This window comes from Lysobacter sp. K5869, assembly GCF_018847975.1.
Taxonomy (GTDB): domain Bacteria; phylum Pseudomonadota; class Gammaproteobacteria; order Xanthomonadales; family Xanthomonadaceae; genus Lysobacter.
In genome coordinates, this window is the sequence record NZ_CP072597.1 from 5169118 (window position 1) to 5627388 (window position 458271).

At 69.2% G+C, this 458271-nt stretch carries 396 protein-coding genes, 4 pseudogenes and 3 riboswitches (2 of these 403 cut by a window edge); of the genes and pseudogenes, 208 read left to right on the plus strand and 192 right to left on the minus strand.

Annotated elements, in window-relative coordinates:
* The 3 genes in view from J5226_RS21905 to J5226_RS21915 are tightly spaced (at most 11 nt apart) and all read right to left on the minus strand, a layout consistent with a single transcriptional unit that may run on beyond the window.
* Positions 1–797, minus strand: partial view of a hypothetical protein gene (locus J5226_RS21905; protein WP_215836989.1) — the 5' portion only. Its footprint begins 706 nt before the window's first position; 797 of the gene's 1503 nt are visible here — the first part of the coding sequence; its start codon is at positions 795–797; its stop codon lies off the left edge, out of view.
* Between the two features lie 11 nt (positions 798–808).
* Positions 809–1567 (minus strand): PP2C family serine/threonine-protein phosphatase, encoded by a 759-nt coding sequence (locus J5226_RS21910; RefSeq protein ID WP_215836990.1) that lies wholly within the window; start codon positions 1565–1567, stop codon positions 809–811.
* An 11-nt stretch (positions 1568–1578) separates the two neighbouring features.
* Complete coding sequence (locus J5226_RS21915) at positions 1579–2259, minus strand: VWA domain-containing protein (RefSeq protein ID WP_215836991.1); 681 nt, start codon at positions 2257–2259, stop codon at positions 1579–1581.
* Between the two features lie 195 nt (positions 2260–2454).
* Here J5226_RS21915 and J5226_RS21920 point away from each other — a divergent pair, with 195 nt between their 5' ends.
* The gene (locus tag J5226_RS21920) at positions 2455–4542 is read left to right on the plus strand and encodes a phospholipase C, phosphocholine-specific (RefSeq protein WP_215836992.1); all 2088 of its coding nucleotides are present in this window, start codon (positions 2455–2457) and stop codon (positions 4540–4542) included.
* A gap of 67 nt (positions 4543–4609) precedes the next feature.
* On the opposite strand, the gene J5226_RS21925 is transcribed toward J5226_RS21920, so the two are convergent.
* Positions 4610–5083, minus strand: coding sequence for a methylglyoxal synthase (locus J5226_RS21925; RefSeq protein ID WP_215836993.1), 474 nt, complete (start codon positions 5081–5083; stop codon positions 4610–4612).
* Here J5226_RS21925 and J5226_RS21930 point away from each other — a divergent pair.
* Positions 5063–7225, plus strand: a complete 2163-nt coding sequence (locus J5226_RS21930) for a thiamine pyrophosphate-dependent enzyme (protein ID WP_215836994.1) — start codon at positions 5063–5065, stop codon at positions 7223–7225. The genes J5226_RS21925 and J5226_RS21930 overlap by 21 nt on opposite strands.
* A gap of 12 nt (positions 7226–7237) precedes the next feature.
* A complete protein-coding gene (locus J5226_RS21935; protein ID WP_215836995.1) occupies positions 7238–7684 on the plus strand; it encodes an MEKHLA domain-containing protein in 447 nt (148 codons plus the stop codon).
* Positions 7685–7919: 235 nt separating this feature from the next.
* Here J5226_RS21935 and J5226_RS21940 read toward each other — a convergent pair whose 3' ends face one another.
* Both J5226_RS21940 and J5226_RS21945 read right to left on the minus strand, forming a co-directional pair.
* Complete coding sequence (locus J5226_RS21940; protein ID WP_215836996.1) at positions 7920–9188, minus strand: multidrug effflux MFS transporter; 1269 nt, start codon at positions 9186–9188, stop codon at positions 7920–7922.
* A 16-nt stretch (positions 9189–9204) separates the two neighbouring features.
* Positions 9205–9648: a VOC family protein gene (locus J5226_RS21945; protein ID WP_215836997.1), complete on the minus strand. Its 444-nt coding sequence runs from the start codon at positions 9646–9648 to the stop codon at positions 9205–9207.
* A gap of 335 nt (positions 9649–9983) precedes the next feature.
* Positions 9984–10082: riboswitch (glycine riboswitch) on the plus strand.
* 209 nt (positions 10083–10291) lie between these two features.
* Between J5226_RS21945 and gcvP the strand changes: the two genes are divergently transcribed.
* Entirely contained in the window at positions 10292–13150 is a 2859-nt protein-coding gene (gene gcvP, locus J5226_RS21950; protein ID WP_215836998.1) for an aminomethyl-transferring glycine dehydrogenase, read from the plus strand.
* Positions 13151–13247: 97 nt separating this feature from the next.
* On the opposite strand, the gene J5226_RS21955 is transcribed toward gcvP, so the two are convergent.
* Positions 13248–13595: a hypothetical protein gene (locus tag J5226_RS21955; RefSeq protein WP_215836999.1), complete on the minus strand. Its 348-nt coding sequence runs from the start codon at positions 13593–13595 to the stop codon at positions 13248–13250.
* A 160-nt stretch (positions 13596–13755) separates the two neighbouring features.
* Positions 13756–14229, minus strand: coding sequence for a hypothetical protein (locus J5226_RS21960; protein WP_215837000.1), 474 nt, complete (start codon positions 14227–14229; stop codon positions 13756–13758).
* A 248-nt stretch (positions 14230–14477) separates the two neighbouring features.
* On the opposite strand from J5226_RS21960, the gene J5226_RS21965 reads away from it, so the two are divergent.
* The 3 genes from J5226_RS21965 to J5226_RS21975 all read left to right on the plus strand — a co-directional run bounded on the left by J5226_RS21965 (position 14478) and on the right by J5226_RS21975 (position 18209).
* Positions 14478–15494, plus strand: a complete 1017-nt coding sequence (locus J5226_RS21965; protein ID WP_215837001.1) for a sensor domain-containing diguanylate cyclase — start codon at positions 14478–14480, stop codon at positions 15492–15494.
* A gap of 613 nt (positions 15495–16107) precedes the next feature.
* Positions 16108–16893, plus strand: a complete 786-nt coding sequence (locus J5226_RS21970; protein WP_215837002.1) for a hypothetical protein — start codon at positions 16108–16110, stop codon at positions 16891–16893.
* An 11-nt stretch (positions 16894–16904) separates the two neighbouring features.
* Entirely contained in the window at positions 16905–18209 is a 1305-nt protein-coding gene (locus J5226_RS21975) for a type IV secretion system protein (RefSeq protein ID WP_215837003.1), read from the plus strand.
* A 352-nt stretch (positions 18210–18561) separates the two neighbouring features.
* Here J5226_RS21975 and J5226_RS25515 read toward each other — a convergent pair whose 3' ends face one another.
* Positions 18562–18777 (minus strand): hypothetical protein, encoded by a 216-nt coding sequence (locus J5226_RS25515; protein WP_255322887.1) that lies wholly within the window; start codon positions 18775–18777, stop codon positions 18562–18564.
* A gap of 121 nt (positions 18778–18898) precedes the next feature.
* On the opposite strand from J5226_RS25515, the gene J5226_RS21985 reads away from it, so the two are divergent.
* The 5 genes from J5226_RS21985 to J5226_RS22005 all read left to right on the plus strand — a co-directional run bounded on the left by J5226_RS21985 (position 18899) and on the right by J5226_RS22005 (position 22887).
* A complete protein-coding gene (locus tag J5226_RS21985) occupies positions 18899–19210 on the plus strand; it encodes a hypothetical protein (RefSeq protein ID WP_215837005.1) in 312 nt (103 codons plus the stop codon).
* On the plus strand, positions 19207–19758 hold the full coding sequence (locus J5226_RS21990; RefSeq protein ID WP_215837006.1) for a hypothetical protein: 552 nt from the start codon (positions 19207–19209) through the stop codon (positions 19756–19758). Before J5226_RS21985 ends, J5226_RS21990 begins: the two co-directional genes overlap by 4 nt.
* Before the next feature lie 519 nt (positions 19759–20277).
* Positions 20278–21537, plus strand: a complete 1260-nt coding sequence (locus tag J5226_RS21995; RefSeq protein WP_255322888.1) for a histidine kinase — start codon at positions 20278–20280, stop codon at positions 21535–21537.
* Entirely contained in the window at positions 21530–22330 is an 801-nt protein-coding gene (locus tag J5226_RS22000; RefSeq protein WP_215837007.1) for a LytTR family DNA-binding domain-containing protein, read from the plus strand. Before J5226_RS21995 ends, J5226_RS22000 begins: the two co-directional genes overlap by 8 nt.
* Before the next feature lie 170 nt (positions 22331–22500).
* Positions 22501–22887, plus strand: coding sequence for a hypothetical protein (locus tag J5226_RS22005; protein ID WP_215837008.1), 387 nt, complete (start codon positions 22501–22503; stop codon positions 22885–22887).
* A 6-nt stretch (positions 22888–22893) separates the two neighbouring features.
* On the opposite strand, the gene J5226_RS22010 is transcribed toward J5226_RS22005, so the two are convergent.
* From J5226_RS22010 to J5226_RS22030, 5 genes are all read right to left on the minus strand, one after another.
* Positions 22894–23358, minus strand: a complete 465-nt coding sequence (locus tag J5226_RS22010; RefSeq protein ID WP_215837009.1) for a hypothetical protein — start codon at positions 23356–23358, stop codon at positions 22894–22896.
* Between the two features lie 25 nt (positions 23359–23383).
* Entirely contained in the window at positions 23384–23821 is a 438-nt protein-coding gene (locus tag J5226_RS22015; protein ID WP_215837010.1) for a hypothetical protein, read from the minus strand.
* Positions 23822–23872: 51 nt separating this feature from the next.
* Entirely contained in the window at positions 23873–24232 is a 360-nt protein-coding gene (locus J5226_RS22020; protein WP_215837011.1) for a hypothetical protein, read from the minus strand.
* 259 nt (positions 24233–24491) lie between these two features.
* Positions 24492–25034 (minus strand): hypothetical protein, encoded by a 543-nt coding sequence (locus J5226_RS22025; protein WP_215837012.1) that lies wholly within the window; start codon positions 25032–25034, stop codon positions 24492–24494.
* 35 nt (positions 25035–25069) lie between these two features.
* Entirely contained in the window at positions 25070–25498 is a 429-nt protein-coding gene (locus J5226_RS22030; RefSeq protein ID WP_215837013.1) for a hypothetical protein, read from the minus strand.
* 192 nt (positions 25499–25690) lie between these two features.
* On the opposite strand from J5226_RS22030, the gene J5226_RS22035 reads away from it, so the two are divergent.
* Entirely contained in the window at positions 25691–26014 is a 324-nt protein-coding gene (locus tag J5226_RS22035) for a hypothetical protein (RefSeq protein WP_215837014.1), read from the plus strand.
* A 9-nt stretch (positions 26015–26023) separates the two neighbouring features.
* On the opposite strand, the gene J5226_RS22040 is transcribed toward J5226_RS22035, so the two are convergent.
* Complete coding sequence (locus J5226_RS22040) at positions 26024–26872, minus strand: class I SAM-dependent methyltransferase (RefSeq protein ID WP_215837015.1); 849 nt, start codon at positions 26870–26872, stop codon at positions 26024–26026.
* Between the two features lie 281 nt (positions 26873–27153).
* On the opposite strand from J5226_RS22040, the gene J5226_RS22045 reads away from it, so the two are divergent.
* The 6 genes from J5226_RS22045 (at position 27154) to J5226_RS22070 (ending at position 36046) form a co-directional block, all read left to right on the plus strand.
* Positions 27154–28227 (plus strand): dipeptide epimerase, encoded by a 1074-nt coding sequence (locus J5226_RS22045; protein ID WP_215837017.1) that lies wholly within the window; start codon positions 27154–27156, stop codon positions 28225–28227.
* A complete protein-coding gene (locus J5226_RS22050; RefSeq protein WP_255322889.1) occupies positions 28224–29378 on the plus strand; it encodes a membrane dipeptidase in 1155 nt (384 codons plus the stop codon). Before J5226_RS22045 ends, J5226_RS22050 begins: the two co-directional genes overlap by 4 nt.
* Positions 29379–29470: 92 nt before the next feature.
* On the plus strand, positions 29471–31720 hold the full coding sequence (locus tag J5226_RS22055) for a TonB-dependent receptor (protein ID WP_215837019.1): 2250 nt from the start codon (positions 29471–29473) through the stop codon (positions 31718–31720).
* Between the two features lie 152 nt (positions 31721–31872).
* Complete coding sequence (locus tag J5226_RS22060) at positions 31873–32931, plus strand: DUF1611 domain-containing protein (protein ID WP_215837020.1); 1059 nt, start codon at positions 31873–31875, stop codon at positions 32929–32931.
* Positions 32928–34088, plus strand: a complete 1161-nt coding sequence (locus J5226_RS22065) for a hypothetical protein (protein WP_215837022.1) — start codon at positions 32928–32930, stop codon at positions 34086–34088. The genes J5226_RS22060 and J5226_RS22065 overlap by 4 nt, the downstream gene beginning before the upstream one ends.
* Before the next feature lie 2 nt (positions 34089–34090).
* Complete coding sequence (locus J5226_RS22070; protein WP_215837024.1) at positions 34091–36046, plus strand: serine hydrolase domain-containing protein; 1956 nt, start codon at positions 34091–34093, stop codon at positions 36044–36046.
* Positions 36047–36154: 108 nt separating this feature from the next.
* On the opposite strand, the gene J5226_RS22075 is transcribed toward J5226_RS22070, so the two are convergent.
* Positions 36155–36439 (minus strand): hypothetical protein, encoded by a 285-nt coding sequence (locus J5226_RS22075; RefSeq protein WP_215837026.1) that lies wholly within the window; start codon positions 36437–36439, stop codon positions 36155–36157.
* 397 nt (positions 36440–36836) lie between these two features.
* Between J5226_RS22075 and J5226_RS22080 the strand changes: the two genes are divergently transcribed.
* On the plus strand, positions 36837–37361 hold the full coding sequence (locus J5226_RS22080) for a hypothetical protein (protein ID WP_215837028.1): 525 nt from the start codon (positions 36837–36839) through the stop codon (positions 37359–37361).
* 18 nt (positions 37362–37379) lie between these two features.
* Here the strand turns inward: J5226_RS22080 and J5226_RS22085 are convergent, their stop codons facing one another.
* Positions 37380–38396: a M20/M25/M40 family metallo-hydrolase gene (locus tag J5226_RS22085; RefSeq protein ID WP_215837030.1), complete on the minus strand. Its 1017-nt coding sequence runs from the start codon at positions 38394–38396 to the stop codon at positions 37380–37382.
* Between the two features lie 159 nt (positions 38397–38555).
* Here J5226_RS22085 and J5226_RS22090 point away from each other — a divergent pair, with 159 nt between their 5' ends.
* Positions 38556–39926 (plus strand): DUF2252 family protein, encoded by a 1371-nt coding sequence (locus J5226_RS22090; RefSeq protein ID WP_215837032.1) that lies wholly within the window; start codon positions 38556–38558, stop codon positions 39924–39926.
* A 130-nt stretch (positions 39927–40056) separates the two neighbouring features.
* Here J5226_RS22090 and J5226_RS22095 read toward each other — a convergent pair whose 3' ends face one another.
* Together J5226_RS22095 and J5226_RS22100 are read right to left on the minus strand one after the other, a co-directional pair.
* Positions 40057–40860, minus strand: a complete 804-nt coding sequence (locus J5226_RS22095) for a MipA/OmpV family protein (RefSeq protein WP_215837034.1) — start codon at positions 40858–40860, stop codon at positions 40057–40059.
* A 358-nt stretch (positions 40861–41218) separates the two neighbouring features.
* Complete coding sequence (locus J5226_RS22100; RefSeq protein ID WP_215837036.1) at positions 41219–42118, minus strand: LysR family transcriptional regulator; 900 nt, start codon at positions 42116–42118, stop codon at positions 41219–41221.
* Between the two features lie 98 nt (positions 42119–42216).
* Here J5226_RS22100 and J5226_RS22105 point away from each other — a divergent pair, with 98 nt between their 5' ends.
* Positions 42217–43059, plus strand: a complete 843-nt coding sequence (locus J5226_RS22105) for a type 1 glutamine amidotransferase domain-containing protein (RefSeq protein ID WP_215837038.1) — start codon at positions 42217–42219, stop codon at positions 43057–43059.
* Positions 43060–43203: 144 nt separating this feature from the next.
* Here the strand turns inward: J5226_RS22105 and J5226_RS22110 are convergent, their stop codons facing one another.
* A complete protein-coding gene (locus J5226_RS22110; RefSeq protein WP_215837040.1) occupies positions 43204–44124 on the minus strand; it encodes a sigma-70 family RNA polymerase sigma factor in 921 nt (306 codons plus the stop codon).
* A gap of 187 nt (positions 44125–44311) precedes the next feature.
* Between J5226_RS22110 and J5226_RS22115 the strand changes: the two genes are divergently transcribed.
* Positions 44312–44776 (plus strand): carboxymuconolactone decarboxylase family protein, encoded by a 465-nt coding sequence (locus J5226_RS22115; RefSeq protein ID WP_215837042.1) that lies wholly within the window; start codon positions 44312–44314, stop codon positions 44774–44776.
* A 126-nt stretch (positions 44777–44902) separates the two neighbouring features.
* Here J5226_RS22115 and J5226_RS22120 read toward each other — a convergent pair whose 3' ends face one another.
* The 15 genes from J5226_RS22120 to rlmE all read right to left on the minus strand — a co-directional run bounded on the left by J5226_RS22120 (position 44903) and on the right by rlmE (position 63963).
* On the minus strand, positions 44903–46078 hold the full coding sequence (locus tag J5226_RS22120; RefSeq protein ID WP_215837044.1) for an XVIPCD domain-containing protein: 1176 nt from the start codon (positions 46076–46078) through the stop codon (positions 44903–44905).
* Between the two features lie 88 nt (positions 46079–46166).
* A complete protein-coding gene (locus J5226_RS22125; protein WP_215837045.1) occupies positions 46167–46844 on the minus strand; it encodes an ankyrin repeat domain-containing protein in 678 nt (225 codons plus the stop codon).
* 495 nt (positions 46845–47339) lie between these two features.
* Entirely contained in the window at positions 47340–49244 is a 1905-nt protein-coding gene (locus tag J5226_RS22130) for a DUF11 domain-containing protein (RefSeq protein WP_215837047.1), read from the minus strand.
* A 234-nt stretch (positions 49245–49478) separates the two neighbouring features.
* Positions 49479–50282: an NAD(P)H-dependent oxidoreductase gene (locus tag J5226_RS22135; RefSeq protein ID WP_215837049.1), complete on the minus strand. Its 804-nt coding sequence runs from the start codon at positions 50280–50282 to the stop codon at positions 49479–49481.
* A gap of 654 nt (positions 50283–50936) precedes the next feature.
* Positions 50937–52229 carry an adenylosuccinate synthase gene (locus J5226_RS22140; RefSeq protein WP_215837051.1) on the minus strand — a complete coding sequence of 431 codons (1293 nt, stop codon included), beginning with the start codon at positions 52227–52229 and terminating at the stop codon, positions 50937–50939.
* Positions 52230–53175: 946 nt separating this feature from the next.
* A complete protein-coding gene (locus J5226_RS22145; RefSeq protein ID WP_215837053.1) occupies positions 53176–53367 on the minus strand; it encodes a DUF2065 family protein in 192 nt (63 codons plus the stop codon).
* A 9-nt stretch (positions 53368–53376) separates the two neighbouring features.
* The gene (locus tag J5226_RS22150; RefSeq protein WP_215837055.1) at positions 53377–54240 is read right to left on the minus strand and encodes a protease modulator HflC; all 864 of its coding nucleotides are present in this window, start codon (positions 54238–54240) and stop codon (positions 53377–53379) included.
* A complete protein-coding gene (hflK, locus tag J5226_RS22155; RefSeq protein WP_215837062.1) occupies positions 54237–55346 on the minus strand; it encodes an FtsH protease activity modulator HflK in 1110 nt (369 codons plus the stop codon). The genes J5226_RS22150 and hflK overlap by 4 nt, the downstream gene beginning before the upstream one ends.
* A gap of 157 nt (positions 55347–55503) precedes the next feature.
* Positions 55504–56802: a ribosome rescue GTPase HflX gene (gene hflX, locus J5226_RS22160; RefSeq protein WP_215837064.1), complete on the minus strand. Its 1299-nt coding sequence runs from the start codon at positions 56800–56802 to the stop codon at positions 55504–55506.
* 97 nt (positions 56803–56899) lie between these two features.
* Entirely contained in the window at positions 56900–57172 is a 273-nt protein-coding gene (gene hfq / locus J5226_RS22165; protein ID WP_096379284.1) for an RNA chaperone Hfq, read from the minus strand.
* A 203-nt stretch (positions 57173–57375) separates the two neighbouring features.
* Positions 57376–58365: a tRNA (adenosine(37)-N6)-dimethylallyltransferase MiaA gene (gene miaA / locus J5226_RS22170; protein ID WP_215837074.1), complete on the minus strand. Its 990-nt coding sequence runs from the start codon at positions 58363–58365 to the stop codon at positions 57376–57378.
* A 1398-nt stretch (positions 58366–59763) separates the two neighbouring features.
* Positions 59764–60663, minus strand: a complete 900-nt coding sequence (gene folP, locus J5226_RS22175; protein ID WP_215837076.1) for a dihydropteroate synthase — start codon at positions 60661–60663, stop codon at positions 59764–59766.
* 58 nt (positions 60664–60721) lie between these two features.
* Entirely contained in the window at positions 60722–61153 is a 432-nt protein-coding gene (locus J5226_RS22180) for a hypothetical protein (protein WP_215837078.1), read from the minus strand.
* Positions 61154–61246: 93 nt separating this feature from the next.
* The gene (ftsH, locus tag J5226_RS22185; RefSeq protein ID WP_215837081.1) at positions 61247–63142 is read right to left on the minus strand and encodes an ATP-dependent zinc metalloprotease FtsH; all 1896 of its coding nucleotides are present in this window, start codon (positions 63140–63142) and stop codon (positions 61247–61249) included.
* A 173-nt stretch (positions 63143–63315) separates the two neighbouring features.
* Positions 63316–63963, minus strand: a complete 648-nt coding sequence (gene rlmE, locus J5226_RS22190) for a 23S rRNA (uridine(2552)-2'-O)-methyltransferase RlmE (RefSeq protein ID WP_215837083.1) — start codon at positions 63961–63963, stop codon at positions 63316–63318.
* Between the two features lie 81 nt (positions 63964–64044).
* On the opposite strand from rlmE, the gene yhbY reads away from it, so the two are divergent.
* The 4 genes from yhbY (at position 64045) to J5226_RS22210 (ending at position 66160) form a co-directional block, all read left to right on the plus strand.
* On the plus strand, positions 64045–64350 hold the full coding sequence (gene yhbY, locus J5226_RS22195) for a ribosome assembly RNA-binding protein YhbY (RefSeq protein ID WP_215837085.1): 306 nt from the start codon (positions 64045–64047) through the stop codon (positions 64348–64350).
* Between the two features lie 94 nt (positions 64351–64444).
* A complete protein-coding gene (locus J5226_RS22200) occupies positions 64445–64819 on the plus strand; it encodes an Mth938-like domain-containing protein (RefSeq protein ID WP_215837087.1) in 375 nt (124 codons plus the stop codon).
* Between the two features lie 199 nt (positions 64820–65018).
* Positions 65019–65600 (plus strand): hypothetical protein, encoded by a 582-nt coding sequence (locus J5226_RS22205; RefSeq protein WP_215837089.1) that lies wholly within the window; start codon positions 65019–65021, stop codon positions 65598–65600.
* Positions 65597–66160, plus strand: coding sequence for a hypothetical protein (locus J5226_RS22210; protein WP_215837090.1), 564 nt, complete (start codon positions 65597–65599; stop codon positions 66158–66160). Before J5226_RS22205 ends, J5226_RS22210 begins: the two co-directional genes overlap by 4 nt.
* 53 nt (positions 66161–66213) lie before the next feature.
* Here J5226_RS22210 and J5226_RS22215 read toward each other — a convergent pair whose 3' ends face one another.
* From J5226_RS22215 to surE, 5 genes are all read right to left on the minus strand, one after another.
* Entirely contained in the window at positions 66214–66819 is a 606-nt protein-coding gene (locus J5226_RS22215; RefSeq protein ID WP_215837092.1) for a hypothetical protein, read from the minus strand.
* A 29-nt stretch (positions 66820–66848) separates the two neighbouring features.
* Positions 66849–67610, minus strand: a complete 762-nt coding sequence (locus J5226_RS22220) for a peptidoglycan DD-metalloendopeptidase family protein (protein WP_255323133.1) — start codon at positions 67608–67610, stop codon at positions 66849–66851.
* A 118-nt stretch (positions 67611–67728) separates the two neighbouring features.
* Positions 67729–68340, minus strand: a complete 612-nt coding sequence (locus J5226_RS22225) for a YqaA family protein (protein WP_215840534.1) — start codon at positions 68338–68340, stop codon at positions 67729–67731.
* Positions 68341–68404: 64 nt separating this feature from the next.
* Complete coding sequence (locus tag J5226_RS22230; RefSeq protein ID WP_215837097.1) at positions 68405–69085, minus strand: protein-L-isoaspartate(D-aspartate) O-methyltransferase; 681 nt, start codon at positions 69083–69085, stop codon at positions 68405–68407.
* Positions 69082–69876, minus strand: coding sequence for a 5'/3'-nucleotidase SurE (surE, locus tag J5226_RS22235; RefSeq protein ID WP_215837099.1), 795 nt, complete (start codon positions 69874–69876; stop codon positions 69082–69084). Before surE ends, J5226_RS22230 begins: the two co-directional genes overlap by 4 nt.
* 136 nt (positions 69877–70012) lie before the next feature.
* On the opposite strand from surE, the gene J5226_RS25575 reads away from it, so the two are divergent.
* A complete protein-coding gene (locus J5226_RS25575; protein ID WP_304414067.1) occupies positions 70013–70768 on the plus strand; it encodes a LuxR C-terminal-related transcriptional regulator in 756 nt (251 codons plus the stop codon).
* A gap of 627 nt (positions 70769–71395) precedes the next feature.
* The gene (locus J5226_RS22245) at positions 71396–71977 is read left to right on the plus strand and encodes a Smr/MutS family protein (RefSeq protein WP_215837101.1); all 582 of its coding nucleotides are present in this window, start codon (positions 71396–71398) and stop codon (positions 71975–71977) included.
* Positions 71978–72011: 34 nt separating this feature from the next.
* Here J5226_RS22245 and J5226_RS22250 read toward each other — a convergent pair whose 3' ends face one another.
* From J5226_RS22250 to J5226_RS22315, 14 genes and pseudogenes are all read right to left on the minus strand, one after another.
* The gene (locus tag J5226_RS22250; RefSeq protein ID WP_215837103.1) at positions 72012–72272 is read right to left on the minus strand and encodes a hypothetical protein; all 261 of its coding nucleotides are present in this window, start codon (positions 72270–72272) and stop codon (positions 72012–72014) included.
* A 329-nt stretch (positions 72273–72601) separates the two neighbouring features.
* Positions 72602–73663 (minus strand): tRNA pseudouridine(13) synthase TruD, encoded by a 1062-nt coding sequence (gene truD, locus J5226_RS22255; protein ID WP_215837105.1) that lies wholly within the window; start codon positions 73661–73663, stop codon positions 72602–72604.
* Entirely contained in the window at positions 73660–74139 is a 480-nt protein-coding gene (gene ispF, locus J5226_RS22260; protein WP_215837107.1) for a 2-C-methyl-D-erythritol 2,4-cyclodiphosphate synthase, read from the minus strand. The genes truD and ispF overlap by 4 nt, the downstream gene beginning before the upstream one ends.
* Before the next feature lie 99 nt (positions 74140–74238).
* A complete protein-coding gene (gene ispD, locus J5226_RS22265; protein WP_215837109.1) occupies positions 74239–74919 on the minus strand; it encodes a 2-C-methyl-D-erythritol 4-phosphate cytidylyltransferase in 681 nt (226 codons plus the stop codon).
* A gap of 346 nt (positions 74920–75265) precedes the next feature.
* Positions 75266–75592, minus strand: a pseudogene (gene ftsB / locus J5226_RS22270) (cell division protein FtsB); the annotation flags it as partial.
* A gap of 21 nt (positions 75593–75613) precedes the next feature.
* Positions 75614–76900: a phosphopyruvate hydratase gene (gene eno / locus J5226_RS22275; RefSeq protein ID WP_215837114.1), complete on the minus strand. Its 1287-nt coding sequence runs from the start codon at positions 76898–76900 to the stop codon at positions 75614–75616.
* An 11-nt stretch (positions 76901–76911) separates the two neighbouring features.
* Positions 76912–77169, minus strand: a complete 258-nt coding sequence (locus J5226_RS22280; RefSeq protein WP_215837116.1) for a helix-hairpin-helix domain-containing protein — start codon at positions 77167–77169, stop codon at positions 76912–76914.
* 111 nt (positions 77170–77280) lie between these two features.
* Positions 77281–78114, minus strand: coding sequence for a 3-deoxy-8-phosphooctulonate synthase (gene kdsA / locus J5226_RS22285; protein WP_215837119.1), 834 nt, complete (start codon positions 78112–78114; stop codon positions 77281–77283).
* Between the two features lie 105 nt (positions 78115–78219).
* Positions 78220–78528, minus strand: coding sequence for a hypothetical protein (locus J5226_RS22290; protein WP_215837121.1), 309 nt, complete (start codon positions 78526–78528; stop codon positions 78220–78222).
* Positions 78525–80183 carry a CTP synthase gene (locus J5226_RS22295; protein WP_215837123.1) on the minus strand — a complete coding sequence of 553 codons (1659 nt, stop codon included), beginning with the start codon at positions 80181–80183 and terminating at the stop codon, positions 78525–78527. Before J5226_RS22295 ends, J5226_RS22290 begins: the two co-directional genes overlap by 4 nt.
* 379 nt (positions 80184–80562) lie before the next feature.
* Positions 80563–80949, minus strand: a complete 387-nt coding sequence (locus J5226_RS22300) for a DUF488 family protein (protein WP_215837126.1) — start codon at positions 80947–80949, stop codon at positions 80563–80565.
* 43 nt (positions 80950–80992) lie between these two features.
* Positions 80993–81712 (minus strand): phosphodiester glycosidase family protein, encoded by a 720-nt coding sequence (locus tag J5226_RS22305; RefSeq protein WP_215837127.1) that lies wholly within the window; start codon positions 81710–81712, stop codon positions 80993–80995.
* Between the two features lie 120 nt (positions 81713–81832).
* Complete coding sequence (locus J5226_RS22310) at positions 81833–82060, minus strand: hypothetical protein (RefSeq protein ID WP_215837128.1); 228 nt, start codon at positions 82058–82060, stop codon at positions 81833–81835.
* A 217-nt stretch (positions 82061–82277) separates the two neighbouring features.
* Complete coding sequence (locus tag J5226_RS22315; RefSeq protein ID WP_215837129.1) at positions 82278–82688, minus strand: globin; 411 nt, start codon at positions 82686–82688, stop codon at positions 82278–82280.
* Positions 82689–83109: 421 nt separating this feature from the next.
* Between J5226_RS22315 and parE the strand changes: the two genes are divergently transcribed.
* From parE to J5226_RS22340, 5 genes are all read left to right on the plus strand, one after another.
* On the plus strand, positions 83110–85029 hold the full coding sequence (gene parE / locus J5226_RS22320) for a DNA topoisomerase IV subunit B (protein WP_215837130.1): 1920 nt from the start codon (positions 83110–83112) through the stop codon (positions 85027–85029).
* Positions 85030–85395: 366 nt separating this feature from the next.
* Positions 85396–85761: a hypothetical protein gene (locus J5226_RS22325; protein WP_215837131.1), complete on the plus strand. Its 366-nt coding sequence runs from the start codon at positions 85396–85398 to the stop codon at positions 85759–85761.
* 94 nt (positions 85762–85855) lie between these two features.
* On the plus strand, positions 85856–86434 hold the full coding sequence (locus tag J5226_RS22330; RefSeq protein ID WP_215837132.1) for a hypothetical protein: 579 nt from the start codon (positions 85856–85858) through the stop codon (positions 86432–86434).
* Positions 86435–86877: 443 nt separating this feature from the next.
* Positions 86878–87186 (plus strand): hypothetical protein, encoded by a 309-nt coding sequence (locus J5226_RS22335; RefSeq protein ID WP_215837133.1) that lies wholly within the window; start codon positions 86878–86880, stop codon positions 87184–87186.
* Between the two features lie 11 nt (positions 87187–87197).
* Positions 87198–88037, plus strand: a complete 840-nt coding sequence (locus J5226_RS22340; protein WP_215837134.1) for a hypothetical protein — start codon at positions 87198–87200, stop codon at positions 88035–88037.
* Positions 88038–88046: 9 nt separating this feature from the next.
* Here the strand turns inward: J5226_RS22340 and J5226_RS22345 are convergent, their stop codons facing one another.
* The 5 genes from J5226_RS22345 to J5226_RS22365 all read right to left on the minus strand — a co-directional run bounded on the left by J5226_RS22345 (position 88047) and on the right by J5226_RS22365 (position 95098).
* Positions 88047–89324 (minus strand): crosslink repair DNA glycosylase YcaQ family protein, encoded by a 1278-nt coding sequence (locus J5226_RS22345; RefSeq protein ID WP_215837135.1) that lies wholly within the window; start codon positions 89322–89324, stop codon positions 88047–88049.
* Complete coding sequence (gene hutG / locus J5226_RS22350; protein WP_215837136.1) at positions 89321–90130, minus strand: N-formylglutamate deformylase; 810 nt, start codon at positions 90128–90130, stop codon at positions 89321–89323. Before hutG ends, J5226_RS22345 begins: the two co-directional genes overlap by 4 nt.
* Positions 90131–90239: 109 nt before the next feature.
* Positions 90240–92330: a prolyl oligopeptidase family serine peptidase gene (locus J5226_RS22355; protein ID WP_215837137.1), complete on the minus strand. Its 2091-nt coding sequence runs from the start codon at positions 92328–92330 to the stop codon at positions 90240–90242.
* Positions 92331–92426: 96 nt separating this feature from the next.
* Positions 92427–93803 carry a glutathione-disulfide reductase gene (gorA, locus tag J5226_RS22360; protein ID WP_215837138.1) on the minus strand — a complete coding sequence of 459 codons (1377 nt, stop codon included), beginning with the start codon at positions 93801–93803 and terminating at the stop codon, positions 92427–92429.
* Positions 93800–95098 (minus strand): FAD-dependent oxidoreductase, encoded by a 1299-nt coding sequence (locus J5226_RS22365; protein ID WP_215837139.1) that lies wholly within the window; start codon positions 95096–95098, stop codon positions 93800–93802. Before J5226_RS22365 ends, gorA begins: the two co-directional genes overlap by 4 nt.
* Positions 95099–95662: 564 nt before the next feature.
* Between J5226_RS22365 and J5226_RS22370 the strand changes: the two genes are divergently transcribed.
* From J5226_RS22370 to J5226_RS22390, 5 genes are all read left to right on the plus strand, one after another.
* Positions 95663–97558 (plus strand): M4 family metallopeptidase, encoded by a 1896-nt coding sequence (locus J5226_RS22370; RefSeq protein WP_215837140.1) that lies wholly within the window; start codon positions 95663–95665, stop codon positions 97556–97558.
* A gap of 452 nt (positions 97559–98010) precedes the next feature.
* A complete protein-coding gene (locus J5226_RS22375; protein ID WP_255322892.1) occupies positions 98011–99870 on the plus strand; it encodes a M4 family metallopeptidase in 1860 nt (619 codons plus the stop codon).
* A gap of 443 nt (positions 99871–100313) precedes the next feature.
* A complete protein-coding gene (locus J5226_RS22380; protein ID WP_255322893.1) occupies positions 100314–102230 on the plus strand; it encodes a M4 family metallopeptidase in 1917 nt (638 codons plus the stop codon).
* A 445-nt stretch (positions 102231–102675) separates the two neighbouring features.
* Positions 102676–104529 carry a M4 family metallopeptidase gene (locus J5226_RS22385; RefSeq protein WP_215837141.1) on the plus strand — a complete coding sequence of 618 codons (1854 nt, stop codon included), beginning with the start codon at positions 102676–102678 and terminating at the stop codon, positions 104527–104529.
* A gap of 384 nt (positions 104530–104913) precedes the next feature.
* A complete protein-coding gene (locus J5226_RS22390) occupies positions 104914–106719 on the plus strand; it encodes a M4 family metallopeptidase (protein WP_215837142.1) in 1806 nt (601 codons plus the stop codon).
* On the opposite strand, the gene J5226_RS22395 is transcribed toward J5226_RS22390, so the two are convergent.
* The 4 genes from J5226_RS22395 to J5226_RS22410 all read right to left on the minus strand — a co-directional run bounded on the left by J5226_RS22395 (position 106712) and on the right by J5226_RS22410 (position 109329).
* A complete protein-coding gene (locus J5226_RS22395) occupies positions 106712–106858 on the minus strand; it encodes a hypothetical protein (RefSeq protein ID WP_215837143.1) in 147 nt (48 codons plus the stop codon). The two genes, J5226_RS22390 and J5226_RS22395, sit on opposite strands and share 8 nt — an antisense overlap.
* Positions 106859–106972: 114 nt before the next feature.
* Entirely contained in the window at positions 106973–108214 is a 1242-nt protein-coding gene (locus J5226_RS22400; protein ID WP_215837144.1) for a DUF418 domain-containing protein, read from the minus strand.
* Positions 108215–108286: 72 nt separating this feature from the next.
* A complete protein-coding gene (locus tag J5226_RS22405; protein WP_215837145.1) occupies positions 108287–108694 on the minus strand; it encodes a hypothetical protein in 408 nt (135 codons plus the stop codon).
* 155 nt (positions 108695–108849) lie between these two features.
* The gene (locus tag J5226_RS22410) at positions 108850–109329 is read right to left on the minus strand and encodes a peptidylprolyl isomerase (protein WP_215837146.1); all 480 of its coding nucleotides are present in this window, start codon (positions 109327–109329) and stop codon (positions 108850–108852) included.
* Positions 109330–109532: 203 nt separating this feature from the next.
* On the opposite strand from J5226_RS22410, the gene J5226_RS22415 reads away from it, so the two are divergent.
* Together J5226_RS22415 and J5226_RS22420 are read left to right on the plus strand one after the other, a co-directional pair.
* Positions 109533–110048 carry a C40 family peptidase gene (locus tag J5226_RS22415; protein WP_255322894.1) on the plus strand — a complete coding sequence of 172 codons (516 nt, stop codon included), beginning with the start codon at positions 109533–109535 and terminating at the stop codon, positions 110046–110048.
* 256 nt (positions 110049–110304) lie between these two features.
* A complete protein-coding gene (locus J5226_RS22420) occupies positions 110305–110949 on the plus strand; it encodes a C40 family peptidase (protein WP_255323134.1) in 645 nt (214 codons plus the stop codon).
* 415 nt (positions 110950–111364) lie between these two features.
* Here the strand turns inward: J5226_RS22420 and J5226_RS22425 are convergent, their stop codons facing one another.
* From J5226_RS22425 to J5226_RS22455, 7 genes are all read right to left on the minus strand, one after another.
* Positions 111365–111661, minus strand: coding sequence for a DUF2149 domain-containing protein (locus J5226_RS22425; RefSeq protein WP_215837149.1), 297 nt, complete (start codon positions 111659–111661; stop codon positions 111365–111367).
* Positions 111658–112101, minus strand: a complete 444-nt coding sequence (locus J5226_RS22430) for a MotA/TolQ/ExbB proton channel family protein (RefSeq protein WP_215837150.1) — start codon at positions 112099–112101, stop codon at positions 111658–111660. The genes J5226_RS22425 and J5226_RS22430 overlap by 4 nt, the downstream gene beginning before the upstream one ends.
* Positions 112102–112183: 82 nt before the next feature.
* Positions 112184–116524, minus strand: coding sequence for a cobaltochelatase subunit CobN (locus J5226_RS22435; protein WP_215837151.1), 4341 nt, complete (start codon positions 116522–116524; stop codon positions 112184–112186).
* A 190-nt stretch (positions 116525–116714) separates the two neighbouring features.
* Positions 116715–116952, minus strand: a riboswitch (cobalamin riboswitch).
* Between the two features lie 272 nt (positions 116953–117224).
* Positions 117225–117722: a hotdog domain-containing protein gene (locus J5226_RS22440; protein WP_215837152.1), complete on the minus strand. Its 498-nt coding sequence runs from the start codon at positions 117720–117722 to the stop codon at positions 117225–117227.
* Complete coding sequence (locus tag J5226_RS22445) at positions 117719–118321, minus strand: NAD(P)H-dependent oxidoreductase (protein ID WP_215837153.1); 603 nt, start codon at positions 118319–118321, stop codon at positions 117719–117721. Before J5226_RS22445 ends, J5226_RS22440 begins: the two co-directional genes overlap by 4 nt.
* 143 nt (positions 118322–118464) lie before the next feature.
* Positions 118465–119886, minus strand: coding sequence for a pitrilysin family protein (locus tag J5226_RS22450; RefSeq protein ID WP_215837154.1), 1422 nt, complete (start codon positions 119884–119886; stop codon positions 118465–118467).
* Between the two features lie 13 nt (positions 119887–119899).
* Entirely contained in the window at positions 119900–121315 is a 1416-nt protein-coding gene (locus J5226_RS22455) for a pitrilysin family protein (protein WP_215837155.1), read from the minus strand.
* A 184-nt stretch (positions 121316–121499) separates the two neighbouring features.
* Between J5226_RS22455 and J5226_RS22460 the strand changes: the two genes are divergently transcribed.
* On the plus strand, positions 121500–121988 hold the full coding sequence (locus J5226_RS22460; RefSeq protein ID WP_215837156.1) for an 8-oxo-dGTP diphosphatase: 489 nt from the start codon (positions 121500–121502) through the stop codon (positions 121986–121988).
* A 99-nt stretch (positions 121989–122087) separates the two neighbouring features.
* Here J5226_RS22460 and J5226_RS22465 read toward each other — a convergent pair whose 3' ends face one another.
* Together J5226_RS22465 and J5226_RS22470 are read right to left on the minus strand one after the other, a co-directional pair.
* The gene (locus J5226_RS22465; RefSeq protein ID WP_215837157.1) at positions 122088–123410 is read right to left on the minus strand and encodes a dicarboxylate/amino acid:cation symporter; all 1323 of its coding nucleotides are present in this window, start codon (positions 123408–123410) and stop codon (positions 122088–122090) included.
* 178 nt (positions 123411–123588) lie between these two features.
* Positions 123589–124017, minus strand: coding sequence for a helix-turn-helix domain-containing protein (locus J5226_RS22470; RefSeq protein ID WP_215837158.1), 429 nt, complete (start codon positions 124015–124017; stop codon positions 123589–123591).
* A gap of 177 nt (positions 124018–124194) precedes the next feature.
* On the opposite strand from J5226_RS22470, the gene J5226_RS22475 reads away from it, so the two are divergent.
* Together J5226_RS22475 and J5226_RS22480 are read left to right on the plus strand one after the other, a co-directional pair.
* Positions 124195–125367: an MFS transporter gene (locus J5226_RS22475; RefSeq protein WP_215837159.1), complete on the plus strand. Its 1173-nt coding sequence runs from the start codon at positions 124195–124197 to the stop codon at positions 125365–125367.
* A gap of 266 nt (positions 125368–125633) precedes the next feature.
* Positions 125634–127340, plus strand: coding sequence for an alkaline phosphatase (locus J5226_RS22480; RefSeq protein WP_215837160.1), 1707 nt, complete (start codon positions 125634–125636; stop codon positions 127338–127340).
* Positions 127341–129017: 1677 nt separating this feature from the next.
* Here J5226_RS22480 and J5226_RS22485 read toward each other — a convergent pair.
* Positions 129018–129470 (minus strand): CopD family protein, encoded by a 453-nt coding sequence (locus tag J5226_RS22485; RefSeq protein WP_215837161.1) that lies wholly within the window; start codon positions 129468–129470, stop codon positions 129018–129020.
* A gap of 190 nt (positions 129471–129660) precedes the next feature.
* Between J5226_RS22485 and J5226_RS22490 the strand changes: the two genes are divergently transcribed.
* Both J5226_RS22490 and phaZ read left to right on the plus strand, forming a co-directional pair.
* Entirely contained in the window at positions 129661–130269 is a 609-nt protein-coding gene (locus J5226_RS22490; protein WP_215837162.1) for a class I SAM-dependent methyltransferase, read from the plus strand.
* Positions 130270–130706: 437 nt separating this feature from the next.
* The gene (gene phaZ / locus J5226_RS22495) at positions 130707–131954 is read left to right on the plus strand and encodes a polyhydroxyalkanoate depolymerase (RefSeq protein ID WP_215837163.1); all 1248 of its coding nucleotides are present in this window, start codon (positions 130707–130709) and stop codon (positions 131952–131954) included.
* A 235-nt stretch (positions 131955–132189) separates the two neighbouring features.
* On the opposite strand, the gene J5226_RS22500 is transcribed toward phaZ, so the two are convergent.
* Both J5226_RS22500 and J5226_RS22505 read right to left on the minus strand, forming a co-directional pair.
* Positions 132190–133203 (minus strand): sensor domain-containing protein, encoded by a 1014-nt coding sequence (locus J5226_RS22500; protein ID WP_255322895.1) that lies wholly within the window; start codon positions 133201–133203, stop codon positions 132190–132192.
* Positions 133200–133565: a PadR family transcriptional regulator gene (locus tag J5226_RS22505; protein ID WP_215837165.1), complete on the minus strand. Its 366-nt coding sequence runs from the start codon at positions 133563–133565 to the stop codon at positions 133200–133202. The genes J5226_RS22500 and J5226_RS22505 overlap by 4 nt, the downstream gene beginning before the upstream one ends.
* A 185-nt stretch (positions 133566–133750) precedes the next feature.
* Here J5226_RS22505 and J5226_RS22510 point away from each other — a divergent pair, with 185 nt between their 5' ends.
* Both J5226_RS22510 and J5226_RS22515 read left to right on the plus strand, forming a co-directional pair.
* Positions 133751–134215, plus strand: coding sequence for a DUF1579 family protein (locus J5226_RS22510; protein WP_215837166.1), 465 nt, complete (start codon positions 133751–133753; stop codon positions 134213–134215).
* Positions 134216–134243: 28 nt separating this feature from the next.
* On the plus strand, positions 134244–135161 hold the full coding sequence (locus tag J5226_RS22515; protein ID WP_215837167.1) for a peptidylprolyl isomerase: 918 nt from the start codon (positions 134244–134246) through the stop codon (positions 135159–135161).
* A 155-nt stretch (positions 135162–135316) separates the two neighbouring features.
* Here the strand turns inward: J5226_RS22515 and speG are convergent, their stop codons facing one another.
* A complete protein-coding gene (gene speG / locus J5226_RS22520) occupies positions 135317–135883 on the minus strand; it encodes a spermidine N1-acetyltransferase (RefSeq protein WP_215837168.1) in 567 nt (188 codons plus the stop codon).
* A 161-nt stretch (positions 135884–136044) separates the two neighbouring features.
* Here speG and J5226_RS22525 point away from each other — a divergent pair, with 161 nt between their 5' ends.
* Positions 136045–136341: a hypothetical protein gene (locus tag J5226_RS22525; RefSeq protein WP_215837169.1), complete on the plus strand. Its 297-nt coding sequence runs from the start codon at positions 136045–136047 to the stop codon at positions 136339–136341.
* Positions 136342–136417: 76 nt separating this feature from the next.
* Here the strand turns inward: J5226_RS22525 and J5226_RS22530 are convergent, their stop codons facing one another.
* Together J5226_RS22530 and J5226_RS22535 are read right to left on the minus strand one after the other, a co-directional pair.
* On the minus strand, positions 136418–137308 hold the full coding sequence (locus J5226_RS22530; RefSeq protein WP_215837170.1) for a DUF4349 domain-containing protein: 891 nt from the start codon (positions 137306–137308) through the stop codon (positions 136418–136420).
* Between the two features lie 235 nt (positions 137309–137543).
* Positions 137544–140183 (minus strand): TonB-dependent receptor, encoded by a 2640-nt coding sequence (locus tag J5226_RS22535; RefSeq protein ID WP_215837171.1) that lies wholly within the window; start codon positions 140181–140183, stop codon positions 137544–137546.
* 1395 nt (positions 140184–141578) lie between these two features.
* Between J5226_RS22535 and J5226_RS22540 the strand changes: the two genes are divergently transcribed.
* Positions 141579–143420: a DUF885 domain-containing protein gene (locus tag J5226_RS22540; protein ID WP_215837172.1), complete on the plus strand. Its 1842-nt coding sequence runs from the start codon at positions 141579–141581 to the stop codon at positions 143418–143420.
* Positions 143421–144026: 606 nt separating this feature from the next.
* Here J5226_RS22540 and J5226_RS22545 read toward each other — a convergent pair.
* A complete protein-coding gene (locus J5226_RS22545) occupies positions 144027–145112 on the minus strand; it encodes a substrate-binding domain-containing protein (RefSeq protein ID WP_215837173.1) in 1086 nt (361 codons plus the stop codon).
* 227 nt (positions 145113–145339) lie between these two features.
* On the opposite strand from J5226_RS22545, the gene J5226_RS22550 reads away from it, so the two are divergent.
* The 4 genes from J5226_RS22550 (at position 145340) to J5226_RS22565 (ending at position 150496) form a co-directional block, all read left to right on the plus strand.
* Positions 145340–147025 carry an OFA family MFS transporter gene (locus tag J5226_RS22550; protein ID WP_215837174.1) on the plus strand — a complete coding sequence of 562 codons (1686 nt, stop codon included), beginning with the start codon at positions 145340–145342 and terminating at the stop codon, positions 147023–147025.
* Positions 147026–147134: 109 nt separating this feature from the next.
* Positions 147135–147917: a formate dehydrogenase accessory sulfurtransferase FdhD gene (gene fdhD / locus J5226_RS22555; RefSeq protein ID WP_255323135.1), complete on the plus strand. Its 783-nt coding sequence runs from the start codon at positions 147135–147137 to the stop codon at positions 147915–147917.
* Positions 147907–150258 (plus strand): FdhF/YdeP family oxidoreductase, encoded by a 2352-nt coding sequence (locus tag J5226_RS22560; protein WP_215837176.1) that lies wholly within the window; start codon positions 147907–147909, stop codon positions 150256–150258. Before fdhD ends, J5226_RS22560 begins: the two co-directional genes overlap by 11 nt.
* Positions 150242–150496: a hypothetical protein gene (locus J5226_RS22565; protein WP_255322896.1), complete on the plus strand. Its 255-nt coding sequence runs from the start codon at positions 150242–150244 to the stop codon at positions 150494–150496. The genes J5226_RS22560 and J5226_RS22565 overlap by 17 nt, the downstream gene beginning before the upstream one ends.
* Positions 150497–150571: 75 nt before the next feature.
* Here J5226_RS22565 and J5226_RS22570 read toward each other — a convergent pair whose 3' ends face one another.
* Positions 150572–150922, minus strand: a complete 351-nt coding sequence (locus J5226_RS22570) for a GFA family protein (RefSeq protein WP_215837177.1) — start codon at positions 150920–150922, stop codon at positions 150572–150574.
* A 125-nt stretch (positions 150923–151047) separates the two neighbouring features.
* Here J5226_RS22570 and J5226_RS22575 point away from each other — a divergent pair, with 125 nt between their 5' ends.
* Together J5226_RS22575 and J5226_RS22580 are read left to right on the plus strand one after the other, a co-directional pair.
* Complete coding sequence (locus J5226_RS22575) at positions 151048–151473, plus strand: VOC family protein (RefSeq protein ID WP_215837178.1); 426 nt, start codon at positions 151048–151050, stop codon at positions 151471–151473.
* Positions 151470–152405, plus strand: a complete 936-nt coding sequence (locus J5226_RS22580) for a DUF72 domain-containing protein (protein ID WP_215837179.1) — start codon at positions 151470–151472, stop codon at positions 152403–152405. The genes J5226_RS22575 and J5226_RS22580 overlap by 4 nt, the downstream gene beginning before the upstream one ends.
* A 266-nt stretch (positions 152406–152671) precedes the next feature.
* Here the strand turns inward: J5226_RS22580 and J5226_RS22585 are convergent, their stop codons facing one another.
* Positions 152672–153322 carry an NAD(P)-dependent oxidoreductase gene (locus J5226_RS22585; RefSeq protein ID WP_215837180.1) on the minus strand — a complete coding sequence of 217 codons (651 nt, stop codon included), beginning with the start codon at positions 153320–153322 and terminating at the stop codon, positions 152672–152674.
* An 83-nt stretch (positions 153323–153405) separates the two neighbouring features.
* Between J5226_RS22585 and J5226_RS22590 the strand changes: the two genes are divergently transcribed.
* Positions 153406–154326: a LysR family transcriptional regulator gene (locus tag J5226_RS22590; RefSeq protein ID WP_215837181.1), complete on the plus strand. Its 921-nt coding sequence runs from the start codon at positions 153406–153408 to the stop codon at positions 154324–154326.
* Positions 154327–154540: 214 nt separating this feature from the next.
* On the opposite strand, the gene J5226_RS22595 is transcribed toward J5226_RS22590, so the two are convergent.
* The 3 genes from J5226_RS22595 to J5226_RS22605 all read right to left on the minus strand — a co-directional run bounded on the left by J5226_RS22595 (position 154541) and on the right by J5226_RS22605 (position 157498).
* Complete coding sequence (locus J5226_RS22595) at positions 154541–155437, minus strand: cyclase family protein (protein WP_255322897.1); 897 nt, start codon at positions 155435–155437, stop codon at positions 154541–154543.
* Between the two features lie 329 nt (positions 155438–155766).
* Positions 155767–156705 carry a DMT family transporter gene (locus J5226_RS22600; RefSeq protein WP_215837182.1) on the minus strand — a complete coding sequence of 313 codons (939 nt, stop codon included), beginning with the start codon at positions 156703–156705 and terminating at the stop codon, positions 155767–155769.
* 496 nt (positions 156706–157201) lie between these two features.
* Positions 157202–157498: a cupin domain-containing protein gene (locus J5226_RS22605; protein ID WP_215837183.1), complete on the minus strand. Its 297-nt coding sequence runs from the start codon at positions 157496–157498 to the stop codon at positions 157202–157204.
* Between the two features lie 136 nt (positions 157499–157634).
* Here J5226_RS22605 and J5226_RS22610 point away from each other — a divergent pair, with 136 nt between their 5' ends.
* A complete protein-coding gene (locus J5226_RS22610) occupies positions 157635–158519 on the plus strand; it encodes a LysR substrate-binding domain-containing protein (protein WP_215837184.1) in 885 nt (294 codons plus the stop codon).
* A 498-nt stretch (positions 158520–159017) separates the two neighbouring features.
* On the opposite strand, the gene J5226_RS22615 is transcribed toward J5226_RS22610, so the two are convergent.
* The 3 genes from J5226_RS22615 to J5226_RS22625 form a co-directional block, all read right to left on the minus strand.
* Positions 159018–159422 carry a TfoX/Sxy family protein gene (locus J5226_RS22615; protein WP_215837185.1) on the minus strand — a complete coding sequence of 135 codons (405 nt, stop codon included), beginning with the start codon at positions 159420–159422 and terminating at the stop codon, positions 159018–159020.
* Between the two features lie 29 nt (positions 159423–159451).
* Positions 159452–161911: a TonB-dependent receptor gene (locus tag J5226_RS22620; RefSeq protein WP_215837186.1), complete on the minus strand. Its 2460-nt coding sequence runs from the start codon at positions 161909–161911 to the stop codon at positions 159452–159454.
* A 239-nt stretch (positions 161912–162150) separates the two neighbouring features.
* Positions 162151–163569 (minus strand): M1 family metallopeptidase, encoded by a 1419-nt coding sequence (locus tag J5226_RS22625; protein ID WP_255322898.1) that lies wholly within the window; start codon positions 163567–163569, stop codon positions 162151–162153.
* Positions 163570–163996: 427 nt separating this feature from the next.
* Between J5226_RS22625 and J5226_RS22630 the strand changes: the two genes are divergently transcribed.
* Complete coding sequence (locus J5226_RS22630) at positions 163997–165184, plus strand: glycoside hydrolase family 64 protein (protein WP_215837187.1); 1188 nt, start codon at positions 163997–163999, stop codon at positions 165182–165184.
* Between the two features lie 224 nt (positions 165185–165408).
* A complete protein-coding gene (locus tag J5226_RS22635) occupies positions 165409–165804 on the plus strand; it encodes a DoxX family protein (RefSeq protein WP_215837188.1) in 396 nt (131 codons plus the stop codon).
* A gap of 453 nt (positions 165805–166257) precedes the next feature.
* Here J5226_RS22635 and dbpA read toward each other — a convergent pair whose 3' ends face one another.
* The gene (gene dbpA, locus J5226_RS22640) at positions 166258–167673 is read right to left on the minus strand and encodes an ATP-dependent RNA helicase DbpA (RefSeq protein ID WP_215837189.1); all 1416 of its coding nucleotides are present in this window, start codon (positions 167671–167673) and stop codon (positions 166258–166260) included.
* Between the two features lie 228 nt (positions 167674–167901).
* On the opposite strand from dbpA, the gene J5226_RS22645 reads away from it, so the two are divergent.
* The 4 genes from J5226_RS22645 (at position 167902) to J5226_RS22660 (ending at position 171401) form a co-directional block, all read left to right on the plus strand.
* The gene (locus J5226_RS22645) at positions 167902–168471 is read left to right on the plus strand and encodes a hypothetical protein (protein WP_215837190.1); all 570 of its coding nucleotides are present in this window, start codon (positions 167902–167904) and stop codon (positions 168469–168471) included.
* Positions 168472–168576: 105 nt separating this feature from the next.
* Positions 168577–169083 carry a GreA/GreB family elongation factor gene (locus J5226_RS22650; RefSeq protein WP_255322899.1) on the plus strand — a complete coding sequence of 169 codons (507 nt, stop codon included), beginning with the start codon at positions 168577–168579 and terminating at the stop codon, positions 169081–169083.
* Between the two features lie 243 nt (positions 169084–169326).
* Positions 169327–170328, plus strand: a complete 1002-nt coding sequence (locus tag J5226_RS22655) for an acyl-CoA desaturase (RefSeq protein ID WP_215837191.1) — start codon at positions 169327–169329, stop codon at positions 170326–170328.
* Positions 170325–171401 carry a hypothetical protein gene (locus J5226_RS22660; RefSeq protein ID WP_215837192.1) on the plus strand — a complete coding sequence of 359 codons (1077 nt, stop codon included), beginning with the start codon at positions 170325–170327 and terminating at the stop codon, positions 171399–171401. The genes J5226_RS22655 and J5226_RS22660 overlap by 4 nt, the downstream gene beginning before the upstream one ends.
* Positions 171402–171461: 60 nt before the next feature.
* Here the strand turns inward: J5226_RS22660 and J5226_RS22665 are convergent, their stop codons facing one another.
* Complete coding sequence (locus tag J5226_RS22665; protein WP_215837193.1) at positions 171462–171791, minus strand: metalloregulator ArsR/SmtB family transcription factor; 330 nt, start codon at positions 171789–171791, stop codon at positions 171462–171464.
* A 165-nt stretch (positions 171792–171956) separates the two neighbouring features.
* On the opposite strand from J5226_RS22665, the gene J5226_RS22670 reads away from it, so the two are divergent.
* Positions 171957–172214: a GIY-YIG nuclease family protein gene (locus J5226_RS22670; RefSeq protein WP_074863767.1), complete on the plus strand. Its 258-nt coding sequence runs from the start codon at positions 171957–171959 to the stop codon at positions 172212–172214.
* Between the two features lie 4 nt (positions 172215–172218).
* On the opposite strand, the gene J5226_RS22675 is transcribed toward J5226_RS22670, so the two are convergent.
* A complete protein-coding gene (locus tag J5226_RS22675) occupies positions 172219–172608 on the minus strand; it encodes an MAPEG family protein (protein ID WP_215837194.1) in 390 nt (129 codons plus the stop codon).
* Between the two features lie 168 nt (positions 172609–172776).
* Positions 172777–173763: a zinc-dependent alcohol dehydrogenase family protein gene (locus tag J5226_RS22680; protein ID WP_215837195.1), complete on the minus strand. Its 987-nt coding sequence runs from the start codon at positions 173761–173763 to the stop codon at positions 172777–172779.
* A 142-nt stretch (positions 173764–173905) separates the two neighbouring features.
* Between J5226_RS22680 and J5226_RS22685 the strand changes: the two genes are divergently transcribed.
* Complete coding sequence (locus J5226_RS22685; protein WP_215837196.1) at positions 173906–174130, plus strand: RNA-binding S4 domain-containing protein; 225 nt, start codon at positions 173906–173908, stop codon at positions 174128–174130.
* Between the two features lie 72 nt (positions 174131–174202).
* Here J5226_RS22685 and J5226_RS22690 read toward each other — a convergent pair whose 3' ends face one another.
* Positions 174203–175201, minus strand: coding sequence for a hypothetical protein (locus J5226_RS22690; protein WP_255322900.1), 999 nt, complete (start codon positions 175199–175201; stop codon positions 174203–174205).
* A 317-nt stretch (positions 175202–175518) separates the two neighbouring features.
* Here J5226_RS22690 and J5226_RS22695 point away from each other — a divergent pair, with 317 nt between their 5' ends.
* The 4 genes from J5226_RS22695 (at position 175519) to J5226_RS22710 (ending at position 180506) form a co-directional block, all read left to right on the plus strand.
* The gene (locus tag J5226_RS22695; RefSeq protein ID WP_215837197.1) at positions 175519–176577 is read left to right on the plus strand and encodes a bifunctional nicotinamide-nucleotide adenylyltransferase/Nudix hydroxylase; all 1059 of its coding nucleotides are present in this window, start codon (positions 175519–175521) and stop codon (positions 176575–176577) included.
* 76 nt (positions 176578–176653) lie between these two features.
* On the plus strand, positions 176654–178078 hold the full coding sequence (locus J5226_RS22700; protein ID WP_215837198.1) for a nicotinate phosphoribosyltransferase: 1425 nt from the start codon (positions 176654–176656) through the stop codon (positions 178076–178078).
* Between the two features lie 216 nt (positions 178079–178294).
* A complete protein-coding gene (locus tag J5226_RS22705) occupies positions 178295–179446 on the plus strand; it encodes a hypothetical protein (RefSeq protein ID WP_215837199.1) in 1152 nt (383 codons plus the stop codon).
* Positions 179439–180506, plus strand: coding sequence for a DNA methyltransferase (locus J5226_RS22710; RefSeq protein WP_215837200.1), 1068 nt, complete (start codon positions 179439–179441; stop codon positions 180504–180506). Before J5226_RS22705 ends, J5226_RS22710 begins: the two co-directional genes overlap by 8 nt.
* Positions 180507–180644: 138 nt before the next feature.
* Here the strand turns inward: J5226_RS22710 and J5226_RS22715 are convergent, their stop codons facing one another.
* The 4 genes from J5226_RS22715 to J5226_RS22730 form a co-directional block, all read right to left on the minus strand.
* Entirely contained in the window at positions 180645–181373 is a 729-nt protein-coding gene (locus J5226_RS22715; RefSeq protein ID WP_215837201.1) for a glycoside hydrolase family 75 protein, read from the minus strand.
* A 225-nt stretch (positions 181374–181598) separates the two neighbouring features.
* Positions 181599–182210, minus strand: a complete 612-nt coding sequence (locus tag J5226_RS22720; protein WP_215837202.1) for a GNAT family N-acetyltransferase — start codon at positions 182208–182210, stop codon at positions 181599–181601.
* A complete protein-coding gene (locus tag J5226_RS22725) occupies positions 182207–182749 on the minus strand; it encodes a GNAT family N-acetyltransferase (protein ID WP_215837203.1) in 543 nt (180 codons plus the stop codon). Before J5226_RS22725 ends, J5226_RS22720 begins: the two co-directional genes overlap by 4 nt.
* Before the next feature lie 351 nt (positions 182750–183100).
* Positions 183101–184117, minus strand: a complete 1017-nt coding sequence (locus J5226_RS22730) for an NAD(P)-dependent alcohol dehydrogenase (RefSeq protein ID WP_215837204.1) — start codon at positions 184115–184117, stop codon at positions 183101–183103.
* Between the two features lie 140 nt (positions 184118–184257).
* Between J5226_RS22730 and J5226_RS22735 the strand changes: the two genes are divergently transcribed.
* The gene (locus J5226_RS22735; protein ID WP_215837205.1) at positions 184258–185199 is read left to right on the plus strand and encodes a LysR family transcriptional regulator; all 942 of its coding nucleotides are present in this window, start codon (positions 184258–184260) and stop codon (positions 185197–185199) included.
* Between the two features lie 754 nt (positions 185200–185953).
* Here the strand turns inward: J5226_RS22735 and J5226_RS22740 are convergent.
* Positions 185954–187120 carry an AAA family ATPase gene (locus J5226_RS22740; protein WP_215837206.1) on the minus strand — a complete coding sequence of 389 codons (1167 nt, stop codon included), beginning with the start codon at positions 187118–187120 and terminating at the stop codon, positions 185954–185956.
* Between the two features lie 327 nt (positions 187121–187447).
* Here J5226_RS22740 and J5226_RS22745 point away from each other — a divergent pair, with 327 nt between their 5' ends.
* The 5 genes from J5226_RS22745 to J5226_RS22765 all read left to right on the plus strand — a co-directional run bounded on the left by J5226_RS22745 (position 187448) and on the right by J5226_RS22765 (position 190997).
* Positions 187448–188413: a CsgG/HfaB family protein gene (locus J5226_RS22745; RefSeq protein ID WP_215837207.1), complete on the plus strand. Its 966-nt coding sequence runs from the start codon at positions 187448–187450 to the stop codon at positions 188411–188413.
* Between the two features lie 488 nt (positions 188414–188901).
* Positions 188902–189738, plus strand: a complete 837-nt coding sequence (locus J5226_RS22750; RefSeq protein ID WP_215837208.1) for a helix-turn-helix domain-containing protein — start codon at positions 188902–188904, stop codon at positions 189736–189738.
* Positions 189739–189775: 37 nt separating this feature from the next.
* Positions 189776–190126 carry a VOC family protein gene (locus J5226_RS22755; protein WP_215837209.1) on the plus strand — a complete coding sequence of 117 codons (351 nt, stop codon included), beginning with the start codon at positions 189776–189778 and terminating at the stop codon, positions 190124–190126.
* 94 nt (positions 190127–190220) lie between these two features.
* Positions 190221–190460 carry a hypothetical protein gene (locus J5226_RS22760; protein ID WP_215837210.1) on the plus strand — a complete coding sequence of 80 codons (240 nt, stop codon included), beginning with the start codon at positions 190221–190223 and terminating at the stop codon, positions 190458–190460.
* Between the two features lie 93 nt (positions 190461–190553).
* Positions 190554–190997, plus strand: coding sequence for a hypothetical protein (locus J5226_RS22765; protein WP_215837211.1), 444 nt, complete (start codon positions 190554–190556; stop codon positions 190995–190997).
* A 108-nt stretch (positions 190998–191105) separates the two neighbouring features.
* On the opposite strand, the gene J5226_RS22770 is transcribed toward J5226_RS22765, so the two are convergent.
* Positions 191106–192557 (minus strand): MATE family efflux transporter, encoded by a 1452-nt coding sequence (locus J5226_RS22770; RefSeq protein ID WP_215837212.1) that lies wholly within the window; start codon positions 192555–192557, stop codon positions 191106–191108.
* A gap of 323 nt (positions 192558–192880) precedes the next feature.
* Between J5226_RS22770 and J5226_RS22775 the strand changes: the two genes are divergently transcribed.
* Positions 192881–193327 (plus strand): SRPBCC family protein, encoded by a 447-nt coding sequence (locus J5226_RS22775; protein WP_215837213.1) that lies wholly within the window; start codon positions 192881–192883, stop codon positions 193325–193327.
* Between the two features lie 309 nt (positions 193328–193636).
* Here the strand turns inward: J5226_RS22775 and hutU are convergent, their stop codons facing one another.
* Complete coding sequence (gene hutU / locus J5226_RS22780) at positions 193637–195310, minus strand: urocanate hydratase (RefSeq protein WP_215837214.1); 1674 nt, start codon at positions 195308–195310, stop codon at positions 193637–193639.
* 145 nt (positions 195311–195455) lie between these two features.
* Here hutU and J5226_RS22785 point away from each other — a divergent pair, with 145 nt between their 5' ends.
* Complete coding sequence (locus tag J5226_RS22785; protein WP_215837215.1) at positions 195456–196037, plus strand: TetR/AcrR family transcriptional regulator; 582 nt, start codon at positions 195456–195458, stop codon at positions 196035–196037.
* Between the two features lie 142 nt (positions 196038–196179).
* Here the strand turns inward: J5226_RS22785 and J5226_RS22790 are convergent, their stop codons facing one another.
* Entirely contained in the window at positions 196180–196497 is a 318-nt protein-coding gene (locus J5226_RS22790; protein WP_215837216.1) for a hypothetical protein, read from the minus strand.
* A gap of 104 nt (positions 196498–196601) precedes the next feature.
* Positions 196602–197060 (minus strand): DUF4440 domain-containing protein, encoded by a 459-nt coding sequence (locus J5226_RS22795; RefSeq protein WP_215837217.1) that lies wholly within the window; start codon positions 197058–197060, stop codon positions 196602–196604.
* A gap of 379 nt (positions 197061–197439) precedes the next feature.
* On the opposite strand from J5226_RS22795, the gene J5226_RS22800 reads away from it, so the two are divergent.
* The 3 genes from J5226_RS22800 (at position 197440) to J5226_RS22810 (ending at position 201541) form a co-directional block, all read left to right on the plus strand.
* Positions 197440–198720 carry an ectonucleotide pyrophosphatase/phosphodiesterase gene (locus J5226_RS22800; RefSeq protein ID WP_215837218.1) on the plus strand — a complete coding sequence of 427 codons (1281 nt, stop codon included), beginning with the start codon at positions 197440–197442 and terminating at the stop codon, positions 198718–198720.
* A 707-nt stretch (positions 198721–199427) separates the two neighbouring features.
* Complete coding sequence (locus J5226_RS22805) at positions 199428–201002, plus strand: DNA-3-methyladenine glycosylase 2 (protein WP_215837219.1); 1575 nt, start codon at positions 199428–199430, stop codon at positions 201000–201002.
* Positions 200999–201541 (plus strand): methylated-DNA--[protein]-cysteine S-methyltransferase, encoded by a 543-nt coding sequence (locus tag J5226_RS22810; RefSeq protein ID WP_215837220.1) that lies wholly within the window; start codon positions 200999–201001, stop codon positions 201539–201541. Before J5226_RS22805 ends, J5226_RS22810 begins: the two co-directional genes overlap by 4 nt.
* A 108-nt stretch (positions 201542–201649) precedes the next feature.
* Here the strand turns inward: J5226_RS22810 and J5226_RS22815 are convergent, their stop codons facing one another.
* Positions 201650–202936: a formimidoylglutamate deiminase gene (locus J5226_RS22815; protein WP_255322902.1), complete on the minus strand. Its 1287-nt coding sequence runs from the start codon at positions 202934–202936 to the stop codon at positions 201650–201652.
* A gap of 142 nt (positions 202937–203078) precedes the next feature.
* On the opposite strand from J5226_RS22815, the gene hutI reads away from it, so the two are divergent.
* The 3 genes from hutI to J5226_RS22830 all read left to right on the plus strand — a co-directional run bounded on the left by hutI (position 203079) and on the right by J5226_RS22830 (position 206813).
* Positions 203079–204320: an imidazolonepropionase gene (hutI, locus tag J5226_RS22820; protein ID WP_215837222.1), complete on the plus strand. Its 1242-nt coding sequence runs from the start codon at positions 203079–203081 to the stop codon at positions 204318–204320.
* Between the two features lie 397 nt (positions 204321–204717).
* Positions 204718–205941, plus strand: coding sequence for a dipeptidase (locus tag J5226_RS22825; protein WP_215837223.1), 1224 nt, complete (start codon positions 204718–204720; stop codon positions 205939–205941).
* Positions 205938–206813: a DUF6348 family protein gene (locus J5226_RS22830; RefSeq protein ID WP_215837224.1), complete on the plus strand. Its 876-nt coding sequence runs from the start codon at positions 205938–205940 to the stop codon at positions 206811–206813. The genes J5226_RS22825 and J5226_RS22830 overlap by 4 nt, the downstream gene beginning before the upstream one ends.
* A 112-nt stretch (positions 206814–206925) precedes the next feature.
* Here J5226_RS22830 and J5226_RS22835 read toward each other — a convergent pair whose 3' ends face one another.
* From J5226_RS22835 to J5226_RS22845, 3 genes are all read right to left on the minus strand, one after another.
* Complete coding sequence (locus J5226_RS22835; protein WP_215837225.1) at positions 206926–207579, minus strand: hypothetical protein; 654 nt, start codon at positions 207577–207579, stop codon at positions 206926–206928.
* Positions 207580–207833: 254 nt separating this feature from the next.
* On the minus strand, positions 207834–208019 hold the full coding sequence (locus tag J5226_RS22840) for a 30S ribosomal protein THX (protein WP_057946712.1): 186 nt from the start codon (positions 208017–208019) through the stop codon (positions 207834–207836).
* A gap of 204 nt (positions 208020–208223) precedes the next feature.
* The gene (locus J5226_RS22845) at positions 208224–208631 is read right to left on the minus strand and encodes a MerC domain-containing protein (protein ID WP_215837226.1); all 408 of its coding nucleotides are present in this window, start codon (positions 208629–208631) and stop codon (positions 208224–208226) included.
* A gap of 92 nt (positions 208632–208723) precedes the next feature.
* Between J5226_RS22845 and J5226_RS22850 the strand changes: the two genes are divergently transcribed.
* The 3 genes from J5226_RS22850 to J5226_RS22860 all read left to right on the plus strand — a co-directional run bounded on the left by J5226_RS22850 (position 208724) and on the right by J5226_RS22860 (position 212719).
* Complete coding sequence (locus J5226_RS22850; protein ID WP_215837227.1) at positions 208724–210742, plus strand: TonB-dependent receptor; 2019 nt, start codon at positions 208724–208726, stop codon at positions 210740–210742.
* Positions 210743–210974: 232 nt separating this feature from the next.
* The gene (locus J5226_RS22855) at positions 210975–211370 is read left to right on the plus strand and encodes a MarR family winged helix-turn-helix transcriptional regulator (protein ID WP_255322903.1); all 396 of its coding nucleotides are present in this window, start codon (positions 210975–210977) and stop codon (positions 211368–211370) included.
* A 95-nt stretch (positions 211371–211465) separates the two neighbouring features.
* Complete coding sequence (locus J5226_RS22860) at positions 211466–212719, plus strand: MFS transporter (protein ID WP_215837229.1); 1254 nt, start codon at positions 211466–211468, stop codon at positions 212717–212719.
* A 281-nt stretch (positions 212720–213000) separates the two neighbouring features.
* Here the strand turns inward: J5226_RS22860 and J5226_RS22865 are convergent, their stop codons facing one another.
* Together J5226_RS22865 and gltX are read right to left on the minus strand one after the other, a co-directional pair.
* A complete protein-coding gene (locus tag J5226_RS22865; RefSeq protein ID WP_215837230.1) occupies positions 213001–213498 on the minus strand; it encodes a transcriptional repressor in 498 nt (165 codons plus the stop codon).
* Positions 213499–213538: 40 nt separating this feature from the next.
* The gene (gene gltX, locus J5226_RS22870; protein WP_215837231.1) at positions 213539–214936 is read right to left on the minus strand and encodes a glutamate--tRNA ligase; all 1398 of its coding nucleotides are present in this window, start codon (positions 214934–214936) and stop codon (positions 213539–213541) included.
* A gap of 480 nt (positions 214937–215416) precedes the next feature.
* Here gltX and lpxH point away from each other — a divergent pair, with 480 nt between their 5' ends.
* A complete protein-coding gene (lpxH, locus tag J5226_RS22875; RefSeq protein ID WP_215837232.1) occupies positions 215417–216151 on the plus strand; it encodes a UDP-2,3-diacylglucosamine diphosphatase in 735 nt (244 codons plus the stop codon).
* A gap of 679 nt (positions 216152–216830) precedes the next feature.
* Here lpxH and J5226_RS22880 read toward each other — a convergent pair.
* From J5226_RS22880 to serA, 10 genes are all read right to left on the minus strand, one after another.
* Positions 216831–219089 (minus strand): TonB-dependent receptor, encoded by a 2259-nt coding sequence (locus J5226_RS22880; protein ID WP_215837233.1) that lies wholly within the window; start codon positions 219087–219089, stop codon positions 216831–216833.
* 299 nt (positions 219090–219388) lie between these two features.
* Positions 219389–220009 (minus strand): hypothetical protein, encoded by a 621-nt coding sequence (locus J5226_RS22885; protein ID WP_215837234.1) that lies wholly within the window; start codon positions 220007–220009, stop codon positions 219389–219391.
* 164 nt (positions 220010–220173) lie between these two features.
* Complete coding sequence (locus tag J5226_RS22890; RefSeq protein WP_215837235.1) at positions 220174–220998, minus strand: ferritin-like domain-containing protein; 825 nt, start codon at positions 220996–220998, stop codon at positions 220174–220176.
* Positions 220995–221318, minus strand: a complete 324-nt coding sequence (locus J5226_RS22895) for a hypothetical protein (protein WP_215837236.1) — start codon at positions 221316–221318, stop codon at positions 220995–220997. Before J5226_RS22895 ends, J5226_RS22890 begins: the two co-directional genes overlap by 4 nt.
* Positions 221315–222784: an amidophosphoribosyltransferase gene (gene purF / locus J5226_RS22900; RefSeq protein WP_215837237.1), complete on the minus strand. Its 1470-nt coding sequence runs from the start codon at positions 222782–222784 to the stop codon at positions 221315–221317. The genes J5226_RS22895 and purF overlap by 4 nt, the downstream gene beginning before the upstream one ends.
* Before the next feature lie 226 nt (positions 222785–223010).
* A complete protein-coding gene (locus tag J5226_RS22905) occupies positions 223011–223916 on the minus strand; it encodes a CvpA family protein (RefSeq protein ID WP_215837238.1) in 906 nt (301 codons plus the stop codon).
* 71 nt (positions 223917–223987) lie between these two features.
* Positions 223988–225121 (minus strand): SPOR domain-containing protein, encoded by a 1134-nt coding sequence (locus J5226_RS22910; protein WP_215837239.1) that lies wholly within the window; start codon positions 225119–225121, stop codon positions 223988–223990.
* Between the two features lie 229 nt (positions 225122–225350).
* Complete coding sequence (folC, locus tag J5226_RS22915; protein WP_215837240.1) at positions 225351–226616, minus strand: bifunctional tetrahydrofolate synthase/dihydrofolate synthase; 1266 nt, start codon at positions 226614–226616, stop codon at positions 225351–225353.
* A gap of 1082 nt (positions 226617–227698) precedes the next feature.
* The gene (locus tag J5226_RS22920; protein ID WP_215837241.1) at positions 227699–228343 is read right to left on the minus strand and encodes a histidine phosphatase family protein; all 645 of its coding nucleotides are present in this window, start codon (positions 228341–228343) and stop codon (positions 227699–227701) included.
* A 4-nt stretch (positions 228344–228347) separates the two neighbouring features.
* On the minus strand, positions 228348–229910 hold the full coding sequence (serA, locus tag J5226_RS22925) for a phosphoglycerate dehydrogenase (RefSeq protein WP_215837242.1): 1563 nt from the start codon (positions 229908–229910) through the stop codon (positions 228348–228350).
* A gap of 712 nt (positions 229911–230622) precedes the next feature.
* Here serA and J5226_RS22930 point away from each other — a divergent pair.
* The 3 genes from J5226_RS22930 to J5226_RS22940 all read left to right on the plus strand — a co-directional run bounded on the left by J5226_RS22930 (position 230623) and on the right by J5226_RS22940 (position 231872).
* The gene (locus tag J5226_RS22930) at positions 230623–230838 is read left to right on the plus strand and encodes a DUF6289 family protein (protein WP_215837243.1); all 216 of its coding nucleotides are present in this window, start codon (positions 230623–230625) and stop codon (positions 230836–230838) included.
* 344 nt (positions 230839–231182) lie between these two features.
* Entirely contained in the window at positions 231183–231410 is a 228-nt protein-coding gene (locus tag J5226_RS22935) for a DUF6289 family protein (protein ID WP_215837244.1), read from the plus strand.
* A 228-nt stretch (positions 231411–231638) separates the two neighbouring features.
* The gene (locus tag J5226_RS22940) at positions 231639–231872 is read left to right on the plus strand and encodes a DUF6289 family protein (protein WP_215837245.1); all 234 of its coding nucleotides are present in this window, start codon (positions 231639–231641) and stop codon (positions 231870–231872) included.
* A gap of 140 nt (positions 231873–232012) precedes the next feature.
* On the opposite strand, the gene J5226_RS22945 is transcribed toward J5226_RS22940, so the two are convergent.
* From J5226_RS22945 to J5226_RS22955, 3 genes are all read right to left on the minus strand, one after another.
* The gene (locus J5226_RS22945) at positions 232013–234124 is read right to left on the minus strand and encodes a S46 family peptidase (RefSeq protein WP_215840543.1); all 2112 of its coding nucleotides are present in this window, start codon (positions 234122–234124) and stop codon (positions 232013–232015) included.
* 385 nt (positions 234125–234509) lie between these two features.
* Complete coding sequence (locus J5226_RS22950) at positions 234510–236687, minus strand: S46 family peptidase (RefSeq protein WP_215837246.1); 2178 nt, start codon at positions 236685–236687, stop codon at positions 234510–234512.
* A 155-nt stretch (positions 236688–236842) separates the two neighbouring features.
* Complete coding sequence (locus J5226_RS22955; protein WP_215837247.1) at positions 236843–238996, minus strand: S46 family peptidase; 2154 nt, start codon at positions 238994–238996, stop codon at positions 236843–236845.
* A 149-nt stretch (positions 238997–239145) separates the two neighbouring features.
* Between J5226_RS22955 and tdh the strand changes: the two genes are divergently transcribed.
* The 3 genes from tdh to J5226_RS22970 all read left to right on the plus strand — a co-directional run bounded on the left by tdh (position 239146) and on the right by J5226_RS22970 (position 242035).
* On the plus strand, positions 239146–240180 hold the full coding sequence (tdh, locus tag J5226_RS22960) for an L-threonine 3-dehydrogenase (RefSeq protein ID WP_215837248.1): 1035 nt from the start codon (positions 239146–239148) through the stop codon (positions 240178–240180).
* A 154-nt stretch (positions 240181–240334) separates the two neighbouring features.
* Positions 240335–241555, plus strand: a complete 1221-nt coding sequence (gene kbl / locus J5226_RS22965) for a glycine C-acetyltransferase (RefSeq protein WP_215840544.1) — start codon at positions 240335–240337, stop codon at positions 241553–241555.
* A gap of 93 nt (positions 241556–241648) precedes the next feature.
* Positions 241649–242035 (plus strand): HNH endonuclease, encoded by a 387-nt coding sequence (locus J5226_RS22970; RefSeq protein WP_215837249.1) that lies wholly within the window; start codon positions 241649–241651, stop codon positions 242033–242035.
* A gap of 75 nt (positions 242036–242110) precedes the next feature.
* On the opposite strand, the gene J5226_RS22975 is transcribed toward J5226_RS22970, so the two are convergent.
* From J5226_RS22975 to J5226_RS23005, 7 genes and pseudogenes are all read right to left on the minus strand, one after another.
* Positions 242111–242740, minus strand: coding sequence for a hypothetical protein (locus tag J5226_RS22975; protein ID WP_215837250.1), 630 nt, complete (start codon positions 242738–242740; stop codon positions 242111–242113).
* Complete coding sequence (locus J5226_RS22980; protein WP_215837251.1) at positions 242737–243279, minus strand: hypothetical protein; 543 nt, start codon at positions 243277–243279, stop codon at positions 242737–242739. Before J5226_RS22980 ends, J5226_RS22975 begins: the two co-directional genes overlap by 4 nt.
* Positions 243280–243636: 357 nt before the next feature.
* On the minus strand, positions 243637–244377 hold the full coding sequence (locus J5226_RS22985) for a pseudouridine synthase (protein ID WP_255322904.1): 741 nt from the start codon (positions 244375–244377) through the stop codon (positions 243637–243639).
* 301 nt (positions 244378–244678) lie between these two features.
* Complete coding sequence (locus J5226_RS22990; protein ID WP_215837253.1) at positions 244679–245212, minus strand: hypothetical protein; 534 nt, start codon at positions 245210–245212, stop codon at positions 244679–244681.
* Between the two features lie 734 nt (positions 245213–245946).
* Positions 245947–247026: an OmpA family protein gene (locus tag J5226_RS22995; protein WP_215837254.1), complete on the minus strand. Its 1080-nt coding sequence runs from the start codon at positions 247024–247026 to the stop codon at positions 245947–245949.
* Positions 247027–247527: 501 nt separating this feature from the next.
* Positions 247528–248532, minus strand: a pseudogene (locus J5226_RS23000) (OmpA family protein); the annotation flags it as partial.
* A 265-nt stretch (positions 248533–248797) separates the two neighbouring features.
* The gene (locus tag J5226_RS23005; protein ID WP_215837256.1) at positions 248798–250246 is read right to left on the minus strand and encodes a bifunctional 2-methylcitrate dehydratase/aconitate hydratase; all 1449 of its coding nucleotides are present in this window, start codon (positions 250244–250246) and stop codon (positions 248798–248800) included.
* Positions 250247–250447: 201 nt separating this feature from the next.
* Between J5226_RS23005 and J5226_RS23010 the strand changes: the two genes are divergently transcribed.
* Complete coding sequence (locus tag J5226_RS23010) at positions 250448–251239, plus strand: class III extradiol ring-cleavage dioxygenase (RefSeq protein ID WP_215837257.1); 792 nt, start codon at positions 250448–250450, stop codon at positions 251237–251239.
* A gap of 1422 nt (positions 251240–252661) precedes the next feature.
* Here J5226_RS23010 and J5226_RS23015 read toward each other — a convergent pair.
* Complete coding sequence (locus tag J5226_RS23015) at positions 252662–253576, minus strand: LysR family transcriptional regulator (protein WP_215837258.1); 915 nt, start codon at positions 253574–253576, stop codon at positions 252662–252664.
* A 103-nt stretch (positions 253577–253679) separates the two neighbouring features.
* Between J5226_RS23015 and J5226_RS23020 the strand changes: the two genes are divergently transcribed.
* The gene (locus tag J5226_RS23020; RefSeq protein WP_215837259.1) at positions 253680–254957 is read left to right on the plus strand and encodes an MFS transporter; all 1278 of its coding nucleotides are present in this window, start codon (positions 253680–253682) and stop codon (positions 254955–254957) included.
* 259 nt (positions 254958–255216) lie between these two features.
* Here the strand turns inward: J5226_RS23020 and J5226_RS23025 are convergent, their stop codons facing one another.
* On the minus strand, positions 255217–256131 hold the full coding sequence (locus J5226_RS23025) for a LysR family transcriptional regulator (RefSeq protein ID WP_215837260.1): 915 nt from the start codon (positions 256129–256131) through the stop codon (positions 255217–255219).
* Between the two features lie 125 nt (positions 256132–256256).
* Here J5226_RS23025 and J5226_RS23030 point away from each other — a divergent pair, with 125 nt between their 5' ends.
* Both J5226_RS23030 and J5226_RS23035 read left to right on the plus strand, forming a co-directional pair.
* Positions 256257–257507, plus strand: a complete 1251-nt coding sequence (locus J5226_RS23030) for an SGNH/GDSL hydrolase family protein (RefSeq protein WP_215837261.1) — start codon at positions 256257–256259, stop codon at positions 257505–257507.
* Between the two features lie 165 nt (positions 257508–257672).
* Positions 257673–258689 (plus strand): zinc-binding alcohol dehydrogenase family protein, encoded by a 1017-nt coding sequence (locus tag J5226_RS23035; RefSeq protein WP_215837262.1) that lies wholly within the window; start codon positions 257673–257675, stop codon positions 258687–258689.
* A gap of 61 nt (positions 258690–258750) precedes the next feature.
* On the opposite strand, the gene fusA (J5226_RS23040) is transcribed toward J5226_RS23035, so the two are convergent.
* The 4 genes from fusA (J5226_RS23040) to J5226_RS23055 all read right to left on the minus strand — a co-directional run bounded on the left by fusA (J5226_RS23040) (position 258751) and on the right by J5226_RS23055 (position 266786).
* Positions 258751–260814: an elongation factor G gene (gene fusA / locus J5226_RS23040; protein WP_215837263.1), complete on the minus strand. Its 2064-nt coding sequence runs from the start codon at positions 260812–260814 to the stop codon at positions 258751–258753.
* 581 nt (positions 260815–261395) lie between these two features.
* The gene (locus J5226_RS23045) at positions 261396–264203 is read right to left on the minus strand and encodes an AAA family ATPase (protein WP_215837264.1); all 2808 of its coding nucleotides are present in this window, start codon (positions 264201–264203) and stop codon (positions 261396–261398) included.
* Positions 264196–265236 carry a hypothetical protein gene (locus tag J5226_RS23050; protein ID WP_215837265.1) on the minus strand — a complete coding sequence of 347 codons (1041 nt, stop codon included), beginning with the start codon at positions 265234–265236 and terminating at the stop codon, positions 264196–264198. The genes J5226_RS23045 and J5226_RS23050 overlap by 8 nt, the downstream gene beginning before the upstream one ends.
* Positions 265233–266786 carry a hypothetical protein gene (locus tag J5226_RS23055; protein WP_215837266.1) on the minus strand — a complete coding sequence of 518 codons (1554 nt, stop codon included), beginning with the start codon at positions 266784–266786 and terminating at the stop codon, positions 265233–265235. The genes J5226_RS23050 and J5226_RS23055 overlap by 4 nt, the downstream gene beginning before the upstream one ends.
* A gap of 238 nt (positions 266787–267024) precedes the next feature.
* Between J5226_RS23055 and J5226_RS23060 the strand changes: the two genes are divergently transcribed.
* The 3 genes from J5226_RS23060 (at position 267025) to J5226_RS23070 (ending at position 271081) form a co-directional block, all read left to right on the plus strand.
* Positions 267025–269118 carry an NADPH-dependent 2,4-dienoyl-CoA reductase gene (locus tag J5226_RS23060; protein WP_215837268.1) on the plus strand — a complete coding sequence of 698 codons (2094 nt, stop codon included), beginning with the start codon at positions 267025–267027 and terminating at the stop codon, positions 269116–269118.
* Positions 269119–269824: 706 nt separating this feature from the next.
* Positions 269825–270283 carry a cell wall hydrolase gene (locus J5226_RS23065; RefSeq protein ID WP_215837275.1) on the plus strand — a complete coding sequence of 153 codons (459 nt, stop codon included), beginning with the start codon at positions 269825–269827 and terminating at the stop codon, positions 270281–270283.
* Positions 270284–270469: 186 nt separating this feature from the next.
* Positions 270470–271081, plus strand: a complete 612-nt coding sequence (locus J5226_RS23070) for a glutathione S-transferase N-terminal domain-containing protein (protein ID WP_215837277.1) — start codon at positions 270470–270472, stop codon at positions 271079–271081.
* A 108-nt stretch (positions 271082–271189) separates the two neighbouring features.
* Here J5226_RS23070 and J5226_RS23075 read toward each other — a convergent pair whose 3' ends face one another.
* The 8 genes from J5226_RS23075 to J5226_RS23110 all read right to left on the minus strand — a co-directional run bounded on the left by J5226_RS23075 (position 271190) and on the right by J5226_RS23110 (position 279874).
* Positions 271190–271690 (minus strand): hypothetical protein, encoded by a 501-nt coding sequence (locus J5226_RS23075; protein WP_215837279.1) that lies wholly within the window; start codon positions 271688–271690, stop codon positions 271190–271192.
* Positions 271691–271954: 264 nt separating this feature from the next.
* Complete coding sequence (gene prpC, locus J5226_RS23080) at positions 271955–273106, minus strand: 2-methylcitrate synthase (RefSeq protein ID WP_215837281.1); 1152 nt, start codon at positions 273104–273106, stop codon at positions 271955–271957.
* Between the two features lie 189 nt (positions 273107–273295).
* On the minus strand, positions 273296–274183 hold the full coding sequence (prpB, locus tag J5226_RS23085; protein ID WP_215837287.1) for a methylisocitrate lyase: 888 nt from the start codon (positions 274181–274183) through the stop codon (positions 273296–273298).
* Between the two features lie 184 nt (positions 274184–274367).
* Complete coding sequence (locus tag J5226_RS23090) at positions 274368–275417, minus strand: suppressor of fused domain protein (RefSeq protein WP_215837289.1); 1050 nt, start codon at positions 275415–275417, stop codon at positions 274368–274370.
* Between the two features lie 139 nt (positions 275418–275556).
* Positions 275557–277452, minus strand: coding sequence for a propionate--CoA ligase (prpE, locus tag J5226_RS23095; protein WP_215837295.1), 1896 nt, complete (start codon positions 277450–277452; stop codon positions 275557–275559).
* Between the two features lie 288 nt (positions 277453–277740).
* Positions 277741–278412, minus strand: coding sequence for a hypothetical protein (locus tag J5226_RS23100; protein ID WP_215837298.1), 672 nt, complete (start codon positions 278410–278412; stop codon positions 277741–277743).
* Positions 278413–278516: 104 nt separating this feature from the next.
* Positions 278517–279206 carry an alpha/beta hydrolase gene (locus tag J5226_RS23105; protein WP_215837299.1) on the minus strand — a complete coding sequence of 230 codons (690 nt, stop codon included), beginning with the start codon at positions 279204–279206 and terminating at the stop codon, positions 278517–278519.
* A 236-nt stretch (positions 279207–279442) separates the two neighbouring features.
* A complete protein-coding gene (locus J5226_RS23110) occupies positions 279443–279874 on the minus strand; it encodes an OsmC family protein (protein WP_215837300.1) in 432 nt (143 codons plus the stop codon).
* A gap of 353 nt (positions 279875–280227) precedes the next feature.
* Here J5226_RS23110 and fusA (J5226_RS23115) point away from each other — a divergent pair, with 353 nt between their 5' ends.
* From fusA (J5226_RS23115) to J5226_RS23175, 13 genes are all read left to right on the plus strand, one after another.
* Positions 280228–282276 carry an elongation factor G gene (fusA, locus tag J5226_RS23115; protein WP_215837301.1) on the plus strand — a complete coding sequence of 683 codons (2049 nt, stop codon included), beginning with the start codon at positions 280228–280230 and terminating at the stop codon, positions 282274–282276.
* A 177-nt stretch (positions 282277–282453) separates the two neighbouring features.
* Positions 282454–282900, plus strand: a complete 447-nt coding sequence (locus tag J5226_RS23120) for a DUF4087 domain-containing protein (RefSeq protein WP_255322905.1) — start codon at positions 282454–282456, stop codon at positions 282898–282900.
* Positions 282901–282911: 11 nt separating this feature from the next.
* Complete coding sequence (locus J5226_RS23125) at positions 282912–284168, plus strand: mechanosensitive ion channel domain-containing protein (protein ID WP_215837302.1); 1257 nt, start codon at positions 282912–282914, stop codon at positions 284166–284168.
* 70 nt (positions 284169–284238) lie between these two features.
* On the plus strand, positions 284239–284631 hold the full coding sequence (locus tag J5226_RS23130) for a thioredoxin family protein (RefSeq protein ID WP_215837303.1): 393 nt from the start codon (positions 284239–284241) through the stop codon (positions 284629–284631).
* 224 nt (positions 284632–284855) lie between these two features.
* Entirely contained in the window at positions 284856–285491 is a 636-nt protein-coding gene (locus tag J5226_RS23135) for a LysE family translocator (protein ID WP_215837304.1), read from the plus strand.
* Positions 285492–285604: 113 nt separating this feature from the next.
* Positions 285605–286339 (plus strand): tellurite resistance TerB family protein, encoded by a 735-nt coding sequence (locus J5226_RS23140; RefSeq protein WP_215837305.1) that lies wholly within the window; start codon positions 285605–285607, stop codon positions 286337–286339.
* 194 nt (positions 286340–286533) lie between these two features.
* Positions 286534–287064 carry a hypothetical protein gene (locus tag J5226_RS23145; protein WP_215837306.1) on the plus strand — a complete coding sequence of 177 codons (531 nt, stop codon included), beginning with the start codon at positions 286534–286536 and terminating at the stop codon, positions 287062–287064.
* Positions 287065–287327: 263 nt separating this feature from the next.
* A complete protein-coding gene (locus J5226_RS23150) occupies positions 287328–288080 on the plus strand; it encodes a hypothetical protein (protein ID WP_215837307.1) in 753 nt (250 codons plus the stop codon).
* Complete coding sequence (locus J5226_RS23155) at positions 288077–288811, plus strand: hypothetical protein (protein WP_215837308.1); 735 nt, start codon at positions 288077–288079, stop codon at positions 288809–288811. Before J5226_RS23150 ends, J5226_RS23155 begins: the two co-directional genes overlap by 4 nt.
* Positions 288812–288827: 16 nt before the next feature.
* Positions 288828–289283: a PIN domain-containing protein gene (locus tag J5226_RS23160; protein ID WP_215837309.1), complete on the plus strand. Its 456-nt coding sequence runs from the start codon at positions 288828–288830 to the stop codon at positions 289281–289283.
* Between the two features lie 83 nt (positions 289284–289366).
* Entirely contained in the window at positions 289367–290191 is an 825-nt protein-coding gene (locus tag J5226_RS23165; RefSeq protein WP_215837310.1) for an AraC family transcriptional regulator, read from the plus strand.
* Positions 290192–290454: 263 nt separating this feature from the next.
* A complete protein-coding gene (locus J5226_RS23170; RefSeq protein WP_215837311.1) occupies positions 290455–291426 on the plus strand; it encodes a DMT family transporter in 972 nt (323 codons plus the stop codon).
* Between the two features lie 173 nt (positions 291427–291599).
* The gene (locus J5226_RS23175; RefSeq protein WP_215837312.1) at positions 291600–293648 is read left to right on the plus strand and encodes a TonB-dependent receptor; all 2049 of its coding nucleotides are present in this window, start codon (positions 291600–291602) and stop codon (positions 293646–293648) included.
* Between the two features lie 189 nt (positions 293649–293837).
* Here the strand turns inward: J5226_RS23175 and J5226_RS23180 are convergent, their stop codons facing one another.
* The 5 genes and pseudogenes from J5226_RS23180 to J5226_RS23200 all read right to left on the minus strand — a co-directional run.
* Positions 293838–294317, minus strand: coding sequence for a hypothetical protein (locus J5226_RS23180; protein WP_215837313.1), 480 nt, complete (start codon positions 294315–294317; stop codon positions 293838–293840).
* A gap of 254 nt (positions 294318–294571) precedes the next feature.
* Complete coding sequence (locus J5226_RS23185; RefSeq protein ID WP_255322906.1) at positions 294572–296845, minus strand: DUF5916 domain-containing protein; 2274 nt, start codon at positions 296843–296845, stop codon at positions 294572–294574.
* 448 nt (positions 296846–297293) lie between these two features.
* Complete coding sequence (locus J5226_RS23190) at positions 297294–298754, minus strand: patatin-like phospholipase family protein (RefSeq protein ID WP_215837314.1); 1461 nt, start codon at positions 298752–298754, stop codon at positions 297294–297296.
* A 105-nt stretch (positions 298755–298859) separates the two neighbouring features.
* Positions 298860–299645, minus strand: coding sequence for a 3-hydroxybutyrate dehydrogenase (locus tag J5226_RS23195; RefSeq protein WP_215837315.1), 786 nt, complete (start codon positions 299643–299645; stop codon positions 298860–298862).
* 499 nt (positions 299646–300144) lie between these two features.
* Positions 300145–300609, minus strand: a pseudogene (locus J5226_RS23200) (SET domain-containing protein-lysine N-methyltransferase); the annotation flags it as partial.
* A 241-nt stretch (positions 300610–300850) separates the two neighbouring features.
* Here J5226_RS23200 and J5226_RS23205 point away from each other — a divergent pair.
* The 9 genes from J5226_RS23205 to J5226_RS23245 all read left to right on the plus strand — a co-directional run bounded on the left by J5226_RS23205 (position 300851) and on the right by J5226_RS23245 (position 307883).
* Entirely contained in the window at positions 300851–301309 is a 459-nt protein-coding gene (locus tag J5226_RS23205; protein ID WP_215837317.1) for an SUF system Fe-S cluster assembly regulator, read from the plus strand.
* A 16-nt stretch (positions 301310–301325) separates the two neighbouring features.
* On the plus strand, positions 301326–302801 hold the full coding sequence (gene sufB / locus J5226_RS23210; protein ID WP_215837318.1) for a Fe-S cluster assembly protein SufB: 1476 nt from the start codon (positions 301326–301328) through the stop codon (positions 302799–302801).
* Positions 302798–303001 carry a hypothetical protein gene (locus J5226_RS23215; protein ID WP_215837319.1) on the plus strand — a complete coding sequence of 68 codons (204 nt, stop codon included), beginning with the start codon at positions 302798–302800 and terminating at the stop codon, positions 302999–303001. Before sufB ends, J5226_RS23215 begins: the two co-directional genes overlap by 4 nt.
* Positions 302985–303431 carry a hypothetical protein gene (locus J5226_RS23220; protein WP_215837320.1) on the plus strand — a complete coding sequence of 149 codons (447 nt, stop codon included), beginning with the start codon at positions 302985–302987 and terminating at the stop codon, positions 303429–303431. The genes J5226_RS23215 and J5226_RS23220 overlap by 17 nt, the downstream gene beginning before the upstream one ends.
* A 19-nt stretch (positions 303432–303450) precedes the next feature.
* A complete protein-coding gene (sufC, locus tag J5226_RS23225) occupies positions 303451–304215 on the plus strand; it encodes a Fe-S cluster assembly ATPase SufC (RefSeq protein WP_215837321.1) in 765 nt (254 codons plus the stop codon).
* A 28-nt stretch (positions 304216–304243) separates the two neighbouring features.
* On the plus strand, positions 304244–305539 hold the full coding sequence (gene sufD / locus J5226_RS23230) for a Fe-S cluster assembly protein SufD (protein WP_215837322.1): 1296 nt from the start codon (positions 304244–304246) through the stop codon (positions 305537–305539).
* Positions 305540–305648: 109 nt separating this feature from the next.
* Positions 305649–306890, plus strand: a complete 1242-nt coding sequence (locus J5226_RS23235; protein ID WP_215837323.1) for a cysteine desulfurase — start codon at positions 305649–305651, stop codon at positions 306888–306890.
* On the plus strand, positions 306887–307429 hold the full coding sequence (locus J5226_RS23240; RefSeq protein ID WP_215837324.1) for a GNAT family N-acetyltransferase: 543 nt from the start codon (positions 306887–306889) through the stop codon (positions 307427–307429). Before J5226_RS23235 ends, J5226_RS23240 begins: the two co-directional genes overlap by 4 nt.
* A gap of 130 nt (positions 307430–307559) precedes the next feature.
* A complete protein-coding gene (locus tag J5226_RS23245; RefSeq protein ID WP_123649254.1) occupies positions 307560–307883 on the plus strand; it encodes a non-heme iron oxygenase ferredoxin subunit in 324 nt (107 codons plus the stop codon).
* Between the two features lie 102 nt (positions 307884–307985).
* Here J5226_RS23245 and J5226_RS23250 read toward each other — a convergent pair whose 3' ends face one another.
* A complete protein-coding gene (locus J5226_RS23250) occupies positions 307986–309446 on the minus strand; it encodes an XVIPCD domain-containing protein (protein ID WP_215837325.1) in 1461 nt (486 codons plus the stop codon).
* Between the two features lie 24 nt (positions 309447–309470).
* Entirely contained in the window at positions 309471–309956 is a 486-nt protein-coding gene (locus J5226_RS23255) for a hypothetical protein (protein ID WP_215837326.1), read from the minus strand.
* Positions 309957–310356: 400 nt separating this feature from the next.
* On the opposite strand from J5226_RS23255, the gene J5226_RS23260 reads away from it, so the two are divergent.
* The 7 genes from J5226_RS23260 (at position 310357) to J5226_RS23290 (ending at position 318327) form a co-directional block, all read left to right on the plus strand.
* On the plus strand, positions 310357–312663 hold the full coding sequence (locus J5226_RS23260; protein ID WP_215837327.1) for a TonB-dependent siderophore receptor: 2307 nt from the start codon (positions 310357–310359) through the stop codon (positions 312661–312663).
* A gap of 101 nt (positions 312664–312764) precedes the next feature.
* A complete protein-coding gene (locus J5226_RS23265) occupies positions 312765–313451 on the plus strand; it encodes a Fe2+-dependent dioxygenase (protein ID WP_215837328.1) in 687 nt (228 codons plus the stop codon).
* Positions 313448–314083 carry a PepSY-associated TM helix domain-containing protein gene (locus tag J5226_RS23270; protein ID WP_215837329.1) on the plus strand — a complete coding sequence of 212 codons (636 nt, stop codon included), beginning with the start codon at positions 313448–313450 and terminating at the stop codon, positions 314081–314083. Before J5226_RS23265 ends, J5226_RS23270 begins: the two co-directional genes overlap by 4 nt.
* Positions 314084–314114: 31 nt before the next feature.
* Positions 314115–314630, plus strand: coding sequence for a DUF2271 domain-containing protein (locus J5226_RS23275; protein WP_215837330.1), 516 nt, complete (start codon positions 314115–314117; stop codon positions 314628–314630).
* Positions 314631–314796: 166 nt separating this feature from the next.
* Entirely contained in the window at positions 314797–315612 is an 816-nt protein-coding gene (locus J5226_RS23280) for a DUF4198 domain-containing protein (RefSeq protein ID WP_215837331.1), read from the plus strand.
* 4 nt (positions 315613–315616) lie between these two features.
* Positions 315617–316678 (plus strand): FAD:protein FMN transferase, encoded by a 1062-nt coding sequence (locus tag J5226_RS23285; protein WP_255322909.1) that lies wholly within the window; start codon positions 315617–315619, stop codon positions 316676–316678.
* Complete coding sequence (locus J5226_RS23290; RefSeq protein WP_215837332.1) at positions 316675–318327, plus strand: sulfite reductase flavoprotein subunit alpha; 1653 nt, start codon at positions 316675–316677, stop codon at positions 318325–318327. Before J5226_RS23285 ends, J5226_RS23290 begins: the two co-directional genes overlap by 4 nt.
* 671 nt (positions 318328–318998) lie before the next feature.
* Here the strand turns inward: J5226_RS23290 and J5226_RS23295 are convergent.
* Together J5226_RS23295 and J5226_RS23300 are read right to left on the minus strand one after the other, a co-directional pair.
* Positions 318999–319616, minus strand: coding sequence for a HutD family protein (locus tag J5226_RS23295; protein ID WP_215837333.1), 618 nt, complete (start codon positions 319614–319616; stop codon positions 318999–319001).
* A 434-nt stretch (positions 319617–320050) separates the two neighbouring features.
* Complete coding sequence (locus J5226_RS23300) at positions 320051–320392, minus strand: ComEA family DNA-binding protein (protein ID WP_215840548.1); 342 nt, start codon at positions 320390–320392, stop codon at positions 320051–320053.
* A 218-nt stretch (positions 320393–320610) separates the two neighbouring features.
* On the opposite strand from J5226_RS23300, the gene J5226_RS23305 reads away from it, so the two are divergent.
* The gene (locus J5226_RS23305; protein WP_215837334.1) at positions 320611–322104 is read left to right on the plus strand and encodes a M20 family metallopeptidase; all 1494 of its coding nucleotides are present in this window, start codon (positions 320611–320613) and stop codon (positions 322102–322104) included.
* Positions 322105–322372: 268 nt separating this feature from the next.
* Positions 322373–322618, plus strand: coding sequence for a GlsB/YeaQ/YmgE family stress response membrane protein (locus tag J5226_RS23310; protein WP_215837335.1), 246 nt, complete (start codon positions 322373–322375; stop codon positions 322616–322618).
* A gap of 220 nt (positions 322619–322838) precedes the next feature.
* Here the strand turns inward: J5226_RS23310 and cysN are convergent, their stop codons facing one another.
* Together cysN and cysD are read right to left on the minus strand one after the other, a co-directional pair.
* Entirely contained in the window at positions 322839–324827 is a 1989-nt protein-coding gene (gene cysN, locus J5226_RS23315) for a sulfate adenylyltransferase subunit CysN (protein ID WP_215837336.1), read from the minus strand.
* Positions 324827–325735, minus strand: a complete 909-nt coding sequence (gene cysD / locus J5226_RS23320) for a sulfate adenylyltransferase subunit CysD (RefSeq protein WP_255323136.1) — start codon at positions 325733–325735, stop codon at positions 324827–324829. The genes cysN and cysD overlap by 1 nt, the downstream gene beginning before the upstream one ends.
* Before the next feature lie 454 nt (positions 325736–326189).
* Between cysD and J5226_RS23325 the strand changes: the two genes are divergently transcribed.
* The 4 genes from J5226_RS23325 to J5226_RS23340 are packed head-to-tail and all read left to right on the plus strand — an operon-like array spanning position 326190 to position 330797.
* Entirely contained in the window at positions 326190–328052 is a 1863-nt protein-coding gene (locus tag J5226_RS23325) for an assimilatory sulfite reductase (NADPH) flavoprotein subunit (protein ID WP_255322910.1), read from the plus strand.
* Positions 328052–328312, plus strand: a complete 261-nt coding sequence (locus J5226_RS23330; protein ID WP_215837338.1) for a hypothetical protein — start codon at positions 328052–328054, stop codon at positions 328310–328312. The genes J5226_RS23325 and J5226_RS23330 overlap by 1 nt, the downstream gene beginning before the upstream one ends.
* Entirely contained in the window at positions 328309–330048 is a 1740-nt protein-coding gene (cysI, locus tag J5226_RS23335; RefSeq protein ID WP_215837339.1) for an assimilatory sulfite reductase (NADPH) hemoprotein subunit, read from the plus strand. The genes J5226_RS23330 and cysI overlap by 4 nt, the downstream gene beginning before the upstream one ends.
* Entirely contained in the window at positions 330045–330797 is a 753-nt protein-coding gene (locus J5226_RS23340; RefSeq protein WP_215837340.1) for a phosphoadenylyl-sulfate reductase, read from the plus strand. Before cysI ends, J5226_RS23340 begins: the two co-directional genes overlap by 4 nt.
* Positions 330798–331476: 679 nt before the next feature.
* Here the strand turns inward: J5226_RS23340 and J5226_RS23345 are convergent.
* A complete protein-coding gene (locus J5226_RS23345; protein ID WP_215837341.1) occupies positions 331477–332460 on the minus strand; it encodes a LysR family transcriptional regulator in 984 nt (327 codons plus the stop codon).
* Between the two features lie 318 nt (positions 332461–332778).
* Here J5226_RS23345 and cysG point away from each other — a divergent pair, with 318 nt between their 5' ends.
* The 7 genes from cysG to bluB all read left to right on the plus strand — a co-directional run bounded on the left by cysG (position 332779) and on the right by bluB (position 339461).
* Entirely contained in the window at positions 332779–334239 is a 1461-nt protein-coding gene (cysG, locus tag J5226_RS23350) for a siroheme synthase CysG (protein WP_255322911.1), read from the plus strand.
* A gap of 36 nt (positions 334240–334275) precedes the next feature.
* Positions 334276–335253, plus strand: a complete 978-nt coding sequence (gene cysK / locus J5226_RS23355) for a cysteine synthase A (RefSeq protein ID WP_215837342.1) — start codon at positions 334276–334278, stop codon at positions 335251–335253.
* Positions 335254–335863: 610 nt separating this feature from the next.
* Positions 335864–336901: a phosphotransferase gene (locus J5226_RS23360; RefSeq protein WP_215837343.1), complete on the plus strand. Its 1038-nt coding sequence runs from the start codon at positions 335864–335866 to the stop codon at positions 336899–336901.
* Positions 336898–337617 carry an N-acetylmuramate alpha-1-phosphate uridylyltransferase MurU gene (murU, locus tag J5226_RS23365; protein WP_215837344.1) on the plus strand — a complete coding sequence of 240 codons (720 nt, stop codon included), beginning with the start codon at positions 336898–336900 and terminating at the stop codon, positions 337615–337617. Before J5226_RS23360 ends, murU begins: the two co-directional genes overlap by 4 nt.
* Before the next feature lie 58 nt (positions 337618–337675).
* Entirely contained in the window at positions 337676–338227 is a 552-nt protein-coding gene (locus J5226_RS23370) for an RNA 2'-phosphotransferase (RefSeq protein WP_215837345.1), read from the plus strand.
* 4 nt (positions 338228–338231) lie between these two features.
* On the plus strand, positions 338232–338735 hold the full coding sequence (locus tag J5226_RS23375; protein WP_215837346.1) for an O-acetyl-ADP-ribose deacetylase: 504 nt from the start codon (positions 338232–338234) through the stop codon (positions 338733–338735).
* Between the two features lie 9 nt (positions 338736–338744).
* Positions 338745–339461, plus strand: coding sequence for a 5,6-dimethylbenzimidazole synthase (gene bluB / locus J5226_RS23380; RefSeq protein WP_215837347.1), 717 nt, complete (start codon positions 338745–338747; stop codon positions 339459–339461).
* A 305-nt stretch (positions 339462–339766) separates the two neighbouring features.
* Here bluB and hda read toward each other — a convergent pair whose 3' ends face one another.
* The 3 genes from hda to J5226_RS23395 are packed head-to-tail and all read right to left on the minus strand — an operon-like array spanning position 339767 to position 342741.
* On the minus strand, positions 339767–340495 hold the full coding sequence (gene hda, locus J5226_RS23385) for a DnaA regulatory inactivator Hda (RefSeq protein WP_215837348.1): 729 nt from the start codon (positions 340493–340495) through the stop codon (positions 339767–339769).
* A complete protein-coding gene (locus tag J5226_RS23390) occupies positions 340492–341640 on the minus strand; it encodes an AI-2E family transporter (protein ID WP_215837349.1) in 1149 nt (382 codons plus the stop codon). The genes hda and J5226_RS23390 overlap by 4 nt, the downstream gene beginning before the upstream one ends.
* A 12-nt stretch (positions 341641–341652) precedes the next feature.
* Entirely contained in the window at positions 341653–342741 is a 1089-nt protein-coding gene (locus tag J5226_RS23395; RefSeq protein ID WP_215837350.1) for a DUF2066 domain-containing protein, read from the minus strand.
* 324 nt (positions 342742–343065) lie between these two features.
* On the opposite strand from J5226_RS23395, the gene purM reads away from it, so the two are divergent.
* The 8 genes from purM (at position 343066) to J5226_RS23435 (ending at position 350523) form a co-directional block, all read left to right on the plus strand.
* Entirely contained in the window at positions 343066–344130 is a 1065-nt protein-coding gene (gene purM / locus J5226_RS23400; protein WP_255322912.1) for a phosphoribosylformylglycinamidine cyclo-ligase, read from the plus strand.
* 489 nt (positions 344131–344619) lie between these two features.
* A complete protein-coding gene (locus tag J5226_RS23405) occupies positions 344620–345228 on the plus strand; it encodes a DUF2238 domain-containing protein (protein ID WP_215837351.1) in 609 nt (202 codons plus the stop codon).
* Between the two features lie 48 nt (positions 345229–345276).
* Positions 345277–345714, plus strand: a complete 438-nt coding sequence (locus J5226_RS23410; RefSeq protein ID WP_215837352.1) for a hypothetical protein — start codon at positions 345277–345279, stop codon at positions 345712–345714.
* 21 nt (positions 345715–345735) lie between these two features.
* Positions 345736–346146, plus strand: a complete 411-nt coding sequence (locus J5226_RS23415; RefSeq protein ID WP_215837353.1) for a hypothetical protein — start codon at positions 345736–345738, stop codon at positions 346144–346146.
* 166 nt (positions 346147–346312) lie between these two features.
* On the plus strand, positions 346313–347002 hold the full coding sequence (locus tag J5226_RS23420; RefSeq protein WP_215837354.1) for an HAD family hydrolase: 690 nt from the start codon (positions 346313–346315) through the stop codon (positions 347000–347002).
* Complete coding sequence (locus tag J5226_RS23425) at positions 346999–348288, plus strand: DUF5690 family protein (RefSeq protein ID WP_215837355.1); 1290 nt, start codon at positions 346999–347001, stop codon at positions 348286–348288. The genes J5226_RS23420 and J5226_RS23425 overlap by 4 nt, the downstream gene beginning before the upstream one ends.
* A 24-nt stretch (positions 348289–348312) precedes the next feature.
* Entirely contained in the window at positions 348313–349467 is a 1155-nt protein-coding gene (locus J5226_RS23430) for a TIGR03364 family FAD-dependent oxidoreductase (protein ID WP_215837356.1), read from the plus strand.
* 522 nt (positions 349468–349989) lie between these two features.
* Positions 349990–350523, plus strand: coding sequence for a hypothetical protein (locus J5226_RS23435; RefSeq protein WP_215837357.1), 534 nt, complete (start codon positions 349990–349992; stop codon positions 350521–350523).
* Positions 350524–350548: 25 nt separating this feature from the next.
* Here the strand turns inward: J5226_RS23435 and J5226_RS23440 are convergent, their stop codons facing one another.
* From J5226_RS23440 to phnF, 3 genes are all read right to left on the minus strand, one after another.
* Positions 350549–352702, minus strand: coding sequence for a tetratricopeptide repeat protein (locus J5226_RS23440; protein ID WP_215837358.1), 2154 nt, complete (start codon positions 352700–352702; stop codon positions 350549–350551).
* A 219-nt stretch (positions 352703–352921) separates the two neighbouring features.
* The gene (locus tag J5226_RS23445) at positions 352922–354982 is read right to left on the minus strand and encodes a hemopexin repeat-containing protein (protein ID WP_215837359.1); all 2061 of its coding nucleotides are present in this window, start codon (positions 354980–354982) and stop codon (positions 352922–352924) included.
* Between the two features lie 213 nt (positions 354983–355195).
* On the minus strand, positions 355196–355957 hold the full coding sequence (gene phnF / locus J5226_RS23450; protein WP_215837360.1) for a phosphonate metabolism transcriptional regulator PhnF: 762 nt from the start codon (positions 355955–355957) through the stop codon (positions 355196–355198).
* A gap of 115 nt (positions 355958–356072) precedes the next feature.
* Here phnF and J5226_RS23455 point away from each other — a divergent pair, with 115 nt between their 5' ends.
* The 5 genes from J5226_RS23455 to J5226_RS23475 all read left to right on the plus strand — a co-directional run bounded on the left by J5226_RS23455 (position 356073) and on the right by J5226_RS23475 (position 362116).
* Positions 356073–357215 (plus strand): alpha-D-ribose 1-methylphosphonate 5-triphosphate diphosphatase, encoded by a 1143-nt coding sequence (locus J5226_RS23455; protein WP_215837361.1) that lies wholly within the window; start codon positions 356073–356075, stop codon positions 357213–357215.
* 176 nt (positions 357216–357391) lie between these two features.
* The gene (locus tag J5226_RS23460) at positions 357392–359641 is read left to right on the plus strand and encodes a TonB-dependent receptor (RefSeq protein WP_215837362.1); all 2250 of its coding nucleotides are present in this window, start codon (positions 357392–357394) and stop codon (positions 359639–359641) included.
* A gap of 287 nt (positions 359642–359928) precedes the next feature.
* Complete coding sequence (purN, locus tag J5226_RS23465) at positions 359929–360612, plus strand: phosphoribosylglycinamide formyltransferase (RefSeq protein WP_215837363.1); 684 nt, start codon at positions 359929–359931, stop codon at positions 360610–360612.
* 95 nt (positions 360613–360707) lie between these two features.
* A complete protein-coding gene (locus J5226_RS23470; RefSeq protein ID WP_215837364.1) occupies positions 360708–361427 on the plus strand; it encodes a DUF3108 domain-containing protein in 720 nt (239 codons plus the stop codon).
* Positions 361427–362116 carry a DUF3108 domain-containing protein gene (locus tag J5226_RS23475; protein ID WP_215837365.1) on the plus strand — a complete coding sequence of 230 codons (690 nt, stop codon included), beginning with the start codon at positions 361427–361429 and terminating at the stop codon, positions 362114–362116. The genes J5226_RS23470 and J5226_RS23475 overlap by 1 nt, the downstream gene beginning before the upstream one ends.
* Before the next feature lie 333 nt (positions 362117–362449).
* Here the strand turns inward: J5226_RS23475 and murA are convergent, their stop codons facing one another.
* Positions 362450–363706, minus strand: a complete 1257-nt coding sequence (murA, locus tag J5226_RS23480) for a UDP-N-acetylglucosamine 1-carboxyvinyltransferase (protein ID WP_215837366.1) — start codon at positions 363704–363706, stop codon at positions 362450–362452.
* Between the two features lie 195 nt (positions 363707–363901).
* The gene (locus J5226_RS23485) at positions 363902–364138 is read right to left on the minus strand and encodes a BolA/IbaG family iron-sulfur metabolism protein (RefSeq protein ID WP_215837367.1); all 237 of its coding nucleotides are present in this window, start codon (positions 364136–364138) and stop codon (positions 363902–363904) included.
* Positions 364139–364464: 326 nt separating this feature from the next.
* Between J5226_RS23485 and J5226_RS23490 the strand changes: the two genes are divergently transcribed.
* From J5226_RS23490 to J5226_RS23565, 16 genes are all read left to right on the plus strand, one after another.
* Entirely contained in the window at positions 364465–365487 is a 1023-nt protein-coding gene (locus J5226_RS23490) for a KpsF/GutQ family sugar-phosphate isomerase (protein WP_215837368.1), read from the plus strand.
* 165 nt (positions 365488–365652) lie between these two features.
* Complete coding sequence (locus tag J5226_RS23495; protein WP_215837369.1) at positions 365653–366201, plus strand: HAD hydrolase family protein; 549 nt, start codon at positions 365653–365655, stop codon at positions 366199–366201.
* Positions 366198–366764: an LPS export ABC transporter periplasmic protein LptC gene (gene lptC, locus J5226_RS23500; protein ID WP_215837370.1), complete on the plus strand. Its 567-nt coding sequence runs from the start codon at positions 366198–366200 to the stop codon at positions 366762–366764. Before J5226_RS23495 ends, lptC begins: the two co-directional genes overlap by 4 nt.
* On the plus strand, positions 366745–367323 hold the full coding sequence (lptA, locus tag J5226_RS23505; RefSeq protein WP_215837371.1) for a lipopolysaccharide transport periplasmic protein LptA: 579 nt from the start codon (positions 366745–366747) through the stop codon (positions 367321–367323). The genes lptC and lptA overlap by 20 nt, the downstream gene beginning before the upstream one ends.
* A complete protein-coding gene (gene lptB, locus J5226_RS23510; RefSeq protein WP_215837372.1) occupies positions 367323–368042 on the plus strand; it encodes an LPS export ABC transporter ATP-binding protein in 720 nt (239 codons plus the stop codon). Before lptA ends, lptB begins: the two co-directional genes overlap by 1 nt.
* A 119-nt stretch (positions 368043–368161) precedes the next feature.
* Complete coding sequence (locus tag J5226_RS23515) at positions 368162–369619, plus strand: RNA polymerase factor sigma-54 (protein WP_215837373.1); 1458 nt, start codon at positions 368162–368164, stop codon at positions 369617–369619.
* 328 nt (positions 369620–369947) lie between these two features.
* On the plus strand, positions 369948–370274 hold the full coding sequence (raiA, locus tag J5226_RS23520; RefSeq protein WP_215837374.1) for a ribosome-associated translation inhibitor RaiA: 327 nt from the start codon (positions 369948–369950) through the stop codon (positions 370272–370274).
* A gap of 55 nt (positions 370275–370329) precedes the next feature.
* Complete coding sequence (locus tag J5226_RS23525) at positions 370330–370794, plus strand: PTS sugar transporter subunit IIA (RefSeq protein WP_215837375.1); 465 nt, start codon at positions 370330–370332, stop codon at positions 370792–370794.
* A 248-nt stretch (positions 370795–371042) separates the two neighbouring features.
* Positions 371043–371993 (plus strand): HPr(Ser) kinase/phosphatase, encoded by a 951-nt coding sequence (gene hprK / locus J5226_RS23530; RefSeq protein ID WP_215837376.1) that lies wholly within the window; start codon positions 371043–371045, stop codon positions 371991–371993.
* Between the two features lie 68 nt (positions 371994–372061).
* A complete protein-coding gene (gene rapZ, locus J5226_RS23535) occupies positions 372062–372916 on the plus strand; it encodes an RNase adapter RapZ (RefSeq protein WP_123649324.1) in 855 nt (284 codons plus the stop codon).
* A gap of 341 nt (positions 372917–373257) precedes the next feature.
* Positions 373258–373626 (plus strand): hypothetical protein, encoded by a 369-nt coding sequence (locus J5226_RS23540; RefSeq protein ID WP_215837377.1) that lies wholly within the window; start codon positions 373258–373260, stop codon positions 373624–373626.
* Between the two features lie 58 nt (positions 373627–373684).
* The gene (locus J5226_RS23545; protein ID WP_215837378.1) at positions 373685–374014 is read left to right on the plus strand and encodes a hypothetical protein; all 330 of its coding nucleotides are present in this window, start codon (positions 373685–373687) and stop codon (positions 374012–374014) included.
* 489 nt (positions 374015–374503) lie between these two features.
* Positions 374504–374896 (plus strand): PTS sugar transporter subunit IIA, encoded by a 393-nt coding sequence (locus J5226_RS23550; protein WP_206412630.1) that lies wholly within the window; start codon positions 374504–374506, stop codon positions 374894–374896.
* A 130-nt stretch (positions 374897–375026) separates the two neighbouring features.
* A complete protein-coding gene (locus J5226_RS23555) occupies positions 375027–375296 on the plus strand; it encodes an HPr family phosphocarrier protein (protein ID WP_215837379.1) in 270 nt (89 codons plus the stop codon).
* A gap of 14 nt (positions 375297–375310) precedes the next feature.
* Positions 375311–377047 (plus strand): phosphoenolpyruvate--protein phosphotransferase, encoded by a 1737-nt coding sequence (ptsP, locus tag J5226_RS23560; protein WP_215837380.1) that lies wholly within the window; start codon positions 375311–375313, stop codon positions 377045–377047.
* Positions 377048–377288: 241 nt separating this feature from the next.
* Positions 377289–378116, plus strand: a complete 828-nt coding sequence (locus J5226_RS23565) for a papain-like cysteine protease family protein (protein WP_215837381.1) — start codon at positions 377289–377291, stop codon at positions 378114–378116.
* Between the two features lie 97 nt (positions 378117–378213).
* On the opposite strand, the gene J5226_RS23570 is transcribed toward J5226_RS23565, so the two are convergent.
* Positions 378214–379383, minus strand: coding sequence for a serine hydrolase domain-containing protein (locus J5226_RS23570; protein WP_215837382.1), 1170 nt, complete (start codon positions 379381–379383; stop codon positions 378214–378216).
* Positions 379384–379987: 604 nt separating this feature from the next.
* Between J5226_RS23570 and mgtE the strand changes: the two genes are divergently transcribed.
* The 3 genes from mgtE (at position 379988) to J5226_RS23585 (ending at position 383073) form a co-directional block, all read left to right on the plus strand.
* Positions 379988–381349, plus strand: coding sequence for a magnesium transporter (gene mgtE, locus J5226_RS23575; RefSeq protein WP_215837383.1), 1362 nt, complete (start codon positions 379988–379990; stop codon positions 381347–381349).
* Between the two features lie 64 nt (positions 381350–381413).
* Positions 381414–382115 carry a hypothetical protein gene (locus J5226_RS23580; RefSeq protein WP_215837384.1) on the plus strand — a complete coding sequence of 234 codons (702 nt, stop codon included), beginning with the start codon at positions 381414–381416 and terminating at the stop codon, positions 382113–382115.
* Positions 382116–382326: 211 nt separating this feature from the next.
* The gene (locus tag J5226_RS23585; RefSeq protein WP_255322914.1) at positions 382327–383073 is read left to right on the plus strand and encodes a prolyl oligopeptidase family serine peptidase; all 747 of its coding nucleotides are present in this window, start codon (positions 382327–382329) and stop codon (positions 383071–383073) included.
* A gap of 52 nt (positions 383074–383125) precedes the next feature.
* Here the strand turns inward: J5226_RS23585 and J5226_RS23590 are convergent, their stop codons facing one another.
* From J5226_RS23590 to J5226_RS23600, 3 genes are read right to left on the minus strand one after another with little or no spacing between them, the layout of a single operon-like run.
* Positions 383126–384061, minus strand: coding sequence for an aspartate carbamoyltransferase catalytic subunit (locus J5226_RS23590; protein ID WP_215837386.1), 936 nt, complete (start codon positions 384059–384061; stop codon positions 383126–383128).
* Between the two features lie 40 nt (positions 384062–384101).
* Complete coding sequence (gene ruvX / locus J5226_RS23595; RefSeq protein ID WP_215837390.1) at positions 384102–384590, minus strand: Holliday junction resolvase RuvX; 489 nt, start codon at positions 384588–384590, stop codon at positions 384102–384104.
* Positions 384587–385153, minus strand: coding sequence for a YqgE/AlgH family protein (locus J5226_RS23600; protein WP_215837392.1), 567 nt, complete (start codon positions 385151–385153; stop codon positions 384587–384589). Before J5226_RS23600 ends, ruvX begins: the two co-directional genes overlap by 4 nt.
* A gap of 282 nt (positions 385154–385435) precedes the next feature.
* Between J5226_RS23600 and J5226_RS23605 the strand changes: the two are divergent.
* A pseudogene (locus tag J5226_RS23605) lies at positions 385436–385975 on the plus strand (DNA-3-methyladenine glycosylase I); the annotation flags it as partial.
* Between the two features lie 575 nt (positions 385976–386550).
* Positions 386551–388389 carry a DUF4153 domain-containing protein gene (locus J5226_RS23610; RefSeq protein WP_215837394.1) on the plus strand — a complete coding sequence of 613 codons (1839 nt, stop codon included), beginning with the start codon at positions 386551–386553 and terminating at the stop codon, positions 388387–388389.
* 28 nt (positions 388390–388417) lie between these two features.
* Here J5226_RS23610 and J5226_RS23615 read toward each other — a convergent pair whose 3' ends face one another.
* The 3 genes from J5226_RS23615 to J5226_RS23625 are packed head-to-tail and all read right to left on the minus strand — an operon-like array spanning position 388418 to position 391739.
* Complete coding sequence (locus J5226_RS23615) at positions 388418–389431, minus strand: Rieske 2Fe-2S domain-containing protein (protein ID WP_215837397.1); 1014 nt, start codon at positions 389429–389431, stop codon at positions 388418–388420.
* A gap of 38 nt (positions 389432–389469) precedes the next feature.
* Positions 389470–390582 (minus strand): GNAT family N-acetyltransferase, encoded by a 1113-nt coding sequence (locus J5226_RS23620; protein WP_215837400.1) that lies wholly within the window; start codon positions 390580–390582, stop codon positions 389470–389472.
* Positions 390579–391739: an ATP-grasp domain-containing protein gene (locus J5226_RS23625; RefSeq protein ID WP_215837402.1), complete on the minus strand. Its 1161-nt coding sequence runs from the start codon at positions 391737–391739 to the stop codon at positions 390579–390581. The genes J5226_RS23620 and J5226_RS23625 overlap by 4 nt, the downstream gene beginning before the upstream one ends.
* A gap of 393 nt (positions 391740–392132) precedes the next feature.
* Here J5226_RS23625 and J5226_RS23630 point away from each other — a divergent pair, with 393 nt between their 5' ends.
* Positions 392133–393035, plus strand: a complete 903-nt coding sequence (locus J5226_RS23630) for a hypothetical protein (RefSeq protein WP_215837404.1) — start codon at positions 392133–392135, stop codon at positions 393033–393035.
* 263 nt (positions 393036–393298) lie between these two features.
* Here the strand turns inward: J5226_RS23630 and J5226_RS23635 are convergent, their stop codons facing one another.
* The 5 genes from J5226_RS23635 to J5226_RS23655 all read right to left on the minus strand — a co-directional run bounded on the left by J5226_RS23635 (position 393299) and on the right by J5226_RS23655 (position 401782).
* The gene (locus tag J5226_RS23635; protein WP_215837412.1) at positions 393299–393529 is read right to left on the minus strand and encodes a hypothetical protein; all 231 of its coding nucleotides are present in this window, start codon (positions 393527–393529) and stop codon (positions 393299–393301) included.
* Between the two features lie 242 nt (positions 393530–393771).
* Complete coding sequence (locus tag J5226_RS23640) at positions 393772–394140, minus strand: ankyrin repeat domain-containing protein (RefSeq protein WP_215837414.1); 369 nt, start codon at positions 394138–394140, stop codon at positions 393772–393774.
* A gap of 8 nt (positions 394141–394148) precedes the next feature.
* Entirely contained in the window at positions 394149–399038 is a 4890-nt protein-coding gene (locus J5226_RS23645; RefSeq protein WP_215837416.1) for an RHS repeat-associated core domain-containing protein, read from the minus strand.
* A 423-nt stretch (positions 399039–399461) separates the two neighbouring features.
* The gene (locus J5226_RS23650) at positions 399462–400628 is read right to left on the minus strand and encodes a PilT/PilU family type 4a pilus ATPase (protein ID WP_215837418.1); all 1167 of its coding nucleotides are present in this window, start codon (positions 400626–400628) and stop codon (positions 399462–399464) included.
* A 116-nt stretch (positions 400629–400744) separates the two neighbouring features.
* Entirely contained in the window at positions 400745–401782 is a 1038-nt protein-coding gene (locus J5226_RS23655) for a type IV pilus twitching motility protein PilT (protein WP_215837420.1), read from the minus strand.
* A 223-nt stretch (positions 401783–402005) separates the two neighbouring features.
* Here J5226_RS23655 and J5226_RS23660 point away from each other — a divergent pair, with 223 nt between their 5' ends.
* From J5226_RS23660 to J5226_RS23675, 4 genes are read left to right on the plus strand one after another with little or no spacing between them, the layout of a single operon-like run.
* Complete coding sequence (locus J5226_RS23660) at positions 402006–402668, plus strand: YggS family pyridoxal phosphate-dependent enzyme (RefSeq protein WP_255323137.1); 663 nt, start codon at positions 402006–402008, stop codon at positions 402666–402668.
* Entirely contained in the window at positions 402665–403222 is a 558-nt protein-coding gene (locus tag J5226_RS23665; RefSeq protein ID WP_215837422.1) for a hypothetical protein, read from the plus strand. The genes J5226_RS23660 and J5226_RS23665 overlap by 4 nt, the downstream gene beginning before the upstream one ends.
* Positions 403223–403245: 23 nt before the next feature.
* On the plus strand, positions 403246–404088 hold the full coding sequence (proC, locus tag J5226_RS23670; RefSeq protein ID WP_215837424.1) for a pyrroline-5-carboxylate reductase: 843 nt from the start codon (positions 403246–403248) through the stop codon (positions 404086–404088).
* Positions 404085–404546, plus strand: coding sequence for a DUF4426 domain-containing protein (locus J5226_RS23675; protein ID WP_215837426.1), 462 nt, complete (start codon positions 404085–404087; stop codon positions 404544–404546). Before proC ends, J5226_RS23675 begins: the two co-directional genes overlap by 4 nt.
* Positions 404547–404667: 121 nt before the next feature.
* On the opposite strand, the gene J5226_RS23680 is transcribed toward J5226_RS23675, so the two are convergent.
* Positions 404668–405672 (minus strand): lipase secretion chaperone, encoded by a 1005-nt coding sequence (locus J5226_RS23680; protein WP_215837428.1) that lies wholly within the window; start codon positions 405670–405672, stop codon positions 404668–404670.
* A gap of 2 nt (positions 405673–405674) precedes the next feature.
* Positions 405675–406619, minus strand: a complete 945-nt coding sequence (locus tag J5226_RS23685) for a triacylglycerol lipase (RefSeq protein ID WP_215837430.1) — start codon at positions 406617–406619, stop codon at positions 405675–405677.
* A gap of 337 nt (positions 406620–406956) precedes the next feature.
* On the opposite strand from J5226_RS23685, the gene J5226_RS23690 reads away from it, so the two are divergent.
* Complete coding sequence (locus tag J5226_RS23690) at positions 406957–407754, plus strand: ABC transporter substrate-binding protein (RefSeq protein ID WP_215837432.1); 798 nt, start codon at positions 406957–406959, stop codon at positions 407752–407754.
* A gap of 132 nt (positions 407755–407886) precedes the next feature.
* Here the strand turns inward: J5226_RS23690 and aac(6') are convergent, their stop codons facing one another.
* Together aac(6') and pdxH are read right to left on the minus strand one after the other, a co-directional pair.
* Positions 407887–408348 carry an aminoglycoside 6'-N-acetyltransferase gene (aac(6'), locus tag J5226_RS23695; RefSeq protein WP_215837441.1) on the minus strand — a complete coding sequence of 154 codons (462 nt, stop codon included), beginning with the start codon at positions 408346–408348 and terminating at the stop codon, positions 407887–407889.
* The gene (pdxH, locus tag J5226_RS23700; RefSeq protein ID WP_215837443.1) at positions 408345–408950 is read right to left on the minus strand and encodes a pyridoxamine 5'-phosphate oxidase; all 606 of its coding nucleotides are present in this window, start codon (positions 408948–408950) and stop codon (positions 408345–408347) included. Before pdxH ends, aac(6') begins: the two co-directional genes overlap by 4 nt.
* A 17-nt stretch (positions 408951–408967) precedes the next feature.
* Between pdxH and J5226_RS23705 the strand changes: the two genes are divergently transcribed.
* The gene (locus J5226_RS23705; protein WP_255322915.1) at positions 408968–409834 is read left to right on the plus strand and encodes a kinase; all 867 of its coding nucleotides are present in this window, start codon (positions 408968–408970) and stop codon (positions 409832–409834) included.
* Between the two features lie 137 nt (positions 409835–409971).
* Here the strand turns inward: J5226_RS23705 and J5226_RS23710 are convergent, their stop codons facing one another.
* The gene (locus J5226_RS23710) at positions 409972–410175 is read right to left on the minus strand and encodes a dodecin family protein (RefSeq protein WP_215837445.1); all 204 of its coding nucleotides are present in this window, start codon (positions 410173–410175) and stop codon (positions 409972–409974) included.
* Positions 410176–410313: 138 nt separating this feature from the next.
* Here J5226_RS23710 and J5226_RS23715 point away from each other — a divergent pair, with 138 nt between their 5' ends.
* The 3 genes from J5226_RS23715 to J5226_RS23725 all read left to right on the plus strand — a co-directional run bounded on the left by J5226_RS23715 (position 410314) and on the right by J5226_RS23725 (position 412675).
* Positions 410314–410880, plus strand: coding sequence for a shikimate kinase (locus J5226_RS23715; RefSeq protein ID WP_215837447.1), 567 nt, complete (start codon positions 410314–410316; stop codon positions 410878–410880).
* Positions 410877–411983, plus strand: a complete 1107-nt coding sequence (aroB, locus tag J5226_RS23720) for a 3-dehydroquinate synthase (protein WP_215837449.1) — start codon at positions 410877–410879, stop codon at positions 411981–411983. The genes J5226_RS23715 and aroB overlap by 4 nt, the downstream gene beginning before the upstream one ends.
* Positions 411984–412120: 137 nt before the next feature.
* Complete coding sequence (locus tag J5226_RS23725) at positions 412121–412675, plus strand: hypothetical protein (RefSeq protein WP_215837451.1); 555 nt, start codon at positions 412121–412123, stop codon at positions 412673–412675.
* Positions 412676–412687: 12 nt separating this feature from the next.
* Here J5226_RS23725 and J5226_RS23730 read toward each other — a convergent pair whose 3' ends face one another.
* Complete coding sequence (locus J5226_RS23730; protein WP_215837453.1) at positions 412688–413302, minus strand: MarR family transcriptional regulator; 615 nt, start codon at positions 413300–413302, stop codon at positions 412688–412690.
* 86 nt (positions 413303–413388) lie between these two features.
* On the opposite strand from J5226_RS23730, the gene J5226_RS23735 reads away from it, so the two are divergent.
* Positions 413389–414888, plus strand: coding sequence for an alpha/beta hydrolase (locus J5226_RS23735; protein ID WP_215837463.1), 1500 nt, complete (start codon positions 413389–413391; stop codon positions 414886–414888).
* Between the two features lie 4 nt (positions 414889–414892).
* Here J5226_RS23735 and J5226_RS23740 read toward each other — a convergent pair whose 3' ends face one another.
* On the minus strand, positions 414893–415531 hold the full coding sequence (locus J5226_RS23740) for a cysteine hydrolase family protein (RefSeq protein WP_215837465.1): 639 nt from the start codon (positions 415529–415531) through the stop codon (positions 414893–414895).
* Positions 415532–415641: 110 nt separating this feature from the next.
* On the opposite strand from J5226_RS23740, the gene J5226_RS23745 reads away from it, so the two are divergent.
* The 3 genes from J5226_RS23745 to hemE all read left to right on the plus strand — a co-directional run bounded on the left by J5226_RS23745 (position 415642) and on the right by hemE (position 418205).
* The gene (locus J5226_RS23745; protein WP_215837467.1) at positions 415642–416619 is read left to right on the plus strand and encodes a helix-turn-helix domain-containing protein; all 978 of its coding nucleotides are present in this window, start codon (positions 415642–415644) and stop codon (positions 416617–416619) included.
* An 84-nt stretch (positions 416620–416703) separates the two neighbouring features.
* The gene (locus J5226_RS23750; protein ID WP_215837469.1) at positions 416704–416958 is read left to right on the plus strand and encodes a WGR domain-containing protein; all 255 of its coding nucleotides are present in this window, start codon (positions 416704–416706) and stop codon (positions 416956–416958) included.
* 170 nt (positions 416959–417128) lie between these two features.
* Complete coding sequence (hemE, locus tag J5226_RS23755) at positions 417129–418205, plus strand: uroporphyrinogen decarboxylase (RefSeq protein ID WP_215837471.1); 1077 nt, start codon at positions 417129–417131, stop codon at positions 418203–418205.
* Positions 418206–418328: 123 nt separating this feature from the next.
* On the opposite strand, the gene J5226_RS23760 is transcribed toward hemE, so the two are convergent.
* From J5226_RS23760 to J5226_RS23775, 4 genes are all read right to left on the minus strand, one after another.
* Positions 418329–418634, minus strand: coding sequence for a cupin domain-containing protein (locus J5226_RS23760; RefSeq protein ID WP_215837473.1), 306 nt, complete (start codon positions 418632–418634; stop codon positions 418329–418331).
* A gap of 898 nt (positions 418635–419532) precedes the next feature.
* Positions 419533–423126: a two-component regulator propeller domain-containing protein gene (locus J5226_RS23765; RefSeq protein ID WP_255322916.1), complete on the minus strand. Its 3594-nt coding sequence runs from the start codon at positions 423124–423126 to the stop codon at positions 419533–419535.
* Entirely contained in the window at positions 423123–426686 is a 3564-nt protein-coding gene (locus tag J5226_RS23770; protein ID WP_215837483.1) for a hybrid sensor histidine kinase/response regulator, read from the minus strand. Before J5226_RS23770 ends, J5226_RS23765 begins: the two co-directional genes overlap by 4 nt.
* 230 nt (positions 426687–426916) lie before the next feature.
* Positions 426917–430549 (minus strand): ATP-binding protein, encoded by a 3633-nt coding sequence (locus J5226_RS23775; RefSeq protein ID WP_215837485.1) that lies wholly within the window; start codon positions 430547–430549, stop codon positions 426917–426919.
* A 320-nt stretch (positions 430550–430869) separates the two neighbouring features.
* On the opposite strand from J5226_RS23775, the gene J5226_RS23780 reads away from it, so the two are divergent.
* Genes J5226_RS23780 through J5226_RS23790 form a run of 3 tightly spaced genes read left to right on the plus strand, consistent with a single transcriptional unit; the run spans position 430870 to position 432801 of the window.
* Positions 430870–431640: a YceI family protein gene (locus tag J5226_RS23780; RefSeq protein WP_215837487.1), complete on the plus strand. Its 771-nt coding sequence runs from the start codon at positions 430870–430872 to the stop codon at positions 431638–431640.
* Positions 431637–432257 carry a cytochrome b gene (locus J5226_RS23785; RefSeq protein WP_215837489.1) on the plus strand — a complete coding sequence of 207 codons (621 nt, stop codon included), beginning with the start codon at positions 431637–431639 and terminating at the stop codon, positions 432255–432257. The genes J5226_RS23780 and J5226_RS23785 overlap by 4 nt, the downstream gene beginning before the upstream one ends.
* Positions 432247–432801 carry a YceI family protein gene (locus tag J5226_RS23790; RefSeq protein WP_215837491.1) on the plus strand — a complete coding sequence of 185 codons (555 nt, stop codon included), beginning with the start codon at positions 432247–432249 and terminating at the stop codon, positions 432799–432801. Before J5226_RS23785 ends, J5226_RS23790 begins: the two co-directional genes overlap by 11 nt.
* Before the next feature lie 172 nt (positions 432802–432973).
* On the opposite strand, the gene J5226_RS23795 is transcribed toward J5226_RS23790, so the two are convergent.
* Together J5226_RS23795 and J5226_RS23800 are read right to left on the minus strand one after the other, a co-directional pair.
* The gene (locus J5226_RS23795; RefSeq protein WP_215837493.1) at positions 432974–433369 is read right to left on the minus strand and encodes a hypothetical protein; all 396 of its coding nucleotides are present in this window, start codon (positions 433367–433369) and stop codon (positions 432974–432976) included.
* Between the two features lie 16 nt (positions 433370–433385).
* Complete coding sequence (locus J5226_RS23800) at positions 433386–433613, minus strand: glutaredoxin family protein (RefSeq protein ID WP_215837495.1); 228 nt, start codon at positions 433611–433613, stop codon at positions 433386–433388.
* A gap of 227 nt (positions 433614–433840) precedes the next feature.
* On the opposite strand from J5226_RS23800, the gene J5226_RS23805 reads away from it, so the two are divergent.
* The 5 genes from J5226_RS23805 (at position 433841) to J5226_RS23825 (ending at position 440930) form a co-directional block, all read left to right on the plus strand.
* On the plus strand, positions 433841–435244 hold the full coding sequence (locus tag J5226_RS23805) for an L-serine ammonia-lyase (RefSeq protein WP_215837506.1): 1404 nt from the start codon (positions 433841–433843) through the stop codon (positions 435242–435244).
* An 84-nt stretch (positions 435245–435328) separates the two neighbouring features.
* Complete coding sequence (locus tag J5226_RS23810) at positions 435329–436075, plus strand: alpha/beta fold hydrolase (RefSeq protein ID WP_215837508.1); 747 nt, start codon at positions 435329–435331, stop codon at positions 436073–436075.
* Between the two features lie 150 nt (positions 436076–436225).
* Complete coding sequence (locus J5226_RS23815; RefSeq protein WP_215837509.1) at positions 436226–439084, plus strand: molybdopterin cofactor-binding domain-containing protein; 2859 nt, start codon at positions 436226–436228, stop codon at positions 439082–439084.
* Positions 439081–439662 (plus strand): (2Fe-2S)-binding protein, encoded by a 582-nt coding sequence (locus J5226_RS23820; protein ID WP_215837510.1) that lies wholly within the window; start codon positions 439081–439083, stop codon positions 439660–439662. Before J5226_RS23815 ends, J5226_RS23820 begins: the two co-directional genes overlap by 4 nt.
* The gene (locus J5226_RS23825; RefSeq protein WP_215837511.1) at positions 439659–440930 is read left to right on the plus strand and encodes a c-type cytochrome; all 1272 of its coding nucleotides are present in this window, start codon (positions 439659–439661) and stop codon (positions 440928–440930) included. The genes J5226_RS23820 and J5226_RS23825 overlap by 4 nt, the downstream gene beginning before the upstream one ends.
* A gap of 37 nt (positions 440931–440967) precedes the next feature.
* Here J5226_RS23825 and J5226_RS23830 read toward each other — a convergent pair whose 3' ends face one another.
* The gene (locus J5226_RS23830; protein ID WP_215837512.1) at positions 440968–441420 is read right to left on the minus strand and encodes a hypothetical protein; all 453 of its coding nucleotides are present in this window, start codon (positions 441418–441420) and stop codon (positions 440968–440970) included.
* Positions 441421–441613: 193 nt separating this feature from the next.
* On the opposite strand from J5226_RS23830, the gene J5226_RS23835 reads away from it, so the two are divergent.
* Together J5226_RS23835 and J5226_RS25595 are read left to right on the plus strand one after the other, a co-directional pair.
* A complete protein-coding gene (locus J5226_RS23835) occupies positions 441614–442615 on the plus strand; it encodes an alpha/beta hydrolase (RefSeq protein WP_255323138.1) in 1002 nt (333 codons plus the stop codon).
* 702 nt (positions 442616–443317) lie between these two features.
* Positions 443318–445330, plus strand: coding sequence for a glycosyl hydrolase family 18 protein (locus J5226_RS25595; protein WP_345778208.1), 2013 nt, complete (start codon positions 443318–443320; stop codon positions 445328–445330).
* A 322-nt stretch (positions 445331–445652) separates the two neighbouring features.
* Here J5226_RS25595 and J5226_RS23845 read toward each other — a convergent pair whose 3' ends face one another.
* The 5 genes from J5226_RS23845 to J5226_RS23865 form a co-directional block, all read right to left on the minus strand.
* Positions 445653–446162: a hypothetical protein gene (locus J5226_RS23845; protein ID WP_215837514.1), complete on the minus strand. Its 510-nt coding sequence runs from the start codon at positions 446160–446162 to the stop codon at positions 445653–445655.
* Between the two features lie 29 nt (positions 446163–446191).
* The gene (locus J5226_RS23850) at positions 446192–447397 is read right to left on the minus strand and encodes a DUF3089 domain-containing protein (protein ID WP_215837515.1); all 1206 of its coding nucleotides are present in this window, start codon (positions 447395–447397) and stop codon (positions 446192–446194) included.
* A 217-nt stretch (positions 447398–447614) separates the two neighbouring features.
* Positions 447615–448754: a homoserine dehydrogenase gene (locus tag J5226_RS23855; protein WP_215837516.1), complete on the minus strand. Its 1140-nt coding sequence runs from the start codon at positions 448752–448754 to the stop codon at positions 447615–447617.
* Positions 448751–449962 carry an O-succinylhomoserine (thiol)-lyase gene (locus J5226_RS23860; RefSeq protein WP_215837517.1) on the minus strand — a complete coding sequence of 404 codons (1212 nt, stop codon included), beginning with the start codon at positions 449960–449962 and terminating at the stop codon, positions 448751–448753. Before J5226_RS23860 ends, J5226_RS23855 begins: the two co-directional genes overlap by 4 nt.
* Positions 449963–449988: 26 nt before the next feature.
* Positions 449989–451047 carry a homoserine O-succinyltransferase gene (locus J5226_RS23865; RefSeq protein WP_215837518.1) on the minus strand — a complete coding sequence of 353 codons (1059 nt, stop codon included), beginning with the start codon at positions 451045–451047 and terminating at the stop codon, positions 449989–449991.
* Between the two features lie 69 nt (positions 451048–451116).
* A riboswitch (SAM riboswitch) is annotated at positions 451117–451254 on the minus strand.
* Between the two features lie 138 nt (positions 451255–451392).
* On the opposite strand from J5226_RS23865, the gene J5226_RS23870 reads away from it, so the two are divergent.
* The 7 genes from J5226_RS23870 to J5226_RS23900 form a co-directional block, all read left to right on the plus strand.
* Entirely contained in the window at positions 451393–452493 is a 1101-nt protein-coding gene (locus J5226_RS23870; protein ID WP_215837520.1) for a phytase, read from the plus strand.
* Positions 452494–452558: 65 nt separating this feature from the next.
* The gene (locus tag J5226_RS23875) at positions 452559–453506 is read left to right on the plus strand and encodes a M23 family metallopeptidase (RefSeq protein ID WP_215837522.1); all 948 of its coding nucleotides are present in this window, start codon (positions 452559–452561) and stop codon (positions 453504–453506) included.
* A 186-nt stretch (positions 453507–453692) separates the two neighbouring features.
* Positions 453693–455297, plus strand: coding sequence for a peptide chain release factor 3 (locus J5226_RS23880; RefSeq protein ID WP_215837524.1), 1605 nt, complete (start codon positions 453693–453695; stop codon positions 455295–455297).
* A 3-nt stretch (positions 455298–455300) separates the two neighbouring features.
* A complete protein-coding gene (locus J5226_RS23885; RefSeq protein WP_215837526.1) occupies positions 455301–455789 on the plus strand; it encodes a hypothetical protein in 489 nt (162 codons plus the stop codon).
* A gap of 83 nt (positions 455790–455872) precedes the next feature.
* On the plus strand, positions 455873–456136 hold the full coding sequence (locus J5226_RS23890; protein WP_215837528.1) for a hypothetical protein: 264 nt from the start codon (positions 455873–455875) through the stop codon (positions 456134–456136).
* Between the two features lie 252 nt (positions 456137–456388).
* Positions 456389–457066 (plus strand): hemolysin III family protein, encoded by a 678-nt coding sequence (locus tag J5226_RS23895; protein ID WP_215837530.1) that lies wholly within the window; start codon positions 456389–456391, stop codon positions 457064–457066.
* Between the two features lie 125 nt (positions 457067–457191).
* A protein-coding gene (locus tag J5226_RS23900) for an AsmA family protein (RefSeq protein ID WP_215837532.1) crosses the window boundary here: on the plus strand, positions 457192–458271 show its 5' portion. It continues 882 nt past the right edge of the window; the window shows 1080 of its 1962 coding nt (coding positions 1–1080); it begins with the start codon at positions 457192–457194; its stop codon lies beyond the right edge, outside the window.

The following is a 458271-nucleotide window of genomic DNA, read 5'->3' on the forward strand; positions in this document are numbered from 1 at the left end:
ATCATCGGATTGCCGCGCTGCGAATACGCGTAGCAGCGTTCGCGGATGCGCCCCGGCACGTCGGTCGGCACCCGGTCGTAGGCGGGCCGGCCGCTGTAGGGATGGATACCGAAGTTGAGCAATTGGAAGATCACCACCGCCAAGGCGAAGCGGTCCTGGGTTTCCTCGCCGGCTTCGTCGAGCGCGCGGACCTGATACTCCGGCGCCAGATAGTCGGGGGTGAACTGCGGCGCGTGGAAACGCCGGCCGCGGCCCTGGATGCTGAAGCCGTCGCAGTCGAGCAGCGCGATGTACAGCGAGGCGCGGTAGAAACGCAGGTTCACCGGCTTGAGATCGACCACGTAATGGTGTTGCGCGTGCAGCGCCGCCAGCACCGAGGCCAGATTCGCCGCCAGCGTGACCTTGTGGCCGAGACCGACCGGCAGGCCCGCCGCGCGCGCTTGCCGCTCCTGCAGGATCTGCTCGACCTCGTTGGTGGACTGCACGTCCAGCGCCGGCATGGTGAAGCCGACGAAGCGGCCCTGCGCGTCGCGCACGGTCGCATCCGGCCAGGCGATCTGCACGTAGCGCTTGCCCGCCTCGTACTGGTCGGGCAGCTTCGGGCGCAGCTGCAGCATCGCCTCGATGCGGTCGGTGTAGCTCGGCGGATCGACCCGCGCGTGGTAGATCTTGGCCACGCTGTGCGGATCGTCGGCGAGCAGGTACACGCTGCCCGCGCCGCCGCTCTTGATCAGCGGACCCAGGCGCGAACGGCGCGAGCCGATCACGATGGCGCTGCCGGTGGTGAGGCTGCTCATCGCCGGCGTTCTCAGACCCGCAGCGCGATCAGCAAGGTCTTGTCGTCGGAGGTGATGCCGTGCGTGCGCGGATCGGCCAAGGTGCCGTGCAGCGCGCGGCTGCCCTCGGCCTCGTCCACCGACGCCAGATAGCGCGACACCGGATCGATGAACGGCGCGTACAACTCGGCGTTGCCGCGCGCCATCGCGAACGGCATCGCGCCGTCGGACATCAGCGCCAACCGCGCGGTCGGCGCCGGCACGGGCAGCACCCGCAACTGCTCGCGCCAGCTTTCGCCGGTGACGAAATAGGTTTCGTTGGCGTACTCGCCGTTGGCCGGCAGCGACACCACCGCGTCCTCGTCGTCGCTCGCGGCCTCGGCCACGCCGATGCCGTCGCCGATGTGCAGGAACCAGCCGCGCCGCGCGTCGCCGGCATAGCCGACCACGGTGGCGGCGTAGTCGCCCAGCGCGCGCCCGTCGGCCTGCGCGCGTTCGACCACGCCCTCGCGCGCCTGCGCCACCGCCTCGACGGCGGCCGCGAAGAAGGTCTCGCGCGGCGCGTCGAGCAATTCCGGTTCGCGCCCCAGGCGTTCGCCGAGCGCGCGCGCCAACGCATCGGCGATCAGCCGCGCGCCGATGTCGCTGTGCGCGGCCGAACCCGCGCCGTCGCAGACCACCGCGGCCAGGACATCGCCGCTGACATGGAACGCGCACGCGTCCTGACAGGGAATGCCTTTGTCCAGGTGCGAGCTGCCCACCGCCGAAGCGGCATAGATCCGCCAGCCCATGCGCGCCCCGCTCAGGTCGGAACCGAGGACCAGGTGTCGGTCGCCGGCAGCTGCGCCGCGCCGCCCGGACGCGACTGCGAGACCACCTGCATGCTCGCGCTGAGCCACAGGAACAGCTCGCGGAACTGCAGACCCTGCAGACGCTTGACCCCGCCGGGGCCCTTGCTGCTGAACTGGCTCATGATGCGTTCGTCGCCCTGCCCGACCGCGATCGGGAAGATCGCCACCTTGTTGGCGGTTTCCGCGTCGCGCGCGCGCTGCGCCGAGGCTTCCCAGGCGTCGGTCGGCGCGCCGTCGGACATCAGGAACAGCCACGGGCGGGTGTACGCCACGCCGGCGGCCTTGAAGCGCTGCTTCTCGTTTTCGATCTCGGCCAGGGCCAGATCGATCGCGCGGCCGGTCGGGGTGGTGCCCGCGGCTTCCAGCGCCGGCGCGTCGAAATCCATCGCGTCGCACCATTCGCCGGCGAGCTCGGCCTGATCGAAGCCGCCGTAGCGCACCACCAGCACGCGCACGCGCTTGGCCGCGATCACGTCGCTCTTGAGCTCTTCCTCCAGCAGCTTCAAACCCTGATTCAGCTGGTCCATCGGCGCGCCGGTCATGCTGCCGGAGCAGTCCAACACCAGCACCAGCGGGGTGCGCTGCTCGGTGTTGTCGACCAGGGCGACATCGGGGATGGCGGGTTGATTCATGACATTCCCTTGCGTTGACTGAACCGGGAGTATAGCCAGCGCGGGCCGGAGGGGGCCATCGCGCACGTTCGCGGCGCGAACGCCCGCACAGGTCGGCGGCGCGGTCCGCGAACCGTCACCGCACTGCCATACGCCCGCAGCAGGCTGCCGGAGCGGTTCTGCCACCGCATCCCCCAGCATCTCGCCCGGATCGCCATGACCGACCAACACGACACCTCGCGCCGCGGCTTCCTGCGCGGCGCCGCCGGCGCGACCGCCGCCGGCCTCGCCCTGAACCTGTTCCCGCCCTCGATCCAAAAAGCGCTGGCCATCCCCGCCGCGCGCGTCACCGGCACCCTGCACGACGTCCAGCACGTGGTGATCCTGATGCAGGAAAACCGCTCGTTCGACCATTACTTCGGCGCGATGCGCGGCGTGCGCGGCTTCGGCGACCGCTTCCCGGTACCGCTGCCCAGCGGCCACCCCGTGTGGCGCCAGACCGACGCCAAGGGCCGCGAAATCCAGCCCTGGCACATCGACACCCAGACCACCAGCGCGCAGCGCATCGGCGGCACCCCGCACACCTGGCCCGACGCGCAAGCGGCCTGGAACAACGGCAAGATGGACCAGTGGCTGCCGGCCAAGACCGAGCGCTCGATGGGCCATTACGTCGAAGCCGACATCCCGTTCCAGTACGCGCTCGCCAACGCGTTCACCCTGTGCGACGCCTACCACTGCTCGCAGCTCACCGGCACCAATCCCAATCGCCTGTTCCTGTGGACCGGCAGCAACAACCCCGCCGCCGACCGCGGCGGCCCGGCCATCGTCAACACCTTCGACGATTCCGGCCCGGCCGGCGAAGGCTATTTCTGGACCACCTACCCCGAGCGCCTGGAGCGCGCGGGCGTGAGCTGGAAGCTGTACCAGGACATGGACGACAACTTCTCCGACAACCCGCTGGAAGGCTTCCGCCAGTTCCGCGCGGCGACGCCGGGTTCGGCGTTGGCCGAGAAAGCGCTGAAAACCTGGACGCTGGAAGACCTCGCCAACGACGTGCGCAGCGGCAAGCTGCCGCAGGTGTCGTGGCTGGTCGCGCCGGCCAAATACTCCGAGCATCCCGGCCCGTCGGCGCCGATCTGGGGCGCGGACTACACCGCGCGCGTGCTCGACGCGCTCACCGCCGATCCCGAGGTTTGGGCGCGCACGGTGCTGATCGTCAATTTCGACGAGAACGACGGCTTCTTCGATCACGTGCCGCCGCCGGCGCCGCCGTCGCTGGACGCGCAGCGCAAGCAGATCGGCGGCTCCACGGTCGATCTGCGCGGCGAACACCACTTCGCCCGCACCGGCCCGTCGCACGGCACCTCCGCGGATCCGGCGATCTATTACGATCGGCCCTACGGCCTCGGCCCGCGCGTGCCGATGTACGTGATCTCGCCGTGGAGCCGCGGCGGCTGGATCGACTCGCAGGTGTTCGACCACACCTCGGTGATCCGCTTCCTGGAAAAGCGCTTCGGCGTGATCGAACCGAACATCAGCCCGTGGCGGCGCGCGGTGTGCGGCGACCTCACCAGCGCGTTCAATTTCGAGAACCCGAACCACGAGCCGATCCCGACCCTGCCCTACACCGGCGACGCCGACCGCATCGTCGCCGAGCAAAGCAAGCTGCCCGCGCCCAAGCCGCCGGCGCAGCCGAGCGCGGCGCGCCAGGAACGCGGCATCAAGCCCTCGCGCGCGCTGCCCTACGACCTGCACGTGGGCGAACGCTTCGACCGCGACGCGCGCTCGCTGCGGCTGAACTTCGGCAACAGCGGCCGCGCCGCGGCGGTGCTCCACGTCTACGACTTGCTCGACCCCGACGCGGTCCCGCGCCGCTACACGGTCGAAGCCGGCCGCTCGCTCAACGGCGACTGGGCCCTGCGCAGCGGCGCCCGCGCCTACGCGCTGCAAGTGTTCGGCCCGAACGGCTTCTTCCGCGAATTCCGCGGCTCGCCGCACGGCGCCAACCCCAGCGCGACCACGATCCCCGACCTGCGCGTGCGCCATCGCAAGCTCGTGCTCGCGCTGCGCAACCCCGGCCGCAAACCGCTGCGGCTGGAACTGACCGATCAGTACGGCTTGTACGAACCGCGCCTGGAGCGCCTGGGCGCAAGCTCGCTGCGCTACCGCCCGATCCGCCTGGACGAAAGCGGCCAGTGGTACGACTTCGTGCTGACCGACGCGAACGATCCGGAGTACTACCGCCGCATCGCGGGTCGCGTGGAGACCGGGGCGCATGGCATCACCGATCCGGGCTTGATCTGAGGCCATAGCGCGGTCGCGCACCGGGACGGCCGCTGCCTCCCGGAACGACCGCAATGCGGCGCCCGCTTCAGGCTTCGGCCTGGAGCGGCTGGCAGCAGGACGCGTCGAACCCCGCGGCGATGTCTGCGCACGCCGACGACGCGGTCCGGCACCCGAACAATTCCCGCGCGAGCAATCGCGCCGTGGCCAGATTGGTCGCATACGGGACCTCGCACACATCGCACAGGCGCAGCAACGCCAAGATGTCGGCTTCGTGCGGCTGCGCGGTCATCGCATCGCGCAGGAAGAACACCGCCGAGATTCCGCCGGCCACGATCCGAGCGCCGATCTGCACATCGCCGCCGGCCGGCCCCGCCTTCACCGCGACGGCCTCCAACCCCAGCCGCTGGCGCAACACCCGCGCCGTCGCCTCGGTCGCCACCACCTCGCACCCGGACAGATACTCCAGGTGGCAGCGGGCGAACTCGATCAAGTCGCCCTTCTTCGAGTCGTGCGCTATCAACGCCACGCACGCACGCGGATGCATCCGCTCTTCGCTCATAACTCCTCATCGGCTCGCATCGAGACAGCGACGGTGCAGGCGATTGTTCGCGGCGCGCGTCGCTTCGGGATGAAGATCGAATGCCGCACGACGCCGGTCGCCGAGCCCGATCCGCGCGCGGCGAGCGCGAATCTCACTCTCGCTCCCGAGGGCTTAACGCGCGCCTCTCAAAGCGGCGCCCTTTCCGACGATCCGGACGAAGAACGCACATCGCGGGCGATGCTTATTGTTTCTGCTCATAAGCAGCGATGTATGGCGACGGTCACCATCCTCAAAACCACGATCGATAAGTTCCTCGAAGCCGGGACGAGACGAAGCGCAACGCCCATCGCTGCGCGGCGACGCTCTTCGCCCCCGCACTATTCTCCCACCGGACGACACGCGGCCGCACCGATCGCGGCGACATCCCAACCGGAGCGCGCCATGAACGAAGCCCCATTCCGCAACGGTTATCACCGCCTCACCGAAGCGATGCACGAATGGGGCGTAAGCGTTTGCTTCGGCGTCAACGGCGGCGGCATCATCCACCTGCTCAAGCATTTCGCGCCCTATCGGCACCGCGAACGCGACGGCGATTCGATCGAATTCTTCAGCGTCAACGAATACGTCGCGGGCTTCATGCCGCTGGGCCACTACCTTTCCAGCGGCCGCATCGCCGCCGCGGCGGCCACCACGGGCGCGGCGACCAAGCTGCTGCTGTGCGGCCTGAGCGATGCCAAGCTGCATAATCTGCCCGCGCTGTATCTCGTCGCCGCCACGCCCGCCCGCCTGCGCGATCGGGCGCCGCTGCAAGACACCACCGAATCCGGCGCGAACATCGCCGCGCAAATCGCCGCCGAGTTGCCGCGCGGCACCTTCGTGATCGACGATTTGACCCGACTGGACGCGCAATTGGCCGCAGCCGCGGCCGAGTTGTCCCACAATGCGCCGGTCGCGCTGGTGCTGCCTTCCGATGTACTGGCCGCGCCGATGCCAGCACAAGTTCCCGCGACGCCGGCGGCCGTGCCCGCGTGTCCGCATTTGCCGGCGCGGACGGTGCTGGAGCGCTATTTGACGCCGCGCCCGCGCGGCCGAACGCTCGTCCTCGTCGGCGACGAAGCCCATGCCGTGCCCGACATCGCCGCGCTGACCACCCGGTTATGCGCGGCTCTGGACGCTCCAGCGGTATGGAGCATCAACGGCGCCAACGCGGTCGCGCACGACAATCCGCACGCCGTGGGCTATCTCGGTTTCGGCGGAAGCGCGGCGGCGGCTCGGCTGTGGCGGGACCTCGGCCCGGACGACACGCTGGTTTCGGTAGGCTATTGCGCGGACGAATACACCGTGAATTTCGCCGCCCCCGGTGCCGGCGTGGTCTGGAACCTCGCGGAACGCGTTCCCGGCTACGGCAGTCTCGACGGCGGCTTCGCCCATCTGGTCCCGGGCCGGTTCGTACAGACAGTGGCGCCGTTGCGGGAAACGGTAGCGACGATCGTCGATTGGAGCCCGTCGCGGCTTCATCGCGGTCCCGCGCCGCCGACGCACCGGATCGCACCGCCCAGGACACCGCGCGCCGACGCGCAGTGCGTGGACTTGATCGATTTTTATCGGCGCTTGGACACCCTTTGGCGCCCGGACAGCATCGGTTTCGACGATGTCTGCATGGCTTACAAGGACCGCCAGCACGTGCTCGGGCTGCCGCACCCGCACATACGGTTCTACTCGCTGTATCGCGGCTCGGCGATGGGCGGCGCGTACGGCGCCGCGCTCGGCGCCAAAGCCGCCGACCCGCGCCGCCACGTGTTCGCGTTCTCCGGCGACGGCTGTTTCCGCCTTTACGGCGGAGCGCTCACCGAAGCTCGCGATATGGGCATCGCTTTGTTCGTCCTGGACAACGGTTCCTACGGCCTGGTCGAACAAGTGCTGGAAGGCGTGTTGCCGAACACCCAGCGCGAGCGCTATCACGCGCGGCTTCCACGAGCGGACTACGCCGGCATCGCCGCCGCCTGCGGATGGAACGGCTATCGCTTGAATCCGGATCTGAGCAACCTCGAAGAACTGATGGAACGCGCCTACTTGCCCGGCCGGCGTTCCTTACTGATACAGGTCCCCGTCGATGCCGCTCAAGTGCTCGGCGACAATCCCCGCGCCGCCAACCTATAGCGAGCGAGCCGCATGCCCGACTCCATCGAAATCGCCGCCGCCCACGCGTTGATCGACAGCAGCTACCGCCATTGGTTCGGACGCTCGTTCGCTGGCGACGCCGACGCCAGCGATTGGCTGTATCGGGAAGCGCCTTTCGCGTTGCTCGCCCACGGGAATCAAGACGACCCCGAGTTCATCTACGCCAACGCCGCCGCGCAAAGGCTGTTCGAGTACACCTGGGACCAGATCGTCGGCCTGCCCTCGCGCTTATCCGCGCCAGCGGATCAGCGACCGGCGCGCGTCGCGTTGCTGCAGCGAGTCGAGCGCGACGGTTTTGCGCGCGACTATGAAGGCCTGCGCGTATCGCGCAGCGGCCGCCGGTTCTGGATCGAACGCGTCACCGTCTGGCAGTTGCGCGATGCCGCGGGGTGTCCGGCCGGCCTGGCCGCGTTGATTCCGTCGTGGCGCCCGGATTGAAACCGCGTCGCGAACGCCCGGGGAGGCGTCCGGTTGCTTCGTCGCAAGAGGCGGTCGCGCGAGGCCGAATCAGCGCGGTGTTTGAGCGCCGACGCCGATCCGCGGCGCCACGGCCGCCGCTTGCGCGACGACCGGAGAACGCCGCCCTTCGACGGCGAGGCGAAGGCAGGAACGCGGTTCACGTCCCGCCCATTGCAGACCCGACCGCATGCGCGAGCGCAAAACCGACAGCGGCTTACAACGCATCCTGCGGCTCGACCACCACCGCATCCTCCGGCGCGCGCGCCACGCCGCTGCGCGAGACCCGCGCTTCCCAGCGCCAGAACAGCCACGCCACCGCGGTCAGGCACGAGCCCGCGACCGCGAGGTGGATCGCCTTGTCGCTGAGCATCGGCGACACGATTCCGGCCAGGATCGCGTTCGTCACCAAGCTGGCGAAGGCCTGCAGCGACGAGGCCGAGCCGCGCTGGTGCGGGTACATGTCGAGGATCGTCAAGGTCACGATCGGGAACACCAGGGAGATGCCGAACGAGCCGATGCACATCGGAATCACCGCCCACGGCACCTGCGGCGCATCGGTCCACAGGTTGTAGCTGAGGTTGATGGCGATGGCCACGGCGCTGCAGGCGAAGCCGAAGTTGACCAGACGGTCGCCGCTGACCTTGCCGGCCGCGCGGCCGGAGACGAACGAGCCGGCGATCATGCCGCCGATGGTCGGCACGAAGAACCAGGCGAAATCGCGCTCGCCGAGCTTGAGCAGGTCGAGCACGAACGCCGGCGCCGAGGCGATGTAGAGGAACATCGCGCCGAAGTTGAACGCGCCGACCGCGCTCAGCCGCAAGAAGCGCGGGTTGAGGCAGATGGCCAAATAGTCGCGCAGCAAACGCTTGGGCTTGATCGGCAGCCGCGCCTGCGGCGGATGGGTTTCCGGCAACAGCAGCGCCACCGCGATCCACAGCGCCACCGAGAACGCGACCAGGAACCAGAAGATCGCCGGCCAATGCGACCAGCCCAGGATCCAGCCGCCGATCACCGGCGCGATCGCCGGGGCGATGCCGAAGATCATCATCACCTGACTCATCAAGCGCTGCGCGTCGTCGCCGTGCAGCACGTCGCGGATCACCGCGCGGCCGACGATCAATCCAACACCCGCCGACAAACCCTGGATCGCGCGAAAGCAAAGCAAAGTAGGCAGATCGGTGGCCAAAGCGCACGCCGCCGACGCCAGCGTGAACACCGCCAGCCCCGCCAGAATCACTTTGCGCCGCCCCACCGCGTCCGACACCGGCCCGTGCACGATGCTCATCAGCGCGTAAGCGATCAGATAGACGCTGATGGTCTGCTGCATCTGCAGCTTATCGGCGTGCAATTGCGCGCCCATCGCCGGGAACGCCGGGAAGATGGTGTCGATCGAGAACGGCCCGAACATCGCCAGCCCGCCCAGCAACAGGGCCAGACGGCGGATCGGGATCGGGGCTTTGACGGCAGCGGCGTCTTGGCTCATCGCGGGGTAGGCTCGATCAGGTGCGGCTTGAGGAATCCGACGGCGCGTCGGGCGGGCCCTTGAGCTCGACCATGTTGCCTTCCGGATCGAACAGATACTGCGAGGGACCTTCGCCTTCCGCGCCGTAACGCGAACCGAAGTCGCCGACGCGCGCGCCGTGGGCGTTGAGATGGGCGACGATCGCGTCGCGGTCGAACGGCTCGGCGCGCAGGCACAGGTGATCCAGGTTGCGGCCCTCCTCGCCCGGCGCGGCGCCGCCGTAGCGGCCGAGCTTGCCGGCGACATCGACCAGATCGATCAGCGACTCGCCGGCGCGCAGCTGGACCAGACCGATCTCGTCCTGGCGCCGCTCCACGCTGCAGCCGAGCACCTCGCAATAGAAGGCCACCATCGCCGCGGTGTCGCGCACGCGCAGCACCACGTGGTCGAGTTGCAGCAAGCGGAACGGGCGCGCGGCCATGGCCGGACCTCATCGCATGAACGGGGGGCGACAGCATACTCCCGCGCGGCGCGCCGAACGGGCGGCGGATTTGTTTCGATCTGTCGGCAGCCGCGCCGCGGCGATGGGCCCTTGCAGGAGCGGCGTGAGCCGCGACCCACCGCAGCGGCGTACGCGAGCGCTACTGCCCGAAACGGCCGGCAGTCGGTCGGTGGCCGGCGCGGGGCCGGGCTTCGGGAGAGGGCGCTTTCGTGCGCCGCTGCGGTGGGTCGCGGCTCACGCCGCTCCTACAGGGGCTCCGGCCCCTTCCGGGACCGCCCCCGCCCCGGCCCGCCAGCGGCTATAATCGCCGCTTCGACCACGCGGTGGGAGAAGCGTCCGCCCGGGCTCCCCGGCCGGCCGCTGCCGAAGGCGCAACGCCCGTAATCGCTCAGGCCCCAGACCGCCGCGTGTACAAAACTCTGGAGAGACCGCCCGGCCGCAGCGTCATCGCGGACGGAACCGGCGCCGAAGGGGCACGAAGCGAGCGCGGACAGGAGCGGCCCCAGCGGCCCACCCCTCCCCCAAGCGGCCTGAGCCGCAGCCGCTTCCAAACTCTCAGGCAAAAGGACAGAGGGGCGCCTCGCGTGCGGCACCGCACGTTCGCCTTAGGACGCCCCCTGCCATGACTCATCCTTCCCTGCGCGACCTCGAGCACCACGACGCCTTCATCGAGCGCCACATCGGCCCCAACGACGCCGAGATCGGCCACATGCTGGGCGAAGTCGGCTACGCCTCGCTCGAAGCGCTGACCGACGCCATCGTCCCGGCCTCGATCAAGTCTCCCCAGCCGCTGGCCCTGCCGCGCGCGATCAGCGAAGTGGAAGCGCTGGCCAAGATCCGCGCCATCGCCTCGAACAACCAGGTGTTCCGCAGCTTCATCGGCCGCGGCTACTACGGCACCCACACCCCGAACGTCATCCTGCGCAACATCCTGGAGAACCCGGCGTGGTACACGGCCTACACGCCGTACCAGGCGGAAATCTCGCAGGGCCGCATGGAAGCGCTGATCAACTTCCAGACCATGGTCGCCGACCTGACCGGGATGGAGATCGCCAACGCCTCGCTGCTCGACGAAGGCACCGCCGCCGCCGAAGCGATGACCCTGGCGAAGCGTTCGGCCAAGTCCAAGTCGAACGTCTTCTTCGTTTCCAAGAACGTGCACCCGCAGACGCTGGAAGTGCTGCGCACCCGCGCCGAGCCGCTGGACATCGAGCTGCTGATCGGCGACGACGCGCAAGCCGCGAGCGCCGACGTGTTCGGCGCGCTGCTGCAATACCCCGACACCTTCGGCGGCCTCGGCGATTACCAAGCCGTGGCCGACGCGCTGCACGCGCGCGGCGCGATCCTGGCCGTCGCCAGCGACCTGCTCGCCCTGGTGCTGCTGAAGTCGCCGGGCGAATTCGGCGCCGACATCGTGGTCGGCAACACCCAGCGCTTCGGCGTGCCGTTCGGCTTCGGCGGCCCGCACGCCGGCTTCATGGCCTGCCGCGACGCCTATAAGCGCTCGATGCCGGGCCGCCTGATCGGCGTGTCGGTCGACAGCGACGGCAAGCCGGCCTACCGCCTGACCCTGCAGACCCGCGAACAGCACATCCGCCGCGAGAAGGCCACCAGCAACATCTGCACCGCGCAGGTACTGCTGGCGGTGATGGCGAGCATGTACGCGGTCTACCACGGCCCCGACGGCCTGACCCGCATCGCCCGCCGCGTCCACCGCCAGGCCGCGATCCTCGCCGCCGCGCTGCGTCAAGCCGGGCTCAAGGTCGCCGACGGCTTCTTCGATACCCTGCGCATCGACGGCGTCGACGCCGCCGCGATCCACGCCCGCGCCCGCGCCGCGCGCATCAACCTGCGCGAGATCGACGCCAACAGCGTCGGCGTGAGCCTGGACGAAACCGTCAACCGCGACGACCTGACCGCGCTGGCCGGCCTGTTCGGCGCCGCGCTTGACGTCGACGCGCTCGACGCCGCCACCGCCGACGCGATCCCGGCCGCGCTGCAGCGCAACTCCGCGTTCCTGCAGCACCCGGTGTTCAACACCCACCACAGCGAACACGAGCTGCTGCGCTACATGCGCTCGCTGGCCGACAAGGATCTGGCGATGGATCGCACCATGATCCCGCTGGGCTCGTGCACGATGAAGCTCAACGCCACCGCCGAGATGATCCCGGTGACCTGGCCGGAGTTCGGCAACATCCATCCGCTGGTGCCGGCCGATCAGGCCGTCGGCTACAAGCAGCTGATCGACGAACTCGAAGCGATGCTGGTGGAATGCACCGGCTACGACGCGGTCAGCCTGCAGCCCAACTCCGGCGCGCAGGGCGAATACGCCGGCCTGCTGGCGATCCGCGCCTACCACCGCTCGCGCGGCGAGGGCCATCGCGATATCTGCCTGATCCCCGACTCCGCCCACGGCACCAACCCGGCCTCGGCGCAGATGTGCGGCATGACCGTCGTGGTGACCAAGACCGACGCCAACGGCAACGTCGATGTCGAAGACATCCGCCGCAACGCCGAGAAGTACAGCGCGCGACTGGCCGCGATCATGATGACCTACCCGTCCACGCACGGCGTGTTCGAGGAAGAGGTCGTCGAGATCTGCGAAATCATCCATCGGCACGGCGGTCAGGTGTACACCGACGGCGCCAACATGAACGCGCTGGTCGGCGTGGCCAAGCCGGGCAAGTGGGGTTCGGACGTCTCGCACCTCAACCTGCACAAGACCTTCTGCATCCCGCACGGCGGCGGCGGCCCGGGCGTCGGCCCGTGCGCGGTCAAGTCGCATCTGGCGCCGTTCCTGCCCAAGACCGTCGACGGCGAAGGCGTGGTCGGCATGGTCAGCGCGGCCAGCTTCGGTTCGGCCAGCATCCTGCCGATCTCGTGGATGTACGTCACGATGATGGGCACGCAGGGCCTGCGCAAGGCGACCCAGGTCGCGCTGCTCAACGCCAACTACATCGCCAAGCGCCTCGCCCCGCACTACGAAACGCTCTACACCGGCCGCAATGGCTTGGTCGCGCACGAGTGCATCCTCGACCTGCGCCCGATCAAGGACGCCACCGGCATCAGCGCCGAAGACGTGGCCAAGCGCCTGATCGACTTCGGCTTCCACGCCCCGACCCTGAGCTTCCCGGTCGCCGGCACGCTGATGGTCGAACCGACCGAGAGCGAATCGCAGCACGAACTCGACCGTTTCATCGACGCGATGATCCAGATCCGCGAAGAGATCCGCGCGGTCGAAGACGGCCGCCTGGACCGCGAGGACAACCCGCTCAAGCACGCCCCGCACACCGCCACCCAAGTCAGCGCCAGCGAGTGGACCCACGCCTACCCGCGCGAGCTGGCCGCGTTCCCGCTGCCGTCGCTGAAGCTGCAGAAGTATTGGCCGCCGGTGTCGCGCGTGGACAATGTGTATGGCGATAAGAACGTGATGTGCGCTTGTATTCCGGTGGATGCGTATAAGGAAGAAGTCGAGGCGTAAGCTTTCCGCGGATTTCCTGCTGTGACGCAAAAGGCCCCGCTCGCGCGGGGCCTTTTGTTTTTGGGGCCGGTCGTGTCCGCTGCGCGCAGGCGCGACATCAGTCCCGGCGGGGCAGCCGCTGCTTGAGCCTTCGCCCGATGAGGTACGCCGAGACGATCGCGAAGGCCAGGCCGGTCGCGACGCCACCGGCGTACATCAAGGCCCGCGGCCAGAAATCCGGACGGTCGGGACGGTTTTCAGTCACCACCGCGGCGATCAAGTAGATCGGCACCAGCGCCGCGGCGAACGTGTTGACGATCAGATACAGGTACCACGCCGCCGTGCGCCAACGCGCCTTTCCCGTCACATGGATCTGCCGCAGGATCGAAAGGATGAAGCCCGAGGACACCGCCAGTCCGCAGACGTAGCCCGTGCCGAAAAGAAAGAAAATCGTGGAGCCATTCATGCCCATTACCGACGACGCTCGCGAAGCGAGATTATGGCCGGGCCGTCGCGATGCGGACCGAACCGAGTCTGGCCACATGCGTGGCACGCCGAACGCGGTCGCCACAGGTCTCTCTGATCGAACCGGTGCGTCTCTGCCGGATTCGAATGCGCGGCATGCCTCAACCCTGCGACGTCGCCAACGTCCCTTCCGCGACGAGCACCACGAACGCTCCCGCTCCCGCGGCCTCGCGCAGCACGCGCGCATCGTCGAAGCCTTGCGACGATTTGTAGACCACGCGCCCGTCGCTCACCGCCGCCCAGAACGGCGCGAACGCCGTCAGTAGAATCTCGCCTCGAAAGGAGTTCTGGATACCGCCCGGCAGCGGAACCAAGCGGTCGAACACGTAAGGCTCGCCGTCCTCGCTGCGCCATAGCCAATCGTAATCGGCACCGAGGCTGCGAAAGCCGCCGCCGGAACGCACCGTCAGCGGCGCCACGCCTTGACGCAGCGCCGTTTCCAGCAACAGCGTCACAATCGCCAAGTCCAGCGGCTCGTCGTCCGGCAAGAACATCCACGCGCGGCGGCGGATGACGTCCAGCGAGTTCAATACCTGCAGTTCTTCGCTTGCGTCGTGCGTTCCCTCGTCCGACATTGCGGCCTCCTTCCACCCATCGCGAATCCAGCGCCGATGATCGCAATGACATAGCGGCCGGCACTGTGCCGAATCCGCCGGCAACGCCACTTCGCCATCGCAAGCCTAACCGTATACGGGTCGCGCCGGCCGAACGCTCGAACGTCCCGTTTCCCGACCCGCAACGACGGCCGCCGCCCCTGAATGCGGACCCCAGACCACCGCAAGCCAGCGATATACTCCTCTCAATCGCCGGGGGGCGCATAGCCATGAACATGCAGGAACCGAAACTGCAGGCGTTCTCCGAGCGCCTGTTGAAAGTGATCGAAACGCAGACCGAGATCGCGCGGCTGGGGTTGGACCTGGGCGGCGTGATGGATTTGGTGGCGCATCGCGCGCAAGGCCTCACCGGCGCCGTCGGTGCGGTGGTCGAATTGGCCGAAGGCGAAGAGATGGTGTATCGCGCCGCGGCCGGCATCGCTCAATCCAGCCTGGGCATGCGCCTGCGCCGCGCCGCCAGCCTGTCGGGGCATTGCGTCGCGCAAGGCCGGCCGCTCAATTGCGAAGACTCCGAAACCGACGACCGCGTCGATCGCGCCGCCTGCCGCGCGGTCGGCTTGCGTTCGATGATCGTGGTGCCGCTCAAGCATCACGACACCGTGGTCGGCGTGCTCAAGGTGATGTCGCGCGAGCCGACGTCGTTCGACGACGACGATCTGCGCGTACTCGACATGATGTCGGGCCTGATCGCCGCGGCGATGTACCACGCCGCCAAGTACGAAACCAACGAGCTGTTCTATCAGGCCACCCACGATGCGCTGACCGGCCTGCCCAATCGCGCGCTGTTCTACGACCGCTTGCGCCACAACCTCGCGCAAGCGCATCGCGAATCGCGCCGCGTCGGCATCCTCAATCTGGACATGGACGGGCTCAAACCGGTCAACGACCAGCTCGGCCATCGCGCCGGCGACGCCGCGATCCGCGAATTCGCCGAGCGCATGAAGCTCAGCGCGCGCACCGGCGACACCGTCGCGCGCGTCGGCGGCGACGAGTTCGCGGTCATTCTACCGCGCATCGAGCACCGCGAAGGCGCGTTCGCGCAGGCGCAGCGCTTGGCGCAAGCCCTGCGTTTCGGTTTCGAGTTCGAGCAGCGCGCGATCGCGCTCGACGCCAGCATCGGCTGCGCGATCTATCCCGACGACGGCGAAGATCTGAGCGAGTTGCTGGAGAAGGCCGATCAGGCCATGTACGACGTCAAGCGGTCGAAGAAAAGCTCGCGCGGCTGAGCCACGCGAGCGCTGCGCCGCCGGCGTTGTTCCCGCGGCGTCGGCGTTGCCGTTTCCCATTCGAGCGTTCTTCTTGCTGATCTTGCGCGAGTCATGCGCGGTCAATTGCGTCTCGCCGCGTCGCTGTTCCTCCGCGTCTTCCACATTCAACAGACGCGCCGCCACCATCGGTACGCGGTCGCGATTCGCTTCCGCATACCCGATAAATTCGTGCCGAACAGTCGCGCACGGGCACCAGTCCGCTGGTTCATGCGCACGCACTGCGTATCGCGCTGCATAGAAAAATCATATTTCCTGGGCCTATCCCCGTTGAGGGCGAGTTCGTAGCATTTCTCTGCCCGCGCTCGCGCCGAAAACCGTTGTCCCGGCGTCGACGCTGAGGACATCGGAATCACCGGCCCGCACGGCAGCGCGGCGAAATCCAACGGAACAGGAAGTTCTGCATGCATCGCATCGAAATCGAACTCGTCGCGCACTCCGCCCGGAACGAAACGGCTTCGCGGACGCCCACGCAATCGGGTGCCGGAGCCAGCGCGAGCTTCCTCCCGCCCGTGTCGCACCGCCCCATCGCGCCGGAGCGCGAATGCGAACCCGGCACCTCGGAGCCCCGCTTATGAAGACCGTCGCCCGGCTCGCCGCCGTTCTCGTCGCCGCCGCGCTCTGCGGCCCCGCGCTGGCCCAAAACGCCTGGGAAGTGCACGACCAGCACGCCAACGATCATCTGGCCGAAATCGAAAAGCGCATCGGCAGCGACGGCACCGTCAACGGCAACCTCAAGAAACTGACCAAGATCGGCGGCGCCAAAAAAAGCGGCGACGACGCCAAGGAGCCTGAGGAAAAGCTCGATGCGAAAGAGCCGAGCGCGCAGGTCAAGAAGAGCGTGGACGATCGCTGCCCGAACCCCGGCGGCGCGGCCGGCGCCGCGCAGCAGCAGTGGCAGCTGTGCCAGGAAATCGTCAAGACCGAACTGGCCCAATACAAGTACTCGATGACGATGTACGAACTGGCGCGCAAACGCCAAGAGCGCCTGCAAGAGATCGAGAACGACCGCTCCAACCTCGGCGGCGAAGACCAGGGCAAGCTCCAGGACAACACCAACAAGCTGCTGGCGCTGCTCTCGCGCATGGAAGTGGACCGTCAGCAGAGCCGCGCCTACATGGACGCCTACAGCGCGCGCCTGACGTATCTGCGCGCGGTGCGCGACATGCTCAGCAACGAGGTGCTGCGCGGCAAGGACAGCGGAGGCGGGGCCGGCGGCGCCGGCGGAGTGCCCAAGAAGATCGTCGCCGCGGTCGTCGGCATGGCGGCGATGAAGACGGCGTTGAAGAGCGCGGAATCGGTGCGCTTGTGCAGTCCCTGGATCCCGCTCGCCGCTGGCGAAACCTGCGTGAATCCCTAAGGAGACAGCGCATGTCCGAACTCTGCGTGGCGGCCTGCTCACTGTTCGATCTGCTCGATGGCCTGAGCGCCCAGTTCGAGAGCCTGGGGCAATGGATCTTCTTCAAGACCATCTTCGACCACCTCGATCACGAGATCCTGGTGTTCCGCGAGAACATGATGCACCGGATGACCAGCGTCATCGGCGCCGTCGCGGCCACCTTGGCGACGATGTGGATCGTCGCCCAGGGCTACCGGATCATGACCGGCCAGTCGCGCGAGCCGCTGATGGGGCTGGTGGTCGGCTCCTTGCGCGCCTTTCTCATCGTGACCGCCGCCGGCTCGGCGACCTTCGTCAGCGGAAACATCTACACGACCCTGGGGCACGACCTGCCGCGATCCATCGCCGTGGTGGTGACCGGCCGCGACGAAGACCCGGCCGAAACCATCGACGACGGCCTGACCAAGATGCAGTTGGCGATGGCCGCCATCGACGCGCTGCCCGCGCTCGACAACGCCGCCATCAAGGAAGACAAGGACCGCGCCCTGCTCATGACCGGCATCGGCGTGGCCGGCCCGGCGGTGATGGGCGGCGCGCTGTTGATGATGTACAAGTTCGCCGTCGCGCTGTTCATCGGCTTGAGCCCGCTGTTCATCCTCAGCCTGTTGTTCGAACGGACCAAGCCCATGTTCGGGCGCTGGCTCCAGTACGGCATCGGCACGATGTTCTCGATGGCGGTGCTGAGCTTCACCGTCACCGTCGCGATGAAGATGGTCGCCGCGGTCGCCGCGAACTTCGCGGCGCAATACCTGACGATGATGGCGCTGGGCGCGGGCGACTCGCCGGGCGTGAATACGATGGCGTTGCAGCAGGGCGGGCTGGGGATCTTCTTGACGGTGTTGATTCTTTCGGTGCCGCCGATGGCGTCCAGTTTCTTCCAAGGGGCGTTGGGGAATTTCACGCCGCAGTCGATTTTTGGAGCTAATGCTGCGGCCAACTCGTCCAGTCAGTCAGGCACGTCACCTCCGCCAATTCCGGGAACTCAATCGTCGGGCACACCCGCCAGCAACGGTCCCAGAGGCGCTCAACCGCCGATGAGTTCCGATACGAGCACCCGATACAAGCCAGACAACGTTCTACCCAATTCACATGCCAACGGTTCAGCCAGAAACACCATTCTTCCGCAGGACGCGATCAAAAAAGCGCATGAAACGGAAGGGAGTGCCAACACGTCTCCGTCCAACCAGAAATCCGACGTTCCTTCATCTCAATCACATCACGTGTCGCCATACCCAACGGATACGACGCCGAATCCGACAGGCAAGGGGCGCAGCTAAATATTGAAGTGGAACATATGAAATTCTCCAAGCCAATCTTGGTCGCTTCGCTCTTGGGGCTTGCTATGAAGGCAAATGCCTGCCCTCCCGGCTCGACCTTGCAACAAGGAGTCGGTTGGCAAATGTGCGTACCAATACCTGGAATGTCCGGGGCCGCGCCCCAGCCTTCGCCCTCCGTCGCTCCGGCATGGGCGACTCGGTGGGGCGCGATCGCCATTGACATGGTCGGCGGCGGCGTTGGAATCGGTGCCGCTAGGGGAATGAGAAAAGAGCGGCAAGCCACAAACGCAGCCATCCGATCTTGCAAGCAAAAAGGCGGCACACGGTGCACCGTTCAAATCACCTACCGCGATCAATGCGCGGTGGTCATTTCCGGCGACAAGGGCTTTGTCGTCAGCAATGCTGCCTCGGTAGAAGAAGCAACTCGCATCGGGACGGATAGATGCAACACCGAGGGCAATACAAATTGCAGCCTGTATTTTTCCGATTGCAGCTTTCCAGAAAGAGTTCGGTAGCCTGCAAATGATGAGACGCCAAGACCACGAAATACGTGATTTAGCAGCGACATGAAGCATTCGTCCTGGGCAGCATCGCTACTGCTTTTATCGACGCAAAACTTCGCCTGTCCTCCTGGCGATTGGCTGCAACAAGCCCCTCAGCGCCGCCGCAGCACTCCAAGGAAGAACCCCATGGCCCTACCTCGCCACGCCGCCATCCTATCGCTCGCGCTCCTCGCGCCTTCCGCCATCGCCCACCTACTCCCACCCGGCGTGTACGCCACAGTCCCCTACAACAACAACCCCTTCCTGTTCTGCACGCTCGGCATGCCCCAGGACGGTTGGGTCGCGGTCGATTGGCGCACCGGCTCCTGGAAGCCGATCACGCAGTATCCGAACCTGCGTTGGGTTCCCACCTACGCATACATCTGCCCTGCCGCCAACCGACCGGCCGGTGGCGGGACGCCGTACCGGCCCTCCGATTCGGCGACGCAGTCCTCATGAGCCTGCGCGATCCCGAGGTCGAATCCGGCGAGCCCAAACTCGAGGGCTTGCGCGCGAACCTCCGCGCCACGCACGAGAGCGGCCGCGCCGGCGTCTTGTCCTTGGCGTTGGCGATCGCCACCGCATTCGCGGCCCCGCGATTGGGGTTGACTTGGCTTACACCCGTCGCCGCCGTCGCGATCGCGGTTTCGATCGCGTTCCATTGCCGCGCCGCTTGGCTGGCGACCCGCTTCGCCATGGCGAGCCTCGCCTGCTTGAGGAAACGCGAGGACGCCGCGCCGCTGCCCGAGCGGAACTGGCTGCGCCGGTTCGCTCGAACCCGCGCCACCGCCGCGATCGTCGCCTGGATTCTCGTCGGCTTAGTGACGCTGCTGATTTTTCCGCTCGCGATGGTCTACGCGGTCCCGGCGATCCTGAAAGCCTACGGCCTGGTCCTGCTCATGTCCGCCCTGCGCCTGGTCTACATGGCAATGGTCGACCGCCGGTTCCTGCGCGAGTTGAGCGAACGCTCGCGCGATGCCGAGGGGCCGGACGTGATCGCGATGTAAACCGCGGCGTCGGCGGGTCGACCGACTGCGCGTTCCGCGGTCTGGGCGATGAGACAGCATCCCCGCACCGCGCCGGTCGGGTCGCTCTCGCCGCAGCGCCCTGGTTGCCGCCGCATCGCGACGCCAGCCTGCCCTCGACCGCACGAGCGAACGGCCGCGTTCGCTACCGGATTCGCAGAATCCATCGAGCGACCGACTCGCGCCCAGCCCACCCTACGAAGCCCACCGACTTCGCCGCCCCCACGAGCGCGGCTCGCGCAACCGCCGGTCCCCGGCCCTACCCACCCTCGGCCGCACCGACGCTCGGCATCGCCCGTCCTCGACACCGCGCCGATTCGCCGCGCTCCCCCCCCCCCCCGCGCCCCGTTGCGCAAACTTCGCGCCCCCACCCCTGCCCATCCCGGTTTCGCTCCGCCTGAGCCCCGCTCGGTCGCGCTCCGCGGGCTTCCGTCGCGCCCCCGCTTCCCTTGCGGCCGCGGATCACTATCCTGCGCAACAAGCCACCGACGGACCGTCCGCGTGATCCGCAACCTCCTCTTCGTCGCCCGACTCGCCGCTGCCTGGTTCGGCGCGTTCGTGTTGCTCGGGCTGATCGCCTCGGCCATGCCGGTCTTGGATCGCCTGGATCAGGGGCCGTTGTTCATCGTCGCGATCCTGGTGTCGATCTACGTCGCCAGCAAGGCGTTCTCGCATCTGCGCCGGGTGCGCCTGATCGCCGGCCACGTCGATGCGACCACGCGCTCCAACCGCCAGCGCCGCCAGATCGAGGTGCCGTTCGAGGTCGAGGAGACCTTCGACCTGCTCGACGCCGCGATCCGCGAACTGCCGCGGGTGGAGGACGTGGAAAGCGCGCGCGACAGCCTGCAGATCCGGGCCAAGGTGCAGCGCTCCGATCAGGCCTGGTCGCTCGACGTGCAGGGCGCGGACCCCAACAACTGGAAGTACGGCCGCGCCCGCAACCAGATTCAGGCCACGGTCGATTCCGGCGCCGACGGCAGCCGCATCACCCTGATCTGCGAACCCGAGATCGGCGCCTGGAGCGATTGGTTCTGCGTCGATCAGGGCACCAACCTGGAAAACGCCGAAGCCCTGCTGCGCGCCGTCGCCCGGCGCATGGCCGAGCGCCGCCGCGGCGAACGCGCCGACGCCGCGCGCACCGCCACCGAAAAGGAACTCGCGGTCGCCAAACTGAGCCTGCTGCACGCCCAGGTCGAACCGCACTTCCTCTACAACACCTTGGCCAGCGCGCAGTACCTGACCCGCCACGACCCGCCGCGCGCCGACGAAATGCTCGGCCACCTGATCGAATTCCTGCGCCGCTCGTTGCCGCGCACCGAGGACGCGCTGTCCACGCTCGGCGACGAACTGGAACGTTCGCGCGCTTACCTGGAAATCCTCAAGCTGCGCATGGGCCAGCGCCTGCAAACGCAGATCGACGTGCCCGAGGAACTGCGCGCGCTGCCGCTGCCGCCGATGATCCTGCAGACCCTGGCCGAGAACGCGATCAAGCACGGCCTGGAACCCAAGCCCGGCGGCGGCACGGTGTGGATCCGCGCGCGCGGCGGCGAAGCCGGCGTGTCGATCACCGTCGCCGACGATGGCATGGGCCTGAACTCGCTCAATTCCGGCAGCGGCATCGGCCTGAGCAACGTGCGCGAACGCTTGCGGCTGGTCTACGGCGACCGCGCGCAGTTGTCGATCGTGGCCAATTTCCCCAGCGGCGTCGCCGCCACCATCGTCGTGCCGGCCGCGTCCGGCGAGGAGCGCGCCCGTGTCTGAGTCCACTACGCACGACGGCGCCGCGCCGACCGCGTTGATCGCCGAGGACGAAACGCTGCTGCGTCAGGCCTTGGTCGAAGCGCTGCGCGAAGCCTGGCCGGAGCTGCGCATCCTCGCCGAATGCGAGGACGGCGCGCAGGCGCTGGAAGCGCTGGCCGAACACCGTCCCGACGTCGCCTTCCTCGACATCCGCATGCCCGGCCTCACCGGCCTCGACCTCGCCGCGGCAGCGACCGAAGTCAGCCCCGCGACCCAGGTCGTGTTCGTCACCGCTTACGACCAGCACGCCATCGACGCGTTCGAGCACGGCGCGGTCGATTACCTGCTCAAGCCGGTCACCGTCGACCGTCTCGCGGTGACCGTGCGTCGCCTGAGCGCGCGCCGCGCGCCCGGCAACGACCGTCAGGCCGCGCTGCGCGAGATCGCCAAGCAACTGGCCGCGCGCCGGCCGGCGCAGGAAGACAAGCCGGGCCTGACCTGGATCACCGCCAGCGCCGGCCGCGAGACCCGCCTGATCCTGGTCGACGATGTCGTCTATTTCCGCGCCGACAACAAGTACACCACGGTCGTCACCGCCGAAGGCGAAGCGCTGCTGCGCACGCCGATCCGCGAACTGCTCGACCGCCTCGACGGCGAACGCTTCAAGCAGATCCACCGTTCCACCATCGTCAACCTCAAGGCCATCGCGGGCATCGTCCGCGACGACAGCGGCAAGGGCACCGTGCGTCTGCGCGGACGGCCGGAGACGCTGAGCGTGAGCCAGACCTTCATGACGCTGTTCAAGAGCATGTAGCCGGGCCGAACCCGGCGCCTGCGAAAACCGCACCGCCCGAACCACCTGCCGGCGCCGCAAGCGCCGGCGCCCCGCCCGCGCCGCACCCCGGCGCGTGCGCCCGCGCGCGCGTTCGCGCCGGGCCGCCACCATCGCGCCGCCGCGGCGCGCCACGCACCAAGGAGTCGGACATGCGTAACCTGATGGCCCTGCTGTACTACCTCTGCGCGCTGTTCGGCTGCAGCGTCGGCGGCACCAGCATCGAACACCACACGGTCGTCGACGGCGTCGACATCGTCGACAGCCGGGTAAGGATCAGCGAGCGCATCGCGCGGTTCGAGTGCAGGAGCAGCCGCAGCGGACAGTGCCATTACAGCCTGTTCCGCGGCGACTGCCCCGCGGCCGCGCCGGCGGCCGGCGCGGCGCGGGATCCGCGCTGCGCGCAGCCGCCGCAGGAAAGTTTCGCCCTCGACGCGGGCGCGACGCGCGAGATCGTCGGCGTCGCGCCCGGATTCAAGGTGTGCGTGAGCGACGACGAGGCCGCCGTGGGCGCGGATTGCAAGCCGCGCGGATCGTGACGCCGATCAGCCGCTCGCGGCCCAGCGTTCGGCCAAGGGACGGGTATGTTTGCTGCAGCGCTCGGGATCGATGTCCCAACGGCCTTCGGCGTATTTGATCGGCCAGAACATACCGTGATCGAAAATCCACGAGCAGCGCGTGATCGGCGGATCGTACCAGCCGGCGATCCGGGTGGGTCTGATCTCCTGTGCCGCCATATGCTCGTACAACGGTTGCATTCCGTCGTCGGGTTGCCAGTGGCGATTGGCGCGGGCCTGCTCGCGCAGGCAATGGCGCAACAGTTTGCCCGCGCGTTGCGCGGTCGCGGCGATCGCGTCGGGGCGTTCGTCGTCGTCCCAACTGCGCGCCAGCGCGCGCTTGCTGTCGTCGGACAATTCGTCCCACCAGCGGCGCGCGGCGGGGTCGGCGGAAACGGAATAAGGTGCGGGGATCGAGGTCATAACATCGCTCCTGTCGGAAGAGGAATCCAAACGGCATCGGCTCGAAGTCTTGAACCTACAAGGCCCACCACGATCCCGACGCCAGAATTCCGGTCTCGGTCGGCTCACGCCCCATGCGCGTCTCGGGCAACGCGTTGTCCCAACAGTCGCCCTGATCCAGTCTCCGGCCGGAAATGTCCGCATGTCCGACGTGGTACTCGTACAGATCCTGCATCCCCCAGCTCCAGCCCGCCGGTTCGACGCAAGGCAGGCACGCCGCCGCCCCGCGCCGCAGCAACTCCCGCGCGATCGGATCGCGCGGCTGTTCGTACTCCATCACCCAATCGTTCAAGTAATCGGCGGTCCTTCGCGCGATCCGCCGCAACGGATCGGCGCGCTCGTCGTCGGCCCAACTGCGCATCAGCGCGTCGCGATTGCGCCCGGACAAGCTGACCCACCAGCGCTGGGCCAATGCGTCGGCGGTAACGGCATAAGGTGCGGGAATCGAAGTCATCGTCGCTCCTGTCGTGTTGCGGAAAAAACGGGATCGCCGCCTCGCGTCTCATCAATCGATACCGTCCCAAGCGTCTGGAACGACAGCGAGAAGATTCGGCGCGGAGTGCCAGCATAAGCGGAGCCGGACATCGAACCGCCAGGAATGCCGCAGAGGCGGCGCTCGATCCAACCGATACTCGTAGTAATCGCGCTCGCTCCAATGGCGCGGGTCTTCGTCGCGTACGCGGGGTTCTCGGCGCGACGAACGCTGGATTTCGCGGGAAAGCGCGCGACCGGTTTCGATAGCTCGATCGCGCGCCTCATCGCGCACGCGGCTGCGCACCAGTTCCGACCGCTGCGTGCGCGACAGCGCCCGCCACCAACGACGCACTTCCAGCGAATACCCGAACTCGGACAAAACCGACGGCATCGACGCTCCTTTCCGCGCGCCGCGCAACGGCGCCGGTATCGACGTGGATGGAAGAAAGACCGAAGCGGACCGCGGACCCGGCGGCCTCCCCAGGCGGCCGGTGCGAAAACGAGCCGGCATGGTACGCCTGCGCGGGCGGATCGGCGCATCGCCCCGCGCCGGCGCTTCAGCGCGGGTCGCGGCGGCCTGAGGTATGATGGCGTCGCTCTCGGAACAGAACTCGTGGGTTTGCGACCCGCCTACAGGCCGCTTCGGCCGCTTATTCCCAGGGTGCGGTCCGCTCCGCCAGCCAGCGCTCCAGCGCCGGCGCATCGCTCAGCGCGAACAGATGGCCCCAGGGCCAATCCACCAGCAACAACTCCCCGGACTTGGGCAACGCACGCAGCAACGCGGCGATGGCCGGCGCCTGCTCCGGCGCCCAGCGCTCGTGCGAGAGCCACAAGGCCTCGATCCGCCCCTCGCGATGGTCGGCGAACAAGGCGAAATCGTGTTCGCCCCAGGCGCGCAACATCGGGCAAGGCGTGCGCGACGAGGAATAACCGGTCCAGACCTCGGCATAGGCGGGAAAACGCGCGGCCGCCGCCGCTTCGACCGGTTCCATCGCCAAGCCGAGATCGCCCAGCGATTGCGGCGCTTCGGGACGCACCATCAGATCGGTATAGCCCGAGCCGTCGAAGTGCGCTTCGGCGAAATCGTGCAGCTGCGCCAGCGTGCGCTCGCAATGTGCCCAGGCCGCGAGCGGCAGCAGCTCGATCTGGCTGTCGTCGTCTTCGTGGAAGTACAGCGAACGCGGGTCCGGCATCTCGCAAACTCCAGTCGTTGGTCGCGACGGCGCGTTCAAGCGCCCTCGACCAGTTCGACCTGGCCGATCCAGTTGCGCTGACGCCGCGCCAGCCGCGCGGATTCGGTCTCGCCGTGCAACGACGCGGGCGCGCGCCGGATCCGCGCCGGTTCCAGATTCTCGAAGGCGTTGACGTTGACCACCGCGTACAGCCGCCCTTCGATCCGGCTGACCACGGCCGGCACCGCGCCGCACGTCGCGCACACCAGGAAATCGGCCGTGTGCGTGCCGAACGCGTAGCGCGACACCCGCTGCGGGTCGCTCAGCCGCAAGCGCAGCGTCGCGCCGGCCTGCGCGGTCCACACCCCGCCGTGCTTGATGCAGAAGCTGCAGTCGCAAGCGCGCGCGGCGATGTCGTCGGCCTCGCCGCTCCACTCCAGGGCGAAGCGGATGTTGCCGCAGTGGCAGGCGCCGTCGATGAGCATGGGTGAGTTCCCGGGAGCGAAGGCGAACAGAGTACTCCGCGGCCGCGACGTTGGCCGGGCGCGGCGTCGCGGCGCGTTGAACCTGTTCGGCGCCCGCGGCTTGGGCGGCGCCGCGGCCTGTCCGCCTCCTCGCGGCGGCCGCGTTGTCATCAGCATGCAAGGACCAGCCGAGAGGACGGCGGGGAGGACGACATGGACGGGTTGAGCAATGGATATCGCGCCGATGGCGCAGCGCGGCTCTCGATCGAGCCGCCGATCGCGGAACGCAGCGCCCGGAGGCAGGGGCCGCAGGCGCAGACGTGGCCGCGGGCGCCTTCGCGCGATCCCAGTCGGCTGGATCGCTTGTACCGGCTCAAGCTGGCCGGACGCGATCCGGAGCGCAGGAGGCGCCGCCGGCGGTCCTTGCATGAATTGGCCTGTTGGTTCGCGCTGGCGCTGCTGGTCGCGGCCGCCTTGGCCTCGCCGGTGCGCGCGGCCGAACCCCGCGCCGGCACCGCCGCGCTCGCCGCCGCCTGAGCGCCGGCGCTAAACCGCGCCGGCGTCGAACACCGCGATCCGATCCGCCACGCACTCGGCGTCGCGCGCGCGCAGCCACGGCTGCGCCGCGAGCGCCGGCGTGCACGGCCCGAGACTGGCGATGCGCAGCGGCCGCCGCGCCGACAGCGCGCGCAAGCGTTCCAGCACCTGCGCGAGCAAGTCGCCGGTGAACGGCGTGTACAGGTAAAACACCGTTCCCGCCGACAGGTCCGCGGTGCGCGCATCGGCGTGCGCGAATTCGGCCCGCGCGAGCCCGAGCGCCCGCGCGCAGTCGTTCGCGCTGGCGACGTAAGCCGCTTCGTGTTCGATGCCGATGCAGCGCGCGGGCGTGCAGGCCGCGGCCAGCAGCGGCACGTGGCCGAGGCCCGAGCCCAAGTCGATCAGCACGTCGTCCGCGCGCAGTCCCAAGCGCGCCAACAGGTCGAGCAGGTGCCGCGCCGGCGTGGGTTGATAGAACACCGTCTGCGGCGCGGGCGCGGCGATTTCGCCTTGCGGTTCGGCCAGATCCAGCACCGCGGCGAGCATCGCATCGAACGGATCGTAGCCTTCGCCGTCGGCCTGCGGCGGCGATTCGCTGCGCCACTCGCGCAGCACCTGCGCGCCCTCGCCGGCGCGGATGCGCGCGCGCAGCGCGTGCGCCGACTCCGCGTCGGCCGCGTCCAATCGCGCCTGCGCGGCTTCGGCGCGTTCGCGCAGCGCCGCGTCGTCCGCGCCCAAGCGCAGGCTCAGGCGTTCGATCCGGTCTTGCAGCTGCGCGCGCTCGCGCCAGCGCCGCGGATGCCGCCATTGCGCATCGGCGTCGAGTTCGTCCAGCAGGGATCGCAAAGCGTCGCTCATCGGCGTGGCGGTATCCGCAGGGAAACAGGCCGGCCGAGGTTCGGCGGCCAAGACGGGCGGCGATGTTCGCACGAACCGCCGCCGGGCGAGGTTTCGCGCATTCCGAGGCGTGCGGCGCATCAGTCGGCCCGGGATTTTCGCTGCAGTGCAGCATGAAAGACAGGGGATTTCTCGCCAAAACCGCGCGCCGGGCTCCGCTCGTCGGGCCGATCTTGACTCAATCGAAACTAAATTTTCTGATTCGGAAAATTTCGTTTCAGCGATTTTCAACGAGGCCGCCCATGCCCCCACGCCCCCGCCTGCGGATGTCGCTGGCGATCGAACCGCTGCCGCTGAAGGCGCCGTTCGCCATCGCCGGCCGCCGCTTCGAGGCGATGCCCGCCCTGGTCGCGACGCTGACCGACGCCGACGGCCATCGCGGCCGCGGCGAGGCCAGCGGCGTGTACTACCTCGACGACGAACCCGAGTCGATGCGCGCCGCGCTCGAAGCGCGACGCGACCTCATCGAGGCCGGCCTCGACCGCGACGCGCTGCGCGCGCTGCTGCCGCCCGGCGGCGCACGCAACGCGGTGGACTGCGCGCTGTGGGAACTGCAGGCGCAGCGCGAACGCCGGCCGGTGTGGGCAGTGGCCGGCCTGCGCGGCGTGCGTCCGCTGCTCACCGCTTTCACCCTCGGCGCCGACGCGCCGGAGCGCGTCGCGGCCGGCGCGCTCGCGCTGACGCAAGCGCGCTTGATCAAGCTCAAGCTCGACGGCGATACCGAACTCGACATCGCCCGCATCCGCGCCGCGCGGCGCGCGCGCACAGACGTCCGCCTGATCGTCGACGCCAACCAAGGCTATGCGCCGGAACGCATCGCGCCGTTGCTTGCGGCATTGGCCGATCACGGCGTCGAACTGCTGGAACAGCCGTTCCCGCGCGGCCACGAAGCCGCGCTCGACGGATTCGACTGCCCCATCGCCGTCGCCGCCGACGAAAGCGTGCAAGGCCTGGACGAACTCGACGCGCTGGCCGGCCGCTACGACGTGGTCAACCTCAAGCTCGACAAATGCGGCGGCCTGACCGAAGCGCTGGCGATGGCCGAACGCGCGCGCGAGCTCGGCCTGCGCTGCATGGTCGGCAACATGCTCGGCACCAGTTGGGCGGCCGCGCCCGCGTTCGTGCTCGGGCAACGCTGCGATCTGGTCGATCTCGACGGCCCCACCTTCATCGCCGCCGACCGCGCCGTGGCGGTCGGCTACCGCGACGGTTTCGTGGATTGCCCCGACGAGGTCTGGGGCGGCGCCGCGCCGCTCGCCGACGCCGCGTCCGAAACCGCGCCTTCCTCACTCACGACACAGGCACCGCACCCATGACGACTTCCTCCGTCCGCCTCAGCCGTCGCCGTCTGCTGCAAGCCTCCGCGGCCGCCGCCGCGCTCGCCCTGCCCCTCGCCGCCGCTGGCGCCGCGCCGATGCGGCCCGCGCGCGACACGCTCAAGCGCTACTCGCCGCGCGCCCGCGCCATCGTCGAACGCGCGCTGGTGATCGACATGCTCGCGCCGCTGCGGCTGGACATGCGCGAAGACATCTACGCGCACGACTTCGATCAGCGCCGCATCGAGGATTTCCGCCTCAGCGGCATCGGCGTCTTCCACAACTCTTGGGGCCTGACCGGCGCCGACGCGCGCGAGCGCGTGGCCGAGTATCTGGCCGGCTGGCACGGCCTGCTCGCGCGCCGCAGCGACGTGTTCGCCCTGGTCGGACGCGCCGAGGACCTCGACCGGGCCAAGCGCGAGGGCAAGATCGCGGTGATCTCCGGCGTGCAGAACGCCGAGCACTTCCGCGCCAAGAGCGACGTGAAGTTCTTCCACGGCCTGGGCCTGCGCTGCGCGCAGCTGACCTACAACAGTCAGACCGTGATCGGCTCGGGCAGCACCGAGCGCGAGGACGGCGGGCTCAGCGACTACGGCGTGGAGATCGTCGCCGAGATGGAACGCGTCGGCATGCTGATCGACGTTTCGCACTGCGGCGACCGCACCACCCTGGACGCGATCGAACTGGCCAAGGGGCCGATCGCGATCACCCACTCCAACTGCCGCGCGCTCAACGATCATCCGCGGCTGAAGACCGACGAGGCGATCCGCAAGCTCGCCGCCAAGGGCGGCGTGATGGGCATCACCGGCGTGCGCATGTTCGTCGGCGCCAAGGAGCCGACCACGCTGGAGACGATGGTCGATCACATCGATCACGTCGCCAAGCTGGTGGGCATCGAACACGTCGGCATCGGCTCGGACGCCGATCTGTACGGCTACGACGCCATGCCCGCCGATCAGCTCAAGGCGCTCAAGGCGTCGTACAAGGCCAGCTACGGCTTTCGCGAGCGCATCGACATCGAAGGCTTCGACCGGCCGACCAAGATGTTCGAACTGACCGAAGCGCTGATCCGCCGCGGTTACAGCGACGCCGACATCGAGGCCGTGCTCGGCGGCAATTTCCGCCGGTTGCTGGGGCAAGTCTGGCGTTGAGTCGCGCCCCATCGAGGCGTCGAAACGCTCGCCCACAACGCTATCGCATCCGTCGCTCCATCCACGCCATCCGCAGTCCGGGGAGAATCACCATGCCGCGCGCCGTCCTCCATCGCCATCCTCGCCGCGCGTTGACGCTGGCCATCGCCCTGACCTTGACCGCGGTGAGCTGCGTCGCCGCGGCGCAGGCGGCATCCGACGAGGACGCATCCGCCGCGCAAAGCCCAGCGCGCCCCGCACCGTCGGCGACGCTGGACACCGTCACCGTGACCGCGCAGAAGCGCATCGAGAACGCGCGCAAAGTGCCGTCCTCGATCAGCGTCGTCAACGAACAGCAACTGGAGAACCAGCACGTCACCCAGTTGTCCGACCTCAACGGCTACCTGCCGGCGATGACCATCAGCAACGGCGGCTCGCCGGGCCAGACCTCGGTGTCGCTGCGCGGCATTCCGACCATCGGCGCCGGCGCGGTGGTCGGCACCTACCTCGACGACACGCCGCTGGGTTCGAGCAGCAACTTCGCCCGCTCCAGCCGCTTCGTGCTCGACCTGCTGCCCTACGACATCCAGCGCGTGGAAGTGCTGCGCGGCCCGCAGGGCACGCTGTACGGCGCCGGCGCGATGGGCGGCTTGCTGAAGTACGTGCTCAAGGATCCCGATTTGCAGACCTTCGAAGGCCGCGTCGGCGCCGGCGTTTCGAGCGTCGCGGGCGCCGGCGGCAACGGCTGGAACGCGCGCGCCGGCCTCAACGCGCCGCTGATCGAGGGCAAGCTCGCGATCCGCGCCTCGTTCGCCGACGAACGCACGCCGGGCTGGATCGACAACGCGCTCACCGGCCGCAAGGACATCAACGACACCCGCCAGCACAGCGGGCACCTGTCGCTGCTGTGGCAACCCAGCGAGGACGTCGGCCTGAAACTGACGGGATTGCATCAAACCGTGGATTCCGACGACAACAGCCTGGGCACGCTCGACGCCGCTCGCCGTCCGGTGTACGGCCGCGACGGCGTCGCCAAACTCGCGCCGGAACGCTTCGAGAAGAAGATCGACTTCTTCGCCGCGACGCTCGACTGGAATCTGCATTGGGCCGATTTCGTCTCGGCCACCGGCTACTCCAAGACCAAGACCGATCAGATCACCGACGAAAGCCGCATCTATGGCCCCGTGTTTCCGCTGTTCGGCGCCGCGCCCGGGCTGTCGAAATTCTCGCTGGGACTGGAACTGGAGAAATGGACCCAGGAACTGCGTCTGGTCTCGAAATCCGACGACCGACTGGAATGGATGATCGGCGGTTTCTACACCCGCGAAACCTCGGACAACCACCAAGAAGCCGGCGCCGCGACGTTGACCGGCGCGTCGATCCCGGGACTGAGTTCGCTGGCCGTCGCCGAAATCCCCTCGACCTACACCGAGCGCGCGCTGTTCGGCAACGCGACCTACAAGTTCAGCGACAGGTTCGACATCACCGTCGGCCTGCGCCACGCCCGCAACGAACAGGACTTCAAGCAGATCGTCACCGAGGGCGTTTTGCTCGCTCCGGGAACCTCGTCCGGGCGCTCCTCGGAAAACGTCACCACCTATCTGCTCGGTTCGCGCTGGCATCTCGACCGCGACAGCATGCTCTACGCGCGCATCGCCAGCGGCTATCGCCCCGGCGGCCCCAACTTCGCCGTGCCGGGCGTGCCGCCGACGGTCGATTCCGACAGCCTGGTGAACTACGAAATCGGCTGGAAATCGCTGTTCTTCGACCAGCGCGCCTCGATCGACCTGGCGGCGTTCCTGATCGACTGGAAAGACATCCAGTTGTCCGAATCCACCCGCGACGGCATCAGCTACGCGGCCAACGGCGGCAAGGCGCGCAGCCGCGGCGTGGAGCTGACTTCGGCGTTCAAGCTGACGCCCGACTTGCGGATCGGCCTCAACGGCTCGTTCACCGATGCGTATCTGGTCGACGCGGCGCCTTCGCTGCGCGGCTTGCCGGGCGACACGCTGCCGGGCATCCCGCGCTGGACGTTCGCGCTGAGCGCCGACTACGACTTCGAGTGGAGCGCGGGCTACAACGGCCGCATCGGCGCGAGCTATCAGTGGATCGGCAAGCGCAAGACCAACGTCGACAGCAATCCCAACGTCGCGCCGCTGCCCGCCAGCGGCCAGTTGAATCTCAACGCCGATGTCTCGCGCGACGACTGGACCGTGCGCGCCTACGTCCGCAACTTGACCAACGAACGCGACGTCAACGGACTGTCGCCGGTCAGAAGCGCGGCGACCGGCGATGTCGTGGAATGGCGCGTCAACCGGGTGCAGCCGCGCACGGTCGGCCTGGAGTTCGACTTGCGGTTCTGATCCGCCGCTCCATCCGCTTCGATACCGGTTCTCGATCCATCCATGGGCCGGCCGCGACGCGCTTCGCCCGCCACCGATTCCGATCGAAACCTCCCCTCGCGCCCCAACGGTCGCCGCCTAGCGCCGACCGGCCCCCACAACGGAATGTCCGCATGCCGAATCCCGCCGAAACCGCTACGCCCGCCGCTCTCGCCTCGCTCGACCTGCCTCAGCCTTATCTGCTGTTCCTCGGCGACGTAGAACACCCCGCGTTCGCCAAGACCGCGCTGGGCCTGCGCGACTGGGCGCGCGAGCTCTGCGTGGGCGAGTTCGCCCTGCCCGGCGCGGGCGTGTCCTTGAACTTGCCGGCGATGACGCCCGCGCAAGCGCATGCGTCGGGCGCGCGCGCGATGGTCGTCGGCGTGGCCAACGTCGGTGGCGTGATTCCGCCGGCGTGGCTGCCCTCGCTGCTGCAAGCGCTCGACGCCGGATTGGACTTGATCGGCGGCTTGCATCAGCGCTTGAACGACATTCCCGAACTGCGCGAGGCCGCCGCGCGCCACGGCCGGCGTCTGATCGATGTGCGCCAACCGCCGCCGGGACTGCCGGTCGCCAACGGCCGCAAGCGCGGCGGCAAGCGCCTGCTCACCGTCGGCACGGATTGCGCGCTGGGCAAGAAATACACCGCCTTGAGCCTGACCGGCGAACTGCGCGCGCTCGGCGTGGACGCGACGTTCCGCGCCAGCGGCCAGACCGGCGTGCTGATCGCCGGACGCGGCCTGCCGCTGGACGCGGTGGTCGCCGACTTCGCCGCGGGCGCCGCGGAGTGGTTGAGCCCGGACAACCGCGCCGAGCATTGGGACGTGATCGAAGGCCAAGGCTCGCTGTCGCACCCGGCCTATGCCGGCGTGTCGCTGGCGCTGCTGCACGGCAGCCAGCCCGACGCCATCGTCGTCTGCCATCGGCCGGGGCGCGAGCGCATGCTCGGCTATCCCGATTACCCGCTGCCGAGCATCGAAGAAACCATCGCGCTCAATCTCGCGTTGGGCCGGCGCACCAATCCGGCGATCCGCTGCGCGGGCGTCAGCCTCGACACCTCGCACCTCGATGCCGGGCAAGCGCAGGCCTTGATCGAAAGCGAACGCGCGCGCCTGCGCTTGCCGGTGGCCGACCCGATCCGCGGCGGCGCGGCGCTGCGCGCGTTGGCCCTGTCTTGCGTGGCCGGGTCATGACCGCGACGGGCGCGACGGCGTCGCGCTTCCAGCGCTTTTGGCTGCCCGGGCTCGCGTTCAAAGCGGTGGTGATCGGCGGCGGCTACGCCACCGGACGCGAGCTGGCCGAGTTCTTCCTGCCCTCGGGCCCGTGGGGCGGCGTGTACGCGATCGCCGTCGCGACCGCGCTGTGGAGCGCGGTGTGCGTGGTCACCTTCGCCCTCGCGCAAACCTTGCGCGCGTTCGACTACCGCAGCTTCTTCCGGCGCTTGCTCGGGCCGCTGTGGTGGACCTTCGAGTGGGCCTATCTGGCCTTGCTGATGGTGTTGTTGGCGGTGTTCGGCGCCGCCGCGGGCGCGATCGGGCAATCGCTGCTGGGCTGGCCGCCGCTGGCCGGCACCTGGTGTCTGGTCGCGGCGATCGCCGCGGCGGTTTGTTTCGGCAACGAATCGGTCGAGCGCTTGTTCAAGTGGGTGTCGTTCTTCCTCTACGGCGTGTACGCATTGTTCGCGGTGTTGGCGCTGTCGGCGTTCGGCGACCGCATCGCGGCCGCATTCGCCGCCTCGCCGGCGCCGGCCGGCGCGCGCTGGTTCACCGACGGACTGACCTATGCCGGCTACAACCTCGTCGGCGCGGTGGTGATCCTGCCGGTGGCGCGGCATTTCCTGCGCCGCCGCGACGCCGTGATCGCCGGCCTGATCGCCGGCCCGCTGGCGATGCTGCCGGCGCTGGCCTTCTTCGTCTGCATGACCGCGTTCTATCCCGCCATCGCCGCGCAGACGCTGCCGTCGGACTATCTGCTGCAACGCTTGAACCTGCCGTGGTTCCACGCCCTGTTCCAGCTGATGGTGTTCAGCGCGTTGCTGGAAAGCGGCGCCGGCGCCGTGCACGCGATCAACGAACGCGCCGCCGCGGCATGGCGCGCGCGGCGCGGCGACGAATTGCCGGCGCGCGCGCGTCTGGCCCTGGCCGCCGCCTTGCTGCTGGGTTCGATCTTCCTGGCCGACCGGATCGGGCTGATCGCCTTGATCGCCAGCGGTTATCGCTGGCTGTCGTACGGTTTGTTGACCGTGTATGTCGCGCCGCTGCTGACTTGGGGCGTGTGGCTGTTGTCGCGCGCTCCCGCGCCCGCCGCGTCCTTCCACCCATCCACCGCCGATTCGCCGAGGATGCCATGAGCTTGTCCCGTCTCCGCTGTTCCCTGCTGTTGGCCGCGACGCTCGTCTGCGCGGCCGCCGTCGCGCAACCTGCGCCGACCGCAGCGACGCCGGCGCCCGCCGCCGCGCCCGCGCAACGCCTGGATCCCGCCGAACTGGGCGCCTACGTCGACGGCGTCGTCGACGCCTACCGCCGCCGCTACGGCATCGCCGGCGTCACCGTCGCCGTGGTCGATGCGCAAGGCCCGTTGTTGCTGCGCGGCTACGGTTCGGCCTCGCAACAGCCGCAACGCGCGGTAACGCCCGATGCCACCTTGTTCCGCATCGGCTCGGTGTCCAAGACCTTCACCTATCTGGAAACGCTGAAGCTGATCGACGCGGGCAAGCTCCAACTCGATACGCCGGTCAACGACTACCTGCCCGCCGCGCTCAAGCTGCCCGACGACGGCTATCCGCCGGTGTTGCTGCGGCACCTGCTCACCCACACCGCCGGTTACGAGGATTCCGCATTCGGCCATTTGTTCGCGCAAGATCCGCGTCGCGCGCTGACTCTGGCCGATTACCTGCAGCGCCACCGCCCCGCGCGCGTGCGCGCGCCGGGGACGCATGCGGTCTACTCCAACTACAGCGTCGCCCTGCTCGGCGAAGTGCTGGCGCAAGTCGCCGGCGCGCCGTTCGAGACGCTGATCGAACGCGACCTGTTCCAGCCGATGGGCATGCGGCGCACCACCTTCCGCGAACCGCTCGGCCAGCACGATCCGCGCGACAGCGGCGCCGCGTTCGCCGGGCTGTGGTCGCAGGGCTACGAACGTAAGAGCGGCGGCTTCGCTAAGCGCGGGTTCGAGTACATCGCCCAGCTCGCGCCGGCCGGTTCGGTGTCGAGCGACGCGGCCGACATGGCGCGTTATCTGCGCATGCTGTTGGGCCGCGGCCAACTCGACGGCCGCGCGATCGTGCCGCCGTCCGCGTTCGCCAAGCTCGAAGGCGCGCCGCTGTTCGCCACCGCGCCGGACGCGACCGGCCTGTCTTACGGTTTCTTCCGCCACCGTTACGGGCAGGTGCTGAGCCTGGAGCACGGCGGCGCGACGCTGTACTTCCACTCGAATCTGGTCGCGGTGCCGGAACTGGGCTTCGGCGTGTTCGTGTCCACCAACACCGACAGCGGCCGGCGCTTGGCCGCGGAGTTGCCGGGATTGCTGTTGCAGCATTACTTCCAACGCGCGCGGCCTTCCGCGGCGCCGGTGCCCGGCCCCGATGCGGCCGCGGCGGCGAAACCGTATCTGGGGCGCTACCTCGGCGAGCGGCGCAACTATCGCCGCTTCGAGAAGTTGCTGACCGCGAGCAACGCCGAAGTCGGCGTCGCCGCCGACGGCTATCTGACCTTGTCCGCGGGCGAGGACACCACGCGCTGGGTCGCGGAAAAGCCCGACGTGTTCCGCGCGGTGGAAGGCCCGGACCGGCTGGTGTTTCTGCGCGAGAACGGCCAGGTGACCGGCTTCGTCTCGCCGTACGGCCACGACGTGTTCGACCGCGCCGGCCCGCTCGACAGTGCGAACGCGCTGTACGCGCTGCTGGCGCTGAGCGCGCTGGTCTCGCTCGGCGTGTTGACCGGGCAGTGGCTGCGCCGTCGCCAGCCGCGCGGTCAGGACGCGGGCGCGCGCCGCAGCAGTTTCTGGCTCGGGGCCAGCGCGGCGGCGTGGCTCGCGTTCGCGGCGATGTTCGCCACCGCGTTCCTGCAATTGGCCGGCGCCGGCAGCGCCGCGGTGTTCAGCTACCCGGGCACGTTGCTGCGTCTGGCGATCTGGTTCGGCACGCTGCCGCTGGCGTTGACCGTGGCCGACATCGCGCTGCTGTGGCCGGCGCTGCGCACGCGCGAGTTCGGTTTCTGGCGCAAGTCGCGCCACTTCGCCGCGGTCGCCGCGTTCGCGCTGGCGGCGGTGGCGATGTGGCATTGGAACGTGCTCGGCTGGCGGGTCTGAGCCGGGCTCGGCGCAAGCGGCGAACGTCGCGCGCGTCCCTCGCCGCAACGACGCGGCGCTCGCCGCGCACCGCGCCGCCACGACGGCGGCGCGGTGCGTGGGTCGCGCTCAGGGGTACTGGCAGCGGATCGCCACCGTCACGCCCCAATTGGGGTGGATGTATTGCGCGCTGACCACGGTGTAGCCGAACAGCACGCTGCCGCCGGACTGCTGGCAAACCGTGATGGCCTGATTGATGGCGATGACGGTGGCCGTGGTCTGGTCGGCCCAAGCGCCGCTGCCGTAGACGAAATTGGTGTGCGGTTCGGCCGAGGCGGTCGGCGCGAACACCGCGGCGGCGAGCAACAACGCGGCCGCGCCGCTCTTCAAGCTGTGCTTCATGCGCGAAATCATGGGGCTGTCCTCCTGACGCCGCCGGATCGACGGCCCCCCACGCTAGCCAAGCGCCGCGGCGGCGAAGTTTGACCGCGCGCACGCGCGGCGCGGCGGTTGCGCGATCCGCGACCGCGGTGGACATCGGCGCCGCGCTTCGTGACTTGCGCGCTGAACCCGGGCCATCGCGGTCGCGCCCGCACCGGCGTCGCGATCACCTGCGCTTTCCGGCCGCGGTCACGCCCGGTGCCGCCGCGCTCTGCGACGGCCGCCGACTGCGCGAAGGCCGCGCCGCGGCCGCTGTCTCGGGATTGTCACGGAACAGCCATAAATTGCGCGGAGCCGCGCGGTGGCGGTTCTACCACCGGACCTGTCCACCCGCGCCCCTTCTCTCCCAGCGATTTCCAGGCGATCCCCCATGCGTCCGCTCAAGCTCGCGTCCCTGCTGTTGCTCCTGCTCGCGCTGTCCTTCGCCGCCCAGGCGCGCAAACCCTATGTCGAGATCGAGCGCAAGCTGAGCGCGCAGCAGTTGCAGGAGGTCGGCCTCAGCGACGAACAACTGGCCAAGCTCAACCGCATGCTGCGCGAAGCCGAGGACGGCGCGTCGCGCGGCGCCGATGCGACCGCCGCGGCCGACGCCGAAGACGCCGGCCCGCAGGTCGGCGCCGGCGCTCCGCGCGAACGCGCGCCGGGCGCGGGCCAATTCATCGGCCTCAACGACGAGCCGATCAAGAGTCGGCTCAAGCACGACGTGGCGGGCTGGGAGCCCGGCACCGTGTTCGAGCTGGAGAACGGCCAGCAGTGGAAGGTGCTCAAGGGCCGCATGAGCCTGAAGAAGCCGATGGTCAAGCCCGAGATCGTGGTGGTGCCGGGCGTGGCCGGCCGCTGGTTCTTGCAGGTCGACGAAGACATGCCGAAGGCGCGCGTCTACCGCATCGATTGATTCCGCGGCGGCGCGGCGCTATGGCGCCGTCGCCGCGGCGTAGGCGCCCTGCACCACCTGCGCCATGCGCGCGTAGTCCAAGGTCTCGTAGGTGTCGTCGGGCTGGTGATAGCGCCGGCTGCGCAGAAACGCGGTGTCGCCGATCATCAGCGCCGGAAAGCCTTCGCGCCAGTACGAGAGGTGATCGGAGAAATCCACGCCCTGCACCAGCAGCGGCGGCGCGTTGATCGAATGCACCGGCAGCGGCGTGGCGCCGGCCATCGCCGCCTTGATCTTGCGGGTCAGGCCGAAGTCGCCCATCCGCCCGACCACGACGACGAAGTCGCCGCGGTCCGAATACAAGCGGTGCATGCCGGGCACCGGATAAGTCTGGCTGCCGGGCCGGTCGCTGAAGCGGCCGATCATTTCCAGCGACAGCATGAATTCGACCTCGCGCCCTTGCGCGCGCAAGGCCCGCGCATGCCACGCGCTGCCCATGTGTTCGCTGCGGAAATGCGGCGGCTCTTCCAAGGTGTAGGCGACCAGCTCGACCGGCCGCGACGGCGGCGCGCGGCCGAGCATGCGCGCCAGTTCCAATAAGCCGGCCACGCCGCTGGCGTTGTCGTCGGCGCCGGGCGTGTGCGTGCGCGGCGAGTAACCGCGCGGGTCGCCGCTGTCGACGCCGGTGTCGGCGTAGGAATCGTAGTGCGCGCCGATCACCCGCAGCGGGCCGGTGTCGGGGCCGAAGCGGGCGACGACGTTGCGATAGGTCTGGCCTTCCACGATCACCGGCTGATCGCCGACGCGCGCGCCGGCCCGTTCGAATTCGGCGCGCAGATAGGTCGCGACGCGTTCGAGATTCTCCGGCCGGTCGTAGCTGCGCGGATAGAAATCCACCGACAGCCGCTTCACGTCCTCGCGCAGGCGCTGCGCGTCGGCGGCCGGCGGCGTCGAAGGCCGCGGCGTCACGCCGGGCTGGACCACCACGAACAACGTCGCAGCGGCCAGCGCCGCCAGCGTGAACAGCATCAGCGCGAGCCGGCGCAGTCGTTTCATCCGAGCATCCTTGTTCCGTACGGGTCCAGACCGCCATGCAAGCGCATTTCGCGCCGCCGCGCCAGTCTCGGCCTCGGCCGGGTCATGCGCCTGACACATGCCGATGCTCGACTCGGCTGCGCCGCCGTGCCCGCGCGGCCCCTCGTTCAAGGATCGCGCATGCCCTCGCCCCGCACCTCGCTGCTCGCTTTCGCCCTCGTCCTGGCCGCCTGCGCCCAGGTTCCCGCCGACGCCGCCAGCGCGCGCAAGAGCTGGGTCGTGCAGCAGATCCACGACCACAACCATCCCTACGCCGCCACCGCCAGCGGCGAGCTCGACACCAAGCTGGCGACCATGGCCGGCGGCGCGTTCGCGTTCTACCGCGGCAGCGCGCACCTGTTCTTCCAGGACATGAAGACCCTGCCGGCCTCGGCCTACGCGACGACCCAAACCGGCTACACCTGGATCGGCGGCGACGCCCATCTGGGCAACTTCGACGCCTCGCGCGACAGCAGCGGCAAGGCGGTGTTCAAGGTCGCCGACTTCGACGAAGGTTACCTGGGCCAATACGTGTGGGATCTGCGCCGGCTCGCCGCGAGTCTGGTGTTGGCCGGCCACGACAACGGCCTGAGCGACAGCGACATCGGCGCGGCCGTCGACACCCTGGTCGGCGCCTACGTCGATCAGATGAACGACTTCAAAGGCACCAGCGGCGAGAGCACGTTCCGCCTGACCAAGGACACCACCACCGGCGTCGTCGACGACACCATCGGCGCCGCCGACGGCAAGACCCGCGACAAACTGCTGTCGAAGTACACCGCGGTCAGCGGCGGCGCGCGCAAGTTCCAGGCGCTGTCGAACCTGATCGCGGTGCCGGCGGCGACCTACAGCGGCGTGACGTCGGCGATGGCCGGGTACGTGTCGTCGATCGCTTCGTCCAAGCGCTATCCGGCCGCGTTCTACACGGTCAAGGACGTGCGCCAGAAGCTCGGCTCCGGCGTCGGCAGCCTCGGCCGCGCGCGCTATTACGTGTTGGTCGAAGGCGCGAGCGCGTCGACCTCCGACGATGTGATTCTGGAATTCAAGCAAGAAGCCGTCAGCGCCGTCGCCGCGGCCGCGCCGGGCCGCTTGCCGGCCAGCGCTTACGACAGTCACGAAGGCCTGCGCGTGGCGCGCACGGCCAAGGCGCAGGTGAGCAACGCCGAGGTGCTGATCGGCCACGCCAGCGTCGGCGGGCTGCCGTTCTACGTGCACGAGAAGTCGCCGTTCCAAGAAGACTTCGACCCGGCCAAGCTCGACAGCGCGGGCAAGTTGAACACCGCGGCCGGCTATCTGGGCCAAGCGCTGGCCAGCGCGCACGCCTTGGCCGATCAGGATTACGACAGCGCGGTGGTGAGCTACAGCATCGACAAGCAAGTCAGCGATGCGGTCGTCAGCAAGAGCGGGCTGAAGTCGGAGATCCGCGCGTTCGCGTTTTCGTACGCCGATCAGGTGGAACTGGATTGGGAGGCGTTCGTGGAGGCCTACAACGCGGGGACGCCGTTGTACTGAGGTCGGATCCCAGGAACGAGCGAAGAGGAACGAGTGAGGGCCGGGGAACTACTCGTTCCTCGCTTCTCTTCGCTCGTTCCTTCGCTCAAATCCCAGCGCGCGCCCTACTCGGGCGCGCGCCGGCCGGCCGTCAGAAACTGCGCACCACGCCGAAGAACGCCTGCGCCACGCCGTCGGTGTCCTCGGCGATCAGCGGGCTGTCGCTGATCTCGTCCGGCAACACCTGATAGCCGACGTTGGCCATGAACCGCCACTTCTGCGCGAACGGCCGCGCCACGGTCAGGCCGACGTACGGGATCGTCGCGCTGCCCGGGCGATAGTCGACCACGCCGCGGCGCACTTCCTTGTCCAAGGTGCCGTAGTAGTAGTTGGCCAGATCCTTGGACAGCACGGTCACGCCGACCGCCGGCGTCAGCAGCCATTGGCCGGCCTGCATCGGGTAGCGGTAGCTCGCGTCGGCTTGGAAGCCGCCGCTGACGTCGAGGATGTCGGCCTTCACTTCCAACTGCACTTCGCCGGCGCTGCCGCGCCAGCTCACCGAGGCGCCGGCGTCGACGCTGTCGTCGCGGTCCGACAGCAAGTCGCGGTTGATGCCGCGCTTGAGCAGCTCGCGCCGGCCGAAGTCCTTGGCGTCCATCGCGTCGAGACGGCCGCCGAGGAACACGTCGACCACCACGTCCTCGCGCTTGATCAGGTGATAGCCGGCGCTGATGCCGCGGAAATAGAAGCGGTCGCCCTCGTAGCCGACGAACGGGATCACCCGGGTGTGGTTGCCTTCGCCCGCGTACAACTCGTTGCGGGTGCCGGCGGCGATGCCGACGCTCCAGTTCGACGGCGCCATGTCGGCGCGCTCCTCGCCTTCTTTGCGGACTTGGGCCGATACCGCGACGGGAAGCGAAAGCAACAACAAGGGAACGATGCGGGCGATGCGCATGGAGGAGTGTCCTGAGGGTGGGGAAGAAATACAGCGGAAGACCGACGCGGCGCGCGAACGCGCGCCACGACGCTAACGGCGGGGTTTTAAGAGTTGTTTAAAGCGCGGCGCCGGCGCGCGCGGCGACGGCGATGCATGGATACGACGACTGCGGGAGTGCGGTTGCGGTTCGCGCGGCGCGACGCGAACGTGCGCATGCGTATCGCGCGGACGCGTCCACGACGATGCGCGAGCGCGCCGGCGCCGCGAGCCTTCGCGGCCCGCTGACCAAATACCCGATGCGCTGTGCCGACGGGCGCGCGACTTGTAATCGTGATACTCAGCGCACGGTTTTTCGCGCGAGACGGATAACTGCCGCTCAGCTTTCGCCGCTGAGCGTATCGATCAAGGCGCGCGACGCCGCCGACAAGCGCCGGTGCGGCGCGTAGATCAACGAGAACGGCCGCGAGCGGCCGCGCAGATCCGACAAGATTTCGGTCAAGCGTCCGCCGCGCACGCGGCCTTCGACGACGAAGTCGTAGCTCTGGCAGACGCCGAGCCCGTGTTCGGCCAGCGACACCGCGCCGAGCACGTCGTCGCTCACCCGCAGCGGCGATTCGGGCGTCCAGTCGACATCGCGCCCGCCGTCGCGGAATTGCCACTGGGCGATGCGGCCGGTGCTGGGCATCTCGAACGGCAGCACGGTGTGCGCGGCCAGTTCGTCGAGCGTGCGCGGCTCGCCGCGCCGGCTCAGGTAATCGGGCGAGGCGACCACGCACAGCGCGGCGTCTTCGAGCTTGCGCGCGGCCAGACCGCTGTCGGGCAACTGGCCCAGACGCACCGCCAGATCGAAGCCTTCGGCGACCAGATCGACGTTGCGGTTGGCGATGTTGAGTTCGACCCGCACCCGCGGGTAGCGCTCGGCGAAGCGCCGCAACAGCGGCGGCAGACGGTAGTGGCCGTAGGTGGTCGGCACGCTCAGGCGCACCCGGCCGCTGAGTTCGCCGCCCTGCCCCTGGATCGCGCGCTCGGCCTCGTCGATCTGCGCGAACGCGGCGCGCGCCTGTTCCAGATACAGCCGGCCGGCTTCGGTCAGACCCTGGCGGCGCGTGGTCCGGCGCAGCAGTTGCGCGCCGAGGCGGTTCTCCAGCCGCGCCACCGCGCGGCTGACCACCGAGGGCGTGGTCGCCAGCGCTACCGCGGCGGCGCTGAGCGAGCCGTGCTCGACCACGGCGATGAAGGTTTCCACGTCGCCGAGATGATCGAAGCGCCGGCCCATCTTTGCTCCTGGAGAACAAATCAATTCCCGTCGCGGGATTTTATCGCCGCGCAAGAGCGCAATACAGTGCCGGCCATCGTCCCCTCAGGAGTTTTGCGATGAAACGTTTCGGCCTCATCGGCGCCGCCCTGGCGCTGGCCCTGTCCTTCGGCAACGCCCAGGCCGCCCGCGTGCTGGTGGTGCTGTCCGACTCCGACCGTCTGGACCTGAAGGACGGCAAGACCTTCAGCACCGGCTTCTACCTCAACGAACTGATGCAGCCGGTCAAGGCGCTGCTCGACGCCGGCCACGAGGTCAGCTTCGCCACCCCGCAAGGCCGCGCGCCGACCCTGGACCGCGGCTCGCTCGATCCGATGTACTTCGGCGGCGACGCGCAGGCGCTGCGCGCGCATGAAGCCTTGTTGGAGAAATTGGCGCTGACCGCGCCGGACAAATCGCCGGTGCTGAGCCTGGAGCGGGTCGCGCAGATCGGCTACGACCGCTACGATGCGGTCTACGTCCCCGGCGGCCACGCGCCGATGCAGGACTTGCTGCGCAGCCCGGCGCTGGGCCGGCTGCTGAGCGATTTCCACGCCAAGGGCAAGACCACCGCGCTGGTCTGCCACGGCCCGATCGCGCTGCTGTCCACCCTGCCCGACGCCGCCGGCTTCGCGACGGCGCTGGCCGCGGGGCGCGCGCCGTCGGCGCCGCCGCAGTGGATCTATCGCGGCTACCAAGTCACGGTCATCAGCAATCGGGAAGAAGAGATCGCCAAACCGCAACTCGGCGGCGGCGCGATGAAGTTCTATCCGCAGACCGCGCTGCAGGCGGCCGGCGCGCAGTATCGGAGCAACACCGCACCGTGGGCGTCCAACGTGGTGGTGGATCGCGAACTCATCACCGGCCAGAACCCGGCGTCGGCGGCGGATGTGGCGAAGGCGTTGTTGCAGCGGTTGAAGTGATGCGTGGACGACCGCCGCGCGCCGTGCGGCGAAAACCGCGACGGCGCACGATGCCCGGCGCGATCGCGTCGCCGCGAGGATCGAAGCGCTTCGCAAGCCGCGGACCCGAACGGGCCCGCGGCTTCGCCGCGAACGAACGGGCGCTTACAGCCATTCGATCCGCATCGCCGCCAGCCGCGACGGATCGGCGACGATCTCGATCCCCGCGATCCGCCCCTGCGCCCACGCGAACACGAACACCGCACGCGCCTCGCCGCCCGGCGCCCAGGCCGCGCCCATCGCGCCGTCGATGCGCGCCGGCCGAGCCGCGTGCGCGCGGCCCTTGAAGATGTCGGCCACGTCGTGCGCGCCGCGCACCTGCGCGGGCAAGCGCGGCGCGCCTTGCGCGCGGGCGACGGCGCTGGCGCTCACCGCCGCGTCGTCGGCGCGCAGTTCCACTTGCGGATCGAGCAGATTCACCAGCGCGGCGAAATCGCCGTTGCGCGAGGCCGCCAGGAACGCATCCACCATCCGCCGCCGGCGCGCGCTTTCGATCGACGCCGGTTGCGCCGCTTGCGCGCGCTCGGCGGCCGCGCCCTGCACGCGCCGGCGCGCGCGGCTGGCGAGCTGGCGCGCATTGACCGTGCTGTGGCCGAGCACCGCGCCGACCTCCTCGAACGGCATGCCGAACAGATCGTGCAGCACGAACGCCAAGCGTTCGGCCGGCGCCAGCGTGTCGAGGATCAGCAGCAAGGCCGAGCCCAGCGAATCGGCGAGCAAGGCTTCGTACTCCGGGCCGCCGGCGTGGTCGGCGACGCTGTCGCGTTCGTCTTGCGCCGGCTCCAGCGGTTCCTCGCCGCGGCCCTTGCGCGCGCGCAGCGCGTCCAGGCAGACCCGCGCGACCACCGTGGTCAACCAGCCGCCGAGGTTCTCCACCTGCACCGCATCGCTGCGCGCCAGCCGCAGCCACGCTTCCTGCACCGCGTCGTCGGCCTCGCTGCGCGAGCCGAGCATGCGCACGGCCACGCCGCGCAGGTGGCCGCGATGGTGCTCGAACTGTTCGGCCAGCCAATCGGAAGGGCGCATGCGGGTGTCTCGGCGATGGGGTCGCCAGTCTGACGAAGCAGGGCCATGAAACGTGACACGCCCGCGTTCGCGCCGCGCTGTCACGTTTCGCGATCCCGGTTCGTCAGACCGATACGAGCCGGCGCTGCGCGAACGGTGCGCGCCGCCGGATCGCTTCCCTGTCCACTGCCCTCAACGGAGATCCGCCATGCCCCTGCAAGCCCGCATGCCCCACCCCGTCCACCAGCTGCCCGACGCGATGAAGGCGCTGTGGGCGCTCAAGTCCTCGCTCGAACATCAGGGCGTGAGCGCAAGCACCTTCGCCTTGGTCGAGTTGCGCGCCAGTCAGGTCAACGGCTGCGGCGCCTGCGTCGACATGCATTCGCGCGACGCGCTCAAGGCCGGCGAAACCGCCGAGCGCCTGTTCGCGGTCGCGGCCTGGCGCGAAGCGCCGTACTTCAACGAGGCCGAACGCGCCGCGCTGGCGCTGACCGAAGCCTTGACCCGCATCAGCGACCGGCCCGAATCGGTGTCCGACGACATCTGGAGCGAGGCCGCGCGCCACTACGACGAGAAGGCGCTGTCGGCGCTGGTGCTGGCGATCGCCAACATCAATGTGTGGAACCGGCTCAACGTGGCCGTGCGTCAGCCGGCCGGCCCCTGGAAGGGCTGAAACGCAAGCGGGAGGGCTTCGGCGCCGATGCGCGCGGCCTAGCGGCGACGCGCCGCGAAACCGGAAACATCAAGCCCGAACGCCCTCCCACCGGTTCGCCGCGGCCAGCCGCCGCGGCGCACTCGCTCAGCTCAACACCGCGCGCTTGGCTTCCTGCGCCGGCGCCGTTTCCGCGGGCGCCGCCGTCATCGCGGCCGGATCCGGCGGCGACTGCGTGCGCTGCTGATCGACGAACACGCGGCGATGCCCCGGATCGTCCAACCCGCCTTCGACCGCGAAGAACCCGCGCCCGTCGCGGCCGGCGATGACGTGGTCGATCGCGCGCATGCCCTGCCCGTTCGCGTCCACCGTCGCGTGCGCGGCGGCGTTGCGGTAGCCCTGCTCGCCGCCGAATTCCATCGCGCCCGCGGGCAGCCCGCGCAGGCCGTGCAGCGCTTGCTGGTACATGCCGTGCTGCGGATGCGCGGGATCGGCCACGCCGGCGCCCGCGCCGTCGTGCTGCGCGCCGGCGCGGCCGGGATCGTGCCCGCGCGGGCCCGGCGTCGCCTGCTCCTGCGCCTTGATCACCGCCTCGATGTAATGGATGTCGATGCCGTGCTTGATGCCGCTGCCGGGAATCAGCTTCTGCCAGAACGATTGCGGATCCGGGTCGGGCAATTCGATCTTGTGGCCGACCGCGTCGGGCATGGCCCACTTCAGCGGGATGCTGTGCTCCTGCAAGTCGGTCAGGATTTCGTTCTTGACCGCGTAACGGCGGATCTGGCCGTTGTCGGCGACCTCGCGCTTGGCCGCGTCGGCGTCGATGCCGATGCGCTCCAGCGTCTTGTCGTGCACGCCCGAAGCGTTGAAGGTCACCGCCGGAATGCCGCTGGCGATCGACGCCGCACCGGCGAGACCGCCGCCGAGCGAATGCCCGGTGATGACCACTTCGTCGCCGAACGCGACCTTGGCCTCGCGCGCCAGCGCGATCGCCTGGTTGTACTGCGCGTCCTCGAAACCCAGGCCCTGGCGGAAGTTGGTCAGCCAGTCCTTGCCTTCGTCGGTGCCCGAATAGGCGACCACGTAATGGCCGTGCTCGTCGCCGTACACCCGCGCGAGGAAGCCCGAATCCTTGTTTTCCAGGCCGGCCGGGTCGATGCCCTTGCTCAGCAATTGGTCGGCGGTGAGCGGCTTGAAGCCGTCGATGCCGGGGCCTTGGTCGTACAGATCGTCCATCAGCCGCGACAAGGTCTTGTCGATCGGCTTGGCCTGCGTGCCGCGCACTTCGTCGGCGAAGGACTGCGGCGGGGTCTGCTGGCTCATCCTGCGGTCTCCTGAATTCCTTGGCGTGCCTGATTCCTGATGCGCATGCTGCATGCGCGGGGTCGCGAAAACGCGGGAACGGCGCGGATCAGCCCTGTTCCAGGGCGATGCCGTGTTCGCGCATCCACGCGGCCAGCGCGTCGCGGTCGCCGCGCGCCTTGGCGCTGAGCAGGCTCGGCGGGGTCATGAAGGCGTAGCGTTGGAAGGTCACGTTCTGCGCGTTGCGCGCCAGCGGATCGGTGCCGGCCTTGAGCAGTTCCAGCGCCAGATCGGGCTGGTTGACCTTGCCGGCGACGTGCAGCGCGGTGTTGCCGAGGCGGTCGAGGTGGCGCGGATCGGCGCCGGCGACGAGCAGGCGGCGGAACTGGATCGCGCGTTCGCCCATCAGCGCCGCGGCCAGCGGCGCGGCGCCGGTGTGCGCGTGTTCGACGTTGGGATCGGCGCCGCGCGTGAGCAGCGTTTCCAGATAGACCGGATCGCGCGCCATCGCCGCCAGATGCACGACGGTGGAACCGTCCACGCCCGGCTGCGAAGAATCGGCGCCGAGCGCCAGCAATTCGTCCAGGCCGTCGGGGCTTTGGTTGAACACCGCCCACTCCAGCAGGGTGACGTTCTTGTCGCCGCGCGCGGCCAGCGCGGCGGGCGCTTGCGCGGCCAAACGGCGGATGTGCGCGCGGTCGCCGGCGGCGACGGCGTCGGCCAGTTCGGCCACGAGCGGATCGGCGAATACTTGGGCGGCCAACGACGGCGCCTGCACTGCGGACATAGCGACTCCTCCTGAGTACCTGACGGACTTTCCCCGAGGCCCGCCGAGCGGGCGGGAGTGCTGCGGCGCGACGGTACTCCCCTACCGTTGCGCGAGACGACATACGGCCACGTACCGTGGCAGGGGGCAGCCTAACAAGAACCGGGTGGGCTTGTAGTCGGAATCAGGTCACAGTTTTGGCGTTAAAACTGAACAAAACGGCCTCCGAGGGCTGGATTCGCCGTTTTGACGGCCCGGCCCGGCCGGTGCCGGCCGGCGTGTCGGCCTGTTCGCCGGCACGCTCGTTGGCTGACCGCGGGTCCATGCGCGGGCGCTTGCATCAACACCCGCGGCGGCACCCGCAACCGCGTACGGACCAGCCCGCGCATACGAACGCGCGAGCGCCCGCACCGACACTCGCGGCAGCACCCGCAACCGCGCGCGCATACGAAAACGGCGAAGCTCGCGCTCCGCCGTTTCGCATCGAATCGCACCGCATCGCCGCGGTGCGCGGCCTCAGTAAGCGCTCGGATTGGCCGCGAAACTCACCGGCACCGTGATCTCCACGCACGCGCCGACCGGCAACTGCAACCCCGGCACCGCGACGTTGGTATCGCCCGCGGCGCCGCCGCCGGCCGGGCAGGTGCCGCCGCCGGAGATGGTGCGGCACGACCACGGCGCGCGCAGGCTCACGCCGCGCGGCAAGGCGTCGGCGACGCTGGCGCCGGCGGCCGCGTCCGGCCCGTTGGCGTTGCACGCGCGCAGCAGGTAATCGGCCGGATTGCCGGGCGTGTAGGTCGCGCTGCCGTCGCTCTTGGTCAACGACAGCGACACGCACGGCGGGTCGACCGACGCGCTGGCGCTGTTGTTGGCGCTGCCGCCCGGCGCCGGGGTGAGGAAACCCGATTGCGCCGAGGTGCCCTCGGCGACCGGCGCGTTGGCCTGGATCGTCGAGGTGTTGGCGACCGCCGAACACTGGCTCGCGCCGACCTTGGCGTCGATGAGGTAGGTCAACCCGCCGCCGGCCGCGCCGGTGCCCGCCGGCAAGGTCGTGCCGGCCGAAATCGCGCCGCTGCCGCTGGCCGCCGGACAGGTCGCGCCGCCGCTCGCCGTGCACGTCCACGAGGTGAACGTGAGCCCGGCCGGCACCGCGTCGGCGAGGCTGACCGCGGCGTCGTGCATGGTCGTATCGCCCACGGTCGGCTTGGCCGTGTTGTTGCGGAAGGTCACGGTGAACCGCACCGTGCCGCCCGGCGCGGGCGCGGCGTTGTCGACCTGCTTGGTGGTGAGCACGTCGACGTCGTTGTCGAGGATGGTCAGCGTCGCCGTGCTCTGCACCGCCGCGTTGGTCGAGCAGGTGGTGGTCGAGGTCAGCGTATAGGCGCTGCTGTTGGTCTGCGCCTGGAACGTCACGGTTTCGTTGTCTTCGATCACGGTGTCGTTGACTACCGCGATCGGCAGATCGAAGGTCGCGTTGTCGTAGGTGCCGGCCGGAATCGACACGTTGACCGTGGTGCCGCTGCCGCTGGAGACGGTGTAGTCGCTGCCTTGGGTCGCGGTGCCGCCGGTGATCGTCACCGGCACGACGATGCCGCCGCTGGGCACGGTGCCGATCACGCGCAAGCGCGGCACGCCGGCGGTCTGTCCTTCGCGCACGGTGTAGTTCGCCGCGTCGAACTCGACGTAGGGACGCAGCGTGATCTGGATTTCGTCGAGGAAATTGCCCAGCGAAATGCCGCCGCTGCTGCTGACCGCGGCGAAGCCGACCTGCTGCACGGCGGTGGTGCCGCTGTAGGTGAAGCTGCCGCTGTAATCGCGCCAGCCGTTGACCGTGCCGCCGATGGTCATCGTGCCCTGCGTCGCCGACGACGGCGTACCGTTCGGTGCGACCCGGTCGGTGCCGTCGTTGGTGGTGCCGATGCGCGCGATCTCGCTGGTCACCGCGGTGGTGGTGCTGCCGGAGGCGTTGATGCCGAAGCTCATCACATCGGGCACGTTGGACGAATTGCGGCCACGATGGCTGAGCCGCCAACCGATCACCTCGCCGTTGGTCAGGCAGATGTTCTGATAGACGCGCGAGGCTTCCGACGCGTTGAGTTCGGCGTGCTGCTTGCCGGCGCGCGCGGGCGTGGCGTTGAAGCTGTTGGCCCACAGCTCCAGGATCGGGCCGGTGAGCGGATTGGCGATGACGCCGCAACCGCCGGCGCCCTGCGACGAATGGGTGGTGTTCCACCCGGTCACCTGTTGCGGGCCGACGAAGAAGCCGACGCAGGCGTTGGTGCCCAGGTCGGGCTGCTCGAAGCCCAGATTGACGAAGGTGCGCTGGACCTGAGCGTGCGCCGGCAACGCCGCCGCCCACGCCAACGCCGCCGCTAACGCGATGCGCGACCCTCGCGGGCCGCGCTTGCAGAACTTCTTCATAGCCGTCGAACTCCCCCTGTACGCCGCGGCGCTCGACCGGAGTCCCGCTACGGCGGGAGGCACGGCGCGCCCCGGGGGCGCGGCGTCCGGCTGCGAGCGGCGAGTTACCGCCTGAACGAACTGAACAGAAATGTGACGAACAGCACAATTATTTTGTGCCAGTAAGCACGCTTCCGCCATACGTTCAGACGGCTTCGACGTTCAGGTACCTGTCCTTTGCGGCTCGGAGCGGGTTCAGGCGGCCGCGACGGCCGGCGCCAGATGCAAGGCGAAACCGCGCTCGCCGCCCGCCTCGCGGCCGGGCTTGAGCTCCAGCGACGGCAGCTCGTAATCGCCGCCGTTCTGGCGGCGGAAAGGAATCGGCGCGTCGGTCCACAGCCCGTCCAGACGCCGCAGCAAGGCCGCGCGGGTCTCCTCGAACTGCTCCGGGGCGACCCGGTCGCTGCGGTAGGCGACGAACGACGGCAGCACCTCGAAGCCCGGGTAATGCAGCACGCCGTGATTGATCGGGAACAGCAGATCGTCCATCGGCCCGTTGATCCCGCGCGGCGAGTAATGCGGCTGCCAGCCGCCGACGGTGACCGAGACCAGCGCGCGCTTGCCGGCCAGGGTGCCCTCGCCGTAGCGATCGCCCCAATGGGTGTCGGAATGCTCGCCCACGCCGTAACCGAAACCGTAGGAATAGACCCGGTCGAACCAGCCCTTGAGGATCGCCGGCATCGAATACCACCACAGCGGGAATTGCAGGATCAGCGCGTCGGCGCGGCGCAGTTTCTCCTGCTCGGCGCGCACGTCGTCGGTGAGCGCGTCGCCGGCGAACGCGGTGTGCGAATCCTTCGGCACCCGCAACCGCGCCGACGCGTCGCGCTGCGGAAAATCGGCCGCGTCCACCGCAGCTTTCCAACCCATCGCATACAGATCGCTGACTTCGACCGCGTGCCCTTGCGCGAGCAGATGCTCGCGCATCGCGTCCTTGAGCGCGCCGTTGAGCGAGGCCGGTTCGGGGTGGGCGTAGACGATGAGGATGTTCTTTTTCATGGCGGGGAATCGGCTGATCGGGGGAGCTCAGGATAGGCAGTCGCCCACGCCCGCTGGGCGCGGGGTGGCGGTTTCAATGTGGACGGGTTGGAACCAATCCGCGGCGGCATGGCGCCGTAATGGCGGGCGGTGGGGAACGGCGGTTGACAGTGCGCGGCGTGGGGGGATTCACAGCGGTCAACCGCGCTACGCCCGATGCGAAAGGACGCCCGACCGATGCCTGGAACGCTTCGACGGGATCGGATTCCGCTCGCGCATCCTGCGGCTGTCCAAGGGCCGCAAAGCGGTCGCGCAGCGTTGGATCCAACAGATCGACCAACGCATACCCGACGGCGCCTATCAAGAACGCCCGTGGGTGACCTGCTCGGGCGGCGCCGCCGAGATCGAACTTCGTTTCATAGACCGCAACAACGGCACCGTGGCGGGCTCGCTGAGAGTGATGTTCACCCTTCACTCCGACGGAACGCTGGATTTCCGCGACTGGCGATCCATTTCCACGGCGTGGACGGCTCGAACATCGCCAACCCGCGAACGTCGCGAATGGTCGCGAATCGTCGCGCCGCGCGAATCGCCGAACGCCGCGGCCGTTCGCACGCCGCGCAAAAGAAAAGCCCCGCTTTCGCGGGGCTTTTCTCATCGCTTACCGATTAGCGCTCACGACCACAGATCGTGCAGCACCATCGTGTGGTCGCGGTCCGGACCGGTCGACACGATCGCCAGCGGGCAGCCGGCCAGTTCTTCCAGCGCGCGCAGGTAGGCGCGGGCAGCCGGCGGCAGCTTGTCCCACTCGGTGATGCCGTGGGTGTTCTCGTCCCAGCCCGGGAATTCCAAGTACACCGGCGTGCACTCGTCCCAGCCGGCCGCGTCCAGCGGCGCGTATTCGGTGCGCTTGCCGCGGTATTCGTAGGCGATGCAGATCTTCAAGGTCTTCATGCCGTCGAGCACGTCGAGCTTGGTGATGCACAGGCCGGTGATGCCGTTGATCGCCACCGCGCGCTTGAGCGCGACGATGTCGATCCAGCCGCAGCGGCGCGGACGGCCGGTGGTGGCGCCGTATTCCTGGCCGCGGTCGCGGATGCCCTGGCCGACTTCGTCGTCCAGTTCGGTCGGGAACGGGCCGCCGCCGACGCGGGTGGCGTAGGCCTTGGCGATGCCGAGCACGTAGTCGATCGAATCCGCGCCCACGCCGGTGCCGGCGAGCGCGCCGCCGACCGTGGTGTTGCTTGATGTCACGTACGGATAGGTGCCGTGGTCGATGTCGAGCAGCGAACCCTGCGCGCCTTCGAACAGCACGCGCTTGCCCTGCTTGCGCAGGTCGTGAAGGATGCCGGCGACGTCGGACTTCATCGGCTGCACGTATTCACCGAATTCCAGCGCTTCGTCCAAGGTCTTCTGGTAGTCGACCGCGTCCACGCCCAGGTACTTGGTCAGCACGAAGTTGTGGTAGTCCAGCGCGCTGCGCAGCAGTTCGGCGAGCTGCTGCGGGTAATGCAGGTCGGCGACGCGGATGCCGCGGCGCGCGACCTTGTCTTCGTACGCCGGACCGATGCCGCGGCCGGTGGTGCCGATGGCCTTGCCGCCGGCGGCCTTTTCGCGGGCCTGATCCAGGGCGATGTGGTACGGCATGATCAGCGGGGTGGCCGGGCTGATCTTCAGGCGCGAACGCACTTCCACGCCGGTGGCTTCCAGCTCCTCGATCTCCTTGCGCAGCGCCGCCGGGCTGAGCACCACGCCGTTGCCGATCAGGCACAGCGCGCCTTCGCGCAGGATGCCGGACGGGATCAGGTGCAGCACCGTCTTCTTGCCGCCGATGACCAAGGTGTGGCCGGCGTTGTGGCCGCCCTGGAAGCGCACGACGGCGCCGATCTGCTCGGTCAGCAGGTCGACGATCTTGCCCTTGCCTTCATCGCCCCACTGGGCACCGAGAACGACGACTGACTGACCCATGAGTCCAAACTCCTGCGCTTTTTAGCTGTGAAGGCGGCTTTCGCCGCAAGGTCCGCCCGCGCCCAGTCGCAGCCGATGCCGCGCCACAGGGCCATGAACGGAAAAAAGCCGGCGGGGATGGCCCCGGCCGGCTTTTGTGCATTATCCGGGTTTCGGGGGGCCAAGGCCACCCCAAAACGGTCCGATTCTGGCGGAATCCTGGGACGGGGCGGCGGCGTTCATCTGCCAGCCCGGCCGGGAGGCCGCGCTACGGGGTTCAAAGCGGCCGTCGTGGCCGCTCTGGGTGCTTGGCGCCGCCCGACTCGACCCGACTCTCGACCCGACCCGACTCGATCCAATCCAGGCCGCTCGCCCCACCCTCCCCGGCCGCGCTCCGCGCCGGGACATCCCACCCATCGATAAAAACGCGGGCCCGGCCTTGCGCCGGGCCCGCAGCGGCGCCGCGGTCCGACGCGCGGCGCGCCCTTGAAGCGATGCGATTCTCACTGCGGCAGCGACACCGCGGCGGCCCCGACGAACGACGCACGGCACGGGGCTCTGCGCCGCGCGACCGCGCAGACGCCGGCGCTTCGAGATTTCTAGACGGTATGCGGCGCGCGGAACAGCGCGAAGGCGGGAACGAATTGGGACGCCGCGGGAAGGATTCGCGGCGCGCGCGGACATATCCGCATTCGGGTGATCGGCATCGCGGCGCGCGCTTGAAGACGGTCAAGCGGCGGGAGATTGGGTGAGCGAGGCGCTGGGCGGTTTGGGCGATGGACGCCACACCGTTTAGCGCTCACTTCACCGTCATTCCAGCGAAAGCCGGAATCCATTTTGCTTTCGCCTGCGTCGAGTGGCTGCGCAAGGTCGGAGCAAGATCAAAATGGATTCCGGCTTTCGCCGGAATGACGGTATCGAGGTATCGAGGTACCGGAGGCGAGCGGGCATCGCGCCCGCCCCTCGCTCACCCGCTGCGCAAACACCACAGCGCGGTCACCGCCATCGCCACCACGATCCCCCCGACCGCGCGCAGATGCGGGTCGGGCAAAGAACGCAGTTGCTCGGCGGCGCGTTTCCAACCGCCGGGGGACACGAACAGCACCAGTCCCTCGAACACCGCCACCAGGCACAAGGCCCGCCACACCTCGCCGGCCATCGGCCGGCCTCAGCGATCGGACTTGAGGTACTGCAGGTACGGATCGTCGCGGTCGAGCACGATCACGCTCTGGCCGTCGGCGAACGCCTTGCGGTAGGAATCCAGGCTGCGCTGGAAGGCGAAGAACGAGGGGTCCTTCGACGCCGCCTCGCCGTACAGACGCGCGGCCTCGGCGTCGCCCTCGCCGCGCAGGCGCTGCGCGTCGCGCTCGGCCTCGGCCAGGATCACGGTCTTGTCGCGGTCGGCCGCGGCGCGGATCGCCTGCGACTGCTCGAAACCTTCCGCGCGCAACTGGCTCGCCACCTGCAGGCGCTGCGAACGCATCTGGTTGTAGACCGACTGCAGCACGTTGCTGTCCTGCGGCAGGTCGATGCGCTTGATCCGGATGTCGAGGATCTTCACGCCCAAGGTCGAGGCGCCGCGGTTGATCGCTTCCAACTGCTTGCCGACCACGGCCTCGCGATCGCCCTTGACCACGTCGAGCAGCTTGAGCGAGTTGATCTCGTTGCGCAGCGAATCGCGGATGATCGGCGCCAGCCGCTCGGCCGCGACGTCTTCGTTGCCGCCGGTGGCCTGGAAGAAGCGGCGCATGTCCTCGATCCGGCCGAGCGCGAAGAAGTCGACGCTGACGTCGAGCTTGTCGGCGGTGAGGTAACGCTCGGGTTCGGCCGGCAGCACCTTGAGGCGGCGGTCGAAGGTGCGCGCGGTTTCGATCAGCGGCCACTTGAAGCGCAGGCCCGGGCCGACGTCCTCGCGCACCACGGTGCCGAGGCGGAACACGATCGCGCTGTGGCCTTCGTTGACCACGAACACCGAACCCAGCAGGGCCAGCAGCAGGGCCACGCCCGCTGCGATCAGGGCAGGAACTCTCATCGCATCACCTCATCGCGGGTCTTCGGGCGCGTGGGGCGGCCGATGTTGGGCACGGTCGAATCGGTCGCGGTCACCGACGGCAGCAGCTCGGGCTGGTTCAGCGGCACGCTGACCGGGCCCGGGGTCACCGGCACGCCGTTGCGGTCGCTCATCGGCACGTACAGGATCTGCTTGGAATCGCCGCCGACGATCTTGCGGTTCTGGCTCAGCACGTCCTGCACGGCGTCCAGCCACAGGCGCTTGCGGGTGACGTCCGGCGCGCCCTTGTACTGCTCGACCAAGAGGCTGAAGCGCGCCGCGTCGCCTTGCGCGCGGGCCACGTTCGAGGTCTTGTAGCCCTCGGCGGTGGTGCGGATGCGCTGCGCGTCGCCGCGCGCTTCCGGCACGATCTTCTTGGCGTAGGCCTGGGCCTCGTTGATCGCGGTGGATTTGTCGGCGTTGGCGCGCTGGGCTTCGTCGAAGGCGTCCTTGACGTCGTCCGGCGGGCGCGCGTTGGGCAGATTGAGCTCGGTGACGGTCAGGCCGGTCTCGTAGTCCTTCAGCGAGGCCTGCAGGCGCTGGCGCACCTGGGTGGTCAGCACGCTGCGCGAGCCGAGCACGGTGTCCAGGTCGGAGCGTCCGATCTGCTCGCGCACCGCGCTCTGCGCGGCCTGCTTGAGCACTTCCTCGGGTTCGCGCGAACCGAACAGGAACTGGCGCGGCGACTCGATCCGGTACTGCACGTTGATCTCGACGTTGACCATGTTGCCGTCGCGGGTCAGGACCGGAACGTTTTCGCTGTAGGCCTTGCTCTGGGTCGCGTTGACCTTCTTCACGCTCTCCACCGGCCACGGCAGCTTGAAGTGCGGGCCGGGCTGGAGCACGCGCGAGAACGTGCCGAAGCGCAGGACCACGCCGCGCTCCTGCTCGGTCACCAGCACGAAGCAGTTGAACACCAGCCACAGGGCCACCAGCAGGCCGACCCAGCGCAGGATCCCGCCGCCGCCGTTGCCGAACAGGCCGCGCGCGGAATCGATCAGGGAGTCCAGGCCGCGGCCTTGGGGTTTGCGTTGCCGCGACGGTCGGTTGTCGCCGGAATTGTCACTGCCGGGGGTGTTCCAGGCCATGCCTGCTCCTAAGAAAGTGGACGCCGGACGAAGCGCGCGCCCAAGGCGGCGGTTCCGTCCGAGCACCGGCCCGCGGCAGGGCCGGCGCCGGTCCGCGGACGCTGGGACGTCCGCGGCGGCTCGCGCGCGCATTCAGGCGCGCGCGAACCTGTCGATTCTAGGTGGGGGTCTCCACCGTCTCAAGCAAGGGCCGCAACGGCTCGCCATGGGCCTGGGCGAACAGGCGCTGGGCGTCGGCCACGGCCATGTCGACTTCGACCAGCCAACCGTGCTCGTCGGCCTGCTCGGAACGCACCGCGCCGAGCTCGTGCAAGCGCGCGCGCAGGCGCGCGTCGCGCGGCGCGATCCGCACGCCGCCCTGAACGCGGCGCAACTGCAGCGCTTGCGCGAGCGACTCGCGCAGCAGGTCCAGGCCCTCGCCGGCGCGCGCCGACAGCCACACCCGGTGGCGCTCCTCGCCCGGCCGGTCCACGCGCGGGGCGACGCCGTCGAGCCGGTCGATCTTGTTGAACACCAGCAGCTGCGGCAGATCGCCGGCGCCGACTTCGGCCAGCACCGCGTCGACCTGGGCGATGCGCTCGTCGCGGTGCGGGTCGGCGGCGTCGATGACGTGCAGCAGCAGGTCGGCTTCGCGCGCTTCCGACAAGGTCGAACGGAACGCGGCGACCAGCTCGTGCGGCAGATCGCGGACGAAGCCGACGGTGTCGGCCAGGACCACGCCGCCGCCCGGCAGCTCGATCCGGCGCACGGTCGGGTCGAGGGTGGCGAACAGTTGGTCGGCGGCGTAGGCGTCGGCGCCGGTCAGCGCGTTGAACAGCGTGGATTTGCCGGCGTTGGTGTAGCCCACCAGCGCCACCCGCGGCAGTTCGCTGCGCAGGCGCGCGCGGCGCATCTGGGTGCGCTGCACTTCGACCTTGTCCAGGCGCTTCTGCAATTGCTCCAGGCGCTTCTGCAACAGGCGGCGGTCGGTTTCCAGCTGGGTTTCGCCGGGGCCGCGCAGGCCGATGGAGCCGCCGCGCTGGCGCTCCAAGTGGGTCCAGCCGCGCACCAGCCGCGTGGCCATGTGCTTGAGCTGGGCCAGTTCGACCTGCAGCTTGCCCTCGGCGCTGCGCGCGCGCTGGGAAAAGATGTCCAGGATCAGGCCGGTGCGGTCGACCACGCGGCGTTCGAGGAAGCGCTCGAGGTTGCGCTCCTGGCCCGGGCTGAGCGGATGGTTGACCAGGATCAGGTCGGCGCCGGTGGCCTCGGCCGCGGCCTTGACCTCGTCGAGCTTGCCGCTGCCGATCAACGTGGCCGCATTGGGACGGTCGATCCGCGCGGTCAGCACCGCGGCCACGGACGCGCCGGCCGAGCGCGCCAGATCGGCGAACTCTTCCAGCAGGTCCTCCTCCGGCGCGCCGCCGGAGTGAGGCTGGATCAGCAGGGCGTGCTCGCCCTTCTTGGAACGTTCGAACATCGATTAGGAAGAAAGCTGGCGGGCCGGACCCGGGGACGAACCCTGGCAGATGGAGGCGCCGCGCCGGTTTCTCAATTCTCCCGACCGAGTCCGGCGCTTATTCGTTCTCGTCGCCGCCGTCGCTGCCGTCCGCGGACTGCACGTAGCCGCCGCCCGGGCCGACGCGGACGTTGCGCGCGGGGACCACGGTGGAAATGGCGTGCTTGTAAACCATCTGGCTGACGGTGTTGCGCAACAGCACCACGAATTGGTCGAAAGATTCGATCGTGCCCTGCAGCTTGATGCCGTTGACCAGGTAGACCGAAACCGGCACACGTTCGCGACGCAGCGCATTCAGGAAAGGATCCTGCAGGGATTGCCCCTTAGACATCTTCTAATTCCCCAGCATGTTCTAGTTATTAGGACGGCGCGCCCCATCGCGGGAGCCCGGGCGGCTTGGCCCGGAGCCCGGGTCACGAGCGCTTCCGTATCGCCGGCTGTTGTCCCCACAGGGGCGACCCGCCCGATGTTAACGCAAGTGCGAGCAAACATTGCGACCCGGGTCCGGGTTTGCGCGCCCCACTCCGGGCGGCGCTAAGCGCTCTGGACCGGCGCGCGCGCGGGGGCATCGGCGAACAGCCTCAAGGCATGCTCGAGTTCGGCCGCGTCGCGCAAAGGATCGAACCAGCGCGCGTCAAGTTCGCCGCGCAGCCAGGTCAACTGGCGCTTGGCCAGTTGCCGGGTGGCGTAGATGCCGCGGTCGCGCAGCTCGGCCGCGTCGAACGCGCCGTCGAGGTGTTCCCAGGCCTGGCGGTAGCCGACCGCGCGGATCGCCGGCAGCTCCAGCGGGCTCGGATGCCCGGCCAGACCCGGCCAGGCGCGCAGCGCGCGGACTTCGTCGAGGAAGCCGGCGGCCAGCATCGCGTCGAAGCGCCGCTCGATCCGCGCGTGCAGCACCGCGCGGTCGGCCGGCGCCAGCACCAGCTTGAGCACCCGGAACGGCAGCCGCGGCCGCCCGGCCGAGGCGCGGCGCCACTCGCTGATGGTGCGTCCCGACAGACGCCAAACTTCGAGCGCGCGCTGGATGCGCTGAGCGTCGGTGGCGTGGATGCGCGCGGCGGCCTCCGGGTCGAGCGCGGCCAGTTCGGCGTGCAGCGCGGCCCAGCCGCGTTCGGCCGCCTCCGCGGTCAGCGCGGCGCGGGTGGCCGGATCGGCCTCGGGCATGTCCGACAGGCCGCGCAGCAAGGCGTGGAAGTACAGCCCGGTGCCGCCAGCGAGGATCGGGACGCGGCCGCGCGCGGCGATCTGCTCCATCGCCCGGCGCGCGTCGGCGGCGAACTCGGCCGCCGAATACGCCTGCCACGGCTCGCGCACGTCGATCAGATGGTGCGGCACCGCCGCCTGCTCGGCCGCGCTGGGCTTGGCCGCGCCGATGTCCAGGCCGCGGTAGACCAGGGCCGAATCGACGCTGACGATCTCCGCGTCCAGGCGCTGGGCCCACTCCAGGGCGAGCGCGGTCTTGCCCGAAGCGGTCGGGCCCATCAGGGCGATGGCGAGCGGGCGCGGGTCGTGGGAAGCGCTCATGCGGATGCGGCGGGGCGAAGCGGACGCGACGCGCAGCCTCGCACAGGCGCGCGGCCCGCGAAAGCCGGCCCGCCGTCGCCGCGGCGCCGCCCCGACCGGTGCGCAAGCGCGCTGCGGCAAGCCTTTGCGCCGGCCGCCCCCGCTCTCATCGGACCCGACTTAAGCAGAATTTGCACATTTCTTGACCAGTCCGTTGCAGTTGTCCACATCCCCTGTGGACAAGCCTGCGGACAGTTTTTCGATTGCACGCGCGAAGCCTTGCGGCATAAGCATTGCAAGAGAGTTGGCGAGAAATTGACCAGTGAATTTCCTTGACATTGCCGCGGGCATCGGCATCCCGGCCCGGCGCACGCGACGCTGTCCGCAGCGCCCGTGGACAAGCGTGCGGACACGCGGGCGCGAATCGGGTTTCACGCCTTATGCGGCGGGGCTTTGGGGAGATTGGCGATTTTTTGTCCGCGCGCCGCGGCGCTTGCCGTGGGCGGTGCGCGATGCGCGCCTTCAGCGCCGCCGGCGTGTTGCGGCGCACCAGGGCACGCTGGAAATTTTCGCCGCCCTGCCCCGTCCGCAGGCACGCGAGGCGCCGCGGGCGCTCGCTTCTGCGGGAACGCCCGCTGTTCGGCGCTGACGCTATCCACACAGCCTGTGGACAAGCATTGGGACACACGCGTTGGAATCGGGTTTCACGCCTTGCGCCGCAAGGCCTCGGCGAGATTGGCTATTTTTTGTCCAGATCGGATTTTCGCCGCGACGACGCTCGGCGACGACGCGCCGCGACGCCGCGGCCTTGCGTTTTCCCATGTTTTTCCCTAGACGCCTCTCCTCGATGCGGCGTCGCTATCCACACAGCCTGTGGACAAGCACTGGGATACACGCAGTGGAATCGGGTTTCACGCCTTACGCCGCAAGGCTTCGGCAAGATTGGCTGTTTTTTGTCCACTGTGGATTTCCGCGCCGTCCATGCTCGACGACGAGGCGTCGCGAGGCCGAAGCCTTGCGTTTTTCGGCATGTCCTCTTAGCCGCCCCGCATCGAAAGCGCGTCGCTATCCACACAGCCTGTGGACAAGCACTGGGATACACGCGTTGGAATCGGGTTTCACGCCTTACGCCGCAAGGGTTCGGCGAGATTGGCTATATTTTGTCCATCGCGGATTTTCGCGTCGGCCATGCTCGGCGACGAAGCGCCGCAACGTCGTGGCCTTGCGTTTTTTGGCATTTCCTCTTAGCCGCCCCGCATCGAAAGCGCGTCGCTATCCACACAGCCTGTGGACAAGCACTGGGATACACGCAGTGGAATCGGGTTTCACGCCTGCAACGCCAAGGCTTTCGGGAAACTGGCGAAAATTTCGCCAGTGCGTGCGTAGCGATGCATGCCGGCGACGAAGCGCCGCGTCGCTTCAATCCTCGTCGGGCCACTTGGGCATCGCCGGCGCCGCCGCGCGGCGCGGCTGGGCCTGCGCGGCCACCGCATCCCACACCTTCAAGGCGTCGACCGTGGCGGCGACGTCGTGCGCGCGCAGCAGGCGCGCGCCGCGCTGGGCCGCGATCAGATGCGCGGCGACCGAGCCGTACACGCGCTCGGCGGGCGCGTCGCGGCCGGTCAGCTCGCCGATGCTGCGCTTGCGCGACAGCCCGGCCAGCACCGGCACGCCGAGTTCGGCGAAGCGCTCCAATTGCGCGAGCAGCGTGAGGTTGTGCGCCAGGGTCTTGCCGAAGCCGAAGCCCGGATCGACCAGGATGCGCTTCTTGGCGATGCCGGCCATCTCGGCGGCGAAGATGCGCTCGGCCAGGAAGCGGTGCACCTCGGCGACGACATCGTCGTAGCGCGGCTCGTGCTGCATCGAGCGCGGCTCGCCCTGCATGTGCATCAGCACGACCGGCACGCCGAGCTCGGCGGCGGCGTCGAGCGCGCCCTCGCGGCGCAGGCCGTAGACGTCGTTGATCAGCCCGGCGCCGGCGGCGACCGCGGCGCGCATGACCTCGGGCTTGGACGTGTCGATACTCAGCGGCAGCGCGGTCTCGCGCGCGAGGCGTTCGATCACCGGAATCGTGCGGCGCAGTTCTTCCTCGACGGACACCTCGGCGGCGCCGGGACGGGTCGATTCGCCGCCGATGTCGAGGATGTCCGCACCCTCCGCCGCGAGCCGCAAGCCGTGCGCGACCGCGGCCTCGAGCGTGTCGTGGGCGCCGCCGTCGGAGAACGAATCGGGGGTGACGTTGACGATGCCCATCACCCGCGGGCGGTCGAGCTTGAGGACGCGGCCGTTGCAGTCCAGGACGGGGCTCAGATCGAACATGGCGGGCCTGCGGCGAAAAGAGACCGGTAGGCTAGCGCACTCTCCGCGCGGGCGCCGCTCAGTCGATCAGGCCGCCCTCGCGCATGGTCCGGCGTTCGTCCTCATGGGAAACGTAGAACGCCACTTTCGGCCCGTCGCCGGGATCGAACAGCACGTAGCTGATGTCGAACTCGAACACGCGCGGCGGCGCATCAGGCGTTGGCCGCGGCGGATCGAACGCCATGCGCCAACGCACCTTCGCCAAGGTGTAGCGCTCGTCCAGCGCGGTCGGCTCGATGCCCAGCACCCGCGCCGAACGGAAACCGATCTCGCCGAAAAAGGCCCGGCGCTCGTCGATCGCCTCGCGGAACGTGGCGTCGTTGCCGATGCAGGCCACGCCGTTGGGATCGGCGCCCATGAACTGCGCGGTGAACTGCGCGGCGACCTGATCCGGGTCGAAGGTGTTGGCCCCTCGTTCGTAGCGGGCGAAGAACTCCTCGATCTTGCGCATGCGCGGCCTCCCGTGCGTTCGCCGTCGTCGCGGCCGCGGCCAAAGAAAAAGGCGGCCGAAGCCGCCTTTTTTATAACCGACGCGAAGTAAGCCTTACGTCTGCGCCGCCGGCCCGCCGATCGCGCCGGGACGGTTGTCGTCCTTCGGCAGCTTGCCGGCCTTGGCCCAGTCCGCCGGCGGGCCCGGGCGGCGCCCGGCCATGATGTCGTCGATCTGGGTGGCGTCGATGGTCTCGTACGTCAGCAGCGCCTCGGCCATCACGTGCAGCTTGTCGAGGTTGTCCTTGAGGATTTGCGAGGTGCGGCCGTAAGCCTTGTCCAGGATGCCGCGCACGACTTCGTCGATCTTGCGCGCGGTCTCGTTGGACACGTTCTTGTGCTGGGTGACCGAACGGCCGAGGAAGACTTCGTCCTCTTCTTCGCCGTAGGCGATCGGGCCCATCTCGTCGCTCAGGCCCCACTTGGTGACCATGTTGCGGGCCATCTTGGTCGCGCGCTCGATGTCGTTGGACGCGCCGGTGGTGACCTTGTCGACGCCGAAGATCAGCTCTTCGGCGACGCGGCCGCCGTACAGCGAGCACAGCTGCGATTCGATCGCCACGCGGTTCATCGAGTACTTGTCGCCCTCCGGCAAGTACATGGTCACGCCCAGGGCGCGGCCGCGCGGAATGATCGTGACCTTGTAGACCGGATCGTGCTCGGGCACGACGCGGCCGACGATGGCGTGGCCGGCTTCGTGGTAAGCGGTGAGCTTCTTCTCGTCCTCGCTCATCGCCATCGAGCGGCGCTCGGCGCCCATCAGGATCTTGTCGCGCGCCTTGTCGAAGTGCTCCATGCGCACGTCCTTGGCGTTCTCGCGCGCGGCGAACAAAGCCGCCTCGTTGCACAAGTTGGCCAAGTCGGCGCCGGAGAAACCCGGGGTGCCGCGGGCGATGGTCATCGGCTCGACGTCTTCGTGCAGCGGCAGCTTGCGCATGTGCACGCGCAGGATCTGCTCGCGGCCCTTCACGTCGGGCAGGCCGACCACGACCTGACGGTCGAAACGGCCCGGACGCAGCAGCGCCGGGTCGAGCACGTCGGGACGGTTGGTCGCCGCGATCACGATCACGCCTTCGCCGCCCTCGAAACCGTCCATCTCGACCAGCAACTGGTTGAGGGTCTGCTCGCGCTCGTCGTGGCCGCCGCCGAGGCCGGCGCCGCGATGGCGACCGACCGCGTCGATTTCGTCGATGAAGATGATGCACGGCGCGTGCTTCTTGGCCTGCTCGAACATGTCGCGCACGCGGCTGGCGCCGACGCCGACGAACATTTCGACGAAGTCCGAGCCGGAGATCGAGAAGAACGGCACCTTGGCCTCGCCGGCGATGGCGCGGGCGAGCAGGGTCTTGCCGGTGCCCGGCGGACCGACCATCAGCACGCCGCGCGGAATCTTGCCGCCGAGCTTCTGGAACTTGGACGGGTCGCGCAGGAACTCGACGAGTTCGCCGACTTCTTCCTTGGCCTCGTCGCAACCGGCGACGTCGGCCAGGGTAACCTTGACCTGATCCTCGCCCTGCAGCTTGGCGCGCGACCGGCCGAAGCTCATCGCGCCCTTGCTGCCGCCCTGCTGCATCTGGCGCATGAAATAGACCCAGATGCCGATGAACAGCAGCCACGGCAGCACGTTGATCAGAATCATGATGAGCGACGGGCCGCTCGACGGCGGGGTCTGCTCGGTAACGACCTTGTGGTTGATCAGGTCGTTGATGAGGTATTGGTCGCTGGTGGCGTAGGTCGTGAACTTGCTGTCGTCCTTGCGCGTGCCGGTGATCGTGGTGCGGTCGTCGGAGAAACGGACCTCCTTGACCCGGTCGTTCTGCACCTGGGCGACGAACTGGTCGTAGGGGATCACGTCGGTGCCGGCGTTGCGCGGACCGAACGCCTGGAACACCACCATCAGCACGACGGCGACGATCACCCAGAGCAGCAGATTCTTGGCCAAATCGTTCATTTGTTTCCTACCCTGCGGCCCCGCGGGGCCCGTGGCCGCGAACGCCTCGTGCGCCCGCGGTAACCGCCAGATTGTCACACCCACCGCCCCGGTACATCTGTCGTACGGGGCGCCGTTCACGAACCGGCTCGTTCAGCAAGCCGGCCGTCGCGGCCTGTCCGGGGCGGCCCCGGTCAGGTCGGCGTCGCCCGTTTGCCCTGGGCCAGCGCATAGACCTCCGGCGACCGCTTGCGCGAGGCCGCCGGCTTGCGGATCGAGACCTTGGCGTAGCGACGGCGCAGTTCGCGCACGTAATCGTCGAAGCCCACGCCCTGGAACAGCTTGATCAGGAAGGTGCCCTCGACCCTCAGGTGCCGGTCGGCGAAGTCCATCGCCAGCTCCGAGAGGTGCATCGCCCGCGGCAGGTCCACCGCGTCCACCCCGCTCATATTGGGGGCCATATCGGACAGGACAAGGTCCACGGCCTGACCGCCCAGGGTGCCTTCCAGCTGGGCCAGGACGGCATCTTCGCGGAAGTCGCCGTGAATGAACTCGACCCCGGCCAGGCCGGGCATGTCCAGGATGTCCAGGGCCACGATCCGGCCCGGCTGCTTGGGCCACAGCCGTTCCATTTCCTGGCGGACCCACTGCGACCAGCCGCCGGGGGCGGCGCCGAGGTCGACCACGACCATGCCGGGCTTGAGCAGGCGGTCGCGTTCGACCAGTTCCTCGAGCTTGTAGGCCGCGCGCGAGCGCAGCCCCTCGGACTTGGCCTTCTTCACGAAGGGGTCGGAGAAGTGTTCTTTGAGCCAGCGTTGGCTGGACTTGCTGCGGGTCGCCATGGGCGCGGGCGGCCGTTCCGGGTGGGGGTTAGGGAGGCCATGATACCCTGAGCGCCCTTTCCGCTTAGTTCGTGTGTCCCGATGCCGACCCTGCTGACCTCCGCCCAGACCCGTTTCCTGCGCGGACAGGCCCATGATCTCAAGGCCATGCTGCAGGTGGGCGGTAAAGGGGTGACCGACGCCCTGATCGCCGAAATCGACCTCGCCCTGGAGCACCACGAGCTGATCAAGGTCAAGGTCGGCGCCGAGGACCGCGACGCCCGCGACGCCCTGATCGACTCCATCGCCGAGCGCACCGGCGCCGCCCTGGTCCAGCGCATCGGCCACACCGCGGTGCTGTACCGGGCGAGCAAGGACAAGCGCCAGATCGTGCTGCCGCGGGCCTAAGGGCCGGGAGTGGGGAATCGGGAATAGAGAATCGGCCAACGCCGCCCCTCCCCGCTCCCGCCATTCCCGATTCCCCATTCCCGATTCCCGCCCTATGCAACTGACTCTCGAACGCCCCGACCACGAGTTCTTCCTGCGCGGCGCCGACGGCCGCGCGGCCCTGGTCAACGACCGCCGGATCGAGCGCAGCTTCATCCTGGCGCCGAACGCGCTGATCGAAGACTGGGCGGTGACCGACGTGCGCAGCCTGCGCATCGAGGACCTGGAACCGCTGTTCGCGCTGCAGCCGGAGCTGATCGTGCTCGGCTGCGGCGCCGTCCAGGCGTTCCCGCCGACGGCGACCCTGGCCGCCAGCCTGCAGCGCAAGGTCGGCCTGGAATCGATGACCAACGCCGCCGCCGCGCGCACCTTCAACGTGCTCGCCGGCGAAGGCCGGCGCGTGGTCGCCGGGTTCGTGCTGGGCGGTTGATCCGCGCGGCGACGGCTCGCCCGTCGATCGACCTCGGCTCGGCGGCGCTTCGCACGCGCATCGCGCCCGCGCACGGCCGCGGCGACGAACACAGCCGCGAAATCCCGCCTGGGACGAACCCGGGTTGGCGCCGGCGCCGCACGGCGTTATAACGGCGCCGACGCATCGGACCGCCGCGATCCCCCGCGCAAGGTGGCGCATGACCCAAGACAGCCCGGCCGCCGTTCCCGCGGCGCCGCCCGCCCCCGCGGACAGCGCGCCGCTGGATCAGCGCGAGCGCGACTTTCTGCGCGCCAAACAATCGCGCGGCGCGCCGTGGCTGCTGTGGACGACCACCGCGATCGCGGTGGCGTGCTTCGTGCCGGCGATTTACTTCGAGCCCGAGATGCGCGGCTTCTGGCCGATCGCCGGGATCGCGCTGGCGATCGGGTTCCTGGCCTTGCTCGCGCTCAGCGAATCCTTCGACCACTCCAACCTGCGCGACGATCTCGCCGCCGGCGTCAAACTGTGGCGCGAAGGCACGCTCACCGGCGTGATGAAGCGCGACGACGGCGAAAGCTGGCCGCCGATCTACTGCATCTACGTCGCCCTCGACGGCGACGACCCCACGCTGCCGACGCGCTTCTCGGTGCCGTGGAGCTGCTATGAAGCCGTTTCGACCGACCGGCGCGTGCGCATCGCCTATGCGCCCCAGTCGCTGCGGCTGCTGTACCTGAGCGAGGGCGATTACGAATACGTCGCCGTGGATCGCCAGTTCGATCCGCATCCGCCGCCGCCATGAACGCGCACGAATCGCCGCGCGCGGATGCGCCGCTGGACGCGCGCGAACGCGAGTATCTGCGTTCGAAACAAATCGAGGTCTGGCCGCAGGCGAGCTTCGCGATCAACGCGGCGCTGTTCGTCTCGATGCTGGTGGTGCTGATCCGCTCCGACGAAGCGTTCTCGCCGTGGGCCTGGTTCGGCTTCGGCGCGCTGATGCTGATCGCGCTGGGCTTGTCGTACACGATCTGCCGCGACCAACTGGACCTGCGCGCCGACCTCGCCGCTGGCGTCAAGCGCTGGCGCGAAGGCACGGTCGCGCGCATGTGGAGCCACGACGACGGCGAGAGCTGGCCGCCGGGGTATCGCATCGAAATCGCGTTCGACCCCGGCGACGATCCGAACGCGAATCCGCCGCCGGGTTTCTCGGTGTACTGGCATTGCTATGAAACGGTGCGGCTCGGCGACCGCGTGCGCGTGGCGTATTCGCCCAAATCGCACTATCTGTTGAATCTGATCGACGGCGAGTACGAGTACGCCGCGCCGCAGCGGCGGCTCGATCCGCATCCGCCGAAGGCTTGAGCGCGGCCGCCGCGAAAGCCGCTCGCTGGCGCCGCGGCCGTCGCAGAGCGCGATCAATCCGACTTTCGACGCAGCGAATAGCTAAAGGAGTCGGTTCGCAGACGCAGCAGGGTGTTGCTGAGCGGAACGTAGGCGATGCGCACGGAATCTTTCGGCTTGAGCCGCAGGTACAATCGCTTTTCCACGAAAAACCGCAGCTCCCGCGGCGGCGTTTCGTCGCTGAGCACGCGGACGAAGCCGGGGCCGTCGCCCTCCTCGGAATCCATATCGCCGATGCGGCCCGACACGATCAGCTGGATGCCGGCATCGAGATCGCGGCGCAGCCTGGCGTCTTGTCTCGACATCATCAAAGCCACCGCGGCCAGAACGCCGACGACGCTCACGACGATGGCCGCGACCACGCGAACGTCGAGCCGGTACATCCCGACCAGACCGAATACGATCGCGACGATGAGGGCGATCGCGCCCAGAAACCCTATGATTCCGCTGGCGCCCGACCGGGCCGAGACCAATGCCTCGCGGTCTCGCGCGTTGAGCGGCCGGGTCCGGATTTCCCCCAGCGCGAGGCCGCTGCCGTCCTCGAGTTCCCAGCGGTCGTCGTCATCGTCGTGCGGGTCGGGCAGCGTCTGGACCCGCGTTTCATCCGGCGATGACGGCATACCGATCCTTCAGACGGTTCGCGGGCCGGTTACTTCGCCGGCAAATACAACAGCGGATCGACCGGCTTGGCGTTGTAGCGCACCTCGAAGTGCAGCTGATCGCGCGCCGCGCCGCTGCGGCCCATCTCGGCGATCTGCTCGCCGGACTTGACCAGTTGGCCTTCGTTGACCAGCCGCTTGCGGTTGTGGCCGTACGCCGACAGCCACTGCTCGTTGTGCTTGACGATGATGAGCTCGCCATAGCCGACCAAGCCCGTGCCCGAGTACACCACCACGCCGTCGGCGGCCGCGCGCACCGGGGTGCCGGGGGCGCCGCCGATGTCGACGCCCTGCTTGGTCGGTTCGTTGGCGACGAAGCGGCCCAGCAGCGGGCCGTCGGCCGGCCAGCGCCAGCGGATGCCGCTGTCGATCGGCGCGGCCGGCGCCGGCGCGGGCGCGCTCGGACGGGTCGCGGTCGAGCCGCCCGACGACGAGGAACCCGACGACGAGGACGAGCCGCCGCGACCGGGCGGATACAGCTTCAGGCGCTGGCCCGGATACAGGCTGTACGGCGGCGACAGGCCGTTCCACGCGGCCAGATCGGCCAGTTGGATGCCGTTGTTGACCGCGATGCGGTACAGGCCTTCGCCGCGCTGCACGACCACGGTCGCGCCGGGCTTGGCCACCGAGGGCCGCTGCGCCGGGGTCGAGGGCCGGCTGCCGCCGCCGCGCGAGCCGCCGCGGGAAGGTTCGCGGACGACCGTGCTCGAACATCCGATCAGGGCGAGCGTGGCCAGCAGGCAGGCGGCCATCGCCAGGGTCGGGGTTCGGGTCGTCTCGCTCATGTTCGTCCTCTTGCCGCGCCGCTCGCCGGGCGCGTGGTGTCTCGAATGTCCAATGCCGCCGCGCGAGTGTGGCCGGACCCGCGCCTCAGCGCTGTGAATGCCAGACCAGCACCGCGATGCCGACCACGACCACCGCGGTCGCGATCCAGCCGATCGGCTCGATGTAGCGCCGCAGCGCCGCTTCGGCGCGTTCACCGCCGATGCGGATCGCCAGCGCCAGCAGGTACACCCGCTTGGCCCGGCCGATGAACATGCTGGGGAGGTATTGCAGCATAGGCACGCCGACGATGCCCGACGCCCAGGTGAACACCTTCATCGGAATCGGCATGAAGCCGCCGAGCACCAGGAAGGTGAACACCGCCCACGGCGACTCGACCATCTTGGCCTGCACCGTGGCGATGCCGGCTTCGATCGAGGGCAGCATGCCGAGCGCGGCGAATACCGGCTTGAGCGCCTCGAACGCGTAGTGGCCGAGCGCGTAGCCGACCAGCGCGCCGAGCATCGAGCCGATGATGCTCAAGGTCGCGAACCAGAACGCGCGCTTGGGCTGGGCCACCGACATCGGCGCCAGCATCACCTCGGGCATGATCGGGAAGATGATCGCCTCGACGAAGCTCAGCCCGGTCAGATAGGCCGGAGCGTGGCGATGTCGGGCCCAGGTGATGGTGCGCTCGTAGAGCGGTCCGAAGATTTTCAATGCCATGCGGAAGGTCGGCTCTCGGAGAGTCGTCGGCTGCGGCCGCGAGGCCGCCCGGGGAAAGTCAGTCGATCATGCCCGACAGCAGCGGCACGAACACCACCGGCGCCAGCGTGGTTTGGCTGATGTTGCCGTCCGCGTCCTTGCGCAGCTTGAGCAGCGATTGCGAGGAGGCCGCGCCGACCGGCGCGATCAAGGTGCCGTTGGGCGCGAGTTGATCGGTCAGCGCATCGACCAGCGCCGGCGCGGCGGCGGTGACGATGATCGCGTCGAACGGGCCGTTCTCGGGCCAGCCGATGCGGCCGTCGTCGTGCTTGCTGCGCACGTTGAGGCCGAGCTGGCGGAAGCGCTTGCGCGCGGTGCGCAGCAGTTCGCCGATGCGTTCGACGGTGTGCACTTCCAGCCCCAGCGCGGCCAGGATCGCGGCCTGATAGCCCGAGCCGGTGCCGATCTCCAGCACCTTGCCCGGCACGCCGTCCTCGAACAGCGCCTCGGTCATGCGCGCCACCACCCACGGCTGGGAAATGGTCTGGCCGTGGCCGATCGGCAGCGCGGTGTCTTCGTAGGCGCGCATCGCCAGCGCTTCGTCGACGAACAAATGGCGCGGCACGGTGCGGATCGCGTTGAGCACGCGCTCGTCGCGGATGCCGGCCTCGCGCAGGCGCTCGACCAGGCGGTCGCGCACGCGCTGCGAGGTCAGGCCGCTGCCGATGGCTTCGGGTTGCAGACGCATGCGTTGGATCATGCGGCGCTCCCCGAAGCCGGCGCGTCGAGCGAGGCGGCCAGTCCGCCGACCCAACTGGCGACCTGCTCCAGCGCCTGATAGCGGGTCAGATCGACATGAATCGGCGTGATCGAAATATTGCCGGTGCGCACGGCATGGAAATCGGTGCCCGGGCCGGCGTCGGCCTCGGCGCCGGCGGGGCCGATCCACCACCAGTCGCGGCCGCGCGGATCGGTCTGCGGAATGCAGGCCTCGGCGCGGTGGCGGTTGCCCAGGCGGGTGACCTCGAAGCCGGCCACCTCGTCCCACGCCAGATCGGGCACGTTGACGTTGAGGATGGTGTCGGCCGGCAGCGGATCGGTGCGTAGGCGGGCGATGATCTCCACCGCCGCGCGCGCCGCGGTTTGGTAATGGCGGCCGTCGTGATCGGCCGCGGCCAGCGACATCGCCACCGCCGGCAGACCGAGGAAGCGGCCTTCCATCGCCGCGGCGACCGTGCCCGAATAGATCACGTCGTCGCCCATGTTGGCGGTGGTGTTGATGCCGGAGACGACGATGTCGGGCTCCACGTCCAGCATCCCGCTCAGCGCCACGTGCACGCAGTCCGTCGGCGTGCCGTGGACCCGCCAGGTGGTCTCGTCGAGGCGGGCGACCCGCACCGGCATGTCCAGGGTCAGCGAGTTGCTCGCGCCGGAACGGTCGCGGTCGGGAGCGACCACCAGCACCTCGTGACCGGCTTCGCGCAGCCCTTGGGCGAGGATGCGGATGCCGGGCGCGTCGACGCCGTCGTCGTTGCTGACCAATACGCGCATGAGACTCCGCTGACGGAAAGACTGAGCTGGGGGAGCCCCGGATGATACCCGATAGGGCGGCGCCCTTCCCGCGCGGCGCCCGGCCGCCGCGGCGCGGCGAGCGTATGTATGATGACTGCGACCCGCCGGAACGCAGGTGTTCGACTCACACATGGAGTATTGGGACCATATCGACCGGGTGATGCGCGCCGCTTCGCTGGACGAGGTCAAATCCGCGACCGGCGCCTACTCCCGCGCCGTGGGCTTCCACAATCACGGTTACGCGACCAAGCTGCGCGAACCGCTGCCCGGCGGCTCGGATTTCGTGTTCTTCGAGGACTTCGACAGCGATTGGTCGAAGACCTACCCGGCTCTGGCCGCGCCCAACGCCGAGCGCAGCGACCCGCGCATCACCCTCTCGCGCGAAGGCCTGCCCGCCGTGGCGTGGAATTCGCGCGGGCGCACCACCTGGGAACCGCGTCCGCAGCTCTACCAGATCGGCCGCCGCACGCTGATGCAGGCCGGCGAATTCGGCCTGCACGGCGGCATCACCGTGCCGAGTTGGTCGCCGGGCACGCAGTGGTCGTTCACCACCTTCACCGTCAACGCGTTGGCCGATCCGCGCGATCTGGTGCCGACCTTGGGCGAGGCGGTGTACTTCGTCAGTTGCATGCACGCGGCGATGGACCGGCTGCTGCGCCGCCCGCGCCACGCGCCCAAGCTCAGCGAGCGCGAATGCGAGGTGCTGCGCTGGTCGGCGATCGGCAAGACCTCGTGGGAGATCTCGATGATCCTGCAGATCAGCGAGCGCACGGTGAACTTCCACCTGCAGCAGGTGGCGCGCAAGCTCGGGGTCAAGGGCCGGCGCGCGGCCTGCGCGCGCGCGGTGGCGTTGGGGTTGATCGCGCTGTAAGCGGCGCGTGAGCGGTCGCGGCGCACGCGCGGCGCCCGGCACGACGCGCTGCAAGCGTCGAAGCAGCGGGCCCGGCGGTGGCGGCGCTTTGCTTAATCTGCCGATTCGATCGTGCGCGGCTCGCCGCGTCGCCAACGCGTGCGGCGCGCGTTCGCCGCTGTCGTCGCGGCAACCTTCGGAATCCGGCACGTACCGTCGCCGCGGCGAAAACCGCCGCGCACCCGACTCGTACCCACCCCACCCGTCTTCCACCCCACCCGTCATTCCGGCGAAAGCCGGAACCCACTGCCGTTCGCCCTACCCCACCCTACGACGCGCCCCACCGCCCGAAGCGCCCTGTCAGTTTTGACAGGCCCACCCTCGCCCACCGCGAGAAGCGTGATGAACTAGACGTTCGCGGCACCCTCGAATGCGCGCCGACGGCGCGAGGGGACATCGCAGCGCGTGCCGCGCTTTTCGATCCGTGGCGATCGAACCCACCGTGTTTCCCCGGTGACGGCCCGATACCGACGGGCCGCAGGTCCCAAGGATGGGCCGGGGCTTTCTATTCCACCGCCCCGCGTTCGCCGCGCCGCCTTTGCGGCGAGCGCGGCGGCGCCGGGCGCGCGCGGCGATTATCCTGTCGCCATGACGTCCCAGCCCGACCGCCCCGACGACGCCGGCGACGACGACGCGGCCCTGTTCCGCGCCGCCGTCGGCGAAGTCCGCCGCCTGCCCGAAGCCGCGCTGCCGCCGGCCGCGCCGAAGCCGAAGCCGCGTCCGCGCATGGCCGAGCGCGACGAGGCGCAGGCGCGCGACGAATTCCGCCACGCGCTCGAAGAGCAATTGCTGGAAGCCGGCGACGCGCTGAGCTACCGCCGCGACGAACTGCCGCCGAACGTGTTCGCGCGGCTGCGCCGCGGCGAGATTTCGGCGCAAGAGGAACTGGACCTGCACGGCAGCCCCGTGCGCGAGGCCGAAGCGCTGCTGCGCGCCTTCCTCAACGACGCGCGCCAGCACGAAGTCGGCTGCGTGCGCGTCATCCACGGCAAGGGCCGCGGCGGCGGCAACGATTTCCTCGACAGCCGCGGCCTGCCGGTGCTCAAGAATCTGGTCGACCGCATGCTGCGCCAGCGCGCGGACGTGCTGGCGTTCCACTCCGCGCCGAGCGCGCAAGGCGGCACCGGCGCGGTGCTGGTGTTGCTGGCGCGGCCGCAGCGGCGGCGTTGAGCTCGGCGCCCGACGCCCCGCCCGCGCGCTTCGATCAACGCTGCTCGGTATCGGCCAGACGGCGCCGATCCGGCGGATTGACCCACTTCACTTCGATGCCGCGGCGCAAGGCCAGGCGTTCGACCGCCGACACGTAGGCGGCGTCGCGGCTCATGCCGTCCACTTGGTGCTTGGACAGCGTCGCCGGTTGCGACGGATCGGACGGTGCGGCGTAAGCGCTCTTGGTCTGCTGCCCGGCGCAGGCGGCGAGGACGCAGACGGACAACGACAGGACGGCGGTGCGCAAAGCGTTCATGACTTCGGCTCCCTGACGTGATGGCCCGCGGCGAGGCGGGCGCAGCCGGCCCCTGCCGGCTGTCGCTTCCGGCTTATACGCCGGCGGCGGCGGCGGGCCAGTGCCGCGGCTTGCCAACCGACGAGCGGTCGCGCGGGGGGAGCCAATCGTGCGCTCGCGGGGACGGGCGCCGGCGCGGCTGCGCGCGGCGGCGGAATCGCGCTGGAATCGCGCTGGAATCGCGCTGGAATCGCGCTGGGTTCGAGCCGGATTGGCGCCGGATTGGCGCCGGATTCGCGGCGGGGACGCACGGCCCAGCGAGGCGCCGCGCGCGAAGCGAACGCGCGCCGTCAGCGCGCGCCGTCGATCCGGCCGATCTCGGCCAGCACGACCGTGGCGTAAGCGCCGGCCGGCAGCACGAAACCGACTTCGAGCGCGCCGTCGTCGAGCCAGCGCCATTGCAGTTGCTCGGCGCGCAAGCGCAGCGCGCGGCGTTCTTGGTCCATGCCGGCCGCTTCCAGACCGGCGCGCAAAGCCAGCGCTTCCTCGCCGTCCAGCGCGGCCAGTTCCAGCGCGCGCACCGCGCCGTCGCTGCGCAATTCGCCGCGGCCCCACAACGGGCCGCTGGGATGGATGTCCGAGCGCGCCAGACGCTCGGCCAAGGCCTCGCTCCACGGCTCCGGCCCGAACACGCTGCGGCTGCCCGACAGCGACCACACTTCGCCGTCGAGCCCGGCGCCGTCGCGCAGACCGCTCCAGCTGCCGTCGCGCACGCGCGCGGCCAGGGCGCGGTTGAACAATTCCGAACGCGCCGCCGACAGCAGCAGGCTGCGCTGTTCGCGACGCACGCGGCGGCCGGCGAACATCGCCCGCGCATTGGCGACGTTGTCGCCGTCGCGGCCGAAGCGCTGCTCGCCGAAGTAGTTGGGCACGCCCTGCGCGGCGATCGCTTGCAGCCGCGCCTCGATCGCGTCGCGCTCGCCTTCGACCTCGCGCAGGCGCAGGACGAAGCGATTGCCGGCCAGCGCGCCGCGCGGCAGTTTCTTCGCGTGCCAATGGTGTTCGAGCACGCGCAAGTCGTCGCTTTCCAGCGCAGCCAAGTCCGGCGCCACGCGCTTGGGCAGATGCACGGTGAAGCGCTGCACGGTCACCGCGTGGCGGTCCTTGAGCCCGGCGTAGCCGATCGCGACCTCGCCCACGCCGGCCCATTGCGCCAGACGCTTGGCCGCGAAGGCGGTGTTCATGCCGCGCTTTTCCACGGTCAGCAGCAGATGCTCGCCGCTGCCGCTGGCGGCGAAGGACGGCAGTTCCTCGACCCGGAAATCCTCCGGCGCGCTGCGGATGCGCGCGCTCAGCGCCGGCGCGCCGTGCGCGCGCGGCAGCTCGCCGGCGCCGTTCGGATCGCCGCTCATGCGCCGACCAACAGGCACACGGCCATCGCCGCGATGCCCTCGCCGCGGCCGGTGAAGCCGAGCTTCTCCGACGTGGTCGCCTTGACGCTGACCGCATCGACCGCGATGCCGAGATCCGCGGCGATGCATTCGCGCATCGCCGGCGCATGCGGGCCGACCTTGGGCCGCTCGCACACCACGGTGACGTCGCAATTGCCGACTTTGTAGCCGCGCTGGGCGATCAGTTCGTTGCAATGGCGCACGAACGCGCGGCTGTCCGCGCCGCGCCAACGCTCGTCGCTGGGCGGGAAATGCTGGCCGATGTCGCCCATCGCCAACGCGCCGAGCATCGCGTCGCACAGCGCGTGCAACACCACGTCGCCGTCGGAATGCGCGATCACGCCGCGTTCGTGCGGCACGCGCACGCCGCCGAGGACGACGTGGTCGCCGGGGCCGAATGCGTGGACGTCGTAGCCCTGGCCTATGCGGATGTTCATGGGGTCCGGTGTTGGTCGAAGCGGGGAATGAGGGGCGGGAACTAGACGCGGGAACGGAGGAGCGGGAACTGGGAGTGATGGGCGGAGCGGGTTCGTTCTTCAGCCCTTGCCGATCAAATACTCCGCCAGCGCCAAATCCGCCGGCGTGGTGACCTTGAGATTGTCCTCGCGGCCTTCGACCAGCCACGGTTGGACGCCGAGGCGTTCCATCGCCGAGGCTTCGTCGGTGACGCTCACGCCGGCGCGGGCGGCGTCGGCGAGCGCAGCGGTCAGCGCGCCGCGGCGGAAGGCTTGCGGGGTGAACGCGCGCCACAGGCCGTCGCGCGGTTCGGTGCCGACGATGCGGCCGCGGCCGGCGCGCTTGAGCGTGTCGCGCAGCGGCGCGCCGAGGATGGCGCCGTCGGGCGCGGCCTCGGCGGCGGCGATCAGGCGGCCGATGTCCTCGCCGCGCAGGTTCGGGCGGGCGGCGTCGTGGACCAGCACCAGGGCGTCGTCGCCGACCTGCGCCGGCAGCGCGCGCAGCGCCGCCAGCACCGAGTCGGCGCGTTCGCCGCCGCCGATGCAACGCAGCACCGGCTTGCCGAGCAGTTCGTTCCAGCCCGGCCACAGTTCGTCGCCGGCCGACAGCGCGACCATCGCCCCGGCCACGCGCGGATGCGCGAGCAGCGCGGTCAGCGCGTGCTCGATCAGCGGCTTGCCGGCGATGCCGAGGTATTGCTTCGGAATGTCGCCGCCGAAGCGTTGGCCGCGGCCGGCGGCGGGGAGTACGGCCCAGATCATGGAATGGCGTCGGTCTTGGCGCGGGAGTCGGGGCGCGTATCGTCGCCGACGGCGGGCGCTACGGCAAAAGCAACTTGGGTTCCGACGTTCGCCGGAACGACGGCGTTTTCGCTATTAACGCGGCCGCGAGCGGCGCGGACAAGAACGCCGCCGCCCCGCGCGGTCGAACCACGCGGCGACGCGGCGGCGCTCAATGCTGCACCGGCGCCGGCATCGGATGCGGCTCCGGCGCCGACGGCGGCACCTCGGTCGGCGGTTCGTCGACCTGCTCTTCCAGCGAAGACTCGTCGTCGCCCGGGTTCTGCCCGGCGGCGGTGCCGTTCTGCACCGCGCTGACCGCGGCCGCGGCGTTCGGCCCCGGCGCCTGCGGCTTGGCTTCGACCACGCGGTAGAAGGTCTCGCCGGGCTTGATCATGCCCAGCTCGCTGCGCGCGCGCTCTTCCACCGCGGCCTCGCCGGACTTGAGGTCCTCGACCTCGGCGGCGAGCGCGGCGTTGCGCTGGTGCAGACCCTGGTTCTCGCGGGTCTGCCCGTCGACCTGGGCCTGCAGCGCGGCGACGCTGCCGCCCCCGCCGCCGCCGGCCCACCACAGCCGATACTGCAGGAACGCGAGCAGCGCCAGCAGCGCCAGCGCCACCACGCCCAGCCACGCCTTGCGCGAGGTCTCCGCCATGCCGGATGCGTCGGCCGCGCCTTAGCGGCGCAGCGAGACGAACGCGTCGCGGCCGGCGTAACGCGTGGCCGAGCCGAGCTGCTCTTCGATCCGCAGCAGCTGGTTGTACTTGGCCACGCGGTCGCTGCGGCACAGCGAGCCGGTCTTGATCTGGGTCGCGGTGGTGGCGACCGAGATGTCGGCGATCGTGGTGTCCTCGGTTTCGCCCGAACGGTGCGAGACCACCGCCGCGTACTTGGCGCGGTCGGCCATGGCGATGGCTTCCAGGGTTTCGGTCAGGGTGCCGATCTGGTTGACCTTGATCAGGATCGCGTTGGCGACGTGCTTGTCGATGCCTTCGGCGAAGATCTTCGGGTTGGTGACGAACAGGTCGTCGCCGACCAGCTGCACCTTGTTGCCGATCTTCTCGGTCAGCAGCTTCCAGCCCGACCAATCGTCCTCGGCCATGCCGTCTTCGATGGTGATGATCGGGTACTGCGCGGCCCAGTTGGCGAGGAAATCGACGAACTGCTCGCTGGTCAGGCGCTTGCCTTCGCCGACGAGGTGGTACTTGCCGTTGTCGTAGAACTCGGTGGAGGCGACGTCCAGGCCCAGCAGGATGTCCTCGCCGGCCTTGTAGCCGGCCTTGCCGATCGCTTCCAGGATGGTTTCCAGCGCTTCCTCGTTGCTGCGCAGGTCGGGGGCGAAGCCGCCCTCGTCGCCGACCGCGGTGCTCAGGCCGCGGCCCTTGAGCACCGACTTGAGCGCGTGGAACACCTCGGCGCCGGCGCGCAGCGCCTCGGCGAAGCTGGTCACGCCGACCGGCAGGATCATGAATTCCTGCAGGTCGACGTTGTTGTCGGCATGCGCGCCGCCGTTGATGATGTTCATCATCGGCACCGGCAGCACAGGGGCGCGGTCGCCGGCCAGGTACTTCCACAGCGGCAGCTTTTTCGAGGCGGCCACGGCGTGGGCGTTGGCCAGCGAAACGCCGAGCAGCGCGTTGGCGCCCAAGCGGCCTTTGTTCTCGGTGCCGTCGAGGTCGATCATGCGCTTGTCCAGCGCGGCCTGATCGGTCGCGTCCAGGCCCTTGAGCGCCTGGGCGATGGTGGTGTTGACGTTCTCCACCGCCTTGCGCACGCCCTTGCCGAGGTAGCGGGTCTTGTCGCCGTCGCGCAGTTCCACGGCTTCCTTGCTGCCGGTGGAGGCGCCGGAGGGGACCATGGCGCGGCCGAAGCTGCCGTCGGCCAGGGTCACTTCGGCTTCCAGGGTCGGGTTGCCTCGGCTGTCGAGGATTTCGCGGGCGTGGATCTGGGTGATCGTGGTCATGTCGGAAGGAATCAGCGAGGGTAGGAAGAAGGAGGGGGCGAAGACCGGGCCAGGTCAACGATAGCCGAGATCGCGGCGCGCGCCTGCGGGCTGTTGCCCCAGCAACTGGCGCGCAGCATACCGGCGACTTCGGCGCAGATGCGCGCCGGGTCGGCCGCGGCGAGGTCGTTCAGCGAGCCGTAGCCCGCCTGCTCCAGGCGCGCGATCACGGTTTCGCCGACGCCCTTGAGGGCGAGCAGGCGCTGGCGGTCGGGCTCGGAAAAGGCCATCGCCGCCGGCTCAGGCGCGAAGCCGCGCGCGGCGGCGGCGGGAAAAACCGGACGATTCGGCCCCGGCGCGAACCGGGGCCGTGGCGGGCTCGGGCCGCGCCGGGTCGGGCATCAGAAGTCTTGCTCCAAGAACCCGTTCTTCTTGGTGATCCGGTCGAGCTCGACCAGGGTCTCCAGCAGGCCGCGCATCTTCGGCAGCGGCACCGCGTTGGGGCCGTCGGACAGCGCTTCCTCGGGCTTGGGGTGGGTTTCCATGAACACGCCCGACACGCCGACCGCGATCGCCGCGCGCGCCAGCACCGGCACGAACTCGCGCTGGCCGCCGGACTTGCCGTCCATGCCGCCGGGCAGCTGCACCGAATGGGTGGCGTCGAACACGACCGGGCAACCGGTGTCGCGCATCACGCTCAGCGAGCGCATGTCGCTGACGAGGTTGTTGTAGCCGAAGCTGGCGCCGCGCTCGCAGGCCATGATCTGCTCGTTGCCGGTGGCCTTGGCCTTGGCGGTGACGTGCTTCATCTCCCAGGGCGAAAGGAACTGGCCCTTCTTGATGTTCACCGGCTTGCCGGCGCGCGCCACGTTCTGGATGAAGTCGGTCTGCCGGCACAGGAAGGCCGGGGTCTGCAGCACGTCGACGACGGCGGCGACTTCGTTCATCGGGGTGTATTCGTGCACGTCGGTCAGCACCGGCACGCCGATCTGGCGCTTGACCTCGGCCAGCACCTTCAAGCCCTCTTCCAGGCCCGGGCCGCGGAAGCTCGTCGCCGAGGTGCGGTTGGCCTTGTCGAAGCTGGACTTGAAGATGAAGGGGATGCCCAGCGCCGAGGTGATTTCCTTGAGCTGGCCGGCGACATCGAGCTGCAACTGCATCGATTCGATCACGCAGGGGCCGGCGATCAGGAAAAACGGTCGGTCCAGACCGACCTCAAAGCCGCAGAGTTTCATCGCTCGCTTCCTAAGTTCATGAGTGCGCGGTCGTGCCTGCGCGGGGACGTCTTCGTCTGACAGCCATGCAATGGGCGCCGGCGGCGGCCGTTACAAGCGCGCGGCTCATCGCCGCTCGCCGCCGCCGCGCGAACGCGCCAGGCCGATCAGCCACATCGCCGCTCCGATCAGCCCCAGCGGCGCGGCGATGCAGGAGACCACCAGCGCCAGCGGGAAAAACACCATGCCGTAACCGTCCAGGCCATCGCCGACGATCAGCTTGTAAGCCACGAGCCCGGCCATCAGCACGCCCAGCGCGAGCAGCATCAGCCACTTGCCCGCGCCGCGCACATCGTTGCGCGCGGGCCGTCCCGAAGGCGCGACGGCCTGCGCGGTCTCCGCCGGATCGGACGAGCCGGGCGGAGCGGAATTCAACTCTTGACCTCGCGCAGCAACTTGCCGCCGGCCTTGGCCTCGCGCGCGGCGCGCACGAAGCCGATGAACAGCGGGTGGCCGTCGCGCGGCGTGGACAGGAATTCCGGGTGCGCCTGGCAGGCCAGGAACCACGGGTGCTGGGCGCGCGGCAGCTCGACCATTTCCACCAGCAAGTCGTCCATCGACTTGGCCGAGATCACCAGGCCGGCGTCTTCCAGCTGGGTGCGGTAGCGGTTGTTGAACTCGTAGCGGTGGCGGTGACGCTCGCCGACCACGTCCTTGCCGTACAGCTCGCGCGCCAGGGTGCCGGGCTTGATCCGCTGGTCCTGCAGGCCCAGGCGCATGGTGCCGCCGAGGTCGCTGGCTTCGTTGCGGCGCTCGACTTCGCCGGTGGCGGTGCGCCATTCGGTGATCAGGCCGATCACCGGATGCGGGTTGTGCTTGTCGTTCTCGGTGCTGTTGGCGCCGTCCAGGCCGACCACGTGGCGGGCGTAATCCACCACCGCCGCCTGCATGCCGTAGCAGATGCCGAAGTACGGGACTTTGTTCTCGCGGGCGTACTTGGCCGTGGCCACCTTGCCCTCGAAGCCGCGGTCGCCGAAGCCGCCGGGCACCAGGATGCCGTCGACGCCGGCCAGCGCGTCCACGCCGCTGCGCTCGACTTCGCTGGATTCCAGCCACTTCAGCGCGACCTTGGTGCGCTGGCGCAGGCCGCCGTGCTTGAGCGCCTCGGCCAGCGACTTGTACGCGTCCTGGTGGTCGATGTACTTGCCGACCACGGCGATGGTCACCTCGTCCACCGGATGGGTGGTGGCGTCGACGACTTCGTTCCACTCGCCCAAATCGGCCGGACCGGCCTGGATGCGCAGGCGGTCGAGGACGATGGCGTCCAGGCCCTGCTCGTGGAACCACTGCGGCAGCTTGTAGATGTTGTCCAGGTCGACGGCCGAAATGACCGCTTTTTCCGGGACGTTGGTGAACAGCGCGATCTTGCGGCGCTCGCTGTCGGGCAGCGGCTGCTCGCTGCGGCACAGCAGCACGTCGGGCTGGATGCCGATGGAGCGCAGTTCCTTCACCGAGTGCTGGGTCGGCTTGGTCTTGAGCTCGCCCGCGGCGGCGATGAACGGCACCAGGGTGAGGTGCATGAACAAGGCGTGCTCGGGGCCGCGCTCGGTGCGCAGTTGGCGGATCGCTTCCAGGAACGGCAGCGATTCGATGTCGCCGACGGTGCCGCCGACCTCGACCAGGGCCACGTCGAAGCCTTCGGTGGCTTCCACGATCAGGCGCTTGATTTCGTCGGTGATGTGCGGGATCACCTGCACGGTGCCGCCGAGGTAATCGCCGCGGCGTTCCTTGCGGATCACGTTCTCGTAGATCCGGCCGGTGGTGATCGAGTTCTTGCGGCTCAGCCGCGTGCGCAGGTAGCGCTCGTAGTGACCCAGGTCGAGGTCGGTCTCGGCGCCGTCGTCGGTGACGTAGACCTCGCCGTGCTGGAACGGGCTCATGGTGCCCGGGTCGACGTTGATGTAGGGGTCGAGCTTCATCATCGTCACGCGCAGACCGCGCGCTTCGAGGATGGCCGCCAACGAGGCCGCCGCGATGCCCTTGCCAAGCGAGGACACCACGCCGCCGGTGACGAAGATCAGGGGAGTCATGGATTTTGCAGCCGCTGGAAAGCCGCAGTTTACAGGCTGACGTGTGAACTCGCGACTGCTTGACACCGGCGCCGGCCTGGGCATCGGCGCGCGAAGCCTTGCGCCGCAAGGGTTTTCGCGATTTCGGGCGGGTCGGTGCGATGCACCATCGGGCGCGCGGCGGCGGTGGCCGCCGTTCGCGGTAGGAGCGGCGTAAGCCGCGATGGACCGGAGCCCGGCGGCCTCGGATGCCGGGGTTTTATCCGGGCCGGAAGAGCGCCGTGGCCCGCGGCAACGGCGGCGGACGGTGTTCGGCGTCTCGCGGAGCTGCGGCGCTTGGGTGGGCCGGGCTTCGGGGGGGGCGCGGCTTACGCCGCTCCTACGCCCGGGGCCGCGCAGGTCACGCCAGCGTCGCGCCCTTCTGCGCCAGCAACTCGCGCAGGATCGAGCGATGGCAATGCGCTTCGTCCTCGCAATAACAACCGACCGAGAAATCGCTGTCGCGCGACATCGCGGCGAGCAAGTCCAACGCATGCTGCGCATCGTGCCCTTTCATCTCGGCCTTGTACTTGCGCACGAACGCGTTCCACTGCGCCGGCGTGTCCGCGGCCAGCGCCTGCTTCATCGTTTCCAGGCTCGGCGCCAAGGTCGGAAACCACACGTCGTACCAATCGCGCTTGGCGAATTCCGATTTCGGCACGCCGCGCGGCGGCCGCCGCACGGTGCCGATGCGCAAGCCTTCGCCTTTGCCGCGCGCAGTGCCGAGTCGAACGATGCGGATGGCCATGACGCACTCCTGTCGCGGCGCCCGGCGCCGCCGTGGGCGGAAATCACTTCGACGGTTCGGTCACCGCCAGGATCGGCCCGAGCTTGCCGCGCCGGTCGGCGCGCTTCAACTCCGGCGCGTACAGCGACGACAGCGTGCCGTCGAGGTACAGCGCGTCGCGGCAGCCGAGTTCGTCGCGGAAATAGCGGGCGAATTCGTACAGGCTGACCTTGTCGTCGCTGATCGCCCAGATCACTTCGTCGCCCTTCACGCCGATGCCGTTGCGCAGATGGCGCGAACGCGAGTCCGGGTCCAAGGCCGGATGCACGCGCCCGCCTTCGAGCAGCAGCGGGCCGGACTGCGTCGCCAACCGCGCGCCGCCGGCGAACTCGGGATAGCGCGCGGCTTCGATCACGCGCGGCTTGCCGTCGCGGTCGAGCAAGAACACGCCATTGGGCTTGAGGTAGAAATTGCCGGCGCCGTCGCGCAGGTTCAGCGGCGCCCGTTCGCGCCCGTCCGCGACGAACAGGCCGACCGGCGAATAATCCGGTTCGAACATGCCGGCGTTCATCGCCAACCGCAGCCGCCGCCCGCGCGCTTGCAGCCACGCGTCCAGCGTTTTGAAACGATGGAACGCGCGGCCGCGCTCGTCGCCGAGGAACAGCGCCAACTGCTGTGTCCGCGTATCCACCCGCAGCACCGTGTAGCGCGGCTCGCGCGCGGCCGCGGGCAGGCCGAGCAGCGAGGCCAGGGCGAGGCAGATCCAGGCGGCGGCACGGCGCATCGCGATCTCCGCGGAAACAGCCGTCATCCTAGCCGCAGCGCCGGCCGCAACGAAAACGCCCCGGCACGGGCCGGGGCGTGGAATCGCGAAAGCTGGAGCGCGGCGTTCGGAGCGGCGGCGTTACTTGTTGCCCTCTTCCTCCGGCTCGACGCCGCGGTCGCCGGACTTCTGCCGCTTCTCGGCGTCGGCCTTCTTCTTGGCCTCGGCCTTCTTCGCGTCTTCGGCCTTCTTGGCCTCCTCGGCCTTCTTGTCGGCCTGCGGATCCTGCTGAGCGAACGCGCTCGGCGCGATCAGCACGGCCAGGGCCGCGGCGACGGCGGCGGGGAGCAGCAGCTTGCGGATCTTCATGGCATACCTCCAAAAAGTGGAATGACCGGAACCGGAGCGGGCGCCCGGTCCGCGGGCGGGCCGGGGCGTCCGTGCCGCGACGCCGCGAACCCTAGCCCCGGCCGCCTCGCCAGGGGCTGAACGACCGGCCGCGCGGGTCGCACGGGAGCGGTAGACGGTACACGGGATGGGGGCGACAGGCCGGTTTTTCAATCGCGGCGGACCGTCGGCGGCGCGCTCAGTAGCGCCCGCCGAACATCTCGGTGACCGCCTGCATCGCCCGGCGCCAACGCGCCAGCAACGCGTCGTCGGCCTGATCGTCGAACTCGCGCACCGCGGTCAGCAGGCTGTCGATCCAATACGGATACAGCTCCGGCCGCACCGGCGTGCGCCCGGCGCGCGCGTGCACGTCGGCCATCTGCTCGCTGGTGCGCTTCACCACCGCGCTGCCGGCCGCGTAGAAGATCGCCACGCTGATGCCGCGGCGCAGGGCCAGCCGCTGCTTCTGGAAATCGGTGCGCGCGAACATCGGCGCCACGTCGGGATGGCTGGCCATGAAGATTTCGTAGAAGCGTTCGATGAAGCCCTTGCGGATGAGGCAGCGGCCGTAGCTCTGCTGCAGGTCGTAGTACTGGTCCTGGGCGGACACGGAGCCCTCCTGTGGCGTGGGGTGGGAATGAAGAATCGAAAACGCCGGGGAGGATGGCAGTGCGGATCGGGGCGCGGCTTGCGCCAGATCAATCCGGCGGCGTGGCGCGGGCCGCGCTTGCCGACGGTCGCGGCGGCGGCCGCAGGCGCGTCGTGCCGCGCGTCGCAACCGGCGAGACGGCGGCGGGCGTGAATGTCGGCCGGTTCGCGGCGGGCCCGGGCGCGGCGCCGCGGTTCGGCCCCGCGCGGCTTGACCCGGCCGCCCCCGGTCGCCATGCTCGCTGCGCCCCGCGCCCGGTCGGCCTGCACCGCGCCCACCGATGCGCCGCCGTCACCCGCCGATGGCAAGATGGCCGCCGTCGCCGCCCCGCTGGCGCGCATGCGCCGCCCGGACGCCACTCCTTACTACTGATGCAGGTTTCATGAGCAGTCGCTACAACGCCGCAGACATCGAAGTCCTCTCCGGCCTGGACCCGGTCAAGCGCCGGCCCGGCATGTACACCGACACCGCGCGGCCGAACCATCTGGCCCAGGAAGTCATCGACAACGCGGTCGACGAAGCCCTGGCCGGCCATGCCCGCAGCATCGAGGTCACCCTCTACGCCGACGGCAGTTGCGAGGTCGGCGACGACGGCCGCGGCATGCCGGTGGACATCCACCCGGAAGAGAAGGTGCCCGGCGTCGAGCTGATCCTGACCCGCCTGCACGCCGGCGGTAAGTTCAGCAACAAGAACTACACCTTCTCCGGCGGCCTGCACGGCGTCGGCGTGAGCGTGGTCAACGCGCTGTCCAAGCACGTCGACGTCTACATCAAGCGCGAAGGCAACGAATACCGCATGGCCTTCAAGGACGGCGACCGCGCCAGTCCGCTGGAGATCGTCGGCAGCGTCGGCAAGAAGAACACCGGCACCCGCGTGCGCTTCTGGCCCGACCCGAAGTATTTCGACACCCCGAAGTTCAGCCTGCGCGCGATCAAGCACGTGCTGCGCGCCAAGGCGGTGCTGTGCCCGGGCCTCAACGTCAAGCTGTTCGACGAGGCCACCGGCGAGCGTCTGGAGTGGTACTACGAAGACGGCCTGCGCGATTACCTCTCGGGCGAACTGCGCGAAGGCCAGCCGCAGCGCGAGTTGCTGCCGCCGGACCTGTTCGTCGGCCAGCTCAAGAAAGACACCGAAGTGGTCGACTGGGCGGTGGCCTGGGCGCCGGACGGCGAGTTGACTCAAGAGAGCTACGTCAACCTGATTCCGACCGCGCAGCATGGCACCCACGTCAACGGCCTGCGCACCGGCTTCACCGACGCGCTGCGCGAGTTCTGCGACTTCCGCAACCTGCTGCCGCGCGGCGTCAAGCTGGCGCCGGAAGACGTGTGGGACCGGGTCGCCTTCGTGCTCAGCATCAAGATGACCGACCCGCAGTTCAGCGGCCAGACCAAGGAGCGCTTGTCCTCGCGTCAGGCCGCCGGCTTCGTCGAGGGTGCCGCGCACGACGCGTTCTCGCTGTGGCTCAACCAGCACACCGAACTGGGCGAGAAGATCGCGCAGCTGGCGATCGAACGCGCCAGCGCGCGGCTCAAGACCGAAAAGCAGATCGTCCGCAAGAAGATCACCCAAGGCCCGGCCCTGCCCGGCAAGCTCGCCGACTGCACCTCGCAGGACCTCTCGCGCACCGAGCTGTTCCTGGTGGAAGGCGACTCGGCCGGCGGCAGCGCGCGGCAAGCGCGCGACAAGGACTTCCAGGCGATCCTGCCGCTGCGCGGCAAGATCCTCAACACCTGGGAAGTCGCCTCCGGCAGCGTGCTCGGCTCGCAGGAAGTGCACGACTTGGCGGTGGCTATCGGTTGCGACCCGGGCAAGGAAGACATCAGCGGCCTGCGCTACGGCAAGATCGTGATCCTCGCCGACGCCGACTCCGACGGCCTGCACATCGCCACCTTGCTCAGCGCGCTGTTCCTGCGCCACTTCCCCTCGCTGGTCGCGGCCGGCCACATCTTCGTGGCGATGCCGCCGCTGTTCCGCGTCGACGTGGGCAAGCAGGTGTTCTACGCGCTCGACGAAGAGGAAAAGCGCATCCTGCTGGAGAAGATCGAGCGCGAGAAGGGCGACCGCAAGAAGGGCCTGAGCGGCGCGATCAACGTCACCCGCTTCAAGGGCCTGGGCGAGATGAACGCCTCGCAGTTGCGCGAATCGACCATCCACCCCGACACCCGCCGCCTGGTCCAGCTCACCGTCGACGACAATGCCCAGACCGTGTCGCTGATGGACATGCTGCTGGCGAAGAAGCGCGCCAGCGACCGCAAGACGTGGCTGGAAACCAAGGGCGATCTGGCGACGCTGGAAGTCTGAGCCACACGCGCCCGGCTTCGCCCGCGCGCTCGCCGTTGCGGCGCGCGCTGCGCCGGCAGGGATTCCCCGAACGCCGCGGCCCGTCCGCGGCGTTCGCCGTTTCGCGGCGCGCGCACGCATCGCGCAGCGGCGAGCGCTAAACTTCACGCGACGCGCCCGCGGCCGTTTTTCCGCGGCGAAAGCGTTACCCCTTGGCAAGCCACCGCGCCGCGCGCCGCCCACCGGGCCGTCACGCGGCGCTGCCGGGCGATGCGGCATCGTGCGCGCATCGATACCGGCCGGAGATCGATATGAAAGGACGCAATCCCACCGCCCCGCGCGTTCTGCGCGGACGCCCCGACACCGCCGACCGCGCAGGCCGCCGCTATGGCCGTTGACCGTCGCGCGGGTTACGGCCTCTCTCCTCCCGGCGCCGACATCGCCGACGACGCGCCCGGCGGCGGCCGCCTGTTCGGCGCGCTGGCGTGGTTCGCGCTGCTGCTCGGCCCCGCGCTGGCGTGGCTGATCGTGTTCGGCCTCACCCCCGACAGCCAGTGCGGCACCTGGAGCCTGCACTGCACCGGCAAGGCGATCCTCTACAGCGCCGCGAGCTGGCTGTTCGGCAGCCTGCTCGCCATCGTCGCGCTGTTCCGCAGCGAACGCCGGACCGTGGCGGTGCCGGCGCTGGTGTTGAACCTGATCCCGCTGCTCGGACTGCTGGCCGCGTACATGTTCCTGGCCGAGCGGACCTGAGCCGGTTCGCGCCGGAGATCGCGCGGGGCGGCCGAATCCGCGCGTCGGACCGCGTCCGCGGGTAAGCTGCGCGCACCGTCCACGGAAGCGCGCCATGGCCCAGCCGTCCGTCAAGAATGGATTCGCGATCGCGCGGCGCGAACTGCCGCAGACGCAGAGCGCGCTGTACCGCAAGATCCGCGCGCTGGAAGCCGCCGGCACCGCCCTGCCCAAGGCCTTGATCGCGGAAAAACGCCGGCTCGAACGCGCCGCCGACGAAGCCACCGTGCGCATCGCCCTGCGCTATCGCGGCGAGACCTTCGCCGAGTCGGGAATCGAAAGCGGCGCGGGCGCCGTGCAGATGAACAAATTCGTCGCCGCACTGATGCAATCGGCGCCGCGCATGGACGCGGCGCTCCTACTGGAGAACGCCGAGACCGCGCTGGCCCGCGGCAAGTCCGCCGACGCGGCGCTGTACAAAGACGCGCAGGTGCGCGTGCGCCTCAAACTGGTGATCGACGCGAAGCAGCGGACCCATGCGCGGCTGATCGTCGAGTCGATGAAGAAGTCGGTGCGCGGGTCGATGAGTTCGGAGGCGACGACCGACCTCAAGCTCGCGCGCAAGTGGATCGCTCGCGCGGTCGCGTTGCTGCAGAAGGCGGCGGAGCGATATGCGCTGGAGAACGAAAGCTAGCCGCGGCGCACAAGAAACCCATCTTCAGCACAACGTTCCTGTTCGTCTCCGCATCGCGAATCGTCGTCAAGGCCGCTTCCTCTCATAGCAACCGCGACCACACGCTCCTTCCGCAAGGAGCGCCTTCGCTCGAACCTTCGCGCTCTTTCGCGCCGGTCTGTCGAGGCGCCAACTCGGTCTGTTTGTTGTTCGGCCGGGCACTCGCGCGCGATGTCGATCATGACCGTTGTCGCATTACCGGCGATCCACTGAAGAACCTGTGCCGCCAGCGCACAGCCAATGCATCCAATCGCAAATCGGCGCGTTGACACGATTTCGCGAGCTTGCCTATAAACGACTTACCGACCACCCATCCGGTCGCGGGAAGTCCCACCATGCGCGCGATGCGAGCGTTCAGCCTTCTCGTTGCTGCTCTTCCACTTGCCGCTTGCGCGGGAGACCGCATGAAACCGCATTACTCCGAAGCGTCGGTGCAGCCGATTTCGGCGAGCGTTCTGGCAGACGGGCAATTGAGCCTCATCTATCGCGTCCCACTGGAAAGCATGTTCTTTTCCCCGGGCGTGGACTACCAAACGCAGGCCGGAACGCTGCGAGTGGTGATCGGAAGATGCCGAATCCGTACCGACTGCGCCGTCATGGCCGAACACGTTCGCCCGCTCACCGCCGATGGGATGGCGGAAGTGCGCCTGCCCTATCGCGGCGAGAAGGTGGTCGTCGTACATGCCGATAGAGAACAACTCTTGACGATGTAGGAGGTTGCGTCATGGACGACAAGGCCGTGTTGGGGATCCACAGTTGGGTGGACCCAAACACCGAGGGCAGTTTCGACCAATTCGTAGACGGGCACGCCTGGATATCGGTCGCCCGCGACGGCCGCACGGAGTACTACGGGCTTTGGCCCGACGATCACGGCATGATCGAGCGCAGAGGGCTCAGCAACGGCGCGGGCTCCGACATACGCACAGGCCTGGAGGCCGGACGCCAAGCCACTCAGAGCCGTTATTACGACTTGACCGCCGAACAGGTCGCGGCGTTGGAAAGCGAGCTGAAACAAAACGTCGCTTGGGGCTATACCTACACCTGCGCCTCTTGGGCCAGCGACGTCGCCAGCCGCGTCACCGGCGAAAGCATCGACGCCACCGAATACGGCGTTTTCGAGACGCCGCGAGAGTTGATCGGGAGCCTGAAAGAGCTCGAGCGCGCGCATCCCACCGCGCCGGGGAAACCGATCGAACCCGGCCAAATACCGAAAGCCGGGTCGAGCTCTTGGAGCGGCGAAGAACCACTGCTCGATCAAGTCGGGCACCCCTACCATGCGCTCTATACGCGCATCCGAGACCAACTCCCCGAGAAAATCAGCGACGATCAAGTCGCTTATGCCGTTCTGGCCGCGAAAAACGCGGGCATCGACCGAATCGAAAAATTCGATCGCGCAGTGCTTCACGACGGACAAATTTTTATCGTTGGAAAGACGCCCGGTTATCTAGCGAAAGTCGACCTGAGCGAACCCGCGCCGCCCTTGGAGCGGGTCAGCGGAGCGCTGACCCAGGAACGAGCGATAGACCCGCCCAGCCCCACCCAATCGCCCGGCATCACGCGCTGAGCCGTCGACTCACTGCAACGCCGCCTTCAACAATTTGGCGAACGCCGCCGGCCGGCACCGCCCCAGCTTCACCTTCGGCGTGCCGTGCCAACGCGCGCAGTCGTCGATGGCCGCGGCGATATCGCCGGCCAGCGCTTCGTCGGCGTCGATCCCGTCTTCCAGATACAAGGCCTTGACCTCGAACACGCCCGCGGCGCGGTGCGCTTTCGCGTCCAATCGGCCGACCAGCCTTCCGCGCACCAGGATCGGCAGCACGAAATAGCCGTAGCGGCGCTTGGGCTCCGGCGTGTAGCACTCCAAGGTGTAGTCGAAGCCGAAGAATTCGCTGGCGCGTTCGCGGTCCCACACCACCGGGTCGAACGGCGACAGCAGCGCGCTGTGGGTCGCGCGCAGGCGGCCGGCGGCGGCCTTGGCCAGCGCGTCGGCGTGGTCGGGATGGACGTAGCCGGGCGCGTCCCAGCCTTTCACCGCCACGCGGCGCAGCGCGCCTTGCGCGACCAGTTCGTCCAGGTCGCGGTCGCGCAGGCGCGGTTTGGTGCGGTAGTAGTCGGCGATCCAGCGCGCCTGGGCGATGCCGAGGGCGGCGACGGATTTGAGAACGGTGGTGCGCCGCACCTGCGCCGGATCGATCTCGACGCGGTTCCAATCCGGCACCGCGGCGCCGGCGACGCGTTCGGCCAGATCGTAGACGCGCTGGAAGTTCTCGCGCCGCGCCACCATCAGCTCGCCCAGGGCGAAGCCGGCTTCGAGCCAGCGCTTTTCGTCCTTCCAGCCCCACCAGCCGCCGCTGCCCTTGTCCTCGCGCTCGAAATCCGAGGATTTGACCGGGCCGAGTTCGCGGATGTGCGCGAGCAACCGGTCGATGTCGCCGCCGCGAGTACCGCGATGGCGCTGCGCGTTGCGGATCGCCCAATGGTGTTCGCGCTGGTGCATCGCATTGCGGTGCAGCAGGTAATCGTCCATCGGCGCGAAGCAGGCTTCGTGCGCCCAGATCTCGAAGATCGCGCGTTCGGCCAGCAACTCCTCCAGCCAGCGCGGCGGATACTCGCCCAGGCGCGAGAACAGCACCAGATACGGGCTGCGCGCGACGACGTGGATGGTGTCGATCTGCAGCAGTTGCATGCGCGCGATCGCCGCCAGCGCGTCGGCCTTGCGCGCGCGTTTGCGCGGCCGCGCGAGCAGGCCTTGCGCGTGCAGGTGCAGCGCGCGCGCCTGCGCGAGCGACAGCGGCGCGAGCGCGGGCGCGAGGCCGGCCGTCGTTTCGCCGCCGTCGCTGCCCGGGCTCATCCGCGCTGCGGACCCAGCGCCGCCTGCAGCAGCGCGCGCAGCAACGGCTGCAGCTGGGCGGCCTTGGTTTCGTCGTAAACGAAAGAGTCCTCGTCCATGTAGTTGCGCTGGCTCAGCTCCAACTGCACGGCCTCGACTTCGATTTCGGGATCGCCGTAATGGCGGGTGATGTAACCGCCCTTGAAACGGCCGTTGGCGACCCAGTCGTAGTCGCCCTGCCCCGCCAGCACCGCTTCCAGCCGCGCCTGCGTCGCCGGCAGGCAACTCTTGCCGGCCGAAGTGCCGAGGTTGAGATCGGGCAAGCGGCCTTCGAACAGGAACGGCACTTCGCCGCGGATCGAATGGCCTTCCCACAGCAGCGCGCGGCCGTGTTCGCCGCGGATGCGGTCGAGTTCGGCGACCAAGGCGTCGTGGTACGGACGCCAATACAGCTCCACGCGTCGCGCCGCTTCGGCCTCGTCCGGCGCTTGACCGTCGAGATACACCGCCTCGCCGCTGAACTGCACCGCCGGGCACAGGCCGGTGGTGTTCTGGCCCGGGTACAGCGAGGTGTCGTCCGGCGGGCGGTTCAGATCGACGACGTAACGCGAATAGCGCGGCACCAGGATCGAGGCGCCGAGCTCGCGCGCGAAGTCGTACAAGCGCGAGACGTGCCAGTCGGTGTCGGGCGCGTGGCGCGCGGACTCGACCATGCGCGCGGAGAATTCGTCGGGAATCATCGAGCCGTCGTGCGGCAGGCTGATCAGCAGCGGCGCGTGGCCGCGGTGCAGCTGAAACACGGGCCAGACGGGGGCGGGAATGTTCATGGTGTCGTTCGCATCCAGGCCGGCCGGCGGGCGCCGGCGGAACCGCTCCATGGTACTGCGCGCGGGCGGCCGCCGGCTTGCGCGATGAGCGCGCAGGCCGGCGATCGCGTCATTCGCCCCGGCCGGGCTTGAGTTGGCGGTCGAAAAACTCGCCGGTGGCGCGGTGCACGCGCAGCCAGCTCGCGTAGCGCAGGAAGAAATGGTCCTCGTCCGGCAGCACCAGCGTTTCCACCGGCAGCTTGCGCTCGCGCAGGCGTTCGACCAGATCGATGCCCTGGGAGAATTTGACCGCGCGGTCGTCGTCGCCGTGCACGACCAGCACCGGCGAACGCCAGCCGGCCAGACGCGACATCGGCGAGGACTGATACGCCGTCTCCAACTCGTCCGGCTTGAGACCCCACAAACCGCTGTTGTCGCCGCCCTTCGCGCTTTCGCGCCAGTCGTGCACGCCGTGGCGGTCGACGCCGGCGGCGAACAGGTCGGAGTTGCGCGCCAGCGCGCTGGAGGTCAGGAAGCCGCCGTAGGAACCGCCGTAGATGCCGATGCGGCGCGCGTCCACGTCGCCGCGCGCGGCCAGCCACGCGTGCGCGGCCAGCACGTCCTGATACTCCGACGCGCCGCGCGGGCCTTGCTTGTCGGCGAGGCGGAACTTCTGGCCGTAGCCGGTGCCGTCGCGATAATTGAGGGCCAGCACCACATAACCTTGGCTGGCGAGCCATTGGTTGCTGGCGTAGTCGTTGTAGTAATAGCTGCTGTAGTGCCAGCCCGGCAGCATCTGCCGGATCGGGCCGCCGTGCACGTAGACCAGCGCGGCGCGCTTGCCCTTGAACGAAGCCGGCGGCTCGAACACGGTGGCGTGCGAGACCACGCCGTCGCCGGCCTTGAGCGCGATCGTCTTGGGCTCCACCAAGCGGCTCAGCGGGAACTGTTCGGGCAACTGCGCCGGGAAGATCCGCTTGAGCTCGCCGCCGGCGCGCGGCATCACCGCGATCGCGGTCGGCCGACGCGCGTCGGCGTGGCGCAGCGCGATCCACTCGCCGCCGGCCAGCGGCAGCGGTTCGGTGGCGATCTCGTCCTTCGCCGTCAGCAAGGTCTGCGCCTTGCCCTGCGCGTCGACGCTGAACACTTGCCGGTGATCGATCTGCGCGCAGTTGCCGCTGAACACGAACGCGCCGTCGTCGGCGAGCGCGACGGTTTCGGCCTCGCACTCGCCGCGGCTCAGCGGCGACGGCGCGCCGCCTTCGGGCGAGATCGCATACCAATGCAGCCAGCCGCTTTGTTCGGAGGCGAAGATCAGGCGGCCGTCGCGGCTCCACAGCAGCGGATCGGCACCGTTGAACTGGGCGTAGCCGCCGGCGGTTTCGCTGGAGCGGAACACGCGCTTGGCCGAACCGCTGTCGGCGTCGGCGACCCAAATCTCGAACGGATTGGCCTTGGTCAGATCGAAAGCATCGCCCGGCTTGTTCGCCGCCGTGCGCAGGAACGCGATGCGGCGACCGTCGGGCGAGAACGCCGGGTTGGCGTCGTTGTTGAAGTCCGCGCCGATCCAGCGCACCTCGCGCTTTTCCAGATCGAGCAGGCCGACGAAGGCGTGATCGCCGCGGTTGCTGACGAAGGCCAGCGACTTGCCGTCGGGCGAGAACTCGGCCGCGGCGTTGGCGCCGCGGGTCTTGATCAGCGCTTCCTTGCACCAGCCCGGCGCGCTCGCGCCCGGCAGCGCGTAGCAGCCTACGCCGCGGCCCTGCACGATCAGCGCGTCGCCGTTGGGCGCGAACATCGCCGAACGGCCGGCGGCGACGCGCTGCGGCTTGCCGCTGCCGTCGCTGGCGACCACCCACACGGCTTGCTCTTGGCCGTCGGGATCGCCGGTGGGATTGCTGTTGTTGCCGGCCGCGTCGGCGCTGCCGCCGCGCACGTAGGCGAGCCAGCGGCCGTCGCGGCTGAATTGCAGGCTGCCGATCAGCTGGCCGTCGTCCTCGTCGAACGCGGTGAGCCGGCGCGGCGCGAACTGCGGCGCGCGCGCGGCCCACAGGTTGCGCACGCCGCGTTCGTTCGCGACCCAGGCGATCGTCGGCGCGGCAGCAGCGGCGGTGAGCTGCTCGGGCTGCGGCGCGCTGAGCAAATCTTCGATCCGCAACGGCGCTTGCGCCGCCGCGGGTCCGAACATCGCGGCCAACGCCGCCACCATCGCCGCGCGCATCGCGCCGCTTCGCCTTCCGCCCGCCCTGCCCTTGCTCATCTGTGCGTCCCGATCAGTGTTCGAATCGACGGCCGACCGGACGCGAGGGCGAGCCCTTCAGCGCATCAGCACCACTTCCTCGGCGCTGGTCGGATGGATGGCGACCGTGTCGCGCAGGTCGTCCAGGGTGATGCCGCGCTTGAGCGCCACCGCGAAGCCTTGCAGCATCTCGTCGGCGGCCTCGCCGAGCAGATGGATGCCGACCACGCGGCGCTCCGGCCCGACGCAGACCAGCTTGAACAGGCTGCGCTGCGGCGACTCGGCCAGGGCGTACAGCATCGGCCGAAACCCGGCGCGGTAGATGTGCAGATTGTCACCATGTCGCGTCCGCGCCTGCTCCTCGGTGAGCCCGACCTTGCCGATCGGCGGGTGCGCGAACACCACGGTGGGGATGTCGGCGCGGTCCAGCACCGACTCGCGGCCGCCGTAGACGCGGTCCATCAAGCGGCGCGCGGCGGCGATGGCGACCGGCGTCAGCGGCGGATCGGTGCTGACGTCGCCGACCGCGTCGATGCCGGGCACGTTGGTCGCGTTGAGCGCGTCGATGCGGACGAAGCCGTCGTCGTCCAGCGCCACGCCGGCGTTTTCCAGGCCTACGTTGGCGGTGTTGGGCTTGCGTCCGGTCGCGAACAGCAGCTTGTCGAACGGCTCGCTCAGCGAACCGTCGGCGCCGCGCACGCGCACCCGCGCGCCGTCGGCTTCCAGCGCCGCCACCGCGTGGCCGAAATGCAGGCGCACGCCGCTTTGGCAGTAGTCGTCGGCCAGTTGCGCGGTGATCTCGTGGTCGAAGCCTTCCAGCAAGCGCTGGCCGCGCGCGAACAGTTCGACGTGGCTGCCCAGCGCCTGCAGCACGCCGGCCAGCTCGACCGCGATGTAGCCGGCGCCGACGATGCCGACGCGCTGCGGCGCGGCGGTCCATTGGAAGAAATCGTCGGAGGTGCCGCCGAGTTCGGCGCCGGGAATCGCCGGTTTGACCGCGTGCCCGCCGGTGGCGATGAGGATGCGCGAGGCGCCCATGCGCGCGCCGTTCTCGCATTCGACCGTGCGCGCGTCGAGCAGGCGCGCGCGCATCGGCGCGACCACGATGCCGGCCTTGTCCAGGCGCTTGCGGTAGCTGTCGTGGATGCCGGCGATGTAGCGCTGGCGGTGGACGATGAAGGTCGGCCAATCCAGCTCGCAGGTTTCTTGCGGCGGCGCGTCGACGGCGAAGCCCAGCGATTGGGCCATGCGCAGCTTGGCGCCGACGTCGGCGGCCAGCCACATCGCCTTCTTCGGCACGCAGCCGACGTTGACGCAGGTGCCGCCGAGCAGGCCCGGTTCGAGCAAGGCCACGCGCGCGCCGTGCTCGGCGGCGCGGAACGCACCGGCCAGGCCGCCGGAGCCGCCGCCGACGACGATGAGGTCGAACTGGGCTTGGGTGTCGCGGTCGCTCATGCGAAGCGCTCCGGTCGATAGGGATTCGGGTCGATCGCGGGCGCGCGCCCGCCGATCAGGTCGGCCAACAGCTGGCCGGTGCCGGCGCTCATGCTCACGCCCATCATGCCGTGGCCGTTGGCGATCCACAGGCGCCGGCGGCCGGGCACGCGGCCGATCAGCGGCACGTCGTCGATGCTCATCGGCCGCCAGCCGTACCAGCGCTCGCGCTCGACCGGACCGAGCGGTTCGTGCAGGAACTGCGCGGCGCCGCGCTCCAGCGCGGCCAGACGGCGCGGGTTGAGGCTCTCGTCGTAGCCGGAAAACTCCATGGTGCTGCCGAGCCGGTAGCCGCTGTCCCACATGGTCACGCAGACCTTGGGTTCCTTCAGCACCACCGGCCGCTTGGGCAGCAGCGCGGGCCGGTCGTAGGTGATCGAATAGCCCTTGCCGGGCTGGATCGCGCTCTTCAGCGCGGGCAGGCCGATGGCGTCGGCGAGCTTGGGCGACCACGCGCCCAGCGCCACCACCGCCTCGCGCGCCTGCAGCACGCCGTGGCTGGTGTCGAGCGCGACGCCGTCGGCGTCCTCGCGCAGATCGCGCAGCGCGCAGTACTCCTGCAGTTCGCCGCCGCGTTCGCGCACCGCGCGCGCGAGTTCGGCGACGTAGCGGTCCGGGCGCAGCACCGCGTCGTGGGCGAAGCGGATCGCGCCGACCACGCCGGGCTTGAACGCCGGGTCTTGCGCCTCGTAGGCGCCGCCGTCGATCAGCTCGACGCCGACGCCGAATTCGCGCAGCAGGTCGAGTTCGTGCTGGGCGTGCAGATAACTGGGTTCGGAGCGGAATACGTAATCCAGGCCGGCGCCGTCGAACTCGCAGACCAAGCCGTACCGCGCCACCCAGTCCTGCAGCCGCTCGCGCGAATCGTTGAGCAGCGCCGCCTTGGCCTGCGCGCTGACCCGCCAATCGCGCTCGTTGCAGCGCGCGGCGAAGCGCAGCAGCCAGCCCCACAGCTGCGGGTCGAGCTTGGGGTGCAGGTACAGCGGCGCGTCCGGGGTCAGCACCCACTTGAGCGCCTGCGCGATCACCCCCGGCGCGGCCAGCGGGGTGGCGTGGCTGGGGGTGATGGTGCCGCAGTTGCCGTGCGAGCTGCCGCCGCCGATGCGGCCGGCGTCGATCACCCGCACCCGGCGCCCGTCTTCGAGCAGGATCAGCGCGCAGGCCAGGCCGATCACGCCGGCGCCGACGATCACCACATCCTCGCGCCGCCCTCCGGCCGGATCGGCCGGGCCCTCTACCGCCTGCACTGCGCTCATCGTGCTCCGTCGCCTGATGGATACCGCGCCGCGCGCACGGCGCGGCGGCCCGGACATAGTAACGAGCGCGCGAGCGGCTGGATGCGGTGTGGATCGGATGCAGGGTTTCGGCGATGCGCACGTGCCGCGGCGACTTTGCGCGGTCCGGCGGCCGGTTCGGGCGAATCCGGTCGACGGGCTGTTCGGATTGGGCCGTTGCCGGCGGCCGCGGGTAGCGCCGGCACGCTCGATCAGCGCGCAGCGTGCCCTCGGCCGAGCACCCGGCACGTCGCCTTTCGCGCTCCGCTCCCGGCGCCTCGCCGCCCGCTTACCGCACGTCGAAATAAGACTTGTCTGAATTGAACTCAGGCACGACGCCGATCACATTTTGATCGCCGCCGAAACCGTGACGCACATCGCGACGCGGTCTCGGCGGCTCCTAACGTGACTCCCGACGCACCGCTGCATCGGCCTGCCGCCACCGGGCCGCCCGCAGCGACGTCACACCGGCGTCGCCGCACCGTGCCACCGCCCGGCACCCCGGACGCCGTCCTTCCGCAGCGCTTTCCACAGGGGATTCGCTCCATGCAGTTGAAGACCGCTCTACTCGCCTCCGCCGTCGTCGCCGCGCTCGCCGGCCTGAGCGCCTACGCCGTCCGCTCCGGCGACACCGTCCGCACCGCCGCCGGCGCGCGCGCCGACGGCCCCGTCGCCCACGCCCACGGCGTCGGCACCGCGCAAGCCTCGGCCGTGGCGGCGCCGGCCCACGCCATGCCCTCCACCGCGGCGGAACTGCGCCACGCCGCCGCACTGAAGGCGCTGACCGACACCAGCTCGCGCCCCGGTGCGCGCAGCGCATGGTCGAGCGGCTCCTCCGAACAAGCCGACCGCACCGGCGCCGCCGACCGCGCCCGCGGCCTGCTCGCCGGCGTCGCGGCACGCGAAGTCCATCTGGCCCGGAACGACGCCTTCAACGCCCGCAACATCACCATCGACCGCGACGGCACCGAGCACGTGCGCATGGAGCGCAGCTACCGCGGTTTGCCGGTGATCGGCGGCGACATGGTCGTGCACTCGCGCGACGGCCAACTGCTCGCGATCAACCAGAACGCCAACATGCGCACCACCGACCGGCCGGACATCCGACCGGGCATCGACGCCGCCCGCGCCCGCGCCGAGGCCGCGAGCCATTTCGACGGCCGCGTCGCCGAAATCGACCCGGGCCAGCTGGTGGTGTACGCGCGCAACGGCGTGGAGCCGACGCTCGCCTATCAGGTCGATGTGCGCGGCGGCCGCCGCGACGACCAGATCCCGGGTTCGTTCTCCTACTTTCTCGACGCCGACGACGGCCGCCTGTTGGAGGCGGAGGACCACCTCATGGCCATCGCCGGCACCGCCAAAACGATCAACCTGGGCGATGTCGCCATCGACACGCAATGGGCGAAGGGCGGCGGCTACGTGTTCGGCCCCACCGGCATGACGATCCAGCCGGACGGCTACAAGCTGATCGACGCCAGCCGCGGCAACGCCCAAACCTTCGACGCCGGCAACGCGCAATCCACGTACTCCGCCAGCCTCGCCGTCGACGCCGACAATGTGTGGGGCAACAACAGCGCCTCCGATCGCGCCAGCGTCTCCGCCGAAGTCCACTACGGCGTGGCCGCGACCTGGGACTACTACAAGACCGTCTTCGCGCGCAACGGCGTGGCCAACAACGGCAACGGCGTGAAGAGCTACACGCACTACGGCCAGAACCTCGTCAACGCATTTTGGGATTTCAACAATTCGGTCATGTACTACGGCGATGGCGACCCCGCCAGCGGCTACGCTCCGCTGATCGCTTTGGACGTGGCCGGCCATGAAATGACCCATGGCGTTTCCTACGCGATCGCCAAACTCCAGTACTACAACGTCAAAGACACCGGCGGCGTCAACGAGTCGTGGTCCGACGCGTTCGGCACCTTGGTCGAGTACAGCGTCAACAACCCCAAGGATCCGGGCGATTTCCTGATCGGCGAGAACGTCTACTCCAAGCCCGACGGAAAGAAGGCGCTGCGGGCGATGTTCCAGCAGAATCTGGATGCGGCGGAGAATCCCGCCCTTCCCTCGCTCAAGTGCTATCCCGCCGGAGGGTTCGCCTCGCAAACGGGTCAACGCCAAGTCAACGATCCGCACAAAACCTCCGGCGTGGGCAACCTCGCGTTCTATCTGGTGGCGCAGGGCGCGGTCGTCCCGGCCAACTATCCCGAGGTGGCCGTCGCCGATCTCAATTGCGGCAACGGCGATACGACCATCGCCGGGCTCGGCTTGGCCAAGGCCGGCGCGATTTGGTACCGCGCGATGAATCTGCACTTCACCTCCGCCATCGACTACCCAGGCGTGCGCAAGGCCACCCTGGACGCCGCGTCCGAACTCTACGGCGCGAACTCGACCGAGTACCGGACCGTGGCCCGGGCCTGGTCGGCGGTCAACGTCAACTGACCGACCCGCAGTTGCATCGCGCCGCCGCGGCGGCGCTCAGGTAGGAACGGCCCGCGAAAGCGGGCCGTTCTTTTTGGCGCTTGAAGTACCCGGCGGCCGTCGCCGGCTTCCTCGGCGTTCGCCTTTGCGCGTGCGGACGAAGCGCAAGCGCTCGCTCGCACGCTCCGCTGCTCTCCCGGCGTTCGCTCGTCGCCTGCCGCACGTCGAATTAGGACGCGTCTGAATTGAACTTCCGCGCGACGCGTATCACATTTTGATCGCCGGCGAATCTGTGATGCGCATCGCGTCGTAGCTTCGACGGCTTCTATCGTGACTCCCGACGCATCGCTGCATCGGCCTGCCGCCACCGGGCCGCCCGCAGCGACGTCACACCGGCGCCGCCGCACCGGGCCCACCCGCCCGACGCTCCGGACGCCGTCCTTCCGCAGCGCTTTCCACAGGGGATTCGCTCCATGCAGTTGAAGACCGCTCTACTCGCCTCCGCCGTCGTCGCCTCGCTCGCCGGGCTCGGCCTCTACGGCGCCTACTCCGCTACCGCGCCGGGCACCGCGTCCACCGCCCCAACCCTCGCCGGCGCGCCGGCCAAGGCGGCGGCGCCGACCGGCCCGGCGCACGCCATCGCCCTCGCTCAGGCGGCGCAGAACACCGCCGCGATGCGCGCGATGATCGACACCGCCTCGCGTCCGGGCGCCCGCCAGGCGTGGGCCTCCAGCTCGCCCAAGCAGGCCGACGCCAGCGCCGCCGCCGAACGCGCGCGTCAGTTGCTCGCCACCGCCGGCGCGCGCGAAGTCAATCTCGTCAAGAACGACGGCTTCAACGCCCGCGACGTCATGATCGACCGCGACGGCACCGAGCACGTGCGCATGGAACGCAGCTATGAAGGCCTGCCGGTCGTCGGCGGCGACATGGTCGTGCATTCGCGCAACGGCGAACTGCTCTCGGTCACCCAGGGCGGCAACATGCGCACCACCGCGCGTCCCCGCCTCAAGCCCGACCTCAGCGCCGCCCAGGCCCGTACCGAAGCCGGCGCGCAGTTCGACGGCCGCGTGACCCAGCTCTCGCCGGCCAAGCTGGTGGTCTATGCCCGCAACGGCATCGAACCGACCCTCGCCTACCAGGTCGACCTGCGCGGCGCCCGCAACGACAGCCAGGACCCGGGCGTGGTGTCGTACTTCCTCGACGCCCGCAACGGCAGCGTGCTGCAGGCGGAAGACCGCTATGAAACCGCTGCCGCCAACGGCACCGGCAAGACGCTGACCATGGGCAACGTCGGCATCGTCGCCGATTCGACCGGCAGCGGCTACCGGCTCGTCGACGTGTCGCGCGGCGGTGCCGAGACCATCGACATCTTCAACAAGACCGGCAGCAATGATGCCGATCTCGCCGCAGCCAAGATCTTCACCGACGCCGACAACGTCTGGGGCAACAACGCCAAATCCGACCGCGCCACCGCCGCCGCCGACGTCCACTACGGCGTCGCCGCGACCTGGGACTACTTCAAGACGGTCCACGGCCGCACCGGGATCGACAACAACGGCAGCGCCATCAAGGCGTACGTGCACTTCAGCACGAACTACTTCAACGCCGGCGCCACCACGCTGACCGACGCGGACGGCAACTTCGTCTCCTACGCCATGATCTATGGCGACGGCGACTGGAGCAACGGCAACACGCCGGTGGTCGCGCTCGACGTGGCGGGCCACGAGATGGCGCACTTGTTCAACGGCGCCAGCGCGAATCTCGGCTACTACGACGTCAAGGACAGCGGCGGCCTGAACGAGGGCAATTCCGACATCTTCGGAGCCCTGGTCGAGTTCAGCGCGAACAACGCCAAGGACCCGGGCGACTGGCTGATCGGCGAGAACATCTATCCCCCCTCGTCGTTCGGCACCCCGAAGGCGCTGCGCCGGATGTTCGATCAGGCCAACGACGGCACCTCGATCAACTGCTATCCGGCCGGCGGTTTCTCGGGCGCCGACACCGCCAAGGGCGGCAGGTACGACCCGCACTTCACGTCCGGCGTCACCAATCGCTTCGCTTATCTGCTGTCGCAAGGCGCGGTGACGCCGAAGGGCTTCACCAGCTATACGCCGGCCAAGCTGGTCTGCAACACGGACACCGCCATCGTCGGCATCGGCCCGGCCAAGCTCGGTGCGATCTGGTACCGCGCGATGACCAAGTACTTCGTCTCCAGCACCGACTACCCCGGCGCGCGCGCCGGCACCTTGCAGGCGGCGACGGATTTGTACGGCGCGGATTCCACCGAGTACAAGACGGTCGCACGCGCCTGGTCGGCGGCCGGCGTCAACTGATCCATCGCCTCATCGCGCCGCGGTTCGCGGCGCGCACGGACGGCCCGCGAAAGCGGGCCGTTCTTGTTTCCGCAGCGAACTTCCTAGCCGCGTCGGCCGGTTTCGGCGGCGCCCCAACCTGGCTTCGGCCGACTAAACGCAAGCGCCGTGCATCCCGCTGTATCTGTCGACGTCCCGCCATGGCTTCGTTCACGGCGAATTAGGACTCGTATGAATTTCGACGCTCGCGCAATGCGAATCACATTTCGAACGCCGCTGAACCCGCGCGGAGCATCGCGGCGCGGGCTCGCCGGCCCCTAACCTGACTCTGACGCACCGCTGCATCGACTCGTCGCCACCGGGCCGCCCATCGCGGCGTCACGCCGGCGCCGCCGCATCGGGCCTTCCGCCCGAGCGTCGCGGACGCCGCTCTTCCGCAGCGCTTTCCACAGGGGATTCGCTCCATGCAATTGAAGACCGCTCTGCTCAGCACCGCCGTCCTCGCCGCGCTCGCCGGCCTGACCGCGTACGCCGTCCGTTCCGACGATGCCGTCCTTACCGCCGCCCACGCCGGCATCGGCATGCCGCAAGCTCCGGCCGTGGCGAAGCCGGCCCACGCCACGCCCTCGGTCGCGGCCGCCGCCCGCCACGCCGCCGCGCTGCGCGCGCTCATCGACACCGCCTCGCGTCCCGGCGCCCGCCAAGCGTGGGCCAGCCATTCGCCGGAACAGGCCGACCGCACCGCCGCCGCCGAGCGCGCCCGCGGCCTGCTCGCCACCGTCGGCGCGCGCGAGGTCAATCTCGTCCGCAACGACGGCTTCAACGCCCGCGACGTGATGATCGACCGCGACGGCACCGAGCACGTGCGCATGGAACGCAGCTACGAAGGCCTGCCGGTGATCGGCGGCGACATGGTCGTGCATTCGCGCGACGGCCAACTGCTCTCGGTCACCCAGGGCAGCAACATGCATACGGCCCTGCGCCCGAACCTGCAGCCGGCCATCAGCGCCAGCCAGGCGCAGACCGTCGCCGCCGCCGGCTTCGACGGCCAGGTCGCCCAAACCGATCCGGCCAAGCTGGTGGTGTACGCGCGCAACGGCATGCAACCGACCCTGGCGTACCAGGTCGGCCTCAACGGCGCGCGCAACGGCAGCCAGGACCCGGGCGTGATGTCCTACTTCGTCGACGCCCGCACCGGTGGCGTGCTGGAAGCCGAGGACCGCTTCCAGACCGCCGCCGCCAACGGCACCGCCAAGACGCTGACCCTGGGCAACGTCGGCATCGTGACCGACTCGACCGCGAACGGTTATCGACTGGTCGACGTCTCGCGCGGCGGCGCCCGCACGCTGGACATGTTGAACAAGACCGCGGATCCGCTGATCGAAAAGGACAGCACCACGCCCGCGGAGGAGGCCGTGATCCTCGACAGCTTCAAGGTGGCTACGTTGCCCAACGATGCCGACAACGTCTGGGGCAACAACGCCACCAGCGACCGTGCCACGGCCGCGGTCGATGCTCACTACGGCATCGCCTCGACCTGGGACTACTACGCCGTCGTGCACGGCCGTCGCGGCCTGCGCAACGACGGCCAGGGCATCGACGCTTACGTGCATTACGGCAACGGCTACTTCAACGCGGGGATGGCGACGTTCTCCAACGGAACGATGCTGATGATTTACGGCGACGGCGACTGGAGCAACGGCAACACCCCGTTGGTCGCGCTGGACGTCGCCGGCCATGAGATGTCGCATGGCGTCAACGACGCCACCGCCAAGCTCGGCTACTACAACGTCAAGGACAGCGGCGGCGTCAACGAAGCCAATTCCGATATCTTCGGCACGCTGGTCGAATTCAGCACCGGCAACGCCAGCGATACGGGCGACTATCTCATCGGAGAGAAGATCTACCCGGCCAGCTCTTGGGGCGACCCCAACCGCCCGCAGGCGCTTCGCAAGATGTTCGACCAAGCCAGCGACGGCGGCTCGATCAACTGTTATCCGGCGGGCGGATTCAGCGGTTCGGCGACGGCGTCCGGCGGCAAGTACGATCCGCACAACACTTCCGGCGTCGGCAACCGCTTCGCGTACCTGCTGGCCGAGGGCGCGGTGGTGCCGAAGGGCTTCGCCGCGACCTCCGCCTACGATTTCGGCGGCTACACCCCGGCCAAGCTGGTGTGCAACGGCGACACGAGCATCGTCGGCATCGGTCGCGCCAAGCTCGGCGCGATCTGGTACCGCGCGCTGACCAAGTACTTCGTCTCCAGCACCGACTACCCCGGCGCGCGCGCCGGCACCTTGCAGGCGGCGGCGGATTTGTACGGCGCGAACTCGACCGAGTACAAGACGGTCGCCCGCGCCTGGTCGGCGGCCGGCGTCAACTGATCCATCGCCTCATCGCGCCGCGGTTCGCGGCGCGCACGGACGGCCCGCGAAAGCGGGCCGTTCTTGTTTCCGCAGCGAAATTCCTAGCCGCGTCGGCCGGCCGCGGCGGCGCCCCAATCTGGCTTCGGCCGACGAAGCGCAAGCGCCGCACGCGCCGCGGGATCTCCCGACGTTTCGCCGCGGCCTGCTTTACGACGAATTAGGACGCGTCTGAATTTCGACGCTCGCGCAACGCGAATCACATTTCGAACGCCGCTGAACTCGCGCAGCGCATCGCGGCGCGGCCTCGCCGGCGCCTAACCTGCCCTCTGACGCACAGCTGCATCGCCCCGTCGCCACCGGGTCGCTCATCGCGGCGTCACGCCGGCCTCCGCCGCATCGGGCCTTCCGCCCGAACGCCCCGGACGCCGTCCTTCCGCAGCGCTTTCCACAGGGGATTCGCTTCATGCAATTGAAGACCGCTCTGCTCAGCACCGCCGTCCTCGCCGCGCTCGCCGGCCTGACCGCGTACGCCGTCCGTTCCGACGATGCCGTCCTTACCGCCGCAGCCGCGCGCGCTGGCGACAACGCCCATACCGGCGGGGCACAAACTCCGGCCGTGGCGACGTCCGCCCAGGCCACGCCCTCGGCTGCAGCCGAAACCCGCCACGCCGCCGCGCTGCGCGCGCTCATCGACACCGCCTCCCGTCCCGGCGCCCGCCAGGCGTGGGCCAGCCATTCGCAGGAACAAGCCGACCGCACCGCCGCCGCCGAGCGCGCCCGCGGCCTGCTCGCCACCGTCGGCGCGCGCGAGGTCAATCTCGCCCGCAACGACGGCTTCAACGCCCGCGACGTGATGATCGACCGCGACGGCACCGAGCACGTGCGCATGGAGCGCAGCTACGAAGGCCTGCCGGTGATCGGCGGCGACATGGTCGTGCATTCGCGCGACGGCCAGTTGCTCTCGGTCACCCAGGGCGACAACATGCGCACCCTGTCGCGGCCCGAGCTCAAGCCCGTCGTCAGCGCCGCGCAGGCCCGCACCGAAGCCGGCGCGCGTTTCGACGGCCGCGTCGCCGAACTCGATCCGGCCAAGCTGGTGGTGTATGCCCGTAATGGCATGCAACCCACCCTGGCCTATCAAGTCGATCTGCGCGGCGACCGCAGCAACGATCAGACGCCGGGCGTGTTCTCCTATTTCGTCGATGCCCGCAACGGGCGCGTGCTGGAAGCCGAGGACCATGTCGAAGCCGCCGCCGCGCAGGGCACCGGCAAGAGCCTGTTCCTGGGCAACATCGGCATCGTGACCGATTCGAGCGGCAACGCTTACGCGCTCACCGATCCTTCGCGCGGCGGCGGCCAGACGCTCGATGCGCAGAACTACGAGTTCACCTTCCTCGGCAAGGCGTTCTCCGATACCGACAACGTCTGGGGCAACAGCGCCACCACCGATCGCGCCAGCGCCGCGGTCGATGCCCACTACGGCGTGGCGGCGACCTGGGATTACTACAAGATCGTGCACGGACGCAACGGAATCAAGAACGACGGCAAAGGCGTCAAGAGCTACGTTCACTACGGCCAAGACTATTTCAACGCGGCCTGGGACGGCACCAACATGATCTATGGCGACGGCGATGCGACCAACGGCAATTTCCCGCTGGTCGCTCTCGACGTGGCCGGCCACGAAATGACTCACGGCGTTACCGGCGCGACCGCGAAGTTGGGGTATTACAACATCAAGGACTCCGGCGGCCTCAACGAAAGCGTGTCCGACATCTTCGGCACCTTGGTCGAGTTCAGCGTCGGCAACGCCTCCGACGCCGGCGACTTCCTGATTGGCGAAAATCTCCACTACAGGCCGGTCAACGGCAGCACCCAAGAACAACCGTTGCGGGTGATGTTCCAGCAGAACCTCGATTCGACGTGGCGAACCGGCGGCAAAACGTCGTTCAAGTGCTACCCCGCCGGCGGCTTCACGGCCGCGGACACGGCGCAGAAGGGCAAGTACGACCCGCACCTCACCTCCGGCGTGGCCAATCTGGCGTTCTATCTGATGTCCCAGGGTTCGGTCGTGCCGCAGAACTTTCCGGGCGTGAGCGTCGGCGACTTGTCCTGCAATGGCGATACCGGCGTCGCCGGCTTCGGCAGGGCCAAAGCGGGCGCCATCTGGTACCGCGCGCTGACCAAGTACTTCGTCTCCAGCACCGACTACCCCGGCGCGCGCGCCGGCACCTTGCAGGCGGCGGCGGATTTGTACGGCGCGAACTCGACCGAGTATCAGACCGTGGCCCGCGCCTGGTCGGCGGTCAGCGTCAACTGATCCATCGCCCCATCGCGCCGCGATTCGCGGTGCGCACGAACGGCCCGCTCGCGCGGGCCGTTCGCGTTTCGCCGCCGGCGAATTCGCGACGGCGACGGCGACGCGAACCGCGCGCATCGCCCACCCGCGCCGCGGATTCATTACGACGACGCAATGTGTGACAGGTTGCGTAGTGGTCTGCCCGATTGTGTGACGCAAAGAACTGGTTTCTCATCGCAACCCTCGCTGCGCGCGCCTAACGTCTTCCTACCCGCCCGTCATCGGCGCGCCTACGCAAGCGCCGAGCGCCGCGGGTCCATCCGCTCCCGACCCACTGTCCGCCACCGTCGCGGCACGGGCGCGCGTTGGCCGCCGTTTCCTAACTTTTCAAGGGGAAGACCGCAGATGCAACTCAAGACCGCATTGCTCGCCAGCGCCGTCGTCGCCGCGCTGGCCCTCGTCGCCGGCCGCACCGGAGCCGGCGCCGATCTGCTCGGCCGCGTCGCCGACGCCGCGCCGTCGCCGGCCGCGAACCTCGCCGCCCACGCCGACGCCAGCGCGCCGCAGGCCGTCGCCGCGCACCACAAGACCCCGCTGGCGGCGCTGTTCGCCGGCACCGGCGCGCGTCCGGGCAGCGATCTGGTCGCGTCCTCGGCCGGCGAAGCCGAAGCCGACGCGTCCCCGGCCGCGGCGCGCGCGCGCGGCCTGCTCGCCGGCGTCGCCGGCGATCAGGTGCACCGCGTCGCCCACGACGCCTTCGCCGCCCGCGACGTGATGGTCGACCGCGACGGCACCGAGCACGTGCGCATGGAGCGCAGCTACAACGGCCTGCCCGTGGTCGGCGGCGACTTCGTCGTGCACAGCCAGAACGGCCAGCTGAAGTCGATCAGCCAGGGCGACAACATGCGCACCAACGCGCGCCCCGAGCTACAGCCGAAGATCGGCCTGGAGCAGGCCAAGGTCGAGGCCGGCGCCCATTTCGACGGCCAGGTGCGCCAAATCGACAACGCCGGGCTGGTGGTGTTCGCGCGCGGCGTCGAGCCGACCCTGGCCTATCAGCTGGAACTGCACGGCGACCGCCGCAACGACCCGATGCCGGGCCACATCACCTACTTCGTCGACGCCGGCAACGGCAAGCTGCTGCAGGCCGACGACCGCATTCAGACCGCCGCCTCCAACGGCACCGGCAAGACCTTGCTGATCGGCAACGTCGGCATCGTCACCGATTCCACCACCAGCGGCTTCCGTCTGGTCGACCCGAGCCGCGGCAACGGCTCGACCTACGACGCCCAGGGCTCGATGAGCTACACCACCGGCTTCCCCGGCGCGCCCTTGTTCACCGACGCCGACAACACCTGGGGCAACAACGCCACCAGCGACCGCGCCACCGTCGCCGCCGACGCGTACTACGGCGTCGCCGCGACCTGGGACTATTACAAGAACGTCCACGGCCGCAACGGCATCTTCAACGACGGCAAGGGCGTGAAGAGCTTCGTCCACGTCGGCAACGCCTACGACAACGCCTTCTGGTACGGCTCGCAGAAGCTGATGGCCTACGGCGACGGCTCGACCTTCAAGCCGCTGGTGGCGCTGGACGTGGCCGGCCACGAGATGACCCACGGCGTCACCGAAGCCACCGCGCGCCTGGGCTACTACAACATCAAGGACACCGGCGGCCTCAACGAAGGCATCTCCGACATCTTCGGCACCCTGGTCGAGTTCAGCGCCAACAACGCCAACGACCCGGGCGATTACCTGATGGGCGAGAAGCTGGTCAAGAACAACCCGAACGGCACCAGCGCGCTGCGCATCCTGTTCAAGCAGGACGCCGACGGCCGTTCCAAGGTGTGCTACCCGTCGGGCGGCTTCACCGCGTCGCAGACCGGCCAGGGCGGCACTTACGATCCGCACTTCACCTCCGGCGTGCTCAACCGCGTGTTCTATCTGGCCTCCGAGGGCTCGGTGGTGCCGGCGGGCTTCAACTACACGAAGGCGCAGCTGGTCTGCAACGGCGACACCACGATCGCCGGCATCGGCCGCGACAAGGTCGGCGCGATCATGTACCGCGCGCTGACCCGCTACTTCGTCTCCAGCACCACCTATCCGCAGGCCCGCACCTGGACCCTGCAGGCGGCGACCGATCTGTACGGCGCCAACTCGGCCGAATACAACGCGCTGGCGCGGGTGTGGACGGCGGTGAGCGTCAACTGATCCATCGCTGCATCGCGCCGCGGTTCGCGGCGTAGGGAACGGCCCGCTTCGCGCGGGCCGTTTCTTTTTCGCGGCGTTCTTTTTCGCTGCGTTCCTTTTCGCGGCACTGGGAGCGATCCGCCTTGCGCGGGTCGTTCATTTTTCGTTGCGCTCTTTCGCTGCGGTCTTTCGGCGTTTGCGTTTCCCACGCGCGCCGCTTCCGCGCCTTCACCCATGGCGCGCTCTTTCCAGCCGATTCGTCCGCGCCTGCTTTTCAGCGCGCCGAAGACTCGACCCGCAACGCCGGCCAGCGCCCGTAAGTGAAAGCGCGCCACAGCCATTCCACCGGCCCAAAACGGAAACGCCGCAGCCACCACGCGCTGAACGCCATCTGCGCGGCGAACAAGGCCAGCGCGGCCAGGATCAGTTCGCTGTACGACCAGCGCCCCCATTGGCCCAGACCGTGGCCGTACAGCGCCCAGGTCGCGATCAGGGATTGGGCGAGGTAATGCGTCAGCGCCATGCGTCCGGCCGGCGCGAACCGCAGCGGCCAGCGCGCGCCGTCGCGCAAGCGCAGCGCGACCGCGCCGATCGCGGCCAAGGCCAACGGCAGGCCCGACGCGGTGTGCAGCGTCTGCGCCAACACCGAGGTCGCGCCGAACACCGCCATCGCCGGCGCCGGATCCAAGGCCACGCTGGCGACCGTCGACGCCACGCCGAGCGCGACGCCCCAGGCGATGGCCGTGCGCCACTGCGCGCGATACGCGCCCGCGTCGGCGAGCGCGCCGCCGCGGGCGATGCCTGCGCCGATCAGGAACAGGCCCAAGGTCAGCGGCAGCATCACCGTCCAACCCGGCACCGTGGCCTCGAAGAAGAACGACAGGCGCTGCGCGGTCGCCGCCGCGAAGTCGCCGCGCGCGTAGGCGGCGATTTCGACCGCGCGCTCGGCCTGCGCGGCGGCCAGATCCTCGGCGCCGCCCATCGCCACGCCGGGCACCGCCAGCAACGCGGCGATCAACAGCATGAAGCCGATCCCGCTCGCGTACAGCGCGCCGCCCAGCGCGACCCAGCGCTCGGCCGACCAACGCTGCAGCGCCAACAACGCGAACGCGCACAGGGCATAGGTGACCAGAATGTCGCCGGCCCAGATCAGCCACGCGTGGATCAAACCGATCGCGAGCAAACCGACGCTGCGGCGCAGATAGATCGCCGCGAACCCGCGCCCCGCGGTTTGCGCGCGCCCGAGCATGGTGGCGAAGCCCATGCCGAACAACAGCGCGAACAAGGTCCAGGCCTTGTCGCGGATCGCGATGTAGACGAACGCCGACCACGCGTAATCGCCGCCGCGCAACGCGGGGTCGATGCCGTCGTGCAGTTCCAGCAAGGGCCCGGCGAAACCGGAGACGTTGCTCAGCAGGATGCCGAGCAAGGCGAGACCGCGCAGCGCGTCGAGCGCGGCGATGCGCTCGGACGCCGGGACGGGCGCGAGTTCGATGGAGGCGGTCGGCGGCGACATTGCGTTACGAAAGCGGACAAGAAGACAGCGAGTATGCCAAGCGCCGCACGCGAACCCGCGCGGCGCCGCTGCTTACCTAAACGCCACCAAGACCGACAACACCAGCAACGCCGGCGGCCAAAAACGCACCGGGACGGAATACAACGACGATTCGGTTCCGATGGATTGCCTGAACAAGAAAATCAGCCCCGCCGACGCCGCCAGTCCGACCGCGGTTCCGGCATGACCGCCCGTCTTGCCCGCGCCGGCGACGATCAGGGCGACCAGCAGCCCGGCCCACAATCCATTCCCTCTCCACCACATCGCTAGCGCCCCTGTGTCCTGTCGTCCACGACCCGCATCGATCGCCGCTGGAATCCTGGCGGGCATCCGGTTCGAGCCGAACGGGGCCTCGACCTGCCGCGCGAGACGGCGATAGTAAGCCGCTTCGGCTTGCACGAGCGCGGCCTCCGCGATCGGGCCGTCGCCGGTCGGGATCATCGCTCAACGACGAGGCCCTCCCCCCGGCGGCTCGCCGCGCCCGCCAGCGCATCGCCGCGGCCCTGGGCCGCGAACCGCCGCCGAAAACGCGAACGGCCCGCAAGCGCGGGCCGTCCGGTATCGCCTCGCAACGGCCGCGGCGGGCCGCGCGGACCTTAGTGGGCGTGGCCGCCGTCGCCGTGCACGTGGCCGTGCTCGATCTCTTCGGCCGCCGCTTCGCGCACATCGACGATCTCGATGGCGAAGTGCAGGTCCTTGCCGGCCATCGGGTGGTTCAGGTCGACGTCGACCACGCTCATGCCGACCTTCTGGATCGTCACCGCGCGCGGGCCGAAGTTGGTCGGCAGCACGGCCTGCATGCCCGGAACCAGCTTGGCGTCCTTGAAGTACTTCTTCGGCACGCGCTGGGTCAGGCCTTCCTGACGCTCGCCGTAGGCTTCGGCGGCCGGCACGTCGGCTTCGAACTTGTCGCCGGCTTCGCGGCCGTCCATCGCCTTTTCCAGGCCCGGGATGATGTTGTTGTGGCCGATCAGGATCGCCAGCGGTTCGCGGCCATCCGAGCTCTCGACGGGTTCGCCGCCCTGCTCGGCCACGGTGTAGTGGAAACGCACGACGCGATCTTTTTCGATTTTCATGGCTAGTCCGGCTGGTGGGCGCGCACGGCGCGCCCGGAGAAATGGAGGAATCGGCGGCCGAATCGAGCCGGCCGCCACAAAACGTCACACGGATTGTCTTGTCGCCGCTGCCGCTAGCCGCCAAGCTATCGGCCGTGACGAAGGCCGCGCATTATCCCGGCAACACCGCTCCCGCGCCAGCGCGCGGGCCTTGGCCGTTGCCGATGCCGCTCCCGGCCGCCGCGCTCGGCCTGGCCCTGTGCGGCCTGCTGGCCGCCTGCGGCGGCGGCAAGGAACTGGTCCGCCGCCCGCCCCCGTCGCAGCCCGCGCGGGTCTGGCCGCACGTCGACCCGGCCAACCCCGAAGCCGCCAACGCCGTGCTGATGCGGGCCTTCAGCCTGGTCGGCACCCCGTACCGCTACGGCGGCAACACCCCGGAAGGCGGCTTCGACTGCAGCGGGCTGGTCAATTACGTCTACCGCGACATGCTCGCGCTGAGCCTGCCGCGGACCTCGCGCGACCTCGCCGGCTACCAGGGCCCGCGGATCGACCCGATGCGGCTGGCGGCCGGCGATCTGGTGTTCTTCGGCAGCTCCGGCAACGTCAGCCACGTCGGCATCTACGTCGGCGAAGGCCGCTTCGTCCACGCCCCCAGCACCGGCGGCACGGTCCGCCTGGACCGCCTGGACGGTCCGTACTGGCGCGATCACTACAGCGGCGCGAAGCGGATTCTCAAGTAATCCAGAGACTTAAATGAACAGGACTGCGGCTTAGGACGCGTCTGAAATGTGAGGAAAATCACAGACCTGTTTACGGTCGTCTAACGAAATTTGAACCACACCGTCCCATCTGGCGGGTACTGTTCTTCTCCGGTGACGACTCTGTGATTACTAAGTGACGACTTCGACCCATCGCCACAACCGCCAGACTGCCACCCCCCAAGCATCTTGCGACACCGTCCAAGGCCGACGCCCCGGCCGCCGGACCACCCAACGAATCCTGCTGACCGCCACCCTGGCGGTTTGCGCCCTGCCCGCGTTCGCCCAGTCCGCCTCCGCCGGCGTGGCCTCGTCCCTGCTGCCGGGCGGCCCGTCGATGCGCAACGACTCGGCCGACGCGCCGGAAGCCACCGGCGGCAACATGCTGCCGGAGGCGATGACCCTCTCCGACCGCGCCCTGATGCTGGCGACCGACCTGAACCGCATGCTCGGCCAGGGTCAGGACATCCCGCTGAGCAAGAGCGATATCCCGGTCGCCGAACAGGGTCGGATCAAGGGCATGCTGCAGAAGGCCCTGGCCCTGCTGGGCACCCCGTACCGCTGGGGCGGCACCTCGCCGGACCAGGGTTTCGACTGCTCGGGTCTGGTCGGCTACGTGTTCCGCAACGCCCTGGGCATCGAACTGCCGCGCGTCTCGCGCGAGATGGCCAAGACCGGCGAAGTGATCGACCGCGACGCGATGACCGAAGGCGACCTGGTGTTCTTCGGCCGCCGCGGCCGCGTCGACCACGTCGGCATCTACCTGGGCGACGGCCGTTTCGTGCACGCCCCGCGCACCGGCAAGGACGTGACCGTGTCCAGCCTGGACAGCGGTTACTGGAGCGGCAAGTTCATGGAAGCGCGGCGGGTCGACGGGATCTGAGGTTTCGGGTTCCGCGCTGTCGTCATGCAGGCCGCCTTCGGGCGGCCTGTTGCGTTTTGGGGTTCGGTTACGCGGATGCCTTGCTCGTGTAGGAGCGGCGTAAGCCACGACCTGCGGCGTCCGGGTTGCGGCGCGACCGGCTACCCCGTGGTCGCAGCTTACGCAGCTCCTACACGAGCTCCGGCCGCTACGCGATCTGCCTGTAGGAGCGGCGCGAGCCGTGACCGCGACATCGCGCTGACGACGCGACCGGCTACCCCGCGGTCGCAGCTTGCGCAGCTCCTACACGAGCTCCGGCCGCTACGCGATCTACCTGTAGGAGCGGCGCGAGCCGCGACCGCGACATCGCGCTTACGGCGCGACCGGCTACCCCAATCACGGCTCACGCCGCTCCTCCCCCCCGCCGTCGCGGCGCTCACCGCTCGATCAGGATCAACTTCCCGCTCTTGGGGTCGCGGTACACCTGCCCGACTTCCTGGTACCCCTCGCCCGCGCTGCGGCGCCCGTCGACGGGGCGCTCGATCGCTTGGCCCTGGCTCACTTCGACCGGTTGCCGCGTCTGCGAGACGGCGCTGATCGCGGCGAGCAAACCGCAGGCGAACACCAGCATCACGTCGACCAGATTGACCAGGCTGGCGCGCGGGTCTTCGTCGTCTTGGTCGAAGCGGGTGCGCAGGCGGCGCGCGGCGCGGCGGGCGGCGCGCGCGCTCATGCCGCGGCGTCCATGCGTTCGAGCAGTTCCTCGTACCAGCGCCGGCGCAGGCGGCCGATCCACAGGCCGGCGATGCCGGCGATCAGGCCGAGCACGGTGGCGTCGAAGGCGACGGTGACCGCGGCGGCGAGCTTGGCCGGGTCGCCCTGGCCGAGCGCGGCCAAGCCCGGGCCGAGCGGGATGATGGTCGCCATCAGCCCGAGCATCGGCGGCACCCGCGCGAGCAGGTCGCAGCGTTCGATCCGGCGCCGCGCCAGGCGCTCGACCCGGTCGGCGTCGCCGCCCAGTTCGAGCAGGCGCAGACCGCGCCAGCGTTCGCCGAGCGCCAGCCCGGCTTCGATCAGCGCCGCGGCGCAGGCCAGCAGCAACACCGCCAGCGCCAGCGGCAGCAGCCGCGCGATCAGGTGGTGCAGCCAGTCGAAATGAATCATCCAGTCCATCGTCGGGTCGCCTCGTCGGGGTGTGGAGCGCGGCGGCGGTGACGCCGCGCGGAGTGGAGTAAGGAATCGCGCGGCGCGCGCCTCAGCGCGCCGTCAGGCCGCGCCGCAGGCCGAAGCCGATCAGCGCCAGCACCAGCAGGCCGACGATGGCCGCGGGAATCGGATGCCGGCGCGCCAGTTCCGCCGGCGCCATCCGGGTCAGTTCGCTGACGCGCTCCGCGCGCGGCGGCGCCGCTGCGGCCACCGCGGGTTTCGCAGCGGCCGGCCGGGCCGCGACCGGCTTCGCGGGCGCCCGCGCCGGCGCGGGTTCGGGCTGCGCCGGCGCCTGCGCTTCGCGTTCGGCGCGCACGGCCGCGCGCTCGATCCGCGCCCGCTCCGCCGCACCGCGCGCGAACGTCGACACCGCGCCGCGTTCGCCGCGCGCGCGCGCCAACACTTCGTCCAATTGCGCCTGCGCCGCCGGCAACAGCTTCGGCCGCAGCCACGCCCACATCGGATGATCCGGCGCGGCGTGTCCGCTGCCGGGCAGGCCGTTGCGCGCGACCAGTTCGGTCAACTCGCCGCCGAGCCGGCGCACGTTCGCTTCCGGCGTATGCCAAAAGCCCTTGTGCGCGGCCACCAGCATCAGCGCCAGCATGTGCGCCTTGGCCTGCTGCGCATGGCCGCGCGAGAGGAAATCGTTGACGCCGAGCTTGTGCTTGTCGTCGAGATAGACGCTCTGCACTTCGTCCCAAGCCCAATCGTGGATCACGTCGGGCCGCGTCACTTGCCAGCCCCACAGGTTCTCCAGAAACTCCTGGCTCATCGTGCGCGCGCCGGCGTAGCCGTGGCGCATCAGCGGACGGATCCATTGCGGGTTGAGGTAACGGCCGCGGAATTCGCGCAGCAGCGCCGCTTCCAGCGGCTCGACATCGGCGCGGTCGGCGTCGGCGTTGTAGAGCACCTGCGCTTGCGGCACGCGGCCGGTCAACGTTTCCGCCGCCAGCGACAAGCCGCCGAAATAATCGAAGGCGTCGTTGTTGTCGAGCAAGCCGTACAGATGCGACGCGCGGCCGTGATAGGTGCGCGCGACCGACCGCAAACCGGTCTCGAACGCACGGTGCGCGGCGATGCCGTCGGCGTCCAGGCCGTAGGCGTGCCCCATGCGGTTGAGATACGCGCGGCCGATCTGGCCGCGGTCGCGCCATGCGCCGGAGCGTTCGGTGAGGCGGTTGACGCCGGCGCCGTACGCGCCGGGCGCGTCGCCGAAGATCCGCCACGCCGCTTCGCGCCCGGCCGCGGCGATCTCCAGCCCCTGCCCGCGCAACGCGTCGGTGCGCTGCACCCACTCGCGCGCGACGCCGTTGCCGTCGATGGGTTCGTCGCCGGTTTGCAGTTGTTCGCCCAGCGGCGCCAGCGCCGCGTCGAGCGCCGGACCGAGTTCGGGCCGCTGCTTGCGCAGCCGCTGCGCGCTGGCGGCCAGCGCCATGCGGCCGCCGCGGTCGAGCAGCACGACGAGGTTCGGATACAGATCGCGGAACAGGCCCGAGGTGGTGACGATCACATCGCGCCGCGTTTGTCCGGCCGGCATCGGCTTGAGTTCCAGCCCTTGCACGATGCCGCGCGCGTTCCAGCGCGGCTGCACGCCCATCAGCGCCAGCGAGAAGCCGACCATGACGCCTTCGTCGCGCACCGCGTCGGACGCCCACAGCACCACCGCTTCGCTGCCGCTGCCGCCGCCGCTTTGCGCGAGCACGCGCGCGGCCTGCTCGGCGCCCAGGCGCTGGGCCAGCGGCGACGGCAGCACGTCGCCGTCGAGGCCGTGGAAGTTGCGCCCGGTCGGCAGCGATTCGGGCGCGCGCAGCGGGTCGTTGCCCTTGCCCGGCAGCACGAAACCGCCGTCCAGGCCGTGCAGCAGCGCGGCCATTTCCGCCGGCGGCGAGGCTTTGAGTTTGTCGCGCAAGACCTCGCGCTCGCCGAGCCCGCGCATCGAGTCGAGCATGGTGTCGAGCTGCTGCGGCTCCCACGCCTGCCCGAACACGTGCAGGCCGTGCGGCATGAACTTCTCTTGCAGCTTGGTCAGGTAATGGCCGATCTCGTGCGCGAGCAGATCGTCGTCGGTCTGCTCGAAACCGATGCCGCGCACCTTGAGCACGTCGGCCATGCTCGCTTCCAGTTCGGCGCGCAGCTGCAGCGCTTCGACCTGCTCGCGCATCTGCGCGGCCGCCTGCGCGCGCAACGGTTCGCTAGTGCTGCTCTCGAAGCTCTCCACCAACTGGCGCAAGGTCAGCAAGCGGTCGTAGAGCGCGGTCGCGGCCAGCGGCGGGGTCAGGTGATCGACCATCACCGCCAAGCCGCGGCGCTTGGCCTGGGTGCCTTCGCCGACACCGTCGACGATGTAGGGATACACGCCGGGCACGTCGCCGGCGATCAGTCGCGAGTAATCGTCGGACGCCAACCCCACGGCCTTGCCGGGCAGGAATTCGTAAGTGGAATGGCGGCCGACATGGACGATGGCGTCGGCGCGGAACACGTCGCGCAGCCAGTGGTAGTACGCGAGGTATTGGTGCGGCGGCGGAATCTGGGTGTTGGCGTGCAGCAGTTCCTCGTCGACTTCCCAGCCGCGCGGCGGCTGCGGGCCGATGAAGACATTGCCCAGGCGCAGCCCGGGCAGCACCACCGCGTCGCCGTGGGTCATCACCTTGCCGGGCGCGGCGCCCCAGCCGCGCAGGCCGGGGATATTCAGCGCTTGCAGCGCGGCTTGCGCGGCGTCGGCTTCGGCGCAGGCGGCTTCGTCGGTCTCGCTCTTCAAGCAGCGCAGATGCGCGTCGATCAAGCCGCGGAACTTCGCCAACGCCGCGTCGCGCGAGGGATGGTCGATGCCTTCGAGCAGATGCAGCAGTTCGCGTTCGGCCTCGCGCACGCGGCGCTCGCCGAGTTCGGTCTCGTGCGCGGCGCGCGCCAGCGCGACCTGCGCGCGCAGCCGCGCGAGCGGGCCGTCGGACACCTCGCCGCGCACCGATTCGGGCAGGGTCGCGAACCAGCGCCGGTAGTCGTCGCCCGACATCGTCTGCGCGTGCTGCGCCAGCGCCGCCAGTTCGCCGTTGTCTTCGGGCGTGTTGACGCCGACGCGCATCATCGCGTCGAGCAGCGCGTCGGGCGTTTCCGGCAGCCCGTCCACGGCGTAGCCCTGCGCGCGCATCGCGCGCAGGATGCCGTGCAACGAGGCCGGCACGTCGAGGTTGTCGGCGCCGATGTTCTGCCGGCCCGGCGGGTGGTTGTAGTAGATCAGCGCGATCTTGCGCTGCGCCGGCGGCGTCTCGCGCAGATGCCGCCAACGCAGCGCGCGCTCGACCAATGCGTCGATCTCCGGCGCCAGCGCTTGCGGCCGTTGCAGGCGCACGCCGGTGAGCGGGTCGATGCGGGCCGGGCCGGCCGCGGCCAGCACCATCGGCTGGCTGCTGCCTTGCAGTTCCGACATCGCCACGCGGTACTGCACGCTGGAGATCGGCAAGCCGTCGCCGGACAAGCGCCACTGCGCCGCGCTGCGGTCGAGCATGCGGATCGCCTTGAACACCGGCACATCGAGCTTGGCGATCGCGGTGCTGGCGGCGTCGCGGCCTTCGGCGGCGCCGACGACGAAATCCTGCAGCACGACCAAGCCCGCCAGCGGTTGCGCGCCGAGCAAGGCGGGCAAGCGCTGCACCGCGTCCAGCGAGGCCTCGCCCCAGCGCGCGTACAGGCCCAGGCAGGCCAGCCCGCGCGCCTGCGCCCGCGCGCACAGCGCGTCGCCGGCGACGGTGTCGGCGTTGTTGAGGTCGAGCACGGCCAGCAGCGGCCGCGCGTCGGCGGCCGGCGCGTTCACCACCGTGCCGTTCTGGCGCAGGATCAGATCCGGTTGCGGCTGCGCTTTCGGCACCGCGCCGCCGTCGAGCAGGAAGCGCAGCGCGCGGCGCAGGTTGTCCTGCCCGCCTTCGCGCCACAGCGCGCGCACGTCCAGCCATTCGCTGGCGAAGGCGTCGGCGCGGGCGCGCGCCAGCAGCGCCGGCGGCGGCGCATCGGCGGTGAGTTGGCCGAGTTCGTTCTGGGTCAACGCGCGCAGGTCGCGGCGCTCGTCGTAGCTGGCGTAGGCCAAGCCGCTTTCGCCGTGGAAGGCGTACAGGCGGCGCGGGCCATGGCCTTGCCGGCGCAGGCGTTGCGCGGTTTCGCGCAGGCGCACGCCTTGCTCGCCGAACAGCGCTACCGCGATCACCGCGTCGCTGCCGGCGACGAGTTGCTGCAGCTGCGCCTTGTCCAGCGCTTCGAGTTGCTGCGGCGTGCGCAGCACGATGCGGTCGCCGCTGCGCGCGGCCAACACCGCTTGCGCCGCCTCGGCCGTTTCCGGCGCCGCGCGTTCGGACACCACGCCGAGCACCGTCGCCGCTTGCGCGGATGTCGTCGACACCGCCGTCAGCGCGGCCGCGAGCGCGCACCGTTTCCACCAAGCTTTCACCGCCGCACGCACACGCCGCATCGCCGACCTCGCTGTGCGCACGCCCTGTGCGCATCGATGGATGGGATGGACGCGTGGAAAGGATGTCGGGCACGAACGGCGCGAAACGCAGCGACCGGCGCGCGACGCCGCCCTCCGCAACGTCCACCGCGAACGCATCGGCCGGTCTCCGGGCTCGCGGGGGCCGGACCGTCGATGCGATCCGGCAGCCTCGGCGCCTTCCCGGAGAGAGTTCTCCAGTGGCTGTATGCCGAGGTTTCGCCCGCCTACCGTTGCAGGGGCAGCGCCGGAATGGCGTGCAGTCGAACTGCGCGCGCACCGGCTTCCCGTTTAACCGCGCCGCCGGACGGCGGTGCGGCACCTGATGCAAAGCCGGCGCAATCTAGCACAGGCGTGCGTGCGCGGGGTCGGCGTTGCGACGGGCGGCGGGGTATGGAGAGGTCGCGGGTGGAATGAAGGTTGCGCCGCGAGCGGCCACTCCGCGGTCGCAGCTTGCGCAGCTCCTACAGGGGCTCCGGCTGCTACGCGATCTGACTGTAGGAGCGGCGTGAGCCGCGACCGCGTCACTGCGCTTACTACGCGACCGGCCACCCTCGGTCGCAGCTTACGCAGCTCCTACAGGGGGCTTCGGCCGGTTCGGCGCGCGCCGGGCTCAACCTTCGTGCACGTAGCGCTCGACCGTGGCCTCGATGCCCTTGCTCAATTCCATGATCTTGAGCGCGTACTCCGCCAGGCGCTTGTCGTCTTCGGTGACCGGCGTCCACGGCGGCACCGGCGTGGGCTTGCCTTCGACGGTGTCCATCGCCACGAACACGATCACGCAATGCGTGCACAGGCGCTCTTCGGATTCGCCGTCGTCCAGGCCCGGGTCGCGCGCCTTGACGTCGACGGCGAAGTGCATGCTGCTGGTGCCGGTGTGGATCAGCTTGGTGTGCACGGTGACCAGATCGCTGATCCGGATCGGCGCGACGAAACGGATGCCGCCGACCGCGACGGTGACGCTGTACTTGCCGCTCCAGCCGACCGCGGCGGCGTAGCCGGCCTGATCGATCCACTTCATCACCATGCCGCCGTGGACCTTGCCGCCGTAGTTGACGTCGGTGGGCTGGGCGAGGAAACGCAGGTTCAATTCGCGTTGCTGGCCTTTCATGCGTGGGCTCCCTGAACGCGCAGGTGGCGGACGACGGCGGCGCCGACGCGGTGCACGGCTTCGCGCTGGCGTTCGTCGGCGAGTTCGCCGTAATCGTACAGCTTGTCGCCGGCCTGACCGACCGCGACCTGCTGCGGCACCACGATCAGCCCGAGCTTGGCCAGCGCGTCGCGCAGCACCAGCAGCGAGCGCAGCCCGCCCAGCGGCCCCGGCGAGGCCGAGACGATGCCGGCGACCTTGTCGGCGAACAGCGTGGTGCCCGAGCGGCCGTCCGGGAGCGGGCGCGAGATCCAGTCGAGGGTGTTCTTGACCAGCGCCGGCATCGAACCGTTGTACTCGGGCGTGGAGATCAGCAGGCCGTCGTGCTGCGCCATCAGTTCCTGCAGGCGGCGCGCGTTCTCGGGCATGGCCTCGGCCTCGATGTCGCCGTCGTAGACCGGCAGCGAGTAATCGCGCAGCTCGATCAGGCTGACGTCGGCGCCGGCGGCGCGCGCGCCCTCGGCCAGCACCGGGATCAGGCGGCGGTTGTAGGAACCCGAGCGCAGGCTGCCGGCGAAGGCGAGCAGGCGCGGGGGCGAGGCGGTGAGGCTGGCGGACATCGGCGAACTCCGTGGGCTGGCGCTGCGGATTATGCGCGAGCGGCCCGCGGATCGCGCACGTCCTTCGCTCACGCCCGCCCGCCCCACAAACGAAAACCCCGGCCGCGGCCGGGGTTTTCGCCGAAACGGCGCGTCGCGCCGGCTCACTTCTCCTGCTTGAACTCGCCGAACTCCTTGAGCTGCGATTCCACCGCCTTGTAGTCGCCGACCACGATGATCGACTGGTCCTTGGCGGCGTAGTACTTCTTCGCCATCGCCTGCACCTGGGCGGCGTCGACCGCGCGGATCTTCGGCACGTACTCGCCGAGGAATTCCGCCGGCAAACCGATCAGCCAGTTGGTGGCGAGGCTGGAAGCGACCGAGCCCTGCTGCTGGTTGTTGATCAGATAACCGCCGGCGACGTAGCGCTTGGTGTCTTCGAGTTCCTGCGCCGGCACCGGGTAGTCGTTGAGGCGGCCGAATTCGTAGATGAATTCGCCCAGCGAGGCGCCGGTGACTTCGTTGCGCACGTCGGCCGCGGCCTGCACCGCGCCGCCGGCGCGCATCGCGCTGATGCCGCCGCGCGCGCCGTAGGTGTAGCCCTTGTCCTCGCGCAGGTTCTGCATCAAGCGGCTGCTGAAGCCGCCGCCGAGAACGATGCCGGCCAGTTGCGCCGGCACGTAGTCGGGGCTGGTGGCGGCGAGGCCGGGACGGCCCAGGCGCACCGCCGACTGCACGCTGCCGTCGCGCTGGACGAAGATGCGCTGCACGGGCGCGCTGGTGCGCGCCGGCGCGGCGTCGGCGACCGGCTCGCCGCTGGCCTTCCAGCCGCCGAACGCCGCTTCGGCGAGCTTGAAGCCCTGCTCGGCGGAGATGCGGCCGGCGATCACCAGCAGCGCGCGGTCGGGACGGAAGCGGCGCGCGTGTTCGGCGCGGACTTTCTCGGCGGTGACCGCGTTGATCGAGGCTTCGGTGAGCTGGGTGCGGGCGTAGGGATGATCGCCGTACACCGCCGCCGACAGCGCGCGCGTGGCCTTGTACGCGGGCTGCGCCTGCGAGACTTTCAGGCTCTGCAGCGCGTTGGTCTTGGCCAGTTGCACTTCGGCGTCGGGGAAGCTCGGGGTCTGCGCGACTTCGGCGATCAGCTGCAGCATCGGCGCGGCCTGCGAGGCCAGCGCGTCGCCGCTCAGGGCCACGCCGTCGTTGAGCGCGCTGGCGCCGATGGTGCCGCCGTAGCCCTGCGCGGCCTCGGCCACGGCCTTGGCGTCGCGCTTGGCGGTGCCTTCCACCAGCAAGCCGGCGTAGAGCGAGGCGAAGCCGGGCGCATCGCTCGGGTCGGCGGTGTGGCCGGCGTTGCGCACGGTCAACACGTAGTCGACGCGCGGCAGGCCCTGGCGCGGCACCACCCACACTTCCAGACCGTTGGCGAGGGTCTTGCGGGCGATCTGCGGCACCGGCAGCGGCTTGTCGGCGGCCAGCGGCGGCAGGCGTTCGGGCAGCGCGACCGACGCGGCGTCGGCGGCGCCGGCGCCCAGGCTCAAGATCAGCGCGAGCGACAGCGCGAGAGGGTTGTTCTTCAGGCTCATGGCGTCGCTCTCCTCAGTTCTTCGCCGGCGCGGCGGCGGGCGCGGCGGCAGCGGCGGGCGCCGGGCCGAGCGCGGCCGGGCGGCGGTCGATGACGGTGCGGTTGGCGCGGGTCAGATAGGTCTTGGCCACGCGCTGCAAATCGGCCGAGGTCACGCCTTCGATCAGCCCGGGAATCTTGTTGACCGCGTTGGCGTCGCCCCACAGCGTCTGCATCAGCGCCAGGGTGTCGGCGCGCTGGATGAAGGCGTCGAGGCTGTTGTACCAATCGGCCAGCATCTTGGTCTTGACCCGCTTGAGCGTGGCCGCGTCGACGCCGTTCTGGGCGATCTTCGCCACTTCCTCGTCGATCACCGCCAGCACCGCGTCGGCGCTGCTGTCGGGCTTGTACAGCGCGAACAAGGTGTAGAGCGTGGGGCCGTTGTAGTTCCAGGCGTCGCCCAGGCCGTACAGCGGCTCGACGTTGATCGCGATCTGGCGCTGCTTGACCAGCGCCTGATACAGGCGCGAGGCGTCGTCGCCGGCGAGCACGCTGCCGAGCACCGCCATCGGCGCCTGGTCGCGGCTGCCGCGCGCGGGCATCTTCCAGCCGGCGGCGATCGCCGGCACCTGCGCCAGCGCGTCGGTCTGGACGATGCGCTTCTCGGCGGCGTTCAGGCCTTCGGCGTAATCCGGCGGCGGCGGCGTCGGGCGGCCGGCGACCGCGCCGAAGTACTTGTCGGCCAGGGCGAAGGCCTCGGCCGGCTCGATGTCGCCGGCGATGCCGACCACGGCGTTGTTGGGGCCGTAGTAATCGCGATGGAACGACTGCACGTCGGCGAGGCTGGCGTTTTCCAGATCCTGGAAGCTGCCGTAGCCGTCGTGGTTGTTCTCCCACTTCTCGAACGCGTATTGGCCGATGTCGATCCACATGAAGCCGCCGTAGGGCTTGTTCTTCACGTTGACCCGGATCTCTTCCTTGACCACGTCCTGTTGGTTCTTCAGCGTGGTCGGGTTGAAGTCCAGGGTCTTCATGCGGTCGGCTTCCAACCACAGGATGCGCTCGAGCGCGGACACCGGCGCGACTTCGATGTAGTTGGTGTAGTCCGGGCGGGTCGAGCCGTTGTTGCGGCCGCCGCCGCCGCTGATGACCTTGTCGAACACGCCCTTGCGCGCGGTCGGGGTGCCCTGGAACATCAGGTGTTCGAACAGATGGGCGAAGCCGGTGCGGTTCTTCGGCTCCAGCCGCATGCCGACGTGATAGACCACGCTGACGCCGACGGTCGGCGAGCTGTGATCGGGCGATACGACCACGGTCAGTCCGTTGTCGAGTTTCTTGACCGCCACCGGCAACTGCCAACGGTCGCTCTCGGCGGCGGACGCGGTCGCGAACGCAGCGGAGGCGAGCGTGGTCAGGCCGGCGAGCAGCACGCAGAGGTGACGCTTGCGCATGGAGGGCTCCCTGTCCTGTCGTGGTGAACCGCGCCGGCGAAACGCGGGCGCAGCATCGCGCAGACTAACCCGAGCCGGGGCCGCCGGTGCGGGTCGGAAGTCACGTGGGGAGATCGCCGCCGCTGGCCGTTGCGGCGCCGATCGCCGACACTGTGCGCCTGCCTTCCCCGCCGTGCCGATCCCGATGCCGTACACCCCGATCGTAGCCACCCTGGGCTACGTGATTTCGCCCGATGGCCGTCAGGTCCTGATGGTCCACCGCAACGCCCGACCCGACGACCACCAGCTCGGCAAGTACAACGGCCTGGGCGGCAAGCTCGAGCCCGACGAGGACGTGCTGGCCGGCATGCGCCGCGAGATCCGCGAGGAAGCCGGGATCGAATGCACTCAGCTGCAGTTGCGCGGCACCATCAGCTGGCCCGGCTTCGGCAAGCGCGGCGAGGACTGGCTCGGCTTCGTGTTCGTGGTCACCGCGTTCGAGGGCGAGGCCTACACCAGCAATCCCGAAGGCACGCTGGAGTGGGTCGCTATCGACCGCCTGCACGAATTGCCGATGTGGGAAGGCGACCGCGAATTCCTGCCGCTGGTGTTCGACCGCGACCCGCGGCCGTTCCACGGGGTGATGCCGTATCGCGAAGGGCGGATGGTGTCGTGGAAGTATTCGCGGGTGTGAGCGGCGCCGTGGGCGCGGCGATCTGAGCCGCGGCGGCGCCCAGGGCTCCGAGAAGCCCAGAGTCCGAGCCTAGCGGCCGATCGCATCGGCCGCGCGCGCTCAGGCCTTGCCTTCCTCGATCCCGACGTCGGTCGGCGCCGCCTCGTACACCTCGCGGTCGAGCAAGCCGGTCTCCTTCGCCACCAGCACCGGCACCAGCATCTGCCCGGTCACGTTGGTCATCGTGCGCATCATGTCGAGCACGCGGTCGATGGCGTAGAGGTAGCCGATGGTTTCCAGCGGCAAACCGGCGGCGCTGAGCACCACGGTGGCCATGATCACCGCGGTGCCGGGGACGCCGGCGGTGCCGAAGCTGCCGAGCACCGAGGCGATCAGCACGATGAAGTACTGGTCGGCGGTCAGCGGCGTGCCGGTGTATTGCGCGATGAACACCGCGCACAGCGCCGGATAGATCGCGCCGCAGCCGTCCATCTTGATGCTCGCGCCCAAGGGCGAAGCGAACGCCGCGTAGTCCTTGTTGACGCCGAGGTTATGGGTGATCGAGCGCATCGCCACCGGCATCGCGGCGAAGCTCGACGAGCTCACGAACGCCACCTGCATGCCGGGCGCGGCGCCGCGGAAGAACTTCAGCGGGTTGAGGCCGTGCGCCAGCAGCAGCGCGCTGTAGACCACGACGATGTGGAACGCGCAGGCCACGTACAGCGCCAGCACGAAATTGCCCAGCGGCAGCAGCTTCTCGAAGCCGTAGGCGCCGACCAGCGCGGCGATCAGGCCAAAGGTGCCGATCGGCGTGACTTCCAGGACGAAGCGGGTGACCTGGATCATCAGGTCGCTGGCCTCGCCGACCAGCTTGCGCACGCCGGCGACCTTGTCGCCGAGCTTGACCATCGCGAAGCCGAGCAGGCCGGCGAAGAAGATCACCGGCAGGATCGAGCCCTTGCCCACCGCCAGCACGGTCTCGCCGGCGGCGTTCTTGGTCGTGCCGATGCCGGTCAGGGCGTAGAACGGATTGCTCGGCACCACGTCGAGCAGCACCTTGGTCACGCTGGGCACGTCGCGCGGCTTGTACGCCGAGTCCATCGCCAGCCCGATCACGCCGGTGCCGGGCTGCAGGATCGTGCCGACCGCCAGGCCCACCGCCACCGCCAATACCGCGGTGATCGCGAACCACAAGAAAGTGCGGCCGCCGAGCGCGGCGATGGATTTCTGCCCGTGCAGCGAGGCCACCGCGTTGATCACCGCGAAGAACACCAGCGGCACCGCGATCATCTTGATCAGGGTGACGTAGAGATCGCCGAGCGGCCCGAACCAGGTTTCCGCCGCCGGCCCCAGCGCCCAGCCGGCCAGCGCGCCGAGGACGAAGCCGCCGACCACGCGTTGCCAGAACGGGATGCGGAACCAGGCGGAGAACAAGGCGGTCATCGCGGGCTACCGGAGTCGAGGGTGGCGGGAAGGGCGCGCCGTCAGCGCGGGACGGGCCCGGGGGACGACACGATAAACAGCTTGAACCGCGCGCCGGCTAATCCAAGTGCATAAGCGCGCAACCAAACGTCATGACTGTGAGCCGCATCGGCAAAATCGCGCGAGGACGCCGCGGCGCTCACGAGCGCGAGCGTCCCGCGCGCGCCGGCGCCGCGGCCGCGCGCTTGGCCGGCGCGGCCGGCTTGGCGGCCGCGCGCGACGCGGGCTTGGCCGGTTCGACGGGCGCCTCGGCGCTGGTTCCGGCGAACAGGATCGCGCGCAGCAAACCCGGGAAGCGCTGCTCCAAATCGTCGCAGCGCAAGGTGTTGAGATACTGCGTTCCGGATTTGACCGTGTGCACCAGACCGGCCGAACGCAACACATCGAAATGCCGCGACAGGGTCGCCCGCGGCAAGGCCAGTTCCTTCTCCTCGCACACGCGGATGCACGACACGGGCTTATCGCGGCTCAGGCCGCGCGCCAGGCTCAAGCGCACCGGATCGGCCAGCGCATACAGCACCGAGGTCAGTTCGATATCGGCGGTGGCGGGGTGATGCAGGGGTCTCATGCTCACAGCTTGCTACAAGCGGACTAGGCCCGCTATGCTTTCCGTAGTTCCGAATATTGGAACAATAGTAGCACGCGCCGGCAGCCGCCGACCCCACCGCCGCGCAACCCACCATTCCCCAATCCCCTCTTTCCCCGCTCCCCTTCTTCCCCACCCCACTCCCGCTCCCGCCCCCTCGTGAACAAACCGCTCTTCGCCCTCCTCCTCGGCGCCTTCGCCCTGGGCTCCGCCGAATTCGGCACCGTCGGGCTGATTCCCTCGCTCGGCCACCAGTTGCAGCGCGGCAGCGACGAGTTGGGCTGGCTGGTCGCGGTCTACGCCATCGGCGTCACCGTCGGCGCGCCGCTGCTGACCCGCTGGCTGCAGCGCTTCGATGTGCGCGCGACGCTGGCGGTGTCGATGGCCGCCGCCGGCGCGCTGACCGCGCTGGTCACCGCCACCGACCACTTCGGCCTGCTGCTGGCCGCGCGCGCCCTGCTCGGCGCCAACCACGGCCTGTTCTTCTCGCTGGCGATGCCGCTGGCCGGCCGGCTGAGCCCGCGCTCGACCATCGAAGGCATGGCCCAGGTGGTGTCGGGCCTGACCATCGCCATCGTGCTGAGCATTCCGATCATGGGCTTCGTCAGCGACCACTACCGCTGGCAGGCCGCGTTCTGGCTACTGGCCGCGGCCTACGCGCTGGCCGCGGCGGCGATGTGGCGCTGGATTCCGGCCGACGCCGGCGCGCGCGAGCCGGGCGCGCACGCGGCCGGCTTCCTGCAAGTCGCTTCGAACCCGCGCGTGCTGTCGGCGCTGACGAAGATCGTGCTGCTGTTCGGCGGCTACTTCATCGCCTACACCTACCTGCCCAAGCTCATCATCGATTCGCTCGGCTACAGCCAGGACGGCGCCAACGGGCTGCTGTTGCTGTTCGGCATCGGCGTGGTGCTGGGCAACCACGTCGGCGGCATGGCCGCGGCGCGTTTCGGCACCGCGCGCACCATCGGCTTCAACTACGCGTTGATCGCGGTGTTGTTTCTGGCGATCTACGGTTTGGTCGGCCTGCCGCCGGCCGCGTACGCCGGGATTCTGGTGCTCGGATTGTTCGCGATGAGCGCGACGCCGTCGCTGGGGCATTACGGCATCGAAGTGTCGCGGCGGCTGATTCCGGGTTCGGCGGAGATCGCCTCGAGCCTGACCGTGTCGGGCTACAACATCGGCATCGCGCTGGGTTCGCTGGTCGGCGGCGCGGTGCTGCGGCAGGTCGGGCTCAATCAGGTGTTGGTGGTGGCCGCGGCGGTGATCGGGTTGGGGTTGGTGGTCAACGCGTTGGAACAGCGCGCGGATCGGCGCTTGGGCATGGCGATTTGATGCGGGGTTCGATGCGGTTGCGGGTTCGCGGTCGCGGCTTGCGCCGCTCCTACAGGGAGGCCATGCGGCGGCCGCAGCCGCTGTAGGAGCGGCGCAAGCCGCGACTGCGCCCTCCCACGCCGCCGCGCAGGCACCGACGCGCAGGCCGCGAATCGCCGCCCCCCCCGCCAGCCACGATCCGCAAAGCCCGCCTCCGCCGCGGTCCTTTCGCCGTCACGCACCCAGGGCATAATCGCCGGCTCGTCCGTCCAACGCCCGGCCCGCCCATGTCCAAGCTGCGTTCCGCCTCCGTGTTCCTCGTTCCCGCGCTGCTGACCGCCTGCGCGGCGGCCGCTCCGGCCACCCGCGCCGATGCGCCTTCGGCCGGCGTCGTCATCGACGTGCCGACGATCAAGCACCCGCAAGAGGAAACCCCGGCGTGGTGGTACCGCGACGGCGCCGCCCAGGCCGCGCAGCGCGGCGCGCCGCAGGCCAAGGCCAAGAACGTGATCCTGTTCGTCGGCGACGGCATGAGCCTGACCACGGTCGCCGCCGCGCGCATCCTCGCCGGCCAGCTCAAGGGCGCGCCGGGCGAAGAGAACCGGCTGAGCTGGGAGCGCTTCCCCTCCACCGCGCTGAGCAAGACCTACAACACCGATTCGCAGACCCCCGATTCGGCCGGCACCATGAGTTCGATGGCGACCGGGGTGAAGACCCGCGCCGGCGTGCTCAGCATCGGCCAGAAGGGCCTGCGCGGCGACTGCGCCGAAGCGCTCAAGGCGCCGATGCTGACCTTGTGGGAACTGGCCGCGAGCAGCGGCCTGGCCACCGGCGTGGTCACCACCACCCGCGTCACCCACGCCACCCCGGGCGCGACCTTCAGCCACTCGGCCGAGCGCAACTGGGAAAACGACATGGACCTGCCCGAGAAGGCCAAGGCCCAGGGCTGCGTCGACATCGCCCGGCAGATGATCGAAACCCCGTACGGCACCGGCCCCGACGTGCTGCTCGGCGGCGGCCGCGCCAACTTCATGACCGTCGAACAGCGCGACCCGGAATACGACGACAAGGTCGGCCAGCGCCTGGACGGCCGCGACCTGATCGCGACCTGGAAGCAGCGCCACCCGAACGGCAACTACGTCTGGAACGCCAAGCAGTTCGCCGCGGCGCCCAAGGATCAGCCGCTGTTCGGCCTGTTCGAACCCGACCACATGCAGTTCGACCACGACCGCCCGCAGGACGGCGCCGGCGAGCCCTCGCTGAAGGACATGACCTTGGCCGCGATCGAGCGGCTCAAGCGCAATCCCAACGGCTACGTGCTGCTGGTCGAAGGCGGCCGCATCGACCACGCCCACCACATGGGCAACGCCTACCGCGCGCTGACCGACACCATCGCCCTGAGCGAAGCCGTGGACGCGGCCAATCAGGCGACTTCGGCTGACGACACCCTGATCCTGGTCACCGCCGACCACTCCCACACCCTGAGCTTCGTCGGCTACCCGGTGCGCGGCAACCCGATGCTCGGCAAGGTGCGCGGCACCAGCGGCGAGGACGGCGACGCCAACGACTACGCCCGCGACGCGCTCGGCAAGCCCTACACCACGCTCAACTACAGCAACGGCCCGGGCTACACCGGCGCCAGCGCGCAGCAGCCCGAAGGGCCGCACACCTTCCCGCACACCGTCAGCGGCACGATGGAGATCGAGAAGGGCCGCCCCGACTTGACCAAGGTCGACACCGAAGCGCCCGACTACATGCAAGAAGCGCTGGTGCCGACCAGCAGCGAGACCCACGGCGGCGACGACGTCGGCATCTGGGCGCGCGGCCCCGGCAGCGCCGCGGTGCGCGGCAGCGTCGAGCAGAACACCATCTACCACTTCCTGCTCCAGTCCATGCCCAAGCTGCGCGCCGCGCTGTGCGCCAAGGGCGATTGCGACGCGCACCAGATCCCGGTGACGCTGCCCAAGCCCGAGGACTTCAAGAGCGCGCGCTGAAGCGGGGCTCGTCGGGCTTCGGCTCGGCGCGATGCGAGGGAAACGACGGCGGCCCGTGCGCGGGCCGCCGTTTCTTTTTGGGGATGTGGGCGACGGGCTTGGTTGTGGGCGTGGGAGTGGGTGCCGTTGCCGGACCGGGTGCCCGTACCGATGCCGATGTCGCTTTCGGTGTCGCTTTCGGTGTCGGTGTCGGTGTCGGTGTCGGGTGTTGGGTGTTGGGTGTTGGGTGCTGGGTGCTGGGTGCTGGGTGCTGGGTGTTGGGTGCTGGGTGCTGGGTGCTGGGTGCTGGGTGCTGGGTGCTGGGTGTTGGGTGTTGGGTGTTGGGTGTTGGGTGTTGGGTGTTGGGTGCTGGGTGCTGGGTGCTGAGCGGCGGGTGGCGAGCGGCGGGCGGCGGGCGGCGGGCGGCGGGCGGCGGGCGGCGGGCGGCGAAAATCAAAATGGGTTCCGGCTTTCGCCGGAATGACGGCGGGAAGGTAATGACGGTGGGGAGGTTGCGCTCTCACTTCCCGTCATTCCGGCGAAAGCCGGAATCCATTTTGCTGTGCCCCGCAATCGCCCATGCCGCTGGACAAAAAAACGCCAATCCGCCGAATCCCCCGCCGCGCAAGGCGTGAAACCCGATTCCAGCGCGTGTGTCCGCAGCGTTGTCCACAGCCTGTGTGGATAGCCGCGAGCCATCGCACGCCTGCAAACCCGGCATTTCCCGCTCCGCATCGCCCGCCCGCCGCGCTTTCCACCGCTGGCGAAATTTTCGCCATTCTTTGCGAACCCTTGCGGCGCAAGGCGTGGAACCCGATTCCAAAACGGCTGTCCGCAAGCTTGTCCACAGGCTGTGTGGATAGCCGCGCATCGCAGGCCGCCTGCAAAAGACGCCGACTAGGCGATAAGCGATCCCGCGTCAACCCAAGCGTTTTTCATCAGAATCCCGCGACTGGCGAAAATTTAGCCAATCTCACGAAAGCCTTGTCGCACAAGGCGTGAAACCCGATTCCACGACGGGTGTTCGCAAGTTTGTCCACAGGCGATGTGGATAGCGCATCGCGAAAAACCCCTGCTCCGGCCGCCTGATCGATTCGCGCGGTCTCGCTTCGTCCACGATTTCAGGCCTTTCCCCAAGCTGGACAAAAAATGTCCAAACTCCCGAAAGCCCCGTCGCATAAGGCGTGAAACCCGATTCCAACGCGGCTGTCCGCATGGTTGTCCACAGCCTGTGTGGATAGCGGCGCGCGCGATGACGAGCGGATCGCCGCGCGACGCGGCGCGCGTGGAACGCGTGAAACTGCCGTGCAAAGCCAAGTCGGCGCGCTTGTCCTCAGCCTGGACAAAAAATGACCAATCTCGCGAAAGGCTTGCGGGGCAAGGCGTGGAACCCGATGTCCCTGCGGCTGTCCGCATGCTTGTCCACAGGCTCTGTGGAAATCCGCGTACGCGGACGAAGCGACAGCAAACGCAAAACGGGGCGATGCCGCGGCGAAGCGGGTGTAGGAGCGACGGGAGTCGCGGCCAACCGAAGCGACGAAATACCGCGCCTCTCTCCGAAGACGCCTCACTTCCCGCGCTTCAAGAAGCGTGACCGATCATTCGCGGCTTCGGGGGCATGCGCTCATTGCGTCGCTTCGGTTGGTCGCGACTCGCGTCGCTCCTACAGACGGAAACGAAACATTCAGGCGATCCGACTCAGAACGGCTTAGCCAGCACCAGCCAAACGATCGCGATCAGCGCCAACAACGGCAGCTCATTGAACAAGCGCAACGTGCGCGAGGACGGCAGCTCCCGCCCCTTGTCCACGCCCTTGAGCCAGCGGCCGGTGAAGATGTAGTAGACCAGCAGCACCACGACCAGGGTCAGCTTGGCGTGCAGCCAGCCGCCGACGGCGAACATCTGCGGCAGGCCGTCGCCGAACACCCGGTAGCCCTGCCACATCAGCAGACCGCACACGAACGCGAGGCCGAACATGATGTGGCCGAAGCGATAGAGCTTGCGACCCATCAGCACCAAGCGCGCGCGCACCGCCGGCTCGCCGGCGCTTTCGGCGACGTTGACCAGGATCCGCGGCAGGTAGAAGACCGAAGCCATCCAGGCGATCACGAACACGATATGGAAGGTCTTGGTCCACAGATAAACGTTCATCGCGGGCTTCCTGGCAAAGGATCAGGTGGCGGTGCGGCTTCGGGCGTGTCGGGGCGCGCGGCCGGCGGCGCTTTAGGGCGCGGCGCCCCGGGCGCGTTAGGATGCCACGCTCCCCGCAGCCCGACGCCCGACCGCGTCGCGGTTCGATCCACCGCCGCGCGCGGCGCGCCAACGACCGGCACTACACCGCATGAGCAAACAGTACGACCGCCATTACTTCCAGCGCTGGTACCGCGACCCCGCCCTCAAGGACGAAGCCATCGGCGGCGCCGCGCGGCTGGCGCGCAAGGTCGCCCTGGCGGTGGCCGCGGCCGAGTACCACCTCGAGCGCCCGATCCGCAGCGTGCTCGATGTCGGCTGCGGCGAAGGCCCGTGGCGCGCGCCGCTGCTGAAGCTGCGTCCGCGCCTGCAGTATCTCGGATTCGACTCCAGCCAGTACGCGGTTGCGCGCTTCGGTCGCACCCGCAACCTGCATCTGGCGCGTTTCGGCGATTTCGAGTTCCTGCGCCCGTGCGCGCCGGTCGACCTGCTGATCTGCAGCGACGTCATGCACTACCTGGACACGCGCGAACTCGACCGCGGCCTGCGCGGGCTGGCCGAACTCTGCGGCGGCGTGGCGTTCCTGGAGACCTTCACCCGCGAGGACGGCATCGAGGGCGACACCGACGGCTTCAAGCGCCGGCCGGCCAAGTTCTATCGCGAGCGCTTCGCCGCGCACGGGTTCCAGGCCCTGGGATCGCATCTGTGGCTGGGGCCGGCGTTGGCGGGCGGGACGGCGGCGTTGGAGACTTCGGGCTGAGGGCCGATGCGGGCCGCTTGGGGACCGGTTTCGCCGTAAGCGCGGTGTCGCGGTCGCGGCTTGCGCCGCTCCTACAGGGCGCCGGCGCGGCTTCGATCCCGGCGGTAGGAACTGCGTAAGCTGCGACCGCGCAGCCGTAGGTCGCGTCGTAAGCGCGATGTCGCGGTCGCGGCTCACGCCGCTCCTACAGGGTGCCGACGCAGCTTCGATCCCGACTGTAGGAGCTGCGCAAGCTGCGACCGCGGTGTCGCAGGTCACGCCGAAACCACCGCTCCTACGCAAATCTCACCCCCATCCGCGACGCCCAGCCGCATTTCACGCGACCGCCATCGCAATCCGATATGCTGCGCCGCAGCAAACCGCCGGCGCCGGTCCCTGCCCGCGAAACGGGTTACCCTCCCGCGCCAGCCCTGCCCGCCACTGAGAGTCCGACCCGAATGCTGCTCTATCAGATGCACGAACTCGGCCGCGCCTGGATGGCCCCGATGACCTACTGGGCCGATGCCGGCGCGAAGATGTTCGCCGCGCCTGGCAGTTGGCTGTCCACCGTGCCCGGCGCCTCGCGCGTGGCCGCGGGCTGCGAACTGCTCTACCGGATCGGCAAGGATTACGAGAAGCCCGAGTTCGGCATCCACTCGATCCAGATCGACGGCGACACCTACCCGGTGATCGAGCGCGAGATGGCGCGCAAGCCGTTCTGCCGCCTGCTGCGCTTCAAGCGCTACGCCGACGACGCCGGCAACATCGCCGAGCTCAAGGACGATCCGCCGGTGCTGGTGGTCGCGCCGCTGTCGGGCCACCACGCCACCTTGCTGCGCGACACCGTGCGCACCCTGCTGCGCGACCACAAGGTCTATATCACCGACTGGGTCGACGCGCGCATGGTGCCGCTCGAGGAAGGCGCCTTCACCCTCGACGACTACGTCGCCTACATCCAGGACTTCATCCGCCAGATCGGCGCCGACACCCTGCACGTCATCAGCGTCTGCCAGCCGACCGTGCCGGTGCTGGCGGCGGTGTCGCTGATGGCCGCGCGCGGCGAGCCGACCCCGCGTTCGCTGGTGATGATGGGCGGTCCGATCGACACCCGCGAGAGCCCGACCAAGGTCAACGACCTGGCCGAGCACAAGCCGCTGTGGTGGTTCCAGAGCAATTTGATCCACCACGTCCCGGCCAATTTCCCCGGCCGCGGCCGCCGCGTGTACCCGGGCTTCCTGCAGCACAGCGGCTTCGTGGCGATGAACCCGGAGCGGCATTTCCAATCGCATTGGGACTTCTATCAGGACTTGCTCAAGGGCGACCTGGAAGACGCCGAATCGCACCGCCGCTTCTACGACGAATACAACGCCGTGCTCGACATGCCGGCCGAGTATTACCTGGACACCATCGAAGTCGTATTCCAGCAGCACCTGCTGCCGCGCGGCTTGTGGGACGTGGCCGGCGAGCGGGTCAACCCCGGCGCGATCAAGAACACCGCGCTGCTGACCGTCGAAGGCGAGCTCGACGACATCTCCGGCCAGGGCCAGACCCGCGCCGCGCACACCCTGTGCACCGGCGTGGCCGAGGCCGACCGCGAGCACCTCACCGTCGACGGCGCCGGGCATTACGGCATCTTCAGCGGCCGGCGTTGGCGCGAGCAGGTGTATCCGCGGGTGCGCGAGTTCATCGCCCGGTACGCCGATTGAGGCCTTGAGCGAGACGAAAAAGCCCGGCTTCGCGCCGGGCTTTTTTATTGCTTCGCGCTCGCGGCGTTGTTTCGGCGACGCCCTGTAGGAGCGGCGCGAGCCGCGACCGCGACATCGCGCTTACGTCGTCTGTGCGGTTTCGCGGTCGCGGCTCACGCCGCTCCTACAGGGGCCATCGCGACAACGAAAAAGGCCGACGCATGCGTCGGCCTTTTTCGTAATCGCCAGAGATCTCTTATCCCCACCGCACCAGCAGCGCTTTCGCCAACTGCGCATGCAGATAACCGATCCCGCGCGCCAGATGCAGGGTCAGGAACAGCAACACGATGCCGGTCAGCAGCGACAGCGGCCACAGCAGCGGCGCGGGCAGCAACCCCCAGCCGGCGACGTCGGTGCAGGCCACGTCCAGGCACATCACGCCCTGGAAGAACCCCAGCCAGACCGCCAGCGGAATGAAGATCAACGACAGCGACAACGCCAACGCCGTCACCGCGATGCTGAAATACGCCGTGCCCAGCGGCAGCATCAGCAGCAGATACAACAGCGTGCCCCATGTGCGCGGATCGGTGAACACCTCCTTGATCCGCTCCAGCCACGGCCGCTCGCGGTCGGTGTACAGCGGCCGGCGCGGCATGCGTTCGCCGAGCATGGTCTCCACCAACCGCCCTTCCACCAGCGCCAGCACCCGCACCGAGCCCAGGAACAGGATCAGCAGCGGCACGCCGACGATGAGGATCAACAGCCCCAGCGAGAGCGAGACGCCAGTGGTGACCCAGGTGAAGTAGAACGTGCCCGTCGCCAGCGACAGCAGCATGTAGAACAGCGCGCCGTAGGTGCGCGGCTCCAGCGCGACGCCGAAGAAGCGGCCCAGCCACGAACGCCGCGGCGCCGGCTTGGGCGGGCGCAGCGCGGTCTGCACGGTGACTTCGGTGTCGCGGTAGATCTCCGCGACCTCGTCCGGCGCGCCGTAGCTGCCGGCGACGCTGGCGATCACCTCGGCCTCGCTGCGGCCGGGGTTTTCGGCCATTTCCGAGCGCAGGTATTCCTCCGCGTCGTACAGCGCGTCCTGGATCAGCGCCGGATCGGCGCCGCGCAGCGCGTCGCGCAGACGCTGCAGGTAGTCGGGAATCGAACGCGGCAGATCGGCGTCGCGGCCGGCGGCGGCGTGCGCGGGATCGGCGCGTTCGGCGTCGGCCGGCGCGGTGTCGGCGGAGGTGGGGAGGTGGGCGGTGCCGGCTGTGACGTTCATGGATCGAGCCCCTGCAAGACGGAATCGACGGAGTCGCGGGTCGCGCGCCAGGCTTGCGCCCATTCGCGCAGAACCGCCCGGCCGCTGTCGGTGATGCGGTAATAGCGCCGCGGCGGGCCGGTCACCGACGGCTCGACGTGGCTGTCCAACAAGCCCGCCGCGCCGAGGTTGCGCAGCACCGGATACAGCGCGCTCTGCTTGCCGCTGAGCACGCCCTCGCCCTCGCGCTCCAGGCGCTTGGCGATCTGGTAGCCGTACATCGGCTCGTCCGCCGCGCCCAGCACCGCCAGCAGCGCCAGCGACACCGTCCCGGTGCTGAGCTCCTTCTGGAATTTGCGCAGGTGGCTGTCGAGGTCGGTCATGGCGGCGGGTGGGTAGTCTGGTGCTCAGGCTATTGCGAAGTTCGGTATAGCGAATGTGCCGGTAGTCACTGGGAGATAGCGGATAGGAGGTAGGAGGTAGAGACAGCGGGGGGCGTGCACTGCATTTGCTAACTCCTACCTCCTATCCGCTACCTTCTAGCTCCCCGCCCGCCACCGGAGCCGCCATGCACTTCCCCCGACCCGATCCCGATCAGCTCGCGCGCCTGCACCGCTTCGCCGGCGATTGGGCCGGGCCCGAGCTGGCCCAGCCCTCGCCTTGGGGCGCCGGCGGTCCGGCGCACGGGCGCGGGCGCTTCCGCGTCGGCCTGGACGGCGTCGCCTTGTTGCAGGACTACGAACAAGAGAAGGACGGCCAAGTGGTGTTCCGCGGCCACGGCGTGTTCCTGGTCGAACCCGACAGCGGCGACGTGCTGTGGTGGTGGTTCGACTCGTTCGGCTTTCCCGCCGAACCCGCGCGCGGTCGCTGGGACGGCGAGGTGCTGCGCTTCGAGCGCGCCACGCCGCGCGGCGAATCGCGCATGCGCTACGAGTTCGGCGGCGACAGCTACCGCTTCGTGATCGAGAATCGCTTTCCCGGCCAGACCGACTTCGCCGAATTCATCCGCGGCGACTACGCGCGCCAGGCCTGACCCCGAACCCGCAGCACAAAGGACGCTCATGACTTCGATTCCGCGCACCGCCCTGCTCGCCGCTTCGCTGCTGCTCGCCGCCGCCTCGGCCGGCGCCGCCGCGCCCGCCAAGGGCCGCACCATGCAGCAGGTGCTCGACGCCAGCCAGCCCGCCGACTGGCGCCCGCTGGACCCGCAAAACACCGTGTATCTGGAGCTCGAACGCGGCCGCGTGGTGATCGAGCTGGCGCCGCAGTTCGCGCCCGCGCACGTCGCCAACATCCGCGCGCTGGCCCACAACGGCTATTGGAACGGCTTGAGCGTCAACCGTTCGCAGGACAACTACGTGGTGCAGTGGGGCGACCCGGAAGAAGACGCGGCCAAGCGCAAGCCGCTCGGCGCGGGCGCCAAGGACAAGCTGCCGGCCGAGTTCGCGCGCAAGAGCGCCGGCCTGAAAATGACCGTGCTGCCCGACGCCGACGGCTGGGCCAAGCAAGCCGGTTTCGTCGACGGCTTCCCGGCCGCGCGCGATTCCGCCACCGGTTCGAGCTGGCTGACCCATTGCTACGGCACCGTCGGCGCCGGCCGCGACATGGCGCCCGATTCCAGCAACGGCAGCGAGCTGTACGTGGTGATCGGCCAATCGCCGCGCCACCTGGACCGCAACATCACCACGGTCGGCCGGGTCGTGCAGGGCATTGAACTGCTGTCGGTGCTGCCGCGCGGCACCGGCGCGCTCGGTTTCTACGAGAAACCCGAGCAGCGCGCGCCGATCGTCTCGATCCGGCTCGCCGCCGACGTGCCCGAGGGGCAGCGCGCCAAGCTCGAGGTGCTGCGCACCGATACGCCGCTGTTCGCCGAACTGGTGGAATCGCGGCGCAACCGTCGCGACGATTGGTATCTGCAGCCGGCCGGGCACATCAACGTGTGCAACGTGCCGTTGCCGGTGCGCGAGAAGAAGGGCTGAGTCGCCGCGGCGCTTCCGGCGAAACGCTCCCGGCCGTCATGCCCGCGAAGGCGGGCATCGAGGGCTATATCGGGAGCTCGCGCTGAAGTCTCTTAGTCCCCGCTTTCGCGGGGACGACGGGCGAGAAGGGACGCGAGGCGCCGCAGCGCGCCCGCTTACTTGCCGACCCGCCCCAGCACCTGATGCTGGAACAAGCACATCCGCACCACGTCGTGATAGCGCCCGTCGGTGAAGAACTCATCGACCAACACGCCTTCGCGCTGGAAGCCGGCATCTTCGTAAATGCGGATCGCGCGGGTGTTGTCCACGTCCACCAGCAAATACAGCTTGTACAGATTCAACACCCGGAACGCGTAGTTGATCGCCAGCCGCGTCGCCAGCCGCGCATAGCCGCGGCGCTGGTGCTCGGGCGAAATCATGATGAGGAATTCGGCGCGTCGGTGCAGATGGTCGATCTCGACCAGCTCGACCAGCCCGATCCGCTCCATCGCGCTGTCCTGGATGATGAACCGGCGCTCGGACTGGTCGTGGATGTGCTTGCGGTAAAGCTCTTCGAGTTCGACGAAAGACTCGTACGGCTCCTCGAACCAATACCCCATCACGCTGCGGTTGTTGTTGAGCACGTGGATGAAATGCAGATCGCCGCGCTCGAGCGGGCGCAGGGTCACGCCGTTGGCGGAACTCGCGTTGGAAGAAGCGTCTTCGACGGGAATGCTGGTCATGCCGCTACCCTACTCCGTCGCGATGCAGCGCGTGTGACGCCACGCGACGGCGTGTGACGATGCGCGCGGATCGCGCCGGACGACGCGCAAACCGATGTTCACGCCGCCTTAGCCGCCCGCTGCCTAGCCTCCAGGCTCCCCTTCGATTGGAGGTGCCCGTCATGCCTCTGCTTCGATTGCGCATCACCGGCAACGACGACGATGCGCGCGCGGTCGGCAATCTCCTCAACAGCCTCGACGGCATCGAACACGTCGAGGAAGTCGCCGACCTGATGCCGCACATGGACGATGCCGATTCCAGTTCCGCCGGCCTGCCCGACGACACCGGCCCGGGCGTGCACGAACTGGAGATCGACGCGCCCAACGCCGCCACCGCCGCGAAAGTGCGCGAAGCGGTGGAAGCGCTGGCCTTCGATCTGGATCTGGTCGTCGAGTTCGAGCCCTCGGAAGAGCGCTGAGAACGCAAGCCCGACGCCGCCCGCGAAACGCTGCGACCGGCCAGCCCGTCGCCGGGCCGGCCGATCCGGGCCGGCCTCAGCCGCCCGCCGCCTTGCGCCGCGCCCTGCGCGCGCGCATGAACTTCACCAGCAGCCACAGGCAGAAGCCGCCGACCAAACCCAGCGGCAACAGCACCGCGAACGCGCGGATCAGGAACGCGATCACCGAAGCGACGATGCCGCCGAACTCCTTCAGCGCCTGACCGATCTCGCTGGTGCTTTCCTGGGTGGCGGTGGTGGCGAAATCGAAGTTGATCAGCTGGGTGGAAATGCGCCGCTGCTGCTGCGCGGCTTCCTGCTCGGCGGCCTGCAGCTGCGATTCGATCTCGGCGATGCGCTGCGACAAGGTCAGCACGTCGGCCATCTTCAGATCGCGCCGCTCCTGGAATTCCAGCAAGCGCGCGTGCTCGCGGCGCAGGCGGTCCTGGCGCATCGAGTTGTCGCGCACGGCCACGGCCAGATCCTCGGCCTGGATGCCGCGCTCGGCGATTTGGTCGCCCTGCCCGGCCAGCGCGATCAACGGCTCCACGCCCTGCGGCACGATCCGCACCTGCAAGCTGGCGCCGGGGTCGTCGCCGCCGCGCTGGTTCATGCCCAGCACCGCGCACGCCCCGAACTTGCCGCCGCTGCACGCGTCCTGCACGGCCTTGGCGCGCGCGGCGATCTGGTCGCCGGACAGGCGCACGCGCACGCGATGCTCGTACGCCAGCAATACGCCGAGGTCGGCCTTGGCCGAATCCGCGCCGCCGCCCGAGCCCGGCGCTTCCGCCGCCGCAGCCGCAGCCGAGTCGGTGATGGTGGCTGCGGCTTCCGGCGCGTACTTCTCGCTGCTGCACCCCAGCGCCGTGACGACCAACGCCGTCAGCAACAGCCAGCGCAGCGTCGATCCGGTCTTGCGCGCCGTCGTCCCCATGTTCGCGTTCTCCATCGTTCGTTCTCCCTCGCCGTCTTGGCTGGCGGCACTATGCCACGCCCTCGCTCCAACGCGCGGAGCCGCGCGGCGGGGTCGAAACGCAAGCTTCGCGCAAACGAAAGGGCGGGAGCCGCGGCCCCCGCCCTTGCGCTGTGTCGCTGCCTGTACGGCCCGGAGCCGCCGTGGCGCGCGGCGAGCGTCACCGAAGCCCACGCCGCCGCGAGCCCGCACGGCCCGAGACCGGCCCGCCTCAGAACTTGTACTTCACCCCCACCGTGACGAAGCGGCCGAGCGCGTCGTACTGGGTGATGTCGTACGGCAACGCGCCGCCGGCCGGATCGAACGGCGGCGCCTTGTCGGCGAGGTTCTGCACCGAGGCGTACAGCGTGGTGTTCTGCAGCCCCTCGTAACCGACGTACAGATCGAACTGGTGGTAGTCGTCGACCTTGCTGCGCAGACCCGGATTGCTGCGCGCATCGACCACCTGCTGCTGGTAGCCGCCGATGTAGCGCCACGACAGCTGCGCGTTCCAATCGCCGTGGCCCCAGGCCAGCGAGGTGATGCCGCGCCACTTCGGCAGCGCGCCGAACAGGTTGCTGCCGGCGCCGTCGCGCTTGGCCTGCCCGGCCACCAGCGGCTGCTCATAGCTCAGCAGGCGGGTCCAGGTGCCGTCCAGGGTCCAGGTGTCTTCGCCGGCGTGCCAGACCTTGCGGCCTTCGATATCGAAACCCGTAGTGGTCAGCGTGCCCTGGTTGGCGTAGCGGTTCTCCACCAGTTGCAGGCGGCCCTGCGCGTCGCGGGTGACGCGGCCCGGATTCGCGGCCGGGTTCGACACCACGAACTGCACGTTGTCCGGCGCGATCAGATCGTCCTGGCGGATGCGGTACAGATCGATGCCCAGGCTGGTGTCGGCGTCCGGCGCCCACAGCAGGCCGAGGTTGATGTTGCTGGAGCGCTCGGCCTTCAGGTTGGAATTGCCGGCGCGCAGGATCGTCACGCCGCGCGAGGCGCCGGGCTGGACCGGGTCGTAGGGATCGATCACCGAGCCGTAGCTGATCGTGGTGCTCTGCGCGATCTCCGGCAGCGACGGCGCGCGGAAGCCGCGCGAGGCGTTGAAGCGCAGCAGGAAATCGTCGTTGAGCTGCCAGCGCACGCCGAGCTTGGGCGAGAACGCGCTGCCGAAGTCGCTGTAGTGGTCGCCGCGGCCGGCCAGCTGCACTTCCACCTGTTCCCAGGGCTTGAGGCTGAGCTCGAAGAACGCGGCGGCGACGCGGCGGTCGCCGTCGATCAGATTGATCGCCGGACGCAGCTCGGTGCCCGACAGCACCTGCGGGCTGGTGCGCGCGTCCTGCGCTTCGTCGCGGAACTCAACGCCCGCGGCCACGCCGACATCGCCGGCGCGCCACTGGAACGGGAAGCCGGAGATCTTGCCGCTGAGCGTGCTCAGCCGATACGTGCCCGGGCGGCGCGTGGACAGGCGCAGCGCGTCGAGCGCGCCGGGCGTGCGCGAGGGATTGAGGAAGTCGTAGCTGCCGTCGCGCAGCACCTGCTCGAACGCGTAGCGGTTGAGGAAGTTGCGCACGTACTCGCGCTGGCGGCTTTCCGAATGGCTGGCGGCGACTTCCCAATCCCACACCTCGCCGTGCCCGCGCAGGCCGAACAGCGCGCGCGAGAACTGCGACTTGTTGATCTTGTAGCGCGCGCCGAGGTCGAGGAAGGAGTACTCGAACGGGGTCGGCACCGCATTGGGATTGTTCGGATGGCCGACCGGCAACACCGCCGGGATGTCGACCAGGCGGCCGGTGCTGCGGTCGTAGGCGCGCAAGCCGGCGCCGACCGTCATCGGCGCGCTGAAGTACGCGCCGTTGTGGCTGGTGCTGTAGAGGATTTCGCCGAAGCCCTGGACCTTATCGTTGAACCACACATCGCCGGCGACCAGCGCCTGATAGCGCTCCACGTCGGGAATGAGCGTGCGGTAAGGCTGGGTGTTGAAGGCGCAGGCGTTGCCCGGCAGCGGGCTGCCGAAATCGCTGTACGGCCGCGACTGCGTGCCCGGCTGGCAGGCGAACGCGACCGGCGCGCGCGGGTTGCTCAGGAACGCGCCGCCCTGGGTCGACCAACCGGCCAGACGGCCGCCCGGTTCGGAGCGGTAATCGCCGCTCTTGGTCAGATCGCGCTCGTCGGCGTTGAGTTGGCCGCGCTTGAACACGTCCAGGCTGAAACGCAGGCTGTAACCGTCCTTGCTCGGATCGCCGTGGCCGGCGCGCAGGCCCAGACTCTGCTGATCGATGCCGCCTTCGGTGGCCGCGCCATACGAAGCGTCGACTTCCACGCCCTCGATCTTCTTGCGCAGGATCAGATTGACCACACCGGCGATTGCGTCGGAACCGTACAGCGCCGACGCGCCGTCCTTGAGGATTTCCACGCGTTCGATCGCGCCCAGCGGCAGCGCGTTGAGATCGACGAAGTTGTCCTGGGTGCTCTGAGCGAAGCCGTACGACGCCACGCGGTAGCCGTTGACCAGCACCAGGGTGTTCTTCTGGCTCAGGCCGCGCAGCGAGACGCCGGCCGAGCCGTTGGCGAAGCTGCCGGTGTACTGCTCGTTGAAGCTGTTGCCGCTGTTGACGGTGAGGCTGCGCAGCAGGTCGGAGACGGTGACCTTGCCGCTCTTCTCGATCTGCGCGCGGTCGAGCACCAGCACCGGATTCACCCCGGCTTCGTCGCTGCGCTTGAGGTTGGTGCCGGTGACCTGCACCGCGTCGAGGGTGACGCCGGGGCCGGCGGCATCGGCCGCGTCGGCGGCCTGCGCCAGCGGCGCGGCCAGGGCGAGCGCGAGCGCCAGCGACAAACGTCGGTAACGCACTTCGGGATTGCGGACGAACGAAGCCATGAAGAGTTCCTGCAAGACGTGGGAGAGGGGAAACGCGAAGAAAAAGCCGGCCCGCGACGGCGTGCGGCCGCCTGCGCCGCGCTGAGCGCGGCACGGTCGTTGGGAGGGGAGAGAGACGAGTGCGGGGTTAACCGCAGGTCGCACGCCGCGCGGGCCGGTGGGAAACGGGTTCGGAGGAGACGGGTCCGAAGAAAACGGAGAGTCGGTTCGGCAGGTTCGGCCGCTTGCGCTTAGCGCATCGGCCTCGCCCGCCCGCTACACATCGCGCGCATTCGCGCGGTCGCGGTCGAGCGCAAGGACGGGAGGGCGAAGGAGCGGAACGACATGGCGAGGCAACCTTGGAAACCGGGAAACGGAACGGCGGCGTGCGCGAAAGCGCGGCGGTCTCAGCGGCGACACATAGCCATGCGACACCCACCGGCGAAGCGGCGGTTGGCGGACGGCGAGGAAGTCGGGCTCAGTGCGTTCACGGCGGTGGGATCGGTTGCGGAGGAAGGTCGCGGCGAGGGCCGGCGACGGGGTTTATGTTGCATCGCGATAAAGCGATGTCAATCGAGGCGCGGCCCTGGCGAGTCGCGAAACCGGCGGTCCGCGGGCAGCGGCGCGGACCGCCGGAACTCGCCCTGTTCAGCCGCAACGCCTGCGGCATAAGGCTATGACGGATTCGCGCGTGGCCTCGGCGGCGACCGCGATCGACCCGCTGGCGCATGAGGCCATGACCGATGGTTATGAAACCTGCGCCCTTGCGGCCCCGGAAATCCGACCCGCGACACGGCAACTGCGCAAAAACCCGCCCGAAGGCCACCTGTAGGAGCGGCGCGAGCCGCGACCGCGCCGCAGCAATTCCCCGCGAATCCGCGCTATTTCCGTCGTTCCGGCGAAAGCCGGAACCATTTTGATTTTGCGTCGTCGCCCAAAGGCTCAGGAGCAACGGCAACCGCAAAATGGATTCCGGCTTTCGCCGGAATGACGGGCACGAGTTCCGGCGTTCGTCGGAATGACGGGCACGAGCTCCGGCTTTCGCCGGAATGACGGATACGAGTTCCGGCTTTCGCCGGAATGACGGGCCTGGGGCTGCGGGCTTCGAGGACGAAGGCTTCAGGACTTCGGGACGCGACTGCAGAGCCACGGGGCGGCGATGGCTAGCGACCGCGGCAGCGCCGCAACAGGCCGGTCGCTTTACCCGGCATGCCGGTTGCCTTGACCGCCAAACCGCCCACGAAGCAAACCCGCCGTCGCCGCCCCGCGCCGCGCGGCCCACACCCTGCGGCCCGCGCCGCCACGCCCCGGCGCGGTCGCCCATCCGCCCCGACCAATGACCCATGCAGCGGTCATCCCCATGCCCTATCCTGCGCGCCAACCGGCCTCCGGCCGTCCCACGCCCCGAGATTCCTCATGCGTTCGCCGCATCGCACCTCGCTCGTCCTCGCCCTGTCCGCTTCCCTGCTGGCCCTGTCCATGACCGCCTGCAAGCCGCACGACGCCAACGCCCCCGCCGCCGCCAGCGCGCCCGCGCAGGCCGCGACGGTCGCCGCCGATCCGGCCGTGGACGCGGCCTTCGCCGAAGTGTCCAAGCACTGGCTCGACGGGGTGATGAAGATCAACCCGATCGCCGCGACCCAGATCGGCGATCACCGCTACGACGGCGAGATCGACGACCTCAGCGCGCCGGGCCGCCAGCACCAGCTCGACTTCAGCAAGAAGCTGCTCGGCGAACTCGACGCGATCGACGCGACCAAGCTGTCGCGCGAGAACCAGGTCGACGCGCTGATCCTGCGCAACCGCCTGCAAGCCGACATCTGGAATCTGCAGACCCTGCAGAGCTGGGCCTGGGATCCGCAGGTCTACAGCGGCCTGGCTGGCGATGCGATCTACAACCTGATGGCGCGCGAGTTCGCGCCGATGCCGCAGCGCCTGCAGTCGGCGACCGAACGCATGGAGAAGATCCCGCAGATCTTCGCCCAGGCCCGCGCCAACCTGGATCCGGCGCGGGTGCCGAAGATCCACGCCGAGACCGTGGCCAAGCAGAACGCCGGCGTGCTGAGCCTGATCGACACCTTCATCGTGCCCAACGCCGGCCAGCTCAAGGGCGAACAGCGCAAGCGCCTGGACGCCGCCGTCGCCGGCCTGCGCAAGGCCGTGGCCGAACAACAGACGTGGCTCGACAAGACCTTGGTGCCCAACGCCAAGGGCGATTTCCGCATCGGCCAGACCCTGTACGACGAGAAGCTGAAGTTCTCGCTCAACTCCTCGCTGTCGCGCGCGCAGATCATGCAGCGCGCCAAGGCCGAGCTGGCGCGCGTGCGCGGCGAGATGTACGCGATCGCGCAGAAGGAACTCAAGGGCAAGCCGAACGCGCCGGCGCTGCCGGACAAGCCCACGCCCGAGCAGCAGCAGGCCGCGATCGAGGCCGCGCTGGAGTTGGCGTACGCCGACAAGGCGCCGCGCGACCAGGTCGTCGACTTCGCCAAGCAAACCCTCGCCCAGGCCACCGAGTTCACCCGCGCCAAGCATCTGGTGACCGTGCCCGACGCGCCGGTCAAGGTGATCCTGATGCCGGAGTTCCAGCGCGGCGTGGCCTTGGCCTATTGCGACTCGCCCGGCCCGCTCGACAAGGGCCTGGACACCTACTACGCGATCTCGCCGATTCCCGACGACTGGAACGACGCGCAGGTGAACTCGTTCCTGCGCGAATACAACACGCGCATGATCCACCTGCTGTCGATCCACGAAGCCATGCCGGGCCATTACCTGGAAGGCGCGCATTCGGCCAAGGCGCCGTCCACGCTGCGCGCGGTGCTGCGCTCGGGCGTGTTCGCCGAAGGCTGGGCGGTCTACACCGAGGACCTGATGGCCGACTCGGGCTATCTCGACAACGACCCGCTGTTCCGTCTGGTCCAACTCAAGTTCTACCTGCGCAGCATCGGCAACGCGATCCTCGACCAGGGCGTGCAGGTCGAGGACTGGAGCCGCGAGCAGGCGATGGACTTCATGACCCGGCAGACCTTCCAGCAAGAGCGCGAAGCCGCCGGCAAGTGGGTGCGGGCGCAGCTGACCTCGGCGCAGCTGCCGACCTACTTCGTCGGCGCGCAGGAACACTTCGACATGCGTCGCGCGGTGGAGGAGAAGCTCGGTCCGAAGTTCGAGATCAAGGCGTACCACGACCAAGTGCTGTCGTACGGCGCGCCGCCGGTGCGGTTCGTGCGCGAGTTGATGTTGGACGAGCCGATTCGTTGAGGATCGGCCATCGGCTGAGAGCCGGTCATCGGTCGAAGCAAAAAGGCGCGGGCTCTCCCGCGCCTTTTTCGTTGGCGGCTGCCGGCGTTTTCGGCTGTCGGCCACTGTAGGAGCGGCGCGAGCCGGGACCAACCGCAGCGACGAAGCCCCCGCCGCCCCATCCCGAAGCCCCGAAGCCCGAAAACCCAAACCCCAAACCCCAAACCCAAAGCCGCGCACTCCTCACCCCGTCATTCCGGCGAAAGCCGGAATCCATTTTGATTTTGCTCCGCCGCCAAGACGACGCGAGAGCAAAGACAACAGCAAAATGGATTCCGGCTTTCGCCAGAATGACGGGCACGGATTCTGGCTTCCGCCGGAATGGCGGGCACGGGTTCCGGCTTCCGCCGGAATGACGGGTACGGGTTCCGGCTTTCGCTGGAATGGCGGGTACGGATTCCGGCTTCTGCCGGAATGACGAGCACGGATTCTGGCTTCTGCCGGAATGACGGGCACGGATTCCGGCTTCTGCCGGAATGACGGGCATAGGCAGGATTCGCGGAAGTTGCATCGGCGCGGTCGCGGCTCACGCCGCTCCTACAGGGAGGCTCCGAAGTTACGCCGCGATCAGGCGAACACTTCGCGCGCTGCGCCGAACGCTTCGAAGAACTCCTGCACCTCGCCGCAACGCCCCGCGTCGTAGCCCGCGAGCTTGCCCAGTTCGTCGCGAAACCGCTCGCTGCGCAGGATCGCCAAGGTCTCGCCCAACGCCGGCGATTCCAAGGTGCTAGCGCGGGCCAAAAAGAAATAGTGCTCGGTCGCCACCGGCACGAATTCCAATCCATACCGCCGCGCCGGCGTTTCCAGACCGAAGCCGGCATCGGCCATGCCGCTGGCGACATACGCCGCGACCGCGGCGTGAGTCAGCTCGTCGATGCCGCAGCCGCGCACCTCGCGGATCGAATGCCCCAGCCGCGCCAGCATCCGCTCCAACAACAAGCGCGCGCCGGAACCGGGCTGGCGATGGATGAAGCGCACGTCCGCGCGCAGCAGATCGGGCAGCGCGCGGATGCGCTTGGGATTGCCCGGCGCGAGGATCAGGCCGATCCGGCGCGTGGCCAGATGCAGCACGCGGTCGCCGTGCGGGTCGATGCGTTCGGCGTAATGGGCGAGGATGTCGCGCTCGAATTCGCCGATCGGCAAATGCACGCCGGCCAGATCGCAGGCGCCGATGCGCAGCGCGTCGAGGGCTTCGCTGGGGCTGCGGTACTTCAGGTCGATGCCGGCGTCGGCCTCGTCGAGAAACCGGCGCAAGGTTTCGACCGCGAAGCCGTGCGCGGCGTGCACGCGCGGCGGCGCGGCCTGGGCGCTGAGCGCGCGGCCGAGTTCGACCTCCACTTCCGAGGCCAGACTGTCCAGCGTCGGCGCCAGCCGCGCGGCGATGCGCTGCTCGGCCCACACCAGACGCTCGCCCAGCGGCGTCAGCCGCGCGCCGCGGCCGCGCGCCATGCGCAGCAGCGGCGCGCCGAACAGCGCCTGCGAATCCTGCAGCAAGCCCCACGCATAGCGATACGACACGCCCAGATCGCGGCAGGCCGCGGCCAGCGAACCGGTCGCGTGCACGCCCAGCAACAGCTCGATCAATTTCGGCGGCAGCGGCCGCCCATCGGCGGCATGAAGCGTCCATTTGGGTTGGATTTGGACCTTGAACATGATCGTCCTCGCACCACGGCGAAACCCGTGCGCACACCCGCTCTGTTCAGGCGTCACGCCAGGGTCACTAATCGGCTTTTTGTAGCCGATTATTAGACTACTCTGCGATATACGACCGCGTCCCGACTGGGTTAGCCTCCCTCCGCAATCAGGGCCATCCCCCGGCTTTATGCCCTGAACAGCCTATTTGCAGTCGTCTGCGCAAACGTTTTAAGGGAGGGGTCCGAATGTCCACGAGCCACAGCGCGGCGATCGCCGCACCGCAACCGGCCACGGAAGGCTTGCTGTCGAAAGAACGCATCGTCGCCAAGCCCGGATTCAACCGCTGGCTGGTGCCGCCGGCGGCGCTGGCGATCCACCTGTGCATCGGCATGGCCTACGGCTTCAGCGTGTTCTGGCTGCCGCTGTCCAAAGCCGTGGGCATCGAGCAACCGCTGGAGTGCCCGGCGGACATGGGCTTCTTCGCGCGCATGGTCGCCACCGGCTGCGATTGGAAAGTCAGCGCGCTGGGCTGGATGTACACGCTGTTCTTCGTCCTGCTGGGCTGCTCGGCGGCGCTGTGGGGCGGCTGGCTGGAACGCGCGGGGCCGCGCAAGGCCGGCGTGGTCTCGGCGCTGTGCTGGTGCGGCGGCTTGGTGATCTCGGCCATCGGCATCAAGACCCATCAGATCTGGCTGCTGTGGCTGGGCTCGGGCGTGATCGGCGGCATCGGCCTGGGGCTGGGCTACATCTCGCCGGTGTCGACCCTGATCAAATGGTTTCCCGACCGCCGCGGCATGGCCACCGGCATGGCGATCATGGGCTTCGGCGGCGGCGCGATGATCGGCAGCCCGCTCGCCGACGCGCTGATGAAGCGCTTCGCCACCGCCGATTCGGTCGGCGTGTTCGAAACCTTCCTGATCCTGGCCGCGGGCTACTTCGTGTTCATGATGGCCGGCGCGTTCGGCTACCGCGTGCCGCCCAGCGGCTGGCAACCGGCCGGCTGGACGCCGCCGCCGGCCAAGGACAACGCGATGATCACCCAGCAGCACGTGCACGCCAGCAAGGTCTGGGGCATTCCGCAGTTCTGGCTGCTGTGGGGCGTGCTGTGCCTCAACGTCTCCGCCGGCATCGGCGTGATCGGCATGGCCTCGCCGATGCTGCAGGAAGTGTTCGGCGGCAAGCTGATCGGCGTCGACGGCGGCATCAAATCGCTCGGCGAGGATCAGCTCAAGGCCATCGCCGCGATCGCCGCCGGCTTCACCGGCCTGCTGAGCCTGTTCAACATCGGCGGGCGGTTCTTCTGGGCCTCGGCCTCGGATTACCTCGGCCGCAAGCTGACCTACGTGGTGTTCTTCGTGCTCGGCTTCGTGCTGTACGCGTCGGCGCCCTCGGCCGGTTCGGCCGGCAGCATCGCCGCGTTCGTGGCGATCTGCTGCGTGATCGTGTCGATGTACGGCGGCGGCTTCGCCACGGTGCCGGCGTATCTGGCCGATCTGTTCGGCACTCAGATGGTCGGCGCGATCCACGGCCGCCTGCTCACCGCCTGGGCCACCGCCGGCATCCTCGGGCCGGTGGTGGTCAACTACATGCGCGATTACCAGCTCGGCCTGGGCCTGCCGCCTTCGCAGGTCTACAACACCACGATGTATATCCTGGCGGCGATGCTGGTGCTGGGCCTGCTGTGCAATCTGATGGTGCGGCCGATCGCGCAGAAGCACTTCATGACGCCGGACGAACTGGCGCGCGAAAAAGCGCTGGCCCACGAAAAGACCGGCCGCAACGGCGAGGCCGCCTACAGCGCCGAGCAGTTGGCCTTGGTCGGCCGCGGCGGCAATCCCGCGCTGGTGTTGGCGGCCTGGGCCGCGGTCGGCATCCCGCTGGCCTGGGGCATGTGGGTGACCTTGCAGAAAGCCTTCGTGCTGTTCCACTGAGAAACCGATGAGCGCGAAACCGTCATTGCCCTACAGCCCGCCGGCGCACGGCGACGGCGCCGTGCGCCGGCGCGTGCGCCGCGTACGCGACGGCGAACTGCGCGAGGCGATGGACGAAGTCGCCGCCGAAGTGCCGGTGGCGCTGGCGTACAACGGCGAAGCCTTCGCAGTGATGATGGCCACGCCCGACGACATCGCCGACTTCGCGCTCGGGTTTTCGCTCAGCGAAGGCATCGTCGCCGCGCCGGCCGAGTTGGCGATCGACGAGATCGCGACCTCGCTGGAAGGCATCAGCGTCGCCTTGCGCGTGCCGCCCGAACGCGCCGCCGCGCTGCAAGCGCGCCGGCGCAACCTGCAAGGCCGCAGCGGCTGCGGCGTGTGCGGCACCGAAAGCATCGAAGCGGTGCTGCGGCCGCCGCCGCGGGTCGGCGACGGCCCGCGCATCGGCGCCGCCGCGCTGCAGCGCGCGCTGCGCGAACTGCGCCGCAGCCAACCGCTCAACGCGCTCACCGGCGCCACCCACGCCGCCGCCTGGGCCGACGCCGACGGCGCGTTGCGCTTCGTGCGCGAGGACGTCGGCCGCCACAACGCGCTCGACAAACTGATCGGCGCGATGGCCGCGGCCGGCGCCGATCCGCAGCGCGGCTTCTGCGTGGTCACCAGCCGCGCCAGTTACGAGATGGCGATGAAGGCCGCGCAGGCCGGCATCGCCCTGCTCGCCGCGATCTCGGCGCCGACCGCGCTGGCGATCGCCCTGGCCGACAGCTGCGGCCTGACCTTGATCGGCTTCGCCCGCGACGACGGGCACGCCGTCTACACCCATCCGCAGCGGTTGCAGGACGACGACGCCGTCGCCGCGCCGCGCGTCACGGACCTTCCCGATGAGCGATAAGAACCCGATCCGCCGCTACGACGGCCCCGCCGGCGGCTGGGGCGCGTTGCGCAGCGTAGCCAAGCATCTGATCGAGCAAGACGTGCCGGTCAGCGGCGCGCGCACCCTGCTCTCGGCCAACCAGCCCGACGGCTTCGACTGCCCCGGCTGCGCCTGGCCCGACCGCGACCACACCTCCACCTTCGAGTTCTGCGAAAACGGCGCCAAGGCCGTCGCCGCCGAAGCGACCAAGCACCGCGCCACGCCGGACCTGTTCGCCGAACACACCGTCGCCGAACTCGCGCGCTACAGCGACCACTGGCTGGAAAACCAGGGCCGCCTGACCCACCCGATGCGCTGGGACGCGGCCAGCGACAAATACCTGCCGATCACCTGGAACGAAGCCTTCGCCCGCATCGGCGAGCACCTGCGCGCGTTGGCCTCGCCCGACGAAGCGCTGTTCTACACCTCCGGCCGCTGCAGCAACGAAGCCGCGTTCCTCTATCAGCTGTTCGTGCGCGAGTTCGGCACCAACAACTTCCCCGACTGCTCGAACATGTGCCACGAACCCTCGGGCACGGCGATGAAGGCGCAGATCGGCGTCGGCAAGGGCACGGTGCTGCTGCGCGATTTCGAGCTGGCGCAGGCGATCTTCATCTTCGGCCAGAACCCGGGCACCAACCATCCGCGCATGCTCGGCGAACTTCGCCAGGCGGCCAAGCGCGGCGCGGCCATCGTCTCGTTCAACCCGCTGCGCGAGCGCGGGCTGGAGAAGTTCGCCGATCCGCAAGACAAGCTGGAGATGCTGCACAACGGCTCGACCCGGATCTCCTCGGATTATTTCCAGCTGCGCATCGGCGGCGATCTGGCCGCGGTCAAGGGCATCATCAAGCGGGTGCTGGAACTCGACGCGCAGGCCCAGCGCGACGGCGGCGCGCGCTTGATCGACACCGCGTTCATCGCCGAACACACCGACGGTTTCGATGCTTTCGCCGCCGACGTGGCGGCCGAATCCTGGGACACGATCGTGGCCGAGTCGGGCCTCAGCCGCGCGCAGATCGAGCGCGCCGGCGACATCTACGCCCAGGCCGAAAGCGTCATCTGCTGCTGGGGCATGGGCATCACCCAGCACAAGCATTCGGTCGCGACGATCCACATGATCGTCAATCTGCTGCTGTTGCGCGGCAACATCGGCCGCGACGGCGCCGGCGCCTGCCCGGTGCGCGGGCACAGCAACGTGCAGGGCGACCGCACCATGGGCATCTACGAGAAGCCCTCGACCGCATTCCTCGACCGCTTGCGCGACGTGTTCGGCTTCGAGCCGCCGCGCCGCCACGGCCACGACACCGTCGGCGCGATCGAGGCCATGCTCGACGGCCGCTGCAAGACTTTCTTCGGCCTCGGCGGCAACTTCGCCACCGCCACGCCCGACACCGAGGCCACGCACCGCGCGCTGCGCCGCTGCGACCTCACCGTGCACGTCACCACCAAGCTCAATCGCAGCCACCTCGTGCACGGGCGCGACGCCTACATCCTGCCGTGCCTGGGCCGCACCGAAATCGATATGCAAGCCGCCGGCCCGCAAGGCGTGACGGTCGAAGATTCGATGAGCATGGTCCACCTCTCCGCCGGCATCAACGCGCCGGCCGCGCCGGAGCTGCTGTCGGAACCGGCCATCGTCGCGCGGCTGGCGCACGCCACGCTCGGCGAGCGCAGCAAGATCGATTGGCTGGACCTGATCGGCGACTACGACCGCATCCGCGACCTGATCGCGCGCGTGTTCGACGACTTCCACGACTTCAACCGGCGCGTGCGCGTGCCCGGCGGTTTCCATCTGCCCAACGCCGCGGCCGAGCGGCGCTGGATCAACCCGCAAGGCAAGGCGCTGTTCAAGCCGCACGCGGTGCCGACCGATCTGCCCGTGCACCGCGCCCGCGCCCACGCCGCGCAACCGGTGTTCACCCTCGCCACCACGCGTTCGCACGACCAGTACAACACCACGATCTACGGCCTGAACGACCGCTACCGCGGCGTGTTCGGCGAACGGCGGGTGTTGTTCATCCACGCCGAGGACATCGCCGAGCTCGGCATGAAAGCCGGCGACTGGGTCGATCTGGAGAGCCTGTGCGAAGACGGGATCAAGCGCAGCGCCCAGCGCTTCTTGTTGGTCGAATACGACATCCCGCGCGGCTGCTTAGCCGCGTACTACCCCGAAACCAATGCGCTGGTGCCGCTGTCGAGCTTCGCCGACGAAGCGCGCACGCCGACCTCGAAATCGATCCCGGTGATCGTGCATCCGCACGTGCCGGCCGGCGAAGGGCTGCGATCGGCTAAGGACATCGGCCTTGTCCGAATTGACTGAGCCGCTGCTGGCCTTGCTCGCGCAACACCCCGACGGCCTGTCGCTGCCGCGCGTGTGCAAGCGCCTGGGCGTGCGCATGAGCGTGCTGCTGCGCGAGCTGGCCTGGATCGGCGAGGACGCCATCGGCGAGGTCGCCGGGCCGGGATGGGTGCGGGTGGAGGAACGCGGCGAGGTCAGCGTGGCGGCGATCACCGAGTCGGGCCTGGCGCGCCTGCAGGCCTCGCGCGCGCCGTCGTGAGCGCGCGCCGCCGCGTGCGGGCGGCAAAAACCCCGGCGCTCGCCGGGGTTTTGTTTTTTCGCCGAACGCGTTCGCTCAGAACGAACGCCCGTCGATCTCGACGATCTTCACCGCGCTCAGATCCACGTCCTGCAGACAGCGCGCATTGACCGCGACCATCGGCGTGCCGTCGGGCATCTTGCCGTCGCTGAAGGGCGCGATGCCGCACTGGGTGCAGAAGTGGTGTTCGATGACGTGCTTGTGGAACTGGTAGGTGGCTACGTCCTCCGGGTTGGTCTTCAACGAGAACGCCGACACCGGCACGAACCACAGCAGGCCGCCGCGGCGGCCGCACATCGAACAGTTGCAGTTGTAGGCCTCGGTGAGTTCGCCCTGCACGTCGTAGGCGATCTTGCCGCAATGGCAGCTGCCGGAATACGTGGTCATCTAAGTCCCTCCCGCCGCGCCGCGGCACCGTGAAGATGCCAGGATAGTCCGGCCGCGTTATGCTCGTCGCCTGCGTTTTGTCACGTCCCCGGCGCCCGCGCCGGCACCGCCGCTCAGGAGTCGCGATGAATGCTTTGGCCGGCAGCACCATCATTCCCTGTCTGCGCTACCGCGACGCGCATGCCGCGATCGACTGGCTGTGCCGCGCGTTCGGTTTCGCCAAGCACGCGGTCTACGCCGACGGCGCGGTGGTCCACCACGCGCAGCTGAGCTACGGGGCGGGCATGATCATGCTCGGCTCGGTCGATCCGGACAACGAAAGCGAGTGGTCCAAGCGCATCGTCCAACCCGATGAGATCGGCGGGCGCGAAACTCAGGCCTGTTGCGTGATCGTCGACGACGCCGACGAACACTACGCCCGCGCCCGCGCCGCCGGCGCGCAGATCGTGGTCGCGGTCGCCGATCAGGACTACGGCGGCCGCGCCTACACCTGCCGCGACCTGGAAGGCCGGCTGTGGTGGTTCGGCACCTACAACCCCTGGAACCTATGAGCAAGCGCAAAGACCCAACGCCCGAAGGCGGCGACCTGTTCGGCGCGCCGGCCGCGCCGGCGAAGAAGGCGCCCGCCAAGGCGGCCAAAGCCGCGGCCGACGATCCGCTCGCCGGCGCGACCGGCGTCGACGCCGTCGACGGCATCCGCTGCGGCATCGGCGGCTGGACCTACGCACCGTGGCGCGACAATTTCTATCCGCCCAAGCTGGTGCAGCGGCGCGAGCTGGAATACGCCAGCCGCCAGCTCAGCAGCATCGAGATCAACGGCACCTTCTACAGCGCGCAGAAGCCGGCCACCTACGCCAAGTGGGCGGCGGAAACGCCGGAGCGGTTCGTGTTCTCGCTCAAGGCGCCGGGCCGGGTCACCCAGGCCGGCGCTCTGGCCAAGGCGTCTTCGCAGGCCAAAGCCTTCATCGACGGCGGTCTGGCCGAATTCGGCGCGCGGCTCGGGCCGATCCTGTGGCAGCTCGCGCCGAGCCGGCGCTTCGACCCGGACGATCTGGCGCCGTTCCTCGACGCGCTGCCGCGCGCGCTCGACGGCCGCGCGCTCAAGCACGTGCTGGAAGTGCGCCATCCCAGTTTCCTGGCGCCGGAGTATCTGCAACTGGCGCGCGAACGCCGCATCGCCACGGTGTTCACCGATTCGGACGAATACCCGTCGGTGGCCGACCTCACCGGCGATTTCGTCTACGCCCGGCTGATGCGCTCGCGCGCCGAGGTCGCCCGCGGTTATCCCGACGACGAGCTCGACGCGTGGGCGCGGCGCGCGCGCGCCTGGGCGCGCGGCGGCGACAACGCCGACCTGCCGCACGTGGCCGCGCCGCTGGCGCAGGGCGCGGCGCGCGAGGTGTTCGTGTATTTCATCAGCGCGGCCAAGCACCGCAATCCGGCCGCGGCGATGGAGTTGATCGGCAAGTTGCGCGGCGAATGAGCGCACGGCCGTAGCGGCGGCGAGGCCGATGCTTCGTTGCTTGCGGCTCCCCCGCCTTGGGCCCTGCCGCGCACACCTCCCACGCCGTCATTCCGGCGAAAGCCGGAACCCATTTAGCTTTTACTTCGACTCTGCCCGGCAGAGTCGGCGGCCAACAAGAGCAACGTCAAAATGGGTTCCGGCTTTCGCCGGAATGACGATGTGGGGGTAGCGGGCGCGGCGATGCGATCCGCGGATCGCATCGGAACCGGACGCCGCTTCGCGCCTCAGTACGCCAGCGTGAAGCGCTTGCGCGAATGCGCCGGCTGCTCGAGTTCGTCGATCAGCGCCACCGCGTAATCCTGCACCGAGATATTGCTCTCGCCGTTCGCGTCGACCAGCAGCTGATCGCCGCCGAGGCGGAAGCGGCCGGTGCGTTCGCCCGGCACCAGGTGCGCGGCCGGCGACAGGAAGCTCCAATCCAGCTCGCGCTCCTCGCGCAGGGTCTTGAGCACGCTGCGCATGGCCTCGGCGCCGCCGCGGTACTCGTCGGGGAAGCCGGGCTGGTCGAGCAATTGCTGGCCCGGCGCGACGTCCAGGCTGCCGGCGCCGCCGACCACCAACAGACGCGGCACGCCGGCCTGCTTGGCCGCGGCGACGATCTGGGCATAGCCGGCGACGGTGTCGGCGGCGAGGTTCGGGTTCTTCCAGCCGCCGACGTTGAGCGAGGCGATCACCGCCTCGTGCCCGCGCAGCAGGCCGGCCAGCTCGGCCGGGTCGCCGCCGCCGACGGTGGCGGCCTTCGCGGTCAGGCCGGCGTGGGCCGGCAGCGCGTCGGGGTTGCGGGCCACGGCGGTGACGCGGTGGCCGCGGTTGAGGGCTTCTTCGAGCACGGCGCGGCCGACGTAGCCGGTGGCGCCGATGAGGACGATGTTCATGGGGAACTCCCGTGGGTGTGAGGACGGGATATAGTCTGTGCGCTAACAGGTCCGACGATAATCCGGCCCCGGGAACTAGGACTATGAAGCTGGACTTCACGATAGACCGCCTCAAGCGCATGGCCTTGTTCGCCCGCGTGGTCGAGCTCGGCTCGATGAGCGCGGCCGCGCGCGAGCTCGACATGACCCCGTCCGCGGTCAGCCAGCAGCTGCGCCAGCTCGAGGCCGAGACCGGCGTGGCCCTGCTCCACCGCTCCACCCGCAAGCTCAGCACCACCGAGATCGGCCAGGCCTATTACGAGGAATGCGCGGCGATGCTGCACGCCGCGCGCGGCGCCGACCTGCGCCTGGGCGACCTGCGCGAGGAACCGCGCGGCGAGCTGCGCGTCGCCGTGCCGGTCGGCTTCGCCCAGCATCTGGCGCCGGCGCTGGCGCCGCTGCTGCGCGCGCATCCGGCGCTGGCGCTGCGGATCTTCGCCGACGACCGCCAGATCGACCTGATCGGCGAGCGCATCGATCTGGCGATCCGGATCGGCCGCTTGCTCGATTCCAATCTGGTCGCGCGGCGCATGGCCGAGTGGCGGCATCTGCTGGTGGCCTCGCGCGAGTACGCGCAGGAACGCGGGCTGCCGCGCGCACCGGAGGAACTGGCCGATCACCCGATGCTGATCCTCAGCGTCATCAACCAGCCCGAGTACGTCGACCTGTTCCGCGACGGCGAGCCGTCGCGGCGGATCCGGGTGAGCGGGCGCATCGTCGCCAACAACTCGCGCGTGGTCGGGCAGATGATGCTGCAGGGGCTAGGCATCGTGCGCCTGCCCGAGCCCGACGCGATGCCGTTGGTCGACGAAGGCCGCGCGGTGCTGGTGTTGCCCGAATGGCGGATGCCGCCGCTGGGCGTGTTCGCGGTGACCGCGCAGCGCGAGCCGCAACCGGCGAAGGTGCGGCTGGCGATCGCGGCCTTGCAGGAGTATTTGCAGCGGTTGAAGTTCGACGCGGTCTGACGCGGACGCGCCGGCGCCGCGCATCGCGCGCGGCCTCGCCGCAGCCGCAGCGGACCCGGCGCGACGCGAAAACACCGAAGCCGTGCGTTCGCCGCCGGCAGGTCGCGCAGGTCGCGCCGCTTCGCCGACGCCGGCATCGGGTCGTCGCGGCCGAATCCGAGGCGTTGCGCAACGAAGGCGCCGGCTTCGGCGCTTTCGCCGCCCTCGCGCCGCGTCAGTCGCGCAGTTTCGCCAACGCCCGCACCGGGAACGTGCCCATCCCCTTCACCTTCGGTGGCACCGCGCTGAAGCTGAAACCGGTATCGGGCAACGCGGCCAGATTGCGCAGGTGTTCGACGATCAGGATTCCCGCGCCGAGCAAGGTCGAATGCACCGGCCGGGTTCCGCCGGCGGTGTCGTCGATGTTCATCGAATCGATGCCGACCAAGCGCACGCCGCAATCGCGCAGCCACACCGCCGCCGCTTCGGTCAGGAAGGGATGGCCGGCGGCGTAGGCCGGGGTGCCGAAATGCCGGTCCCAGCCGGTGTGCACCAGCACCGCGCGATCGCGCAGTTCCAGGCCGCGGAAGTGCGAATCGTCGATCGCGCGCACCGACTCGGGCACGCGGATCACCAGCGCGTCGAGGTCGGCGCAGTCTTCCGGCTCGATCTGCGACAAGTCCTTGCCGTCGGCGTAACGGTGCGAAGGGCAATCGATGTAGGTGCCGGTGTTGGCGACCATGTCGATGCGGGCGATATGGAACTCGGTGCCCTCGGCGTAGATCTGGCGCGAACGTTCGCGGCTGAGGTAATCGCAGATGTGCGCGGCCGGCATGCCGGGATAGGTGACCAGGCCGTCTTCGATGGTGTGGCTCAGATCGACGTAGCGCACGCGCCCGCTTTCCAGCGCGCCGGCGCCGCGCTTGTGCGGCTCGGTGAGGATGGTCTTGTTGAGGATGCGCACCGGCCCGGCCATCAACAGGCGCAGGTCTTGCACGATGTAGGCGGCCAGTTCGGCGTCGGCGATGTCGTCGCCGTCGATGTCGAGGCGGAAGCCCTGGCCTTGCAGGCCGCCGCCGTTGGTGAACTCGACGGCGAAATCGAACTGGACGCGGTGCTGGATCGGGTTCAAGCGCGGACTCCGGGGGCGTGGGGGCGTGGGACGTGATGAAGAGGCTTCGACTGCGCGGCTTCGGTTCGCAACGCAGCGGCTGCGTCAGGAAGGCGTCGCGCCCTCCCTTCCCCGTCATTCCGGCGAAAGCCGGAATCCATTTTGATCCTGCTCTGCTTTTCCGGGGAGGGGAGATGGCAACGGCAACGGCAACGGCAACGGCAAAATCAAAATGGATTCCGGCTTTCGCCGGAATGACGGATGATGGGGACCGTTGGGACCGGGGGAATCGTCGAATCGCGGCAGCGCGAAGATCGCGGGAACGCGAACTCAAACCGCCGAACGCGCCGTCACTTCGCCGCGCGCTGACTCATCGCCACGCTGCCCAAGATCAGCGCGCCGGCGATCAGCATCGTCAGGGTCAGCGGTTCGCCCAGCAGCATCCAGCCCCACGCCACGCCGAACAGCGGCACCAGATAGGTCACCGCCACCGCGCGGCCGGCGCCGATGCGCTGGATCAGCCGGTAGTACATGACGAAGGCGATGCCGGTGCACAGCACGCCGAGCATCGTCGCCGACAGCCAGGACTTGGCCGGGATGGCGTGGTCGGGCCAGGTCGCCAGCGCGAACGGCAGGGTCAGCAGCGCCGAGCAGCCCAGCGTCGCCGCCGCCACCGCCGCGGCCGGCAGGCCGGTGAGCTGGCGCCGGACCAGATTGGCGCCGATGCCGTACAAGAACGCGGCCGCGCAGCCCGCCGCCACCGCCCAGCCGATGCTGGCGCCGGCGGTCTTGCCGCTGGCCAGCACCACCACGCCGGCGAAACCGGCCAGCAGGGCGATCGCGCGCTGTACGCCGATCTTCTCGCCGAAGAACAGGAAACCGACCAAGGCGGTGAACAGCACCGCCATCGAGTTGGTGATCGCGCCGATGCCGGCCGGCGCGCGCTGCGCGGCCCAGGCGAACAGCGCGAACGGCACCGCCGAGTTGATCACGCCGATCAGCGCGAGCTTGGCCCAGATCTTGGCGCCGCGGAACGACTCGCGCGCTTTCCACAGGAACGGCAACAGGATCAGCGCGCCGAGCCCGAGGCGCATCTCCACCAGCGGCAGCGCGCCGAAGTCCTTGGCGGCCACGCGCATGAACAAGAACGAGCCGCCCCAGATCGCGCCGAGCACGGTCAGTTCCAGCGGCGTGCGCCAGCCGGCGCGGGCGGAGTCGTGGGCGGCGGCCGCGGGCGGCGCGGCGGAGCCGTTGGGCGTCACGGTGGCGGCGAGTTCGGGGGAACGCATGCGCAAAGTCCTCGGAAACGGCGGCCGCGCGGTGCGGACGCCTGCGGGGGAAACGGCCGCGCGCGGCCTCGCGGCGGCGGCGCGGTCGGCGCGGCGGTTTGGGGCCGCCGCGCGCGGGTGGGGAATGAACGCCGGATGGGATGCGCTGCGTTCGATGGCAGTATCGGCATCGGGCGCGGGCGCGGATATCCGAATTCGATCGGTGCCGTGACGGCCGCTTCGCGTCGAAGCGGGCTCGTCGGATTTCACCGGCTCGCGCTCGCTCGATTTCGTCGCCGACGGTGGCGGTCTGATCGATCCGGGCTCAATCGATCCCGATTCGACCGACACCGGCCTAGCGGGCCCGGAGTCGAAACGCCCGGATGCCATCGGCTTCGGCCAAGTCCGGATCGAACCCGATCGCCTGCGTTCCGACCCACCCGGCTCGCATCGATCAAAACCCAGCCGTGCCCACCGCTACCTGCTTCGCCGACGCGTCGCTCGCGTCTACGAACGCTCACACATCCAAAATCGCCAACGTCCCCCGGCTGCCCGGCGCCACCGCATGGGCGACGCCCGCCGGCACCACGTACAACTGCCCCGCGCCGACCTCGACGATCTCGCCGCCGATGCTCAGGCGCATCGCGCCGTCGAGCACGAGCAAGCCTTCGGCGAAGTCGTGGATTTCTTCCTCGTAGGCGCCGGCGTCCATGCGCAACAGCTTGAAATTGGCGCCGCCGAAGCGGCCGATCACGGTCGAACGCCAAGCGGCGGGCAGTTCGGCGGCGGTCGAAAGCAGGTCGATGAGGCTCATGCGCGGGCGATGGCGTGCGGGTCGCGTGGGGGTGCGACGACAATCTGGCTTTTCCCTGCGGCCTATTCTGACTGGCCCACAACCCTATGCAAGCGCATACTTTCGCACCCAGCCACAAATATGACTTGAGGCTCCGATGGCGTTGCGAGCGGACTGGCTACCGGCCCTGGCGGCGTTCGAGGCGGCGGCGCGCCACCAGAACTTCGCCCATGCCGCCGAAGAGCTGCACCTCACCGCCAGTGCGGTCAGCCACCACGTGCGCAAGCTGGAAAGCCGGCTCGGGGTGACCTTGTTCCAGCGCCACGCGCGCGGGGTCGCGCTGACCGCGCAAGGCCGGCAACTCGCCGACGCGGCCGGCACCGCGCTGGCCGATGTCGACGGCGTGCTGCGCAGCCTGCGGCTGGCGCGCGAGGAGCGCGACCGGGTCCGCATCACCACCCTGCACTCGCTCGCCTACACCTGGCTGCTGCCGCGCCTGCCCGAGTTCACCCGCGCGCATCCGCACATCCAGCTCAGCGTCGACACCGAAATCGCGCTGGCACGTTTCGACGACGCCGGCCCGGACCTCGGCATCCGCCACGGCGCCGGCCACTGGCCCGGGCTGACCTCGCATTTCCTGATGGAAGACGCGCTGTTCCCGGTGACCTCGCCGCGCCTGCCCGGCGTGGAGGCCATCGTCGAACCGGCGCACATCGCCGACCTGCCGCTGATCGCCGACCACGCCCGCCAAGGCTGGCACGACTGGTTCCGCGCCGCCGGCGTGCACGGGCGCAAGCTCGAAGAGCGCTACACCTTCAGCGACACCACCGACGCGCTGATGGCCGCCGCGCACGGCCTGGGCGCGGCGCTGGCGCGCGAGCAGATCGTGGTGCCGTACCTGCGCTCGGGGCAGTTGATGCGCCTGCCCGGGCCGAAGATGGCGGCGCGGTGGTCGTACTACGCGATCTACCCCGCGCACCGGCGGCTGCGCCCGGCGGCGCGGGCGTTTCTGGAGTGGTTGCTGGCGGTCGAGAAAGATTGAGCCGCCGCGCTGCTTCGGTTTGCTGCCTGTAGGAGCTGCGCGAGCTGCGACCGCGGGAATGCGGCGATTGCGCAAGCTTCGGCGTAGTTGCGTTGTCGCGGTCGCAGCTCGCGCAGCTCCTACAGTCGGATACCCACATTCGACTCGAACGCGCGGCTTCCGCGCATCAAGAAACGAGCCACCGCGCTGCTTCGATTTACTACCTGTAGGAGCTGCGCAAGCTGCGACCGCGGGAATGCGACGATTGCGAAAGCTTCGGCGCAGCTGCGTTGTCGCGGTCGCAGCTTGCGCAGCTCCTACAGTCGGATACCCATATTCGACTCGAACGCGTGGCTTCCGCGCATCAAGAAACAAGCCGCCGCGCCGCGGCGATTTACTACCTGTAGGAGCTGCGCAAGCTGCGACCGCGGGAACACGACGATTGCGGACGCTTCGGCGCAGCTGCGTTGTCGCGGTCGCAGCTCACGCAGCTCCTACCGTCGGATACCCACATCCGACTCAGGCTCGCGGCTTCTTCTTCGCGGCCGCTTTCTTCGCGACCGTCTTCTTGACCGCCCGCGTCTTCGCCGGCTTCTTCTTCGCGCCCTTGCGCAGCGCCGCTTCCCACGCCAGCGCCAGCCACGGCCGCATCTCCTGCGGCGATTCCATCGCCTCTTCCGGCACCGTCCAATAACTGGTCGGCACCGTCTCGCCGCGGCGCGTGTACATGAACGGCCGACACCCGGCCGCTTCGAACCGCGGCCGGGTCTGTTCGTCGGTCTTGAGGTACACGGTCTCGTCCGACAACAGCCCGATCATCGTGCCCTCGCGGTACACGCCGTGCCCGCCGAACATCCGCCGCGCGTGCAGCGCGGCGAAGCCGGCGGACAGGTCGTGCAGGTGGGCGATCAGATCCTCGTGCATGACGCGATCCTACCGCCCTCGCCCGCCGCTCAGAACCGGTGCCACACGCGCACGAAGTACGCCGCGCCGTTCAGGCCGAACTGCACGCTGTCGAAGATGTGGCCGTTGTCGGTTTCGTTGGGGTCCTGCCGGGTCGGCTTGACGTTGAAGAGGTTGGAGCCGCCGACGGTGAGCTTGGTGTTCTCGTTGAAGGCGTAGGTCACGCTGAGATCGGCCGAGGCCTTGGCCTTGTAGCGCGCGTTCGGCACGCCGGCGGCGGTGCCGGAGAAGGTGCCGAGCGTCTGCGGGCCGAAGTAGATCGCCTTGAGGTTGCCTTCCCACGGGCCGCGGGTCAGATCGAAACCGAGCACCGCCTTGGACCTGGGCGCGCCCTGTTCGATGAACAAGCGCTCGCGCTCGGACAGCAGCACGTCCTCGCGGCCGATCAGCGACGGCGGCGCGTGGATCGCGCGCACCTTGGTGCGGTTGAGGTTGAGGGCGAAGAAGGTGCCGAGCTTGAAGTCGTTGCCCAGCTCGCGCTCGTTGTTGAAGGTGAAATCCAGGCCGTCGGTGCGGGTGTCGACCGAGTTGACGAAGAACTGCGCCTGCCCGACCTGCAGCGCGCGCAGCGCGTCGCCGATGACCGGATCGTCGTCGCCGAAGCGGCCGCTGAGCACGATGCGGTCGTCGATGTCGATGCGGTATGCGTCCAGGGTCAGCGAGGTGTCGGCGCTCGGCGACCAGGTCAGGCCGAGGGTGTAGTTGCGCGACTTCTCCTTGGTCAGCGCCGGCAACCCGGCGAGGTTGGCCAGGTCGCCACCGTTGGGCGCGATCACCACGTCCACCGGCTGGCCGTTGACGAAGTCGGTGATGGTCGAAGAGAAGTACTTCTGCTGCAGCGACGGCGCGCGGAAGCCGGTGCTGGCCGAGGCGCGGAACATCAGCGTGTCGGTGGCGCGGAAGCCGGCGGCGAGCTTGCCGGTGGTGGTGTTGCCGAAGTCGCTGTAATCCTCGTAGCGCACCGCCACGCCGGCGGTGAAGCGCTCGGTGAAGTCGGCTTCGACGTCGGCGTAGGCGGCCCAGCTGTCGCGGCTGTGGCCGCCGGCGTCGCTGGGACGGAAGCCCGGGAAGCCCTGGCTGCCGGCGTTGCCGCCGTCGGAGGCGCCGTCGTAGTCCAGGTACGAGCCCGGCTCGCCGGCGAAAATCTTGTAGCGCTCGTCGCGGCGTTCCAGGCCGAAGGCGACGTTCAAGCCGCGGAAGATGTGGTCGTAGAACCGGTTGACGTCGAAGTTGACCGTGTTCTGCTCGAACGAGAACCCGCCGGCGTCGAAGCTGCGCGGGCTGACGCCCTTGCCGCCGTTGATCAGGTCCAGATTCGCCAGCGAGGCGTTGAGCGTGTTGTTGATCGTGTAGCGCAGCTTGCTGTAGCCGTAGGTGTAGGACAGGTCCGCGTTCCACTCGCCCAGCGAGCCGCGCAGGCCGAGGATGCCGAAGCGGTCGTCGATGTCGCCGTCGATGAAGGGCACGAAGCCGTTCGGGTACATCGCCGCGGAGTTGCGCGAGGGAATGTCTTCCGAGCCCAGGCCGTCGCGCGCGAACGCAGCGGAAGACGCGTCGCGCTTCTGCGCGCCGAGGGTGAAGTAGAAATCCAGGTTCTCGGTGATCGGCTTGTCGCCGTTGAGGAACAAGGTCTGATTCTTGACCTTGGAGTCGCCGATGATGCGCGGGCTGCCGGCCGGCTCGGAGCGGTCGGAGCGGCCGCGGTCCTGCCATTCGCCGGTGATGCCGATGGTGCCGTCGCTGCCCAGGCCGAAGCCGCAGTACGCGGTGCCCAGCCAGTTCTCGCCGTCGCCCTTGGAGTACTGGCCGTAGCCGGCGACGGCCTCGCAGCCCTTGCGCTTCTTCAGCGAGATGTTCATGACCCCGGCGATGGCGTCGGAGCCGTACTGCGCGGCGGCGCCGTCGCGCAGGATCTCGACGCTGTCGATCGCCATCAGCGGGATGGTGTTGAGGTCGGTGCCGGTGTTGCCGCGGTTGCGCGCGCCGAACAGGTTGAGCAGCGCGGTGGTGTGGTGGCGCTTGCCGTTGACCAGCACCAGGGTCTGGTCCGAACCCAGGCCGCGCAGCGCGGCCGAATCGACCAGGTCGGCGCCGTCGGCGCCGCTTTGGCGGGTGGAGTTGAACGAGGGCGCGGCGTACTGCAGCGATTGGGCGAGGTCGAACTGCGCGCCTTCCTCGGTGTTCTTGGCCATCGGCAGCACGTCGACCGGCGAGATCGAGGTGGTGTCGGAAGAACGCTGGGCGCGGCGCGAGCCGAGCACCGACACGGTCTCCAGGGTGCGCGCTTCGCCGGCTTGCGCCGTCGCCTTGGGCGCCGCCGGCTCCGCGTCCTGGGCGAAGGCGCTGCCGGCGAACAGGCTGCCGCCCAGCCACAGGGCGCAGCTCAGCGCACGGTACAGCGGCGCGCGGCGCGGACGGGCGTGACGGGAGGCGAAGCGGGGCTGGGTCATGGCGAGGTCCTTGCGGTGGCTGGGCGGGGCGATCCCCTAGCCTAAAGCCAAGACGACCGTTCGCGCACAGCGTCGGACCCGGAAATGTGAAGTCGGAAGCGTGACCGCGGACCGCCGATCGGGGCGACGGCGGTCGACCGCGAGGCATGCGCGGCGTGCCGGCCCGAGCCGCGCCCACGGCCCCGCCGCGAACCGGCCGCGAACCGGCCCGGCCATGCGCCGCGCCCTCGCCCGTCGGCTTACTTCGCCGCGTCGCTCTTGGCCGCCGCCTCGGTCTTCGCCGGCGCCGGCTCGGCGCCGTCCACCCAGCGCGCGAAGAACGCCGACAAGTCGCGGCCGCTGGCGCGCTCCATCGTTTTGCGCAGATCCGCGGTGGTCGCCGAATGGCCGTAGTAGGCGCGGGTGTAAGTCCGCACGCCGCGCCAGAACGCGCGCTCGCCGATCTCCTCGCGCAGCAGATGCAGGACGTAGGCGCCCTTCTGGTAGACCACGGCGCGGTCGTCGGCGCTGGGCTTGCTCCAGTTGGCGTAGACCAGCGCGTGGTCCTTGCCGCTCTCGCGCAGCTTGTCCACGCGCTTCTTCCAGGCGTCCACGCGCTCGCGGTAGGCGTCTTCGCCGTAGCGGTGCTGCAGGTACGCGGCGGCCATGAAATTGGCGAAGCCCTCGTTGAGCCAGAACTGGCCCCAATCGAGGTTGGTGACCATGTTGCCCCACCACTGGTGCGCCAGCTCGTGCGCGATCAGGCCCTGCGCCTCGGGCTTTTCCAGCACCTCGCGGCCGTAGGCCTCGGACATCAGCGAGAAGCCGTCGAGTTCCTGGCCGATGGTTTTGGCCACCAGCACCTGGGTGTACGGGCCGCGGTAACGGATCCCGGCGCGGCGGCCGAAGAAGCGCAGCATGTCGGCGGTGTCGGCGAACACCTTGCGCAGTTGCGCGCTCTGCAGTTCGGCCGAATAGAAGCGCAGCTCGCCGTTCTCGCCGGTGCCGGCGGCCTCGTTGTAGCGGCCGGCGGCGAAGCCGTAGACGTAGCTCGGCATCGGCTGGTCCTGGCGCCAGCGATACGAATCGCGGCGCCCGCCGAGCGCGGACTTGGACACCAGCCGGCCGTTGCCGACCGCCTTGAGGCCGCTGGGCACGGTCAGGGTCAGATCGAAGCTGGCGCGTTCGGACGGCGCGTCGATGCAGACCAGCCACTGGCTGGTGGAGAAGATCGTATAGACCTCGCCGCGATCGGGATGGAACTCCAGGCCGTAGCGCGGCGCGCCGCGGTAGGCGATGTCGATCTCGTGGCGCTCGCCGAACTTGCCGGGCTTGGGCAGGCGCACGCGCAGGCGCTGCTCGGCTTTCTCGAAGCTCAGCGCCTGACCGTGCTCGGAGACCTTGTCGATGTCCAGGTCGCCGGCGTCGAACTCCAGTTGCTGGGCGCCGTCGGCGCGCAGGGCGAGGCGGATCGAGACCTGACCGCGCAGGGTCTTGGCGGCGATGTCGGGTTCGATCCGCGCGGTGTAATGCAGCACGTCGAGATTGGCCCCGGCGCGCGCCGGCGCCGCGCCCTGCGCCGCGGCCGCGAGCGGCAGCGCCCACAGCGCCGCGGCGAGCGCGCCGCGCGCGCGGTCGCGCAGGCGTGGGCGGGACGGAGAATTCGGGGCGGCTGGCATATCGGCGGTTCGTCCTTCGCTGCGCGGCGCCGGGGCGCCGCGTTCCTGACATCGGTGGGGGTACGACGGCCGCCGAACGGACAATCCGACGGCGACAAGGTCGCCGATGATCGCGCAACCGCGCGCCGCGCTGAACCCACTTTTGGCGGAGGCCGCGCCGCGCGCGAGGCAATCCGGCAGATGCGGTAAACCGCGGCGCGCATTCAGTTTCGACCGTAATCGCTTTCTCGCCTCCAGCCGCCCGCGTACGGTCGCGGCGCGTCGGCGATCTGCGGCCGCGATCACTGACAGCGCTGTCATCGACAGGACAAGGTGCGGGCCGTGGGCGCGCCGCGCCCGCATCCGTCCACGCAAGCCCTCCGGCTTCCCCGCGCGCCGTCGCCGGCGCAACCCGCCGTCGCGCTTGCCCCATCCAGGAGCCGCAACGATGGTCACCCGCCGCACCTTCCTCGGCGCCGGCGCCGCCGCGCTCGCCGTCCCGCTGCTGCCGCGCCGCGCCTTCGCCGCCACCCCGGCGCGCTTCAACCTCGCCCTGCTCAACGCCTCCGGGCAGAACACGGCCTATGCCTACGTCACCGGGTTCGACAACGGCCGCCCGCTGTTCGTGCGCGCCGACGGCAGCGCCTATTACCCGCCCTCGCCGTCGGCGCCGGTCACGCCGCTGGGCGCGGACTGCGCGATTCCGCTCGGCGCCAACGGCAGCACCGCGCGCGTGTCGGTGCCGCGCATGTACGGCGCGCGGATCTACCTCGTCACCGGCAGCAAGCTGGATTTCTACGTCAACCCCGGCCCGGCGGTGGTGCATCCGAGCTTCCTCAACGCCAGCGACACCAACTTCAACAAGAACTGGTCGTTCGCCGAGTTCACCTTCAACGAGTACGAACTGTTCGCCAACATCAGCTACGTCGATTTCGTCGCCGCGCCGCTGGGGCTGTCGCTACGTTCGTTGTCGGGCCGCAGCGAGACGATTCCGGGCTTGCCGGCCGGCGCGCTGGATCCGATCTGCTATGCCCTGCAGCAACAGGCCACGCAAGAGGGCTCGGCCTGGAACTCGCTGATCCAGCGCGGCCCGGACGGCCGCAACCTGCGCGCGATGAGCGCGCACTATCAGGCCGCGCGCTTCCAGAACTATCTGGCCGGCTACATCGACGCGTGCTGGAACAAATACCGCGGCACCACGCTCACCGTGGACACCCAATCGGGCTTCGGCGTGCTGACCGCGCGCGTGGGCGGCGACAACCTGCTGCGCTTCAACAACGGCGAAGCCTTCGCCAAGCCCAGCACCGCCGACGTGCTCAGCTGCGACAGCGGCCCCTTCAGCCTCGGCGGCGCCAGCGAAGCGCGCAAGGCGATCATCCCGCGCCTGGCCGCGGCCTTGAACCGCACCACCCTGCTCGACAACCCGAACCAGCCCAACGGCGAAGTCGCCAGCCGTTTCTACCGCAACGCCCAGACCAACCACTACGCGCGGCTGGTGCACGAGCGTCTGCCGGACAACCGCGGCTACGCCTTCCCCTACGACGACGTCACCCCGAGCGGCGGCCCGGATTTCAGCGGCGCGGCGCGGTCGGGGGATCCGGATACGTTGACGGTGACGCTGCGGGCGTTGCGCTGAGGCGAGGCGGGCGGCGGGTGTCGCACGCGGGGCTTCGGTCCCGGTGCGTTCGCGTTCGTTCGTGGTGGGCGGACACGCACGCATCGGGACCGGGGCGCCCGTGCGGACGCGAGGCATCGGCTGCCGCAACCCGGCCCGCCCGTTCCCGGCCCGGCACCGGGCTTCACGGCGCCTGCGCCCCTCCCGCCGCATGCTCCGCCCGACTTCCAACGACGCGAGCCGCCATGAACACCGAGCGCTGGTCCGACCTGGGCAAACTGATCCTGCGCCTGACCCTGGGCGTGCTGATCCTGCTGCACGGCATCGCCAAACTGCGCGGCGGCACCGAGGGCATCGTCGGCATGGTCGAATCGCACGGCCTGCCCGGCTTTCTCGGCTACGGCGTGCTGCTCGGCGAAGTGCTCGGCCCCGCCCTGCTGATCTTCGGCTGGCACGCGCGCATCGGCGCGGTGCTGATCGCCGGCAACATGCTGGTGGCGATCGCGCTGGTCCACCTGGGGCAGCTGGGCCAGCTCAACGAACAAGGCGGCTGGATGATCGAGTTGCAGGCGATGTTCCTGGCCACGGCCGCGGCGGTGGTGCTGCTGGGACCGGGGAAGTATTCGCTCAACGGTAAATGACGGGGTTTGCGGCTGCTTCGTGTAGGAGCGGCGTGAGCCGCGACTGCGTTGCAGTAGGTCGCGCCGTAAGCGCGGTGTCGCGGTCGCAGCTTGCGCAGCTCCTACAGTCGGACTTCCGGCCACGTCGCGGCTTCGGGCTCGCCCTGTAGGAGCGGCGCGAGCCGCGACCGCGTTTCAGCAGGTCTCGCCGCAAGCGCTGTGTCGCGGTCGCAGCTTGCGCAGCTCCTACGGTCGGACTTCCAGCCACGTCGCGGCTTCGGGCTCGCCTTGTAGGAGCGGCGTGAGCCGCGACCGGGTTGCAGCAGGTTGCGCCGCAAGCGCGGTGTCGCGGTCGCAGCTTACGCAGCTCCTACGCTGCGTCGCCGCGTCGGGCTCGCCCTGTAGGAGCGGCGCGAGCCGCGACCGCGCACCGACAGATCGCGCCGCAAGCGCGAGGCCGCGTCCGAACCCCGCTTACAACCGGTTGACCCGGAACTTCCGCCCCTTGATCTTCCCCTCGCGCAACCGCGCCAGCGCCGCGGCGGCTTGCCCGCGCGCGACGGCCACGTACGAGCGGGTGGCGAACACGTTGATCTTTCCCACCGATTCGGCCTTGAGCCCGGCCTCGCCGGTCAACGCGCCGAGGATGTCGCCGGGACGCAGCTTGTCGGTCTTGCCGGCATCGATGCGCAAGGTCGCCATCGGCGCGGCCGGCGCGTTGCGGGCCTTGCCGCCGAGCGGCTGGGTGCTGCGCCATTGCAGAGGCGCGCCCATGCGCTGCGCGATCTGCTCGGCGCGCGCGGTCTCGCGCGGGCCGCACAGGCTCAGCGCGACGCCGCCGCGGCCGGCGCGGCCGGTACGGCCGATGCGGTGCACGTACACGTCGGGATCGGTCGGCAGGTCGTAGTTCACCACCGCGCCGAGGTCTTCCACGTCCAAGCCGCGCGCCGCCACGTCGCTGGCGACCAGCACGTTGCAGCTGCGGTTGGCGAAGCGCACCAGCACTTCGTCGCGGTCGCGCTGCTCCATCTCGCCGTGCAGCGCCAGCGCGGTGAAGCCGTAGTGTTCGAGCGAACCGACCACTTCCTCGGTGTCCTTGCGCATGTTGCAGAACACCACGCACGACTCGGGGCGGTATTCCAGCAGCAGCGCGCCGAGCAGCGGCGTCTTGCGCGCGGCTTCGGCTTCGTAGAAGTACTGTTCGATGCGCGGCGCCGAGGCTTCGCCTTCGACCGTCACCTCGACCGGATCGCGCAGCGCGTTGCGGCCCAGCTCGCGGATCGCCTCGGGGAACGTCGCCGAAAACAGCAAGCCCTGACGGGTCTTGGGCGTCTTGCGCACGATCTCGCGCACGGCCTCTTCGAAGCCCATGTCGAACATGCGGTCGGCCTCGTCGAACACCAGCGTGCGCAAGCCGTCGAGCTTGAGCGCGCCGTGGCGCAGCAGTTCCTGCAGGCGCCCGGGCGTGCCGACGGCGACGTGCGGTGCGTGTTCCAGCGAGGCCAACTGCGGCCCCACCGGCATGCCGCCGCACAGCACCGAAACCTTGAGGTTGCCGATGGCGAAGGCGAGCTTGCGCAATTGCTGGCCGACCTGATCGGCCAGCTCGCGGGTCGGGCACAGCACCAGCGCCTGGGTGCGGATCGCCGACGGATCGAGACGATGCAGCAGGCCCAGGCCGAACGCCGCGGTCTTGCCGCTGCCGGTCGGCGCCTGGGCGAGCACATCGCGGCCGTCGAGGATGGCCGGCAACGCGCGCGCCTGAACCGGGGTCATGGCGGTGTAGCCGAGCGCGGCCACGCCCTGGAGCAGGGCCGGGCTGAGGGAAAGGGTGTCGAAACCGGCGCCAGCGGCCGGAGCGGCCGGGGCCGCGGGGGTGTTGGAATCCATGGCGACATGATCGCAGGTTCGGATGCGGGCCGGGGCAGCGCGGGGTTTGGGCGTGCCGGTTCCGGCGGTCGAAGACGGGTGAACTCAGGGATTCGGGGCGTCGGAGTGGGGCGGCGAAGCGGCGCCGCAGCGGTCGATCGCGGGTTGCGCCGCCCTTACGGCCGCGCGGCGCGACGCGGCGGTATGCTGCCGACGGGCGCCCCGGCGCGCTCGCGCGGGGAGACCGTCATGGAGCAGTTCCTGCACATCCGCGTCCTGCTCGGCATCGTCCTGGGCCTGGCCGTCGCCACCTTGCTCAAGGGGCTGGCGCGCTTCGTCCAGCACCCCGGCCGCGAGCGGCCCTATTGGGTCCACATCGCCTGGGCGCTGTCGATGTTCACCCTGCTCGCCCACTTCTGGTGGTGGGAGTTCAGCCTGATCCACGTCGAACGCTGGAGCTTTCTCGCGTTCTCGTTCCTGGTCGGCTACGTCGTGGTGCTGTTCGTGCTGTGCACGCTGCTGTTCCCCGACGACATCCGCGACTACACCGGCTGGCGCGACTATTTCTATTCGCGCCGGCACTGGTTCTTCGGGATCATGGCGCTGTCCTACGCCATCGATTTCGGCGACACGCTGATCAAGGGCACGCGTTACTTCGAGGCCTTCGGCCTCGAATATCCGCTGCGCAACCTCGCTTACGTCGTCTTGTGCCTGATCGCCATGCGCACGCGCAGCGAACGTTTCCACGCCGCGTTCGCCGTCGCCGGCCTGCTGTATCAGGCCTCGTGGATCTACCGGCTCTACGATTTCGTCAGCTGAACCGCATAACCGGCCATTCCGGCAAAGCGCGAACCCCATCGCACTCACCTTGAGACAACGTTTGCTGTCCTAGAGTCGAGCGATGTCTGTCTTCCACGCCTCCGCATGAGCCGCGCCTTCGTCAAGGAAGGCGACGGCGAATCCGATCCCGGCGCATTGCCGGAATTGCCGATCAGCGAGCACCCCAACTACGTCACGCCGCGCGGCATGATGCTGTTGCGCGCGCGCTTGAACGAGGCCGGACGCGAATTGCAGGCCTTGGATCGCGCGGTCGAGCGCGAAGCGGTCGGCGCGCGCCTGGAGCGCGCGCACGTGCAGCGCGAGATGCGTTGGCTGCAGGCGCGCATCCTCGGCGCGATCACCATCGCCCCCGAACGCCAGCCGCCCGACCGGGTCGCGTTCGGCGCGCGCGTGGAGGTGACCGACGACGACGGCGGCGAACACCGCTACCGCATCGTCGGCGAGGACGAGGCCGATCCCGAGCGCGGCCTGATCAGCTGGGTCTCGCCGCTGGCGCGCGCGCTGCACGGCGCGCGCGTGGGCGACAGCGTGCTGTGGAAGCGGCCGGCCGGCGACATCAACGTGGAAGTACTGGCGATCGAATACGGCTGAGCCGCGCCGGCTTCTCAACCCTCGATTCCGCGCAGCCATCCACCCCGGGTCCGCGTTCGCGGCGCCGCTTCCCGTTCGGCATCCTGCTTCGACGCCATCGACCGCCCGTCGGCGCCAGCTTGACGCGGCTTCCGCGCGCACCCGATCATTTAGCAAATTAGTTAATTGCTAAATACATGCATCGCGCGCCGGCGGGGCCGGCGTCGGGCCGCTCCGGCCATGCAGCGCACCAGGGATGAGGTCATGAAAGCTCGGTTCGTGGAAGCGATGCCCGCCAGCCTGCGCGCCCATCGCGTGCGTTCGCGCGCGGCGCTGGCCGATTCGGTCCGCGCCGTCAGCGCCGGCCGCGTCGTATGGGAACCGATACGCTCGCTGTGGTTCTGCGCGATGGCCGCCGGCGCCGTCGTCGGCGGCGCGCTCACCTTCAGCTGGGGCGCGTTCGCCTTGTTCGCCTTCAGCACCGCCGCCGTGCTGCTGCTCGGCCATTCGCTGGGCATGCACCGCAAGCTGATCCACGACAGCTACGCCTGCCCGAAATGGCTGGAGTACCTGCTGGTCTACTGCGGCGTGCAGGTCGGATTGGCCGGGCCGATCGCGCTGGTGCACACCCACGACCTGCGCGACTACGCGCAACGCCTGCCGCATTGCCACGATTACCTCGCCCACCGCCGCGGTTTCCTGCAAGACGCGTGGTGGCAACTGCATTGCGAACTGCGCCTGGACGCGCCGCCGCGGATCGAACTGGAACCGCGCATCGCCGAAGACCGCGTCTACCGTTTCCTGCAACGCACCTGGATGTGGCAGCAACTGCCGTGGGCGCTGGCGTTCTACGCCGTCGGCGGCTGGGGCTGGGTGTTCTGGGGCGTGTGCGCGCGGGTGACCGCAGGCGTGTTCGGCCACTGGCTGATCGGCTACTTCGCCCACAACCACGGCGGCCTGCATCACGAAGTGCGCGGCGCCGCGGTGCAAGGCCGCAACGTGCGCTTCGCATCGCTGCTGACGATGGGCGAATGCTGGCACAACAACCACCATGCGTTTCCGGGCTCGGCGCGGCTGGGCTTGTATCCCGGCGAATGGGATCCGGGCTGGTGGATGTTGCGCGCGCTCGAACGCATCGGCTGGGTGAGCGGCTTGCGCCTGCCCGAAGACTTGCCGCCGCGCGCCGAACTGCACTGCCTCGGCGCCGAACCGCCGACCCGCGCCGACGACGCCTGCTGCTCCTTCCGAGAGCTGATGAACCGATGAACGAATCGAATTCGCCCGACCCGAACCGCCCCCACGCCGCATCGTCCGAACCGCCGCCGCTTCCGCCGCATGCGCAGGCCGAGCCCGCCGGCTCCGCGCCGATGCGATGGCTGCGCCGCCTGCTGCTCACCGTGCTGCCGTTCGCCGGCGGCGCGCTGATCGGCTTGATCCTGCGCACTGTCTTCAACGGCGAACCCGGCAGCGCCTGGGCGCCGATGCTGACCGTCTTCATCCTGATCGCGCCGGTCGCCATCGGCGCGGTCACGGTCTACCTGGCCGAACGCGAACGCGCGCGCAGGCTGCGCTACCACTTCTTCGCGCCCTGGCTCAGCGTCACCTTGTGCATGGCCGGGTCGATGCTGTTCATGCTCGAAGGTGCGATCTGCGTGATCCTGATCTGGCCGCTGTTCGCCGTTCTCGGCTCGGTCGGCGGCATGATCATGGGCTCGCTGTGCCGCTGGGCCGGCTGGTCGAAAACGCCGACGGTCTACAGCGTGGCGGTGCTGCCGCTAGTGTTGACCCTGCTCGGCGTCGGCCACGACGAGCCGCGGCGGATCGAACGCACCGAACGCAGCGTGCTGATCCACGCCGCGCCGGAAACCGTCTGGCGCAACCTCCTCGACACCGACCGCATCCGCGCCGAGGAAGTCGATCGCGCCTGGATGTACCGCATCGGCGTGCCGGTGCCGCTGGCCGGCCTCACCCACGAAGACGCCGCCGGCCTCACCCGCGAGGTGCGCATGGGCAAGGGCATCCACTTCCGCCAGCGTTCGGCCGACTGGCGCCCGGGCCGTTACGTGCAGTGGCAATACCAGTTCGCGCCCGATTCGATTCCGGCCGGCGCGCTCGACGATCACGTCGAAATCGGCGGCCGCTACTTCGACCTGATCGGCACCCGCTACACGCTGACGCCGCGCGGCGGCGACACCGAACTGAGCATCCGCATGGATTACCGCGTGAGCACCGGCTTCAACTGGTACGCCGCGCCGCTGGCGCGCTGGCTGATCGGCGATTTCAGCGACACGATCCTGGGCTTCTATCGCCATCGCGCCGAGGCCGGCGCGGCGGCGTAAGCCGCGAACGAGGCCGATACCGCCGCGTCCCGCGAACCGCGCGGGCCGCGGCGCGAGGGTTCAAGCGCCGGCCTTGCCCGCGCCCTTGCGCGCCGCGCGCCGGCTCTCGCGCTTGAGCGGGCCGCCGACCGGGCAAATCTCGAACGCGAACTGGGTCAGCGTGTTGACCAGATGATCCGGCACCAGCTTGTAGACCACGAACTGCCCGCGCCGCTCGCTGCTGATCAAGCCGGCGTTGACCAACACCGACAAATGCCGCGACACCGCCGGCGCACTCATCTCGAACCGCGCGGCGATGTCCCCCGCGCTGAGTTCGCGCTCGGACAAAAACGCCAGGATCTGCCGCCGCGGCGACGAGGCCAGAGCTTCGAAGATCTTGTCCTGCGACATGGCGGCGGCGGCAAGGCGCGCCGGGGCGGCGCCGGGCCAGTATAGCCTTGATTACTTAACTAATTTGCTAAACATCTAGGAGTTAGCGGATAGGCGTTAGGAGATAGCGGGGGCATTCGCTATCTCCTAACTCCTATCCGCTATCTCCTGCCTTACCCTATCCCCATGCCCTGGTACGTCTACCTCATCGAATGCACCGACGGCAGCCTCTACACCGGGATCGCCGTCGACGTGGAGCGCCGCTACGCCCAGCACGCCGCCGGCAAGGGCGCGCGCTACACCCGCGCGCATCCGCCGGCGCGGCTGTTGGCGCGGTTCGAGCATCCCGACCGCGGCGCCGCGCTGCGCGCCGAATACGCGATCAAACAGCTCACGCCCGCGGCCAAGCGCGCGTTGTGCGCGCAGGCGCAGGCCGCCGGCTGAGGCGTCACAGCAGCGCCCACAGCAACTGCAGGATGCCCCACAGCGCCACTGCCCACACCGCCGAACGCAGGTAGGGGATGCCGGCCGCGTACACCGGCACGTAGATCAGCCGCGCCCAGAAATACGACTGCGCGGCCAAGGCGGTGTGGTCGTTGCCGCGGCCGGCGACGACCACCGCCAACGCGAGCGCGGCGAACATCGGAAAGGTTTCCAGATAATTGCGCCAAGCGCGCTCCAGCCGCGCGGCCACGCCGGTCAGCGGTTGCGGCGCGCCGTCGCGCGCGCCGGCGTTCCAGCGCACGCCGCGCTGCGCGGTCATGAAGCCGGCCGCGACCAGCAGATGGACGATGCCCAGCGCGACCGACCAAGCCAGCATTTGCAGTTCGGTGCTCATGATCTTTCCAGCGAGAAGTGAGCGCAGAGGAGTGAGAAGCGAGACGAGCATTATCGCTGCGTTTTCGCCGATTCCTCGCGTTTTATGCTCGCTCCGGCGGTCGAAGATACGGGGAGCGGGCGAGAACCGCGCTTGCTCCCGCTCGCTCCTCCCCGCTCACTCCTCGCCTCACCCGTTCGGCAGCACCAAAATCTTGCCCTCGCGCTCGCCCGCCGCAGCCGCCGCGACCGCGTCCTTGATCCGTTCCAACGGATACGTCGCCTGCACCCGCGCGTGCAACTCGCCCGCGGCGACCCGCCGCGCGATCTCGCCGAACACTTCCGCGCGCCGCGCCGGCGTCGCCTGCTGGAACCAGCGCGACAGCCAGAACCCGCGCAGCGACACGTCGCGGAACACGAACGAGGCCGGCGAAATCTGGCAGGCCTCGCCGCTCATCGCGCCGTAGTTCACCACCACCCCGCCCTCGCCCAGCGACTGCGCGATGTGCTGGGTCGCCAAGCCGCCGACCGCGTCGATGCCGAGCTTGATCGGCGCCTTCTGCGCCGCCTCGCGCGCCTGCTTGCCCAAGTCGTCGCCGTCGATCAAGACCACGTCGGCGCCGGCCGCGCGCACCGCCTCCACCGCCGATTCGCGCCGCACCACATTGATCGTGCGCAGCCCGCGCGCCTTGGCCAGTTGGATCAGATACGTGCCCACGGCCGAATTGGCCGCGTTCTGGATCACCCAGTCGCCCGGCTCCAGCGCGACGATGTCGCTGAGCATCAGCAGCGCGGTCGGCGGATTGATCGTGATCATCGCCAGTTGCTGGGGATCGGCGCCGTCGGGCAGCGCGACCAGATGCTTGGCGGTGCCGACCATGTGCGTGGCCCAACTGCCGCCCTGGATCGGCAACAACACGGTCTGGCCGACCTTCACCTGCGTCACCTCCGGCCCGAGCTCGACCACGCGGCCCACGCCCTCGTTGCCGCCCACCGCCGGCAGCGGCGGCAGCAGGCCGTAGTCGCCGGTCAGGGTCAGCACGTCGGAAGGATTGATCGGCGCGGCCAGCACTTCGATCAGGACCTGCCCCGCGGCCAGTGGCGGGGTCTGGAACTCGACCGCCTCGATCACATCCTGCGGCACCGGGCCGCGCCGTTCGTACTGGGCTCGCTTCATCGTGGACCTCCGCAAGGGGCTGGGCGGCGCCCGCGCGGGCGCCGATCGGCCGAGAGTACGCCGCCGGACGCGCAAACGTCTTGCGTCCAGGTCTCAGCGCTGCGACCCTGCCTGCCCGTCACCGCTGTTCGGCACCATCGCCATGCAACCGATCCAATTCGAACTCGACGCCGCCCACGACTTCGTCGAACTCAACCAACTGCTCAAGCTCACCGGTTTGGCCCACAGCGGCGGCACCGGCAAGGCCATCGTCGCCAGCGGCGCGGTGCGGGTGGATGGACAGGTCGAACTGCGCAAGACCTGCAAGATCCGCGCGGGGCAGGTGGTGGAGTGCGAGAACGTGCGGATCGAGGTGGTGGCGGGCTGAGGTTCGCGGCGGATACGACTCGTCGCAACGGCTCCTTCATTCCGCAAGCCCCCGAGACCGATCGCCCGCCGGTCACGCCAACGGCAACCGACTGTCGGCCTTGCACAAATCATCGTGCAACCGCTGCACCGACTGCGTCGCCGACACGTAATCGCGGCTGCCCAACGCCTCGACGAAGCGGCAGGCGGCGTAACCTTCGGCCTTGCGTTCGTACTGCGCCACCCAACTCTCGCGTTCGGCCATGCGCTCGGCCGGGATCGGCCAGACGCCGTTGCGCGGCGGCATGCGTTCGCGCACGCCCACGCGCCAGGGCTTGCCGGTGAGGCGGGCGCGGAAGCAGTGCTGGTAGCGGCACAGCAGCGCGTAATAGGCGTCGGCGCCGATGGCCTGGAAGAACGCCGGCACCTGCGGGTCCAGCGGGTCGAAGGTCTGGTGCATCGCCAGCAGGCGGAAGCCGTTGGGCGTGCGGTAGACGCGCAGATGCCAATGCGGGTGCGCGGCCAGGAACGCGTTCACCGGCGCCATCGCGCGCGCTTCGGGGCCGCCGCCTTCTTCGCGGTAGCGGCGCTGGGCCGCGGCGTTGCGCACGAATCCGATCGCGACCAACGCGGCGATGAACAGCGCGATGCCGGCGACCGGATGCACCAGCGCGCCGCACGCCACGCCGGCGACGAGCGCGGCCGCGAACCAGCCCCAACTCACCGGCCCCGCTTGCGGCGGTTTGAAATCGACGTCGGCGAACAGCACGTCCGGCGAGTTGAGGCAGCGCGCGCCGTAGCTGTTGCGGGTGACCACGATCTCGCCGTGGCGTTCGACGATCTCCTCGCGGATCGGCAACCCTTCGGCGTCGTAAGGCACGCGCGGTTCGTTGCGCGACAAGGTTTCGCCGGCGAGGATGCGGTCGAAGGCGTCGCGGGCGCGGGCGTCGGCCATCGTTTGGGCCTCGGCGAGGCTGGAGTCGGACCAACCGAAGCGACGCACCGTCAGCGAAACCCGCCCGGAGACGTGCCCCCTCCCGAACTTCTCCTGCACCCGCGCCTGCGCCCAATACCGCGGAACCTGCATCGCCATCGCCGACCTCCCTTGTCCTGCCCCGATTGTATCGATGTAGGAGCGGCGTAAGCCGCGACGCCCGAAACCGGCGAGCCGCGGCGTCAGGCGAAGAACGCCGGATCGGCGCGGTTCGGCGGCGCAGCGGATGCGACGCGGCGCCTTGAGGTAGCCGGCGCGTCGGATCGTCCGGGCTTCGGGTGTCGCGGCTTACGCCGCTCCTACATCGGGAGCTACGCTGTCACACGAAGGCACTTGACGCCCCCATGCATCGGCGTAGCATTCGCCGTACGCCAGCGGACAGACCGCCGGCCACTTCAACTCCGTGAGGGATTCTCATGGCAACGCAGCAATACGATTACCTCGTTTTCATCGGCCGTTTCGAGCCTTTCCACAACGGCCACGCCGCCGTCGCCCGCCACGCGCTGGGCAAGGCCGCGAAAGTCGTCTTCCTGGTCGGTTCCGCCGACACCCCCCGCACCGTCAAGAATCCGTTCACCGTCGCCGAGCGCGCGGTGATGATCCAGGCCGCGCTCGCCGACAGCGCCGACCGCTTGATCGTGCGTCCGCTGCGCGACCATCTCTACAACGAGAGCCAGTGGATCGCCAACGTGCAGCGCACGGTCGCCGAGGCGGTGCGCGCCGACGGCGGCGCCGCGGACGCGCGCATCGGCTTGATCGGCATGGACAAGGACGCCTCCAGCTATTACCTGCGCGAGTTCCCGCAGTGGCCGCTGGTCGACGTCAACCACACCGCGACGCTGTCGGCCACCGAACTGCGCAAGTTCCTGTTCGAGGCCAATCAGATCGACAGCCACGGCGGCTTGATGCTGATCCGCGCCAACGTGCCGGCGCCGGTGTTCGACATGCTCGAAGCCTTCCGCAAGAGCTCGCCGGCGTTCAAGCAACTGGTCGCCGAATACCAATTCGTCGAGCAATACCGCGCGGCCTGGGCCGACGCGCCGTACGCGCCGACCTTCGTCACCACCGACGCGGTGGTGGTGCATTCCGGCCACGTGCTGCTGGTACGCCGCCGCGCCGAACCGGGCCGCGGCCTGTGGGCGCTGCCGGGCGGTTTCGTCGGCCAGCACGAGACCTTGCTCGACGCCTGCCTGCGCGAGCTGCGCGAGGAAACCCGGCTGAAAGTGCCGCTGGCCGTGCTCAAGGGTTCGATCAAGGGCGAGCGGGTGTTCGACCATCCCGACCGCAGCGCGCGCGGCCGCACCATCACCCACGCCTTCCACTTCGATTTCCCGGCCGGCGAGCTGCCGCAGGTGCGCGGCGGCGACGACGCCGACAAGGCGCGCTGGATCGCGGTCAGCGAAGCGCTGGAGATGAGCCCGCAGCTGTTCGAAGACCACCTGCACATCCTCGAGTATTTCCTAGGCCGCGGCTGAGCGCTCAGCGCACCGCCCGGCCCTCCCGCCGGCGGACAGACCGCCGGCCACACCCGACGCGAAGGAGCTTCCCGTCATGCAATGCCTCGACAACCTGCTGCTCAACACCGACAGCTACAAGGCCAGCCACTGGCTGCAATACCCGCCCGGCACCGATGCGACGTTCTTCTACATCGAATCGCGCGGCGGCGTGTACGACCGCACGGTGTTCTTCGGCCTGCAGGCGATCCTCAAGGAATATCTGGCCAAGCCGATCACCCACGCCGACATCGACGAGGCGCGCGACCTGTTCGCCGCGCACGGCGAACCGTTCAACGAGGCCGGCTGGCGCTACATCGTCGACCGTCACGGCGGGCTGATGCCGATCCGCATCCGCGCCGTGCCCGAAGGCACCGTGGTGCCGACGCATCAAGCCTTGGTGACGATCGAATCGACCGACCCGCAGGCCTACTGGGTGCCGTCCTACCTGGAAACCCTGCTGCTGCGCCTGTGGTACCCGGTGACGGTGGCCACGATCAGCTGGCACGCCAAGCAAACCATCCGCCAGTTCCTGGAACGCACCAGCGACGACCCGGAAGGCCAGCTGCCGTTCAAGCTGCACGACTTCGGCGCGCGCGGCGTGTCCAGCACCGAATCGGCCGCGCTCGGCGGCGCCGCGCATCTGGTCAATTTCCTCGGCACCGACACCGTCTCCGGCCTGCTGCTGGCCAAGCGCTATTACCACGAGCCGATGGCCGGCTATTCGATTCCCGCCGCGGAGCACAGCACGATCACCAGTTGGGGCCGCGAGCGCGAAGTCGATGCGTACCGCAACATGCTCGATCAGTTCGCCAAGCCCGCCGCGATCGTCGCGGTGGTGTCGGACAGCTACGACATCTTCCATGCGATCCGCGAGCATTGGGGCAAGACCTTGCGCGAGCAGGTGATCGCCTCGGGCGCGACGCTGGTGGTGCGCCCCGATTCGGGCGATCCGGTGGACGTGGTGCATCAGTGCCTGACCCTGCTCGACGAAGCCTTCGGCCACACCGTCAACGCCAAGGGCTACAAGGTGCTCAACCACGTGCGGGTGATCCAGGGCGACGGCATCAACCCGACCAGCATCCGCGCCATTCTCGAACGCGCGACCAGCTACGGTTACGCCACCGACAATCTCGCCTTCGGCATGGGCGGCGCGTTGTTGCAACGCCTGGATCGCGATACGCAGAAGTTCGCGCTCAAGTGTTCGGCGGCGCGCGTGGACGGCGAGTGGATCGACGTCTACAAGGATCCGGTCACCGACAAGGGCAAGTCGAGCAAGCGCGGCCGCATGACCCTGCTGCGCCATCGCGAATACGGCCACTTCAAGACCGTGCCGGTGCCGGCGGACGCGCCGTCGCTGGAGCAAGCGGCCAAGCCGATGGGCTACGACGATGCGATGGTGACGGTGTGGGAGGACGGCCGGCTGGTCAGCGATTGGACGTTCGCGCAGGTGCGGGAACGGGCGAACGCGGCTCGGCTTTGACCGGCCCTCGCCCCAATCCCTCTCCCGCGAGCGGGAGAGGAGCTCAAAAGCCGCGATGCTTCCAACCGTCACGAAACAGTCCCCTCTCCCGCTAGCGAGAGAGGGGCTCGAAAGCCGAGAGGCTTCCCACCACCGCGAAACCGTCCCCTCTCCCGCTAGCGGGAGAGGGTTAGGGTGAGGGCAAGCGCCCCGCCATCGATTCACAGGACGAATCCCATGCCAGCCTTTCTCGAAGGGCTAGCGACCGCCGACCCGGGCACGCTCCCGCTCAGCGCGGCCTCTTCCCTGTTCCAACGCCTGCGCGCGACCACGCCGCAACTGGCGCGGCGCGCGCCGGGCGAACACGACGCCGCGCGTTGGCGCGAGCATCGCATCAGCGAACGCTTCTACCGCGTCGCCCAACCGGTCACCTTCACCCCTTACGCCGCCGCGCGGCCGTGCTCGGCGCGCTGTCTGTTCTGTTCGGAAAACCTGCGCCCGCTCGGCGGCGGCGCGATGGCGCAGACCTTGCGGCCCGGCCCCGATCACTTCGAGCGGCTGAGCGCGGCGCTGGCGCAACTGCGCGGATTGCCGCTGTCGTGGTCGCTGTCGGGGCTGGAATCCAGCGACGACGAGGACTGGTTCCTGCGCTTGCTGGAGACATTGAGCGCGGCCGAGCGCGACGGCGTGCGGGTCGAAGACCGCGTGCTCTACAGCAACGGCGCCGGCTTCGCTCGCGGCCGCGGCGAGGAATTGATCGCCGCGCTGCGCGGGTTCGGTTTGTCGTGGGTGGAATTGTCGCGGCATCATTTCGATACGGCGCGCAATCATCGCATCATGCGCTTCCGCGACGGCGAGCCCATCGCCGAGGGCGCCGCGTTCGAGCGCGTCGCGCGCGCGCTGTCCGCGTCGCTGCCGGTGCGTCAGGTGTGCATCCTGCAGCGCGGCGGCATCGACGATGCCGACGGCGTCGCCGCGTACCTCGACTGGGCCCGCACCTACGGCGCCGGCACGGTGATCTTCCGCGAGTTCTCTCGCCTCGACGCGGGTTACCGCGACAACGCCACCCGTCGCTACGTCGACGCCGAGCGCGTCCCCATCGAGCACGTGCTGGCCGCGTGCATGGACGCGGCGTGGTGGCCGCGGCTGACGCCGCTGCGCATCACCGAGGGCTATTACTTCTGGAACCTGCGCCTGCGCGACGAACGCAGCGGCGTGGACGTGGTGTTCGAGTCCTCCGATTACGCCGCCATGCACCGCCGCCACGCCTCGGGCGATATCTATAAGTTGGTGTTCCACGGCAACGGCCGCTTGTGCGCCGGCTGGCAGCCGGATCGCGATGTGCTGTGGCCTGTCGAGAACCCCGCTCAGGAGCGCGCCGATGGATAGCCGCAGCTGGCTGCTGCTGGAACCCGATCCGCCGGAACTGCGCCTGCCCGAGGATTTGCGCGCGCGCGATCCGTTCGGCGGCCGCGATTGCGGCTGGGTCGCGCAGATGCGCCCGTTCGTGCGCCACTACGCCGCGCCCGGCGCGCGCGTGTTCGATCCGTTCTGCGGCTTCGGCACTACTTTGTTGGCGGCCGCGCTGGAAGGCCGCGACGCTTGCGGCCTGGAGATCGACCCGGCCCGCGCGCAGTTGGCGCGCGAACGGCTGCATCGCCACGGCATCGACGCGCCCATCGCGACCGGCACCCTGCCCGAGACGCCCGCACCGGCGCCGTTCGACCTGTGCCTGACCAACGTGCCCTACTTCGGCTGCCGCTGGCCGGGCGAGGCCGATGCGCAGGCCGGCCAGTTGTATCTCGAACGCGACTACGAAGCCTATCTGCGCCGCTTGCGCGATCTGTTCCACGCGGTGCGCGACGCGCTGCCCGAGGACGGCTACTGCATCGTCATGGCCGAGAACCTCAACCTCGACGGCCGCCTGCTGCCGCTGGCCTGGGATCTGGCGCGCGTCCTCGGCGCGTTGTTCGTGGCGCGCGACGAGCGCTTGCTGTGCTACCGGCGCGAAGCGCGGCCGCTCGCGCCCGGCGACGCGCGCAGCGACCGCAGCCACGAGTACGCCCTAGTGTTCCAGAAGCAGCGCGAGCGCGTTTGCCTGGACAGCACCCGCGACGCCTTGCAGGCCTTGCGCGACGCCGGCTTTGCGTTCGATCTGTACGGTAGCTATCCGCGCTGGCTGGCCGACCCGGGGGTGCGCGAACCCGCCGACGCCGACCTGCTGCTGCCCGACGATCAGGCCGAATTCGACCGCCTGCTGTGGTGGCTGCACGAACGCGATTACGCGCTGAGCCTGTGGGGCGAACCGCTGCGCCCGCCGCTGCGACTGCCGCGCTTGCGCGAGCATTGGTACGTGCGTGCGCAGCGGCGCGATCGGCTGGGGCGGTTGGTGCGGTTGGATTTGTCGTTGGCGGATCAGGCGGGGCGGCAGACGCCGGCGGCGCGTTGAGGTTTCGGCGCGGGTAGGAGCGGCGTGAGCCGCGATCGTTCTGCGGGTTTGCGTCGTAAGCGGGGTGTCGCGGTCGCAGCTTGCGCAGCTCCTACAGGGGCTTCGACGGGGTTCGTAGCCGATGGCCGGGTAGCGCGGTCAGTCTTCGATGCGCTCCAGCGATTCCGCCAGCCGCCCCAACTGCGCCATGCCGCCGATCCGCCGCAGCAACTGCTCGCAACGCGCGCGGATCTCCGCGGTCTGCAGCGGCCACGCCGGTTCCCGGCGCGAACCGGGAAACACCAGGTACAACAGCGGGCCGGTCGGTACGCCGCGGCCGCTGCGCGCGTCGGCGCGGTGGCCGGTGAGGTCGCCGGCCATGCGCTCGGACACCTCGCCCATCGCGCGGCCGCGGCCGCCGTCGCCGATCAGGCCCAGGCTCAGGCGCCCGCTGGCGCGCTCGCGCACGACCGCGAAATCGCCGGGCGCGCCGGCGCCGTCGTGGCGCAGCCACGCGTCGGGCATCGCCAGATACGGCACCCGGCCGGCATCGAGGTAGGCGTGGGCGCTGGCGCGCGGAAACCGCGGGTCGCTCAGCGCGGTGGTCGAGACGAAATAGCCGGCGCAGCGGCCTTGGCTCTGGCGCAAGGGACGTTGCGGCCAGTGCGGGTCCGCGACCAGACGCTCGCGCCATTCCGGCCCGGGCCAGCCGCTGTCGCGCAGATGCGCGCGGCCGGTGTCGTCGGGATGGTAGGCGTCGGGCGCGCCCTGCGCGGTCACCCGCGGACGCGGGTTGACGAAGGCGTAGGCGCGCTGCGCGCCGGCGTCGATGCGATGCACGGCCACGCCGGCGAAATCCATCCAATGCTCGATCATCAGCACGGCCATCACGATCCATCCCTAATCGCGGACGGCGCGAGCGTTTCGCGCCTGCCTCCTGGAGGGATCGATTGCGCCGATGCCGGTGTCAATTCGTCGTGATCGCCGCGACGGTACGGATGCGATGTTCATCGCTCGTGCGCGCGTGCGCAACCGACGACGCTCATCGCACGCTAATTCGGCGCTTGAACAACATGCCAAACGCATGAATCCGGTGGGAACTGCGCCAGCCGCTTAGAACCGGTGATACCAAAAAAGTGCCGTCTCCTGCGCCAACTCCGGCTCTTCCTCGTTGGCGTAGTGGAAACGGTCGCAGCCGCCGAGCACGAACCCGTGACGCAGGTACAGGCGGCAGGCCAGGACGTTGGTGTCCTGGGTTTCCAGCATGATCCCGGGATAGCCGTGCTCGCGCGCCCAGGCCAGCGCCTGCCGCATCAGCGCCGAACCCGCGCCGCGTCGGCGCACGTCGCGGTCGATGGCGATGTCCTCGATGTAGGCGAAGCCGTTCCAGGTGCGCGACATCAGCAGCCGGCCAACCACGCGCCCGTCGATGCGGGCCACGAACGCGGCCGCGTCGGGCGCGGTGTTGCCGCGCGCGCGTTGCAGGTAATCGCGCAGGCCGTCGGCATCGGCATCGTCGCCGTAGAGCTTGCGGTACCCCTGCTCGATCTGCTCGGTATCGAAGGATTCCAGGTCGCACCACAGCATGCCGTCGCGCATTTCCAGCTTCAGCCGGCTCAAGGCGTAGTAGCTGCCGTCGAAGGCGACCGCGGCATCGACGTCCTCTTCGCGCAGCGCATCGACCGTCGGCGCGGATGCGGCCGCAGGGTGGTCGCTCGCGCTCATGCCGCCAGCTCCAGCGCCAGGATCGCGTCGTGATAGGTGTTGCCGCCGACCTGGAACTCGCGCTCGCCGACCTGGGCGTAACCGCAGCGCGCATAGAACGCCAGCGCGCGCTCGTTGCCGGCGTACACGCCGAGCAACAATCGGCCGGCGCCGCGGGCGCGGGCTTCGTCGATGGCGTGCTGCATCAGCCGCCGCCCGGTGCCGCCGCCGTGGAAGCGCGAGAGCAGGTAGATGCGCTTGAGCTCCAGGTCGTCCGCGCGCAGATCGGCGAGCGGCAGATTCGGCCGGGTCAGCATCGCGAAGCCGACCGGCGCGGCGCCGACCGGCGTTTCGGCCAGCCATAGCGCCGAGGCGGGATCGGCGAGCGCCTGCGCGTAGAGTTCGGCCGCGTGCTGCTTGCGGCAGTGGGCGACGATGTCGGCGCCGGCGAGGATGCCGGCGAAGGTGTCGAGGAAGGTCGCCGCGCCGGCCAGGGCGAGCGCATCGGCGTCGCCGGCGTGGGCGCGGCGGATCGTGGGAACAGCAGCGGTATCGTTCATGGCGGCGAGGCAGGCAGGCCCGGAGGCGATGCGGCAAAGATCGCATGCGCGGGGCGGGTCCGGCATCGGCGGATGGTCGCAAGCGCCTTCGCCGCTGCGCCGTGTAGGAGCGGCGTGAGCCGCGACCGGGAAACCTCGCCCGCGACGGATGCTCCCCTGCCCGGCCGTCCTGCGCGTGGCCGGACGCGGGCGGTTCGGGTTTCGTCGCGGTTGCATTGGCGCGGTCGCGGCTCGCGCCGCTCCTACAGGGGCGACCCCAGACGACTGCGCGGCCGGGAGTCCGACTGTAGGAGCTGCGCAAGCTGCGACCGCGACAGATCGCCTACGACGCGACCCGCCTACGCCCCGCCCTCACCCAGCGACTTGAATCGTCACCTTGCCGAAGTGCGACCCGCTTTCCAGATAGCGATACGCCTCGCGCGCCTGCTCGAACGCGAACGAGCGATCCACCACCGGCACGATCCGATTGACCTCGACGAAGCGCGCCAGATCCTCGCCCATCGCGCGGCTGCCGACGAAGATGCCCGACAAACGCTTGGCGCCCATGATCAGCGCGATGGCGTCGAGGTCGCCGCCGAAGCCGCTGACGCCGCCGATGATGGCGACGGTGCCGTTCATCGCCGCCGCGCGCACCGAGCGGGTCAAGGTGCCGCTGCCGCCGACTTCCAGCACCGCATCGACGCCGGCGCCGCCGGTGAGGCGCAGCACTTCGTCCTGCCATTCCGGGTGGGTGCGGTAGTTGATCGTCGCGTCGGCGCCGAGCGCGCGCGCGCGTTCGAGCTTGGCGTCGCTGGAGGAGGTGACGATGGCGCGCAACCCCGCCGCCTTGGCCAGTTGCAGGCCCCAGATCGACACGCCGCCGGTGCCGAGCAGCAGCACGCTCTGGCCCGGGCGCAGGCGCGCTTCGACGAACAGCGCGTTCCAGGCGGTGACGCCGGCGCAGGTCAGGGTCGCGGCCTGGGCGTCGTCGAGATGCGCGGGCACCGCGAACACCGAGTCTTCGGACACCACGATCTCCTGCGCCAGCACGCCGTCGGCGTCGGCGCCGAACGGCTCGCGGGTGTTGCGCGGATCGGCCGCGCCGGCGTGCCAGTGCGGGAAGAAGCTGGTGGCGACGCGGTCGCCGAGCCGCCAACGGGTCGCGCCGGCGCCGAGTTCGATCACTTCGGCGACCGCATCGGAGCCCGGGATCACCGGCCGCGCGCCGCCGGCCGGATAGCGGCCGTCGGCGATCATCAGGTCGCGGAAATTCAGCGACACGGCGCGCACGCGCAGGCGGATCTGGCCGGCGCCCAGCGGCGCGGCGGCTTCCTCGGCCAGGGTGAGCGAATCGATGCCGCCGGCGGCGCGGATGCGGTAAGCCTTCATGAAATACTCCGATGCGGGGAGGGGGGAGCGGCCGGCGCCGAGAGCGACGCCAGGGCCGGGAGGCGCTACGATATCGTCGCCCTGCACGCTTTAGTGGTTAGATTTCCTCCACTCTCCGTAGCCTGATAGGAACCAATCCCATGGCCGTCAACGATCGCCTGCTCGGCATCGTCGCCTTCGTCCAGTCGGCCGAGGCCGGCAGCTTCGCGGTCGCCGCCGACCGCCTCGGCGTGACCCGCTCGGCCATCGGCAAGCGCATCGCCCGGCTCGAACAGCAGCTCGGCGTGCGCCTGTTCCACCGCAGCACCCGCCGCCAGAGCCTGACCGAGGACGGCCAGGCCTATTACGAACGCTGCGTCAAAGCGCTGGCCGAACTCGACGCCGCCGAGGCCGCGCTCGACAGCGGCCGGCGCGAGCCGAGCGGACGGCTGCGGATCAGCGCGCCGGTGATGTTCGGCCGCCACTGCGTGACGCCGGTGGTGCTGGAACTGGCGCGGCTGTATCCGAAGCTGGAGATCGATCTGTCGTTCAACGACCGCATGGTCGATCTGGTCGAGGAAGGCTACGACCTGGGCATCCGCGTCGGCCGCCTGCGCGACAGCGCGACCTTGGCCGCGCGCCGGCTGACCGAAGAACACCTGGGCATCTGCGCGGCGCCGGCGTATCTGGCCAAGCGCGGGCTGCCGCGCGAGATCGACGACTTCGCCGGCCACGAGGCGGTGATCTACGGCCGCCACGGCCAGATCGTGCCGTGGCGCCTGCGCGACGGCGACGGCGAAGTGCGCGAACCGGCGGTCAACGCGCGCCTGCGCTTCGACGACCTGCAAGCCATCGCCGACGCCGCCATCGCCGGCGCCGGCCTCGCGCAACTGCCATGCTGGCTGCTGAGCCGCTACCTGCGCAGCGGCGAACTGCAGATGGTGATGCACGCCGACCGCGTCGTCGGCAGCCGCATCAGCGCGGTGTGGCCGCACACCCACTACCTGCCGCTGCGCACGCGCGTGGCGATCGATTTGCTGGTCGAGCGGATTCCGGGGATGGTCGGGGTGAATCTGAGCCGGCCGATGGCCGAGGCGGCGTGAGGCGCGGTGTTTCCTTGGTTTTTGTAGGAGCGGCGTGAGCCGCGACCGCGTTGCAGCGAATTGCGTCGCAAGCGCGGTGTCGCGGTCGCAGCTTGCGCAGCTCCTACAGTCGGACTTCCAGCCACGTCGCGACTTCGGACTCGCCCTGTAGGAGCGGCGCGAGCCGCGACCGCGTTGCCGCAGGTTGCGTCGTAAGCGCGGTGTCGCGGTCGCAGCTTACGCAGCTCCTACAGTCGGACTTCCAACAACATCGCAGCTTCGGGCTCGCCCTGTAGGAGCGGCGCGAGCCGCGACCACGTTGTAGCAAGTTGCGTCGTAAGCGCGGTGTCACGGTCGCAGCTTACGCAGCTCCTACAGTCGGACTTCCAGCAACGTCGCGGCTTCGGGCTCGCCCCGTAGGAGCGGCGCGAGCCGCGACCGCGTTGCAGCAAGTTGCGTCGTAAGCGCGGTGTCACGGTCGCAGCTTGCGCAGCTCCTACAGCCGGGCTTCCAACAACGTCGCGGCTTCGGGCTCGCCCTGTAGGAGCGGCGCGAGCCGCGACCGCGTTGCAGCAGGTTGCGTCGTAAGCGCGGTGTCGCGGTCGCAGCTTGCGCAGCTCCTACAGTCGGACTTCCCGCAACGTCGCGGCTTCGGACTCGCCCTGTAGGAGCGGCGCGAGCCACGACGGCGTTGCGGCTCGCGCCGCAAGTGTGATGTCGCGGTCGCAGCTTACGCAGCTCCTACACGCGCTCGCCTTGCGATTACGACACCCCCTCACCGCTCCGGCCAATACCACGCCGGCGCATCCAACATCCCCTGCCCTTCGATTTCCGTCTGGCCGAACGCTTTGTGCAGCCGAATCGCGTTGCATCCCGCGTCTTCTTCCAACGCCGCCACCAACCGCGTCGCGTGCGACACCACCCACACCTGGCTGCGCCGCGAGGCGCGCGCGATCAATCGACCCAGCGCCGGCAGCAGGTCCGGGTGCAGGCTGGTTTCGGGTTCGTTGAGCACCATCAGCGGCGGCGGCCGCGGGGTGTGCAGGGCGGCGATCCACAGCAGGTAGCGCAAGGTGCCGTCGGACAGTTCGGCCGCGCTCAACGGCCGCAGCAAGCCGGGTTGCTCGAATTCGAGGACGAAGCGGCCGCCGGCGTCGCGCACCGACACCCGCGCGCCGGGAAACGCGTCGTCGACCGCGGCCGCCAGCGCCGGCGCGTCGCCGATTTCGACGATGGTCTGCCACGCCGCGGCCAAGTCGCGGCCGTCGTGGCTCAGCACCGGCGTCAGCGTGCCCAGTTGCGGCTGCCGCGCCGGCGCTTGCGCGTCGCTGCGGAAATGATCGTAGAACCGCCAGCCGCGGATCGTCTCGCGCAACAGCAGCACTTCCGGCGCCGCGCGCGGGTCGGCGATCTGCGCGAACAGGCTCTCGAACGGGCTCAGGTGTTCGGCGGCGATGCGCCAACCGCGGCCCTCGCGTACCTTCGCCAGCGCGGCGCGGCGGTCCACCAGCAGGTTGGAACTGCGCAGGAACGGCCCGGCCCAGATCGCTTCGCGCTTGATCTGCGGGTCGAGCGAGAACAGCGACTCGGCCTCGCGCGGCGGCGGCAGGCCCAGGTCGATGGCGTAGCCGTATTCCTCGCCGGCGAAGCCCAGCCGCAGCGCCACCGGCGCCTGCCGCTGGGTGCCCTGGATCGGCACTTCGCCGCGCTTCATCCGCGCTGTGATCTGCTCCGGCCCGGCCCATAAGGTCGACGGCAGCCCGCCTTCGCGCGCCAGCGCCGGCACTACCCCGCCCTGCGCGGTCTCGGCCAGCAGGCGCAGGGCGCGGTAGAGATTGGATTTGCCGCTGCCGTTGGCGCCGGTGACGACGTTGAGCCGGCCCAGCCCCAGTTCGAGCTTGTGCAGCGAGCGGTAGTTGGCGATCGCCAGGGTTTGCAGCATGGACGCCCTCGGCACGGTCGGAATCCCGCCCAGGATGCCCCGCCCGCGTCGCAGCCGCTGCGCCGGCCGCGCGGGCCGACCGCCCGTCCCAGCCACCGAACGCGCGTCCTTTTTATGCAATGGATCACGTTATTATGCGCACGTGAGTCGTCGCGCAGGCCGGGGAACGCCCGGCCTGCCTGCGTCTGGGGACCCTCCGGCCGACCTCCCGCTGTCCTGCGCAGCGTGGCCGGGGGAAGACGCTCGCACTCCGTCGGGAGCCGCGTCCGCAATGGCCGCGGCAGGATGCTGCCTAAAAAACAGACTGCAGTTTTAAGGAACGAAACGATGAAGACCGCTAATCGGGGAATCCAGGCCATGGCCTGCGTGCTGGGCCTGGGCGTGGCGCTGACCGCCGCGCCGGGCTGGGCTCAGCGCAAGAGCGCGCAGGAGTTGCGCGCGGAAAAGACCAACGAGATTCCGACCTGCGCCAAGAGCCTCGGCGCGATCTCGGTGATCGAGCCGGAAGACGGCACCAACTGGTGGAGCGGCCAGCAGCTGCCCGCGCCGAGCAAGCTGATCAAGGTGTTCGTGCAGAAGTCGCGCTGCTTCACCCTGGTCGACCGCGGCGCCGGCATGGACATGGCCATGCGCGAACGCGAACTGGCCTCCAGCGGCCAGCTGCGCAACAAGTCCAACATCGGCAAGGGCCAGATCCGCGCCGCCGACTACGTGTTGGTGCCGGACCTGATCGCCAAGAACTCCAACGCCGGCGGCAACGCCGTGGGCGGCTTGATCGGCGGGCTGATCGGCGGCCGCGCCGGCGCCGTCGCCGGCAACCTCAACTTCAACAAGAAGACCGCCGACGTGGTGCTGACCGTCACCGACGTGCGCTCCTCCGAGCAGGTCGCGATGGCCGAGGGCAGCGCCAAGAAGACCGACATCGGCTTCGGCGCGAGCGGCTCGCTGTTCGGCAGCAGCGGCCTGGGCGGCGCCGGCGTGTCGGGCTACGCCAACACCGAGATCGGCCAGGTCATCACCATGGCTTACTTGCAGGCCTACACCAATCTGGTCGCCGAACTCGGCGGCCTGTCGGGCAACGCCTCGGCCTCGAACGCGCAGCAGGCGGTCACCGTGCTCAAGTCCGCGCGCCTGTTCGCCAACGCCAACGGCAGCGGCAAGGTGGTGCGCCCGCTCGACCCGGGCATGATGCTCTACCCCACCGGCAACAAGCAGGGCGCGATGTGGGAAGTGGAGGACGAGCTCGGCAACAAGGGCTGGGTGACTTCGCTGGCGCTGGAATTGTCGAAGTAAGCGCGGCGGGTTGCGCGCGAAAAGCCGCCGGGCGACCGGCGGCTTTTTGTGTGGGGCGTGAGGGCGCGGATTTTTGCGGGCTGGCTGTTTCGTCCCGTCGTTTCGCACTCGTCGGTGGGCGCCCATCGTTTCGCGCCGGTCGCGTAGCGGTTGTCGTTCGCGCTCGCTGTTTCTCGCCTTATCTTTGCTTTTGCTGCTTCGCTTTTGCTGCTTCGCTTTTTGCTGCTTCGCCTTTGCTGCTTCGCTTTTGCCGCTTTTTGCTGCTTTGCTTTTGCCGTCTCGCTTTGCTGTCGCGCGCTTTCTCCCACGACCAAGCCTCCGTAACGACCTCACCGCGTCGCCCCTCTCAGCCGAAGCGCTCCGAAACCACCCGTTGAAGCCCAAGCCTCCGCAGGATCCTTCATCGGAGCATTCGTCCACGCCGCTCCAACGGAATTTCCGCGGCAGGCGTTTATGATCCGCGCATTCCTCCGCTTCCGCGCATCCGCATGGCTCCCGCCGACGGCGACCAACGCAACGACCGCGGCGGCGTGCTCGCCGACGCCGTCGCGCGCTTCGGCCGGCTAGCGCCGCGTCCCGCGCTGCGCGGGCATGTCGAAGCGATCTGGCGCAGCCGCGTCGGCGATCGCGTCGACGCCCCGCTGGTGATCGTTCCGGACGCACGCATCGACCTGATCTGGACCGGATCGCAGCTGTTCGTCGCCGGCCCCGACACCTCGCCCGCGTTGGCGCCGCTGCCGCCGGGCGCGCGCGTCGTCGGCTTCCAGTTCCGTCCCGCCGCCGCGGGCGCGCTGCTGCGCGCGCCGATGCACGCGCTGCGCGATGCGCGCGTGGACTTCGCCGAATTCGCCGGCGCCGCCGGCCGCGACCTCGCCGCGCGCGCGGCCGACGCGAGCGACGACGCAGCGGCGCTGTCGATCCTGCAGGACGGCCTCGCCCGCCTGCTCGCCGACGCGCCCGCGCCCGATCCGCGCCTGGACGCCTTGTACGCGCGCCTGCAACGCGCCGGCGACGGCGAATCCGATCTCGCCCGTCTCGCCCGCGCCGCCGGCCTGAGCGAACGCAGCCTGCGCCGCCGCAGCCTCGACGCGTTCGGCTACGGCCCGCGCACGCTGGCGCGGATCCTGCGCTTCGGCCGCTTCATGGACGCGCTGCGCGCGCGCCGCGGCGAACCGCTGGCCGAACTCGCCGCGACGCTGGGCTACGCCGATCAGGCGCACATGAGCCGCGAAGTGGCCGCCTTCAGCGGCTTCACGCCGAGCCAAGTGCGGCGCCAACTCGGCGCGCCGGTGGCCGTTTCGTTCAAGACCCACCGCCGCGATTGACCTACAAAAGCACCCTCGCCCTCCATCGGATCCCGCCATGCCCCACCCCGACCGCAACCTCCGCCTCGACTACGTCGAATTCAACGTTTCCGACATCGCCGCCTCCAAGGCCTTCTACGGCGCCGCCTTCGGCTGGCGCTTCACCGACTACGGCCCCGATTACTGCGAGTTCGACGACGGCCGCATGAAGGGCGGCTTCAACGCCCACGCCGCGCCCAGGCCCGGCGGCGCGCTGGTGGTGATCTACGCCGACGACCTGGCGGACGCGCGCAAGCGGGTCGAAGCGGCCGGCGGCCAGGTCGTGGCCGAGCACGAATTTCCGGGCGGGCGGCGGTTCCATTTCACCGATCCGGATGGGTACGAACTGGCGGTGTGGACGCAGGATTGAGGGGCGCCACGCGAGCCGACGGTCAGCCCGCGCTCAGCCGCGTCCGCACGCGCGGCTCTAAGCTCGCTCCAGGCACCGACTGAAGGAACAGCACGTGGCTTTGGATATCGGAACGGAATTTCTGCTCAGGCAGGTGTTCGACGGCGTCCTCGTCGGGCTGGGAAAACTGCTGCGCGGGCCGCTGTATTGGACTGGCTGGATGCTGCTGTATCCGCAACTGCGCAAGAAGCCGCCGCAGCATCCGCTGTTCTGTTGGGCTGGCGTCGCGTTCTGGCTGGTCTTCGCCGGCGTGTGCGCGGCGGCGTACTGGTACTTGCGCAACGCCCCCGTTTGAATCGCGCCAGCCGGCCGCGGACGCGGCCGGCTGGTATCGTTCGCGGCAGCGCTCGACAAGAGCGGCCTCATCGCCCGGACCGACGGAACCCCCATGGCCTACGAACCCATCCACATGACCTGGGACTACTGGGACGGCCCGCGCACCGGCATCGCCGAGTGCGAGGGCCGGCCGCACTACTTCTCCTGCGTGTTCGATCCGAACCAGGAGGAATACCGCGACCTGTTCGTGCTCACGCCCATCGACGCGGAAACCTACGCCTGGGCGCAAGCGCATTGGGCGATCTGGGAGCGCTGGGAGGCCGAGGTCAAGGCCGGCCGGCTGACGCCGGAGGACCATCCCAAGTACGGCCATTTCGATCCGCGCTACGCCGAGCTCGAAGCGCTGATCGATCGCGGCATCGACCGCAACAGCGCGCAGTCGGCGCGCCGGCGCGGCGCGCTGCGGCGGCGCGCGGTCGAGGGCGAGCTGTTTCCGGGGCAGTGGAACCGCTACGAAATCGAATGGTCGGCGCCGCTGGCCGACGGCGAAGAATAAGACGAAGGCCCGCAATCGCGGGCCTTCGCCTTATCCATTCGGACGTCCCGACCGTAGGAGCTGGGTAAGCTGCGACCGCGACAACTCGCTTACCGCGAACGCGACCGGCTACACCTTGGCGTTCTTCCAGCGCCCGCGCGTGAACAACCACAGCGTGAACGCGCCGACCGAGGTTTCCGAGACGAACACGCCCCAGAACACGCCCAGTTCCTTCCAGCCCAGGTGGATCGCCAGCCAGTACGACAGCGGGATCTGGATCAGCCAGAAGAACACCACGTTGATCTTGGTCGGAGTGATCGTGTCGCCGGCGCCGTTGAAGGCCTGCACCGTCACCATCCACCAGCCGTAGATGAAGAACGAGTACGACAGGATCCGCAGCCATTCCGAGCCGACCTTGATCACTTCCGGATCGGTGCTGAAGATGCCGACCAGTTGCTGCGGGAAGGCGAAGAACAGCACCGAGACCAGGACCAGATAGCCCATGTTGTACCAGCCGATATGCCACACCGAGGCTTCGGCGCGGTCGGCGTGGCCGGCGCCGAGGTTCTGGCCGACCAGGGTCGCGGCGGCGTTGGACATGCCCCAGGCCGGCATCATCGTGAACATCATGATGCGGATGGCGATGGTCGCGCCGGCCACCGCCTCGCTGCCGATCGCGGCGAGGATGCGCATCAGGAAGATCCACGCGGTCATCGCCACGATCATCTGGCCGATGCCGCCGAGCGAGGTGCGCACGATGTTCCACAGCATCGCTCCGCGCCAGACCAGCTGCGCCATCGTCACCCGGATGTGCTTGCCGCCGCGGAACAGCACCCACAGCTGATACAGCACGCCGGTGCCGCGGCCGATGCAGGTGGCGATGGCCGCGCCCTCGATGCCCCACTCCGGGAACGGCCCCGGGCCGAAGATCAGCAGCGGGCACAGCACGATGTTGAGGCCGTTGGACAGCCACAGCACGCGCATCGAAATCGCCGCGTCGCCGGCGCCGCGGAAGATCGCGTTGATCACGAACAGCAGCATGATCACCGCGTTGCCGCCGAGCATCCACTGCGTATAGCGGTAGCCGTGCTCAATGCTCCAGGCGTCGGCGCCCATCAATCGCAGCAAGTCCTGGGCGTAGAAGATGCCGGCCAGTGCCGGCAGTATCGAGGCCAGCAGCGCGATCGCGATCGCCTGCACCGCGGTGAACGCGGCCTCCTCGCGCTTGCCTTCGCCGATGCGCCGCGCGACCACGGCGGTCACCGCCATCGCCAAGCCCATCGCCACCGCGTAGAGCAGGAACAGATAGCTCTCGGTCAAGCCGACCGTCGCCACCGCCGAGGGGCCGAGCTTGGAGACGAAGAAAATATCGACCACCGCGAAGGTCGATTCCAGCACCAGTTCCAGCACCATCGGCACGGCCAGCAGGAACACCGCGCGGCGCAGCGGGATCTTGGTGTAATCGGCGTCGGTGCCGCGGATCGCGTCGCGCAGCTCGCGCCACAACGGTTGCCGCGGGTGGTCGGCGGGTTCGGCCGCGGAGGATTCCGGGGACTGCGCCGCCGAAGAGTCGTGGGTCATCGCAAACTCCTTCGCTTTGATCGCACCGACGCATGATAGGGCCCGATGCCCGCCTCGCCAGTGACAACAGTACGACGATCCGCGGGACCGGCGATCGACAAGCGCGCCAGGATCGGCTTAGCGCGTCTCAATCCATGAGACCGGCGCAACCGCCGCGGCGGCGGACGCATCTCTTGGATCGGAACTTAGGCTACAACCTGAATTGCGCTCCGCGCGCTCCCCGAACGTCCTCGCTCGCCGCCGTCGCGGGTTTGTCGATGCCACGCCGTCCCGTTCGTCGTCGTAATGAGGACCACGCCTCGCCACCCACTCGGAGACACCCCATGACCACCGGCACCGTTCGCCTGCTTCGCGTCTTCACCTGCCCGCCTGAGCGCGTCTACCGCGCCTTCCTCGACCCCGCCGCGCTGTGCAAGTGGCTGCCGCCGGACGGCTTCACCTGCACCGTGCACGAACTCGACGCACGCGTCGGCGGCCGCTACCGCATGAGCTTCACCAACTTCAGCACCGGCGACGGCCACAGCTTCGGCGGCACCTACCTGGAGCTGGTGCCGAACGAGCGCATCGTCCACGACGACCGCTTCGACGATCCCAACCTGCCGGGCACGATGGTCACCACGATCACCTTGCGCGCGGTCTCGTGCGGGACCGAGGTGCAGGTCGTGCAGGAGGGGATTCCCGCAGTCATTCCGGCCGAGCAGTGCTACTTGGGCTGGCAGGAGTCGCTTACCTTGCTGGAGCGATTGGTGGAGCCGACGATTCCGGGCTGATTAGGCATCGGTTCGATGTAGGAGCGGCGTGAGCCGCGATGGAAGCATCGCGCTCGCGGCGGGAGTTTCGGCGCGAGTCGGAGGTTCGCGGTCGCGGCTCGCGCCGCTCCTACAGGTAGCCATCGACGCTTCGGCGCGACTCGAAATAGAAAAGGCGGCCTCATGACGAGGCCGCCTTTTCGTTTCCGACTGTAGGAGCGACGCGAGTCGCGACCGCGACGACGCGGCGACGACGAAACCCACGCCGCGAGCGCGAACCCCCACGGTCGCGGCTCACGCCGCTCCTACGTGCAGGGCCGCGCCGAAACCTCAGAGCATCGGCAGCTTCAGCCCCTGCTCCTTCGCGCACTTCTGCGCGATCTCATACCCCGCATCGGCATGCCGCATCACGCCCGTGCCCGGATCGTTCCACAGCACCCGCGCGATGCGCTTATCGGCCTCTTCGCTGCCGTCGCACACGATCACCACGCCGGAATGCTGCGAATAGCCCATGCCGACGCCGCCGCCATGATGCAGCGACACCCAGGTCGCGCCGCCGGCGACGTTGAGCATGGCGTTGAGCAGCGGCCAGTCGCTGACCGCGTCGCTGCCGTCCTGCATCGCCTCGGTCTCGCGATTGGGCGAAGCCACCGAGCCGCTGTCGAGATGGTCGCGGCCGATCACCACCGGCGCCTTGAGCTCGCCGTTGCGCACCATCTCGTTGAACGCCAGGCCGAGCTTGTGGCGCAGGCCCAGGCCGACCCAGCAGATGCGCGCCGGCAGGCCCTGGAAGCTGATCCGTTCCTTGGCCATGTCCAGCCAGCGGTGCAGGTGCTCGTCGTCGGCGATGAGTTCCTTGACCTTGGCGTCGGTCTTGTAGATGTCTTCCGGGTCGCCGCTGAGCGCGACCCAGCGGAACGGGCCGACGCCGCGGCAGAACAGCGGACGCACGTAGGCCGGCACGAAACCGGGGAAATCGAAGGCGTTCTTCAGGCCTTCGTCGAACGCCATCTGGCGGATGTTGTTGCCGTAATCGACGGTCGGGACGCCCTGCGCGTGGAACGCCAGCATCGCCTCGACGTGGGTGCGCATCGACTTCTTGGCCGCGTCGCGCACGCCTTCGGGGTTGTTCTTCTGCTCGGCCAGCCAGTGTTCGACGGTCCAGCCGATCGGCAGGTAGCCGTGCACCGGATCGTGCGCCGAGGTCTGGTCGGTCACGCAGTCCGGGCGCACGCCGCGCTTGACCAGCTCCGGCAGGATTTCCGCGGCATTGCCGAGCACCGCGATCGACTTGGCCTCGCCCGCGGCGGTGTACTTGGCGATGCGCGCCAACGCGTCGTCGATGTCCGTCGCCTGTTCGTCGACGTAGCGGGTGCGCAGGCGCATGTCGATGCGGCTCTGCTGGCATTCGATGTTGAGCGAGCACGCGCCGGCCAGCGACGCGGCCAGCGGCTGCGCGCCGCCCATGCCGCCCAGGCCCGCGGTGAGGATCCACTTGCCCTTCAGATCGCCGTAGTAGTGCTGGCGGCCCATCTCGACGAAGGTCTCGTAGGTGCCCTGCACGATGCCCTGCGAGCCGATGTAGATCCAGCTGCCGGCGGTCATCTGGCCGTACATCATCAAGCCCTTCTTATCGAGCTCGTTGAAGTGTTCCCAGGTGGCCCAGTGCGGCACCAGGTTGGAATTGGCCAGCAGCACGCGCGGCGCGTCGGCGTGGGTGGGGAACACGCCGACCGGCTTGCCCGACTGGATCAGCAGGGTTTCGTTGTCGTCGAGTTCGCGCAGCGATTTCAGGATCGCATCGAAGCAGTCCCAGTCGCGCGCGGCGCGGCCGATGCCGCCGTAGACCACCAGTTCGGCCGGGTTTTCGGCCACGTCCGGGTCCAGATTGTTCTGGATCATGCGGTAGGCGGCTTCGCTGAGCCAGGACTTGCAGGTCTTATCGCTGCCGCGCGGGGCGCGGATGACGCGAGACGGGTCGTTGCGGTGGTTCGCTGCGGACATGGCGGTTTCCGTGATGCGAGTGAGGCGGAAATTATCGCGCCGGGTTTCCGCGCCCCACCAGCGCCGCGAGGCGGTTCGCGGCCTCGGCGGGGCGTCGCGGCGCACGAAACTGTCGCGCCGGGGCCGAAATGTTTACGCTGTACACATGAACCCGCCCGCCACGCCCGAGCGCATCGTCCAGGCCGCGCGCGCCCTGCTCGCCCGCGGCGGCGCGCAGGCGGTGAGCATGCGCCGGATCGGCGAGGCGGTCGGGCTGACGCCGATGGCGATCTACCGCCACTTCCCCAACCGCGAAGCGCTGCTGCAGCGCGTGGCCGACGACAGCTTCGACGAGATCGCCCACCACTGGACCGCGCGCAAGCACGGCGGCGACGTGATCGCGCGGCTGCGCGCCACCCAGCGCATCTATCTGGATTACGCGCTGGCCTGGCCGCATTTGTTCGACCACGCCTTCTCGCTGCGGCGCGAACGCGCGCGGCGCTATCCCGAGGACTTCCGCGCGCGCCGCTCGCCGACCTTGAACGTGGTCGCCGACGTGGTGCTGGAAGCGCAGCAAGCCGGCCGCTTGCGCGCGGGCGACGCGTGGGACATCGCGATGACGCTGTGGGCGCACACCCACGGCCTGATCGCGCTGTACCGCGCCGGCCGTTTCAGCTTCGACGAGCGGCAGTTCCGCGAGTTCTACGAAGCGTCGCTGGGGCGTTTGCTGGACGGATTGCTGGCCTGAGCGGCGCTTGCCGCCAAGACCTCCGCCGCGCTGCGCCGCATTCGGCCCATCGCGCCGCCACAACGAAAATGCGCCCGGCCATAAGCCGGGCGCCAGGACGACGCGAACAAGCGCCCGCGCCGGAAGGGATGGGTCGCGCGCCTCAGCGCAGGCGCGGGTCGAGCTTGCGCAGCGCCTGACCGACATCGGTCTCGCCGGTGCGCTCCAGATCCTTGCGGTCGTAGCTGCGGCCGTAACCCGCGCAGGCCGATTTGCCGCGCGCTTGTACGCGCGAGCCGGTCTGGGTCAGGCAGTTGGGATCCTTGCGCGCGGCTTGCGCGGCGGCGGGATCGGTTTTGGCGTCGGTTTGCGCCGCGGTCGTCGCGGCTTCGTCGCGAGTTCGATCCGGCGCGGTCTGCGCCGAAGCGGCGCCGGCGCCGAACACGGTGGCCAGGGCCACGATCCAAATAACGTTTCGCATGGGACACCTCCGCAAAGGGTTCGCTACCGCCGCGATGGACCCGGTCACCATACGCCCGCCCCGCGCCCGCGGCGGCGGTCGCCGCCGCGGCGTTTAAGCGCTCGTCAGCGTCGCGGGCAGTCCTCGCGGCGGCCCGCCTCGAACGCCATCGCCTCGGCCTCGGTGGCCGGCCGCGGCGCGACGCCGTCGTCGAACAGGATCCGCCAGACGCCGTCGGCGTCGCGGTGCCAGACCGATTGGTACTGGCCGATCAGATAACGCGGTTGCGCGCCCGGCTCCAACCGCTGATACAGCGCCGGCCCGGTCGACCACGCGACCTCGTCCACGCCGGCGATGGTCACCCGCTGCGGATACCAGCGCAGGCGCAAGCGCTTGCCGGCGATCAGGTCGGCCCATTCGCCGGCGACGACCTCGCGCCCGCGCGTGGGCTGCGGCCGGCCGGCACCGAACGCGGCCTGCGGATGCAGGTGCGCGGCGAACGCGGCGGCGTCGTGTTCGGCCACCGAGCGGGCGAAGCTGAGCTCGCGCGCCCACACCGCGCATTCGTCCGCGCTGAGTCGCAACGGCGGCGGCGTCGGTTTCGGCGCCGATTTCGGCGCGGCCCGGGCCGCGTCCTCGGCCGCTGCGGACAAAGACCAGGCCACCACACAGGCGGCAACGACGACGACGGCGACACGGCGCATGGCGGACCTCGCGGCAGAACCCCGCGGCCACTATCCCCGCGCGGCCCGGCGCGCGCCAGCGACTGAAGTCATGCCGCTTCGGCTTCGGCTTCGCCGCCGCATCGGCGCGATGCCGCATCGCCGCCGCGCACGCTCGTCGCGCTGCGGCCTCGGAGCACGCCCCACGCCCCGCGCCATGCCGATCTTGGCGGCCCGCCCCGCGGCCGCCGCGCGCGACCGCCGACACCGGCCCGACACGCGCCGCCGCTATCATGCCGCGATGCCTTCGATCGCCTCCGCGGCCCGCGCCGCCCTGCTCGCCACCCTCGTTTTCCTCGCCGCCTGCGCCGCCCCCGGCCCGCGCACCGCCGCCCATCGCGACCCGCCGCCGGCCGACACGCCGCTGCTGCTGATCTCCATCGACGGCTTCCGCGCCAGCTACCTCGACCTCGGCCTGACCCCGAACCTGCAACGCATCGCCGACCAAGGCGTGCGCGCGCAGTGGATGAACCCGTCCTACCCGTCGCTGACCTTCCCCAACCACTACACCCTGGTCACCGGCCTGCGCCCGGACCACCACGGCGTGATCCACAACAGCATGAGCGACGCCGACCTCGGCAAGTTCAAAGTCTCCGACCGCGACGCGGTCGGCGACATGCGCTGGTGGAACGGCGGCGAGCCGATCTGGATCGGCGCGCAGAAGGCCGGCCTGCGCAGCGCCACCTTGTTCTGGCCGGGCAGCGAAGCGCCGATCCACGGCCTGCGCCCGAACCGCTGGCGCCCGTTCGACGCCAAGATTTCCGAGAACGCGCGCGTCGACGAAGTGCTCGGCTGGCTCGGCGAGCCGGCGTCCACGCGCCCGCACGTGGCGACCTTGTACTTCGACGCGCTCGATCACGAAGGCCACGACCACGGCCCGAACTCGCCGGAAGCGCGCGCAGCGATGCAGCGCATCGACGCCGCGCTCGGGCGTTTGGTCGACGGCCTCGCCGCGCGCGGCGAACTCGACCGCGTGAACCTGATCGTCGTCTCCGACCACGGCATGGCCGAGGTCGCGCCCGGCCAGCGCATCGCGGTCGAAGACATGGTGACGCCGCAGCAGGCGGTGGTGACTTCGGTCGGCCAGTCGATCGGCATCGCGCCGAACAAAGGCCATGAGGCCGAAGTCGAACGGCGCCTGCTCGGCAAGCACGACCACTACGAATGCTGGCGCAAGCGCGACTTGCCGGCGCGCTGGCATTACGGCACCCACCCGCGCGTGCCGCCGATCGTCTGCCAGATGCAGGAAGGCTGGGACGCGATCGAAGGCGAGAAGCTCAAGAACGCGCCCAAGGACAGCGCGCGCGGTTCGCACGGCTACGACCCGGCGCTGGCCTCGATGCGCGCGATCTTCGTCGCCCGCGGCCCGGCGTTCCGCCAGGGCACGACGATTCCGGCGTTCGACAACGTCGATGTGTATCCGCTGCTGACGCGGCTGATCGGCATCGCGCCGGCGAAGAACGACGGCGACATCGCGCCGTTGCTGCCGGCGTTGAAGGACGGCGGCGCGGAGAAACAGTAACAACTGCAACTGTTGCCGCGACAACGACGCGCGACGCCGCGCCCGACTCGTTTCCGCTGCGCTTAGCGCTTCGCCGACTGACGTTTGTCACCGCTTCCGAATTCAGTGACGCCGGCGCCGCTTTTGCCGCGCGCAACAACGCTAACTTGCACTCGGGCACTCCAGGGACCTCAACCTAGCCCCCGTAGCAAGACCCGGCCCGGCAAGTCCCCCCGACTGCCGGGCCGCTTGTTTTTTGGGCGTTGCGTTCGCGGCGAACGCCGCCGCTTCTTGCGCAAGCGATGCAAACCGCGCCCGCGCGGAAGCGCCTACGATTGAGTCCCGCCCGCTATCTGTAGGAGCGGCGTAAGCCGCGACCAACCGAAGCGACGCACGAAAGCGCCCCTTCCGAAGCCGCGCATCCCCACCCCGTCATTCCGGCGAAAGCCGGAATCCATTTTGTCGTTGCTGTTGCGTTCGCGCTCTTCGCTGGCTCACGCGAAGGCAAGAGCAAAATGGATTCCGGCTTTCGCCGGAATGACGGGGTCGAAGGTTTCGTCAATGACGGGGTCGAAGGTTTCGCCGTAGTTGTATTGGCGCGGTCGCGGCTCGCGCCGCTCCTACAGGGCGCCATCGCGACAAACGTCTGAATCGGCCTCATCCGCCTCGCCCACGTTCATGTCCGAATCCGGCGAGTCCCCCTCCCGCCCCGGTGCTAGTCTGCGCCCATGGACGCCCCCGCCCTCCCCGCTCCCGACACCTCGCTGCCGCCGCCGCACGTGTGCGAGCAGGCGCGCATCAGCCGCGATCCGCGCTTCGACGGTCTGTTCTTCGTCGCCGTCACCAGCACCGGCATCTATTGCCGGCCGGTGTGTCCCGCGCCGACCGCGAAGAGCGCCAACGTCAAATACTTCGGCCACGCCGCGGCCTGCGAAGCCGCCGGTTTCCGCCCCTGCCTGCGCTGCCGGCCCGAGTTGTCGCCGGCCGACGGCGCGTGGCGACGCGGCGACGCGGCGGTGGCGCGCGCCTTGAAGTTGATCGACGAAGGCGTGCTGGCCGACCAACCGCTGTCGGCGCTGGCCGAACGCGTCGGCCTCGGCGAGCGGCAGCTGCGCCGCTTGTTCGTCGAACGCCTCGGCGCGCCGCCGGTCGGCGTGCACGGCACGCGGCGTTTGCTGTTCGCCAAGCAATTGCTCACCGAAACCCGCTTGCCGATCACCGAAGTCGCGCTCGCTGCCGGCTTCGGCAGCTTGCGCCGCTTCAACGCCGCGTTCCTCGAGGCCTACCGCATGGCGCCGCGCGATCTGCGCCGGCGCCCGAACGAATCGCCCGAAGGCGACGGCGACGCGCTGGTGCTGCGATTGGGCTACCGGCCGCCGTACGACCTGAGCGCGATGCTGGATTTCCTGCGCGGCCGCGCGCTGCCCGGCGTCGAGCACGTCGACGAGCGCAGCTACACCCGCGCCATCGGTCCGATCGAAGCGCCGGGTTGGCTGCGGGTGAGCGCATGGCCGTCCGACAAGCAAGACCGCCAGCACGCGCTGAAGCTGGAGCTGCACGGCGCCGCGCCGTCGCGCCTGCTGGAAATCACCAACCGGCTGCGCCGCATGTTCGATCTCGACGCCGATCCCACCGCCATCGGCGCGGCCTTGTCGGTCGACCCGCGCCTGCGCGCGCTGGTCGCCAAACGTCCGGGCCTGCGCGTGCCCAGCGGCTGGGACGGTTTCGAGATTTCGGTGCGCGCGATTCTCGGCCAGCAAGTCAGCGTCGCCGCCGCGCGCACGCTGGCCGCGCGCGTGGCGCAGCGTTTCGGGCAAGCCCTGCCGCAGCCGTTCGGGCCGGGACTCACCCATCTGTTTCCGACGCCGGTGGAACTGGCCGAGGCCGATCTGGCCGAAATCGGCCTGACCCGCGCCCGCGCCGACACCGTGCGCACCGTCGCCCGCGCGCTGCTCGACGGCCGGGTCGATTTCCGCGCCGAACGCACGCTCGACGAGTTCGTCGCGCGCTGGGTCGCGCTACCCGGCATCGGCCCGTGGACCGCGCACTACATCGCGCTGCGCGCGCTCGGCCATCCCGACGCGTTCCCGGCCGACGATCTGGTCCTGCAAAAAGCCTTGCCCGAAGACGGCGTGCGCCTGAGCGCCAAGGCGCTGGGCGCGCGCGCCGAAGCGTGGCGGCCGTGGCGCGCCTACGGCACGATCCACGTCTGGCGCGACAGCATGCCGGCACCGCTGCCGCTGAAGACCGCCACGCGCGCCGCGCCGGCCGGCAGGGAAAAGAAAGCGAGGAAGGCCGCATGAGTTCGCCGATCCGGCTCAAGCGCGGCGAGGTGCGCTACCAACACATCGACAGCCCGGTCGGCCGCTTGCTGCTGGCCAGCGGCGAGGACGGCCTGCGACTGATCGAATTCGAGGCGCCTTGGCATCCGGCGGCGATGGACGAGGCCTGGCGCGAAGGCGACGACGACGTGCTCGCCGCGACGCGACGCCAGCTCAACGAATACTTTGCCGGCCGCCGTCGCGACTTCGATCTGCCGCTGGCGCCGCACGGCACCGCGTTCCAGCTGCAGTGCTGGCGCGCGCTGGCGCTGATTCCGTACGGGGAGACCTGGAGCTACGGGCAAATGGCGCGCCACCTCGGCCAGCCCACGGCGACGCGCGCGGTCGGCGCGGCGAACGGGCGCAATCCGCTGCCGATCGTGCTGCCCTGCCATCGGGTGATCGGCTCCGACGGCAGCCTGACCGGGTTCGGCGGCGGGTTGCCGGTGAAGAAGCACCTGCTGACGTTGGAAGGCGCGTTGCAAGAAGCGCCGCACGTCGGAGACCTGTTCGCGAGCTGAAAGCCCTGGGTAGGAGCTGCGTAAGCTGCGACCGCGAAACCACGCCTACGTCGTAGGTGCGGTTTCGCGGTCGCAGCTTACGCAGCTCCTACAGGGAGACAGCGGGCATCAGTCGGCCAACAAGGCCCGCAAGGTATCGCCGTAACGCCGCGCGATCGCCTCGCCATCGCGGTGCCGCCCCTGCGCCACCACCCGCTGGCCGCCGACGAACGCCTCGCGCACCAGAGTGCGGTTGCCGCTGAACAACCAGCGATCCACGTAATCGCCGTCGGTGGCGCCCGCGAATGCCGGCGCGTCGCGGTCCAGCACCAAGGTGTCGCCCGCGAGTTCCGCGGCGGCGAAGCCGGTCGAACGCTGCGCGCTCGCCGCCACGCCGCGCAGCAAGGTCTCGCCGACGCTGTCGGAGCCGTCCGCGCCGACGCTCACCGCGATGTTGCGCCGGCGCGTGATCAGCCGCTGGCCGTATTCGAGCCAGCGCAGTTCTTCCACCGGCGACACCGAGATGTGCGAATCCGAACCGACGCCCCAGTGGCCGCCGGCGTCGAGGTAATCGCGCAACGGGAACAGGCCGTCGCCGAGGTTGGCTTCGGTGGTGGTGCAGATCGCCACCGTCGCGCCGCTGCGCGCGGTGTCGCGCACTTCGCTTTCGTCCAGATGGGTGGCGTGGACGAGGGTCCAGCGCTCGTCGACGGCGGCGTTGTCGAGCAGCCAGCGCACCGGCCGCGCGCCGCGCACGGCGAGGCAGTCCTCGACTTCGGCGACCTGTTCGGCGATGTGCACGTGCACGCGGCTGTCTGACGGCAGCGCCGCCAACACGTCGCGCATCGGCGCCGGCGGCACCGCGCGCAGGCTGTGCAGGCAGCAGCCCACGCGCAGCATCGGGTTCTGTTCGGCGCGCAGCGTCTCCAGCAAACGCAGGTAGGCATCGACCTCGTGGCCGAAACGGCGCTGGCGCTCGCCGAGCGGGCGTTCGTCGAAGCCGCCGGTCATGTACAGCACCGGCAGCAGGGTCATGCGGATGCCGGTGTCGCGCGCCGCGGCGATCAGCGCGCGCGACATCGCCGCCGGGTCGGCGTAGGGCCGGCCGTCGGGCGCGTGGTGCAGGTAGTGGAATTCGCAGACGCTGGTGTAGCCGGCTTCGAGCATCTCGGCGTAGAGCTGCGCGGCCACCGCGTACAGCGCTTCGGGGGTGAAGCGGGCGGCGAAGCGGTACATCGTCTCGCGCCAGGTCCAGAAGCTGTCGGCGGGGTTGGTCTGGCGTTCGGCCATGCCCGCCATCGCGCGCTGGAAGGCGTGCGAATGCAGGTTGGCGATGCCCGGCACGATGCGTTGGCCGGACGCGTCGCCGCGCCAGCCTTGCGGGGTCCACACGGAATTCGGGGCGGTTGCGTTCATGGCCGGCATTCTCGCCTGCGCGGCGGCCGAGGAAAACCGCCGCCGCCGCGCTTTGCCGAAGCCGGCCGCCCGCGCCGCCGGGGTCGGCACGATGCGCCGGCGTACACAACCGGCGGCGGGCGCAGCCACTAGAATCGCCGGCATGACGTCCTCATCGCACTCCACCGACCGCCGCCCGTACGACGGCCTGATCCTCGGCGCCTCGCTCGCCGCCCTCGACGGCCGCGACGGCTACGGCGAGATCGCCGACGCCGCGCTGGCCTGGCGCGACGGCCGCATCGCCTGGATCGGCCCGCGCGCGCAGCTGCCCGCGGCGCCGGACACCCTGGCCGACGAAGTGATCCGCGCCGAGGGCTGGATCACCCCCGGCCTGATCGACTGCCACACCCATCTGGTCTTCGCCGGCGACCGCGCGCGCGAGTTCGAGCTGCGCCTGCAGGGCGCCAGCTACGAAGAGATCGCCCGCGCCGGCGGCGGCATCGTCTCCAGCGTGCGCGCGGTGCGCGAGGCCAGCGAGGACGAGCTGCTGCGCCAGTCGCTGCCGCGCGCCCGCGCGCTCATCGCCGACGGCGCCACCACCGTGGAGATCAAATCCGGCTACGGCCTGAATTTCGACAACGAACGCAAGATGCTGCGGGTCGCGCGGCGCCTGGGCGAGCAGCTCGGCGTGCGCGTGCGCACCACCTATCTGGCCGCGCACGCGCTGCCGCCGGAGTACCAGGGCCGCGCCGACGACTACATCGAGGCCGCCTGCGAATGGCTGCCGCGGCTGCATGCCGAAGGTCTGGTCGACGCGGTCGACGCGTTCTGCGAAGACATCGGCTTCAGCCCGGCGCAGACCACGCGCATGTTCGAAGCCGCGCGCGCGCTCGGGCTGCCGGTGAAGCTGCACGCCGACCAGCTCAGCGACCTCGGCGGCGGCGCGCTGGCCGCGGCCTTCGACGGGCTGTCGGCCGATCATGTCGAACACACCTCGCTCGACAGCGTGCGCGCGATGGCCGCGCACGGCACCGTCGCAGTGCTGCTGCCCGGCGCTTTCCACGTGCTGCGCGAAACCAAGCTGCCGCCGCTGGACGCGTTCCGCGAGCACGGCGTGGCGATGGCGGTGGCGACCGACTGCAACCCCGGCACCTCGCCGCTGCTGTCGCTGCGGCAGGCGATGCAGCTGTCGTGCACGCATTTCCGCTTGACGCCGGAAGAAGCGCTGCGCGGGGCGACCGTGCATGCGGCCCAGGCGCTCGGGTTGGCCGAGGCCGGCGCGCTGACGCTCGGCGCGAGCGCGGATTTCGTGGTGTGGGATATCCGGCATCCGGCCGAGCTGTGTTATTGGCTGGGTGGGCGTTTGGCGCAGCGCGTGCATTGCCGAGGTCGCCGCATCGCTTGATCGCGCCCTGTAGGAGCGGCGTGAGCCGCGACCCACCGCAGCGACGCACGCAAGCGCAGCTCCCCGAAGCCCCACATCTCCAACTCCGTCATTCCGGCGCAAGCCGGAATCCATTTTGCTTTTGTCTTTGATCGATCCTGCGCCGCGCGGGTACGCAACAGCAACGGCAAAATGGATTCCGGCTTTCGCCGGAATGACGGGGTTGGGGGTGGCACGGCTTCGGGGAGTTGCGCTTGCGTACGTCGCTGCGGTTGGTCGCGGCTCACGCCGCTCCTACAAGCAGCCCAGGCGGATTCTCCGTGACCTGTCGCTGCACCGCCGCAACCGGCGCCGCCGCGCTGTTGTACGCTGAGAGTCCCGCGCGCACCCCTGCGCGCCGCGCCCAACCGGAGGACCCGTGCGGATCGCCGCTCTCGCTCTAGCCCTTGCTCTCGCGCCCGCTGTTTCCCTCGCGCCGCTGGCGGCGCACGCCGATCAGCCCCTCAGCGCGGGCCAACGCTTCGCCCAGGACGCGGTCATCGTCGATACCCACATCGACGCGCCGAGCCTGCTGCTGCGCAACTGGGCCGATCTCGGCCTGGACACGCCCAAGGTCGAATTCGACTACCCGCGCGCGCGCCAGGGCGGGCTCGATGTCGCTTTCATGTCGATCTACACCTCGCCCGGCGAGGACGCCGCCGGCACCGCCACCCAAACCGCGCACACCCAGATCGACGCGGTCGAGGCGATGGTCGGGCGCCGTCCCGACCAGTTCGCGGTGCTGCGTTCGCCGAAGGACTTCGAGCGCTTGAACGCGCACAACCAGCGCGTGCTGCTGGCGCTGGGCATGGAGAACGGCGCGCCGATCGGCGACGACCTGTCCAAGCTCAAGCTGTTCTTCGACCGCGGCGTGCGCTACATCACCCTCGCCCACAGCGAGGACAACCGCATCAGTGATTCGTCCTACAGCCGCAAGCGCACCTGGAAGGGTCTGAGCCCGTTCGGCGAAAAAGTCGTCGACGAGATGAACCGGCTCGGCATCATGGTCGACGTCTCGCATTTGTCCGACGACGCCGTGCGCGCGGTGCTCGCGCGCAGCAAGGCGCCGGTGATCGCCAGCCACTCGGGCCTGCGCCACTTCACTCCGGGCTTCGAGCGCAACCTCAGCGACGAACTGGCCAAGGCGGTCGCGGCCAAGGGCGGCGTGGTCCAGGTGGTGTTCGGCAACGCCTTCGTCGATCCGGCCTCGGCCGCCGACACCCAGGCCTATTTCGTCGCCAGCGCCCAGTTCGAGCAGGAGCAGGCGGCGGCGCGCAAGCGCGGGGAAACGCCGAAGAGCAGCGAAGCCTTCGATAAAGAATGGGAAGCCGCGCATCCGCCGCGTGCGGTCAAGATCGACGCGGTGCTGAACCAGATCGATTACGCGGTGAAGCTGCTCGGCCCCGACCACGTCGGTATCGGTTCGGATTTCGACGGCGTCAGCGGCGCGCTGCCCGACGGGCTCAAGTCGGTCGCCGATTATCCGAACCTGATCGAAGGGCTGAAGGCGCGTGGGCATTCCGACGAGACCATCCGCAAGGTGCTCGGCGGCAATCTGCTGCGCGTGTGGGGCGAGGTCGAGGCCAAGGCGGTGCGGCCGTGAGCGCATCGGCGGCCGGGCCCGAATTCGCCCTGCTCGAAGGCAATCCCGGCGGATCGCCGACCGGCCATCTGCGTTTCGAGGACGAGGAAGGCGAGACCTTCCTGGAGCCGTTCGATCTGGTGGACACGCTCGGCGAGATCCTGCGCGCGCTCGAGCATCGCGTCCACATTTACGACAACGGCTGGATCGAGATCGGCGACGACGGCTTGTTCGCGTACCCGCAGCTGGTCGAGTTCACCGAGCTCGACGGCGAAACCATCCGCACCGCCTGCACCATCCAGTGCAATCATCCGCGGCTGTTCCCGCAGGGTTTGTTCGAGTATCAGCACGCCACCGGCGAGAACTTCGACGCCTCGGTCAAGCGCGGCTTCGAGCAATGGGCGCGCACCGACCTGATGGCCCTGCTCGACGCGGCGCGCGACGAGCCGGAAACGTGCATGAGCATGCGCATGGAGTTCGGCGGCGAGGACGGCGCGCCGAAGCGGCAGCGACGCGTGGTGTTCGGGCCGATCGCGCACTTCGGCCGCGCCCAGACCGAGCCGGCGCAAGCCGCGGACGCCTGCGGCACCGGCGGCAACGACAGCGAGGACGGCGACGAAGACGGTCACGACTTCTGCCCGTGCTGCTTGTTCACCAATTCCATCGACGCGTTCAAGCCCTTGCTCGAAGGCGAAGGCGTGTTCGCGCTGCGCCTGTTCGCCTCGCGCGATCACGAGGACGGCGAATGCACGGCCGATTGCCGGGTCAACGGCGAAGACTGGCCGCAAGGCCTGGACGGGCTGCGCGATTACGCCGCCACTTGGCCGACCGCGCCGGGGCAGACGCTGGAATTCCGCAAGCAGTACGTGGTGGTGCAGGACGCGCCGGCGTAGGACGCGTCACGCGGCCCGCGCCGGACCTAAGCGCGCCGAAGCGCCGCCCAAAAAAGAAGCCCGGCGCGAGCCGGGCTTCTTCGTTCCATCCGCGATGACGCCGACGCAGGGCTCAGAAGCTCCAGCGCACGCCGACGCGGTACTGCTTCTGGTCGCTGCCGAATTCGCCTTCGGCGACGATGCCCCAGCTGTCGTTGAACTTGATCAGGCCGCCCAGCGTGCCGCTGAACTCCTTGTCGTACATGTCGCCGTCGGTGTAGTTGGCCTTGATCCAACCCTCGAAATTGCGCGCCAGCTGGCCGCGCAGACCGAGCGAGGCGCGGTAGTCGTCGCCGTCGACGGTGTCGTTGTCGAAACTATGGTTCTTGGCCTTGAAGCGGGTGCGCACGTAGCTCAGCTCGCCGTTCCACTCGACCCGGTCGCTGAGCTGGTGGTTGTAGCCGAAACCGGCATGGCCCTGCTGCGCGTCCACCTCGAATTCGTCGACCTGGCCGAGATTGCCGACGCTGATACCGATACTGTCGTCCTTGCCCTTCTGGTAGCCGCCGAACACGTAGAACTTCTCGCCGACCGCGAACGAGCCGTTGATGAAGCCGCCGTTGGCCTTCATGTCCTCGACCTTCACGATCGCCGGCGCATCGACCGGCAGTTCGGCCTGATGGTTGACGAACCCGGCTTCGACGTACGAGTGGCTGAGCTTCTCGTAAGCGGCGGCGGAGGTGGAGGCGGCGGCCAGCGCGAGGGCCAGCGCGAGTTGCTTCTTCATAAGTCCCCTTGATCCTTGATTGGTAGGCGTCCCGTTCCTCGGGAGCGGCGGGGATGTTAATGAAAAAATTACAAGCCGTCTCGGATTTTTGAGGTCGGCCACACTTACTTCGCGATGCAAGTGAGGTTTGTACTCAAGCGTTGCGGCGAAGACGCACCGGCCGGCACGTCGCGGGCGGCAGGGCCGGAAAAACAAAAGCCCCGCCGGAGCGGGGCTTCGTCGTCGCATCGGCGGCCGTGCGGCCGCGCAGCGACTTACTCCTTGGTGGCCTTCTTCGCCACGACCTTCTTGGCCGGCGCCTTGGCGACGGCGGTCTTGGCGGTCTTCTTGGCGGCCGGCGCGGCGGCGCTGCCGGTGGCCTTGGTCACGGCCTTGCGGGCGTTGCCGTAGCTGGAGTTGTAGCGCTTGCCCTTGGCGGTCTTGCGGTCGCCCTTACCCATGGTCGTGCTCCTGTAATCGTGATGTACGTGTTTCGAAATGACGGCTCGCGCAAGCCGCGAACGCCGCGGCCGGGATCGCGAAGCCCGGGATCGGCGCGGACGGCTCGCGCGCGAGGCTGCGAAGCCTAGCATAAGCGCCCGGAACGCGGGTTCCGCGGGGCACGCGGCGGCCCGAGCATGGTTTTCGCAGCGCCGGCGACGCGCTCAGTGGGCGCAGCTGGCGTCGTGGATGTGGCCGTGGTTGAGGCGCAGATTGGCCAGATGGGCCAGCCCGACCAGGGCGCCGCCGAGGGTCATGGCGACGGCGTGCGGGATCAGGGAATGGTGCAGCGGGGCGTACAGCACGCCGACCCACAGCAGGGTCAGGCCGGGGACGAGGAAACTCAGCGCGCGCAGCGCATGGTGGCGGCGATAGCCCGAGATCACGCTGAAGCAGCCCAGCGCGGTGGCGAAGATCACGAACGCCAGCTCGAAGCTGTCGCCGAACCACGCCGCCAGCCCCAGCGAGGGCAGCACCGCGATCAGCAGCGGCAGGGCGGCGCAATGCACCGCGCAGGCCAGCGAGCCGAAGGCGCCGATCCGGTCGAGCAGGCCGCGAAGGAATGCCGTCATGAGGGGATGACTTATGGGATGGTTGTCAATCAGGTAGCGTTACTTTATAACATTTCAACCTCCCCCGCCAGTTCAGAATCGGCTCTCTCGACATGTCCAACCCCATCGTGGTCTCTCCCCGCGCTCGTCGCAGCGCGCTCGCTCTGGCTTTGTCCCTGGCCCTGCCGTTCGGCCAGGCCGCCGCCCAGGACGCCGCCGCCACCAATCCCAGCGACACCCGCCACGACAAGGCTACCAGCCTGGACGCGGTGGTCGTGACCGCCAACCCGCTCAAGAGCAGCGCCGAAGACCTGGCCCAGCCGGTCGAGGTGCTGGCCGGCGCCAAGCTCGACGAAGCCCGCGGCAACACCCTGGGCGAAACCGTCGGCAAGCTGCCCGGCGTGCAGAGCTCCAACTTCGGCGCCGGCGTCGGCCGGCCGATCATCCGCGGCCTGGAGGGCGCGCGCGTGGCGGTGATGAGCGGCGGTTTGGCGACGCAAGACGTCTCCACCGTCAGCCAAGACCACAACGTCGCCATCGAGCCGTTCCTGGCCGACCAGATCGAAGTGCTCAAGGGCCCGGCCACCCTGCTCTACGGCAGCGGCGCGATCGGCGGCGTGGTCAACGTGGTCGACGGCCGCATCGCCGAAAAGCCGCTCGACGAAACCGTGTCCGGCCGCGCCGAAATCCGCCGCAGCAGCGTCGACGACGGCGTCACCGGCATGGCCCGCGTCGACGCCTCCGGCGCCGACGGCGCGCTGGTGCTGCACGCCGACGGCGTGTACCGCAACAAGGACGATTACGACACGCCGCTGGGCCGCCAGCGCAACAGCGCCGTCGATACCAAGACCGGCGCGCTCGGCGCGTCCTTGGTCGGCGATCTGGGCTTCCTGGGTTTCTCCGCCGCGCGCTACGAAGACAAGTACGGCAATCCGGGCGAGCCGGGCAACCCCGCCGAAGGCGAGCCGCCGGTGCACATCGACATGAAGCAGAACCGCTTCGAGCTCAAGGGCGGCATCAATCAGGAATTCGGCATTTTCAGCGGCATGCGCGCCAGCGTCGCCAAGACCGAATACGAACACACCGAGTTCGAGGGTACCGAGGTCGGCACGCGCTTTCTCAACGACGCCACCGAAGGCCGGGTCGAGTTGACCCACAAACCGCTGGCCGGCTGGACCGGCGCGCTGGGTTTGCAGGGTTCGGACCGCACCTTCCAGGCCATCGGCGAAGAGGCCTTCGTGCCGCGCACCAAGACCCGCGCCGGCGGCCTGTTCCTGACCGAACAGCGCGAGTGGGATGCGCTCAAGCTCGAACTCGGCGCGCGCGTGGACAAGGTCAAGCTCAGCCCCGAGGGCGAGGCCAAGCGCGATTTCACCCCGGTCAGCCTGTCGGCCGGCTTGCTGTGGAAGTTCAACGACGCCTGGCGCCTGAGCGTCAACCTCGACCGCGCCGAACGCGCGCCGGCCGAGGAAGAACTGTTCGCCCACGGACTGCACGCGGCCACCGCGTCGTTCGAGATCGGCGATGCGAACCTGCGCAAGGAGCGCGCCGATCAGTTCGAGGTCGGCCTGCATTACCACGGTTCGATGTTCGAGGCGAAGGTCGCGGCGTATCAGACCCGCTTCGACGGCTTCATCTATCTGGTCGATACCGGCGAGTTCGAGGAAGGCAATCCGGTGCGCCAGTGGAGCCAGGCCGACGCCAAGTTCACCGGCTTCGAGGGCGAGGCCATCGCGCACGTGTTCGACGGCGCCGCCGGCAAGTTCGACGTGCGCGTGTTCGGCGACACCGTGCGCGCCAAGCTCGACCGCGGCGGCAACCTGCCGCGGATCGCGCCGGCGCGTTTCGGCGGCGAACTGCGCTGGGACGCCGACAGCTGGCGCGCCTCGCTCGGCGCCACCCGCTACACGAAGCAGGACAAGGTGGCGGTCAACGAAACCCCGACCGACGGCTACACCTTGGTCGATGCGCATCTGGCGTATCACTGGGACGCCGGCAACCTCGGCTACGAGCTGTTCCTCGACGGCAACAACCTCACCGATCAGGAAGCGCGCGTGCACACCTCCTTCCTCAAGGACACCGTGGTGCTGCCCGGCCGCGGCGTGGACTTCGGCGTGCGGGTGTTCTTCTGATCCCAAGCTTCCGGCGCGCGTAACCCGCGCGCCGCCGCTCCGCGCGCGGAGACGGGGCCGCCCTCTCTCCCGACGCCCGGGTCCGCCCGGGCTCGAAGGCCCCGCCTCCGCGCCCCCGAACGCCGGCCCTCGCGGCCGGCGTTTGCGGTTGCGGACGAATTAGGTGTATATACACCCAATGACCGAGACCGCCGTCCCCGCCCCGACCCAGAGCGTCTGCACCTGCTTTCGCATGCGCAAACTTTCGCGGCTGATGAGCCAGCGCTACGACCAGGCGCTGGCGCCGGCCGGGCTCAACCTCAACCAGTACTCGATCCTGCGCCGCACCGGCGGCCGCGGCCGGCCGCTGGGCGAAATCGCGCACGAACTGGGCATGGACCGCAGCACCCTGAGCCGCGACCTCAAGCCGCTGGTGGCGGCCGGCTGGGTCGAGTCCGCGCCGGGCGAAGACGCGCGCCAACGGCGGCTGCGCGTGACCGTCGCCGGCCGCGCGGCGATCGAACGCGCGGTGCCGCTGTGGCGGCAGGCGCAGGACGAAATCGACCAAGGGCTCGGCGCCGAGGGCATCGCGGCGCTGCACGCGCAGTTGGATCGGGCGATCGCGCAGTTGCAGGCAAGCGCGGCGTGATCGCGAACGCAGCGAACGAAACGCACCGGGCCTGAGCGCCCTTCGACACGGCGCGCGACAACGCGCCTCCCTCCCCTTTCACCGCGCAGAGCCCCATGACGCCCACGTCCCCCACGGCTCCACCCAAGCCCGCGTCCTACTGGCCGCTGCTGCTCGCCGCCACCGCGATGCTGCTGATCACGATGGGCATCCGCCAATCGCAAGGCCTGCTGATCAAACCCATCGGCCACAGCACCGGCCTGGGCATCGCCGAGATCAGCTTCGCCCTGGCCATCGGCCAATTCGTCTGGGGCGCGGTGCAGCCGTTGTTCGGCGCGCTCGCCGATCAGCGCGGCCCGGGTCGGGTGTTGGTGTTCGGCGGGTTGCTGTTGGTCGCCGGCATGGGGCTGACGCCGTTCGTGTCCTCGCAATGGGGCTTGATGGTCACCCTCGGCGTGCTCGGCGCGGCCGGCGCGGGGGCGGGCAGTTTCTCGATCCTGATCGGCGCCACCGCGCAGCGCATTCCCGCGGAAAAGCGCTCGATGGCGGCCGGCGTCATCAACGCCGGCGGTTCGATGGGCCAGTTCCTGTTCGCGCCGCTGGTGCAGGCGGTGATCGCCGCGGCCGGCTGGATGGCGGCGATGTGGACGCTCGCCGTCGCCGCGCTGGCGACGCTGCCGCTGGCGTGGCCGCTGCGGCGCCGGCGCGAGCCCGCATCGCCGACGGCCGCCGCCGGCGCCGCGCCCGCCGGCATCGGCCTGCGCGAACAACTGCGCATCGCTCTGCGCGAACCGAGCTATTGGATGCTGCACGTGGGCTTCTTCACCTGCGGCTTCCACATCGCGTTTTTGGTCACGCACTTGCCCGGCGAAATCGCGCTGTGCGGGCTGTCCGACAACGTTTCGGCGATGGCGCTGGGTCTGATCGGCTTGTTCAACGTCGCCGGCAGCCTCGCCGCCGGCTGGCTCGGCCAGCGCTACCGCATGAAGTACTTGCTGGCCGGCATGTACGCCAGCCGCGCGGCGCTGATCGCGATCTATCTGGTCTCGCCGCCGACGCCGACGACGTTCTATCTGTTCGCCGCGGGTTTGGGCGTGACCTGGCTGGCGACGGTGCCGCCGACCGCGGGCCTGGTCGGCAAGCTGTTCGGCCCGCGCTATCTGGGCACGCTGTTCGGGCTGACCCTGTTGTCGCACCAGATCGGCGGTTTCTTCGGCGCGTGGCTCGGCGGCTTGGCGATGGCGAAGTTCGGCGCGTACACCTGGATGTGGTACGCCGACATCGTGCTGGCGCTGTTGGCGGCGGCGGCGAATCTACCGATCCGCGAGGCGAAGCCGGCGGTGGCGGGGTTGGCGGCGGCGAAGGCCTGAGCGTTGCCGGTATCCCCCGTAGGAGCGGCGTAAGCCGCGACCGCGAACCCGCGGCCACGGCGAAACCCTCGTGCAGGCGAGCCCCTGCGGGCGAGTCGCGTCGTCGTTGGAAATTCGCGGTCGCGGCTTGCGCCGCTCCTACAGGGGGCCTTCGGCGGTGGGTGCGAAGGGCTCGCCGGGGCGATGCGGAGTCGGGTTTACGGCGAAATCGGCGGGCGAATTTCGCCGTCGGTGCGGGTTCGCGGTCGCGGCTTACGCCGCTCCTACATGCGGGGTCTCGGTCAGGCCTTGGCGGCTTTCGCCTCGACGCAATCGGCGCACATGCCGTGCACTTCCAGCGTCTGCGCCTGCGGCACGAAACCCAGCGCGCGGGCGCGGCCTTCGAGCAGGTCGACGATGCGTTCGTCTTCCAGTTCGGTCGCCGATTGGCAGGTGTCGCAGATCAGGAACGGCACCGCGTGCTGGGCGCCGCCGGGGTGGTGGCAGCCGACGAAGGCGTTGATCGAGGCGAGCTTGTGGATGAAGCCGTGCTCGAGCAGGAAATCCAGGGCGCGATAGATGGTCGGCGGCGCCGCGGCGTCGTGGGTCGCCTTCATCTGGTCGAGCAGGTCGTAAGCCTTCATCGGCTTGCCGGCGTCGGCGATCAGCCGCAGCGCGTGCGCGCGGATCGGCGTGAGCCGCAGCCCGCGCTGCTCGCAGGCCCGTTCGACCTCGTGCACGAAGGCGTCGCCGTCGTGGACGTGATGGTGGGGATCGGTGCAGGCGGTGTTGGCGCTCATGGCGGGCTCCGGTGGCGGCTCGGCGGCCTTCGCTGGGGGGTTACCCAGCAATCTTAGTGAGGGCGGCGTCGATGCGTTGCAAGGCCTGGGCCTGCCCGGCCAGGTAGACCGTGTGCGAGATGTCCGGGCTGACCTGGGTGCCGGTGATGGCCACGCGCAGCGGCTGGGCGACCTTGCCCATGCCGATGCCCAGGGCCTCGGCGGCCTCGTGCAGGGCCGCCCCGACCGCGTCGGCGGTCCAGGCCGGCAGCTTGGCCAGACGCGCGCGCGCCTCGGCCAGCGGCGCCTGGGCGGCGGCGTTCAGGTGCTTGGCCACGGCCGCGTCGTCGTACTGGGTCAGCGGCTGGAACCACACCGCGGCGCGTTCGGCCATGTCCTTGAGCGTCTGCACGCGGTCGCGCAGCGCGATCACGATGTCGGCCGGCGCCGGGCCGGCGGCGAGGTCGTAGCCCTGCTGGCGCAGATGCCATTCCAGGTGCTTGCCGACGTCGGCCGGATCGTCGCTCTTGAGGTACTGCTGGTTCATCCAACCCAGCTTGGCCTTGTCCAGACGCGAGGCGCTGGAATTGACGTCGGCGAGTTGGAACAAGCGGGTCATCTCCTCGATCGAGAAGATCTCCTGATCGCCGTGCGACCAGCCCAGGCGGACCAGATAGTTCAGCAGCGCGTGCGGCAGATAGCCGTCGTCGCGGTACTGCATCACGTCGGCCGCGCCGGTGCGCTTGGACAGCTTGGCGCCCTCGGGGTCGAGGATCATCGGCAGGTGGGCGAAATGCGGCACCGGCGCGCCCAGCGCTTCGTAGATGTTGATCTGGCGCGGAGTGTTGTTGACGTGGTCGTCGCCGCGCACGACGTCGGTGATCTTCATATCGAGATCGTCGACCACGACCGCGAAGTTGTAGGTCGGGTAGCCGTCGGCGCGGAAGATCACCAGATCGTCGAGCTCGCTGTTGGCGATCTCGATCCGGCCCTTGACCTTGTCCTCGAACACCACCGTGCCTTCGAGCGGGTTCTTGAAGCGGATCACCCGGTTCGGATCGTCGCGGTAGGGCTCGTTGCGATCGCGGTAGGCGCCGCTGTAGCGCGGCTTTTCCTTGGCCGCCAGCGCGGCGTTGCGCGCGGCTTCGAGTTCGTCCTTGGTCTCGTAGGCGTAGTACGCCGTGCCCGCGGCGACCATCTGCTCGGCGACTTCGCGGTAACGGTCCAGGCGCTGGGTCTGGTAGATCGGGCCTTCGTCGTAGCCCAGGCCGAGCCAGTCCATCGCCTCCAGGATCGCGTCGATCGCCGCCTGGGTGCTGCGCTCGCGGTCGGTGTCCTCGATGCGCAGGACGAACTGCCCGCCCGCGCGGCGCGCTTCCAGCCAGCAATACAGGGCGGTGCGGGCGCCGCCGATATGCAGGTAGCCGGTGGGACTGGGGGCGAAGCGGGTGCGGGTCATGCGCGGGCTCGGGTGGATCGGAGGGAGACCGGGGATTTTAACGGATGCGGGGCCGGCGGGTTTTGCGGGGGCGGTTGGCGGCGCGGCGACGGGCGTGGCAACGGGCGCGGCAACGGGCGCGGCAACGGGCGCGGCGACAGGCGCGGCGACAGGCGCGGCGATAGGTGCGATGGCCCGGCCTTGCCTGCGCGGCCTTGCCGACGGCGGCGCCCCAGCTCCCGCACCGTCATTCCGGCGAAAGCCGGAATCCATTTTGATCTTGCTCCGCGTTGCATGCGCGCCGGATCGGCAAGGGATGCGGCGGGCTCAGCGCAAGCAACAGCAAAATGGATTCCGGCGTTCGCCGGAATGACGGAGGGGAGATCCTGCGCGGCGTACAAGGCCTCGACCGAGGCCTCGACGCGGCCGAACATCCGCACCCTCGCGGCCCCGCGCCGCCTCACGCCCGCCCCACCCCGCGAAACCCCATAAACTAGCCCCATGACCACGCTCTTCATCTCCGACCTGCACCTAGACGCCGAACGCCCGCAGATCACCGAGCTGTTCGGCCGCTTCGTCCGCGAGGAAGCCCGCGGCGCCGACGCGCTGTACATCCTCGGCGACCTGTTCGAGGCCTGGGTCGGCGACGACGACCCGGCCGAGACCGGCGCCTTCGTCGCCCGCGAGCTCAAGGCGCTGGCCGATTCGGGCGTGCCGACCTACTTCATCCGCGGCAACCGCGACTTCCTGCTCGGCCGCGACTACGCCGCGCGCGCGGGCATGCGCCTGCTGCCGGACCCGAGCGTGATCGTTCTGTACGGCCAGCCCGTGCTGATCGGCCACGGCGACCTGTTGTGCACCGACGACGTCGCCTACCAACAGTTCCGCGCCCAGACCCGCCATCCGCTGTGGCAGGCGCAGTTCCTGTCGCGGCCGCTGGCCGCGCGCCTGGCCTTCGCCCAACAAGCGCGCGCGGCGAGCAAGGCGCACCAGGCCGGGCTCAAGGACGCCGGCCGCATGGAAACCATCACCGACGTCGCCCCGGCGACCGTGGCCGACACCTTCGTCCGCTACGGCGTCGACACGATGATCCACGGCCACACCCACCGCCCCGCGATCCACGAACTCGACGCCGGCGGCCGCGCCCGCAAGCGCGTCGTACTCGGCGATTGGTACGAACAAGGCTCGGTGCTGCGCGTGGACCGCGACGGCATGCGCCTGCAGACCCTCGACTGACCGCCGCGCCGTATCCGCACGGTTTTCTGTAGGAGCGGCGTGAGCCGCGACCGCGACACTGCGCTTACGGCGCAAACTTGCAACCCCGCGGTCGCGACTTGCGTCGCTCCCACAGTCGCTGCGACGAAGCATCGATCTCGCCTCAAGCAAGCCGCGACGCAACCTGCATGAGCCACCTGTAGGAGCGGCGCGAGCCGCGACCGCGACACCGCGCTTACGGCGCGAGCTTGCAACCCCGCGGTCGCGACTTGCGTCGCTCCTACAGTCGCTGCGACAAAGCATCGATCTCGCCTCAAGCAAGCCGCGACGCAACCCGCATGGGCCACCTGTAGGAGCGACGCGAGTCGCGACCGCGACACCGCGCTTACGGCGCGAGCTCGCGACCCCGCGGTCGCGACTTACGTCGCTCCTACAGTCGCTGCGACAAAGCATCGGTCTCGCCTCAAGCAAGCCGCGACGCAACCCGCAAGGGCTCCCTGTAGGAGCGGCGTGAGCCGCGACCGCGACACCACGCTTACGGCGCGAGCCTGCGACCCCGCGGTCGCGGCTCACGCCGCTCCTACATCCGCCACGGCGCATCGACCTCGTCGCCGATCAACGCAAACACGAACGCCCGCGATAACCGCGGGCGTTCGCTTTTCCGCCTCGCCCGCGCGCTCGCACGCGCGGGCGGTCTCGCTCAGAACTTCACTTCCGCCGTCACGAACACTTGCCGCGGCGCGCCCGACTGCAAGGTGTAGTTCAAGCCCTTCGGATCCGAAGCCACGAAGCCGTTGGTGCCGATGCTGCCGAAGTATTCCTTGTCGAACAGATTGGTCGCGTTCAACTGCAGCTTGAACGCGTCCGCCCACGACAGTTCCTTCCACTCGTACGAGGCCGACGCGTCCACCACCCAGAACCCGTCGACCTTGGAGTCGTTGAGATAGGTCAGGTAACGCTTGTCGGTGTACTTCGCGCCCAACTGCAGCGACAAACCGTCTTGCTCCCAACGCAGTTCGGTCGCATACAGACGCTTCGGCGCGTCCACCACCTGCTTGCCCTTGGTGCGCACCAGGGTCGCGCCGTCGAGGTAATCGGATTCGTACTGCGAATCGTTGAACGCCAGCGAGTGGTACCAGGTCAGCCCGGCGATGGGCTTCCACTGCACGGTGATCTCGGCGCCGCGGCTCTCCACGTCGCCGACGTTGGCGAAGCTCGACGCGCAGCCGACGATGCCGGCGCAACGCGCGATCGCCAACAGACGGTTCTCGAAGTTGACCCGGTACACCGCCACCGACGCTTCGATGCTGTCGCGGCTGGTGCGCAGGCCGGCCTCGAAGGTCTTGGAGCTTTCCGGTTCCAGCGAACCCACCGCCGCGTCGAAGGCCGCCTGCGAGGTCGAGTGCGGGCCGTTGACGCCGGTGCGGAACGCCGACAGGTTCTCGCTGTAGGAGCCGAAGATTTCCTCGTGCTCGCTGAGCTGCCAGCGCGCGCCGAGCTGCGGCAGGAAGTTGTCTTCCGACACCAGCTTTCCGCTGGCGCGGCCGGGCGCGCCGATCAGGGTCTTGCCGTCGGTCTCCACGCGCAGTCCCTTGAAGCCCGCGTCCACGGCCAGGCGGCCGTCGGCGAACTCCATGTGGTCGAGCACGTAGTACAGGCGCGTGTCGGTGTCGAAGCGCTGGCGGAACACGCGCTCGGACGGGTTGCGGTAGAAGAAGATGTCGTTCGGCGGCTCGGTCGCCTTCAGATCGTAGAAATTGCGCTGCACGCCGTGATCGTTCTTCTCCAGCCACAGGCCGGCCTGCAGGCGATGGTTGCCGATCTGCCAGCTCAGGCTCGGCATGAAGCCGGTGCGCTCGATGTCGTACTCGGTGGTGCGCATGCGCAGCGGCACCGTCGGCGACTTCGAGTACGGCGTGGCCCAATGGCCCTGGCCTTCGTTGGTGTGGTAGTAGGCGGTGGCCGACAAGGCCAGGTCGGGCGTGGCGTTCCACTCCGCGCTCAGGTACACCAGATCGTCGTTGCGCACGCCGCGGGCGATGTAGTACGCATCGTCCAGGCTGGTCACGCCGCCGCGGAAGATGCCGTTGGCCGCGTCGATCGCGCGCTGCCAATCCTTGGCGTAGTTGTCCCAATCCATGCCCAGGCGCTTGGCCGATTCCAGCGACAGGTCGGCGTAGTCGGTCTCGCGGCGGCGCGAGGAATCGGCGAAGCCGGTGATCTTGAAGTCTTCGCCGGCGTAGACGAACTTGCCGTTGAACTGCGAATTGCGCTGCGGGCCGTCGCCCTTCCACTTGTCGGTGGTGTGGAACATGCCGCTCAAGTAAGCGCTGAAGCCGTTGTGGTCGCCCGTATCCATGCGCACGAAGCTGCGGCTGGTCGAATCGCTGCCCAGGGTCTGGGCCAGACGCACGCCGAACTCGGCGCTCGGATCGGAACTGAAGAAGCGCAAGGTGCCGCCGAGGTTGCCCGACGAGGCGGTGTCGATCGCGCCCGAACCCTGCGAGAGTTCGGCGCCGGACAGGTTCTCCGAGCTGATCGCGCGGCCGATGTGCAGGCCGTTGTGGTTGCCGTAGCTCATGTCGCCGAGCGGCACGCCGTCGAGGGTGAAGCCGAGTTGCTGCTGCGAGAAGCCGCGGATGCTCAGCTTGCTCGACCACTCGTAATTGCCCCACGGATCGGAGCTCTGGAAGTGCACGCCCGGCAGCTTGGCCATCACCTTCAGCGGGTTGGTGCCGGCGGCTTCGCGCTGCAGTTCGGCGCGGCCCAGCGCCTGCACCTGACGGGTCTGGCCGGTGCCGACCACCGAAACCGCGTCGAGCGTGGTGGCGTCGCGGCCGACGTCGGCCGAAGCGTTGGCGGGCGCGGCATCGGCCGCGGGCGCCTCGGCGGCGAAGGAGTGGCCCGCGTACAGGCAAAGCAGGATCGAGGCGGCGAGGAGCGTCGTCTTCGTCGTCATGGGACTTCCGATTTTTATGGGGAACCGCCAACGTGCGCGATCCCTCGCGTCATCGCTCCGGGCGGCGGAGGAGCGAAGGCCGGAAGTCTGTTCGGGACGTGTGAAAGCGGTATTTCAACTCGGCGTCATTTGATGGATTCGGCGCACGACGTGTGCGCGCGTTGCCGTTGCGGACGCAGGCGCGGTCGCAGGTTTCGGCGTTTCATGACGTTGTCTATCGCTGCTCGCCGACGCGATTGCGGCGCGCGAACGTATACGCTTCGGCGTTTTTGCGGCGGCGCCGCGCTGCGCGGGCGCGCTTACTCGGTGATGCCGACCGCCAGACCGACGACCTTTCCTTCGCGCAGGTAGTAGCGATAAATCATGCCGTCGTCCGATCCGCGCGTCGTGAATTCGATTTCCTCGACCCGCTGTCCCAACAGCTGCGCCGGGCCGCGACGCAGCCAATGCCGGCGCTTCGCCGCCTTGATCGCGTCGTCGGCGGGGCTGCCCAGCTTCACGCCGAACAGATCCACCGACGCCAGCGATTCGGTCCGCCCGGCCACCGCGCGCGGCGGGCCGAAGGACAGCACCAGCATTTCGTCGATCGTGCGATAGAGCGGTGCCGGGCCGGTGTCGCTGGCCAGCCGCAGCCAGCGATCCGAGGCGGCATCGTGATACCAGCGGTATTGCATGCCGCTCTCCACGGTCACCCAGCCTGGGCCGTACGCACGCACGAGCTCGCTCTGGTCGTGAACGGTGGGCAGGAACAGGCGCTTGGCGAAGCTCTCGGCCACGTACGCGCGCGGACGCGCTGCGGACGCGCCGGCGAAGCAGCACAGCAAGACCAGCGCCGATACGCCGAGGCGCGCGGATTTACCCAAGCCGCCTTCGCGCGAGAGAAAAGATCCGATGAGCGATGCGGTTCGTCGCGTGTCCATTCGCTGTTCTCCTGTCAATCCGTGTATCGAAGTCCTTGCCGGCGCGGGTCGGCGCCGCAGTCCATCACCGCTGCGCGCCGACGGCGCGCTTGCCGAGATCGCCGAACGCCGGCATCGGCTCGCCCCGCGATCTGCCGGCGGCGGCGCCGCCGAGCGCGACGACCTCAGTCGCGCGGATTCGCGAACGCTTCGAGCATGCGCAGTTCTTCGTCGTCGAACCCGGCCGCGCTGCGCGCCTGGAAATTGAACGGGCCGTACAGCACGGCGCGTGCGTACTCGGACAGCAGTTCGCGGAAACGCGGATTGGGATCGACCCCGGCGCGCTCGCAATACCAGCGGAACCAGCGCGAACCGGCGGCGACGTGGCCGACTTCCTCGCGCAGGATCGTTTCCAGGATTTCGACCGTGGCCTTGTCGCCGAGCGAGCGCAGCTTCACGATCATCCCCGGGGTGACGTCGAGCCCGCGCGCTTCGAGCACGCGCGGCACCAGCGCCATGCGCGCGAGGCCGTCGTGTGCGGTCTTTTCGGCCATTTCCCACAAGCCGTTGTGGGCGTCGAAATCGCCGTAGTCGTAGCCCAGTTCGCGCAAGCGGCCGCGCAGCAGTTGGAAGTGGCGCGCTTCGTCGTTGGCCACGCTCACCCAATCGGCATAGAACTCGGGCGGCAGGCCGCGGAAGCGGTAGACGGCGTCCCAACCCAGGTCGATGGCGTTGAACTCGATGTGGGCGATGGCGTGGATGAAGGCCGCGCGGCCCTCGGCGGTGCCGAAGCCGCGCTTGGGCAGTTCGCGCGGATGCACCAATGCCGGCTTGGACGGCCGGCCGGGCATGCGGATCGGCTCGGGCGCCGGCGCATCGGCGGGCGTCGCCAACTCGCCGCGCGCGAACGCGGCGGCACAGGCGAAGGTCAGCTCGACCTTGGCTTGCGGCGTATCCGCGTCGAGACAGGCGCGCGCGGCGTCGAACAAGGTGGCGGGGATGGCGGTCATGCGGGCAGCGGCTGCGGGCTCGGACACAGGGCGACAGCGCGGGCTGGCAAGATCGGCTCGCTCTCTTCACCGCCGTCATTCCGGCGAAAGCCGGAACCCATTTTGACCTTGCCGTTGCTGTCCTCGCTCGCAAGCGCGGAAGCAAAATCAAAATGGGTTCCGGCTTTCGCCGGAATGACGGTCGTGGGGTGTCCGAAGAACAGGGACGTTAGCGAAGGCGGAACTGCGCGCAGAAGGACACGAGCACCACGGCGAACAAGATCGCCACGACGAACGCCGCGACGAAACCGGCCGTCCTCGCGCACCGCCGCCGCGCTCACGAAGCGCGGCGGGTCTTCTTGGCGTCGTCCGAACGCATCTGCTGGATGCGTTCGAAATAGCCCGGCTCCACGCCGGTCACGTACTGGCCATTGAAGCAAGACGAATCGAAATGGTCGATGCGGTGCTTGGGGCCGGACACGGCCTGTTCGAGCGCGTCGAGATCCTGGTAGATCAGCCAATCGCAGCCCAGCAGTTCCTGCACCTGCTCGTCGCTGCGGCCGTGCGCGACCAGTTCCTCGGCCGAGGGCATGTCGATGCCGTAGATGTTCGGATAGCGCACCGCCGGCGCCGCCGAGGCCAGATAGACCTTGCGCGCGCCGGCGTCGCGCGCCATCTGCACGATCTGGCGCGAGGTGGTGCCGCGCACGATCGAGTCGTCGACCAGCAGCACCACGCGGTTGCGGAATTCCAGCGGAATCGGGTTGAGCTTGCGGCGCACCGACTTCGCCCGCTCGCCCTGCCCCGGCATGATGAAGGTGCGGCCGACGTAGCGGTTCTTGATGAAGCCTTCGCGGTACTTCACGCCCAGGGTGTTGGCGATTTCCAGGGCCGAGTCGCGCGAGGTGTCGGGGATCGGGATGACCACGTCGATGTCGTGGTCCGGACGCAGGCGCAGGATCTTCTCGCCGAGCGTCTGGCCCATGCGCATGCGCGCCTTGTGCACCGAGACGTCGTCCATCATCGAGTCGGGACGGGCGAAGTAGACGTATTCGAAGATGCACGGCGTGTGCGTGCGCGGCTCCGAGCACTGGCGCGCGAACAGTTCGCCGCGCGCGGTGACCACGATGCCCTCGCCCGGGCGCACATCGCGCACGCGCTCGAAGCCGAGCAGGTCCAGCGCCACCGATTCGGAGGCGACGGCGTATTCGTCCTGGGCGCCGATGCGGCGCTTGCCGAGCACCAGCGGGCGGATGCCGTGCGGGTCGCGGAACGCGACCAGGCCCAGGCCGAGCACGGTGGCGACCACCGCGTAGCCGCCGACGCAGCGGCGGTGCACGCCCTCGATCGCGGCGAACGCGGCCTCCGGCGTCAGCGCGCCCTGGCGATCGAGTTCGTGCGCGAACACGTTGAGCAGCACTTCCGAATCGGATTCGGTGTTGATGTTGCGGCGGTCCTGCTCGAACACCTCGCGCCGCAACGTGTCGGTGTTGATCAGGTTGCCGTTGTGGGCCAGCGCGATGCCGTAGGGCGAGTTCACGTAGAACGGCTGGGCCTCGTCGGAGCCTTCGCTGCCGGCGGTGGGGTAGCGGCAGTGGCCGATGCCGACGCGGCCTTCGAGCAGGCGCATCGAGCCTTCGTCGAACACGTCGCTGACCAAGCCGTTGCCCTTGTGCACGCGCAGGCGCGCGCCGTCGGCGGTGGCGATGCCGGCCGCGTCCTGGCCGCGATGCTGCAGCACCGTGAGTCCGTCGTAGAGCTGGGCGGCGACATCCGTGTTGCCGACGATTCCGAGAATGCCGCACATAGCGCTGGTCCTGCCTGTCGAGTCGCGTGGGAACGCGAGGTGTGTCGTTGAAGCCGCGCCGGGTCGCGGCGGCGCGGATTATCGCTCGCGGCGGCCGCGATTGCAGTGTCCGCGACGGCCGCGGGCGCGAAACAACGGGTTGGGCACGTCCGCGATGGGCGCGGCCGCCGCCGTTTTCCAGGGCGCCGCGCGCGATGCTGCGTTGCGCGCCGGCGCCGCGGAACAGTTAACGCACGTGCTTGTCGTCTTGGTTGGCGTCGATCGGGCGGCCATCGTCCTGCATCCGGCGGCCTTCGGCGCCGTGCGGCGCGCGGTTGTCGCCGCCGCGGCCGGGACCGGCCGGCACCTTCGGCAATAAATCGCGCATCGCGCCGGGCAACAGGTCGGCGAGCCCGCCGGCGCCGCCCTGCGCGCGCGCTTGCGGCTCGGGCAGCGCGTCCGGCAGCACCTGGGCCGGATCGCCGCCCGCGCCCTGCCCGCCGCCGCCGGCCAGCGCGCCGAGGCCGTTCAGGCCCTCCAGCCCGCCGAGGCCATTGGGCAGGCCGCCGGGAAGACCGCCGCCGGTCGATTTCATCTTGCCCTTGAGGTTCTTTTCCAGCTGCCCGGCCTCGCTCTGCACGGTTTCCTGCAGCGAGCCGCCGCGGCCTTCCAGATCGACCTTGTGCGCCATCGCCTTGGGCAGCGCGCTGCGCATGAGTTGGGCGCCGGGCATCAAGACTTGGGCGACGCTGGACTCGCGCCAGGTGCGCTCGCGCGGCAGCGTGGTCATCGCTAGCACCACCAGCAGCGCGCAGGCGAAGATCAGCCCGCGCAGGGTGCCCAGGCCCAAGCCCATCAGCCGGTCCATTTCCGACAGGCCGTAGGAGTGGGCGACGGTGCGGATCACCCAGCCCAGGATGCTCACGGTCAGCCAGATCGCGGCGAAGCACAGGGTGTAGCCGCCGATGTAGGAGCCCCAGCTCACGCCGCTGTCGCTGAGCCCGCGGGCGACGTCGCCGCCGAACAGGAACGCGCCCAGCCCGGCCAGCAGCCAGGCGCCGAGCGACACCGCCACGCCGATCAGGCCGCGCGCCATGCCCAACACGGCCGACAGCGCCACGATCAGCAGCAAGCCCCAGTCCAGAGCCGTCATTTCGCCTTACTCCCTAGCGTGTGCGGCCGCCGTTGCCTGGCAGCCGGTTGCGGTCGCCTGCGCCCGTGCGGTCACGGGTGCGGCTTGACCAGCGCGTCGCCGATGCCGAGCTTGGCCGCGACTTGTCCCTTCAGCTTATCGGCATCGGCGCGATTGACCACCGGACCGATGCGCACGCGGTTGAGCGTGCCCTTGTCGGTGCGGACCTGTTCGACGAAGGCGCTGAAACCGGCCGCGCGGGCGCGGTCGCGCAGTTTGTTGGCTTCCTCGGCGTTGCCGAAGGCGCCGAGCTGGACCGCGAAACCGGTGCCGGCGGCGGCCGGCTTGGCGGGTTCGGGCTTGGCCGGCTCGGGCTTGGCGGCCGGCTTGGCCGGCTCGACGGGCTTGGCGCTGGCGACCGGCTTGGTGTCGGCGGGCTTCGGCGTTTCCACCGGCTTGGCCGGCTTGGTCTCGGCGGGCTTGGCCGCGACCGGCTTGGCCGGCTCGGGCTTGGCGGGGTCAGGCTTCGTCGGCTTGGCCGGTTCCGGCGGGAGCGCTGCGGGCTTGGTTGGCTTGGTCTCGCTCAGCGGCGCCGGCGTGCTGGCCGGCTTGGCCGGCGCGGGCGCCGGGCCGGAGGCCAGATCGGCGGCGTCGGCGTTGAGCACGACCACCTTGGCGTTGATGTCGTTGCGCACCTTGGTCGAATTCAGGCGCGCGGCTTCGGCGTCGGCCTGGGTCGCGAACGGCCCGATCCGCACGCGGTAGACGGTGCGGCCGTTGGCGCCGGCCGCGGTTTCCTGGTAGCCCGGCAGGCGCGCGGCCTGCAGCGCGGCGATCACCCGGTCGGCGTCGCCGGCGCTGGCGTAGCTGCCGAAGCTCACCGCGTAGTCGCCGCCGGCGGTGGCGGCGGGCTGCATGCCCGGGCGGCCGGCGGCGGTGTCCACCGTCGGCAGGGTCTGGCCGTCGCCGGCCGGCGCGGCGCCGTTGGGCTCGGGCTGCGGGCGCTCCATGCCGACCATGCCGCTCGAAGGTGCGTCGCCCGGGGTCACCAGGGGCAGCTCGCGGGTTTCGGTCTGGCCGCCCTGCGGCTGGTCGGGCAGGGTCAGCGGAACATCGGAGGCGCCGCTTTCGGGCGCCGGGCCCTTGATCAGCATGGGCAGGAAGATCACCGCCAGTGCGATCAACACCAACGCACCGATCAATCGCTGTTTCAGGGCAGGTTCCATCGCTACTCAGTCGCTCGCTGGCCGGGGTGCCGCGCGAATTATACCCCCGGCCGGCGGCACGGCCGGACGCGGGGTGTGCGCTGCCGCGCAGTGTTCAGAAACGCACGTCGGGCAAACGGCTCGGCAGATGCGATGGGGCTGCGGCGTTCGCGACGAGGGCCGGCGATTTCCTCGCGTGGAAATGCTCCGCCGCTTTCGTATCGAATCGGCGAAGGCTTCGGCCCCGCGCTTACTCGGCGGCCAACGCTTCCAACGCCTCGGCCGCGGTATGGAACGAGCCGAACACGAGGATGCGTTCGCCCTCGCCCGCCGCCGCGCGCGCGGCGGCCAGCGCCTCGGCGACGCTGGCATGGCGCTGCCCGTGCTCGGCCGCGCCGCCGCGCAAACGTTCGGCGAACGCGTCCACCGACACCCCGCGTGGGCCGCTCAGGCCGGCCAGATGCCAGGCCGCGACGCGTTCGCCCAGGGCCGCGACCACGCCGGCCGCGTCCTTGTCGCCGAGCGCGGCGAACACCGCGCGGGTCGGCCGCGGCGGCTGCGCTTCGAGCCACGCCGCCAGTTCGCGCGCGGCCTGCGGGTTGTGGCCGACATCGACCAGGATCTCGGCGCCGCCGCGTTCGAAACGCTGCAAGCGCCCGGCCACGCGCGCCTGCGCCACGCCGCGCGCCAACGCCTCTTCGCTCGGCGCCGTGTCCAGCGCGCGCAGCGCGGCGATGGCGACCGCGGCGTTGCGCATCTGCACCGGCGCGCTCAGCGCCGGACGCGGCAATTCGGCCTCGTAACCGACTTCGCGCCAGTTCCAGCGCGCCTCGTCGTCCGCCGCCGGCGCGAAGAAGAAATCGCAGCCCGCGCGCACCGCCGAGGCGCCGATCAGATACGCATGGCGCAGCACGCTCGACGGCGGATCGTCGTCGCCGAGCACCAGCGGCTTGAAGCCGCGGGCGATGCCGGCCTTCTCGAAGCCGATGCTCTCGCGGTCGTCGCCGAGGTAATCCTGGTGATCCAGATCGACCGTGGTGATCACCGCGACATCGGCGTCGACGATGTTGGTCGCGTCCAGGCGTCCGCCGAGGCCGACTTCCAAGATCGCCAGATCCAGCCCGGCGCGCTCGAACAGCCACAGCGCGGCCAGGGTGCCGTACTCGAAATAGGTCAGCGCCACCTCGCCGCGCGCGGCCTCGATGGCCTCGAACGCGGCGACGATGTCGGTATCGGCCGCATCGCGGCCGTCGATGCGGATGCGCTCGTTGTAGGCCAGCAAATGCGGCGAGGTGTACGCACCGACCCGGCGCCCGTCGGCGCGGGCGATGGCCTCGATGAAGGCGACCGTGGAGCCCTTGCCATTGGTGCCGCCGACGGTGATGACCTCGCGGCCGGGGCGGGTCAGGCCCAGGCGCTTGGAGGCTTCGCGGATGCGGTCGAGCCCCATGTCGATGGACTTGGGGTGGATGCGTTCGATGTGGGAGAGCCAGTCGGCGAGGGAGCGGGTTTGCATGGGGGTATTGTCGCCGATCCGGGGGGCTGGCGGGTCGGGCGCAGGGCGATCGGTGCGGGGCTCGCTCAAGTTCAAGTGGCGCGGTGCGGCTTGTCGTTCCGGTGGGAGTCGGAATCCTTTAGCCGTTGCCGTTGCTCTTCGCTTGGACGCATCTGTGCCCGAGGCCCACGTCCCAAAGCCCCGGAGGGCGCGCGCATGGATGCGCGCGTGCGCCGTAGGGGCATGGATGCCCCTTACGGCGCAGCCCCGCGCCGGGTGCTGGACCTAGTGGCTCTTGATTCGAAAACAAGGAAAGCGCCTTTCTTTGGTTACTTTCTTTGGCAAGACAAAGAAAGTAACTCGGCCGCTTGCGGACGAAAGCTTTAAGCGTTTGATCTTCGCTTGTCGTCGTGCGCTCTTGCCAGAGAAAGCGGAAGCAACATCAAAATGGATTCCGGCTTTCGCCGGAATGACGGCGTGTGAGCTGCGCTTCTCGCAGGTGGCGCCCCCACTCCGTCATTCCGGCGAAAGCCGGAACCCATTTTGACTTTGCTGTGGGTTCGCTCTCAACGCAATCACGAGTGAGGACAAGCTCCAATCCAAAGCGTTCCGTCCGCAAGCGGCCGGGTCACTTTCTTTGTCTTGCCAAAGAAAGTAACCAAAGAAAGGCGCTTTCCTTGTTTTCGAATCAAGAGCCACTAAGGCTCAAAGGGGCGCGGGGCCGCGCCATAAGGGTCATCCTGACCCATGGCGCGCGTGCGCATCCATGCGCACGCCCTCCGGGGCTGCGGGGCGTGTGCTTCGGTCGGAGATCCGTCAAGGCGAAGGGCAACGGCAACGGCAAAATGGATTCCGGCTTTCGCCGGAATGACGGGGCGGCAGGTGCGCCGTCGTTGTGTTGTCTCGGTCGCAGCTTGCGCAGCTCCTACAGTCGGATACGAACCGGCCGAAGCCCCTGTAGGAGCTGCGCAAGCTGCGACCGCGACAATGCGATTACGACGAGACTCCCATCGCCACGCCGGAAACGCGGAAGCGGCTCGCCGCCTCCGCGCAAAACTCCAACGCCACGATGCGAACGGAACGATCCGCTCGCCCAGCGCGCCTCACAACGCCCGATGCACCGCCTCCCCGAACAACGCCGTGTGATGGCTGCAATCGTTCAACCGCACCACATCGAGCCGGTCGACGCTATCGCCTTCGAGCAGATTCAACGTCGTCGGCGCCTGCCGGAACGTCCACAGCTTGGCCAGCGGAATGCCGAGGATCTTGCACAGCAGCACCCGGTTGACCGCATCGTGCGCGACCACCAGCAAAGTGTCGTCCTCCTTCAAACCTTCGCAGGCTTTCGCGAACGCGGGCCACGCGCGATCGAGCACGTGCACGATCGATTCGCCGCCGGGCATCAACACCTCATGCGGCGTTTCGCGCCAGGCGCGCAGGCGGTCGCCGTCGCGCTCGCGGATCTCGCTGGCGAGCAGGCCTTCCCACGTGCCGTGCGCGATTTCCATCAGGCCCGGATCGAACTTGAGCATGCTCGCGCGCTCTTCGCCGAGCGCGAGTTCGGCGGTGCGCCGCGCGCGCGACAGCGGCGAGGCCACCGCGCGGGTGATCGGCACTTCGCGCAGGCGCGCGGCGAGCGCGCGCGCCTGGGTTTCGCCGACCGGCGACAGCGCGATGTCTTCCTGCCCCTGGTAGCGGCCTTCGGCGTTCCAGGGGGTTTCTCCGTGACGGGCTAGCAGGATGCGCATGCGCTTACACCTGCGCCAGCGAGAGGATGCCCGGGGTCGCGCGCAGCGCCGCCAGTTGTTCCTCGTTGACCGGACGGTCCACGGTGATCGCCGCGCGCGCCTGACCGTCGCCGGCCGCGCCCAGAGCGAAATTCACGATGTTGACGCCGGCCGCGCCGAGCGTGGTGCCGACCACGCCGATCATGCCGGGGCGGTCCTCGTTGCGCAGCAGCAGCACGTGCGCCTGCGGGTCGAATTCGATTTCCACGCCGTCCAGGCGGACCACGCGCGGGCCGCGGTGCAAGGTCGCTTCGATTTCGCGGGTGCGCTTCTCGCCGACCACGCGCAGCCGCAGCAGGCGGTCGAAACCGTCGCCGTCGCCACCCAGGGTTTCCGAGACCACGAGCCCGCGCGACGCGGCTTCCTGCAACGCGTTGACCGGGGTGACGCGGCCCGACGCGGTGCCGAGCAGCGCCGCCACCAACAAGCGCGACAGCGGCCGGGTGTCGAGCGCTTCGGTGCGCCCGGCGTAGGTGATTTCCAGGCGCGTCGGCGCCGGCACCAGACGCGCGGCGAGACGGCCCAGCGCCGACATCAGCGGCATCCACGGGCCGACTTCGCGCGCGGCTTCGGCGGTCAGCGGCGGCAGGTTGACGCAGCCGGCGACCGCGCCGGTGGCGACGAAGTCGATGATCTGCCGCGCCAGGATCGTGCTGACCGCTTGCTGCGCTTCGCTGGTGGACGCGCCCAAGTGTGGGGTCAAGATCAGCTTCGGATTCGCGCGCAGCGGCGAATCGGCCGGCAGCGGTTCGGTGACGAAGGTGTCGAGCGCGGCGCCGGCGATGTGGCCTTCCTCGATCAGCGTCAGCAACGCGGCCTCGTCGACCAGACCGCCGCGCGCGGCGTTGATGAGGTAAGCGCCCTTCTTCATCGAGCGCATGCTCGCTTCCGACAGCAGGTTGGTCGTTTCCTTGGTGCGTGGGATGTGCAGGGTGACCACGTCGGCCCACGCCAGCAGTTCTTCCAGCGACTTCAGCGGCACGCTGCCCTTGCCGGCGGCGGACGCGGGCAGGAACGGATCGTGCGCGGCCACTTCCATGCCGATGCCCTGCGCCTTGCGCGCGACCGTGCCGCCGATGCGGCCCAGGCCGATCACGCCGAGCTTCTTGCCTTCCAACTCGAAGCCGGTGAGGCCGTTCTTCGGCCATTCGCCGGCCTTCATGCCGGCGTCGGCGCGCGGGATGTGGCGGGCCAGCGCGAACAGCAGCGAGATCGCGTGCTCGGCCGCGGCCAGGGTGTTGCCGTCGGGCGCGTTCATCACCGCGATGCCGCGCTCGGTGGCGGCTTCCACGTCGATGGTGTCGACGCCGGCGCCGGCGCGGCCGATCACGCGCAGCTGCGCGGCGTCGGCCAGCGCTTCGGCCGGGACCTTGGTCGCCGAGCGCACCAGGATCGCGTCCACGCCCTTGAGCGCGGCGGCGAGCGCGGCGGTGTCCTTGATCGGGTCGGAGACGACGACGTCCCAGCCCGCCTCGCGGAACAGGGCCAAACCGTCTTCGTGGATGCCATCGCAGGCCAGTACTTTCATCGTCGCAAGCTCCAGGTCGTGAGGGGATCAGACGAGGAAACGCTTGCGAGCCGGCACTGCGGGAAAGATCGCCTGGGGTGCTCCGGCGCCGCGCGCCCACTTGGGGCCGGGAACCGGGACCGCCTGGGGCGGCGCCGCTCGGGAGCGGCTTTCTGACACGGGTCGGGAGACGGGGCCGGCTGGCATGGGAATCCGCGACTGCCCGGGCAGCCTACGGCAGGCGGCGCGCCGCTGGCAAGCGCCGCGTGCGCGGAGGACGGCCGCGCTTACGCAACCCGGCGCCGACGGCCGCATCGCGCGCACGGTCGTGCGACGGCGCAGCGCGGCGTGCGACGGCACCGCGCGCTGCGATTCGCTGGCGGCCGCAGTGGATGCGACGCCTCCAGGGCAATCGCCGGTTCCGCCCCCCCGCTGTAGGAGCTGCGCAAGCTGCGACCGCGACAATTCAACCGCGACGCAAACAACCGCTCGCCAGCTTGCGCGCGCTCGCGCGAGGCTCCTAAGCTGCCCCGGCGAGCGGCCGCGACGCGGCCGGCGCCGCCGGCGCGACCGCCGGGGACCAGGGACGGGTCCGGCCCGCAGGCTTCGCGCGAACGGCGCGGCCGCGCCGGCCATACTCCGCGGCGTGCGCCGCCGCCCCGCTCTCCTTCGTCTGCGCCGACGCAACGCGCCGGGTTGCGCCCGGCGTTCCCATCGCGATAAGGAGATCGACATGCGCAAGAAAAAACTCGTTCTGATGCTCGGCCTCGGCCTGACCCTGTTCGCCACCGCCGCCTCGGCGGTGTTCGTCGGCCGCGGCGAGTACGCGACGTACTACCGCAACGGCGAATTAGTCGGCGCCGAATCGCGCGACTGCGACAACAACCTGAGCCAATGGGGCGAAGTCACCGACGACTACCAGATGGGCTTTTGGTCCTGCGGGATCTGATCGCGGCGAACCTCCAAGCCGATGGAAACGGCGGGTCGATCCCGCCGTTTCTTTTTCCGCCGCGCGCGTCGGCGCGCCGGCGTCGTCCGGTCCGCTGCGCGGCGCGCCCTTCGCCGCTCGCTCGACCGCGACATCGCGACTCGCGCATTGGCCCTGACGCGACCCGCGAAACCGCGTCGCGGCATTCGACCAATTCCCGATTCCAATCGCCGCGAGCGCCCGCATCGCACGACCCGCGTCACAAAGCAACGATCAGGTGTTTTTTGTCACGTGAGTAAAGCCGGCGCGAAGCCTAGCTTTCCTGGCGCCGGCGATCTGCCGGCGATCCGAAAGAGAGAATCGCCATGCGCAAGAAATTCGCTCTGGGGCTCGGCCTGGCGGCGATCGCCGTCGTCGGCGCCGCGGTAGCCGCGATCGGTCCGACCGGTCCCGGCCAGATCTACACCTATTACGACGACAACGGCGGCGTGGTCGGCCAGTCGTCGATCCATTGCGACGGCACGCCCGAATCGTGGGGCAAGTTCACCAAGAACTACGGCGTCGGCTACTACATCTGCGATCCGGAACCGTAACCGGCGCGGACGCGTCCGGCGTTCGCGCGCGTTGCGACCGCCGGGCGGCATCGTTGGACCGCAACACCGCCGCACCGCAGTAACGATCGAACCGACCCACGCAGCGCTCGACCCGCTCCGACGAGAGCGACGTCATGCGAGCCGCGCACCGCGCGTCGAAGATCCCGTCTGCGTCCGCGCCCTGACGCGCGGACGTCCATCTTCCGCACCGCCACACAGGAGTTCGTCATGCGCAAGTCTTTCGCCCTCGGTCTCGGCCTGACCGCCGCACTGGTCGCCACCGCCGCCCTCGCCCGCCCGCCGGGTCCGGACGAAATCGGCGAGTTCTACTTCTACTACGACGCCGCCGGCAACGTCGTCGGCCAAGCCGAGCTGAGCTGCGACGGCACCTACAGCGAGTCGGGCGTGCGCACCGCCAAGTACAGCAGCGGGCATATGGTTTGCCCGCCGCCGCGCGATTGATGCCGTTGGATTGAGTCGGCCGCGGCGCAGCGCCATGCGCCGCGGTTTTGAAGCGGGAGATAGCGTGTAGAAGTTAGGAGATAGAAAAACAGGCTTTCGCTATCTCCTAACTTCTACACGCTATCTCCCGCTCCAAAGCTTCACCGGCCCGACGCCGGCACGCCCATCTCCGCCAGCAACCGCGGCGCCGGAAACGCCTCCTGCATGATCCAGCGCATATAGCGCTGATCGACCGAGATCGTGCGGGTCGCGGCCGGATCGAACAGCCAGCTCGCGCTCACCGATTCCCAGTTGCTGTCGAAGGCGATGCCGACGAGCTTGCCCTGCCCGTCGAGCACGGGCGAGCCGGAGTTGCCGCCGGTGATGTCGAGGTCGGCGAGGAAGTTCACCGGTACCGATTCCAGACGCTTGTCGGCCAATGCGCCGAAGCGCTTGGCCGCGATCGCGCCGAGCAAGGGCTGCGGCGCGGCGAACGGCGCGGCGCCACTGTTGCGCGCGGCGATTTCCTCGACCCGGGTGAACGGCAGCTGCTTGGCGCCGTTGTCCTTGGTGTAGGCGGTCACGGTGCCGTAGCTCAGCCGCAGCGAGCCGTTGGCGTCGGGATACGCGGCGCGGCCGACGCTCTTGCGGAAGTCCGCCAACGCCTTCAGATACAGCGGCCGCGCGGCCAAGGTTTCGCCGGCGCGGGTGCGGATTTCCTGCTCCATCTGCAGCAAGGTCGGCATCGCCGCGACCGCGAAGCCCAGCGCGCCGTCCTTGAGCGCGTCCTTGCTCTCGAACGAAGCGCGGTCGGCGTTGAGCCAACCGGCGCGCTGCTCGACGCCGAGCATGCGCGACTTGCCGACGCGGTCGAGCGCGCGCTTGATCGCCTTCTCGTCGTCGCCGTCCAGCCATTGGTCGATGGCGGCGACGCGGTGTTCCTTGCCGAGCTTGACGTACTCGCGCAGCCAATAGGTGAGGATCTGCCGGTCCACGCGCACGTCGCTGCGGCGGTCGAACTGCTTGAAGCCGTTCTCGAACGCGGCGCGGTCGCGGTCGTGGAAGCCGTTCTCGCGCTGCGCGTCGGGCTTGGCGCGTTCGATCGCGCCGCGATACAGCTGCGCGGCGTTCCACAGCGCGCCGGTGGCGGCGAGCTGGCCGAGGATCAGGTCGCGGTCGCGCTCGGCGCGCGCCTGATTGCCGAGTTCGACCAGCCGCGCGTGCGCGTCCAGCGCCGCCTGCCCGGCCGCGCCCTTGCCGCGCAGCCATTGCAGCAACTCGTTTTCCTCGTTGCGCTTGAGCTGCGCGGTACCGGCGCGGCGGAAACTTTCGATCTGGCTTTCGTAGTTCTTGGCCGCGCCGAGCCAGCCGCGAACGGTCGCCGCGTACTTGGCCTGGGTCTGCGGGTTCTTGCGGCTTTCGGCCTCGACCAGCGCGGCCAGACGCTTGTAGTGCGCGGCCACGGTCGGATAGGTCCACTCGGCGTTGGCCTGGAAATCGTCGGCCATCGCGTAGCGGTTGGTCAGCGAGGGAAAGCCGGCGAGCACGACGAAATCGCCCGCGCCCAGCGGCTTGTCGGCGATCTTGAGCCAACGCTTGGGCTGATACGGCACGTTGTCGATCGCGTACGGCGCCGGCTTGCCGTCCTTGCCGACGTAAGCGCGGTAGAAAGCGAAATCGCCGGTGTGGCGCGGCCACATCCAGTTGTCGGTTTCGCCGCCGAAATTGCCGATGCCTTCCGGCGGCGCGTAGACCAGGCGCAGATCGCGGATTTCCAGGCTGCGCTGCAGTTCGAAGCGGTTGCCGCCGAAATAGCTGTACAAGCGGCAGCCGTAGCCGGGCGTGCGCTCGCAATCGCTCACCAGTTGTTTTTCCAGCGCGTCCAGCGCGGCCATGCGCGCGGCCGGATCGGCGGCGGCGGCGAGCGCGGACTGCACCTTCGCGGTCACATCCTGGACCGAATCGAGCACGAAGATGCGCGCGTTCGGCCCGGCCGAGACTTCCTCGTTGTTGGTGCCGGTCTTGAAGCCGTCGCGCAGCAGATTGCGCTGGCCGGTGGAGTTCAGCGCGATCGCGCCGAGCGCGCAGTGGTGGTTGGTCAGCAGCAGGCCCTTGGACGAGACGAAGCTCGCCGTGCAGCCGCCCAGCGGCACCACCGCGCCGAGCGGGTCGCCCTTGGGGTCGGCCCATTGCGCCAGTTGCTTGGGCGTCGCGCGCAGGCCGGACTGCTTGAGCGCCGGCGCCAGTTCCGACAGTTGCGAAGGCGTCCACAGGCCTTCCACCGCGCGCGCCGCGCCGTTCCAGGCCAAGCCGCTCAGCAACGTCCCTGTCATCGCCATCGCCTTGGCCAGCGCCGTGTATCGCATCCAAACGTCCTGGGTTTCGCGGGAGGACGAGTCTAGCCTGGAGAAAAGTGTGAAGGCCATTGCCAAAAGAGACATCGACGCATCGAAGCGCTCCGATTAACGCCGCGCTAATTTTTCCAGCGGTGAAAACTAAAATTTTCGTTAGCGCGAACGAGGCGTGGGCTTTGTTCGTGAGCAACGTTGACATCACTGTTTTTTGGCCCCGTCGCGCCACTTCGTGGCGCAACGTCCCGCAAAAAAACAAAACGCCGGCCCGAAGGCCGGCGTTTCGTTCGCAGCGACGCCGCGGCGCTTACTTCTTCTTCGGCGCCACGCCGAGCTCCGCCAGCACCTGCGGCGCCGGGTAGACCTCCTGCATGATCCAGCGCATGTAGCGCTGATCGACCGCGATCATGCGGGTCATGGTCGGATCGAACACCCAGTTCGAGCTCACCGATTCCCAGTTGCCGTCGAAGGCCAGACCGACCAGCTTGCCCTGGCCGTCGAGCACGGGCGAACCGGAGTTGCCGCCGGTGATGTCCAGATCGGACAGGAAATTCACCGGCACCGTCTTCAGGCGCTTGTCTTCCAAACCGCCGTAACGCTTGTCGGCGATGGCTTCCAGCAGCGAATCGGGCGCGTCGAACGGATCCTGGCCGGTGGCCTTGGCCGCGACTTCCTCGAGCTTGGTGAAGGCGGCCTGCTTGGCGCCGTCGAGCTTGGTGTACGGCTTGACGTTGCCGAAGGTGATGCGCAGGGTCGAGTTGGCGTCGGGGTAGACCGCCTGCTTCTGGCTCTTGCGGTAGTCGATCACGCCCTGCAGGTAGGCCGGACGCGCGACCGCGCCCTCGCCCGCGGCGACCTTGGCGTCCTGCTCGATGCGTAGGTTCGCCGGCAGCAGCGCCTGGGCCAGCTGGATCGCCGGATCGCGGCTCTTGTCCAGCGTCGCGCGGTCGGCGTTCAACAGCGCCAGCCGCTCCTTGAGCGCGCCGAGCTTGGTCTTGGCGAGCTTGTCCAGCGCGCGCTTGACCGCCTTCTCGTCGTTGCCGCCGAGCCAACGGTCGAGTTCGGGAATGCGCTCGCCGGCCGGCAGCTTGACGTATTCGCGCAGCCAGTAGGCCTGAAGCTCGCGGTCCATGCGCGGGTCGTAGCGGCGGTCCATCTGCTCCAGCGCGGCCTTGTTCTCGGGCAGATCGCGCTGCTGGTAGCCCTGCTCGCGCTCGGCGTCGGGCTTGGCGCGCTCGACCGCGGCGCGGTACAGCAAGGTCGCGGCGCTGATCGCGCCGCTGCGGCGCAGCTGTCCGTAAACCAGATCGCGCTGACGGTGGCCGACGTTGCGCGCCTGCAGCTCTTCGAGCTTGGCGTGCGCGTCCAGCGCGGTCTTGCCGGCGTCGCCGCGCTTGCGCAGCCACGCCAGCACGGCGGTTTCGTCCGCGTGCTTCTTGGCGCCGGCGTCGATGCGCTTGAAGCCTTCCAGCTGGCCGTCGTAGTTCTTCAGCACGTTCTGCCAGCCGCGCACGGTGCTGGCGTACTTCACCCCGATCTCCGGGTCCTGCTTGGCGGTGCGCTCGACCAGCGCGACCAGATTCTTGTAGTGCTGGGCGATGGTCGGGTAGGTCCAGCTCTGGGTCGCGTCGAATTCACTGGCCAGGGCGTAGCGGTTGGTGCGGCCCGGATAGCCGGCGACCATGACGAAATCGCCCTCGCCCAGCGGCTTGTCGGCGATCTTCAGCCAATGCTTGGGCTGATACGGAACGTTGTCCTTGGCGTACTCGGCCGGCTTGCCGTCCTTGCCGACGTAAGCGCGGTAGAACGAGAAATCGCCGGTGTGGCGCGGCCACATCCAGTTGTCGACTTCGCCGCCGTAGTTGCCGATGCTGCCCGGCGGCGCGTAAACCAGGCGCACGTCCTTGATCTCGATGTTGCGGAACAGGCGGTAGGTGACGCCGCCGAAGAAGCTGTAGATCTCGCAGCTGTAGCCGGCTTCGGCCTCGCACTGCGCGACCAGACGCTTGGACAGCGTCTCGGCGGCCTGGGTGCGCTCGATCGGGCTGGCGGCGCCGTCGATGGCGGCCTTGATCTGCGCGGTCACGTCCTGGATCGAATCCAGCGCGTAGATGCGCGAGGACGGGCCGGCGGAGACTTCCTCGCCGCGGGTCGGCGCGTTGAAGCCGTCGCGCATCAGGTTCTTCTGCGCGGTCGAATTGAGCTGGATCGCGCCGTACGCGCAGTGGTGGTTGGTCACCACCAGGCCCTGGTTCGACACGAAGCTGGCGGTGCAGCCGCCGAGCGAGACCACCGCGCCCATCGGGTCGCCGGTGAGGTTGGCCAGTTGCTTGGGATCGAGCTTGAGGCCGGCCTTCTTCAGCGGCGCGGCGATCTCCGGCAACTGCTGCGGCACCCACATGCCCTCCACCGCCGCGGCCGGAGCCGACAGCCCCATTCCCAGCGTCCCTGCCGCGACGGCGGCGGCCAAAAGCGTGTAGCGCATGCGTATACCCCTGATTCGTAAAGAAAAAGACTATCGAGTTTAACTTGGATGGAGCGTGGCGTGGAGCTGGTGGTTAGCTGCTAGGAGATAGGAGGTAGGAGGTAGGAAAAGCGAAGAGCCGCTATCTCCTAACTCCTATCCGCCATCTCCTGCCTTCACTCCGCCGGCAACTGCATTTCCTTCAACAAATGCGGCGCCGGATACACCTTCGCCAGCAGCCAGCGCAGATAGCGCATATCGACGTGGATCGCGCGCTTGTACCGCGGGTCGAACATCCAGCTGGCGCTGACCGCTTCCCAGTTGCTGTCGAAGTTCAGGCCGATCAACCGGCCGTTGGCGTCGAGCACGGGCGAGCCGGAGTTGCCGCCGGTGGTGTCCAGGTTGGTCAGGAAATCGACGGGTTGGGTCTTGAGCTCGGGATCGGCGGTGCTGCCGAAATCGCCCTTGGCGATGGCGTCGCGCAGAGCTTGCGGCGCGTCGAAGGGATCGGCGCCGGTGTGTTTCTCGACGATGCCCTGCACCGTGGTCAGCGGGCGGTAGCGCACGCCGTCGCGCGGGTCCATCGAGCTGACCGCGCCGAAGCTCACGCGCAAGGTCGAGTTGGCGTCCGGATACACCGCGCGGCCCTGCGACTTGCGGTAGGCGATCAGCGCGCGCATGTAGGCCGGGCGCAAGCGCAGCAGTTCGCCTTCGCGCGCCTTGCCTTCCTCGTCCATGCGCAACACCGCCGGCAGCAGCGCGGCGGCGGCCTTGAGCAGGCTGTCGCCGGAGCCGGCGAGCTTGGCCGCGTCGTCCTGCATCGCGCGCAAGCGCACCGCTTCTTCGCCGAAGCCGGTGCCGGCGTACAGCGCATCGAGCGTGCGCTGCAGCGCGGCGCGGTCTTCGCCGGCGAACACGCGCTCGTACTCGTCGACGCGCTGGCTCTTGGGCAGCGCCTTGTATTGCAGCAACAGTTCCAGCAGCAGCGCCTTCTCCACCTGCGGCGCGTAACGGCGCTGCACTTGCTTGAGGCGGCCGACGATCAAGGTTTCGTCGCGCTGCTGATAGCCGGTTTCGCGCTGCGCGTCGGGCTTGCCGCGTTCGTGCGCCAGACGCTGCACGGTCAAGGCGGCGTTGAGCAACTGCGGCTGGGTGCGGATCGCCGTCAGCAGTTGATCGCGTTCGCGCGTGGCCGCGCCGGCGTCGAGCACTTTCTGCGCGGCATCGATGTCGGCGCGGATCGCGCGCGCGTCGGGCTGCTTGTCGAGCCACGCCAGCATCGCCTTCTCGTCCTCGCCGCGCACCCGCGCCGCGTCGCTGCGGCGCAGGCCGTCGAGCTCGCCCTGGGCGCGCTTGAGCGTGTTCTTGAAGCCCTTGACCTGCGCCGCGTAGCTCACCTGCGCCTCGGGCGAACCGGCCGCGGCCGCGTCGATGGTCTTGATCATGTCGCCGTACAGCGCGACCCGCGAGGGCAACTGCCACTGGATCTGCTGGACGAACTCGGACGCCATGCGATGGCGGTAGGTCGTGCCCGGATAACCGGCGAGCATCGCGTAATCGCCCTCGCGCACCGGCTCTACCGCGATCTGCAGATGGCCCGGCGGCTGATACGGCACGTTGTCGGGCGAGTAGTCGGCCGGCTTGCCGTCCTTGCCGACGTAAGCGCGCAGCAAGGTGAAATCGCCGCTGTGGCGCGGCCAGACGAAGTTGTCGATCTCGCCGCCGTAGTTGCCGATGCTGTCCGGCGGCGCGTACACCAGACGGATGTCGCGCAGTTCGAGCTGGCGGATCAGATAGAAATCGCTGCCGTAGTACATGTTGGCGACGCTGCAGCGATAGCCCGCTTCGCGCTCGCACTCGGCGACCAAGGTCTTGGTCGCGCCGTCCACGGCGTCGAAGTAGGCGCGCCCGCGCTTGCCGCGCGCGTCCTTGAGGATGCGGTCGGTGACCTTGTCGAAGCCGGTGGTCACCAGCACGCGGAAATCCGGATTGGCCGGCAGTTCGGCGGCGCGGTCGGCGGCGACGTAGCCGTCGCGGATCAGGTCGCGTTCGGGCTTGGCGTTGTACTGGATCACGCCGAACGCGACGTGGTGGTTGGTCAGCACCAAACCGTCGCCGGACACGAACGAACCGGTCGCGCCGCCGACCTTCACCACCGCGTTCATCGGCGCCCGGGTCAGTTCGGCCAAGCCGGCCGGGTCGCCCTTGAAGCCGGCCGCGCGCAGCTGGCGGGCGATGTCGGGCAGTTGCGAAGGCATCCACATGCCTTCATCGGCCTGGGCGGCGGTGGCGCACAGCGCCAGGGACAGGGCTAACACACGGGGGCGCATGGTGATTCCGTACGGCGATGAAGCCGCGACGATAGGCCAAGCCGCCCGCCGCGGGCAAACCGGCCGGGGCGGCCGCGGCGCGGCCGGGGCGTATAATTCCGGCTTCTTTCCCGCCCGGCCCGGCCGCGGCCCCTAGGTATCGAATTCCCATGACGCAAACGATGAAGGCACTGGTCAAGCGCGAAGCCGGCAAGGGCATCTGGATGGAAGAGGTGCCGGTGCCGAGCCCGGGTCCGAACGAGGTCCTGGTCAAGCTCGAGAAGACCGCCATTTGCGGCACCGACCTGCACATCTACCTGTGGGACGAGTGGAGCCAGCGCACGATCAAGCCGGGCCTGGTGATCGGCCACGAATTCGTCGGCCGCATCGCCGAACTCGGCCCCGGCGTGACCGGCTACAAGGTCGGCCAGCGCGTCTCGGCCGAAGGCCACATCGTCTGCGGCCACTGCCGCAACTGCCGCGCCGGCCGCCAGCACCTGTGCCCGAACACCACCGGCATCGGCGTCAACCGCGACGGCGCGTTCGCCGAATACATCGTCATGCCGGCCAGCAACCTGTGGCCGATCCCGGACCAGATCCCGAGCGAGCTGGCCGCGTTCTTCGACCCCTACGGCAACGCCGCGCACTGCGCGCTGGAGTTCGACGTGGTCGGCGAGGACGTGCTGATCACCGGCGCCGGCCCGATCGGCATCATCGCCGCGGGCATCTGCAAGCACATCGGCGCGCGCAACGTGGTCGTCACCGACGTCAACGATTTCCGCCTCAAGCTCGCCGCCGACATGGGCGCGACCCGCGTGGTCAACGTCGCCAACCAGTCGCTCAAGGACGTGATGGCCGACCTGCACATGGAAGGCTTCGACGTCGGCCTGGAAATGAGCGGCAACCCGCGCGCGTTCAACGACATGCTCGACTGCATGTACCACGGCGGCAAGATCGCCATGCTCGGCATCATGCCCAAGGGCGCCGGCGCCGACTGGGACAAGATCATCTTCAAGGGCCTGACCCTGCACGGCATCTACGGCCGCAAGATGTACGAGACCTGGTACAAGATGACCCAGCTGGTGCTGTCGGGTTTCCCGCTCGGCAAGGTGCTGACGCATCAGTTGCCGGTGGACGAATTCCAGAAGGGGTTCGATCTGATGGAAGCGGGCAAGGCCGGCAAGGTCGTGCTGAGCTGGAACTGATCGGAGCCGATGCGACGCGTCCGCGTCGCTGAGGATGCGCGAACGAAGCGGCCCGCGGGCCGCTTCTTTCGTTTTCGCGCCGCGTTCGCCGCGGCCGCTGAACGGCCGGCGCCGCAGACCGGCCGGCGCGATGGACTAGAATGGCGGCTTTCCTCTGTCCGGAAACCGCACCGTGTCCGACGCCTCCCTGACCCGCCACTACGCCGACACCCTCGACGAGATCCGCGCCGCCGGCCTGTTCAAGTCCGAGCGCATCATCACCAGCCCGCAGTCGGCCGAAATCGTGCTCGAAGACGGCCGCACGGTGCTGAACTTCTGCGCCAACAACTATCTGGGGCTGGCCGATCACGCGGACATCATCCAGGCGGCCAAGGACGCGCTCGACACCCACGGCTTCGGCATGGCCTCGGTGCGCTTCATCTGCGGCACCCAGGATCTGCACAAGCAGTTGGAAAAGACCATCGCCGATTTCTTCGGCACGCAAGACACGATCCTCTACGCCGCCTGCTTCGACGCCAACGGCGGCTTGTTCGAGCCGCTGCTGGGCGAGAACGACGCGATCATCTCCGACGCGCTCAACCACGCCTCGATCATCGACGGCGTGCGCCTGTGCAAGGCCAAGCGCTTCCGCTACGCCAACTGCGACATGGCCGACCTGGAAAAGCAGCTGCAAGCCGCCGACGCGGCCGGCTGCAAGACCAAGCTGATCACCAGCGACGGCGTGTTCTCGATGGACGGCTTCATCGCCCCGCTCGACGAAATCGTCGCGCTGGCGAAGAAGTACGGCGCGCTCGTCCACATCGACGAATGCCACGCCACCGGCTTCCTCGGCGCGACCGGCCGCGGTTCGGCCGAAGTGAAGGGCGTGCTCGACCGGATCGACATCTTCACCGGCACCCTCGGCAAGGCCATGGGCGGCGCGCTCGGCGGCTTCACCACCGCCAAGAAGGAAGTGATCGAACTGCTGCGCCAGCGTTCGCGCCCTTACCTGTTCTCCAACTCGCTGCCGCCGCACGTGGTCGCCGCGGGCATCAAGGCCTTCGAGATGCTGTCGGCGGCCGGCGAGCTGCGCGAGCGTCTGGCGCAGAACACCGCCTACTTCCGCGAGCGCATGACCGCGGCCGGCTTCGACGTGAAGCCGGGCGTGCATCCGATCAGCCCGGTGATGCTGTACGACGCGCCGCTGGCGCAGAAGTTCGCCGAGCGCCTGCTCGAGGAAGGCATCTACGCGATCGGCTTCTTCTTCCCGGTGGTGCCGCAGGGGCAGGCGCGCATCCGCACCCAGATGTCGGCCGCGCATACCCGCGAGCATCTGGACCGGGCGATCGACGCCTTCATCAAGATCGGCCGCGAACTCGGCGTCATCAAAGCCTGACCGCCGCCATGCCCGCACGGATGCGGCCGCCGCACGCGAATCGGGCCCTGGCGGCCCGGTTCGCCGTTCTCGACGCCGGCGCGGCGCGCTGACATGCGCTCCGCGCTGCGCCGCCGTTTGCTGCAAGCCGCGCGCACCGACGCGCTGGCCTCGCTCGACGGCGACACTTGGCAGACCCGCTGCCTGCACTGCCGCCGCGCCCTCGCCCTGCGCGCCGACGGCGAAGCGCTCGGCGCGACCTCGCTCGAACACGTCGTCCCCAGCGCCTGGTTCGGCCGCCGCGCCGCGGCCGAGCTGTGCGCGCGGGTCGGCGACCACGCCGACGATCCGCGCAACCTCGCCCTCGCCTGCGCGCCGTGCAATCACGGCAAGGGCTGCAGCCACGACGCGCGCGGCCCGGGCGACGCCCGCGCGCGCGAGGTGGTCGCGGCGTTGCTGGATGCGCGCCTGTCGCGTTGGCGCGAGCCGACCGAAGACTGAGCGGCCGACGCTGCGCCAGCGCCGCGCATCGACCGTCGCGACGGGGCCGCGCGCGGCCCCGTCGCCCAGCGCCGATCAGGCTTGGCTCATCGCCTGTTCGAGTTCCTGCATATCGCGCTCGAACATCTGCAATTGCCCGTCGAGCAAGAACCGGGTGATCGCCGACGGCGGCCGCTCCAGCTGCAAGTTCATCAGATAACTGCTCGCCATCTGCATCCGCTTCTGCGCCGAGTCGGCTTCCGCTATTGCCCGCTCCAGCGCCTGCAGATCGCGGTACTGCCCGTTCGCGCGCGAGTCCTTGTGCGCCGACTCCAGCTGCATCAGCTTGTTCGTCAGCATGATCGCGTCGGCGCGCGCGATCGACAACGCGATCTGCGCCTGGCTCGGATTGTTGTCGAGATAGTAATTGGCCATCTGCATGTCCATCTCGAACTTCATCCGCTCGGTGCGGATGGTGCTCAGCAGTTGTTGCGCCACGGCCGGATCGGCCTGCGCGCCCGCGCTGAACAGCAGCGCCGCCAGCAAGGCGAAACCGCGCAACGCGCCGGCGCTGCGACGCAGGCGCGACAGGGCGGTCGTGAATCGGTGGGTCATGGGTTTGCTCCTCGAGAATGAAATCGCCGGGCCCGGCGTCGCGCCGGCCGCGTGGCGACGAAAACAGCCTGCGCGCGGCGCGACTTCGCCGGCGCGGACGAGCGCGCTCAAGCCTGGCTCATCGCCAGCTCAAGCTGATTCAAGTGCGCGTTGAAGGTGATCAGATCGACCTGCAAGCGGGTCTGGAACTCGGGCGAGGTCGGCTGCTGCGCCAACATCTGCAGATCGATCGACAGGAACTGGGTGTCGTTGCCGGCCAATTGAGCGTAGTTAGTGGCCCGCTCCAGCGCGGCGCGGTCGCGGTACAGGCCGCGGTCGAGCGAGTCGCGGTTCTCCTTGACCAGACGCACGAAGTCCATGTTGAGCCTGATCGCCTGCACTTGCGCCGACAGATAGCTGTTCTTGGCCGCCGCGATGTTGCCGCCGGCCGCCTGCTGGCGCGCCAGCTGGAGGTATACGTCGAGCACCTGCCGGTCTTGCCGCATCAGTTGCATGATCTGGCTGGCCACCGCCGGATCGGCCGCGGCTTTGCCGCTGAACGACAGGACTGCGGCGAGCAGCGCCGCGCTCAGCAGCATCAGCAGCGCGCGTGCGCGGCGCAGCGGCGCCGGTCGCGTGGACGCAATGGAAGCGGTCGTTGGGTACGACATGGGATCTCTCCTTGAAAGGGAAATAAGCGAACGGAAAGGCGGCGCGTGCCGCGGCGGCGCGGATCGGGGGATCGGCGCGCGCAGTGCGATCGTTTGCGTCTCCGGCCTGCGTGCGGGGCGGGCCCGGGCCGGCGTGGCACCTCCTTGTTCTCGCGCCGTCTTCCTGTTCGCGCCGGCGGATCGCACACGCCGGCGCCGACGGCGCCCTGCCGAAACTGTAGCCGCGGCCCGAAGCGACGACCGATACCGGAGTCGGATTTCAACGCCGCTGCGCGCGCGGCGGCGGCGCGCGAACGCTAACTGCGTCGGGTTTCTCGCGGCGGCCTGCGCCCGGCGCGCGACGCCTGCGGCGCCGCTTCAGCGCAGCTTGCGCAGATCGTCTTCGTCCAGCGCGCGCCATTGGCCCTTGGGCAGTTCGCCCAAGGCCAGTTCGCCGATGGCGACCCGCACCAGCCGCAGCGTGTCCAGCCCGAACGCGGCGAGCAATCGACGGATCTGCCGGTTGCGGCCTTCGTCGAGCACGATCTCCAGCCACGCGTTCTTCTCGCCGCTGCGCAGCAGCCGCGCCGACTTGGCGCGCAGCCACTCGCCCTCGTCGTCCACGCCCGCTTCCAGCGCGCGCAGTTGCGTGTCGTCGGGAATCGCGTCGATCTGCACGCGATAGGTCTTGTCCGGACCGCGCTCGGGATCGGTGATGCCCGCGGCCCACTGCGGGTCGTTGCAGAACAGCAGCAGGCCTTCGCTGGCCTTGTCCAGACGGCCGACCGGCGCCAGCCACGGCAGCGGCGCGCCGTCGAGCGTGGCGCCGTCGAGGCAGCGGTAGACGGTGTCGCGGCCGCGTTCGTCGCTGGCGGTGGTGACCAGCCCGCGCGGCTTGTTGAGCATCAGATAGACCCGGCGCGGCGCGGCGCCGAGTTCGCCGCCGTCGACCAGGATGCGCTGGCGCCCCTGCACGATGGGAAATTCCGGGTCGCGCACCACCCGCCCGTCGACCGACACGCGCCCGGCCGCGATCCAGCGCGCGGCCTCGGTGCGCGAGCACACGCCCTGTTTGGACAGCACGCGGGCGAGGCCGTGTCGGGGCGGTTTTTTATTCAAGGCGGTTCGCGGCGGAAAGTGAGGGGACGCGCGGCATTATCGCAATCGGCGCGGCCCGGCGCGAAGCGCGGCGGCGCGCGGAGTTTCTGCGCCGCGCTGCGTTTTTCGCGGCCAGGGCTCCGATTCCGCTGGGTTTGTTTCGGTCGCGCGGATCCGAAACAAACCCGTCGCGAAACCGAAGTCCCGCCACGGCGAATATTCCGCGCGCGTTCGCGCTGGATTCGCGCTGGATTCGCCGGGCCCGAAAACGAAACGGCCGCGGGCGAACCCGCGGCCGTCGGAAACCTCGCGCGAGCGCGGCTTACTTCTTTTTCTTGCCGTCCTCGGCCTTGGCCGGCCCGGCCTCGGCGACCGGAGCGGGCGCCGGCGCGGCGGCGCCCGGCGCGCCCTTGGCCACGCGCACGCCCTTGGCCTTCATCCAGGCGGCGAATTCGTCGGCGGTCATGCGCTTGCCGCCCTGGCTCATGTCGAAGCGCCAGGGGGTGTTGTCGAACTGGGTCTGCGGCTTGTACGCGGCCGGATCGTTGGCCGAGGGCATGCCGGTCGAGGCCGGGGTGGCCTTGGCCACGGTGCAGGCGTCGAGCTTCATGCGCAGCAGCACCTGATCGACCGACAGCGCTTCGTCCAGCGCCTGCGACAGCACGCCGGTCGGCGCACCGAGCTGATGCGAGGGGGCGACGAGTTCCGGCGCCACCGGCGCGATCAAGGTCGGCTGCACCGGCTGCGCGCGCGAGGCGGTCAGCGCGGCGCAGTTGGCGGCGCCGGTTTGCGCCTGCGCGGACGCCGCGACCAGGACCAACAACAGAGGGGACGTGGCGGCAAGCAGTCGGCGCATGGGGCTCTCTCCAGTTCGGCGCGGGACGATTCCGGCGCGGTGCGCGGCATCGTCGGTGCGCGCCAGTGTAGGCGGCCGTGCCGGATCGGACAACCCGCAAAATCAGTCGCTTATCGCTCTTTCTTATGAACGGGCGGAACTGCGGCGCGCAAGCGGCGGACGCGGCGAGGACGACCGTCTGTCGCTTATTGGGGGCGAGGGAGAAACTTCGGTGCGGGGCGAGGTTTGGCAGCGCATGGCTACGCGCCGTCGATACGCCGACGCGATAGGGATCGGACGCCTCGGCGCTTTTCTTCGATTGTCCGCCTGTCGCACGCGCCTGAGGTCGAGCACGCTAGATCGCGCGAGCGCCTCTCTCCGACCGAGTGATTCGCCCTGCAGCGAACGCCGTTACGGACGAGCCCGATCGCGGGTCATTGCTTGGACACGCGACGAAGATGATGTGCAGGTCGGGAGCGGCGCCGGCACTGCGCGCGTTCTCCCGCGCGCCTCAAGCGCAAGCGAGGCCGCTGAGTCGCACCGCGGCATAGGACGTCGGCCGCCAGTCGAGCGTGCAGGACCGACGGTTTTGAGCGAGCGGCGCGCCCCTGACCGTCGGCGCGCCGATGCGCGCGCGAACCGAAACCGCCGAGACGGCCGCACCCGACCCGACCCGCAAACAAAAAAGAAGCCCGGCACGAGGCCGGGCTTCTTCGGTATCGCTACGCGAGCCGCGAACGGCGCGCGCTTGCCGCTTAGTTCTGAGCGTTCAGCTCGGTACGGCGATTCTTCTCGCTCTTGCAGCCCGGCAGCGTCTGCGCGGTCTGCTCCAGCGGACGGCTCTCGCCGTAGCCGACCGGACCCGCCAGGCGACCGGCGTCGACGCCGTTGCTGGTCAGGAAGTCGTACACGGCCTTGGCGCGGCGCTCGGACAGCTTCTGGTTGTACGCATCCTTACCGCACAGGTCGGTGTGACCGGCGACTTCGACGCGCAGGCTCGGGTTGCGCTTCAGGATCTCGGCGGCCTCGTTGAGGATGGCCACGGCGTCCGGACGCAGGGTCGCCTTGTCGAAATCGAAGTTCACGCCCTTCAGGTCGATCGAGACCGGAACCGGGCAGCCGTCCGGACCGATGGTCTGGCCAGCCTGCGAGTTCGGGCACTTGTCGTCGCAGTTGTTCACGCCGTCGCCGTCGTCGTCCTTATCGGCGCAGCCCGGCTCCACGACCGGAGCCGGAGCCACAGCGGCGACGGGTTCCGGACCCAGCGGGACCACGATGCCGACCGAAGCCAGCACGTCGCCGAACCAGTCTTCCTTCGAAGCGTTGACGCTCTGGTCGTCGAAGTCGGCGCGGTACGCCAGCTCGGTGCGGATGCCGACGCGGCCCAGGTCGCCCTGGATACCGACGCCGACCTTGGCGGCGAAGTTGCCGTCCTTACGCTTGGCCGGCGACAGCGGCGACGGAATGAAGTATTCCTCTTCCGAACGCTGGTAGCCGATGCCCGCCAGGATGTACGGGTTCCAGTTGCGGCCGTCGGTCACGAAGTGGCGGCGCAGGTCCAGCGAGATGCCGTACTGGCTCCAGTTGGCGTCCTGGTTGGCGTCGAACTTCGGGTTCTGATAGTTCAGTTCGCCGTCGAGCGACCAGTTCTTATTGAGGAACTTGCCCAGGCCGATCGCGCCGAACGGAGCGTTGCGGGTGCCGCGGTCGTTGTCCTGGATGTTCATGCCGGCAGCGCCGGTCAGGTACCAGCGGTCATCGAAATCCTGCGCGCTGGCCACCTGCGAGAAAGCCAAGCCCGCCAGCAAAGCGGTGCTCAACATACGGATCTTCATTTGTAACTCCTTCAGATCGATCGGAACGGGGGGTAGATCGGGACTGTGTGATCGGGACAGTCTTATGCGGCGCTGACTCTAGTGCAGAGACACTTTCAGCACCGGCACGAGCCGAGCGCCGCGGTCACTGGCGGGGGATCATACACTGTCAAGAAGTTTGTTAATACCACTTAACGTAGTGCGGACGGGCAAGAACAGGTTCGTTAGTTAACGCTTCCACGCTTTTTGTGCGCACATCGGGACAGTTGGCCCGACGAACGGTCGAATATGGCGAGGAATCTGCGCACCAGTTCCGAATTCCCGAATGCTCCTCACGCGAGTGCCGCATAAGAAAACCACACACAAAAAGGAAGCCCGGCACGTGGGCCGGGCTTCCCGGTATCGCAAGCCTCGGGCCCGCGGGCCCAAGGCAGCCGCTGCGTCCGATTAGTTCTGGACGTTGAGCTCGGTGCGGCGGTTCTTCTCGCTCTTGCAGCCCGGCAGCGTCTGCGGGGTCTGCTCCAGCGGACGGCTTTCGCCGTAGCCGATCGGGCCCTGCAAGCGGCCGGCATCGACGCCGTTGCTGGTCAGGTAGTCGTAAGCGGCCTTGGCGCGGCGCTCGGACAGCTTCTGGTTGTAAGCGTCCTTACCGCACAGGTCGGTGTGACCGGCGACTTCGACCTTCAGCTCGGGGTAGCGCTTCAGGATTTCGGTGGCCTCGTTGAGGATGGCGATCGCATCCGGACGCAGCGTGGCCTTGTCGAAATCGAAGTTCACGCCCTTGAGGTCGATGGTGACCGGAACCGGGCAGCCGTCCGGACCGATGGTCTGGCCAGCCTGCGAGTTCGGGCACTTGTCGTCGCAGTTGTTCACGCCGTCGCCGTCGTCGTCCTTATCCGCGCAACCCGGCTGCACCGGCGGCGGAGCGACGACCGGAGCGGCCGGTTCCGGACCCAGCGGCACCACGATGCCGACCGAGGCGAGCACGTCGCCGAACCAGTCTTCCTTCGAAGCGTTGACGCTGCTGTCGTCGAAGTCGGCGCGGTACGCGAGTTCGGTGCGGATGCCGACGCGGCCCAGGTCGCCCTGGATGCCGACGCCGACCTTGGCGGCGAAGTTGCCGTCCTTACGCTTGGCCGGCGACAGCGGCGACGGAATGAAGTACTCCTCTTCCGAACGCTGGTAGCCGATGCCGGCGAGGATGTACGGGTTCCAGTTGCGGCCGTCGGTCACGAAGTGGCGGCGCAGGTCCAGCGAGATGCCGTACTGGCTCCAGTTGGCGTCCTGGTTGGCGTCGAACTTCGGGTTCTGATAGTTCAGTTCGCCGTCGAGCGACCAGTTCTTATTGAGGAACTTGCCCAGGCCGATCGCGCCGAACGGAGCGTTGCGGGTGCCGCGGTCGTTGTCCTGGATGTTCATGCCGGCAGCGCCGGTGAGGTACCAGCGGTCGTCGAAGTCCTGGGCGCTGGCCACTTGGGCGAGGCTCAGGCCACCCAGCAGGGCGGCGCAGAGGAGTTTCTTATTCATGTTGTAGCTCCTGGTTCTTAATAAATGGAAACCGCGTCTGCGAGGTTTCTACCGTTCAGGACGGCCGCCTGGACGACGCCGACCCGCGCAGGGTAGGTTTGCCAACGTGAAAGCGGTGTTAACAACCGTCTAACATTCGAGCCGGTTCCATGAATTATGGGATCCGGTCGCAATTCGTTCAGCTTGGAAGCTGCCGTTCCGTTCAGCCGGAACTGCACTTCTGGAGTGCGAATCCGCACGCGCGGATTCGCACCCGATGCGCTTATCAGCGCACGAACAGGCCCATGAACTCCGTCACCGGCAGCGCTTCGAGCTCGGCCGGGTTGTTGGCCAGGGCCAGCAGGCGGTCGGCCTGGGCGGCCGGCAGCTTGGCGCGGATGGCGGCTTCGAACTTGGCCATCAGCACCGGGATGCCCTCGGCGCGGCGCTTGCGGTGGCCGATCGGGAAGTCGATGGAGACCTTGTCGGTGGACGTGCCGTCCTTGAAGAACACCTGCACCGAGTTGCCGATGTAGCGCTTGTCGGGGTCGAAGTAGTCCTTGGTGAACTGCTCGTTCTCCTTGACCGTCATCTTGTCGCGCAGGGCGTCGATACGCGGGTCGCTTGCGACGGCGTCGACGTAATCGTCCGCGGTCAGGCGGCCGAAGATCAGCGGCACGGCGACCATGTACTGCAGGCAGTGGTCGCGGTCGGCGTAGTTGGCCAGCGGGCCGGTCTTGTCGATGATGCGCACACCGGCTTCCTGGGTCTCCAGCTCGACGCGCTCGATCTGGTCGAGCTTGTCCTTGACCTGATCGTGCAGCTGCATCGCGCACTCGACCGCGGTCTGGGCGTGGAACTCGGCCGGGAAGGAGATCTTGAACAGCACGTTCTCCATCACGTAGCTGCCGAACGGACGCTCGAACTCGAACTGCTTGCCCTTGAAGGCGATGTCGTAGAAGCCCCAGGTCTTGACCGACAGCGCGCTCGGGTAGCCGACCACGCCCTTGTTGGCGTTGAGCGCGTGGGTGACGGCGCGGCGGCAGGCGTCGCCGGCGGCCCAGCTCTTGCGCGGGCCGGTGTTCGGCGCGTGACGGTAGGTGCGCAGCACGCCGTTGTCGATCCAGGAGTGCGAGACGGCGGTGATGATCTCTTCCTTGGCGCCGCCGAGCATCTGCGTGGTCACCGCGGTCGAAGCCAGACGGACCAGGATCACGTGATCGAGGCCGACCCGGTTGAACGAGTTCTTGAGCGCGTAGCCGCCCTGGATTTCGTGGGCCTTGATCGCGTGGCCGAGCACGTCGCGCACGGTCATGGCCTTGCCGCCTTCGGCCTCGGCCTTGCGGCCCAGGTAGTCGGCGACGCCGAGGATGGCGCCGAGGTTGTCGGACGGGTGGCCCCATTCGGCGGCCAGCCAGGTGTCGTTGAAGTCGAGCCAGCGGATCTGCACGCCGATGTTGTAGGCGGCCTGGACCGGGTCGAGTTCGTAGGAGGTGAACGGCACGCGCGCGCCGCCCTTCATCTCGCCGCCCGGCACCAGCGGGCCGAGGTGCTTGAGGCATTCCTTATGGTCCATCGCCAGCGCCGCGCAGGCCAGCGAGTCGAGCAGCATGTAGCGCGCGGTGTCGTAAGCCTCTTTCGAGTCGATCTTGTAATCGGCGACGTAGTCGGCGATGTCGACCATCGGCTTGTCGGGGTCGGGGCGGACGGTCGAACGGATGTCGAAGTGGCTCATGGGGCGAAAGGCCTGCGGTGAGAGAGCCCGCTATTTTGCCAGAGCGCGGCGGCGCGGCGGATCGCACGCGTACGGATACGGCCGCGAGCCCGACATCGCATCAACAATCGACCATCATCGGCACGATTGCCGACAACGACGGAACGATCAGGCGCGACCGCGCGGCTTGGAAATCGCCCGAGCGAGGATCACCCTTGCCGCATGGACATCCCCACCCGCTTGCCGACCCTGTTCCTTTCGCACGGCTCGCCGATGCTGGCGCTGGAGGACTCGCCCGCCGGGCGCTTCCTCGACCAACTGGGCCAGCAACTGCCGTGGCCGCGCGCGATCGTGATCGCCTCGGCCCACTTCATGACCGACCGGCCGATGGTCGGCGGCCACGTGCGCCCGCACACCGTGCACGACTTCGGCGGCTTTCCGCAGCCGCTCTACCAGATCCAGTACCCCGCCCCGGGCCAGCCGCGGCTGGCCGAGGAAGTGACCGCGCGGCTGGCCGACGCCGGCTTGAACCCGAAGCTGCGCGACAACCACGGCCTCGACCACGGCGTGTGGGTGCCGCTGCGGCGCATGTACCCGCAGGCCGACATCCCGGTGGTGCCGCTGTCGGTGCTGCCCTACGGCACCGCCGCGCAGCACTACGCCGTCGGCCAAGCCTTGGCGGCGTTGCGCGACGAAGGCGTGCTGGTGATCGGCTCGGGCGGTTTCGTCCACAACCTCGGCGACCTGGACTGGGGCCAACGCGACGCGCCGATGCCGCCGTGGGCCGCGGAGTTCGCCGCGTGGATGCACGAGAAACTCGCCGCGGGCGACCGCGAGGCCTTGCTCGACTGGGAAGCGCGCGCGCCGCATGCGCGGCACGCGCATCCCACGGTCGAACACCTGATGCCGCTGTTCGTGGCGCTGGGCGCGGCGGGCGCCGAGCCGACCGCGCGGACGATCCATCGTTCGCATGAGATGGGGTCGTTGGCGTTGGATGCGTTCGCGTTCGATTGATGCGCGTGCGGGCGGTCCGCGCATCGGTCGGCTGCCGATAGGCGCGTTGGCGGCGGGCGCGCCGTTGCGCGATGCATCCTCGCAGCGGCATTCGCCGCGAAACATCGGCGGCCCGCTGTAGGAGCTGCGTAAGCTGCGACCAACCGCAGCGACGTCGCTCCGCCGAATTTTCCCGAAGCTCCGCAACTTCGGTACGTCGTTCCGGTTAAAGCCGAAATCCGTTAGCCGTCGCTGTTGCCCTTTGCCTTTTGACGCATCCTCACCCGAAGCACACGCCCCGTAGCACCGAAGGGCGATCGCAAAGGACGAACCCTTGGGATTTCGGCCGTGGCGGGGGTTTCGCCGTAAGCGCGATGTCGCGGTCGCAGCTTGCGCAGCTCCTACAGGGGCTCCGGCCGGTTTCGTTTCCGACTGTAGGAGCTGCGCAAGCTGCGACTGCGCCACCGCAATGACGACGCCCCCACCTACCCGTCATTCCGGCGAAAGCCGGAATCCATTTTGCCGTTGCCCTTCGCTTTGACGGATCTCCGACCCAAGCCCACGCCCCGCAGCCCCGAAGGGCGTGCGCATGGATGCGCACGCGCGCCATGGGTCAGGATGACCCTTATGGCGCGGCCCCGCGCCGCCATGAGCCCTAGTGGCTCTTGATTCGAAAACAAGGAAAGCGCCTTTCTTTGGTTACTTTCTTTGGCAAGACAAAGAAAGTGACCCGGCCGCTTGCGGACGGAACGCTTTGGATTGTCGCTTGTCGTCACTCGTTGTTGCGTTGAGAGCGAACCCACAGCAAAGTCAAAATGGGTTCCGGCTTTCGCCGGAATGACGGTGGGTGGGGTGTTCCGCCACGTGCGAGAAACGCAGCTCACACTCCGTCATTCCGGCGAAAGCCGGAATCCATTTTGATGTTGCTTCCGCTTTCTCTGGCAAGAGACGCACGACGACAAGCGAAGATCAAACGCTTAAAGCTTTCGTCCGCAAGCGGCCGAGTTACTTTCTTTGTCTTGCCAAAGAAAGTAACCAAAGAAAGGCGCTTTCCCTGTTTTCGAATCAAGAGCCACTAGGTCCAGCACCCGGCGCGGGGCTGCGCCGTAAGGGGCATCCATGCCCCTACGGCGCACGCGCGCATCCATGCGCGCGCCCTCCGGGGCTTTGGGACGTGGGCCTCGGGCGGGGATACGTCCAAGCGAAGAACAACAGCAGCGTCAACAGCAACAACGGGAGCGGCAGCGGCTAACGGCTAACGGCTAACGGCTAACGGCTAGCGGACTACGACTCTCGCCAGAACAACGAGGCAACGGAAGTTGCGGCGTCGTTGCACCGGCGCGGTCGCAGCTTGCGCAGTTCCTACAGGGACAACCGAAGCGACGCCGTCGTTGTGGCGGCGCGGTCGCGGCTTACGCCGCTCCTACAGGCGTGCAGGAACGCTCACGCGTGCCGCTCCCACGGCGGCACGTCGCCGAACGATTCGGCGACGAAATCGACGAAGGCGCGCACCCGCAACGGCACGTAACGCCGCTGCGGCATCACCGCGTGGATCGCGGTATCCGGCAATCGGTGCTGCGGCAACACCTGCACCAGCCGCCCCGCGCGCAAGTCTTCGTGCACGTGCCAGACCGAGAAATGCGCGATCCCCAACCCCGCCAACGCCGCATCGCGCAGCACTTCGCCGAAGTTGCTCTCCAAACGCCCGTTGACCCGCACCACGGTCTCGCGCCCGGCGGCGTCGAGCATGCGCCAGTCCTCGATCCGCCTCTGCGCGCCGACCAGCAGCAGACATTCGTGTTCGGTCAGATCCTGCGGCACCCGCGGCGCGGTGCGGCGGCGCAGGTACTCGGGCGAACAGGCCAGCACGCGGCGGTTGTCGGCGAGCTTGCTCGCGACCAAGCTCGAGTCGCTCAAGGCGCCGATGCGGATCGCCAAGTCCATGCCCGAGGCGATCAGGTCCAGGTTCTCGTCGCTCAGGTTCACGCTCAGCCGCACCAGCGGGTAGCGGCGCTGGAACTCGGGCAGCAGCGGCGAGAGGTACATGCGGCCGAACGAGGCCGAGGTGGTCACGCGCACCAGGCCGGCCGGCTCGCTGCCGGCGCGGCGCAGGTCGTCGGTCAGGCCTTCGAGTTCCTCGATCAGGGCGCGGCCGCGGTCGGCCAGGGCCTGGCCCTCGGCGGTGGCGTGCAGTTGGCGCGTGGTCCGGTGCAGCAGGCGCACGCCCAGGTCGCGCTCCAGGCGCTTGAGCCGCTGGCTGGCCACCGCCACTGACAGGTCCAGGCTGCGCGCGGCGGCGCTGATCGAGCCCAGGTCCAGGACCCGCAGGAACAGGTTCAGGTCGGCGATCCGGTCCACGGGATTTTCAATTTTTGGTTAAGAGTGATTCGCCATCCTGCCGGTTTTTCCACAAGATGCAACGACCCAGACTGCCGCATCCCTCTCCTCCCGGATGCGTCCCATGCACGCCCCCTCCTCTTCCGCCGCCGTCGCCGCGCCCGCCGCGCCCGCCGCGGGCGGCCGCGCGCGCCTGCCGGTAGCGCTGTACGCGCTGACCGTCGGCGCGTTCGGCATCGGCACCACCGAGTTCGTCATCATGGGCCTGCTGCTGCAGGTCGCCGCCGATCTGCAGGTCGGGCTGGCCGCGGCCGGGCTGCTGATCTCCGGCTACGCGCTGGGCGTGTTCGTCGGCGCGCCGGTGCTCACCGTCGCCACCGGGCGGATGCCGCGCAAGGCGGTGCTGGTCGCGCTGATGCTGATCTTCACCCTCGGCAACATCGTCTGCGCGATCGCGCCGAACTACGAAGTGCTGATGATCGCGCGCGTCATCACCTCGCTCGCCCACGGCACCTTCTTCGGCGTCGGCGCGGTGGTCGCGACCGGCTTGGTGCCGGAAGACCGTAAGGCGTCGGCGATCTCGATCATGTTCACCGGCCTGACGGTCGCCACCCTGCTCGGCGTGCCGGCCGGCGCGTGGCTGGGCCTGCACTTCGGCTGGCGTTCGACGTTCTGGGCGGTCGCGGTAATCGGCGTGATCGCGACGCTGGTGATCGCCACGCTGGTGCCGAAGGACCGCAGCAAGCCCGAACCGGTAGCGCTGCGCCGCGAAGTGCGCGCGGTGCTGCATCCGCAAGTGTTGCTCGGCTTGCTGATGACCGTGCTCGGCTTCGCCGGCGTGTTCACCGTCTACACCTTCATCCAGCCGATCCTCACCACCCTCAGCGGCTTCGGTGAAGCAGCAGTGTCGCCGATCCTGCTGGTGTTCGGCGGCGGCATGATCCTGGGCAATCTGATCGGCGGACGTTTGGCCGACAAGCGCTTGGCGCCGGCCTTGATCGGCACGCTGGTCGCGTTGGCGCTGGTGCTGGGCGTGATGACATTCGCGCTGCACAACCGAGTCGCGACGGTCGCCTTCGTCGGCTTGCTCGGCGTGGCCGCGTTCGCGACGGTGCCGCCGCTGCAGTTGTGGGTGTTGCAGAAGACCGACGCGGCCGGGCAGAACCTCGCCTCCAGCCTCAACATCGGCGCGTTCAACCTCGGCAATGCGCTGGGCGCGTGGCTCGGCGGCGCGGTGATCGAGCACGGGCCGGGGCTCGGCGCGGTGACCTGGGTCGCGGCGTTGGTGACGGTGTCGGGCTTGGCGCTGGCCTTGGTGGCGGCGAAGTTGGATGCGAACGGGCGGGCCGTGGACGATGCGCCGCGCAGTACGGGGCGGGCCGCCGCGGCTTGCGCGAATTGATCCCAAGCGCCCGACGAGCGAAGGCGCCGAATGCTCGGCTTCGCCGAAATAAGAGCGCAGCCGCGTTCGCCGGAACCACGGCAAGAAGCGACGAAAACCGCTGCGACGCAAGCAGCGCTCAGCGGAACACCCCGACCGTCGTCCCCGCGAACGCGGGGATCCAGGGCTTCATCGCGACATGACTCTCGAACTTCCGAACGCCCGCCGTAACCGAAGCGAAGACGAAACCCGCCGTCGCCCCAACGACGGCGGCACCGACTCAAACGTTCTCCGGCACCGCCTCGAACCCCGGCAACCCCGGCACCTCGCGCGCGAGGAAATCCACGAACGCCCGCGTCCGCGCCGGCAGATGCCGCCGCGCCGGATACGCCACGTACGCATCGTGCGAAGCCGCGCGCCACTGCGGCAAGACCCAGCTCAACCGGCCTGCATCGATCAGATCCTGGACCAACCACGCCGGCGCCAAACCGATGCCCGCGCCCAAGGCGAAGCTTTCGCGGATCGCCAGCGAATTGTTGATCCGATACCGTCCGTTCGCCGCGAGCGACAGCGTGCGCCCGTCCGGCCCGGTCAGTTCCAAGGCTTCGCTGGCGCCCGCGTAACGCAGGTAGTTGTGCGCGGCGACATCCGCCGGTTCGCGCAACGGCGGATGCGCGCGCAGGTACTCGACCGAGGCGACCAAGCCGCGCGGCGAAGCGGCCACGCGCCGCGCCACCAGATTCGGCGGCAAGCTGGCGCCGAGCCGCAGCGCCACGTCCATGCCCTCCTCGACCAGATCGATGTAGCGGTCGTTGAGGATCAGCTCGATCTCGACCTGCGGATGCAAGGCCAGGAACGCCTGCGCCAACCGGTTGAGATGCAGCACGCCCAGGCTCACCGACGCCGCCACGCGCAGCAGCCCCGCCGGGGTCTGGCTGAGCCCGCGCGCGTCGTCGACCGCCTCGCCGTATTCCTCCAGCACCCGCCGCGCGCGTTCGTAAAAGCGCCGGCCCTGTTCGGTCGGCGCCAGATGAGTGGTGCTGCGCTGGAGCAAGCGCACGCCGAGTTCGCGTTCCAGCGCGGCGACCTGCTTGCTCACCGTCGGCTGGGTGGTGCGCAACTCGCGCGCCGCCGCCGACAGGCTGCCCAGCTCGACCGCGCGCACGAAGGTCCGCATGCCGCGAAGCGTGTCCATCGGGGTCTCCCGCTCTTCATTCCGGTTTGGAATGAATCCTATGCGATCGCGCCGGCTACTGCGCCATTTCGGAAGAGCCTAACGTGCCTCGCGTCGAATCCCCGACGCCTCAACGGTTCCCGCCCATGAACGCTCCGCTTCCGCGCCAAGCCCTCGCCGCCGCCGCGCTCGCCCTGTCCCTGCTCGCCCCCGCCCGCGCCGCCGAGCCGGCGCGCTGGGTCGGCACCTGGACCGCCAGCCCGCAAGCCACCTGGGGCGCCGGTTTCGTTCTGCCCAACAACGCGCCGGACCGGGTGCGCGACCAGACCATCCGCCAAGTCGCGCGCATCAGCGTCGGTGGCCAGCGCGTGCGCATCGCGCTGTCGAACGCCTACGGCCGCGAGCCGGTGACCATCGGCGCGGCGCGCATCGCCCGCAGCCTCGGCGCCGATCGCACCGACGCCGGCAGCGACCGCGCGCTGACCTTCGGCGGCCGCGCCTCGGTGGTGCTGTTGCCGGGCGCGCCGGTGCTCAGCGATCCGGTCGAACTCAGCGCGCCGGCGCTGGCCGAACTCGCGGTCAGCCTGTACCTGCCGCAAGACACCGCGCTGCGCAGCTTCCACTGGGAAGGATCGCAAGACGCCTACCTCGCCCGCGGCGACCGCGCCGCGCAGCCCGTGCTGGACGGCGCCGAAAAGATCTCCAGCCGTCCGTACTTGAGCGGCGTCTACGTCGAATCCGCGCGCCCCACCCGCACCGTCGTCGCGTTCGGCGATTCGATCACCGACGGCGCCGCGTCCACGCCGAACCGCAACCAGCGCTGGCCGGATTTCCTCGCCCAGCGTCTGGCCGAGCGCGACATCGCCGTGCTCAACGCCGGCATCTCCGGCGCGCAGGTGTTGAACGACGGCATGGGCGTCAGCGCGCTGGCGCGGTTCGAGCGCGACGTGCTGGCCCAGCGCCCGGATACCGTGGTGCTGCTGATGGGCATCAACGACATCGGCTGGCCCGGCAGCAGCTTCGAGCCGACCCGCGAAGCGATGAACGCGCAACGCCTGATCGACGGCTACCGCCAGTTGATCGCGCGCGCCCGCCAGGCCGGCGTGCGCATCGTCGGCGCCACGCTCACCCCGTTCGAGGATGCGCTGTCCGATGCGCCGGTCAAGCATTACTTCAACGCCGACAAGGAAAAGGTCCGCCAGCAGGTCAATCGCTGGATCCGCACCAGCGGCGAATTCGACGCCGTCGCCGATTTCGACGCGCGGCTGCGCGACCCCAAGCACCCCGCGCGGATGCAGGCCGCTTTCGATTCCGGCGACCGCCTGCATCCGGGCGACGCAGGGTATCGCGCGATGGCCGATTCGCTGGATGAGGCGGTCCTGTTTGGGGCGCGCTGAACGAGTTTGAAGCAAGGAACGTAGCGAAGAGGAACGAGGAACGAGTAAAACCGGGCGCGCCACGCGTTTCTCGTTTCTCTCCACTCGTTCCTACGCCCCATCCCCCCACAATCCGGTTTCGCCCCGACGAAGCCGCTCCCACACCCCACGCTCCCGGAGTCCGCAATGAAAGCCGTAGCCCTCACCCGTTACCTGCCCATCGACGATCCGCAGTCGCTGACCGACGTCGAACTGCCCGCGCCCGTCGCCGGCGGCCACGATCTGCTGGTGCGGGTCGAGGCGATCTCGGTCAATCCCGTCGACACCAAGGTGCGCTCGCCCAAGCCGCAGGTCGAAACGCAGCCGCGCGTGCTCGGCTACGACGCCGCCGGCACGGTCGAGGCCGTCGGCGAGAACGTCGCCCGCTTCAAGGTCGGCGACAAGGTCTATTACTCGGGCGACATCACCCGCCCGGGCAGCAACAGCGAACTGCAGTTGGTCGACGAACGCATCGTCGGCGCGGCGCCGACATCGCTCAGCGCCGCGCAGGCCGCGGCGCTGCCGCTGACCGCGATCACCGCGTGGGAGTTGCTGTTCCAGCGCATGCCGTTCGACAGCGAGAACGGCGGGCGCGGCAACAAGCTGCTGGTGATCGCCGGCGCCGGCGGCGTGGGCTCGATCGCGATCCAGATCGCCAAGCGCGCGGGCTTCGAGGTGATCGCCACCGCCTCGCGCCCGGAAACCGTCGAGTGGTGCCGCAAGATGGGCGCCGACCACGTGATCGATCATCGCCAGCCGCTGACGCCGCAGCTCAAGGCGCTGGGCATCGAACAAGTCGAAGCGGCGATCAACCTCGCCGACACCGACCGTTACTGGACCGAACTGGGCGAACTGCTGGCGCCGCAGGGCAGCGTCGGTCTGATCGTGGAGCCGGCCGGCGCGCTCAAGATCGGCGATCCGTACAAGCTCAAGTGCATCGGCATCCACTGGGAAATGATGTTCGCGCGGCCGCGCTTCCGCACGCCGGACATGATCGAGCAAGGCAAGATCCTCGACCGCGTCGCGCAGTTGATCGACGCCGGCGAACTGCAGGGCACGCACACCGAAACCCTCGGCCGCATCGATGCGGCGACGCTGCGCGAGGCGCACCGCCGGCTGGAATCGGGCACGACCATCGGCAAGCTGGTGTTGGCGGGCTGGTAACGCAGCCATCGGCGCATAGAAAAAGGGGCCGGCGAACCGGCCCCTTTCGTTTTGCTGCGCCTTAAGCGGCTTTAGGCAAACCACGCGCGACTTCGTAACCGTCGAACACCATCGACGCCGACGCGCGGCCCTGGCTCAGCGAACGCAGCGTCGTCGTATAGCCCGACAACTGCGCCAACGGCGCGCGCGCCGTCACGTCGCTGCGGCCGCCCTTGTCCTCGATGGACAGAACGCGACCGGAACGCCGCTGCAAGTCGCCGACCACGTCGCCGACGTTCGCCGCGGGCGTGTCCACCACCAGCGCCATCACCGGTTCGAGCAAGGTCGTGCCAGCTTGCGCCAGCGCGGCCCTGAGCGCATCGGCGGCGGCGCGTTGGAACGCCTGCTCCGAGGAGTCCACCGCGTGGGTTTCGCCGTCGGTCAACGCGACGGTGAGGCCCACCACCGGGAAGCCTTGCGGCCCCTCGGCCAGCGCCGCGCGCAGCCCCTTCTCGGTCGCGCCGACGAAGTTGCGCGGAACCACGCCGCCGACGGTGCGGTCGACGAACTCGAACTGCCCGTCCTCGCGCGGGGTCACGTCGATGACCACGCGCGCGAACTGGCCGCTGCCGCCGGTCTGCTTGGACAGCTTGCCTTCCACGCCGCGCACCGCGCGGCTCGGCGTCTCCTGATAGGCCACGCGCGGCGAACCGGTGCGCACCTCGACGTTCCACAGCTCGCGCAGGCGATCGACCATCACTTCCAGATGCAGCTCGCCCATGCCCCAGACCAAGGTCTCGCCCGTATCCGCATCCGTACCGACACGGAACGACGGATCTTGCTGGGCCAGGCTAGCCAACCCCTGGCCGAGACGGATCAAGTCGCTGGACTTGGCCGCGGTCAAACGCCACGACAACACCGCCGGCTGCGCCTGGATGCTGTCGAGCGCCAAACGCTCGCCGGCGTCGCTGAGCGTCTCGCCGCTGATCGCGTCTTTCCAGCCCACGACCGCGACGATTTCGCCCGCGTACGCCACGTCCACGTCCTGGCCGCGGTCGGCTTGCACGACCTGCAAACGGCCGACGCGCAACGCCTTTTCGCGCCGCGACGCCCACACCGTGTCGCCGACCCGCAGCGTGCCCGAGTACAGACGAACGAACGTCTGCGCGCCGTGCTCCTGCTGCACGATCTTGAACACCAGACCGGCGAGCGGACCTTGCCCGTCGGGCGCCAGTTCGACCTCGCCGCGTTCGCTTTGCGCGCGCACGGCCGGCCGGTCCAGCGGCGACGGCAGGTAATCGACGACGGCGTCGAGCAGCGGTTCCACGCCCTTGTTCTTGAACGCGGAGCCGGCCAGCACCGGGGTGCCCGCGCCGGCCAAGGTGGCCCGGCGCAGCGCGGCCTTGAGCAGCGCGACGTCGATGGCGCGGCCGTCGAGGAAGGCCTCGGCGAGCGCGTCGTCGTGGTCGGCGACCGCTTCGATCAGGCGCTGGCGCGCCGGCTCGAAACGAGCCGCGTCTTCGTTCGTCCAGGCCTGCCGCGACAGGGTGCCGGCGTCGTCCCACGACACGCGTTCGCGCGCCACGTAGTCGATCCAGCCGCTCAGCTCGGATTCCGCGCCGACGGTTTCGCCCAGCGCCCACGGCACCGCGTCGAGCTTGTCGCGCATTTGCGCCAAGGTGCGGTCCAGCGAGGCGCCGACGCGGTCCATCTTGTTGACGAACGCGATCAGCGGCACGCCGTGGCGACGCGCTTGGCGCCACACGGTTTCCGATTGCGGTTGCACGCCGTCGACGCCGCTGAACACGGCGACCGCGCCGTCGAGCACGCGCAGCGAACGTTCGACTTCGATCGCGAAGTCGATGTGGCCCGGGGTGTCGATGACGGTGAGGCGATGCTCGGCGCCGTCGTGCGGCGTCCAGCGCGCTTGCACGGCGGCCGCGCCGATGGTGATGCCGCGGCGGCGTTCGATCGGATCGAAGTCGGTGGTGGCGGCGCCGTCGTGGACTTCGCCGGTGCGATGGATCGCGCCGGTTTTCCACAGCAGGCGTTCGGTCAGCGTGGTTTTGCCGGCGTCGACGTGGGCGATGATGCCGAGGTTGCGCCAGCGGGTGATCGGGGTGTTGCTGACAAGCGGGGTGTTCATAAAAAGCTCGCATTCGTGGCCAACGTACGGGTCGCCGCGCGACCCGGTTGGCGACGGGACGCGCGGCTAGGCTTGGGTGTCTTCCGTGGTATTCACGACACGTTCTCCTTGGGTTTTCGCTTGCTTCGGTTAGAGGGGAAGCCGGCATCGGCCGGCGGTTTCGCGAAAAGCGGGCAATAAAAAAGCACCCGGTCGGGTGCTTGTTTCGTACGACTTCGAGCGACGCCGGTCAGTAAGACCGCGAAGCGAAGATCGCAGGAGGCAGGCGCACCCGGCCCGCGCTCGCGCGCAGGGCGTTCAGCGATATCAGGAGCGGGAAGCGCTGCATGACGGGATGGCCTGAGGAAAGGGGTGGGTGTTGCGTGTGCATATCGTAGGGGCGGCGCGGCGGGAGTCAAGCGGCGCGGGCGCCCGCGCCGTGGGATTTATCGTTCCAAATCGCGCGATCCCGCGACGCTCCGTTCGGGCCCTGTAGGAGCGGCGCGAGCCGCGACCGCGGCAACGCAACCATGACGAAGGTTGCGGTGTAGTTGCGTTGTCGCGGTCGCGGCTCGCGCCGCTCCTACAGGGGGATGGCGAACTTACGCGGCCTTGCCGGTCTTCTCGACCTGCCGCTTCAACACCGCCACCGGCTCCGCCCAGGTGTTGCCGCCGCGGCGCTTGCTCGTGGTCAGCACCAGATCCGAGGGATCGAACACGTTGAGGTTGTGCGTGATCGGCGTGGTCAGGATGTACTGCGCGTCGGTGGCGCGCAGGAAGCGGCCGACCTTCTCGATGTTGAACACGTCCAGGTGCGCGAACGGTTCGTCGATGAACACGAAGCCGCCCGGCTGATCCTCGTCGCGCAGCAAGGCCACCAACAGCAGCAGCGACTTCATCACCTGCTGGCCGCCGGAGGCTTCGCCGTCGTCCAGGCCGATCCAGCCCTTGCGGTCGAAATCGAAGCGCACCGACAGGCCGGCCTGCGCCAGCGCGACGTCGTTGTTGGCCAACTCCGGCATGTCGGCGTCGACGCCGATGCCGGCCAGTTCGCCGAGCGCGGACAGATTCTTCTTGTAGCGGCGCACGGTCGCGCGCAGCACGTTGATGTAGGCCCCGCGCGCTTCCTCGGTGAGGCGCTTGGCGCGGTCGAGATGGCCTTCGCGGCGCATGATCGAACTGGCCAGATCGTCGTGGTCGGCGCCGATCTTGTCGCGCAGCGGGACGCAGGATTCGTCGACGACGAAGCCGCCGCGTTCCAGGCGGTCGTCGATGCGCTCCATCTCGCGGCGCACCGCCGAGGCGCTTTCGTACTCCTCGCGCGCGGCGTGCAGCGCGGCCGCGGTGCGCCAGGACTCGGGCATGATCCCGCGCTTGCGCCGGTAATCGACGATGCGCTGGATCAGGCTCTGACGCTCGCCGTTGATCTGCTGCGCGCGTTCGCGCAACTCGCGCGCCAGCGCGTCGATCTGGCCCTGGCGCTTGGCCGCGGCGATGCCTTCGGCCTTGTCCTGATCGCCGGCTTCGTCGATGCGCGCGCGCGCCTGCGCCAGCGCGGCCGCGGCGGCGCCGGCGGTTTCGGCCAGTTCCGGCAGGCGTTCGGCGGCAGCGGCGAATTCGCCGGCGCGGGTCACCAGTTCCTGGGTCGCGTCCAGGCCGAGCAGGCGCGACTGGTCGGCGTCCACGCGCTGGCTCAGTTCGCGCAGCTCGGCTTCGCGCGCGTGCGCGCGCTGGGCGATGGTTTCCTGTTCGGCGCGCAGCTCGGCCAACTGCGACTGGCGCGCGCCGCTGCCGAAGTGCTGCTGGTTGCCGCCGATGTGGCGGCCGCCGCGGCTTTCGCGCAGATAGCCCTTCTGGGTGATCCAGTCCTGCTGCGCCGGCAGGCGCGAGCCGTGTTCGATGTCGGTGACGCGGCGGATGCGGTCGAGCTGGCGCGGCAGCCACGCCGGCGGATCGGCCGAGAAGCGCACCACTTCCAGCAACGAGCCCGCGCTCGGCTTGGGCACCGGCGCGCGCTCGGCGACGATGAAGTGGCGGTACTGCTGGCTTTCGCCGAGCTGCCACGCGGCGCGCGCGTCCCTCGGGTTCTCCAGCACCAACAGATGCCGGTACGGCGCCAGCACCGCTTCGATCGCGACCGACCATTGCGGATCGACGATCTCGACCAGTTCGGTCAGCACCCGGTGATCGATGTTGGCCTTGTCGAGCGAGGCGCGGAAATCGCGTTCGAACGGCTCGACGATGCGCCCGCCGCCGCTGAGGGCGGCCAGCTGCGCGGCCAGTTCGCCGGCGCGCTTGCGGTCGCGCTCGGCTTCCAGCTTGAGTTCGGCTTGGCGGCGGCGGCCGTTTTCGACCGCGGCGCTGAGCGAATCCACGTCGAGCTCGCCGCGCTGCGCTTGCAGCTTGGCCAACTCGTCGCGGCGCTTGACCAGCATTTCGGCATCGCGCGCGGCGTCGCGGGCCTGGGTGAAGGCCTGTTCGCTGGCGCCGACCTGACGGCGCGCCTCGCGCATGGCTTCGACCAGCGACTCACGGCCGCCCGAGGCGATCGCGTCCTCGCGCTGCATGTCGTCGAGCGAACGCTCGCGCTCGCGCAGCGCGCGGCGCAGGCCGGTCAGGCGCGGCTTGGCGCCTTCGATGGCATTGCGCTGATCGGCCAGTTCGACCTTGGGCGCGATCTCGGTTTCCAGGCGCTGGCGCTGGTTGCGCAACGCGTTGTATTCCTCGAACGAGCGCACGTCGGCCTTGGCCGATTCCAGGCGCAGGTGCAGGCCGGCCAAGTCCTGGCCGAGCTGCTGCAGTTCTTTTTCGACGTCGAACTGCTCGGTGCGCGCGCGCTGGTAGTCGTCGAGCACGGCCTTGTCTTCGAACACGTCGAAGATCAGTTGCAGCAGTTCGCGCGGCGAGTATTGGCAGAGCTTGTCGGTGGCGCCCTGCTCCAGGGTCAGCACGCGGCAGATCGCGCGGGTCAAACCGGCGCCGGCCAGACGCACGCGGTAATCGCGCACGCCGAGCCATTCGCCGCCTTGTTCCAGCGTTTCCACCGGCACGTCGCCGCCGACGATTTGATAATCGCGGCTCCAGTCGCCGCCGCGCTTGCGGATGCGGCAGGCGAGCGTGACCTGATCGTCCTTGATCGGGAAGAACGGCCGGCCGCCGCGGCGGTCCGGACTGTTGCTGACCACCGCGCGCAGCCACGCGTACGGCTTGCCGTTGTGGCGCAGATAAGTTTTGTAGTCGCGCGCGGTGTCGCGGTCTTCGATCGCCAACAGGGTGCGCAGCGCGTCGAGCAAGGTGGTCTTGCCCGAACCGTTGGGGCCGACCACGGTGACGATGGACGCGTCCAGCGGCAGTTGGAAGCGCTGCCAGTAGTCCCAGTGCACGACTTCGAGCGAGCGGAACTCAAACATCGGCCGCGGCCTCCTCGTGCTTCACGGTGTCGGGGGACGCAGGATCGTCCTGCGGTGCGGATGCGCCGGCATCGGGCGATGCCGCGTCCGCGGCGGGCGCGCTCGCGCTCGCGGCTTCGTCGCTGGCCGCGACGACGTCCGCGGCCGCGGCCTCATCGGCATCGACCGCTTCGCCGGCGACGACGGCCGTCGCCGCCGCGACGGCTTCGGGCAGCACCTCGTCCGCATCGGACGTATCGGCGCCTTCCACCGCTTCGATCGCCGCCTGGAACGCGTCGTAATCGTCGGCCTGCAAACCCGCCGCGGCGAGCGCGGCGTCGGCCAGTTCGGCCGCGCTCGCGCCCTCGCCTTCCTCGAGCAGCGCATCGGCGGCTTCGCGTTCGGCCATCTCCAGCGCGTGCTGGCGCGCCTCGGCGACGACGAACGACAGCGCGCCGTCCATCACCCGCCCGGCGATGCGTTCGTAATCGAAGGCCAAGTCCAGCATCGGCCCTTCGTGGATCTTTTCCTTGCGCCGCAGGATGAAGCCCTGCCGCGCCAGCGAACCCAGGTTGAACTGGATGCGGGTCTTGCCGCCGAGCTTCTCGCCGAAGTCGGCCATCAGCGTGCGTTCGTTGATCGGCTCGACCACTTCGGCGCCGACCGGCACCGGCTTGAGCTCGGCGAACATCTGCTCCTGGTCCTGATCGCGGTCGGCCTTCTGCCGCGCGATCTGGCGCTGGCGCTTGGGCAGCACCAGCAGCGCCCACAGCACCACGAGCAAGGCGATGGCGTCGCGGTCGAGCTGCAGGTTGGTCGAAGACCAGGCCTTGGCGCTGCCGAACACCGCCGATTCCTGCGGGCGGGCGATGCCGACGGCGATGTGCGCCGCATACGGATGTTCGAGCAGGCGCATGCCGACCGAGGCGAGGCGCCGGTCGAGGTCGTTGCGCAGTTCGGCGTCGGTCAGCAGTTCGCGGACCGCGGCGTCGTCGCGCGCCAGCCAGCGTTCGGCCAGCAGTCGCGCGATCAGGGAGGCGATGGGATCGTTCATGCGGTGGGTACGGTGTCCTTGGCCGCTTTCTTGGCGCGCCGCTTGGGTGCGGCGCCGCTTTCGGCGGTCTTCTTGTCGTCGTGTTCGTGGTCGTCGTGTTCGCTGTCCGCGGCGTCGCGGCCGGCGGCGCGCTTGCGCTTCTTCGGCGGCGCAGCTTCGGCAGAAGCGGCCTCGGCGGAGGCGGCGGCGTCTTCGCCCTCCTCCGCCACGGCCTTGCGCTTGCGCGGCTGACGCGCGCGCAGCAGGTCTTCTTCGCTCAGCGTGTCCAGGCGGCCGCGGCTCATGTAGGCGACGCCGGAATGGCCGACGGTCTCGAACACCGGCTCCACCCGCCACGCCAGCGGCAGCCGCGCCATCGAGGCGCTGACGCCTTCGCGGTTCTCCGCGCCGGGGTCGCCGATCAGGCCGAGCAGCGACAAGCGATACGCGCTGACCGAGAAATTGTCGTGCGGCACCACTTCGGCCAACACCGCCGACGGCAGCGACGCGTCGTCGGCCGCGGGCCCACCGGCCAGCGCGGTGAGCTGGTCGAGCCAGTTCTCGGCGAAACCGAAATCGGTCGCCGCCGCGGGCGAGCCTTCCGCGCTCGGCGCGGCCTGCGCCGGCGGCAGCGATTGGTCCTCGCGCGCTTCGCGCTCGCGTTCGACCAACTCGTACTCGGCCACGTCCAGCGCGATCGGCGCGAGCAGGAAGGCCGGAATCGCGGTGCGGGTGAGCAAGTCGTCGGCGATGCCGGCGAGCGAATCGATGTCGAGTTCGCGCAGGTAGCGGTTGACGTCGGACGAGGACAAACCGCTCGCGCCCAGATGCACGCGGTGGCGGTCGAGCTGGCTCAGCGCGCGCTGGAACACCGAGGCCTGACGCAGCATCGCGCTCTGCGCGCGGCCGATCTGCTGGGCGACGCGGTGGGTGTGGCTGTCGAGTTCCAGATCGGCGGAGATCTCCTCGACGATCTGGGTGCCTTTTTCGATCCAGCGCCAGGCGTGCTGCAAGGTGCCGGCGGCGCGCTGGATGCGGTGTTCCGAACCCGACAGCACCGCCTGATCGAAGTCCTCGCGCAATTCGTTCAAGCGCGAGAGCAGATGTTGCAGGTCGTCCGAACGCACCCGCCCGACCGCTTGGCCGGCGGCGATCTGCGCGGTCACGTAGGCCAGTTCGTCGCCTTCGCGGTTGAACTGCAGCAGCAGGCCGATCGCCGCCAGCGCCTGACGGCCGGCGGGGCTGATGCGGTAGCGCTGGGTCTGGCCGTCCCACAGCAGCAAGTCGTTGTCGCGCAGGCGGCCGATGACGGTGTCGAACTTGACCGGGTCGAGGTAGGCGAAGTGTTCGCGCAGTTCCTGCGGGCTCCAGTCCGGCGCCTCGCCGCGCTCGCCGATGGCGCGCAGCACCAGCAGCCGCACCATCACCGACTCTTCGCCGCCGTGGAACAAGGTGGAGAAGGCGCGCAGCAGATCGCGCGCGCCCAGCAGGGGCTGCAGGTCGGGAAGATCGGCGGCGACGATGTCGGCGCGCAGGTAGTCCTGGAGGCTGGGTTCGGCGGCTGCGTCCATGTAAGGCGGACTACGGTGGGTCGGGCATGTTCGGCGATGCGGCGGGGGCGTGACAACCGTTGCGTTGGCCGCGGCGGCGTGCCTGTCTTCGCGCGGTTTGCACAGCCGGCGCTGCGAAAGTGCCGTTCGGCTTCGGAAAAACCCCGCACGCGTCCGCCGGAACCGACGTTTCCCCCTTGAATTCCAGGGCTTTTCCCGGCATCGTGCGCAATCCATACGCCAGCGTATCCAGCCAGCAATGACCACGGCCGCCCCGACCGCTCCCGCTTCCGCCGCGTCCGCCGAAACGGCCCCGCACCCGCTCTATCCGCACCTGTTCGCGCCGCTGGACCTGGGCTTTTGCACCCTGCCCAACCGGGTGCTGATGGGCTCGATGCACACCGGGCTGGAGGACAAGGCCGCCGACTTCCCCAAGCTGGCCGCCTATTTCGCCGAGCGCGCGGCCGGCGGGGTCGGCCTGATCGTCACCGGCGGCTTCGCCCCGAACATCGTCGGCTGGCTCAAGCCCTTCGGCGGCAAGCTCAGCTGGCCCTGGGAAGGCGCCAAGCACAAGCAGGTGACCCGCGCCGTGCACGAGCACGGCGGCCGCATCTGCATGCAGATCCTGCACGCCGGCCGCTACGGCTATCACCCGCTGCAGGTCGCGCCGAGCAAGCTCAAGGCGCCGATCAACCCGTTCACCCCGCGCGCGCTGTCGGCCGGCGGGGTCGAGCGGCAGATCAAGGCGTTCGTGAATTCGGCGCGGCTGGCGCGCGAGGCCGGTTACGACGGCGTCGAGGTGATGGGTTCGGAAGGCTATCTGCTGAACCAGTTCACCGTGCCGCGCACCAACAAGCGCCGCGACGCCTGGGGCGGCGAAGCCGCGCAGCGCTATCGCTTCAGCGTCGAGATCGTGCGCCGCATCCGCGAGGCCTGCGGGCCGGATTTCATCATCGTCTACCGGCTGTCGATGATCGATCTGGTCGAGGACGGTTCGACCTGGAGCGAAGTCATCGCCCAGGCCCGCGCCATCGAGGCCGCCGGCGCGACCCTGATCAACACCGGCATCGGCTGGCACGAGGCGCGGGTGCCGACCATCGCCACCTCGGTGCCGCGCGGCGCGTTCACCGGCATCACCGGGCGGCTCAAGGACGAAGTGCGGCTGCCCTTGGTCACCACCAACCGCATCAACATGCCCGACGTGGCCGAGCGCATCCTGGCCGACGGCGACGCCGACATGGTGTCGATGGCGCGGCCGCTGCTGGCCGACCCGGAATGGGTCAACAAGGCGCGCAACCGCCGCGCCGCCGACATCAACACCTGCATCGGCTGCAATCAGGCCTGCCTGGACCACGTGTTCGAGAACAAGCACGCCAGCTGCCTGGTCAACCCGCGCGCCTGCGCCGAGACCGAGCTCAACTACCGCCCCACCGCCGCGCCCAAGCGCGTGGCCGTGGTCGGCGCCGGCCCGGCCGGCATGGCCTGCGCGACGGTCGCGGCCGAGCGCGGCCATAAAGTCACTCTCTTCGACCGCGCCGCGCGCATCGGCGGCCAGTTCAATCTGGCCAAGCGGATTCCGGGCAAGGAGGAGTTCTACGAAACCCTGCGCTACTTCGCCGGGCGGATCGAGCAGACCGGGGTCGAGCTGCGTTTGAACACCGACGCCGACGCGGCCGCGCTGGCCGGTTTCGACGAAGTCGTGCTCGCCACCGGCATCCGCCCGCGTCAGGTCGATTTCCCCGGCAGCGACCACGTCAAGGTGGTGAGCTATCTCGACGTGCTGCAGGGCCGGATCGTGCCCGGCGCGCGCGTGGCCATCGTCGGCGCCGGCGGCATCGGCTTCGACGTGGCCGAGTTCCTGGTCCACGCCGGCCCGCACTCGGGCGACGACGCCCCGCATTACCCGGACCCGGCGCAGTGGCGGGCCGAATGGGGCGTGGACCTGGATTACGCCGACAGCCGCGGCGGCCTGACCGCGCCGCGGCCGGAGCCGCCGGCGCGGCAGGTCTGGCTGCTCCAGCGCAGCGCCGGCAAGCCGGGCGCGAAGCTCGGCAAGACCACCGGCTGGATCCACCGCGCGACCTTGAAGGCCAAGCAGGTGCGCATGCTCGGCGGGGTCGAATACGTGGGCGTGGACGACGAGGGCTTCCACATCCGCATCGACGGCAGCGAGCAGGTGCTGCCGGTCGATCACGTGGTGATCTGCGCGGGCCAGGAGCCGTACAAACCGCTGGCCGACGCGCTGGCCGGCAGCGGCCGGCCGGTGCACGTGATCGGCGGCGCCGACGTCGCGGCCGAACTCGACGCCAAGCGCGCGATCGCGCAGGCGAGCCGGCTCGCGGCGCAGCTCTGAGCCGCGCGATCCACACATATATATGTATGTGTGGAATCGCCCCGGACTTGCCCTGTAGGAGCGACGCGAGTCGCGACCGCGACAACGCAACTACGTCGTAGCTTTCGTCGCGGTTGCGTTGTCGCGGTCGCGACTCGCGTCGCTCCTACAAGGCGAGCCCGAGCCCCCGCGGCGGGTCGAAATCCCCACCCCCGACCGGATTCTGTGGGGCTGTCTGTGACTGCTTACCCCAATCGGTGGGGTTGGCTTGACCCTCATGGCCCAAAATCCCACCCCAACCCGAGTCCACCGTCGCCCGGAGACGCCAAACCACCCTCCGCGACTTTGCTGAACCAGCTCGCTCACACAAGGGTGAGACAACCTAGGCACGCTTCGTGCCGGCACAAAGCCTTTCAGAACCAAGCACCTAGCGCCTGTTCAGAATAAAAACTCCAACCAAATTAGAAACTTGGATTTCGTCATTCAGTGTCGGTTTGGATTCGCGTCGCTACCGTTCGCCGACTTTTCCGCCGCCCCCTGCAGAAGGCGGCACCCACCACCGCCCCGGGCGCTCATTTGCCCCCGGTCCCGGTGACGGGGCAAAAGCGCGCCGTTAGAGCCGCTGCCCTCCCCAGTACGCCATGTCGGCCTCACCGCTGTCCCTTTCCTCCGTTGCGGAGGATGGACGTCCCAGTGCGGCCCGACGCAACGGAGCAAGGAGTCCGATATGAAACTGGCTTGGATATTGTGGCTGGCCTCCGTGCTTCCGCCGCAGACCGCCGATTCGCTGTGCCTGAGCACCACCGTTTACCTGGAAGCCCGCGACCAGTCCCAACGCGGCCAACAAGCCGTCGCCGAGGTGGCCCTGCGCCGCCGCGACAGCGGCCTGTGGGGCGACACCGTGTGCGAGGTCGTCACCGCCAACAAGCAGTTCGCCCCGACCCTGGTCTCGCCGGGCACCCGCCTGAGCAATTCCGAAGCCTGGGCCGAGTCCGTGAACGTGGCCCTGGCCGCCGAGCGCAACTGGGCCTTGCCGGCCGGCAAGCGCAAGGAGATCGTGCCCGGCGCGAGCCACTTCGCCGCGCACGCGATCGCCAGCCCCTCGTGGCGCAACGCCTATCAGGTGGCGACGATCGGCGATCACACGTTCTACAAGGTGCAGGCGCTCAAGCCGCGGCGCGGCTGAGCGCGGGAACAAAGGGAACAGGGAAAGAGGGGAATGGCGAGATCGCCGTAGCCTCCTCCATTCCCCTCTTTCCCTGTTCCCTTTGTTCCCCTGCTCCACCCCGTAACGCTCCGTTGCACCCGCCTGCTTGAGCATCGCCCTTCGACCGGCGATAGTCGCCGCCCCACTACCAGAGGGTCGCCACTGATGAAGCTCTACAGCAAGCCCGGCGCGTGCTCCACCGCCGATCACATCGCGTTGCAATGGACCGGCGGCAAGTACGAAGTCGAGATCCTCGACAAGGACACGATGAAGGCGCCCGCGTTCCTGGCGATCAATCCGGCCGGCGCGGTGCCGGCGGTGGTCGACGGCGATTTCGTGCTGACCCAGAACGCGGCGATCATGGGCTACATCGCCGACACCTTCCCGCAAGCGCAGTTGGCCGGCGACGGCAGCGCGCAACAGCGCGCCGAGGCCGCGCGTTGGCTGGCGTTCTGCAACTCCGACCTCCATCCGGCGTTCGTGCCGATCTTCGCGCCGGGCAAGTTCCATCCCGATCCCGCTCAGGCCGACGTCGTGCGCCAGCACGCGCGCGAGCGCCTGCGCGCGATGTACGCCGCGGCCGATCAGCGCCTCGCCGATCGCCAGTGGCTGGCCGGCTTCCGCAGCTACGCCGATCCGTATCTCTACATCACTCTGCGCTGGGCCGACTCGACCAAGGTCGATCTGTCGGGCTACGAGCATCTGGCCGCGTTCAAGCGCCGCATGGAAGCCGACAGCGGCGTGCAGGCGACGCTGAAGGCCGAAGGCCTCGCGTAACCCGCGTTGAGCGAAACACGACGGCTCCTCCCGAGACATCGGGAGGAGCCGTTTTTTATACGTTGGTTTTAAGTCGCCGCGCGCGCGCGCGACGACGCCGCGCTCGCGCTACGCGCCCGGCGCGAACTGCGCCTCGATCTGCGCGGCGACATCGTCCTTGCGCACCTTCGCCAAGGCCGCGCTCAACTCCGGCAGCAACGCCGCCAATTCGTCGCTGCTCGTGCAGCGCTCGATCTTGAGCTGGAGGAAATAGCCGCGCAGGCCGAGGTGATCGCGCACCGCCTCGCTCATCAGCGAATACAGCGCCTGATAGCGCTGCGCCGGCGCCGACAGCGGCGTCGCTTCGGCCGCCGCCGCGCGCGCCGGCGCTTGCGCGGCCAAGCTCGCGGCGACCGCCGCCGAGGACGCGATCAAGCCCATCTGTTCCAGTTGCTCCAGCGCATCGGCCGGGCCGTGCAGGCTGACCGCCAGTTCGCGCAGATGGCGCGCGCTGCGTTCGCCGTCGACGATCAGCAGGATCGAACGCAACATCGGCGGCAGCTTGCGCGTGCGGTGTTCGATCTCGTCGCGGCCTTCGTTGGTCTTCACCGGAACGTCGCTGTCGCGCATGGCTACTCCTCGTGCTCGCTGCTTGCGTGTCGCGCGCGTCCGCCGTCGAAGCAACGCCGCGAACCCGCCGCATGCCTGGCGGCACCGGACTATGCCATCGCGCCGCGCATCCGTTCTGTGTCGCATTCGACGTTAGCCGCATGCGGACCGAGGTCAACCACCGACGCTCGCTGCAGCGATGCGCCCACGAAAAAGGCCAGGCTCGCGCCTGGCCTTTTTCTATCGCGTCTTGCGTTTAAGCCGCTGCGCGCGGCCCTCGCGCGCTCAGCGCTTGTCGATCGGCACGTATGCGCGGTCTTCCGGGCCGGTGTAGTTCGCGCTGGGACGGATGATCTTGCCGTCCTCGCGCTGCTCGATCACGTGCGCGCTCCAACCGGTGGTGCGGGCGATCACGAACAGCGGGGTGAACATCGGGGTCGGGATGCCCATCATGTGATAGGCCGAGGCCGAGTACCAATCCAGGTTCGGGAACATCTTCTTCATGTCCCACATCAGCGTCTCGATGCGCTCGCTGACGTCGAACAAGGTCTGGTTACCGCCGTCCTGGCACAGCTTGCGCGAGATGTCCTTGATGATCGGGTTGCGCGGATCGCCGACGGTATAGACCGGGTGGCCGAAGCCGATCACGATCTCCTTGCGTTCGACCCGGGCGCGGATGTCGGCCTCGGCCGCATCGGCGCTGTCGTAGCGCGAGATGATGTCCATCGCCACTTCGTTGGCGCCGCCGTGCTTGGGGCCGCGCAGCGCGCCGATCGCGCCGGTGATGCACGAATGCAGGTCCGAGCCGGTGCCGGCGATGACGCGCGCGGTGAAGGTGGACGCGTTGAACTCGTGTTCGGCGTAGAGGATCAGCGACTTGTCGAGCGAATCGGCCAGCAGCTGGCTCGGCGGCTCGCCGTGCAGCAGGTGCAGGAAGTGCGCGGCGACCGAGTCGTCGTCGGTTTCGCAATCGATGCGGCGGCCGTTGCGGGTGAAGTGCCACCAATACAGCAGCATCGAACCGAAGCTGGCGATCAGGCGGTCGGCGATGTCGCGCGCCTCGCTGGCCGGATGGCCTTCGCGCTCGGGCAGCACCGTGCCCAGCACCGAGCAGCCGGTGCGCAGCACGTCCATCGGGTGGGCGTTGGCCGGCACCAGTTCCAGCGCTTCGGTCACGATCGCCGGCAGGCCGCGCAGGCGCTTGAGCTTGGTCTTGTAGGCCTTGAGCTGCGAAGCGGTCGGCAGCGCGCCGTGGACCAGCAGGTGCGAGACTTCCTCGAAGGTGGCCTTAGTCGCCAGATCGTGGATGTCGTAGCCGCGGTAGTGCAGATCGTTGCCGCTGCGGCCGACGGTGCACAGCGCGGTGTTGCCCGCGGCGGTGCCGCTGAGGGCGACGGATTTCTTGGGCTTGGGCAGGGTCGATTGGGTATCGCTCATGGTCCTTCCTCGGTTTGTTCGGTCTCCCTCTCCCGCGGGCGGGAGAGGGTTGGGGTGAGGGCTCGCGCGAATCCGGCTGGCGTGGCGGCGCCGTTTCCGCGCGCCCTCATCCGGCCCTTCGGGCCACCTTCTCCCGCGATGCGGGAAAAGGAAAAACGGGGTGTCTCCCGCGTCGCGGGAGGAGAAAAATCAGCCGCTCTTCTTGGCGAACAGCGCGTCGAGCTTGTTCTCGAACGCGTGATAGCCGATACGGTCGTACAGTTCCGCGCGGGTCTGCATCGTGTCCACGACGTTCTTCTGGTGGCCGTCGCGGCGGATCGATTCGTACACGTTCTCCGCGGCCTTGTTCATGGCGCGGAACGCCGACAGCGGGAACAACTGGATCGCCACGCCGGCCGACGCCAGCTCCTCGCGCGAGAACAGCGGGGTCTGGCCGAACTCGGTGATGTTGGCCAGCACCGGCACCTTGACCGCGTCGACGAAGCGGCGGTACGTCGCCAGATCGTAGGCGGCCTCGGCGAAGATGCCGTCGGCGCCGGCGTCCACGCAGGCGATGGCGCGTTCGATCGCCGCGTCCACGCCGTCCACCGCGATGGCGTCGGTGCGCGCGATCAGGAAGAAATCGGGATCGGTCTTGGCGTCGGCCGCGGCCTTGACCCGGTCGGCCATTTCGCCGGCGGACACGATCTCCTTGCCCGGACGGTGGCCGCAGCGCTTGGCGCCGACCTGATCCTCGATGTGGCAAGCGGCCGCGCCGGCCTTGATCAGCGACTTGACCGTGCGCTCGATGTTGAACGCGCTCGGGCCGAAGCCGGTGTCGATGTCGACCAGCAGCGGCAGGTCGCACACGTCGGTGATGCGGCGCACGTCGATCAGCACGTCTTCGAGCGTGTTGATGCCCAGGTCCGGCAAGCCCAGCGAGCCCGCGGCGACGCCGCCGCCGGACAGATAGATGGCGCGGTAGCCGGCGCGCTGGGCGAGCAAGGCGTGGTTGGCGTTGATCGCGCCGATCACCTGCAGCGGCGATTCGGCGGCGAGCGCGGCGCGGAACTTGGCGCCGGCGGAGAGCTGGGACATCTGTCTGACTCCGGGTGCCCCGGGCGGGGCGATCCGGCCATTTTAACCCGCCGCGCGCGCCGGCCGGCGGCGCGCGGTCCGGCCCGGCCGGGGGCGAATGGGCTGAATGCGCAAACCGGGCTGAGGAATGCCAGCGTTCCGGCGCATCGACGGCGAGCCCGGAGCTCCCGCCCGCGCCCCGCCCTCAGCGCACCTGAACCTGCAAGGCCGCGAACCCTTCCACTTCGTAGCTGCCTGCTTGCGCGCGCAGCCGCTGCACCAGACTGCGCACCGCCCGCTCGTCCAGGCGCAGATGCAGCACGCCGTCGGCGATCAGCGCCTCGTTGCCGCGCGCGGCCGGCTCGAACACCACGCGCGCGTCCGGACCGATCGCGCTGAAGGCATGCCCGAACGGCAGCCGCAGCGGCAGCAAGGCCAGCAGCTCGCCGATCTGGCGCGCGCTCAGCGTCAGCACCGTCACCGGCGCGCGCAGCAGGCGCTTGCGCTGCTCCCAACTCACCTGATCGGCGTAGATGCTGCCCACCGACGAGCCCTCGCGCGCCGAGCCTTCGGCCAGACGCGCGGCGATCTCGGGATCGGCCAGCAGCGAACCGCGCTCCAGATCGGTGATCCACAGCGGCAGGCTGTCGTGGAAAACCTCCAGCACCTTCAGCGTCGACCAGCGCTTGAGCGCGAACTCTTCCTCGTTGGTGAGGCCGACGATCTGCAGGAACTCGACCTGCCCGTTCTCGCTGTCGATCGGCGCCAGCTCCGGATCGTAGACGAAGGCGAGCGCGCGGATCGCGCTGTCGCTGTCGGCCGCGATCGGTCCGCCGGCGCTGAGGTAGTGCCCGGCATGGAAACCGTGGCCGCTGTCGAACACGTAGCGCGCCAGATTCTGCAAGAAGTTCAGCGCCCAGCGCGGCGGTTCCTCGGCGTCGTCGGGGTTGGCCAGACGGAAAGTCAGCTCGAAACCGTAGCCGCTGACCCCGGCTTCGTCGCTGCGCTTGTCGAACAACTCGCTGAAGCCGTAGGTGACGAAATGCCAATGCGGCAGCGGCGTGATCCGCTTGTAGGCGCTGATGCCGGGCAACGGCGCGGAGGAACCCGGCGGCGCGCTGGAGTGCCACGGCGACTGGCGCGGATAGACGCGGTTCAAGGCGTGATTGATGGCGTCCCAACCGGGAGCGCGTTCCTCGGCGCGTTGCGCCGGGCCGAGGTCGGAGTCCGAGGCGGAGGGGCTGGTGTATTGCATTGCGCGCGTGCCTCGCAGAATCGAGGGCGGGTCGCAGCCCGCCCGTTGCCGCGATGCTAACGCCGCGGAGGAAAAATGGCGTCAACGCCGATGTTGCGCGGGCGAACGCTTTCGCTCGCGTTCACGCTGACGCGTGCGCTCACCCGCCCGCGTCGGCGCCGCGTTCGAGCGCGAGCCGCACTTCCTCCAGCGCGCCGGGATCGTCGAGCGTGGACAGATCGCCGGGGTCGCGGCGTTCGGCCAAGGCCTGGATCGAGCGCCGCAGCAGCTTGCCCGAGCGCGTCTTGGGCAAGGCGCCGACCACATACACGCGCGCCGGCCGCGCCACCGCGCCGAGCTGGCGCACCACGCAGTCCTGCATGCCGGCGGCGACCGCGCGCGGATCCAGCGCGTCGCCGGCCTTCAACGTGGCGAACACCACCGGCACCTGCCCCTTGAGCTCGTCGCGCACGCCGATCACCGCCGCCTCGGCGACGCTGGCGTGGCTGGCCACCGATTCCTCGATCTCGCGCGTGCCCAGGCGATGGCCGGCGACGTTGATGACATCGTCGGTGCGGCCGAGGATGAAGGTGTAGCCGTCCTCGTCGCGGATCGCCCAGTCCAGCGAGCTGTAGAGCAATTCCTTGAAATGGCCGAAATAGCTCGACAGGAAGCGCGCGTCGTCGTTCCACACCGTGGTCAGGCAGCCCGGCGGCAGCGGCGGCACGATCACCAGCACGCCCTTCTCGTTCGGCGCGACATCGTGGCCGTCGGCCTCATCGATCACCCGCAAGTGATAGCCCGGCATCGGCAAGCCGGGCGAGCCGAACTTGACCGGCTTGAGATCCAACCCCGGCATCAGCGCCAGCACCGGCCAGCCGGTCTCGGTCTGCCAGTAGTTGTCGATGACGGTCTTGCCGATGCCGTCGGTGATCCAGTGCGCGGTCGGCTCGTCGAGCGGCTCGCCGGCCAGGAACAGCCATTGCAGCTGGGACAGATCGTGTTTCTTCAGCCACGCCGCGTTCTGCTTCTTCAGCACGCGGATGCCGGTGGGCGAGGAGAACATCGTGCGCACGCCGTAGCGCTCGCAGATGCTCCACCACACGCCGGGGTCGGGATTCGTCGGCAGGCCTTCGTACAGCACCGAAGTCGCGCCGGCGATCAACGGGCCGTAGACGTTGTAGGAATGGCCCACCGCCCAGCCGACGTCGGAGGTGGAGAACATCGTCTGCCCCGCGCGGATGTCGTAGATCGCCCACATCGACAAGGCCAGCGCGACCGCGTAGCCGCCGACGTCGCGCTGCACGCCCTTGGGCTTGCCGGTGGTGCCGGAGGTGTAGAGCAGATAGCTGGGCTCGTTGGATTCGAGCCATTCGACCTCGACCTGGGCGCCTTCGTGCTGCGCGCGCAAGACCGCGTAATCGACGTCGCGGCCGGGGACGAAACTGAGATTCGGATCGAGCCCGCGGCTGACGATCAGCACGTGCGGCGGCGGCGATCGCGCCTCTTCGCAGGCGGCATCGACCAAGGGCTTGTAGGGAATGACTTTGCCGCCGCGCATGCCGGCGTCGGCGCAGATCAGCAGCTTGGGCGTGGCGTCGTCGATGCGCAGCGCCAGGTTGTGCGCGGCGAATCCGCCGAACACCACCGAGTGGACCGCGCCGATGCGCGCGCAGGCCAGCATCGCGAACACCGCTTCGGCCATGTTCGGCATGTAGATCACCACGCGGTCGCCGCGGCCGACGCCGAGCGCGCGGATCGCGCTGGCGAAGACGTTGACCTCGCGGTGCACCTCGCGATAGCTCAGTTCGCGGGTTTGCCCGGTTTCGCTGGAGATCGTCGCCAGCGCGAGCTGATCGCCGCGCTCGTCCAGGTGGCGGTCGAGCGCGTTGTAGCAAAGATTGGTTTCCCCGCCCGCGAACCACTGCCGGAACGGCGGCTTGGAATAGTCGAGGATGCGCTGCGGCGGCGTGCGCCAATGGATCGCCTGGGCTTGTTCGGCCCAGAACGCTTCGGGCTGTTCGATCGAACGGCGGTGGAAATCCTCGTAACGCATGGCGGCGATCTCGCGGGGCACCCGTCCGCAGGCTAGACCAAGCCGCGCTCGCCGGGCGTTACGACCATGGTCTAGGCGCACCCCGCGCCGCGAACCCGTGCGCACAAACGAAAGACGCCGGAGCCTTGCGGCCCCGGCGTCCCACCGGCGCGGGCGGCGCCCCGTTCCTGCGCGCCAGCGCCGATTCTTGTCGCTGCCCGAAGCGGGCGAGCCGCCCCAGCACCCTCGCCCGGCACGACGCCCCCGCTTCAGCTAACTCCTAACTCCTATCCGCCAACTCCTGCGCTTTCAGTCCGGCCGCACGTCCACCCGCACGCGAATCCGATCGCCCGGATTGTGATCCGTGCGGGTCCGATAGGTCTTGCCGGCGTACTCGTAGGTGACGTCGTACGCGGTCACGCTGCGCTGCTCGTTGGCGTAGCCGTTGTTCGGCACCGGGTCGCACACCCGCACGCTGCCGGTGCGCGGCGGTTCTTGGTTGCGCTTGCTCTGTTCGTAGATGCTGCGGCCGGCCATGCCGCCGACCATCGAGCCGATCGCCGAAGTGGCGTAACGCGCGCTGCCGCCGCCGACCTTGCTGCCGAGCACCGCGCCGACGATGCCGCCGACCACGGTCGCGGCGGTGCGGCCGCCCTCGGTGCCGGCGCTGCGGCGCTGGCTGCCGTACTGATCGTAATAGCCGTCGTTGTTGTAGCCGTCGTTGCCGTAGTAATCGCTGCCGCCCTGCACATAGGTCGGGCGCTCGTAGCAGCGCGGCGCGCTGGCGGGCTGGGAATAGGTCTCGAACACCGGGTCGACCCGCACCACGCGGGCGAAATCGACCTGCGAGCTGTAGCTGGGCGAGCCGTTGTTGTAGCCGCCCGAATACGCGCCGGAGCCGGTCGGATACGACTGCGCCGAAGCGATGCCGGTGGCGGCGGCCAGGGCCAGGCCCAGGACGGTGACGAGCGAGCGGTTCATGGCGGGGCTCCCAGGCGCCGGAATGGCGCGATGCGGATCGTCGATCCGACGCGGTCAACCCGGGCTGAATGCGGCCGGGCGTCGCGGCGGCGTCAAAATTTCGTTCACCTCGCCGACAGCCAGTCCGCCGCCTGCGCCGCCGCGCGCGCGGCGTCGCGCCCCAGCAGCGGGCCGACGTGGCTGCCCGGCAAGACGATCAGGCTGGCGCCGACCGCGGCCGCGAACCGTGCCGTGGTTTGCGGATTCACGTCGGTATCGCCGTGGCTGGCGATGCACAGGCTGGGGCATTCCGGCCGCGCCGCCTCGACGCCGGCCAGCGCTTGGGTCAGCACCGCGCCGGATTCGTCGCGCCAGCGCCGCAGCGCGTAGAGCGCGGCGGCTTCGTCGGCGTCGGGCATGGCGCGGCGGGTCGAGGCGAGGCTCGCTTCGCGCCGCCACGGCACCCGCGCCGGCCACTGCCGCGGCGCCAGTTCCGCCGCCCACGGCGCGGGCGGCAACGGATTCACCAACACCAGCGCGTCGGCGAGATCGCCGCACAGCCACGCGAGCAAGCCGCCGAGGCTGGCGCCGACGACGGCGCGCGGACGCGGCAACGCCGCCAGCGCGGCGCGGGCTTGATCGCGGTAATCGGCCAGTCCGGTCGCTTCCAATCCGGCCGGCGCCGCTTGCAGATCCGGCGCCTGGGTTTCGATGCCGCGCGCGTGCAGGACCTCGCGCCACAGGTTCCATTCCCAGCCGCCGGCGCCGGCGCCGTGGAGCAGCAAGGCGTGGCGGAGGGGAGGCGACTGAGGCATGCGGGGAGATTCGTCGGATGTAGGAGCTGCGTAAGCTGCGACCGCTCGGCGCGATGTAATACCACCAAAACAGCCGAAGCCGAAGGTCCGCGGGCACTCGGCTTCGGAGCGCTCGCGGATCTTCGGCTTCGGGGAACCTCGCTTGCGTGCACCGTTGCGGGCGGTCGCGGCTTACGCCGCTCCTACGGGGCGGATCGCGCGACGCGGCCACAGACCACAGGCCACAGCGACGCGGGTTACAGCAAGGTGGCTTCCAGGCTCATCGGCACCGCGCTGAGCGCCTTCGACACCGGGCAGTTGGCCTTGGCGTCCTCGGCGATGGCCTGGAACTTGGCCGAGTCGATGCCCGGCACCTGCGCTTTCACCTTGAGCCGGATCTGCGACAGCGTCGGTCCGCCTTCCATCGACAGATCGACCTCGGCGCGGGTGTCGAGGCTGGCCGGCGGATGCCCGGCCTCGGTGAGTTTGGCCGACAGCGCCATGGTGAAACAGCCGGCGTGGGCGGCGGCGATCAGTTCTTCCGGGTTGGTGCCCTTCTCGTCGCCGAAGCGGCTGTTGAACCCGTAGCGGGCGTTGTCGAGCAAACCGCTCTGCGGCGTGCTCAGACGGCCCTGCCCGCTCTTGAGATCGCCTTCCCAGTGAGCGGTGGCGTTGCGGGAGATACCCATGGTGTGCGGCTCCGGTGGTGGGGGGCGGGTAGCGTAGCGGGTAGCGGGTTAAGAAAGAGGAGATAGCGAATAGGAGATAGAAGATAGCGGAAGGCGGTCCATCGCTTTTGCTATCTCCTATCTCCTATTCGCTATCTCTCGATCTCCCAGCCCCCATGCCGCGGCGCAACACACCAACCGCGACCCAGCACACGCTATCGCCGTCCGCACTTGACCCACCCCGCCCGCTGCGCGAGCCTGTCCTCCCGGCGTCCGCCGGCCCGCCATGACCGCCCGCCGAGCGCCACGCTCGGGCGCGCAGCGCGGACAGCCATGACGGCCTTCCCACCCTTGTCTCAGGGAGAAGTCCGCTCATGTCCTACAGCACAGACCAAATCCGCAACGTGGCCTTGGCAGGCCACCCTGGCGCCGGCAAAACCACGTTGTTCGAAGCCCTGCTGCACGCCGGCGGCGCAGTCCAGACGGCAGGCACGATCGAACGCGGCAGCACCGTGTCCGACTTCGATCCGATCGAGAAGCAGCGCGGGCATTCGCTGGATTGCGCGATCGCCAGCACCGATCACGGCGGCATCCACGTCAACTTGATCGACACCCCGGGGTATCCGGATTTCCGCGGCCCCACGCTGTCGGCGCTGGCCGCGGTGGAAACCCTGGCCGTGGTCGTCGACGCCGACAGCGGCGTGCAGTACGGCACCCGCCGGATGATGGATCACGCCAAGGCGCGCGGGCTGTGCCGCGCCATCGTGGTCAACAAGATCGATCACGACGGCGCCGACGCGGCGCGCGTGCTCGCCGACATCCGCGACACGTTCGGTCCCGAATGCCTGCCGCTCAACCTGCCCGCCGACGGCGGCAAGCGCGTGGTCGATTGCTTCGGCAACGCCGCCGGCGACAGCGACCTCGGCGCGGTCGGCGAATGGCATCAGCGGATCATCGATCAGGTGGTCGAGATCAACGAAACGGTGATGGAGCATTACCTGGACCTCGGCGAAGGCGGCCTGTCCGGGCAGGAACTGCACGACGCGTTCGAGCAATGCCTGCGCGAAGGCCATTTGGTGCCGGTGCTGTTTTGCTCCGCGCGCAGCGGCGTCGGCATCCAGGAATTGCTCGATGCGGCCGAACGCCTGTTCCCGCATCCCGGCGAAGCCAATCCGCCGGCGTTCGCCAAGGGCGCGGGCGAGGACGCGCAGGCCATCGAGGCCAAGCCCGATCCCCAGGCGCATGTGATCGCCGACGTGTTCAAGATCGTCAACGATCCCTTCGTCGGCAAGCTCGGCGTGTTCCGGGTTTATCAGGGCACGGTCAAGAAAGACACGCAGTTGTTCGTCGACGACGGCAAGAAGCCGTTCAAGGTCGGGCATCTGTTCAAGCTCAAGGGCAAGGACCACGTCGAGATCGATCAGGCCGTGCCCGGCGACATCGCCGCGGTGGCCAAGGTCGACGAACTGCATTTCGACGCGGTGCTGCACGACAGCCACGACGAGGACCACATCCACCTGGCGCCGCTGAATTTCCCGCGACCGATGTTCGGCCTGGCGGTGGAAGCGGCGAGCAAGGGCCAGGAACAGAAGCTCTCCACCGCGCTGCACAAGCTGGCCGAGGAAGACCCGTGTTTTCAGGTCGAACACGAAGCCGAGACCAACGAGACCGTGATCCGCGGCTTGTCCGACCTGCATCTGCGCATCAACCTCGACCGGCTCAAGGACAAGTACGGCGTGGAAGTGAAATCGCGCCCGCCGCGCATCGCTTACCGCGAAACCGTCGCCGGCCGGGCCGACGGCCATCACCGCCACAAGAAGCAGACCGGCGGCGCCGGCCAGTTCGGCGAAGTGTTCCTGCGCATCGAACCGCTGCCGCGCGGCGGCGGCTTCGAGTTCGTCGACGAGGTCAAGGGCGGCACCATTCCCGGCCAGTTCCTGCCGGCGGTGGAGAAAGGCGTGCGTCAGGTGCTGCACGACGGCGCCGTCGCCGGCTATCCGATCCAGGACGTGCGGGTGACCGTGTACGACGGCAAGTACCACAGCGTGGACAGCAAGGAAGTCGCCTTCGTCGCCGCCGGCAAGAGGGCCTTCCTCGACGCCATCGGCAAAGCCCGCCCGCAAGTGCTCGAACCCATCGTCGACCTGGAGGTCAACGCGCCGGAGCAGCACATGGGCGACATCAGCGGCGGATTGGCCAGCAAGCGCGCGCGCATCAACGGGACCGACAGCGTGCGCGGCGGCGAGATCGTGGTGCGCGCGCAGGTGCCGCTGTCGGAACTGGAAGGCTATGCGGCCGAACTGAAATCCGTGACCGCCGGACGCGGCCGCTATTCGCTCGACTTCAGCCACTACGAGCCGGTGCCGCCGAACGTGCAGCAAAAGCTGATCGAGGCCTACCGGCCGCATCACGAGGAAGAGTGAGCGCAGGCGACCCGGCGCGGATCTTCCGACGCGGAGAATCGCGCGCAGCGTACCGCGACGCCGCCTGAACCGCGGCGTCGCGGCCGCTCGGCATTGCGCGCAGGCATCGCCCACATCCGTCCGCGCGCGTCGTTATCATCGGCAGGGACCGCCCCCGCTCCGCCAAGGATCGCCCCGATGCGTCTGTTCCGCACCGCCCCCATGCGTCTGTCGCCGTTGCTCGCGCTCGCCGTCCTCGCCTTCGCCGTGTTGCCGACGGCGGCCGCCGCCAAAGGCAAGACGCGTCCGGCGGCGGTGGAGAACCGCTGCGGCTGGTTCCTCAATCCCAGCCCCGGCAACGCCTGGCTGATCGACCGCGACGGCGAGTGGATCGTCGCGATCCAGTCCGGGCACCAGGCCGACGGCGACTGGCCGCCGCCGCGCAGCAGCGAGAAGGAATGGGTGCCGGCCGGAGGCGAGGGCGACCCGCGCGGCTACGGCCACGGCTGCGTCTGCATGAAAGTCGTCACCGCCCCCGGCCACCGCATCGCCCGCATCCTCTCGGGCCAGGGCAAACCGCTCGCGCAATGCCGCCGCGACCGCGCCCTGACCGGGCTGGAGCCGGAACACGGATCGGACGAATAGGCTTGCGATCGATGACCGCCGCCGCCCCCAAGCCGCCGCTCGAACGCGACCCCGAACTGGCCGAGGTCGTCTCCGACGCCATGGACGTGGTGTCGAATCCGACCGACCTGCTGGTCACCCTGCTCGCGCTGACCATCGCCACCGCGGTGGGCGTGCTGGTCACGCGCAAGCTCAAGCAGAAGCTCGGCCATCAGCGGCCGATCCTGCTGACCCTGGTCGAGTATCTGTGCACGCCGGCGCTGACCTTGCTCACCCTCGGCGGACTGAGCCTGCTCGGCGGGTCGTTCGACAATCCGCTGATCGGGTTGGCCGGCACCTTGCTGATGCTGTTCCTGGCGATCCGCGTGTTCGGCGCGGTGGTGGAACTGCTGTTCCGCCCCACGCTGCCGCTGAAGATCATGCTGCGCGCGGTGACCGTGGTGGCGTGGCTGGCGCTGGTGGTCGGGGTGTTCGTCGACCGCAGCCAGACCCTGGCCAAGTTCTACGGCGCCAGCTTCGAGTTCGGCGGCATCAAGATTTCCAGCCAGGGCCTGATCGGCGGGCTGATCAGCGGCGTGGTCATCGCCATCGTCGCGCTGTGGGGCGACAAGAGCGTCACCAAGCTGCTGCGCCGCAGCCGCACCTTGCAGCCGAACTTCATCCTGGCGCTGTCGCGCATCTTCAGCGTGGCGATCTGGATCGCCGCGACGCTGACCATCTTCGCGGTCAGCAACATCAACATCACCGCGCTGGCCGCCTTCGGCGGCGCGCTCGGCATCGGCCTGGGCCTGGGCCTGCAGAAGCTCGCGGCCAGCTACATCAGCGGCTTGATCGTATTGTTCGAGCAATCGGTGCGGGTCGGCGACAACATCGTCAGCAACTCGGTGTCCGGCCGGGTCACGCGCATGACCGTGCGCTACACCATGATCCGCACCCGCGACGGCGTCGAGGCGATCGTGCCCAACGACCTGCTGACCAACAACGTGATCGTCAATCAGTCCTGGTCGGACCGCAACCTGCGCCTGGTCTGCGGCGTGCTGGTCAAGGGCGACGCCGATCTGGCGCTGGCGCGCGAGCTGTTCGTCCAGGCGATGAGCGCGCAATCGCGGGTGCTGCAGGATCCGGCGCCGCACATGTACATCACCGGCGTCAACGACAAGGGCATCCAGCTCGACGGGCATTTCTGGATTTCCGACCCGGAGAACGGCCAGAACAACGTCGCCTCCGACATCTACGACGCGGTGCTGACCGCGTTCCGCCACAACGGCATCCAGCTGGTCGCGCAATAGGCGCGTCCGGCGGGACGCAGCGTCCGCCGGACGGCGCGCCGCCTCGGCGCGCGCGCAGTAGCATGGGCCGATGACCGAGACCGCCCATCCGCGTTTCTTCTGGCAGTTCCCGATGCAACTGGTCCGGCACGCGCGCCTGGACGAATTCCTGCCCGACGACGGCCGCCTGCGCATCTTGTTCCTGTGGGGCAAGGACTGCCCGAACTGCGACATCGCCAAGGGCCAGATGCTGCTCGCGCAGGAGCGCTTCAGCTGGCCGGACGTGCAGTGGCTGCACGACAACGTCTACGAAGACCCGACTATGGCCACCCATTTCGGCCTGCACGGGATTCCGGCGTTCTTCGTGTTCCGCGGCGCGAAGAAGCTCGGACGGATCGGGCAGTGGCCGGGAACGGAGGCGTTCGTGGCGGCGATCGAAAAATTGCGCACGCCCGAAGCCGAAGTGTCGCGCCCCGCGCTGTAGGAGCGGCGTAAGCCGCGACCGCCCGGCAAGAACGTAGCAAACGCGCGGCCCCAAAATGGCGCGCCGCAAACGCTCGATACCCGTCCTATCCGCCTCGCCTTCAACGACCTCCGCGGCATTCGCCCTGCGCGGTCCGCCGCAACCCGCGCCGCTCATACAAATCTCACTTGGCGCCCGCCGCACCCGAGGCGCAGACTGCCTCCGCCTCCCCACAGCCCGCCGCCATGTTCGACGCCTCCACCCTCGCCGCCTACCTCGTCGCCGCCGCCGTGCTGGTGTTCATCCCCGGCCCCGGCACCGCCTGGATCGTCGCCCAGAGCGCCGCCGGCGGCACCGCGCGCGGCATCCAGGCCGCGTTCGGGCTGGAGACGGCGACGCTGATCCACGCCCTCGCCGCCGGCCTGGGCCTGTCGGCGCTGCTGGCGACCTCGGCGCTGGCGTTCGAGATCCTCAAGTACGCCGGCGCCGCCTACCTGATCTGGCTCGGCATCAAAGCCTGGCGCGCCAAGCCCGCGGCGGCGGCCGACGCCGAACGCCCGGCCGAAACGCCGGCGCCGGTGTCGGCGCGGCAGGTGTATCTGCGCTCGGTCATGACCGGCGTGCTGAACCCCAAGGTGGCGGTGTTCTTCCTCGCCTTCCTGCCGCAGTTCGTGCATCCCGAGCGCGGCATGGTGTGGCTGCAGTTCCTGGTGCTGGGCGTGCTGCTGTCGATGATCGGCCTGACCAACAGCCTGATGCTGAGCTTCGCCGTCGGCCGCTTCGGCCGCCGCTTCGCCGCCGGCGGCGGGCGCTGGAAGGAACGCCTGACCGGCAGCGTGTTCATCGCCCTGGGCCTGCGCCTGGCCGTGCAGCAACGCTGAGCGGCGCTTGAACCCGGCCTTTACGCGCGCCCCGCCGCAGCCCCGGCCGGCTTGAACCGGCGCCCGCGCAGCCGCAGGTCGGTAGTTCACGACTTCGCACCGGAGCGCCGCGCATGAAGACCCAAGGCTTTCTCGACCAGTTGCTCAAGACCGCCCAGGACAGCCTGAGCGGCGGCGGATTGGGCGACCTGCTCGGCGGCGGCAAGCCGCTGGCGCGCACCGAGCCGCCGCGCGGCGGCGACGCGCGCGGCGAGGAAAAGCGCGGCCTGCTCAACGCCGACTTCGGCAAGGGCGCTTTGGCCGGCGGCGCGCTCGGTCTGCTGCTGGGCAACAAGAAGCTGCGCAAGCACGCCGGCAAGTTCGCCCTCGCCGGCGGCGTGGCCGCGGTCGGCGTGCTGGCGTACAAGGCGTACGGCGACTACAAGCGCCAGCAGGAAGGTCCGGGCGCGGCCGAGCCGCGCACGGTGGACCGCTTGCCGCCGCCGCAGGCCGAACTGCACAGCCGCGCGATCCTGCAGGCGCTGGTCGCCGCGTCCAAGGCCGACGGCCACATCGACGCGCGCGAACGCGAAGCCATCGAAGGTGAGTTCGTGCGCATCGACGGCGATACGCAATTGCGCTCGTGGCTGCATACGGAGCTGGAAAAACCGCTCGACCCGGCCGAAGTCGCGCGCGCCGCCGACACGCCGGAAACCGCGGCGGAAATGTATCTGGCCAGTTTGCTGGCGGCGGACGAACAGAACTTCATGGAACGCGCGTATCTCGACGAATTGGCGCGCCAGCTCAAGATCGACGACGCGCTCAAGGCGCGGCTGGAGCAGCAGTTGCGCGACGCGCAGCAGAGCTGATCGCATCGGCGAACGCGGGCTTCGGCTCCGATGCGTTCCGCTTCCCGGCGATCTCCCTTCGCGCTTCGACCGGCGGCCGCGACAGCCGCCGCCGCGTGATCCGCTGCGCGTTCCCGGCCTCGGAAGTCGCCACCGCCGCGCGCAACCGTTAGCATCGCCGACGGCGCCGCCCGGCGCCCAAGCGGACCGCCGACATGCGATTGCTGATCCCCGCCCTGCTCGCGCTGACCTTCGTCGGCTGCTCCTGCCAGCGCCACACCGACGATGCCGACGGCGCCGCGAACGCGGCCCAGACCGACGCGCCCGCGACGAATTCCCCGGCCACGCCCAGCGCGGCCGAACTGCGCGCCCAGGCGACCGAGAAAAAACGCAACGAGGCCATGAACGAAGCGGTGGATACCTTGCATCGGTATCTGCAGCGCATCGGCGCCGGCGATACCGATGCGGCGGCCAAGTTCTGGGGCTATCAGCGCGCACCGCGCGGCAACGAGGAAGCCGATCTGCGCACGCTGAAGAACCTGCGCGGACTGCGGATCGAGAACGAGGCGCCGGAACCCTTGGATAAGGAAGCGGTGCCGGAGCTGCTGCGCATTCCGGTGGAACTGCGCGCGACCTTGGAGAACGGCGAGAACCGGCGCTACAAGGGCTGGTACCGGCTGCGGCGCAATCAGGTCGAACAGCGCTGGGAACTGACCGGGGTGTTGGTGGCGGTTACGTTGCAGTAAGCCGCTCGGGTTTCAGGTCGCTTTCGCCGCAATCGAATTGGCGCGGTCGCGGCTTACGCCGCTCCTACAGGGGCTGCGGATGGCGCATCGCGCCCTGTAGGAGCGGCGTAAGCCGCGACCGCGAACCCACCCGTTCCGACGACCCCATCGAACGCCCCGACCCTGACGCCGCGCCAACCCGCGAACGCCGCTCCCGCGCGACGCGCCTTACACTGCGCTCTTCGCGCCGCACCGCGGCGCGCCCGGTTTTCCAGGACTCCGCCATGCGCTCATCGCCCGCCCTTGCCCTGCTCACCGCCGCGCTGCTGAGCGCCGCGCTCGCCGCCTGCGGCGGCAAAGACGCCGCCGTCGACGGCGACGGCCACAATGCCGGCGATCCCTCGGCGCTGCCGGCGCCGGAAGGCGGCCGCGGCAGCATCACCGGCATGCCCGACGCGGGCCAGCCCGGCCCCGCCGGCGCGCCGGCCGCAACGCCGCCGCAGCTCGACGAAAACGGCAATCCGCTGCCGCCGACCGATCCCAACGCCGCGCCCGATCCGAACGCGCCCGTCGATCCGGCGGCGCCGGTGCCGGCCGCGCAGGACCCGGCCGCGGTCGACGCGGCGCCGGCCAATCCCGCCGATCCCGCCGCGGCCGCGGGCGAACCCACCGCCGAAGACGCGGTCGCGGTGGTGCGCGACTACTACGCCGCGATCAACGCCCATCGCTACGAGCGCGCCTACGCGCTGTGGTCCGACGGCGGCCGCGCCAGCGGCCAGGACGCGCAGCAGTTCGCCAACGGCTTCGCCCAGACCGCGGGCGTGTCGGTGGAACTGGCGCCTGCGGGCCGCGTCGACGCCGGCGCCGGTCAGCGCCATATCGAAGTGCCGGTGTCGGTCACCGCGACTCAACGCGACGGCAGCCAGCGCCGTTTCGTCGGCGCCTACACCTTGCGCCGCACCATGGTCGACGGCGCCAGCGCCGAACAGCGCGCGTGGCGCATCGCCAGCGCCGACATCCGCGAGCTCAAGCCGTGAGCGCGGCGCGCCTCGGCGTCGCCGTCGCGCTCGCGTTGACGCTGGCCGCGTGCCAACAACGCGAAGCGGCCGCGCCGGCCAGCGAAGCGTCGGCGCCGAAGACGCCGCCCGCCGCGACGGCGACGATCAATGCCAACCACGCACCCGCGCGCCCCGCGCTCGCGCCCGTCGCCGACTACGTACTGCCCGGCCCGCTCGCGCCCGATCTCGGCGTCGAACAACTGCGCCAATTGTTCGGCGCCGACAACGTCGCCATCGACGAACACCTGCCCGGCGCCGAGGGCGAGGAATTCCGCGGCGTGCGCCTGTTCGACAAAGACCCGACCCGCCGCGCGCGCATCTATTTCCAGGACAGCGAAACACTGCGCGGCCTGTCGATCGTCGTCGTCGACGAACCCGGCTCCCGCTGGCGCCTGGACAACGGCCTCAAAATCGGCCAGCCCTTGAGCGAACTGTCCCGCCTCAACGGCAAGCCGCTGCGGTTCTTCGGCATGGACTGGGACTACGGCGGCGTCATCTCCGATTGGAACGGCGGCGCGCTCGCGCCCAAGGACGGCGATCCGGTGCGGCGCAACGCGCGCCTGAGCCTCGCGGACAACGCGCCGCCGCAAGCGAAGGTGCCGACCGGCGACGGCGAGTTCTCCAGCGACGACAAGCGCTACCCCGAACAGGGATCGCTGCTGCGCGTCGGCGAGTTGAGCGTGTCCTTCCCCGGCGAGGACGACCTGTGACGCCGCGGCCGCGCGCATGAACGCCGCGCCGCGCATCGTGCTGGACAGCAACGTCTGCCTGGATCTGTTCGCGTTCCGCGACCCGGCCGCGGCGCCGTTGCTGCAGGCCTTGCGCAGCGGCGCGGTGGCGGCGGTCACCGACGTCGCGTGCCGCGAGGAATGGCACCGCATCCTCGACTACCCGAACCTGGCCTTGAGCGCCGACGTGCGCGAATCCTGCCTGCGCGAATACGACGAACTGTTGCGTCCGTTCGACGGCTTCGCCGACGCCGACGCACAACGATTGCCGCGTTGCGCCGATCCCGACGATCAGAAATTCCTCGAATTGGCCCAGGCCGCCGGCGCGCGCTGGCTGCTCAGCCGCGACCACGCGCTGGTGGTGCTCGGGCGGCGCACCGCGCGGGCGGGCCTGTTCGAGATCATGACGCCGCGGACCTGGGTGGCGCTGAATGCGTTCCGGGCTGGCGAATAGTCGCGATCCGGGCGAAACGCTCCGCGCCTGAGGCGCCCTCGCGGCCGCCTCGCCGGTCGCCGCCGCGTGCCATACTCGGCCCCATGCGAGGCGTGCCCGACCGTTTCGACGATGCCTTCGATGCCGCTCAGTTCCGGCAGGTCGCGCATCGCCCGGGCGTCGAGCTGTACCGCGCCCACATCGTCCGCCATTCCTTCGATCCGCACACCCACGAAGCCTACGGCCTGGGCGCGATCGAATCGGGCGTCGAGCGCTTCCGCTACCGCGGCAGCGACCATCTCGCCCCGCCCGATTCGCTGGTGCTGATGAACCCCGACGTGCTGCACACCGGCCACGCGGAAACCGCCGAGGGCTGGCGCTACCGGATGATCTACGTCGAACCCGAAGCCGCCGCCGAGATCACCGGCGACGAGGGCTGGTGGTTCGCCGACGCGGTGCGCCACGACCCGGCGCGCGCGCGCCGGGTGACCGCGCGCCTGGACGCGCTGTGGCATGCGCGCGAGCCGCTGGCTTTCGACAGCCAACTGCACGCCTTGCTGGAAGAATTCCGCGACCACGCCAAGCTGCCGCGGCGCGCGCGGCCGGAAGCGCCCAAGCGCTTCGCCGCGGTGCTCGATTGCTTGCGCGCGCGCCTGTCCGAGCGCGTGACGCTGGAAGAGCTGGCCGCGGTCGCCGAGCTGAGCCCGTTCCACTTCCTGCGCCAATTCCGCGCGCAGTACCACGTCACCCCGCAGCAGATGCTGATGGCGCTGCGCCTGCACGAAGCCAAGCGGCTGCTCGCCGCGGGGCTGCCGCCGGCGCGGATCGCGGCGGACACCGGGTTGACCGATCAAGCCCATCTCACTCGCGCGTTCCAACGCCGCTACGGCGTGACGCCGGCGCGCTACCAAAAGCAAATCCGCGGCTAAGAAAGCCACGATTCTTCCTGTAGGAGCGGCGTAAGCCGCGACCAACCGAAGCGATCTCATACCACTTCGACCTCCGAAGCCCGGTTCCCCAAGCGCTCCAACTCTCAAGGCCGAGGTTTCACCGACTTCAAGCCAGGACGCTTTCGCGCATCGCTACGATGGATCGCGGCTTACGCCGCTCCTACAGCCGCTCCGCCGCGGTACCGCCGCCAACCGCAATCTCGTACAAGACGCCCCGCCCCACGCCCCGCCATCCTGCGCCCATGCTGCTAGGAACCCTCTACGCCCTGCTCGCCGGCCTGATCTGGGGCCTGGTCTTCGTCGGCCCGCTGCTGCTGCCCGAATACCCGGCCGCGCTGCAGTCGGTCGGCCGCTACCTCGCGTTCGGCCTGATCGCGCTGCCGCTGGCCTGGCTCGACCGCAAGGCGCTGCGCCAGCTCGCGCGCGCCGACTGGATCGAAGCGCTCAAGCTCTCGCTGATCGGCAACCTGCTCTATTACCTATGCCTCGCCAGCGCGATCCAACGCGCTGGCGGCCCGCTGCCGACGATGATCATCGGCACCTTGCCGGTCGTCATCGCGATCAGCGCCAACCTGCGCAACGCGCGCCGCGACGGCCGCTTGCCATGGCTGCGGCTGGCGCCGTCGCTGCTGCTGATCGCCGCCGGCATCGCCTGCGTCAACCGCGCCGAATTGCGCGAACTGCAAGCGCAATCGCACGCCGACCTCAGCCGCTACGCACTCGGCGGCCTGCTCGCGTTCGGCGCGGTGATCTGCTGGACCTGGTATCCGCTGCGCAACGCCGACTGGCTGCGCGCGCATCCCGACCGCAGCCCGCGCACCTGGGCCACCGCGCAAGGCGTGGCGATCCTGCCGCTGGCGCTCATCGGCTACATCGCGCTGTGGCTGTACATGAGCGCCACCCACTCGCCGTTCCCGATGCCGTTCGGTCCGCGCGCGGGCTATTTCATCGCGTTGATGGCGACCATCGGCTTGTTCGCTTCGTGGGTCGGCACGCTGTGCTGGAACGAAGCCAGCCAGCGCTTGCCGACCGCGCTGGCCGGACAATTGATCGTGTTCGAGACATTGTTCGCGCTGACCTACGCTTTCATTCTGCGCGAACGGATGCCGCCGGCGTTGACCTTGACCGGCATCGCCTTGTTGGTGGCCGGCGTGTTGTGGGCGCTGCGGATCAAGCCGGTGCCGCCGGAAGTCGCGGCCGAGAGCGCGGCCTGACCGAAGCGGCCGACCGAGAGCGACGCTTCACCCTCGAATCCGAGCGCATCAAAAAACATCAACGCGTTCGCGCGGCGCGAACGGCCATGGACGGCGGCGCGGCATTTTGCCGCATCTGCGCGCATCGCGGCGGGACTAGGCTGGCCGGCATTTTCCCGCAGCCATGGTTCCGCATGCGCGCCGTCACGCTTTCCTCGACCTTGCTGTCGCTGGCCCTCGCCAGCGCCGCTCACGCGCAATCGCCGGCCGAACCCGCGCCGGATGCGACCACGCTCGACCGCCTGCGCGTGCACGGCCAGCGCCCGGCCACCGTCGCCACGCCCGCGCAAGCGCGCGAACGCTTAGGCCAGCGCGCCGGCGCGACCGCCTGGATCGACGGCGAGTCGTACCGCGGCGGGCGCGTGAGCACCTTGACCGACGCGCTCGGCTACGCGCCGGGCGTGTTCGTGCAGCCGCGCTTCGGCAGCGAGGAGGCGCGGCTGTCGATCCGCGGCTCGGGCTTGCAGCGCACCTTCCACGGCCGCGGGCTGGAACTGCTGCAAGACGGCAGCCCGCTCAACCTCGCCGACGGCGGCTTCGATTTCCAGGCGGTGGAGCCGCTGAGCGCGCGCTACATCGAGGTCTACCGCGGCGCCAACGCCCTCGAATACGGCGCCGCCACGCTCGGCGGCGCGATCGATTTCGTCTCGCCCACCGGCTACGACGCCGCGCCGTTGCGGCTGCGCGCCGAAGCCGGCGCGTTCGGCTACCGCCGCGGCCAGATCGCCGCCGCCGGCGTGTCCGGCCGCGCCGACGGCTACGCCAGCCTCAGCGGCTTGCGTCAGGACGGTTTCCGCGATCACGCCGAACAAGAGAACTACCGTCTGTTCGCCAACGCCGGCTATCGCTTCAGCGACACGCTCGACGGGCGCGTCTACCTCACCCACGTCGATACGCGCTCGGCGCTGCCCGGCAACCTCACCCTGGCCGAATCGCGGCGCGACCCGCGCCTCGCCGCGCCGGGCAATCTCGCCTTGAACCAGCGCCGCGATTATCGCCTCGACCGCGTCTCCGGCCGCTTGGCGTGGTCGCCTTCGGCCGCCGGCACGCTGACCCTGTCGGCGTACTACGCCGACAAATCGCTGCACCACCCGATCTTCCAGGTATTGCATCAGGACAGCCGCGACTACGGCCTGGACCTGCGCTGGCGCGGCGACTACCAAGGCCTCGGCCTGCGCCACACTTTGATCGCCGGCGCCGCCTTCGCCCAGGGCGATGTCGACGACCGGCGCTGGTTCAATCTCGCCGGCCAGCGCGGCGCGCCGAGCAACCGCTTCGATCAGCGCGCGCGCAACGCCAAGCTCTACGTCGAAAACCAAAGCTGGCTGTCGCCGCAATGGGTTCTGTCGCTCGGCGCGCAGGCGCTGCGCTCGCAGCGGCGCTCGCGCGATCTGCTGATCGTCGGCGGCCGCGACGAGAGTTTCGACCAGGACTACAGCGGCGTCAGCCCCAAGCTCGGCGTGCGCTATCTCGCCGGCGACGGCCTGCAGCTTTACGCCAACCTCAGCCGCAGCTTGGAGCCGCCGAGCTTCGGCGAACTCAGCGGCGGGCCCGGCGTTACCCCGGTCGACAAGCAACGCGCCGACAGCGGCGAGATCGGCCTGCGCCTGGAGCGCGGCGGGCTGTCGCTGGACATTGCTGCGTACCGCGCGCGCATCCGTGGCGAACTGCTCGCGCTCAACGACGGCAACGGCAATCCGCTCGGCACCGTCAACGCCGGGCGCACCGTGCACCAAGGCGTCGAACTCGGCCTGGGCTGGTCCTTCGCCCGCGACTGGACCGTTTCGGCCAGCTACCTCTACAACGATTTCCGCTTCGACGGCGACCGCGTCTACGGCGACAACGATCTCGCCGGCGCGCCGCCGCAGCAACTGCGCGCGAAGCTGCGCTGGTCGCCGGACGAGCGCTTCTATCTCGAACCGAACATCGAGTGGACGCCGCAGGACTACTACATCGACCACGCCAACAGCTTCAAGGCGCCGGGCTACAGCCTCGTCGGCCTGCGCGTGGGCGGACGCATCGCCCAGCAGTGGACCTGGTTCGCCGACGCGCGCAACCTCGCCGACCGCAAATGGATCGCCAGCACCAACGCCATCGCCGACGCGCGCGGACTCGACGGCCGCAACTTCCTGCCCGGCGACGGGCGCGGCGTCTATGTCGGCGTGGAGTGGTCGGCACGTTGAGGCGCGCGCCCCATCTCTCGCAGCTCCGCCGTACCGGCCTCGGATGGATTCGACGAGCCCCCGCCCGAGGAACCGAAGCCGCGGCCGCCCCCTGTAGGAGCGGCGCAAGCCGCGACCGCGACACCGCGCTTACGACGCAACCCCAGCGATGCGGCGCGCCGCCCGACCGGGCAACGCGCCGCCGCAACCTCAGTTCCAGCAACTGCTCGGCTGATCGTTGACCGTCACCCAAAACCGCGTGGTGTCGTCGACGTTGCCGTAAGCCTGCCAGCCCCAACCGCCGCCGCCGTCGTGGTGCTCGCCCACGCGATAGCCCTGGCCGAACTCGGCGCGGCAGAACGCGTCGGCCTCGGCGCGGCTCTTGAACGAATCGCCGCGGACCGCGCGGCTCAAAGCGATGTTGCCCTTGGCCCAGCCGTTGTAGAAATCGACCGGCACCGGCGAGGGCGAGCCGTCCTGCTTCAGGCACAGCACCGGCAAGCGCGCCGAACACACGGTATCGCCCTGATACGCATCGCATTCGGGGCTGAAGCAGCCGATGCGGTCCACGCCGTTGGCGTGGCTGGCCTTGCGCCAGGTGACGCCCTTGCCGCCCGCCGCGGCGGCGGCGAACGAGGACAGCGCGAGAGTGAGAACCGAAGCGGCGATGCAGACTGCACGAACGTTCATCGTATTCCTCCATGAGCCAGTCGGTGGGTGGCGTTCCGCCTCGTTCGCCGCGAGCACATCGCCGCGCCCGAGGCGTCGCCGGGCGCAAGCAATAGCATGGCGGATTTCGCCGAACCGATAACCCCACGCGCTTTTCCGGCGCGCTGCGCCGCACCATCGCGCAAGCGCATAGGCGTGCGAAAAACCGCTGAAAACAAGGCTCACAAGCGATGCGCTCGCCGTTCCACTCTTGATCCGCGCTGAGACGCTCCGGTTCAGATCTCGAACCGGTACGACAGCTTCACCAACAGCTGCTCGCTGTCGCGCAGGCTGAACGCGTCGCCGAATTCGCTGCCGACATTGCGGCGGCGGTCGCCCTCCTCGAACATCTCGCCGCCGCGCACGTAGGCGATGTAGAGGTACGACAGCGGCGCCAGTTCGTAGCGGTAGCGGACCTGGAACGCGAGATTGCGCAGACTGAAATCCGGTACCTCCTCCTCGACCTGCAGCGGCCGCCCGGCGCCGTCGACGCGATAGACCCGACGCTTGCGCGCGTCCACGCCGATGGTCTCCAGCCGCACGCGCAGTTCCTGCTTATCGTCGATGAACCATTGCAGGCCGGCCTTGAGGCTGAGGATGTCGGCGCGGAAATCGGCGATGCGGTTGTCGCCGCGCCACAGCAGCCAGGCCGGGTCGCGGCTGTATTCGACGCCGGCGAACAGCAGCATGCGGTCGCTGACTTGATAGTTCGGCTCCAGGTACAGCGTGGTCCGCCCCTGATCGAGATCGCCCAGGCCGTCGGCCTTGTAATAGGCCTCGGTGTAGAGCGACCACGGGCTGTCGCCGCGGCGCGGGCGCAGCCGCTCGTAGCTCAGGAAGCCCTTGGCCGGCATGCGCACCACACCGTGGCCGCGGGTGATCAGATCGTCGTGGCCGGCGCTCCACACCGCGGCTTCGAGGAACTGGCGGCCGCCGTCGCGCATATCGCTGCGGCGGTTGAGCGCGACCGCGTCGGCGATGCGCACGCCGTCGTCGCTGTAGCGGCGCGACACCGCGAAGTGCCAGTCCTGCCCGGCGTAGGCCGAGTCCGCCGGCAGATCGCTGACCCGCTTGCCGAGGTCGTAGCGCACGTAGTTGAAGTTGTTGCGTTCCAGATAGCCGAAGTCGTTGAGCATCAAGTCGCCGCCCAGATGCAGCCCGTAGAACTGCTGGCGCCACCCGTTGCCCATGTCGTAGTCCACGCGCAGTTGCGCGCCGCTGTCGCGGAAACTGCGTCCGCGCTGCTGCACGTCGGAAGCGACCACGGTGCCGCGCACGGCCCATCGCGCATTCGGCGCCCAGCGCTGATCGAACTCGTAGACGTTGGCGCTGCGGTCCAGGAACGGCCGCTCCACCCGCGTGGCCATCGCGCCGAGGCCGAAGCGCTCGAAGTCGCGGGTGACGCGCGCGGCGTAGAAGTCGCGGCCGGCATCGTCGCCTTCGTTGGCCGCGAACACGCCGTAGTTGAAGCCGCCGGCGCTGCCGTTGAGCTTGACCGCCGCGGTCACGTCGCCCGAGCCCTGGCCGTCGTCGGCCGGCCCGCCCACGCGGCGGGTGTAGATCAGCCGGCTATTGTTGTTGTACGAACCGAACGGCACGTCGAAAAAGCCCTGGTTCTCGGTGAAGAACGGGCGTTTGTCGCTGAAGAAGGTTTCGGTGGCGCTGAAGTTGACGGTGAGCTCGTCGCTTTCGACCTGGCCGAAATCGGGATTGAGCGTGGCGCTGAGCTGGAACTTGCCGCTCGGCTTCCAGAACAGGTCCAGGCCGCCGTCGACGTCGCTGCCGTGGCCGACCGCGTCGCCGATGCCGACCACGTAGGGGGTGATCGCCAGCAGCGATTGCTTGTACGCCGGCACTTCGATGCGCTCGAACGCCGACAGATAGCGCGCTTCGGTGTAGTGCACGGCCGGCCACGAGATGCGCTCGCCGGTGGAGGCGATCACCCGGTCGAGCTGGATGCCGAGCGTGCGCGTGCCGCCGCCGCTCTGGCGCATCGGCGCGATGTGCCAGGGAATCAGCATCTCCGCCGACCAGCCTTGTTCGTCTTCGCTGGTGGCGTGGCGCCAGTCGCCGTCCCAGTCGTCGTTGAACTGGTTTTCGTTGGTGACCGTGGCGTCGGTGATGCTGTTGGCCAAGGTCACGGTGAAGTTGTAGCCGGTGCGGCCGTCGCCGTCGAAGTCGACGTACAGATTGACCCGGTCGACGGTGCCGTCGCCGTCGCGCTGGGTGTGCTGGCGCATGCGCGGCACGTCGGCGGGCTGGACATTGCGGAACGCCACCGCGAGGCCGCGCTCGGTCGCCATGAACCAGGCTTCGGTCGGCAGCTTGCCGGGCTCGCGCGACAGCGGCTGGGTGTGGCGGAAATCGGCGATGTGGCGCGCCTGGCTCCATTCCTGCGGATCGATGCGCCCGTCGATCTCCAGCGCCTGCGCGCACGGCGCGGCGAGGAAGGAAGCGCAAGCGACGGCGCAGGCGGCCGACAAGGCGGTGTACGAACAGTATTGGCGCATGGCGCGCTCCCCCGGACTGCGTGGACCGCCCGGGACGCATCGCGCCGCGGACGGGTCGCGGCGAACGGCACCGTGACGGCGCGCAGACTAGCGGCGCGACGGCTGTGCGCTAAATGGCGTAAGTCATGGCAACCCTTGCCCGCCGGCGCGCATCGGAGCGTTTGGGAGCGGCGCTCAGGCGGCTGCATGGCCGTTGGGTGACAAAGATCAGCCGATGCGGAGCGGCGCAGCCGTTTTTGTAGGAGCGGCGTGAGCCGCGACCCACCGAAGCGCCGCCATACCACTCAAGCTCCCGAAGCCCCGTTGTTCGGGCGCTTCGGCTTTTAGCTCTTGGAGGTCATGGGCTTCGGAAGGGGCGCTTTCGGGCGTCGCTTCGGTGGGTCGCGGCTCACGCCGCTCCTACATTAGAAGCACGCCGCAAGCGAGAAACACGGCCAACGCGATCCGCTCACGGCGCCGTGGCATCGTGAGCGACGAACGCGGTCTCGCCGTGCGGCAGTTGCAGCCAGTCCGGATGCGCCAGCGCGCGGGCGATGTCGCTCTGCCCCGACAGCCAATGCTCGCGCATCGCCACCCGGCCGAACTGGTAATCCTTGAAGTGGCCGATCTTGGCGCGGTCGCGGTAGATCAGGTGGATCACGCTGTAGCGACGGTCGCAGGCCAGCTCGGCCGCGTGCTGGGCCCAGGGATTGCTCGCGCGCACGTCCTCGGGGATTTCCTCCAGCAACTCGCGCAGCAATCGGCGGTAGTGCTGGAACACGCGCTGGGTGTCGGTGATCAGGCGGGTGCGGCTGGAGTACTGGATTTCCTTCTGCCGCTCGGCCACGTCGAGCAGGTTCTGCGGCAGCTCGCCGCGCGCGTTCCACAGGTCGACCTGGAACACCAGGGTGTCGCGGCGCGGCGTCGCGGTGAGTACGTGCGAGAGCGGCGTGTTCGAGACCAGCCCGCCGTCCCAATAGAACTCGCCGTCGATCTCGATCGCCGGGAACGCCGGCGGCAGCGCGCCGGAGGCGAGGATGTGGCGCGCGTCCAGGCGCATCCGGGTGTTGTCGAAGTATTCGAGATTGCCGGTACGCACGTTGACGGCGCCGACGCTGACGCGGATGCCGTCGTCGTTCAAGCGGTCGAAGTCCACCAGCCGGTTGAGCGTGGCGATCATCGGCGAGGTGTCGTACCAACTCGCCGCCGCCGGGCCGGGCTGACGGCCGGCGAGCAGCGCCAGATCCGGGCCGGCCCAGGCGCGCGGGACGTAGAAACCGCGCTGGCCTTCGATGAGGGCGCGCCAGGCTTCCCAGGTATCGAGCCAGGCGCGGGTGTCGGCGTCGATGCCGTCGAAGCGCGCTTCCTGGCCGAGCGTGGTCGAGGGGAACACGTTCGGGCGCGAGATCGTGTCCCAGAACTCGCGCAGCGCGGCCATGCGTCGCTCCGGCGGGTTGCCGGCGATGATCGCGGTGTTGAAGGCGCCGATGGAGATGCCGGCGATCCAGTTCGGCGCGATGCCGGCTTCGAACAGGCCTTGGTAGACGCCGGCCTGATAAGCGCCGAGCGCGCCGCCGCCTTGCAGCACCAGGGCGATGTTTTCGGGCAGCGCGGGCGCGGCGTCTTGCACGCGGCGCACCGATTCGCGCGTGGCGCGTTCGGCGGCGTCGGCGCGGCGGGCCTGACGCGGCGTCGCCGGCGCGGGCGCGAAGGCGCGGCGGGCGCGCGACGGAGCCGCGGTCGCATGCGCGGCGGCCTTGCGCTTGGGCGGCTCCTCGCGCCGCGGCGTCTTCGCCGGGGGAGCTTTCTTCGCCGACGCGGCCGGAGGATCTTTCTTGGCCGGCGTCGCCGGTTTGGGATCGCGCTTGGCCGGCGCGCGCGGCGCGGCGGCGGTCGTGCGGGAGCTATTGCGGGAACGCGGAGCGGGCATCGTCGCCTCCAATCGCGGAAGGGCCCTCGGGCCCGATGCCTGTGTTCCCGTTCGCGAGATCCGATCGGGAGGCACCGGGCCCGAAGGCCCTCCCACGCCAACGGTTTACTGCATGTACCAGCCGTGGCTGACCACGAAGCTCTGGCCGGTCAGCGCCGCGCTCGGGAATTCGGCCAGGAAGCGCACGGTCTGCGCCACGTCCTGCACCGTGGTGAACACGCCGTCGACGGTGTTGCCGAGCATCACCTTCTTGATCACTTCGTCCTCGCTGATGCCCAGTTCCTTGGCCTGCTCGGGAATCTGCTTGTCCACCAGCGGGGTGCGCACGAAACCGGGGCAGACCACGTGGCTGCGCACGTTGTGCTTGGCGCCTTCCTTCGCCAACACCCGCGACAGGCCCAGCAGGCCGTGCTTGGCGGTAACGTAGGCGGACTTCAGCGGCGAGGCTTCGTGCGAGTGCACCGAGCCCATGTAGATCACCACGCCGCCCTTGTCGCCTTGATACATGTGCGGCAACGCCGCCTTGGTGGTGAGGAACGCGCCGTCGAGGTGGATGGCGAGCATCTTCTTCCAATCGGCGAAGGCGTAGTTCTCGATCGGGTTGACGATCTGGATGCCGGCGTTCGACACCAGGATGTCGATGCCGCCGAGCTGGGCGACCACTTGCTCGATGCCGGCGTTGACCGCGGCTTCGTCGGTCACGTCCATCGCCACGCCGACGGCGCGGCCGCCGGCGGCGACGATCTCGTCGGCCACGGCCTGCGCGCCGGCCTGATTGAGGTCGGCGATGGCGATGGCGGCGCCGGCGCGGGCCAGTTCGTGAGCGATTTCCTTGCCGATGCCGCTCGCGGCACCGGTGACGACGGCGACTTTGCCTTGGATCGAACTCATGGGGACTCAACTCCTGAACGATGCGGAAAGAGACAGGCCGGGACGGCGAACCGGCGGCCATTGTCGCCGCGCCGCGTTATCGCGGCGTTGCGGCGGATGCATCGCAGTGTCCCGGCGCGCGACGGCCACGGGAATCGGACCTTCGTCCGCGGGCGAAGTTGCCCGGGAGTTTTGCGCAATCGGCCGGCTGGCAGCCCCACCCCGCGCCGCACGGGCCCGCCTTCCTGTGTAGGAGCGGCGTAAACCGCGACCAACCGAAGCAACGCCATACCACTCCACTTTCCGAAGCCCCGTTGTCCGGATGTTTTCGGCTTTCAACCCTCGGAGGCCACGGACTTCGGGAAAGCGCGCTTTCGGGCGTCGCTTCGGTGGATCGCGGCTCGCGCCGCTCCTACAGGGGAGCGGACGCAACCGCGCCGGAACCTCAATCCTTCTTCTTGCCCTTCTTATCCTTCTTCTTTTTCTTGTCCTTCTTCTTGTCTTTCTTCTTTTTCTTGTCCTTCTTCGGCTGCAGCATCGTCCCGGTGCAGTCCGGCGAGCCGCAGCGGCATTCCCAGATCTTCTTCAGCTCCTTGGTGTGCTTCTCGGCCAAGGTGATGCCGTAGTTGTAGGACAGCTCCTCGCCCGGCGCGATATCGCGGACCGCCTCGATGAACACCTGATCCAGACGGCGGTCGTCGCTCTCGTCCTCCATCAGGATCGCCTCGCAATTGGGCGAGCAGCTGTGGTTGATCCAGCGCGCCGTGTTGCCCTCGTAATTGGCGTCGATGACGTATTCGTCGTTGAGGGTGAACAGGAAGGTGTGGCCGGAATCGGCGTCGCCGGTGTCGCCGGCGTCGGCTTCCTCATGGGTGCGGCGGCGGCCCTTGTATTCGATGATGCGTTCGCCCTTGGCGATCGGGGCGACGGCGAACACACCGTTGCCGTGGATGGCTGAACGACGGGCGGCGATCTTGCGCGGCATGACGATTCCCAAAATGACGAGCGGGCATTCTCGCCCGCGAAGGCGGTCGGCCGCTATCGCCGCGGTCGTCTTTCCGTCGAGCCGGCGCGCCGCCTTGCCGCAGCGGCCGCCTGAACGCCCGTCGGCGGCCCCGCCGCCGCGCCCCGCTGAATTGCGCAAAACCCCCGGCTGGCCCCGGCCGGAATAAAACCGTACAATTTCGGTACGAATTCAAGCCCAGCCCCTCAGCGCCCCCACGCCGATGCTCCGCGTCACCAAACTCACCGACTACGCCACGGTCGTCCTGACCGTTCTGGCCGCCCAGCACGACCGCGTCCTCAGCGCGGCCGAGATGGCCGAGCGCGCCGGCCTGGAAGCGCCGACGGTCAGCAAGGTGCTCAAGCCGCTGGCCCAGGCCGGTCTGGTCGAAGGCTTCCGCGGCGCCAACGGCGGGTACCGCCTGGCCCGCCCGGCCGACGAGATCGGCCTGATCGAGATCGTCGAGGCGATGGAAGGCCCGCTGGGCATGACCGAGTGCAGCCTGCACGAGGGCCAGTGCGGCCTGGAACGCCAGTGCGGCGTGCGCGCCAACTGGCGCCGGATCAACGACGTCGTGATCGAAGCGCTCAGCAACGTGACCCTCGCGCAGATGCTCGCTCCCACCCTTCCAACGCAAGCCGCCACCGCCAAGCGCATCGACCTGCGCCTGGCCGGCGCATAGACAGTAGGCAGCCGCCATGGCCACCGACATCAAGACCGCTCCCGCACCGGCGGGCGACATCGCCAATCGTGAGATCCACGAGCAACTCGGTCGCCGCTACGAAGCCGGTTTCGTCACCGACATCGAATCCGACAGCCTGCCGCCGGGCCTCGACGAGGACACCGTGCGCGCGCTCTCGGCCAAGAAGAACGAGCCGCAGTGGATGACCGAGTGGCGGCTGGCCGCCTACCGCCATTGGCTGACCATGCCGATGCCGCACTGGGCCAAGCTCAACATCGCCCCGATCGATTTCCAGGCGCTGAGCTACTACAGCGCGCCCAAGGCCAAGTACAACTCGCTCGACGAAGTGCCGCAGGAACTGCTCGACACCTACGACAAGCTCGGCGTGCCGCTGCACGAGCGCGCGCGCTTGGCCGGCGTGGCGGTGGACGCGGTGTTCGACTCGGTCTCGGTCGGCACCACCTTCCGCAAGGAACTGGCCGAGAAAGGCATTATTTTCTGCTCGATGTCCGAGGCGATCCGCGAACACCCCGAACTGGTGCAGCAGTACCTCGGCAGCGTCGTGCCGGTCGGCGACAACTACTTCGCCGCGCTCAATTCGGCGGTGTTCTCCGACGGCAGCTTCGTGTTCATCCCCAAGGGCGTGCGTTGCCCGATGGAGCTGAGCACCTATTTCCGCATCAACGCCGGCCACACCGGCCAGTTCGAGCGCACCTTGATCGTGTGCGAGGACAAGGCCTACGTGTCTTATCTGGAAGGCTGCACCGCGCCGATGCGCGACGAGAATCAGCTGCACGCGGCGGTGGTCGAGCTGGTCGCGCTGGAAGACGCGGAGATCAAGTACTCCACAGTGCAGAACTGGTACCCGGGCGACGAGGAAGGCCGCGGCGGCATCTACAACTTCGTGACCAAGCGCGGCGAATGCCGCGGCGCGCGCAGCAAGATCAGCTGGACCCAGGTCGAGACCGGCTCGGCGATCACCTGGAAATACCCCTCCTGCGTGCTGTTGGGCGACGATTCGGTCGGCGAGTTCTATTCGGTCGCGCTGACCCATCACCGCCAGCAGGCCGACACCGGCACCAAGATGATCCACGTCGGCCGTCGCACCAAGAGCAAGATCGTCAGCAAGGGCATCAGCGCCGGCCGCGGCCAGAACACCTACCGCGGCCTGGTGAAGGTCGAGAAGAACGCCGCCGGCGCGCGCAACCACACCCAGTGCGACAGCCTGCTGATCGGCAAGAAGTGCGGCGCGCACACCTTCCCCTACATCGAGGTCAAGCACCCCGACGCCACCGTCGAGCACGAGGCCACCACCTCCAAGATCAGCGAAGACCAGCTGTTCTACTGCCGCTCGCGCGGCATCGGCGAGGAAGACGCGGTGTCGATGATCGTCGACGGCTTCTGCAAGAGCGTGTTCCGCGAGCTGCCGATGGAGTTCGCGGTGGAAGCCAAGAAGTTGCTGGAAGTGAGCCTGGAAGGTTCGGTCGGATGAACGCGGGCGTTGTCCGTACCTTGCGCTTCGTCGCCCCGGAGGAACAAGGCGACGGGAGCGTGCGCTATTGGCGGTCGCGTCCGCCGGAAGAGCGCTTGCAGGAGACCTTGAACCTGCACCGGGAAGGCAACGCGCTGTTCAAGAACGGCAATCCCCCGTTCGCCTATGTGATCGAGTTGCGCGATGTCCCAGCTCCCTGACGACTGGCGCGATTTTCTCGCCGCACTGGGCGCCAACCGCGTCGACTACATGCTGGTCGGCGGCATCGCGCTCGGCGTGCATGGGCATGTGCGCTACACCCGGGACATGGATGTTTGGTTCCGCGGCACCGAAGACAACGCGCGGCGCCTCATCGCCGCCTTGCGCGACTTCGGCTTCGCGGATCTCCAGGCGGATCCCGCCGCTTTCTGCAAGCCGCGCGCGATGCTGGTGCTCGGCTTGGAACCGAACAAGATCGAGTTGATCAACTTCGCCGATGGCGTGGACTTCGACGAGTGCTTCCCGAACCGGATCGTCGTGCCGCTCGCGGGGACGTCCGTCTCGGTCATCGGAATCGACGATCTGCGCAAGAACAAGAAGGCCGTCGGCCGCCTGCAAGACCTGGCGGACCTGGAACGGCTTGACGACTGAACCCACCAAGAATCCCGCCATGCTCAAGATCGAAAACCTCCACGTCTCCGTCGCCGGCAAGGAAATCCTCAAGGGCTTGACCCTAGAGCTGGTCCCCGGCCAGGTGCACGCCATCATGGGTCCCAACGGCGCCGGCAAGTCCACGCTCGGCAACGTGCTGGCCGGCCGCGAAGGCTACGAGGTCACCGCCGGCAGCATCGAGTTCGAAGGCCGCGACCTGCTCGCGCTGGAGCCGGAGGAACGCGCCGCCGCCGGCGTGTTCCTGGCCTTCCAGTACCCGGTCGAAATCCCGGGCGTGAACAACACCTACTTCCTGCGCGCCGCGCTCAACGCCCAGCGCAAGGCGCGCGGCGAAGCCGAGCTCGATTCGATGCAGTTCCTCAAGCTGGTGCGCGAGAAGCTCGCCGTGCTGCACCTGAAGGACGAACTGCTGCACCGCGGCGTCAACGAAGGCTTCAGCGGCGGCGAGAAGAAGCGCAACGAAATCTTCCAGCTGGCCCTGCTCGAACCCAAGCTGGCGATCCTGGACGAAACCGATTCGGGCCTGGACATCGACGCGCTCAAGGCGGTGGCCGACGGCGTCAACACGCTGCGCTCCGGCGAGCGCGCGTTCCTGGTCATCACCCACTATCAGCGCCTGCTCGACTACATCAAGCCCGACGTGGTCCACGTGCTGGCCGACGGCCGCATCGTCGAAACCGGCGGCGCCGAACTGGCGCTGGAACTCGAAGCGCACGGCTACGCCTGGCTCAAGGACCGGGTGGCGCCGGAGAGCGCGGCTTGACCGCCGCGCGCGCACAGGAGACCCGCCCATGAGCGCCCTGCTCGAAGCTTTCGCTTCCGCCTTCGACGCCCTGCCCGCGCGCGAAGCCGCCGGCCTCGGCCAGACCCGCCGCGCCGCGCTCGACGCCGCGCTGCGCGACGGCCTGCCCGGCCCGCGCACCGAAGCCTGGAAATACACCCCGCTGCGCGCGCTGGAACGCCGCGCGTTCGCCGCGGCCGACGCGGCGCCGGCCGCGTTCGACGCCGCCGCGGTCGCCGGCATTCCGGCCCCGCGCATCGTCTTCCACAACGGCCGCTTCGACGCCGCCCACACGGATTTGTCCGGCCTGCCCGCGGGCGTGAGCCTGCAGCCGCTGTCGCGCGTGCTGGCCGGCGACGACGCGCGCGAAGCCAACTTCCTCGCCCGCCGTTTCGAACGCGCCGACGAAGTGTTCGCCCGCCTCAACGCCGCGCTCGCCGACGAAGGCGCGGTGCTGCGCGCCGACGCCGGCGTGCGCGCCGACACCGCGGTGCATCTGGTGTTCGTCGGCAGCCCCAGCGAGGGCGACCGCGCCTGGCATCTGCGCCATCTGATCGAACTGCGCGAGGGCGCGAGCCTGACCGTGGTCGAACACCATCTGGCCAGCGACACCCACAACCACCTCGGCAACAGCCTCACCCACGTCCACCTCGCCCCCGACGCGCAGCTCGAACACGCGCGCGTGCAGGACGAAGCGCTGGGCGCGACCCTCATCGCCCGCACCGACGCGGTGCTGGCGCGCGCCGCGCAGTACCGCCGCCTCGACCTGGAACTGGGCGCGGCGCTGAGCCGCCACGAACTCAACGCCGCGCTGCACGGCGAAGGCGCGCACGTGCATGCCAACGGCGTGTTGCTAGCCACCGGCCGTCGCCATCTCGACACTCGCCTCGGCATCGATCACGTCGGCCGCGATACGCAGTGCGAACTGGTCTGGCGCGGCCTCGGCGCCGGCCGTTCGCGCGCCGCCTTCCACGGCGGCATCCTGATCCGCGAAGGCGCCGACGGCAGCAACGCCGACCTGTCGAACAAGAACCTGCTGCTCAGCGAAGGCGCCGAGATCGACACCCAGCCGGTGCTGGAGATCCACGCCGACGAAGTGCAGGCCGCGCACGGCGCCACCGTCGGCCAGCTCGATGCCAACGCCCTGTTCTACCTGCGCTCGCGCGGCGTGCCGGCCGAAGCCGCGCGCGCCCTGCTGACCGCCGCGTTCTGCCGCGAGACCGTTTCGGTGGTCGGCGACGAGAGCGTGCGGGCGATGCTCGAGGTTCGGCTGAATCTGGCTTTGGAACGATTGCAGCCGGCTTGAAGGCAGGAGATAGCGGGTAGGAGATAGGAGATAGCGCAAAGCTATCGCCGCTCTTGATTTCGCTATCTCCTATCTCCTACCCGCTATCTCCTCGCTTACCGGGATCACGATGAACGTTGCCGTCCCCACCTCCGCCCCCATCGACTGGGCCGCCGTGCGCGCCGACTTCCCGGTGCTCGCCCGCGAAGTCCACGGCAAGCCGCTGATTTATTTCGACTCGGCCAACACTTCGCAGAAACCCGTCGCGGTGATCGACACCGTCGACGCGTTCTACCGCCGCCACAACGCCAACGTCAGCCGCGCCGTGCACACGCTCGGCACCGAAGCGACGGAAGCCTACGAAGGCGCGCGGGCGAAGCTGGCGCGTTTCCTCAACGTGCGCGCCGACGAACTGGTGCTGTGCAGCGGCACCACCTTCGCGATCAACCTCGTCGCCTATTCCTGGGCGCTGCCGCGGCTTCAGCCCGGCGACGCGATCGTGCTCACGCGCATGGAGCACCACGCCAACATCGTGCCCTGGCAGTTGGTGGCGCAGCGCACCGGCGCGGTCATCAAGGTGGTCGAACTCGACGAACTCGGCCGCTTGAATCTGGATCAGCTCTATTCGCTGCTGACCCCGGAAACGAAGCTGTTGGCGCTGACCCACGTCTCCAACGTGCTCGGCACGGTCAACCCGGTGCGCGAGATCTGCCGCGAAGCGCGCAAGCGCGGCATCGTCACCCTGATCGACGGCTCGCAGGCTGCGCCGCATCTGGCTTTGGACATCGCCGCGATCGGCTGCGATTTCTACGTCGTCACCGGCCACAAGATGAGCGGCCCGACCGGCACCGGCGCGCTGTGGGCGCGGCGCGAGCATCTCGAATCGATGCCGCCGTTCATCGGCGGCGGCGAAATGATCAAGGAAGTGCGCTTCGAAGGCACCGTGTTCGCCGACCCGCCGCGCCGCTTCGAGGCCGGCACGCCCAATATCGCCGGTTTCGCCGGGCTCGGCGCCGCGGTCGACTACCTGTCCGCGCTCGGCATGGCCAACATCGAAGCGCGCGAACAAGCGCTGCTGCAGCGCTTCAACGCCGCACTGAGCGAGGTGCCGGGCCTGCGCATCTTCGGCAACGCGCCGGGCAAGGCCGCGGTGGTGAGCTTCCTCATCGATGGCGCGCACGCCCACGATCTGGCCACCCTGCTCGATCTGGAAGGCGTGGCGATCCGCTCCGGCCACCATTGCGCGCATCCGCTGATGCAGTACTTCGGCGTGCCGGCGACCTGCCGCGCCTCGCTGGCCTACTACAACACGTTCGAAGAAATCGACGCGTTCGTCGCCGCTCTCAACAAGGTCCGAAAACTCCTCGCATGAGCCTCGATACACTGAGCTTCCGTCCCGCCACCCTGGCCGACACCGACGCGGTCGTGGCCCTAGTCGAATCGGCCTACCGCGGCGATTCCGGCCGCCGCGGCTGGACCACCGAAGCGGACATCCTCGACGGCCGCCGCACCGGCGCCGACGAAATCCACGAAGTGCTGGCGACGCCGCTGAGCATGATCCTGCTGGCCGAAATCGAGCAAGCCGGCGGCCCGCGCCTGCTCGCCTGCGCGCACATCTGCGTGGAGGACGGCGCCGGTTACTTCGGCATGTTCTCGGTCGATCCGACCTTGCAGAACGGCGGCATCGGCAAGCGCGTGTTGGCCGAGGCCGAGCGCATCGTGCGCGACCAATGGCAGACGCCGGCGATGCGCATGACCGTCATCAACGTGCGCGAAGAGTTGATCCAGTACTACGTGCGCCGCGGCTACCTGCGTACCGGGCGGTTCAAGCCCTTCCCCTACGGCGATGCGCGGTTCGGATTGCCCAAGCGCGACGATCTGAGTTTCGAGGTGTTGGAAAAGGCGCTGTAAGGCGGAAGCGGGAAAGAGGGGAATGAAGGGAGCGGGGAATGGGGTATCGACCCGGCCTCGCGCTTCGCGGTTATCCTCCTTCCCTATTCCCTTCATTCCCGTTTTTCCCGCTTCATCCAAGGGACACCCCATGAGCGACTGGGTTTTCGTCTGCGCCACCTCGCAACTGCTTCCGGGCGAATCCACCGTCGCCTGGGACGGCGACACCGCGATCTTCGTGTGCAATTACGACGGCGATTACTACGCGCTGGAAGACCGCTGCTCGCACGAGGATTTCGAGTTGTCCTCAGGCACGTTCGACGGCGAGGAGGCCAGCATCGAGTGCGTGCTGCACGGCGCGCGCTTCGACGTGCGCGACGGGCGGCCGCTGTGCGCGCCGGCGTACGAGCCGGTGGCGAAGTTTCCGGTCAAGGTCGAGGACGGCGGAGTGTGGACGCGCGACGATCGCGAATGAGGCGATAGCGCGGCCGGCTAAAGCCGCGGCTCTCGCTGTGGCCCTCACCGCATCTGCCGACCGTATTGCCTGCAACGTGGCGCAGGCCCGCGGGCCGGTTCTTTAGCGCGCTTTCGCCACCGGCGCGTCTTGCGTCGGCGCGTGCGAGGGCTGCTCGCCGTTATGCGCTTGCGCTTGTTGCTGAGCCAATGCGGAGTGAATCTGCTGCGAGGCTTGCGCCAAGCTCGTGGCGCTGTCCTGCGCCGCGGGCAGCAAGGCTAGTTTCGCCGTCGGGTTGCCTAGTTCGCCCTGACCCGCGATCAGGCCGCTGCGGTCGTTGTTGAAGACGGCGAAATCGATTCGATCCAAGCGCTCGTTCTGACCGCCTTGCGGCCGCTGCGCGCCCGCGAGGCTGGCGTAGGCCAAGTTGGCGGCGGCCTGCTGCAAGCGTTCGCCCGGGAAGGTGCCGGCGGGGATGTTCGGGGAACGCTCGATCGCCGCCATCGCTTGCTGGAAGCGTTCGTGGCCGGGGTGGGCGCGGTCGGTGATGGCCGGTGCATCGAGGGATGTCGGCGGGTGCGGCTCAGGCTGAGCGGCTTGCGTCGATGCGCCCGGCGCGGGCGCGCCTTGTTGCTGCGCCTGCACGCGCGGCGCCGGGCCGATATTGAATTCGGCGAAACTGCCGTCGCGGACCAAGCGGTTGAGATTGACCGTGATCTCCGGATTGTCCGCGTTCCAGCCGGCTCCGATGTTCTGATTGCCTTCTTGCGCGCGCTGGTTGTTCCCGTAGGGGTTGCGCAGCGTCACCCGGGCTTCGTTGGTTTGCGGATCGCGCGACACGCCCACCACCATATAGGCATGGCTTTCCTCCAGCCCATCGCGAACGTCCCGGCCCTGGGTCGCCATCGACACCGGCCGGTGCGTCGCCAGCGCCTGCTCCAACTCGGCGTAAGCCGCATCCAGTTCCAGTTTGGCGCCCTGCAAAGGCGCGCGGTACGGCGGCGGTTCGGAGGGTCTGACGTGGTCGGGGCCGGTGGGCCGCATCGGTGGGGCGTCGGGATTGCGGATCTGGAGGCTGCGGCCCGATTCGCCGGTCAAGGCGTACATGCCGTCGGCCAGAGCGCCGCCGCCTGTCGGATCGCCGATCGTGCGGTAGCCTCGATTCAGATTGATTTGTCCTCGCTCATCGCGGCCATACAACTCTGCGAACCCAGCCTCGATCACGGTTGGCCACAACGCGCCATCCCCCTCGCGGCTGTTATCGACCGTGCCTCCCCCTCCTCTGTTGATGTTCCGGCGAATATCCTCTTGCGACACAGTGATCGATTCCCGAATGGGGTCGGCCTGTCCCAGGCTGCGCTCCTGCGTGTTCGGCGGTCGGTACAGCGTTACAGTGAAATCGCCGACCTCGGCATTGAAGCGAATGGCATCGCGAATGCGCTCGGGCTGCTGTTCGCCAAGCGCCCCCAACGGCGCGAGGAAATAGCAATTGTAGATGTCGTTCTGACGGATATCCGCAGCATGCGGACGGCCATCAGATCCGTATAAATCTGCGGCGGTGTATTGTCGTTCTTCCTTGGCCATAGCTCTCTCCTTACCAAGTGCAGATCATTTTTTCATCGCGGGCGTGAGTTCCAGATAGCCAACCATACGACGCTCACTCGTACCCGGCAAAAAATCGCGAGTCAAGACGAAGGCCACGTAACGCGGCGAGCTATCGCCGAATGCCCACAGAAACATCATGTAATTGTCATCGTCGAACCAGCCATCTACCTGCATCGTACCGCCCAAGTTCTGGGTCGCATATTGGTGCGCCTTGGAACCGATCGAAGCCCCCGCAGTGAACCCAGGCTGGGTCAAGACGAAACGCTGACCCACCACCCGATACTCGCGCTTCAGATACTGCTCGACCCACCGCACCATCGCCGCTTTAGCGCTGCGTTGTTCGTGCGCGGGCGACACGCGGTCCAGCGGCTCGGGCGTCGCCCATTCCTGCATGTCCTTGAGCGTGCTGTTCGCCGGCTCGATGGTTTTGCAACTCATCAGCGCGCAGCACATCAGGACAAGCGCGGCAGCGAGAGGGCGGAATGTCATGGCGAGCGTCCTTTTTGCCGAAGGCGCCCAGTGTAGATCGGCGCGTCATGAGCGCCACACCTCCCGGCTCCGATGTTTTAGCGCCGCCAACAAGCGCGTACGGAAATCGCGCGCGCTCACGGCGCAATCCGTCTATCAAAAGACGCACGAAATCCATGCACGGCGCCTCAAGGGCGCAAGCGAAGCGCGGCGCGCGTTGCGCCCCTGCGGACTGCGCCGCTTCGGTCGCGGCGCCAGATGCAGAGGCATGTGGGCATGGCCCCAAGCACGTCCTTGCGACGAAAACGGTTACAGAACCCCGCAACCGTTCAACTTTCGTTGCAAATGAGAATCCATCTCATTAATATTGCGAATTGACGCGGCACCCGCCGCCACCCTTTCCAATCCCCCAGAGATCCTCATGTCGACCACGAAGTTCGTCGTGTCGCCGCTCGCCGGCGCGCTCGCCCTCGTCATCAGCTTGCCCGGCTTCGCCGCGCCCGTCCCGGCTCCCGAGCCGCAGGCCAAGGACGTGGAAGGTCTGGAAGTCCACGGCCAGCGCGTGCAGAAGGCCAGCAGCGGCAAGTACACCGCGAACCTGCGCGATACCCCGCAGACCATCACCGTGATCGACCGCGACACCATCGACGGCCAGAACCTGCTGTCGCTGCAGGACATCCTCAGCACCCTGCCGGGCATCACCTTCGGCGCCGGCGAAGGCGGCGGCGGTTTCGGCGACAAGATCAACCTGCGCGGCTTCGACGCCACCAACGACATCACCGTCGACGGCGTGCGCGACAGCGGCATGTACAGCCGCACCGATCCGTTCAATCTGGAATCGGTGGAAGTCGTCAACGGCGCGAACTCGGTCTACTCCGGCGCCGGCTCGGTCGGCGGCACCGTCAATCTGGTCAGCAAGGCCGCCGGCCTCAACGAGTTCCACAAGGCCTCCATCGCCGCCGGCACCGACGCCTACGCGCGCTTCACCAGCGACAGCAACTTCGTCCTCGGCGAAGGCACTGCGCTGCGTTTGAACACGATGGCGCACCAGAACGACGTGCCGGGCCGCGATATCGAAGAGAACCAGCGCTGGGGCGTGGCCGCCTCGCTCGGCTTCGGCCTGGGCAGCGACACCTCCTGGACCCTGAGCTACCTGCACCAGAAGGACGACAACACCCCGCAATACGGCCTGCCGTTCTTCAACGGCGACGTGCTGCCGGGCATCGACCGCGGCAACTACTACGGCTACAGCAACATCGACCGTCAGGAAATCGAGCTCGACTCGGTCACCTCGGTGATCGAGCACAGCTTCAACGAGCGCTTCAAGCTGCGCAATCTGACCCGCTGGCAGCAGGTCGAACAGTTCTCGCTGGTCGACGCCGTGCAGGGCACTTGGTGCCTGGGCAACAACCTGACCCCGACCGGCGCGTCCTGCGGCACCACCCTGCCGGGCAACTACACGCCCAGCGGCCCGCGCGGTTACGGCCGCGACACCCGCAACACCGCGCTCTACACCCAGACCGATCTGACCGCGACCTTCAACACCGGCGCGATCGAGCACAATCTGGTCGCCGGCTTCTCGGTCCTGCACGAAAAGTTCGACCTCGACGTCACCAGCGATTTCCGCAATCCCAACGGCAGCAACCCGTTCCTCGCGGGCTTGCCGCAGATGAACATCGCCAACCCGGACCACATCTATCGCGGCCCGCTCAACCGCACCCTCACCGGCCGCACCGAGGGCGAGCTCGACAACCGTGCGATCTACGTGTTCGACACGCTCAAGTTCAACGAGCAGTGGCAGCTGAGCCTGGGCGCGCGCTACGAGCGCAACGAAGGCAAGACCAGCATCGCCAACGTGGTGCTGGCGCCGACCGCCGCCAATCAGCCGCTGCCGGCGCTGCCCATCGGCACGATCACCGGCTACGGCGTTCCGTTCAAGAACAACGACGACCTGTTCTCCTACCGCGCCGGTCTGGTCTACAAGCCGGTCGAAAACGGCAGCGTCTACGTCGCTTACGGCAACTCGAAGACGCCGTCGAAGGCCTCGGTCAACGGTTCGTGCACGGTGGAGACCTGCTCGGTCGATCCGGAAAGCGCGGTCAACTACGAAATCGGCACCAAGTGGGACTTCCTGGAAGGCCGTCTGGCGCTGACCGGCTCGGTGTTCCGCAACGAGCGCAAGAACTACAAGGTGGCCGACCCGGCCAACCCGCTCAATCCGTCCGGCCTGCAGCAGCTCGACGGCCGCGCGCGCGTCGACGGCGTGATGCTCGGCCTGTCGGGCCTGATCACCGACAATTGGGCGGTCTACGCCAACTACGCCTTCCTCGACAGCGAAGTGCTGCGCGGCGCGTCCAAGCGCCAGGGCCAGCTCGGCCTGGACTACACCAAGGGCGACCGCCTGCTGAACGTGCCGGAGCACTCCTTTAGCCTGTGGACCACCTACGACCTGAGCCCGAAGTGGCAGATCGGCTACGGCGCGACCTACCAGGGCAAGATCTGGGTGGCCCAGCACAGCGCGACCAACCTCAACGGCCCGCTGGCGACCTACGGCAGCTACTGGACCCACCGCGCGATGGTCGCCTACAAGATCAGCCGTCAGGCCCAGTTGCAGCTCAACGTCAACAACCTGACCGACGAAGAGTATTTCACCCGCGTGCGCAACAACGGTTGGGCCACGCCGGGCGACGGCCGTCAGGTCGTGCTCAGCGCCAACTTCTCGTTCTGACCGCAAGCCAAGTGGCGGGAGGCGCCGGCTTCACGGTCTAATCGACGCCTCTCCGCCGCGCGCGCCGCCCGGGCCTTCCGGGCGGCCGCATCGAGGTAACCATGCTGCTGCACGTGCCCAAGGTTCTCACCGCCGAACAGGTCGCCCATTGCCGGGCGCGTCTGGATCAGGCCGGTTGGGCCGACGGACGCATCACCGCCGGCCACCAATCGGCCAAGGCCAAGGACAACGCGCAACTGCCGGAAACCGATCCGGCCGCGCGCGAACTCGGCGCGCTGATCCTCGACGCGCTGTCCAAGAACTCCACCTTCTTCTCCGCCGCCCTGCCCCAGCGCGTGTATCCGCCGCTGTTCAACCGCTACGCCGGCGGGCAGTCGTTCGGCTTCCACGTCGACAACGCGATCCGCTACGACCGCAGCCGCGGCGGCATGGACGCGGTGCGCACCGATCTGTCGGCGACCTTGTTCCTCAGCGCGCCGGAGGAATACGACGGCGGCGAACTGGTCATCGAGGACACCTACGGCTCGCACAGCGTCAAGCTGGCGGCCGGCGACTTGGTGCTGTATCCCGGCACCAGCCTGCACAAGGTCACGCCGGTCACCCGCGGCGCGCGCATCGCCTCGTTCTTCTGGATCCAGAGCCTGCTGGCCGAAGACGCGCAGCGGCGCTTGATGTTCGAGCTCGACGTGTCGATCCGCCGGCTCAACGCCGACGTGCCCGATCATCCGGCGCTAGTGCAGCTCACCGGCGTCTATCACAACCTGCTGCGGCGCTGGAGCCAGACGTGAGTCCTGCGGCTTCCGGCAGCGCCGATCCGAACCGCCGCGCGTACTGGCTCAAGACCCTGCACCGCTGGCATTGGATCAGCGCCGCGCTGAGTTTGGTCGCGTTGCTGCTGTTCTCGGTCACCGGCATCACCCTCAACCACGCCGCGCAGATCGAATCCAAGCCGCAGGTCGTCAATCTCAAGGAAACCCTGCCGAAGAGCCTGCTGCGCAACCTGCAGGGCGAGCGCGCGGCCGACGCGCCGTTGCCGGGCAGCGTCAACGATTGGCTCGCCGATGCGTTGGACGTGCGCACCGACGGGCGCAAGGGCGAGTGGTCCGACGGCGAAGTCTACGTGTCGCTGCCGCGGCCCGGCGGCGACGCCTGGATCAGCATCGACCGCGAGAGCGGCGCGATCGAATACGAACGCACCGACCGCGGCTGGATCGCCTGGCTCAACGATCTGCACAAGGGCCGCAACACCGGCACCGCGTGGCGCTGGTTCATCGATCTGTTCGCGGTGGCCTGCCTGCTGTTCGCGCTGACCGGCCTGTGGCTGCTGCAACTGCACGCGCGCCAGCGCGGCAAGACCTGGCCGCTGGTGGCGCTGGGCTTGCTGTTGCCGCTGCTGATCGTCGTCTTGTTCATGCATTGAAGAATCCAACGCCATCTTTACGGAGCGCTCCATGAAGCCGTCCATGTTCAAGGTCCTGATCCCGGCGCTGACCCTGCCGCTGCCGGCCTTCGCCGCCGATCTGGAACTCAACATCGAAGTGCCGCGCATCAACGCGGCCGAGTACCACCGTCCCTACGTCGCCGCCTGGATCGAGAAGGCCGACAACACCGTCGCCAGCAACCTGCTGGTTTGGTACGACGTGGACATGAAGAACGGCGAAGGCACCAAGTGGCTCAAGGACATGCGCCAGTGGTGGCGGCGCAGCGGCCGCACTCTGACGATGCCGGTCGACGGCGTCAGCGGCGCGACCCGCCCGGTCGGCCAGCACGCGGTGAGCTTCAAGGGCGCCTCCAAGCAACTCGCCGGCCTCGCCCCGGGCAGCTACACCCTGGTGGTGGAAGCCGCGCGCGAAGTCGGCGGCCGCGAGATGGTGACGATCCCGTTCGAGTGGCCGGCCAAGGCGCAGAGGCTGTCGGCGCAAGGCAAGACGGAGTTGGGCAAGGTCGCGGTGACGGTGAAGCCGTGATGGAGCGGGGAATGAAGGGAATGAGGGGAACCAGGGGAATGGCGGGGTTTGTCGCTGTTCCGGTTTTCTGCCTCGTTCGTTGCTTCGTTCCCGCTGGTTCCGCACGGCCCGACGCAGCCTGCATTCCCCTGTTTCCCCTCATTCCCTTCATTCCCGGACTCACGCCATGAACCTCAAATTCGCACTCGCCACCGCCACCGCCCTCGCCGCGCTCGGCCTCAGCGTCTCCGCGCAGGCTCATAAAGCCTGGCTGCAGCCCTCGCAGACCGTGTTCTCCGAAAAGGGTTCGTGGATGACGGTCGATGCGGCCGTGTCCAACGACCTGTTCTACTTCAACCACGTGCCGCTGCCGCTGGAGCGCTTGCAGGTGACCGCACCGGACGGCAGCGCGGTGCAGGCGCAGAACGGTTCGACCGGCAAGCTGCGCAGCGTGTTCGACCTGCAGTTGCAGCAGGAAGGCACCTACAAGATCGCGATGAACAACGAAGGCATGTTCGCCAGCTACAAGCTCGGCGGCGAAGCCAAGCGCTGGCGCGGCAAGGCCAGCGAGTTCAAGGCCGCGATTCCGGCCGGCGCGACCGAGGTCGACGCCTCCGAGAGCCTGGGCCGGGTCGAGACCTTCGCCACCGTCGGCAAGCCGAGCACCGGCGTGTTCAAGACCACGGGCAAGGGCATCGAGCTGGTGCCGGTGACCCATCCCAACGATTTGTTCGCCGGCGAACCGGCGACCTTCCAGTTGCTGGTGGACGGCAAGCCGGCGTCGAACCTCAAGGTCGAAATCGTTCCGGGCGCGACCCGTTATCGCAACGAGCAGGCCGAAATCCACGCCACCACCGGCGCGGACGGCAAGTTCGAGGTGAAGTGGCCGCAAGCCGGCATGTACTGGCTGGAAACCGCCAGCGAAGACAAGAAGACCACCCTGCCCGACGCCAAGCAGCGCCGGCTGAGCTACGTGGCCGTGTTCGAAGTGCTGCCGCAGTAAGACGATGAACCCGCGCGCGCCGCAAGCGATGTGGTCGTGGACGGGCGCCGTGACGGCGCCCGCGCGCGGCGGCGTTGCGGCGGCCGCGCGCATCGTCGAAGTTTCCGCCGGCGCTCCGGCGCCGGCCGCGCTGCACGAGTTGCGCGGGCTCAGCATGGGCACGACCTGGTCGGTCAAGCTGATCGCGTCGGCGTCGATGTTGATCGCGCTCGAACGCGGCATCCAGGCGCGGCTCGACGAAGTCGTCGCGCAGATGAGCACCTGGGAAGCCGATTCGGACATCAGCCGCTACAACCGCGCCGACGCCGGCAGCCTGCACGCGCTGCCCGCGCCGTTCGCCGAAGTGCTGGACGCCGCGCTGGCGTTGGCCGCGGACACCGACGGCGCCTACGATCCGACCATCGGGCCGCTGACCGATCTTTGGGGGTTCGGCCCCGCCCGCGCGCACACGCAGGCGCCGTCGGACGCGCCGCTGGCGCAAGCGCGCGAGCGCGTCGACTGGCGGCGTTTGCGCTACGACGCCGCGAACCGCGCGCTGCTGCAACCCGGCGGCGCGTATCTGGATTTTTCTTCCATCGCCAAGGGCTACGGCGTCGACCGCGTCGCCGATTGGCTGCTCGCGCAAGACATCGGCCATTGTTTGGTCGAAGTCGGCGGCGAGCTGCGCGCGCACGGCCGCAAGCCCGACGGTTCGCCCTGGCGCATCGCCGTCGAACAGCCAGGTCGCGAGGACGAAGCCGCCGCGGTGATCGCGCTCGACGGCTTGGCCATCGCTACCTCGGGCGACTATCGCCGCTATTTCGAGCGCGGCGCGCGCCGCTACTCGCACACCCTCGACCCGCGCACCGGCGCGCCAATCGACAACGCGGTGGCCTCGGTCACCGTGCTGCACGAGCGCTGCATGCACGCCGACGCGCTCGCCACCGCGCTGACCGTGCTCGGCGCGCGCGCCGGGCTCGCCTACGCCAACCGCCGCCAACTCGCCGCGCTGTTCGTGCTGCGCGAGGGCGACGGTTTCGTCACCCGCACCACGCCCGGCTTCGTCGCCCGGCAACGTTCCGCATGACCTCCGCTTCCGCCGCGCGCACGCGCCGTTTCGACTTCTCTCTGATCGGCAATGCGCTGGTCTTGTTGGCGCTGTTCGCGCTCGCCGTCGCGCTGGCGCGCACGCAAGCCGATGCCTGGAACTGGATCGCGCCGGGACGCGGGCAATGGTGGATGGCGGCGGCGTTGGTCGCCGCGTACGTCGGCTTCGTCGCGGCGGTGGCGGTCTCGCGCAAGCGCAGCGCGCAGCGCGAGGCCTTGCCGGAAATCCGCGCCGATCGACGCGGCGAGTGGCTGGTCGCCTTCGCCAGCCAGACCGGTTTCGCCGAACAGTTGGCGCGGCGCAGTTGGCAAGCGCTGCGCGACGCCGGACTCGACGCGGATCTGGCCGTGCTCGGCACACTGGACGCAGAGCAGTTGGGCCAGTACCGCCGCGCCCTGTTCGTGGTCAGCACCACCGGCGAAGGCGACGCGCCCGACAGCGCCGCCGCGTTCGTGCGCAAGGTCATGAGCGCGGCCGCGCCGCTGCCGCAACTGGGTTACGGCGTGCTCGCGCTCGGCGACCGCGAGTACGCGGAGTACTGCGCGTTCGGCCATCGCCTCGATCACTGGCTGCATCGCGCCGGCGCGCAACCGCTGTTCGATCTGGTCGACGTCGACAACGGCGAAGCCGGCGCGCTGCGCCATTGGCAACATCATTTGGGCCTGCTCGCCGGGCGTACCGACTTGCCCGACTGGAGCGCGCCGGCCTACGCGCCGTGGCGGTTGCGCGAGCGGCAGGTGTCGAACCCGGGCAGCGCGGGCGCTTCGGCGTTCCATCTCGTCCTGGTCCCGGCCGATGGTTCCGCGTTGCAATGGCGCGCCGGCGACATCGCCGAAATCGGGCCGCGCAACGCCGCGGACGAAGTCGTTCGATGGCTCGCCGAAGCCGAACTCGACGGCGCCGCGCGCGTTCGCCGCGACGACACCGAGATCGCGCTCGCCGATTTGCTCGCTCGCTCGCGCTTGCCGTCCGCCGCCGATGTGCGCGGCCACAGCGCGCAAGCCGTCGCCGACGCGCTGGCGCCGCTGCCGCATCGCGAATACTCCATCGCCTCGATTCCCGCCGACGGCGCGCTGCGGCTGTTGGTGCGGCAGATGCGCCGCGACGATGGCCGCCTCGGTTTGGGCAGCGGCTGGCTGACCGAATACGCCGGCGACGGCGACGCGGTCGATCTGCGCATCCGCTCCAATCCTTCGTTCCACGCGCCCGGCGATGCGCGGCCGCTCATTTTGATCGGCAACGGCACCGGCCTGGCGGGCTTGCGCGCGCTGCTGCGCGAACGCATCGAGGCCGGGCATCGCCGCAACTGGCTGCTGTTCGGCGAACGCAATGCGGCTTGCGATCTGCACTATCGCGATGAGCTCGAAGCCTGGATCGCCGACGGTCGGATCGAACGCGCCGACTACGCGTTCTCGCGCGACGGCGCGCAGCGCGTCTACGTGCAGGACCGCGTACGCGAACGCCTCGCGCAAGTGCGCGAGTGGGTCGCCGCGGGCGCGGCGATCTACGTGTGCGGCAGCCTGGAAGGCATGGCGCCGGCGGTGGACGCGGTGCTGCGCGAGGCGCTCGGCGACGACGCGTTGGAGTCGATGGCGGCGGAAGGGCGGTATCGTCGCGATGTGTACTGACGCGGGACGGTGCCAGTCGCGACTGCTGTGTTGCTGGCTGCGATGAAAGGTTCGCCGCAGCTGTAGTGTCTCGGTCGCAGCTTACGCAGCTCCTACAGTCGCAAACGAAACTTGCGATGGCCCCTATAGGAGCGGCGCGAGCCGCGGGGTTTACGCTCGCGGCAGAAGTTTCGCCGTAGTTGTGGTGCCGCGGTCGCAGCTTACGCAGCTCCTACAGTCGCAAACGAAACTCGCAATTGTCTCTTGTAGGAGCGGCGTGAGCCGCGACCGCGGGGTTTACGTTCGCGGCGGATGTTTCGCCGTAGTTGTGGTGCCGCGGTCGCAGCTTGCGCAGCTCCTACAGTCGCAAACGAAACTCGCGATTGTCTCTTGTAGGAGCGGCGTGAGCCGCGACCGCGTGGTCTACGCTCGCGGCGGATGTTTCGCCGTAGTTGTGGTGCCGCGGTCGCAGCTTGCGCAGCTCCTACAGTCGCAAACGAAACTCGCGATGGTCCCTCGTGGGAGCGGCGTGAGCCGCGACCGCGGGGTTTACGCTCGCGGCGGAAGCTTCGCCGTAGTTGTGATGTCGCGGTCGCGGCTTGCGCCGCTCCTACAGTCGTAGACGAAACTCGCCATGGCGCCTTGTAGGAGCGCGAAACCGCTGATGGCGCTTCGTGGGTACGGGGCCCGACTCACGCCTCGCCGACGCGCACCAGCAGCACTTCGCCGCCGCCTTCCAACACGTGACGCAAACGCTCCTCGCCCGCGGCCAGGATCGCGGTGTCGCCGGCCTGCAGCGGCGCCAGCCCGGAGCCGTCGGCGAAATGCGCCTGTCCGGCCAGCAGATGCACGGCCCAACTTTGGCCGGGTTCGGCGAACAGCACCATCGGCCCGACCAGCGGGCGATGCCAGAGCTCGGCGCGGACGTGGTCGCGGCGCCACATCAGGTTGAAGTCGTGGGTCGGGCCGTCGATCAGCTCGCCGGTCACCGTACGCTCGCCGGCGAAGCGCAGTTTGTCGTGCGGCGGGTGCAGCTCGAAGGCCTCGCCATCGTCGAAGCGCAGGCGCAGGCCGTTGCCGCTGAGCAGGACCAGTTCGCGGTCGACGCCCGGGAAGGCCGAGAACGGGGCGTCGCTTTCGATTTCGGCGATCGACAGGCGCCAGTCCCACTCCTCCTCGCCCGATGCGGGGCGGTCGCGGCCGGATTCGCGGCGCATGCGCACGATCTCGCGGGTCCAGCCGAACTGGTTGCGCCAGCGTTCGCGGCGGTATTCGTTGGCGGGGATGGACCAAGAGGGGTGCGTGGGCATGGGGCGCGGAGGCGGCTGAATGGAGGGGGTCAGTCTAGTGGGTGTGGGTGGGCGGCCCAAGCCGTCGGCTGGGTTGGGGACGAGGGGAGGAAAGGCTCCAGACCGGTCGAAGTGCCGGCGGCCAGCGGGGCACCCGACGCGGGGGAATCGCGCGCGATTGGGGTGGCGTCGTAAGCGGGGCGGCGCGGTCGCGGCTTGCGCCGCTCCTACAGGGGGCCGGCCGTGGCTACGGCTTAGGTGAGGCGGGTGGGGATTCGGTGCTTCGCGGGCGGCGACGGTGGAACTCACGTCGCTGCGTATGGGTGTGCCCCGCCGCGGATCCTTCCGCGGCGGGGCAGCATACTTCCGTGTCCAGGGACCTCCCCCCGAATCCTTCGGGCCTCCTTGCCCGATCAGCTACCGGCTCCGCATCCGTACGGTGCCGGCAGGCTTGTTCAGCGCTTGCTGGCGGCGCGCGGCGCCGCGATGGCGCCGGCGGTGTTGGTGGGGCGACCCTGCGCCGGCGCCCCGCCCACCACAATACGGTCCCGGTTCTTTTCCACCGTCTTCAGACCGATCCCCTTGACCAGGGCCAGCTGCTCGACGCTGCGGAAGGCCCCGTTGGCCTTGCGGTAAGCGACGATCGCTTCTGCCTTGGACGCCCCGATGTTGAGCAGCACGCGGTCCAGCGTGGCGGCATCGGCGCTGTTGATATTGACCTTCTCCGAGGCGTAGGCGCTGCCGGCGAGGACCAGCGAGAGCACCAGCGACTTGGCGATGAGGGCAAACGATTTCATGTTGAGCTCCTTGAGATTGGATTCCATTCCAGACCGGCCGACTTGCTTCCTTGAGTCCTTGTCTGCCGGTGGAGACAGTCTCCATGTCTCGACGGGCACAGGTTATCGCCGCTCCGGCCCCGGCGAAGTCGGGCGGAGCCGCAGCGCAGGGTAGGAAAAGTCCTACACGCCCCGGCCGGCGTACCATGGTCGCCTTTCCCAGCTCCGAGGCCCCGTTCATGGACGCCAGCAAGGTCGATCGTTACGTCGGTCAGAAGTGGGACGACGAAATCGTCCCGCAATTGGTCGAATACATCCGCATTCCCAACAAATCGCCGATGTTCGACGCCGATTGGGTCAAGCACGGCTATATGGACGATGCGGTCAAGTTGATGGAGTCCTGGGCCAAGGCCCAGACCATCCCGGGCATGCAGGTCGAGGTGGTGCGCCTGGAAGGCCGCACGCCGCTGATCTTCATCGACATCCCGGCCGCGCACGGCGGCAGCAATGAAGATTGCGTGCTGCTCTACGGCCATCTGGACAAGCAGCCGGAAATGACCGGTTGGGACGACGACCTCGGCCCGTGGAAGCCGGTCATCAAGGGCGACAAGCTCTACGGCCGCGGCGGCGCCGACGACGGTTACGCGATCTTCGGTTCGCTCGCGGCGATCTTGGCGCTGCAGGATCAGCAGGTCCCGCACTCGCGCTGCGTGATCCTGATCGAGGCCTGCGAGGAATCGGGCAGCTACGACTTGCCGGCCTACGTCGATCACCTCGCCGACCGCATCGGCAAGCCCTCGCTGGTGGTGTGCCTGGACTCGGGTTGCGGCAACTACGATCAGCTGTGGTGCACGACCTCGCTGCGCGGTCTGGCCGGCGGCAACTTCACCGTCAAGGTGCTCAGCGAAGGCGTGCACTCGGGCGACGCTTCGGGCGTGGTGCCGTCGAGCTTCCGTCTGCTGCGCCAGTTGCTCTCGCGCCTGGAAGACGAGACCAGCGGCAAGATCCTGATCGAAGGCCTGTACGTCGAGGTTCCCGAAGAGCGCATGGAACAAGCGCGTCAGGCCGCCAAGGTGCTCGGCACCGCGGTCTACGACAAGTTCCCGTTCCTGCCGGGCATGAAGCCGATGGCGGACGATCTGTCGGAGCTGGTGCTCAACCGCACTTGGCGTCCGGCGCTGTCGGTGACCGGCGTGGACGGCATGCCGGCGCTGGCGTCGGCCGGCAACGTGCTGCGTCCCTACACCTCGGTGAAGCTGTCGTTGCGCCTGCCGCCGACGCTCGACGGCAAGCGCGCCGGCGAGCTGCTCAAGGAAGTGCTGCTGCGCGATCCGCCGAACGGCGCGCAGGTGACGCTGGAACTGGAGAAGTCCTCCAGCGGTTGGAACGCGCCGGCGATGTCGTCGTGGCTGTCCAAGGCCATCGACGCGTCGAGCCGCGAGTTCTTCGGCCAACCGGCGATGTACATGGGCGAAGGCGGCTCGATTCCGTTCATGGGCATGCTCGGCGAGAAGTTCCCGGGCGCGCAGTTCATGATCACCGGCGTGCTGGGCCCCCATTCCAACGCGCACGGCCCGAACGAGTTCCTGCACATCCCGATGGGCAAGCGCGTCACCGCGTGCGTGGCGCGCGTCGTCGCCGAGCATCATCAGGCCAGCCAGCGCGGCGAGACCACGGGCGCGGCGGTGGTGGCCGACAGCGGCGATCGTCACGGCGGTCACGGCTGCTGCTGAGTTTCGCGGCCAAGCGGTGAACGGAAAAGCGGGCCTGCGGGTCCGCTTTTTCTTTGCGCGAAGCGAACGCGCGAAAGCGATGTGAGCCGGCACGGATATCGGCGTCGGCCCGCCGCGGCGATGCCGGGAAACGAGCCGGCAGCGCCCCGCTCCACCGCCGTCGGCGACGGCTTAACGGCGGTTCAATCCGCCCGCTTTGCCCTCACGCCGCGCCGACGCGCGCGCTCACATGATCCTGGCGCAGTCCCATCCCACCCGGAGGCAAGCCATGTTCGGCGGCATCATTTCCACGATCATCATCGGCGCGGTCATCGGCATCCTCGCGCGGTTCTTCAAACCCGGCGCCGACCCGATGGGATGGATTCTGACCATCCTGCTCGGCATCGCCGGCGCTTACGTCGGCAGTCTGGTGTACGGCGGCGGCGGCTTCATCGGCCTGATCGTTTCCGTGGTCTGCGCCATCGTGCTGCTGTTCCTGTACGAGTTCATCCGCAGCAAGGCCGCGAAGAGTTGAGCGGCGATCCTCGCGTCGCTTGAGCGAACGCCCCGGTGGAAGCCGGGGCGTTCTTTTTTGGGTGGGGCGTCGGTCGCGCGGTTGCGTCGTGGTTGTGTTGGCGCGGTCGCGGCTTACGCCGCTCCTACAAGGGGCTCACGAAGCCGCGTGGCGCCTGTAGGAGCGGCGTAAGCCGCGACCGCGCCGCGACAAGCGCGGCGCAAGCACGAAGCCTTGCGGCTCAGTCCCGCAGATAATCGACCACGCGCTGCGCCAGCGTTTGCGGATCGTCGTCGAGCGTAGCCAGATGCAATTCCGGCGCGTCGGGCGCTTCGTACGGCGAATCGATGCCGGTGAAGTTGGGAATCTTGCCGGCGCGCGCCTTGGCGTACAGGCCCTTGACGTCGCGGCGCTCGGCCTCTTCCATCGGCGTATCGACGAACACCTCGACGAATTCGTCGGCGCCGAACAGCTCGCGCGCCAGCTGCCGCTCGGCGCGGAACGGCGAGATGAAACTCACCAGCACGATCAGGCCCGCGTCGGTCATCAGCTTGGCGACTTCGGCGACGCGGCGGATGTTCTCGACCCGGTCGGCGTCGGTGAAACCCAAATCCTTGTTCAAGCCATGGCGGACGTTGTCGCCGTCGAGGATGAAGGTGTGGTGGCCGAGCCCGTGCAACTGCTTGTCGACCAGATTGGCGATGGTCGATTTGCCCGAACCCGACAGGCCGGTGAACCACACGCAGCGCGGCTTCTGCCGCTTGGCCTGGGCGCGCGCGGACTTGTCGACGTCGACCGGCTGCCAGTGGATGTTCTCGGCGCGGCGCAGGGCGAAATCGAGGGTGCCGGCGGCGACGGTGGCGTTAGTCTGGCGGTCGATCAGCACGAAGCTGCCGAGCTCGCGGTTGTCGCGATAGGCCTCGAACGCGATCGGCTGGTCCAGGCCCAGGTTGCACCACGCCACTTCGTTGAGCTCGAGCCGGCGCGCGGCCAGTTCGGCCTGGGTGTTGACGTCGATCTTGTGCTTGATCTCGGTGACGCTGGCGGTGACGGTGCGCGCGCCGATCTTGAGCCAATAGGAGCGGCCCGGCAGCAGCGGGTTCGCATCCATCCACAGCAGGTGCGCGGCGAACTGATCGGCCACCTGCGCCGGCTGCGCGGCGCTGGCGATCACGTCGCCGCGGCTGATGTCGAGTTCGTCGGCCAGCGTCAGCGTCACCGCCTGCCCGGCCGTCGCCTGTTGCAGATCGCCGTCGGCGGTGACGATGCGCTGCACGCGCGAGCGCCGGCCCGACGGCAGCGCGACGATCTCGTCGCCCGGACGCACGCGGCCCGCGGCGATGGTGCCGGCGAAGCCGCGGAAATCCTGATGCGGACGGTTGACCCACTGCACCGGCAGGCGCAGGCCCAACTCGGCGCCGTTGCGCGACGCGTCCACGGTTTCCAGATGTTCGAGCACGCTCGGCCCGCGATACCACGGGGTGGCCGGCGAGCGCGCGGTGAGGTTGTCGCCGTTGAGCGCCGACAGCGGCACCGCCTGCACGTGCGCGATGCCGAGCTTGGCCGCCAGTTCGCGGTATTCGCCGACGATGCGCTCGAACACGGCCTGATCGAAATCGACCAGATCCATCTTGTTGACCGCCAGCAGCACATGGCGGATGCCCAGCAGCGACACGATGTAGCTGTGGCGGCGGGTCTGGGTCAGCAAGCCCTTGCGCGCGTCCACCAGCACCACGGCGAGGTCCGCGGTGGAGGCGCCGGTCGCCATGTTGCGGGTGTACTGCTCGTGGCCCGGGCAATCGGCGACGATGAACTTGCGCCGTTCGGTGCCGAAATAACGGTAGGCCACGTCGATGGTGATGCCCTGCTCGCGCTCGGCGGCGAGGCCGTCGACCAGCAGCGCAAAGTCGATCTCGCCGTTGCGGGTGCCGTGACGGCGGCTGTCGGCGTCGAGCGCCGCCAGCTGATCCTCGAACAGGCGCTGGGTGTCGTGCAGCAAACGCCCGATCAGCGTGCTCTTGCCGTCGTCGACGCTGCCGCAGGTGATGAAACGCAGCTGGCTCTTGCTTTCGTGTTGGCGCAGGTAATCGGCGACGGCGTCGCCGGCCGGATCGCCGGCGCGCTCGCCCTGGCGCGCGGACGGCGCGGCGAAGGCCAGCACGCTGGCGCCGCCTTCGTGGGCGGCGGCCGCGTCGGCGCGCGCGGCGAGGGTTTGGGCTTCGGCGTTCATCAGAAATAGCCCTCCTGCTTCTTGCGCTCCATCGAAGCGGAAGGATCGTGATCGATCATGCGGCCCTGGCGTTCGGAGGTGGTCGCCACCAGCATCTCGGCGATGATCTTTTCCAGCGTGTCGGCTTCCGATTCGATCGCGCCGGTCAGCGGATAGCAGCCCAGGGTGCGGAAGCGCACGTTGCGCAACTGCGGGGTTTCGCCGGCGCGCAGCGGCAGGCGTTCGTCGTCGACCAGGATCAGCGCGCCGTCGCGCTCGACCACCGGACGCTGCGCCGCGAAGTACAACGACGGCACCGGGATGCGCTCGCGGTAGATGTACAGCCACACGTCGAGTTCGGTCCAGTTCGAGATCGGAAACACGCGCACGCTTTCGCCGGAATGGATGCGGGTGTTGTAGAGATTCCACAGTTCGGGGCGCTGGTTCTTCGGGTCCCAGCGGTGCTGCGGATTGCGGAACGAGAAGATGCGTTCCTTGGCCCGCGACTTCTCTTCGTCGCGGCGCGCGCCGCCGATGGCGGCGTCGAACTTGTTCCAGTCCAGCGCCTGCTTCAGCGCCTGGGTCTTCATCACGTCGGTGTGCACGGCGGCGCCGTGGCTGACCGGGCCGATGTTCTGGGCCAGGCCGTCGGGATTCATGTGCACGCGCAGGTCGATGCCGGTCTCGGCGGCGCGGCGGTCGCGGAAGGCGATCATTTCGCGGAACTTCCAGCCGGTGTCCACGTGCAGCAGCGGGATCGGCGGACGCGCGGGGTAGAAGGCCTTGAGCAGCAGGTGCAGCAGCACCGAGCTGTCCTTGCCGATGGAATAGAGCATCACCGGGTTGCGGAACTCGGCCGCGACCTCGCGCAGGATGTGGATGCTCTCGGCTTCGAGCCGGTCGAGGTGGCTCAGCGCCGACGCCGGCAGCACGGGGGCGTCGGCGGCCACGGCGGCCGGCTCGGGGGACAACGCGACGATCGATTCGGGTGACGCACTCATCGGAGGAGGACTCGCAAGCCGCGTTCCCGTTGCGGCCGGGCGACGCGGCGGCGCCCGGGCGGTCGATTCGGTCCGGTTCCAAGGGCCGCCGCCGATCTTGCCTGTGCAATCCGGCCGGCGACCATCGAACCACATCCGTCGCGGTTTGGCCCGGATGGCGGGCCGTGGCGCACGGATCGAACGCGCATTGCGTCGCGATCCGCCGCCCCGCGGCGGCGGCCGGAGCGGGCGTACCCTCCCCCGGCCATGGCTGGCATTAGAAATCCCCCCGGATTCGGGGAGAAATGAACGCAAGGCATTAACGAATAACCGAGCATCCTTTCCGCGCGCCGGGCGCGCGCTCGTAGCCTGCGGACTCCAAAGCCACACGCAGACCGCCACCGTGCCTGCCGCCGCCCCGTCCGCCCTCGCGTCCGCCGCCCCCGCCCTGCTCGCCGCGCCGCTGCCGGCCGACCGGCTGGATTCGCTCGCCCGCCTCACCGACGGCCTGGACCGCGACAGCCTGTGGTGGCTGTCCGGCTACGCCGCCGGCCTCGCCCGCTCCGGCCTGACGCCCACGCCCATCGCCGCGGCCATCGCGCCGGAAGCCAAGAGCGGCGAACGCCTGAGCGTGGTCTACGGCAGCCAGACCGGCAACGCCAAGCGTCTGGCCGAACAACTGGCCGCGCAGGCCGAAGCTGCGGGCCTGAGCGTGCGCCTGCTGCGCGCCGACGCGTACCCGACCCGCGAACTCAAGACCGAGCGCCTGCTGTATCTGGTGGTCAGCACCCAGGGCGACGGCGATCCGCCGGACGACGCGCGCGGCCTGATCGAGTTCATCGCCGGCAAGCGCGCGCCCGAGCTCAAGGGCGTGCACTACGCCGTGCTCGGCCTGGGCGATTCCAGCTATCCGCAGTTCTGCGCCATCGGCGCCCAGCTCGACGCGCGCTTGGCCGAACTCGGCGCCACCCGCGCCTTCGCCCGCGGCGACGCCGACCTCGACATCGAAACCGTGTCCGGCCCGTGGCTGCAGCAAGCGCTGACCCAGGCCCGCGAAACCCTGAAGCCGGCCGCCGCGCATCTGGCCACGGTGACGCCGCTGCGCCCGATCGCGCCGGCCGCGCCGGCCTACCACCGCGACGCGCCGTTCGCGGCCGAGCTGATCGGCAACCGCCGCCTGATCGCCCGCGCCAGCAGCGCGCGCGGCGCGGTCGACGCGGACAAGGACATCCGCCACATCGAACTGTCGCTGGAAGATTCCGGCCTGCACTACCAGCCCGGCGACGCGCTCGGCCTGTGGCCGCGCAATCCGCCCGCGCTGGTGCAGGCGGTGCTGGAGACCCTGCAACTCGACGGCGAGGCCGCCGTCGCCCACGGCGGCCAGAGCCTGCCGCTGCGCCAATGGCTGGGCGAGAAGCGCGAACTGACCAAGCTCGCGCGCCCGTTCGTGGCCAGCCACGCCGCGCATGCGCGCAGCGACGAACTCAACCGCCTGCTCGCGCCCGACCAATCCGCGTCGCTGGCCGAACTGCTGGCGCGCACCCAGGTGATCGACCTGCTGCAGCGCTACGACGGCGCGTGGTCGGCCGAGGAACTGGTCGCCGCGCTGCGCCCGCTGACCCCGCGTCTGTACTCCATCGCCTCCAGCCAGAAAGCCGTGGGCGAGGAAGCGCACCTGACCGTGGCCCACGTCGAGTACGCGAACGAATCCGGCCTGCGCTGGGGCGCGGCCTCGCACCAACTCGCCAGCGCCGAGGAAGGCGAGCGTCTGCCGGTGTTCATCGAACACAACGAGCGTTTCCGCCTGCCCGCCGACGGCAGCCGCGACATCGTCATGATCGGCCCGGGCACCGGCGTCGCGCCGTTCCGCGGTTTCGTCCAGGACCGCGCCGCCGACGGCGCCTCGGGCCGCAACTGGCTGCTGTTCGGCAACCCGCATTTCCGCACCGATTTCCTCTATCAGACCGAATGGCAGGCGGCGCTGAAGTCCGGCCAGCTGCATCGCCTGGATTTGGCGTTCTCGCGCGATCAGGCGCACAAGGTCTACGTCCAGCACCGCCTGCGCGAACACGGCCGCGCGCTGTACGACTGGCTGCAGAACGGCGCGCACCTGTACGTGTGCGGCGATGCCACGCGCATGGCCAAGGACGTGCACGCCGCGCTGCTGGCGGCGATCGCCGAGCACGGCGGCCGCGGCGCGGAAGCGGCCGAGGACTACCTCAACGATCTGCAACAACAGGGCCGCTACGCCCGGGATGTCTACTGATGTACGCCGTCGCTGTCCGCTGGTCCGAACACTATTTCGTCGAACCGCGCCGCACGTCGCAGGCCGGCGATGCGTTTGTGGAGTCTACTGAGCGTCGCGGGACGTTCGGCTCTGCGCCCGCACCGCTTGCCCCGGCAGTCCGAATGGAGCGCGATCACCGCGCCGCCGCTCACGAGCGCGCCGACAAGAGCGCGTCTGCGGCGTCGCGACGCGCTCCGTTCGGCCTGCATTTCGCGGTGTTCGCCGGAGCGCCGGCATGAGCGCGCATTCGGTCGAAGACATCAAGCTCGCCAGCGCTCGCCTGCGTGGCAGCCTGCTGGAAAGCCTCGCCAACCCATTGACCGGCGCGCTCAACGAGGACGACCAGACCCTCATCAAGTACCACGGCAGCTACCAGCAGGACGACCGCGACGTGCGCGAAGAGCGCCGTCTGGCCAAGCTGGAGCCGGCCTACAGCTTCATGATCCGCACCCGCACGCCGGGCGGCGTGGTCTCGCCGGAGCAGTGGCTCAAGCTCGATTCCATCGCCACCCGCTTCGCCGAGCGCGGCCTGCGCATCACCACGCGCCAGGCGTTCCAGTACCACGGCATCATCAAGACCGAGCTCAAGTCCACCATGCAGGCGATCAACGCCGCGCTGCTGGACACTCTGGCCGCGTGCGGCGACGTCAACCGCAACGTCGCGGTGGCGGCCAATCCGCAGGTCAGCGCCAGCCACGCGGCGGTGTTCGCGCAGGCCGCGGCGCTGTCGGAACACCTGCTGCCCAAGACCCGCGCTTATTACGAAATCTGGCTCGACGAGGAGCAGGTGGCCGGCAGCGGCAGCGAGGACGAGACGATCTACGGGCAGGCCTACCTGCCGCGCAAGTTCAAGATCGGCTTCGCGATTCCGCCGTACAACGATGTGGACGTGTTCGCTCAGGATCTGGGCTACATCGCCATCATCGAAGACGGCGAGTTGCTTGGCTACAACGTCACCGTCGGCGGCGGCATGGGCGCGACCCACGGCGACCCGGAGACCTACCCGCGCGTGGCCGACGTGATCGGCTTCGTCACGCCCGATCAGGTGATTCCGGTCGGCGTGGCGGTGGTCACGGCCCAGCGCGATTTCGGCAACCGCCAGCTGCGCAAGCGCGCGCGACTCAAGTACACCATCGACGATCGCGGGCTGGACTGGTTCAAATCGGAAGTCGAACGGCGCGCCGGTTTCACTCTCCTTCCGGCGCGCCCGTTCGGCTTCCGCCACAACGGCGACCGCTTCGGCTGGGTCGACGGCGACGACGGCCGCGCGCATCTGACCCTGCGCATTCCGTCGGGCCGCATCGTCGACGGCGCGCTCGACGGCCGCGGCGAAGAGGTCACCCACCTCAGCGGCCTGCGCGAGATCGCGCAGTTGCTGGTGGAGGCCGACGGCGCCGAATTCCGCATGACGCCGAACCAGAACCTGACCATCGCCGGCGTGCCCGCGGCGCTGCGCGAACGCGTCGATGCGCTGGTCGCGCAGCACGGCCTGGACGGCTACCGCAGCGCCAGCCCGGTGCGGCGCAACGCGCTGGCCTGCGTGGCGTTGCCGACCTGCGGGCTGGCGATGGCCGAAGCCGAGCGCTATCTGCCCGATTTCGTCGACGCGGTCGAGCGATTGCTGCAACGCCACGCCATCCCCGACGCGTCGATCAACCTGCGCATCAGCGGCTGCCCGAACGGCTGCTCGCGCCCGTACCTGGGCGAAATCGCCCTGGTCGGCAAGGCGCCGGGCCGCTACAACCTGATGCTCGGCGCCGACCATCGCGGCCAGCGCCTGAACACGCTGTACCGCGAAAACATCAACGAGGCCGAAATCGCCGCCGCGCTGGACCCGCTGTTCGCGGCCTACGCCGGCCAGCGCGAGGACGGCGAAGGCTTCGGCGATTACCTCGTGCGCAGCCAGGTCGTGACCGTCCCCTATCCCACTCCCACCGGCATTCCCATCGCACTGGTTGCAGAGGCACACCCATGAGCGCTCCGACCGATCCCGTCACCGCCGCCGAATCCCCGCGCGCGCTGGCCGAACTCAACGCGTGGCTGGCGACGCAGACCGCGCAGCAGCGCGTGGCCTGGGCGCTGGAGAACACCGCCGGCGAACACGCGCTGTCGTCGAGCTTCGGCGCGCAGTCGGCGGTGTCGCTGCATCTGGTGACCCAGCAGGCGCCGCAGATTCCGGTGATCGTGGTCGACACCGGCTACCTGTTCCCGGAAACCTATCGCTTCATCGACGAACTCGGCGAGCGCCTGTCGCTGAACCTCAAGGTCTACCGCCCGCAGATCGGCGTGGCCTGGATGGAAGCGCGCTTCGGCAAGCTGTGGGAACAAGGGCTGGAAGGGATCGAACGCTACAACCGCATGCGCAAGGTCGAACCGATGCAGCGCGCGCTGGGCGAATTGGGCGTGCGCACCTGGATCGCCGGCTTGCGCCGCAGCCAATCGGGCAGCCGCGCGAATCTCGACTTCCTGCAGATCAAGGACGGCCGCTGGAAACTGCACCCGCTGGCCGACTGGAGCGACCGCGACGTGTGGCAGTACCTGCAAGCGCACGATTTGCCGTACCACCCGCTGTGGCACGACGGCTATGTGTCGATCGGCGACACCCACACCACGCGGCGCCTGGAACCCGGCATGCGCGAGGAAGACACCCGGTTCTTCGGGCTCAAGCGCGAATGCGGGCTGCATTTCGACAGTGAGCCCGTGCAGGAAAACCAAGCGGCCTGATATCGCCGTGCGGTCCGTGTAGGAGCGGCGTAAGCCGCGACCGCGGGAATACAACCACGACGGAACTAGCGCCGCGAGCGGATACCTCGCGGTCGCAGCTCACGCAGCTCCTACAGGCAGATCGCGCCGCTACGCCGCGACCGTGCAACGACGAAAACCGCCGAAGTCCCTGTAGGAGCGACGCAAGTCGCGACCGCGGGAACGCAACCACGGCGAAATCAGCGCCGCGAGCGGAAACCCCGCGGTCGCAGCTCACGCAGCTCCTACAGGCAGATCGCGCCGCTACGCCGCAACCGTGCAACGACGAAAACAGCCGAAGCCCCTGTAGGAGCGACGCAAGTCGCGACCGCGGGAACGCAACCACGGTGAAACTTGCGTCGCAAGCGGACACCCCGCGGTCGCAGCTCACGCAGCTCCTACAGGCAGATCGCGCCGCTACGCCGCAACCGTGCAACGACGAAAACAGCCGAAGCCCCTGCAGGAGCGACGCAAGTCGCGACCGCGGGAACGCAACTACGACGAAGCCAGCGCCGCGAGCGGACACCCCGCGGTCGCAGCTCGCGCAGCTCCTACAGGCAGATCGCGCCGCTACGCCCCGATCGTGCCAAGCCCTGAAAAAGAAAATCTCCCTGCCGTCGACAGGGGGATTCGTATGTTTCGCCGAACCGCGACGCGACGCTCAGGAACTGATCGACTGCGTCAGCTCCACCCACGTCGGCGCCTTCGGCCACTGCGGCTCCAGATTGCCTTCCAGCACCCGCCGCAAATCGCGGCGGTCGATCTGCGGGGCCAAGCCCTGCACCAGTTCCAGCGCGTAATCGCGCAGCACCCGCGCGCGCGGGATCACCGCCCAGGTGATGCACTCCGGCACCGCGTCGGGCGCGACCAGCGCCTTGAGGTCGTCGTCGCGCGAGGTCACCGCCATTTCCGCGAGCAGGCCGACGCCCAGGCCGGTGCGCACGTAGGTCTTGATCAGGTCGGCGTCGCGCGCGGTCATCGCCAGCTGCGGTTCGTGGCCGCCGGCGGCGAAGGCGCGGCGCAGCGAGGATTCGGGCCGGGTCGAGGATTCGTAGCTGATCAGCGGGTGCTGGGCCAGTTCGCCCAAGGTCGGCGCGCGGTCGAGCTTGGCTAGCGGATGTCCGCGCGGCACCAGCACCACGCGGCGCCAGCGGAACAGCGGCACCGCGAGGCCGCCCTCGGGCGGCGCGCCGGCGGTGCTGATCACCGCCAAGTCGGCGTTGCCGTGCGACAGGTGCGCGAGCACCTCGCCGTCGGCCGCGGCCTGCAGGTGCACGCTGACTTGCGGGAAATCGCGCTTGACCTGGGCGATCACCGGCGGCAGCACGTAGCGCGCCTGGGTGTGCGTGGTCGACAGCACCAGACGGCCGGCGTGCTGGCCGCGTTCGTTGGCGGCGTAGGCGCGGATGTTGGCCGCTTCCTCGAGGATCCGCCGCGCATGCGCGAGCACGCGTTCGCCGGCCGGCGCGATCGCCTCCAGGCTGCGGCCCTTGCGCACGAACAGCAGAAAGCCCAACTCGTCCTCCAGCTGCTTGAGCTGTTTGGACAGGCCGGGCTGGGTGGCGTGCACGCGTTCGGCGGCGAGGGTGATGTTGAGGCCGGAGTCGGCGATGGCGACCAAGTAACGCAGTTGGGTCAGGGTCATGGCGTGGCGATCCAGAATGAGAGTCGGGGCGGAATGCGGCGAACGGCGCAGCGGCGACAACAGCCGTCGCCCGCGTTGCCGCGGCAGCGGGTGTGCATCGCACGCATTCGCCAGCACCTCGATTCCACGTATTTATCGCTCTATTCGGATGAAAGGATTTATAGATTAACCATCCACCGGCCCGACTGTCCAGTGTCGGCGCCGCAACGCTACGGCTCATTACGTGACGGCATGTGCAAAGGCGGGGCCGTCATTTCCGCCGCGGCGGGGCGCGGCCGTAGGGTCGTCGCATCCTCTCCTCGCCGTCCGCCCGCCGCCGTGACCCGCGCCTCGTCTCCCTTGTTCCCGCTGTTCGCCGACCTGCGCGGCCGCACCGTGCTGGTGGTCGGCGGCGGCGCAGTGGCGCAGCGCAAGGCCGCCGCCCTGCTCGACGCCGGCGCGCGCGTGCGGCTCGGCGCGCCACGGCTGAATCCGGCTTTGGCGGCCTGGGTCGCCGAGGGGCGCATCGAACATCTGGCCGGCGAATTCGTCGCCGCTTGGCTCGACGACGCCTGGCTCGCGGTCGCCGCCACCGACGACGAAGCGGTCAACCGCGCCGTCGCCGCGGCCGGCGAAGCGCGCCGGGTGTGGGTCAACGTGGTCGACGACGTCGAAGGCTCCAGCTTCCACGTGCCGGCGCGGGTCGAACGCGGCCCGGTGCAGATCGCGATCTCCAGCGGCGGCGGCGCGCCGATGCTGGCGCGGCATCTGCGCGAACGCCTGGAAACCGAACTCGACGAATCGCTCGGCGAACTCGCGCAGCTGCTCAGCGCCGAGCGCGCGCGCATCCGCCGGCACTATCCCGATCTCGGCCAGCGCCGGCGCTTCTTCGAGCGCGTGCTGGCCGGCCCGATTCCGTCCCTGCTGCGCGAAGGCCGCCGCGACGACGCGCAGCGCGCGTTCGGCGCGGCCTTGATCGACGACAAGCCCGCCACGCCGCCCGCCGGTTCGGTGGTGTTGGTCGGCGCCGGCCCCGGCGACGCCGGATTGATGACGCTGCGCGGCCTGCGCGCGCTCAATCAGGCCGACGTGATCCTGCACGACCGCCTGGTCAGCCGCGAGGTCCTGCAGTTGGCGCGCCGCGACGCCGAGTTGATCGAAGTCGGCAAGCAAGCCGGCAATCACCACACCACGCAAGACCGCATCCACGAGCTGATGCTCGAACACGCCCGCGCCGGCAAACGCGTGGTCCGGCTCAAGGGCGGCGATCCGTTCGTGTTCGGCCGCGGCGGCGAAGAACTGGAAGTGCTGGCGCAGGCCGGCATCGCCTTCGAGGTCGTGCCCGGCATCACCGCCGCGCTGGCCTGCGCCGCGTACGCCGGCGTGCCGCTGACCCATCGCGAGCATGCGCAGTCGCTGCGTCTTGTCACCGCGCACCTCAAGGATTCGGCCGGCGACCTCGACTGGCAGGCGCTGGCGCAAGAGAAGCAAACCCTCGCGGTCTACATGGGCGTGGCCGGCCTGGATGTGTTGCGCGACAAGCTGATCGAACACGGCCGCGCCGCCAGCACGCCGTTCGCGCTGATCGAAAACGGCTCGCGCCGCGAGCAGCGCGTGGTGACCGGCACGCTGGCCGACTTGGCCGAGCGCGCGCAGGGCCATCGCGTGCAATCGCCGGCGCTGCTGATCGTCGGCGAAGTCGCCGCGCTGGCCCAGCGCCTGCATTGGTTCGGCGAGGCGCCGTTGACCGCGCTGCCCGACGCCGAAGCGACGCAAGCCGCGCTGGCCCAGGCCGCCTGATTCCAATCACCTACCCCACGCCACGGGAGCCACCTCATGTCGCTGCACGAAAGCATCCTCGACACCATCGGCGACACGCCGATCGTCAAACTGCACCGCCTCGCGCCGAAGCACGTGACGCTGTACGCCAAGGTCGAATCGTTCAATCCCGGCGGATCGGTCAAGGACCGCCTCGCTCTGGCGATCGTGCTCGACGCCGAGCAGCGCGGCCTGCTCAAGCCGGGCCAGACGATAGTGGAAGCGACTTCGGGCAACACCGGCATCGCGCTGGCGATGGTCGCCGCCGCGCGCGGTTATCCGTTCGTCGCGGTGATGACCGAAACCTTCTCGATCGAGCGGCGCAAGCTGATGCGCGCGTACGGCGCCAAGGTCATCCTCACCCCCGCCGCCGAACGCGGCACCGGCATGGTGCGCAAGGCCGCCGAACTGGCCGAGAAGCACGGCTGGTTCCTCGCCCGCCAGTTCGAAAACCCGGCCAACCCGGCCTATCACCGCAACACCACCGGCCCGGAAATCCTGCGCGACTTCGCCGGCAAGCGGCTCGATTACTTCGTGTCCGGCTGGGGCACCGGCGGCACCCTCAGCGGCGCCGGGCAGGTGCTGAAGCTGGCGCGGCCGGAGCTCAAGATCGTCGCCTCCGAACCCGCCGGCGCGTCGCTGCTGTCGGGCAAGGACTGGCAGCCGCACAAGATTCAGGGCTGGACGCCGGACTTCGTCCCGGCCGTGCTCGACCGCGCCATCGCCGACGAGATCCGTCCCATCGACGACGTCGTCGCGCGCGACACCGCGCGCCGTCTCGCCGCCGAGGAAGGCCTGTTCGTCGGCATCTCCGCCGGCGCCACCGTCGCCGCGGCGCTGGAAGTCGCGCAGGCCGCGCCGGAAGGCTCGGTGCTGCTGGCGATGCTGCCCGACACCGGCGAGCGCTATCTGTCCACGTTCTTGTTCGAAGGCGTCAACGAAGGCTCCGACGACGAATGGCTGAAGTCGCTGGAGCCGGAGGAAGTGGCCGCCTGAGACCGCCGCACACGCGGCGCAGCCGCGCGCGAACGGCCGCGCGCCTAGGACGCACCGGCGCGGACGTGCCTCCGCGCCGGGACCGGATCGAACGCCGGCTGCGCTGCGTGCTTCACCTGCTGTAGGGCTGTATCGGCGATTCGCCGGCTGGTTTGCGAATCGCTTGCGTCGAGGTCGTTGGTTGCGACCGTTTCGCTCAGGTTGATGGTTCGATCCGTTTTCACCCGCTGCGCGCCATCGGCAAATCGCGCGCAACGGCGTTTCACCCGGGCACCCGTAGGGCGGGGCCCGCGGCGCAAGAAGCCGGGGAAGGCGGTGGCGACCGTTTCCGGCCGAAGGCGTCGCGGGCTTCGCCCTACACTTTTGTGGGGCCCGCATCGACGCGGCTACGGACGCTCCCTGTAGGAGCGGCGCGAGCCGCGACCGCGACACTACGACTACGACGCTGCCTCCGCCGCGAGCGGAGACTCCGCGGTCGCGACTCGCGTCGCTCCTACAGGGAGCTACCGCGACGACGTCCAGGCCGGGCGCCGCATTCAGGCCCTGAGGTTGCGATCCGAGCCCGGACGGCTACCCTGTGCGCCGGCGGCCTTCGCCGCATGGAGCCTGCATGACCCAGCCGCACCCCTCCGACCGCGACGCCGCGCGCCTGGCCTGGGCCCGCGCCGCGACCGGCGACGACCGCCTCGAACTGGTCCGCGCCTCCTTCGATGCCGGCTTCCGCAGCTACTGGCGCGGCCGCGTCCACGCCGGCGCGCGCTTGCCCGAGGGCGACGCCATCGTCATGGACTCGCCGCCGGAGCTGGAAGACCCGCGCCCCTGGCTGCGCCTGCGCGAAGTGCTGGAGGCCGGCGGCGTGCGCGTGCCGCGCGTGTTCCAGGCCGATCCCGAACCAGGCTTCCTGCTGCTCGAAGACCTCGGCCGCGAGACCGTCCTGCAAGCGGTCGAAGCCGGCCATGCCGAGGCCGACGCGATGTTCGACGCCGCCTTCGATCAACTGCTGAAGATTCAGGCGCTGCCCTGCCCCGACGATCTGCAGCCTTACGACGAAGCCTTCCTGACCCGCGAGCTGCGCCTGTTCGACGAGTGGTTCCTCGGCCGCCACCTGGGCGTAAGCCTGGACTGCGGCGATCTGGAGCGGCTCGATCTGGCCTACCGCCGCATCCTCGACAACGTGCTGGCGCAGCGGCAGGTGTTCATCCACCGCGATTTCATGCCGCGCAATCTGATGCCGACCGCCGACGGCCTGGCGGTGATCGATTTCCAGGGCGCGCTGCGCGGCCCGATCGCCTACGACCCGATCAGCCTATTCCGCGACGCGTTCGTGAGCTGGCCCGAGGAGCGCGTCGAAGCGTGGCTGGCGCGCTACCACGCGCGCGCCGTCGCCGCCGGCATTCCCCTGCCCGATTACGCGCGCTTCCGCCGCGACGCCGATTTCGCCGGCCTGCAGCGCCACATCAAGATCCTCGGCCTGTTCGCGCGGCTCAATCATCGCGACGGCAAGCCCAAGTACCTCGCCGACGCGCCGCGCTTCCTGCGCTATCTCGATCTGGTGCTGCCGCGCTATCCCGAACTGCAGCCGCTCAGCGACATCGTCGAACGCTACGTGCGCCCGGCGCTGGCCGCCGACGCGCAGGCTTCGGCATGAAGGCGCTGATCTTCGCCGCCGGCCTGGGCGAGCGCATGCGCCCGTTGACCCTGCACACGCCCAAGCCGCTGCTGCCGGTCGGCGGCGCGCCGCTGATCGAATGGCATCTGCAAAAGCTCGCCGCGCTCGGCGTCGATGAGGTCGTGGTCAACACCTCGTGGCTGGCCGACCGCTTCCCCGCCGCGCTCGGCGACGGCGCGCGCTGGGGACTGCGCCTGCGCTATTCCTACGAAGGCGCCGCACCGCTGGAAACCGGCGGCGGCATGCTCAACGCGCTCAAGCTGCTGCAAGAAGACGCCGACCCGCACGCGCCGTTCCTCGTCGCCAACGGCGATATCTGGACCGACTACGACTTCGCCCGGCTGCCGCGCGAAGTCGACGGCGACGCGCATCTGCTGCTGGTCGACAACCCGCCGCAACATCCGCGCGGCGACTTCCAACTCGGCGCCGACGGCCGCGTCGCCAACGAGGGCGAACGCAAGCTCACCTACGCCGGCATCGGCGTGTACCGCGCATCCCTGTTCGACGATTGGCGCGACGCGCTCGGCGACGCCGCCGGCACCGAACTCGATCCGCCGCGCTTCAGCATCGTCCCGCTGCTGCGCCGCGCCGCGGATCGCGGCCGCCTGCGCGGCTCGCACCACGACGGCCGCTGGACCGACGTCGGCACGCCCGAGCGGCTGCGCGAGCTCGACGCGACGTTCGTCGCCGACTGACGGACGCCGCGGCACTGGCGCCGGCCGCGGCGCGCGACTAGCATCCGCGCCGACGCTTATGACCGACCGACACAAGAAACTCAGCAAGTTCCTCAGCCTCATCCTTCGCCACGAACCGCAGGCCATCGGCCTGACCCTCGACGCCCAAGGCTGGGCCGACGTGGACGAATTCATCGCCAAGGCCGGCGCGCACGGCAGGCTCTACAGCCGCACCCTGATCGAAGAGATCGTGCGCGACAACGACAAGCAGCGCTTCAAGCTCAGCGACGACAAGCGCCGCATCCGCGCCAACCAAGGCCATTCCATCGACATCGATCTGGCGCTGACGCCGGTCGAGCCGCCGGCCACGCTCTATCACGGCACCGCGACCCGCTTCGCCGCGTCGATCCGGCGCACGGGCCTGGAAAAGCGCAGCCGCCAGCACGTGCACCTGTCGCTCGACCGCGATACGGCGGTCAAGGTCGGCAGCCGCCACGGCACGCCGCTGGTCCTGCACATCCGCGCCGGCGACATGCACGCGCAAGGCATCGCCTTCTATCGCGCCGACAACGGCGTGTGGCTCACCGACGCGGTCGCGGCGGAATTCATCGACTGGCCGGCGCAGGGTTGAGGCGATGAAGCTGCGCGCGATCCGGGCCGACCTCACCACGCTGGCGCTGGACGCGATCGTCAACGCGGCCAATTCCTCGCTGCTCGGCGGCGGCGGCGTGGACGGCGCGATCCACCGCGCCGCGGGGCCGGGCTTGGTGGCCGAATGCCGCTTGCTCGGCGGCTGCAAGACCGGCGAAGCCAAGCTCACCGGCGGCCATCGGCTGCCGGCCAAGCACGTCATCCACACCGTCGGGCCGGTCTGGCGCGGCGGCGAACATGGCGAGCCGGAGCGGTTGGCGGCGTGTTACCGCAACAGCCTGCGCATCGCCGCCGAGCGCGGCTTCGCCGCCATCGCGTTCCCGTGCATCAGCACCGGCATCTTCGGCTATCCGGCGCAGGCGGCGGCGCGCATCGCGGTGGCGACGGTGCGCGCGCATTCCGCGCCGGCGCCGGCCGAGGTGGTGTTCTGTTGCTTCGGCGAGGCGGATCTGGCGATCTATCGCGCACTGCTCGAACCCGACGGCTGATACCTCCTCATGTCCGACCACCGCTTTCCCGATTCCGAACGCGCCGGCGTGTACCGCGCGATCTTCGAACGCCGCGACGTGCGCTCGCAATTCCTGCCCGATCCGATTCCCGCACCGGTGCTGGCGCGGCTGCTGCGCGCGGCCCATCACGCGCCGTCGGTGGGCTTCATGCAGCCCTGGGATTTCGTGGTGATCGACGACCCGGCGGTGAAGCGGCGGGTCAAGGCGCTGCACGAAAACGCGAATGCGCAGGCCGCCTCGCTGTACGCCGACGAGCGCGCGGCGCTGTACCGCAAGCTCAAGCTCGAAGGCATCGTCGACAGCCCGGTCAACCTGTGCATCGCCTGCGACCGCGAACGCGGCGGGCCGCATGTGCTGGGCCGCAACACCATGCTCGACGCGGATTTGTTCAGCACCTGCCTCGCCGTGCAGAACCTGTGGCTGGCCGCGCGCGCCGAGGGCATCGGCGTGGGCTGGGTCAGCATTCTCGAACCGGCCGATCTGGCCCGCGTCCTCGGCTTGCCCGAGCGGGTGCAGCCGGTGGCGTATCTGTGTCTGGGCTACGTCAGCGAGTTCCTGCCGAAGCCGGAACTGGAAACCCGCGGCTGGCGCGAACGCCTGCCGTTGCCGACGCTGGTGCACGGCAACGGCTGGGGCGAGGCGGTCGCGGATGAGGCGTTGGCGCAGGCGCTGGCGGAAATCGGCGGGGCCGGCGCGCGGGATTGATCGCACGCGTTCGCGTGGGTGAAATCGTTTGAGCGAGAGGCGGCGGCTCTACGCGGGCCGGCTGGCACGCGCGCATCGTTATGTACGAGAGAACTCACGCGGGCTCGTGCGTGCGCAGGCTCGTGCGTGCGCAGGCTCGTGCGTGCGCGGGCTCGTGCGTGCGCGGGCTCGTGCGTGCGCGGGCTCGTGCGTGCGCGGGCTCGTGCGTGCGCGGGCTCGTGCGTGCGCGGGCTCGTGCGTGCGCGGGCTCGTGCGTGCGCGGGCTCGTGCGTGCGCGCCTGCCTGCGGCGGCGCGCGACGCCGCCCTATTCGTCGTCGATCGTCCGCTTGAGGAACGGAACCGTGATCCGCCGCTGCGCCGCCAGCGAGGCGCGGTCGAGCTTGTCGAGCAACTGGGTCAGCCCGCCCAGGTCGCGGTCCATGCGCTTGAGCATCCACTCCAGCGCCGCCTCTTCCAGCGCCAGCCCGCGCCGCTGCGCGCGCTGGCGCAGCACCTGGGCGCGGCCGTCGTCGTCGAGCGGGGTCAGCACGATGCGCGTGCACTGCGACAGGCGCGAGCGCAGGTCGGGCAAGGTCAGCTTGAGTTCGTCGGGGTTCTCGCGCGCGGCGTAGATCACCGCGATGCCGGCCTGACGCGCGCGGTTGTGGGTGTCGAACAGCGCGATCTCGTCCTCGCGGCGGCCGGCGATCGCTTCGATGCCGTCCAGCGCCAGCAGGTCGTTGTTGGTTTCCAGCGATTGCAGCGCTTCGCGCAAGCGGCCCACCGCCGCGCTCAGCGGCACGTAGGCGGCGCGGCGGCCGCTGAGGTCGGCCTGCGCGCACGCGGCCAACAGCAGATGGGTCTTACCGACGCCGGCCGGGCCGACCAGATAGACCCAGTCGGCCTGGGTCGGATCGCGGTAACCGGCGGTTTCTTCGTTGTGGCTGGACAGGGAACGCAACTGCGCGATCGCGCCCTCGGGCGCGTTCACATACGTTTCCAAACGCTGGTCCGGCGAATGACGCAGGGCCAGCGGCAACTGCGGAATGCTCACTGCTTGCTCTCGCGCTCCGCTGCGTCGTCGGCGGCCGGTTCGGCCAGCGCGACGGGTTGATCGCCCGCGTACAGGCGGCTATGGGTGTAACGCTCCTGGGCGTAGCGCAGCAGCACGTTGACCACCGCCGCCACCGGCAGCGCCAGCAGCATGCCCAGGAAGCCGAACAATTGGCCGCCGGCGAGCACGGCGAAGATCACCGCCACCGGATGCAGGCCGATGCGGTCGCCGACCAGCTTCGGGGTCAGCCAGTAGCTTTCCACCACCTGGCCCACGCCGAACACGATCAGCACGCCGAGCACGTGCTTCCAGTCGCCGTACTGCACCAGCGCGGCGACCACGCCGAGGATGATGCCGCTGGCCGGGCCGAGGTAAGGCACGAAGGTCAGCAGGCCGGCGATGATGCCGATCAGGATGCCCAGATCCAGGCCGACCGCCCACAGGCCGACGCCGTACATCACGCCCAGCGCCAGCATCACCAGGAACTGGCCGCGCAGGAACGCGCCGAGCACGTCGTTGGATTCGCGCGCCAGCCGGCCGACGGTGTCGAGGTAAGCGCGCGGAATCAACGAGGCGACGCGCTCGACCAGCTTGTCCCAGTCGCGCAGGAAGAAGAAGGTCAGCACCGGCAGCAGGGCGATGTTGGCGACCATCGCGATCAGGGCGAAGCCCGAGCGCGACAGATAGCCGAGCAAGGTGGTGGCGATGCCGCCGGCGCGCTCCCAGTTGCTGCGCACCAGTTCGATCATGTGGTTGAGGTCGAGCCAGACGCTGATCTGGAAGCCGGTGCGCTGCTCCAGCCACGGAATCGCGGTGTCGGTGAACCAGGCGCGGTAGGTCGGCAGCGACACGATCAGGGTGGTGATCTGGCGCTCGATCAGCGGCACCAGGATCAGCAGCACCAGCACCACCAGCAGCGCCATCAGGGTGAACACCAAGGTCACCGAGGTGTTGCGCGAGCGGCCGGTGCGTTCGATCCGGTCGACCAGCGGATCGCCGAGCCAGCCGAGCATGGCGGCGACCACGAACGGGGTCAGCACCGGCGCCAACACCCACAGCAGCCAGCAGGCGCCCAGGCCGAGCGCCGTCCATTGCAGACGGCGCAGGAACAGGGCGATCTCTTCCAACGGAGCGCGTTCGATCATGCGGGCGTCGGCTCAGTGCAGTTGGAACACGGGCGGCTGGCCCTCGAGGCCTTCCAGGCCCACCAGGGTGTCGCCGGCGTCGGTCATGCGCTTGAAGCCGGGCAGGCCGGACAGCAGGTCGAGGTCGAATTCGACGCTTTCGGGGGTGGCGCGGATCGGCACGATCTTGCGCACCACGGCCAGGCCTTGCAGGTAGCCGGCCAGGCGGATGTAGTCGTCGGCGCTGCGCACGCCGGTGAAGACGACGCGGTAGGTGCCCGGGGTGCCGGACACGCTGCGCTTGGCGTAGCGCTTCATCAGCGCGTCGGCGGCGCCGTCGGCGCCGCCGGCCATGACCTTGCGCGCGTCCACGTCGGTGGTGTTCCAGCTGTTGAGCACCTTGCCGCCGTCGACGAAGGACCAGTCGCCCTTCCAGCCGCCGGTCTTGACCCGGTAGAGCTTGCCGATCAGCTGCATCGGCGGGCTGTAGCGGGCCGAGGCGCGCGCCACCGCGGCGGCGTCGCCGCGCCAGATCGCGCCGACCGAGGCCTGTTCGGCGGCGCTGCCGCTGGGCAGGCCGAGGCGGTAGCCGCGTTCGACCGCGCGGTTGAGCGCGGCGCGCGCGGCGTTGGCCTGGCCGAGGCCGACCAGGCGCGGGCCGCTGCCGTCGTCGATCGCCAGCCACAGCACCGGCTTGGGCCGCGGCTGCGGCCAGATCGGCAGGCCCAGGGTCGCGGCGAGGTTCTCGACCTTCTCCTGGTCGAAATTGACCACCAAGGTGGTCTGGAAGGTCGGCGCGCCGGTGACCTGGGACACGCCCTCGTCCTGGCGGTAGTCGTAGCCGGTGGCGTAGTCCTTGGCCCGGCGCAGCTCCTGGCCGACGCCGGGGCGGCTGGCCGCGGCGCGGTCGCCGGACATCTTGCTGAGCACCTGCGCCAGCGCCCGCGCCATCGCGCCGTTGCGCTCGTTCTCGCTCTGGCCGCCGACCGGCACTTCGGCCGAATACGCGCCCTCGGCCTGGGCGCGGTCGCCCTCCACCCGCTGCGCGCTCGCGGCGAAACTCGCCAGCAGCGCCGCGGCCATCGCCCAAGTCCGGATTGCCTTACCCATCGACCCGCCCATCGCTGTCCCTATCTGTCCGTGGAGCGGGCGTCCCGCCCGCGTTGCGAGCCGCGTGGCCCGGCCCGTGCGGCCGTCCGCCGGCCTGGGGCCGACAGCGGCGTTCAAGGTCCGAAATGGTGCCGTAGGCGGGGCGGGGAGTCCATTCGGAGGCTGAATGAGGGGGAGCGGGCGGATAAGCGGGCAGATAGCGGATAGGAGTTAGAAGATAGCGAAAGGCCCGGCCGGCTTGGCTTTCGCTATCTTCTAGCTCCTATCCGCTAACGCCTGGCCCGCCCCGGCCTGCTAAAATCGCCGGCTTCCCTCCGCGACCACCCCGGGGCCGCCGTGACCGCATCCTCCTCCGACACCTCCCCCAAGCCGCTGACCTACCGCGACGCGGGCGTCGACATCGACGCCGGCAACGAGGTCGTCGAACGCATCAAGCCGCTGGTCAAGCGCAGCTTCCGCCCCGAGGTGATGGGCGGGCTGGGCGGCTTCGGCGCCCTGTTCGACCTGTCGGGCAAGTACCGCGAGCCGGTGCTGGTCTCCGGCACCGACGGCGTCGGCACCAAGCTCAAGCTGGCCCAGCAGCTGGGCCGCCACGACACCATCGGCATCGACCTGGTCGGCATGTGCGTCAACGACGTGCTGGTGCAGGGCGCCGAGCCGCTGTTCTTCCTGGACTACTTCGCCACCGGCAAGCTCGACGTCGACACCACGGTCGCCGTGGTCGGCGGCATCGCCCGCGGCTGCGAACTCGCGGGCTGCGCGCTGATCGGCGGCGAGACCGCCGAGATGCCCGACATGTACCCGCCGGGCGAATACGATCTGGCCGGCTTCACCGTCGGCGCGGTCGAGAAGTCGCAGTTGCTCGACGGCGCGCGCGTGCGCCGCGGCGACGTGCTGATCGGCATCGCCTCCAGCGGCCCGCACTCCAACGGCTATTCGCTGATCCGCCGGATCTTCGACCGCGCCGGCCGTCCGGGCGACGTCGCCGTCGGCGGCGTGCGCCTGATCGACGCGCTGATGGAGCCGACCGCGCTGTACGTCAAGCCGGTGCTGGAACTGCTGCGCGCCAACGGCGGCGAGCATTCGATCCACGCCATGGCCCACGTCACCGGCGGCGGCCTGACCGAGAACATCATCCGCGTGATCCCCGAAGGCCTCGGCCTGGACATCCGCACCGCCACCTGGACCCTGCCGCCGGTGTTCGACTGGCTGCAGCGCGAAGGCGCGGTGCCGCGCGAGGAAATGTGGCGCACCTTCAACTGCGGCATCGGCTTCGTGCTGGTGGTGCCGGACGAAGCCGCGGCGGCGACCGAGGCCGACCTGACCCGCCTGGGTCTGGCGCATTGGCGCATCGGCGAAGTGGTCGGGCACAGCGGCGGCGAGCGCGTGCATATCGGTTGATCGCGGCGTTTCGCGATCGATCAGAGAACGGCGGGCTTCGGCTCGCCGTTTTTCGTTTAGCGGCGCGGCTACGGCTACGGCTGCGATTAGCGGCTGCGATTAGCGGTTGCTGTTGCGGTTGCGGTTGCGGTTGCGACGATGGTTGCGAACGGCGCCGCCGCACCACCCCGTCATTCCGGCGAAAGCCGGAATCCATTTTGATTTTGCTGTCGCCGTTGTCGGCGAGCGCTTTCGCGTTCGCGTTTTTGTACGGGGAGTTGCCGGGCTCCGGGGAGCGGCGGCGGGGCGGCGTCGCTTCGGTTGGTCGCAGCTCACGCAGCTCCTACAGGGGCTGCGGAAAGTTTCGTCTCCGACGGTAGGAGCTGCGCAAGGTGCGACCGCGCCAACCCAACCACAACGAAAACTGCGACGCCTGTTCCCTTCCCCACCCCGCTCCGGTAGTTTTCCCCCGTCATCACCGGAACCCCCCGCATGCCCGCGCAAGGACGCATGAGCGCTCCCAAGAAGGCCGCCCTGGCCTTCGTCCTGACCGTCTTCGCGATCACCTGGATCGCGCCGAAGAGCCCGTTCGAGCAAGCCATGCACAGCGCGCTGACCGTGGTCGGCCTGCTCTGGCTGTGGCGCCACGACCGCCGCTGGCCGCTGCGCGACGCGCATTTCCTCGCCATCTGCGGCTTCATGACGCTGCACTGCGTCGCCGCGCGCTGGCTGTATTCCTACGTGCCCTACGATCAGTGGATCCAATGGCTCACCGGCGGCTGGTCGCTGGACCGCGCGTTCGGCTTCCAGCGCAACCACTTCGACCGGCTGATCCATTTCCTCTACGGCGCCTGCTTCGCGCCGGCGCTGCGCGAGTACCTCCGCCAGCGCTGGCCGGCGCTGAGCGCGGGGCAGGCCTTCGTCCTCGCGGTGGCCGCGATCATGTGCACCAGCCTGATCTACGAATGGTTCGAGTGGGCCATCGCCCTGACTATGTCGCCGCAGGACGCGGAGTCCTACAACGGCCAGCAAGGCGACGTGTGGGACGCGCACACCGACATGTTTCTTGCCACACTGGGCTCGCTCGCCGCCTGGCCGCGCAAGCGCGCCGCCGGCTGAGCCCACGGGTTTCCGCTGCCCTGGACCGCTTCCGAGGAACCGCGCGCCATGAACGATCCGCTGCCGTCCGCCGCCGCGCCGAGCGCGCCGCCGTCTAAAGACGCCGCCCATCTCGATCTGATCGGCGTCTTCTATTACGTGCTCGCCGCCATCGCGGCGTTGTTCTCGCTGTTTCCGCTGATCCACGTGACCATGGGCGCGGCGATGATTTCCGGCGCGTTCGACCAGCCCGGCAACGGCGCGCCGCCGCAGATCGTGGGTTGGCTGTTCCTGGTCATGGGCGCGATCTTCATCCTCGTCGGCATGGCCTTCGCCGCGAGCATGGCGCTCGCCGGCCGACGCTTGCGGCAACGCCGCAGCTACACGCTGTGCCTGGTGCTGGCCGCGCTGAGCTGCATGTTCATGCCCTTCGGCACCGTAATCGGCGTCTTGGCCTTGGTGCTGCTGGTGAAACCCGAAGTCAAAGCGATGTTCGCCCCTGCCTGATCCATGCGCCCGGACCACGCCATGAACGCCCCTGCCGCCGACACGACCGCCGCCACCGACGCCAGCCATCTGCAGGTGCTGTCGATCTTCTATTACATCCTCGCCGCCCTCGGCGCGCTGTCGCTGCCGGTGGCCGGCGTGATGGCCGCGGTGATGTTGAACATTCCCAACCCGAACGCATCGGTGAACTTCCCGGAAGGGCGGGCGTATGCGCTGGGCCTGCTGGCCCTACTGGTGGCGGTCAATGTGGCCTTCGGCGTGGTGTCCTACCTCGCCGCCCAGCGCTTGCGCCAACGCCGCGGCCGCAAGCTCTGCCAGATCGCCGCCGCCCTGACCTGCCTGTCGTTTCCGTTGGGCACCGTGCTGGGCGTGTTCACCTTCGTCGTGCTGAACCGGCCCTCGGTGCGGGCGGCGTTCGACGCGCCGCGCTGACGCCCGCCGCCCGCGGGGCGCCCCGCGCGGCCGATCCGCCGCCCCGGAAAGCCTGAACGACAACCCGCCGAACTAGACAGGTCCACCCGCCTGTCCCCGCCGTGTCATCACCGGGTTGCGCCCGGTGCCCAAGCTGGAAGCCTGTCCCGCAGCGCCTCCGGCTTCCATGAACTACCGTCTCGCTCTGTTCGATATCGCCGGCACCACCGTGTCGGATCCGGGTTTCGTCGCCGAGGCCTTCGTCGGCGCGATGACCGCCGCCGGCCATCCCATCGAGGCGGAGACCTGCCGCGCGCTGATGGGCTACCGCAAGCCCGAAGCGATCGCGCGCCTGCTCGGCGAGTCGGCGACGCCGGCGAAGATCGAGGCGATCCACGACGATTTCGTCGCGCGCATGCTGCGCTGCTACCGCGAGCGGCCCGGCGTGGCGCCGCTGCCGGGCGCGGAATCGACCTTCGCCCTGCTGCGCGCGCACGGCATCAAGGTCGCGCTGAACACCGGGTTCTCGCGCGACATCGCCGAGGCCATCGTCGCGCGGTTGGACTGGCACGGCCGCATCGACGCGCTGATCGCCAGCGACGAGGTGCCGCAGGGCCGCCCCGCGCCGCACATGGCCCAGGCGCTGCTGCGCCGCTTCGGCATCGACGACGCGGCCGCGCTGGTCAAGATCGGCGACACCGAGGTCGACATCGGCGAAGGCCGCAACGCCGGTGCCGGCCTGGTGGTCGCGGTGACCACCGGCGCGTTCGCCCGCGCCGAACTGGAGCCGTATCGCCCCGACGCCATCGTCGATTCGCTGTTCGAGCTGCCGGCGCTGCTCGGCATCGACGCCGCCGTGCGCGACGACGCCGCATGAAAGCGCGCGTTTCCGCCGAGACGCTGCAATCCTGGCGGGTGACCCTGCTCGCCGGCGGCGCGGCGCTGATGGCGTACGCGAGCATGTACGCGTTCCGCAAGCCGTTCGCCGCGGCCTCGTTCCACGGCCAGCAGTGGTTGGACGTGGACTACAAGGTCTGGCTGGTGGTCGCGCAGATCCTCGGCTACATGTGCAGCAAGTTCCTCGGCATCGGCGTGATCGGCGGCCTGCGCCGCGAACGCCGCGCGCCGCTGATGCTGGTGTTGATCGGCAGCGCGTGGCTGGCCTTGCTCGGCTTCGCCGTGGTGCCGGCGCCTTGGAACATCCCGTTCCTGTTCCTCAACGGCCTGCCGCTGGGCATGGTCTGGGGTCTGGTCTTCAGCTATCTGGAAGGCCGCCGCACCACCGAGGCGATGGGCGCGATCCTGGCGTCGAGCTTCATCATGGCCTCGGGCATCGTCAAAAGCGTCGGCAAGTGGCTGCTGCTCAGCGGCGTGAACGAATTCTGGATGCCGTTCCTGACCGGCCTGCTGTTCGTGCCGCCGCTGCTGATCGCGCTGCGCCTGCTCGAACGCGTGCCCGCGCCCGACGCGGCCGACCGCGCCGCGCGCAGCGAGCGCTTGCCGATGAGCCGGGCCGAGCGCTTGGCGTTCGTGCGGCGCTTCCTGCCGGGCTTGGCGCTGATGATCGGCTGCTATGTCGCGCTGACCGTGGTGCGCGATTTCCGCGACAACTTCGAGGCGGAATTGTTCGCGGACCTCGGCTACGGCAACAACGCCGGCGTGTTCGCGCTGATCGAAACGCCGGTCGCCTTGGCCGTTCTCGCGTTGACCGCGGGGCTGACGTGGTTCCGCGACAACCTGCGCGGGCTGATGGCGCTGCACGGATTGATGTTCGCCGGCCTGATGGTCGCCGGCATCGCCACCCTCGCCTACCGCGCCGGCGCGCTGCCGCCGCTGTGGTGGCTGGCCTTGGTCGGCTTCGGTCTGTATCTGGCCTACGTGCCGTTCAACTGCGTGTTCTACGAACGCTTGATCGCGACCTTCCGCGTCGCCGGCAACGTCGGTTTCCTGATGTACCTGTCCGATGCCTTCGGCTATCTGGGCAGCGTCGCGGTGCTGCTGGCCAAGGAATTCTCCGGCCTGCAGCTGTCGTGGACCCAGTTCTTCGCCCAGATCGTGCTCGCGCTGAGCGCGGTCGGCGGCGCCTGCCTGTTGGCTTCGGCCGTGTATTTCCACCACCGCGCCAGCCGCCGCGCCGATGCGCCGGCGCTGGCGCCCGTCTGACCGCTTCGACCCACTCATTCCCGCATGAAAACTGATTCCGTACTCGTCGTCGGCGCCGGCATCGTCGGCCTCGCCATCGCCCGCGCGCTCGCCGTGCGCGGCCACCGCGTCACCGTGCTGGAGCGCTACGACCGCGCGGTCGGCGCCTCGGTGCGCAACTTCGGCATGATCTGGCCGATCGGCGTCACCAACGGCGCCGCCTACGAGCGCGCGCTGCGCTCGCGCGCGATCTGGCAAGAAGTGATCGACGGCGCGAAGCTGTGGCACGACCCTTGCGGTTCGCTGCACGTGGCCTACGCGCAGGACGAATGGGAGGTGCTGGCGCAATACGCCGACGCCAACCGCGCGCTGCGCCCGTGTTCGCTGCTCGGCCGCGACGAGGCCTTGGCGATCTCGCCGGCCCTGGTCGGCGGCGGCCTGCGCGGCGCGCTGTTCAACCGCGACGAAATGCTGGTCGATCCGCGCGAGGCCCTCGCCGCGCTGCCGGGTTATCTGCACGAGCGCTACGGCGTCGAATTCCATTGGCGCACGCCGGTCACCGCGGTGGAAACCGGCCGCGTCCATTCCGGCACCCGCCGCTTCGACGCCGACCGCGTGTTCGTGTGCAGCGGCCCGGAGTTCGAGCAACTGTTCCCGCAGCTCTACGCCGCCGCGCCGCTGACCCGCTGCAAGCTGCAGATGCTGCGGCTGGCGCCGCCGGCCGGCGATCTGCGCCTGGGCGCGGCGCTGTGCGGCGGCTTGTCGCTGGTGCATTACGCCGGCTTCCAGCAGGCCGCCGACGTGGCGCCGCTGCGCGCGCGCTATCAAGCGCAGTACGGCGAACTGATCGAGCTGGGCATCCACGTGATGGCCGCGCAGAACGGCCGCGGCGAGATCACCGTCGGCGATTCGCACGTCTACGCCCACACCCACGATCCGTTCGACGAGCACGCGATCAACGCCCAGGTGCTCGATTACCTGTCCGGCTTCCTGCGCCTGCCCGATCCGCGCCCGATCCAGACCTGGCACGGCATCTATCCCAAGCTCACCGACGGCAGCAGCGAATTCGTCGCCGAACCGCTGCCGGGCGTGACCATCGTCAACGCCGTCGGCGGCGGCGGCCTGGGCATGACCTTGAGCTTCGGGCTGGCCGAGGAGATCGTCGACGGCCGCTACGGCGCGGTGCGGCGCGCGGCCTGAGTGCGTCGTCGCGGCTCGGCGCCGCGATCCTTTCGCGGGCCATGGCGGCCTGACCCGCCATGGCCCGCGTCGTCCGCTCCGCTGGCTCCCCCATGGAGCGGCCGGTACCCGCCGGCGGGCGCGCTGCGCGCCCGGGCCGACCGCGCGGCGCATCCTTGGCCGACGCGGGACGGGCGGCACCTCCGTGTGCCTTGCTTCGACATCGCCGGTGCTTTCCGTCCGTGCGGCCCGCTGCTCGGAGCGGGCGTCGGGAAACCGCGGCGACGGCGTTCATTTAGCCCAACGACGGCGCGCATGGCGAGGCCTAAGCCGGGATCGAACCGGGACAACGTGGGAAGCTTTCGCGCGCGCGGGCGGCGCGCAACGCGCGGCCGCGAACGAGGTCACGCATGCAGCGTGAATCCCGGCAAATTCGCTCGGATATCGTCCCGCTTTGTGCCCTGGATTTGCTTGGACGCCGCGCGGCGCGGCTCCTAGGCTGACTGCGTCGCGCTCCCCGCGATGCAACCAGGAGACTCACCGATGCGCCCGCTCTTCAAGGGAATGACGATCCAGACCGCGACCGTCGCCACGCTGCTGCTCGCCGCCGCGCTCGGCGCCGGCGACGCGTCCGCTCACCAGACCAATCCGCAGTGCTATCTCGACGGCGTGCAGATTCGTCCGGTAGTGGAGTTCCGCTTCACTTCCAAGCAAGTCGCCGACTTCCACGCCGCGCTGCTGCGCCGCCCGCCGGCGCCGGGCGGCACCTGCCCGGCCGGCAAGGGCGCCGCCGGCGGCATGGTGACGCCGCGCTCGTGCGGTCAGGTCGACGACCATTGGGACGTGGCGACCAAGATGGCCGCCGAGTACTGCGCGAAAGTGCAGACCGCCGCGCGCGCGACCACGCCGGTGCCGGTCGCCGAAGTGAACGCCCCGGACAGCTATAGGGCCGCCGATCACCATCAAAGCTACACCTACAAAGCCGCCACCCCGACCATGCTGGTGCTGCAAGGCATGTGCGTGATCTGCGAGGTGCCCGCGGTATCGCCCGCGCCGAAGCAAAAGCGCGGCCGCTGAGCCGCGCCGTCCGCCGCAACGCCGTTCACACCAGGGCGTTGCGGCGGGTGTAGGCCAGCACCGCGTCGACGTGGCGCTGCAGTTCGCCGCGCACGCTTTCTTCCAGCGCGCATTCGGCCAGCACGTAATAGCCCGAGCGCAGCACGTCGCGCCAACGCGGTTGGCGCGGCAGCTTGGACAGGCTCAGATACCGCTCCATCGCCCGCGCGCGCAGGCGGCCGTCGTCGACGGTGACGCGCCAGATGCGGCTCTTTTCCGCCAGCTCCAAGCGGCCCTGGCCGGTGCTGCGCTCCCAGGCTTCGACCACCGCCAGCATCAGTTCGACCAAGGCGCGGCGGAACGAATGGCGCAAGGCTTCGTCGCCCGGCGCGGCCGGTTCGTCGCCCAATTCGATCGCGTCGGCGGCTCCGGCGGCTCCGGCGGCTTCGACCGCCGCGGGCGCGACAGCCGCGGCGGCGCGTTGCAGTCCGAGCACGATCGATCCCTCGCCCTGCCCGCTTTCGCTCAGCTGCGCCTGCAAGCGTTCGCCGCCGAACGAGAACGCCAGCGTCTGCGGCGCCGACGATTCTTCCAAATGCTCCAGCGCTTGGGCGAAGCGGCGCGCGTCCTCGCCGATGAGCAAGTCGCCGAAGCCGCGCCCCGCCACCGGCGCGGCCGCGCCGGGCTGCACCAGTTCGCTGGCGGCGCGGTTGGCGGCGAGCACTTGCCCGGCGCCGTCGAGCACCAGCACCGCGTCTTCGCGGCTGTCCAGCGCGGCTTGCAGGCGCGCGCGGTCGACGCCGAGTTCGTCGGCGGCGCGGCGGTAGTAATCGATCTCCTCGTCCAGGCGCGCGCGCCGCGCCGCCTCGGCAACGCGCGCGCGTTGCTGGCGACGTAGGAAGAACACGGTCACGCCGAGCAGCGCGGCCAAGGCCGAGACCACGGTCAGCCACAGCGCCAGACTGCGCACGCGGTTCTGCGCGGCCAGCGCGGCGATGGTGCGGTCGCGCTCGGCGGTTTCGAAGCGCAGTTGCAGCCACTTGGTTTCGCGGTCGTAGCGCGCCTCGCGCAGGGCGAGCGCGGCGGCGTCCGATTCGCGCAGCGCGGCCATCGCCTGCGGCCATTCGCCCAGCGCCTCGTGCGCGGCGGCGAGTTCGGCCAGCAGCGTCGGGCGGTCGCTGTCGCGCGGCGCCAGCGCGCGCAGCGCGGCGGCGGCGCGGTCGCGCGCGGCGCGCGGCTGGCCGCGCGCCAGGTCCGTGCGCACCGCCTGCAATTGCAGCGGCGCCGGCACGAGTTCGCCGTCGGCCGCCGACACCGCCTCCAAGCCGCTGTCGACCCAGCGCTGCGCCGCGGCGGCGTCCTCGCGCAGCAGCGCGGCGCGCGCCAGTTCGGCGTAGGTGCGCTGCAGGTATTTGCGGTTGTCCCGGTTCGCCGCGAATTCGTCGCGCGCTTGCAGCAGCAGCGCTTCGCCGCCGCGCAAGTCGCCGCTGTCGAGCAACGCGGCGCCCCAGGATTCCAGGGTGTGCGCGGCTTCGACGAGGTTGCCGGCGGCGCGGTGGATCTCGCGGGCCTGCCGGTAATAGCGCACCGCGCCGGACAGATCGCCCTGGCCGCGATAGATTTCGGCGAGGTTGTTGAGCGGACGCGCGACCTCGTTGCCGGGCAGGCCGCGCAACAGGCCGAGGCTGGCGGTCTGCGCCTGCACCGCGCCGCGCACATCGCCCAGGCGCAGCAGCGCGGCGCCGATGTTGCCCCAGCTCTTGCCTTGGGCGAGCCGGTTCTCCGAGCGCTCGGCCAGGGCCAGCGCGCGCTTGAACCAACCCAGCGCTTCCACCGGGCATTCGCTGTGGAATTCGAGCACGCCGCGTTGGCGCGCCAGCTCCTGCGCGACCGGCGGCGCCGGCGCGGCGCCGGCGGTCGCTTCGGCGCAGTCGAGCGCGCGCGCGGCATCGGCGTAGCGCGCGCCGTCCTGGTCCGCGCGACTGCGCTTGTACAACTGCGCCAGCAGCGCCGACTCGTCGCCGCCGGGTTCCAGGCCGTAGTCGCGCAAGCATTGCGCCGGATCCGGCAGCACCGCGGCCGCGCTGGCGCACACCGGCGCGGGCGTCGCCACGACGTTGCCGCCCGCCACGACCGCGCCGCTGAGCGACCACAACACCGCCGACACCATCGCCCCGCGCCCGATCCGATCCTTAGCCACTGCCCGCTCCCGTTTTCCCCTGACGGAAGCTTTGCCGATCCCGGCGCGAAGCGGAAGCGAGGCGGGCACGCGCGATCGCCACAGAAACCTGAACCAACGCGAGCGAAATCACACTCGGCATGGACTTCAATCGCAATCGCGCGAACCGGGGCATCGCGCCCCGATCCGATGCCGCCGCGCGCCGCCGCGCCGCAACCTCCGGCGCGGCGGCGCACGTTCTCAGCGCTGCAGACTCAAGCTCAGGTTGTCGGCGAAGGCGTCGCCTTGCGTGTTGCCGTGCTCGAAACGGATCTCGACTTCGGCCCATTGCGCGTCGGCCGGCACCGCGCCGCCGAGTTCGTAGCGCTGCATCGCGCCGTTGCCGCCGGCCGGCGCCAATTCGAACGCGGTGCCGGCGTACAGCGCTTGCAGCCCCGGCCAGCTGCCGGCGGTGATCGGCGCCGGATAGCCGGCGTCGGCGCGATCGAGCGTGCGGTCGTAGCGCAGATACTGGCCCGGCTTGAACAGATAGGACTTGCTGTTGGCGAAGTTCAGCGCGCCGGCCCAATGCGCCGGCCATTCGCCGGTGCCCGGCCAGGTGGATTCGGACAGGTAGCCCGGGTAGTAGCGGTCGGCGCGATCCAGATCGAGGTTGTAGCGGATGTATTGGTCGCGCTTGAAGAAGTACAGCTGGCTGCGGCTGAACATCAACACCGCGTCGAGATCGCGCGCGCCGCCGGCGAACTTCTCCAGGCCCGGCCAGTTCCCGGCGATCGGCAACGGATAGCCGGCATCGGCGCTGCGCGTGGCCAGATCGACGCGGATGTATTGGCTGCCCTTGAAGAAATACGCCTTGCCGCTGCCGCCATCGAAGGCTGCGTCGATGTCGCGCGCGCCGCCGTCGAACTTGTCCAGCCCCGTCCAGTTGCTGGCGATGGATTGCGGATAACCGGTGGCGACGCGGTCGGCGGCGATGTCGTAGCGGTAGTAGTCGCCGCCGCGGAACACGTGGCCGACGCTGCCGCTGCCGAAGCTGGCCATGCGCCGCTCGTCGTAGAAACGCAGGAACACCCGCGCGCGGTGGCCGCTGGACGCGCCCAGATCGGCCGACAGCGCGAAGCGCACGCCGCTCAGATCGAGCCCGCGCAAATCCACGCGCTGGCTCAGGGTGTTGCTGCGCGACGCGTCGCGGCCGATGAACAGGTTCGCGCCGCCGCCGGCCGGACGCGCCGGCAGCCACGAATACTGCGTGTAATCCACGACCTGCCCGCCGCCGCCCTTGCGCCAACCGGGCACGTCGCTGTCGTAAGCGCGGTCGCGGCGGCCGACCGAATATTCGGCGTCGCCGTTGGCGAGCAGTTCGGCGCCGAACGCCGGCGCCGCCTCGCGCGCGGGCCGCTGCATCGGCCGGCCGTCGAGTCCGGCGGGCACGGCCAGGCCCAGATGCGCGAGGATGCTGGGCGCGACGTCGACCTGACGCGGCGCCAACCGCAACGGTTCCAGCCCGAGCTTGGGCACCGACGCGCCGCTGAAGGCGATCAGGGTCTTGCGGTCGTCCGGCGTGTTGTGGCCGTGATGCACCGAGCCGCCATGGTCGGTGCCGACGACGATCAGCCAATCCTCGTCGGCGTAGCTCGGCCGCGCGCGCACCGCCGCCATCAGCTTGCCGATCGAGGCATCGACGCCGCGGATCGCCGCGGTGTAGCCGTCGGCGTCGCGATTGAAATAGGTGCCGGCGTGGCCGGCGCCGTCGGGTTCGTTGAAGTCCAGCAGCAGCGCGTCCGGGCCGGCCGGCTGCGCCAGCAGTTCCAGCGCCTTGGCCAGCACCTTGGCGTCGCTGCCGGCGTTGAAGACGGTATCCACGCCGGTCCACGGCAGCTGCGTGGCCAACGGCGACCACGCCACCGCGACCGCGGTGTTCTTGTCCGGCGCGGCGCGTTCGATCCGGGTCAGCACGTCGGGCCAGTCGACGTAATTCTTGCCGCTGAAGCTGTTGTCGTAGACGCCGTGCTTGTCGCGTTCCACGCCGGTGAACAGCGAGGACCAGCCGGTGCCGCTGATCGCGGTGTCGGCGGTGAGGCCTTCGCGGCCGAGATAGCCGTCGGCGACCAGCGCGTCGAGGTTCGGCGTGGCGACCGCGCCGTAAACGTCGCCGCGGAAACCGTCGGTGCCGATGAACAACACCTTCGGCGTCTTGGCGGCGGCGGGCGCACAGACCGCCAAGGCCAGCGCGAGCGCGGCGCTGAGCGGACGAAGGACGGTGCGGGTAACAGTGCGAACGATCGGGCGATGCGACGGCATACGGCGTTCCTGCTGCGGATGGGAGCGCGCAGGCTAGAGGCCGATTGCATCGCCGGATGTGACCCGATCCGCGCAGCGGCGCGGGGTTGGACGGCATCGGTCACGATTCGGTCATCGTGCGATGAAAACGCGTGGATTCGATGCACATACGAAGCACATCGCTCCGTCGCATCGCGCTGAAACCGACGGCGCGCGCGTTCCGCGCCGCCGCGCTCAGCCTTCGTTGCTCACCATCAACTGCACCCAATCGCCGGCGAACGACGTCACCCCGAACTGCACCGGCGCGCCCTGCGGATCGACGTTGAGCGAATGCACGCACAGCACCGGCCGGCGCGTGGATTGGCCGAGCACGCGCGCGACCTCGGCGCTGGGCAGGCGCGCCATCACCGCGGTGTGCTTGCGCAGGTAATCGCGCACGCCGAACTCGGCCAGGGTACGGGTCACCGACAATTGTTCGGCGAACACTTTGTCCAGGCCGGGAAAACGCGCGGCCGGAAACCACGCCTCGCTGTGGTCGACGGTGCGGCCTTCGACTTCGCTGGAATACACCACGCGGTGCACGCGTTCGCCCGCGAGCAACCCGAGCGAGCGCGCCACCGCGCGCGGCGGCGACTGGGTGCCGGTTTCGATCAGGCGATAGCGGCTTTCCACGTTGAGATCGTGCATCGCCTTGCCGAAGCGGGTGCGCCGGCCGATCGGGTAGTGGTACGGATGCTCCTGCACGAAGCTGCCGCGCCCGGTTTCGGTGCGCAGGAAGCCGCGCTCCTCCAACGCCTCGATCGCGCGGCGCACGGTATGGCGGTTGACGCCGAAGCGCTTGGCCAGATCGAACGCGGACGGCAGCTTGTCGCCTTCGCTGAGCGCGCCGGCGCGGATGTCCTTGAGCAGCGCGGTTTCGATCTGCTGCCACAGCGGCATCGCGGCGTCGCGCTGGGCCGGATCGGCGGCGGCGACCGCGGTAGCGGGGGATGTCATACAACCTCCATCTGCGCTTGGTTCACTAGACAGGTCGCATCGCGCGTCCGTCGTCATGAGAACCCGCCGGCGTTGCATGACGGTGACAACCGCCCAGGCCTCGACCGGAACCGCAATGACCGTTGCCGAATTACTGCTCGATAACGCCCGACTGGTCCTGCCCGACCGCGTCGTCCACGGCCACCTGCGCGTCGCCGGCGGGCGCGTGCTGGAGTTCGGCGAAGGCCGCCTGCGTTCGCCGTCGGCGCTGGATTGCGGCGGCGATTACCTGCTGCCGGGACTGGTCGAGCTGCACACCGACAACCTGGAAAAACACCTGCTGCCGCGCCCCGGCGCGCACTGGCCCGCGGCCGCGGCGGTGCGCGCGCACGATGCGCAGTTGCTCGCGTCCGGCATCACCACCGCGCTCAACGCGATCTCGGTCGGCGAAGAAGAAGCCGAGGAAGCGGTCGAGCCGCGCGGCGTGCTGGCCGCGCTGGCGCAGGCGCGCGAGGACGGCGCGCTGCGCATCGAACACGGCGTGCACCTGCGCTGCGAGCTGCCCTGCCCGGATCTGCCGCAGCGCCTGCAACCGCTGCTGGACACGCCGCAGCTGCGCTTGCTGTCGCTGATGGACCACACGCCCGGGCAGCGCCAGTTCCACGATCTGGAGCGTTACCGCGCCTACGCCGCGCGCCACGGCAACGTCCGCGACGACGGCGCGTTCCAGGCCCAGGTGCGCCGCCTGCAAGACCTGCAGCACCGCCACGCCGCCGCGCACCGCCGCGTCGTGCTGGCGCTGGCGCGCGAACGCGGGCTGCCGCTGGCCAGCCACGACGATTCCGATCTGGCCCACGTCGCCGAAGCGGTCGAAGCCGGCGCGCGCATCGCCGAATTCCCGGTCAACCTCGCCACCGCGCGCGCCGCGCGCGCGGCCGGGCTGAGCGTGCTGGCCGGCGCGCCGAATCTGGTCCGCGGCGGCTCGCACAGCGGCAACGTCGCCGCGATCGATCTCGCCCGCGCCGGCGCGCTCGACGCGCTGTCGTCGGATTACGTGCCGGCGAGCCTGCTGCTGGCCGCGTTCCAGCTCGGCGAGTGGGACAGCATCGGGCTGCCGCGCGCGGTGGCGATGGTGACCCGCACGCCGGCGCGCGCGGCCGGCTTCGAGGACCGCGGCGAACTCGCCGCCGGCCAGCGCGCCGACCTGCTGCGCGTGCGCGTGGTGCGCGGCTTGCCGCTGCTCGACGCGGCGTGGGTGGCGGGCGAGCGCCGGTATTGAGCCGCGACGGCACCACTGGGATCGATACCGCCCGGCTCGACACCACCTGAATCGGCGCCGCCCGCCGATCCACTAGACAGGTCGCCCCGGCAGTCCGCACCGCGCGCGCGGGCCTTCATATCGCCTCGCTGTAATGCCGCCCCATCGCCGCCGCGGCGCGCATTCCACGAGATCCCATGAACGTCCTCACCCGCACTCCTCTGGCTTCGGCCCTGTTCGCCGCGCTGCTGCCCCTGGCCGGCCACGCCGCCGCGCCCGTCGCCGACGCCGCGGCCGCCGGCGCGCCGCTCGAGCACGGCGACGCCGCCACGCTCGACACCATCTCGGTGATCGGCCATCGCGACACCCGCCAGGTCCAGCACGTCGGTCAGGTCGAACTGCAATCGGTCGCGCCGGGCACCAACCCGGTCAAGGTGCTGGAGAAGCTGCCCGGCGTGCATTTCGTCAGCTCCGACCCGTGGGGCAGCTACGAATGGTCGAACCGCATCGCCATCCGCGGCTTCGCTCAGAACCAGCTCGGCTACGCGCTCGACGACATCCCGCTCGGCGACAACAGCTACGCCAACAACAACGGCCTCTCGCCGAACCGCGCGATCCTGCCGGAGAACGTGGCCGAACTCGAACTGGCGCAAGGCGCCGGCGCGCTGCGCATTCCCTCCACCAGCAACCTCGGCGGCGCGTTGCTGCTGCATTCCTCCGACCCGGCCGCCGAGTTCGGCGCGCGCGCAGGATTCGCGTTCGGCGACAACGCCACCCTGCGCAGCTTCGTGCGCGTGGACACCGGCGACCTCGGCGGCTTCAGCGCCTACGTCTCGGGCATGCGCAACGAGGCCGACCGCTGGAAAGGCGCGGGCGTGCAGGAACAGCAGCAGTTCAACGGCAAGGCCGTGTACCAGTGGGACAAGGGCCGCGTCGCGCTGTGGCTGTCGAACTCGCGCCGCAACGAAACCGACGACCCGGACCTCTCGCTCGACCTGATCCGCCGCTGCGGCTACGACTGGGACAACTACGCGCCGGACTGGCAGCGCGCGCTCGACGCCGCCAACGGCCGCTTCAGCGGCTGCGTCAAGACCAAGGACGACGCGTACTACCTCGCGCGCGGCCTGCGCAACGACGATCTGGCCGCGCTGTCGGGCGAATTCGACCTCAGCGACGCGCTGCGCCTCAACGCCACCGGCTATTACCACCGCAACGAAGGCCAGGGCCACTGGTTCACGCCCTACATCAGTTCGCCGACGATTCCGATGGCGCTGCGCATCACCAGCTACGACATCGAACGCAGCGGCTTCAACGCGCGGCTGAGCTACGCCGTCGGCAACCACACGCTGGAAGGCGGCGTGTGGCTGGAGGACAGCGTGCACGGCGCCGGCCGCAGCTTCGTCAACATCGCCGGCCCCATCGATGATCAGCGCTTCTTCGACCGCAGCGAGTTCGCCCAGCGCCTGTTCCGCCAGCGCTTCGACACCCGCACCCGCCAGTGGTATCTGCAGGACACGATGCGCTTCTTCGACGAACGCCTGACCGTCAACGCCGGTTTCAAGGGCCAGGACGTGGTCACCGACGGCACGGTCGTCGTCGCCGGCCGCGCCGGCGGGCGCCTGAGCGCGCGCGACGGCTTCCTGCCGCAGCTCGGCGCGTCGTGGCAGTTGAACGAGCGCAGCGACGTGTTCGCCAACTACGCCGAGAATCAGGCCGCGTTCCGCCCCGGCGTCAACGGCGCGTGGTCGCTGACCCAGGCCTCGTTCGACCTCAGCCGCGCCACCGCCAAGCCCGAGCAGTCCAAGACCCTGGAACTGGGCTGGCGCTACGGCGACGAGCATTACCAACTTTCCACCACGCTGTACGGCGTGAACTTCGACGACCGCCAGTTGGTGATCGTGCCCTGCCCCGGCGTGGTCAGTTGCCCGAACCAGTTCGCCAACGTCGGCAAGGCGCGCACGCTCGGCGGCGAAGTCGCGTTCGTGTGGACGCCGAACGAACACCTGCGCTGGCTGACCAGCTATGCGTACAACGATTCGCAGTACCGCTCGAATTACGTCACCGGCGGCAAGTTGGTGGAGGTGCGCGGCAAGCAGATGGTCGACACGCCGAAGCAGTTGTTCGCGACCGAACTGAGCTACGGCATCGGCGAGGTCGAACTGCGGTTGGGCGGCAAGTACACCGGCAAGCGCTACTACACCTACAGCAACGACGCCGGCACCGACGCGTTCTGGCTGTGGGACGCGGGGGTGAGCTGGCAGAAGCGCGATCTCGGCCAGATCAAGTCGCTGCGGGTCGGGCTCAACGTCTACAACCTGCTCGACAAGACCTACATCGCCACGCTCGGCAGCAACGGCTTCCGCGATTACGACCCGCAGGGCACGTTCCAGACCCTGCTGACCGGCGCGCCGCGGCAGTGGTTCTTGTCGGTGGACGCGCAGTTCTGAGCGAGCGCGGCGGCGTCGTTGCAGGCAACGGCGCCGCGGCTTGGAGGGCGGCGAAAATCAAAATGGGTTCCGGCTTGCGCCGGAATGACGGAGGGGTGGGGCGACGCGATCCGCCGATGCCGAGGACCTGCCTCCTCCTCACCGTCATTGCCGAGGACCTGCGTCCTCCCCCTCACCGTCATTCCGGCGCAAGCCGGAACCCATTTTGACGTCGCCTTTCCCCATCGCCCCACCGCGATCCCCCGGATCGCCTAAAATGCCGCACCGCTCCCAACCCGCCGCCCGCAATGCCCCAGCCGCTTCCCCGCATCGCCGTCCTCGCATCGGGCCGCGGCAGCAACCTGCAGGCCGTGCTCGACGCGATCGCCGCCGGCACGCTGGACGGCGAGGTGGTCGGGGTGTTCTCCGACAAGCCCGCCGCGGCCGCGCTGCAGCGGGTCGCGCCGGACCGGCGCTGGTCGGCCGCGGCCAAGACCTACCCCACCCGCGACGCCTTCGACGCCGACCTCGCGCAGGCCGTCGCCGCCGTGCGCCCGGACTGGATCCTGTGCGCCGGCTATCTGCGCATCCTCGGCGCCGCCTTCGTCGAGCGCTTCCGCGGCCGCACGATCAACATTCACCCCTCGCTGCTGCCCAAGTACCGCGGCCTGCACACCCACGCGCGGGCGATCGAAGCCGGCGACCGCGAGCACGGCGCGAGCGTGCATTTCGTCATCCCCGAACTCGACGCCGGCGCGGTGATCGCGCAGGCCGTGGTGCCGGTGAACACCGGCGATACGCCCGAACTGCTGGCCGAACGCGTACTCGGTGTGGAACACCCGCTGCTGCTGGCAGTGATGCGTTTGGCGGTCTCGGGTCGGCTGGCTGAACACGGCGCAACCGTGCAGGTCGACGGTCATCCGCTATTTACGCCGCTGCGTTTAGATTTCGCCGGCCGTCTGACCGAACCGGACAGCGGCGCGGCGGTCTGACACCGCGCCCGGCGCGGCGCTTCGGGCCGCGCGCACAACGACCGCACCGCCCCCTTCCCTCCGCGCTTCGCGCACCAGGATCCGCCCGCGTCGTCATGAAGCCCTTCCTGCCCCTGCTGCTGGCCGCGCTGACCGGCGCGGCCGCGCCCACCAGCGCGCTGGCGCTGGAACCGTTCGTGGCCAACTACCAGGTGTTCAACGGCGGCAAGGCCCTCGGCGACGCCACCATGCAGGTCAAGCCCGAGGCCGGCCACTGGCGCATCGACCTGGACATGCGCGCCGAGCACGGCATGCTGAGCCTGGCCGGCGCCGCCGCGCAGCAGACCACGGTGTTCGATCTGGTCGGCGACGCCTACCGCCCGCTGAGCCAGACCATGGTGCGCAAGGTGCTGTTTTCCAAGCGCATCATCAACGGCGAGTACGACTGGGCCCAGCACAGCGCGCAGTGGAGCGGCGACGTCAAGGAACACCGGCGCAAGCCGATCCCGCTGCAGGACGGCGACATGAGCGGGCTGCTGATCAACCTCGCCGTGGTCCGCGACGCCCAGCCCGGCAAAACGCTGAGTTACCGATTCGTCGATTCCGGCCGCGCCCGCCCGCACCAATATGTGGTGCAGCAGGAGCTCGAAGGCGTCAAGATCGACGACATGAGCTTCAACGCGATGCGCGTCAACCGCGTGCAGAGCGGCAACGAGGAAACCTCGATCTGGGTTGTGGACGGCGTCCCCACCCCGGTCCGCATCTTGCAGCGCGAAGACGGCCAGGACACGTACGATCTTCGTCTGGTCGAATACAAAGGAGTCAACGAACAATGATGACCGCTAAGCTTCCGAACGTTTTCCGCATGGCCGCCTTGGCCGGCGCCCTGGCCGCGTTCAGCGCGCCGGCGCTCGCGGTGAAGCCCTTCAGCGCCGACTATTCGGCCAGCTACATGGGCATGCAGGGCGCGGGCCGCATGACCGTCTCCCAGGCCGACGGCAACCGCTGGAAGTACGAACTGTCGATCACCAGCCCGCTGGCCGAGGTCCGCCAGTCCACCACCTTCGACGAAGCCGGCGGCAAGCTGCGCCCGCTCAGCGGCAACGACTCGAGCAAGGTGCTGACCAAGAAGAAGAGCGTCACCGCCAGCTACGACTGGAGCCGCGGCGTGGCCACCTGGAGCGGCGACGTCAAGGGCGACCGCGCCGGCCCGATCAAGCTGCAGAACGGCGACCTCGACGCGCTGCTGGTCAATCTGGCGATCGTGCGCGACGCCACCGCCGGCAAGCCGATGAGCTACCGCATGGTAGACGGCGGCCGGGTCAAGGAACTGAGCTACAGCGTGGTCGGCAAGGAAACGATCAGCGTGGGCGGCAAGTCGCAGCAGGCGACCAAGGTGTCGAGCAAGAACGGCGACAAGGAAACCATCGCCTGGGTCGTCGCCGACGTGCCGGTGCCGGTGCGCATCCTGCAGCGCGACAACGGCAGCGACGCGATCGACCTGCGGGTGCAGGCGGTGCGCTGAGCCTTTCGCCGCGATACGCAGCGCCCTCGCCCCAACCCTTTCCCGCAAGCCGGGAAGGGAACGAAAAGCCCCGCGAATGCGGGGCTTTTCGTTTCCGCTCGCCGCTGACGCATCCCGCGCTGCGCTCTTGCTCCCTCTCCCGCTTGCGGGAAGGGCTGGGGGGTGAGGGAAATGAGTGCCGCAGGCGCGAATGCTTTATGGCTCGAACGGCAAGGTCCGCAAGCAAAAGCGCCCTCACCCTGCCCCTCTCCCGCAAGCGGGAGAGGGAAAACGAAAAGCCCCGCGGATGCGGGGCTCTTCTCGATCGTCCTGCAACGTCGCGTCGTCAGGCGCTCAATCGATCCGACGGATCTTCGCCCCCAGCCCCGACAGCTTCTTCTCGATGTTCTCGTAGCCGCGGTCGAGGTGGTAGATGCGGTCGATTGTGGTCTCGCCCTGCGCCACCAGACCGGCCAGGATCAGCGAGGCCGAAGCGCGCAGGTCGGTCGCCATCACCGGCGCGCCGCTGAGCTTGCTCACCCCGCGCACCACCGCGGTGTGGCCGTCGACGCGGATGTCCGCGCCCAGGCGCAGCAGTTCGTTGACGTGCATGAAGCGGTTTTCGAAGATCGTCTCGTTGATGACGCCGGCGCCCTCGGCGGTGCAGTTGAGCGCCATGAACTGCGCCTGCATGTCGGTGGGGAACGCCGGGTACGGCGCGGTCACCAGATCCACCGCGCGCGCGCGGCGGCCGCCCATGTCCAAGGTGATGCGGTCGCCGTCGACCTCGATCTGCGCGCCCGCGTCGCGCAGCTTGTCGAGCACCGAATCCAGCGTGTCGGCGCGGCTGCCGGTGACGACGACGCGGCCGCCGGTCATCGCCGCGGCGACCAGGAAAGTGCCGGTTTCGATGCGGTCGGGCAGCACGTCGTGGCTGCCGCCGTGCAGTTTTTCGACGCCGTGCACGACGATGCGGCCGCTGCCGGCGTTCTCGATGCGCGCGCCCAGGGCGTTGAGGCAATCGGCCAGATCGACCACCTCCGGCTCCATCGCCGCGTTCTCCAGCACGCTGGTGCCTTCGGCCAGCACCGCCGCCATGAGCACGTTCTCGGTGCCGGTGACGGTCACCACGTCGAACACGAAGCGCGCGCCCTTGAGGCGGCCGCGGCGCTGCGCCTTGATGTAGCCGTTCTCGACCACGATCTCCGCGCCGAGCGCCTGCAGACCCTTGATGTGCTGGTCGACCGGACGCGAACCGATCGCGCAGCCGCCGGGCAGCGAGACTTCGGCCTCGCCGTACTTGGCCAGCAGCGGGCCCAGCACCAGCACCGAGGCGCGCATGGTCTTGACCAGTTCGTACGGCGCGACGTGGCTGTTGACCGTGGTCGGGTCGACGGTGATCTGCGAGCCTTCGCTGACCACGCCGGCGCCGAGTTCGCCCAGCAGCTTGGCCGTGGTCAGCACGTCGTGCAGGCGCGGCACGTTGCGGATGGTCACCGGTCCATCGGCGAGCAAGGTCGCGCACAGGATCGGCAGGACGGCGTTCTTGGCGCCGGAGATCTGGACCTCGCCGTTGAGCGGCTGGCCGCCTTCCACCACGATTTTTTGCATTGACGGGTTCGCTGAAGTCGAAAGAGAGGGATCGCAAAGACCGGCGCCGCCGCGCTCGCGCGGGCCGCCGCCGGACAGAAGATAGCGTGAGCGGCGTCGCCGCCGCGACGCGACCGCCTAAGCGGATCGCGGGGCGCCCATGGTAGAAGCAGGCGCGCCCGGATGGGTGAGGCGACGGTGAAGTCGCCCGCCGGATCAAGCCTTGGCGGCTTCTTCCGGGGTCAGGGTCTTCAGCGCCAGGGCGTGGATTTCGCCGCCCATGCGCTCGCCCAGGGTCGCGTAGACCAGGCGGTGGCGGGCCAGCGGCAGCTTGCCGCGGAAGGCCTCGGCGACCACGGTGGCCTCGAAGTGCACGCCGTCGTCGCCGCGCACCTGCGCTTGCGCGCCGGGCAGGCCTTGTTCGATCAGGGAGCGGATGATGTCGGCGTTCACGGCGGAAACCTCTGGGCTGGAGCGGCCGGCGCCCGGCCGGCTGGCGATGGGAAGGGGATGTCGGCGGCGTCCTGCCCGCTCCGGCGCTGGACCGGGCCGGGCACGGCGTCGGGCCGTGCGGGCTGAATAGGAAAGGCCCGGCAACGGCGGATGTGCCGGCAGGGACGGCGCGGGGCGGACGAACCGCTTAGAATTGGCGGCTAGCCTAGCCGAAAGCCCCGGCTGCCGGAATGCCGGCCGCCGCAACGAGCGTTTCCACGGCCGCCCGCAAAGGCCGCCCACGGCCGCGCCGGCTTCCAATCCGCCCCCAGGATCGCCCTCGCCTCATGACCCAGTCCGTCCCCGCCCGCGCCCCGAACGCCACGATCCCCGCCGGGTCCGAGGCCGGCCTGGCCGAGAGCGGACGGCGGGTGTTCGCGATCGAGGGGCAGGCGCTGGCCGCGGTCGGCGAGCGCATCGACGGCGATTTCACCCGCGCCTGCCAGCGCATCCTCGCCGCCAGCGGGCGCGTGGTCTGCACCGGCATGGGCAAGTCCGGCCACATCGCGCGCAAGATCGCCGCGACCCTGGCTTCGACCGGCACCCCGGCCTTCTACGTCCATCCGGGCGAAGCCGGCCACGGCGACCTGGGCATGATCACCGACGCCGACGTGGTCCTGGCCCTGTCCTACTCCGGCGAAAGCGACGAAGTGCTGATGCTGCTGCCGGTGCTCAAGCGCCAAGGCAACGCGGTGATCGCGATGACCGGGCGGCCGCAATCGACCCTGGCGCGCGAATCCGACATCCATCTCGACGTCAGCGTGCCGGCCGAAGCCTGCCCGCTGGATCTGGCGCCGACCTCCAGCACCACCGCCTCGCTGGCGATGGGCGATGCATTGGCGGTGGCCTTGCTGGAAGCGCGCGGCTTCACCGCCGACGACTTCGCCCGTTCGCACCCGGCCGGCGCGCTCGGTCGCCGCCTGCTGCTGCACATCACCGACATCATGCACGCCGGCGACGAGGTGCCGCGCATCGGCGCCGACGCCAGCGTCAGCGAAGCGCTGGTGGAGATGAGCCGCAAGCGCCTGGGCATGACCGCGGTGGTCGACGGCGACGACCGCCTGATCGGCCTGTACACCGACGGCGACTTGCGCCGCACCCTCGACGATCCGGGCGTGGACCTGCGTTCGACCCGGATCGAGGAAGTCATGACCCGTTCGCCCAAGACCATCGGCGCCGACGCGCTCGCGGTCGAAGCCGCGCAGCTCATGGAAACCCACAAGATCAGCGGCGTGCTGGTCGTGGATACTGAACGCCGCGTGGTCGGAGCGCTCAATATTCACGACTTGTTGCGAGCGCGGGTGGTTTAAGAGCGAAGCGGGGAATGAAGGGAACTGGGAACAAGGGGAATGGCGAGCGCGATGCGCGCGGCCGTTCCGCAGCCTCCGCAGGTTCGCGCTTCGCTTCGTCCCATCCTCCCGCTACGCACCGACCATTCCCCTAATTCCCTTCATTCCCTTCATTCCCCTTCTCCCGTGCCCTACAGCCACCTAAACGACTACCCCGCCGACATCCGCGAGCGCGCCGCGCGCATCCGGCTGGCCTGCTTCGATGTCGACGGCACGCTCACCGACGGGCGGCTGACGTACGACGAGAGCGGACGCGAGTTCAAGAGCTTCCACGTCCAGGACGGCCAGGGCTTGGCGCTGTTGCGCAAGCACGGCATCGCGGTGCATTTCGTCACCGCGCGCGGCGGCGCGATCGCCGCGCATCGCGCCGCCGAGCTCGGCGCGAGTTCGCACGGCGACGTCAAAGACAAGCTGGTGTGCGTGAAGCAGATCGCCGAAAGCCTGTCGCTGACGCTCGAGCAAGTCGCCTTCATGGGCGACGACCTCGCCGACCTGCGCATCCTTCCGCACGTCGGTCTCGCGGTCGCGCCGGCCAACGCGCACCCGTGGGTGCGCGAGCGCGTGCACTGGCGCACCCACGCGCGCGGCGGCGAAGGCGCGGCGCGCGAGCTGTGCGATCTGCTGCTGGGCGCGCAAGGCCACGCCGACGCGGTCCTGGCCGGAGCCTTGGGATGAACTGGCGCTTCCTCTCCACGGTGATTTTGCTCGCCGCCGCCGCGCTCACCGGCTGGGCATGGTGGTCGCAGCGCGACAAGCCGACGACGACCGCGTCGGAGTCGCGCCCGGATTACGTGCTGACCGATTTCAACGTGGTCGTGCTCGACAAGGACGGCCGCGAATCCTTCACCCTCAAGGCGCCGAAGCTGACCCGCAACCCGGCCGACAAGACCATGGACGTGGCCACGCCGCTGTTCCAGATCCCGGCCAAGCCGGGCAGCAACGGCGGCCCGTGGGAAGTGCGCTCGCAGCGCGGCTGGGTCAACGCCGAAGGCGACGAAGTGCGCCTGCGCGGACAGGTCAAGGCCGACAGCACCAACGCCGACGGCAAGCCGATCAACATCGCCACCGAGGAACTGAACGTGTTCCCGGACACCAACAAGGCCACCTCGGCGGTCGCGGTCAACATGGTCCAGCCCGGCACTATACTGAGCGGTCTGGGTCTGGACGCCGATCTCGAGACCAAGAACCTCACCCTCAAATCCAACGTCAAGGCGCGCTATGAAGCGAAAGCCCGCTAATCTGCCGGCCCTGTGCCTGCTCGCCGCGCTGCTGGCGCCGGCCATGGCCGCGCACGCGCGCTCGTCCGACCGCAATCAGCCGATGAACGTCGACGCCGATTCCAGCAGCTGCTCGACCGCCGACGACGGCCCGTGCATCCTCACCGGCAACGTCAAGGCCGTGCAGGGCACGCTGCTCATCAACGCCGCCAAGGCCGACATCCGCCGCGCCGGCGGGGAGCTCAGCACCGTCCAGCTGACCGGCAATCAGGCCACGATCAAGCAAGAGCTCGACGACGGCTCGCCGTTCAACGGCCGCGCCAACAAGATCGACTACGACGTGAACAAGGACACCGTCGTGCTCACCGGCAACGCCTTCGTCGACAAGGCCGGCGACACGATCAAGAGCGAGCGCATCGTCTACAACATGAAGTCGGGCCAGATCGAAAGCGGCGGCACCGGCGGCCGCGTGTCGATGCAGCTGCAGCCCAAGAACAAGGACGCGTCCGCCGCGCCCGCGCCGAAGCCGGCCGCGCCCAAGCCCGCGCCGGCCAAGCCCGCCAAGAAGGGAGGCGGCTGATGCTGGTCGCCCAAGGCCTGCGCAAGGCGTACCGCCAGCGCGAGGTGGTGCGCGATTTCGGCCTCACCCTCGACGCCGGCGAAGTGGTCGGCCTGCTCGGCCCCAACGGCGCCGGCAAGACCACCTGCTTCTACATGATCGTCGGCCTGGTCCCCGCCGACGCCGGGCAGATCGTGCTCGACGGCAAGGACATCACCAGCGAGCCGATGTACGCGCGCGCCAAGTACGGCGTGGGCTATCTGCCGCAGGAACCGTCCGTGTTCCGCAAGCTCAGCGTCGCCGACAACCTGCGTCTGGTGCTGGAGCTGCGCGAGGATCTCGACCGCGCCGGCATCGAGCGCGAGCAAGCCAGCCTGATGGACGAGCTGCAGATCGGCCACGTCGCCGATCAGCTCGGCGCCAGCCTGTCCGGCGGCGAACGCCGGCGCGTGGAAATCGCCCGCGCCCTCGCAGCCCGGCCGCGGCTGATGCTGCTCGACGAACCCTTCGCCGGCGTCGACCCGATCTCGGTCGGCGAGATCCAGCGAATCGTGCGCCACCTCAAGAATCGCGGGATCGGGGTCCTCATCACCGACCACAACGTGCGCGAAACCTTGGGCATTTGCGATCGTGCGTATATCCTGAACGACGGCGGCGTGCTCGCGCAGGGGGCTCCGGACGCGCTGCTGGCCAATCCCGATGTCCGTCGCGTGTATCTGGGCGACTCCTTCCGTCTGTAACCTCGAGCCGGCTGTACGTCTCGAGCGGCTCCGGGCGTGAGGCGACGCCCGCGATGCGCGACTCCGGCCCCCCGCCCTTCGGCGGGCGGCCGCCCAACCGGTCGCGTCCCTCCTCGATCATGAAGCCCCGCCTCCAAGCCTCTCTCGGACAACAGCTGGTGATGACGCCGCAATTGCGGCAGGCGATCCGCCTGCTGCAACTCTCGGCGGTCGAGCTGGAAGCCGAACTGGCGAGCGCGGTGGAAAGCAATCCGCTGCTGGACTGGACCGAGCCGGCGCCGCCCGAGCCGGGCGACTCCGGCGAGCCCATCCACGCCTCCACCGTCACCTCGTCCTCCTCGTCCGAGGACGGCAACGGCGAGAGCGCGCATCCGTCCGACGCCACGCCCGAGCCGGAGTGGACGATGGACGACGGCGAGACCTGGTACGAGCGGGTCGGCCCGTCCGACCACGACGACGATTCGCCCGCGGCCGAACAGGTCGCCGACGCCGAGACCCTGCTCGACCACCTGCTGTGGCAGTTGCACCTGAGCCCGCTGTCGCCGCGCGACCGCAGCATCGGCGTGGCCATCATCGAAGCCATCGACGACGACGGCTACCTGCGCGAACCGCTGCAGGCCATCGCCGATTCGCTGGCGCCGGAGCTCAGCGTCGGCGAAGACGAAGTCATGACCGTGCTGCATCAGGTGCAGCGCTTCGACCCGGTCGGCACCGGCGCGCGTTCGCTCAGCGAATGCCTGAGCCTGCAGCTGGGCACGCTGTCCAACGACACCCCGGGCAAGCAGCTCGCGCTGCAGATCGTCGCCGGCCCGCTCGAACGCCTGCCGCGCGTCGGCGTGCCCGGGCTGGCCGCCGAACTCAAGCTCGATCCGGCCGAGGTCGACGTCGCGGTGCAGTTGCTGCGCTCGCTCGACCCGCGCCCCGGCGCGCAGATGGGCGCGATCTCCACCGATACCTACGTCACCCCGGATGTGGTGATCTGGCGCCAGCAAGGGCTGTGGCGGGTCGCGCTGTCGGAGGCGATGCGCCCGCGCATCAGCATCCACCGCGGCTACGAAGGCATGATCCGCCACGCCAGCGCCTCCGACGCGAGCTATCTGCGCGGGCATCTGCAAGAAGCGCGCTGGCTGCTCAAGAGCCTGGAAGCGCGCGGCGACACCTTGCTGAAAGTGGCGCGTTGCCTGCTCAAGCAACAGGCCGCGTTCCTGGAATTCGGCGACAGCGCGCTGCGCCCGCTGACCCTGCGCGAGGTCGCCAACGAAGTCGGCCTGCACGAATCCACCGTCTCGCGCGCGATCGCGCGCAAGTACGCGCGCACCCCGCGCGGCACCGTGCCGCTGCGGGCGTTCTTCGCCTCCGGCATCGAGACCGGCGCCGGCGGCGAGGCCTCCAGCACCGCGATCCAGGCCATGATCCGGCGCCTGATCGAGGCCGAGAACCCGCGCAAGCCGCTGTCCGACGCGCGCCTGGCCGAGACCCTCAAGGCCACCGGCGTGCCGGTGGCGCGGCGCACCGTCGCCAAGTACCGCGAGGCGATGAGCATCCCGTCCTCGCAGGACCGCGTGCGCATGGCCTGAGCGCCCCCCCGGCGGCGCTGTCTGAACCGAGCCTCTCAGCCCCGTGCGCGACCGCGCCGCGGCTTATGCCGATTGCGCCCATCGCCATTGCAAAAACTTTACACAGTCGAAAAACCCTTGGCCGATCAAGGCCTTCGCGCGCGCCTACGACCAAAGCACGAAGCCGGCCCCTTGCGCCGGCGGCCCAGCGTGCGATGCTGGACTCCCTGGTTACGGCCAGGGCGTCACCCGGTTCCGTTTCGGTCCGGTAAGGCCGGGCGGAACCTCTCGAATGGCTCAGAGAGCCATGCAAGTTCTGCATTCATCCGCGACGTGAAGGAGGTCCCCGATGCGTATCGAAACCCACGGCCAGCAGATCGAAGTCACCGTAGCCCTGCGCGACTACGTGGAATCCAAGCTGGCCCGACTGCAACGCCACTTCGACCAACCTTTCGACGTCCGCACCCAGCTCAGCCTCGACAAGCCCGACCATCGAGCCGAAGCCACCCTCAATCTCGCCGGCCGCACCCTGCATTGCGATGCGGCGGCGGTGGACATGTACGCCGCCATCGACCTGCTCGCCGACAAGCTCGACCGCCTGCTGATGAAGCACAAGAGCAAGCTGGTCGACCACCACCGCGGCGAGAGCCTGGCCCGCAATGGGGAACTCACCTGAGTTCATGGCGTAAACTCCGCGCCAGCCAAGCAACGCAAGCCACACCCCAGCCGTCATGCCGCTTTACGACCTGTTGAGCGCGGAGCGCGTTGCGATCCTCGGAAACCCCGGCGATCGCAACGCGGTGCTCGAAACCGCCGCCCGCCTGCTCTCCGGCGGCGACCCGCGCACCGCCGCCGCGCTCGACGCCGGCCTGCGCGAACGCGAACGCCTCGCCAGCACCGCCATCGGCCACGGCGTGGCCATTCCCCACGGACGCTCGCCGCTGCTGGAAACCGGCTGCGGGGCGTTCCTGCGTCTGGCCCGGCCGGTCGATTTCGGCGCCGCCGACGGCGAACCGGTCGATCTGGTCCTGGCCATGGCCGTGCCGGAACACCACGTGCAGCAGCACCTGCAGTTGCTGGCCGAACTGGCCGAGCGCTTCGCCGACCCCGACTTCCGCGATTGCCTGCGCAGCGCGACGGATGCGGCGGAGTTGAGTCAGCGGTTGCTGGAGCGCTGTCGCTGTAATGCGGCGTGAGGGCAGGAGCGGGAACAGAACAGCGGGAACAAGGAGCGGGATTAGGGAACTGGGGAGCGCGGCTTGTCTGAAAGCTGCGGCAAGTCCTGTTTTCCTGATCCCGCTTGTCGTTTGCGCTTTCCATTCCCAGCACCCGGCGTCCTTGCAGCCGCGCAGAGCCCCAGTTCCCCAACCCCGCTCCTCATTCCCGCTCCTCAATTCCCGCTGCGACCCGCGCCCGCCCCCAAACCCCGTAAACTCTCATCCCCATGAGCAAAAGCATCCGCGCAGGCGAACTCTTCGAGCAGCAGCGCGACAAGCTGGCGCTGCGCTGGTTGGCGGGCCAACGCGGCGAGGGGCGTCTGGTCGAGGCGGTCAATACCGTCGCGCGGCGGCCGTCGCTGGCGGGCTATCTCAACGCGATCTATCCCAACAAAGTGCAGATCCTCGGCACCGAGGAGCTGACCTGGCTCGACGGCCTGGATTCGCGGCTGCGCTGGGAAACCATCGAGAAGATCATCCAGTTCCGCCCGCTGGCGCTGGTCATCAGCAAGGACCAGCCCTGCCCCGAGGACCTGCGCATCGCCGCGGAGGAAAGCGACACGCCGCTGTGGGTGTCGCCGCGGCGCGGGCACGAACTGCTCAATCACCTGCAATACCACCTGGCGCGCGCGCTGGCGCCGCAGATCACCCTGCACGGCGTGTTCATGGAGATCTACTCCATCGGCGTGCTGATCACCGGCGAATCGGGCTCGGGCAAGAGCGAGCTGGCGCTGGAGTTGGTGACGCGCGGGCATCGCTTGGTCGCCGACGACGCGCCCGAATTCACCCAGATCGCGCCGGACGTGCTCGACGGCACCTGCCCGGAAATGCTCCAGGACCTGCTCGAAGTGCGCGGCCTGGGCGTGCTCAACATCCGCCAGATGTTCGGCGACACCGCGGTCAAGAACAACAAGTACCTGCGCTTGATCGTGCATCTGACCAAGCCGATGAGCGAGCCCAAGGCCACCGGCATCGAGCGCCTGACCGGCGACACCAGCCTGCGCCGCGTGCTCGACCTGGACGTGCCGATGATCACCCTGCCGGTCATGCCCGGCCGCAACCTCGCGGTGCTCACCGAAGCCGCCACGCGCTTGCACAGCCTGCGCATGAAAGGCCTCGACCCCGCCGCGGCGTTCATCGCCCGGCACAGCAACTTTCTGGAGCGCGGAGAATCGTGAGCGGCGTGGAGTCCCATCAGGCCGGCGCGACGCCCGGCAACGCGGCCGAAACCACCGGCTTCACTCTGGTGATCGTCAGCGGCATGTCCGGTTCGGGCAAGTCGGTGGCGCTGAACACCTTCGAGGACCTGGGGTTCTACTGCGTCGACAACCTGCCGGCCGAGTTGCTGCCGCAGTTCGTGCAGAACGTGATCAAGGCCGAAGACGGCATGCCGACCAAGCTCGCGGTCGGCATCGACGTGCGCAACCGCCACAGCGATCTGGCCAACATCCCCGAGTGGCTGTCGGCGGTCGGCGCGCTCGGCGCCGATCCGCGGCTGGTGTTCTTCGAGTCCAGCGACTCGGTGCTGCTCAAGCGCTACGCCGACACCCGCCGGCGCCATCCGCTGAGCCAGTTCGGCCTCGCCCTGGCCGACGCGATCTCGCTGGAACGGCAGGTGCTCAAGCCGCTGCGGCAAATCGCCGACGCCATCGTCGACACCAGCGAATTCAACATCCATCAGCTGCGCCGCCACGTCATCACCGAGTTCGGCCTGGGCGTGGAAGCGGGCATGTCGCTGCTGTTCGAATCCTTCGCCTACCGCCGCGGCGTGCCGGCCGACGCCGACTTCGTGTTCGACGCGCGCGCCCTGCCCAACCCGCACTGGAACCCGGCGCTGCGCCCGCTCTCCGGCCGCGACGCCGGCGTGCGCGATTACCTGGAAACCCAGGCCGACGTGCAGCTCTACGTCGAACAGGTCGGCCAGTTCCTCGATACATGGCTGCCGCGCCTGCAAGGCGACAGCACCCGCAGCTACGCCACCATCGCCTTCGGCTGCACCGGCGGACGCCATCGCTCGGTCTATCTGGCCGAACGCATGGCCGAACACGCGCGCCTGCGCGGCTGGAACGAAGTCGCGGTGCATCATCGCGAACTCGACTGACCGCGCGGTTTCCGCGAACGCCGCGCCACCGCACGCTTCACCTCGTCGCACTTGCGCCCGCTCCCTGTAGGAGCGACGCAAGTCGCGACCGCGCAACCACGCTTACGACGCAAGCGACGCCTCGCCGCCGCCTCCCGCGCGACACGCGCGCAACCTGCGCGCACCACGCCCGCACGTGAACCCACATCGCCGCTTCATGCGAAAAACCGCGGCGCATTACGAAATTTTCCCATTTTTGTACCGCAACCCTTGCACGCGCCCCCGTAGCTTCGGAACCGCACCGGAGCCGCGCGCCACGCGCATCCCGCGCTCCGCTGCCTGTCCCCATTCGGAGCCGCGACATGACCGCCATGATCCGCACGCTCGCCCCGCTGACGCTGGCCTTGATCGCCGCCGCCGCGCCGTCGGCCGCGTTCGCGCAATCGCAAACCACGCCGCACACCGCCGACCGCACCGCACCGATGCAACGCACCGAACCGCCGGTGCACGACACCCAAGGCGATTCGCGCACGCCGCCGCCGAGCGACGCCATCGGCCCGGCGCGCTTCAGCGAACTCGACGCCAACGGCGATCAGAAGATCAGCCGCGACGAGGCCGCGATGGACGCGCGCCTGGCCGGCAGCTTCGCCGTCCACGATCTCGACCGCGACGGTTTCATCTCGCTGTCGGAATACCAGGCCGGCCAGAACAAACGCAGCGACGACCGCTGACCCACGGCACGCCGAGGCCTTTCACCCACCGCGCTGACCCGGTCAGCAAAGGATCGACATGAGCCACCCCGCCACCCGCACCGCCCTGCGACCGCGTTCGCTGGCCCTGGCGTTGAGCGCCGCGTTCGCCGCGGCCTTGCTCGGCGCCTGCAAGCAGCCCGAGCAGACCCCGCCGCCGGAGCCGGCGGCCGGCCCCGCGCCGGCCGCGCCCGCCGACACCACGCCGCCGGCGGACGCCGCGCCGCCCGCCACCGACGTCGCGCCGGCCGCCAACATGCCGCCGCCGACGGACACCCCGCCCAGCGATACGCCGCCGGCCGACCCGGCCGCGACCGAACCGCCGGCGAACCAGGACAAGGGCAAGACCGAGTCGCCGCCGAAGCCGTAAGCGCCGGCTCCCCGCACGGGCCGCCCTCGGGCGGCCCTTTCATTCGCACCGCCGCCCTGGGCGGCCCTTTCATTCGCGCCACCGCCCTTGGCGACTCTTTCATTCGCACCGCCGCCCTCGGGCGGCCTTTTCGTTCGCGCTGCGGCCGACGAACGGCCCGTTCGTTCGCACCGCCGCCCACCGGCAGCCCTTCGTTAGCGCCGCCTCCCCGCGCACTTCGCGATGCGGCGCACGCGCCGGCCGCGTGCGCCGCGCCGCAACATGCGCGCGCCGCTCGTCCCGCGCCGGCCGCAGCGTCTGCGCGCGCGCCGCCGCGCATCCCCCATCCCGCACGCCGCGCAACGTCCGCCCGGGGCGCATCCACCTACGCCGGACCGCGTTCCCAACGCACATCGCCCGCGCCCGACCGTCCCGACCGCGCCGATCCCGAACGCCGATCGACCGTTCGGGCGCTTCCGGCCTGTCACCGTGCTCTGTTAAGTTGACGGCATGTCCGTAGGCGTCCTTCTCATCACCCACACCGGAGTCGGCAGCGCGATGCTGCAGGTCGCCGGCCGTCTGTTGAACCCGCTACCGCTGCGCGCCGAAGCGTTCGAAGTGCCTTTCGACGCCGACCTCGACCAGCTGCTGCCGCAGGCCAGCGCCGCGCTGCGCCGGGTCGACGGCGGCGACGGCGTGCTGGTGCTGACCGATCTGTACGGCGCCTCGCCGAGCAACCTCGCCGCGCGCGTGGCCCGGCTCGGCACGCCGGTGCGGCGGGTCTCGGCGCTGAACCTGCCGATGCTGCTGCGGGTGATGAACTACGCCGAACTGGAACTGGACCAATTGCCCGCGGTCGCCGCGGCCGGCGCCCGCAACGGCGTGCTGCACGACGACGCATGAACCCCGCGGCGCATCGCCGCCGCGACAGGAAGCCCGAACATCGCATGACGCAAGCCGCCGTACCGCATTCCGACGTCCGCACTCCGCCGTCCGCGCACGCTGCGTTTGACCATTGCCTGAGGACCCCGACATGATCGAACGCGAACTCACCGTCTCCAACCGACTGGGCCTGCACGCCCGCGCCACCGCCAAGCTGGTGCAGGTGCTGTCGGCCTTCCGCAGCAACGCCACGCTCACCGCCAAGGGCCGCGAGGTCAACGCCAAGAGCATCATGGGCGTGATGCTGCTCGCCGCCGGCCAAGGCACCCACGTCAAACTGCGCGTCGAGGGCGAGGACGAGGCCAACGCGGCCGACGCCGTCGTCGCCCTGTTCGACCGCCGTTTCGACGAAGACAGCTGAGGCCGGAGGCGCGGATGCGGCAGGAATTCCAAGGAGTCGGCGCTTCCCGCGGCAACGCGCTCGGCCGCGCGCGGGTGCGCTTGCCGCACGCGCTGGAAGTCGCGGAAGAACGCATCGGCCGCGATCAGGTCGACAGCGAGCTGGCGCGGCTGCACGCGGCCATCGACACCGTGCGCGGCGAGATCCACGTGCTGCGCGAGCGCTTGCACGGCGCGCTGGCGCACGAGGTCGGCGAGTTCCTCGACCTGCACACCCTGCTGCTGGACGACCCCGAACTGCTGCAAGGCCTGGACGAACTGATCCGCACCGGCCACTACGCCGCCGATTACGCGCTGCGCCTGCAGCGCGACCGCATCGCCTCGGTGTTCGAGGCGATGGACGACGCGTATTTCCGCAGCCGCGTCGACGACATCGACCAGGTCATCGGCCGCATCCACGCGGCGCTGCACCGGCGCGATCACGACACCCAAGGCGTGGCCGGCGAGATTCTCATCGCCGACAACGTCGCTCCCGCCGAACTCGCGCAATTGCAGGCGCAAGGGGTGATGGCCATCGTCACCGCCGCCGGCAGCGCGCTGTCGCACAGCGCGATCCTGGCGCGCAGCCTGCACCTGCCGCTGGTGGTGGGCGCCTCGCAGGCGCTGCTGAAGATCAACGACGGCGACGCGATCGTGGTCGACGGCGCCACCGGCGCGGTGATCCTGGAACCCGACGCCGCCGACCTGCGCACGCACCGCGCGCGGGTGCGCGAGCTGGCGCGCGAGCGCAAGCAGCTGCACCGGCTGCGGCGCGAGCCGACCATCACCCGCGACGGCGTCGACATCAAGCTCTACGCCAACGCCGAATCGCGCGAGGACGTGGCCGAGGCGCACGCGCTCGGCGCCGCCGGCGTCGGCCTGTACCGCACCGAATTCCTGTTCCTGCAACGCAACGAGCTGCCGGACGAAGACGAACAGTTCCGCGTCTACCGCGACGTGGTGCTGGGCATGACCGGCCGCAGCGTCACCATCCGCACCCTCGATCTGGGCGCGGACAAGGCCGACAAGACCGGGCTGGCGCTGCGCGACGAACCCAACCCGGCGCTCGGCGTGCGCGGCGTGCGCCTGTCGATGGCGCGCGAGGGCCTGCTGGAAACCCAATTGCGCGCGATCCTGCGCGCCTCGGGCTACGGCCCGGTGCGGGTGCTGGTGCCGATGGTCAGCGCCAGCGAAGAAATACGCACGGTGCGCACGCTGCTCGACAAGGTCGCGATCGATCTGCGCCGCGAAGGCCACGAGATCGCCGAGCGGGTGCCGCTGGGCGCGATGATCGAAGTGCCGGCCGCGGCGCTGGCCTTGCCCGCCTTCATCGGCACGGTGGATTTCCTGTCCATCGGCACCAACGATCTGGTCCAGTACCTGCTCGCCGTGGACCGCAACAACGAAGCGCTCGCCGACTTGTACACGCCGCTGCATCCGGCGGTGCTGCGGGTGATCCGCGACGTCATCAAGCTGGGCAAGGCGCGCGGCAAACCGGTCGCGGTGTGCGGCGAAATGGCCGGCGACCCCGCGTTCGCGCCGCTGCTGCTGGCGTTGGGGTTGGAAGAATTCAGCCTGCATCCGGCGACGCTGCTGGAACTGCGCCGGGCGATCCGCGGGCTCGATCTGGCCGCGCTGCGCAAGCGCGCGCCGGCGCTGCTGCGCGCGAGCGACCGCAAGGGCATCGAACACTGGTTGCGCCAGAGCGGCGCGGCCGGCTCGGGCGCGCGCTGAAGCGGGCGTTCGCTGGAGCGGGCGTTCGCTGAAACCGGCGCTCGTTGAAGCCGGCGCTCGCCGAAGCCGGCACGTCGCCCGCGCGGCTGGCGCGGGCGACGAGGCGAGCGCGCTGTCCGCGCGCGGCGCCGGATTGCGTTAGTCCGAGGTCGGGCTTGATCGGCGCCGGCGCGTCCGCCGCTTCGCGCGCGCGTCCCGCTCCGATCCGCGCCGGCGCCCTTCTCCCGGCCAGGACGATCCGATGCGCGCTCCCACTCAATTCACGCTCACCAGCGACGTTCCGGCCAGCGTGGGGGTAGCGACCTTCGTGATCGCGGACGCGCAGGGCCGCACGCAGCAATTGGCCGTGCCCAGCGGCGTCAGCGTCGCCCATCCCACCGACCCCGCGCTCGGTCCCTGGCAAGTGAGCTATCGCATCGACAGCCCCGCGCAGCCGACTCCGGTCTTTCTCGGCGAAACCGCCACCGTCGCCGATCCGTCGGCGACGCTCAGCGTCGGCTTCGCGCTCTCGCAAGGCGGCGCGTCGGCGCCGGTCCTCGACACGCAATGGGCACCGGCGCTCACTGCGCCGGTCTCGATAACGCTGACGTTCGCCATGCAAGTGCAACAGCAGACCGAATGGGGCTGGGCCGCGGTCGCCCTGTCCGTCGCCGGCTATTACCGCGACGGACCGGGCGCCAACCTCAGCCAGTGCGCCCTGGCCAATTGGGCGCTGGGCCGCAGCGACTGCTGCAATCGCGGAGCCGCCGTCGGCGCGGCCTGCAATCAACCGTTTTCGGTGCAGAACGCGCTGCGCCACTTGGGCAATCTCGGCGCGTACGTCCCGTCCCGGCTGGCCTTCGACGCCGTGCAAGCGCAGTTGTCCATGCGCCGTCCGATCGTCGCGATCATCGGGTGGAATACCGGCGGCCACCATGCCGTGGTCATCAGCGGCTTCGACACCCTGTCCGGGAAACAGCTCATCACGGTGCAAGACTGCGCCGGCGGGACCACGCAGATCGTCGAGTTCGGCCGTTTTCCAGCGATGGGCGCTTGGGTCGGCACCTGCACCACCGTCGGCGCGACCTGAGCGCCGCGCAGCGTCGAGCCGGGCGCGAATCCGCAACAACGCCGCCGCTGCCGGCGTCGCGATCCGCGCTCAGCAATCTGCGCCTATCAATCTGCGCTCAGCCATCCACCGCGACGCCGACCGGGCAATCGGGCGCCTGCTCCGCATCGGGTTGCCGCGGCGATTGCCAGGTCGCCGGCAAATGCCGCAGCGCGCCCAACGCCGCGCGCGTGGCGCGGTTCAAGCTGCCGCCCTGATCGCCGCCCCAACTGTTGGCGAAGGCGAACAAGCCGATGCGATGGGTCGGGTCCACCGCCATGTACGAGGCATAGCCCAGCATCAAGCCGTCCTTGCACAGATAACCGTCGCCGATCTGCCAGCCCAGCCCCATGCGCAATTCGCGCTCGGTTTCTTGCTGGGTCAGCGCGATCGCGCGGCCGAGCACGTCCGGGCCGGGCTCGATCTGGCGCTCGAGGAAGTCGAGCATGTCCGGCAAGGTCGAGGACAGCGCACCGGCGCCGACCGCGGCCGACGCCGGATCGATCTCGCCCACGTCGATACGCGAATACGGCTGGCCGGCGCGCTGGAAATCGTAGGACCGCGCCAAGCGCCGCCGCACCGGGCCGAGTTCGACCTGGGTCGAACCCATCCCCAACGGTTCCAGGATCAAGCGGCGCGTCACCTGCGGCCACACGCGATAGCTGGCATCCCAACCCGGCTCGCTACGCGGCAGCTCGCTGTGCACGTGCGACATCAGCGCGCCGAGCAAGGCGAAGCCTTGGTTGCTGTAGAACCAGTACTCGCCGGGGCGGTAGCGCGGTTGGAAGTCGCGCAGAAAGCGCGTGGTGTCGTCGTAACCGTAGTGGCCGAACACGTAGCGGCCGCTCGCGCACGGCCCCTTCGGAAAGCCGGCGCTGTGGGTGGCCAGATGCCACAGCCGCACCGGCTCGTCGGCGGCGAACTCGTTGATGGACACCTCCGGCGGCAGCAACCGCGCCACCGGCGTCGTCAGTTCGACCCGCGATTGCAGCACCGCCATCGCCAGCAAGGTCGCGGTGAAGACCTTGGTGTTGGAACCGATCAGCATCACCACCTCTTCCGGCGCGGCGTCGCCGCCGTCGCTCACCGGCACGCGGCCGTACTGGAAGTAGTAGCGCTGGCCCGCGACCGTCGCGGCGACCAGCACGCCGGGCGATTTGTCGTCTTCGGCGAAGCCCAGCGGCGCGACGACGGCCTCGAAGAACGGAGCGATCAGATCGCCGACGCGCTGCCGGCCGGGTGCGTTCATGGCGGCTGTCCTTAGCGCCCGCGGACCGGGCGAGGCGAGTCTATAGAGCCGCCGCGGCGAGTTGATTCACTCTCGTTCACCGTCGCCCGCGCGCGTGCGGGCGGCCGCTCGCGCCGCGCGCGACGAACGTCGCGCTTACTGCCAGCTCGCGCTCAAGCCGGTGAAATGCAGCGTGTAGCCGGCGCGGGCGACGATCGTCGGCGCGATGAAACGGCCGGTGTCGCCGTCGGGGAAGTCGTGCTTGCCATTGCGGGGAAACAGCGCCGCGACATCGAACGAAGCGTCGATCGCGCTCGTGCCGGCCGCGCCGTCGGCGCTCGCCGACCTGAGCGTGCAGCGGACGGCATCGGCGACCGCATCGCAGCGGTCGCTCGCGTCCAGCGAAAGAAGCGGCTCGCAGGCCGGCCCGCTGGCGCAGGCGCCAGGACGCGCCCCGCGCCCACACGCACGCCCGCACGCCGGCGTGCGGGCGCGCCCCGGGCCGCACCGCGCGCCCGACCCACATCATCACTGTGCTTTGCCGCCGCCGCGGGCGATAATGCCGGCGCATTCGTTGGATTCGCCGGCTTCGTGGCCGCGTCCGTCCCCCGCCAGGAAGTACCGCATGGCCGAAGCCGTCCGCCACGACAAAACCGCACGTCAGCTGCGCCTGCTTTCCGATGCGCTCGACAGCGGCCGTCTGGGGCCGGTTCGCCGCCTGGTCAACACCCTCTCCCCCGCCGAGATCGGCAACCTGCTCGAATCGCTGCCGCCCGGCAAGCGCCAGGTGGTGTGGGGGCTGGTCGATCCCGAGGACGACGGCGAGGTGCTGGTCCACGTCGGCGAGGAAGTGCGCGAGAGCCTGCTCGCGGACATGGACCCCGACGAAATCGTCGCCGCGGTCGAAGACCTCGACATCGACGACTTGGCCGATCTGGTCGAGGACCTGCCCGACACGGTCATCGACGAAGTGCTCAAGTCGATGGACCGCGACAACCGCGAGCGGCTCGAGCAGGTCCTGTCCTACCCGGAAGACACCGCCGGCCGCCTGATGAACCCCGACGTGGTGACGGTGCGCGCCGACACCACGATCGACGTGGTCCTGCGCTACCTGCGCCTGCGCGGCGAGCTGCCCGAACACACCGACCACCTCTACGTGGTCAGCCGCCGCCACCAATACCTGGGCCGCATCGCCCTGGCCGCGCTGCTGACCCACGAGCCCGGCACCCCGATCAACAAGCTGGTCGACGACGAACAGCCGGCCATCGACGTCGGCGAGACCGCCGGCGAAGTCGCCCGCCAGTTCTCCGACCACGACTGGATCAGCGCGCCGGTCGTGGACGACAACAACATCCTGCTCGGCCGCATCACCATCGACGACGTGGTCGACATCATCCGCGAAGAGGCCGAGCACCAGGCCTTGAGCGCGGCCGGCCTGGACGAGGACGAAGACCTGTTCAGCCCGGTCCGGCGCGCGTTCCGGCGCCGTCTGATCTGGCTCAGCGTCAACCTGTGCACGGCCTTCCTCGCCGCCAGCGTGGTCGGCCAGTTCGAGGACTCCATCGCCAAGCTGGTGGCGCTGGCCGCGCTGATGCCGATCGTCGCCGGCATGGGCGGCAACGCCGGCACCCAGGTGCTGGCGCTGATGATCCGCGGCCTCGCGCTCGGCCAGATCGGCGCCTCCAACGTGTGGACGCTGCTGCGCAAGGAGTTGTCGGTCGCGCTGATCAACGGCCTGTGCCTCGGCGTCGGCCTGGGCCTGATCGTGCTGATCTGGTTCCGCCAACCGGGCCTGTCGTTCGTGATCGGCACCGCGCTGACCATCAACCTGCTCACCGCCGCCGCCGGCGGCGTGCTGGTCCCGATCACCCTCAAGCGCCTGGGCTTCGACCCGGCCCTGGCCGGCGGCGTGATTCTGACCACGCTGACCGACGTGATGGGGTTCTTGAGCTTCCTGGGTTTGGCGACGTTGATTTTGTTGCATTGAGGCGCCGCTGGCGCGCGGACGGACGGCGCCGCGGCAACGACGGCGCGCGGCTAATCTGCCGCGCATGCTGCAACGCCAAGACATCGAAACTGCGGTCGAACTGCAAACCCGCAGCTACGCGCTGCTGCGCTGGCTGGCGCAGGCGGTGCAACGCGGCTTCATCGGCTTCGACGCCGCCCACGCCTACGCGCGCGACCCGGCCGCGGCCGAGGCCTGGGCGCGCCGCCATCATCAGGAACTGCCGCCCGACGCGCGGCCGCCGCAAGCCGACACGGCCGGATTCTTCCGCCTGTTCGCCGGCTATCTCGACAATGGCCACGCCCTCGTGCGCGATCCGGGCAAACGCCTGTATTCGCCGGACGCGCATTGTTTTTGCGAGATGTGCAGCTGGTTCATCGACGGTCCGAGCCTGCGCGCGCGCCCGCCGAGCACGGGCGACCAGCGTCGCGCCGACCGGCAGATGCGCGCCAGCCTCGACGAATTGGCGCTGGAATGCGGACGCTTGTTGGATGAAGACGAAGTCGGCGCGTTGATGCGGCGGGCCGAACTGCGCGAGGCGCTGGCCTTGCACGCTTACGCCGAAACCTTGCTGCGCCGCATACGCGGCGGCGGCAGCGACGCCGGCGTGCCGCTGGCGCTGTGGCGCCGTTTCGCCCGGACGCCGCAGGGCGCGCCCAAACGCGGGTTCCGCCTCGACGCCGATGCGATCTTGGCGGCGCAAACCCTGTTGTTGCAGCGCTTGAACGAACCCGCGCCGCCGCGCTGACGGCTGCCACGACGAATCCAGCGGGCTTGAACCCGCCCCGCTCTCCGGCCGATGATGCCCGAAGCCCGCCACGGAGCCCGCCATGCCCGGCCGCCGTTCGCCTCGCGGCGCATTCGCGCTGCTGCTGTCCCTCGCGCTCGCCGCGCTGGCGGGTTGCCAATCCGCCGCTCACCGTCCCGCCGCCACGGCGCACACTCCGCCCGCCTCCGCCATGACCGACCCGCGCGCACACGGCCGCTTCGTCAGCCGCGAACTTCTGCTCGACAACGGCGTGCTGCATCGCTACCAAGTGTTCGTGCCTGCGCGCGCGGCCGGCGGCGAGCGGCCGGCGCTGATTTTGTTCCTGCACGGTTCGGGCGAGCGCGGCGACGACAACCGCAAGCAGCTCGAAGCGGGACTGGGTCCGGTGGTGCGCAAGCGCATCGACACGTTCCCGGCCATCGTCGTGTTTCCGCAGATGCACGAAGACTGGACCGACGAGCAACGCTTCGACCGCACTGCGCTGGCGATCCTCGACCGCGCCGAAGCCGAGTTCGGCGCCGATCCGGCGCGCATCTATCTCACCGGCTTGTCGATGGGCGGATTCGCCAGTTTCGATCTGGCGCTGATGCAGCCGGACCGCTTCGCCGCGGTGGTGCCGATCTGCGGCGGATTCAAGGATCCGAAGGTGTGGGACCGTCAGCGCATCGCCGATCTCGGCGGCATGTGGACGCCGGACGAAGCCGCGCAGCGCATGAAAGGCGCGCCGTTCTGGATCTTCCACGGCGGCAAGGACGATGTGGTTCCGCCGCGGCTGTCGCGCGAGATGGCCGAGGCGCTCAAGCGCGCCGGCGCCGACGTGCGCTACACCGAGTTCCCCGAGGCCAACCACAATTCGTGGGATCCGGCCTACGCCAGCGACGCGCTGTGGACCTGGCTGTTCGCGCAGCAGCGTCGAACGATGCCGACCGCTCGTTGAAAACGAAAGCGGCCGCGCGATCACGCGGTCGCATAGACGAACCGCCGCCCGCTCAACCCTTGAGCAGCGCTTCCAACACCGCCATGCGCACGGCCACGCCGTTGGCGACCTGAGTCAGGATCAGCGACTGCGGGCCGTCGGCGACTTCGTCGGTGATCTCCACGCCGCGGTTCATCGGGCCGGGATGCATCACCACCGCGTCGGGCGCGGCGCGCTTGAGCCGGGCCGCGGTCAGGCCGTAGTCGCGGTGGTAATCCTCCAGCGAATCGACCAGCCCTTCTTCCATGCGCTCGCGCTGCAGGCGCAGCATCATCACCGCGTCCACGCCGTCCAGCGCGGCGTCGAGGTCGTGGCCGACGATGCAGCCGTCCAAGGTGCCGTCGTCCGGCAACAGCGAGGCCGGACCGACCGCGCGGATCTCGGCCGCGCCGAGCGCGCGCAGCGCTTGCAGATCCGAGCGCGCCACGCGCGAATGCTTGATGTCGCCGACCATCGCCACGCGCAAGCGCGAGAAATCGCGGCCCTTGGCCTGACGCAAGGTCAGCATGTCGAGCAAGCCCTGGGTGGGATGCGCGCTGCGGCCGTCGCCGGCGTTGACCAGACAGGTGCCGGGCCGCGCGTGTTCGGCGAGCGCGGCGACCGCGCCGTCCTCGCGATGGCGGATGACGAAGCCGCGCACGCCCATCGCTTCGATGTTCTTGAGCGTGTCCAGCGCGGTCTCGCCCTTGCTGGTGGACGACGACGACGCGTCGAAGTTGAGCACGTGCGCGCCGAGCTGCTGCACGGCCAGCTGAAAGCTCAGCCGGGTGCGCGTGGACGGCTCGAAGAACAGCGTGCACACCGCGGTGTCGGCGAGCGCGCGGCGGTCGTAGTGGCCTTCGGCGAACGCCTGGGCGCGGATCAGCAAAGCTTCGAGCGATTCGCGCGTGGCTTCGCGCAGGCTCAGCAGGTGGCGCGAACCGCCGCTGGCGGTAACGAAAGTGGTCATGGGCGTCGCGGATTCGGGAGTGCGGACTTCGGGGGAAACGTCAGGGATGGGGCAATTGGTCGATCGGCGTGGCGTCGTCCGGCGCGGCCAGCCAGCGCTCGACGATCACCGCCGCGGCGACCGCATCCAAGGCTTCGGCGTCGCGCCGGCGTTTGCGGCCTTCGGCGCGGTCGGCGGCGAAGCGATGCGCGGCCTCGACCGAACTGGAACGCTCGTCGACCAACACCACCGGCAATTTGTAGCGCGCGCGCAGTTGCCGGGCGAAGGCCAGCGCGCGTTGCCGCGCGGGCTGGTCGCCGCCTTCCAGCGTCATCGGATCGCCGACGATCAGGCCGTCGGGGCGCCATTCTTTCTGCAAGCGGTCGATCGCGGCCCAATCGGGGCCGGCGCCGTGCACGTCGATCACCGCCAGCGCGCGCGCGCCGTGGCCGAACGCGCTGGCCACCGCCACGCCGATGCGGCGCGCGCCGACATCGAATCCGAGGACGGTGCCGTCGCGTCGGATCGAATCGGAAGCGCTCGCGCTCATGCGTGCCCGGCGTAATCGGCCAAGTGGGCGAAATCGACGCCGATGCGGCCGGCGGCGGCATGCCAGCGCGCGTCCAGCGGCAGCTGGAACAGCAGCTCGGCGTCGGCCGGCGCGGTCAGCCAATCGTTTTCGGTGATTTCGTGTTCGAGCTGGCCCGAACCCCAGCCGGCGCAGCCCAGCGCGACGATGGCGTGGTCGGGGCCTTCGCCCTTGGCCATCGCTTCGAGGATGTCGCGCGAGGTGGTGAGGAACAGATCGTGGGCGATGGCCAGGGTCGAATCCCAACGCGCGCCGCCGTCGTGCAGCACGAAACCGCGCTCGGGATGGACCGGGCCGCCGGCCAGCACGATCTGCGCGCGCAGCGCGTCGTCGCCGCCTTCCACGCCCATCTGCCCGAACACTTCGCCCAAGGTGTACTCCGAAGGACGGTTGACCACGATGCCCATCGCGCCGTCGTCGTCGTGCTGGCAGATCAGCGCGACGCTGCGCGAGAAATTGGTGTCGGCCAGCGCGGGCAGCGCGATCAGGACCTGATTGGCGAGGGGCGTGGGCATTACGGGCATGGGGGCATTCTAGCGTGCCCGACCGGAAAGCGGGGTCGAGGCCGGGCCGGCGGGCGGATCGAGGCCGCCATAACGCGAAATGCGGCCGATTCGGGCCTCGCGGGCGGGATGGGGGCCGAAGCGCGCTCGATTCGGCGCCGATCGCCCGGCGGCCGGGCGGACAGCGCCCGCGGCCGACGTCCTCGCGCGCCCCATCCGGTCAAGCGGTGGCCTGGATTCGCGCCCGCCGCGCCGCGACAATCCCCTGCTCCGCCGCGCCCGCGGCGCGCCACGAGGCTTTCCATGTCCGGCTATTGCGACATCGCCCCCGGCCATCCGATCCACGGCGACTATCACGACCGCGAATACGGCTTCCCGCAACGCGACGAATCCGACCTGTTCGAGCGCCTGATCCTGGAGATCAACCAGGCCGGCTTGAGCTGGGAAACGATCTTGCGCAAGCGCGAAGGTTTCCGCCGCGCGTATCACGGCTTCGACGTCGACGCCGTCGCCGCTTACGGCGAAGCCGACCGGCTGCGCCTGCTCGAAGACGCGGGCATCATCCGCAACCGGCTGAAAGTCGACGCGGCGATCCACAACGCCCAGGTGATCCAGCGCCTGCGCGCCAGCCACGGCGGCTTCGCCCAATGGCTCGACGCGCATGTGCTGCACGAGGGCAAGCCGCGCGACAAGGCCGGTTGGATCAAGTTGTTCAAGCAGACCTTCCGTTTCACCGGCGGGGAGATCACCAACGAGTTCTTGATGAGCCTGAGCTATTTGCCGGGGGCGCATCGCGAGACCTGCGCGGCGTATGCGCGGATCGAGAAGATCGGGCCGATTTGGAAGCGCACGCGCGAGGCGGCGGCGCGGGCGGATGGCGCGGCGGGCTTCGAGGCGAACGCTAAGAAGCCGGCGGCTGTGGCGAAAGCCGCGAAGACGGCGGCTCGGCCGGCGACCGCGGCCAAGACTGCGCCTGCGAAAGCGCCCGTCGCGAAAACCAGCGCGGCGAAACGCGCCGCGAAGAAGGCGCAGGCGAAGCCGGACAAGAAGCGCTCGGGCTGAAGCCATCGGATATGCGGCTTGGCGTTGATCCTGGTTGCGCAAGCCGCCATGGAGCGCCCGCCTCGGCCGACTAGCCATCGTCCCGCAAATCTCCGACGCAGCCCTTTTTCCCCGTCATTCCGGCGAAAGCCGGAATCCATTCTGCCGTTGTCGTTGCTCCGACTTAGCCGCGGCCGAAGCAAAATCAAAATGGGTTCCGGCTTTCGCCGGAATGACGGTCCGATCAGCGATCCGCGACTTCATTCCCCGCTCACTCAAGCGCGCCAACCTCTCCCGCGCCGACTCGCCGACCCGCCACACGACCCGCCGCACCCGCCGCCCCACAGCGCCGGCCCGAGCCAATGCAAAGGAACCGCATGACGTCCCACACCGCTCCCGCCCCCGCCGAACTGTCGGGCAAGACCCGCGCCTTCATCGTCCTGATCGCGCTGCTGCAAGGCCTGCTGCTCTACCTCGCGCGGATCGACAGCCGCTTCGGTTTCGAGCTGGAAATCGCCTGGTACGCGCTGACCCTGTCGGTGCCCACGGCGATGCTGCTGACCGTGCAGCGCCTCGACGACGCGCGCTACTGGACTAACATCGCGCTCGTCGCCGCGGTCTGCCTGCCGCTGTCGATCTGGGCCGGCTGGAGCGCCGCCGGCGCGCCGGACCTGGACGAAGCCTCGGTGCTGGCGCCGTTCGCCGCCAGCCTCGCCATCGGCTTGTTCGTCGCCCTGCCCTATCTGCAATGCCGCCTCCATCACGGCCGTTGGTGCGCGCCGTATCGCGAACTGTTCGAGCACGGCTGGCAGAACGCGCTGACCCTGATCCTCACCGCCGCTTTCGTTGGCATCTGCTGGGCGGTGCTGGGGCTGTGCGCGGTGCTGTTCAAGCTGATCGGCATCGAGTTCTTCGCCGACGTGTTCAGCACGCGCAGCTTCGTCCACCTCGCCAGCGGCGTCATGATCGGCCTGGGCGTGTTGGTCGGCCGCACCCAGCAGCGACCGGTGCAGATCGCGCGGCAGATCCTGTTCGCGATCTTCAAGGGCCTGCTGCCGCTGGTGGCGCTGATCGCGCTGCTGTTCGTCGCCAGCCTGCCGTTCACCGGCCTGGACGCGCTGTGGAGCACGCGCTCGGCGACGCAGATCCTCACCTGCCTGATCGCGACCGTGGTGCTGTTCGTCAACGCGGTCTATCAAGACGGCGAAGCCGCGCCGCCGTACCCGCGCTGGCTGCGCTGGGTGGTCAACGCCGCGCTGCTGACCTTGCCGGTGTACGCCGCGCTGAGCCTGTACGCGCTGAGCTTGCGCATCGGCCAATACGGCTGGACCGGCGAACGTTTCTGGGCCGCCTTGGCCGCGACGACGATGGGCTTGTACGCGCTGGGCTACGCGATCGCCGCGCTGCGCCGCGGCGACGGCTGGCTCGGCGGGCTGCGCCGGGTCAACGTCGCGGTGTCGCTGGTGTTGCTGGCGCTGGTGGTCGCGGCGAACTCGTGGCTGCTCGACCCGCACCGCCTCGGCGCCGGTTCGCAATTGGCGCAACTGCGCAGCGGCAAGACCGAGGCGGATAAATTCGACCTCGCCTATCTGCGCTTCGACGCCGGCCGCCGCGGCTATCAGGCGCTGCAAAGCTTGAAGGCCGATCCGCGCTTCGCCGCATCGGCGCCGAAAGCGCGCGCCAATCTCGAACGCGCGCTGGCGGCGACTCGTTCCTGGGAGTATCGCTCGGAGCTGTCCGAACCGCCGCAGAGCAAGACGCGCGGGCAGACGCTGCGCAAGCTGCAACGCGCCGACGGCCTCGCCGCGATCGACCCGGCCTGGATCGAAGCCGCGCTGGCCGATCGCCTGCGTCTGCCCAATTGCCAGGACGAAAACGCCAACTGCGTGCTGGCCAGCCCCGACCTCGACAACGACGGCCATGCCGAGTACTTGCTGTGCCGGATCGACGAGTGGGGCGTGAACTGCAACGCCTACGCGCTGCTGCCGCGCGGTTGGCGCGACATCGGCCAGAGCTATCTGTCGCAACGCGGCAGCGAAGCCGAAGCGGTGCTGCGCGCGAACAAGGTCGAAGTGGTGCCGCGGCGCTGGGGCGACATCCGCGTCGGAGCCGGCAACGACGCCGTGCGTTTGGAGCGTCCCGCGCGGCGCTACTGCAAGGAGGGCGAACAGGGCGAAGATTGCGAGCCCCGGGTCGCGAAATCGGCGCAGCGATGAAGCGCGCGGCGCAGCGAACGCCGCGGCGCTAAAGCATCAGCGCCACATCCTTGGCCCGCGCGTCCGCCGGCGGCGCGCCGTGGGTCCAGAACGCTTCGACCCACGGCCGCACCAGGTCCAGTTGGGTCGAAGCGCCGCGCACCGCGCCGAAACGGCGCAGATTGTCGGATTGCAGCGCCAGCATGCGCGCGTCCTGATCGTTGACCCGTTTGAGGAAGGGCCACACCAGCGCGCGCACCAGCCATGCCGGCGCCCGGCGCTTCTCCACGTGCAGGGTCGCGAACACCGAAGTGGTGGCGACATCGTGCGGCGCGAAATGCAGGCTGATCCGGACCGCGCCGCCGTTGGCGTAGCGATACTCGATCTGCGCGCTGCCCGGCGCGTCGAACAGCGCGCGCTCGCTTTCGCGCGGCGACTCGAACAGGCGATACAGCAAACCCGATTGCTGGGCTTGGCCGAGGTAATCGACGACGAAGCCCTCGTCGGACGGCACGAACCGCGCCGTCGCCGGCTGCCGCGCGCCGCCGCGGCGCACCAGGCCGGGATGGATCCAGTGGGTATGCAAGGGATCGAGGAAGTTCTCGATCGCGTCGATCACGTTCGCGCGCCATTGCGTCTGCCACAGGAAGCGGCGCGAACCGGGCGGGTTGCGCCGCACCATCGCCGGCAGTTCGCCTTCGTCGCGGCCATCGGGCCGCAGCCAGATCAAGCCGTCGTGCTCGCGCACCGCCGCGCTGCGCACCCGCACCTGCGGGAGCGCGCCGTCGGCCGGCATGCCCGGAATCCCGCACAAGCGGCCTTCGGCATCGAAGCGCCAACCGTGGTACGGGCAAGCCAAACCGCCCTCGCTGCACACGCCGCGCGACAGCGGCGCATGCCGGTGCGGGCAACGGTCTTCGAGCGCGAACGCGCGGCCGGCGCCGTCGCGCGCCAGCGCATACGGCCGGTCCAGCAAGCTCACCGCGACCGGCGCGCCGCGCAGCCGGCCGCTGCACAGCGCGGGGAACCAACGCGCGGCGTGCGAGGGATGCCAAACGCTCATGCGCCCCGCATCGTGGGCAGCGTCTCGATCCATGACGGTCATAGCTCGAATCTTCGCATGATCGGCACCCCGACCCGCCGGGTCAGCGCCGACAGCGCCGCCACGGCGCGGCGCGCCTTGGCCGGCAGGTGGCGCGCATACACCGCGCTGTACTCGATGCTCGCCTCGCCGCCGCGCAAGCGCTTGAACCCGGCCGCGCCGGCGCTGAAGTTGATCGTCTCGCCGCCGGCGACGGCGTGCTCGAACGTGGTCGCGGTCAGCAGCCGGTAGAGCCCGAGGCGCTGCGGCAGATCGGTGTCGTAGCCGACGATGGGCGTGGTCAAGGTCGCGCCGAAACCGAAAACGCCGGCGATGCACATCAACTGCCCGGCTTCGTCGCGAAATCCGTCGAAACGCAGCAGCCCGGCGCGATGCCATTCGCGCAGGAAGCGCTCGCTGTAGCGCGGGTTGAAGCTCGAATACTTGTCCATGTACAGGCGCTGGTAGAGCCAGGCGATGCGGGCGTAATCGTCCTCGCCGATGTCGCTGTCGCGCGCGCGGCCCGGCTGTTTCGCCGCCAATTTCAGATCCATGCGCAAGTTGTGGCGGCGGCGCGCCGACTCGGCCACATCGCGAAACAGATACACCTGCCGGCTTGGAATCAGCGCGAACCCGAGCGCTTCGCATTCGGCCAGCCAATCGGCGTGCTGATCGCGGTTGAGCGAGCGCAGCCAGACCGCATGCGCAGGCCAGCGCTGCAACGCGCCGCGCAACAACCGCGCCGCCTCGCCCTCGCGCCAGTCGGGATAGAGGTTGGTCGACAACCACCAGTTGTTGATCGCCACCGCGCGGTCGATGCCGGCGCGGCGCAGCCAGCCGTCGAGCCCGCGCCCGGCCACGCGCAACAGCGGCGCGGCCGCGGCCGGCGCGTAACGCACGGCTTCCTCGGTGGCGTAATCGCCGTAGGTGGTGCGCGGCGAGCAGACCCAAGCGTTGCCGTCGATATCACCGTCGTCGACGCTGACCGGATAGCGGCGCTCGCCGCTGTCGATCGTTTCCGCGCGCGTCTTCAGATTGGCGACCCATTCGCGCGAATCCGCGCCGCCGTGGATCCGCGCGAACGCCTCCACGCGCCGCGCGAACTCCGCTTCCAGGCGCGCCGACGCGCTCACAGGTCCGGCAACTCTTCACCGTCCCATTCGATATCGCGCGTCGCCGCCTCGCGCAGGCTGCCGCCGCGACGCAGCGCGGACAGCGCGTACGCACCGAGATCGACCAAACCGCCGAGCGGCGGCGCGCGGTCTCCGGGCACCGACAGCACATCGTCGGCGCGGCGCCAGTCGCGCAGCCACTCGCGCGCGCGGCCGCGCGCCAGCGCCTGCGCGAACCCGGCGCCGAGCATCACCGGCGCGAGCATGCGCGGCCGCTCGGGCCGCGCTTCGACGCAAGCGATGTTCTCGCCCAACAGCGCCTCAGGCAACGCGTCGTCGCGGCCGAACAGATGCACGCCGCTGGTCGCGCGCGGATTGCATTCCAGCACCGTCGCGACGCCGTCGTCGCCGACGATCCAATCGAAGGAAATCTGCCCGGTGTAAGCGATTTTGCGCACGAAGCGCTCGACGAAGCTCCGGATCGCCGCGTTCGGCGCCGGCTCGAAATAGAAGCTGGAACTGCGGCTGAGCCGATAGGCGGGCCGATACACCGAATGCGCGAGCAAACGGCCGCGATCGGCGACGCTGTAGGAACACAGCTCGGTGCCGGCGTGGAAGCGCTGCGCGACCCAGGTCTGCGCCAACGGCAGCGGCGGCGCATCGGCGAGCATCCCTTGCGGATACAGACGCACATGCACGCCGAAACGCGAGTATTCGGGCTTCAGCACCAGCGGCCTTCCCGCGGCCCAGGCGCGGGCTTCCTCCACGCTGCGCACCGCCGCGCTCTCGGGCACGCCGGCGCCGCAATCGCGCGCCAACTCGAGGAAGCGCAGCTTGCTGTGTAGTTCGCGCAGCTTGTCGAACTCGTCGACCAAGACGCGCACGCTGTCCGGCAACGCACCGCGATAACGCGAGAGCCAGAACGCCTCCTCGCAAGTCGGCACGACCAGGTCGATGCGGCGCTGCGCGACGACGCGCGCCAAATCCGCCGCGAACCGCGCCGCGTCGAAGCGCGGCCCGGCGATGGGCAAGCTCGCGGCGACCGCGTTCGACCAGCCCGACAGCCGGCACGACACGCTGTCGGCCGCCATCGCAACGCCGCGGCCGCTCGCATGGAAGCGGCGGGCGATTTCGAGCGCGGCCGGCGCGCGGGCGCCGAGGACGAGGACGTTGGGCATGCGGAAGCGAGGGGGTGAGCGAGCGGATCGACGTGCCGCGCGTTGCGGATGCGGCGGACGACGGGACCCGGAAGGATCGAAGCATGCGGGCGCGGTGGCAAGTCCGCGCGATGCGGCGACACGGCAACGACACGGGCGATGGCAACGGCTCGCCGCGGCCTCCGACGCCGTACCCGCCCGGACCGCTAGTCGCAAAGTCGTTCGCGCGGCGCCCGGAGAATCCCGATAAACGGTTTTATTTCAGAGAGTTAAGCCGCTCGTCAGCGCGTACGCGAAGGGCCGGACTCGGGTCCGCCCCAGGTATTGCCCGCCCCGCCCGCCTTGCTAGGGTCGGTCTTGAAAACGCTTTCAACGCGACCCGCCCCGCCGGACGCCCTCAAGGAGAGTTTTCTCATGGCCGACGCAAGCAACGGAGTCTCCGGCTCCAACTCCTCGCAAAACGCCTCCGACGCCGCCGAACGCGCCGCCGCGACCTCCGCCGCGCAACAGGCCGCCGACGACAAAGCCGCCGCCGACGCGCTAGCGGCCGCCGCGGTTGATCCGACTCCGGTCACGCCGGTCGACATCAGCATCTCGCCCGCCGCGTTGTCGCAGCTCAGCGCCATGACGGTCGACCCGGCCGCCAACCCCGTCGCCGTTTCGTTCCTCGGCGGCGTTCCGACCTACGCCGATGTCGCCCAGGCTCAGCCCGCCCTGCCGACCACGCCGGCGATCACCGAGTACAACGTGTGGTCGCCGAGCGTCGGCATCACCCCGAACGACCCGGCCGCCGTCGCCAACGCCACGATCGACGACGTCTCGATCAATTTCGGGATGAACTACACCGGCAGCCCCAACGCGACCCTCGAAGCGCGCATGGGCATATCGCCCTTGAGCGTCACCGGCTTCGCGAGCGTGAGCTTCAACACCACGCTCGACAGCGTGACCCTGAGCACGACGCTCGGCCCGTTCGGGCCGAATTCGACGCCGAGCTACAACGCCGCGGTGAAAAGCACGACGACGCTGGGCAATGCCTACAGTTTCGATTTCAACGCCGGCGCGACGTTCAACAACCAGGGATTCCAGAACGCCGACGTGACCGGGAAACTGGGGCGCAGCTTCTCCGAGAATCTGAGCGGCTACGTGCAAGGCGGCCTGGCGTTCGACAACCGGGGTTTGAGCCGCATCACCGGCGAGGGCGGGCTCAACTTCGATCAAAACGGCTTGAGCGTGGGCTTCACCGGGCGCGGCAGTTTCGATGTGCGCACGGGGGAGCCGAGCGGGTACCTCGGTGTACGGGCCGGCGGGAAGTTCTGACGGCTGTCCGCGCAGATCCCGCAAGCGAAAAAAGCCGGCGGAAGCCGGCTTTTCCTTTACATCGCCGCGGAGACAAGACCCGCGCAATCCAAATCGCGGACCGGTCACTTGGATCCCAAAGACACGACTCTCGGCGACTCACGCCGCAGATATAGCAATAATCCCATGGACAGAGACAAGGCGAGAAGGTAAGAAGGTGAGCAGCAAATCACACAGACGCCTTGTTGACAAACCCATGTCGACGGAAAGCGATTTGCTCATAGTTACTGGTAAAGCAAATCGCATTGCGCGCTGTTTTGATCGTGGCGTCGCAGCCTAATGGCAGAATGTTCAGGGCCTTCCAGTGCAATCAGGGCAGCATGGCAAAAGAAGAACAGCACCGCCGCAAAATAAAGCAGCCCTTTCATCAACGACAATGACGCGTGCGGCATCTCGATTCCCAAACACCGCCAATCGAAAATCTCATCGTGCCGCTGGCTCGAAGGCAAAAGCATCCATGGCCGTCATGCATCGATCTTGTTGCGACCGCGACCCCATCGACGGCGTAAATGCGGAGGAAAGCACGCTGCATGAACTGAGACGCCAAGTCGCTTCGGTCGTTGTGATTGAGAGCTAGCGAGTGGATACGCGCACTGGCAATGTTAGTGACGAGACGAAGTTCAATCTCAGGATCAAATTCTGAGCTTATTGAGATGGAACCTGCGCCCGGCTCCTCGTAATTTGATGAAACCTACACTTACTTCTTACTGAGAATCGACTTGATTCGCCCATCCGCATTGACCGCCATAGCATATCGAAGAGGGGTATAGCCGATCTGGTTGATAACTCCTAGATCCGCACCATGCTTGACGAGCACCTCCACCACCTCATAACTCCCCCCGGCGATTGCATTAATCAACGGCGGAGAACCGAACTCACCAGACGCATTGACGTCTGCCCCCTCTCTCAATAGCACCTTGACAGCCCTTGCATCACCCCAAGTACAAACTGTATGGAGAGGGGTATCTCCCATAGAATTCCTATCACTCAACCTTTTGGGCTCAATACCCAACCACGCAGCCGTTAGGGCGACACGATCGAGAATCTCTTTTAGCGCGGAATCCATGCACCTTCCTACTGACATGTTCGGCAACAGAACTGAATAATACGATTTACAGCATTCGCCATCCTAGCTTTGACCTGCACAAGCTGTTCTTGATGCTTTTGTATTGGCCCAAAACGCTCTTCCCACTCGTTCCTAAGATCGTAGCATTTCTTCGACTGCCGGTACTGCCATTTAGCTGCTTCACAATTATCAAGATGCGGAGGAGGAGGCCTATCGCAGGCTCGATGATATCGCTGATTAAGCAATGCCTTATCTTCGATAATATCCTCCTGCGTGGAAACCGAGTTCTGCAATAAAGCGGAGCCTACTGCCCCGGCAGCCAGATATGTGCAAACGCTTCCAACCTTCGCTAACAAATCATCACACCACCCTCCAGCGCACAAGGATTGGCCTGACTGACTACCCAGCGGACTCGAGGCATTATCGCCATCACCATTCAATGAAGCCCCGGGCGGAGGCGGAGGCGGAGGCCAGAAGTACATCGGCGGCATTACCTGAGTTCCACGCGGATCTATTCCGCCGAGCGGATCGCCATATGCGTAAGAGTATGTATTAATTCCACCGTTCAAACCGATAGGATCGCTTTCCAGGTAGCGACCCACACTCGGATCATAACTCCGGAGATAGTTATAACTAAATCCAGAAGCCCTGTCGAATCGCTGACCTGGGAACCTCATATCGAAGCGCAAGGCAGCCCCATCTCCGTCAGCATCCTCATTCGGCTCCGAATTTCCAAACGCCTCGCCTTTTACATCCCACGACCACACACCACGATTTCTTATCGGATCGACAACCACCCTTGGAGAACCCAAGCCGTCACTTTCGACGTACTTGGCCCCTCCCGAATCCCCGAACAATCCAACGGGAAGCCCATCCATCCATATTATTTGCTGCTCCGCCTTTCCAGTCGAATCATATTCACCTAACCAACGTCCTTTCTCGTCATACATGGCATATCGATCACCACCTCCACCGCCCCTGCGAAGCCTTTCACCACGTCCGTTGTAGACATAAGTCTCCAACGAACCGACTCCGTCTATCAGTTCATCATTTCGCCCCAGGTCGTTGTATGTAAATTTCCTTGCCCCGATCTGAATCGTATTGCCACTCGCATCGTACTTCCTGATCCCTACAGGATCGACGCCCAGCAAGCGGTGACTGCTGGAATCATAGTTGTAAATTTTGCTGTCCACAGCATTAGCAAAACTCAACCTATTACCTGAGGCATCATAGGTATACGCCTCAATAACGGAACTGGTTGCCCCGTCTCGCAGGTGCGTCAATCGATTCAACGCATCGTAGCTGTACGCCAATAACGGGTTACTCGCTCCAGCAGAAGTGAGCTTGTCGATATTACCGACCGCGTCGAAGCCAAAGCCCACGGACAGCCCATCCAAATCCGGGTCGTGAATCGCGATAGTACGATAGTCCTGGTCAACTGGCCTGGACATCGTTCGGCCGTTTCCATAGATCCAAGTCGCAACCGGACCAAATGGGTGATAGCCGACTTGACTTAGTAGGATTTCACTTGTGCTTCCAGTTCCACCACGCGCGGCGTCAACGCGACTTATTCTTCCCTGCGCATCTCGCTGGTACGTAACCAGCGCCCCATCCGGATACGTAACGCTGCTCAGTTGACCAGCCAGGGAATAACCGTAACGCACAGTGAAGACCTTGCCATTAGTGGTCTGCACTTTCCTGACCGTATTGCCAAATCGGTCGTAACAGTACTGGGTGCTGCCACTCCCATCGGTCATCAGCGTCAAGCGCCCCCTGGCGAAGGTCTCGCCCGCAGCGCAAACGGTAGGCGCGCTGTCGTAGGTGTAGGCGACATTGAGACCTGGGGTCGGATAGACGACGCTTGTCATTCGGTTGAGCGCGTCGTAGCTGTAAGTCTCGGTGATTCCACGCGCATCCGTCGCAGTCTTGCGGTTACCGGCACTGTCGTAGGTGAATGTCGATACGCCCGTATCCGGGCTGCTCAGGCGAGTCTGGTCGCCCAGGCCATTGTATCCGTAATCGGTATTGAGATTCTTCGGATCGGTAACTCGCACCAGGCGATCTTGCGTATCGTACTTGAACTCGGTCTGGGCGTTGATCCCGCCGACGTCCTGCAATGTCTTCGCCAGTCGTCCCAATGGGTCATGATCACTATCGGTCTTGTGACCGAGCGCATCGGTCTCCACATCGCCATTACCACCAGCATCATAGGTGTAACCCGTCGGATGGCCTTCGGCGGTCTTGGCCGTTTTAAGCTGGCCGAGTTGGTTATAAATTCGCGACAGCGTCCGCTTGAGCGTACCGTTCGAGTCCTGGGTGTCTTCCTTGGTCCGAGCACCCTCCGCATTGAGCGTGTAGTGAATCCGATTGCCCGCCATGTCGAAAATATCGGTCAGACGATGCGCAGCGTCGTACTCGTAACGAATGTACGAGTTGTCGGGCTGGATCACCTTCTTTACTTGACCGATCAGGTCGTATTCGTAACGGGTGATCGCGTCATCCGTTTCGGAATTCGGATCGGAGCCGCGGACCTTGCGCGCGGACAACCAACCTCGAGGCGTGTATTCGAGGTCGGTCACTACGCCGTTGGGGTCTTTGCTGGAAAGAGCCCGGCCAGCCGAATCGTAGCGAAGATATTCCACCACTTGACCTAAGGGGTTGATGACTTTCCACAGGTCGCCCTTTCGGTATGCGCAATCTGCGGGCGTCGCCGCGCATGCCGCGTCGTCGCTGGCGTAATAGGTGTAAGTAGTCACATCCGCGACATCGGTGCGTGGACCGTCGAGGGATTTGATCAATCCCACCAGCGGACAGGTGCCCGCCGTCACGTCGGCATCCTCGCAGTAAGTCTTGGTAGACGTACGGACTTCGTTGGACACAGGATCGATCTGCGTCGATGTTAAAACCTGGCCGCGACCGTTGTAGCTCCACTGAGACTTGGCCACCAACGCGTTCGCACTATCCAGCACTCGCCGCTCGGTCGGATTCGCGAAACCGGGGCTCCAGTCGGTTTGAATCGTCCTGGTGAGGGCGGTAGCTCCTCCTCCCGCTGCCAAACCTTCCTTGCGGCTGATTTCGTGGAACGGATTGTATTGATAGTCGGTACGGGCGCCGCTCGGAGCGATGCTCCAATCGCGACGGTAATTCGACCAGCTCGAGGAAGCCGTGCCCGCTGAAGATCCGTCGGTGGTGACGAACGCAATATTGGTCGGTTGCCGGAATGCTTGCGTCGAGAAAACGTAGTTCTTGGTCGCTCCGTTGGGCAGCGTCACGCTCGCGGTGGTGGAACCGGTGTAGGTCAGCGTGACCTTCCCGGTGCCGCCAGCATGCTCGCTGATGACCACGCGCCCCATTTCGTCGTACGAATAACTCGCGTAACGCTGCCCGTTTTCGTCCAGGACGCCGGTCAGATAATTCGGGTAACTTCCAGCAACGCAGCCGGCGACGTTGCCGCCGCTTGCGGTCTTGCATAGGTAGTTCGGTTCCGCATAGAGATACTCCATGCCCTCGCCGGCCGCCGCGCCGCCTTTGCTCGCGTGCGTCAGGCGCCCCTGGCCATCGTAAACATACTCGACCAGAACGGCGCCATCGGCCGAAATACGCGAAACGCGCGCGCCACTGTCGCCAGGCTTGGGCGGGAAAGCCGCGATGTAATCGAAGACCAGCGAGCGCCCCGTGGAACTGCGCACTGAGCGCAAATCGCCTTCCGACAGGCAAACCGCCGCCTGGACATCGCTCTGGCTGCAATATTGGAGCGTGAAGATCCTGCCGCCGCGATCGAACGCCGACAAACGGCCGCTCTCGTTGAACCAGGAAAGCCCCCGATCGCTCGTCGAAATGCGCCAACGGCCGCGCACGGCCGCGACATCATCCGGCTCCTTGACGATCACCACGCCGGTGCGATTGTTGGAGCCATAGGACGAGCTCGCCGCGTCCCAGCGTGGCGATTCGTAATAGCCGTCCGAGCGAATCCAGGTATTGGGCGATCCATCCGCCATCACCAACCGGGCGGAGAACGAGTGCGCCCAGCTGTCCGTCATGCCCGACTGCAGGGGCATATCGGCGATCGAGTTGTAGGAGCGCGAGAACGCCTCGCCTTCCCAATCGAAATCCGTCTCTCGGTATTCCTTGTTGCCGGTCGACGCTACCGCCGGATTTCCGTCCTTGCAGCAGGAGTCGTATTGCTCCGACTTCCAGTAGATTTCCCCCTGGGCTCCATTCGTGCACGCCTGCGTCCACACGACCCCGGGGTTGGGGTAGGCGGAGGTGAACAAATCGGGACACTTGTACCAATCGGTACGATAAACTTTCCAAGTATGGCTCAAGGTTCCAAAATCGACCGTAAAAGTCCGCAACGGAGTTGGCTGACTGGCCGGCGATCGATTCACGCTGAGATACTGATAATACGGCGTCCAACCGCTGATCGGACTGCTGTCGTAGGCTCCGAGATAATATGTCGAAGTGATATTGGAGCCCTGATAGTAGAGCTTGATGTCGTCCGACAGCTTCGCCTCGTCGTCGCAGCGGGTTTCGTTCTTGGGCGTTTTCACGCCGTTGCTGGCGCAACCGCGTCCGGTACCAAAAGGATTGTCGGCCGAGTAAAAGTCGCCCAGGAAGTTGGGGGCTCGGCGCTTGACTTCATACTTGTAGGTGAAATTTCCGCCACCGGATTGCTTGGAGCTGACCACTTCCAGAAGGGCATTGCCTATCGGCGTCGCGGGCTCAGTGCGGATGTACTGCTCAGCTTCGCCCAAGGTCTTGAAGCAGGCCGTTTGCTGTGCCGGCATGTAGCGATTGGCGCAGTAACGATCAGCCGCCCGCGCCGCCTGGGGCCACATCGCCCATACCAGGATCAGCAAGAACGCAGCGAAGAGGCGCGAGAGGGAGTTGGTGGCCATTACCGTCATCCGATGAAGAGTGCCGCCGCCGGCGGCAGAACGTCCGTGACCCCGCTACCCCGCCGACGGGTTCATCGGGGCGGCGTCGATCAGATCGAAGCGCGAAGACTTACGCCAGGGATGATCCCAGCTTCCCTTCGGCCGTTTCAAGACAGAGAAATTGCATATTACAAATAGGCAAACTTTTGTGCCGTTCGCTTCTTGCCGGTTGCCTACAGTGTGAGCAAACAGCTGGGGCGACAGCGCACCAGCCTTGCGCCACGGGCAGTTCGCCGACGCCAGCCGCTGCGCTCTCAGCCGCGTCGCAGTAACCGTCGCATCCTACATCCGCGCCCTCACCGCCCAATCGCTACGACCCCACAAACGAAAGAACCGGCTCGCGCCGGTTCCTTCTGATGCTTCCGATGAAACCACCGACCGCAATCACCGCACCTCGGCCACTTCCACCCCATCCAACCCCTGCGACAAGGTCCGCGCGTCGCCGCCCTGGGCCAGCTTGATGCGCAGGCGCACTTCGTTCTGCGAGTCCGCATAACGCAGCGCGTCTTCGTAGCTGATCTCGCCGCCCTGGTAGAGCTCGAACAACGCCTGATCGAAGGTCTTCATGCCGAGCTGGGTCGATTCCTTCATCAGCTCCTTGAGCTTGTGGATCTCGCCGTCGCGGATGTAGTCCTGCGCCAGCGGGGTGCCGAGCAGGATTTCCATCGCCACGCGGCGGCCCTTGCCGTCGGGGGTCGGGATCAGCTGCTGGGCGACCACGCCCTTGAGGTTCAGCGACAAGTCCATCAGCAACTGCAGGCGGCGGTCTTCCGGGAAGAAGTTGATGATGCGGTCCATCGCCTGGTTGGCGTTGTTGGCGTGCAGCGTGCACAGCACCAGGTGGCCGGTTTCGGCGAAGGCGATGGCGTGGTCCATGCCTTCGCGGGTGCGCACCTCGCCGATCATGATCACGTCCGGCGCCTGACGCAGGGTGTTCTTGAGCGCGGCTTCCCAGCTGTCGGTGTCGATGCCGACTTCGCGCTGGGTGATGATGCAGCCCTCGTGGCGGTGCACGAATTCGATCGGGTCTTCGATGGTGATGATGTGGCCGGTCGAGTTCTGGTTGCGGTAACCGATCATCGCCGCCAGCGAGGTCGACTTACCGGTGCCGGTGGCGCCGACGAAGATGATGATGCCGCGCTTGGTCATCGCCAGCGTCTTGATGATCGGCGGCAGGTTCAGCTCTTCGACGGTCGGAATCTTGGTCTCGATCCGGCGCAGCACCATGCCGACCTGATTGCGCTGGTAGAAGCAGCTCACGCGGAAGCGGCCGACGCCGGTGACGCCGATGGCGAAGTTGCACTCGTGGGTCTTCTCGAACTCCTCGCGCTGCTGAGGGTTCATCACGTTGAGCACGAGGTCGCGGCTCTGCTGCGGGGTCAGCGGGTTCTGCGTGATCGGGGCGATCTTGCCGTGCACCTTCATCGACGGCGGCATGCCGGCGGTGATGAACAAGTCGGAGGCGCGCTGGTGCGCCATCAGCTTGAGGAAGGAGGTGAAGTCGATCGCGCCGGGGGCGGTGGTCGGGTTGGGCGGGGCGGGAGTGTTCATACGGCTACCTCCTCGGGAGGTCGATTACGGCGGCGAGGGCCGCCGGGGGGATGTGGCGCTCGCGGCTGCGCGCGACGTCGGAGGGGCGGCGCGGCTGGCGCGCCGCCGGGCGGGCGTCATTCGAACAGACGCTTGTCCTTGGCGTATTCCTTGGCCTGCGGGCGCAGGATCAGGCCGCGCTTGACCAGATCTTGCAGGTGCTGGTCCAGGGTCATCATGCCGTGGCCCTGGCCGGTCTGGATCGCCGAGTACATCTGCGCGACCTTGTCCTCGCGGATGAGGTTACGGATCGCGGGGATGCCGACCATGATTTCCCAGGCCGCGGTACGGCCGCCGCCGACCTTCTTGAGCAGCGCCTGCGAGATCACCGCGCGCAGCGATTCCGACAGCATCGAGCGCACCATCGGCTTTTCGCCGGCGGGGAACACGTCGATGATGCGGTCGACCGTCTTGGCCGCCGAGGAGGTGTGCAGGGTGCCGAACACCAAGTGGCCGGTTTCCGCGGCGGTCAGCGCCAGGCGGATGGTTTCCAGGTCGCGCAACTCGCCCACGAGGATGTAGTCGGGGTCTTCGCGCAGCGCCGAGCGCAGGGCCTCGTTGAACCCGTGCGTGTCGCGGTGGACTTCGCGCTGGTTGATCAGGCACTTCTGCGAGGTGTGCACGAACTCGATCGGGTCTTCGACCGAGAGGATGTGCGCGTACTCGTTCTTGTTGATGTGGTCGATCATCGCCGCGAGCGTGGTCGACTTGCCCGAACCGGTCGGCCCGGTCACCAGGATCAGGCCCTGCGGCTGTTCGATCAGCTGGCGGAAGATCGGCGGGCAGCCCAGATCCTCGAGGGTCAGCACCTCGGAGGGAATGGTACGGAACACCGCGCCGGCGCCGCGGTTCTGGTTGAAGGCGTTGACGCGGAAACGCGCCAGCCCCGGGATCTCGAAGGAGAAATCGACTTCCAGGAACTCTTCGAAGTCGCGCCGCTGCTTGTCCGACATGATGTCGTACACCAGGGCGTGCACCTGCTTGTGGTCCAGGGCCGGGATGTTGATCCGGCGCACGTCGCCGTCGACCCGGATCATCGGCGGCAGGCCGGCCGAAAGATGCAAGTCGGATGCTTTGTTCTTTACCGAAAACGCCAGAAGTTCGGCGATATCCATGCGTGCTCCCCGCACTGCGCTTGGACCCGGTTCGCGGGTCCTACAAAAAGGGTCCGAACCACCGGCCGCGAGGCCTCGGACGCCACTTCAAAAGCTGGAACCCAACCACCCCTAAGAGGCAGTATAGCCCCGCGAAGGCTAACCGGTGTGCTCGGTTCGCCCACCCTTTCTCACAGGATTTCCCCACGTGCACGAGCACGTACTTCACGACATCTTGCAACAGTTGCGCCGCGCGGCGCATGACGCCGGCAGGCCGGTTCCTCGATTGCTTGCGGTCAGTAAGACCCAGGATGAGACCGCGGTCGCGGAACTGGCGCTGCAGGGCCAGGACGCGTTCGGCGAGAACTACGTTCAGGAGGCCGCGGCCAAGCGCGCGGCGATGGCCGCCACCGCCGCGGCCGGACGGGCGCTGGAGTGGCACCTGATCGGCCACCTGCAATCGAACAAGGCCGCCGAGGCGGCGGCGCTGTTCGACTGGGTCCACACCCTCGACCGGCCCAAGCTGGTCGCCGCGCTGGCCCGGCATCGCGCCGGGGCGCCGCTGAACGTGCTGATCCAGGTCAACATCGACGACGAGGACAGCAAGCACGGCTGCCGCCCCGAGGACGCACCGGCGCTGGCCGCGGCCATCGCCGCCGAACCGGCGCTGCGCCTGCGCGGGCTGATGGTGATCCCGACCCCACACCCGGACCCGGAACAGCGCCGGCCGTCGTTCCGCCGCGCCAAGGCGCTGTTCGACGCCCTCGCCGCCGAGCATCCGGGCCTGGACACCTTGTCGATGGGCATGAGCGACGACTTCGCCATCGCCGTCGCCGAAGGCGCCACCCTGGTGCGGATCGGCACCGCGTTGTTCGGCGCGCGGCCGCGCAAGGCCGCGGCGCCGTGAGCCGCGGCCGGATAGTCTTCCCCGGCAATCCCTGGCCCGAGGGCCACGCCGTGGAAACCTTCGAGTGGACCGCGCGGGTCGAGGACGGCGAGGTCTGGTTCGATCTGCATCTGGTCAGCGCCGCGTACTACGCCGAGCGCGACATCGAAGAGGACCCGGACGCGCCCGAGGACGACAGCTGGAAGGCGCCGGGCGTCTGGGGCAACTACCACCGCTGCACGCTGTCCTCGACCTTCTGGGGCGAGCGCGGCGGCTTCCGGGTCGGCCCGCCGGCGCAAGTCGCCGCCGCCGCGCTGGACGGCGCCGAGTTCGCGCTCGATCCGGTCGAGGACGAGATCGAGGACGGCGAAGACCTCGCCTTCGGCCTGTACCTGCTCGGCCACGACAGCGCGGTCGATCACCGCATCCGCTTCGTCCGCCGCGGCGACAGCGAGCGCTTCGATATCCTGTGGAGCGGGCGGATCGCGCTGACCTACGTCGGCCGCTATCGGCCCGACTACCGGTTCGAGGCCCGCATCGACGACGTCCCGATGCCGGTCTTGCCGGCGCTCTGAATCTCTTTCCTGGTCCCGATTCCATGCCCAACGCCAACACCGCTCCGCCTTCCGCCCCCACCCTCGCCTTCGTCGGCGGCGGCAACATGGCCCGCAGCCTGATCGGCGGCTTGATCGCGCGCGGCGCCGAACCTTCGCGCCTGCGCGTGGCCGAGCCGGTGCCCGCACTGCGCGAGGCGCTGGCGCGCGACTTCGGCGTGCCGGTGTTCGAGCGCGGCGAACAGGCGGTGGAAGGCGCCGACGTGTGGTTGCTGGCGGTCAAGCCGCAGGTGATGCGCGAGGTCTGCGGCGCGCTCGCCGCGCAGGCCCGCGCGCAGGCGCCGCTGGCGATTTCCATCGCCGCCGGCATCACCGCCGGCCAGCTCGACCGCTGGCTCGGCGGCGGCGCGGCGGTGGTGCGGGCGATGCCCAACACCCCGGCCCTGCTCGGCGCCGGCATCACCGGGCTGTACGCCAACGAGGCCGCGCGGCCGCGCTTCGCGCAAGCGGCCGAGCTGCTGTCGGCGGTCGGCCCGACCGTGCGCATCGACGACGAAGCGCAGATGGACGCGGTCACCGCGGTGTCCGGCAGCGGTCCGGCTTATGTGTTCTTGCTTGCCGAAGCGATGCAACAAGCCGGCGAAGCGCAAGGACTCAGCGCCGAGGCGGCGCGCGCGCTGGTCACCCAAACCCTGCTCGGCGCGGCGACCATGCTGCAGGCCAGCGAAGAGCCGGCGGCGACGCTGCGCGCGCGGGTCACCTCGCCCAACGGCACCACCCAGGCCGCGGTGGAAACCTTCGAGGCCGGCGGTTTCCGCGGTTTGGTCGACCGCGCCATCGCCGCGGCCACCGAGCGCGGCCGGCAGTTGTCGGCGGCGAACGAATGAGCCGCCTCGCCATCGGCGCGATCGCGCTGGCGCTGCTGGCCGGCTGCGGGCGCGAGGCGTCGGTGCCGCCGGCGCAGGGCAATGCGGCCGGCAGCGAGACGGTCAGGATCGGCGCGGTGGCGATGCACGCCACCGCGGTGCAGACCGACAAACTGCCCGAGCAAGTGGTGCGCCGCTACGGCGCGCCGCGCGATGCGCGCACCGTGCTGCTGGTGATGTCGCTGCGTCAGGGCGAAGAGGCCGATGCCAAGGCGCTGACTGCGCAACGGGCCGAAGCGACGGTCACCGATCTGCTCGGCCGCAAGCAGACGCTGACGCTGCGCGAAGTGCGCGACGGCGATCTGGTCGATTATGTCGGCACCGCGCAGGTGTCGCCGCCGGATACGCTGCGGTTCGAGGTGACGATGGTCGGCCCGAACGGGCGCCATTCGATGAAGTTCAATCGCGATTTTTTCTGAGCGCGGACCCTTCTGAGCGCGAATCCGCCGTCGCGCCGAAAGCGCGGCGGCGGCGCAAGCGGCTCGGCCATCGCTCGAATCGGAATCCCGGCGCGAAAATCGGCCCGGAACCGGCGCCGCCTCACTGCCCCGGCAACCCGCCGTTGCGCGCCAACGCATCCACCCGCCGCCGTTCGTTCGGATCGAACGGCGCCAGCAGCGCATCCAGCCGCTGCCGCCGCTGGCTCTGGCTGAGCCCGTTGTCGGCCAGCACGCGCTGACGCTGCGCGGCGTAGCTGCGCAGACGCAGTTGCCACTGCGCGCGGCGTCGATCGAGTTCGCCCAAGCGCTGCGCCGCCTCGGCGCCGAACTGGGCTTCGCGCTGCGCGTAACGCGCCGCGGGCGCGGCGCCGTCGCGGTCGAAACGGCGGCTCTGCTCGACCGCGTCGTTCAACTGCGCGCTGCCCTGCAGCGCCGGCTCGGCCGCCGCGTCGCGCTGCAAGCGCGCAGCGAGCGCCGCGCGTTCGGCCGGATCGCGCTCGGCCAGCAGCGCGCCGCGCAATTGGCCGCGCCGGCGCGCTTGTTCGTAATCGGATTCCTCCTGCGCGTAGAACGCCTGCGCCAAGGCCTCGCCCAAGCGCTCGCGACGCAGCGCGCGCACGCGCTCGAACGCGGCCTCGGCGCCGCCCGCGCCTTGCGCGAGCGCGACCGAATCGCGTTCCAGCGCCACATAGGCGTCGTACCACGCCAGCACCGTCGCCAGCGCCGTCGGCGTGAGTTGCGCGTGCAGATGCGATGCGAGCGCGGAGCGGATCGCCTCGGGCGAGCGCTCGCCGCCGCGGGCGAGGAAGTAGTCGAACAAACGGCGCAGTTCGCGGTCGGCGCGCGGGCGGCCGAGCGCATCCAAGCTCGCCGCGCCGTCGACGCCGGTATCGCGCAAGGAATCTCGCGGCTCGACCTCCGCCGGCGCCGCGTCGGGCGCGGGCCCGCCTTCGGGATCGACCAGCTTGCCGCCGGCGCCGCTGCTGACCACCGGCGCCGCCGACAACAGCAGCGGCCGTTCCAGCACGCCGCCGACGGCGAACACCGCGGCGATGGCGAGCACCGCCACCGCCGCCATCGCCAAGCCCAGCGCGGTATCGCGCATGCTTACAGCCCCGCGTTCTTGAGCCGGTTGAGGTGCGCGCGGTAGACGCTGGTCGGGTTGGCGCTGAACACGCCGCGCAGGCCGGCGATCTGGTTGACCTCGTCGAGGTGGTTCCACTCGTAATCGTCGCGGATCACCTGGCCCCAGTGGTTCGAGCAGCGGCCGACCAGGCCGTCGTTGGCTTCGCCGCCGAACAACAGGCCGCCGGCGATCATCGCCGGGTCGGAGGCGTCGAGCCAGTTGGTGGAGTTGGACACGCCGCCGAACGAGTAATAACGCACGCCGCCCGCCGACGCCGCGCCGCTGCCGCAGGTCGTGGTCGGCTTGCCCTGCGGATAGCGCGCGTTGAAGCGCGCCGCGCCGGCGCTGTCGAGCGCCTTGAGCGCGGCCAGCGAATCCTGCGGCGACTGTCCGCCCGACAGCGCGCCGATCAGCGAGGAGAACGCATTCACGAACGAGGCGACCAAGGGCCGCAGCGGCGAACCGTCGGGCAGCACCGCGCCGACGAAATCGGCGACCTTGCTGCCGGCGTGGGGCGAACCGATCGAGGTCATCGAGGCGACCAGATCCGGCCGCACCGCCGCGACATAGCGCGCGGTCGGCCCGCCCTGGCTATGGCCGACCAGATTGAATTTGGTGTAGCCGTGCAGCGCCTGCAGGGTTTCCAGTTGCTCGATCAACTGCTCGCCGCGCACTTCGTTGGAATTGGCCGCCGACACTTGCGCGACATAGACCTGCGCGCCGCCGGAGCGCAGCGCCTGCGGGATGCCGAACCAGTAGTCGTATACGCCGCCGATGGCGTCGAAGCCGAACAAGCCGTGCACCAGCACCACCGGGTAGCGGGTCTTGGTGTAGTCGTCGGCGCTGGCCGGGAACGCGGCGGCGATCAGCAGCACGGCGAACAGCACGGGCGCGCCGAACAGGCGGCGCAGCTTGAGTCGCGACATGGTCCCCTCCACGGGACGCGCCGGCGGCGCGCCGACGCCTCGACTGTACGAATGGGTATGGCGGGCACACGCCGCGCTGCAGCATGGCGCGGGGAAATGTGAACTGGACGGGGGAAACGGCGGCGCGGGCGTGGGGGAAATGTTGCGCTGCATCGTGGGTTGCGCGGCAGGCGGGGTGTCTCGGTCGCGGCTCACGCCGCTCCCACGCAGGGAATCGCACCCGCATGGGCTCCCTGTAGGAGCGGCGCAAGCCGCGACCGCGCCACCGCAACCACGACGCCACCGCCCCGCCCCCACATCGCCGACAATGACGCCCCCGCTGTCGACTACCGCACCCATGGGCCCGCAACGCATCGTCTGCCTCACCGAGGAACCCACCGAAACCCTGTACCTGCTCGGCGAGCAGGACCGCATCGTCGGCATCAGCGGCTTCACCGTGCGGCCGCCGCAAGCGCGCAAGGAAAAGCCCAAGGTCAGCGCCTTCACCAGCGCCAAGATCGGCGAGATCCTCAAGCTCCGGCCCGATTTCGTGGTCGGCTTCTCCGACATCCAGGCCGAGATCGCCAGCGAGTTGATCAAGCACGGCGTCGAGGTGTGGATCAGCAATCACCGCAGCGTCGAGGGCATCGTCGATTACGTGCGCCGGCTCGGCGCGCTGGTCGGCGCGGGCGAACGCGCGAACGCGCTGGCCGGCGAGCTGGAACGCCACCTCGACGCCGCGCGCGAACGCGCCGCGCGCCTGCCGCGGCGGCCCAAGGTGTATTTCGAGGAATGGGACAGCCCGCAGATCACCGGCATCCGCTGGGTCTCCGAGTTGGTCGGCATCGCCGGCGGCGACGACGTGTTCCCCGAACACGCGGCGATGCCGCTGGCGCGCGACCGCATCCTGGCCGATCCGCTCGAAGCCGCGCGGCGCGCGCCGGAGTTGATCCTCGGCAGTTGGTGCGGCAAGAAGTTCCGCCCCGAGCAAGTGGCCGCGCGCGAGGGTTGGAGCGAGGTGCCGGCGGTGCGCGACGGCGAACTGCATGAGGTGAAGTCGCCGATCATCCTGCAGCCGGGGCCGGCGGCGCTGACGGCGGGCGTGGACGAGTTGAGCCGGATCATCGAAGGGTGGGCGCGGCGGCGGGCGGGGTGAGGTGGGGTCCGTCGTAGTTGCGTTGTCGCGGTCGCGGCTCGCGCCGCTCCTACAGGGGCTGCCTGTAGGAGCGGCGCGAGCCGCGACCGCGAATCCTCAACCACGACGCTACGCACGAAGACTCGTGCGGCTTCAGTCCCGTTCGCCCAACACGCGCCGGAAATACACGACGCGCTCGGTCTCCTCGAACCCGCAGGCTTCATGCGCGCGCTGCGAATCGACGTTGTCGAGCAACGCGTCCGACGCCAGTTCGCGGCATCCGCGCCCGCGTCCCCACGCCTCCACCGCCGCGATCAACGCGCGGCCGACGCCTTGCCCGCGCCGCTCCGGCGCCACGTACCAGCCTTCCAAAAACGCCACCGGCGAAGTCTGCGTGCCGTTCACGTAATCGCTGCGCAAACTCGCTTCGGCGAAACCGCACACGCCTTCGCCGTCCTCGGCCACGAACGCGGCCAGGCGCGGGTCTTCGAACCAATCGTCGAGCTCATCGGCCAGATCGGCGAGACGCTGATCCGGCCACAGCCGCGCGCGCAAACCCGCCCAGCCGGCGCGGTCGCCGGCCTCGGCCGCGCGCACGCGCCAGGGCGGATTCACGGATACAGCATCCGCTTGCTCCACTCGCCGGCGCGGTCGCTTTCGTACAGCCAGCGCTCGTGCAAGCGGAAGTCGGCGCCGTACCAGAATTCGATCTTCTCGGCGCGCACGCGCAGGCCGGTCCAACGCGGCGGGCGCGGCACGTTGCGGCCCTCGAAGGTGTGTTCGGCTTCGGACAAACGCTGCTCGAACACTTCGCGCCTGTCCAGGGTTTCCGACTGCTTCGACGCCCACGCGCCGATCTGGCTCACCCGCGGGCGGCTGGCGAAGTAGGCGTCGGCTTCGGCGTCGGAGACGATCTCCACCGCGCCTTCGATCCGCACCTGCACGCCGTGGCGCACGCGCGGCCAGTGGAACAGCAGCGCCGCGTGCGGATTGGCCTGCAGTTCGCGGCCCTTGCGGCCGTCGAGGTGGGTGTAGAACACGAAGCCGCGCGCGTCGTGCGCCTTGAGCAGCACGGTGCGCACGGACGGGCGGCCGTCGAGCGAGGCGGTGGCCACGCTCATCGCGGTCGGATCGGGCTCGCCGGCGGCGCGCGCTTCCTCGAACAGCGCGTCGAAGGTGGCGAGGGCTTGGTCGAGCAAATCGGCGGTCTGGGTCATTGCGCTATTGTGAGCGCATGTCGCCGCGTCTGCATCCGCCCGCCGTTGCCGCGTCCGCCACAACCGGCAAACCCGCGTCCGCCGGCGCCGACGCAGGGCACGGTTTCACCGCCGAATTCGTCGCCGCGACGCTCGACGACGCGCTCGCCTCCGGCGCGCGCGTTTACGCGATCAGCGGCTTGCAGGGCAGCGGCAAATCGACGCTGGCCGCGCAACTGGCCGCGGCCGCGCACGCGCGCGGACTGCGCGCGGCGGTGCTGTCGGTCGACGATTTCTATCTCGGCCGGCGCGAGCGCCTGCGCCTGGGCCGGCACGTGCATCCGCTGCTGGCCACGCGCGGGCCGCCGGGTACGCACGAGGTCGCGCTGGCCTGCGAGGTTCTCGACCGACTGCGCGCGGGCGCGGCGGTGCGGCTGCCGCGTTTCGACAAGCTCGCCGACACCCGCCTGCCGCCGTCGCGCTGGCCGCGCGCGGGCGGCGCCGATCTGATCGTGTTCGAGGGGTGGTTCTTGGGCGCGCCGGCGCAGCGCGAGGACGAACTGATCGCACCGGTCAACGCGTTGGAACGCGACGAAGACGCCGACGGCGTGTGGCGCGGCTACTGCAATCGTGCGCTGGCGGCGGACTACCCCGCGCTGTGGTCGCGCCTGGACCGCTTGCTGTTCCTGCAACCGCCCGGCTTCGAGGTCGTGGCCGGCTGGCGCTGGCAGCAAGAACAAAGCTTGCAAGCGCGCCATCCGCGCCGCCGCGGCATGACCCAGGCGCAGGTGCGGCGCTTCGTCAGCCTGTTCGAGCGGGTCAGCCGGCAAGCGCTGGCGCGGCTGCCGCGGATCGCGGACCGCACGGTCGTGCTGGATGCGCGGCGGCGGATCGTCGCTGCCTAAGCCGCCGCGCGCGGCCCCGTGCTCGGCTGCAACCTCGCCGCGCCATCGAAACCATCATCCGAAACACAGCGCGCTCGCGGCGCCCCCCGCCGCACCGCAACCGGCCCGGACCTCGCCCGGACCGGCCGCCGACGCCGTCACTTCACCACGAAGCTGACCTTCAGATTGACCCGCCACTCCTGGATGTTGCCGGCGTCGTCGGTGGTGACCTTGATCTCGTTGACCCAGGCGCCCTGGATGTTCTTGACCGATTCGGCGCACTTGGCCAGACCGGTTTTGACCGCGTCCTCGATGCCGGAAGTGGAAGAGGTGCTGAGTTCGATGACCTTGGCGACCGCCATGAGCGTTTCTCCTGAGGCGCGCGGACGGAACGGGCCCGCGCCGCGGCGCGCGCGGGGCCGGCGGCGGGAATCCGGAGCCTAGGCCGGTCCGCGTTAAGCCGGCGCAAGCGCGGCCGCCGCGTGCCCTACAATCGCGGCATGAATCCGGCGAGCAATCTGATCCTGGTCGGGCCGATGGGCTCGGGCAAAACCTGCATCGGCAAGCGGCTGGCCGAGCGCTTCGGCCTGCGCGCGGTCGACGCCGACCGCGAGGTCGAGCTGCGCGCCGGCGCGCGCATCGCCGAGATCTTCCAACACGAAGGCGAAGCCGGCTTCCGCGAGCGCGAAAGCGCGATGCTGGCCGAGTTGCTGGCCGCCGACGGCCTGCTGCTGTCCACCGGCGGCGGCGCGGTGCTGGCGCCGGACAACCGCCGGCTGCTGCGCGAGCGCGGTTTCGTCGTGCACTTGCAGGTCAGCGTCGAGCAGCAGCTCGAGCGCCTCGCCCAGGACCGCAGCCGCCCGCTGCTGGCGCGCGGCGACCGCGAGCAGGTGCTGCGCGATCTGGCGCAAGCGCGCGCGCCGCTGTACGCCGAAGTCGCCGACCTGCAGTTCGACACCGGCGCCGCCGGCGCGGCCGAGGCCGCGCTGGGCCTGGCGCGGCAGCTCGACGCGCTGTGGCGGCGTCCGCCTTCGCCATCCGCATCCCCCCTTGGAGTCACCGCATGAGCGCGCCGCGCAAAGTCGAAGTGTCCGGCGAGGCCGGCTACAGCATCGAAATCGGGCCCGGCCTGCTCGCCGACGGCGCGCGCCTGAGCAAGCCGCTGCGCGGCCGCCACGCGCTGATCGTCAGCGACGGCAACGTCGCGCCGCTGTATCTGGACGGCGTCGCCGCTGCGCTGCGCGCGGCCAAGCCGGACTTGAACGTGGCCCGCTTCGTGATCCCGCCCGGCGAACACGAAAAGACGCTGGAGCGCTTCGGCCAATGCCTGCACGAGCTGTCGCAGCTCGGCGCGACCCGCGATGCGACCGTGGTCGCGCTCGGCGGCGGCGTGGTCGGCGATCTCGCCGGCTTCGCCGCGGCCTGCTGGATGCGCGGCATCGACTGCGTGCAGTTGCCGACCACGCTGCTGGCGATGGTGGATTCCTCGGTCGGCGGCAAGACCGCGGTCGACCTGCCCAGCGGCAAGAATCTGGTCGGCGCCTTCCATCCGCCGCGCGCGGTGATCGCCGACACCTCGGCGCTGCGCACCCTGCCCGACCGCGAACTGCGCGCCGGGCTGGCCGAGGTGGTGAAGTACGGCGCGATCTTCGACGCCGGCTTCCTCGACTGGCTGGAAAGCCACGCCGACGCCCTGCTCGCCCGCGACGACGCCGCGCTCAGCGAGGCGATCGCGCGCAGCTGCGCGTTCAAGGCCGACGTGGTCGCGCGCGATCCGTTCGAGCGCGGCGACCGCGCCATGCTCAACTTCGGCCACACCTTCGGCCACGCCATCGAAACCGAGCAGGGCTACGCCGGCACCAGCGGCGACGGCCTCAACCACGGCGAGGCGGTGGCGGTGGGGATGGTGCTGGCCGCGCGGCTGTCGGCCGCGTTGGGGCGTTCCAGCGTCGCCGACGCCGAGCGCTTGCGGCGCCTGCTCGAACGCCTGGGCTTGCCGGTGCGCATTCCCGCCGGCCTGGAGCCGCAAGCGCTGCTGGTGCGCATGCGGTTGGACAAAAAGGCCGACGCTTCGGGCCTGCGCTTCATCCTGTGGGATCGCGCCGGCGCGGCGCGGATCGTTTCGGGCGTGCCGGACGAGCAGGTGCTGGCGGTGTTGGCCGAGGGTTGAGCCTGCCCCATCGATCGATCGCCACGACGGCGGCGCGGCGACGCGCCGCCGTCTTCGTTTCCGGCCCCGCGCCGTCGCCTCGCTTCACGCCGCGCGCCGCGCCGCGTTCTTGCCGGCATCGCCCACCGGATCGCCGCATGGACGCCACGTCGCTGCTGGAACTGTTGTTGCTGAGTCGCGCGGCGCCCCAACGATCTGCGGGCGACTCCTCCGCCCACCCCACCCAGGAGCGCCGCGTGGCCAACGAATTCGAATTCCTCGACAAGCACTACGATTCCACCGACATCGCCGAAGTCGCCGCGCAGGCCGCGGTGGAGCGCTTCGGCTACTACCCCAACGCGCGCACCAGCACGGTGATCTTCGGCATTCCCTGGGACAAGCTGACCGCGCTGATCGCGCAGGCGGTGAGCAACTACGGCAACGGCGGCGTCTACAACGCGCAGGCCTACGCGACGCTGACGTCGGACGGTTTGCAGTGGCAGATCGTGGTGACCGGCCTGCGCTTCGTCAACGCGACCCGGACCATGTCCGGCGGCCGGCCGGAGTACGAGATCGACGAGTACAGCAACGGCACGGTGTTCCTCAACGCCGAGATGGGCGATGCCTTGCAGCTCGGCGAGATCGTGCACCTGGATACCGGCATCGGCACCTGGAAGAAGCGGGTGGAAGTGAAGAATCCGCCGTCTTACTGAGGTTCGCGCCGCTCAGGCGCCTTGCTGCAGCCGCAGCTTGCGCAGCAAGCGCGCCAGCTGCGCGCGTTCGTCCGCGTCGAGCGCGTCGAGGCTGCGTTCGGCGTGGGCGAAGCGTTCGCCGATGGCGCGGTCGATCAGGCGCACGCCGTCGGCGGTGAGTTCGGCGGCGAGCGAGCGGCGGTCGTGGGCGTCGAAGCTGCGCGCCAGTAATCCGCGCGCTTCCAGCCGGTTGAGGCAGGCGGTCATCGCGCCGGAGGTCAGCAGCACCGAGCGCCGCAGCTGCGTCGGCGTCAGCCGGTACGGCGCGCCGGAGCGGCGCAGGGTGGCGAGCACGTCGAGGTCGGAATACGGAATGCCGATCGCGCGCAGGCTGCGGTTGAGGTCGGCCTCGAACAGCCGGCCCAGGTGCAGCACGCGGCCGACCACGGCCATCGCCGAGGCGTCGAGGTCGGGGCGTTCGCGGCTCCAGTCGTGCAGCAGTTGATCGACCACGTCGCCGTCGCGCGCGGCGATTTCGGCGATTTCGGCGATTTCGGCGGGCGCGGCTTCGGCCTCGGCGGGCGGCGGTTGGGGGCGCGCCGTCGCGGCGGCGGGCTTGCGGGTCTTGCGGGCGGGCGTCCGGCTCATGCGACCGATTATATTCACGGCAAGTATCTTGACATGAAGATAAATCGCCGCGAGCATGGCGCCACTCCCGCCGCCGGTACCCGCCGATGCGCACGTCCGCTTGGAAGCAGTCCCTCTGGCTGTTGCTGTGCTGCGGCGTCGCCTTCGCCGCCCCCGCCGCCCCGCACCGGGCCGGCGAGATCGAGGTCGAACGCGGCCGCGTCGACGGGCCGTCCGGCCCCGTGGACTACGAGATCGGCACCCTCTACGTGCGCGAAAACCGCGCCCGCCCCGACAGCCGCTTGATCGGCGTCGGCTTCGCCCGGATCAAGGCGCCGCGCGCCACCGGCGCGCCGCCGGTGTTCTGGCTGCCCGGCGGCCCCGGGCTCAGCGTGCTCGGCACCTTCGGCGACAGCGGCGAATCCGCGCGCAGCCGGCTGCGTTCGTGGCTGAACTTCGCCGAGGTCGGCGATCTGGTCGTGGTCGAACAGCGCGGCTACAGCGCGCGCGGCGAGCGCTTGACCGCGGCGTATCCGGCCTCGCCGCTGGACCGGCCGAGTTCCATCGACGAAGACGCGCAGGCGATGCGCGATCTGGCGCGCGCGGCGGTCGCGGCGAATCCGGATAAGGATCTGTCCGGCTACACCATCGCCGACTTCGCCGGCGACGTGGACGAATTGCGGCAAGCGCTGGGCTACGAACGCATCAGTCTGTTCGGCGGCAGCTTCGGTTCGCAATGGAGTCTGGCGACGATGCGCCTGTACCCGCAGCGGATCGCGCGCGCGGTGCTGTCGGGCGTGGAGCCGCTCGACAACGGCTACGACCTGCCCTCGCACGTATTCGCCGCGCTGCAGCGCATCGGCTTCGAGGCCGAACGCGATCCCGCGCTGGCGCCGTACCTGCCGCCGGGCGGGCTGATGGGCGCGGTGCATGCGCTGCGCGAGCGCTTCGCCGCCGGCCCCGTGCGGGTGCGCGTGCGCGACGCGCAAGGGCGCGAGCGAACCGTGGCGTTGGGCGCGCAGGATCTGCAACTCGCCCTGCTCTCGCACACCGCCGAGGCCGGGCAATGGCCGGCCTTCATTCTTTCGCTGTATCACCGCCATTACGAGGCCTGGGCGCGCGAGGTCGTGGCCCAGCGCGCGGCCGGCGACATCAAGCTGATCGGGCCGCTGGCCGACAGCAGCCTCGGCGTCAGCGCGGCGCGCGAGTACCGGCTGCGCAGCGATCCGGCGCTGGACTATCTGGGCGCGTGGAACTTCGCTTCCAACATCGCTTCCGCGCCGGACTGGCCGACGCCGGACATGGGCGACGCCTTCCGCCTGCCGCGCCGCAGCGAGATTCCGGTGGTGTTCGTGCACGGCGACTGGGACACCTCCACGCCGGTGGAGAACACCCGCGAACTGCTGCCCTACTTCCGCAACGGCCGCGCCATCGTGGTCCACCGCGGCGGGCACGACGGCGCGTTCTATCTGTTGCGCGACGCGCCGGAGGCGAAGAAGGCGATCTACGAATTCCTGCGCAGCGGGCGCGACGAGGGGTTGCCGGTGGAGGTCGATGCGGCGTTGCCGAAGTTCGACGTGCCGGAGTTTCCGCCACCGGCGCGATAAAGCCTTACGCCGCCTCGGCCCGCTTGCGCGCCCGCTGATTCGACGCATACGGATTGTCGATCTCGAACGTCGCCCCGCTGCTCAGCGCCGCGATCCACGCATCGGTGCTCACCACCGCAGCGAAGCGGCTTTGGAACACCACCGAGAACACGCGGTGGATTTCCTCGGCGGTGACGGCGCCGGCGCTGTTCTCGTAGGACAGCGATCCGGTCGCATCGCTCAGGAACTCGACCCGATAGCCGCGGTGCGCGGCCTCAAACACGGTCGAGGCGTCGCAGTTGTGGGTCATGTAGCCGATCACGCTGATCGTGTCGATGCCGTGGCTCTGCAGCCATTGCTCGAAGTCGGTGCCGGTGAACACGCTGGGCAGGTTCTTTTCGATGTAGTGATCGCGCGGCCGCGAGGCGACGGTGTCGTTGAGCTCCCAGCCGGGCTGGCCCTTGTCGAACACCGGCGCGCCGGCCGGAGCGGTGTTTTGCACCACGACCACCGGCACGCCGGCGGCGCGGGCGGCGTCCATGGCGCGGCCGATGTTGGGCAGGGTGCGCTGCGTCGGCGGGTATTCGATCGGCAGGCCGCCGCCGAAATAATCGTTCTGTACGTCGATGACGACCAGGGCGCGCTTAGAGGTGTGCTGTTGCATGGGGAACTCCGCGAGTGACTGTGTGGCGCTCATTGTTCGCCCGCGTCGGCCGGGCCGACAGTGGCCCGAACGACAATGTTCGCCAGGATCGGGCCATGTAGAATCGGGCCATGAACGCCGAGCCGCTCCTGACCCGCCTGGCCGTGGTCGCCTTCGACCGCATCAGCCCCTTCCACCTGTCCGTGCCGTGCCTGGTGTTCGAGCAGCGCGGCGATCCCGCCCTGCCCGCGTTCGACCTGCGCGTGTGCGCGGCCGAGCCGGGGCCGTTGCGGGTGCGCGCGGGGTTCGGCATCAGCGCCGACCACGGGCTCAAGTCGCTGGCCTGGGCCGACACGGTGATCGTGCCGTCCTGGCGCGACGGCGACGAGCGCCCGCCCGAAGCGCTGCTGCGCGCGCTGGTGCGCGCGCACGAGCGCGGCGCGCGCATCGTCGGCCTGTGCCTGGGCGCCTACGTGCTGGCCGAGGCCGGGCTGCTCGACGGCCGCCGCGCCACCACCCATTGGATGTGGAGCGAGCACTTCGGCGCGCGCTATCCGAAGGTGGAACTGCAGCGCGACGTGCTCTATGTCGACGACGGCCGCATCACCACCTCGGCCGGCACCGCCGCCGCGCTGGACTGCTGCCTGCATCTGGTCCGCCGCGCCCACGGCGCCGACATCGCCAACCGGCTCGCGCGCCGGCTGGTGGTGGCGCCGCACCGTCAGGGCGGGCAGGCGCAGTACATCGAACAGCCGCTGCCGGCGACCGCGCGCGACGACCGCCTCGGCGAGGTGCTGGCCTGGGCGCTGGCGCACCTGGACCGGCCGCTCAGCCTGGACGCGCTGGCCGAGCGCGCGCTGATGAGCCGGCGCACCTTCACCCGCCGCTTCCGCGACGCCACCGGCACCACGGTCGGGCAGTGGCTGGCCGGGCAGCGGCTGGCGCACGCGCAGCGGCTGCTGGAAACCAGCGACCGCGGCCTCGACGCGATCGCCGGCGACACCGGCTTCGGCACCGCCGCTTCGCTGCGCCAGCACTTCGCCGCCCGGCTCGGGGTCTCGCCCTCGGCCTACCGGCGCGGCTTCCGCGGCGCCCACCCCGACGCCTGAGACCGCCGCCGCGCAACGCACCGGTGCGCGCGCCGCGACGCGGCGCCCACCCGGCCGCGCCCCGGCTGCCGCTACAATCGCCCGGTGCGCCTACTCCTCCAACAACGGCCCGACGGCCACGAAGCCCCGCGCTTCGTGCAATTGATGCTGCAGCCCGACTTGCTCGGCGGCTGGACCTTGGTGCGCGAAAGCGGCCAGATCGGCGGCCGCAGCACGGTCCGGCGCGAGCAGTTCCTCGACCGCGACAGCGCCTTCGCCGCGCTGGAGCAGGCGCGCGACCAGCAGCTCAAGCGCGGCTTCCAGCTGATGTTCACCCAAGGCGCCGAAGCGCCGCGATGAACGCGCGCGCGGCGCCGCCGGCGCGGGTGGGACAAACGGCCGCTCCTGTCCGCCCGCGGCAAGGCCCACACTGCCCCGCCCCTTTCCAGCGACGCGCCGGGCCGTAACGCCCGCCCGCCGCTCCCCTTTCCGCATCGACTTTCCGAACCGAAACGGCCCACGCCCGACCTATGTCCAGCCAGCCCCTCGCCAACGACCGCTTCCTGCGCGCCCTGCGCCGCCAACCCGTCGACCGCACCCCCGTGTGGCTGATGCGTCAGGCCGGCCGCTACCTGCCCGAGTACCGCGCCACCCGCGCCCAGGCCGGCAGCTTCCTCAATCTGGCCAAGAATCCCGAGCTGGCCTGCGAAGTCACCCTGCAGCCGCTGCGCCGCTTCCCGCTCGACGCGGCGATCCTGTTCTCCGACATCCTCACCGTGCCCGACGCGATGGGCCTGGGCCTGTACTTCGCCGACGGCGAAGGCCCGAAGTTCGAGCGCCCGATCCGCTCGGCCGCCGACATCGCCAAGCTCGGCGTGCCGGACATGGAAACCGACCTGCGCTACGTGATGGACGCGGTGCGCACCATCCGCCGCGAGTTGAACGGCTCGGTGCCGCTGATCGGCTTCTCCGGCAGCCCGTGGACGCTGGCCTGCTACATGATCGAAGGCGGCGGCAGCGACAACTATTCCAAGGTCAAGTCGCTGGCGCTCAACGATCCGGCGGCGATGCACCGGCTGCTCGGCGTCGTCACCGACGCGGTGATCGCGTATCTGAAGGCCCAGCACGCCGCCGGCGCGCAGGCGCTGCAAGTGTTCGACACCTGGGGCGGCGTGCTGTCGCCGTCGATGTACCGCGAGTTCTCGCTGCGCTACCTGCAGCGCATCGCCGCCGAACTGCCGCGCGGCGACGGCGAAGCGCGCGCGCCGCTGATCCTGTTCGGCAAGGGCAACGACCCGTACCTGGAAGAACTCGCCGCCAGCGGCGCCGAAGGCGTTGGCGTGGACTGGACCGTCGGCCTGGGCGAAGCGGCGCGCCGCATCGGCGGGCGCGCGGCGGTGCAAGGCAACCTCGATCCGGTGACGCTGTACGCCTCGCCCGACGCCATCCGCGAACAAGTGCGGTTGGCGCTGGACGATTACCGCGACGGCAACGGCGGCTCGCGCGAGGGGCACGTGTTCAACCTCGGCCATGGCATGTCGCCGGACATGTCGCCGGAGCATGTGGCGGTGTTGGTCGAGGCGGTGCATGGGTTGAGCGCGCGCTGACGGCGCGGCGGCGAGCGAAGAAAAACCGGCGCATGCGCCGGTTTTCTTTTGCGTCTGTTTTTTTGTCGCGGGATCGCGATCCCGCGAGCTGGCGGTAAAGCGCCGTCGGGAAACGCGGCGCGCTCAGTGCAGGTGCACCGCCAGCCACACCGAACCCTCGGCGACCTTGCGCACCGTGTGCGGGGTGCCGGCGGGCAAGAACAGATGATCGCCGGCGCGCAGCGTCACCGTTTCTCCGGCGACTTCGAGCTCGGCCTCGCCTTGCAGCAGCGCGACCCATTCGTCCTGCGGCTGGGTGTAGAGCGTCGGCTGGATGCGCGAGGAACTGACGATGCGTTCGACGACGAGGTTTTTGTGGGTGAGCAGCGCTTCGAAGCGCTCGCCGTCCGCGGGCGGGGCGGCGTCGGCGAACAGGTTGGCGATGTGCATGGCGTCGTATCGGCGAGGGAGTTCGCCGAAGCTTATCGCGCGGTTTCGCGCCGTATCGTGCCCGCGTCGCGGCTTCGGCAGCCCTGTAGGAGCGGCGTGAGCCGCGACCGCGTTGGTTCGGCTACGACGCTTGCCGCCTATCGACGGCGTCGGCGAACACCCGCGCAAAATCAAAATGGATTCCGGCTTTCGCCGGAATGACGGAGCTGGGACAGGGTCGCCGTGGTTGCATTGGCGCGGTCGCGGCTTGCGCCGCTCCTACAGGGCTCGGCCGAAGTTTCGATATCTCCCTGTAGGAGCGGCGCGAACCGCGACCGCGTTGGTTCGGCTACGACGCTAGCCACCTATCGACGGCGTTGGCGGACACCCGCGCAAAATCAAAATGGGTTCCGGCTTTCGCCGGAATGACGGGGTGGTGACAGGGGCGTCGTAGTTGCATTAGCGCGGTCGCGGCTTGCGCCGCTCCTACAGGGCTCGGCCGAAGTTTCGATATCTCCCTGTAGGAGCGGCGCGAGCCGCGACCGCGTTGGTTCGGCTACGACGCTTGCCGCCTATCGACGGCGTCGGCGGATACCCGCGCAAAATCAAAATGGGTTCCGGCTTTCGCTGGAATGACGGGGTGGGGACAGGGGCGTCGTAGTTGCATTAGCGCGGTCGCGGCTTGCGCCGCTCCTACAGGGCGCTATCGAAACTCCGGCCGGGCCCTGTAGGAGCGGCGCAAGCCGCGACCGCGTTGGTTCGGTTACGACGCTTGCTGCCTATCGACGGCGTCGGCGGACACCCGCGCAAAATCAAAATGGGTTCCGGCTTTCGCCGGAAGGACGGGGTTGGGATGGGAGCGTCGCGGTTGCGTTGGCGCGGTCGCGGCTTGCGCCGCTCCTACAGCGAGCCGACGCGGCTACGTGCGATTGGCGATCAACTCGTCCAACGCGTCGGCCAACATCGCGCCGGTCACCGGTTTGCGCAGGAACCGGTCGAATCCGGCTTCGACGGCTTGCGGTTCGGCGTCGGCGTCGGCGCGCGCGGTCACCGCCACCAGCGGCGGGAGGAAGCCTTGCGCCCGCAGTTGCCGCGCGAGTTCCAGGCCGTTGATGCCGGGCAGGTCGAGGTCGAGCAAGGCGATGTCGAAGCGCGCGGTCGCGGTTTCCGCCAGCGCGGCGAGGCCGTTGCCGACGTGGGTGACGCGGTGGCCCTGGCTGCGCAGCAGGCCGGCGATCACTTCGGCGACGGTGGCGTCGTCTTCCACCAGCAAGATCGCCAGCGGCCCCGCGTGCGGGCGCGGCAGGCGCTGGACGCGGTCGTCCGTGCCGACCGGCGGTTCGGCGTAAGGCAGCGGCAGGTCGAACACGAAGCGCGCGCCGTGGCCGGCTTCGCTATAGACCGCGATCTCGCCTTCCATCGCCGCCGCCAGTTCCTGGCTGATCGCCAACCCCAGGCCGCTGCCGCCGTAGCGCGCGGCGGTGCGCGCGCCTTCGGCTTGCTCGAAGCGGCGGAACAGGCGCTGCTTTTGTTCTTCGTTGAGGCCGGGGCCGGTGTCGCTGACCTCGAAGCGCACGCCGTGCGGCGCCAGCCGCTCCACGCGCAGGCTCACCGAACCTTCGTCGGTGAACTTGATCGCGTTGCCGAGCAGGTTGAGCAACACCTGACACACGCGGCTGGCGTCGCCGCGCAGGCCGCGCGGGGCGTCGTCGGCGACGTGGATCTCGAAGCGCAGCCCGCGCTGCTGCGCCAACGGGCGCATCAGGTCGGCGGCCTGCGCGACCAGCGCGCGCAGGTCGAAGGGCTCGTGCGCGAGTTCGAGCTTGCCCGATTCGATCCGGGCCAGATCCAACGCGTCGTTGACCAAGCGCAGCAAGTGTTCGCCCGCGCGCCGGATCGATTCGGTGTAGCCCCGCTGCTTTTGATCCAGCGGCGTATCCAGCAACAACTCGCTCATCCCCAACACGCCCGTCATCGGCGTGCGCACCTCGTGCCCCAATGTCGCCAGGAACCGGCTCTTCGCCAGCGACGCCTGCTTGGCCACTTCGCGCTCGTGTTCGGCGCGCTGCCAGGCCAAGCGCCGCTGCAGGCGGTTGCGATGCGCCATCAGCAGCCACGCCAACGCCAGCGCCAGCAGCGCCACCGCCGCGGCCACCGACCACCAGCTCCACCACCACGGCGAATCCACGTGCAGCAGGATCGTCAGCGGCGGCGTCCACACGTTGTCGGCGGTCTTGGCCATCACCTGCAGCCGGTAATCGCCGGGCGAGAGCTGCGAGAACACGCGCTCGCCGCTGGCGCCGACATCGACCCAGCCCGGATCGAAGCGGCTCAAACGGAAACGGTAGCGGTTGCTCTGCGCACTGTTGAACGACAGCAGGCGCGCGACGATGCGCAGGTCGCGGTCGCCGTCGGCGACGGTCACCGTCGGCACCCGCCCGGGCAGCGCCTTGCGCGGGTCGGCGTCCTCGGTGGGGAACGCGACCTTGCGGCTGCCGCGGCGCACTTCGATGCTCTCCACGATCAGCTCCGGCGCCGAACGGATCGGCCGCACCAGCGCCGGATCGAACAGCACCAGGCCTTCCGGGCTGCCGATCAGCAAGCGGCCGTCGGCCGGGCGCGGCACCGGCGCGCGCGAGAATTCCTGGCTCGGCAGGCCGTCCTTGACCCCGTACACGCGCGCGGTGCGCGCGAACGGATCGACCCGCACCAAGCCGCGCTTGCTGGTCATCCACACCAGCCCGTTGGCGTCCACGGCGAGGCCGCGCACTTCCGCGGCCGGCAGGCCGTCGCGCATGTCCATGCCGAACTCGCGGTGCAGGCGCGTGCCGTCCCAGCGATAAGCGTCGAGCGTGCCGAAGCCGCCGAGCCACATGCGCTGGCGGTCGGCGAACACGAAGTGCTGGACCATCGCGCCCTGCGCGAGCCCCGGCACTTGCACGAAACGGCGCTCGCGCGCGTCCCAGCGCAGCAGTTCGTGACCGGCGGCGAGCCACAGCTCGCCGTCCGGGCCGTGGCCGCCGATGGGCACCACCACGCTCGCCGGCAACCCGCGCTCGCCGGCGCGCAAGGTCTCGCGCACGCGGCCCTCGCCGTCGCGCGCTTGCAGCACGCCGGCGCTGCCGATCAGCCAAATCAGATCGCCGCTTTCGACCAGCACGATCGAACCGTCGATGACCGGGTCCTCGGCGCTGTCCAAGCGCCAGGTGCGCGTCGCCCGGGTCTTGGGATCGATCCGCACCAAGCCGCTGTAGAAGCTCACCCACACCTGCCCGCGCTTGTCGTTGAGCACGTGCAGCGAGACGAAGTTGTCGCTGTAGTTCTTGGCGAAGTGTTCGACCCGCCCGGTTTCCGGATCGAGCTTGTCGAGCACGCCGCCGCTGCCGACCAGCCACATATCGCCGTCGTCGGCCGGCGCGATCGCGCGCACGTCGCCGTTGGCGATCGAGTTGGGATCGTCCAGGCGCCGCATCAGCACCGAGAACTGGCGCCAATTCGGCGGCAAATACCATAGGCCGTAGCCGTTGCTGCCGAACCACAGGCCGCCTTCGCGGTCCTCGTAGGCGCCGGTCCAGTTCGGCCGCACCAGGCCTTGACTGATGGCGCTGAACAACGGCACGACCTCGATGCCGTCCGGCCCGCCCACGCCCAGACCTTGCGGCAGGTCGAACCAATACTGACCGCTGCGGTCGCGGTGCATCACACCTATCACCCGGTTCTTGGGCGCGAACTTGGCCCAGGGATCGGTGCGGTACGTGCCGTCGGGCAAGCGCGCGCCGACGCCGCGCTGGGTGCTGAACCAGACCGTGCCGTCGCGCTCGAAGCTGATCGAGTTGAGCAGGTTGGACGGCAGCGCGCCGTCGGGCACGCGCTCGAAATCGCGGCCGGTCCAGCGCGCCGCGCCGCTGCGCGTGCCGGCCCACAGGCTGCCGTCGGGGGCGACGTTGAGCGCGATCACGCCTTCGCCGGGCAAGCTGCGCGGATCGCCGGCGCGCGGCATGAAGCGCTGCACCTTGCCGGCGTCGTCCATGCGGTAGAGGCCGCCGCGTTCGGTGCCGAACCACACCGCGCCGTCGGGCGTGGAAGCGATCGACCACACGCAGTCGTCGGCCAGGCCGGGCGTGTTGCTGCGGTCGAAATAAGTCCAGCGCTTGCGTTGCGGGTCCAGCATCGCCAAGCCCGCCTGCGCGGTGCCGACCCAGACCCGGTTGCGCGCGTCCACGTGCACCGTCCACACGAAGTTGTCGCGCAGGCCTTGCTCGCGCTGCCACACCCGGAAGCCGGTGCCGTCGTAGCGGGCAAGGCCTTCGCTGGTGGCGATCCACAGATAGCCGTGACGGTCCTCGGCGATGCGGTTGACCGTGTTCGACGGCAAACCGTCGACGACGGAGACCTGGCGCGGGCGCGGCGTTTCCGGCAGCCCCGCGCTCGCGGGCGCGGCGCACAGCGCGAGCAGCAGCGCGGCCGCGCCGGCGAGCGCGCGCAGGCAGGCGAAGGCGGCGACGCGGCTCACGGCTCGTTCGCCTCGGCCAATACGGTTTCGATCGCCTCGGCCAGCATCGCGCCGGTGACCGGCTTGCGCAGGAACAAGTCGAACCCGGCGCGGCGCGCCTGCGGTTCGGCGTCGGCGTCGGCGCGCGCGGTCACCGCGACCAGCGGCCGGGCGAAACCTTGCACGCGCAGTTGCCGGGCCAGATCCAGGCCGTTGATGCCGGGCAGATCGAGATCGAGCAAGGCCAGATCGAACCGCGCCGTCGCGGTTTCCGCCAGCGCCGCCAAACCGTTCGCCACGTGGGTGACGCGATGGCCCTGCGCGCGCAGCAGGCCGGCGATGACTTCGGCCACGGTGGCGTCGTCCTCGACCAGCAAGATCGCGCGCGGCACGCTGCGCTCCGGCGCCACCGGCACCCGCGGCGAATAGCTGTCGCGCGGTTCCGACGGCGACGGCGGTTCGGCCGACGGCAGCGGCAGATCGAGCACGAAGCGCGCGCCCTGCCCGGCCTGACTGACCACGCTGACCTGTCCGTCCATCGCCGCGGCCAGCTCCTGGCAGATCGCCAAGCCCAAACCGCTGCCGCCGTAGCGCGCCGCGGTGCGCGCGCCTTCGGCCTGCTCGAAGCGGCGGAACAGCCGCGCCTTTTGTTCGTCGTTGAGGCCGGGGCCGGTGTCGCTGACCTCGAAGCGCACGCCCTGCGGCGACAGCGCGCTCACCCGCAGACCGACCCGGCCTTCCTCGGTGAACTTGATCGCGTTGCCGAGCAGGTTCATCAGAATCTGGCTGACCCGGTGCGGATCGCCGCGCAGGCCGGCCGGCGCGTCGGCGGTGATCTTGACCGCGAACTCGAGCCCGCGCTGGCGCGCCAGCGGCTGCATCAACCCGGCGGCTTCCTCGACCAGCGCGTGCAGGTCGAACGGACGGTCCTGCAGTTCGAGCTTGCCCGATTCGATCCGGGCCAGATCCAGCGCGTCGTTGACCAAACGCAAGAGGTGTTCGCCAGCGCGTTTAATAGACTCCGTATAGCCCCGCTGCTTTTCATCCAGCGACGTATCCAGCAACAACTCGCTCATCCCCAACACGCCAGTCATCGGCGTGCGCACCTCGTGCCCCAGCGTCGCCAGGAACCGGGTCTTGGCCAGCGAGGCCTGTTCGGCCACTTCGCGCTTGTGCACCGCCAACTGCCACGCGCTGCGCCGGCCGAGGCGGCGGCGATACGCGACCGCGACGATCGCGAGCAAACCGATGCCGATCACGGTGAACACCAGCTGCGCCCAGGTCGAGCGCCACCACGGCGGCTTGACGTGCAGTTCGAAACCGACCGGATCCGACCAGATGCCGTCGGCGCCGGCCGCTTTCACCAGCATGCGGTACTCGCCCGGGTCCAGGCGCGAGAACACCCGCTCGCCGTTGGCGCGTTGTTCGATCCAATCCGGGTCGTAGCCTTCCAGCTTGAAGCGGTACACGTGCGAACGCGGATCCAGGAACGACATCAGCCGCGCGACCACGCGGAAATCGCGGTCGTCCGATTCCAGCTGCACGGCGCCGCCGGCCGGCGACAGCGACCAATCGTCTTCCTCGCGGCGCACGCTGAGGCTTTCCAGCGACAGCCGCGGCGGGCGCGCGCTCGGGAACGGCGTGTCCAGATCGAACAGCACCATGCCGTCCAGCGACAGCGCCGCGGCCACGCCGTCGGCGTTGCGGTGCGGGCTGGTGCGGGTCAGTTCGACATTGGGGATGCCGTCGCCGAGACCGAACAGGCGCAGGCGGCGCGCGTCCGGCGAGACCATCAGCAAGCCGCGCGTGCTGGTCGCCCAGACCGTGCCGTTGCGGCTCACCAGCAAGCCCGAGACGTTGGCGTCGGGGTAGTCGTTGGTGTTGTCGATGCGCCGTTCCAGGGTCAGCCGGCCGTCTCTCCAGCGGTAGGCTTCGAGCGCGCCGGTGCGCGCCAGCCACAACCGCTGCGGGCCGGCGAAGCTCATCGCCTGGATGTCGCTGAATTCGCCGCCCGGCACGGCGACGAAGCCGTCGCCGTCCCAGCGGTGCAGGCCGCCGCCGCCGGCGAACCAGGGCTGGCCGTCGGGGCCGGGACGCAAGGTCGCCGGGCTGGTCAGGAAGCTGGCGGTGGCGAGGGTCTTTTCGATCTCGCCCGGCGCCAGCGGCCGGCCGTCGCGGTCGTAGCGGTGCACCGAGCCGTCGGAGAACCACAGCCACAAGCCGCCGTCGGGCAGTTCGTGTAGGAACCACACCGTGCCCTGCACGCGCGGCTGTTTCGGATCCAGCGGCCAACTGCGCGCTTGCCCGGTGGCCGGGTCGAACAGGCTCAGACCGTTGGAGTGGCCGATCCACAAGCGCCCGTCCGGCCGCGCGAACACAGTGTGCATCCACTTCAGGCCGAGTCCGCGGGTGTCCGCGACCGGCTCCAAGGTGCCGCTGCCGGCGCGCAAGCGGTACAGGTCGGTGGCGCTGAGCATCCAGAAACCGCCGTCGCCGTCGGGCGCGATGTCGCGCGCGTCGAGCCGGTCGACCTGACGGCCGCCGACCGAAGTCACCGAGGCGAAGCGGTTCCAATCCGGCGGCAGGTACACCAGCCCTTGCGAGTACGTCACCAGCCAGATGCCGCCTTCTTCGTCGCGCAGCATCTGCAGCACGCCGCTGCGGCGGTCCCACACGCCGTCGCCGGCGTCGTCCTGGAGCAGGCGCACGTTGTCGTCGGCGTCGACCCGGTACAGGCCGGCGGTGGTGCCGATCCAGCGGCCGCCGGACAGATCGCTGACCACGATCGCGTTGTTGGCGTCCTCGCCGAGCGTCCACGGCGCCGGCGTCATGCGGTCGTTGCCGTCGAGGCGGAACAGGCCGTGATCGGTGCCGACCCAGGCCGAGCCGTCGGCGTCCTGCGACAGTTCGCCGACGCTGAAGCCGGCGGTTTCGTCGCGGCCGATGCGCTCGAAGCGGGTGCCGTCGAAGCGCGCCAGCCCGCCGACCGTGCCGACCAGCAAGCGGCCGCGCGCGTCGGCCATCAGCGCGGTGATCGGCCCGCGCGGCAAACGCGCAGCGGCGCCGACGCCGGGCTCGAAACGTTGCACGCCGCGGCCGTCGGGCGCGATCCGGCACAGGTGCCCGTCGTAGGTGGAGGTCCAGATCGCCGCGTCCGGCGTGCCGGTGACGAAGGTGACGTTGTCGCTGCAGCTGGCGTCGGCGCCCTCAAAAGTCAGGCGCTCGAATTCCTTGCGGTCGGCGCCGAGCACGCTCAGGCCGTTGCGGCTGGCGACCCAGACCCGGTCGCCGGCATCGATGAAGAGATCTTCGAGCATGTTGTCCGGCAGCGAGCCGGACAGGCCGATGGTGTGGCGCCACAGGGTGAACTCGACGCCGTCGTAGCGCGCCAGTCCGTCCTCGGTGGCCATCCACAGATAGCCTTGATGATCGAGCTCGGCCGCCACCACCGACTTGGGCAGGCCCTGCTCCTGGCCGAAGCGGCGAAAGCGCGGCGTTTCCGGCAGGCGCGCCTGCGCCTGTTCGATGCACGACGCCGCGCACAGCAGCAACAGGAGCAGGCACCAACAACGTCCCAACACGGGGCTCCTCCTGAACCGCGAGCGATTGAGTCCCGGTAAGGCCGGTGCGCGTATCGTCGCAACGGGCCGGACCGGGCGCAAGCGCAGGGCGGGCGGAGTGCGGGAGATCACAGAATCGAAGACGGAACCGAAGACAGAAGCGAGCGCACAGGAGCGAGGCGCGAGCGAAAACCGCTTCCGCTCACGCCTCGCTCCTGTGCGCTCGCTTCTGCGCTGACGGGTCACGCGGCTCAGCCTCCGCCCCCGAACAGCGCGCCCATCGCTTCCGCCAGCATCGCCCCGGTCACCGGCTTGCGCAGGAAGCGGTCGAAGCCGGCCTGCGCGGCTTGCGGTTCGGCGTCGGCGTCGGCGCGCGCGGTCACTGCGACCAAGGGCTGGGCGAAGCCTTGCGCGCGCAGTTGCCGGGCGAGGTCGAGGCCGTTGATGCCGGGCAAGTCGAGATCGAGCAAGGCCAGATCGAACCGCGCCGTCGCGGTTTCCGCCAGCGCCGCCAAGCCGTTGGCGACGTGGGTCACGCGATGGCCCTGCGTGCGCAGCAGGCCGGCGATCACTTCGGCCACGGTCGGATCGTCCTCCACCAGCAGCACCGCGCGCGGGCCGAGATGCGCGCGCGCCGACGCGGGCTCGGCGGCGGCGGCGTGCGCCGGCGGCGAGGCTTCGATCAGCGGTACGTCGAACACGAAGCGCGCGCCCTGGCCGGGCTCGCTGTGCACCGCGATCTGCCCGTCCATCGCCGCGGCCAGTTCCTGGCAGATCGCCAAGCCCAGCCCGCTGCCGCCGTAGCGCGCGGCGGTGCGCGCGCCTTCGGCTTGTTCGAAGCGGCGGAACAGGCGCTGCTTTTGTTCGTCGTTGAGGCCGGGGCCGGTGTCGCTGACCTCGAAGCGCACGCCGCGCGGCGTCGAGCGTTCCACGCGCAGGCCCACCGTGCCTTCGTCGGTGAACTTGATCGCGTTGCCGAGCAGGTTGAGCAGGATCTGGCAGACCCGGCTCGCGTCGCCGCGCAAACCGGCCGGCGCGTCGGCGGCCACCTCCACCTCGAAACGCAGGCCGCGCTGCTGCGCCAGCGGGCGCATCAGGTCGGCGGCTTGCGCGACCAGCGCGCGCAGGTCGAAGGGTTCGTGCGCGAGTTCGAGCTTGCCCGATTCGATCCGGGCCAGATCCAGCGCGTCGTTGACCAAGCGTAAGAGGTGTTCGCCCGCGCGCCGGATCGATTCGGTGTAGCCGCGTTGCTTTTGATCCAGCGAGGTCTCCAGCAACAACTCGCTCATGCCCAGCACGCCGGTCATCGGCGTGCGCACCTCGTGGCCCAAGGTCGCCAAGAACCGCGTCTTCGCCAGCGAGGCTTGCTTGGCGACTTCGCGCTCGTGCTCGGCGCGTTGCCAGTTGATCCGGCGCGCCAGCCGCCGCCGGTACAGCATCGTGCCCCACCACGCGGCCAGCGCGATCAAGCCCAGCAGCGCGGCCAGCGCCGGCGGCGTGCGCCACCACGGCGGCCGCACGTTGAATTCCAGCGTGCGCTCCTGCGCGGTGTTGCCGTTGGCGTCGATGGCGCGCGCGTGCAGCACGTAGCTGCCCGGCGGCAGGCCGGCGAACACGCGCTCGCCGCTTTCGCCGACCGCGACCCAGTCGCTGTCGTAGCCGTCCAGGCGGGTGTAGTAGCGATTGGCCTGCGGGTCGTCGAACGACAGCAGGCGCATCTGCACGCGCATCTCGCGGTCGTCCGGGGCCAGGGTCGGCAGCGCTTCGTAGCGCGAGGCGCGCTCGGACCCCGAGCGCCGCACCGGCTTGTGCAACGGCAGCGGCACCCAGCGGCCGTGGCGGCGCACGTCGAGCTGATGCCAGACCAGACGCGGCTGGCGCGGCGCCGGGTCCGGCCACGCGGTGTCGATCAACACCACGCTGCCGTCCGACAGCGACGCGGCCAAGGTGCCGTCGCGGGTCAGCACGCTGGCGCGGCGCAGGAATTCCTGGCTGCTCATGCCGTCCTGCACGCCGAAACGGCGCAAGCGCAGCTGCGCGGGATCCCAGCGGAACAGGCCGCGCGCGGTCGGCAGCCACAGGCGCCCGCCGCGGTCGCGGAACAAGCCGGTGCCCTCGACCGCGGGAATGCCGCGCTCGACGCCGGCGCGGTCGCGCAGCACCCAACGCCCGCCTTCGCGCTGATAGCGCTCCAGACCGTTGAGCCGTTGCAGCCACAAGCTGTCGGCGTTCTCGAACACGAAGCCGAACACGCGGTCGCGCGGCAACCCCGGCACGGCGATCATCGTGTTGCGCGCGGCGTCGCGGCTCAGCAGGCCTTCGCCCGAGGCGATCCACAGCGTGCCGTCGGGCGCGAAGCCGATATTGTCGAAATCGCCGTTGCCGATGCCCTGCTCGGGGCCGGCGGCGATGGTGGCGAGCACGCGGCCGCTGTCGGGATCGCGCTGCTGCAAGCCTTGGGTGAGATAGGAAATCCACAGCGTGCCGTCGGGCGCCATCGCGATCCGGTTGGGCTCGCCGGGCAGGACCGGGTCGGGGGTGTCGTCGCTCCAGTCGCGCCAGTGGCCGTCCGGGTCGATCCGCACCAGGTTGTTGCGGCTGGTCGCGATCCACAGCCGGCCGCGCCGGTCCTCGACCGCGGTGTTGGGCGTGCCGCCCTTGCCGAGCGCGTCGTGCGGGCCTTCGCCGATCGGCTCGATCACGCCGTCCTTGTCCAGCCGCTCGACCTCGCCGCGCGCGCCGATCAGCCAGAAGCCGCCTTGCGCCGACGGCGCCAGCGCGGTGTAGAGCTCGCTGCTGAGGCTGCCGCGTTCGCGCGAATACTGGGCGATGCGGCGCCAGTCCGGGCGCAGATAGCCCACGCCGACGCCGGCCAGCGGGAACCAGAACGAGCCGTCTTCCTGGCCGACGATCTGCTGCACCGGCCGCGACGGCCGCGCCGGGCCCAGCGGCATCGGCGCCGGCACCGACTGCGGCGTGGCCCGCCAGATGCTGCGCTGGGTGCCGAGCCAGAAGCTGCCTTTGCGGTCCGGCGCCAGACTCAGCACCGCGTTGAGCTGGGCGAACATCGCCGAGTAGTCCGGGTCGGTCCAGCGCCCGTCGCGCTCGCGCCGATGCAGGCCGGTCTTGCTGCCGACCCACAGCCGGTCGCCGACCGGGGCCACGGTGAACACCCACGGCGTCGGGTCGTCGCCGGGCAGGGCGATGCGCTCGAAATCGTGGCCGGTCCAGCGCGCCAAGCCCTCGAAAGTGCCGATCCACAGCTCGCCGCGCTCGTCGAATTCGAGGGTCAGCACGGTCGCCGACGGCAGGCTGCGCGGGTCGCCGGGCTGGGGCATGAAGCGTTCGATGCGGCCGTTGCGGTCGATCCGGTGCAGGCCGCCGCCGTAGGTGCCGAACCAGACCTCGCCGTTGCGGCTGGCCACGGCGAAGGTGTCGTCGCTGCCGATCTGCGGGTACTCGGCGCGGCGGTAATGGACGAAGCCTTCGCGGCGCGCGTCCATCATGCTCAGGCCGCGGCCTTCGGCGGCGACCCAGATGCGGTCGCGGTCGTCGATGCTGACCAGGGTCAGGTCGTTGCCGGGCAGCGAGGCCGCATCGCCGGGCACGTGCCGCCACACCTTCATGCCGACGCCGTCGTAGCGCGCCAGGCCGTCGGTGGTGGCCAGCCACAAATAGCCGGCGTGGTCGAAGGCCATGCCGTTGACCTTGCTCGAGGGCAGGCCGTCGGCGACGCCGATGATGCGCGCGCGCGGCGCCTCGGGCACGCCCGCCGCCGCCCAGGGCGCGGCCAAGGCCGCGCCGGCGCACAGCAGCAGGGTCAGGCACGAGCGCAGCCACCGCCGTCCCCACGACGGTCGCGCGCATAACCGCGATTGCAGCATCCGGTTCCCTCCCGCAATGAAACAAGCCGTCCCGGCGGCGCACCGGCGCGCCCCAAGACAGCGAAACTGACGCTTCGCTGACAAGCGGCTGACCGTGTCCTGGCCGCCGGATTACGGTTTCCGTGACCGTATCCGGCACTTTCCCCGCCCATAAGGCTCGGCGATAACCGGTGGGCTAGGCAAGTCGCGGAACTTCCGGCCCGCATCGCGCCTCGTTTCCACGTGGGCCGGCGGCGCGCCGAAACGGATCGTTGCGCTTGCCTGGACACGGCCTTGCGCGGCTGTGCCTAGAATCCACGCCGAACCTTGCCGGAGCTGCCATGTCTCTCAACCGCCCTTGCGCCATCGTCCTGGCCGCGCTCGCCGCGCTGCCCGGCGCCGTCCTGGCGGCGCAGGCGCAGGCCGAGCCGGCCGCGGCCCAGGCGGCGGCCGAGGCCGGCGCAGCCACCGGTCTGCAGAGCTACGGCTTCGACCCGGTCCACACCCGGGTGATGTTCGCCCTCTCCCACGCCGGCTTCTCCCAGGCCATCGGCACCGTCTCCGGCGCCGCCGGCACCCTGCGCTTCGACCCGGCCGACTGGCGCGGCGCGAGCCTGGACGTGCAGGTGCCGCTGACCCGGCTCGACCTGGGCGACGGTCGTTGGAACAAGGCCGCGCTGGCGCGCAACCTGCTCGACGGCAAGCGCTGGCCGACCGCGCGCTTCGTGTCCTCGCGGGTCGAGCCGGCCGCCGGCGATCCGCAACGCTTCAAGGTCTGCGGCACCCTGACCCTGCACGGCGTCGACGGCCCGCTGTGCCTGGACGTGAAATTCAACGCGCTCAAGCGCCATCCGCTGCCGCCGTTCCACCGCACCGCGGGCTTCTCCGCCACCGGCGCGCTCAGCCGCGCCGCGTTCGGCGTCGATGCCTGGAAGTCGGTGATCGGCGACGAGGTGGAACTGCGCATCGAAGCCGAAGCGGTGCGCGACAAATACGTCGGCGATTCGCCCAAGGGCGCGGCCGACGCCGCCGCCACGGACGCCGACGCCCCCGATTCCGTGCGACCCGACCCTGCACGCCCCACCCCGCCCGACCCGGAGCCGACCCGATGACCTTGAAGAACACCGCAGACCGATGGGGCGCCGTCAGCCAATCGCTGCATTGGCTGATCGTCGTGATGATCGCGGGCCTCGCCGTCGTCGGCCTGACCATGACCGACATGAGCAACGGGCCGGCGAAGATCAAGATCTACGCCCTGCACAAGTCGATCGGCCTGACCTTGCTGGCGCTGGTGGCGCTGCGCCTGGCCTGGCGCGTGTACGCCGGCGCGCCCAAGCCGGTGGCCGGCACGCCTCACTGGCAGGAGCGCGTTGCCTCGCTGACCCATTGGGCGCTGTACGTCTTGATGTTCGCGATGCCGATCTCCGGCTGGGTGTTCAACTCCTCCGCCGGCTACCCGCTGCAGTACTTCGGCTGGTTCAACCTGCCCAAGATCGCCGCGCGCAGCGAAGAGCTCGCCCAGCTCAGCCGCAACCTGCACGAATACGGCTTCTGGCTGCTGCTGGCGCTGGTGCTGGGGCATGCCGCGGCCGCGTTCTACCACCATTTGTTCCAGAACGACGACACCCTGACCCGGATGCTGCCGGGCCGGCGCCGCGCCGCGGCCGCCTTGTCGCCGCAACCCGTTTCCGCCTCCCCCACTTCTTCGGAGAACCCCGATGCGCCTTAAGTCCCTGGCCCTGACCGCCGCCCTGTTCGCCGCCGCCGCGCCGGCCTTCGCCGCCGATTACGTGCAGCAAGCCGGCTCGACCCTGACCTTCGCCACCAAGTACCAGGGCGAAGTCTTCGCCGGCAACTTCCCCGGCTTCACCGCGCGGCTGAGCTTCGACCCGGCCAAGCTCGACGCCTCCAAACTCGACGTGGTGATCCCGCTGGCCGGCGCCAACTCCAAGAACGCCGAGCGCGACGACACCCTCAAGGGCGCCGACTTCTTCGACATCGCCAAGTTCCCGCAGGCGCGCTACAGCGCGACCAAGTTCCGCAGCCTGGGCGGCAACAACTACGCCGCCGACGGCAGCCTGACCCTGCGCGGCGTCAGCAAGCCGGTGACCCTGACCTTCACCTGGACCCCGGGCGACAAGCCGGTGCTGGCCGGCAAGGCCACGGTCAAGCGCCTGGACTACAAAGTCGGCGGCGGCGACTGGGCCGACACCTCGATCATCCCCAACGAAGTCGCGGTGAGCACGAAGGTGGTGTTCGCGGCGGCGAAGTAAGCCGGCGCCGCGTCCCGAAACGGAGCCCGCGCGGGCTCCGTTTTCGTTTGCGCAAGTCGCGCGATCTGCCTGTAGGAGCGGCGCGAGCCGCGACCGCGGCAACGCAACTACGCCGAAACCTTCGCAAGAGTTGCGTTGCCGCAGTCGCGGCTCGCGCCGCTCCTACAGGGGCTTACGGCGGCTCCGCGACCAGACGCACCGAACGCGCCAGCACCCAACCGTCGAGCCCGTAACTCGAACTCAGCCAATAGGCGTTCAAGCCCTCGCGCTCGACATACGCCCGCGCCGCCTGAAGATCGCCGATCTTCCAAGCCCCACCGGGCCACCCGTTGCGCCGCTCGCGGGCCTGGATGTCGTCCCACTCGTCCTCGATCAGCGCCGCAGCCGGCGCCTCTTCCAGATCCGAGACGATCGCCGGCAACAACGGCGCATCGAAACGATGCGCGAACACCCCGTCGAATTCGATCCGGAACGGCCCCGGCGCATTGCCGTGGTGCGGCCGCAAGCGCAGGCTCAGCGTACGGCGCTCGCCGTCGACGCTGTACCCCACCAGCAAACTGTCGTGCACGCCGCGGAACACCGCGTCAGCGCTCCGCCAGCCACGCGGCCAGCCGATCCGCATCGAACGGCCAATCCAGCTCCACCCCGCGCGCCTCGTCGCGCAGCACCGGCACCCGTGCGCCGTAGCGGTCTTCCAGCGCCGCATCCTCGTCGATGAAGACGCTCTCGAACTCCGGCACGCGCGCTTGCGCCAGCACCGCCAGGGCCAGGTCGCAGAGGTGGCAATCGTCGCGTTGGAACAAAGTCAGCACAGTCGCTCCAGTGGATCGTTCGAGAGTCGGGCCGAACCACCGCGGCGCGGCGGCTTCAATGCGGCCGGGTATGGCCGAACCGCGCGCGCGGCAGCGAAAAACCCGCGCCGGACCGGCCTGGACGGCATGCGGCCGCGCGTAGAATAAGCGGTATACACACCCGCGCGGTGCGGGCGCCGCCCGCGCGGGACGCCAGCAACGTCCGACCCCAGTTGGAGCAGCCAAACGTGGCAGTCAGCAGTTTCGACCTGTTCAAGATCGGCATCGGTCCGAGTTCCTCGCACACCGTCGGCCCGATGCGCGCCGCCGCGCGCTTCATCGAGCGCTGGCTGGTCGAGGGCTGCGGCACCGGCGAGCCCGGCGCCGATCTGGCCCGCACCGCGCGCGTGCGCGCCGAGGTGTTCGGCTCGCTGGCGCTGACCGGCCGCGGCCACGGCACCGACAAGGCCGTGCTGATGGGCCTGGAAGGCCATTGGCCGAACCAGATCGACCCGGACATCATCCCGGCGGCGTTGGAACGCATCCGCTCGAGCAAGCGCATCAACCTGTTCGGCCGCCACGAGATCGGCTTCGACGAGAAGCACGACCTCATCATGAACAAGCGCCAGAAGCTGCCGTTCCACACCAACGGCATGCGCTTCACCGCCTTCGACGCCGACGGCGAAGTCATCGCCACGCGCGACTACTACTCCGTCGGCGGCGGCTTCGTGGTCAATCAGGACGAAGCGGCCGAAGACCGCATCGTCGCCGACACCACCGACCTGCCCTACCCGTTCCATTCCGGCGACGAGCTGCTGGCGCAGTGCGCGCGCAGCGGCTTGTCGATCGCGCAGCTGATGATGGCCAACGAACGCGTGTGGCGCAGCGACGACGAGATCAACGCCGGCCTCGACGAAATCTGGATGGCGATGCAGTCGTGCGTGACCCGCGGCATCCGCGAGACCGGCACCCTGCCCGGCGGCCTGCACGTCTCGCGCCGCGCGCCGAGCCTGCACGCCGAACTGTCGGCCAAGCCCGAAGCGGCGATGCGCGATCCGCTGACCGTGCTCGACTGGGTCAACCTCTACGCGCTCGCGGTCAACGAAGAAAACGCCGCCGGCGGCCGCGTGGTCACCGCCCCGACCAACGGCGCGGCCGGCATCATTCCGGCGGTGCTGCACTACTACGACCGCTTCTGCCCCGGCGCCACCCTGCAGGGCGTGCGCAACTTCCTGCTCACCGCCGCCGCGGTCGGCATTCTCTACAAGGAAAACGCCTCGATCAGCGGCGCCGAAGTCGGCTGCCAGGGCGAAGTCGGCGTGGCCTGTTCGATGGCCGCGGCCGGCTTGGTCGGCGCGCTCGGCGGCACCGCGAGCCAAGTCGAGAACGCGGCCGAGATCGGCATGGAACACAACCTCGGCCTGACCTGCGACCCCATCGGCGGCCTCGTGCAGATTCCCTGCATCGAGCGCAACGCGATGGGCGCGGTCAAGGCGATCAACGCTTACCGCATGGCCATGCGCGGCGACGGCAAGCACAAGGTCAGCCTGGACAAGGTCATCAAGACCATGCGCGACACCGGCCGCGACATGCAGGACAAGTACAAGGAAACCTCGCGCGGCGGTCTGGCGGTCAACGTCATCGAGTGCTGAGGGCGGCGACGGCATGGACGCTGCGTTGCGCCACACCGACCAAGGTCGCGGACTGCGGCGCTACGCCGGGTTGATCGAAGCGCGTTGCCCGCGTTGCGCGCGGGCCAACGCTACGCGGCGGCGCGGCTGACGATGCGCTGTCTGGTCCTGCCCGGGCTCGACGGCGGCGGCGAACTGCTGAGCGATTTCCTCGCCGCGCTGCAGCCGCGCTTCGCGGCGAACGCGTTGGCGTATCCGAACGATCCGGCCTTGGGCTACGACGCGCTGGTCGATTGGGCGTGGACGCGACTGCCCACCGACGAGCCCTTCGCGCTGATCGGCGAATCCTTCTCCGGCCCGGTCGCGATCCGCCTCGCCGCGCGCCGTCCGCCGAATCTGGCCGCGCTGGTGCTGTGCGCCAGCTTCGCGCAAGCGCCGCGGCCGCCGTGGTCGCCGCTGGGTTTGGCCGCCTTGCCCGCGTGGCTGCACCGCTTGCCGCTGCGGCATGCGCCGCTCGCCGTCGTCGAACGCGCGGTGTTGGGGCGTTGGTCGAATCCGCGCTGGCGCGAACGGCTGCGCGCGGCGTTGGACGCGCTGGACCCGGCGGTGTTGCGCACGCGCTTGGGCGAAGTCGCGCGCGTGGACGCGCGCGCGGCCTTGGCCGCAGTCGCGGTGCCGACGCTGTACCTGCGCGCCACCGCCGACCGCTTGGTATCGCGCGAGAGTTGGGAAACGATCCATCGCGCGCGTCCGCACACCGAGTGCTTCGCCTTGGACGCGCCGCACTTCCTGTTGCAGGCCTGCGCGGACGACGCCGCGGCGCGGATCGGGCACTGGCTCGACCGGCACTGAAATTCGCGCCGCGCGCCGCATTCTTCCATCCGACGCGGCACCTCTCGCTCACGCTCCTTCATCCGCGGCCGCCCCGCACGCGGACTTCACCGCATTTTGCCCTGCACCATGCGCTTACTATGGCCCGGAGCCCGCCGGAGCCAGCCGTCCATGCCAGCCCGCCTCAGCCGCCGCGACTTCCTCAAGTGCAGCGTGATCGCGGGCATCGGCGTGTACGTCGCCGCGCCCGGCAGCGCCGCGCTCGCCGCCTTGTTCGAGAAGGAACGGCTGCGGCCGATGCCCTGGGATCCGGCCACCGGCCGCATCCGCTACCGCACCGACGCCACCGCCAAGGTCAGCGGTGAAAAAGTCTTCAGCATCGACCTGCGCTCGCGCGACCTGCCCGGCTGGCCGCGCGAACAAGCCCACGCGATGCTGCTGCGCGCGACCTTGGCCGACCGCGTCTACCAGGGCTTCGATCTGTCCTCGCTGCCGGCCGACCTGCAGCCCGACCGCATCGTCACCGCCGAAGACCTCGCCCGCGACGGCGTCGCCTTCCCCGCGTTCTACGGCGAAGACCCGCTGCTGCCGCCCGGCAAGACGCCGGCCTATCTCGGCCACGCCGTGGCGCTGCTGATCTGGAACGATTTCGCCCGCTTCCGCGCGGCCAAGAGCCGGCTCAAGTTCCGCCCCGAACTGATCCGCTGGGGCGAGGCCACCGGCCCGGTCGAACGGCCGCCGTGGGCGACGTTCCGCTACGTGCGCGTCGGCGGCAGCGACGCTTACGCCGACGATGTCTATTCCAGCTACAAGGACACGGTGCTGTTCCCAACCGGTTATCGCAAGCAGAACCCCGAGTGGGTCAAAGGCGACGCCGGCGGCAAGCTCGATGCGCAAGGCGTGGCCCACGCCGATGCGATGGAGACCGAACTCGCCGCGCCCGCGCCGGGCAAGCTGGTGATCGAACGCGAATTCTTCTCGCAGTCCATCGACACCGCGGCGATGGAACTGGACAACGCCAACGGTTGGTTCGACGCCGCCACCGGCACCGTGCACCTGGTCAGCGCCACCCAATCGCCGAACGAAATCGCCGAGGACGGCGCGCGCATGCTCGCCGCGACCCGCTTCGGCGTGAAGCGTTTGGTGCTGCATCCTTGCTACACGGTCGGCTACGGCTCCAAGGACCACAACCCGTTCCCGTTCGTCGCGCTGATGGCCGCGCTATACGGCAACGGCCGTCCGGTGCGCTTGGCCAACGACCGCTACGAGCAATTCCAGTCCAGCCTCAAGCGCCACAGCTTCCGCATGCGCTACCGGCTGCAGGCCGACCGCGCCAGCGGCAAGTTCGAGATTTTTCACGGACGCATGACCGGCGACGGCGGCGGGCGGATGAATTTCTCGCCTTCGGTGTGTCTGGTCGCGGCGACCGCGGCGCAGTCGATCTACTATTTCCCGCGCAGCGATCTGAGCAGCACGGTGATCGCCTCGCGCGCGCTCGACGCCGGCTCGGCGCGCGGCTACGGCACCTTGCAGAGCATGGGCGCGACCGAAATGCTGATCGACGAGATCGCCGCCGAACTCAAGCTCGATCCGATCGAGCTGCGCCTGCGCAACGTGTTCGCCACCGGCATGAAGAATACCCAGGGCGCGATCCCCGCCGGCGCCCAGCGCGCCGACGAGGTGCTGCGCAAATCGCGCGAGCATCCGCTGTGGACGCAGCGCGAGCAACGCAAGCGCGAGTACGAAGCCGCGCATCCGGGCAAGCGTTACGGCGTCGGCTACGGCTGCGTGCAGAAGGATTACGGCACCGGCGGCGAAGCGGCGTTCGCCGAAGTCGCGCTGACGCCGCAGGGCCGCATCCGCCTGCGCCATATCGGCATCGAGATGGGCACCGGCATGGCGACCAGTCAGGCCGTGGTCTGCGCGCAGTGGTTAGGCCGTCCCGCCGACGAAGTGCTGACCGGCGAAACCGATTGGGCCGCGCTGCCGATGCGCGCCACCGACGACACCTGGCTGATGTCGCAGGCGACCCAGGACGCGCACGTCGGCGATCCGCGCTGGACGCCGAACTACACCAGCCCGTCCAGCGCCAGCAACTCGGCCTATTTCTTCAGCCACGCCACCCGCGAAGCGGCGCGGCTGGTGTTCACCCAAGGGCTGTGGCCGGCGGCGCTGGCGCTGTGGAGCGCGGGTTTCGGCGGCGGCCAGTTGGCGCCGCTGGCGGTGCGGCGCGAGGACGCGCGCTGGGTCGAAGGCAAACTCAGCGCGGGCGGTTTGGCCCCGCTGACCTTGGAACAGCTCGCGGCCAAGGCCTTCGAGTTGGGCTTGGCCACCGGCGCGACCGTGCACAGCTTCAACCGCTGGCAATGGGCCGAAGCCGAATTCCCGCTGTCCGGCGACGACGCGCGCCTGCCGTTGGACGGCCTCGCGCTGCGCTGGGGCGACGGCAGCCGCGGAGGCGCCGGCACGCCGACCGCCGACGGCTACCGCATGATCGAACGCAGCCGCGCGCACTATCCGCCGACCCAGCGCAACAACGCCGGCGTCACCTACTACGCCGCCATCGGCACGATCGCCGAAGTCGCGGTCGATACCGCCACCGGGCAGGTCGAACTGCTCGACCACCATTCGATTCTCGAATGCGGCACGCCCATCGTCCCCGAGTTGGTCTCGAGCCAATTGCAGGGCGGCTTGGCGATGGGCATCGGCCATGCGCTGCACGAATTCCTGCCGCTGTACGAAGACGGACCGGGCGACGGCACCTGGAATTTCAACCGCTACACCCTGCCGCGCGCGCGCGACGTCGCGGTGTGGGCGCAGAGCGGCGACATTCTGCCGCCGTTGTCGCCGTCCGACGCGCCCAAGGGCATCGCCGAGGTGGTGATGATCGCGGTCGTGCCGGCCATCGCCAACGCTGTGACCCACGCCACCGGCCTGCGCCTGCGCGAGTTGCCGATCACGCCCGACAAAGTGCTGGCCGCGCTCGCGGCCGCCGAGACCGCGCCGCGCGCGCGGGAGGCCCACGCATGAGCCAGAGCAGCCTGCGCCTGCGTCCGCTGACGCTGCAGATCAACGGCCGCCGCTACGGCCCCATCGACGTGCCCGACGACATGATGCTGGTCGACGTGCTGCACGAATACCTCGGCCTCACCGGCACCCGCTTCGGCTGCGGCCAGGGCGTGTGCCGCGCGTGCACGGTGGTGGTCGACGACGAACACGGCCCGCGCGAGGTGCGCAGTTGCATCACCGGCGCGCATTACTTCGAAGGCAAGCCGATCCGCACCGTCGAGGGCCACGCCAAGCGCGGCGCCGAAGGCGAGTTGCTGGAACTCTCGGCGGTGCAGCAGGCGTTCCTCGATCACTTCAGCTTCCAGTGCGGCTATTGCACGCCGGGCTTCGTCAACGCCGCCACGGTGTTGCTCGAACGCCTGGGCAAGCAGCCGGCGCGCGAGTACGACCGCGATGAAGTGCAGGCGCTGGTGCTGGAAGCGCTGAACCCGCATCTGTGCCGCTGCACCGGCTACGTGCGCTATTACCAAGCGGTCGAGGAACTGGTGCTCAAGCTGCCGACGGTGCGGCTGCGCAAGCAAGCGGAGACGCCGCGATGAGAAAGCGCCGCTGGAAACGCCTGATCCTGTGGGCGCTGCTGATCGCGCTGATCTGGTTCGCGCTGGATGCGCTGCTGGGCTGGTGGTATCGCCGCGGCCCCGCGGTGCAGGTGACGGCTACGCCCGCGCAGATCGAACGCGGCCGCTACCTCGTCGCCGCCGCCGACTGCGCCGCCTGCCACACCGCCGACGGCGGCGCGCCGTTCGCCGGCGGCGTGCCGCTGGCCTCGCCGTTCGGCGTCATCCACGGCACCAACATCACCCCCGATGCGGAACACGGCATCGGCCGCTACAGCGCCGACGATTTCTTCCACGCCATCACCCGCGGCGAAGCGCGCGACGGGCATCAGCTGTACCCGGCGATGCCTTACGTTTCGTACAAGACCATCGCGCGCGAGGACAGCGACGCGATCTACGCTTACTTGATGACGCGGCCGGCGGTGGCGCAGGACAACCTCGCCAACGGCGTCGGCTTTCCGTTCAACGTCCGCACCGGCATCAACGCCTGGAACCTGTTGTTCGCCGGCGCGCAGGCGCGGCCGGCCTCGCAGGGGCAATCGCCGCCGTGGCGACGCGGCGAATACTTGGTCGAAACGCTGGGCCATTGCGGCGAATGCCACAGCCCGCGCGGTTGGCTCGGACAGGTGGACCGTTCGCGGCCGCTAGCCGGCAACGACGCGCTCGGCCGCGTCGCCGCGCCGGATCTGACCCCGCAAGGCTTGGCGCAACGCGGTTGGGATCGAACCAACCTGCAGGCTTACCTGAGCCGCGGCCTCGCCGCGCACGCGGTGGCGTCCGACGAGATGCTCAAGGTGGTGAACCTGTCGACGAGCCGGCTCAACGAGGACGACATCGGCGCCATCGCGACTTATCTGCTCGGCGACACACCGCCCGCGCCGGCGGCCCTGGCCGCGAACGCCGGCGGCGACGGCGCGCCCGCGCAATCGCGCTACTTCGCGCTGTGCGCCGGCTGCCACGGCCGCGACGGCCAAGGCGTGCCGCACGTGGCGCCGGCCTTGAACGGCAACAGCAGCGTGCGCGATGCGAACCCGCACAACCTCGTCGTCGCCATCCTCGACGGATTGCCCGAGCACGATTTGCCGGGGTTGGAGCGGATGCAGGAGATGCCGGGCTTCGCCGATCAGTTGAGCGATCGCGACGTGGCCGAACTCGCGCAATGGCTGCGCGCGCGCTACGGCGGGCAGAACGCGGCGGTCGATCCGGCATCGGTGCGAACGCTGCGCGACGCGGCGCCGGCCCGCCATTGAGCCGCGCGCGGCGCGGTCTCAACGCGGATCTGCGCGTTCATTCCTCGCTGTAAGCTTGCGCCGCGGTGGTCTGGACGACGCCCGGCGCATCGCTTTCGCGCTTGTAGCGCAGCGGATCGGCCACCACCAGCGCGCACGCGGCCGGATCGCCCTCGATCCGGATCGCCGCGCCGTTGAGGCGCACATGCACCACCTTGGGTTTTTCCAAGCCCGGCGGCGTGTAGAACGTCGCGCGATGGCCGCGCAGCACCACCGCGTTGGCGCCCTGGGCCGCGGCCGCGTCGGCCAGGCGCGCGAACGCGCGGCCGTAATGCACCGCCGGCGGGCTCTTGTCCAACGACGCCTCACTGACCCGGGTGCCGGCTTCGATGCTCACCACGCCGAGTTTGCGGTGCTCGCAGGCCGGCATGTCCACCAATACCGGCGGACGTTCGTCCGCCGTCGCCGCGAACGCGGCGCAGCCCCAACACGCCGCCAGCACAACGCGCATCGCCTTGCCTCGATCCATCGTTCCAGTCCCCGGTCGCGCGCCTGGGTCGTCGGCGCGCCCGGACTATAGCGCCGGGCGCGGCACAGCGGCGGGCTACGCGCTGGCCTAGGATGAAGCGACCCGTCACGACCGCCGAGGCTCCGCCATGCGCCCGACCGCCGCGCCGCCGATCCGTTCGCTGTTCGCCGCATGGCTGCGCGTCGCGCCGCTGTGCATCGCGCTGTCGCCCATCGCCGTATCCGCGGCCGAGCCCGCCGACGCGCCGCGCTACGGCGCCGAACTGGAAGGCTTCGACTACCCCTACCCCGTGCAGCGCTACCGCTTCGACTCGCAAGGCGAGCCGGTGCAGATGGCCTACCTCGACGTACGCCCCGAACGCGGCAACGGCCGCACCGTGGTGCTGCTGCACGGCAAGAACTTCTGCGCGGCGACCTGGGAATCGGCCATCGCCGCGCTGCGCGGGGCCGGTTACCGGGTGATCGCGCCGGATCAGCTTGGCTTCTGCAAATCCAGCAAGCCCGCCCATCATCAGTACAGCCTGCACGAGCTGGCCGCCAACACCCATGCGCTGCTCGCCTCGCTCGGCATCGAGCGCGCGATCGTCGTCGGGCATTCGATGGGCGGCATGCTCGCCGCGCGCTACGCGTTGATGTACCCGCACTCCACCCAGCGGCTGCTGATGGTCAACCCCATCGGCCTGGAGGATTGGAAAGCGCTCGGCGTGCCGTGGCGCAGCGTGGACGAGAACTACGCGCGCGAACTCAAGACCACGGCGACGACGATCCGCACGTACCAGCAAGCGGTCTATTACGGCGGGCAGTGGAAGCCGGAGTACCAGCGCTGGGTCGACATGCTCGCCGGCCTCTACGCCGGGCCGGGGCGCGAACGCGTGGCTTGGAATCAGGCGCTGACCTCGGAGATGGTGTTCACCCAACCGGTCGTGCACGAGTTCGCGCGCCTGCGCGTGCCGACCACGCTGTTCGTCGGCCAGCGCGACCGCACCGCGATCAATCGCGATCTCGCCGACGACGCGCTCAAGGCCAAGCTCGGCCTGTATCCCGAACTCGGCCGCGCCGCCGCGCGCGCGATCCCCGGCGCGACGCTGGTGGCGTTCGACGACCTCGGCCATTCGCCGCAGGTGGAAGCGCCGGAGCGTTTCGAAGCCGCGCTGCTCGAGGCGTTGCGCGCGGACTGAGGGGTTGAGGAGCTGAAGAACGTAGTGAAGCGGAACGAGGAACGAGTCGGGAGCCGCGGCTTCCACTCGTTCCTCGTTCCGCTTCACTGCGTTCCTGTTCCCGTGACGCCGTTTTGACTCGCAAGCCGACCTCCCTGTCCATTGGACATCGACCCAAGTCACTGTTTTTGAAAGTCATTCAGCGCCGGCGCGCGCTGCGCCGCAGCAATCGGCGCCCATTCGCGCAAACGTTGTCACGAGGTTCTGTGAACCAGCGCGCAAAGCCTCAGGTCATTGGTTGACAACGTTGTCACGCGCGGCCAGTTTCCCCATCCGAACGGCGAGCCCACCGGTTCGCCGCCGCGGTCGCCGGAGGGAGGGCACGCGCAACACGACACGCCGCCGCGGCCTCGCCGCGTCGGCCCGGAACACCCGCAACACGGAATCTCGCGCGCGGCCGGCCTATCGCACCGGCCCGGCCGCTTCGGGCGGCGGCGCGCCATGAAAGCGCACCACCGCAACACACCACGACGGCGCGACGACGCCGATCGACGAGGAGGCCCGAGCCTCCCATGCAGATCCGGAAGGTTCGACGACCTTCCTTCGACACGGGCGGGAAATCGCCGTCGGCCGCGCGCGGCCGGCGAAGTCTTGACTATGCATCGGGAGAGAGGAAGCACCATGAGACACGCACGGTCCGCCAACCTGCTGTTGCTGACGGGCATGCTCGCCGCGTCGTCGATGTCGACGGCCTGGGCGCAAGCCGCCTGCACCGGCGTTCCCGCCTGGAACGCCTCCACCATCTACGCCGCCGGCGACAAGCTGACCTACCAGAACCATCTGTATCAGGCCAACGGGCCGATCTGGAACACGCCGCCGACCTATTGCCCGAGCTGCAACTACTACGCCGACCTGGGCGTGTGCAGCACCGGCCCGGTCAACCAGCCGCCGACGGTGAGCCTGACCGCGCCGAGCAACGGCGCCACCTACAACGCCGGCGCCAACATCGCCGTCAGCGCCAACGCCGCCGACAGCGACGGATCGGTCGCCAGCGTCGAATTCTTCCGCGGCAGCGTGTCGCTCGGCGTCGACACCACCGCGCCGTACGCGGTGACCTGGAACAACGCCACCGCCGGCAGCCACAGCTTCACCGCGGTGGCCAAGGACAACCAGAACGCGACCACGACGTCCGCCGCAGTCAGCATCACCGTCAGCGGCGGCTCGAGCGACACCACGCCGCCGAGCGTGCCGGGCGGCCTCGCCTCGCCCTCGCAGACCGCCAGCAGCGTCGCGCTGAGCTGGAACGCGTCCACCGACAACGCCGGCGGCAGCGGCGTGGCCGGCTACGACGTGTACCGCAACGGCAGCCTCGCCGGCTCGCCGACCACGACCACCTTCACCGTCTCCGGCCTGAGCCCGAGCACCAGCTACAGCTTCACCGTGCGCGCGCGCGACAACGCCGGCAACGCCTCGGCGCAGAGCGCCTCGATCAGCGCCACGACCAAGCCGGGCGGCCCGGGCGGCAACAAGTTCCGCATGGGCTACTTCGCCCAGTGGGGCATCTACGGCCGCAACTATCGGGTCAAGAACATCGACACCTCCGGTTCGGCGGCGAAGATCACCCACATCAACTACGCCTTCGGCAACGTGCGCAACAACCGTTGCGAAGTCGGCCTGACCATCCCATCCGACCCGAACACCGGCGCCGGCGGCGACGCGTTCGCCGATTACACCAAGTCGTTCCAGGCCGGCGAGAGCGTCAGCGGCGCGTCCGACACCTGGGATCAGCCGCTGCGCGGCAACTGGAACCAGCTCAAGCAGCTCAAGGCCAAGTACCCGGGCCTGAAGGTGCTGATCTCGCTGGGCGGCTGGACCTGGTCGCGCGGCTTCTCCAGCGCGGCGCGCCCGGAGAACCGTCAGGCCTTCGTGGCGTCGTGCGTCGATGCCTACATCAAGGGCAACCTGCCGGTCACCGACGGCGCCGGCGGCGCGGGCGCGGCGGCGGGCGTGTTCGACGGCATCGACATCGACTGGGAATACCCGGTGGCCTGCGGCATCGAGTGCGGCAAGCCGGAAGACAACGCCAACTTCACCGCGCTGATGGCCGAGTTCCGCCGCCAGCTCGATGCGGTGCGTCCGGGCCTGTTGCTCACCGTCGCGGTCGGCGCCGGCGTCGACAAGATCCGCGTGACCGATCCGGGCGCGTACCACCAGTACCTGGATTACATCAACGTGATGACCTACGACTTCCACGGCGCGTGGGATCCGAAGACCGGCCATCACTCCGCGCTGTTCGCCTCGCCGAACGATCCGTCCACCGGCGATCAGAAGTTCTACAACTCCAACGACGCGATCGAGGCCTTCCTGTCGCGCGGCGTGCCGGCGTCCAAGCTCAACCTGGGCATCGGTTTCTACGGCCGCGGCTGGACCGGCGTGCAGAACGTCGCCAACGGTCTGTATCAGAGCGGCACCGCGGCGCCGGGCACGTACGAGGCCGGCATCGAGGACTACAAGGTGCTCAAGAACAAGCCGGGCACGATCTACACCGACGCCAACGCCCGCGCCACCTGGAAGTACGACGGCAGCACCTTCTGGAGCTACGACACGCCGCAGCTGATCGGCGAGAAGATGCAGTACGTCAAGACCCAGAACCTCGGCGGCGCGTTCTTCTGGGAGTTCAGCGGCGACGACGCGACCGGCAGCTTGGCGGCCGCGATCAACGACGGGCTGAAGTGATTCCCGGCTGAGTTGGGTTTCCATCGTGAAAGCCCCTCCCCCGCCTGCGGGGTGAGGGGCGGCATCGGCGAGCCGCGGGCTCGCGCCGCCCCGAACGCTATGCGTTCGGGATCGGGGTGAGGGCGCTCCGCCCTCCCCCACCGTCTTCGTCCCACACGCTTCAGAGCCGTTTCCAAGTCCAACTTTTGCAAAGTCGCGGCGAGCGATACGCCGAGGCGATCTGCAGCGGAGCGCCGGTCATCCCCCCGATCGGCGCTCCGATTTCGTTTTTGCGATTCGGCGATTCCGCGCTGCGGCGACGACGCACGCCGCGCGGCGCGGCTCACTCCACCGGCCGCCACACCGGCTTGCCGTCGCGGCCGGGCACGCGCCGCATCTGCGGCGGCAGCACGTACAGCTCGTCCAGCGCCAGTTCCTCGGGCAGATCCTCGACCCGGTCGGCGACATCCTCGTACTGCGGCGGCAGCCGGAATCCGGCGCTGCACTCGCGGTCCAGATACAAGAACTCGTCGCGCAGCGACATCGCCTTGAGCAGGGCGCTGGGCGCGCCGGCGATCAGTTCGCGCAAGCGCATGCCGGCGGCGACGTAGCCGAACAAGCGGCCGCGATAGCCGGGCAGCGCGGCCAGATTGACGACCGCGAAATCGCGGTTGTCGACGATCAGCAGCACGGCCTCGTCGATGCGCACGCAGGTGTAGCGCGTGTCCAACGCGGGCCGTTGGAGCACGCGATGGCGCCCTTCCAGCGCAATCACCCGTTCCAGCGCGCGCTCGCCCAAAGCGAAGCCGCCGAGGCCGCGGCCCGGGACGATGTCGGCGTCGAGATCGATCATCGCGGCAGTCTAGCGCCGCTGCGGCGCGCTCAGCGGCTGCGCGCCGGTTTGTTTCGGGCCCTGGGCCGCGACGCCGGCACGGCCGGAGCGGCGGCGACGGGGCGATGGACGAACGCCGCCACCCGCTGCGCCGCGTTGGCGCGGATGTCCATGTAGAACAGCTGATAGTCGTTGACGTGCTGATCGCCGCCGAACCACCACTGCCGCCATTCGCCGTCGGGCAGCGTGGTCTGCAGCAGGCCGTCGTCGTCGCAGCGCGCGCTCACCCGCCGCGGCTGCGGCTCCGGCAACGGCCGGTTGCGCTCGGCGTGCAGCGCGCCCAGGTGCGCGGACAGCGGGCTGGATTCGCGGTCGGCGCGCCAGGTCACCGGATTCACGCACAGCAGACGCGGTTGCTCGACGCTGCGAAAACCGTCGGGGTACCACACCCGCACCCGTTCGAAACGCTTGGGCCGCTCGCCTTCATCGAACGCGCCGGACTCGACCGTGTTGTAGAACACCGCGCAGCCGGTTTGCTCCGGCGTCGCGCATAGCGGCACGCCCGGCACGGTGCGCTGCAACGCGTCCTGCGGCACCGCCGCGCCGATCAGATAGGCCGCGACCAGACGCTTGCGCAGCGACGGATCGGCCGACAGGTCCGACATCAGCTCCGACACCAGCCGCAAGCCGTGGCCGCTGCCCTGGCTGTGCGCGGCGATGATGAAGGGCCGGCCGTGCGACCACTGGCTCAGGAAGGTGTCGAACGCCGCGCGCACGTCGCGGTAGGCCAGATCCAGCGCCTTGTCGCGGTCGGCGTCGGAGGCCGACAGATAGCCGTTGAGGGTCATCTGCCGGTAATGCGGCGCGTAGATCCGGCCGACATCGTTGAAGGCGCTGGCCTGCGCGCGCAGGGTGAACTCGGTGCCGCGGTTGGCGTCTTCGTCGTCCAGCGGCTGGTTCCAGCCGGCGCGGCTGAAATAGGTCGTGGGGTGGATGTAGAACACGTCCACGGGCGCGTCGGCCTGACGGTTGCGCATGCCGATCGGCGTGGCGTCGCCGCCGTCGCGCTTGTCCGGCAACGCCGCCCAGGAGCGCGCGTCGCGATAGTCGGGGGCGGCCGGCTCGGGGCTGCGGTCGAACTCGCGCTTGGGATCCAGCACCATCCGCTTCACCGGCGCCACCACGTGCCGCATCGGGCTGCAACCCGCGACGCACGCCAATGCGACCACCACCAGCCAACCTGCGCCGTTCTTCATGCCCACCTGCCCGTGTCGGAGTGCCGGCGCGACCGGAACGATTCCGGCCGGGCCGCCGGCATTCTAGGCCGACCGTATTGCGCTTGTCGGCCGATCCGCGCGGATTATGTGGTGCCGGGATGTAGCCGCCGCGTCGTAGCGTTTCGCAGTTTGTAACAAAGGGTGACCAGGGGCGGATCGGCAACGTGCGCTGTGGCAGGGCACGGAGTCGGCGGGTTCACACGGCCAGCCGCAGCACATCGTCGAGCAAGCCGGCGGCGGTGACCTCGGCGCCGGCGCCCGGGCCTTGGATCACCAGCGGCTGGGCGCGGTAGCGGTCGGACCAGATCGCGACCTTGTTGTCGGTGCCGGCGCCGCCGGCCAGCGGATGATCGCCCGGCAGCGACTGCAGCCCGACCTGGGCGACCACGCGGCCGTCCTCGGCGCGCTCCAGGCGGGCGATGAAGCGCAGCTTCTCGCCGTTCTTGTAAGCCTCGGCGTAGCGATCGCGCAGCGGCGCGTCGAGCGCGGGCAGCGCGGCGTCGACGCCTTCGCGGCTGAGGATCGCCAGCTCCGGCGGCACCAGCGAGGCGACCTCGACCTCGCCCGCCTCCAGCGCCACGCCGGCCGCGCGCGCCAGGATCAGCAGCTTGCGCCGCACGTCTTCGCCGGACAGATCGTCGCGCGGGTCCGGCTCGGTGTAGCCGGCGTCGCGCGCCTGCCGCACCAAGGCCGAGAACGGGCGCATGCCGTCGTAATTATTGAACAGCCACGCCAGCGAACCCGACAGCACGCCGGCGATGGCGTGGATGCGGTCGCCGCCGGCCTGCAGTTCGCGCAAGCCGCGCAGCAGCGGCAAGCCCGCGCCGACCGTGGCGCTGTCGCCGTAACCGGCGCCGCCGCGCTCGCTGGCCTCGCGGATCGCGCGCCAGCGCGCCAGCGAGGTGCCCTGGCCGATCTTGCACGCGGTGACCACGTGGATGCCCTGCGCCAACCACTGCGCGTGGCGTTCGGCGACCGCCTCGCTGGCGGTGGCGTCGATCACCACGCGCGCGCCGCCGCCGGCCAGCGCTTCGGCCACGTGGTCGAGCGAGCTGTGGTGATCGGACGCGGCCAGCGCGCTGGCGGCATGCTCGGGCACGAGGCCGGCGGCGTCGGCCGCGACCCGGCGCGAATTGGCCACGTGCACCAGGCGCAGGCGTTCGCCGAGCGGCGTGCCGCGCCAACCGCCGAGCCGCGCGAGCACCGCGCCGCCGACCGTGCCGGTGCCGAGCAAGGCCACCCGCGCAGGCGCCGCGCCGACCGTTGGGGAGGGACGCAGCGCCGGCGCCTGCGCGACGGCATCGTGCTCGTGCAAGGCGCTGGCGACGGCGCTCATCGTTTCGCGCGCGTCGTCGTCGCCACCGCCGCGCTGGCGCGGTCGAGGGCGGCCTGGAGATCGGCGACCAGATCGTCGACGTGTTCGATGCCCACCGACAGGCGCAGCAGGCCGTCGCCGATGCCGGCGGCGGCGCGCGCTTCCGGCGACATCGCCGCATGGGTCATGGTGGCCGGGTGAGCGACGAGGCTTTCCACGCCGCCGAGCGATTCGGCCAGGGTGAAGCAGGTCAGCCCATCTACGAAGGCGCGAACGGCTTCCTCGCCGCCTTCGATTTCGACGCTGAGCATCGCGCCGAAGCCCTTCTGCTGGCGCGCGGCCAGCGCATGGCCCGGATGCGACGCCAGACCGGGGTAATGCACCACGCGCACCGCCGGATGGCTGTCGAGCAATTCGGCGATGGCCTGGGTGTTTTCCTGGTGCACGCGCAGGCGCGCGTCGAGCGTGCGCAAGCCGCGCAGGGTCAGGAAGGCGTCGAACGGCGAGCCGGTCAGACCCAGCGCGTTGGCCCACCAGGTCAGCTGCTGGTGATGCTCGGCGCTCTTGGCCACGACCGCGCCGCCGACCACATCGCTGTGGCCGTTGATGTACTTGGTGGTCGAATGCACGACCAGATCGGCGCCGAACGCGATCGGCCGCTGCAACGCCGGCGACAGGAAGGTGTTGTCGACGACGGTCAGCGCGCCCTGGGCGTGCGCGGCTTCGATCACGAAGCGCAGGTCGGTGATGCGCAGCAGCGGGTTGGACGGGGTTTCGATCCAGACCACGGCCGGGTTGCTCGCCAGCGCCTCGGTCAGCGAGCGCGGATCGGTGAGGTCGGCGGTGATCAGCTCGAACGCGCCCTTGGCGGCCAGCGCGTTGAACAGGCGCCAGCTGCCGCCGTAGCCGTCGTGCGGCACCACGATGCGGTCGCCCGGCTTGAGGAAGGCGTGCAGCACCAGGGTGATCGCGGACATGCCGGTGGACGTGACGACGCCGCCCGCGCCGCCTTCGAGTTCGGCCAGCGCTTCGCCGAGCAGGTCGCGGGTCGGGTTGCCGCTGCGGGTGTAGTCGTATTGGCGCTTGTCGTTGAAGCCGGCGAAGCTGAAGTTCGACGACAGCACGATCGGCGGGGTGACCGCGCCGTAGGCGGCGTCGCGGTCGATGCCGGCGCGCACGGCGGCGGTACAGGCGTTGCGGGCGAGGGTCGGGTTCGATTCGATGGTCATTGCAGCCGCTCCGTAAAAGTGAATGCTCAGGCGGCCGCCGACGTACAGTCGGCCAACGCTTCGCGAAGAATGGTGTCGATCTGGGACTGTTCTTTCAGGCAGGCGTCGTGGCCGTAGATCGAGCGCAGCACGCGCAGGCGGGTTTCGCCGCGCAGGCGCTCGATCAGGTCGTAGGACTCGCTCAGCGGGATCAGGCGGTCTTCGCTGACCGCGACCACGGTGACCGGCACGGCGATCGCGGCCGGGTCCAGCTGCTGCAGGTCGATGGATTCCGACAGGCGCAGGAACGCGGTCGGCGAGGTGCGGGCGACGTACTTGTTGCCGCAGTGGTCGAGGTAGTCCTCGGCGTCGACGCGCACGCGGCCGTCGACCACTTGCGCGGCGCCGAAGCGCTCGGCGAATTCTTCCGGGGTGCGGTAGCTCAGCACCGCCAGTTCGCGCGCCAGCGCCAGACCCTGGGCTTCGTCGCACTGCAGCGCGCCGAGCGCGACCGCGCGGCGTTGCAGTGCGCGCCACGCGGCGGCGTAGGGATGGGCGCGGTGGGTGCCGCTGATCGAGACCAGCGCGTCGAGCCGCTGCGGGTGGCGCGCGGCGAACTGCAGGCCGACCATCGCGCCGTAGGAATAGCCGACGAAGGCTTGCAGGCGCTCGATCCGCAGCGCGTCGAGCAGCGCGGCGACGGCGTCGGCCTGATCGGCCGGGTCGATGGCGACGTCGAGGGTGCCGTCGCTGCCGATCCAGTCGAACGAGACCAGGCAGTTGCGCGCCGGATCCAGCGAACGGCCGGCGCCGACCTGGCTTTCCCACCAGCCGCCCTCGCCGAACTCGCGGCTCGGCGCGAGGTGGCGGTGGGCGGAGATGCCGCCGGCGACGAACAGCGCCGGCAAGGCGCGGTCGCCCTGGATTTCGTAGCGCAGGCGCAGCGCGCGGCGGCCGGCGTGGCGCAGCTCGAGTTCGACCGCGAGCTCGCCGCGGACGGCGCCGTGGCGGGTCGGCGCGCGCTCGAACGCCGCGGCGGACGCGGCATAAGCGGCGTAGGAATCGTGGCGTTCGACGCTGACGGCGGAGTTGGGGGCGAAGCTCATGGCGGGCATCCGTGAAGTGAACGGGCCACCGAGCTGCAAGTCGCGCACGCGCTGCGGGGCGCGTGTTCGCAACCATCTTCCGACCGACGCCTGAGTGCCTCAAAGGGCACGCGGCGGGCCGCAGGAATTGGCACCTTCACGCGGCTTGCGCCGCGTTGGGTTGCCCCGGCTTCTAAGGGCCTGTCCCTCAGCCGGTCTCGATGGATGGGCACAGTCTGCCGACCGTATGGAGGCGTGTCAATCGCTTCATCCGCATATAGCGATTTATTATTTACCCCGGTCGGCGGCGGCCCCGGCCGGGCCGCCGACACCCGTTCGCCACCCTCGCCGCATACACTTGCGCCGATGAACAGCCGCCTCGTCGCCGTCCTGCTCGCCAGCGCCCTGCTCTCCGCCTGCGCCGCCGCTCCGGTCCGCCAGTCCGAACCGCGCCAGACCGGCGCGGTGCCCGCGTGGACGCGCACGATTCCCGAGCGCTTCGTCTCCGACCCCAGCGCGCAGGACGAACTCGATTCGCTGGCGACCTGGCCCGCGGCCGACGGCTCGACCTGGCTGATCGCCAGCGCCAAGTCCACCCACCGCCTCGCCGTGTACGACGCCGACAGCGGCAAGCGCCTGCGCGAATTCGGCGGCAAGGGCGAAGCGCTGGGCCAGTTCAAGCGGCCCAACGGGCTGGCGGTGTTCGGCGACTATCTGTTCGTGGCCGAGCGCGACAACCACCGCGTGCAAGTGCTGCGCCTGCCGGAGTTCGCGCCACTGGGCAGCTTCGGCGAAGCCCAGCTGCGCAGCCCGTACGGCCTGTGGCTCAACGAAACCGCGCCGGGCGAGCTGGAGGTCTACGTCACCGACAACTTCATGTACGGCGCCAAGTTCGATCAGGTGCCGGCGCTGAACGAACTCGACCAGCGCGTGCGCCGCTACCGCCTGCGCTTCGACGAAGCCGAGCGCATGAGCAGCGACTATCTCGGCGCGTTCGGCGACACCAGCGACGCGGCCGCGCTGCGCATCGTCGAATCCATCGCCGGCGACGCCGCCGGCGACCGCCTGCTGATCGCCGACGAAGACCTTCGCCGCGCCTCGACCCTGCGCGAATACACCCTCGCCGGCCGCTACACCGGCCGCGCGGTCCCGCCGGGCAGCTTCTCCGCCCAGGCCGAGGGCGTGGCGCTGTGGAGTTGCGCGCGCGGCGCCGGTTACTGGATCGCGGTCGATCAGCTCGACCCGCAGACCGTGTTCCACGTGTTCGAACGCGACAGCCTGCGCCCGGTCGGCAGCTTCCGCGGCGAAGCCACCGCGCACACCGACGGCATCGCCCTGCACGCCGCGGCGACGCGCGCGTTCCCCTACGGCGCGCTGTACGCCGTGGACGACGACCGCGCGGTGACCGCCTTCGACCTCGGCGACGTCGCCCGCGCCCTGCAATTGCAGGCCGATTGCCTCGACTGAGAACCGTCCCGGCTAGGATGGCCGCCAACACGCCTTCGCCGGCCCCCGCCTTCCGTCGCCGACCCATGCCGCGCCCCACTTCTCCCGCCTTCCGCCTCGCCTTCGCCGCTGCGCTCGCGCTGCTCGCCACGAGCGCCGTCGCCGGCAAGCTGTACCGCTGGACCGACCGCAACGGCGTCACCCACTACGGCGACCGCGCGCCCAGCGACGCGGTCGCCACCGCCGCCGGCGCGGCCGAGGTGAAGGTGATTCCGTTCCGCTCCGAGCCCAGCTCGATCGCGCGCCTGCGCGTGCAGCAGGACGGCGACCGCTATCTGGCCTGGGCCGACAACAGCCTGGCCGGGCCGATCGAGGTGCGGCTGGACTTCAACCACAGCAACAACATCATCGGCAGCCCGCTGCTGCCGACCAGCGCCACCCTCGACCCGCGCGGCAGCTCGGTCATCAGCGTGCTGAGCGCGCAGGACCCCAGCCGCGGCGGCGATTTCGAGCTGAGCATGCGCTCGGTGCCCGGCGACCCGCGCGCGCGGCCGCAGAACGTCGAATACCTGCTGCCGCTGCGCCAGCAGCAGTTCCGCATCGATCAGGGCTACGGCGGCCACTTCAGCCACAGCGAGCCCGAACACCGCTACGCCGTCGACTTCGCCGCCGACATCGGCACTCCGGTGCTGGCCGCGCGCGACGGCACGGTGATGCAGGTGGAATCGGACTTCGACAAGGCCGGACTGAGCCTGGAGAAATTCGGCGACCGCGCCAACTTCGTACGCATCCTCCACGACGACGGCACGATGGCCCTGTACGCCCACCTCAAGGCCGACGACGGGGTGATGGTGCGCGCCGGCCAGCGCGTGCGCGCCGGCCAGCAGATCGGCCTGTCGGGCAACACCGGCTTCAGCACCGGCCCGCACCTGCACTTCACCGTCCAGGTCAACCGCGGCATGCGCCTGGAGTCGATCCCGTTCCGCATGACCGGCCCGCAAGGCCCGCTGCGGCTGTCCGGCGGCACCCGCTGACCCCGGAGCCCTTGTAGGAGCGGCGTAAGCCGCGACCGCGGAGCTCCAATCTCGCGCCGGCCGCCGGAAGTCCGCGGTCGCGGCTTACGCCGCTCCTACCAGGGGCCGGCCCGAGCGCCGCCCCGGCCGGCAGGTATAATCGCGCCCTCCTTTGCCTACCCGACGCGCCCCGGGCGCGCCGTTCCCATGTCCGAAGTCACCCAACAAGCCCTGCGCCGCCGCACCTTCGCGATCATTTCGCACCCCGACGCCGGCAAGACCACCCTGACCGAAAAGCTGCTGCTGTTCGGCGGCGCGATCCAGATGGCCGGCTCGGTCAAGGGCCGCAAGGCCGCGCGCCACGCCACCTCGGACTGGATGGCGCTGGAAAAAGAGCGCGGCATCTCGGTGACCTCCTCGGTGATGCAGTTCCCCTACGAGGACAGCATCGTCAACCTGCTCGACACCCCCGGCCACGCCGACTTCGGCGAGGACACCTACCGCGTGCTCACCGCGGTGGACTCGGCGCTGATGGTGATCGACGTGGCCAAGGGCGTGGAAGAGCGCACGATCAAGCTGATGGAGGTGTGCCGCCTGCGCGACACGCCGATCATGACCTTCATCAACAAGCTCGACCGCGAAGGCAAGAACCCGATCGACCTGCTCGACGAAGTCGAAAGCGTGCTCGGCATCCAATGCGCGCCGATCACCTGGCCGATCGGCATGGGCCAGCGCCTGAAGGGCGTGGTCCACCTGCTCACCGGCGAGGTGCACCTGTACGAACAGGGCCGCAACTTCACCCGCCAGGACTCGACCATCTTCGCCTCGATCGACGATCCGGCGCTGGAAGCGCGCATCGGCGCGGCGATGCTGGCCGAACTGCGCGAAGAGCTCGAACTGGTCGAAGGCGCCTCGCATCCCTTCGACAAAGACAAGTATCTGGCCGGCGAACAGACCCCGGTGTTCTTCGGCTCGGCGGTCAACAACTTCGGCGTGCAGCTGCTGCTGGACTTCTTCGTCGAGCACGCGCCCGCGCCCAAGGCGCGCGAGACCACCGGCCGCATCGTCGCGCCGAACGAAGACAAGCTCACCGGCTTCGTGTTCAAGATCCAGGCCAACATGGATCCGCAGCACCGCGACCGGGTCGCGTTCATGCGCATCTGCTCGGGCAAGTTCAACGCCGGCATGAAGGCCTTCCACGCACGCACCGGCAAGGAGATCAAGCTCGCCAACGCGCTGACCTTCATGGCCAGCGACCGCGAGATCGCCGAGACCGCGTATCCGGGCGACGTCATCGGCATCCACAACCACGGCACCATCTCCATCGGCGACAGCTTCAGCGAAGGCGAGAACCTGTCGTTCACCGGCATCCCCAACTTCGCCCCGGAACTGTTCCGCCGCGCGCGCCTGCGCGATCCGCTCAAGCTCAAGCAGTTGCAGAAGGGCTTGGCTCAGCTGTCGGAAGAAGGCGCGACCCAGTTCTTCCGCCCGCTGATGAGCAACGACCTGATCCTCGGCGCGGTCGGCGTGCTGCAGTTCGACGTGGTCGCGTACCGGTTGAAGGACGAGTACGGCGTGGACGCCAGCTTCGAGCAGGTCAGCGTCGCCACCGCGCGCTGGATCCGCTGCAACGACGCCAAGAAGCTCGAAGAGTTCCGCGAGAAGAACGCGCTGAATCTGGCCGTGGACGCGGCCGGCGAACTGGTTTACCTCGCCCCGACCCGGGTCAACCTGCAGCTGGCGCAGGAACGCGCGCCGGGCGTGCAGTTCCTGGCCACGCGCGAACACGCCCACGCGGTCGCGGTCGACTGAGCCGTGTCGCGCCTGCGCCAATGGTGGTTGTACTTGTTGAGCAAGCGCAGCGAAGTCGCCGCGCTCGACTACAAGGACGCCTACATGGGCAAGGTGATCATGGACATCCACCGCCTGCGCAGCGACAAGGCGCAGGCGCTGGTGCCGCTGCGCGCGCTGCAGCCGATCCACCGCATCGACCGCGAATCGGCGCTGCAGGCCACCCGCGCGCGGGCGCAGGCGCTGGCCGCGCGGCGCGAGGAACTGCTCGCGCGCGGCACGCTCGACCTGGCCGCGCTGAGCGAGATCATTCCCTCGGTCTCGCAGATCAAGGTCGTCGCCGACGGCGCGCGCTGGCTGGCCTTCGAGGGCAACGGCCGGCTCTACGCGATGCGCGAGGCGTTCGGCGACGACTGCGGATTGCTGGTGGAAGTCGAGGAATACCGCTTCCCCAAGCCGCACAAGATCCAGCGCCGCTTGCGCCGCATTCGCCGGCTCAACGCCTTGGAATGACTTGCGCGGCGCGCCCGGCGCCGCGCCCGTTCGGCTAGCATGCCGATGCCGGCAAGGAGCCGGTTTTCTACGGGGGAGTCGTTATGAGCGTTATCGCATTGATCTTGTTGGTCCTGGGCATCGTCGTCAGCCTGGTCGCCGGCATTTGGCTGCTGGTGGTGGCGTTCCGCGAGAACGTTTGGTGGGGCTTGGGCTCCTTGCTGCTGTCGCCGGTGGCCTTGGTGTTCGTGATCCTGCATTGGCAACAGGCCAAGAAGCCGTTCCTGATCAATCTCGGCGGACTCGCGCTGGTGATCGCCGGCGCGCTGCTGAGCCAGGGGCAGAGCGCGGGCGCGACCGGTTACTGAACCGGTTCGTCCGACCGGCCCATCTGAATCGGCTAATCGCCCGATTCGTGCGGCGCGGACCAGTTCCGCGCATGCGTTGAACCCGCAGCGGCGCCTCGCAGCGCCGCTGCGGCACCGTCGCGGGCCTCGGCCCGCGACGACCTCGCGCGCACCGCCGCCGTCGCCAATCCGCGACGCCGCGCACTTAACCCCGCCGGTCCGTTCGTCAGCGCAGCGAGCATTCGCCCCAAGGCGCGCTAGGATGCTGAGACTATGACCGCCGCCCACGCCCCCGCACACGGCGACCACTCGATCCGCGAGGAAATCGCCAACGCCCTCACCCACGGTCTCGGCGCCACCGCCGCGCTGGCCGGCGGGTCGGTGATGATCACCCTGGCCGCGCTGTACGGCGACGGTTGGCAACTCGGCAGCGCGATCGTGTTCGGCATCAGCCTGCTGCTGCTCTACATCGCCTCCACCCTCTATCACGCGATCCAACACCCCGTCGCCAAGGGGCGGCTGAAGGTGTTCGACCATTGCGCGATCTACCTGCTGATCGCCGGCACCTACACGCCGTTCACCCTGATCGGCCTGCGCGGCCCGTGGGGCTGGGGCCTGTTCGCGGCGATCTGGGGGTTGGCCGCGGCCGGGATCGTGTTCAAGCTGTTCTACACCGGCCGCTTCAAGCTGCTCTCCACCGCGATCTACATCGCGATGGGCTGGCTGGTGATGGTGGCGATCAAGCCGCTGCTCGACGCGCTCGACGGCTGGACCTTGGGCTGGCTGCTGGCCGGCGGCGTCTGCTACACGCTGGGCACGGTGTTCTATCACCGGCCCTCGCTGAAGTATTCGCACGCGATCTGGCACCTGTTCGTGGTCGCCGGCAGCGTCTGCCATTACATCTCGGTGCTGTCGCAAGTCGTGCCCTCGCCCGAGGCCTTGGCGGCCTGAACGCCGCGCGCGGCCTCCACCGCGCATTCACCCTCGCTTTACCGCGCCCTGGCGATGGTGGGGTCCACCGTACAACAGGCCCGTGCGCGGGCCGGCCTTGATGCGGCCGCTCGCGCGTTCCCGCGATGAATTCCCCCTCGACCGCCGTCCCGGAATCCCCCGCCGCCGCGCCGACGCGCGTGTGGTGGCGCCGTCATCCCTGGCTGACCGCGCTGGGCGCGTTCGCGCTGGCGCTGGGCGCACTGATCGCGCTGTGGGACTGGAACTGGTTCAAAGGCCCGCTGGAACGTCAGGTCGAAGCGCGCACCGGGCGCAAGCTGGAGATCGGCGGAAATCTCGACGTCGATCTCGGCAGCGTGCCGGTGATCCGCGCCGACGCGCTGAGCTTCGCCAACGCGCCCTGGGCCAAGCAGCCGCTGATGGCCAGCGCGCAGCGGCTGGAATTGGCGATCGAACTGTGGCCCTTGCTCAAGGGCGAGGTGCGCATCCCCGACATCCGCCTGACCCAGCCGCGCGTGTACCTGCAAACCGACCGCGAACACGGCGGCAACTGGGTGTTCGGTCGGGGCGGCGGCGAGTTGCCGACCTTCCGCCGCGTCTGGATCGACGACGGCCGCCTGGAGTTCCTCGACCCCGCCGGCAAGACCGACATCCGCGCCGACATCGCCAGCCGCGAACCCAAGCGCGAGGACGCCGCGCCGCCGGTCGAAATCCAAGGCAAGGGCCGCTGGAAGAACAACGCCTTCAGCGTCGAAGGCCGCGCCGAATCGCCGCTGGAACTGCGCGATTCGCAGCGCCCGTACCGGCTGAACCTGCGCGCCGCCGCCGGCGCCACCCGCGCCCACGCGCGCGGCGAATTGGTCGACCCGTTCCATCTGCGCGACTTCGATCTGCAGTTCGCGCTCAGCGGCAAGAACCTCGCCGACCTCTATCCGCTGATCGGCGTGGCGATTGCGCCGACCCCGCCGTACGCGCTCGACGGCCGCCTGCGCCGCGCCGACGCGCTGTGGCGCTACGACGACTTCACCGGCAAGGTCGGCGACAGCGATCTGTCCGGCGACGCCAGCGTCGACACCGCCGGCGCGCGGCCGTACCTGCGCGCCGACCTGCTGTCCAAGCGCCTGGACTTCGACGACCTCGCCGGCTTCGTCGGCGCCGCGCCGCAAGGCGGCCGCGGCGAAAGCACCAACCCCGAACTCGCCGCG

Bases quoted from the DNA above. Each gene is read 5' to 3' on its own strand.
- J5226_RS22305 (WP_215837127.1), bottom strand. From the start codon at position 81,712: ATGCGCCGTGCCGCCGCCTGGATCTGCCTCGCCCTGGCCTCGCTGCTC.
- J5226_RS23745 (WP_215837467.1), top strand. From the start codon at position 415,642: ATGAACGCCGAGCCGCTCCTGACCCGCCTGGCCGTGGTCGCCTTCGAC.
- J5226_RS22380 (WP_255322893.1), top strand. From the start codon at position 100,314: ATGCAATTGAAGACCGCTCTGCTCAGCACCGCCGTCCTCGCCGCGCTC.
- J5226_RS22035 (WP_215837014.1), top strand. From the start codon at position 25,691: ATGGACGGGTTGAGCAATGGATATCGCGCCGATGGCGCAGCGCGGCTC.
- J5226_RS23760 (WP_215837473.1), bottom strand. From the start codon at position 418,634: ATGCACATCGCCAACCTGTTCGCCGACGCCGCCCCGCCCGCGGACGGC.
- J5226_RS23860 (WP_215837517.1), bottom strand. From the start codon at position 449,962: ATGACCATCGAATCGAACCCGACCCTCGCCCGCAACGCCTGTACCGCC.
- J5226_RS23815 (WP_215837509.1), top strand. From the start codon at position 436,226: ATGCCAGCCCGCCTCAGCCGCCGCGACTTCCTCAAGTGCAGCGTGATC.
- fusA (WP_215837263.1), bottom strand. From the start codon at position 260,814: ATGAACACCCCGCTTGTCAGCAACACCCCGATCACCCGCTGGCGCAAC.
- J5226_RS23180 (WP_215837313.1), bottom strand. From the start codon at position 294,317: ATGAACGTTCGTGCAGTCTGCATCGCCGCTTCGGTTCTCACTCTCGCG.
- J5226_RS22525 (WP_215837169.1), top strand. From the start codon at position 136,045: ATGCCTCTGCTTCGATTGCGCATCACCGGCAACGACGACGATGCGCGC.
- J5226_RS22480 (WP_215837160.1), top strand. From the start codon at position 125,634: ATGTCCAAGCTGCGTTCCGCCTCCGTGTTCCTCGTTCCCGCGCTGCTG.
- J5226_RS22635 (WP_215837188.1), top strand. From the start codon at position 165,409: ATGAACACCGAGCGCTGGTCCGACCTGGGCAAACTGATCCTGCGCCTG.
- J5226_RS22625 (WP_255322898.1), bottom strand. From the start codon at position 163,569: ATGCCAGCCGCCCCGAATTCTCCGTCCCGCCCACGCCTGCGCGACCGC.
- J5226_RS22515 (WP_215837167.1), top strand. From the start codon at position 134,244: ATGACTTCGATTCCGCGCACCGCCCTGCTCGCCGCTTCGCTGCTGCTC.
- J5226_RS23790 (WP_215837491.1), top strand. From the start codon at position 432,247: ATGCGCCTTAAGTCCCTGGCCCTGACCGCCGCCCTGTTCGCCGCCGCC.
- J5226_RS22540 (WP_215837172.1), top strand. From the start codon at position 141,579: ATGCGTTCGCCGCATCGCACCTCGCTCGTCCTCGCCCTGTCCGCTTCC.
- J5226_RS23160 (WP_215837309.1), top strand. From the start codon at position 288,828: ATGAACGCCGCGCCGCGCATCGTGCTGGACAGCAACGTCTGCCTGGAT.
- J5226_RS22050 (WP_255322889.1), top strand. From the start codon at position 28,224: ATGACGACTTCCTCCGTCCGCCTCAGCCGTCGCCGTCTGCTGCAAGCC.
- J5226_RS22345 (WP_215837135.1), bottom strand. From the start codon at position 89,324: ATGAGCCCGGGCAGCGACGGCGGCGAAACGACGGCCGGCCTCGCGCCC.
- J5226_RS23425 (WP_215837355.1), top strand. From the start codon at position 346,999: ATGAAAGCGCGCGTTTCCGCCGAGACGCTGCAATCCTGGCGGGTGACC.
- J5226_RS22370 (WP_215837140.1), top strand. From the start codon at position 95,663: ATGCAGTTGAAGACCGCTCTACTCGCCTCCGCCGTCGTCGCCGCGCTC.
- J5226_RS23725 (WP_215837451.1), top strand. From the start codon at position 412,121: ATGGACGCCACGTCGCTGCTGGAACTGTTGTTGCTGAGTCGCGCGGCG.
- J5226_RS23625 (WP_215837402.1), bottom strand. From the start codon at position 391,739: ATGCCCAACGTCCTCGTCCTCGGCGCCCGCGCGCCGGCCGCGCTCGAA.
- phnF (WP_215837360.1), bottom strand. From the start codon at position 355,957: ATGACATCCCCCGCTACCGCGGTCGCCGCCGCCGATCCGGCCCAGCGC.
- J5226_RS23070 (WP_215837277.1), top strand. From the start codon at position 270,470: ATGAAGCTCTACAGCAAGCCCGGCGCGTGCTCCACCGCCGATCACATC.
- J5226_RS23645 (WP_215837416.1), bottom strand. From the start codon at position 399,038: ATGGCCACCAACTCCCTCTCGCGCCTCTTCGCTGCGTTCTTGCTGATC.
- J5226_RS23135 (WP_215837304.1), top strand. From the start codon at position 284,856: ATGTTCGACGCCTCCACCCTCGCCGCCTACCTCGTCGCCGCCGCCGTG.
- J5226_RS22115 (WP_215837042.1), top strand. From the start codon at position 44,312: ATGCCCCTGCAAGCCCGCATGCCCCACCCCGTCCACCAGCTGCCCGAC.
- J5226_RS23610 (WP_215837394.1), top strand. From the start codon at position 386,551: ATGACGTCCCACACCGCTCCCGCCCCCGCCGAACTGTCGGGCAAGACC.
- J5226_RS23735 (WP_215837463.1), top strand. From the start codon at position 413,389: ATGCGCACGTCCGCTTGGAAGCAGTCCCTCTGGCTGTTGCTGTGCTGC.
- J5226_RS23300 (WP_215840548.1), bottom strand. From the start codon at position 320,392: ATGAAATCGTTTGCCCTCATCGCCAAGTCGCTGGTGCTCTCGCTGGTC.
- J5226_RS23740 (WP_215837465.1), bottom strand. From the start codon at position 415,531: ATGCAACAGCACACCTCTAAGCGCGCCCTGGTCGTCATCGACGTACAG.
- J5226_RS23145 (WP_215837306.1), top strand. From the start codon at position 286,534: ATGCGATTGCTGATCCCCGCCCTGCTCGCGCTGACCTTCGTCGGCTGC.
- J5226_RS22465 (WP_215837157.1), bottom strand. From the start codon at position 123,410: ATGACCGCCTTGTTCTCCGCCTGGTTCCGCATCCCGTTCTGGCAACGC.
- J5226_RS22660 (WP_215837192.1), top strand. From the start codon at position 170,325: ATGAACGAATCGAATTCGCCCGACCCGAACCGCCCCCACGCCGCATCG.
- J5226_RS23890 (WP_215837528.1), top strand. From the start codon at position 455,873: ATGAGCGTTATCGCATTGATCTTGTTGGTCCTGGGCATCGTCGTCAGC.
- J5226_RS23650 (WP_215837418.1), bottom strand. From the start codon at position 400,628: ATGAACACTCCCGCCCCGCCCAACCCGACCACCGCCCCCGGCGCGATC.
- J5226_RS23865 (WP_215837518.1), bottom strand. From the start codon at position 451,047: ATGAGCTTCGCCCCCAACTCCGCCGTCAGCGTCGAACGCCACGATTCC.
- J5226_RS23370 (WP_215837345.1), top strand. From the start codon at position 337,676: ATGACCGACCGACACAAGAAACTCAGCAAGTTCCTCAGCCTCATCCTT.
- J5226_RS22140 (WP_215837051.1), bottom strand. From the start codon at position 52,229: ATGGGTCAGTCAGTCGTCGTTCTCGGTGCCCAGTGGGGCGATGAAGGC.
- J5226_RS22905 (WP_215837238.1), bottom strand. From the start codon at position 223,916: ATGACGGCTCTGGACTGGGGCTTGCTGCTGATCGTGGCGCTGTCGGCC.
- J5226_RS23455 (WP_215837361.1), top strand. From the start codon at position 356,073: ATGACCGTTGCCGAATTACTGCTCGATAACGCCCGACTGGTCCTGCCC.
- J5226_RS22510 (WP_215837166.1), top strand. From the start codon at position 133,751: ATGCACTTCCCCCGACCCGATCCCGATCAGCTCGCGCGCCTGCACCGC.
- J5226_RS23345 (WP_215837341.1), bottom strand. From the start codon at position 332,460: ATGACCCTGACCCAACTGCGTTACTTGGTCGCCATCGCCGACTCCGGC.
- J5226_RS22610 (WP_215837184.1), top strand. From the start codon at position 157,635: ATGGCGTTGCGAGCGGACTGGCTACCGGCCCTGGCGGCGTTCGAGGCG.
- tdh (WP_215837248.1), top strand. From the start codon at position 239,146: ATGACGCAAACGATGAAGGCACTGGTCAAGCGCGAAGCCGGCAAGGGC.
- J5226_RS22375 (WP_255322892.1), top strand. From the start codon at position 98,011: ATGCAGTTGAAGACCGCTCTACTCGCCTCCGCCGTCGTCGCCTCGCTC.
- J5226_RS22450 (WP_215837154.1), bottom strand. From the start codon at position 119,886: ATGAGCCTGAAGAACAACCCTCTCGCGCTGTCGCTCGCGCTGATCTTG.
- hutU (WP_215837214.1), bottom strand. From the start codon at position 195,310: ATGTCCGCAGCGAACCACCGCAACGACCCGTCTCGCGTCATCCGCGCC.
- sufB (WP_215837318.1), top strand. From the start codon at position 301,326: ATGGCCACCGACATCAAGACCGCTCCCGCACCGGCGGGCGACATCGCC.
- J5226_RS21955 (WP_215836999.1), bottom strand. From the start codon at position 13,595: ATGAATGGCTCCACGATTTTCTTTCTTTTCGGCACGGGCTACGTCTGC.
- folP (WP_215837076.1), bottom strand. From the start codon at position 60,663: ATGTTCGATCTGAGCCCCGTCCTGGACTGCAACGGCCGCGTCCTCAAG.
- J5226_RS22245 (WP_215837101.1), top strand. From the start codon at position 71,396: ATGACGTCCCAGCCCGACCGCCCCGACGACGCCGGCGACGACGACGCG.
- J5226_RS21990 (WP_215837006.1), top strand. From the start codon at position 19,207: ATGAGCCTGCGCGATCCCGAGGTCGAATCCGGCGAGCCCAAACTCGAG.
- J5226_RS23170 (WP_215837311.1), top strand. From the start codon at position 290,455: ATGCTGCTAGGAACCCTCTACGCCCTGCTCGCCGGCCTGATCTGGGGC.
- J5226_RS23125 (WP_215837302.1), top strand. From the start codon at position 282,912: ATGACCGCCGCCGCCCCCAAGCCGCCGCTCGAACGCGACCCCGAACTG.
- J5226_RS23065 (WP_215837275.1), top strand. From the start codon at position 269,825: ATGAAACTGGCTTGGATATTGTGGCTGGCCTCCGTGCTTCCGCCGCAG.
- J5226_RS22075 (WP_215837026.1), bottom strand. From the start codon at position 36,439: ATGATTTCGCGCATGAAGCACAGCTTGAAGAGCGGCGCGGCCGCGTTG.
- J5226_RS22425 (WP_215837149.1), bottom strand. From the start codon at position 111,661: ATGAGCGCGCGCGCCGCCCGCCGCGCCGCGCGCCGCCTGCGCACCCGC.
- purN (WP_215837363.1), top strand. From the start codon at position 359,929: ATGCCCCAGCCGCTTCCCCGCATCGCCGTCCTCGCATCGGGCCGCGGC.
- J5226_RS22105 (WP_215837038.1), top strand. From the start codon at position 42,217: ATGAAACGTTTCGGCCTCATCGGCGCCGCCCTGGCGCTGGCCCTGTCC.
- J5226_RS23265 (WP_215837328.1), top strand. From the start codon at position 312,765: ATGCTGCTGCACGTGCCCAAGGTTCTCACCGCCGAACAGGTCGCCCAT.
- J5226_RS23340 (WP_215837340.1), top strand. From the start codon at position 330,045: ATGAGCGCTCCGACCGATCCCGTCACCGCCGCCGAATCCCCGCGCGCG.
- J5226_RS22455 (WP_215837155.1), bottom strand. From the start codon at position 121,315: ATGCGCAAGCGTCACCTCTGCGTGCTGCTCGCCGGCCTGACCACGCTC.
- J5226_RS23825 (WP_215837511.1), top strand. From the start codon at position 439,659: ATGAGAAAGCGCCGCTGGAAACGCCTGATCCTGTGGGCGCTGCTGATC.
- J5226_RS23570 (WP_215837382.1), bottom strand. From the start codon at position 379,383: ATGAACGCACCCGGCCGGCAGCGCGTCGGCGATCTGATCGCTCCGTTC.
- J5226_RS22065 (WP_215837022.1), top strand. From the start codon at position 32,928: ATGACCGCGACGGGCGCGACGGCGTCGCGCTTCCAGCGCTTTTGGCTG.
- truD (WP_215837105.1), bottom strand. From the start codon at position 73,663: ATGAGCGGCGATCCGAACGGCGCCGGCGAGCTGCCGCGCGCGCACGGC.
- hutI (WP_215837222.1), top strand. From the start codon at position 203,079: ATGACGTCCTCATCGCACTCCACCGACCGCCGCCCGTACGACGGCCTG.
- J5226_RS22385 (WP_215837141.1), top strand. From the start codon at position 102,676: ATGCAATTGAAGACCGCTCTGCTCAGCACCGCCGTCCTCGCCGCGCTC.
- J5226_RS23545 (WP_215837378.1), top strand. From the start codon at position 373,685: ATGAGCCACCCCGCCACCCGCACCGCCCTGCGACCGCGTTCGCTGGCC.
- J5226_RS23255 (WP_215837326.1), bottom strand. From the start codon at position 309,956: ATGACATTCCGCCCTCTCGCTGCCGCGCTTGTCCTGATGTGCTGCGCG.
- J5226_RS22390 (WP_215837142.1), top strand. From the start codon at position 104,914: ATGCAACTCAAGACCGCATTGCTCGCCAGCGCCGTCGTCGCCGCGCTG.
- J5226_RS22670 (WP_074863767.1), top strand. From the start codon at position 171,957: ATGCCCTGGTACGTCTACCTCATCGAATGCACCGACGGCAGCCTCTAC.
- J5226_RS22685 (WP_215837196.1), top strand. From the start codon at position 173,906: ATGCAACCGATCCAATTCGAACTCGACGCCGCCCACGACTTCGTCGAA.
- J5226_RS21925 (WP_215836993.1), bottom strand. From the start codon at position 5,083: ATGAGCGAAGAGCGGATGCATCCGCGTGCGTGCGTGGCGTTGATAGCG.
- J5226_RS22560 (WP_215837176.1), top strand. From the start codon at position 147,907: ATGAGCGATAAGAACCCGATCCGCCGCTACGACGGCCCCGCCGGCGGC.
- ruvX (WP_215837390.1), bottom strand. From the start codon at position 384,590: ATGAGCGCGAGCGCTTCCGATTCGATCCGACGCGACGGCACCGTCCTC.
- miaA (WP_215837074.1), bottom strand. From the start codon at position 58,365: ATGAGCGCTTCCCACGACCCGCGCCCGCTCGCCATCGCCCTGATGGGC.
- J5226_RS23110 (WP_215837300.1), bottom strand. From the start codon at position 279,874: ATGGGTATCTCCCGCAACGCCACCGCTCACTGGGAAGGCGATCTCAAG.
- J5226_RS23330 (WP_215837338.1), top strand. From the start codon at position 328,052: ATGTACGCCGTCGCTGTCCGCTGGTCCGAACACTATTTCGTCGAACCG.
- J5226_RS22655 (WP_215837191.1), top strand. From the start codon at position 169,327: ATGAAAGCTCGGTTCGTGGAAGCGATGCCCGCCAGCCTGCGCGCCCAT.
- J5226_RS22885 (WP_215837234.1), bottom strand. From the start codon at position 220,009: ATGGACACGCGACGAACCGCATCGCTCATCGGATCTTTTCTCTCGCGC.
- J5226_RS23130 (WP_215837303.1), top strand. From the start codon at position 284,239: ATGACCGAGACCGCCCATCCGCGTTTCTTCTGGCAGTTCCCGATGCAA.
- J5226_RS22935 (WP_215837244.1), top strand. From the start codon at position 231,183: ATGCGCAAGAAATTCGCTCTGGGGCTCGGCCTGGCGGCGATCGCCGTC.
- J5226_RS22735 (WP_215837205.1), top strand. From the start codon at position 184,258: ATGGCCGTCAACGATCGCCTGCTCGGCATCGTCGCCTTCGTCCAGTCG.
- J5226_RS23850 (WP_215837515.1), bottom strand. From the start codon at position 447,397: ATGAAGAACGGCGCAGGTTGGCTGGTGGTGGTCGCATTGGCGTGCGTC.
- proC (WP_215837424.1), top strand. From the start codon at position 403,246: ATGCCCAACGCCAACACCGCTCCGCCTTCCGCCCCCACCCTCGCCTTC.
- cysN (WP_215837336.1), bottom strand. From the start codon at position 324,827: ATGAACGCCGAAGCCCAAACCCTCGCCGCGCGCGCCGACGCGGCCGCC.
- J5226_RS23285 (WP_255322909.1), top strand. From the start codon at position 315,617: ATGAACCCGCGCGCGCCGCAAGCGATGTGGTCGTGGACGGGCGCCGTG.
- hflX (WP_215837064.1), bottom strand. From the start codon at position 56,802: ATGTTCGAACGTTCCAAGAAGGGCGAGCACGCCCTGCTGATCCAGCCT.
- J5226_RS21910 (WP_215836990.1), bottom strand. From the start codon at position 1,567: ATGGGCTGGCGGATCTATGCCGCTTCGGCGGTGGGCAGCTCGCACCTG.
- aroB (WP_215837449.1), top strand. From the start codon at position 410,877: ATGAGCGCGCCGCGCAAAGTCGAAGTGTCCGGCGAGGCCGGCTACAGC.
- J5226_RS22100 (WP_215837036.1), bottom strand. From the start codon at position 42,118: ATGGGCCGGCGCTTCGATCATCTCGGCGACGTGGAAACCTTCATCGCC.
- J5226_RS22880 (WP_215837233.1), bottom strand. From the start codon at position 219,089: ATGACGACGAAGACGACGCTCCTCGCCGCCTCGATCCTGCTTTGCCTG.
- gcvP (WP_215836998.1), top strand. From the start codon at position 10,292: ATGACTCATCCTTCCCTGCGCGACCTCGAGCACCACGACGCCTTCATC.
- J5226_RS22145 (WP_215837053.1), bottom strand. From the start codon at position 53,367: ATGGCCGGCGAGGTGTGGCGGGCCTTGTGCCTGGTGGCGGTGTTCGAG.
- J5226_RS23060 (WP_215837268.1), top strand. From the start codon at position 267,025: ATGACCACGGCCGCCCCGACCGCTCCCGCTTCCGCCGCGTCCGCCGAA.
- J5226_RS23820 (WP_215837510.1), top strand. From the start codon at position 439,081: ATGAGCCAGAGCAGCCTGCGCCTGCGTCCGCTGACGCTGCAGATCAAC.
- J5226_RS22505 (WP_215837165.1), bottom strand. From the start codon at position 133,565: ATGACCGACCTCGACAGCCACCTGCGCAAATTCCAGAAGGAGCTCAGC.
- J5226_RS22665 (WP_215837193.1), bottom strand. From the start codon at position 171,791: ATGTCGCAGGACAAGATCTTCGAAGCTCTGGCCTCGTCGCCGCGGCGG.
- J5226_RS22055 (WP_215837019.1), top strand. From the start codon at position 29,471: ATGCCGCGCGCCGTCCTCCATCGCCATCCTCGCCGCGCGTTGACGCTG.
- J5226_RS22995 (WP_215837254.1), bottom strand. From the start codon at position 247,026: ATGAAGATCCGTATGTTGAGCACCGCTTTGCTGGCGGGCTTGGCTTTC.
- rlmE (WP_215837083.1), bottom strand. From the start codon at position 63,963: ATGGCGACCCGCAGCAAGTCCAGCCAACGCTGGCTCAAAGAACACTTC.
- J5226_RS23055 (WP_215837266.1), bottom strand. From the start codon at position 266,786: ATGGACGCAGCCGCCGAACCCAGCCTCCAGGACTACCTGCGCGCCGAC.
- J5226_RS22700 (WP_215837198.1), top strand. From the start codon at position 176,654: ATGCAATGCCTCGACAACCTGCTGCTCAACACCGACAGCTACAAGGCC.
- J5226_RS22045 (WP_215837017.1), top strand. From the start codon at position 27,154: ATGCCCCCACGCCCCCGCCTGCGGATGTCGCTGGCGATCGAACCGCTG.
- J5226_RS23640 (WP_215837414.1), bottom strand. From the start codon at position 394,140: ATGGATTCCGCGCTAAAAGAGATTCTCGATCGTGTCGCCCTAACGGCT.
- J5226_RS23515 (WP_215837373.1), top strand. From the start codon at position 368,162: ATGAAGCCCCGCCTCCAAGCCTCTCTCGGACAACAGCTGGTGATGACG.
- J5226_RS22740 (WP_215837206.1), bottom strand. From the start codon at position 187,120: ATGCTGCAAACCCTGGCGATCGCCAACTACCGCTCGCTGCACAAGCTC.
- J5226_RS23020 (WP_215837259.1), top strand. From the start codon at position 253,680: ATGCACGCCCCCTCCTCTTCCGCCGCCGTCGCCGCGCCCGCCGCGCCC.
- J5226_RS23245 (WP_123649254.1), top strand. From the start codon at position 307,560: ATGAGCGACTGGGTTTTCGTCTGCGCCACCTCGCAACTGCTTCCGGGC.
- ptsP (WP_215837380.1), top strand. From the start codon at position 375,311: ATGCGGCAGGAATTCCAAGGAGTCGGCGCTTCCCGCGGCAACGCGCTC.
- J5226_RS22215 (WP_215837092.1), bottom strand. From the start codon at position 66,819: ATGCCGTCATCGCCGGATGAAACGCGGGTCCAGACGCTGCCCGACCCG.
- J5226_RS21975 (WP_215837003.1), top strand. From the start codon at position 16,905: ATGTCCGAACTCTGCGTGGCGGCCTGCTCACTGTTCGATCTGCTCGAT.
- ispF (WP_215837107.1), bottom strand. From the start codon at position 74,139: ATGAACATCCGCATAGGCCAGGGCTACGACGTCCACGCATTCGGCCCC.
- J5226_RS22840 (WP_057946712.1), bottom strand. From the start codon at position 208,019: ATGGGTAAGGGCGACCGCAAGACCGCCAAGGGCAAGCGCTACAACTCC.
- J5226_RS22310 (WP_215837128.1), bottom strand. From the start codon at position 82,060: ATGAAGATCCGCAAGCTGCTGCTCCCCGCCGCCGTCGCCGCGGCCCTG.
- yhbY (WP_215837085.1), top strand. From the start codon at position 64,045: ATGCCGACCCTGCTGACCTCCGCCCAGACCCGTTTCCTGCGCGGACAG.
- J5226_RS22440 (WP_215837152.1), bottom strand. From the start codon at position 117,722: ATGAAAGGCCAGCAACGCGAATTGAACCTGCGTTTCCTCGCCCAGCCC.
- J5226_RS22715 (WP_215837201.1), bottom strand. From the start codon at position 181,373: ATGGCCGTGCTGATGATCGAGCATTGGATGGATTTCGCCGGCGTGGCC.
- pdxH (WP_215837443.1), bottom strand. From the start codon at position 408,950: ATGACCCAGACCGCCGATTTGCTCGACCAAGCCCTCGCCACCTTCGAC.
- J5226_RS22485 (WP_215837161.1), bottom strand. From the start codon at position 129,470: ATGAACGTTTATCTGTGGACCAAGACCTTCCATATCGTGTTCGTGATC.
- J5226_RS22600 (WP_215837182.1), bottom strand. From the start codon at position 156,705: ATGCGTTCCCCCGAACTCGCCGCCACCGTGACGCCCAACGGCTCCGCC.
- hflK (WP_215837062.1), bottom strand. From the start codon at position 55,346: ATGGCCTGGAACACCCCCGGCAGTGACAATTCCGGCGACAACCGACCG.
- J5226_RS23235 (WP_215837323.1), top strand. From the start codon at position 305,649: ATGAACGTTGCCGTCCCCACCTCCGCCCCCATCGACTGGGCCGCCGTG.
- J5226_RS22090 (WP_215837032.1), top strand. From the start codon at position 38,556: ATGCCCTCGCCCCGCACCTCGCTGCTCGCTTTCGCCCTCGTCCTGGCC.
- J5226_RS22940 (WP_215837245.1), top strand. From the start codon at position 231,639: ATGCGCAAGTCTTTCGCCCTCGGTCTCGGCCTGACCGCCGCACTGGTC.
- J5226_RS22620 (WP_215837186.1), bottom strand. From the start codon at position 161,911: ATGACCCAGCCCCGCTTCGCCTCCCGTCACGCCCGTCCGCGCCGCGCG.
- J5226_RS23600 (WP_215837392.1), bottom strand. From the start codon at position 385,153: ATGCCCGTAATGCCCACGCCCCTCGCCAATCAGGTCCTGATCGCGCTG.
- J5226_RS23390 (WP_215837349.1), bottom strand. From the start codon at position 341,640: ATGATCGAACGCGCTCCGTTGGAAGAGATCGCCCTGTTCCTGCGCCGT.
- J5226_RS23290 (WP_215837332.1), top strand. From the start codon at position 316,675: ATGACCTCCGCTTCCGCCGCGCGCACGCGCCGTTTCGACTTCTCTCTG.
- J5226_RS23140 (WP_215837305.1), top strand. From the start codon at position 285,605: ATGAAGACCCAAGGCTTTCTCGACCAGTTGCTCAAGACCGCCCAGGAC.
- purF (WP_215837237.1), bottom strand. From the start codon at position 222,784: ATGTGCGGCATTCTCGGAATCGTCGGCAACACGGATGTCGCCGCCCAG.
- J5226_RS22125 (WP_215837045.1), bottom strand. From the start codon at position 46,844: ATGTCCGCAGTGCAGGCGCCGTCGTTGGCCGCCCAAGTATTCGCCGAT.
- J5226_RS23690 (WP_215837432.1), top strand. From the start codon at position 406,957: ATGGGCCCGCAACGCATCGTCTGCCTCACCGAGGAACCCACCGAAACC.
- surE (WP_215837099.1), bottom strand. From the start codon at position 69,876: ATGCGCGTATTGGTCAGCAACGACGACGGCGTCGACGCGCCCGGCATC.
- J5226_RS22850 (WP_215837227.1), top strand. From the start codon at position 208,724: ATGTCCAACCCCATCGTGGTCTCTCCCCGCGCTCGTCGCAGCGCGCTC.
- J5226_RS23190 (WP_215837314.1), bottom strand. From the start codon at position 298,754: ATGCCCGCTCCGCGTTCCCGCAATAGCTCCCGCACGACCGCCGCCGCG.
- J5226_RS23035 (WP_215837262.1), top strand. From the start codon at position 257,673: ATGAAAGCCGTAGCCCTCACCCGTTACCTGCCCATCGACGATCCGCAG.
- J5226_RS23295 (WP_215837333.1), bottom strand. From the start codon at position 319,616: ATGCCCACGCACCCCTCTTGGTCCATCCCCGCCAACGAATACCGCCGC.
- J5226_RS23220 (WP_215837320.1), top strand. From the start codon at position 302,985: ATGTCCCAGCTCCCTGACGACTGGCGCGATTTTCTCGCCGCACTGGGC.
- J5226_RS21960 (WP_215837000.1), bottom strand. From the start codon at position 14,229: ATGTCGGACGAGGGAACGCACGACGCAAGCGAAGAACTGCAGGTATTG.
- J5226_RS23525 (WP_215837375.1), top strand. From the start codon at position 370,330: ATGCCGCTTTACGACCTGTTGAGCGCGGAGCGCGTTGCGATCCTCGGA.
- J5226_RS22845 (WP_215837226.1), bottom strand. From the start codon at position 208,631: ATGACGGCATTCCTTCGCGGCCTGCTCGACCGGATCGGCGCCTTCGGC.
- J5226_RS23685 (WP_215837430.1), bottom strand. From the start codon at position 406,619: ATGTCGCGACTCAAGCTGCGCCGCCTGTTCGGCGCGCCCGTGCTGTTC.
- bluB (WP_215837347.1), top strand. From the start codon at position 338,745: ATGTCCGACCACCGCTTTCCCGATTCCGAACGCGCCGGCGTGTACCGC.
- lptC (WP_215837370.1), top strand. From the start codon at position 366,198: ATGAACTGGCGCTTCCTCTCCACGGTGATTTTGCTCGCCGCCGCCGCG.
- hfq (WP_096379284.1), bottom strand. From the start codon at position 57,172: ATGTCTAAGGGGCAATCCCTGCAGGATCCTTTCCTGAATGCGCTGCGT.
- J5226_RS23775 (WP_215837485.1), bottom strand. From the start codon at position 430,549: ATGCTGCAATCGCGGTTATGCGCGCGACCGTCGTGGGGACGGCGGTGG.
- J5226_RS23075 (WP_215837279.1), bottom strand. From the start codon at position 271,690: ATGCGCGACAGCGACGTTCCGGTGAAGACCAACGAAGGCCGCGACGAG.
- J5226_RS22705 (WP_215837199.1), top strand. From the start codon at position 178,295: ATGCCAGCCTTTCTCGAAGGGCTAGCGACCGCCGACCCGGGCACGCTC.
- J5226_RS22535 (WP_215837171.1), bottom strand. From the start codon at position 140,183: ATGGCTTCGTTCGTCCGCAATCCCGAAGTGCGTTACCGACGTTTGTCG.
- ispD (WP_215837109.1), bottom strand. From the start codon at position 74,919: ATGATCTGGGCCGTACTCCCCGCCGCCGGCCGCGGCCAACGCTTCGGC.
- J5226_RS23715 (WP_215837447.1), top strand. From the start codon at position 410,314: ATGAATCCGGCGAGCAATCTGATCCTGGTCGGGCCGATGGGCTCGGGC.
- J5226_RS21940 (WP_215836996.1), bottom strand. From the start codon at position 9,188: ATGAGCCAAGACGCCGCTGCCGTCAAAGCCCCGATCCCGATCCGCCGT.
- J5226_RS21985 (WP_215837005.1), top strand. From the start codon at position 18,899: ATGGCCCTACCTCGCCACGCCGCCATCCTATCGCTCGCGCTCCTCGCG.
- J5226_RS23705 (WP_255322915.1), top strand. From the start codon at position 408,968: ATGTCGCCGCGTCTGCATCCGCCCGCCGTTGCCGCGTCCGCCACAACC.
- J5226_RS22230 (WP_215837097.1), bottom strand. From the start codon at position 69,085: ATGATCCAACGCATGCGTCTGCAACCCGAAGCCATCGGCAGCGGCCTG.
- sufD (WP_215837322.1), top strand. From the start codon at position 304,244: ATGAGCGCCCTGCTCGAAGCTTTCGCTTCCGCCTTCGACGCCCTGCCC.
- J5226_RS23615 (WP_215837397.1), bottom strand. From the start codon at position 389,431: ATGAGCGTTTGGCATCCCTCGCACGCCGCGCGTTGGTTCCCCGCGCTG.
- J5226_RS23420 (WP_215837354.1), top strand. From the start codon at position 346,313: ATGAACTACCGTCTCGCTCTGTTCGATATCGCCGGCACCACCGTGTCG.
- J5226_RS23105 (WP_215837299.1), bottom strand. From the start codon at position 279,206: ATGCCTCAGTCGCCTCCCCTCCGCCACGCCTTGCTGCTCCACGGCGCC.
- serA (WP_215837242.1), bottom strand. From the start codon at position 229,910: ATGAAAGTACTGGCCTGCGATGGCATCCACGAAGACGGTTTGGCCCTG.
- J5226_RS22690 (WP_255322900.1), bottom strand. From the start codon at position 175,201: ATGGCGATGCAGGTTCCGCGGTATTGGGCGCAGGCGCGGGTGCAGGAG.
- J5226_RS21915 (WP_215836991.1), bottom strand. From the start codon at position 2,259: ATGAATCAACCCGCCATCCCCGATGTCGCCCTGGTCGACAACACCGAG.
- J5226_RS21945 (WP_215836997.1), bottom strand. From the start codon at position 9,648: ATGGCCGCGCGCCCGTTCCGCTTGCTGCAACTCGACCACGTGGTGCTG.
- J5226_RS23120 (WP_255322905.1), top strand. From the start codon at position 282,454: ATGCGTCTGTTCCGCACCGCCCCCATGCGTCTGTCGCCGTTGCTCGCG.
- J5226_RS22500 (WP_255322895.1), bottom strand. From the start codon at position 133,203: ATGAACGTCACAGCCGGCACCGCCCACCTCCCCACCTCCGCCGACACC.
- J5226_RS22990 (WP_215837253.1), bottom strand. From the start codon at position 245,212: ATGCGCCGACTGCTTGCCGCCACGTCCCCTCTGTTGTTGGTCCTGGTC.
- J5226_RS22770 (WP_215837212.1), bottom strand. From the start codon at position 192,557: ATGACCCACGACTCTTCGGCGGCGCAGTCCCCGGAATCCTCCGCGGCC.
- murA (WP_215837366.1), bottom strand. From the start codon at position 363,706: ATGCAAAAAATCGTGGTGGAAGGCGGCCAGCCGCTCAACGGCGAGGTC.
- J5226_RS22020 (WP_215837011.1), bottom strand. From the start codon at position 24,232: ATGCCGTCGGTTTTGTCCGAGTTCGGGTATTCGCTGGAAGTGCGTCGT.
- J5226_RS23240 (WP_215837324.1), top strand. From the start codon at position 306,887: ATGAGCCTCGATACACTGAGCTTCCGTCCCGCCACCCTGGCCGACACC.
- J5226_RS22300 (WP_215837126.1), bottom strand. From the start codon at position 80,949: ATGGCCATCCGCATCGTTCGACTCGGCACTGCGCGCGGCAAAGGCGAA.
- J5226_RS22295 (WP_215837123.1), bottom strand. From the start codon at position 80,183: ATGACTCCCCTGATCTTCGTCACCGGCGGCGTGGTGTCCTCGCTTGGC.
- J5226_RS22040 (WP_215837015.1), bottom strand. From the start codon at position 26,872: ATGAGCGACGCTTTGCGATCCCTGCTGGACGAACTCGACGCCGATGCG.
- J5226_RS22445 (WP_215837153.1), bottom strand. From the start codon at position 118,321: ATGTCCGCCAGCCTCACCGCCTCGCCCCCGCGCCTGCTCGCCTTCGCC.
- J5226_RS22330 (WP_215837132.1), top strand. From the start codon at position 85,856: ATGGCCCAGCCGTCCGTCAAGAATGGATTCGCGATCGCGCGGCGCGAA.
- J5226_RS23470 (WP_215837364.1), top strand. From the start codon at position 360,708: ATGAAGCCCTTCCTGCCCCTGCTGCTGGCCGCGCTGACCGGCGCGGCC.
- J5226_RS22340 (WP_215837134.1), top strand. From the start codon at position 87,198: ATGGACGACAAGGCCGTGTTGGGGATCCACAGTTGGGTGGACCCAAAC.
- J5226_RS22220 (WP_255323133.1), bottom strand. From the start codon at position 67,610: ATGGCCGCCTGCCTGCTGGCCACGCTCGCCCTGATCGGATGTTCGAGC.
- J5226_RS23215 (WP_215837319.1), top strand. From the start codon at position 302,798: ATGAACGCGGGCGTTGTCCGTACCTTGCGCTTCGTCGCCCCGGAGGAA.
- J5226_RS22720 (WP_215837202.1), bottom strand. From the start codon at position 182,210: ATGAGCGCGAGCGACCACCCTGCGGCCGCATCCGCGCCGACGGTCGAT.
- J5226_RS22135 (WP_215837049.1), bottom strand. From the start codon at position 50,282: ATGAAAAAGAACATCCTCATCGTCTACGCCCACCCCGAACCGGCCTCG.
- J5226_RS21930 (WP_215836994.1), top strand. From the start codon at position 5,063: ATGCATCCGCTCTTCGCTCATAACTCCTCATCGGCTCGCATCGAGACA.
- parE (WP_215837130.1), top strand. From the start codon at position 83,110: ATGAGCAGTCGCTACAACGCCGCAGACATCGAAGTCCTCTCCGGCCTG.
- J5226_RS22355 (WP_215837137.1), bottom strand. From the start codon at position 92,330: ATGCGCGCGGCGATGGTGGCGGCGTTGGCCGCGATGTTCGGACCCGCG.
- J5226_RS22005 (WP_215837008.1), top strand. From the start codon at position 22,501: ATGCGTAACCTGATGGCCCTGCTGTACTACCTCTGCGCGCTGTTCGGC.
- J5226_RS23405 (WP_215837351.1), top strand. From the start codon at position 344,620: ATGAGCGCTCCCAAGAAGGCCGCCCTGGCCTTCGTCCTGACCGTCTTC.
- J5226_RS22695 (WP_215837197.1), top strand. From the start codon at position 175,519: ATGGCAACGCAGCAATACGATTACCTCGTTTTCATCGGCCGTTTCGAG.
- cysK (WP_215837342.1), top strand. From the start codon at position 334,276: ATGTCGCTGCACGAAAGCATCCTCGACACCATCGGCGACACGCCGATC.
- J5226_RS22800 (WP_215837218.1), top strand. From the start codon at position 197,440: ATGCCTTCGATCGCCTCCGCGGCCCGCGCCGCCCTGCTCGCCACCCTC.
- J5226_RS23100 (WP_215837298.1), bottom strand. From the start codon at position 278,412: ATGAACCGCTCGCTCGTCACCGTCCTGGGCCTGGCCCTGGCCGCCGCC.
- J5226_RS22415 (WP_255322894.1), top strand. From the start codon at position 109,533: ATGCCGCTCCCGGCCGCCGCGCTCGGCCTGGCCCTGTGCGGCCTGCTG.
- J5226_RS23855 (WP_215837516.1), bottom strand. From the start codon at position 448,754: ATGAGCGCCGTCGCCAGCGCCTTGCACGAGCACGATGCCGTCGCGCAG.
- prpB (WP_215837287.1), bottom strand. From the start codon at position 274,183: ATGTCCCAGCTCTCCGCCGGCGCCAAGTTCCGCGCCGCGCTCGCCGCC.
- J5226_RS22615 (WP_215837185.1), bottom strand. From the start codon at position 159,422: ATGCACGAGGATCTGATCGCCCACCTGCACGACCTGTCCGCCGGCTTC.
- J5226_RS22920 (WP_215837241.1), bottom strand. From the start codon at position 228,343: ATGCGCATCCTGCTAGCCCGTCACGGAGAAACCCCCTGGAACGCCGAA.
- J5226_RS22755 (WP_215837209.1), top strand. From the start codon at position 189,776: ATGCCCCACCCCGACCGCAACCTCCGCCTCGACTACGTCGAATTCAAC.
- lptA (WP_215837371.1), top strand. From the start codon at position 366,745: ATGAAGCGAAAGCCCGCTAATCTGCCGGCCCTGTGCCTGCTCGCCGCG.
- J5226_RS22680 (WP_215837195.1), bottom strand. From the start codon at position 173,763: ATGAAGCGAGCCCAGTACGAACGGCGCGGCCCGGTGCCGCAGGATGTG.
- lptB (WP_215837372.1), top strand. From the start codon at position 367,323: ATGCTGGTCGCCCAAGGCCTGCGCAAGGCGTACCGCCAGCGCGAGGTG.
- J5226_RS23150 (WP_215837307.1), top strand. From the start codon at position 287,328: ATGCGCTCATCGCCCGCCCTTGCCCTGCTCACCGCCGCGCTGCTGAGC.
- speG (WP_215837168.1), bottom strand. From the start codon at position 135,883: ATGACCAGCATTCCCGTCGAAGACGCTTCTTCCAACGCGAGTTCCGCC.
- J5226_RS22150 (WP_215837055.1), bottom strand. From the start codon at position 54,240: ATGAGAGTTCCTGCCCTGATCGCAGCGGGCGTGGCCCTGCTGCTGGCC.
- J5226_RS23460 (WP_215837362.1), top strand. From the start codon at position 357,392: ATGAACGTCCTCACCCGCACTCCTCTGGCTTCGGCCCTGTTCGCCGCG.
- J5226_RS22080 (WP_215837028.1), top strand. From the start codon at position 36,837: ATGCGTCCGCTCAAGCTCGCGTCCCTGCTGTTGCTCCTGCTCGCGCTG.
- hutG (WP_215837136.1), bottom strand. From the start codon at position 90,130: ATGAACATTCCCGCCCCCGTCTGGCCCGTGTTTCAGCTGCACCGCGGC.
- J5226_RS23445 (WP_215837359.1), bottom strand. From the start codon at position 354,982: ATGCCGTCGCATCGCCCGATCGTTCGCACTGTTACCCGCACCGTCCTT.
- J5226_RS23830 (WP_215837512.1), bottom strand. From the start codon at position 441,420: ATGCGCGTTGTGCTGGCGGCGTGTTGGGGCTGCGCCGCGTTCGCGGCG.
- J5226_RS22775 (WP_215837213.1), top strand. From the start codon at position 192,881: ATGACCACCGGCACCGTTCGCCTGCTTCGCGTCTTCACCTGCCCGCCT.
- J5226_RS22675 (WP_215837194.1), bottom strand. From the start codon at position 172,608: ATGAGCACCGAACTGCAAATGCTGGCTTGGTCGGTCGCGCTGGGCATC.
- J5226_RS22085 (WP_215837030.1), bottom strand. From the start codon at position 38,396: ATGAAACGACTGCGCCGGCTCGCGCTGATGCTGTTCACGCTGGCGGCG.
- J5226_RS22210 (WP_215837090.1), top strand. From the start codon at position 65,597: ATGAACGCGCACGAATCGCCGCGCGCGGATGCGCCGCTGGACGCGCGC.
- J5226_RS23585 (WP_255322914.1), top strand. From the start codon at position 382,327: ATGACCGACCCGCGCGCACACGGCCGCTTCGTCAGCCGCGAACTTCTG.
- gorA (WP_215837138.1), bottom strand. From the start codon at position 93,803: ATGAGCGACCGCGACACCCAAGCCCAGTTCGACCTCATCGTCGTCGGC.
- J5226_RS23205 (WP_215837317.1), top strand. From the start codon at position 300,851: ATGCTCCGCGTCACCAAACTCACCGACTACGCCACGGTCGTCCTGACC.
- J5226_RS23050 (WP_215837265.1), bottom strand. From the start codon at position 265,236: ATGAACGATCCCATCGCCTCCCTGATCGCGCGACTGCTGGCCGAACGC.
- J5226_RS22790 (WP_215837216.1), bottom strand. From the start codon at position 196,497: ATGCGAAACGTTATTTGGATCGTGGCCCTGGCCACCGTGTTCGGCGCC.
- J5226_RS23565 (WP_215837381.1), top strand. From the start codon at position 377,289: ATGCGCGCTCCCACTCAATTCACGCTCACCAGCGACGTTCCGGCCAGC.
- J5226_RS23730 (WP_215837453.1), bottom strand. From the start codon at position 413,302: ATGAGCCGGACGCCCGCCCGCAAGACCCGCAAGCCCGCCGCCGCGACG.
- J5226_RS23360 (WP_215837343.1), top strand. From the start codon at position 335,864: ATGACCCAGCCGCACCCCTCCGACCGCGACGCCGCGCGCCTGGCCTGG.
- J5226_RS23275 (WP_215837330.1), top strand. From the start codon at position 314,115: ATGAAGCCGTCCATGTTCAAGGTCCTGATCCCGGCGCTGACCCTGCCG.
- J5226_RS23540 (WP_215837377.1), top strand. From the start codon at position 373,258: ATGACCGCCATGATCCGCACGCTCGCCCCGCTGACGCTGGCCTTGATC.
- prpE (WP_215837295.1), bottom strand. From the start codon at position 277,452: ATGCGTTACGAGGATTTCCACCGCCGTTCGATCGAACAGCCCGAAGCG.
- J5226_RS22365 (WP_215837139.1), bottom strand. From the start codon at position 95,098: ATGAGCGCAGTGCAGGCGGTAGAGGGCCCGGCCGATCCGGCCGGAGGG.
- J5226_RS22325 (WP_215837131.1), top strand. From the start codon at position 85,396: ATGGCCGTTGACCGTCGCGCGGGTTACGGCCTCTCTCCTCCCGGCGCC.
- J5226_RS23375 (WP_215837346.1), top strand. From the start codon at position 338,232: ATGAAGCTGCGCGCGATCCGGGCCGACCTCACCACGCTGGCGCTGGAC.
- J5226_RS22025 (WP_215837012.1), bottom strand. From the start codon at position 25,034: ATGCCGGACCCGCGTTCGCTGTACTTCCACGAAGACGACGACAGCCAG.
- J5226_RS23185 (WP_255322906.1), bottom strand. From the start codon at position 296,845: ATGCGCCAATACTGTTCGTACACCGCCTTGTCGGCCGCCTGCGCCGTC.
- kdsA (WP_215837119.1), bottom strand. From the start codon at position 78,114: ATGAAACTCTGCGGCTTTGAGGTCGGTCTGGACCGACCGTTTTTCCTG.
- J5226_RS23175 (WP_215837312.1), top strand. From the start codon at position 291,600: ATGCGCGCCGTCACGCTTTCCTCGACCTTGCTGTCGCTGGCCCTCGCC.
- murU (WP_215837344.1), top strand. From the start codon at position 336,898: ATGAAGGCGCTGATCTTCGCCGCCGGCCTGGGCGAGCGCATGCGCCCG.
- J5226_RS23590 (WP_215837386.1), bottom strand. From the start codon at position 384,061: ATGACCACTTTCGTTACCGCCAGCGGCGGTTCGCGCCACCTGCTGAGC.
- J5226_RS22110 (WP_215837040.1), bottom strand. From the start codon at position 44,124: ATGCGCCCTTCCGATTGGCTGGCCGAACAGTTCGAGCACCATCGCGGC.
- J5226_RS23395 (WP_215837350.1), bottom strand. From the start codon at position 342,741: ATGGGCGGGTCGATGGGTAAGGCAATCCGGACTTGGGCGATGGCCGCG.
- J5226_RS23310 (WP_215837335.1), top strand. From the start codon at position 322,373: ATGTTCGGCGGCATCATTTCCACGATCATCATCGGCGCGGTCATCGGC.
- J5226_RS22060 (WP_215837020.1), top strand. From the start codon at position 31,873: ATGCCGAATCCCGCCGAAACCGCTACGCCCGCCGCTCTCGCCTCGCTC.
- J5226_RS23870 (WP_215837520.1), top strand. From the start codon at position 451,393: ATGAACAGCCGCCTCGTCGCCGTCCTGCTCGCCAGCGCCCTGCTCTCC.
- J5226_RS22530 (WP_215837170.1), bottom strand. From the start codon at position 137,308: ATGGAGAACGCGAACATGGGGACGACGGCGCGCAAGACCGGATCGACG.
- J5226_RS23305 (WP_215837334.1), top strand. From the start codon at position 320,611: ATGGACGCCAGCAAGGTCGATCGTTACGTCGGTCAGAAGTGGGACGAC.
- J5226_RS22750 (WP_215837208.1), top strand. From the start codon at position 188,902: ATGGCTCCCGCCGACGGCGACCAACGCAACGACCGCGGCGGCGTGCTC.
- J5226_RS23415 (WP_215837353.1), top strand. From the start codon at position 345,736: ATGAACGCCCCTGCCGCCGACACGACCGCCGCCACCGACGCCAGCCAT.
- J5226_RS23165 (WP_215837310.1), top strand. From the start codon at position 289,367: ATGCGAGGCGTGCCCGACCGTTTCGACGATGCCTTCGATGCCGCTCAG.
- lpxH (WP_215837232.1), top strand. From the start codon at position 215,417: ATGACCACGCTCTTCATCTCCGACCTGCACCTAGACGCCGAACGCCCG.
- J5226_RS22205 (WP_215837089.1), top strand. From the start codon at position 65,019: ATGACCCAAGACAGCCCGGCCGCCGTTCCCGCGGCGCCGCCCGCCCCC.
- J5226_RS23430 (WP_215837356.1), top strand. From the start codon at position 348,313: ATGAAAACTGATTCCGTACTCGTCGTCGGCGCCGGCATCGTCGGCCTC.
- J5226_RS23550 (WP_206412630.1), top strand. From the start codon at position 374,504: ATGTCCGTAGGCGTCCTTCTCATCACCCACACCGGAGTCGGCAGCGCG.
- J5226_RS21965 (WP_215837001.1), top strand. From the start codon at position 14,478: ATGAACATGCAGGAACCGAAACTGCAGGCGTTCTCCGAGCGCCTGTTG.
- J5226_RS23045 (WP_215837264.1), bottom strand. From the start codon at position 264,203: ATGTTTGAGTTCCGCTCGCTCGAAGTCGTGCACTGGGACTACTGGCAG.
- J5226_RS22835 (WP_215837225.1), bottom strand. From the start codon at position 207,579: ATGAAGAAGCAACTCGCGCTGGCCCTCGCGCTGGCCGCCGCCTCCACC.
- J5226_RS22980 (WP_215837251.1), bottom strand. From the start codon at position 243,279: ATGTCGTACCCAACGACCGCTTCCATTGCGTCCACGCGACCGGCGCCG.
- ftsH (WP_215837081.1), bottom strand. From the start codon at position 63,142: ATGAACGATTTGGCCAAGAATCTGCTGCTCTGGGTGATCGTCGCCGTC.
- J5226_RS22710 (WP_215837200.1), top strand. From the start codon at position 179,439: ATGGATAGCCGCAGCTGGCTGCTGCTGGAACCCGATCCGCCGGAACTG.
- J5226_RS23250 (WP_215837325.1), bottom strand. From the start codon at position 309,446: ATGGCCAAGGAAGAACGACAATACACCGCCGCAGATTTATACGGATCT.
- J5226_RS23680 (WP_215837428.1), bottom strand. From the start codon at position 405,672: ATGCGCGATACCGCGCTGGGCTTGGCGATGGCGGCGGTGGCGGTGCTC.
- J5226_RS23875 (WP_215837522.1), top strand. From the start codon at position 452,559: ATGCCGCGCCCCACTTCTCCCGCCTTCCGCCTCGCCTTCGCCGCTGCG.
- J5226_RS23195 (WP_215837315.1), bottom strand. From the start codon at position 299,645: ATGAGTTCGATCCAAGGCAAAGTCGCCGTCGTCACCGGTGCCGCGAGC.
- J5226_RS22030 (WP_215837013.1), bottom strand. From the start codon at position 25,498: ATGCTCATCGACGGCGCCTGCCACTGCGGCAACATCCGCTTCGCCCTG.
- J5226_RS22815 (WP_255322902.1), bottom strand. From the start codon at position 202,936: ATGAACGCAACCGCCCCGAATTCCGTGTGGACCCCGCAAGGCTGGCGC.
- J5226_RS23630 (WP_215837404.1), top strand. From the start codon at position 392,133: ATGGCCGACGCAAGCAACGGAGTCTCCGGCTCCAACTCCTCGCAAAAC.
- J5226_RS23785 (WP_215837489.1), top strand. From the start codon at position 431,637: ATGACCTTGAAGAACACCGCAGACCGATGGGGCGCCGTCAGCCAATCG.
- J5226_RS22430 (WP_215837150.1), bottom strand. From the start codon at position 112,101: ATGGACTGGATGATTCATTTCGACTGGCTGCACCACCTGATCGCGCGG.
- J5226_RS23410 (WP_215837352.1), top strand. From the start codon at position 345,277: ATGAACGATCCGCTGCCGTCCGCCGCCGCGCCGAGCGCGCCGCCGTCT.
- gltX (WP_215837231.1), bottom strand. From the start codon at position 214,936: ATGACCCGCACCCGCTTCGCCCCCAGTCCCACCGGCTACCTGCATATC.
- J5226_RS22120 (WP_215837044.1), bottom strand. From the start codon at position 46,078: ATGAGCCAGCAGACCCCGCCGCAGTCCTTCGCCGACGAAGTGCGCGGC.
- J5226_RS23490 (WP_215837368.1), top strand. From the start codon at position 364,465: ATGACCCAGTCCGTCCCCGCCCGCGCCCCGAACGCCACGATCCCCGCC.
- folC (WP_215837240.1), bottom strand. From the start codon at position 226,616: ATGCAAACCCGCTCCCTCGCCGACTGGCTCTCCCACATCGAACGCATC.
- J5226_RS25595 (WP_345778208.1), top strand. From the start codon at position 443,318: ATGCTCGCCGCGTCGTCGATGTCGACGGCCTGGGCGCAAGCCGCCTGC.
- J5226_RS22570 (WP_215837177.1), bottom strand. From the start codon at position 150,922: ATGACCACGTATTCCGGCAGCTGCCATTGCGGCAAGATCGCCTACGAC.
- J5226_RS23880 (WP_215837524.1), top strand. From the start codon at position 453,693: ATGTCCGAAGTCACCCAACAAGCCCTGCGCCGCCGCACCTTCGCGATC.
- J5226_RS22890 (WP_215837235.1), bottom strand. From the start codon at position 220,998: ATGACCGCCATCCCCGCCACCTTGTTCGACGCCGCGCGCGCCTGTCTC.
- J5226_RS22725 (WP_215837203.1), bottom strand. From the start codon at position 182,749: ATGAACGATACCGCTGCTGTTCCCACGATCCGCCGCGCCCACGCCGGC.
- J5226_RS23710 (WP_215837445.1), bottom strand. From the start codon at position 410,175: ATGGCGGTCGCCAAGGTCATCGAACTCAGCACCTCTTCCACTTCCGGC.
- J5226_RS22630 (WP_215837187.1), top strand. From the start codon at position 163,997: ATGGTCACCCGCCGCACCTTCCTCGGCGCCGGCGCCGCCGCGCTCGCC.
- eno (WP_215837114.1), bottom strand. From the start codon at position 76,900: ATGACCACGATCACCCAGATCCACGCCCGCGAAATCCTCGACAGCCGA.
- J5226_RS23635 (WP_215837412.1), bottom strand. From the start codon at position 393,529: ATGCTTTTGCCTTCGAGCCAGCGGCACGATGAGATTTTCGATTGGCGG.
- J5226_RS22955 (WP_215837247.1), bottom strand. From the start codon at position 238,996: ATGCGCCCCCGTGTGTTAGCCCTGTCCCTGGCGCTGTGCGCCACCGCC.
- J5226_RS23845 (WP_215837514.1), bottom strand. From the start codon at position 446,162: ATGATCGATCTCGACGCCGACATCGTCCCGGGCCGCGGCCTCGGCGGC.
- J5226_RS23780 (WP_215837487.1), top strand. From the start codon at position 430,870: ATGTCTCTCAACCGCCCTTGCGCCATCGTCCTGGCCGCGCTCGCCGCG.
- mgtE (WP_215837383.1), top strand. From the start codon at position 379,988: ATGGCCGAAGCCGTCCGCCACGACAAAACCGCACGTCAGCTGCGCCTG.
- J5226_RS22910 (WP_215837239.1), bottom strand. From the start codon at position 225,121: ATGGAACCTGCCCTGAAACAGCGATTGATCGGTGCGTTGGTGTTGATC.
- J5226_RS22585 (WP_215837180.1), bottom strand. From the start codon at position 153,322: ATGAACATCGTCCTCATCGGCGCCACCGGCTACGTCGGCCGCGCCGTG.
- J5226_RS23475 (WP_215837365.1), top strand. From the start codon at position 361,427: ATGACCGCTAAGCTTCCGAACGTTTTCCGCATGGCCGCCTTGGCCGGC.
- J5226_RS22860 (WP_215837229.1), top strand. From the start codon at position 211,466: ATGACGCCCACGTCCCCCACGGCTCCACCCAAGCCCGCGTCCTACTGG.
- J5226_RS23580 (WP_215837384.1), top strand. From the start codon at position 381,414: ATGCTGCAACGCCAAGACATCGAAACTGCGGTCGAACTGCAAACCCGC.
- J5226_RS23895 (WP_215837530.1), top strand. From the start codon at position 456,389: ATGACCGCCGCCCACGCCCCCGCACACGGCGACCACTCGATCCGCGAG.
- J5226_RS23010 (WP_215837257.1), top strand. From the start codon at position 250,448: ATGGACATCCCCACCCGCTTGCCGACCCTGTTCCTTTCGCACGGCTCG.
- J5226_RS22460 (WP_215837156.1), top strand. From the start codon at position 121,500: ATGCCGTACACCCCGATCGTAGCCACCCTGGGCTACGTGATTTCGCCC.
- dbpA (WP_215837189.1), bottom strand. From the start codon at position 167,673: ATGGATTCCAACACCCCCGCGGCCCCGGCCGCTCCGGCCGCTGGCGCC.
- J5226_RS23005 (WP_215837256.1), bottom strand. From the start codon at position 250,246: ATGAGCCACTTCGACATCCGTTCGACCGTCCGCCCCGACCCCGACAAG.
- J5226_RS22490 (WP_215837162.1), top strand. From the start codon at position 129,661: ATGAGCAAACAGTACGACCGCCATTACTTCCAGCGCTGGTACCGCGAC.
- hprK (WP_215837376.1), top strand. From the start codon at position 371,043: ATGAGCAAAAGCATCCGCGCAGGCGAACTCTTCGAGCAGCAGCGCGAC.
- J5226_RS23260 (WP_215837327.1), top strand. From the start codon at position 310,357: ATGTCGACCACGAAGTTCGTCGTGTCGCCGCTCGCCGGCGCGCTCGCC.
- J5226_RS23030 (WP_215837261.1), top strand. From the start codon at position 256,257: ATGAACGCTCCGCTTCCGCGCCAAGCCCTCGCCGCCGCCGCGCTCGCC.
- J5226_RS23675 (WP_215837426.1), top strand. From the start codon at position 404,085: ATGAGCCGCCTCGCCATCGGCGCGATCGCGCTGGCGCTGCTGGCCGGC.
- J5226_RS22545 (WP_215837173.1), bottom strand. From the start codon at position 145,112: ATGTTCAAGGTCCAAATCCAACCCAAATGGACGCTTCATGCCGCCGAT.
- J5226_RS22335 (WP_215837133.1), top strand. From the start codon at position 86,878: ATGAAACCGCATTACTCCGAAGCGTCGGTGCAGCCGATTTCGGCGAGC.
- J5226_RS22095 (WP_215837034.1), bottom strand. From the start codon at position 40,860: ATGCGCATCGCCCGCATCGTTCCCTTGTTGTTGCTTTCGCTTCCCGTC.
- J5226_RS22580 (WP_215837179.1), top strand. From the start codon at position 151,470: ATGAGCAAGCGCAAAGACCCAACGCCCGAAGGCGGCGACCTGTTCGGC.
- J5226_RS23280 (WP_215837331.1), top strand. From the start codon at position 314,797: ATGAACCTCAAATTCGCACTCGCCACCGCCACCGCCCTCGCCGCGCTC.
- J5226_RS22785 (WP_215837215.1), top strand. From the start codon at position 195,456: ATGAACCCGCCCGCCACGCCCGAGCGCATCGTCCAGGCCGCGCGCGCC.
- J5226_RS22015 (WP_215837010.1), bottom strand. From the start codon at position 23,821: ATGACTTCGATTCCCGCACCTTATGCCGTTACCGCCGACGCATTGGCC.
- J5226_RS21920 (WP_215836992.1), top strand. From the start codon at position 2,455: ATGACCGACCAACACGACACCTCGCGCCGCGGCTTCCTGCGCGGCGCC.
- J5226_RS22645 (WP_215837190.1), top strand. From the start codon at position 167,902: ATGGAGCAGTTCCTGCACATCCGCGTCCTGCTCGGCATCGTCCTGGGC.
- J5226_RS22405 (WP_215837145.1), bottom strand. From the start codon at position 108,694: ATGATCCCGACCGGCGACGGCCCGATCGCGGAGGCCGCGCTCGTGCAA.
- J5226_RS22590 (WP_215837181.1), top strand. From the start codon at position 153,406: ATGAAGCTGGACTTCACGATAGACCGCCTCAAGCGCATGGCCTTGTTC.
- J5226_RS23435 (WP_215837357.1), top strand. From the start codon at position 349,990: ATGCGCCCGCTCTTCAAGGGAATGACGATCCAGACCGCGACCGTCGCC.
- J5226_RS22250 (WP_215837103.1), bottom strand. From the start codon at position 72,272: ATGAACGCTTTGCGCACCGCCGTCCTGTCGTTGTCCGTCTGCGTCCTC.
- J5226_RS22280 (WP_215837116.1), bottom strand. From the start codon at position 77,169: ATGGCCTTTTCCGAGCCCGACCGCCAGCGCCTGCTCGCCCTCAAGGGC.
- J5226_RS25515 (WP_255322887.1), bottom strand. From the start codon at position 18,777: ATGTCGCTGCTAAATCACGTATTTCGTGGTCTTGGCGTCTCATCATTT.
- hemE (WP_215837471.1), top strand. From the start codon at position 417,129: ATGTCCAGCCAGCCCCTCGCCAACGACCGCTTCCTGCGCGCCCTGCGC.
- J5226_RS22470 (WP_215837158.1), bottom strand. From the start codon at position 124,017: ATGAGACCCCTGCATCACCCCGCCACCGCCGATATCGAACTGACCTCG.
- J5226_RS22930 (WP_215837243.1), top strand. From the start codon at position 230,623: ATGCGCAAGAAAAAACTCGTTCTGATGCTCGGCCTCGGCCTGACCCTG.
- J5226_RS22130 (WP_215837047.1), bottom strand. From the start codon at position 49,244: ATGAAGAAGTTCTGCAAGCGCGGCCCGCGAGGGTCGCGCATCGCGTTA.
- J5226_RS23655 (WP_215837420.1), bottom strand. From the start codon at position 401,782: ATGGATATCGCCGAACTTCTGGCGTTTTCGGTAAAGAACAAAGCATCC.
- cysI (WP_215837339.1), top strand. From the start codon at position 328,309: ATGAGCGCGCATTCGGTCGAAGACATCAAGCTCGCCAGCGCTCGCCTG.
- J5226_RS22550 (WP_215837174.1), top strand. From the start codon at position 145,340: ATGTCCACGAGCCACAGCGCGGCGATCGCCGCACCGCAACCGGCCACG.
- J5226_RS22950 (WP_215837246.1), bottom strand. From the start codon at position 236,687: ATGCGCTACACGCTTTTGGCCGCCGCCGTCGCGGCAGGGACGCTGGGA.
- J5226_RS22810 (WP_215837220.1), top strand. From the start codon at position 200,999: ATGAGTTCGCCGATCCGGCTCAAGCGCGGCGAGGTGCGCTACCAACAC.
- J5226_RS22805 (WP_215837219.1), top strand. From the start codon at position 199,428: ATGGACGCCCCCGCCCTCCCCGCTCCCGACACCTCGCTGCCGCCGCCG.
- J5226_RS22400 (WP_215837144.1), bottom strand. From the start codon at position 108,214: ATGTCGCCGCCGACCGCCTCCATCGAACTCGCGCCCGTCCCGGCGTCC.
- J5226_RS22180 (WP_215837078.1), bottom strand. From the start codon at position 61,153: ATGCGCAAGATCGAGGAGTTCTTCGCCCGCTACGAACGAGGGGCCAAC.
- J5226_RS22865 (WP_215837230.1), bottom strand. From the start codon at position 213,498: ATGAGCGCCAACACCGCCTGCACCGATCCCCACCATCACGTCCACGAC.
- J5226_RS21970 (WP_215837002.1), top strand. From the start codon at position 16,108: ATGAAGACCGTCGCCCGGCTCGCCGCCGTTCTCGTCGCCGCCGCGCTC.
- J5226_RS22200 (WP_215837087.1), top strand. From the start codon at position 64,445: ATGCAACTGACTCTCGAACGCCCCGACCACGAGTTCTTCCTGCGCGGC.
- J5226_RS22765 (WP_215837211.1), top strand. From the start codon at position 190,554: ATGGCCTACGAACCCATCCACATGACCTGGGACTACTGGGACGGCCCG.
- sufC (WP_215837321.1), top strand. From the start codon at position 303,451: ATGCTCAAGATCGAAAACCTCCACGTCTCCGTCGCCGGCAAGGAAATC.
- prpC (WP_215837281.1), bottom strand. From the start codon at position 273,106: ATGAGCGATACCCAATCGACCCTGCCCAAGCCCAAGAAATCCGTCGCC.
- J5226_RS22970 (WP_215837249.1), top strand. From the start codon at position 241,649: ATGCGCTCCGCGCTGCGCCGCCGTTTGCTGCAAGCCGCGCGCACCGAC.
- raiA (WP_215837374.1), top strand. From the start codon at position 369,948: ATGCGTATCGAAACCCACGGCCAGCAGATCGAAGTCACCGTAGCCCTG.
- J5226_RS23090 (WP_215837289.1), bottom strand. From the start codon at position 275,417: ATGCAATACACCAGCCCCTCCGCCTCGGACTCCGACCTCGGCCCGGCG.
- J5226_RS22650 (WP_255322899.1), top strand. From the start codon at position 168,577: ATGAGCCGCGCCTTCGTCAAGGAAGGCGACGGCGAATCCGATCCCGGC.
- J5226_RS22730 (WP_215837204.1), bottom strand. From the start codon at position 184,117: ATGAAGGCTTACCGCATCCGCGCCGCCGGCGGCATCGATTCGCTCACC.
- J5226_RS23555 (WP_215837379.1), top strand. From the start codon at position 375,027: ATGATCGAACGCGAACTCACCGTCTCCAACCGACTGGGCCTGCACGCC.
- J5226_RS22855 (WP_255322903.1), top strand. From the start codon at position 210,975: ATGCGCAAACTTTCGCGGCTGATGAGCCAGCGCTACGACCAGGCGCTG.
- J5226_RS22575 (WP_215837178.1), top strand. From the start codon at position 151,048: ATGAATGCTTTGGCCGGCAGCACCATCATTCCCTGTCTGCGCTACCGC.
- J5226_RS22410 (WP_215837146.1), bottom strand. From the start codon at position 109,329: ATGAAAATCGAAAAAGATCGCGTCGTGCGTTTCCACTACACCGTGGCC.
- phaZ (WP_215837163.1), top strand. From the start codon at position 130,707: ATGCTGCTCTATCAGATGCACGAACTCGGCCGCGCCTGGATGGCCCCG.
- J5226_RS23025 (WP_215837260.1), bottom strand. From the start codon at position 256,131: ATGGACACGCTTCGCGGCATGCGGACCTTCGTGCGCGCGGTCGAGCTG.
- J5226_RS22605 (WP_215837183.1), bottom strand. From the start codon at position 157,498: ATGAGCCTCATCGACCTGCTTTCGACCGCCGCCGAACTGCCCGCCGCT.
- J5226_RS22395 (WP_215837143.1), bottom strand. From the start codon at position 106,858: ATGAACGACCCGCGCAAGGCGGATCGCTCCCAGTGCCGCGAAAAGGAA.
- fusA (WP_215837301.1), top strand. From the start codon at position 280,228: ATGTCCTACAGCACAGACCAAATCCGCAACGTGGCCTTGGCAGGCCAC.
- J5226_RS21935 (WP_215836995.1), top strand. From the start codon at position 7,238: ATGCCCGACTCCATCGAAATCGCCGCCGCCCACGCGTTGATCGACAGC.
- J5226_RS22745 (WP_215837207.1), top strand. From the start codon at position 187,448: ATGAAGACCGCTAATCGGGGAATCCAGGCCATGGCCTGCGTGCTGGGC.
- fdhD (WP_255323135.1), top strand. From the start codon at position 147,135: ATGGACGAAGTCGCCGCCGAAGTGCCGGTGGCGCTGGCGTACAACGGC.